The sequence below is a fragment of the Faecalibacterium sp. i21-0019-B1 genome, from assembly GCF_042852915.1.
GTDB classification, from domain to species: Bacteria; Bacillota; Clostridia; order Oscillospirales; family Ruminococcaceae; genus Faecalibacterium; species Faecalibacterium taiwanense.
This window is the reverse complement of the sequence record NZ_AP031425.1, coordinates 683,746-1,134,615: the sequence shown is the minus strand read 5'-3', so window position 1 is coordinate 1,134,615 and position 450,870 is coordinate 683,746. Positions and strand designations below refer to the sequence as shown.

The following is a 450,870-nucleotide window of genomic DNA, read 5'->3' as shown; positions in this document are numbered from 1 at the left end:
CCATTTCCACAGACGGTCCAGCTGACCGCGCCAGCCGCTGACCGTCGTCTTTTCGGTGGTGGTCTCCTTAGGGATCATCTCATCCACCAGACGGGTATACAGGGTCTGCCGGTCAAAATGGCGGATCAGCACGCCGTTCTTTGCCATGGAGATGATACCGGTCTCCTCGCTGACCACGATGGCGATGGCGTCGGAATTTTCGGCAATGCCAAGGCAGGCGCGGTGACGGGTGCCCATATCCTTGCCAAGATCCAGATTGTTGGAAAGCGGCAGCACACAGCCCGCGGCTTTGATGCGGCCATTCTCAATGATGGCAGCACCATCGTGCAGGGGCGTGCCCTCGTAGAAAATGGTGCCCAGCACTTCCAGATTGACCGCACTGTTCACCGGCGTGCCGGTGCGCACGATCTCCGAAAGGTTCGTGTGGCGTTCCAGCACAATCAGTGCACCGGTCTTGGTCTCAGAAAAGCGCTCTGCCGCATCGCAGATGGCAATGATGGCGCTGCGCCATGCACCCTTCAGGCTGGGATCGTTGTAGCGGCCTTTGACATTGAACAGCTTGGCGGCCCACTGGTCGGTCTGGCCCATGCGCTCCAGCGCACGGCGGATCTCCGGCTGGAACAGCACCACCAGCGTCAGCAGGCCCACCTGCAGCAGTGAGTTCAGCAGCCATGTGACGGTACGCATATTCAGCGTTTCTGCCACCAGATAGACGGCCATCACCAGCAGCGCACCCTTGAACAGCTGGCCGGCGCGGGTGCGGTTGACAATGCCCAGCAGCTGGTAAATCAGGAAGGAAATGATGATGATATCCAGCAAATCGACCAGTTTGAAGGTCTGGAAATTTGCAATGATCGCGTTCAGAGTCATTGGTACACGCTCCCGTTTACAGTGTTTCGATCAGGGCAACAGCGTGGGCGGCAATGCCCAGCCCCTCACCGGTAAAGCCCAGATGTTCCTCGGTAGTGGCCTTCACACTCACAGCGTCCACCGGCAGGCCGAAGGCATCGGCCAGATTCTGGCGCATGGCCGGAATGTACGGCGCAAGCTTGGGCCGCTGACACAACAGCGTCGCGTCGATATTTTCAATGCGGAAACCGTGCTCCTTTAAAATTTCGGCCACACGGCGGGCAAGCTTCAGGCTGTCAGCACCGGAGTAGGCCGGGTCATTGTCCGGGAAATGCTGGCCGATATCCCCCAGCGCAGCGGCACCCAGCACAGCATCCATCACCGCATGGGCCAGCACATCTGCATCCGAGTGGCCCAGCAGGCCTTTTTCAAAGGGCACTTCCACGCCGCCCAGAATCAACTTGCGGCCTTCCACCAGACGGTGCACGTCATAACCATGTCCAATGCGCATTTTGTGTTCCTCTTTCTGTTCCGGGCGGGGCAAGTCCTCGCGGGTCGTGATCTTATAATTGGCGTAATCGCCCTGTGTCAGCTGCACGGCGCGGCCGGTCAGCTCGAACAGGCTGCAGTCGTCGGTGACAAGGCGGGCTTTTTCGGCATCCAGCTCTTCCAGCGCAGCAAGGTACTCTGCGCGGTCAAAGCACTGAGGGGTCTGCACCGCATACAGGGTGCTGCGGTCGGGCGTTGTGTACACAAGGCAGGCATCCGGCACGGTCTTTCCGTTGCCGCGCGCTGCAGCCTTGATGGTATCCTTTACCGGTACGGCAGGTGCAGCTGCGCCGCACCGGGCCGCTGCTTCCAGCGCTGCTGTGATGACGGCCTGACTGGCGAAGGGTCTTGCCGCGTCGTGCACTGCCACAAGCTCCCCTGCTGCCGCCAGCACGCCGTTTTTTGCGCTCTCGGCGCGGGTGGTGCCGCCCGTTACGATCTGCACAGGCTTTGTGCAGTCTGCTGCCTGCTGCTCCACAAAGGCGCGGTTCTTACCGGCCACCAGCACGATCTCCGTGACAAGCGGGTCCTGTTCAAACGCGCGGATGCTGCGGTGCAGCACGGTCTCGCCGCCCAGATCAAAGCTGAGCTTGTCAAAGCCCATGCGTGTGGAAGACCCCGCCGCCACCAGTACCGCGGATACTCTCTTTTCCAATTTCTTCACCTGCCCGATTCCTATAGTAAGCCATATTTTATTATAGCGTATAACTTCCCAAACTGCAACCAATATTCTACAGCAAAAATGCCCCTCTGCACACAGCAGAGGGGCACAAACTTGTTCTTGATGGAGTTTACTTCAGGATCGGCTCGATGGCAGCAGCCAGAGCATCCTTCTGTGCCTGTGCTTCAGCCAGATCCTTGCCCAGAGTGGTGAAGTAGGTCTTGATCTTCGGCTCAGTGCCGGAGGGACGCACCACAACGGTCGCACCGTTTTCCAGACTGTAGATCAACACGTTTGCTGCAGGCAGGCCGGTCTCCTCGGGCTTCTTGTAGTCGGTCACCTTGACCACCTTGTGGCCAGCCAGCTCGGCGGGCGGGTTATCACGCAGCTTCTGCATGATGGAAGCCATCTTCTCCATGCCGGTCAGGCCGGGGAACTCGAAGCTGTCCACCTTGTTCAGGTAGCGGCCATACTGTTTATAGATCTCTTCCAGACGCTGCTTGATGGAGGAACCGATGCTGCGGTAGTAAGCGGCCATTTCGCAGATCAGCATGGAACCGATGACGGCATCCTTATCGCGTACATAGGGGCCGGCCAGATAGCCGTAGCTCTCCTCGAAGCCAAAGATGAAGCGGTCCACCTCACCGGCAGCTTCCAGATTTGCGATCTGGTCGCCGATCCACTTGAAGCCGGTCAGCACGCTGCGCATTTCCACGCCGTAGTGTGCGGCAATGGCATCGGCCAGCGGAGTGGACACGATGGACTTGACGGCCACCGGTTTTTTGGGCATGGTGCCCTTCTCGATGCGGCCTGCGCAGATGTAATCCAGCAGCAGAGCGCCCATCTCGTTGCCGGATACCAGCTCATAGCTGCCATCCGGGCACTTCATGGCAATGCCCACGCGGTCGGCATCGGGGTCGGTGGCCAGCATCAGATCGGCACCAGTCTTGGTTGCCAGCTCCAGACCCAGCTTCAGAGCCTCGAAAATTTCGGGGTTCGGGTAGGAGCAGGTGGTAAAGTAGCCGTTGGGGTACTCCTGCTCGGGCACGATGGTGATATCGGTGATGCCCATATCGTTCAGCACATGAGTGACAGGCACCAGACCGGAACCATTCAGCGGGCTGTACACCAGCTTCAGGCCGGCAGTCTTGCACAGGCCCGGGCGCACCTGACGGGCCTCAATGGCATCATACAGTGCCTTTTTGCAGTCATCGCCCACAAAGCGGATCAGGCCCTGCTCCACGCCCTCGGCAAAGGAGATGTACTTTGCACCGGTCAGCACATCCGTCTTCTGGATCTCATCGTACACGATGGCAGCAGCATCATCGGTCATCTGGCAGCCATCCGGGCCGTAGGCCTTGTAGCCGTTGTACTTGGCCGGGTTGTGAGAAGCCGTGACCATGATACCAGCATTGCACTGGTAGTAACGGGTAGCAAAGCTCAGTGCAGGCACAGGCATCAGAGCATCGTAAATGCGCACCTTGATACCGTTTGCCGCCAGAACGCCTGCGGCGGTCTTGGCAAAGATATCGCTCTTCAGGCGGCTGTCGTAGCTGATAGCCACAGTCTGGTTGCCACCCTGAGTCTTGACCCAGTTTGCCAGACCCTGCGTGGCCTGACGCACAACATAGATATTCATACGGTTGGTGCCAGCGCCCAGAACGCCGCGCAGACCAGCGGTGCCAAACTTCAAAGCCACAGCAAAGCGGTCCTTGATTTCGTCATCATTTCCCTCGATCTTGGCCAGCTCCGGCTTCAGATCAGCGTCTTCCAGCTCTGCAGCCATCCAGCGCTTATATTCATCCAAATACATCTTGCACACCTTACCTTTTGTAAATTTTTCCGCAAAAAAGAACAGGTTTGGTTAAACCTACTTATAATATAAACTCTCCGCGTTCATGTGTCAATTGCGTAATCTGCAACAAGATTTGCAGTTCAAAACCGGCATATGGCACAAAATTCCAAGTTTTTCCCGGTAAAGTCGGGAACCATCCCGGCCTCGCCTGCATTTTCCAGCAGTTCATAACTCTGGCCTGCATCGTCCAGAACGTCCAGCCACTGCTCCAAACCGACGCTGTTTTCACACAGGTAGCGCAGCAGTTGCATTGCCCGGGCAAAACTGTCCTGCAGCAGCACCGCGCTGCGGCGCACCCGGCCATCCTGCTCCTGCCGCAGCTCCATTACAACGCCCTGCGCAGCGGCGGCACCGCAATATACAAGGGTGTGGGCATGCTGCAGCCCTTCCAGTTCTGAATATGTACGGATATAGCGGCAGTATTCTTTGCTCATCATGGAAAACTCTCTCCTTTCTATCGCATTGACATCTTTCCTGCCCTTTACTATAATGAATTCAGAAGTATTTTTGTGTCGAAGTATGACACAATCATCCAATATTTTCCACTTTTGCCAATTCTTTTCCGTCATATCATCCGCTGGGATAAGGGAGAACAACATGTATTCTGTTACCAGAAGCTTTGGTCTGAACGGCCTGAGCGGCTTTGCCGTGGCAGTGGAGGCCGACATTTCCGGCGGTCTGCCCGCCTTTTCCATCGTGGGCCTGCCGGATTCCGCTGTGCGTGAAAGCGCCGACCGTGTGCGCGCCGCCATCAAAAATCTGGGCTTCAAGTTCCCGGACCGGCGCATTACCATCAATCTTGCCCCGGCGGATGTGCGCAAGACCGGCCCGGTGTACGACCTGCCGCTTCTGCTGGCAGTGCTCACTGCCAGCGGCCAGCTGGAGGATGTGCCTGCCGACGCGGCATTTCTGGGCGAACTGGCACTGGACGGCACCCTGCGGCCGGTTTCCGGCGTGCTGCCCATGGCGCTGGCTGCAGCAGAAAATGGCACCCACGCCCTGTATGTACCTGCCGAGAATGCCGCCGAAGCAGCCGAGGCCTGTGCCGACAGCATGGCCGTCTACCCCGCCCACACGGCACGCGAAGTTGTAGATGCCCTGCGCGGCATCTCCCCGCTTGCCCCGGCGGCTGTTGTTCCCTTTGACCCTGCAGACGCATGGGCACAGGTGCCGGATTTTGCGGACGTGATGGGCCAGTCGCTGGCGCGGCGGGCTATGGTCATTGCTGCCGCAGGCGGACACAATGTTTTGCTCATTGGCGCACCCGGCACCGGCAAATCCATGCTGGCAAAGCGTCTGCCCGGCATCCTGCCGCCGCTCACCCGTGAGGAAGCCGTGGAGACCACTAAAATTTATTCCATTGCAGGGCAGCTGCCGCAGGGCCGGGGCCTGATCTCTGCACGGCCTTTCCGCAGCCCGCACCACTCGGCCAGTGCCGCAGCTCTGGCTGGCGGCGGCGCACAGTTCCGGCCCGGCGAGTGCAGCCTTGCCAACTGCGGTGTGCTGTTTTTAGACGAATTGCCGGAGTTCTCCCGCGAGAGTCTGGAAGTGCTGCGCCAGCCGCTGGAGGACGGCCAGATCACCGTGAGCCGAGCGGCAGGCAGTGCCACCTATCCCAGCCGCTTCCAGCTGGTAGCCGCCATGAACCCCTGTAAGTGCGGCTACTACGGCCACCCCACCCGGCAGTGCACCTGTTCGCCCAGTGCTGTGCGGCAGTACCGCAGCCGTGTGTCCGGCCCGCTGCTGGACCGCATCGACCTGTGCGTGGAGATGGACCCCATCGCCTTTGACGAGCTGCACGCCGTCGTCCCTTCCGAGAGCAGCGCCGATCTGCGCAAACAGGTGCTTAGCGCCCGGGCCATTCAGGCAAAGCGCTATACCGCCCCGGGTTTTGAGGGTGTGCTCTGCAATGCCCAGCTCACCGCCGGGCAGGTGCGGCGCGTCTGCCGCATGACCCCCGCCGCCGAGCGGCTGCTGCGCGCCTCCTACGACGCTTTGGGCCTTTCCGCCCGCGCCCATGACCGTATCCTGCGGGTGGCCCGCACGGTGGCCGATCTGGCAGGCAAACAGCTGCTGGATGAGGACTGTGTGCTGGAAGCCCTGCAGTACCGGGCACAGGAAAAAGTGGAAGTATAAAAACTTCTTCGTCTTTGCTTCGCAGATCCGCCTTCCCCGAAAAGGGAAGGGTTTGTGCAGCTTACTGTTACGCGCAAAAAAGCCATCTGTATCTTTCCAAATGCTCAATACGAGCAGAAGATCACAGATGGCTTTTTATAATTGCTTTTTAGAATCTGCGCCATGTATCCGGCAGGAACAGCACCAGCATCGGGAAGATCTCCAGACGGCCGGCCAGCATGTCGAAGATCATCACCAGCTTTGCAGGGTTCGTAAAGCTGCCAAAGTTCATCATGGGGCCCACCTGCGCAAGGCCCGGGCCGATGTTGTTCAAAGTAGCTGCAATGGCTGTGAAGTTCGTCACCATATCAAAGCCATCCAGACTGATGAGCAGGAAGGATACCACGAAGATGAAGAAATACGCGCCCATAAACACATTGGTGGTGCGGATGGTCTCGTGGTTGAGCAGCTTGCCGTCCATGCGGACGGGGGCCACCACCTGCGGGTGCAGTGCCTGCTTGAGCTCTTTGCCCAAGGTCTTGCCCAGAATGAGGAGGCGGCTCACCTTGATGCCGCCGCCGGTGCTGCCTGCGCAGGCACCAATGAACATGAGCACCACCAGAATTTCTTTGGAGAGGGTGGGCCACAGGTCAAAATCGCAGCTGGAAAAGCCAGTGGTCGTGATGATGGAGCCCACCTGAAAGGCTGCCTGACGCACCGCTTCGCCAAAGCTGTTATAAAGGCTGTAGATATTGGCCGTGATAATGCCAATTGCCACCAGAATAATGGCGAAGTAGCCGCGCACTTCCTCGCTGATGGCGCGGTTGAATTTGCGCAGCAGCAGCAGGAAGTAGGCATTGAAGTTGACACCAAACAGGATCATGAAGATGGTCACGACCCACTGGATGTAGGGAGAAAAGCTGGTAAAGCTGTCGTTCTTGAAGCCGAAGCCGCCGGTGCCCGCCGTACCGAAGGCCGTGAGCATGGACTCAAACAGCGGCATGCCGCCCAGCAGCAGGAATACCACCTCCAGCACGGTGAGTGCAAAATAGATGCCGTACAGGATCTTTGCGGTAGACTGCACCTTGGGCACCAGCTTATCCACCTGAGGGCCGGGGCTTTCTGCCTTCATCAGGTTGACGTGGGAGCCACCGGTCAGGGGCAGCAGCGAGAGCAGGAACACCAGAACGCCCATGCCGCCGATCCAGTGGGTGAAGCTGCGCCAGAACAGGATGCCCTTGGGCAGATCCTCCACCCCGGGCAGGATGCTGGCACCGGTGGTGGTAAAGCCGGACACCGTCTCAAACAGGGCATCCACCGGGTTCGGGATGCAGCCCGCCACCACAAACGGAACGGCGCCCACGATGGAAATGACGATCCAGCTCAGCGAGGTAGCAGCAAAGCCCTCCCGCATATAGAACATCTTGCTTTTAGGCTTGATGCCGCGCAGGGCGTAGCCGATGGCGGCGCTGACTGCCGCCGTGATCAGAAACACGCCCAGCACGAACCATTCGCCGTAGATCCAGCTGGCCGCTGCGGGCAGCAGCAGCAGCGCACCCTCGATCAGCATGACATAGCCCAGCAGACGGAAAACGATCGCATAATTCATAGTCTGCCTCCGTCAACCCTCTGCGCCCTTGTCCAGAATATCGCGCAGGTCATGCAGACCATGCTCCAGCGTGACCACGATCACGTTGTCGCCTACCTGGATCTGGTCGCCGCCGCGCGGGATCAGGATCTGATGGCCGCGGGTGATGCAGCACAGCAGCAGATTCTTTTTCAGGTGCAGCTGGCTCAGGGGGACACCGGTGGCAGCGCTCTTCTCGTGGACGGTAAATTCCAGCGCTTCCACGCGGTCGTCCAGAATGCGGTACAGCGTCTTGATGTTGCTGCCCGCTTCGTTCTGCAGTGCACGCACATACTGCACGATGTAATCGCAGGTCATGTACTTGGGGTAGACCACGCTGCCCAGATCCAGACCGGCCAGAATATCATCAAATTCCAGACGGTTGACTTTGGTGACCAGCTTGCCCTTGGAGTGCTTTTTGGCAAACAGGGTCAGCAGCACATTCTCCTCGTCGATGTTGGTCAGGGCCACAAAAGCCTCTGTGGACTCCATGCCCTCGGACAGCAGGAATTCGCGGTTGGAGCCGTCCTCGTTCAGGATTTGTGCGCCGGGCAGCTGCTCGGCCAGCTCCATGCAGCGGGCAGGGTCGCGCTCCACGATGCGCACACGCACGTGGTTTTCCAGCAGCTCCTGGCTCAGATAGAAGGCGATGGCACCGCCGCCCACGATGAAGGCATTGCGCACCGGGCGCACCGGCAGGTGGATGCGCTGGAAGAACTCGTGGGCCTTATCCTGTGTTGCAAGGAAGGTGACCTGATCGCCGTTCTGCAGTACAAAGTTACCGTTCGGAATGATCACGCCGCCGCTGCGCTCCACTGCACACACCAGAATGTCGCTCTTCAGACGGGTGGGAATCTCGCGGATGGCCACGCCATCCAGCCCCTGCTCTGCAGTGAGTGCAAACTTGATCAGCCGCACACGGCCGTCTGCAAAGGTGTCGATCTTGCTTGCACCCGGGAAGCGCAGCAGATGGGAGATCTCCTTTGCTGCAGCCATTTCCGGATTGATGATGGCCGAAATGCCGATCTGCTTTTTGATAAAGTCCAGCTCATGACTGTAGGACGGGTTGCGCACGCGGGCAATTGCATGGCAGTGGCCCGCCTTTTTGGCAAACATGCAGCACAGCAGGTTCAGCTCATCCGAACCGGTCACGGCAATGAACACATCCGCGTCTTCAATGCCGGCCTCTGCCAGCGTGGTGATCGAGGAACCGTTGCCCACGATGCCCAGCACATCGTAGCTTTCAGTCAGGTGCTCCACACGCGCTTTGTTGGTATCCACAATGGTCACATTATGGTCTTCCTCACTGAGCTGCCGCGCCAGCGCAGTACCAACCTTGCCGCCGCCCACCAGAATGATCTTCATAACAAGTCCTTTCTCTTTCCGCGTCCCTTCTGCCGGGACAGCACAAATTCATCATAGTATACCATATCTCCTGCCAAAGTTCCACTGTTTTCCACATTATGCAACAAAAACCTGCCAAATGACGCAAAAAAGCCCCGGGAGATACCGTCCCGGAAGCTTTTATTTCATTTAATAGCGCGCCACGCCGTCCTTCGTTACAAGGGCATACACCAGCGGGGCTTCCTCCGGCTTCTCAGGGCCGTATCCAAGGCCGCTGCGGTACTCGGCGGCGGCAGCTTCAAACTTATCGGCTGCGCCGTAGAAGGTGGCAAGGCTCTCGCCCTTCTTTACGTAGTCGCCGCGCTTTTTATGCAGGGTGATGCCGGCGGCAAAATCCAGCGGGTCGCCCTTTTTCTGTCGGCCCGCACCCAGCAGCACGCTGGCAGAGCCGATTTTCTCGGCATCGTTCGCCACAATGTAACCGTCCTGCTCTGCCAGCAGCTCAAAGCTTGCCGCGGGCTGCTCAAACAGGCTGTAATCGTCCAGCACGCGGGTATCGCCGCCCTGCGCCGCAAACATCTCCTTGCACTTAGCAAAGGCAGACCCATCGGCAATCACCGCCTCGGCCATGGCGCGGCACTCGGCAGGAGTGCCCTTATCGGCCAGCACCAGCATGTTCGCCGCCAGCTGCAGGCAGACCTCGGTCAGGTCGGCGGGGCCATGGCCCTTGAGCACATCCATGCTTTCCATGACTTCCAGACTGTTGCCAATGTTATGGCCCAGCGGGGTGTCCATATCGGTGATCATGGCAGCCACCCGGCGGCCGTGATGGGTGCCAATGGATACCATCAGCTTAGCCAGCTCAATGCTCTGGTCTACCGTTTTCATAAAAGCTCCGGTGCCGGTGGTCACATCCAGCAGGATGGCATCCGAGCCGGAAGCCAGTTTCTTGGACATGATGCTGGATGCGATGAGTGGGATGCAGCTGACGGTTGCGGTCACATCCCGCAGGGCATACATTTTTTTATCTGCAATGGCAATGCCCTCGCTCTGGCCAATGACCGACAGACCGATCCTGTTCACCTGCGCAAAGAACTCCTCCTGTGAGAGGGCGGTTCTGGTGCCGGGCACGCTCTCCATCTTATCGATGGTGCCGCCGGTATGGCCAAGGCCCCGGCCGCTCATCTTGGCGATCTTCACGCCGCAGGCCGCCACGATGGGGGCAATGACCAGCGTGGTCTTGTCGCCCACGCCGCCGGTGGAGTGCTTGTCCACCTTGATGCCCGGAATGGGCGAAAGATCCACCATCACACCGCTGTGAGCCATCACATCGGTCAGCTCTGCGGTCTCCTCATCGGTCATGCCGCGCAGATAGACAGCCATCATCCATGCAGCCATCTGGTAATCAGTCACTTCTCCGCTGACATAGCCATTGACGATCTGCTCCAGCTCCTCACGGCTGTGCGTACCGCCGTCACGCTTTTTTGCAATCAGATCATAAACGCGCATCGTATCACGCTCCTCGTTTTTTCAATAGTACGACATTGTAAGATATAGTATAGCAAAATTCCAAACAAAAGCAAGTATCATTCTGTAAACTTTGCCCAATTTTAAACCAAAAAGGGCGCAGCCGCCCGGAAAAGCAGCTGCGCCCTTGTTTTGGGAACACAAATCGTCGTTTTAGCGGGACCCCTTGTCGTAGGGGATGCCCTCTGCCTTGGGTGCCATGCTGTTCTTGGAGGTAAACGCAAGAATGATCATGGACGCCACGAACGGCATCATGTTGTAGATGTTGCTGGACCAGTGCAGCTGTGCCAGGAAGGTGGAGTCTGCAATGTTTGCCAGACTCTTGAACACAGCAAAGAACATGGCTGCGCCAAAGATGTTGAAGGGCTTCCACTGGCCAAAGATCATAACAGCCATGGCAAGGAAGCCTGCGCCGGCCACGCCTACCTCAAAGTTCCAGGTCTGCACCGGGGGCACAATGTAGGCCATGCCGCCGATCGCGCCCAGTGCACCGGAAATGACAACACCGGCATAGCGCATCTTGTAGACATTGATGCCCACAGAGTCCGCTGCCTGCGGATGCTCGCCGCAGGCACGCAGGCGCAGGCCAAAGCGGGTCTTGTACAGCACTACATAGCTGATGATCAGCAGAATGATGCCCAGCGGCACAAAAATGCTCAGCTCCAGCCCGCCGATGCTGAACAGGAAGGGCCTGTTGGTGTAGTTCAGCTTTGCACTGCCGCTATCGCTGAAATTCTTGGCAAGGACCACCGCGATGGCCGTGGCCAGCAGGTTCAGGGCCGTGCCGCCGATAGTCTGATCCGCCTTCAGGTTGATGGAGGCAAAGGCCAGCAGCAGACTGTACACCATACCGGCCAGTGCCGCCACCAGAACAGAGATCAGCACCACGAGGAAGACCGGCATTTCGGCAGGCAGCATGGTCAGGGTGAGAACACCCGCCACACCGCCAATGACCATGATGCCTTCCAGTGCAATGTTGATGATGCCGGAGTGCTCACTGAACATACCGCCCAGTGCCACCAGCATCAGAACGATGCCATACAGCAGTGTATATTTGATCAGAAGCAGCATATCACTTGCCCTCCTTTTCGGTTGCAGATTTTGCAGGAGCAGCAGGCTCTGCGTTCACATTGGTTTTATCGGCATTCTTGAACAGCAGTGCGTGGATCTTGCCGCGGAACAGCATGGAGAATGCACACAGGTAGATGATGATACCGCTGATCAGGTCCGAGATCTCAGTGGGGTAATACTTGGTGGAAAGGAAGGAGCCGCCCACCGAGATATGGGAAATGAAGATCGCCGAGAAAATGGTGCCAATGGGGTTGGAGCTTGCCAGCAGTGCAACGGAAATGCCGTTGAAGCCCATTGTCGGCAGGCTGGTGGAGTTCAGCGGGTTCCACTGGGACACATTGGACAGATAGTACAGGCCCGCACCAAAACCGGCCAGTGCACCGGCAATGGCCATGGAGAGGATGATGTTCTTCTTCTCGTTGATGCCGGCGTAGCGGGCAGCGCTCTTGTTCAAGCCCACAGCCTTGAGCTCGTAGCCGAAGGTGGTCTTGTTCAGCACCACCCAGATCAGAACTGCCACTGCTGCCGCCAGGAAGATGGCAATGGTGGTGCTGTTGGTCTGGAACAGCTTGTTCAGGCCGAAATCCGGGATGATGGACTGAGCGTAATCGGCGTTCTTGCTCAGGTTCATGGTACGGGTGTTGCGCACATCGTACATGGGGCCGGTGCCGTTCTGGTAAATGAGCTCATTGACCAGATACAGGCCGATCCAGTTGAACATGATGGAAGTAATGACCTCGTTGATGTTGAAGTAGGCCTTGAAGAAGCCGGGGATCGCACCCCAGATGCCGCCCAGAATGGTGGCTACGATCAGGCAGACGAACCATGGCAGCTTGAGCATGATGGCGCAGTACAGAGCGCCGTAAGCGCCCAGCGTATACTGACCCGCCGCACCGATGTTGAACAGGCCGGTCTTGAAGGCAAACGCCACAGACAGACCGGTCATAATGAGGGGAGCCGCATTTGCCAGCTCCTTGCCGACACCGTAGGGTGCGTCATGGAAGCCGCCCTTCAGGATGCGCACAAAGCCGTCGCCCCATGCGTGGGCCGGGTTGATGGCCAGCAGCACCAGAAAACCGACCACAAGGCCGATCAGGATGCACAGCAGAGCAGCCAGCACACTGGTGATGGAGCTGTTCAGACTGCTGTGGGAAAGTTTTTTCTTGTTCATGTGTTATTTGCTCTCCTTTCCCTGCTTGCGTGCGCCTGCCATATACAGGCCCAGCTCCTGCACGGTGGTGGTCTTGGGGTCAAATTCGCCCACGACCTCGCCCTCGTACATCACAAGGATGCGGTCGGACAGGTTCATCACCTCGTCCAGCTCCAGACTGACCAGCAGCACGGCCGTACCCTTATCGCGCTCGGCCACGATCTGACGGTGGATGTATTCAATTGCACCAACGTCCAGACCGCGGGTGGGCTGGACTGCCACCAAGAGCTTCGGGTCCTTATCGATCTCGCGGGCAATGATGGCCTTCTGCTGGTTGCCGCCGGACATGCTGCGCACGGTGGTCAGGCTGCCCTGACCGCTGCGCACATCATACTGCGCGATCAGCTTATCGGAGTATTCGCGCACCTTATCACTGCGGATAAAGCCGCCCTTCTGGAACTCCGGCTGCCAGTAGCGCTGCAGCACCATGTTGTTTTCCAGACTGTAGTCCAGCACCAGACCGTGCTTGTGACGGTCCTCCGGGATGTGGCTCATGCCGTCCTTGGAGCGCTGACGGATGGTCTCATTGGTGATGTCCTTGCCGTCCAGCATGATCTTGCCGCTGCTGATCTTTTCCAGACCGGTCAGGCCGTAGACGAACTCGGTCTGACCGTTGCCCTCGATACCGGCAAGACAGACGATCTCACCGGCGTGCACCTGAAAAGAGACATTCCGGACTGCATCCTTCTTGTGCTGGGCGCTGTGCATGGTAACGTTTTCCACATCCAGCACCACTTCGCCGGGGTTGGCAGGCTTTTTGTCCACCTGCAGCTGCACATCACGGCCAACCATCATGCGGGAAAGCTCTTCCTTGGTGGTATCCTTGATGTCCACGGTGCCCATATACTTGCCCTTGCGCAGAACAGTGCAGCGGTCTGCCACCGCCATGATCTCGTTGAGCTTGTGGGTAATGAACAGGATGGACTTGCCCTCCTTCTTGAACCCGCGCATGATCTCCATCAGTTCGTCGATCTCCTGCGGGGTCAGCACTGCGGTAGGCTCGTCGAAGATCAGGATCTCGTTGTCGCGGTACAGCATCTTCAGGATCTCAACGCGCTGCTGCATACCAACAGAGATATCGCTGATCAGTGCATCCGGGTCCACGCGCAGGCCGTACTTTTCGCTCAGGGCCATCACCTTTTTGCGTGCCTCGGCCTTCTGCAAAAAGCCCATCTTGTTGGGTTCCACCCCCAGAATGATGTTGTCCAGCACGCTGAAGCATTCTACCAGCTTGAAGTGCTGGTGCACCATGCCGATGCCCAGTGCGTTTGCATCATTGGGGTTGCGGATGACAACCTCCTTGCCGTTTTTGCGGATCTGACCAGCTTCCGGCTGGTACAGGCCAAACAGCACGCTCATCAGTGTACTTTTGCCGGCGCCGTTCTCGCCCAGCAGGGCATGTACCTCGCCTTTGCGCAGCTGCAGGGTGATATCGTCGTTTGCCTTGATTCCAGGGAACTCCTTGGTAATGTGGAGCATTTCGATCACAAAATCCTCTGCCAATCTGCTCACTCTCCTTTCGTGTCGTTTCGACACCGATACTTCTTTAAGTTCCATTATACCTGATTTGCGGCAATTTGCACATGTCTTTTTTGCTTTTTGGCAGAAAGCACAGACAATAGTATTACTTTTGTACTCTTTTCACGAAGAGTACGCTGCATTTTTCCCGCATTACGCCAATAGAAGACAAAAAAAAGCGGGGCACCCCGCTAACAGGATGCCCCGCTTTGAAAAGAACTATCGATCGTCCGCAGGCAGGCCTGCCGGACAACAGCTTACTGGATGTAGTTGACGGTGGTGAACTCGCTGACGGTGGGCTTGGTAGCGTCGTCGGAGCTGTTATCAACAGTGATCTCGCCGCTCTTGATCTTGCCCTTGACTTCCTCGTACTCGTCGGTGGTGAAGGACTCGAAGTTCCAGCTGTCTGCATCGGTGGGCAGGCCGATATAATCGCCGTCCTCCAGACCGAAGTTGCCATTGGAACCTGCGATGTCGCCCCAGCTGCCGGCATCGATATCAGCCAGAGCAGTGTTGACAGCCTCGGACAGGCCCTTCATAGCAGAGGTAATGAACGGGTTATAAGCGTAGGTGCCATCTGCAACGCCGTTTGCACCGATGTAGTTCTGGTCAACGTCAACACCGATGACGTAGCCATTGTTCTTCAGAGCAGCCTCAACAGCGGAGGTGTAGATGCCGCCGCAGGCAAAGACGACCTGAGTGCCGTTGGAGTACCAGCCCTCCATACGGGAGGTGATGTTTGCATCGCCGTAGAACTGGCCGCCGTAGAAGTAGTTGATCTCGATGTTCTGGCCCAGCTCAGCAGCAGCGGCATCAGCGCCCTGCACGAAGCCGTAGCCGTAACGGATAACAGCGGGAACAGCCATGCCGCCCAGGAAGCCCAGCTTGGTCTTGCCGTCCTTTGTAATGGCGTAGCCTGCCAGATAGCCTGCCTGCTCCTCCTTGAAAGTGATGCAGTAGCAGTTGGCGGGGATGGCATCGGTGCCGATATCGCCCTGAGTCACATCGATGGCGATGAACTTGACATCGGGATACTGGTCAGCAGCCCATGCCAGAGAAGCGCCGTACAGGTAGCCGACACAGACGATCACATCAGCGCCGTCGTTGACAGCCTGACGGATCATGGTCTCGCGGTCCTCATCGGAAGCGTCAGCCTCGGGAATGTAGTACTGGCAGTCATCGCCCATGTAGCCGGAAACAGCAGTCCAGCATGCCTGGTTGAAGCTCTCATCATCGATCGTGCCGGTATCGCAGGTCAGAGCGACCTTGACGATCTTCTCACCGCCCTCAGCAGCAGAGGAAGCAGTAGAAGCAGCAGCGGAAGAAGCGGTGCTGGTAGAAGAAGCGGAAGAACCGCCGCAAGCGGTCAGAGCAGCGGCAGCGGCAGCGGCACCAGCCACAGCCAGGAAATTACGACGAGAAATCATCATAATCAAACTCTCCTTTTATTTTTAATAAAATTGCGTCAAACAAATAAAATGCGCAGAACTGCACATTTACTGGCTCAAGTATAACGGCAAGCCGTGTCAGATGCAAGCAAATTCCGATTACAAAATCTTTACAATAATTTTGTAAGTTTTTATCAAAAGTAGTATTTATGCACAAATTTGCCGTAGTTCCGTGCGTTCTCTGTGCTTTGGCACACAATGCACGTATTGCCGTCACTTTATTGTCCTGCAGTGCACCTCTGCGTTTTTATCCCGTCACTTCACGGCACGGTTACCCGCCACATTGGAGGGGCCAAAGCCGAAGGGCAGCAGTTCGTCCATGCTGCGCTCGATAAAGTCTTCCGGTGTCTTTGCCATGATAACGTTCAGTTCCGGCCCGCCGAATTCAAACAGAGCCTGGCGGCACACCCCGCAGGGAGAAGTGATCTGCTCGTTCACCTCGCCGCGGCGGCTGCCCACCACAGCAATGTCTGTGAACTCGGTCACACCCTCGGCCACCGCCTTGAACAGAGCCGTGCGCTCTGCACAGCTGGTGGGGGTAAAGGCAGCGTTCTCCACGTTGCAGCCGGTAAAAATGCGGCCATCCTTGGCGCGCAGGGCAGCGCCCACCATAAAATCGCTGTAGGGCACATAGGCTTTTTCCCGTGCAGCCAGTGCCATGCGGATGAGCTCCTTCTTTTCTTCCAGGGTCAGCTTTGTCATATCCGTCACTCCTTTTTTGGTTTTCAGGGGTCGAAAACAGCGCGGCAAGCCCTTTTGCAGGCAAACCGCGCTGAAATGCGTTTTTAACGCTTAGTATTCTGCACCCAGTGCTACCTTCATCATATCGGTAAAGCTCTTCTGGCGCTGTTCTGCCGTGGTGATTTCCGGCGAAACAAAGCTGTCGGAAATGGTCAGCAGGCAGGCAGCGTTCTTGCCCAGCACCTGTGCATTGGCAAACAGGGCAAAGCTCTCCATCTCCACGCACAGGCAGCCGCGCTCGTCGCGCAGCTTTTCCCAGTAGGTGGGCTTTGCATCGGAGGGCTGACGGTAGAACACATCCGAAGAGTGGATGTTTCCCTCGATGAGGGGGATGCCCTGCTTTGCGGCAGAAGCGCGCAGCTTGTCATTCAGGCTCTGGCTGGGCAGCGTGATGTCCCCTTCAAAGCCGCTCTGCACGCGGGCATAGTTGCTCTCGCTCACAGCACCGGCGGCCAGCACCGTATCAAACAGCTTGGCCTTGTCGGTATAGCTGCCGGCAGAGCCAATGCGGACGATGTTCTCTACATCGTAGAACTTGAACAGCTCATAGGAATAAATGCCAATGGACGGCATACCCATGCCGCTGCCCATCACGCTGATGGGCCGGCCCTCGTAGGTGCCGGTAAAGCCCAGCATCCCGCGCACGCCGGTCACCTGACGGACATCCTTGAGGAAGGTGTCCGCAATGAATTTTGCACGCAGAGGATCGCCCGGCATCAGGACGGTCTTTGCAAAATCGCCTTTTTCAGCACTGATGTGAGGGGTAGACATAAGATCATCTCTCCTTTTCTGTTACATAATACAGCAGATGGGCCTTCTCCGGAGAAAAAGCCCTCTGCAAACTTACCTTTACCTATACTTTCTGCGGTTGAACACATTCTGCGGCGCGATGTAGCTGCCGTTGCGGCGGATCTCAAAATGGCAGTGGTTGCCGCTGGAGCGTCCGGTGCTGCCCACATAGCCGATCAGCTGGCCCTGCTTGACGGTCTGACCAGAGTGCACCGCCAGCGACAGACAGTGCGCATACACCGTGGTGTAGCCGCTGCCGTGGCTGATGATGATGGAGTAGCCATAACCCGTACCGGCACCGGCCTTGTTGTAGCCGGCCTTGGTCACGGTGCCGCCCGCCGATGCGTAGATGGGCGTACCGGCAGCCGCACAGATATCCACACCCTTGTGGTTGCCGCCGTACCAGCGTGAGCAGTAGCGATAGCCGGGCACCGGCCAGATGAACTGACCGCTGCCGGTGATGTAGCTGGTGCTGCTGGTCACCTTTTTGGTGCCCTTCACGATCTTTTCCGTGACAGGCTCCTGCACCACTTCCGTGCTCAGGATCTTCTGAGAAAGCTGGATGCCATCGGTGTTATAAACACGCTGCGCCGTGATCTGACGCAGGCCGTTCACACCGTTCTGCACCGTTTTCTTGGTACCCACCGTGTACTCGTTGGAGGTGGTGGTCTCGGTGGTATAGGGGATCTCCTCCTGCCAAGTCTCCACCTTGGTGATGCGCACTTCCAGCGTAGCTTCCTGCTTGGTCACGATCAGCTCATCACCGGCCTGAATGTTAGATTTCTCGTTCAGGGGCGCGCCCTTGAAATTGGTATTCAGTTCGCACAGCTCACGGAAGGTGAGGTCGTTTTTCTGGGCGATGCTCCATAGCGTGTCGCCTGCGCCCACTGTGTAGATCTTTTCCTGCTGCTGCACACCGGAAAGTTCCTTTTCCACATCCGCTTCGTCCTGAAAGCTGTCGTTGAAGTAGATGCCGTTTTCCAGCGTGACTTCCTTGTTGAAGCCCACGGTCACGTTGGAGTTCTCAGGGTCCTCATAGGGTTCCAGCAGGCTACTCAGGTAGCTCTGCAGGCTGACACCATCGCTGCACACTGCGGTCAGCTCGCCATCCAGATACAGGGCCGTGCCCTCGCTGATCTCGTCGCTGGCGCTCTTCAGGATCGCGTCCGCCATCTCGTTTTCATCCATGGTCTTGTGGGCCACGGTAACGGTGTAGGTAGGCTCCACGGTCCACTTTGCATGGTCGGTGTCTGCGTAGTTGATACGCTCCTGCACCGCCTCACGGGCCGAGTTGAACACATCCTCATTGGCCACATAGCCGACGGTCTGACCGTTCACCTGCACCTCCAGCGCATAAGGCTGGCGGACGGTATGGTTGAACACGGTCACCATAACGGCCAGTGCGCACACCGGCAGCACATACATGGCCATGCGCGGCAGTGTTTTCAGGTTGCGGCGCACGCCGCTGGTCAGGTAATGTACGCTGGCTTTGCAGGCTGCGGCAAAGCCTTTTTCTTTCCGCACCCGTTGGGCGTGCACCAGCAGCGAACCGCAGCCCCGGAAGAACAGCCAGATCGGGCCGAACAGGTCCCGGAACATCTGCGTTGCCCCCGGGAACGCCATTGCCGCAGCATTTGCCAGCAGTGTCGTAAATGCCTGCCACAGCCACAGCCAGCCGCTGCGCAGGCCGCGCCCAACGCGGACGAATCCATACTCTGTAGAATAGCCCAGTGCATACAGCGTCTCCCCGATGACTGGCACGGCAGAATTCTGGGCAAGCTTTCTGCCAAAATCATTCACATGATTCTGGGTTTTACGGCGCAGCCGGTGCCGGTGCAAAAGCCCCATGCATTGCAGCTGTGCCCAAAGGGAGCGCAGCCTCTGGCCGCGTTTCGGTTTTACCGGTGAAGCGGGCTGCTGCTCCTTTGTCTTGTCTTCGATCAAAAGGTTTTTCTCCTTCCTTGCCGCCAATGCACACACGGTGCCGGGATAAGACGGCGGCGGTCTTGGGCGCACATGCCCTTTCCAGCAGGCTCATGCACACAACATTCTTATTTTATTATACACCCTGCCGTCTTTGAAACAAGCATTGTCACAAAATTTGGGCGGTTCTTTCACTTACTTTTCACCAAAAAGCTGTTTCATATCCTGCGGCAGCGGGCTTTCCGCCGCAGCAGTCTTCCAGTTATTTCCATTTGCCGGGCATTCCACCCGGATTCCGCCCTCCACCGGGGTGTACACCGGCACCCGGAAGCTCTGCCTTGCACAGTGCAGCGCCTGCCGCCCAATGCGCTCCCGGCTCCCGCCGTAAAGGTCATCCCCAGCCAGCGGGTGGCCGATGGACGCAAAATGCACCCGGATCTGATGGGTGCGGCCCGTTACCGGCACACAGGCTGCAAGGCTCAGGCCGTTTTCTGCTTTTAATATGGTATACTCGGTGCGGCTTGGCTTGCCGTCCGGGGTCACGCAGCGGCCAATGATGCTCTCCGCCTGGCGGCCAATGGGCGCGTCGATCACGCCCGGACCCAGCGGCAGCTCTCCCTCCACAACGGCATAGTAGAGTTTTTCCACATTCCGGGCCAGCAGCGGCGCAGCATAGGCGTGCTTTGCAGCCAGAACAAGGCCGCTGGTGTCCTTATCGATACGGTTCACCGGGCGGAACACCGGGCTGATGCCCTGCTGCGCAGCCCATGCCGCATACCCGTTGGCAAGGGTATCGTAGGGGTAGTTCAGGGTGGGGTGCACGGCCAGATGCGGCGGCTTTTCCAGCACCACTGCAAAGGCATCCTCATAGACCACGTTTACCGGGATCTCCGGCTGCGGGGCCACGCCTTCCCCTTCCGGCGGCAGCTCAAAGCTGACCGTCTGCCCCGGGTACACCCTGCGGTTGGCAAGGACAGGCTCTCCATCCGCAAAAAAGCCGCTGCCCCGGAACTTGACTGCACGGGCAAGGTCGGTAGAAACGGCACACTGGCGCAGAAAATTGCGCAGAAGCACTCCGTTTTGGGTCTGCGGCGTATCGGGCACCGTAAAAAACAGCCGCATATGCACCCACCTCCTGCGCAAAAAAAACATAAAAATATATAAGATATTATATCAAAAAAGGCTTCTACTTGCAAATCCTGCTTTTTTATGGTATCATGAGGAACGGAAAACGAGTGGAACATACGGCGGCGGGGCGGCTTTGACCGCTCTGAGGAAAGTCCGGGCCTCACAGAGCACGGTAACTGCTAACGGCAGCCGAGGGTGACCTTAGGGAAAGTGCAACAGAAAACAAACCGCCGCAGCAATGCGGTAAGGATGAAACGGCGAGGTAAGAGCTCACCAGCGCATGGGTGACCATGCGGCTTTGTAAACCCTACCGGAAGCAACGCCTATATGGGACGTACAGCGCTGCTCGCGTGTCCCGAAGGCGGCACGAACCTGTCAGCAATGGCAGGTCTAGACAGATCGTCGTTTAATACAGAACCCGGCTTACGGTCTATCTCGTTTTCCATTTTTCAGTCTTTGATTCCCGCACATTTTTGTGTGGAATTTTTTATTTTTTGTCTTGCCCGCTTCCTCCGTCGGGCAGTGCGAGATGGAGAGAGCGCGGCTGTTTTGTTTTTGTCATTGTTCTTTTACTTCCCGTTTGGGTCTGTTTGTGGTATACTATGTGCACTGCAGGAAATTGCAGTCAACTAAGAAAGACAGGATGTGAAATCCTCCGATGAAAGATGGTTTTTTGAAAGCAGCCGCCCTTTCTCCCGCACTGCGGGTGGCCGACTGCGCCTATAATGTCCGGCAGATCACGGATGCTTTGCACAAAGCCGCAGCCCGCGGCGTAAAGCTGGCCGTGTTCCCCGAGTTCTGCCTGACCGGCTATACCTGCGGCGACCTGTTTCTGCAGCGCACGCTGCAGACCGGTGCACTGGATGCCCTGAGCACCCTGCTTGATGAAACAAAAGCACTGGACGTTGTCACGCTGGTGGGCCTTCCGCTGCTGGTGCACGGCAAGCTGTACAACTGCGCCGCCGTGCTATGCCATGGCCGCATTCTGGGTCTTGTGCCCAAGACCTATTTGCCCAACTACGGCGAGTTCTACGAAAAGCGCCAGTTCACCCCGGGCAGCACCGAGGTGGAGCTGGTGGAGGTGTGTGGTCAGCAGGTGCCCTTTGGCACCTCCCTGCTGTTCCGCTGCCGCCAGATGCCCAGCTTTGTGCTGGGTGTGGAGATCTGCGAAGATCTGTGGAGCGCCCTGCCGCCCTCCACCTTCCACGCGCTGGCCGGTGCGACCGTGATCGCAAATCTTTCCGCCAGCGATGAGACCGTCGGCAAGGCCGAGTACCGCCGGGCGCTGGTGTCCAACCAGTCTGCCCGCCTGCTGTGCGGCTACCTGTATGCTTCCGCCGGGCACGGTGAGAGCACGCAGGACATGGTGTTCGCCGGCCACGACCTGATCGCCGAGAACGGCACCATCCTCTCTGAGAACGCCCCCTTTGACGGCGGCTGTGCCGAGACTGAGATCGACTGCCAGCGCATGGAAGCCGAGCGTGCCCGCAACACCAGCTTTGAGCCGGCCGGTGAGGGCTACCAGACCGTGGAGTTCGATCTGGAACCGGCAGAGACCACGCTGACCCGCTGGATCGACCCGGCACCCTTTGTGCCCGGCGACCCCAAGCGCCGCGCCGAGCGCTGTGAGCTGATTCTGAAAATGCAGGCCGACGGCCTTGCCAAGCGGCTGGAACACGCCCACGCAAAGACCGCCGTTATCGGCATTTCCGGCGGCTTGGACAGCTGTCTTGCGCTGCTGGTGGCCGTGCGTGCCATGAAGCAGCTGGGCCGCCCCGCCCGGGATGTGCTGGCTGTGACCATGCCCTGCTTTGGCACCACGAAGCGCACCCGCAGCAACGCAGAGATCCTGTGCGATGAGCTGCAGGTCTCCTTTAAAGAGATCGATATCGCCAACACCGTGCACAGCCATTTTGCAGACATCGGTCAGGACGAGAGCGTGCTGGATGTCACCTTTGAAAACGGTCAGGCCCGCGTGCGCACGCTGGAGCTGATGGATACCGCCAACCGCACCGGAGGCCTTGTAGTGGGCACCGGCGACCTTTCGGAGCTGGCGCTGGGCTGGGCCACCTACAACGGCGACCACATGAGCATGTACGGTGTGAACGCCGGTGTGCCCAAAACGCTGGTGCGCCACCTTGTGCGCTACGAAGCCGACATTGCCGCCACCGATGCTCTGCGCACGGTGCTGCTGGATATTCTGGATACGCCTGTCTCCCCGGAGCTGCTGCCTGCCAAGGACGGCGAGATCGCGCAGAAGACCGAGGACCTTGTGGGACCCTACGAGCTGCACGATTTCTACCTGTATCAGGTGCTGCGCTTCGGCTTTGGCCCGGCCAAGATCTTCCGGCTGGCAAAGACTGCATTCGCAGGCCGGCCGGAGTACCCGGACAGCGTGCTGTACAAGTGGCTGCGCAACTTCTACTGGCGGTTCTTTGCCCAACAGTTCAAGCGCAGCTGCCTGCCCGACGGCCCCAAGGTGGGCAGCGTGACCCTTTCGCCCCGCGGCGACTGGCGGATGCCCAGCGATGCCTGTGCCGCACTGTGGCTGGCCGAGCTGGAACAATTACAGATCAAGGATTAACGCATGAAAAACAAAAAGCTGCTTGCCAATCTTCTGTTTGCCATGGTCATTCTGGCCATTGCCGCTGTGCTGCTGGTGGTGCGCCGCGTGCACGCTTCCGGCTCCGGGCTGCGGGCCGAGCTGATCTACGGCGACAACAACACCACCATGAACCTGCCGCTGGACGTGGATGAGACCTATGATGTGGACACCGGTTACTATACCGTCCACATTCAGATCAAGGACGGTGCAGCCCGGTTCGTGGATTCGCCCTGCCCGGATCACATCTGTGAAGGCTTTGGCTGGCTTTCCAACGAAGATCAGACCGCCACCTGCCTTCCGGCCCGTGCAGTGCTGACCATTGTACCTGTTTCCTGACAAAAAGGAGTGGTTTTGAATGATGGATGAAAACGATCGTTCCCACGAAGATTACCGTTCTCTGCGGCACATCAGCCGCAAGGAAGGCTCTGAGGATACTGCGCCCATCGAGGTAGACAGCTCGGCGTTTTTTTCCGAGCTGCCGCCGGAACAGCCCAGCACACCGCCTCCGGCCCAGCCTCCCCAGAAGCCGCCGCGCAGCGGCCACAACACACCCGTACCGCCCAAGGCCCAGCCGCCCGTGGATGGAGCCATGGCAGTACCTTCCAAGTGGGGGAAAATTTTGCTGATCTTACAAGGTATTTTAAGCATTCTGGCACTGGTGCAGCTGTGGCGCACCCAGATGCTTCCGGTGCTGTATCTGGTCATTCTGGCCGCGCTGCTGGCGCTTTTGTGGCTGCTGGTAAAGCGCTGTCAGGAGTACAATGTTCCCGGCAAGGTGGCCCGGGTATTTTCGGTGTTCCTGTGCGCTGCCATGGCACTGGGCTGCTTCTGGGCCCAGCAGGGCCTTTCTGCCCTGGGCAGCATGACCTCTGGCCTGCTCACCGGTGCCGAGGCCAACAAGATCACCAAGGAGCCGTTTGTGATCTACCTCAGCGGCGTGGACACCCGCGGCGAGCTGACCGAAAATGCCCGCAGCGACGTGAATATCCTTGCTGCCGTGAACCCTGTCACCAAGAGGGTGGCCCTGATCAACACCCCGCGCGACTACTACGTAGACCTTGCCGGCACTGACAGCAAGGATAAACTGACTCACGCCGGTCTGTACGGCGTGGAAACCAGCATGGCCACATTGGGCAATCTGTACGGCGTCAATGTGGACCATTACATCCGCATCAACTTTGCGGGCTTCATCAGCATCATCGATGCGCTGGGCGGCGTGGATGTCTACTCCGATCAGGCGTTCACCTCGGTGGGCAGCCCCGGCTACTATGACCCCACCACCTTTGTGGAGGGCTGGAACCATCTGGACGGCAAGGCCGCTCTGGCCTTTGCCCGTGAGCGTCACGCCTTTGCATCCGGCGATATCCAACGCGGCATCAACCAGATGAAGGTGATCGATGCCATGCTGAACAAGATCAAGTCCCCTGCCCTGCTGATGGGCTTTTCCAAGATCATGGATGCCGCAGCCGACTGCTTTGTGACCAGCTTTTCACAGGATCAGATCAGTGCGCTGGTACGGATGCAGCTGAGCGACTTTGCCGAGTGGGATATTGAAAGCTACACCGTCACCGGCACAAGCTCCAGCAGCACCAAATGCTACTCTGCCAAGGGACAGAAGCTCTACGTCATGAAACCGGACGATGCTTCTGTGAGCAAGGCCAGGGAAATGATCGCGTCCGTGCTGGGCGGTGAGGGCACCGTTGCCGACACCACCCAGAAGCCGGAAAAGACCGAGGTGTTCACCCCCACCACCGACCCGAACGCCGCTGTTTCGGAGGTGCCTGCGGAGAGCGTTCCCGAGGAAGTGCCCGCCGACAGCCTGCCGGAAGAGACCGTCCCGGCTGACCAGCCTGCAGATGCAGAGCAGCCTGCCGACACCCAGCCGCAGGAGCCGGAGGTCCCCGCCGAAGGCGAGACCGGCAGCGGTGATACGGCCGGAGAAGCACCGTCCATCTCCCTGCCCACACAGGAAGAGGTGGAACAGGCTGCATCGTCCATCTACAATGCGGCTTCCTCCATCTGGGGTGCCCTTCAGGATGCTGCTTCGCAGCAGAACGACGCGGCCTGACGATTTAAAATGTCCTCTGCGCAAGCTCCGGACTCTATCGCGGAAATATTATTTTATATGCAAAACAGGAAACGACTGCGGTCATTTCCTGTTTTGCTTTTTCACCAGAAAGTCCGTGCCGATAAACTGCATAAAAATGCCGCCTGCATCTTGAACCAATGCAGGCGGCTTTCTCATTCTATAAAATCATTACGCTTTGATCTCGTTCCAGACGCTCTTGCCGTCCAGAGAGGAAGCATCCACATCAAGATACTCGCAGATGGTCTGGGCGATGGTGCCAAAGCACAGACGGGTGCCAAGGTCAACGCCAGGCTTCACGCCCTTGCCGCAGATCAGGTACGGCACATACTCGCGGGTGTGGTCGGTGGTCTTGGTATAGGACGGGTCGCAGCCATGGTCAGCGGTGACCATGAGGAGATCGCCCTCCCGCATTCCGGGGATGAAGTCGGCCACGAACTTGTCAAACTCGGTGGCAGCGGCGGCATAGCCCGCCACATCGCGGCGGTGGCCGTAGAGCATATCGAAGTCCACCAGATTTACAAAGGCAAGGCCCTCAAAGTCGCGGGTCTGCAGGGCCTTGGTAAAGGCGATGCCGTTGGTATTGCCAGTGGTTTTGATCTTTTCGGTCACACCCTCACCGTCGAAGATGTCAAAGATCTTACCCACAGCGATCACATCCCTGCCAGCATCTTTCAGCAGATCCAGCATGGTAGCGCGGGGCGGCTTGAGGCTCAGGTCGTGGCGGTTGGTGGTGCGGTAGAAGGTATCCGCAGTCTGACCCAGGAAGGGGCGTGCGATCACGCGGCCCACGCCGTACTCGCCCTTGAGCATCTCGCGGGCGATCTCGCAGTAGCGGTACAGCTCATGCACCGGCACCAGCTCTCCGTTGGCGGCCACCTGAAATACGCTGTCGGCACTGGTGTAAACGATAAGGGCGTTTTCTTTCATGGCCTGCTCGCCGTAATCCTTCAGTACCTGCGTGCCGGAGTAAGGCTTGTTGCACAGCACCTTGTGGCCGGTCTTTTCCTCAAACTCGTGGATCAGCTCATCCGGGAAGCCGTTCGGGAAGGTGGGCAGCGGCTTGGGGCTTACCACACCGGCGATCTCCCAGTGGCCAATAGTGGTATCCTTGCCCATGCTCTGCTCCTGCAGGCGGGCAAAGGAGCCGATGGGCGCTGCGGTCTTTTCGCCTGCGGTCACGCCATCAATGTTGAACATGCCCATCTTTTGCAGGTTGGGGCAGTTGAAGTTGGGGTGTTTTGCAATGGCACCCAGGGTGTTGGTGCCCTCATCGCCAAAGGCGGCGGCATCCGGCTCTGCACCGATTCCAAAGCTGTCGAGGACGATCAGAAAAACACGCTTTTCCATATCGTTTTTTCTCCATTTCTTCCGGGGACCTGCCCCGGATAAGTGATACTATCTTTACTTATCATTATAAGCAAATCCTGTGCCGGATGCAAGCTTTTTCGCCTTCCCGCAAATATCCGTCATTTTCACCAAAATGTTCGTCATTTTGTTCACGAATTGACCGGGCGTTTTTTCATTTTTAAACGTAAATGCGTCATTCCGTGGCAAAGATTTCTTGACCGCCTAAAAAATTCAGCCACAGCGCAAAGTTTTCCTTGCCCTATTGTATCCCAGCGGATATAATAATAGGTGGAAAAGTTTTGAACCACAGGATTTTTCCGCTTTTGTACCACAGCACGGGATTTTTCCCGTTGGCCACGTGCAGCTGTCTGTATGACAGCGGACAGCCTGCCGCAAAATAGAGAATGTGAAGTTGTAGTTGGAGGTAGTAAAAGTATATGAGAAAAACAAAGATCATCTGCACTCTGGGCCCGTCCACCGATCAGGAAGGCGTTCTGCGCGAGCTGGTCGCCAACGGCATGAATGTTGCCCGTTTTAATTTTTCCCACGGCTCTCACGAGGAGCATCTGGGCCGCTTTGAAAAGCTGAAGGCCATCCGTGAAGAGCTGGGCAAGCCGGTCGCCGCCCTGCTGGACACCAAAGGCCCCGAGATCCGCCTGAAGGACTTCAAGAACGGCACTGAAATGCTGGAAGCCGGCCAGACCTTCACCCTGACCACCCGCGAGGTGGAAGGCACCAAGGAGATCTGCTCCATCACCTATAAGGACCTGCCGCAGGACGTGCAGCCCGGCGGCACCATCATGCTGGACGACGGCCTGATCAAGCTGCAGATCATCACCGTGAACGACACCGACATCGTGTGCAAGGTGCTGAACAACGGCAAGATCAAGAACAAGAAGGGTGTCAATGTGCCCGGCGTGCATCTGTCCATGCCGTATATGAGCCAGCGCGACCGCGACGATATCATCTTTGGCGCACAGCAGGGCTTTGACTTCATCGCTGCTTCCTTCGTGCGCACCGCACAGGATGTGTACGATATCCGCAACCTGCTCAACGAGTATGATTCCGATATCCGCATCATCGCCAAGATCGAGAACCGTGAGGGCGTGAACAACATCGACAGCATTCTGGCTGCAGCCGATGCTGTCATGGTGGCCCGCGGCGATCTGGGCGTTGAGATCGACTTTACCGAGCTGCCCGGCATTCAGAAGAATATCATCGAGCGCTCCTTCTCCTTTGGCAAGCCCATCGTCACCGCTACCCAGATGCTGGACAGCATGATCGTGAACCCCCGCCCCACCCGCGCCGAGATCTCCGACGTGGCAAATGCCATCTACGACGGCACCTCTGCCATCATGCTTTCCGGCGAGACTGCTGCCGGTGCTTACCCCGTGGAGGCCCTCAAGACCATGTCTGCCATTGCTGAGCGCACCGAGCAGGAGAACCACGCCCGCTTTGTTCCCCTCACCGAGAACACCGGCAAGATCAGCGTGAGCGATGCAACTGCACACGCTGCCTGCCTGACCGCCAAGGACGTGAACGCTGCCGCCATCGTCACCGTGTCCGAGTCCGGCAACACCGCCCGTCTGCTGAGCAAGTACCGCCCGGAGCAGCCCATCATCGCCTGCGTGATGAAGGAGCAGGTACAGCGTCAGCTGGCCCTGAGCTGGGGCATCACCCCGCTGATGATGCCTCTGGCACACAGCACCGATGAGCTGATCGAGATGTCCACCTCTCTGGCCAAGGAGAACGGCTACCTGCACAACGGTGAGCTGGCCGTTGTGACCGCAGGCGTGCCTGTGGGCGTGTCCGGCACCACCAACATGATCAAGATCCACATGGTAGGCAACTGTCTGGCTACCGGTGTGGGCGTTGGCCGCGAGAATGCCGATGTGACCAGCGCCACCGGCAAGGCCTGCGTCTGCCGCACGCTGGAAGAGGTGCGTGCAAAGTTCAAGCCCGGCATGGTGCTGGTGGTGCCCTCCACCAGCAATGAAATGCTGAGCTATGTGCGTGATGCCGCTGCTCTGGTGGTGGAAGAGCCGGGCCTGAACAGCCACGCTGCCATTGCCGGCAAGGCCCTGCTCAAGCCTACCGTTGTGGGTGCCGCCGGTGCTACCAGCCACATCCGCGACGGTCTGATGATCGCTGTGGACTGCGCGCACGGCAGCGTGCAGCGCCTGCAGGCATAAGCCAAAGGAGAAGATCATGGAACGCATTGCAAGCTTCTGTGTTGACCATACCAAACTGGACCGCGGCATGTATCTGAGCCGTCAGGACGGCGATGTTCTCACATGGGACATCCGCATGAAAAGGCCCAATCACGGCGATTACCTGTCCACCGGTGCCGCCCACACGCTGGAGCATCTGTTTGCCACCTATGCACGCAACAGCGCCTTTCAGGACAGCGTGATCTACGTTGGCCCCATGGGCTGCCGCACCGGCTTCTATCTGCTCACCCGCGGCCTGACTCCCGCCGAGGCACTGGAGCTGACGGTGGAATCCTTCCGCTTCATGGCTGGCTTTGAGGGCGCTGTGCCCGGGGCCAGCGAAGTGGAGTGCGGCAACTACCGCGATATGGATCTGCCCGCTGCCAAGGCCGAGGCCGCTGCCATGCTGCCGGTGCTGGAAGCACTGACCGGCGACGAGCTGCATTACTAAGCTATCTTCACCCTTCAAATTCATCATCATAAAAAAGCGCTCTCCCACTGGGTTTCCGTTGGGAGAGCGCTTTTGTTTTAGTTGTTCTTGATCGCATCCAGTGCCTGCCGTGCAGCACGGATGTTTTCTTCACCCGTCTGCCATACCTCAAACTCTGAAAAGCCCGGCAGCCCCATGGGCACACCCTCGCGGCGGAAGGTCATGCGGCTTTGCAGCACCTGCTTGCCAGAAAGGTGGAACGCATGTGCCCCGGTCTGTGCGGCCAGTGCCGGGATGTTTTGTGCCGTGACACCGGCACCTACCAGAATTTCCACGCTGTCCCCTGCCCGCTCCACCAGTCGGCCGAGAAGCTCCGCTCCCTCTGGGGCACTCGCCGCCTGACCGCTGGTGAGGATGGTACAAAGGCCCATGCTCCGGACCGTTTCCAGTGCCGCAAAGGGGTCGGCGCTGACGTCAAAGGCACGGTGCAGGGTACACGCCACCGGACGGCCTGCCTTTTCCGCTGCCCTGCGCGCCGCCGCATAAATGGGCCGCATGGCCTCCGCATCCAGCTGCCCTTCCGGGGTCAGCACACCGGTCACGATACCATCCGCCCCGGCCTCCACCAGCTCTGCGGCCAGCTGTTCCATCTGGGCAAGCTCGTAGCTGTCGTAACAGAAATCTCCGAACCGGGGCCGCAGCAGAGCACGCACCGGCAGGCCGGTCTCCGCCTTGACCTGACGCACCAGCGCAAGGCTGGGCGTTGTACCGCCCACGATCAGGTCGGCACACAGTTCCAGCCTGCTGGCACCGCCGCGCTTTGCTGCCAGTGCACTGGCAGTGCTGTCCACACATACTTCCAGAACGGAACGCATTTCAATTCCTCCCTTTTTGCCGGGCTTTGAACCCGGCATTCTGGTTTATTCTACCACGTTTTTCCGTTTTATAAAACCCTGTGGCAGCAAAAAAGCTGCGGCCCGGGTCTTATCCCTGCCGCAGCCTTTGTTGTTTTTTCAGATCAGACCCAGCGCCTTGAACTCCTTTGCAATGCCGTCCTCGTATACCGAGGGAGCAATGCGGTCGCACCGCTTTTTCAGGTTTTCGGAGCCATTGGCCATGCACACACTGATGCCGACAACATCGGTCATCTGCAGATCGTTATCACTGTCGCCAAAGCCGATGGTATCCGCCAGCGTGCAGCCCAGATGATCACAGATGGCCTTGATGCCGGTGCCCTTATCAAATTTGCGGTTGATGAGCTCACCATTCACAAAGCCATCGGTCAGGCGGTCCAGCTTGCTTTCGCAGAACACGAACTGGTCGGCATAGAGCTGCTTTGCCTCGGCAAGGTCGCTCTCGTGGTCGGCAATGAACACGATCTTATACAGCGGTTCCCCTTTGTAATCGGAAAGCGGCAGGATGGACATGCCCTCTTCCATGGCTTTGCGCCAGCGCTCCGCTTCGCTGTTCAGCGGTGCATCGTTCTTTTTGTGGATAAATTTCCACCTCTCAGCCATCTTGCTTCCGCCAAAGGTGGCATCCCGGGCTTCCAGCGTGCACTCCACGCCATTGCGCTCCAGCGCCGCGCGCACGCCTTCAGCCTGCTGCGGCTCCATGGGGATATCCACCAGAGTCTTGCCATCGCACAGCACATAGCCGCCGGCGCTGCACACTGCGCCCGCAAAGCAGTCGTGCCGCAGCAGCGGTTCGGTCATGCGGTGGTTGCGGCCGGTGCACAAAAACAGCTTGTGTCCGTTTGCTCTGGCGCGATCCAGTGCAGCCAGAGTGCTTTCCGGGATGAGCATATCACCCGGCGGCAGCAGCGTGCCGTCAATATCCAGAAAAATCAGCTTACGACCCATACTTTTATCCTTTATCATCAAAGGGAGCCTCGCTCCACGATCTGATAGCCCAGCGTCACCTGACGCACAGGCCCGCTGCTCCCATTTTCTTCCAGCATCTGCAGCAGGATCCGGGCAGCCTCCTGCCCCACCTGCTTCTGGTAAAAGCGCACCGTGGCCAGCCCCGGTTCCATCATGCTGCCAGCCCAGCTGTCGCCAACGCCTGCAAGACCCACATCCTGCCCCACATGCCGTCCTGCTTCCCGCAGGGCACGCATGGCGCCAAAGGCCACCGTGTCGGTCACGCAGACCACACCGTCCAGATCCGGGCAGCGCACCAGCAGTTCCTGCATACAGCGCTGGCCCTCCTCCATGGTAAAGGCGTTGCAGCAGATGCGGGGCATCTGTTCGCCGTTCAGTCCGGCAGCGTTCAACGCATCCTGCACGCCCTCACGGCGCTGCACGCCGGTGGCATCGTCCCGCTCTGTACCGCCAATATAAACGATCCTTCTGCGGCCATGGTCCAGCATCCGCTGGGCAAGTTCCCGGGCTGCAGTGTGGTCGTCGTTGTACACGCAGGCCACATCCTGAAAACGCTGGCCTGTTACCACCACCGGCACACGGCAGTTTTTCAGCGCCTGCGCCAGCTGAGGAGTATAATAGCTGCCCAGCAGGATGATGCCCGCCACGTGGTTGCGCTGCATGGCAGTCAGATAGCCCAATTCCCGCTGGGCGTCCAGCTCGGTGTTTCCCAGCAGCATCAGATAGCTCTTTGCATCCAGCTCACTGGCAATGCCTGCCGTGATCTGCCCCACCGACTGGGAACCGATGCTGGGAGCGATCACCCCCACCTGATTCACTTTTCCGGTGCGCAGAGTCTGGGCGGCGGTATCCGGGCGGTAGCCGGTCTTTTCCACTACCTCGTGGATGACAGCCCTCTTCTGTTCGCTCAGGGGGCCTCCGTTCAGGTAGCGGCTGACCGCCGCACTGGATACACCCGCCATTTTTGCAATATCACTGATGGTCATTTGCAGTACTTCTCTCTTTTGGGATGCATTGTTATGTGTAAACGTTTTCATGCTTATTATAAACCGCTTTCACCCATCCCGCAAGATGCGCTTTTCCCGGTTTATTCCGAACGCATTTTTGTTTTTCTGGCAACTGTGTACAAAAGACGGCTTTTTTCTGAGAAGCAGAGCATTACAGGCGGTCAGGCTGCGCCCATGCTCCATGCACGCACGGCAAGCCCCAGCAGCAGGACCACCAGCAGAATGATGAACACGGTTTTATTGCCAGTTCTTCTCTGTTTCTTTTTGCGGCCTGCCGTGCTGCGGCTTTTGGCCGAGCTGCTGCGCGCTGTGGTGCTTCTGCTGCCGGAGGAACGGCTGCCGGCCGTTTTGCGGCTCTGGGTGCTGCGGTTCTGGCCCTGCTTTGTGCTCTGGCGGGCTGGCTCGTGCGCAGCCGTTTTTTCTTCCGGCGCACGGCTGGATGCGATCGGCTCCTTTGCGCCGCAGCGTGCCAGATAATTTTCTGCATCGCGGTAATAGCGGGCAAGTTCATTCTCGCGGAAAGCCGTGCCCACATAGCCGTCTTCCAAGCTCTCCACCGCCTCGTTGAACAGGATCGCCGCCTGAGCGGCATCGGTGTGATCGGTGGCGTGGGCGGCTTCGTTGCGGGCGGTGCGCACAGCATTGCAGGCGCGGCGGGCCGCACCCGGATTGCTGGTATTGCCCAGCAGGTCCAGCGGTTTGGCGGCATCCTTTTCCGGGTCCAGCAGAACCCGCATACAAATGGTGGTATCCAGCTGCTGCCAGCTGTTTTTGCCGGAAAGATCCGGCATACGGTCGTAGTAGTCCGGGCTTTCCTGCTGGCGCTGTGCAACGTGATCCAGCAATGCACCCAAGCTGTGCGCACCGGGTTTGTGCTCCCAGTGCCAGCGCAGCAGGCGGCGGCTGATCTCATCGCAGGCAGTCTTGATCTCAAAGGCAGCCTGTAAGGCTTCTTCCGGCATAATGGTTCTCCCTTCTTCTGGCATACAAAAAAGCGGAGAAGGCATACCGCCCTCTCCGCTGCTGTTTGTGTTACAGCACGAACTGGTAATACACGAAGCCGCACAGTGCCACTGCTGCACAGACAATGGCAGTGATGGGCGGCACCCAGCGGATCAGCGCTTCGGCCACGCTGTCGCGCTCGTCCTCGTATTCTTCCTCGTCGTCATAGGCAGGCTCCGGCTGCTGAGATATCGGCTGTGCACAGCGGGCTGCAGCAGGCATCACACGGGTGCCTTCGTCCGCAGCTGCATGAGATGCCCTGCCCGGGAACTGTGCCCGCATTCCGGCATCCAGCACACGGGTCTGCTCTGCAGCAGGTTCTTCCGGCTGTGGTTCTGCTTCACGGCACGGTGCACCCATGATCCGGGTCGGCTCCTCCTGCACGGGCGCTGCGCCCATAATGCGGGTAGGCTCTTCGGCCTGCGGGGCAAGAGGCGTTTCCAGTTCCGGCTCGGTCTGGGCAGGCTGTTCCGGCTGCAGCAGGGTGTTCAGCGCGTTCTGCAGCAGGATGCGGTCGCAGCCGCACTCCGAGCAGTACACGGTATCCTCCTCCTTCGGGTGGAAGGCACCGCAGGCGCAGTACCAGCCATTTTCAAACACCTGCGGCTGATACTTCAGCTCCTGGCGGTTCATGCGGGTCTCCAGCGCCTTTTCCAGCTCAGCAGACAGGCGCTTGGGGGCAGGCAGGCGCACGCGCTTGATGCCGTCCAGATGCACCACCCGCTTGCCGTTGTACACGTTGCACAGCGAAACATCCACGCTGGTGATGGCCTTTGCGGTAACGAACACCGCATCGTCCATGCCAAACAGTTCGCCGGGCTTTACTTCCAAGTCACGGTACTCGAACCGGTCCTCGCACAGGATCACGCCGTCCACGCCCTTGCACTTGAAGTGGATCTCCAGCGCGGTCAGGGTCACCTTGGAAATATTCTTGAAGGTCAGGCAGACCGCGTGCTCCCCGCTGACATCACCCTTGAGCAGCTCCACGCAGACGAACTGCACCGGGCTGCCGGGGGTGTAATAGTTTGCGCGGGTCCGTGCGACCGGGTTAAAATTTTCCTCCACGACACTCGCTCCTTTCCATTTGGATCAAATCAGTTCTGCGGGTCCTGTGCATCCGGCGTTTCCGGTGCAGCGGTCTCCGGCAGCGGCTGGGCCGTTTCGGCCTGTTCGGCAGGCTCAGCGGTCTCTGCAGGTTCAGCAGTTTCGGCCTGCTGAGCAGTCTCTGCAGGGGCAGCCTGCACGGTCTGAGCAGGCTGTTCCGGCTTCGGCTCATCGCCTTCACGCGGGGGCAGTGTGCCGCCCGCCATAATGGTGTTGAACTCCTGCTCGTTGAGCTTCTCGCGTTCCATCAGGGCCTGTGCCAGCGCGTGCAGCTGATCGATGTGCTCGGTCAGGGTGCGGCGGCAGGTCTCGTAGGCTTCATCGATGATATCCCGCATCTCGCCGTCGATCTCGGCAGCGGTGGTCTCGCTGTAGCCCTTGCCCTGACCCAGATCGCGGCCCAGGAAGGTCTCCTCCTGCGAGGTACCGTACACCACAGGACCAAGCCGCTCCGAGAAGCCGTACTTGGTGATCATCTGGCGGGCAATGTTGGTGGCCTGCTGCAGATCATTGGAAGCACCGGTGGAGATATCCTCCAGGATCAGCTGTTCGGCCACGCGGCCGCCCAGACTGGAAACGATATCCTCGAACATTTCGCCCTTTGTCACGTAGCTGCGGTCTTTCTCGGGCAGGTACATGGTGTAGCCGCCAGCCTGACCACGCGGGATAATGGTGATCTCGTGCACACGGGGGTGATGCTTGCAGTAGAAGCCCGCCACAGCGTGGCCTGCCTCGTGGTAAGCAGTCAGCTTCTTTTCCTCCGGGGTCACAACGCGGCTCTTCTTCTCCGGGCCAGCCATCACCTTCATGGAAGCTTCCTCGATATCCTCCATGGTAATGGCCTTGCGGTTGCGGCGTGCAGCCAGCAGAGCCGCTTCGTTGACAAGGTTCTCAAGGTCTGCGCCTGCAAAGCCTGCGGTGCGCTGTGCAATGACCCTGAGAGAGACATCCGGGGCCAGCGGCTTCTTTTTGGTGTGGACCTTGAGGATCTCCTCACGGCCCTTGACATCCGGCAGGCCCACATAGACCTGACGATCAAAGCGGCCCGGACGCAGCAGGGCCTTATCCAGAATGTCGGCGCGGTTGGTGGCCGCCATGACGATGATGCCGTCGTTGGCCTCAAAGCCGTCCATTTCCACCAGCAGCTGGTTCAGGGTCTGCTCGCGTTCATCGTGGCCGCCGCCCAGACCGGCACCGCGCTGACGGCCCACAGCATCGATCTCATCAATGAAGATGATGCAGGGCATGGACTTCTTTGCCTTATCGAACAGGTCACGCACGCGGGATGCACCCACGCCGACGTACATTTCCACAAAGTCAGAGCCGGAAATGGAATAGAAGGGCACACCGGCCTCGCCTGCGCAGGCGCGGGCCAGCAGGGTCTTGCCGGTGCCCGGAGGGCCTACCAGCAGCACGCCGTGGGGGATGCGTGCGCCCAGAGTGTTGAACTTCTCCGGGCTTTTCAGGAACTCCACGACCTCTTTCAGCTCTTCCTTTTCCTCGTCCTCACCGGCAACATCGGCAAAGGTGGCTGTCTTTTGGTTCTCGTGCTCGTCCTTCACCTTGGCTTTGCCAACGTTCATGATCCCGCCGCCGCCAGCACCGCCGCGCATCATGGAGAACAGCAGGAAGCCGGTGCAGCCCAGCATTGCCAGATAGAACAGGATCTCCATCCATGGGATGTTTTCCTTGACAGGGGTATAATCGTACACCATGGGAGCATCCGGGTTTGCGGCATCGTAGGCGGCAATGTAGTCGCCCACATACTTGACGAACATGGATGCATAGGGCAGCTTGTAGCGCACAGTCACAGTGCCGTCGCTGTTCTTCTGCGCAGCAGTATCCTCATCCGAGGAGGACAGCATACCGCTCAGCAGTCCGCCGGTGGCCTGCGTGGTGCTCTGGGACGTGGTATCGGGCAAGGGCAGGTTGTTCTTGCCGCCTTCCTTGAGGTTCATGGTGATGACACCGGTGTTCAGGTCCAGCGAGAACTGCGTGACCTGCAGGCTTTCAAAATAATGCACCACCGTGGAATATTCCATGGAAGAGCTGTTGGCAGAGCCGGTGCCGCCCAGCACCGACCAGACCATCAGCACCGCTGCCAGCGCCAGAGCAAGGATCAGCGGATTGAAACGGGGTCTTTTGGATTGCAAAAAAATCAACTCCAGTTCTTGGATGAATTATAGTGTGAGAAATCACTTCTCGTAGACTTCAGGCTTGAGCACACCCACATAAGGCAGGTTGCGGTATTTTTCATCGTAGTCCAGACCGTAGCCCACCACGAACTCGTCCGGCACCTGGAAGCCCTCGTAGTCGGGCTGGATATCGGCCTTGCGGCGGCTGGGCTTGTCCAGAATGGTGCAGATCTTCACCGAGTTGGGGTTGCGCATCTTGAGCATGGGCACCAGATTCGAGAGGGTGACGCCGGTATCCAGAATATCCTCCACGATCAGCACATCCTTGCCGGACAGATCACCGTCCAGATCCTTGATGATCTTTACAAGGCCGCTGGTAACAGTGTTGCTGCCACCGTAGCTGGACACCACCATAAAATCGATGCTGCAGGGAATGCTCACCGCACGCATCAGGTCGGCCATAAACACCACCGAGCCCTTGAGGATGGACACCAGAACAAGGTTCTTGCCCTCGTAATCCTTGCTGATCTGGGCACCCAGCTCAGCAACCTTTGCCTTTAACTCTTCTTCACTGACCAGAACAGTCTTGATATCATCATGCATACTCATGTTATTTCCTCCCTATGTTCCATTTCCATCTGCAGCACCTGCGCAGTGTCTGCATCCGGGGCAAGGCCCTCGGCAAAGCCCGCACCGCAGACCCACAGTACTTCGCTGCCCGCCGCCAGCAGCGGCAGCTGATCGCGCTGGCTGGCCGGGATGCCCGTTTCGTTCATCCACTTGCGCAGCCGGTTGTGTACACTTCGCCCCGCCGGGCGGTAGACATCTCCCGGCTGGCGGGTGCGCAGGACAAGACCAGCATACAACGTAGTTATTCTAGCATAATCCGCCTGATTTTTTAAGTCTTTTTTATGAACGACTTGTATTTTTTCTTCAAAATCAGCCGTAAAAAGCCCTGCAGTCACCTTCCAGCCGCCCGCAAGGCAGTATTCTGCCTGTTTTTCCGGCTGAAAGGGCTGGCTTTCCGGCCGTTTGTCTTCCTGCTGCCGGGGCCGTTCCGGCACAATCTCCTGCCAGAAGCATCCGTCTTTGGCACAAAAGCGCACCCGGTCAGTCAGCTGTACCGCACCGCTGCCGCGCCGCACAAGGCCGCACAGCAGCTGCACATATTTTTCCTCTGCGTCACGCACGGGAGCCGTCAGCGAGTGCATGGCTGCTTCCAAAATAAGCGCATCCGCAGCGGAAAGCGGGCCCAGCCGCCACACCGTACAGGCTTCCGGGCTTTTGATGGCAGCCTGTGCCGCATCCAGACGTGCAGCAGAAAGCAGCTCTTCGGCCTTCCGGGCAAAATAGGCATCCGCGCGGGCTGCCTTCTCGCAGAAGCGGGCAAGGTTTTCCGCCGCTGCGCCGTTGGTGCTTTGCAGCGCAGGCAGCGCCGCACGGCGCACCCGGTTGCGGGCATAGGCATCGGTCGCGTTCGTCTCATCTGTGACCCATGCCTGCCCGGCTGCACGGCAGAAGCTTTCGGTATCCTGCCGGGTAAGAGCCAGCAATGGCCGCAGGTAGCACCCGCGCTTTGGCCGGATGCCTGCCGCACCGTGCAGCCCCGTGCCCCGGGCCAGCCGCAGCAGCAGGGTCTCAGCCTGATCATTTGCAGTATGGGCCGTTGCAACGACATCTATCCCCTCCCCGCACAAACGCGCAAAGCAGGCATAGCGCAGGCGGCGCGCCCAGTCCTCCCCGGCATGTTCCGACGGCAGGCCCACTTCGTCGGCCATCTCTGCAGCATGGAACACCCGCAGCGGCACACCCAGCCGGGCGCATTCCGCCCGCACAAAGGCTTCGTCCCGGTCAGCGCTCTCACCGCGCAGGCCGTGGTTCACATGGCAGGCCGAAAGCACAAACCCGAATTCCGGCTGCAGGGCCAGCAGGATGCGCAGCAGTGCCATGCTGTCCGCCCCGCCGGACACTGCCGCGGCCAAGTGCAGCGGCTCGCCCGGACAAAGCAGCTTTTCTCGCAGAACAAACATACGCACATGCGCCAGAATTTTTTCATTGTTCATCAGCGTTTAAAGTCCACATCCATAAAGCGGGTGTGGGCACCATCCCAGCCCAGCGGCACCGTGCTGGTCTCGCCGTGACGGTTCTTCGCCACGATGCACTCTGCCGTATCGGCATCCACCTCAGCGCCGTCCGGGTTCTGGCTGGCATAGTAGGAATCGCGGTACAGGAACAGAACGCAGTCGGCATCCTGCTCGATAGAACCAGAATCGCGCAGGTCGGAAAGCTGGGGCCGGTGGCTGGAATTGTTGCCCTGCTTTTCCACCGCACGGGACAGCTGAGAAAGTGCGATGATGGGCACATTCATTTCCTTTGCCATGATCTTGAGGTTTCGGGTGATGGAGCTGATCTCCTGCACGCGGTTTTCGCTGCGCTGGCCGGTGGTCATCAGCTGCAGATAGTCGATGACGATGAGACCCACATTCGGGCGGGTGGGGTCCTGATTCACCCGGCGGATCTTCGCCTTCATCTCGGTGATGGTGATGCCGGAGGTATCGTCCATATAGATGGGTGCATCGTGCAGCTTTTCGGTGGCAAGGGCCAGATATTCCCAGTCCTCGGCGCGCAGGGCACCGGTGCGGAATGCCTGACTGTCGATGCCGGCCTCGGCAGAAAGGATGCGGTTCGTGAGTTGTTCCTTGGTCATTTCCAAGCTGAAAATGGCCACCGGCACCTTCTGCTGCATGGCCACGCGGGTGGCGATGTTCAGCGCAAAGCTGGTCTTGCCCATACCGGGGCGGGCCGCAAGGATGATGAGGTCGCCGCGGCCAAGGCCGGTGAGCACCGTATCCAGCAGGCGGAAGCCTGTGGGGATGCCCTTGTATTTGTCCGCATCCGGGCCGCTGATCTTCTGCAGGTTGGTCAGGGTCTCCACCATGCTGGAGGAAAGCGGTGTCAGTGCGCTGGAATCGCGGCCGGAGCGGATCTCATAAATGCGCTGCTCCGCGTTTTCCAGCAGCAGGTCGGCATCCGGCTCATCTCCGGCATCCTGCAGGATGTCCTTTGCAACGCCCATCAGCTGGCGCACCAGATACTTTTCCTGCACGATCTGGGCATAGGCCTTCACGTTGGAAATGCTGGGCACCGTCTCGGCAAGGCCGGTCAGGTACACCTTTGCTTCGTCGGCACTGGGGAACACGCCGTCCGAGATAACAGCGTCCAGCAACGTCACAAAGTCGATGGTCTGGTCGGCGGTGAACAGGCGCAGCATTTCGGAGTAGATCTGCGCATTCTGCCGGGTGTAGAACATCTCCGGCCGGATGATCTCCACCAAGTCGGTGAGCGTTTCCGGTTTGAGCAGCACCGCACCCAGCACGCTCTGCTCTGCCTGCATGTTGTAGGGCAGGTTGATGCCCACGCTTTCCAGATTCAGTTCATTGGAATAATGTCGTTCGTTCGGCATGGTAGTTTATCCTTTTGCATCATTTCGCTGAAAAGCCAAAAAGCGCCCCCTGCTGTGAGGGGGCGCAGATGGCAGAAAAATCAGGCCTGTTCCACTTCCACCATGATCTTGAAAGAAGCGACCACACCAACGTGCAGACGGACCTTGCCGTTGAACACACCGGCATCCTTGATGTCCTTGGTCTCCAGCTCGATCTTCTTCTTATCGATGGGTGCGCCTGCCAGCTGAGCCAAAGCATCGGCAACTTCCTTGCCGGTGACTTTGCCGTGCAGACGGCCGGATGCACCGCCCTTGGCCTTGATGGTCACGGTCTTGCCCTCGATCTTTGCGGCCAGATCCTTGGCAGCAGCTACGGTCTCAGCCTCGTGGAAATCGGCAGCAGCTTCCTTGCTGCGGGCAACGTTCACAGCGCTGGCATCTGCCACAGCGGCCAGCTTGCGCGGGAACAGATAGTTGCGGGCGTAGCCGTCGGAGACCTCGTGGATCTCGTCCTTCTTGCCAATGCCCTTGATATCCTGCTTGAGAATCACTTTCATGATGTTATCCCTCACTTCTCACCGGAAAACCGGTGCAGTTGTTGTGTTTATAGTATAGCGCATTTGCCGCTTTTGGGCAAGAGGAAGCGCCTGACCATTTAAAATGGCCGCCGCTCCGCTCTGGCCATATTCAGCGGTAATTTTATTTTTAATTTGTAAATCAGAAAAATCTGCGGATTTTTCTGATTTACTTTTTCACGGGAGGGGTCGTAACGGCAAACGGCATATGCTGCTGTCGGCCTGCGGCCGTCGCACAGCGACTTTAATACGAAAAGCGTTAAGCAAAGCGGTTACGCCAGTTCCTTTGCGGCCACGTCCAGAGCCACCTCAATGACCTTGTCCATGTCGTAATACTTGTACTCACCCAGACGGCCGCCAAAGATCACGTCCGGCTCTGCATCGGCCAGCTTCTTGTACTCGGCATACAGGGCACCGTTCTTCTCGTCATTGACGGGGTAGTACGGCTCGTCGCCCTTCTTCCACTCAGCGCTGTACTCGCGGCTGATGACCGTTTTGGGCTGGGTGCCGAACTCAAAGTGCTTGTGCTCGATGATGCGGGTGTAGGGAGTTTCCGCATCGGTATAGTTGACCACCGCGTTGCCCTGATAGTTGTCGGTGTCCAGCACCTCGGTCTCAAAACGGACGCTGCGGTACTGCAGAGCACCCAGCTTGTAGCCAAAGTAGGCATCCACCGGGCCGGTGTAGACCACCTTCTCGGCCAGAGCGTTCAGATTTTCGCGGTCGGCCAGATAGTCCACATTCAGCCGCACCTCGGTGCCGTCCAGCATCTTTTCCACCATGGCGGTGTAGCCGCCATTGGGAATGCCCTGATACAGTGCGTTGAAATAGTTGTCGTCGTAGGTGAAGCGCACCGGCAGACGCTTGATAATGAAGGCCGGCAGTTCGGTGCAGGGGCGGCCCCACTGCTTGCCGGTGTAGCCCTTGATAAGCTTTTCGTAGATATCGGTGCCCACAAGGCTGATGGCCTGCTCTTCCAGATTCTGCGGGTCGGTGATGCCTGCTTCCTTCTTCTGCTCTTCGATCTTCGCCTTGGCTTCGGCAGGGGTAACAACGCCCCACATCTTATTAAAGGTGTTCATATTGAAGGGCAGGTTGTAGATCTCGCCGTGGTAGTTTGCCACCGGGCTGTTGGTGTAGCGGTTGAACTCTGCAAACTGGTTCACATACTGCCACACAGCCTTGTTGTTGGTATGGAAGATATGTGCACCGTAGCGGTGGACGTTGATTCCCTCCACCGGCTCCGTGTAGATATTGCCTGCAATGTGGCTGCGCTTATCGATCACAAGGCACTTCTTGCCTGCCTTTTTTGCTTCCTGTGCAAAGACCGCGCCATAAAGGCCGGCACCAACGATCAGGTAATCGTACTGTTTCATGGGTGTGATCCTCTCTGTTCCGTTTATTTTCCTTCTACATCGCCCTTTTTCTGCGATGCATAGTATTTGTCGATGGCACCTTCGATGCGGGCATGGGCTGCTTCCGGCGTGATATGCTTGAGCTGTGCTGCTGCCATGGTCTGGTGGCCGCCGCCGCCCAAAGATTCCATGATCACCTGCACGTTCACGGCACCCAGACTGCGGGCCGAGATGTTCACGCCTGTGCCCACCTGCACTGCCACAAAGCTGGCATCAACGCCCTGAATGGTCAGCAGATCGTTTGCCGCCTGTGCAATGGCCACGCGGGCCTCCGGTGCCACCTCGCCGCTGACGGAGATCGCGCAATTTTTGTACATGCGTGCTTTTTCCACCAGATCTGCCTTGGCATTGTACTCCACCATGGTCACATCGAACAGCTGGCGCACCCGCTCCGTCTCCGCGCCATAGCGGCGCAGCGCAGCGGCAGCTTCAAAGGTACGCACACCGGTGTGCAGGGTAAAATCGCGGGTATCCAGCATGATGCCGGACAAAAGGCCCTCGGCCTCCACACGGTTGGGCTTGTCGTCGCGCTCGCCCACGTACTGCAAAAGCTCCGTGACCAGCTCACTGGCCGAGGAAGAATACGGCTCATGGCAGACCAGCGCCGGGTTCTCGATGTAGCCCACACCCTTGCGGTGGTGGTCGATCACGGCTACCTTGCCGCATTTTTCCAGAATATCCTTGCTCTCCACAAGGCCCACCTGATATGTATCCACCACGATGCACAAGGTGCGCTTGGAGATGATGGGCAGTGCGTCCTTCGGGTCGATAAAGTCGTCCTTCTGGCCTGCACGGCACAATGCATCGATCAGGCTGCCCGCAAGGGTAGCGTCACGCCGCACCGCGATCACCGCCGGGACATCGCATATTTTGCAGATGCGCAGCACGCCCTCGGCGGAGCCGATGGCATCCAGATCGCTCATGCGGTGGCCCATGATGACCACATGGTCGGCTTCCTTGATCAGCTTTACCAGCTGATCGGCCACGATGCGGCTGCGCACCTTGCTGCGCTTTTCCACGCCGTGGCTCACGCCGCCGTAGAACGTAAAACCGTCCGGTGTCATTTCAGCGGCCTGATCGCCGCCGCGGCCCTGCGCCATATCCAGCGCCTGCACGGCCATATCCTGGGCTTCCCGCAGGGTCTTGGCCCCGCGGCCAATGCCGATGGACAGCGAAAGGTTCACGCTGGGATCCAGCGCACGGATCTTGTCCAGCACATCGTAGCCGCGGTTTGCGAACTGCTCCATCTGGCGCTCTTCCACCACAGCGATATAGCGGCCGCTGGCCACACGGCGCAAAAAGCCGCTGCCCCGGCCGATCATATCCTCCAGCGTGCGGTTGATGCCTTCCAGCAGACGGGCACGCTCGCTGTCCAGCATGTCACCGAACACATCGTCGTAGCCGTCCACCAGAAACACCAGATAGCCCGGACGGCTGGCTTTGTATTCCGCCTCCACCTTGCGCAGGGCGGTTTCCTCGTTCAGCACCAGCAGGGTCATGCTCTCCGCATCTCCGGGCACCGTGGAGCTGTGTACGCTCCACATGCCGTCCGCGAGGGTCAGCAGCTGGCCCTCCTGCTTGCGGCACTGCTGCAGATCAAGGCCGGGCAGCACCTTCTGCACGCGGTTCACCAGCGCATCCTGCCCGTTCAACAGGCGGGTGCGGAACTGTGCATTGTACCACAGCACCGTCTCACCGGAAAGCAGCGCGGCCGGCTGAGAGAGCGGCTCCAGACTGAACTGCAGCTTGGAGCCTTCAAAGCTGCCGCCGCACATCCACCGGGCCACCCACTTGCGCAGCTGGCAGCGGAACAGCACCACCACAACGCCCCACAGCACCACCAGTGCCAGCAGCGCCGGCCATGCCGTGGGCCGCTGGATCAGCAGCACCAGCACCAGCAGGCCGCACAGCACGGCCAGACTGGCGGTGAGCATCTCCAATGTCCATCTTGGTTTTTGTTTCATCAAATCTCCTGCCTTCCGCCGCATTGTTTGCGGCAGCGTGCCCGGATCAGACCTCCATCAGGATGGGAAGGATCATCGGGCTGCGCTTGGTGCGCCGATAGATATAGCTGCTCAGTGCCTCGCGCACGCGGGTCTTGACGCTGTTCCAGTCGCGCACATGTTCATCCACGCAGCGGTCCAGCGCATTTTCCACGATGCTCTGTGCACCGTCCATCAGGCTCTCATTCTCGCGCACATACACAAAGCCGCGGCTCACAAGGTCCGGGCCGGCCAGCACCTTGCCGGTCTTGCTGTCCACGGTGGCCACAATGATCACCAGACCGTCCTCGGACAGGTGCTTGCGGTCGCGCAGGACCACATTTCCCACATCGCCCACGCCCAGACCGTCCACCATGACGGCACCGGCAGTCACCGGCTCGCCCAGCTTCATCTCATCCTGACTGAGGACGACATTGGAGCCATTCTCCGCAATGAGGATGTTGCTGGTGGGGATGCCGAGGCTTGCGGCGGTGAGGGCATGCTTTTTGAGCTGCTTGTACTCGCCGTGCACCGGCAGGAAATACTTGGGCTTCGTCAGGGTGAGCATGAGCTTCTGTTCTTCCTGACAGGCGTGGCCGGAAACATGCACATCGTACATGCTCTCGTAAATGACCTCTGCACCCAGCAACAGCAGACCATTGACGATCTTGGTCACGCTCTTCTCGTTGCCGGGAATGGGATTTGCCGAAATGATAATGAAGTCGCCGGGGCCCACGCGCACCTGACGGTGGCTGCAGGATGCCATACGGGAAAGGGCACTCAAGGGTTCGCCCTGACTGCCGGTGGTAATGAGCACTACCTGCTCCGGAGGATACTGGTTCAGCTCATCCACGCTGATGAGGGTGCCCTCCGGGATGTGCATATAGCCCAGTTCCTGCGCCATAGCGGTGTTGTTCACCATGCTGCGGCCGCTGAAGGCCACCTTGCGGCCATCCTCCACAGCCAGATCGATGATCTGCTGCACGCGGTAGATGTTGGAAGCAAAGGTGGCAATGATGATCCGCTTGTTGCGGGCACGGGCGAACAGATTGCGCACGCCTGCAGCCACCTTCTGCTCAGTGGCGGTAAAGCCCGGGCGCTCGGAGTTGGTGGAATCGCTCAGCAGGGCCAGCACGCCGCGCTGACCGTACTCGGCCAGTGTGGACAGGTCGGTGACGCCGCAGGCCAGCGGAGTGTAATCGATCTTGAAGTCGCCGGTCTGGATGATGGTGCCAGCCGGGCTGTCGATGGCAAAGGCCACCGCATCCGGGATGGAGTGGTTCACATGGATGGGCTCAATGGTAAAGCAGCCCAGCTTGATCTTCTGTCTGGGGGTGATTTCCACGAACTTGGTCCTGCCTGCCAGACCGAACTCCTCCAGCTTGTTGCGGATCAGGCCGCAGGTCAGGCGGGTGCCATAGATGGGCAGGTCAAGTTTCTGCAGCAGATACGGGATGCTGCCGATGTGGTCTTCGTGGCCGTGGGTGATGAGCAGGCCCTTGATCTTATCCTTGTTCTGCACCACAAAAGTGAAATCTGGGATAACCATGTCCACGCCGTACATGTCGCTGTCCGGGAACACAAGGCCGCAGTCCACGATGATCATGTCGCCGTTGCACTCGTACACGGTCATGTTCTTGCCCACTTCGCCCAGACCGCCCAGCGGATAGATGTGGATGGGCACAGCGGCCTCTCTGGGCTGCTGCGGGCGGCGGGGCCGACGGTTATAATAAGGGCGGCGGGTGGTGCGGGGGCGCTTTTCGCCCGTCTGCGCGGCGGGTGCGCCGGTGCTCTGAGCAGCAGCTGCTGCCTTGCTGCGTGCGGAATTATTGGTATTTTCTTTCGACTGTGCCATTCTGACCTCCAAAATAATTACAGCGCAGGCCGTCCCCGCTTGTGGGAACAGCCGCGCTGTGCATGGGAAGCACCTTGAAAAATCGCATCGGCTTCCGTTGGATGCACCGTATAGAATTTATTTCTCAGCGTGTTTTTTGCAAACCGCTGCCTGTTCCGTAAGAGGTTTTGTGCCAGATAGGTCCATCTGCTCGATGCGACCGTGGCTTTTCTGTTGGAACGCCCGGGCACACGCCTGCGGTGCGCCCCTATACGCATTTTGTTAGGATAAGTATAGTATTTCCCGGCGTTTTTGTCAATTCCAAGGTTTGGCAGCTCCGGCACGGAATATACATTCGCACTTGACAGAAGCCGGAAAATAGCGCTAAATAGAAGCAACTCATTTTAGAAGGAGAACCGCATGAAGCAGGTCGAAGTGTACACCGACGGCGCATGCAGCGGCAATCCCGGCCCGGGCGGCTGGGGTGCCGTGCTGCGCTACCGTTTTAACGGCAAAGTTTACGAAAAAGAGCTGAGCGGCGGCGACGACAGCACCACCAACAACCGCATGGAGCTGACAGCCTTTATCGAAGCACTGCGCCAGCTCAAGGAGCCGTGTGAGGTACGGCTGTGCTCCGACAGCCAGTATGTCATCAACGGGCTTCAGAAGGGCTGGGCCAAAAACTGGCAGCGCCGGGGCTGGAAAAAAGCAGATGGCTCCCCCGCCCTGAACCCGGACCTCTGGGCACAGGCACTGGAGCAGGAAGCCCGGCACAAGATCACCTATGTCTGGGTCAAGGGCCACGCAGGCCACCCGGAGAACGAACGCTGCGACCAGCTGGCCGTGGCCCAAAGCAAAGCACATGGCGGGAGGCAGGGAACATGAGCGACACATTTTTGCCCGGCAGTGGGTTCGACACCTACGAGAATCAGGATAAGGTTCTGGTGCAGATGGACGGCAGCAGAGAATGCGCCGTAGCTGTGCGCATTTTACAGCAGCAGGGCTTTGCCGTGGCGGGCGCTGCCGTGCGGCTGGCAGCAGAACAGACCGCCGATGCGGAAAACGCAAAAAAGGCAGCAGAGGCCCTTGGCATCGAGTGCATCGTGCTGAACGCCGAAGCACTGGCCGGGCAGGACGCAGACGTTCTGGGCGAGGGCGGCACGCCGCTGTTTGCCGCCCTGCTGACGGCTGCAGACAAGCTTGGGATGCAATATGTGGCAACCACTCACCGTGCCCGGGTGGAGACCGGTGCAGACGGCGTGCACACCGTCTGCCCGCCCGCAGGCACCGGCAGTGATGACAGCACGATTCTTGCAGCTCTGCCGCAGGAAACGCTGGCACGGCTGATCTTGCCGCTGGGCGATTTTGCCCCGGAAGATGTGGCGGAGATGGCCGAGGATTTTAAAGTTTAACCGTACGTTTCAAATGGCCTCCGTTGCACTCTGGCCATATTCAGCGGAAACATTATTTTTATATTAGAATTCCGGAAAATCTGCGGATTTTCCGGAATTCTTTTTTTACAGGCAAGGCCGCTGCGACACACGGCATCTGCTGTTTTTGCTTCCTGCGGAAACAGCCGCACGGCGGCAGAAATGCATTCTGCGGTTCGGACCCCATTCCCGTGAAAATGAAAATCGGGAACATCCGCAGATGTTCCCGATTTTCGCATTATCAATATAATTTCCGCTGAATATGGCGCAGCACACGCGGAGCCATTCCAAATCGTTTTGTCAGTTCTGGGGATGCACGATATCGCGCCAATCCAGATCGCCTCGCTCCAAGCCGTGGATCAGTACCTCGGCAGTGGCAATGTTGGTGGCCATGGGGATATTGTGCACATCGCACAGGCGCAGCAGCGTCATTTCGTTGGGTTCGCTGGGCTTTGCGTTGATGGGATCACGGAAGAACAGCAACAGGTCGATCTCATTGCAGGCGATGCGGGATGCGATCTGCTGGTCGCCGCCCTGCACACCGGCCAGAAAGCGCTGCACCTGTAAGCCGGTAGCTTCTGCGATCAGTTTACCGGTGGTGCCGGTCGCTACCAGTTTATGCTGGCTCAGGATGCGGCAGTACGCCGTACAAAACTGAACCATCAGCTCCTTTTTGGAGTCATGCGCAATGAGTGCAATCGTCATCCGTTACCCTCTCCTCTTCCTAAACGATTGGAACGCTTTTGTAAAAAAGTCCTTTGCCTGAAATGATATCACAAAATCCAATCTTTTACAACTGTTTTTTATACAGAATATTCAATTTTGTTTTCTTTTCAGGGATGTTTCCATTCAAAACCCCGCTGCAGTGCCCTTTCCCGTGTCGGTTTTGTCTCCCGTTTTCAGTTCTCCGGCGCAATGGCATCGGGGTTCTGCTCGGTGTCTGCGGCGGGCTGCTGCTCGTCCTGCACGGCAGGCTGGGCTTCCCCTTCTGCTGCTGTTTCCGGCGCAGCGGTGTCTGCGGCGGGTGTCATCTGTGCAGGCTGGGCTGCGGCATTGCCGGTGGTCTGGCCTGCAGCGGCCTGTGCTGGGTCAGTGGTCTGCGCCTGATCTTCCTGCTGGGCCTGCTCGGCTTCCTTTTCCGCTTCGGCCTGCTGGGCAAGGCTGCCATCCTTCAGGGCAAAATAGGCATTTGCAATGTCCACCACCAGATCACCGGTACGGGCACCATAGCCTCCGTACTCAATGCTAATGCCAATGGCGATCTGCGGATCATCCGCCGGGAGGTAAGCCACCATCATGGCGTTCAGATAGTGCTTACCGGGCGCATAGGTCTCGCTGCGCTGAGGTGTACCGGTCTTGCAGGCGATCGGCACCGGATAGCTGGAAATTTTGCCGCTGATGGTGCTGGGCACCTGCTTCATGCCCTGCCGCACCAGCTCAAAGGTGTTGCCGGTGCCTTCGATCACATCCATGACCTCGGGCTTGGTCTCGCTGAGCACCTCGCCGGTGTTGGTGTCCAGAATGGCCTTGACGAAATGGGTGCGGTAACGGGTGCCGTTGTTGGCCAGCGTTGCCGCGTAGGTAGCCAGCTGGATGGGCGAGACCACCGTGTTGCCCTGACCGATGGCGGCCTGCACATCCAGCGATGCCGTATAGTTGGAGTCGCTCTTGGTGGTCAGACGGCCCACGGCCTCGCTCACCTCCACACCGGTGCGCTGGCCAAGACCCAGCTTGTAGGCATAGGCATCGTACACATCGCTGGTCAGGCGGCGGCCAACATCATAGAAGAAGATGTTGCAGCTCCACTTGATGGCCGTCACCACATCGATGTTGCCGCTGTGGCCGTGGCGGGTACAGCGGGGGTGGTAATCCTTGAAGTAGTTGTACACGCCGTTGCAGTAAACGGTAGAATACTGGTTGATGAGGCCGCTGTCCAGTGCAGCCACCGCCACGGCGGGCTTGAAGGTAGAACCCGGCGTATACAGGCCCTGCAATGCGCGGTTGAACAGCGGCAGGCTCGGGTCGGAGCTGTACTCGCTGTAGTTAGCGGCATACAGGTTCTGGTCATAGCTGGGATAGTTGGAAGCAGCCAGCACACTGCCGTCCTTCACGTCCAGCACCACCACCGCACCGGCGGCAGCTTTCATGGTGCCGGTATTGTACACGCGGTTGATCATATCAATGTTGTCCGCCAGTGCCTTGTCCACGGCACGCTGGAAGTTGCTGTCAATGGTCAGCTGCACGGTATGGCCCGGCTCCGGCACAGTGGTGAGCTTTGTATCCACGATCACGCCGTCCGAATTGCGGGTGATGGTCTCCACGCCGTCCTTGCCGCGCAGCTCGTCCTCATAAACGGATTCCAGACCAGAAATGCCCAGAACATCGTTCATGTTATAGCCTTTTTCCCGCAGCGGATAGGTCACCTGACCGTTGGAATCAGTCACCTTCCACTTTTCCGCCGTGATCTTGCCCACACGGCCCAGCACCGCCGGGATGATATCGCTCTGGTCGTAGCTGCGGGCGCTGGTTTCCACGATCTCCACACCTGGCAGTTGCAGGCTGTGCTCCTTGATGGTGGCCACCGCGAGGGTGCTCACGTTCTCCGCCATGACAAAATTGTTCACATTGGAGAACGCCTGCCGGTCCATCTCGTAGTGGATGCCGGCCAGCACACGCTGCCATTCCGGCGAAAAATCCTGCAGATCGTTCTTTTCCACCAGCATTTCCATTACATCGTTGGCGGTGGCGTACTGCTGCAGACCAAGCGTTTCCTTCATGTCTGCCAGCTGCTTCTGGTCGCTGGTGGACGTGTCATCGTCCGTAAAGGCGTAATTGCCTGCTGCGTCCGCCTGACCGATCAGCAGCGTATCATTCCAGCTCTCGCCATTCGCACGCAGCAGCTCCACGATCTGCTGCAGCATGGTATCCAGATCCCGGTCGCCCATCAGCAGTTTGTTGAGGACCACATTGTAGCTGGTGGTTGTGGTGGCAATGCGCCGCCCGGCGCTGTCCACGATATCGCCGCGGGCCGCCGTGACCGTAAAGTTATAGTCGGTGGTGTTGGTGGCCTTGGCCTTGAAGTCGTCGCCGTTGACCAGCTGCAGAAAGATCAGCCGCATCACGTACAGGCCCATGATAACACATGCCACTGCAATGAGCAGGATCATCCGGCGCGCAACGGTTTTTCGTTCGTTTTGGTTCATCCGCGTTTCCTCCGGCGGTTCAGACTACGCCGTTGTCGATTTTGAATGCGCTGTAAATGTGCCGCACCAGACTGAACAGCATCAGCGACGGCACCAGCGTCATCATGGCCGAAGGCAGCACAAAGGTCAGCCAGCGGCTCAGCGCCCAGCTGTAGCCGGGCATGTAGTAGAAGAACAGCCAGTCCAGCGAGAGCACCACAAGGGCCGTGCCGGTGCTGATGAGCGCAAAGTTCCATGTGCTGCCCTGCAGATACACCTGCACCAGCACCGAAAGCGCAAAGCAGAGCAACAGCAGTTCCAGCGCCAGCATACCCACGGTGCGCCCGGCGGTGTAGTCCCACAAAAGGCCGCTCACGGCACCAAACAGTGCACCTGCAAACTCGCCTTCATACACGGCCACAGCCAGACACAGCGGCAGAATGAACAGCGGCTTTGCCTGCCCCAGCTGGAGCAGGCCGGGGGTCGTCTGCAGTGCCGCGCACACAAACAGTGCCACCGCATAGCAGACCCATTTCAGGATCTGGCTGCGGCTGCGCATGCGGCGTGATTCCATACAAATGCGCCCCCTTAATAGTCGGTAATAACGAATACGTGCTTGACCGTGCGCGGGTCTGCACCCGGGCGCACCACTGCAATGGAAGATTTGCCGCTGACTTCCGGCTCCACCTTCTGCACGGTTCCCACCAGCAGATCCGGCGGGAACACTCCGCCAAGACCGGTGGTGATCACCTGATCGCCCATCTTCGTCTCAGTGGCGCGTTCCAGATTGGTCAGCACGCACAGGCCGTCACCGGCATAATCGGTGCTGCCATTGATAATGCCGTTTTCCCGCGTGCGGGATACCACGCCCGCAGCGCTGAAGCTGGGGTGCAGAATGGTCATCACCTTGCAGCTGGTGGTGTCGGCTTCCACCACCATGCCGATCAGATAGCCCTTATCGCTGATCACGGCATCGTTCACGGCTGCGCCGTTCACCGTGCCGCAGTCCAGCGTAAAGCCTCCGAACTCATCCAGCGGGTCGCGGCCGATCACAAAGGCAGAAATATAGCTTGCTTCGGTGTTGGAATCCTGAATGCGGGCCAGTGCCTTGTAGGCTTCGTTCTCCGCCTTGATGCGGTCGTAGTCCACGATCTGCTGGCGCAGCTCAGCATTCTCCGCTTCCAGCTGTTCGTTCTGTTCCATGACCTCATCGATGCTGGTGTATTTTTCCCACACCGAGCCAATGCCGCCGCTCAGTGCCGATGTGACCTTCTGGAGCGGCATCAGCACCACGCCCAGCAGTTCCTGCGGGGCAGCAGTCAGCCGTCCGTTGGCACCGGCATAGGCCATGATTCCCACCAGAAACACCGCCACGGCTACCAGTATCTTAAATTTCCATGTGTCAAAAAAATCCTTCAAGGGAGTACCCTCCTGTTTCGGGTGGATGCCATGCCATAAGAAAAGCGCGGACAGCCCTGCCATCCGCGCAAGAGACATTGTTTGCAGCGGAAATCAGCGCAGACGCTGCGCAAAAGAGCCTTTTTCCGCAAGTGTGGGCCTTGCCCGTGTTACATGTGGCCGCCGTCGGTGTCCAGCACGTCATGCAGGACATCCACATGATCCAGCACCGCACCAGCACCCTTGGCCACGCAGTCCAGCGGGTCTTCCGCAATGTGTACGTCGATGCCGGTCTCGCTTTGGATCAGCTGATCCAGACCGCGCAGCAGTGCACCGCCGCCGGTCAGGGTGATGCCGCGGTCGATGATATCCGCACTCAGCTCCGGCGGGGTGCGCTCCAGCGTTTCCTTGATGGCGCTGGTGATCTTGACCAGGCATTCCAGCAGAGCTTCGCGCACATCCTCAGAGTGGACGACGATGTTCTTGGGCAGGCCGTCCACGAGGTTACGGCCCTTGATCTCCATGGTCATTTCGGGGTCCAGCGCATAGGCGGAGCCGATCTCGATCTTGATCTGCTCTGCGGTGCGCTCACCGATCAGCAGGTTGTACTTGCGCTTGATGAAGGCGATGATGGCCTGATCGAACATATCACCTGCCATGCGCACGCTGCGGGAGGCCACGATGCCGCCCAGAGAGATCACAGCGATCTCAGCCGTGCCGCCGCCGATATCCACGATCATGCTGCCGGTAGGCTCGCTGATGGGCAGGCCCGCACCGATGGCTGCTGCCATGGGTTCCTCAATGACGGACACCTGACGGGCACCGGCCTTCAGGGTAGCTTCGCGCACAGCGCGGCGCTCCACCTCGGTAACGCCGGACGGGATGCAGATGACCACGCGGGGGCGGGAGAACATGCTGTTGCCGCATGCCTTCTTGAGGAAATTTTCCAGCATGTTGGTGGTGATGTCAAAGTCAGCGATCACGCCATCCTTCAGCGGACGCACAGCCACGATGCTGCCGGGGGTACGGCCAATGACAGCCTTTGCCTCGGCACCCACACAGCGTACCTCGTCGGTCTTGGTATCCACAGCCACGACCGAAGGCTCCCGCATGATGATGCCCTTGCCCTTCATATATACCAGAGTATTTGCGGTACCCAGATCGATACCTACATCTTTAGAAAACAGGCCCATTGTAAAAATTCTCCTTATGCTTCCCATTTTATCTATAGCGCCAGAACATCCGGCAGCCCTTTTGTGCCGCCTTTGCGCAGAATAACACGGTTCTATTATAGCCGCAAGGCAATGATTTCTCAAGCGTTTGCGCAAGTTTTCTTCGTTTTTTCCAGTTTTATCACACAAAATGTGCCAGCAGCTGTACGGTGCGGCTCACCGGCAGACCCATGATGGTGTAGTAGTCGCCCTCAATACGGTCCAGCCAGAGGGCCGCCCGCCCCTGAATGGCATAGGCACCGGCTTTATCGTAGGGTTCGGCGGTGGAAGCGTAGAAGTCGATCTCCTCTTCACCCAGCGGGAAGAAGGTAACGCGGCAGCTGTCCACAAAGCTTTCAGTGCGCGCACCGTCCGAGATGCACACGCCGGTGTGCACCTCGTGGGTAGCACCGGAAAGGGCGCGCAGCATCCGCTTTGCGTCCTCTTCGCTGTGTGGCTTGCCGAACACCTCGCCGTTCACATCCACCACCGTATCACAGCCGATGACCACAGCGCCCGGGTGCTGGGCCGAAACAGCAAGGCACTTGCCCCGGGCCAGCTGTTCCACCAGATGGGCAGGCGTAGCGGCCTGCACCGCACTTTCGTCAAAGTCACTGACGCAGACGGTGAAATTGGTGGTATATAAGGAGAGCAGCTCCCGCCTGCGCGGGCTGCCGGAAGCTAAAATCAGGTTCATGATTCCATCTCACTTTCCGGTAGAACCAAAGCCGCCCTCGCCGCGCTGGGTATCGCCCAGCTCTTCGGCAGGCACAAAGGCAGCGGTGTACACCGGTGCGATGCACAGCTGGGCCACACGCTCACCGGGCTGAATGGTGTAGGCTTCCCTGCCCAGATTGACCATGGGCACCTTCAGCTCGCCGCGGTAATCGCTGTCCACCACACCCACGCCGTTGGCCATGCACAGGCCGTGCTTGATGGAAAGGCCGCTGCGGGCGTACACCAGTGCCACACTGTGGGGGCCGGGCAGCTCGATGGCAAGGCCGGTGGGCACCAGTGCCCGCTCCATGGGGGCAAGGGTGAGCGGCGCGTCCAGTACGGCGCACAGGTCGGCTGCAGCAGAGCCGGGGGTTGCGTAAGAGGGCACCTTGGCACGGGTGTCCAATACCTTATATTTTACTGTAATGGGTTCCATAGTATACCTCGTTTTGATTTTATAGCAACTCCTTCAGTCTCGCATACGCTCGACAGCTCCCTCAGGGAGGCGGCATTGCGTCAGCAATGACGGAAGGAGTTTCAGTTCGTACCTTTAAAATACAACCCACGGGTAAAATCACCTTCAAAGGGTGCATGGGTGCGAATCATCTCCAGAATTTTGGCCGCTTCCTCCCGGCTTTCCAGCGTGAAGTAAGCCACACCGTAGTCCACCGTCAAAGCGCCCGGCTTATCCCCCATATAAATAGGTACAGGGTTATAGATGGTGCGCACACCAAGGCCGCACCGCACCGGGAACTTCTTGGCCTTGCGGTCGGTCAGCTCGCCGGTCTTGTCGCAGTGGGCGCAGTCGTGGATGTTCTGCAGCGGGCAGGCACGGGTGATCATCAGCGGCATATGGCCGTACACCAGCACGCCGGTGGGCACCGGCCTGCTGTTATGGGTGGGCGCAATGGTGCTGATGTCGCTGTCCTTCACCTCGGGCAGGATGAGCATGGAGCCAAGGCCGTTGTCCGCGTAGAACTGCGCGGCCAGCTGGTTCGTGATGTTCAGGCCAAAGCTGCCGCTCATGGGCAGGCCCCGGCACAGGCGCAGGTGGGCGATATTGCTCACCTCATAGCCTGCAAAACCGGAGTCCTGCGTGGCCGCGATGCGGCGGGCGGTATCTTCTTCCAGCTTGCCAAACATGACCCGGGGCAGTTCCAAAAGGGTCTTTGCCCGCCATTCCCGGGGCACGCGGTCGGCCTGCGCAATGGGCAGGATGAGATACTCGATGCCGTCAAGCGCCCGCTCCGGCACCTGCTCCCAGCTCTCAAACCGGGCACGCAGGGTACGGTGAGGCGGCAGGGTGCGCAGCGGCAGGGCAGGCACATGCTCCTCGGTGGTGGGCCACGGGCGCAGCACTTCCCGCTTTTTGAGCAGGGCATCCAGCGCTTCGCGGCGCAGCTCGTTCACCGCACTGCCCGGGATAAACCACGGCCCACCGTCCATTTCCACGGCAATGTCCTGATCTTCCACCGCAAAAGGCGTGCCGCCGGTCTTGGCAAGGCTGCGGTGCAGGCTTTCGGTGGGATCAGTACGGGCAGGCTGCGGCTCTGCATCCCCATAGGCAAAGGCCTTGCTGCCGTCTGCATCGGTGACAGTGAGCTTTTCGCCGCCCTCTTCAATTTCCAGCTTCATCTTTACCGGCACGCGGCTGCGCTCACGGCGGTAAAGCTCCCGCAGCATGGGCAGGGTCTTTTTGGTCTGTTCTGCATCTGCTTCACTGCGCACGCCGAACATGGTGCCGTCGATCTTTCCATCCAGATAGCCGGAGGTGAAGCCGGAACGGCTGAAAGCATTCTTCAACAGGTCGCGGTCGTAGGCGCGGCCCTCGCGGCCTGCAAGACAGGCGCTGACTGCCGCCGCCACATACTCCGGCGTGCGCAGACGGCCCTCGATTTTTGCCGATGCCACGCCAAGCGCCTGCAGCTTGTCCAGCTTATCAATGACCGAATTATCCTTTAAGGACAGGTGGTGCAGGCGGCCCGGCTTGCCCTCCGGCAGGGCATTTGCCTCAAACGGCAGGCGGCACGGGCCGGCACAGGAACCGCGGTTGCCGCTGCGTCCGCCCAGAAAGGCCGACATGTAGCACTGGCCGCTGACGCACATGCACAGCGCGCCGTGCACGAAGCACTCGGTCTCGATGCCGCAGTGCTTCGTGATATGCTCCACCTCGGGCATGCTCAGCTCACGGGCCAGCACCACGCGGGTGAAGCCCAGCTCCTTGAGCTCCAGCGCACCCTGCAGGCTGTGCACGCTCATCTGGGTGGAGCCGTGGCGCGGCAGCTGCGGTGCAATTTTACCGATCAGCGTTGCCACTGCCAGATCCTGACAGATGACCGCATCGGCACCGCTGGCTGCAACGGCACGGATGGCCTGTTCCAGCGCGGGCAGCTCGCCGCCATAGACGGTGGTGTTCAGCGCCACATGCACAGCCACGCCCCGCGCATGGCAGAAGGCGACCGCATCTTTCAGCGTATCCGCGTTAAAATTGTTGGCACTGGTGCGGGCATTGAAACCCGAAAAACCCAGATACACTGCGTCGGCACCGCTGAATACAGCGGCACGCAGCATTTCTTCGTTGCCCACCGGGGCAAGGATCTCGATCTTTGACATACTTCTCCTTTATCCTGTAAACGGCTTATTCCGCCTTGTCCGCTTCGCCCTCGGCAGCAGACTGCTGTGCCGCCTGCTGGGCGCGCTCCTCGCGCCGGGCTTCCTTATTGCGCATCTTTTCCAGCTGTTCGCGCAGGGCGGCAGCTTCCCGCCGCAGCACCTCATTCTCTGCTTTGACCTTATCTTCCGCCAGCTTTGCGCGGGTAGCATCCGCAATGTAATCCTGGATCTGGCTGCGCATATTCTCAGCACTGCCGGTGCTCTTGCGGTATTCGTCCAGATAATCCATGGCGCAGAACACCGCCGCCTTAGTCACCGAAAGATTCGCATTATCGTCCAAAAGCTTGGTGATGTCTTCATCCAGCTTTTTCGCCAGCGACAAAATATATTTTTCCGGGTCCGTCGTAGCAATGGCATACGGCGTACCTGCAATGTTCACCCGTACCTTGTTGACCATATCTGTTTCCCCTTTTTATCCTTTTCTGCCCGCAGCGGGCAGTGATCTTCTGATTTTTGCCGGGAAACGGTACCGTTCCCGGTACCGTTTTGGTGTCTTGTCACCCGCCGGGCGAGTTACCCGGCACATTTCTCCCGGAGTTTGTCCCCGAAAATGTTTCGGAACACAGCTTTCTTTCCTTATTATAATATAAATAAGCATCAAGAAAAAGTGTATTTTTTGAAATTTTGGCATATTTATCAGAAAGTTCAATAAAAAATGTCAGTTACAGAAAAAATCCCCTGATTCCTTGCATTTGTCATTCTGCCATATTATAATATCTTTGTTATGTTGGCGGCAGAGCAAGTGAGGGAAAGTGCCTGCAGGTGCCAATTATTTCAATTATTTTAGCAAAGCTGAAAACTTATGCGGATAGGAGTACCTTTATGACATCGAAAGAATTCGGTAAACTTCTTCAGGACAAGCTCACCAGCGAGTACGGCGTGGAGCTGAGCGTTGCTTCCAACCAGCAGATCTACCGCTCTCTGGCTCTGATCTGCCGCCAGATGATGAGTGAGAACCACAAGAAGTTCCAGTCCAAGGCCATTGGCACCGGCACCAAGCAGGTGTATTACCTGTGCATGGAGTTCCTGATGGGCCGCAGCCTGAAGACCAGCCTGCTGAACCTGGGTCTGGACGAGGTGGCAAAAAAGGCCCTGTCCGACGCTGATATCAGCATTGACAGCATCTTTGAGGAAGAGCCGGATGCAGGTCTGGGCAACGGCGGTCTGGGCCGTCTGGCTGCCTGCTATCTGGACGGCATGGCCACCACCGGCATCTGCGGCACCGGCTACTCCATCCTGTACGAGTACGGCATCTTCAAGCAGAAGATCGTGGACGGCTGGCAGCAGGAGCGTGCCGACAACTGGCTGCCCGGCGGTCAGGTCTGGCTGAAGAGCCACCCCGATCAGGCTGTGGAAGTGCGCTTTGACGGCGAGATCCACGAGAACTGGGACAACGGCTTCCACTATATCCAGCACACCAACTACAACAGCGTCATGGCTGTTCCCTCTGATATGTATGTGCAGGGCTACGACGGCAAGGGCGTTGCAAAGCTGCGCCTGTGGCAGGCAAAGGCCCCGGACTTTGATATGTCCAGCTTCTCTCTGGGCAACTACAACACTGCAATGAGCAAGAACGCCAATGCAGAGCTGATCTCCAAGGTGCTGTACCCCAACGATAACCATGTTGAGGGCAAGATCCTGCGCCTGCGCCAGCAGTACTTCCTGTCTGCCGCATCCATCGGCGATATCGTCCAGAACCACCTGTCCAGCTATGCGACCCTCGAGAACCTGCCCGACAAGGTGGCCATCCAGCTGAACGACACCCACCCCACCCTCGCCATCCCCGAGATGATGCGTATTCTGCTGGATGAGTGCGGCTTTGGCTGGGACAAGGCATTCGACATCTGCCAGAAGGTCTTCTCCTACACCAACCACACCGTCATGGCTGAGGCTCTGGAAAAGTGGAACGTGGACATCTTCAAGATGACCCTGCCCCGCATCTACCAGATCGTGGTGGAGATGGACCGCCGCGCCCGCGCAGAGCTGGAGAAGGTCTTCCCCGGCGACAAGGGCAAGATCGACTATATGGCACTGATCGGCGACAATCAGGTGCGCATGGCAAACATCTGCGCCTACACCGCCAACAGCATCAACGGCGTGTCCAAGCTGCACAGCCAGATCATCAAGGACAGCGTCTTCCACGATTACTACCTGTTCAAGCCGCAGGCCTTCAAGAACGTGACCAACGGCATCGCTTACCGCCGCTGGCTGCTGGCCTCTAACCCCGGCTTGTGCAAGCTGCTGGACGAGACCATCGGCGACGGCTACAAGCATGATGCTTCCGATCTGTCCAAGCTGAACAAGTTTGAGAACGACAAGACCGTTCTCAAGCGCCTGAACGAGATCAAGCTGGAGAACAAGACCAGCTTTGCCAACTATCTGTCCAAGAGCACCGGTCAGGTCATCGACCCGAACTCCATCTTTGACTGTCAGGTCAAGCGTATGCACGAGTATAAGCGCCAGCACCTGAACGCGCTGAACATCGCTGCCCAGTACCTGTACCTGAAGGAGAACCCCAACGCCGACTTCATCCCCAAAACCTATATCTTCGGTGCAAAGGCTGCTCCCGGTTACTACATGGCAAAGCAGATGATCCGCATGATCTGCAAGCTGGGCGACCTCATCAACAATGACCCCGCTGTGCGCGACAAGCTGCGCGTGGTCTATCTGGAAGAGTACTGCGTCTCTCTGAGCGAGCACCTGATGCCCGCCGCCGAGGTCTCTGAGCAGATCTCTCTGGCAGGCACCGAGGCTTCCGGTACCGGTAACATGAAGTTCATGCTGAACGGCGCTATCACTCTGGGCACTCTGGACGGCGCAAACGTGGAGATCGCAGACGCTGCCGGCAAGGAGAACGAGCTGATCTTCGGTATGCTGACCCCCGAGGTGAACAACCTCAAGCAGGTGGGCTACCACCCCAACGCCTTTATCACGGGCGACGACGTGGCCAACTACACCCTGAACTTCCTGGAGCGCGGCTGGAACGGCGAGAACTTCCACGAAGTGACCGAGAACCTGCGCACCAGCGACCCGTACATGGTCATGGCCGACTTCAAGGATTACCGCCGTGCACAGGCCGACCTGCAGAAGCTGTATGGCGACCGTGAGAAGTGGGCACAGATGAGCCTGAAGAACACCGCCAACAGCGGCATCTTCAGCGCCGACCGCGCCGTGCTGGACTACGCACGCGACATCTGGTACGCTTCCCCGGTGCCCATGGGCAAGTAATTTTCCCTTAAAAAATCCATCTGCCCCGGCGGCGTTTGGCCCGCCGGGGCTTTTTTGAGAAAGGACGACCCTGCTTTGTCTTGTCTGTTCAATAGCTACGACCCCTATTTCAAGCAGCCCTTTGGCGCACTGCGGGCCGGTCAAACCGTGCGCCTGACCCTTTGCATCCCGGAAGAGCTGGGCTATGTCGATCCTCATCTGGTGCTCCAGAAAGAGGGAAAATATGACGTGCCGGTGCACTACCGCATGAAGTTCGACGGCCAGACCCCCCAGCAGAACCACTTTTCCGTGGAGCTGCCGCTGAACGACCCGGGCCTGTACTTCTACTACTTCGACCTCTACACCGACTTCCGCCGCATCTACCGCGGGCCGGACAACTGCGGCGTTGTCAGCTGGCAGGAAGGCGAAAAGTGGCAGATCACCGTCTACGATGCCGGTTTCCAGACCCCGGAGTGCATCAAGGGCAAGGTGTTCTATCAGATCTTCCCGGACCGGTTCTGCGAGGGCATTGAGAACAAGCCCATGCCTTTCCCGGACCGGCTGTATCAGGCCGACAAACACGCCGAACCCTTCTGGCAGCCCAACGAGACCGGCGGCCACCTGAACGAGGACTATTTCGGCGGCGACTTGGAAGGCATCCGCATCAAGCTGCCCTATCTGCGGGAGATGGGGGTGGACTACCTTTACCTCAACCCCATCTTTGAGGCGCACTCCAACCACCGCTACAACACCGCCGACTATCTCAACGTAGACCCGCTGCTGGGCACCAACGAGGAGTTTGAGGTGCTCTGCCGCGAGGCCGCCAAGTACGGCATTGGCATCGTGCTGGACGGTGTGTTCAGCCACACCGGTTCCGACAGCCGCTATTTCAACCGCGAAGGCCGCTATGGTGACGGCGGCGCTTACCGCGACCCCAACTCCCCCTACCGCAGCTGGTACGATTTTGACCCCAAGTATAAGGGCGGCTACCGCAGCTGGTGGGGCTTCGAGACCCTGCCCGAGGTGAACGAAGAGAACCCCTCCTATGTGGAGTTCATCACCGGCGAGGGCGGTGTCATTGACACATGGCTGCGGCGCGGTGCCGCAGGCTTCCGTCTGGATGTGGCCGACGAGCTGCCGGACGACTTTATTGAAAAGATTCGCGCCGCTGTCAAGCGGGTCAGCCCGGAGAAATTCCTGCTGGGCGAGGTGTGGGAGGATGCCACCACCAAATACGGCTTTGGCCAGCGCCGCACCTATCTGCTGGGCAAGGGGCTGGACAGCGTGATGAATTACCCCTTCAAGAACGCTGTGCTGGACTTTGTAAAGGGTAAGCCCGCCGAGCAGGCCATGGGCGAAATTCTGTCCATCTGTGAGCACTACCCCGCCCCTGCCATGGACACTGCGCTGAACTTTCTCTCCACCCACGACACCGAACGCGCCCTCACCGTGATCGCGGACGAGCCCGCCAACGGCCGTGGCCGCGAGTGGCAGAGCGGCCGCTGTGTGACCGGCGAAGCCTACGAGGAGGGGATGCTGCGCCTGCGCATGGCCTATGCCATCATCTACACACTGCCCGGCGTGCCCTGCCTGTACTACGGTGACGAGATCGGGATGCAGGGCTACCGCGACCCCTTCAACCGTGCCTTCTTCTGCTGGGACAGCCACGAAAAGCGCCTGAAGCCGGTGCTTGCTCAGCTGGCGCAGCTGCGCCACACCTGCGAGGCCTTCCGCACCGGTGAGCTGCGGGTGCTCCGGGCGCAGGACGGCATCCTGCACTACCAGCGCGTAGGCGAAGCGGAAACCGCCGAGGTCATCGTGAACCGCTCGGAGCACATCATCGTGGAGCCGCTGGCTTCCGGCAAGCACACGGAGGTGAACCCCATGGGCTTTACCATCGTGGTGGAGGAGAACGGGCATAACCCGAACCACAGCTATTACGATATCCAGTAAAAACGATTTGAATGCCCGCCGCGTTCGCTCCGGGCACATTCAGAGGAATTTTTATCTTTTATTTTCGCAACAACGGGCAGCCTGCGGGCCGCCCGTTGTTGCATTTTCACACAAAGGGCCGTATCCGCAAACTACATCTTGCACTGCTTTTCATTTATTTTGTTCTTTATTTCGTTTTCTGCGCAACGTTCCAGTAAAAAACGCTTGACCTTCCACCCGGGGGATACTCTATAATAGGGGCATAAGGAGGGAGAACCATGAACCCTGTTCCATTTCTCTGGCTGGCTGCCGTGGTGGGCTTTTTGCTGTTGGAGGCTTCCACCTTCAGCATGACCTCCGTCTGGTTCGCCGTCGGCGCAGCTGCCGCCCTGCTCACCTGCCTGTTCACGGATTCGTTCCGGGCGCAGGCCCTGGTGTTCATCGTGGTAAGCGTTCTGTGCCTGCTGGCGTTCCGGCCGCTGGCTGCAAAGCTGCGCCAGAAAATCACCCCCACCAATGGCGACCGAAACCTTGGCCGGGAGGCCACCGTGCTGACCACCGTCACCGCCGACCTGCCGGGCCGTGTGCGACTGGACGGCGTGGACTGGAATGCCCGCTGCGCCACTCCCGGCGACATTCTCACCCCCGGGCAGCGCTGCCGTGTGACCGAACTGCACAGCACCCTGCTCATCGTGGAGCCCGTATTGACCGAAAGCCGCAGAGCGTGATCTGCGTTCTGCGCTGAAACGTTGCACCCATCTGAAAAAGGAGAACCACTATGGTCATGTTTTTTCTGATCCTCGCGCTGGTCTTTGTCGTCCTGCTGGTGATCATCACCAATATCGTCATCGTGCCCCAGTCCAAGGTGTATGTCGTTGAGCGGCTGGGCAGCTACTCCGACACATGGTCGGCAGGCCTGCACATTAAGATTCCCTTCATCGAGCGCATCGCCAAAAAGGTGAGCCTGAAGGAGCAGGTGGCAGACTTTCCCCCTCAGCCGGTCATCACCCGCGATAACGTTACCATGCAGATCGATACCGTGGTGTTCTTTCAGGTGATGGATGCCAAGCTCTACACCTACGGTGTCAACCAGCCCATTGCGGCAATCGAAAGCCTGTCCGCCACCACCCTGCGCAACATCATCGGCGAAATGGAGCTGGACCACACCCTGACCAGCCGCGATGTCATCAACGGCAAGATCACCGCCATCCTGGACGAAGCCACCGACAAGTGGGGCATCAAGGTGAACCGCGTGGAAGTGAAGAACATCATCCCGCCGCGTGAAATTCAGGAAGCCATGGAGAAACAGATGAAGGCTGAGCGCGAGAAGCGCGCCGTCATCCTGAAAGCCGACGGTGAAAAGCAGGCCGCCATTACCGCCGCTGAGGGCGAAAAGGAAGCCGCCATCCTGCGCGCGGATGCTGTGAAGCAGCAGCGCATTCTGGAAGCCGAGGGCGAAGCACAGGCCATTCTGGCCGTGCAGAAGGCCAATGCCGACGCCATCCGCCTGTTGAACGAGGCCATGCCCAGCGATAAGGTTCTGGCCATCCGCAGTCTGGAAGCTCTGGCCAAGGTGGCCAACGGCAAGGCAACCAAGATCATCATTCCTTCGGAGCTTCAGAATCTGGGCGGCGTGGTGCCCAGCATCAAAGAGCTGATGACCGACCCGAAGGACGCAGAATAAAATTTAAAATTCCGGTTCACCGTCTGTGCTATATGCAGGCGGTGAACCTTGTTTTGCACGATAAAGGAGTTCTTCTATGATCTACGATACCCTGAACAACCTGCCCAACTATCTGGGCGTGAGCGACAACCTCGACACCGTCATTGAGTATATCATGGCGCGGGACATCACCACCCTGCCCGCCGGACGCACCCGCATCGACGGTGAAAAGGCTGTGGTCACTGTGAGCACCGTCACACCGCTGACTTCCGATAAAGCGCTGTTCCAGCGTCACGACAACCACATCACGCTGGAGACCGATCTGGACGGCAGCGAGCTGTTTGAGGTGAGCCTTGCAGAGCTGACCCCCACAAAGCCCACCGACGAAGCCACCGACACCACCGTGGGTACCGCAGGCACCAGCATTGCCGGAATGCTGTGCGAGGGGCGGTTTGCCCTGTATCTGGCCGGAGAGCCCTATAAATCCGGTCTGAAGGCGCAGGGCTGCGGCAAACTGAAGAAAGCCGTGTTCAGCATCGAGCTGGACCCGGACGAAGAGGACGAGACCGAGGAATAAGCCGAGAGAGGGCATTTATATGGGATTTTTTGCTGTACTGGCTGCAAGCCTGTTTGCCGTGTTCCTCTTTACCGTGTTCGGCGGCTATTCGCTGCTGCTCTGGTGCCAGCAGTCCCTGTGGATGGTGGTTCCGCCTGCGGTGGTGCTGGCTGTTCTGGTGTGGACGTTCCTGAAAATGGACGACAAGATCACCGCTCTGCAAAAGCGGGTGGAGGAGCTGGAAGACGCACAGAAAAACGCCGAAAAGCCCGAAAAATAAATACAGCGCCGCCCTTGCCAGAGAAGATTCTCCTGCAGGGGCGGCGCTCTTTTTTGCAGCTTACTTTTTATCCTGTGGGTCATCCAATCCTTTGAACATCACCATGCCCAGAATTGCAAAGCTGGCACCCAGCACAAAACCCACTGTCCCCATCGACACGCTGAACAAAACGCCCATGGCAACGCCGAACAGGATACCCGCGATCTGACTTTTCTTCATTTTACTGCTCCGCCTTTCCGTACCATGCAACAGACAACCGCCACGAAAGCGCATACAGCGCCAGCGCCGCCACCGCAATACCCAGCAGAGCCAGTGGCGGAACGCCCTGCGGCAGAAGGTTCCGGGCCAGGCCGTCCTCATTGGCGGACATGCCAAACCCCATCAGAGCCGCAACCAGGCCGACCATAAGATAAAACGCATATTTTGCCTTTTCGTAGCCAAAACGGTAATTCAACGGCAGCAGAACGGCACTGTTCAGCAGCGTTGTCATGCCTACCTGCACCAGCGTGGAAACCACAAGCGCATGGTCCACAGCTGTCCAGTGCAGGCTTGCCACGCCAAGGGCTGCGGCGGCGAAGAGTTCCGCCAGCACCAGCCCGCACAGACCAACGATGTATTTGCTGCCCACCAGCTGCTCTTTTGTGACCGGAAGCGCGGCACTGTATTCGTTGAATTTGCTGGTCTGGTCGTATGCCAGCAGTGTCATGGGCATCATACCCAGCAAAAAGCCCGCATAGACAATGAAGAAATTGGCCCCGTTCATCATCGAGATCACGCCCACACCCATCATGACTACAGCTGCCACAACGACCGTTTTTGCGTAATACCATGCCTGATATGCATCCTTTAATAGCAAGCCTTTCATGCAGCGCACTCCCCTTTCACCATCAGTACAAACAATTCCTCAATGCTTACCGGGGCAAGCTCTGCCCCGGCGGGCATTGCGTCCCGGCGCACAAGCGCCTCTGCCCCGTAGGGGGTGACCCGCTTGCCGTACACCCGTACATCCAGTGCCGCCAGCTGCGCCGCCGTGCCGTGCCACAAGGCGTATTCCTCTCGCAGGGCGTCCTTTTCCTCACAGAGCAGCAGCCTGCCCTTGTGCAGGAAGGCGATGGTATCGCACAGCTTTTCCAAGTCGCTGACGATGTGGGAGGAGATAAGGATGGAGTGGTTTTCGTCCCGGGCAAAGTCCAGCAGCAGGTCGATCACCTCGTCCCGCACCACCGGGTCCAGCCCGTTGGTGGCTTCGTCCAACAGCAGCAGCTTCGGGTGGTGCGCCAGTGCCACAGCAATGCACAGCTTCATCTTCATGCCGGTGGAGTAGTCCTTGTATTGCTTTTTGTCCGGCAGGCCGAACTTCCGGCACAGCTCCGCATAGGCAGCAGCATCCCAGTTGCGGTAGATGCCCGCCATCACCTTGCCTGCCTGCACTGCGTTCAGGCACAGGGGGATGCCCTCGCTGCCCAGCACCACACCGATTTCTTCCTTGGTGTGTACAAGGTCGGTGCGGTTGTCCCTGCCCAAAATGGTCACGGTACCGCCGTCCCTCTGCAGCATGTCCAGAATCAATTTGATGGTGGTGCTTTTGCCTGCGCCGTTTTCACCGATCAGGCCGCAGATGGTGCCGCCGGGCAGTGTCAGATCCAGCGGTCCGAGGGTAAAGTCCTTATAGTGCTTTGTAAGTCCCCGCAGTTCCAGTGCGTTCATGTTCAGCCCTCCCACAGCAGTTCCAGCATCTCCCTCAGCTCTTCCCTGCTCAGCCCGCAGGATGCGGACAGCTTCACAGCTTCGGTAAGGTGCGCTTCAATTTTTTTCAGGTTCTCTTCCCGCAGCAGCTCGGTGTTTTTAGGGGCTACAAAAAAGCCCTTTGCCGGTACTGCGTAAAGGAAGCCCTCTTTTTCCAGTTCATCGTAGGCACGCTTGGTGGTAATGACGCTGATGCGCAGATCCCGTGCCAGCCCCCGGATGGAGGGCATGGCCTCGTCCGGCTGCAAAGCCCCGCTGATGATCTGCTGCTTGATCTGGTTGTAGATCTGGTCATAGATAGGCGCGCCGCTTTTGTTGTTGATAAACAGTTCCATCGGCTGCTCCCTTGGCTCTTGTGTTTTATCTGTATATGCACAGTATATACAGTAAATACGGATTTGTCAAGAGAATGCGCAAAAAAATACACCCGCCGTCCAAAACGGACAGCAGGTGCATTTTTTAGGTTTTACAGTGCCTTGATGGCGGTCTTGATGCGCTCGGCGGCCATCTTGGTCTTTTCGGCGTCACCGAAAGCGGTCAGGCGGAAGTAGCCCTCGCCGCACTCGCCGAAGCCCACGCCCGGGGTACCGACCACGCCGCAGTTTTCCAGCAGCCAGTCGAAGAACTCCCAGCTCTTCATGTTACCGGGGCAGCGCAGCCAGATGTAGGGGCTGTTCTTGCCGCCGCAGTACCACACGCCGCACTCATCCAGTGCGTCCGCGATGACCTTGGCATTCTTGCGGTAGTAGTCCAAATTCTGCTGGATCTCGGCCATGCCGCTCTCGGTGAACACCGCAGCGGCGGCGCGCTGCACCACGTAAGGCACACCGTTGAACTTGGTGGTCTGGCGGCGCAGCCACAGCTTATTGATGTTCATTCCCTCGCGCTCCAGCTCCTTGGGCACCACGGTGTAGCCGCAGCGGGTGCCGGTGAAGCCTGCGATCTTGGAGAAGGAGCAGATTTCAATGGCACACTCCCGTGCACCCTCGATCTCGAAGATGCTGCGGGCGAGGTTCTCGTCGGAGATGAAGCACTCGTATGCAGCATCGTACAGGATGATGGCATCGTTCTTCTTGGCGTAGTCCACCCATGCCTTGAGCTGGTCGCGGGTGTAGGCGGCACCGGTGGGGTTATTGGGGCTGCAGATATAGATGATGTCAGCCTTCACATTCTCATCCGGCATTCCCAGGAAGCCGTTCTCCTGACTGGTGCGGCTGTAGATGATCTTGCGGCCATCGGTCACGTTATCGTCCACGTAGGTGGGATAAACGGGGTCCGGCACCAGCACGGTGTTGTCCACATCGAACAGGCCCAGTACGTTGGCCAGATCGCTCTTTGCACCATCAGAGATGAAAATTTCATCCTCTGCCAGCTGGGTGCCGCGGCCTGCATAGTAGCCCTGAATGGCCTGCTTAAGGAAGGGGTAGCCCTGCTCCGGGCCATAGCCGTGGAAGCCTTCCTTGGTGCCCATCTCATCGGCTGCATCGTGCATGGCCTTGACCACGCACTTTGCCAGCGGCTGGGTCACATCGCCAATGCCCAGACGAATGATCTCCTTCTCCGGGTGTGCCTCCTGATAAGCGGCCACCTTGTGGGCAATGTCCACAAACAGGTAGCTTGCCTTCAGCTCGTTGTAATGCTTGTTCATCTTCATGGTTACTTTCCCTCGATTCTGTTTTGGTATGACCCTCTCAGTCATCTCGCGTCTGCTCGATGCCAGCTCCCCCGAGTGGGGGAGCTTTTTTGTTGTGAAGAAAAACTTTTCCTCTTGATGTGGAAAAGCTCGCCCTTCGGGAGAGCTGTCGCCGTCAGGCGACTGAGAGGGTTTTCGTTTTCCTTACACTTCTGTCGTGCCTTCGCACACGGTCTCGGCGGCGCCGGTCATCAGCAGCTGTCTGCCGGGCAATACCCGGATGGTCAGCACACCGCCGCGCAGCTGCACATGGATGTCCTCGCCTGCCGGGCAGATGCCAAGCTCGGTCAGGGCCGCCACGGTGGCACAGGTGCCGGTGCCGCAGGCCCATGTCTCGCCGCTGCCGCGCTCCCACACCCGCATCTTCAGGTGGGTGGCATCCACCACCTGCACGAACTCGGTATTGATGCGCTCCGGGAAGTTTGCGTGGTGCTCAAAGGCCGGGCCGATCTCTTCCAGCTTCAGGCTGTCCACATCCTCCACCACAGTCACACAGTGGGGGTTGCCCACACTGATGCAGGTCACATGCCACGTTTTGCCGTCCACGGTCAGTTCTTTGTCCACAAGCGGTTCCTCGCCCATGTTCACAGCAGGCAGGCTGGCAGGCATGGCACTGTAAGCGCCCATCTCCACCTGCCACAGGCCCGCACCCTTGTGGGTGACGGTCTTCAGGCCGCTGAGGGTATCAATGGCAAGGGTCGCTTTGGCAATGCCGTGGGTGTACAGCCATTCAGCCACACAGCGGATGCCGTTGCCGCACATCCTGCCCTCGCTGCCGTCGGCGTTGAAAATGCGCATCATGCCGTCCGCACCCGCCGTCTGCGCAGCACAGATGCAGATGATGCCGTCCGCACCAATGGAAAAATGCCGCCGGGACAATTTTTCGGAAAGGGCTGCAATGTTCTCCGGCACACCGCTTTTGCGGCAGTCCAGATAGATATAATCGTTAGCGCAGCCCTGCATTTTGGTAAATGAAAGCTTCATGCTCAAAACTCCTTCATGGGACTTGTGGTCAGTCCCTATAAACTCGCTACTCTATAATGATAAGAAACCGGGGCGCTCCTGTCAAGCGAAAATGCACCTTTCCGGCAATTTTTCGCAAAGGAATCTGCCAGAATGGAAAACAGGGCTTGACAATACGCATGGCATGGGATATAAAAAAAGAGAGAGTTTTGTACAGTCCGGGGCCGCGCAGCATCTGCGGGTGCATCCGTCACGGCAGCCGCACGCACGGCACCGGTGTACAGGACAGGCAAAACAACTGCAAAAAGGAGACCACAGGAATGGATACTTTTGAAAAAATCCGTGCATTGCTGGCGGAGCAGCTGGATGTTGACCCGGCAAAGATCACGATGGATAGTGACATCATGAGCGATTTTGAGGCCGACAGTCTGGATATCGTGGATATGGTGATGACGCTGGAGGATGAGTTTGGCATTGAGGTGCCGGACGATGCCATCGAGTCCCTGCGCACCGTGGGCGATGTGGTAAACTTTGTGGACAGCCACGCGCAGAACTGATTCAGTCAAAAAGCCCTGCCTTCTGGTGCGGCACCCGGCCGCACTGCATGGACGGGGCTTTTAATATGGTTCGTGCGGAACGCAAGCCGTTTGGCGCACGGCCTTAGGAGGAAAAAGCAAAAATGGCAAAAGATTCAAAGAAGCTCGTACAGGCGATCACCAGCCAGGAAGAGAACTTCGCACAGTGGTACACCGATATCTGCGTGAAGGCAGAGCTGGTGGAGTACTCCAGTGTGAAGGGTTTCATCATCCTGCGCCCCTACGGTCAGGCCATCTGGGAGCTGATCCAGAAGGACATGGATGCCCGCTTCAAGGCCACCGGCCATGAGAACGTGGCAATGCCCGTGCTGATCCCGGAAAGCCTGCTGCAGAAGGAGGGCGAACTGGTCAATGGCTTCGCGCCGGAGGTGGCGTGGGTCACGATGGGCGGTTCCGACAAGCTGGAAGAGCGTCTGGCCGTGCGTCCTACCAGCGAGACCATGTTCTGCGACCACTGGTCCCGCGTGCTGCACAGCTACCGTGAGCTTCCCATGAAGTACAACCAGTGGTGCAGCGTTGTCCGCTGGGAAAAGACCACCCGCCCCTTCCTGCGCAGCCGCGAGTTCTGGTGGCAGGAAGGCCACACCATCCACGAGACTGCCGCCGAGGCTGAGGCTGAGACCCAGCAGCAGCTGAACTGCTACGCAGATGTCTGCGAGCAGGATCTGGCCATCCCCGTGGTGAAGGGCCGCAAGACCGACAAGGAAAAGTTTGCCGGTGCCGAGGCCACCTATACCATCGAGGCCATGATGAAGGACGGCAAGGCCCTGCAGAGCGGCACCAGCCACTACTTTGGCGATAAGTTCAGCAAGGCTTATGACGTGACCTTTACCGGCCGCGACAACCAGCTGCATCATCCGTTCCAGACCAGCTGGGGCGTTTCCACCCGTCTGGTGGGCGCTATCATCATGACCCACGGCGACGACGACGGCCTGATCCTGCCCCCGGCAGTGGCCCCCATTCAGGTGGTCGTAGTGCCCATCGCAGCCCACAAGCCCGGCGTTTCCGAGAAGGCTGCCGAGCTGGCCGAGAAGATCAGCAAGTATGCCCGCGTGAAGCTGGATGACAGCGACAACGCACCGGGCTGGAAGTTCTCCCAGTGGGAGATGAAGGGCGTGCCTCTGCGTCTGGAGATCGGCCCCAAGGATCTGGAAAAGAACCAGTGCGTGCTGGTGCGCCGCGATACCCGCGAAAAAGTCTTCGTCTCTCTGGACGAGCTGGAGACTGCGATCCCCGCACAGCTGGAGGCCCTGCGCAAGGACCTGTACGAGCGTGCTCTTGCCAACCGCGAGAAGCGCACCTGGGCTGCCACCACCATGGACGAGGTGAAGGAGCTGGCCAAGGCAAACACCGGCTACATCAAGACCATGTGGTGCGGCGACCTTGCCTGCGAGATGAAGATGAAGGAAGAAGTCGGCCTGTCCAGCCGCTGCATGCCGTTTGAGCAGGAACACCTGAGCGATGTATGCCCCTGCTGCGGCAAGCCCGCCAAGACCATGGTCTACTGGGGCGTGGCGTACTAAGCTTTCCTTTTACTGACAATACAAGAAAAAACGGAACACTTCGGTGCTCCGTTTTTTCTTGTATTTTGACAATTTTTGTGTTATTATGAATTTGTCGCTTTCAGGCGGCAAGGCACTGCATACAACGGCAGGCGGTTCGGCCCCACTTCCGAAAGGAGGTGAAGCTCATGCCAATTACTTTGACATTCCATATCTTCGGATTAGTATTTACTATCAAGGTAAAAAGCGAGAACCGCCACCCTGGCCGGTGACGGTTCTTAGTTTTTAAGACTGTTCATCAAAAAGGCTGACCGCTTGTCGCAGTGCCTTCTCTGTTTACAGTATACTCATTTTCAAAGGTTCTGTCAAGTGCACGCAGCTTCGTTTCTGCGTGCTTTTTTATCGTTCAAACGTGGTGCTCAGGGTGGTCTCCCAGCTTTCACCCGGGGCAAGGCAGGCGGCAGCGGCACGCTGGCTCCACTGCTGCGGGTCAGTCTCGGCGGCGGGCAGGCTGTGCCACGGCTCAATGCACACAAACCGCACCGGCTTTGCAGGGGCCGACCAGATGAGCGCGTAGGGGTAGCCTTCCACATTGCAGGTGATCTTGCGGCCGGTGCCCTTCTCATAGATGCCAATGGTCTTGGTGCGCAGGCCCGCCATGCAGAAGCTGTCGTTTGCGAACAGATCATCTGTCAGCTGGATGGCCTGCTGGTTTTTCCACTGATAATAGCACTTGCCAGACAGCAGGCCGTTCGGACGGGCATCCAGAATGACCGGGCTTTCCGGCTGGTCGAACCGGAACTCGTAATCCGTGGTGGTGTGCTGTGCATCAAAGGGGATGTTGAACGCCGGGTGATAGCCGATGCCAAAGCGCAGCTCTTCGGTGCCGGGGTTGCGCACCGTCAGCGTATGGTGCACGGTCTTGCCGTCCAGACGGAAGGTGCTGGTGAGCACAAAATCAAAGGGGAAGCGTTCGGCTTTGATGGCGTCATCCGAGCGCAGCTCCAACTGGATGGTATCGCCCTCGGCCTTGAGCAGGGTGTGCTCCATGTCGCGGGCAAAGCCGTGCTGACCGCCCTTGTACGTTTTGCCGTCCACCTCAAAGGTACCGCCGGGCAGCTTGCCCGTCCACGGGAACAGAATGGGAGCGTGGCGCTTCCACACAGCCGGGTCGGCCTGCCAGAGCAGCTCTTCCCCCGCCGCATTTTTCAGGCTGACTGCTTCGGCACCGTGGGTATCCACAGTCAAGGTCAAAAATTCGTTGTGAATGGTTGCCTGCATTGCTGTATTCTCCTTTATGCTTCTTATCATAGACTGCCCGAACGGCAGGTGCGCCCACTCCGTCCTGCTTCCGCTCGCCAGTCCATCCAGCGTGAGAAGCCCTCGCACTTCCCGTAGTGGTGCATCGTCGATTCTAATTGCAGCCCACACTTTAGACCATGGCTTCGCGTCATCCTGCCGGAGTGGGCGCACCCGCCTAACTGCTTCCAGTATACACTCCTCTGCTGCAAAAGAAAAGCCCCATTCACGCGCGGCGGCGTGGCCGAATACGCTGTGAGAGAAGCGATACCACTTTTACAGCAAAGGAGCATCCGCCTATGAAAAACACCGGCATTCTACGCATTCAGGCTTTCGGTGCCCGTCAGTCCTCGCCCATCGAGGGTGTTCTCGTCACCGTGTCCGGCAACGGCTTTACCGCTCAGCGTATCACCGACGAGACCGGCACCGCTGCCGACCTTTCCATTGAAGCCCCCTCCTGTGCGCTGTCCCTGCAGGAGGACAACACCATCCGGCCCTATGCCGTTGTGGACCTGACTGCCGCAAAGGCAGGCTTCCGCACCGTGCGCATTCAGGGTGTGCAGATCTTTGCCGGGCAGGTCACACTGGCCCAGCCGGAGATGATCCCTGAGACCGAAGAGGATCGCGACGTGGTAAACCCGCCCATAGTCATCCCGGAGCATTCACTGTTCACCGGCGATGGCGGCAGCGGCCCGGACCCCATGGAGAACTGCGTGCCCCGGGTGCTGGACAGAGTCATCATTCCCAAAAACATCACGGTGCATCTGGGCAAGCCTGCGGCATCCGCCCGCAATGTGACTGTCTCCTTCCGGGATTATATCGCCAATGTTGCATCCAGCGAAGTCTACCCTACCTGGGCTGACGAAAATAACCCAACGGGGCCATTAAACTGCTCTACCCCTTAGAAATTCCATTCAATCGTGATTTTTTGCTCTCCGGTGAGTGGGTCTTTCGTTCCGACAACGACACGATGAACCAGCAGTACAGCAAGTTCACGGGTCAGATGGGAAACCCGTGCCAGTTCCCGTACACGCTGCATCTGCGTCTGAACCACACTGGTTTCTTCCTGCTGTTGTTCCAATTCCGCTTCCAAAATATTGATTCGCGTTTCTGCGTTTTTTACATCTTCCAGAAAAGTCTGGTTCATTTCAGAAAACTGGACAATATCGATCAGACCAGACACCTTATCCAGATACAGTTCCTGCATAGCTTTGCGCCGCCGGTCTACTTCGCTTTTCAACCGTTTCAGCTCGTCACGCTTTGCATGCTCTCGCTGCTGGATTGGGTCATCCTGTTCTGGAAGGGTAACTTTTTCAGGGTCAAAATAATCTGCCACATACGCCCGGATACGTTCCAGCACAGCATTCTCCAATGCGTTCATATCTGTACAGGTCTTGTTGCCACACACTTCCGGTGCGCGCTGGTGCATCCGGCAGCGAACATAACGTCTTTGAGTCCCATCCGCCTTTGGCTGATGGCCAGTTTGTTCCATGTAGCTGCCGCAGCATCCGCAAACCACTTTTTTCGCCAGCGGGTGAATCGTTCCTTTTCCACCACTCCGGGTACGTTCTTTCAGCATCATCTGAACTGTTTCAAACGTCCCCCGGTCAATGATGGCTTCATGGGTGTTTTCTACAACGATCCACTGCGACTGGGGAAGCCAAATCGTCTTTTCGGACTTATAGCTCACCTTTTTATGCCGCCCCTGCACCATATCTCCGACATAAAGCTGATTGTGCAGCATCTGGTATACCGTGGGGCTACTCCAAAGGTCTGCATTGGGATTTTTCGCTGCAATATGGTAATGGATGCCATGCTGCTGTTTATAAGCAGTTGGGCTTGGAACTTTCTCATCATTCAGAATCCGTGCAATCTTATGCGCACCGATTCCACTAAGAGCCATAGAGAAAATCCGCCTTACCACTTCGGCAGCTTCCGGATCGATGATAAGTTTTCCTTTTGCATTCGGGTCTTTGCAATACCCATACCGCGCAAAAGAGCCGATGAACAAACCCTCTTTCCTCTTGTGGTCAAGCACCGAGCGGACATTGGTAGACAAGTCTTCCAGATACCACTCGTTGATCAGGCCATTGATCTGACGAGATTTTTTATTCGCAGTATCGTTTGTGTCCACATGGTCAACGACAGCAATGAACCGAATGCCCCACTCAATAAATTTTCCGTGCAGGTATTTTTCCACGAGCTCCATATCGCGGGTGAAACGGGATTGCGTCTTGGCCAGCACCACATCGAATTTATGTTCGCTTGCGGCTTGTATCATCGAATTGAAAGCCGGACGGTTCCGGTCGATGCCGGAATAATCCTCATCCGAATAAATCTGGTAAATATCAAATCCTTTTTCAATGGCGTACTGGATCAGCATCGATTTCTGGTTCTGAATACTTTCCGATTCGCCAATTTTATATTCATCTTCTTTGCTCAGGCGGCAATAAATTGCTGCTTTCATGATTTGCACCTTTCTTTTTGTGCACAATCGTCCATGCGCAACATACTGCATTCTCCCCTCAAATTCAAGGATGCCAAATCAGGCGCAGGATTTTGAAGGAGCGGTATCGGACAGCTCATCGACGATATATCGTTCATATTTCTTTTGGAAATGTTCTTTGCGCTGTTCGTTGTTGTCCGAACAAAATTTTTCGTGCAGAATAAAAGGAGTTTTTTCCATCGAATCCCCCTTTTCGGTTCACTTGATTGTGATATGTGTCACTTCAGTCTATTTCCAGTCGGCGAAATTCAGAACTTTTCAACCAGTCAATATGTATCAAGAGGCACCCACAGCTTGCAGGTGCCTCTTGACAGAGAAAATATGTTTTAGAACTTCATCGGCAAGGCGTCCTTGCGGCCTTTGCCGTTGTAAGCCATCTGCTAAGAATAGACAGATTATTACGTATATGGCTTATAAACTAAAAAAGCCTCCGAGGACAACTCCCAAATGGGAAGAGTCCTCGGAGGTATTCGTTTAGCGGGTGTTCTGCTGTCTGCGAGCGTCCTTCCGCACAGCTTTCTGTCCGCATCAAAGATATTTTCGGATGGTCGGAACAAGGATATTCCGATTGATTAACTTTGCGATACTGTTCATGTTGTAGTTGGTTCATTGCAGTTTCAGCTTACAACAAAAAATGAGATAGGCAACCCCTTTGGGGGAAGTCTATCTCATTTTTTCGTTGGGGCTATTTTGCAACAGCCCCCCTTTATAACAACCCTGCCTTACAGTTTGGGAGAAACGCTTAGTGCTTCAGTTCCAGCAGCGCATCGCCCTGCTTTACGGTGCCACTGGCTTTAGCCGCGACAGCGGCATAGTCATCAGTATTGCAGACAATGAGCGGCGTGGTCACGGGATAGCCTTCGGCCTTAATGGCTTCCAGTTCAAAGCGGATCAACGGCTGACCTTTCTTCACCTTGTCACCCTCGTTGACGAGGTAGGTAAAGTGCTTGCCACCCAGCTTGACCGTATCGATGCCGATGTGCATCAGCAGTTCGGCACCGTCAGTCGTGGTCATGCCCACGGCATGGTGGGTCTCAAAGGTGGAGGAGATCTCACCGTCAGCAGGTGCCACCAGTTCACCATCGGTGGGCTCAATGGCAATGCCGTCCCCCAGTGCACCGCTGGCAAAGGCTTCATCTTTCACATCGGCCAGCGGCACTACAGTGCCGTTCAGGCAGGCAGACAGCACGGTATCCTTTGCGGCTGCTGCCGGGGCTGCGGGAGCCGCCGCCGGGGCGGGGGCTGCGGTCGCCGCCGGGGTCTTAGGTGCATTTTCCAGATAGTCTTCCAGCTTTGCCTTGATGACGGCCACCTTGGGGCCGTATACCACCTGCACACCGTTGCCCTTGCAGATCACGCCGGAGGCACCGGAGGCTTTGAGCACATCCTGCCGGACCAGCGCAGCGTCCTTGACGGTGCAGCGCAGGCGGGTGGCGCAGCAGTCCACGTCGGACAGATTAGCGGCACCGCCCAGACCTTCTACGATCAGGGCGCTGACCGGATCATCCCCTGCGGGGGCGGTGCTGCCGGAAGCGGCGCTGCGGGCGTTCACGTCCGCACGGGTGTACAGCTTGACTTCCTCGGCATCGTCGCGGCCCGGGGTCTTGTAGTCAAACTTGGAGATCATGAAGCGGAAAATGATGTAGTACAGTACAAAGTACACCGCACCGACCACGACCACCCACATCCAGTGGGTCTTGGCGTTGCCCTGCATCACACCGAACAGCACCAGGTCGATGAGACCGCCGGAGAAGGTCATGCCCACGCCCACATTCAGAATGTGCATCAGCATGAAGGACAGACCGGCCAGCACGCAGTGCACCGCGTACATGGGCAGTGCCACAAAGATAAAGGTAAATTCCAGCGGCTCGGTGATGCCGGTGAGGAAAGCCGTCAACGCAGCAGACAGCAGCAGGCCGCCTGCCACCTTTTTCTTTTCCGGCTTGGCGCACTGGTACATCGCCAGCGCCGCGCCGGGCAGACCGAACATCATAAAGGGGAACTTACCGGCCATGAAACGGGTAGCGCTGACCGAGAACACAGTGGTGGACTTGGAAGCCAGCTCGGCAAAGAAGATGTTCTGTGCGCCGGTCACGGTGACGCCATCGATGATGGCGGTGCCGCCCACAGCGGTCTGCCAGAACGGCATATAGAACACATGATGCAGCCCAAAGGGAATCAGCGCACGCTCCAGCAGGCCGTAAATAAAGGTGCCTGCGTAGCCGGAAGCCAGCACCAGTGCACCCAGCGCGGCAATACCGCTCTGCACCACCGGCCAGATGTAGAACATGGCAATGCCGACCACCAGATACACGATGGAGCTGACGATGGGCACAAAGCGGGTGCCGCCGAAGAAGGCCAGCACCTGCGGCAGCTCGATCTTATAGAACTTGTTGTGCAGCGCCGCCACGCCCAGACCGACCACGATGCCGCCGAACACACCCATTTGCAGGGTTGTGATACCCAGCATGGTGGTGGTGGAGTTGGCGGGCATTGCTTCTACGCCGCCTGCCGCATTGATCATGGCTTGAATGGCTGTATTCATAATGATATAGGCCACTGCACCGGACAGGGCGGCCACCTCTTTTTCCTTGCGGGCCATACCGATGGCCACGCCCATGGCGAACAGCAGCGCCAGATTGTTGAACACGGCGCTGCCGGTCTGGCTCATCACGTCCAGAATGGTGTAGATCAGGGTACCGGGGTGGATGACGCTGTTCAGGCCATAGGCCGCCAGCATGGTTTCGTTGGTGAACGAGCTGCCGATACCCAGCAGCAGGCCCGCTACAGGCAGCAGTGCAATGGGCAGCATAAAGCTGCGTCCCACGCGCTGCAGCACGCCAAAGATCTTGTCTTTCATCTTCAGTTCTCCTTTTCTCAAGTTCGTATCCAGCATATATATCCACACAGGAAAGACCTGTGGAGAATCAAAGGTGGAGCAAGAAAGTTTACTTCCCCATCCGAATCCGTTTCAGATGGATCGTAAGGAACACCAGTTCCTCGTCCGAAAGCTCCTTGTGCCAGGTGTTGCGGACATACTCCGCAATGCAGCAGGCGCATTTGTAGTGTTCGCTGCAATTGCGGGCAATCAGGGCGCGGAACACTTCGTCGTGGGTATCGTTTTCCTGCTCCTGTTTTCCTTGAAATACGCGTTGCGCAAAAAAGCGCAAATGTACTGTAAAGCGGCTGAAATCCAGTGCATCCCGGTCAAAATGGCAGTTGTAAAAGTATTCCACCACCTGCACGCAGCCATCCACAAAGCGAGTGACATCGTTCACCACGCTCATGGTGGTGTTGAGCTCTGCGTTGACGATGTGCAGCGCAATGAAGCCGCCCTCGTCGTCCGAAAGGTCTGCATGGCAGCGCTGGCGGATGGTGGCAAGGCACTCCATACCAAGGCGATACTCTTCCGGGTAGAATTCCCGAATGGGAGCCATCAGCGGGTTGGAAAAGCGAATCCCCTGCTCGCTGCGCTGGATGGCAAAACTGATGTGGTCGGCCAGCGTGATGAGCAGGCTTTCGTTCAGCGGGTAGTTCACCCGGCTGCGGATCATTGCCACCAGCTCATCGGTGAGCAGCAGATGCTCATACGGGATCTGTTCCAGAAGTTCCACCAACTTCTGCTGCACGGCAGGGCTGGTCATGCGGTAGCTGCGCTCCACGGTTTCAGCCTCAATTTTATAGCCCGGCTTAACGCCAAAGCCCAAACCGCGCCCGGTGACGATCAGCTCACAGCCCGTGGGGTCCACCACGCGCAGAATGTTGTTGTTGATCGGTTTTTTGACGGTATATTGCATTGTTTCTCCTCCTCAAGTTGAAAAAAGCAATAAAAAAAGACCATCCTCGACACAGCAAACATACCGAAGGCTGAAACACGCTTTCGGCTTGTGCTATGCAGAGTTGGTCTAGCCCGCCAAACGGTAACAATCCAACGACGCTGCTCACGTACAATTTTCTTTTTTGTAAGGCACGAACAAATTAAGCACTTGAATGGAAATTTATTCTATGCTTGATTACAATACCATATTCTTTGCGGAGTGTCAAGATGGGAACGGGTTTCTTTTTCACTTTATCAATTTTGCCCAAACTCAGGTGATTTTCTACAGCAAATTGACAAGTAAGAATATTCCTTTTTTGCTTTATATGTGCAGTTGTTTTCAATCGAGATCATTGCGGAGAAAGCTGTGCTCCATCTCGTAACCCATCACCTTCACAAAAGACGGTCAAGAATTGCTGCCCTATATACAAAAAAGCCGCCGAGGACATCTTCCCAAAATGGGAAGAGTCCTCGACGGTATTCGCTTATCGGGTATGCTGCGGTCTGAGAACGTCCTTCTGTACAGCTCTCTATCCGCATCAACGATATTTTCGGATGGGCGGTAACAAAAATATTCAGATTGATCAGCTTTGCGATAAAGGGATGCTATTTTGCAACAGCCCCAAAATCATCTTTTTCTTAATTACAGCTGGCCCATAGCATGCTTTGCGGCCAGCATGCCGAAGGTGTAGCAGCGGCCCAGGGACAGGCCGGTCTGGTGGAACGGATAGTCCGCGCCGCCGTAGAACACGCCGCCCACGTTGCCCACGCAGTACAGGCCCTCGATGACCTTGCCGTCAGCGTCCAGAGCCTGGCCGTTGGCGTTGGTGTTCACGCCGCTGTCGATGGAGGACACGCGGATGTGCTTGCGCACGCCCCAGAAGGGAGCCTTCTCGATCTTGTGCATGTAGGCGCTCTTCTTGCCGAAGTCCGCATCGGTCCCCTGATCGCATAGCTCGTTGTAGCGGTCAATGGTCTTTTGCAGCTCATCGGCGGGCACGTCCAGCAGAGCAGCCAGCTCCTCGATGGTGTCGGCCTTATAGGTGTCGATCAGGTTGGTGAACACGCCCTGCGGGTTCTCCACGGCACCGGGGATGTACTTGGTCATCACCTGCTCCGGCACGGGGCTGTTGGCGTAGCTCATGTAGTCGCTGTCGTAGACCTGGCAGTACCAGCCCAGAGAGCCGTCCGGGTGGTTGGCATCCACGTTGGCACCGTTGTAGCGGGGCAGATACTTGGTGATGTTGCCCATGTAGACAAAGCCGGTGTCCTCGTTGCAGAAGCGCTTGCCCTCCATGTTGACGTACAGGAACGGCTCCTCGTACATCAGGCCGGAGTCGAAGTCGTGCATCATCTTGGTGTGGCCCAGGTTCTCCATCTTGGCGCCTGCGTCGATGGCCATGATGTGACCGTCGCCAGTCTTCTGGTACTGCTTCTTGTCGTAGCCGTCCACGTCCGGGCACCAGCGCTTGACCATGGCCTCGTTGTTCATGTAGTCGCCGGTGGCCAGGATAACGCCCTTGGAGGCGTTGAACTGGATGTACTTGCCGCTCTCATCCTTGGCGATGACGCCGGTCACCTTGCCGTCGGCGTGCACCAGCTTGACGGCGGGGGTGTTGAAGAAGGTCTCCAGATTGGAGTTCTTGGCCTGCACATTCTCCAGCACGGTGGCCAGCACGTCGCCCACGTTCTTGGGCTTGGGGCCGATCCACGGTGCAAAGAAGTAGCAGTGCTCATCGCCGAAGTCGTAGGTGTCCATGCGGTCCTTCCACACACCGGTCAGGTCCTGGCTGGTGCACATGTAGGCAAAGATCTCCTTCTCGTCGTTGTGCAGCAGGCTGGAGGGATCCTTCACGCTGTCCACAAGGCTGCCGTCGCCGTACTCGGTCTGGTCGGTCAGACCGGCGCGGTTCAGATACCACATCAGGGCCTCTTCGGAGTTCTCGACGTAGGCGTTCAGCAGGCTGGTGTCGGCGCGCCAGTCGCACAGGCCGTTGGTCATGTGCACCCACATCTTCTTGCCGGCCTCGGTGGACTTGGACTTGATGATGGCGGAGCCGCAGTTGCCCTGGCTCACCACGATGCTCTGCTTCTGCAGCAGGGCCACATGGCCGCCCAGCTCGGCTGCCCAGCCTGCTGCGGGCACACCGGCTGCACCGGCACCCACAACGACCACGTCAAAGTCCTTGGTCTCGTCCGGGGTGATGTCGCCCAGCTCCACCACAGAGGACTCCACTTCCTCGGTGGTCAGGCCGTCGGGCACCACGGTCTCGGCCTTGCTGGCCTCGGTGGGGGCCACGGCCACGCCCTTGGCCTGGTTGATGCAGCTCTCGGCAGCCTTCTTGATGGCACCGGAGGTGATGGTGGCACCGGAATGGCCGTCCACCTCGCTGGACTGTGCTTCCAGGATCTTCTTCACCATCTCGTCGGCGATGTCGGCACCGTAGCCCTTGGTCTCGTTTGCCACGTCGATCTGCACGTCAGTGATGGCATCGGCGCTGAAGGTCATGGTCACAGTGACAGGCGTTGTGGTGTTGATGCCGGTAGCAGTGGCGCTGTAGGTGCCTGCGGTATAGGTACCGGCAGCAGTGCTGGCAGCGGTGCTGCCAGAAGCTGCGCTGTTGCCGCAGCCGGCCAGCAGGCCTGCGGCAGCTGCACCCAAGGTAGCAGTGCGCAGGAAGTTGCGACGGGAAATCTTTTCGCTCATAATCGTTCTCCTTGCCTTTTCTTCGTGTGATCCGTGTTTGGCAGCAAAGTCCTCAGACTTTGTTACTGGATAAACAAAGCTTACACGTTAGAGCAGCGCGAAGGTCAAGGGCTGTTTTGACAAAAATATCACAAGAATTTGTCTGATCTAACAAATTCTCGTGATATTGCAATTTTATGTATATATTTTTGTCCGCGTCAGATGGTAATTCACGATGCTCCCATCGGGCTGCTCCCGGCTAGCAGCGATGCTGCTGAAGGTCTCGCCCACCGCACGGAACCCGCGCTGCACGATCTCCGCATGCAGGTCGTCCAGTGAGTCCCACCCAAAGGACCCGCGATAATCCTTTTTCCAAATGGTAGTCAGATAGTCTCCGCCGCACACCACCTCCACATGCTTTGTGCGCTTCAGCCCCAGCCTGCGAGCGGCATCGGCCTCAATCATAAGGCCGTAGTCGTACTCGTTGCGTCCCACCCGAAACTGCTCCATCACCCGCCGGGGCAGGCGGCTCACCCAGCGGGTCGCAGGCATACATTCCAGCCATTCAGCCTTTTCCTGCTGCAATTCTTTATCCCGGTCTGCTGCTTCTTCCTGTGAGAAGGTCAGTCGCCACATTTCCGGGAAATTCTGCACCCAGATGCGCCCGGCATTCTGTTCCAGTGTACGGTACTGCTCCCGCTTGTGTTCCAAAAAACGGATGGCCAGTTCGTCCAGCACCTGCCTGCGCCGCAGCTGGGCGATCTGATGGTTGAACATGGCGTCGCTCTGCTCCACCGTGGGTGCGCCGATCAGCTCCCGGCATTCTTCCAGCGAGAGCTCTGCCGCCCGCAGTTCCCTGCACAGGTTGAACCGCCGGGTATCAGTGACTGTATAGTAACGATAGCCGGTATCCTCGTTGACCTCGGGGTGGATCAGGCCCATTTTTTCATAGTAGCGCAAAGTATGGGTTGTGACACCAAGCAGAGATGCCATCTCACTGATGGTATAGCGCATAACAGTAAGCTCCTTTCCGGGCAGCAGAACCTTAGAGCTGCTCGAATGTTATTTTTCTATCCATCCTTATTATATCGTATCCGCGCACCGTTTCAAGTAAAAAAACTTTGCCGTTCTCTGCCGGAAAATACCGGGCAGCAAAAACAGGGCGTTGGCTTGGATGCCGTGACCGGCAGAGAGTAGGACTGAGTTTTAACAGAATAAATCCAACATCTTAAACCTGCTGCATAAACAAAAATCCGCCTATTATAAGTATGACTTATTCGGCGCAAAAATCAGTTCTCGAACGTTCCAAATTGGCACATTTTGGACTATTGTACGATTATTTTTCCAGTTTGGTTATTTTGCTCCCCGTGGCCGGAGCAGGCCCTGCGGGCCAACATCCACTGCCAGATCTCGCTGGCACTCAACCGCATCTACACCGAGTGGTACCCCAGCAAGGGCTACACCTTCAACATTACCAACTCCACCAGCTACGACCAGTATTACGTTCACGGACGCACCGTGTTCGATGTGATGGTGCGCATCACCGACGACATCTTCAACACCTATATCCGCAAGACCGGCACCGTAAACCCCTACTACTCTGAATACTGCGACGGTAAATCGGTCACCTGCCCGGGTCTCAAGCAGTGGGGCACCGTGACGCTGGCCAATCAGGGCCGTAACGCCTTGCAGATCCTGAAGTATTACTACGGCAACGACATCGAGATCATCCGCACCTCGAACATCCAGTCCATCCCCCAGAGCTACCCCGGTTCGCCCATCCGGCAGGGCGACAGCGGCACAGCGGTGTTCACCCTGCAGCGCCAGCTGAACCGCATCACCAAGGACTATCCCTTCCTCGGCCTGCTGACTGTGGACGGCGTGTTCGGGGCCAAGATGGCCGCCACGGTCAGGGCGTTCCAGAGGCAGTTCAACCTGACCGCCGACGGCGTAGTCGGACGACAGACATGGTACAAGATCAGCTATATCTATGTGTCGGTCAAGGATCTTGCGGAGCTGACCAGCGAGGGCGAGGTGTCCAGCGGCACTCTCTCGGACGGCACATGGGGCGGCACCGTACTGCGCACCGGCTCCACCGGCAGCGCCGTGGAACAGCTGCAGTTCTGGCTGAATACGCTGGCACAGTATGAGCCTTCCATCCCATCGTTAACAGTGGACGGCGTTTACGGCACTGGAACGGCCAACACGGTGCGGGCCTTCCAGCGCAAATACGGCCTGACCGTGGACGGCGTGGTGGGCCGTGACACATGGACCGCACTGTACGACCAGTTCCGCAGCATCCAGTCCGACAACGGCACCCCCAATGCCTACCCCGGCACCGCCCTGCGGGAGGGTGCAAGCGGACAGAATGTGCGGCTGGTGCAGTTCTGGCTCAAGATCGCGCGCACGGTGTACTCGAACCTGAACAACATCACGGTGGACGGCAAGTTCGGCAGTGCCACCACAGCGGCAGTCAAGCGGTTCCAGACCTACTTTGGCCTGACCAGCGACGGTGTGGTGGGCCGCACGACATGGAACAAGCTATACGAGGTGTACAACGACATCGCCAACAAGCTGCTGTCGTCCAGCCTGCGCCCCGGCGAGTACCCGGGCGTGCTGCGCAAAGGCTCTTCCGGCACAGCGGTGCGGGAGCTGCAGTTCTACCTCTACCTCATGAGCGCCTACGAGAGCAGCATCCCGGCCATTGGCATCGACGGACAGTTCGGTGCTTCCACCGAAGCTGCCGTGCGGGCCTACCAGCGCTTTGCGAGGCTGATTGTAGATGGCATCGTGGGACGTACCACATGGAACAGCCTGTACGACAAGGCGTCCACTCTGCGGACATCCGGGCCGGTGGTCACCCTGAAACGCCTGCCCTACCCCGGTACCCCGCTCACAGTGGGGTCTTCCGGCAGTGCAGTGCTCTACTACAGCCTGCTTTTGCAGCGCATTGCCTACTACTTTACCAGCGTGGAGGCCCCGCCCCTCTCCGACCAGTACACCGACGAGACTGCCGTCGCCACCCGCAGCGCACAGGAGCTGCTGGGCCTGCCCGAGACCGGCATTGCGGATGCCGACACATGGACAGCTGTGGAAGCGCTGAGCCTGCAGCTCGCCGCCGAAATGCCCAACCCCGACCGCAGCATCGGGCATGGCCCGGTCTACCCGGGCCGGGCCATCGGCGCGGGCAGCGTGGGGCCGGACGTGGCGCAGGTGGAGACATGGCTGAACGGACGTTCCTGCCTGTACTGCACCGAGGGCTATGTGACCGAGAACCGCTGCTTCGGCCCGGAAGAGACTGCCGCCGTCCGGCTGGCACAGCAGCGGGCCGGGCTGCTGGTGACCGGCACCGTGGACCGCGGAACATGGGCTGCGCTGCAGGCCCAGAGCTGCCCACACTGCAGCAAGGAGGAATGAGCGATGGCACGACTTCTGATCTACGATGCCTACGAGAACAAGGTATACACCTATGCAAACCTAAACGAGAACGACCCCATGCCCTACAGCACCGGCACCACCCTGCGGGTGCGGGAATTCCGTGGCAAATCCGCCAGCCCCACCCTGTGGACCACCATTGCGGCCATGGAAGCGTGGAACCTGACCCGCCGCAAGTACGGCAAGGGCATCCCGGTGGGGTATGCCTTCCGCCGCATCTGGGAGGGCGGCCACGGCACCCGCAGCCAGCACTACGCGGGCGTATCCTTTGACGTGGGCCAAAGCCTGACCCAGACCGCCCGCACGGCCATCTACAACGCAGCCCGGGGCACCGGGGCATGGGGCTATGTGGAGCCGCTGAGCCAGACCCCCACATGGGTGCACATGGACCGCCGCTACGGCACGCCCGCCTGCAGCGGCACCACAGCAGGCTACCCCACCCTGCGGCGCGGAAGCCGCGGCTGCTATGTGATGATTCTGCAGGACGCGCTTTCCACGCTGGGCTACCAGACCGGGAGCCGCATCGACGGCATCTTTGGTGCCCGGACGGAGGAAGCGCTGAAAGGCTTCCAGCGGCGCACGAGCCTGCGTGTGGACGGTGTGTGCGGCTGCAGCAGCTGGAAAAAGATCAGCACCGCCGTCATCGGCGTGGGACGGACAAAAACGACGATCGATTGATAAACCCTCTCAGTCTCGCTTCGCTCGCCAGCTCCCCCGAAAGGGGGAGCTCTTTTGCATCTGATGGTTTGCACTCATAAAGCTCGCCCTTCGGGAGAGCTGGCACGGCGTCAGCCGTGACTGAGAGGGTTTTCTTCCCGTGAAACATCCTTCGCTTCCCATCACCGAAAGTTGAAACTTTCTCCCGCATCTGCCCTTTTCGTTGCGCGGTTTGGAAAAACGTGCTAAAATAGCTCTATTATTAAAATGGTTCATGTTGAAAACAAGAGGATTTGAGGGGTATTGTATCATGGAATTTTCCAAACGACTGGACTTGTTCGGCGACGAGATCTTCGCCGCACTGAACGAACGCAAGGTAGCTCTGGAAGCACAGGGCCGCACCATTTATAATCTGAGCGTCGGCACGCCGGACTTTGCGCCCGCCGAGCATATCCGCAAGGCCATGATGGATGCCGCTGCCGACCCGCAGAACTGGAAGTACAGCCTGCGCGACCTGCCTGAGCTGCTGGATGCCGTGTGCGGCTACTACAAACGCCGCTTCGACGTAGAGATCACGCCGGATCAGGTGGCCAGCTGTGCGGGCAGTCAGGAGGGCGTGGGCCACATTGGTATGGTGCTGTGCGACGAGGGCGACACCGTGCTGCTGCCCACTCCCTGCTACCCGGTGTTCATTGCGGGCAGTCTGCTGGGCGGCGCAAAGCCGTGGTATTACCCGCTGACCAAGGAGCACGGCTTCCTGCCTTATGTGAAGGACATCCCGGAGGATGTGGCCCGCAAAGCAAAGTATATGATCGTCTCCCTGCCCGCAAACCCGGTGGGCAGCGTCGGCTCCCCGGAGCTGTACGCCGAACTGGTGGCCTTTGCCAAAAAGTATGACATTCTCATCATCCACGACAACGCCTACAGCGACATTATCTTTGACGGGGCCGTGGGCAACAGCTTCTTCAATACGCCGGGTGCCATGGATGTGGGCGTGGAGTTCTTCAGCCTGTCCAAAAGCTTCAACGTCACCGGTGCCCGCATCAGCTTTCTTGTGGGCCGGAGGGACGTGGTAGCCGCCTTTAAAAAGCTGCGCGGTCAGATCGATTTCGGCATGTTCCTGCCGGTGCAGAAAGCGGCCATCGCCGCCCTGACCGGCCCGCTGGACATGGTAAAAACGCAGTGCGGCCTGTACCAGCAGCGCCGCGACGCTCTGTGCGGCGGCCTGCGTTCCATTGGCTGGAATGTGCCGGACAGTCACGGCAGCATGTTCGTGTGGGCACCCATCCCGGCAAAGTACGCAAAGAGCATGGACTTCTGTCTTGACCTTGTGGAAAAGAGCGGTGTGCTGTGCACGCCGGGTTCCAGCTTTGGCCCGCTGGGCGAAGGCTACGTGCGCTTTGCCCTCACCCTGCCGCCGGAGCGCATTGCCGAGGCGGTGCAGTCCATCAAGGCAAGCGGTATCCTGAACTAAAAAATAACGGGAACGTCCATGCGGCGTTCCCGTTATTTTTATGCGTTCACAATATTCTCTCCCGCGCCATCCAGCCATGTGCGCAGGTTGTTGGCAGTAATATCCATCAGCCGCTGCAGGGCTTCGTTGGTGGCCCACGCGATGTGCGGTGTCAGCAGGGCATTCGGCAGGCCGCGCAAAGGGCTTGCCTGCGGCAGCGGTTCAGTGCCAAAGGCATCGGCACCGTAAAAGCCAAGCTTCCCGTTTTTCAGCGCATCGGCCACGGCCTGCTCGTCCACCAGTGCACCGCGGGCGGTGTTCAGCAAGATCATGCCGGGCTTTGCCTTTGCAAGGGTGGCCGCGTTGATCAGCCCCCGTGTTGCAGGTGTTGCCGGGCAGTGCAGGCTGAGCACATCGCTGCGGGCAAGCAGGGTGTCAAGATCCACGAACTCCACACCGTCGGCTTTGTACTCCGGCCGAACGGTGCGGGTGCACACCAACACCTCCATGCCAAAGGCCTTGGCAATGCGGGCGGTCTGCCGGCCAATGCTGCCGTAGCCATAGATGCCAAAGGTCTTGCCCAGCAGTTCCACCTGCGGCAGCAGACCGTAGGCCGCAGGCTCCTCGGTGCGCCATTGGCCGTCCTGCACAAGGCGATGGTAACGGTCGGCGCACTGGCAGATGGCCAGCAGCAGGCTGAAGGTCATCTGTGCCACACTGTAAGTAGAATAGCCCGGCACGTTGGCTACCGGCACGCCATGGCGGCGGCAGGCCTTCAGATCAAGGTTATCCGTGCCGGTGGCAATGATGCCCACCCACCTGAGCTTCGGGCACTGGGCCAGAACGGCTTCGTCGATGCGACACTTATTCAGGAACACGATCTCCGCATCCCCGATGCGCGGCACCACCTCTTCCTGCGCAGTGCGCCCATAGCGGGTGATGTCCGGCACAAGCGCCTTCACACCCGACCAGTCCAGATCTCCCTGCTGTATGGCATAATCTTCCAGAACCACTGCTTTCATTTCAACTTCCTCACTTTCACATCATACGGGATACAGTGCCAGCACGGTGCCCTGCGGGCTTTCGCGGCTTTCCAGCGCGGCATAGCCTCGAGCCAGCAGGATGGCAATGTGCACCCGGTCGGCCAGCGGGAGCCATACCGGCGGCACATTCTGCGCAAGGCACCCGGCCTGCAGCAGGAAACACGGTGCCAGACTGTCCAGCGGACGGATAGCCCGCAAAGCAAACCCCTGACGCAGATACAGCGGGATCAGCTCTTCTGCCGCACATTCCACCACGGCCCACCGTGCCCGCTGCCGGGCAAGAAACTCCTGCCGGGCAGCAGCCGCAGCCAGCAGCGGCGCAAGGGTCTCGGCGGCATGGCCGTCCGGCCCGGCTGCCGGGGTCAAAAAATATCCGCCTGACGTGCGGTTCCAGCCCAGAAATCGGCGCAGCGCAGCCGCCGCTGCCACATCGGCATCCATGGGCAGCAGGATGCACCCGGCTCCCGGCACACCGCGTGTACTGTACACGCCCCACACCTCGCCTACCGTCAGCATCCGCAGCACCTCGCTGCGCGGACGGTACACACTGCTCACTTCGCTCTGCGCCAGCCGGCAGAATTCCTCCGCCGAAAGCCGCCTTACCTGCCGCGTGCGCGGCGGGTCACAAACCTGGATCATTTGGTTTCCCCCATTCTTTTTCAGTATGCATCCAGCATACCGGACCGGGGGCGAGAATCGGCGCGAAACAGGGCCGCTCTTTTTGTTTTACAGATCCAGCGTTACATCCTCGCTCAGCACCTGACCAATGGGCTTTGCAATGCACAGGTCGGCTTCCGCATCTGCCCCGGTGGGCTGCATATTGATAACCACCAGATGGCCGCCCCGGAAGTACCGGATCAGTCCTGCCGCCGGGTACACCACAAGGCTTGTGCCGCCGATAATCAGGGTATCCGCATGGCGGATGGCGTTCACCGCGCCGGACAGCACCTCCTCGTCCAGCCCTTCTTCATACAGCACCACATCCGGCTTGACGATGCCGCCGCACTCGGTGCAGCGGGGCACACCGGTGCTGTTGGCAATGAAATCCACATCGTAGAACTTACCGCAGCGGGTGCAGTAGTTGCGCAGGGTGCTGCCGTGCAGCTCGTACACCGTGCGGCTGCCTGCCGCCTGATGCAGGCCGTCGATGTTCTGGGTGACGACCGCTTTCAGCCTGCCCTCCCGTTCCAGCTTTGCCAGCCGCAGGTGGGCCGCGTTGGGCTTTGCCCCCTTCACGATGAGCTTATCGCGGTAAAAACGGTAAAACTCCTCCGGGTTCTCCTCCCAGAAGGTATGGCTCAGGATGGTTTCCGGCGGGTAGGCGTACTTCTGATGATAAAGTCCGTCCACGCTGCGGAAGTCCGGGATGCCGCTCTCGGTGGAAACGCCCGCCCCGCCAAAGAACACGATGCTGCTGCTTTTGGCAATGATCTCTTCCAATGCCTGTACCATAACAAAAAACGCCCCTTTCGCTGCGGAAATATTTGTGTTAGTATAGTTTTAAGTATAACACAAACTCATAGGAAAGGAAGCGCAACTTTTGAACGTTTGGTATGTGAACAGCATTCTGGGAACCTTCCGGCTGGAAGAGGAAAACGATGCCATCTGCGGGCTGACCCTCTGCCCGGACGGCGTACCGGAACTGGAACCGCTGCCCCGCAAGGTGTGCGAGACACCGCTTTTACAGGAAGCCGAGGAGCAGCTGAACGAATATTTTGCCGGGGCGCGCAGGGAATTCGATCTGCCGCTGGCCCCCAAGGGCACCCCCTTTCAGAAGGCCGTCTGGGCCGAGATGAACAAGATCCCCTACGGTGAGACCCGCACCTACGGCCAGCTGGCCGCCGCTGTTGGCAAACCCAAGGCCAGCCGTGCCGTGGGCGGTGCCTGCCACTGTAACCCCATCGCCATCCTTCAGCCCTGCCACCGGGTGGTGGGCAGCACCGGCAAGCTCACCGGCTACGCCTATGGCGTGGAGATGAAGCAGTATCTTCTGGAATTGGAAAAACAGGAATAAGCAAAGGGAAAGGCTCTGCAGAAATTTCGCAGAGCCTTTCCCTTTTACCATAAGTTACTGTGCACTGTAAATGCTGCCCATCGTCCAGGAATTATCCGCGCTGTACTTGGCGTGGTTGCGCAGGTAGGTGACCCACGCGCCGTAGCCATTGCCTGCAGAGAGATGCACGCCATCCGGCGCTGCAAGCATCTCCTTCAGGTTGCCCTCGCCGTCGGCAAGGGTCTCCCACAGGTCAAGGTAAACGCATCCCTTGCTGGCGGCCAGCTGAGCCAGCTGCTCGTTCACACCGCGCAGCACATCCGATGCAAGGCCGGGCTTTTCAGCAGCTGCCGAGGGTCGCACCGGCGGGATAGACTGCACGTAGATCACGCAGTCCTCGCCCAAAGCCTCGCGCAACATATCCAGCATCTGGCCATAGTAGGCAAGGAAGCGGTCCGAAGCGCCCAGCGTGGTGAGGGTGTTAGTGCCCAGCAGGATATACAGCTTCTTGGGCCGGGCAGCGGCCAGCACATCCAGCGCTATCTCCTGCCCGCGGGTGGGGCTTTTGACTGCGCTGCGGTTCACAATGGCATCCGGGCCAACGCCGGTATAGCCGCAGATGAGTGCCCCGTCCAGATTGATCTGGTAATCCGAGAAGCCCACCGTCAGACTGTCGCCCAGAAAGGCTGCATCCGCAAAGTAGCTCAGGTCCACCTGCCCGCAGCTGGGCTGGCGGATGACGCTGGCATCATAGGCTTTGACGGTATAGGCCCCAGCGCTCTGCTTTGCAGGGCCAAAGTTCTCCAGTGTGACGGCCTGCCCACCGGTGCTGCCATCCTGTGCAGCACTGCTGCTATCCGCTTCGCCCTGCATGGGCAGCGGTGCCAGAATGTTCTCGGCAATGCCGCTGGCGTTGGTGGACGGGGTATCGTCCGCGCCCTCTGCGCCCTTTTCCAGAATGGCCGTGATGGCGTAGGATACCAGCAAAATGGCGACCACTGCGCCCAGAAAGCGCAGCTTGCCGCTGACTGTACCGCGCCGTGCCCGGCGCGGCGCAGAATGATACTCGTGTGAAATGCCCATGGTTTTTCCAGCTTTCTCCATTTTTCCCGCACAGAAGGGGGTTTTATCCGCCTGGGGCTGTGCGTTTTTTATTTTATCATAATTTTTTTGCCTGTGCAACCAATTAGGTCTTGCATACAACAGGCAAAACAGGTACAATAAGGATGTGGTAATTTTGCACATTTTACAAAAGGGTGTGCACATGCCGCAAACTTTTTTGTATCACTTGCAGCATCCGGTTTGTTTGCCGCACGGTCTGCGGGCAGTGCAGGGCCTTTAGACCAAACCCCACTCTGGCGGCGCGGAAGCCGGAACCTGCAGCGATGTACAAATGATAAGAATGAAATTTGCAAAAGGAGGTACTCATGGCCAAGAATGTGATCATTGGTCAGAGCGGCGGTCCTACCGCCGTAATCAACTCCAGTCTGGCAGGCGTGTACAAAGCCGCCTGCAGCCTGGGTGCAGACAAGGTGTACGGCATGAAATACGGCATCGAAGGTCTGCTCAAGGAAGAAATGCTGGAGCTGAACGTCCTGCTGGACGACCGCATGAGCATTGAACTGCTCAAGCGCACGCCTTCCAGCTACCTTGGCAGCTGCCGTTACAAGCTGCCGGAGCCGGATGTGGACTCCACACCCTTCATCAAACTGTTCACCCTGTTTGACAAGTACGACATCTGCGCGGTGTTCTACATTGGCGGTAACGACTCCATGGACACCATCGCAAAGCTTTCCCGCTACGGTGAGCGCGTGGGCAGCAGCGTGCGGTTCATCGGTGTGCCCAAAACCATCGACAACGACCTGTGCCTGACCGACCACACCCCCGGCTACGGCTCTGCCGCCAAGTACATTGCCACTATTTTAAAGGAAGTCATCCGGGATTCCTCCGTGTATGACATCCGCAGCGTGACCGTGGCCGAGATCATGGGCCGACATGCGGGCTGGCTTGCCGGTGCGGCCTGCCTTGCGGGCGGCGACGACTGCGAAGGCCCGGATCTGATCCTGCTGCCGGAGGTGCCCTTCGATCAGGACAAGTTCCTTGCCAAGGTGGACAAGCTGCAGCGCCGCAAGTCCAATGTGATCATTGCGGCCAGCGAGGGCGTAAAGACCGCCGACGGCACCTATCTGTGTGATCTGGTGTCCACTGCCGGTCAGCTGGATGCCTTTGGCCACAAGGCCGTGCTCAGCGGCACCAGCCGTTATCTCTCCGACCTCATCCACGATAAACTGAACTGCAAGAGCCGCGCCATCGAGTTCTCCACCCTGCAGCGCTGCGCCAGCCATCTGGCCAGCCGCACGGACGTGAACGAGGCCTACGCTGTGGGCGGTGCCGCAGCCGCCGCCGCTTTTGCGGGCGAGACCGGCCGCATGATCGCGCTCAAGCGCATTTCCGCTTATCCCTACCAGTGCATCACCGAGTCGGTGGATGTGCAGCAGGTGGCAAACCTTGAAAAGAAGGTGCCGCTGGACTGGATCAGCCCCGACGGGATGCAGGTGACGGCTGCTTTTGAGGAGTATGCCCGTCCGCTGATCCTGGACGAGGTGACCCCCGTTTACGTCAACGGCACCCCGCGCCACATCCGTCTGTAACCCCTTTTCCCGCGTCTGTTTTCGTGCATCCTGCACGTAATATTATATTGCCGAAACAGAAAAACAAAAAAGGAGAAATCATCATGGGTAAAAACGCAATCGTTGGTCAGTCTGGCGGTCCTACTTCCGTCATCAATGCAAGCCTTGCGGGCGTCTTTGAGAGCTGCAAGAACCGCGGCGCAGACATCGTCTACGGCATGTGCAATGGCGTTGCCGGTCTGCTGGAGGAGCGGGTGGTGGATCTTTCCACCGTGCTGACGGACGATCTGGACATCGAGCTGCTCAAGCGCACCCCGTCCAGCTTCCTCGGCAGCTGCCGCTACAAGCTGCCGGACTGGCATGAGGACGAGACCGTCTACAAAAAGCTGTTCGCCATTCTGGAAAAGCTGAACATCGGCTACTTCTTCTACATCGGCGGCAACGACTCCATGGACACCATCGGCAAGCTGGCTGAGTACGGCGAACGCATCCAGAGCGACATCCGCTTTATGGGCGTGCCCAAGACCATCGACAACGACCTGATGGTCACCGACCACACCCCCGGCTACGGCTCTGCTGCCAAGTACATCGGCGTGGTGATGAAGGAGATCATCCGCGACGCCACCGTGTACGGCACCAAGTACGTCACCGTGGTGGAGATCATGGGCCGCAACGCCGGCTGGCTGACCGCTGCCGCCGCTCTGGCAAAGAGTGACGACTGCGAGGGTGTGGACATGATCTGCCTGCCCGAAGTGCCCTTCAATGTGGAACACTTCATTGAAAAGGTGCGCGTGATGCAGGAGAAGAAGCCCAGCATCGTGATCGCCGTTTCCGAAGGCGTGAAGCTGGAAGATGGCCGCTACGTCTGTGAGCTGGCCGACGATGTGCACGCAGTGGATGCCTTTGGCCACAAGGCCCTGACCGGTACCGCACGGTATCTGGCAAATGTGGTGGCCCGCAATCTGGACACAAAGACCCGCTGCATCGAGCTTTCCACCCTGCAGCGCTGCGCAGGCCATCTGACCAGCCGCACCGACATCACCGAAGCCTATCAGGTGGGCGGTGCTGCCGCCAAGGCGGCCTTTGAGGGCGTTACCGGCCAGATGGTGGCCCTGAAGCGCATCTCCAACAGCCCGTACCAGTGCACCACTGAGCTGCACCCCATTAGCGAAGTTGCAAACCTCGAAAAGAAGGTGCCGCTGAGCTGGATGAACGCCAACCACACCCAGATGACCGATGAGTTCCTGGCTTATGCCCGCCCGCTGATCCAGGCCGAGCTGACCCCGCTGTACATTGCCGGTCTGCCCCACCACATCTACATGAAGAATCAGAAGTGATCTCTCCTGCATTGATTTTTCTCAAGGCATGATGAAAGGCCCGTCCGAGTTTTACGCCCGGACGGGCTTTTTGCATTTCGGTATTTTCCGCTTTAGAACATCAGACCGCTGCGCCGACTTTGGGTGCGCCGCCTGCGATCTCCTCTGCCGTCAGAGGCTTTGCCTCCACCGGGGCATTCAGGCGCTCCTTGGCCACTGCCAGCATCAGCTTGATGCGGTTTTCCTGATTGACCTTGGTGGCGCTGGGGTCGTAATCGATGGGGGTAATGTTGGCACTGGGGTACAGGGCGCGGATCTTGTTCACCATGCCCTTGCCCACGATGTGGTTGGGCAGGCAGCCGAAGGGCTGGGCACACACGATGTTGCCGTAGCCGCCCTGCACCAGCTCGATCATCTCGGCAGTCAGCAGCCAGCCCTCGCCCATCTTGGCACCCAGCGAAATGATGCCCTTGGGCTTTTCCACCAGCTCCTTGAAGGGGCCGGGGGCGTAGAAGCCTGCGTCGGCCTCAGCCTTGAGCATGGCGCGCTCGATGCTGTCCAGCCAGTTCAGGAACTGGTCAATGCCGATCTTCACCGCCAGCTTGCCGCCGTACAGGACGTGGTCCTCGCCCATGTTGAAGGCACAGTACTGCACAAAGCCCATCAGGCCCGGGAAGTTCACCTCGCAGTCCTGACTTTCGAGGAACTTCTGCAGGTCATTGTTGCCCAGCGGGCTGTACTTGACGTAAATTTCGCCAACCACGCCCACCTTGACCTTGGGCACCCGGGTAACGGGGATGGCAGCAAAGTCCTTTGCGATGAGGGGGAAGGTGTGCTTCATCTCCTTGGAGGTGTAGCCCTTGCCTGCCAGCAGCACGCGGCCCAAGCGTTCCACCCACAGGTCTACCATCTTATCGGCAGCCCCCTTCTCGTTCTCGTAAGGTGCCACCTGATTGCGCAAAGCGCACAGCATATCGCCGTAGAAGATGCAGGCCAGCGCACGGCGGGCCAGCGGCAGGGTCATCTGGAAGCCGCTGTCCTTTTCCAGACCCGAGAAGTTCAGGCTGGCCACCGGAATCTGCGGATAGCCCGCCTTGACCAGTGCCTTGCGCAGCAGATGAATGTAGTTGGAGGCACGGCAGCCACCACCGGTCTGGGTGATGAGCAGGGCGGTGTGATCCAGATCGTACTTGCCGCTGTTCAGCGCATCCAGAAACTGACCGATGACCAGCAGAGCCGGGTAGCAGGTGTCGTTGTGGACGTATTTCAGGCCCAGCTGTGCCACGGCACTGCCGCAGTTGCCCAGAATTTCGCACTTGTAGCCGTCGTAACGCAGGGCGTACTCCAGCAGGCGGAACTGGGTAATGGCCATGTTGGGGATGAGGATGGTATGGGTCTTCTTCATCTCCGGGGTAAATTTGGGATAATTGTATTCCATAGGTTCCTCCTATGTTGCTTTCTTAAAAAGCTTTTTGCTCTATCTCTATTTTATTCTGCCTTTTCTGCGGCCACCTCGTCCCGCTCGTCCAGAGCAGCAAACAGACTGCGCAGGCGGATATTCACGGCACCCAGATTGGTGATCTCGTCGATCTTGAGCTGGGTGTAGAGCTTGCCGCCCTCCTGCAGAATTTCGCGGGTCTCGTCGGTGGTGATGGCATCCACGCCGCAGCCGAAGGACACCAGCTGCACCAGATCCATATCCTTCTGGGTGGTGCAGTACTTGGCGGCGGCATACAGGCGGCTGTGGTAGGTCCACTGGTTCAGCACACTGGTAGGGAACTTCTGCACCCGGTTGGAAATGCTGTCCTCGGTAACAACGGCAGCACCGTGGCGGGTGATGAGGCGGTCGATGCCGTGGTTCACCTCGGGGTCCACATGGTAGGGGCGGCCTGCCAGCACGATGATGCGCTTGCCCTGACGGCGGGCTTCATCGATGATCTCGCTGCCCTTCACGCGGATCTTTGCCATGTGGGACTCGTATTCCGCATAGGCGGCATCCGCTGCGGCCTGCACTTCCTTCTCGGAGATACCGCCAAAGTACTTGGGCAGGATGTTCTTTGCCATCTTGTGCACAAAGTCCTTAGGGCGGTGGATGCCCACATAGTCATAGATGAACTTGGTGCCCTCCAGCTCCGGGCAGTTGCCTGCCAGAACCTCGGGGTAGTAGGCCACCACCGGGCAGTTATAGTGGTTGTCGCCCAGTCCCTCGTCCACATTGTAGGTCAGGCAGGGGTAGAAAATAGCGTCCAGCTGCATCTGGCTCAGGGCCTTGATGTGGCCGTGGCTCAGCTTTGCCGGGAAGCAGGCGGTATCGCTGGGGATAGTAGCCTGACCGGCGAGGTACAGGCCGCGGCTGGACACCGGGCTGGTGTGCACGGCAAAGCCAAGCTTTGTCCAGAAGGCCCACCAGAAGGGCAGCAGCTCGTAGAAGCCCAGACACAGCGGGATGCCGATGGAGCCGCGCTTGCCGGCCACCGGCTTGTACTCGGCCAGAAGCTGCTGCTTGTAGGCGTAGAGGTTCAGGCTGTCGTCGGCGCTCTTGCCGGTCACGGGCTTATCGCAGCGGTTGCCGGAGATGTACTTGCGGCCATCCGCAAAGGTGTTGACGGTAAGCTGGCAGTGGTTGCCGCAGCCGCCGCACTTGACGCTGACCACCTTCTGTGCAAAGGCTTCCAGCTCCTGCTCGTTCATCATGGCAGAAGCAGTCTTGTGGGCCTTCTGGCTCTGGCGCAGGCCGAACAGAGCCGCACCGTAAGCGCCCATCAAGCCGGCAATGTCCGGGCGGATGACCTCCACGCCCATCTCCTTTTCAAAGGCGCGCAGCACGGCTTCATTATAGAAGGTACCGCCCTGCACCACGATCTTGCGGCCCAGCTCTTCCGGGCTGGAAGCGCGGATGACCTTGTACAGTGCGTTCTTGACCACGCTGATGGACAGGCCTGCCGAGATGTTCTCGATGCTTGCGCCGTCCTTCTGGGCCTGCTTGACCGAGCTGTTCATGAACACGGTGCAGCGGCTGCCCAAATCCACCGGGCGGTCTGCAAACAGGCCAAGGCTGGCAAATTTCTTCACATCGTAGCCCAGTGCCTGTGCAAAGGTCTGCAAAAAGCTGCCACAGCCGGAGGAGCAGGCTTCATTCAGGAAGATGTTGCTGATGGCTCCATCCTCGATCTTGAAGCACTTCATGTCCTGCCCGCCGATGTCGATGATGAAATCAACATCCGGCATAAAGTATTTTGCAGCGGTAAAGTGCGCCACCGTTTCCACCAGACCGTAATCGCAGCGGAATGCGTTCTTCACCAGCTCTTCGCCGTAGCCGGTGGTGGTCACGCTGGCCACCTGCAGGCCCGGGTGCTCTTTGTAAATTTTCAGCAGCTGTTCCCGGATGAGGGGCAGCGGGTTGCCGAGGTTCGGTTGATAGTTGGTGTAAAGGATCTGGCTCTTCTCGTCCACCACCACCAGCTTGACGGTGGTGGAGCCGGAGTCGATGCCGATATGCACCGGGCCGCACTGGGCGCTGAACGGCACACGCGGCACACTGTGGGACATGTGGCGGGCGTGGAACGCCTCATACTCCTCCTTGCTGGCGAACAGCGGCGGCTCGCTGGCGTAGGTGGCAGTGGCAGCATACTGGTCCAGCGCATCGGCCACCTCAGACAGAACGAAAGCCTTGTCGGCATAGAGGGCAGCGCCCAGTGCCACATACAGCAGGCTGTTCTCCGGGCAGGTGCCGGTCACGTTCAGCGCTTCGTCAAAGCTTTTGCGCAGCACGCTGCTGAAGGTGAGCGGGCCGCCCAGATACAGGATATTGCCCTTGATGGGACGGCCCTGTGCAAGGCCTGCAATGGTCTGGTTGACCACGGCCTTATAAATGCTGGCAGCAATGTCCTCGGTGCGGGCACCCTGATTGATCAGGGGCTGCACGTCGCTCTTGGCAAACACGCCGCAGCGGGACGCAATGGTGTAGGTGCGCTGTGCGTTCTCTGCTGCCTTGTTCATCTCGTCGGCACCCATTTTCAGCAGGGTGGCCATCTGGTCGATAAAGGCACCGGTGCCGCCGGCACAGCTGCCGTTCATGCGCACCTCGGTACCGTTGGTCAGAAACAGGATCTTGGCATCCTCACCGCCCAGTTCGATCACGCAGTCGGTGGCAGGCACAAAGCGCTTGACCGCCACGCGGGTGGAGAATACCTCCTGCACAAAGGGCACGCCGCAGCTGTCGGCCAGACCCATGCCCGCCGAACCGGAAATGCTCAGCAGCGCCTTCTGACCGTGCAACTGCTCAGCATCGATACGGCGCAGCAGCTCCTGCGCCTTTTCCAGAATATGGCTGTAATGCCGTTCGTATGTAGAATACAGCAGCGCATCATGTTCATCCAGCACCACACACTTGATGGTGGTACTGCCGATGTCAAGACCTACTCTCACGTTGTTTTTCCTCCTAAGGACAAATGCCGGAGGCAAAGCCCCCGGTGGACGGCAAAATCAATTTCTTTGCCAAAAATTAGTTTGCTAACGAATCATTTTGTCAATTCGCATACAAATGTATTATAATCCAATTTTGCGGCACAATCAATCAGCGTCCTTTATTTTACACAGAAAAAATAGTATTTTCCGCTCAAAAGGTTAAACATTTTGTGAACTTGTCGCTTTTTATGCGGCTGCGCCGGTGTCTCGGCAAAGTTTTTTAACCTTTGCCAACAAAAAAGGACTGCCGCACAGGAGCATCTCCCCCCGCAGCAGTCCTTATTCATTATTATAATGCAATCATGCAGCATGCATCACAGCTCGTCCGGGTCGCCGCGCTCCGGCATGGTACGCAGCTCCCGCACCAGCATATTGCGCAGCTGGTACTGATGCTGCTGTGCCTGTGCCGTATCGCCGCCCGTATGCAGCTCTACCGTCGGCTCCGTTATGCGGTCGGTGCACAGCGGAATGGTCACCACTGCCTGTGTGCCCTTTTCCGGTGCGCGCTCCACCCGCAGGCCCCAGCCCATACGGCGGCAGCACTCGCGGCAGAGCAGCAGGCCCAGCTTTGCGCCGCCCAGAAAGCAGCGCCGGTTCTCCAGCCATGCATCCTCGCCTGCTTCCGGCAGGCCGCAGCCATTATCCATCACCGTCAGCTGCCAGAAGCTTTCGCTGCGGCGCAGCATCAGCCGCACTTTGCCGCCCGCACTGCAGGCCCGCAAGGCATTCGAAAGCAGATGCAGGCACAGCAGTTCTGCATCATTGCGGTCCGCCATGACCCGGCAGGCTGTCCAGCCGCCATAGTCCAGCGTCAGTTCCACCCCAAGCTGCGCCTGCACCATATCGGCCTGTGCGGCGACCTGCTGCAGCAGCTGGCACAGGTCCAGCGGATAGAGCCGCGGGTCTTCCTCGGTGCGCAGAAAATCCAGCAGCGACATTACTTCGTTCACAGTGCGGTCCAGCCTTGCCGACGCAGCGCTGATATCGTTCACCGCCTGCCGGGTCTGCTGGTCGGCACCCACATGCGCAAGGTGCTGGTCCAGATATTCGCAATTGCGTCCGATCAGGCCCAGTGCATGGAAGCATGCCTGTCCCACATCCTTCTGCGGGATCGCCTGCGCGGTCAGTGCACCCGCCTCGTTCTGCCGCATCTGCTCCATACCCTTGCGCCTCCTGTGTTTTATGCTCAGTCGTCCTTCTGACGCTGAAGATAATTCTTGACAGTGTAGATCAGTTTACCAGTGGTAGGTTTCTCGTCCGCAAATCCGCTTTCGTCCTTGAAGCGCAGCCACTTGGCCGAGGGCTTTGCTTCCAGCTGGTCGATCATACGCCGGATGCCGCTGTCCACAGCAGAGACCGACACATCGTACTGCTCGCTCACCGCCTGCAGGATTTCCTTGCGGATGGCCAGCTTCTGGCTGGTGCCGTACACCACGCCCACCGCACAGGAAAGATAGTTGCAGTTCACGTCCGGCAGCTGGATGCCCCAGCCCTCGTACAGTTCCTGACACTTGCGTTCCATGCGCTGGCTCTGCCGTCCCGGCAGGCGGTACAGCTCCCACAGCAGGTTCTTCAGTTCGGCATGGCCCACATAGCAGAATCCATCGCCCGATTCCAGACAAATGGCACTCGTATTCTGCCGCCTGCCCTCATCAAACAGAACAACATTCGGTTTGGGATCCATGCTGCGGATATTCATTAAAAACTCCAGCCCGCTCATATCTTCCAGCTGGCTGCAGAGGATCACAACATCAAACTGACGGCCCTGACGCAGCTGTTCCAGCAGACGGCCGCCGTTCTGGAAGCAGGTGCACTCCAACGCAGGGCTTTGCTCCTGCAGGTAGTTCTTTTCCACCCGCAGCTCCTTGCGGTCGTAGCTTCCAAGGGCGATCTGCAGCGTTTTTGCTGTGTGCTCACTCTCCACGCAACGCGCCGCCTTTCTGCCTGAGCTGTTCTGTATCGGTCAGTTCTTCTACCACATCCTGCCAGATCTCCGGCTGGACGCCATTCTCACACAGATAGCGCAGGATCCGGTAGCAGAACTCTGGTGCAGCTGCAATGTAGCAGCTTTGCATGTACTGCCGGTTCCCGGTACGGCAAAGCGTCAGGCAGCAACCGTTTTCGTTGCCTGTATCCATTGAGTATACCAGCGTATATGCTTTCTGCAACCCGTCGATTGCCGAAAACTGACGGATCATAGGTGAAAATGTACGTTCCATAATTTTTCCTCCCTTGCTACAAGGTCCTGCGACGTTTTCAAGGCATTCCTTGTTTTTCTTATCTTATTTTAAAGAGCAGAGAGGGCTGGTTCAATCCTGAAAAAGCGTCTAAAAATGTCAAAATCACATTCGTTGCGTTTTTTGTCGTGTTTTTCTGTTCTGCGACGCATTTTATTTTGTGCTTACGGTTCATTGCAGATTTTTTGCGTCGTATTGGCAGTGTAATTCTGCTTTCGCGATGCTTTTCTGTTTTATCAGGATCTTCCGCTATTAAAATAGCACGACGGCGACGCAAATTCAACCTCCACGTCAATTTTTCCTTTATTTTCCTGTTTTTCTGCCTCAAAAGCCAAAAATACCGGTCCGGTCAAAATTTACGTTGAAATATACACAGTTTTTTCATATTATTTCGGTAAAATAGAAGTGTATAACGCCTTGCTGCGGGTCCTGTATCCGGGCAGTTTATTATAATGTACAGCGGCAGCGTTCCTGCGAGGATGCGCCGGAAAGGCTCACACATGCTCCAACTCAACCACATCAAGAAAGAATACAAAACCGGCGATCTGGTGCAGAAAGCACTGGATGATGTCAGCCTGAACCTGCGGGACAACGAATTCGTCGCCATTCTCGGCCCCAGCGGTTCCGGTAAGACCACCCTGCTGAACGTCATTGGCGGTCTGGACCGCTACGACAGCGGTGATCTGATCATCAACGGCATCTCCACCAAAAAATATACCGACCGCGACTGGGACTCTTACCGCAACCACACCATTGGCTTTGTGTTCCAGAGCTATAACCTCATCCCACACCAGACAGTGCTTTCCAATGTGGAGCTGGCGCTGACCATCTCCGGCATTTCCGGTGCCGAGCGCCGCAGCCGGGCCACCAAGGCGCTGGAGCAGGTAGGTCTGGGCGACCAGCTGCACAAGCACCCCAGCGAAATGTCCGGCGGCCAGATGCAGCGTGTGGCCATTGCCCGCGCACTGGTCAATAACCCCGACATCCTGCTGGCCGACGAGCCGACCGGCGCACTGGACAGCGACACCAGCATTCAGGTGATGGAGCTGCTGAAGGAGGTGGCCAAAGACCGCCTTGTGGTCATGGTCACCCATAACCCGGAGCTTGCAGAGCAGTATGCTACCCGCATCGTCCGCCTGCGGGACGGCGTGATCCAATCGGACACCGCACCGTTTGCGCCGGATGATTCCGCTCAGGTGCCGCCGGTGCACAAAAATCTGGGCCGTTCTTCCATGTCGCCGCTCACCGCTCTCGCGCTGAGCTTCAACAACCTGCTCACCAAAAAGACCCGCACCCTGCTCACCGCATTTGCGGGTTCCATCGGCATCATCGGCATTGCGCTCATCCTTTCGCTCTCGGCCGGTGTGAGCAATTATATCCAGGAGATGGAACGCTCCACCCTTTCGGAATATCCGCTGCAGATCTCGACCACCGGCGTAGACCTTGCCGCCCTGCTGGACCCGGGAAGCTACACCAGCGCCGTTGCCAACAACACCAATGTGGGCGCCACCAGCGCTTCTTCCACCCCGGAGGGCATGGTCACAGTGCGTGAACTGCTGAGCCAGCTGACCGAGGATAATTCCTCCGTCAATGACCTTGCCTCCCTGAAAAAATATCTGGACAGCGACGAGTGCACCATCTCGGAGGATGCTGCTTCCATCGAGTATTCCTACGGCATCGCACCGCTGATCTATCGCCAGAACAAGGACGGCACCGTGCGCCAGATCTTCCCGGACAGCAGCCTTTCTGCGCTGAACAACACCACCTCTGCCGCCGGCATCGTCTCTTCCATGACCAACCAGAGCGTGTTTACCGAGATGGCCGAAGAGCCTTCGCTGTACGAAGATCAGTACGATGTCAAGGCAGGCCGCTGGCCGGAAAGCTACAACGAGGCCGTTCTTGTGCTGAATTCGGATGGCAGCATCAGCGATTACGCTCTTTATATTCTGGGCATTGAGGACGACAGCGTGATGATGCGTTTTCTGCAGGAGTACGCAAAAAACAAGAACACACAGGCTCCCACCGGCTACGGCACCTACCCCTACGATACCTTTGTGGGCCTGAAATATAAGATCGTTACCAGCTCGGACTATTACGTTTATGACGAAGAACGCCAAATCTGGCGCAACCGCTCCGACGATGAAGCGTATGTGGAGCAGCTTGTGGAAAACAGTCCGGATCTGACCATCGTGGGCGTGGTGCAGCCCCGCGCAGATGCCAGCTCCACCATTCTGCCCATAGGCGTTGCCTATACCCATGCACTCACCTACTACGCCATCGACCATGCAGCCGAAAGTGAAGTGGTAAAGCAGCAGCTTGCCGACCCGGAAGTGAACGTGCTGACCGGCGAGCGCTTTGATGCCGACCAGCGCGAAACCGATCTTGACATTTCTTCCCTGTTCTCGGTGGATACCGATATGCTGAAGGATGCCTTCCAGTTCGATGCAAGCAAGCTGCAGTTCGACCTGAGCGGTGCATTTGATCTGCAGGATGGCAGCTTTGACTTTTCCTCCATCCTTGATCCGTCCGCATTCCAGCTGGATCTGAGCGATCTGGACCTGAGCGACATCGACATGAGCGATGTGGAGCTGCCGGACATGGACGCGCTGGATCTGAGCCAGTTGTTTGCCGATATGGACCTGTCCGTCTCGGAGGATGCGCTGCAGAGCCTGATGAAGAAGATCATGAATGGCTATAAGCGCTATATCATCGGCAACGGCATCTTGAATCTGGATAAGATCGGTTTCTCTTCCTATATGGAGAGCGACCAGTTCAAACAGCTTCTGTCCGAATCCATGGGCGACCTGCTGGACACCACCGGCCTGCAGGAGCAGTTCACCGCTTCGCTGCAGCAGAACCTGCAGGGCATCATGACGAGCTATCTGCAAAGCTACTCGGAACAGCTGAGCCAGAAGCTGGGCGAAGCTCTGCAGACCAAACTCACCGCTGCCATTCAGACCCAGATGAGCACCGTGATGCAGCAGCTGATGACCCAGCTGACCACTCAGTTCAGCCAGCAGATCCAGTCCGCCATCCAGAACAACATCGCTCAGCTCAGCAGTCAGGTGGAAGATGCCCTGAAGATCGACCCCACCGTGTTCCAGAGTGCCGTGCAGGTGAACATGAGCACCGACGACCTTGTGGATCTGGTCAAGATGAACCTGCAGTCCAGCACCACCTCCTACAGCAGTGTTCTTGGTGCACTGGGCTATTCGGATTATGCCAAGCCCGGCAGCATCTGGATCTACCCCAAGAGCTTTGAGGCCAAGAACCGCATCGTGGACAGCCTGAACGCCTACAACGCCGCCATGCGTGCGCAGGGCGAAGAGGACAAGGTGATCGTATTCTCGGATACGGTCGGCACCCTGATGAGCGCCGTGACCAAGATCGTGGATATGGTCAGCAATGTGCTGGTGGCCTTTGTTGCCATCTCGCTGGCGGTTTCTTCCATCATGATCGGTGTCATCACCTATATCAGCGTGCTGGAACGCCGCAAGGAAATCGGTATTCTGCGTGCCATCGGTGCATCCAAGCACAATGTCTCCGAGGTGTTCAATGCCGAAACCTTCATTATCGGAATGTGCTCCGGCGTGATCGGCGTGGGCCTGTGCCTGCTGCTGCTGATCCCCGGCAACATGCTCATCCACTCCATTGCAGGAACCACCAGCGTCACCGCTGTGCTGCCGCCCAAGGCTGCACTGGTCCTGATCGTTCTGGCTACCCTGCTCACGATCCTTGGCGGTCTGATTCCCGCCCGCAGCGCAGCCAAGTGCAACCCCGTCACCGCCCTGCGTTCTGAGTAATTTTCTTTCTCGACAAGCAAAAGGAGTCGCTGCATCACGCAGCGGCTCCTTTTTTGATGTCCGGTGCTTTATCTCAATTTCTCGTGTAATTCCTCATGCAGTTCCTCGCGCTCTTCCTTCAGTTCCTGCTTGAGAGTCCGGTCGATCTCCCGTGTCTCCTGCCGGATCTCAGCCAGATCCTTTTCGATCGCAGGGTTTTCTTCGATTTCTTCCCGGATGAACATGAGCGCAAAGCTTACCAGCAGCAGCCCGCAGGAGATCCAGATGGTCTTTCCTGCCAGCCGCGCTGCGCCCATGCTTCCAATACCGGCACCCACCGCGAACAACAGAATGATGCCAAAATAACGCATCATCCGGTCCTTAACTTTCGGTTCATGGGTCTTGCTCCAGATGCAGAATGCTTCCACACCGCTGCGCAGGTCACCAATGCACATGGTGCTGGCAAATGCATAGCCGTTCACCTTGCGGAACGCCTGCACCTGCATTGCGCAGGAGAAGGAAACGATGGCGTTTGCCAGCAGGTTTTGCTCCTGTGGCAGAAAGCCAACAATGAACAGCAGAAGCACTTCGCCCAGCACCACCAGCTGCCGCCAGTGAAGCCGCTGCATGTTGCAAAAGCTCTCCCGCATCTTTTCTGCCACCAGTACGCCCAGCGCAAAAGCACACAGAGGAACCAGATAGTGCAGCACCCGATCCCACTGACCATCCATGATGTTGGAACTCAGCAGCACGATGTTGCCGGTCTGTGCATTTGCAAACACCTTACCGCGGAACAGATACGTATAGGCATCCTGCAGCCCACCCGAAAGCGAAAGGAACACCGCCGTCAGGAAGGACTCTGACATCTGCCCATGATGTTTTGTTTTCATATTACCTTTTCCCCTCTTTTCGTACCCTATTATAATATATTTTTACAGCTTGGTCCATATCAGTTTTACATATCCGGCATGTGTATCCTTGCGCTCTGCCAGCGCCGAAAATACGGCCCGTGCCCGGTCCGCACTTTGCATTCCCTCACAGGTTGTGTTAGAATAAGAAAAAAGCTTTTCCAAAGGAGAACTTCCTTATGCCGAATATTGTCGAGATCACAGACCTTTCCGCACCGGAGCTGGCTGTCTATGCCCGCCTGACACAGGCGCAGCTGCGCAATCGTCTGGAACCGGAAAAAGGCATCTTTATTGCCGAAAGCCCCAAGGTGATCGCCCGCGCGCTGGATGCCGGATACACACCGCTCTCCCTGCTCATGGAGCGCAAACAGATCACCGGCCCGGCTGCCGATATCCTGACCCGTTGCGGGGATGCCCCGGTGTACACAGCCGACCGCGAGACCCTTGCCAGCCTGACCGGCTTCGAGCTGACCCGCGGCGTGCTGTGCGCCTTCCGCCGCCCGCTGCCGCGCAGCGTGGAAGAGGTCTGCCGCAATGCCCGCCGGGTGGCCGTTCTGGAGGGCATTGTGGACTCCACCAATGTGGGAGCGATCTTCCGCAGCGCCGCTGCACTGAACATGGATGCCGTGCTCGTTACTCCTTCCTGCTGCGACCCGCTGTGCCGCCGTGCCGTGCGTGTGAGCATGGGCACCGTGTTTCAGGTGCCCTGGGCGCAGATCGGCACCTGCCCTGCCGACTGGCCGGAAAACGGCATTGCTCAGCTGCACAGTCTTGGCTTCAAGACTGCTGCCATGGCTCTGAGCGACCGCTCCGTAAGCATTGACGACAGCGCTCTTTCCGCCGAGCCGAAGCTCGCCATCGTGCTGGGCACAGAGGGTGACGGCCTTGCCCACAGCACCATTGCCGCCTGTGACTACACCGTAAAAATCCCTATGTCCCACGGCGTGGATTCCCTGAACGTTGCCGCTGCCAGCGCTGTTGCTTTCTGGCAGCTAGGCAACCGCTGAGCGATGCTTTTTGGCCCTGCCCAAAATACTTGACAAATTTCCCGAACAGAGTTACACTTACAGGGTCATCACATGGGCCTATAGCTCAGTTGGGAGAGCGTTCGGTTCGCATCCGAGAGGTCAAGGGTTCGAATCCCTCTAGGTCCATAAAAAACAAAACGTCCTGCCGTATCTCGGCAGGGCGTTTTTCGCTAGTTTTCCGTTTCAACGCACTGTCTTAGAACATCACAGAACGCCATATCATCATCTACGGCGGCGATTGCGGCGTTGATCAAAGTTTCCCGGTCAGTGTTGCCCCAGTTAATATGCAGACCATATTCCAACGCCATGCAGCGAATCAATTCACGGGTGCTACGGCCATTTCCCTCACGGAATGGATGGATGATGTTCAGTTCGGCCATCGTCTGCGACAGATTTTGAATCTGCTTTTCTTTATCCTGTTCGGCAAGCAGCTTCTTGGAGTGAATGGTTTTGAACACCCGCTTCTAATTCTCGGTCAATCAGGTCTGGCGGGTAGAACATCGTGTCGCCCTTGCTGATTTGCTCCTTGCGGATGTGCCCTGCAAACGGGTACACATCTTCAAAAAGGAAGCGGTGAATCCGAAATAGGTGAGTTTTGGTAAAACGTCCCTTGATTGGCTCCTGTAACAGAGCCATCTGTTTTACAGCCGTAAATTCTTCTTCGGCCTGTTTGAGTTCGGCTTTATCATGAATGTTCAACTTGTTGATCAGAACATCCGTATCCGGGTAGCAGTACATGGACTGCACGGTGGTGTAGACATCATACTTTGAGAACATAATCAGCCCTTCTTCGCGTACTTTGCGCGCAGTTCATTCACGACCTGCTGATAGCTGGCCTGACCGCTGCCAATACGGTCAAGGTTGCTGCGTGTATCTTTGCTGATGGTCATGCCCTCAATGGCAAAGGTTCCATACACATTGCGGAGGTTGCGCTTGTGCTGGGCAGGGGTAGTATACTTGACACTCATGGTTGAGTCTCCTTTTAATCCACATGATACTATATAAAGTTTATCGTGTATGCGTACTCTTGTCAATCTATAAACTTGATGCCAAATATAAAAAGTGCATGCATTCTCCTTGAGGTCGAGTTCACTCTTTGCACGTGATACTTCTTTCTGCGCTACTTCCATGTCCTTGCGAAGCATATCCTGAAGCAGCTTGCTTTTGGAACACTCTAAAATCTCCGAAAACTTGGTGCATACGATACTCTCTACGATTGCGTCCAGTTTTGTTACACCATAGCCGGACTGTCCATCGCATTGACTCGGATGCCGTACATTATAATGGCAGCTATAACGGAACCGCTTTTCCTTCACCTTGGAGCCATCAGCACCAGCCCGGTTCCCAGAACCATAAGCAGGAAAAGCGAAGCCGTCCTTATTTTTTTCATTGCAGGGTCTCCTATTCTTTATCTTCCAAAATAAAAAACGCAGCGCACCCCAATTCTATGGGCTGCACTGCGTCTGAGCGTCTGGCGTTTTGCTTGATTGAATTATTCTGCCGCCAATTTCAAAAATTTCTTGTCCGACTGGATGCTCTGGGTCACAAACTTCCCATCCCGGAACAACGCGTATGTTGTGACGGGTGCGGGCACATTCTGTGCCGTCTCTTTCTCGGTGATGTGGATGGCTTTGAACGGAATCCCGTGTTCCCTTGCAGCCTCCTGCACCTTTGGCACCCAATAATAGGTGTAGGGACACTGGTCAGTATAGTAGAGGACAAAGCCGTTTTCCTCCACCTTGGGATGCTTGGCGCAGGCCTTGAATTTTGGCGGCTGGGCATTCTCTGCAAGGGGCAGATACATGAGGTTGATGCCGCAATCGGAGATGTCCGAAACCTTAAAGCCCTTATGGTTCAAAAACTTTGGGTCAGCAAGGAATTCTCGTTTGCGCCCCTCTGCACACAGAATACAAACGCCGTTTTTGCCCTGCGCCTTGGCATCCCGAAGGCATTCTTCCAGCAGCTCGCTGGAATAGCCGTGCCCTTTCAAGGAGCCGGAGACCCACAGACAGTTGATATAAAGCCAGCCTGCCGCTTCAATGGGCACCCATGCGTTTTCTGCCGGGATGTACTCGATAAAGCATTTGCCGCGCTCCGCACTGCGGTAAAAAACAAGCCCCTCCTCAAATCGCTGCTTAAGCCATTCCTTCTTGGCAAAGCTCTGTTTGCCGGACATGGCACAACAGATGTGTTCCTTGTCGATGTTTTCTTTTGTGATTCGGATATACTCCATCGAAGCGTCCCCCCTATATCCTTATGCCTTCTCCGACACAGCGACCTTTTTGTTTTTGGCTGCGGCCTACCGCATCCGTCCATCGCCGCCCATCAAGGCGGTCATTTCCTCAAGATAGTCCAGCGGGAACGGCGGAGAGCACAGGGGCTTCATGGCAATGCTCATGAGCTTCATGGGATTGTCGTCTGCCGCCACCCGGTTGGAGCTGAGCTTTCCGCAGCGTTTGCAGCGGTGGATGATGGCCCACTCGCCGCCCTTGCGTACCCAGACGGCCACCGGCTCCATGATGCCGCCGCAGGCATACATTCCAAAGCAGATTTTGTTTTCTTCACAAGCAATCTGTCGTCATAGACTCCGCCGACGATTTTACCGCGATAATAAAGGATATATTCTCCCATCATAGACCGATACGAGATATCATCCAAATCTGATAGCTGTTCCAAAATAAAATGAAGATATTCTTTGCTGGAAGCCATTATTTCACACCACCCTTCGTATTGATTCATCGGATGATTTCATTTTTCACCTCGTTCAATGTTAAAGGTACGGAAGAACAGCTTTACATGGGCGTCCAACTTTTCAAGGCTTTCGGCTTCTCGTTCCGGCTGGCGGTCGCAGACACTGAGCAGGGTGATGACCGGGGAAACGTACATCCATGCCAATGTATCCGGGTCCTCATCCCGAATTTCGCCGCCTGCGATCAGGGAACGGAAAATTCCTGCATGGTAAGAGATCATACGGTCCACATAGCGTTCCGAGAACAATGCAGGCCGCACCTCCCTGCAGGATGCTTTTGAGGGTGTCAATCCGTACATCCTAAAACAAAAGCCGCCCGAAGGCGGCAAGATACATCACGGAAGCAAATATGAACGCGGCTCAGGGCCATCAGAACAGATCCAGCATGTTGTCCAGATAAATTTCTTCCCGGACGCGCAGCTGATACTCAGGCTTTGTCATGTAGTAAAGCAGAAATTCCAGTATCAACGCGCTGCCCAGTCCCCGCCCCTCGATTTTGAAGTTGGAAAAGCCGCCGGGCAGATAAACTTTGCGGATATCCCCGGCCCCGATGAAGCCGGGGTTTTCCATTGCCTTTGAAAAACGATAGCCCTGCTGTGCACCCGGCGCTGTGCAGCGGTGGTCCGGGCAGTCCTCGCCCAGATTTTTGCGGCTGACATTCTCGTAGCAGTGCTTTCTGTCCCGGCAGCCGTACCAGCAGCATTCGTTGCACAGAAATTCCACCTTGTCCTTCTGATCCTGCGGCAGGGTATCCAGCTCTGCAAACGACTTGTTCAGGCGGAAATCCGGCACAACATAGCGGAACTCTTCCCGTTCCGTCTCCCTGCGGAGCTGCTGAAAATCTGTAAGGACCTTTGTTGTGGAGGACACGAAATAAAGGCCCGGATACTGCCTTTTCAGGTAGTCCAGCAGCAGGTCCGAATGGACGATGACACCATTCTGCACACGGTTTTCTTTTTCAAACAGCGCACAGAGGGCATTGCATTTCCGGTCTGCAAGGTGCTCTTCCCGGAGCAGCGAATTGCTGAAGGTGAGCCGGGCCGATATGCCATATTCCTGCATCAGTGCAAGCACCCGGTGCGGCTGTGCATCGCCAAAGCCAGTGCGGCCCCCGCCCCAGATGCAGTCGGCCGGTGCACCGTAGACCGAACCGATCTCGCACCAGTCGTAAAAATATTCCCTGTGTTCACGGAACAGCGGCAGAAACACACGGTACAGTTCATAAAATTCAAACAGTCCCGGAAGATGATAATATGCCGTGCCGCGTTCGTGCTGTGCCATTGCCGTGTGTGTTCCTCATTTCTGTAAGTTTCAGCTTCCCTGCAGCAGCTTTTGCGCTGCACCCGGAGATCTTTTTGTCAGTATAGCACAGTCCTGCCGGGAAAGAAATCATCTTCCTCTTGACCTTGAGCGCACTCCAAGTTTTATCATGTGCATGCTGGTGATCTTATCTCTCCCATTATATTCCTTTCTCTGCGAAAGAACAAGAAGTATCTTCATGTCTGACATGAAAAAACAGATTTTTGATCTTCCTTACCACTCCTGAAAGAACGAGACGAGCTTTGCCCGGCTTTCGCGCCTTACTTTACAGCACAGCGCCTGTTCTGTCAAGAGATGAAACGTTTTTCGTGCATTGCGAAAAATGTTTCGGTTCACATGCTCTGCGGCTCGATCTTCACCGTTCTGCCGCCCAGGTTTTCGTAAATGCGATGGGAGACTGAGAGCACCGTGCGGCCTGCAGAGGCGCGGCGCAGTGCTTCCAGCACACGGGCTTCCGTTTCAGCGTCCAGATTTGCCGTGACCTCGTCCAGCAAAAGCACAGCCGGGTCCGCCGCAGCAGCGCGGGCAATGGACAGAAGCTGCCACTCGCCCTGCGAGAACATGCCATCGCTGCAAACGGTGTCGCAGCCTTCCGGCAGGGCCTGAATGGCTTCGTCAATGCCTGCAAGCTTTGCCGCATTCCGTGCCATCTCTGCAGTGATCTGCGGGTCGCCCAGCGTGATCTGCTCCAGCACGGTGCCCGGCACACGGGAGAAATGCTGCTCCACGCAGCCGATGCAGGTGCGGCGCTCGCGGTCGGTGATGCGTGCCACATCCACGCCGCCAATGGTAACAGTGCCCGCCTGCGGCTGGTACAGGCCCAGCAGAAGCTTGAACACCGTGCTCTTGCCCGCACCGGTGCGGCCCACCAGCGTGACCTGCCCGCCCTGCTTTACCGTCATGGAGAAATCACTCAGGACGGGCTTTTCGCCATAGCCGAAGGTCACATGCGCAAGCTCCACATCCCCGCGCGCAGCGGTCCGGCGCTCGGCAGGGATCGTGCGCTCCGGCTGAGCGAGAAAGGCATCGATGCGCTTGACACCCGCCATGGCCGACTGGATGGTCTGGATCTCCATGCCAAGGCTTTCAATGGGAGCAAAAATGCGGGAAATGTAGTTGATGATCGCCACCGAGGTACCCACCGACATTCCAAAGAATGTAAGCACCATGGCATTGCCGGAAGCGGAAAGCAGCATCACGATGCCTGCCACCACCGCGTTCAGCGCCAGCACCACCGGCGAATAGATGGCATCGTAAAAATTGGTGCGCTCCATAGCGGCGTAGCTCTCGCCGATGCAGCGGTCATAGCGGCGTTCCCTATAGCTTTCCAGCCCCAGCGCCCGGATGGTGCGGATGTTGTGCAGCGTCTCCGGCACCTGACCGGAGACAGCCGCAACGGCACGGCGGTTATCCAGTTGTGCGGCCAGCATCCGCTTTTGCACATGGTGGGTGAACACCGCAAACAGCGGCAGCACCAGCAGCAGCACCAGCGCAATGCCGGTGTTTTTTACCGCGATGACCGCCATGATGGAAATGATGCGGCAGGCATCTGCCGCCATGCTGATGATGCCGGAGGTGAACAGCGCTTCCACCGTGTCCACATCGCCGGAAAAGCGTGCCGCCACCTCGCCGGGGTTCTGGCCTGCCAGCGTGCTTGCGGGCAGCCGGGTAAGCTTCCGGGACATTTCCGACCGCAGCGCGTGGGTCATTTTCTGGCCAAAGAGCACCAGCAGGCTTTCCTGCGCGGAGGAAAGCCCCCCTTCCAGCGCCAGACTGCCAAAGTAAAGCAGCACTGCTGCAAAGGTGAGCGGGATGCCTGCGGTGAGCCGGTCAATGATACCGGCCAGCAGCAGCGGCGGCAACAGTGATGCCACCACCGATGCCGCCACGCACAGGATGGTGCCCGCCGTGAGCAGATGATGCGACATGGCGGCCATGCGGATGGCTTCAAATACACCGTTATCCTTTTTACTCTTCATCCAGATCGCCTTCTTTCTGCACCGTCTGGCTCTCGTACAGCTGGCGGTACAGCGGAACCGTTTCCATCAGCTGGGCATGGGTACCAACGGTGGTTTTACCGCCGTCCATAAAGATCACCTTCTGCATCTGCGGGAAGTGGTACAGCCGGTGCGAGATGAGGAAGACCACCTTATCCTTTGCATCGCTCTGCAAATCGGCAAACACGGTATCCTCGGTATGGCGGTCCAGCGCAGAGAACGGGTCGTCCAGGATCAGCACCGGGCGCGGGTGGGCCAGCGTTCTTGCCAGTGCCAAGCGCTGGGCCTGACCGCCGGAAAGGCGGGTGCCGCTGGGGCCGATGACGGTATCCACACCGTTTTCCATGGCCAGCACTTCGCCGTCCAACGCGGCGGCAGCAAGCCACGGCATGGCATCCTGTTCACTGCCGCAGAGAACATTGTTCTGCACTGTATCGGCGCTCAGCTCCGGATCATGGCCCAAGTAACCAACGGTGGCGGAGATCTGCCGCGGGGTCAGGGCAGCAAATTCCGTTTTGCCAAATTTTGCCGAGCCGCCGTAGGGTGCTTCGCACAGGAACACCCTGCCGAAGGTGGATTTGCCGCAGGCCACCGGGCCGGTGATGCCAATGATATCGCCGGGGTGCGCCGTCAGGCTCAGGCCGGAAAAGATGGGTCCTTCGCCATAGGCAAAGGAGAGGTTTTCCAGCGTCACGTCCTGCGCCGCCGGGATATGCAATGTTTCCAGCTGCTCCGGCTGCTTCATCAGTGGCTTGATGCGCTTCCACGAGACCTCGGCTTTCTGCACCGAGTTGAACAGCTTTGCCACCTTGGAGGATTTGACCACCAGTTTCGTGAAGCAGGAAAGGAAGGTGGTGAACGCCGCAATGTCCCATGTGCTCCAGCCGGAGCCGAGCACATTTTTAGCGCCGAACCACAAAATGAACAGCACGCCTGCCTCAGACGCTGCCAGATACAGCGGCGGCAGAGCGGACTGCCACACATTGTTGCGCACGGCTGTTTTTTCGTAGGTGTTCAGGGCTTCCTCGTACTTTTCTACGCGGGCATCCTCACAGCCGTAAATGCGGTAGGTCACAGCATTCCGGGCGCGGTCGAGGGTGGCAGCGCTCAGCTCACTTGCCGCCTTTTTGTACGCCGCACCAGCGCGCTGCACCGGCTTTTTCATCCATGCCGCGCACATGTAGGAAAACGGCGTGAACAGCAGGCTGAGCAGCGCCAGCCGCCAGTCGTACACCAGCAGCATCACAGCATAGCCCACCAGCGCCACGCCGGTATCAAAGATCTCGGTGGTGAACTTGCGCATCCCCTCTACGCAGTCGTCCACATCCGAGATGGCCTTGGTCATCAGTTCACCGGCACCTTCTTTTTCCAGCGCCGCCCGGCTCTGCCGCACCAGATTGGCATACAGGATGCCCTTCATCCGGCGGTTGATGTTGTTGGCAAAGCGGCGGACATAAAAGCGCTTGATAAAGCGCGCCGCCTGCACCGCCAGCGTGACCACGATATAGGCCAGCACCAGCATGGCCATTTTTGCCGCCGTCTCGCTGCCGCCCAGAATGTCGGCAAGGCACTGAGCCAGCCGGCCCTCGAACCAAGGCGTTGCCAGCAGGCCGATGTTATACACAAGGCCCGACAGCGTGACAAAGGCCAGCGGGAGCCACTCTGCTTTGAAATAGGAGAGCACCCTGTCCGGGCGGAACGTTTTATCCTTTTTCATGAGCAGCCTCACCTCCTGCAGCTTTCCGGAAATGCGGGAAGCCCGCGCGGCTCTCGGTCTTGGATGCTGTGTACAGCTTGTTCAGCGCAGCGGCAAAGGCAGCGGCTTCCTCGGCGGTGAGCACATTGGTCAGGTATTCGTAAAAGGCCGCTTCGATCTCTGCCTTGGAGGATCTCAGGCTTTCCGCCTTTTTGGTGGGGTACAGCAGCTGGCTGCGCCGGTCGCTGGGGGCATCTCTGCGGATCAGAAGACCCTTTGCTTCCAGATTTTTTGTCCGCCGCGCAATGGCAGCTTTATCTGCGTGCAGCAGTTCCGCCAGCTGCGCCTGCGTGCAGCCGGGGTGATGCCGCACTGCATGGATCAGGTCGATCTCTGCTGTGCCGACCCCCTCTTCCCGCATCGTGAGCAAGACCAGTTTTTCCGCTTCGCGCGCGATCTTTGTGATTTTTCGTTCCGTAATATCCATAGGCTCCTCCGGGCTTCATTGCAGGAAGTTGTATCTACATCGTTGTATGTACAATCAATAGTATAGCATCTCGTTTCCAAAATGCAAACAGTTCTTTTTGTGCCCGTATTTTTGCAATGCTGGCAGGCTCCACACCCAGTGCATGGGCCGCGCCTGTACAGACCAGCCATGTGCTGCGGCATTGCCCGCTTTTGGCGTTTGCCGCAGTCCTTTCCCACGTTGAGGCCGATATAAGCCCATTTCCACATCATGTCAACAGGTTTATAGCATCAAAACAGCCCTGACCGTGTCCGCTGTAAAAGCAGGCAGACGATCAGGACTGTTTTTCCGTATTTCTTTATTTCAGCCGGTCAGCAGGCATCCACATTCTTGGTGACCATCACGTCACTGTCCAGCCCGCAGACGTTGTGCAGCACAATGGTGCCTGCCTTGACGGGGGCGGTCAGCACCACCTTGCGGATCTCGTCCATCACCGGGAAGATCATATCCTTGGGGACGGCCTTGGTCAGGCGCACGCTGGTAACAGGCAGCTCGCCGCCCTTAACCAGCACTGAGCTGGCGATGGTGCGGCGGGGCGCAGTCAGCTCCTGACGGACATACTGTTCGCCGCGGGGGCAGGTGTGACCGGTGACCGAGATCACCTGACCATTTTCAACTTCGGCTTCGATCTCGCAGCCGTTGGGGCAGACGATACAGGTAAATTGCTTTTTCATTCCACCGACACCTCCAGTGCGCCCGTTTCCTGCAGCTTGGCAGCAGAGACCTTGAACTGGATCATCTCCGCAGGAATGGCTTTCTTCATCTTCTTGGCAGCAACTTCCACACCGTTCTGGCGCACCACGATGCGGCAGTCACGGTAGTGGTTCCGCACGCGCAGCGACAGGCTAAAGTCGTTCTTGCCGCTGACCTTCTGCGGAATGGTGTGGCCCACGCCCTCGCCGCACTTCACGTCCAGCGTGCAGGGGTCGATGCCCTTGCCCTCAACGTAGGCGGCAGCGTGGCGTGCCAGTGCCTCGGACTCCATAGAAACAAAGTCCACCAGATCATGCACATGCAGCACATTGCCGGCAGAGAACACGCCGGGCACGTTGGTCTGCAGGTTCTCGTCCACCACAGCGCCGTTGGTGTGGGGGTCAATGGCGATGCCGGCATCCTCCAGCAGCTTGTTCTCCGGGATCAGGCCCACGGAGAGGATCAGCGTATCACACTTGTACTCCTTCTCGGTGCCGGGGATGGGCCGACGGTTCGCGTCCACCTCGGAGATGGTCACGCCGGTCAGACGGTCACGGCCATGGATCTCGGTGACGGTGTGGCTGAGATAGAGCGGGATATTGTAGTCATCCAGACACTGCACGATGTTGCGCGGCAGGCCGGAGGGGTAAGGCATCAGCTCGAACACTGCCTGCACATGAGCACCTTCCAGCGTCATGCGGCGTGCCATGATCATGCCGATATCGCCGGAGCCGAGGATGACGACCTCCTTGCCGGGCATCCGGTTGTAGAGGTTCATGTAAGCCTGCGCGGTGCCTGCGGTGAACACGCCCGCCGGACGCTCGCCGGGAATGCCCAGTGCGCCGCGGCTGCGCTCCTTGCAGCCCATGGCAAGCACCACAGCCTTTGCCTGATACTGGCGCAGGCCGCTGCGGGTGGAGGCGGTGACGACACGATCCTCCGTCAGGCTCAGCACCGTGGCGCTGGTCTCGTAAGGTATCTCACGCTTGTTCACTTCATCCATGAACGCCTGTGCATATTCCGGGCCGGACAGGCTCTCGCCGAAGCGGCCCAGACCGAAACCGTCATGGATGCACTGGCGCAGGATGCCGCCCAGCATCGCCTCGCGCTCCAGAATGATCATGTTGCGAATGCCCTGCTTGTGCAGCTCCACCGCTGCGGCAAGACCTGCAGGGCCGCCGCCGATAATCACAACGTCTTTCTGTTCCATCGCTCAGTTCTCCTCCTTTCGCATATTGCCGGTGAGTACCCATGACCCCTGACGGCTGTAACGCACATTCTCCGGCTCGGTGCCCAACTCCTGCTCAATGAAGTGTTCGATCTTCATCTGGCAGAAGCCGCCCTGACAGCCGCCCATCATGGCGCGGGTGCGGTACTTGATGCCGGTCATGGTGGAAACGCCCAGCGGGTTGTGGATGGCCTGCAGGATCTCGGCCTTGGTCACTTCCTCACAGCTGCAGATCATCTCGCCGTAATCGGGGTCCTGCGCGATGAGCTCTGCCTGCTGTTCCGGCGTGCACTCTGCAAACTTGACGATGCCCTTGTGGTGCGGGTCAAAGTCTGGGTTTTCCTCAAACTTTTCGCGCTCCTGCATCAGGCCGATGACGTAGCGGGCCAGCGGCACGCTGCCGGTCAGGCCCGGGGATTCAATGCCCACGAGGTTGACGGCATTGGGTGCCACGTCGTCCCGGATCTCCACCTTCCAGTCCTGAATGGCACCGTTTTCATCCACCCACTTGGGCTGGATGCCGGCGAAGGTGCGGATCTGATCCTTTTTGAAGATGTGGGGCCACAGCTTTGCGCCCTCCACGGCCAGACTGTCCATGTTGGCCTGCGGCACGCTGTAGTCGTCCAGCACATCGGTGTTCTCCGCGTCCGGGCCAACAGTCACGTTGCCGTCCACGGTGGGGGTGATGTGGATGCCCATATAGGTGTTGCTGGGCACCGGGTACACCGGCATGGGCAGCAGCTTGCCCATGCGCTTGTGCAGGATGATGTAGTTGCTGCGGGAGCCGATGACACGGTAGCCGGTCAGGCCCAGCAGGTCGGAGATCTGCTTTGCGCCCAGACCAGCGGCGTTGACCACCCAGCGGGTGCAGAAATCGCCATGGGCAGTATGCAGGTAGTACAGCTCATTTTCCCGGGTGATAGCCTCTACCTTGTGGTCAAAGAAGAAGTCCACGCCGTTGGCGTGTGCGTTCTCGGCCAGAGCCACCGTGTACAGGAACGGGTCCATGATGCCGCTGTTTTTGGACCACATGGCAAACTTGCCCACCACGGCTGGCACCAGCTCGTGCAGCTTTGCTTCATCGATCATCTCAAGGCCGGTGCAGCCGTTGACAGCGCCCTGCTTCATGGTGCGCTCCAGCTGCTCCATGTCCTCGGGGGTGTTGCCCACCAGCACCTTGCCGCAACGCTTGAACGGGAAGTTCAGCTCTTCGGCCAGCTGATCCATGATCTTGTTGCCTTCTACGCAGCACTTCGCTTTCAGGCTGCCAATGGGGTTGGCAAAGCCGCCGTGCACCACAGCGGAGTTGCGGCCGCTGGTCTCGTTGCAGACATCCAGATTTTTTTCCAGCACTGCAATGCTCAATTTGTAGCGCGAAAGTTCGCGTGCAATGGCGCTGCCCACGACACCCGCACCGATGATGACCACATCGTATTGTTTTTTCATGGTATCCACCTTTCTTCCTGATTTGGAGATCCGGCTCTTATGTTATATATTTCATTGACTAAAATATATAACATTTCATGATCTCTGTCAAGCCGTTTCCGGCAAAAAACTGCACAAAAAAATGCCGCATCTTTTGGCATAGATACGGCATTTCTGAACGTGATACGGTTGTTTCAGGCTTTGAAATAGTGTGGGAATGCTTCCCGGATCGCAGAAAGGTTCTCCGTGTAGCGCTGCATATGCTGCCCGGCAATGCGGTGTGCTGCCACCTCATCCTTCTGTTCAATGGCTTTCAGCAGGCTGACGTGATCTTCGTAGATCGTTTTTGCGGGCCTGCAGCGGAAGCTGAGGATGGTGGTGCGGTCAAAATGCGGAGCCAGATTTTCCACCAGATCGTACCAGTACGGGCAGCCGCACTGCACATAAAGCAGCCGGTGGAACCCCTTGTCCAGCTCAAAGATCTTTTCTTCCTGTGCACGCTCAATGTACATGCGCCAGAGCGCCACGTTCTCCCACAGCTGGTCGATATCCGCCGGGGTCAGCTTTTCGCACGCCATGCGGGCGATCTCTGCTTCCAGCACAGCACGCAGATGGCGCACTTCTTCCACCAGCTCTGCATCGATGAGAGAAACATAGGTGCCGATCTTGGGCCGGATCTCAATGAGCCGCCGCTGCGCCAGCTCCAGCTCTGCTTCCCGGAAGGGGGTGCGGCTCACCCCCAGCTGTTCGCACAATTCCGGCTCGTTCAGTTTTTCACCCGGCTCCAGACGGGTATTGATAATATTATCGATCAATACCCGCAGAACAAAACTTTTTGCAGATTCATGCTCTCTGCGCTCTGAAATCGTAATCATCGGAAGGCTCCTTTCCCTCACAGGGAAACACTGTTCTCAGACTGCTGGGTCAAGTATACCACACTGCACACCGGCGTAAAAGAGGACAATATATAAAAGGAAGAAAACTGTGTCAGAATTGTAAAAGATAAAATATTTTAACTATTATTCTTGACTTATCCAACGATTCGGCTATAATGGTCGTGTTCGCAAGAAACTTCAAAAAATTTAGATATTCAAAACAAATCAAAGGAGACTACTACCATGACGTTTGAAGAAATGAAGAAGATCGTTGTTGATACCCTGAACTGCGACGAGGACAAGGTGACCATGGAGGCCAGCCTGACCGAGGATCTGGAGGCCGACAGTCTGGATGCCGTGGAGCTGAACATGGCTCTGGAAGATGCCTGCGGCGTGTCCATCCCGGACGAAGAGCTGGCAAAGCTCAAGACCGTGGGCGATATCTACAACTACATCACCGCACATATCTGAGGCAAAAAGCAATGAACGATATCCGAGATCTTTTCCCCGGCCGAATGCGGGAGCGCACCTTCCAGCTGAAGGCCAAGCGGGATGCCGGTGCCGTCTGGCACGAGCAGCAGTTTGTGGAGTGCAAGCAGTGCGGCCGCCGCGCCGCACGCACCCTGTGGGCAAGAAGCCTTTACGTCTGCCCCAACTGCGGCTACCACATGCCCATTGGCGGGTACTACCGGCTCAGTCTGGTGCTGGACCACGGCAGCTTCCGGGAACTGGATGCCGACCTTGCTCCGCAGGATGTGCTGCATTTTCCGGGCTACCGTGAAAAGCTTGCCACCGCCCAGAACAAGACCGGCCTGCGCGAAGCCGCTGTAACGGCCACCGGCCGCATCGGCGGGGTGGCCTGCGTGGCTGCCGTGCTGGACAGCCGCTTTTTCATGGGCAGCATGAGCACTGCCGTGGGCGACAAGATCACCCGCGCCATCGAGTACGCCGCCGCAAAGCACCTGCCGCTGGTTATTTTTTCGGCCAGCGGCGGCGCGCGGATGCAGGAGGGCATTTTCAGCCTGATGCAGATGGCAAAGACCAGTGCCGCCATCCAGCGCTTTTCGGCAAAGGGCGGGTTGTACATCAGTGTGCTCACCCACCCCACCACCGGCGGTGTGACGGCCAGCTTTGCAAGCCTTGGCGACATCATGCTGGCAGAGCCTGGCGCGCTGATCGGCTTTGCAGGTCCGCGGGTCATTGAGCAGACCATTGGCGAAAAGCTGCCTGCCGGATTCCAGCGCAGCGAGTTCCAGATGGAGCACGGCTTTGTGGATCAGGTGGTGCCCCGCAGCCAGCTGCGGGATACCCTGATCCAGGTCTTGCAGCTCCATGCAGGAGGAAAACACGAATGATCAAGGAAATTTTAGAGCAGCTGGCTCCGCTGGATGCCCAGATCGCCGCGCTGAAAGGCAGCGGCAACGAGATGGATGCCATCACGGCCCATGCCTCCGAGCTGGCAGAGCTGGCTGTGGAAGAGGACGAGATCCTGCGCACCTGCGGCCCGCTGACCGCCGAGGATCGGGTGTTTCTGGCCCGGCACCCGGAGCGCCCCCACATTGATGAGACCGTTTCTGCCCTGTTCACCGACTTCTTTGAGCAGCGCGGCGACCGTCAGTGCAAGGAAGACCCTGCCATTCTGGGCGGCATCGCCCGTTTTCACGGATTGCCGGTGACGGTCATCGGCCACCGCAAGGGCAGTACACTGGAAGAAAATCTGGCCTGTAACTTTGGTATGCCGGGGCCGGAGGGCTACCGCAAGGCCCTGCGCCTGATGAAGCAGGCCGAAAAGTTTGGCCGGCCCATCATCACCTTCATTGACACGCCGGGCGCTTACCCCGGCAAGGATGCCGAGGAGCGCGGTCAGGGCGAAGCCATTGCACGCAACCTGATGGAAATGAGCGGCCTGACCGTGCCGGTCATTGCCGTTGTCACCGGCGAAGGCTCTTCCGGCGGTGCGCTGGCACTGGGTGTGGCAAACCACATCCTCATGCTGGAAAATGCCGTTTACTCGGTGCTCAGCCCCGAGGGCTTTGCCAGCATTCTATGGAAGGATGCTTCCCGCAGTGGCGAAGCCTGCGAGATGATGAAGCTGACCGCGCAGGATCTGTACAGCGATGGCATCGTGGAGCAGGTGATCCCGGAACCGTTGGGCGGCGCACAGCGCAGCCACGCAGCCTTGTTTGAACAGTTGGATGTTGCTTTGCGGGTGCACCTGAAAGAGCTGTGCCGCATGAGCGGCCGCCAGCTGGCCGACCAGCGCTATAAAAAATACCGCCAGATCGGAGAAACGAGGAACGCATGAGTGGTTTACAGCTGATCGCCACCGGCGGGGCCATCCCCGGCCGAACGGTCACCAACGAAGATCTGAGCCGCATGGTGGATACCAGTGACGAGTGGATCACCAGCCGCACCGGCATCCGCACCCGGCACTGGTGCACGGAGGATGAATCTGCCGCCACGCTGGCCATTTCCGCCGCAAAGCAGGCTTTGGCCCGCAGCGGCCTTGCCCCTGCGCAGATCGGGTGCTGCATCTGTGCCACCCTGTCCGCCCCAGACGCGACCCCCAGTGTAGCCTGTCAGGTGCAGGCGGCGCTGGGCCTTCCCGAGGACCGGCCTGCGCTGGATGTCAACGCGGCCTGTTCCGGCTTCCTCTACGGCATAGCCGTGGCGCGGGGACTGCTGACAACTTTGGGTGGACAGTATGCCCTCGTCATTGGGTGCGAAGCCCTTTCCCGCCTGATGGACCCCGCCGACCGCTCCACCTGTGTACTGTTTGGGGATGGAGCCGGTGCTGCCATTTTTCAGCTGTCGGACACTCCCTTTGCTCTGACGCTGGGCGCGCGCGGCAGCGATGTTCTCCATGCGGGCGGGCCGAACCGCACAGGTTCTGCGCCCATCACCATGGACGGCAAGGCCGTATTCCGCTTTGCAGTGGATGCCCTGCCCAAGTGCCTGCACACTGTGCTGGATGAAACGCAGCTGACCCTCGATGATCTTGAGTGGGTGGTCTGCCATCAGGCCAACAGCCGCATCATCGACCACTGCGTGCGGGCGCTGAAGGCCGACCCGGCAAAGTTCTACAAGAACATGGACCGCCACGGCAACACCAGCGCCGCCAGCATCCCGGTAGCTCTGAACGAACTTGCCGAGAACGGGCAGCTGCAGCCGGGCCAGCTTCTGGCCTGCATCGGCTTTGGCGGCGGCCTGACATGGGGCGGCGCAATTTTTCAATACAAAGAGTAAAAATCATGTTCGGCAAACGGGCTCGCCCTCTCAGTCACCTTCGGTGACAGCTCCCCCAAAGTGGGAGCCTTTGGCAAAACCGAAAAGTTTACCGTACTGCCAAGGGCTCTACCCTTGGGAGAGCTGTCGAGCAGAGCGAGACTGAGAGGGCGAGGACGCTTACCGATAGGATAAAACTATGAAACTTTTAAATGAAATTCTAGGCACAAAATACCCCATCATTCAGGGCGGCATGGCCAACATTGCCACCGGCGAGTTTGCCGCCGCCTGCTCCAACGCGGGTGCGCTGGGCATCATTGGTGCGGGCGGCATGAACGCCGACACCCTGCGCCAGAACATCCGCCGCTGCAAAGAGCTGACCGACAAGCCTTTTGGCGTGAACATCATGCTCATGCATCCGCAGGCAGATGAGTTTGCCAAGATCGTGGTGGAAGAGGGCGTGCCCGTTGTAACCACCGGTGCAGGCAACCCGGGCAAATATATCCCCGCGTGGAAAGCGGCAGGCATCAAGGTGATCCCGGTTGTCGCCGCCGCCGTTCTGGCAAAGCATCTGGAGCCGCTGGGCATCGATGCTGTCATTGCTGAGGGCACCGAGAGCGGCGGCCATGTGGGCGAAATGGCTACCATGGCGCTGGTGCCGCAGGTGGTGGATGCCGTAAATGTACCCGTCATTGCGGCTGGCGGCATCGCCGATGGCCGCCAGCTGGTAGCAGCTCTGGCTCTGGGTGCCTGCGGCGTGCAGGTAGGCACCTGCCTGCTGGTGAGCGAGGAGTGCCCCATCCATGAAAACTACAAAGCCGCCCTGCTCAAGGCCAAGGACAGCGATACCATCGTGACCGGCCGAAGCGTGGGTGCGCCGGTGCGAGTGCTGAAAAACCGAATGAGCCGCGAATATGTCCGGCAGGAAAACGCCGGTGCCGACAAGATGGAGCTGGAAAAGTACACCCTTGGCAGCCTGCGCCGCGCCGTGTTTGAGGGCGACACCACCACCGGAAGCCTGATGGCCGGTCAGGTGGCAGGCATGCTGCACGAGGTGCGCCCGGTGGCGGATATTCTTGCAGACCTGTGGAACAGCGGGAGGCAGCGCATTGCCGCGCTGAGCACCGAATGCTGACCCTCGGCAGAAAGACCCTGTCTGTGCCCATCTTACAGGGCGGCATGGGTGTGGGCGTTTCCCTTGGCGGGCTGGCCGGTGCTGTTGCAGCCTGCGGCGGCATGGGGTGCATCTCCACCGCCGATGCAGGCTACCGGGAGCCGGACTTTGCCCGCGACCCGGCAAGCGCCAACCACCGTGCACTGACAGTGGAAATTAAAAAAGCAAAGCAGATTGCAAAGGGCGCGGGCATGGTAGCCATCAACGCCATGGTGGCAACGCAGGATTATGCGGCCGCGATCCGCACCGCTGTGGAAGCGGGCGTGGACGCGGTGGTGTCCGGCGCGGGCCTGCCGTTGGAGCTGCCCGGCATCGTGGGCACAACGGATGTTGCCATCGCTCCCATCGTTTCCAGCGGAAGAGCCGCAAAACTCATCCTGCGCCGCTGGGCCAAAGAGTTTGGCCGCACCGCTGATTTTGTGGTGATCGAAGGCTGCAAGGCAGGCGGACACCTCGGCTTTGCCGAAGATGATCTGCTGGCAGGCAAATGCCAGACCCTCGACGCCATCCTGCCCGAGGTGCTGGCCGAGGTAAAGCCCTTTGAAGCACAGTTTGGCCACAGCATCCCCGTGTTTGTGGCAGGCGGCGTGTATACCGGTGCCGATATGGCCCACTTTACCGCAATGGGCGCTGCTGGCGTACAGCTTGCCACCCGCTTTATCACCACCTACGAGTGTGACGCATCCCAGGGCTACAAGGACGTTCTGCTGAACGCCCGGCCCGAGGATGTACGGATCATCCACAGCCCGGTGGGAATGCCGGGCCGTGCACTGAACACCCCGCTGGTGCAGGCGCTGGCAGAGGGGACCCGCTTCCCTCCCCGGCACTGCGCCCGCTGCCTGAAGACCTGCGATCCCGCCAAGGTGCCCTACTGCATCACCCACGCGCTCATCGAAGCCGTGAAGGGCAATGTGGAGGAGGGCCTGTTCTTCTGCGGGGCCAACGTGGGCAGGCTGGACCGGATGCGCACGGTGCAGGAGCTGATGGATGAACTTGTGATCGAATGGAGGCAAAATCAATGAAGCTTGCCGTTTTATATGCCGGTCAGGGGGCACAGCACCCCGGCATGGGCAAAGAATTTTACGAAGGCTCTCCCGCGTTCCGGGCGGCATTCGACAGCGCAGAGCTGGACTTCGACCTGCACCGCGTCTGCTTTGAGGACCCGGACGGCCTTTTGAATCAGACCGAATACACCCAGCCCTGCATGGTGGCCTTTGCCTGCGGCGTGACCGCAGTGCTGGCCCAGCAGGGCGTGAAACCCGCTTATGTGGCCGGGCTTTCGCTGGGCGAATACTCCGCGCTGGAAGCTGCCGGGGTGTTCACCGCAAAGCAGGCCATCGAACTGGCCGCTTACCGCGGCAAAGCCATGGCCGAAGCTGCAAAGGGCATTGACTGCGGCATGACCGCCGTGCTGAACCTTGACCGGCAGGCACTTGCAGCCTGCTGTGAGCAGGCTGCACAGCTCGGCTGTGTGCAGATCTGCAACTACAACTGCCCGGGTCAGCTGGTCATCGGCGGCGAGAAAGCCGCTGTGGACAAAGCCGCCGCACTGGCCAAAGAAGCCGGTGCCCGCCGCTGCATCCCGCTCAAGGTGAGCGGCCCGTTCCACACCCGCCTCATGGCCCCCGCCGGGGATGCACTGGCAAAGCGTTTTGCATCTGAGCCCTTTGGCGAGATGCAGGTGCCGGTGCTGTTCAACTGCCTTGGCCGTGAAAAAGCTGAGCAGGACAGCATCCCGGCGCTGCTCGTGAAGCAGGTGCAGAGCAGCGTTTACATGGAAGATACGCTCCACCGCCTCGGTGAGCTGGGCGTAGACCATATTCTGGAAGTTGGCCCGGGCAGTGCTCTGGCTGGCTTTGTGAAAAAGACCCTGCCCGGCGTGGTCTGCGCTTCGGTGGAGACCCCGGAGCAGCTGAACGCCGCACTGACAGCATGGAAGGAAGAGCTATGAGCGAAGAAACGATCATCCGCACCGCCGTTGTTACTGGCGGAAGCCGGGGCATTGGCCGGGCTGTGTGCATCCAGCTGGCAAAGCAGGGCTGCAATGTCGTGGTGAATTACTGCCACGGCGAAGCTGCAGCTGCCGAGACGGTGGCTCTGTGCAAGGCCGAAAATGCAAATGCCGTGGCTGTGCAGGCCGATGTTTCCACTGCCGAGGGCTGCAAAGCACTCTTTGAACAGGCGGTGAACGCCTTTGGCCGGGTGGATATCCTTGTGAACAACGCGGGCATTACCCGCGATAATCTGATCCTGCGCATGAGCGAAGAGGACTTCGATGCAGTGCTGAACGCAAACCTCAAGGGTGCGTTCCTCTGCTGCAAGGAGGCCGCCCGCCGCATGGTGCGCCAGCGCTGGGGCCGCATCGTGAACCTTTCCAGTGTGGTGGCCCTGCGGGGCAACGCCGGCCAGACCAATTACGCCGCCAGCAAGGCGGGCCTGATCGGCCTGACCAAAAGCCTTGCCCGCGAGCTGGCAAGCCGCAATGTGACCGTGAATGCGGTCGCGCCGGGCTTTATCGAGACCGACATGACCGCCGCCCTGCCGGAAGCCGTCCGTGCCGAAATGGCAAAGGGCATCCCCGCAGGCCGCGCAGGAAAGCCGGAGGATGTGGCAAATGCAGTGGCATTTTTCGCCGCAGAACAAAGCAGCTATCTCACCGGGCAGGTGCTCTGTGCAGACGGCGGCATGGCAATGTAAAAGGAGAAAACTCTCATGGAAAAACGCAGAGTCGTGATCACCGGCCTTGGCACCGTGAACCCGCTGGGCAACAATACCGCCGACAGCTGGGCCGCTGCCAAAGCGGGCAAATGCGGCATCGGCCCCATTACCCAGTTCGATACCACCGATTTTAAATGTAAGCTGGCAGGCGAGGTGAAGGGCTTTGACCCGGAAACCATCGTGGACAAAAAGGAAGCCCGCAAGATGGCCCGCTTTACCGTTCTGGCCCTTGCTGCCGCCGCTGAAGCAGTTGCAGACAGCAGTCTGGACACCGAAGCGGAAGCCAAACAGATCGGTGTCATCCTTTCCAGCGGCATCGGCGGTCTGCCCACCATTGAGGAGCAGCACACCCGTGGTGAAGAGAAGGGCATGGAAAAGGTAAGCCCCTATTTCGTGCCCATGTCCATTGCCAACATGGCAGCGGCACAGGTGGCCATCCGCTTTGGTCTGAAGGGCATGTGCACCTGCCCGGTGACGGCCTGCGCCGGCGGCACCAATGCCGTAGGCGATGCCTTCCACCGCATCCGTGACGGCTACGAGACCGCCATGGTCTGCGGCGGTGCAGAGAGCTGCATCAGCCCTCTGGGCATCGGCGGCTTTACCAGCATGAAAGCGCTTTCCACTGCGACCGATCCGGATGCAGCCAGCCTGCCCTTTGACGCACGGCGCGGCGGCTTCGTGATGGGCGAAGGCAGCGGTGTGCTGGTGCTGGAAGAGCTGGAACATGCCCGTGCCCGCGGTGCGCACATCTACGCCGAGGTGGTGGGCTACGGTGCCAACTGCGATGCCTACCACTTCACCGCCCCCGCCCCCGGCGGCGCAGGTGCCATCGACTGCATGGCGCTGACGCTGGCGGATGCAGGCATCGCACCGGAGCAGGTGGACCACATCAACGCCCACGGCACCGGCACCCACATGAACGATGCCTGCGAGACCGCCGCCATCCATGCAGTGTTCGGCGAACACGCAAAGCAGCTGACCGTGGTGAGCACCAAGAGCATGACCGGCCATCTGCTGGGCGGTGCGGGCGGCATCGAAGCCGTATTTACAGCGCTGGCCCTGCATGACCAGTTTGCACCGCCCACCATCCACTATGAGCAGCCCGATCCCGAATGTGATCTGGACTATGTGCCGAACACTGGCCGTGCGCAGGCCATGACCTACGCACTGAGCAACAGTCTGGGCTTTGGCGGGCACAATGCCTGCATCGCCCTGCGCAGATGGGAGGGCTGACCCATGGCAGAACCCCGCACCGTGCGTGCAGACGCAAACGCCCTGAACAGCGAGGAGATCGCGGCGCTTCTGCCGCACCGCTATCCCTTTGCCCTTGTGGACCGCATTTTGGACTACGAGCCGGGCCAGTGGGCCATCGGCCGCAAGTGCGTGAGCCGCAATGAGGAATTTTTCTGCGGACATTTTCCCGGCCAGCCGGTGATGCCGGGAGTGCTCATTCTGGAAGCACTGGCCCAGACCGGTGCCGTTGCGGCGCTCAGCCTGCCGGAGAACAAGGGCAAACTGGCCCTCTTCGGCGGCATCAAGAATGCCCGCTTCCGCAAGCAGGTCACCCCCGGCGATGTGCTCACCCTGCACTGTGAACTGGTAGAACAGCACGGCCCGGTGGGCGTGGGCAAAGCCTCGGCGTGGGTGGACGGCAAGTGCGCCGCCACCGCCGAGCTGACCTTTGTGCTGACCGACCCCAACGCCTAAAAACACCCCTGTGAGTTTAAAAAAGCTCACAGGGGTGTTTTCCGTTATTTTACCATTGAGAAGCTGCTTCGCTCTCTCAGCCAAGCGCCACATCCAGAACCATCAGTGGTGCCCCACCAGATAGGCCACCCGTTCGATCTGCGCCGCCGTCATGCCGTTATCCGCCAGAAATTCCCGCACCAGCGGAGCACTCTCCTGCTCCTGATACTTTCCATTGGTGTTACTGCAATGGTAGGATTGCATATTTACTGATTTCTGTATCTGTTCAGGACAGCATCCGGGATATGGCAGTAACTGCAGTCTTCAGGGTGCCGTTCCAGATGGTGCTGATGCTCCTCAGCGCTCCGGACATAATTTGTCAGCGGCAGCACTTCCAGCATGATCTTGTCCCGGTCCTCCCGGCCGTTTATAAAAGCTCTTGCTTCTTCCAGATGTCTGGAATCTGTACTGTACAGCCCTGTCCGGTACTTTTTTCCAACGTCCACGCCCTGTTTGTTCAGGCTGTAGGGGTCGATGATCTCAAACAGGTGTGCCATCAGTTCTGAAATGCTTGTGTTTTTCTCATCATAGACCACTTTTACGCATTCTGCATATCCATCGTATGGGCCATCCAGAGAACTCGTTGTTCCGTTGGCCCTGCCGGCTTCAGTCATCTGTACACCAGGCACTGTGTCAAAAAAATGCTGTACGCCCCAAAGGCATCCGCCTGCGATATAGACCGTTTCCATCTTGATTTTCCCCTTCCTGTTGATCATATATCAGCTTTGCTCCTATTCTACCACGCTTTCCCACTGTCGGAAAGATATCGGAAAACAAAAATGGCCCCGGAGGGCTTATCGCAGCTCTCCGGGGCCGCCTTGTGCAGAGTGATTTTCTCTCGATGGGCTTTCAGAAATGCTTTGCTGTAATCAGCTTGCGTGAACCACAGCGGAAGGACCCTCATAAGATACAGAAAAGATTTCTGTATTTTTCTTGACAGTTTTCCCATATTCTGTTTTAATACATCTGATAAAAGGGAGTAAAGGGCAGTGTTCCGGCTTATTCTTCGGGAGACTGCTGCATGGCAGCGTCATCACGGCAGAAATGCCCGATGTCATGTGTTCGCTTGAGACTTTTGTCACAGACAAGGTGCTGTGGCAGGAGTCTCTTTTTCTTGTCACCGTACCGGAGCACAATAGGAGGCAAGAAAACTATGAACTTTCTGAACACATTCGCAAGTCTGTTTTCCAATTTTGGAAACCTGACTTGGCAGATGGTGGTGATGTGGGGCATTGGTGCATTGCTCATCTACCTTGCCATCGCCAAAAAAATGGAGCCGAGCCTGCTTTTACCCATGGGCTTTGGTGCCATTCTGGTCAATCTGCCGCTGTCCGGTGCCATCACGCAGGGCGATACCGTAGGCCCCATTTCTGCCCTGTTTGAAGCAGGCATGTCCAACGAGCTGTTTCCCCTGCTGCTTTTCATCGGCATTGGTGCTATGATCGACTTTGGCCCCCTGCTGGAAAAACCGTGGCTCATGCTCTTTGGTGCCGCAGCGCAGTTTGGTATTTTCTTCACCCTGTTTCTGGCAGGCTTCTTCTTTGATTTGAAGGATGCTGCTTCCATCGCTGTCATTGGTGCAGCGGACGGTCCCACCGCCATTTTTGTAGCTAACACCCTCAACTCCCAGTACCTTGGTGCCATCATGGTGGCAGCGTACAGTTACATGGCTCTGGTGCCCATCGTGCAGCCGCCGGTCATTAAACTGCTGACCACTCAGAAGGACCGCCGCATCCGGATGCCCTATGAAAAGGGCAATGTCAGCCAGCTGACGAAGATTCTGTTCCCCATTGTTGTAACCATCATTGCCGGTATGGTAGCTCCTGCCAGTGTAGCTCTAGTTGGTTTTCTGATGTTCGGCAACCTGCTGCGGGAGTGCGGCGTACTGAACGCCCTCAGCGAAACCGCGCAGAATGTGCTGGCAAACCTCATCACCATCGTGCTGGGCCTGACCGTGGCCGGACAGATGACCGCTGACAAGTTTGTCCGGCCCGATACCCTGCTCATCCTTGCACTGGGTCTGGTAGCCTTCGTTTTTGATACCGCAGGCGGCGTGCTGTTTGCAAAGCTGCTGAACCTGTTCCTGCCCGAAGGCAAAAAACTGAACCCGATGATCGGTGCAGCCGGCATCTCCGCCTTCCCCATGAGCGGCCGTGTGGTCAACAAGATGGGATTGGAAGAAGATAACCAGAATTTCCTGCTGATGTACTCCATCAGCGTCAACGTTTCGGGGCAGATCGCATCCGTCATTGCAGGCGGCCTAATTCTGACCCTGATGGCTTAACGGAGGTACACTTATGCTTCATCTTTCTTCGTGGATGACCACCCTGCCCATGATGCTCATCGGCATGGTCGGCATTCTTCTCGTCATTGGTGTCATTGTTCTGGCTGTGATGCTGCTCAACCGGCTGACAAATCGGAAATAATTCACCCCATCAAGTAGAAACGAATTTACGGCGAAATATCGATATAAATATGATGCACAGGCCTTCTAAAGCTGTGATTTTGTGACAACTTGGTGTCACTTCAATAAAGAACCCGCTTTCACTTCAATTTGATGTTGAAAGCGGGTTCTTTTCGCTTTTATGCGTGTTTGACGGCGGTTTCAAAAAGATTGACTGCTGCGCCCTCTTGCGTGTCGGTGTTGTGGGTACCACGCTTTTTCACTTCCGAAAAGATGTCAGAATACAAAAACCCCCGAAGAGCTTTTTACGGTTCTCCGGGGGCTGGTTCTATGCGCCGGTGTTCCTCACACCGATGCACAAACGTTACTCGATTTCAATGAGATTGGGATTCGCAGGCAGAGCCTTCTGCTGCTGCGGTGCGGGCAGCACGATGTGCAGGATGCCATCCTCGAACTTTGCGTGGATGTCCTCCTTCTTCACGGCATCACCCACATAGAAGCTGCGGGCACAGGTACCGGAGAAGGTCTCACGGCGCAGATAACGGCCATTGTTGTCCTTCTCGTCATTGGAGTGGTTGCGGACGGCCTGAATGGTCAGGTAGCCGTCGCTCAGCTCCATCTGAACGTCTTCCTTCTTGCAACCGGGCAGGTCAACAGCCACATCATAGTTGCCATCGGCGGTCTGCTTCACATCGGTTTTCATCATGTTTGCGCCGCGCTTGCCGAAGGTCTCACGCTCTTCACGATTCATTGCACGCTCCAGCGCACCGTCGTTCCAGAACGGATCAAAGAAATCATCGAACAGATTTTCATGGAAAACAGCAGGCATAAACATAAAACAACCCTCCAATCCCGGCGTTCGGGTCGGGCATAAAATCAAGATCGTGCATCAGAAGCGGAGTCTTCCCGGGAGCCTTGCGGTTCCCTCATGCCCCTTTCTCCTGAGCACGCCACTGTTATAACACTGTTTATTAGCAGTGTCAATAGTAGAGCGCTAAAATTCATAAAAGAATAATACTTTTATAATATTTCATGCAATTCTCGGCAAAATCGTTTGCACTGGATTCAATTTTTTCTTCTCCAATCGTAGTCTTTCGCTGTGACAGAACGGATGCAAGCCGTTTCTTCAGAACCAGGCGATCCATTGCCCGCGTAAACAATGCAGTTATCAAAAAGTCTCTCTGTCCTTGCAGCGTCTTGCGTTCTGCCGGTCCACCCGCTATAATAATGTGGAAACCGAGATGAAAAGAGCGTGATATTGTGGAAGAGACCGAGATCAGTCATTTTCTCCACATTCTGGTCCGAATGGGCGAAGCTTTACAAAACAGTGGCGCAGAAGTATTCCGCGTTGAGGACACTTTGAACCGGATCGCAATCGCCTATGGGGCAGAAGATGTGAATGTATTCGTGATCACATCCAGCATCGTGGTCACGCTTACCATGCCCTCGCTGCCGCCGCAGACCGAGACCCGCCGCCTGCGTCACGCTGCCAGCAATGACCTGCTGACATTGGAAAAGCTCAATGCGCTCAGCCGCCGTATCTGCACAGCACCTCCTTCCATAGAAGAGTTTCAGCGCCAACTGAATGCCATTCTGGCACAGCATCCGGACCCAAGACTGCATCTTGCCGGCAGTGTGTTGGCTGCTTCCAGTTTTGCCATCTTCTTTGGTGGAAATCTCTGGGACGGCCTGCTGGCCGGCGGCATTGCCGTTCTGATTTGCTGGATGGAGCGCTATCTCTCGCCTTTTTGTATGAATGGCGTAGAATTTCAGTTTATAGCATCATTTCTCAGCGGTGTCTCCACTCTGCTGCTCTGCCGCTTTGGGATGCAGTTTCATGCCGATAAAGTTCTGATTGGTATCATCATGCTGCTGATTCCCGGCATCATGCTGACAAATTCCATCCGGGACATCTTACTTGGGGACATTATTTCCGGCTCTCTTCGGCTGGTGGAAGCCATTCTGATGGCCGCCACCCTTGCACTCGGCATGATGGCCGCCATCTGGTTGATGGGAGGAATTTCCGCATGATACAGGTTTTTTCGCAGTTGCTCAGTGCTGCCCTTGGTTCGGTCGGTTTCGGACTGATTTTCAATCTGAACCGGCGCTACTTACCCGCCGCCGGTGTAGGCGGACTTCTGGCATGGCTGGCTTATCTTCTTGCCGCCAACACCCTGCACAGCGTCTTTCTTGCCAATCTGTTGGCCGGTTTCTGTGCCGCTCTGTATGCCGAAATTCTTGCCCGATGCTGCAATGCACCCTCTACGCCTTTCTTCATCACCGCTGCCATTCCCCTCATTCCCGGAAGCACCCTCTACTACTGCATGAACGCAGTCGTCTCCAATGATTTGTCTGCTGCAGAGCATTTCGGAGAGCAGACCTTTCTGGCCGCTCTTGGAATTGCCGGCGGTATGGCAATCGCATGGTGTCTGGCCGATTTGAGCCGGAAGCTGCACGCACTTGCAATCCGTTCTTCGGGAAAGTAGCGATCTTCCACATTGAAGAATGCCGCTGATGATCGGGTCGTTTGAGCTGTTGCTCTGAAATACGAAGAAAGGCCGTCCGGCACCGCAGCAGGGCAGCCTTTACAATTACAAGGATGTGTCTCTATGAAACTACTCAAACAATTCATTCAGCAGGAAACGGTCCTCACCGCAGCCGCTGTGCTGGCCGTTGTCTCCGCCTTCTTTGTTCTGCCGGATGCGCAGTATCTCGGCTACATCGACCTGCGCACGCTGGCGATTTTGTTTTCCCTGATGACGGTCATGGCCGGGCTGCGGCGGCAGGGCTTTTTTGATGGACTGGGCCGGGCATTGCTGTCCCGTACCCACAGCACCTTTCAGCTGACGCTGGTACTGGTCGGGCTGTGCTTTTTCGGAAGCATGTTCATCACCAACGATGTTTCCCTGCTGACCTTCGTTCCCTTTACGTTCGTGGTTCTGAGCCGTCTGGGAGCGGATGTCCGCCGCTCCCTTCTGATCCCGGTGGTCTGTATGCAGACCATTGCGGCAAACCTTGGCAGTATGCTGACCCCCATCGGCAACCCGCAGAACCTCTATCTTTACGGAAAAAGCGGCATGAGCATCGGGGGATTTGTTCTTCTTATGCTGCCCTACACCCTGGTCTCTCTGCTCCTGCTGCTGGCTTGGGCAGCGCTGGTCTGCCAGAAAGCCTCTGCCGCCCTCTCCGTGGACGAGCTTGTTTCTTCTTCTGCATCTCAGGGAGATCAGAAGATCATCCTGCTGTATCTGGTTCTGTTTGCCGTTTGCCTGCTGTCCGTGATCCGGGTGTTGCCTTATGGCATTGCCTTTGCCGCTGTACTCGTCTGCGCCCTTTTTGCAGACCCGCACACCTTACGGGCAGTGGACTATTCCCTGCTTCTGACCTTTGTGGCTTTTTTCATCTTCATTGGCAATCTGGGGCGCATTCCGGCCTTTTCCGGCTGGCTGCAGGAGTTTCTGACCGGCCGGGAAGTTCTTGTGGCGGTTCTTGCTTCGCAGGTCACCAGTAATGTTCCCGCCGCCCTGCTGCTGTCCGGGTTCACGGCAGAGACACAAGCCCTCATCATCGGCACCAATCTGGGAGGTCTTGGCACTTTGATCGCATCCATGGCCAGTCTTATTTCCTACCGACAGATTGCACGGGAGCTGCCACAGGGGAAGAAGCAGTATTTTGGGCTGTTCACCCTGTCCAACCTGATCTTCCTTGCGATCCTGCTGGGTGTGTGGTTTTTGCTCCGCTGAGCGTGGCAGAGGACTTATGGTTTTTCTATAAAGCTAAAAAAGGGGAGTTCCGTCACGGACGAAGGTCCGGGCAGAACTCCCTTTGGTTTTATCGTATGGTCAGAATGCCGGTGCCCACCGGCACCTCCAGCAGCTTGCCGGAAAAATGCTTCGGGATGCCGGACAGTGCCTTTTCCAGATAGGCATCATTTTCTGCCTTGTTCATGTCCCACACCAGACGGCACACCGCTTTCCCGCTCAGGGTGGAGCAGGTGATCATACCATCATAAAAATTATTGCCGCCTGTCAGCCGGTAGGCACTGCGGATTGCTTCTTTTCGTTCCATGCTCCGTCCTCCTTACACTATTTCACCGCTTTTGCGCCGTAACGCACAGCCAGCCCTTTTTGCTTTTGTGGCTCTGGATCTGACAAAATCCTGCTTGTTCCAGATACTCTTTCAGTGCAGTATCCGTATAGATGGTCATGCCATTGATGATTTTCGTCCATTTGTCGTCTTTTGTCGTTTCGCCGTTTGCTTCGTTACAGATGAAAAAGATTCCGCCGGGCTTCAGCACTCGATAAACCTCTCTGAAATTCTGTGCAAGCTCCGGCCAGAAGTAGACCGTTTCAAAGGCGGTCACCACATCAAAATGCTCCGCTTCAAACGGCAGTTCTGCCACACTTGCCTGTTGCACGGTACACCGTCCTGCCGCAATGGCTCTGGCATTGACCTTTCGCGCTTTTTCCACACTGACGGCTGAGTAGTCGATGCCCTGCACCTTGCCGTTGGGGCACAGTTTCAACAGTGTCTTAATGTTCGCTCCACCGCCGCAGCCGCAGTCCAGCACCATGGCATCCGGGGCAGGCTGTAAAAAGCGCAGCCCCCATTCTGCCATTGCGCTGTGTCCAAAGTTCATCATAGCAACCATGATCTTCCCGCCAAAGCCTACGGGCTTTCGGGTGTTTTCAAAAAAGGACATAACGCCACCCTCTTTCTGTTTACCGTTCACAATGCAATGCTTTTTACCAGATGCGCCCACTGCACTGGATGACAGGCCCGCAATTCCTCGTGCTGTGAGTTAGACAATGCTAACTTTCCATTCTATAAAAAGCCGCTTCTCAGCGGTCCTTCTGCCAAAATAATACGCCCTGCCGTCTCCTCTGTCAAGAAGTTTAGGCATTTTCGGAAATTCCGAAAGAGATTTCGCTTTCGGGAACCCCCAACCGTCACCCCAGTGCCACATCCAGCACCATCATCACGCTGAAGCCCACCGCGAAAAACACCGTGCCAACGTTGGAGTGCTGCCCCTGCGACATTTCCGGAATCAATTCCTCCACCACCACATACAGCATGGCTCCGGCTGCAAAGCTGAGCAGATAGGGCAAAGCGGGCACCACGATGCCTGCCGCCAGAATCGTCAACACTGCCCCGATGGGCTCTACGATGCCGGACAGTACGCCGCCCCAGAATGCCCGGCCTTTTTTCATTCCTTCCGCCCGCAGGGGCATGGAAATGATGGCACCCTCCGGGAAGTTCTGGATGGCAATGCCAAGGGAAAGTGCCAGCGCCCCGGCGGCGGTGATCTGGGCAGTTCCGGCAAGGTATCCGGCATAGACTACGCCCACTGCCATACCCTCCGGGATGTTGTGCAGCGTCACCGCCAGAACCATCATGGTGGTGCGCTGGAGCTGGCTTTTTGGCCCTTCGGCCTGCAAACTATTCTGGTGCAGATGCGGGATGAGATGGTCCAGCAGCAGCAAAAACAGGATGCCCAGCCAAAAGCCTGCTGCCGCCGGGAAAAACGCCAGCCTGCCCAGATCTGCAGCCTGCTCCATAGCCGGGATCAGCAAGCTCCATACCGATGCCGCCACCATCACTCCGGCGGCAAAGCCGGTGAGGGCGCGCTGGATGCGGTCACGCAGAGAGTTTTTCAAAAAGAACACACAGCCCGCCCCAAGGCTTGTACCTAGAAATGGAATCAGGATCCCCCAGAACGCGTCTTGTATCATGTAGTACCTCCTTGCGGTTATTCACAACTAACTCCGCAAAAAGTATACTGCGCTCCGGCAAAAAGGTCAAGGGCTTTGCGGTATAGCGAATGCAGATCGTTTCCTGCATCGAAAAATTCACCTCTGCAAACTTGTCTGTTTCTGCTTGGCAACGCCCGGTGGGAGTGCTATTTTTACTTCGCGAATTTGTTTTGCCTAACCATCTGAGGGGTTTTTCCCCTGCATTTTTTTGCATCAATTGTTAGGCAAAGCTAACTATTTTTTCAAAACTGAGATAGAGGTGTGTTACCATGAGATTGAAAAAAGTATTTGCAGGTGCACTTGCGGCCGCTATGCTGGTATGCGCTGTGGCAGTCCCGGCCTTCGCTGCGGAAGAGGTGGAACAGGAAAACTGCCTGACCTCCAGCTATGTCCAGATGAACATCCCCTACGCCGACTTCTACAAGGCTGCCGGCGTGGACAACGCATCTGAGATTGACGCAGTGACCAGCGCCACCAAGAACAAGACCCGTGCGGGCAATCTTGCCGCCGGTTCCTACCACGTCAACGCGGACGGCTCCGACATCACCGGCGTTTCCTTCCCGGTCAAGGTGCTGACCCCGTGGGCGCTGAAGAATGCAAAGCAGGTCACCGATGCCGACAGCTACGACATTACCGTTACCCTGAAGGGCAAGGAATCCACCACCACCTACACCGGCGCAGATGCCTTGTTTGAGAACGAGAGCTACGCTTACTACAAGCTCAGTGAGACCCCTGCCTACTACATCACCGCATGGTATAACCTGCTGAGCGGCAAGTGGGAGTTTGGCAAGGTCCACGCCACCGAGACCACCGTAGAGGGCACCACTGTGGAGCTGAATACCAACGGTCACCATGCCACCTACGAGATGAAAATCTCCGGTTTTGATCTGGACTACAAGGCCAACAAGGTCTACGGCGTAGTTCTGACCACCGCCGATGGCAGTGAATACGGCCTGCATCATGTGACCAACATCTGGCATGGTACCAAGCTGGGCTTCAACGCCGATGATCCTTACTTTGCATCCATCATCGGCAAGAAGATTACTCAGATCACCTTCTACGCCGCCGACGGCGTGTATGTCCTGCCGGTCAATGTGGCGCTGTGAATACACGGGAAACTGCCTAATTTATTGTAAAATATAACACAAAACGGCAAGGTCGCTTGGCATCAGGCGGCCTTGCTTTTCCGTGTCAGGAGGAGTTGGAATGAACAAAAAACGATGCCATACACTGCTGCCGCTGGTGCAGCTGCTCCCGACGGTGGCGGCAGCGGCAGCTGTACTTTTTGCCCTGCCCCGCACCGTTCCGGTGCTGGCCGCCGTGCCGGAAAAGCTGACAACCGTGGTGGAGCAGCCTGTGGAAGCCGCTTCCTCCGAAGCGGAGGAAGAAACCCTGCCCAAGCTGCCCTATGCCGACGGCGTTTACGTCGGCTCTTCCCGGGGCTACGGCGGTGCCGTCCGAGTACAGGTCACCATGGAAAACGGCAGCATCACGGAGGCGGAGATCTTGGACGCATCCCACGAGACCAAGCAGTTTCTGCGGCGTGCCAAGCGGCTTTTGACCACCGTGGTGGAGACTCAGAGCTGGGAGGTGGATGCCGTTTCCGAGGCCACCTATACCAGCCGGGGCATTCTGGGCGCAGTGCAGAACGCCCTGACCGGCGAGGTGGTCAACAATCCCCTGCCGCCCCAGCCAAAGCCCGCTGCAACGCTTGTGGTGGAGGAATTTACGGCTCCCTCCATCTACTTGGACGGCATCTACACTGCCGAAGCCATGGGCTTTGAGGGGCAGATCACAGTGCAGGTCACGATGGCAGAGGATAAAATCACCAATATCACGATCCTGAGCGCCGAGGACGAGGAGGAATATCTCTCCCGGGCAAAACAGGTCATCCCCGCCATTCTGGAGGGACAAAGCCCCAACGTGGATACTGTTTCCGGCGCCACCTACTCCTCCACCGGAATTCTGAACGCGGTCAAGCTGGCACTGGCAAAGGCCGCTGTTGCCCCGGCAGAGAAAACCGCTCCGGAGCAGACTGCATCGGAAGAGACGGCAGAGGAAACCGCACCGTCTGAAGCAGCAGAGCCCGGGGAAACGCCGGTCACCGCGCCCACCGTGGAGGTGGTGCAGCCGGAGGAAAAGAGCGCCGTTCCCGTGTGGCTCAAGGAAGTATGGCAGCAGCTTTTCCCGGCAGATGCACCGGCATCCTCTGAACCGGAACCGGCATCTTCTGAGGAAGTGCTGCCGACATCCGAGCCGGCACTGCCGCCGGAAGAGACCGGGATTGAATCTGAAACGGAAGGAGCAGCAGAATGAAATACAAAAATTTTCTCCTCCGGGCGGTGAACCTGCTGCTAATTTTGGGGGTACTGTGGCAATACCAGCAGGTGGCGCTGATCCGGGCGGCAGCGGTAAGCCAGCGCAAGCAGGAAATTGCCGAAGTTGAAGCCTACAATGCTTCCGTTTTGCAGGCGCAGAGCGCAGCACAGGCAGAGCAGAGCGGCTACCGGGACGGCATCTATGAGGGCAGCGCCTATGGTTTTGGCGATGTCATTCAGGTGTCGGTGACTATCCAGAACGGAAAAATGACCGATATTGCGGTGCTGGATGCTTCCGGCGAGGATAAGCCCTACTATAAGCAGGCGCTGCCTTTGCTGGACGAGATGCTGGCAGTGCAGTCTGCTGAGGTGGATACCGTTTCCGGCGCTACCCTCACGGCAGAAGGACTTATCGGTGCGGTAGAGAACGCACTGGGAAAGGCGGCAGGATGATGGAAAAAACACAGGCAAAGCCTTTAACAGCGGCGCAGCAGCGTCAGCGGGACAAAAAGCGCCGTACATGGCTGCGCACCGGGGTGCAGTTGTTCTTCTTTGTGTCCATGCCGGGCGCATTCGTGGCCGGGTTTTCCGGGGTAAAACAGATCTTTCTGCACATTGGTGCAGGCGAGGTGCTCTCTGTGGACAGCTTCACACTTTCCCTGCTGGGGCTGTGCGGCTTCACCCTGCTTTTCGACCGTTTTTTCTGTGGGTACGCCTGCGCCTTCGGCAGCTTGGGCGATGCCGTCTGGGCGCTTTCCGGGCTTATTCAAAAAAAGCTGTTCCACCGCAAAAAGCAGCTCCGTCTGCCGGAGCGGGCGGTGCTTTTGGGGCAGAAGGTCAAATATCTGCTGCTGGCATGGCTGGTAGCACTGTATGTGACCCGGCAGGAAAAGATGCTGACCGGCGCAAGCCCGTGGGAGGTGTTTTCCCGCCTGACGGCTCTGCATCTGCCGCCGGAGGGCTTTGGTGTGGGCATCGGGCTGCTTGTGCTCATTTTGCTGGGTATGGCGGTGCAGCCCCGGTTCTTCTGTCAGTTCCTCTGCCCCATGGGAGCGGTGTTTGCCCTGCTGCCGGTGCTGCCATTTGCGCGGCTGCACCGGCAGAGCGACGGCTGCATCCCGGGCTGCAATGCCTGTAAACAGCAGTGCCCGATGTGCCTGAAGCTGGAGGAAACCAGCCTGCGCAGCGGGGAATGCATCGCCTGTGAAGCCTGCGTTGGCACCTGCCCCAAGCAGAACATCCACCGGTGGGATACCACCTTGTGCAAGCGTCTATGGCTGCCGGTGCTGGGTAAAGCGCTGCTCTTCTTCCTGCTGGGCTGCTGGCTGGGCTTTTGCCGATTCATCTGAACTAAAAAAGGAGGCTGCTGCGCAGTATTTGTGCAGCAGCCTCCTTTTGGCTGGGAGATCTATCATTTCGATACGCCGGAGCATCTGCGGACGCTCCGGCGTACCATTTTTACAGGGAAGACTTCTGCTCCAACAGGTCTGTCATGCTGCGCAGGCTGATGCCAAGGGTGGAAAGGTTATGCAGCATGGCGCTGGTGGCAGGGGGAAAGGACATTTTCCCACTTCTCCGCTCTTATTCGGTAACAGCCCAGACCCGCGCAGGCAGACCAGTTGCACCTTCAATGCGGGGATAAGAAACGATGACTACCGCACCGGCAGGCTGAACTTTATCCAGATTTGCAAGCACCTCCACCTGCAGCTTGTCGTTATCCAGAACATAGCGCTCGCAGGCAAGGTCACCCTTTTCCTCCGCCACCGCAGAGGAATCGGTATCCAGCGTTTCGTGGCCGTTGGCGGCGGCATTGCGCACCTTGTAGATATACTCCAATGCTTCCAGCGACCAGCCGGGGGCATTTTCTTTGCCCTCTGCGTCGATGCCGGACAGCGCATCCATATCCGGCCACTTCTTGTACCAGTCGCTGCGCAGAGCCACCAGCGCACCATCCGGGATGGGACCGTACTTTGCTTCATAGGCCTTGATGTCCTCCACCGTCACAGCGTAGCGAGGGTCTTTCTTGGCCTGCTCAGAAATATCAATGACCACCAGCGGGAAAATCAGGTCATTCACATCAAACTTTTCGGACAGCGCTTTGCCCTTGATGAAGTGACCCGGGAAGTCGATATGGGTACCGAACTGTCCGGGGAATTTGAAGGTTTGGATCAGGCATTCCAGTTCCGGCTTGCCCCAGTCCCACACGGTCTTTGCCAGCTCTACAGAGCCTTCCGGGATGCCGGACCAGTAGGGGCTTTCGTTGTTCAGCGAGTGAGAAAGTTCCACCCAGCGATATTTTTTAGCATCCTTCAGTGCGTTCCACAGTTTATAATCAGCCATTGTCGGTTCTCCTTTTATTGTGACGATGTATGTTCGGGCACTTCTCCCAGACAACGGCATCTTCCTGGTTTTTCTCAGTCTGTCTGCCGGGAATTTGTCTGGGAGCAGCGCATTCGCCCGGGTAGTCTGTGCCGGGCATCTGCTGTATGTTTCATCTGCCTGTGCTCCCTTCCTTGTGTTGGGGATAGTATAAACCCATTTTCGCACCATGTCAATAGGTTTATTCTTTCAAAGACTTCCCGGGCAAACGACAGGTCAGCAAACCGTTCGCCCTTGCAATAACGTTTCGTCACCCCCTTTCCCTTTTATCGCAGCTCTTCCAGCAGGGCGGTGCAACCCTCCAGCACATCCTGCCATGGCAAACAAACAAGATCTTCTTCATCTTACTCTCCCAGCACCTCGCCCAGTGCCAGAACAGCGTTGCGGACGCACTCCGGGCACGGGCACAGCGGTACGCCGTTCTCTATTCCCTTCAGATCCTTGCAGATGGTAGCACCGCACTTTTCCTGAAAGTTTTGCAGCAGTTCCTTAGAAATGCGGGGTGTGCCCTTGCCGTCGGTGACGATGCCCGCCACCATCACAGCGCCGATCAGTGCGCCGCAGGTGCTCTCCATGCAGCCCATGCCGGCGGCATAGCCTGCGCCCAGCTTCATCAGGGTGTCGGCATCCACCGGCAGTTTGTCCTCAAATGCCTTCAGCACCGCCTGTGCACAGTTGCACTGTCCAGTAGCTTTCCATGCGGCAGCCTGTGCCGCCCGTTCTTCGATGTTCATTTTAAAGTCCTCTTTCTTTGATGAATCGTAGTTTATTCGACATTATCATAAAATTCCTGTAACACTGTTGCCAATTCCTCCGGAGATTCTATGTTTGCTTCATGACCCGCTTTCAAAAGTTCATGGAAGTGGGAATCACTCAAATAACTGGCAAGTTCCTTTGAGGCTTTTTTGTTTGCGTTGTCCTTTTCCCCACAAATGATCAATGCCGGACAGGACACCTTACATAATGAATCCCTGAAATCCAATTCCGTCATCGTACCGCACAAGCTGATCACATCTGCTTTCTTGAATCCAAATTGCTTGAACATTGTATTCGGCATAAAGCGAAACAGCATATTCTGGAACTTCAATAGCTTTTCAGGCATTTTATATTGTGCTGCAATTAGCACCAGTGCCTTTACTTTATTCGGATGGTCTATCGCATAATTAAGTGCCAGAACAGCACCCAAGGAAAGCCCGCACAAGACGATTTCGTCATTTTCCTTGTTGCACTCTTCTGAGAATGCAGTATACAACTCCTTATAGGTGGCCGCTTTTCCTTCCAGCATCTCTGCCAAGCTCAAGCTGGCGCTTCTATCCGAGACCTTCGTTTCTTTTATTACTCTGTCCCAACTGTCTGGTTTTTGTCCCAACCCATGTAAGTACAAAAACTTCATCTAATTTCCGCTCTCCTTCACACGTCCTGCTGCTTCCTTTCCAGCGCTTCAAAGTGATACCGGGGCTTGCCTTTGCTCTTTTTGCCATACTCGATGGCCTCTTTAGGGCAATAGCAGATGCAGGCCATGCAATGGGTGCAGTTTTTGCCCCAGACCGGCTTGCCGTTTTCCAGACGGATGTTGTTCAGAGGGCACAACTCCACGCACTTACCGCAGCCGATGCAGGCATCCGTTGCCCGGAAGGCATCCGCTTTTACAAAGAAGCGATAGAACACCGGGTTCACCGGGCCGCTCATAAAGCGGTCGTAGAGGTTCTCTCTCGGCGGAGGAAATTCCTGCCCGGCCTTGAGCTGCGCCAGCACCTTCTGAAGTGCAGGCTCTGCCTGCTCCACGATGCTCCGTGCCTGCTCCTTTTGAGGTGCATTGAACATGGCAATGTAGTTTTCCGGCATGATGATCTGAGCTGTGCCCATATACTGCAGCTGCTTTTGCGCTGCAAGCTGCCGGTTATAGCCTGCCGCATTGCCAATTTCGCTGCCGCAGTCCATCACAAACCAGATGCGCTCTGCCCCGGTCAGCTCGGTCTTGCCCAGCCACTCCGACACCACCCGGGGGATGCGCCATGCGTAGGTAGGCGTTACCAGCACCACGTCACGCCCGGTCTGCACCGGGGCGGTATCACCTGCCTTGATACAAGCGTTCAGGTCGTAAAGCGGCATCTCCAACCCTTCGGCAATGCGCCGCGCCAGATACCGGCTGTTGCCGGTTCCCGTAAAATAAAGTACCATGGCTGCTCCCTCGTTTTTTGTGTGGTTTTCGGTTGCCTGTCCGCCCGGCAAACTGGAACTTGTCGGGGCGAGGCCCCTCCATCTTGCTGCCGCAAGACCGTTCGGTCGCTTGAAAGCCCCACTGGGGCTTTCATTGTTCCGCTTCGCTCCACAAACGCGAATTGTTTACTTCTTCGTCTTAGGCGCAATAAGCAACATGACTGTCACAAGAATATATAAACCATACAGTAACCAAGTAATGGTATTGTTCCAAGGAAAACTCATTTCTGGATGGTTCAATGCAAACACTATAAATGCAATAGCTATAATCAGCATTATTAAACCGAGAATCCTTGATATACGCTTTTTCATGCAAAGCACTTCCTTGTCAAACTGGAATTGTTAATCTTGAACTGGTCCTATAATGCCAAATGCTATTGCATCAATAAAAAGCACGAACGCTATCACACAAACAATTAAAATAGTTGCAATGACTTTAATAACAAGTTGTTGATTTTGTCTTAAATTACTCTTACTAACAATCCTTAAGACAAAAATCAAAGCAACGAGGATGATAAAAGAAATAATATTATAAAGAACCACTGTTTTCATCTATGTGTCCTTCTTTTTTATATCAATTCCGAGTTGCCGCTCTCCGTATGCCATAGTCTCCGCACGCAAAAAGCCCTTTGCGGCAAGGTGTGTGCTTACACCTCGCCCGCGAACTTCATGCCCCAGCTCATGCGGGTGTCGTACATCAGGTGGGTCAAGGCAAGGCTATCCTGCGGGGTGTAGCGGTCGCTGCCGGTACGTCCCAGCTTGACGCAGCGGCTTGCTTCCCGGATCTCATACTCAAAGCCGTTGATGTCCACCGGGCAGCGGATGACCTCCGGCTCTTTGCCCTCCACTTCCAGCGTCATGGTCTCGGCGTGCTGGAAATCCGGCAGAAAGATACTGCCCTTGGTGCCAAGGATGCGGGCATTGCGCTCTAGCTCCTGCCCAATGGTCTGGACCGACTCTGCCATGCAGCCGCCGGGGTAGGTCAGCGCAAGGCGGCTGTAATCATCGGTGCCGTACTCGTTGATGTGCACCTCTTTGGTTTCCACCTTTTCCGGGTCCTGTCCGGTAAGGATGCGCAGAAAGCCCAGATTGTAGATGCCGATATCCAGCAGCGCACCGCCGCCCAGACCGGAATCAAACTTGCGATTCTTCCGGGCACCGGAGGCAACAAAGCCGTACTGACAGGTGATCTGCTTCAGCTCCCCGATGGTGCCAGCAGTAAGGATCTCGCGCAGGCGGTCGTACAGCGGCAGCAGCCAGATCCAGAATGCCTCCATGAGAAAGAGGTGCTTTTCCTCTGCCATATGGTACAGCTGCTGCGCCTGCTCCGGGCTGATGGTAAAGGGTTTTTCGCACAAAACATGCTTGCCCTGCTCCAGACAGAGCTTGCAGTTTTCGTAGTGCAGGGTGTTGGGGGTGGCAACGTAGATAGCCTCCACCTCCGGGTCGGCGGCAAGGGCTTCGTAGGAGTCATAGCAGCGGGGAATGCCGTACTGCTGCGCAAACGCCTGTGCGCTTTCCATGTGCCGTGACCCCACGGCAACAAGCTGCTCCCCTTCTGCGCCCATCTGTTCCACCGTAGATGCAAACTTTTTGGCAATGGTGCCGGTCGCTAAAATTCCCCACTTCATAACAGTACCTCCCGGTTTATTACTTTGGATTCGTTGCGTTCAGTATACCATGGTTTTCCCCTGCGGAAAAGATAGTGAAAAACAAAAATGTCCCCGGAGGGCTTGTTCCAACTCTCCGGGGACGATTCTATGCACCGGTATCTTTCATCTTGTTCCAAACATTCTCATCCATTATAATAAAGACAGAGAGAAGGTGCCAACATGAAACATCGCATTGTGACGGCTGCGCAGATGAAGGAAATTGAACGAGCCGGGGATGCCCACGGTCTGCCCTACCTGCAAATGATGGAAAACGCCGGGCTGGCTGCTTACGCAGAACTGCAAAAGCAATTCCCGCATCCTGGCAGACTGCTGGTGGTCTGCGGAAAGGGCAACAACAGCGGCGATGGGTTCGTGATCGCCCGTGCCGCCGCAAAAGATGGCTGGAACGTGACCGTTCTTCTGGCCGAGGGCGAGCCGAAAACTGCTGACGCCATCCGCAATTTTGAGCGTCTGCACTCCCTGTCGGTGCACATCTGCGCCGACGGTTCTGTACTGGAAACGCAGCGCTTTGATGCTGCTGTGGATGCCCTCTATGGCACCGGGTTTCATGGTGAACTGCGGCCTTCCGGCCTTGCTGCCTGCGGGCTGATGCGCCGTCTGCACAAGAGCGGTGCCTTTGTGCTGGCCGTAGACCTGCCCAGCGGCATCAATACGGACACCGGCGAGGTTGCCGAAGGTGCTGCCCATGCGGACTTGACCGTAACCTTCGACAGCTATAAGCCTTTGCATATCGCAAAAACCTCTGCGCCGCTGTGCGGAAAGATCGTCTGTGCCGACATTGACATCCAGGATGAATGGCACCCGGAGTTTTGACGAGGGCTTGCCGCTGCGGAAAAGCACCTGCGCACAAAAGAGCCGCCGCACAAATCACTGTGCGGCGGCTCTCTAGCTCTCCGCTCCGACGGTGTCACATCCTGCGCTCAAGGTTCTGCCGGAACAGCTCATACGCTGCCCGCATCTCCTCCGGCAGACGCTTCAAGGTTTCCTGCTGCAACTCGGGCGGCATCCCGTAAAAGGCTTCGGCAATGCCGCCGGTGATGCAGGCAAGGGTGTCGCTGTCGCCGCCCAGAGAGACTGCATTCAACAAACGCAAATAGAGTGTCATTCCCTCCCTTTTTTCACGCTTCCCGCTGCTCCACGATTTCCAGACTGTCCCGCCCGACATGGCAAAGCAGAAACAGCACGCTCACGCCTGCGGCTTTCGCTTCAGCCAGCGCTGTGCCAAACTCCGGCTGCGTGCTAACATTCGGCCTCACCTCGGTGATGCCTTCCATCTGGATCACAAAGGCTACTGCGCACTGATACCCTGCCCGCTGTGCCTGCGCTAACTCATGCAAGTGCTTCACGCCCCGTTCGGTGGGTGCATCCGGGAAATAACCAATGCCGCCCACTTCCAGCGTGCAGCCTTTGACTTCCAGCAGGTATTTCTGTTCGCCCTTTTCCATGTAAAAATCAATACGGGATTTTCCGTAGGGGAACTCCGGCCTGACAAGGTCAAATTCCTGCTTTGAGAGCCATTCTCCTACCACCTTGTTGGGTGCCTGACTGTCCATATTGACCCAGCCAAGTTCCTGCTTGCGTACCGCCACAAGGTCGTATTTTGTCTTGCGTTTCGGGTTGTCTGACACTTCCAGACGCACCGCCGCACCGGGCAGCAGCAGTTCCTTGCACCGTCCGGTATTTTTGACATGGACGGTTTCCACCGTGCCGTTCACATCTACATGGGCAATAAAACGGTTGGGACGGTCAAGAAAAATGCCGTCCACGATCTCTCTGTATTTCAATATTTACTCCATTTTTGTCTGATACGCCTGCGCCAGAACCATTGGCTGCACGCCAAAACAGGCCCCTGCAAGCGTTTAACCACTGGCAGGAGCCCGTTTATTTCTTAAAGTTTCGTCATCCACAGACCATGCAGGTTGCAGTAGGCGTAGACCGCCACCGGCTTTTCGCTGCCCAGCTCAAACACCGCCTTGGGTGCCTGCCCGGGGGTAAGATAGCGGAGCTGTCCGCCGTTTTCGGTCTCCACAAAAAGCCACTGGATGTGGTGCACATCCACCATGGGGTGCTCCACCGCACCCACCGTAACCGTGAGGGTGCTGCCGGAACGCTCTGCCACCGGCAGATGCTTTTCACCGCTGGCTTCCACGGTGTTGGGGAGCAGCTCCTTCATCTTTTCGCCGCAGCAGACCAGCGGAACGCCTGCGTTGTGGATGGTGGTGACCAGATTGCCACAGTGCTCACAGATATAAAACTTTGCCTTCATATTCAAATCCTCCATCGGAATGTTGTTGGTGTTTCCTGTGACCATATGATAACATTTCCTAGTTAGATTTTCTGTGACTGGGTCACGCAAGCAGTCCAGTGCTGTGGAAATGCCCTCAGCTTCCCATGGCAATAAGCACCAGCACGACCACCACCGCAATGGCGATGAGGCAGCCGCAGCCGCTTCCGTCTCCACCACTGCCGCCACCATTGTTGTGGCCGCCGCCACCGCCGCCGGACGAGCCGCCGAAGTTGCGGTTGAAGGCCGTCATGTACTGGGCATAGCCCGTGTCACCTTTGCCGAAATAGCCGTAATCATCGTTTGCCATTGTATTTTCCTCCATCCGAAGTGTGTTTTGCTTCTTCTGAGGTTATTTTACCGGAAGAGGTATCCAATAAACCTCTCTTTCAGTATTTTTTGCCGTCTCATTCTTCCCGGATTCCCAGATACACATCAATGTCCATGATACCCTCCCCGCCGAGTTCCACCAGATCTTCAAAGGGCACCACGGTGTCGCCCACCTGCAGGGTGCGGAACACCGGGTCGATGCGGTCTGCTTTTCCGGTCAGGGTGATGTAGTTGCCCACTGCGGGAACCTCCGGGTGAGCGGTATCCTCCTTGAAGTACCGCACCGTGATGGTCATGCCCTTGGTAACCTGCATCAGCCGATCGGACAGAGCCGACATTTCTTCCTCGGTCAGAATGCGCTTGGTCACCCGCTCGGTGCGCTGCTTTTCTGCGGCAAGCTGCTCGTCATAGCCCCGCAGCGGAGAGAAGGGCGAGAAGATCTTGGCACGGTTCTGAAGGGTCATGCGGGGGTGCTTGCGGAGGGATTCTTCGGTCTGGGGGCGTTCCATCTCTAGGATGTCCCCATACTTTTGGGCGGTCTCCCGCCCGATTTTGCTATTTTTGTAGTTTTCCATCTGAACCTCCCGCCGAATCTCCTGCACTGTGCCCGCCGATTTGTGCGTTGCGCTGGCGCATGGTGGCACCCTCCTCGTAGCTGCTGGCTTTCAGCACGGCGTTTTTGCCGTACTTGTTCTTGATGCCCAGCATGGCTTGCTGGAGTTTTTTCTCCCTTTCCAGCTTCTTGGTGTCGGTGAAAAAGTCCACCTGATAGAAGCCCTCGTCCGGCGTGACCTTGTTGGCGTTGATGGTAATGCGCCGCACCGTCAGCGCCGGGTCGGTGATGCGCTCAAACAGCTTTGCGCTTTCGTTGATGAGGGTGCTGCCCAGATTGGTGGGCGCATCAAACCGGATAGTGCCGTGAGCTGCCTTGGGGATGGTTCTGCCGTAGCGGTCGGTCTGGGTCAGACCACGATAACCGCCCTTGTCCACGTTCTCCCGGTCGTAGCCTATCTCCAAGGTGATGGATTCCGTCACCAGCTTCTTTTCGGTGAGCCGGAACATCAAGATTTCTGCCATTTCCCGGACAATGAGTTTTGCTTTATCATACGGATAAGGAGTGGAAAGCACCTGTCCCTCGCTGATGCTGTTGGTGCCGGGCTTGTAGCTTTTGATTTGTTCCATACCGCAGGGCTCATAGCCCCATGCGTGGTCAATAAGGATTTCTGCATCCACGCCGAAAATCTCATACAGACGATCTTCTCCATGGATGGAAAACCGTGCCAAGTCTCCCATGGTGTAGATGCCGTGGGCTTCCAGTCGCTTGACGGTACCGGGACCAGTCATCCAGAAATCGGTAAGCGGGCGATGGTTCCACAGCAGATACCGGTAAGACTGCTCGTCCAGCTCTGCAATGCGGACACCATCCTTGTCCGCCGGGATGTGTTTTGCCACAATGTCCATGGCCAGCTTTGCAAGGTAGAGGTTGGTGCCGATGCCTGCCGTTGCGGTGATGCCGGTGTTGGTCAGCACCTCCCGCACCATGGTCATGGCAAGCTCGTGGGCGCTCATGTGGTAATAGGGCAGATAGCCCGTCACATCAATGAAAACCTCGTCAATGGAGTAGGGGTAGATATCCGCCGGGGACACATATTTGAGGTAGGTCTTGTAGATTTGGGTGGAAACATCCAGATACCGCTGCATCCGGGGCGGCGCAACAATGTAACTCAGCCCCAGCGTCGGGTCTGCGTTCAGGGCATTGGCATCAAAAGAGGTGCTGGCAAAGCGGTACTTGCCGTCCTCTCCCCGGACTGCCTTTTTCTGCCGGATGGCGGTCTGCAGCCGCTGGGCGTTGACCTCTTTCACCCGCTGAACGGCTTCAAACAGCCGTGCTCTGCCGGGTATCTTGTAGGCTTTCAGGGAGGGAGACACCGCAAGGCAGATGGTCTTTTCGGTGCGGGAGGCATCTGCCACCACGAGATTGGTGGTCAAGGGGTCCAGATGGCGGTCTACGCACTCCACCGAGGCATAGAAACTTTTCAGGTCGATTGCCAGATAGGTGCGCTGTGCTGCCATACTTCAGCCCTCCTTTGCAAAAGTCACAACTATTTATCTTATTATAATAAATCTTTACGCTGTTTTCAAGATGGAACGGCTATTTTATCTGTGATATAGACAACAAAAAAGAGTGGCAGCATTTCAAGCTGAAACGCTGTCACTCTGTAGGAACTGCGTAATGACTGACGATTATCCTTCTACTTTGACCGTAGCACGATCGCTCTTTGCGTTTCCATCCGCATCCAGCGTGATATGCACAAAATGTTCCGGCTTATCATAGTCCTTTGTCTCGCCGTCATCGGTATAGTATTCATAGGATGCACCATCGGGAGCATAGGCAAGCAGGCGCAGATCTGCAAAATCCACATCGGCAACGCTCTGGATCTTTTTGCCGTCCTTGGCAAGGGGCAGAAGGTGCCCCTTGCGCATAAAGAACACCACTTCATCCAGCTCCACCGGAATGTAATGATGGCCTGCCGGCAGCACGCTGGTTTCGATGCGGTTGCTTTCGCTGCACTTTACCCGCACCTGCAGCATCTCCTCCGGCAGATAAACATACCGACCACGGGCATTTTGCTCATATACCGGGGCGATCAACAGGCTTTCACCGATCATCACCTCATCCTCCACCCGGCGGGCAAAGTCGTCCTCCGGGAAGGCGAACGCCAACGGCATACAGTACATGCCGTCGTGCAGGGCAGCTTTCATGTACTCGCTGTAAATGTAGGGCAGCAGCAGGTAGCGCAGCTGTAAAATACCAGCAAAGGCAGCCTTGTTCTTAAAGCGGTAGGGCTCCTGCCGGCGGGTGCCGTCGGCAGAGTGGTTCCGCAGCAGCGGAGAGAAGATGCCCATGCCGTACCAGCGCAGCACCAGATCCTCCGTGGTATTGCTGCCAAAGCCGCCAATGTCGGGGCCTTCGTACAGGAAGCCGCACATATTCAGGGAGGGCATCATGTGCAGCGCAAGCAGAATGTGGCTCCACCAAGAATGGTTGTCGCCAGTCCAGATGCCGCCATACCGGTGCATCCCGATGCAGGCAGAACGGGAGTATATCAAAATGCGCTTGTCCGGCTCCAGCCGCTCGAAAGCCTCACCTGCCGCACGGGTCATGTTATAACCAAAAAGATTATGTACCTTGTCGTGCCGCATACGCCCCTGTTTGGTGTTGTGGTAAAACAGCTTATAATCGTTTTCGTTGTTGGAAAGCCCTGCCACCATGCCGGTAAAAGCACCAAAGCTGGAAATATCCAGGTTTTGCTTGCTGTATTTCTCAATTTGAGCAAAGGTCTTTTTCAGTCTTTCCTCTGCGTAGAAGATAGCAGGCTCGTTCATATCATTCCAGAAGCCCTCGATCCCCTGATCCAGCAGAACTTTATATTGACTGCCAAACCAAGCACGGGCTTCCGGGTTGAGCATATCAGGGAAGTGTACCCGTCCCGGCCACACACCGGCTACAAAGGGGGTGCCATCCTGATTCGTGCAGAAGTAGCCGTTTTTCACGCCCTCCTCGTACACATCATATCCATCTTCGACCTTGACTGCTGCATCGATGATGGGGACAAGATGGATGCCCTGCGCTTTCATCTCGGCGGCAAAGTCTGCAAAACGCGGGAAGCGCTGCGCATCCACCGTAAAGTCCTTGTAACGCTCCATGTAATCGATATCCAGAACCACAGCGTCCAGCGGCATATGATTGGCACGGTAATTTGCCACCACCTCGCGGACCTCGTCCTCGTTCATGTAGCTCCAGCGGCTCTGGGCGTTGCCAAAAGCCCATTTGGGCGGAATATAACTGCGCCCCACCAACTGGCGGAACTGGTGCACAATATCGGTCAGGCTTTCGCCCTCAATGATGTAGAGATCGTAATTTTCCTCGGCCACCGTGACCCGCAAGGTATCCAGGTCGGTGTAGCCGCAGTCAAAGGTGACCTTGCCCGGGTAGTCGATAAAAAAGCCAAATGTATCCTTGCCGGACACGATCATAAAATTATAAGCACCGTACAGCGAGGATTTGCCCTCGGTATGGTTGCCGTCATCGGAGCATTTGCTTTCGTACACCCACCCGCGCTTGTTGATACCACGGACATTCTCGCCAAGACCATACAGGACATCCTGCGGTTCCATGGCATAGGAGAAACCATCCGGCTCCTTGGTCAGATAGGGTATCGTTTCCATCATGGGCAAAAAAGAACCCACTACACTTTCGGTATCAAACGGTTGCCCGTATTGCTTTTTGTAAATCATAGCAAAACACCTCTCCTTTGTTTTTTGAATCGCATGCTGATCCTGTCGAGATAAAAATTTTCTTTAAATCCAAACGATGCAAAATCATCTCGCCCGATGCACCGCGAAACGAAACACCACCATTATGATAGATCGTCTCCCGCATGGCCTGAAATGCATTTTTTCCCAGCCTTACCGTATCGGAAGTGTAGATTTCATCTGTAAGCCTTCTATCGAATTTCATTTTCATCCTCGTAGGGTTTTGATTCTGCCGCGCACTTCAATTCTGGTATGTCTTTTATGGTCAACTGGCATACTGATTTTTGATCAAGCTTGTACAGCATCGCTAGTATAGTATACTTGCGCAGCATTTCGATTTCAAGCGCTAATTGGCATTGGCTGTGTAAAAAAGAGAGGCCAATCTGCGTAAAAATTTGCGCAAGTTGATCCCTGTGCTTTTTCACAATCCGGCTATCCGTATAGACAGTCATCTTGCGATGCGGTATACTCGAACCAGATCAACATTTTCAGGAGGAAAATCATGGCGGGAGAAAACAACAAGGTCGTTATTGTTACCGGCGGAAGCTCCGGCATCGGACGGTGCACGGCATCTGCTCTGAAGGAGAACGGCTGCATCGTCTATGAGTTCAGCCGCAGAAATATCCCTATGGAGGGTGTTACCCATCTGTCTGTCGATGTGACCGATGAAGATGCGGTCAACGCCGCTGTGCAGCAGGTCATCCAAAAAGAGACCAAAATCGATGCAGTGATCAACTGTGCAGGCTTTGGCATTTCCGGTGCGGTGGAGTTTACGTCCATGGAGCAAGCCAAAGCACAGTTTGATGTGAACTTTTTCGGGACAGTCACTGTAAATAAAGCGGTTCTCCCCTTCATGCGCCATCAAGGGAAGGGGCATATTGTGAACATCAGCTCTGTTGCTGCCGTAGCGCACATTCCGTTCCAGACCTTCTACTCTGCAAGCAAAGCCGCCGTTTCTTCTTACTCTTACGCTCTGGCAAACGAAGTCAAGCCCTACGGCATCCATGTTACCGTCGTAGAACTGGGTGACATCTGCACCGGATTTACAAAAGCACGTCAGAAAAGCAGTCTCGGCGATGATGAATACGGCGGACGTATCTCCCGGAGCGTCAGTCAGATGGAGCACGACGAACAAAACGGCATGGACCCGGCACGCATTGGACGGTACATCGCCGGTATTGTGGAGAAAAAGAACCCGGCAGTCGTTTATGTTGCCGGTGCACAGTATAAATTCCTGAGCCTTTTGTGCAAGCTCCTGCCTGCCGCAGCACGCGGAAAGATCGTGGGGAAAATATATGGGTAACAGGCGCATTGCTCCGCAAAGCTGCTATATCCGTATTTTGTGGACAACGAAGCAGAGTTGTTCTCCTCGGAGTCCGGAAAAAAGGCAAGCCCTCCTTCATAAATTACAGTAACCGTTTATGATACTATGGGGAGGGGTCGGCATGTTTTTATCTCTTCTGCAATTTTTTGCCACAAAGTTTCTGGTTCTGGCGCTTCATCTGGAAAGCGGCAGCTTTCCGCGGCCCCTCTCTGCCCGGGAGGAAACCGAAGCCTTTTCCGCACTGCGTGCCGGTGACCCTGCCGCACGGGAAAAACTGATCCGGCACAATCTGCGTCTGGTGGCACACATCGTAAAAAAATACTACGCCCTGCCCGGCGATCAGGACGACCTTATTTCCATCGGCACCATCGGCCTGATGAAAGCGGTGGATACTTTCGACTCTGACCGTCGGGCACGCTTTTCCACCTACGCCAGCCGGTGCATTGAAAATGCTATCCTCTCCCCAGCGCACTTTCAGATGGAAAAGAGAATCCACTCATTTTGCAAAGCAGCGTAAATGCGTCAAAATGGGTTTTCTGGGCTCAGGAAAGCGGTCACCTTTTTCTGCTTCAAAAGGTATCATGTGAGGTATCCTGTCTAACCCCTCTCTACATCCTGCAGGTGCCGCTTGCCGGGCCGCACACCACTTCGGAAGCACAGGAATTCTTCCGTATGTACCACTCTTACGCCGACATCCCAGACCCATGGGACCGTCTGCGCTGGTGCCGCTACAGCCTTGGTCTGCTGCAAAAAGAGGTTGCTGCCATGGTGGGCATGGAGGAATGGCTCTATCGGGATCTGGAAAGCGGCGCATTTCACCGCAGCTTCACGCCCGAATTTGCGGACAAGCTCGCCGCCCTTTACAGCATCCCGGTGGAGGACATTCTGGACGACTACACCCTGTTTCTGCACCGGGGCGGCGGAGCCTTCCTCCGCAGATACCGGGAGGCAAAAGGCTGGAACCGTCAGCAGCTTGCCGACCATGCAAAGGTCAGCCGGACAAGCATCCGCTGCTGGGAGAGCGGGCAAAAGACCATCAGTCAGAAGTGCTTTTGCCATCTGGTGGAAAACCTTGGTTCCGATTTTCCATCTATGCTTCGCATGTGAGGTATGGCAATTTTTCTCCGGTCAAACGAAAAAGCTCGTCTGCAAGCCACGATATGTGGCAGCGCAGACGGGCTTTCGTTATGGAATCATTCTGTTTCAATTATTCTGATATTCGCTCTGACTTACATAGCGTTCCGTAAAACACGCAGTCGTTCTTCAAACATTGCTTTCCATGCCGGATGCTCGGAGAATACGGTGTGCTCCACCTGACGGACTTGGTTCAGTCCGATGTTCCGCACCGCTTCCACTGCAGCATCTTTTTGGCTCAGATGGCGTTTTCCCACAGTCAGACAGTTTGCGCCTTCTGGCGTGTCGTACTGCTGAAACGCTCGGTTAAAGTCCATCAGGTCATGCAGACGGATGGGCTGATTGGTTTCGTTGTCTACCAGCAGACCCCAATTTTCCCAATGACGGTCAGTATTGCCCACCAGATAATCCAGAATGTTCATCATATAGTAGCTGGGAGCATCCAGCTCTAAGATCTTATCCAGCGTGTTCCAATCATGGTTCGTGCAGTAGACGTCATAGGCTGCATAGGTCACAAGACTGTATCGCTGAGATGTCATGATTTTGCTGATAGAAACCGGCTCATTTTCAAACATCCCCTGCTCATACAGTACCTGATGGCAGTCAAAGCACCGGCAGATTTTGCTTGCCAGCACTTCACGTTCCACCGCATCCCTGCCGCCATCCTTGTAAAGATAGAATCCATCCTCTTTGCGCACCCACGCCTTGGGGTACAAGCCGCCCGTAGACAGGTCATTTGCCAGAAGATGGGCGTTGGTCACCGTCATTTGGTGCCCCCGCAGCGCAATATCCACAAGCGCATTGCTTAAGGAGTGTGCAAAAAGGTTGATATCCTCGAATCGAATCTTCTCGTTTTCTTCTTTCACCCAGAACACATCCAGCAAAGACAGACAATGGTAGGATAATGCAATCTGTGCTCGTTCCCTGTCCGTAACACTCTGAGATGCACCGATACTGTTCAGGATTTCCTTGGCGTAGGTGCGATCCAACGTCAACATCCGGGAGGCGCACCAATAGTAAAAGTTCGTTACATTATTGATGCGTTCGTCAAAATCATCCGATTCCACCAGAACCAGATCATAGGGCATGAAATCCTCGAGGCAGACCCTGCATTTCCCTGTCGTGCTGAGTTGTGCCACACAGCTTTCCCGGTGCATGATCTCGTAAAACATGATTTTCATCCCTCCCTGCGTTCTGTGTCTTGCTCTGTATTTATATTACCTTCTTTTTTCACGGGACGCAAGAGCTTTTACTTTTCAAAAAGCTTTTTCTGCTGCTCCATCAGGACGGTTTCGATACGCTCTTTCAGCAAAAAGTGGAACTGTTTTGAGTGTTATGCAATGCCATAGGATACCATATTGGCTGCCAGCAATCAACAGCTTTGTTGTGTCAGCCGCATTTCAAAAGACTTATGTAGCACAAAAAGCCCCACGCTCAACACTGCCTCTGAATCTGACCGTCTCTGGTCAGAGCAGAAAAGCATATGTTGAGCGTGGGGCTTTGTTTATCGGCTCGGCTGCCAGCCGGGCTTTTGGTGTTCCTTGGGTTTGTAAGTTCCTTTGGTAGTATCGATCACCGCCTGCAGCAATTCGAGCTTCTGCCATGTGGGGCAGTTCAGACGGTCGATTTTTTCGATCACATAGTTGGCGTGGGCGGTTGCGACCCGTTTTCCGAGTTCGTCCCATCCCTCTTTCGTTTTAGGGTAATGTACCACCACTTCAATGGGGGGCACTCTTTCGCATGGCTCACTCACCTCCGGTTACATCGCTATCACCTCATTTTTACGGGTTACTGGTTGTCCGCTATTCGCTGCGGTTTCCGCTCAGAACGTTCAGAGCCAGACTGACCAGCAAAGCCATATCAATGCGGAGCATTTCAGCCTTGCTGGCATAGCCCATAAAGCGTTCGATGTTCTACGGCGATTCGTTCGCAAGTGCGTTTTTCTGAATCGATGTGATCATTTTGATCACATCGATCAACCAATAAAGGCCTCCGAATCTCTTTCTTATTAGGAAAAGATTCAGAGGCCTCTGTTTTACAATTTTTCGGAATAGCGGCTTTCACCAGCAGCGTCATGGGACGGCCCAGTTCATCTTTCATTCCGGGAATCCTCAGCATCTCTGCAGAGGTTCGTTGTCATATTCGCTGGTATGGAGTGGTTTCACTGGCTGCATTGAACTTCTGATAACATCCAAAATGGTCCGATCCGCCGGGAGCCACGGAACGGAATCAATGTCATCTTTTGTCAGCCACCGTGCAGCTTCCGCTTCTTTCAGAACAAGATCGCCGGAAACCACTTCACACCAGAAGCAGTCCATGGAAAGATGAAACGCCGGATAATCGTACTCGATTGTCCCAATTAAATCCCCCACGGTGATTTCCGTGTCCAGTTCTTCTTCGATTTCCCGCTTCAGAGCCTGCTGCGGGGTTTCGCCCGGCTCGATTTTGCCGCCCGGAAACTCCCATTGACCTTTGTAGTCACCATAGCCGCGGGCGGTAGCGTAGATTTTGCGTTTTGCCTGCATGGAATCGCAGATCACAGCGGCCACAACACGAATCGTTTTCATAACGTTCTCCTTTTGAATTCATTAGGCCGACCGTCAGAAGTCCCACCGACACGATAGAACACCCTGTTTCCTGCTTTTCTTGCAGTAAGCAGCCCCATCTCATGGAATTTCATCACAAACGTCCGAATGGTTGCATACGCAGCGTTTCGGAAATCCTTTTCCAGCTGCTTTGTGGTAAACTCCTCTGCACCATAAGCAGACAGAACATACTCCCAGAGCAGCCGTTCTTTTTCTGTGATTTTTCCTTCCGCAAGAGCAGTTTGATATACCTCAAGATCAGTTTTCGGCGGGACTGCATCCACCTGCAGGCGGTTATAGACCTCATTGCAGAAGTAGAACAGAAAGGGAGTCACATCCGTATAGCCGGAAATCAGAGCATTTCTCTCCACGCGTTCGTAGGCTTTGTAATATGCGCCCTTGTTTTCAGCGATGTATCGGGAAAACGGCGTGAACAGTGCCGCAGGATAGCCCTGCTGAACAAGATACCAGAGGTGGAATAGCCGTGCAGTGCGTCCATTCCCGTCAAAATAGGGGTGGTAGTACGCAAAGGCAAAGTGCAGAATGGCAGCCTTCTGCAGCTCATTGATGCCGTCATTGGCATTCGCAAAATCGACAAGACATTTCATGGCACCGGGAAGCCGCTCTGCCGGAAGTCCCGGTCTTGGTTCTTCACCGCCCACAATAAAAACCTCGCCATGCCGATAAAAGTGGTTTGGCAGTAATCGATCTTCATCCGGGAGATAATCCCCTGTGCTGATCTGATATAGGTGATGCAGATTCTCCTCGGTGATCGTATTCTGACGATTCGCGATAAACTCCAGTCCGCGCTTCATACCATAGATGTAGGCTTCTTGTTCATCACGAGGGGCATAACCATCGAGGATATAACGGATACTGCTGCGGGTCGAGCGGATACTTTCAATTTGAAAAGTAGCATAAATTTCCTCGGTCATCGCCGACAAACCGAAGTTTTGTCCACTGACAGGGACAGAGAGCAACTGCTTCATACCATTTGTTGAAATTTGCGCAAGGTTCGGCAGGTAAAACAGCTTATTTCCAGAAAAATCAGTCAACGGCAGAGGCCGCGCAAAGTTTTGCCGCAGCAATTCGGCAAATTCTTTGACGCTGACAGTCGAGTACTTGTATTCCATCCGATTGAGTTCAAACAAATGCTTATCTGAAAGCATTTTGGCAAACTGTGCCCCATCCATTCTGTCCACCTCGAAGTTGATACTTATTGATACTATATAGTATCAATATACCGATTCTTTATAAAAAAGTCAACCGAAACAGGCCGAACCAACTTTTTCCATACTCTCCGTCAAAATTCCCGTGGTTCCGTCACAGATCACATCTCCATCGGCTTATTCCCCACTTCGTCCAGATACGCATTCAAAAATTCCGCTGCAAGGCTGTTGGGACGGATGTTTGCTCTGGCTTCCTGCGGGGTGAACCACTTGCAGCGGTCCACTTCGTGGTTGATATGCAGCGCCTTTGCGGTTCTGACGAAAGCCGTAAAGTTGCACATCAGCGTGTTAGACGGCTCAAAAAACTTGGTACGGTTGAACCGGAGGTGCTCTACTTCCAACCCGGTTTCTTCCCGGACTTCCCGCACCACGGCGTGTTCTTCTGCCTCACCGCGGTTCACATATCCAGCCACCAGAATATAAGAGGGCTTGCCGTACTGCTGGATGAGCAGAATTTTCCCGGTTTCCTCATCCACAACAATCATGCTGACCGCCACATTGTACATCGGGAAACGGTATTGCTGGCATTTCGGGCAATAAGGCACAATGCCCTCTTCTTCCAGTTCTTTTTCAATCAATGCCGTGCCGCATTCAAAGCAATGCTTCTGAATCATTTTTACACTCCAAACACTGTTTTCGTCAGCCGGATACCTGCGGCCGTCTTCATCGTATGTTCCATAAAGGTTCGGATTGCCTGCTGGTCGTACCCGCTTTCGGACGCATTGACGATATAATCTGCCTCAATCAGAATCTGATAGTCAATGCCGTCGATCTGCGCCGGACTATGGTGGTGCCCTACCAGATAGGCCACACGGTCGATCTGTTCTGCTGTCATGCCGGTATCCGCCAAGAACTCCCGCACCAGCGGGGCACCCTCCTGCTCCTGATATTTACCATTGGTGTTGCCGTACTTTTTGCGGCAGAGCGGGCAGGCGATATCGTGGGTGATGGCCGCCACCTCCAGAATAAACTGCGTGTCTGCGTCCAGCCCCTCCAGCTCACCAATGGTTTTGGCATAGGTCCACACGCAGCTCAGGTGCGTGATGTCATGGATATTCCCTTCGGAAAAGGCGATCATCTTTTCCATGATCTGTGCAATGGTCATCATTTGTTTTCACTCCCGTTTTTAATACTTAAATGTTCACCTTGATAAACGCGAACTTATTCTTCAAATCTTTTATGACACTTTGGACATTCTTTAGGGATCGGCCTATAACCAACAAGCGAGCAACCGCAATAAGGACATTTCATCATGGTGAGATGATATACAATACCACCAACAACAACCATTGCACCGATTAGCAGGCATAGGTTTACTCTGTACTCCTTTGCCGTCATTGCTCCTATTACTGCGAGCAATATTCCTATCATCAAAATGATCCAAGAAATGGCAGCCTGCTTTTGTGGGCTATTGTTTTTCATATAATCACACTCCTCGTCAAGTTCCGATTCATAAAATCCCCGTCAGCGCCACTGCAACCAGAAGGGACGGCAGCAGGTTTGCCACCTTGATGGTTCTTGGCCACACCAGATTGATGCCCACACAAAAAATCAGAATATTTCCTACCAGCGAGAGATTGTTCAGCACAGCGTCCGTCATAAAGCCGGACAGCACTACCGCAAGAGCCGTCATGGCACCTTGCAGCACTGCCACCGGAATAAATGAAAACACGCAGCCCTTGCCCATGGAGGACGCCATGATGAGCACAATGATAAAGTCCAGAATCGCTTTTGCCACCAGCGTGGAATGGTCGCCGTAGATGCCATCCTGAATGGAGCCGATGACGGCCATGGCCCCGATGCTCACCGTCAGGGATGCCGACACGAAGCCGTTGACGAACTGGTTGTCGCCGTCACTGCCAGTCTTGTGTTTGAGCCACTCGCCAAAGCGTTCAAACTGTGCATCCAGATCAATAAGTTCACCCAGCAGCGCACCCAACGCCAGCGATAGAATCATGACCATAGAGCCACCGGTGCTCAAAGTTCCGTCTGGCCTAACCGTCAGTATCTTGGAGAGCGTTCCCGCCGCTCCCAGAAACACCACGGAAAAGCCCGTGGCTTTGATGATTGTATCCTGATAGCGCTCTTTCAGAAAGCGTTTGAACAGAATACCCAGCACACCGCCTATCACAATGGCCAGCGCATTGATGATCGTTCCCAATCCCCGCATTTTCGTTTTTCCTTTGCTTACTGGTTCCTGTATTTGTTTAAGACTTCATCCGGGATATGACAGTAGCTGCAATCTTCCGGGTACCGCTCCAGATGGTGCTGATGCTCCTCTGCACTCCGGACGTAATTCGTCAGCGGCAGCACTTCCACAACGATTTTATCCCGGTCCTTCCGGCTGTCAATAAAGGCTCTTGCTTCTTCCAGATGTCCGGGATTTGTGCTGTAAAGCCCCGTGCGATACTTTTTTCCAACATCAACGCCCTGTTTGTTCAGGCTGTACGGGTCGATGATTTCAAACAGATGCTCCATAAGCTCTGTAACACTGGTACATTTCTCATCAAAGACCACTTTAACGCACTCTGCGTATCCATCATACGGGCCGTCCAGCGTGTTTGTTGTTCCGTTGGCTCTCCCGGCTTCGGTCGTCCGTACACCGGGCACCGTGTCAAAAAAATGCTGGACGCCCCAAAGGCACCCGCCTGCAATGTATACCGTTTCCATACTCTTGACTTTCCTTCTTTTACTGGTACAGTTTGCATCCATGCTCTGTACTCCTTACGGTTTCCTTGCTAGCTGCAAATCGATCCATCATACCAACTCACAAAAAGTGCTTCCGCACCATTGCAGAGTAATTATCATATTGTTGAAAGCCATATCGCTCATAAAATTGGATCGTTTTAGGATCAGACGGCATAACTTTCACATACAGAAGCTTTTGATAGAAACTCATGATCCGTTTCATCCGCTCATCTCCAATGTACTGTCCCTGATAAGCAGGGTCCACCAAAAGATAATGCAAAAATGCGACTGTTTCTCCATCATCAAGCGCGCGAACCAGCCCGACCAGCTTATCACCATCCCACGCAGAAATAACTCGTGTGGAATTGTGCATCGCATGGACAAGTTTTTCTGGATAATTGCCGGATTCCCAGTGAACGGATAAAAACAGTTTCTGCAATTCATCGGCCGTGAAATCTTTTGTTTATTTATACTCGATTTCCATGATGCACCCCTTTATAACTTCCACAAATGCGAAGTTGTCTTACTTCTTGTCATTGAAGTAGATGATAAAAGCACCCATTACTGCAATAGCAATGAGCAATCCAAACTCAACCCAATTACCTAAAAGTTCAAGTCCTACGACCGTACCTAAATAACCAACAATCAATGTAACGATTGCTGCCAAAATCGCTTTACCCATATAATCACACTCCTTTGTCAAATTCCGATTTATCAAATAAGAATTTCCGTCAATTTTTCTCTTGATGCGGCTCGTTTCTAAGAGTAGGAACGAACTGTTCTGTTGCCGGAGACGGACCATTCGGGTCGGTCTCCGGCAGTATTTTTGTTATCGCGTATTAAAAAACAGCCGGAACGACTTTCTGCTGCGCTACATCGATGATGCCGTATGTATTCAGTCTGAGTTTGGGAATGACCGGAAGGCTGACGAAGGCGAGGGTCATAAAAATGCCGATGTCTTCCGCTACACCATGTGCCTTGAGGGCATCGTTCAGCGCCTGCATTTTCGCCGCAACGCTCTCTGCGCTTTCGGTGCTCATCAATCCGGCCACCGGAAGCGCAAGTTCTGCCACGACCTGTCCATCTGCCACAAACGCAAGTCCGCCTTTGTTTTTCCGCACAGTGTTGCCGGCCAGCATCATATCGGTATCGTTGTCCCCTGCCACGATCAGGTTATGGGAATCATGTGCGATGCTCGATGCAACGGCTCCGCATTTCAGGCTGAAGTTTCCTAAAAAGCCAATGCCCACATGGCCGGAGTGATGATGCCGCTCAAAAACGGCCAGTTTTACGATGTTGTGTTCCGGGTCCACACCGGGAGCTTTGCCCGGATGCCGTTGGAACGGGATGATTTTTTCCTCCGTAAGCAGCTCGCCCCGGTTCAGGCAGATGACACGCTCCTGCTCCCCGCTTTCCCGAAGTTCCAGGTCCTGCAGTGTGATCTCATCCAGATCAAAGGAATCCATAACGTGGGAAAATCTCACACGGTCGATGTCAAGCGGTGCGGGTTTCAGCGTTTTTCCGTGCTCGGCCACCAGCGTGCCATTCTTGTAAACCTGTTCGACCGTAAAGGATTCAAAATCCGATACTACAATGAGGTCGGCAGCATACCCCGGTGCTACGGCACCGCGCTGCTTGAACCCAAAATACTGTGCCGGGACCAGCGTTGCCATTTTGACGGCCACTGCTGGATCTGCGCCCAGCCGGATCGCTTTACGGATGTTGGAATCGATGTGGCCGCTGTCCAGCAGGTCACCGGGGTGCTTATCATCCGTCACCAGCATACAGCGGCTGCAATAGGGCTCCCGGAACAGCGGCATCAGGGCCTCCATATTTTTGGCAGCCGTTCCTTCCCGGATCATGATATATTGTCCGAGCCGGAATTTTTCCATGGCTTCCTCGATGTTGGAGCACTCGTGATCGGACTGAACGCCTGCCGCAATATAAGCATTCAGGTCCTTAGCGCTCAAAAGCGGCGCATGGCCATCCACGATCTTTCCCGCTTCGGTGCAGTCGCGGATCTTCTGCAGGATCTTCGGGTCACAGCGCACCGTTCCGTAGGCATTCATCAGTTCCGCAAGCCCCAGCACGCGGGGATTGCCGTAGTAAGGCCGCAGCTGTTCTGCGTTCAGCACCGCGCCGGATTCATCCAGATCCGTGGCCGGAACACAGGAGGGCAGCATGAAATAAACCGAAAGGGTCAGATTTTTTGTCGTTTCCAGCATAAAATCCAAGCCTTCCAGCCCCGCAACGTTCGAGATCTCGTGTGGGTCTGTGACCACCGCAGTGGTACCGTGGGGCAGCACTGCCTGCTCGAAAGCCGGACCACAGAGCATGGAGCTTTCGATGTGGATATGCCCATCGATCAGGCCCGGGCAGACATATTTGCCGTGCAGATCAACTTCTTTCCGGCCATGATACGTGCCCACGCCCACGATTGAATTTCCGCTGATGGCAATGTCAGCGGTGTCGATCTCATCGGTAAACACATTGACAATTCTGGCATTTTTCAAAACCAGATCAGCCAAAGCATCTCCTCTGCCTGCCGAGATCCGGCGTTTCAGTTCATCGGACTGCATAGAAACATCTCCTCTCTCTGAAGTTCGATTTTCTCACCTGTGGATTGGTTCTGCCATTATTCTACCACGCCTTGCCGCTGCGGAAAAGATGCCAGGAACAAAAATGGCCCCGGAAGGCTTGTTACAGCTCTCCGGGGCCACTTTATGTGCGTTGTGCCTTGGCGCAGACCGTCAGCACTCCACTGCCACCTTGATCACGCCGTCCCGTTTCTTTTCAAACAGCTCGTAGCCCTCTGCGATCCGGCGCAGGGGGTAGGTGTGGGTGATGAGCGGTTCGGTATCGATCTTGCCTTCTGCGATGAGACGCAGCGTTTCTTCACAATCGCAGCCGTCCACGCCGCCGGTCTTGAAGGTAAGGTTTTTGCCGTACATCTCCGGCAGCGGCAGGGTTTGTGCCTTGTCGTACAGTGCCACCACGGTCACGATGGCGTTGGGCCTTGCGCACTCCCACGCCAGCCGGAAGGTAGTGTCCGCCCCTGCCACTTCCAGCACCACATCTGCCCCGCCGTGGTCGCTGTTGGCGCGCACAAAGGTGGCGCAGTCCTCCGGCTGCACCGTGAGCACCTGCGGGTAGTGCTGACGGATGAACTGCAGGCGGCTTGCGTCCTTTTCACAGACGATGACGCGCTTGGGGCTGTGCAGCATGACGCACAGCAGCGTGCAGATGCCGGTCGGCCCTGCACCGAGGATCAGCACGGTATCCTCGGGGGTGATTTCCGAGATGCGTGCCGCCCAAAAGCCGGTGGCCAGCACATCGCCCACCAGCAGCGCCTGCCGATCGGTAACGCCGTCCGGGATCTTGTTCAGTCCCTGATCCGCAAAGGGCACCCGGACATACTCGGCCTGCCCGCCGTCGATGCGGCAGCCCAGCGCCCAGCCGCCGTTTTGATCGGTGCAGTTGTTCACAAAGCCTTTTTTGCAGAAAAAGCACTCTCCGCAGAAGGTCTCCACGTTCACCGTCACCCGGTCGCCGGGTTTCACATTGGTCACCGCACTGCCCACTTCTTCTACGATGCCCACCATCTCGTGCCCTACCGTGATGCCGGGCACCGCCCGGGGCACGCTGCCGTGCTTGATGTGCAGATCGCTGGAGCAGATGCTGGCAAGGGTCACCTTTACAATGGCGTCCCGCTCGTGCTGCAGCACCGGCTTTGGTTTTTCCATCAGGGCAAACGTTCCCTCTGAAACATAGGTATAGGTCAGCATGCTTTTTACCTCCATGCGCTTTGATCTTTCCGAACGGAGTATACCACGCAGCTATGGCAAAGAGCAAGCCGCAAAAGGCCCGCCCTTTGCGGCAGCTCTCCGCCGATCAGATCTTGGGCTGATACTGCATGCTGGATACATTGTAAATGGTAACAAAAGCCTTGGGGTCTTCCCGGTTGATAAAGTTCATCAGCTTCTGATATTCGCTCTTGTCCACGATGGTAATGATCTCGTTGTGCTTTTCCAGATTGTATGCACCGATGGCCTCGTACATGGTCGCACCGCTGTGCAGGTCATGGAGGATGAACTGACGCAGCGCCTCCTCTTTTTCGGTGATGATGCAGACGCGGCGTTTGATGCTGTTATCAAAGATGAAATGGTCCAGCACGATGCCGTTGAAGTAAGTACCGAGGATACTCAGCACCACGGTCTTTTTATCGTAGACCAGGGCCGCGGAAAGCGCCACACACATTCCCGACAGAGACATGGCTTTTCCCAATTCCATGTGCAGGTACTTGTTCATGATCTTTGCCACGATATCCAGCCCGCCGGAGGATGCATTGCGGTTGAACAAAATACTCAGCCCGATGCTGACCACCAGAATATAGCACAGCACGTCCAGCTCCTGACTGCCGGTCATCGAGCCGAGCTCCGGGAACAGCTTTTCAAACAGCCCCAGAAACACCGGCAGCAGCACACTGGTGTATACGGTCTTTGCGCCAAATTCTCTGCCGCAGGTAAAGAACCCGATGATGAGAAGCACGACGTTCAGGATCATCGTAATGACCGACAAGGGCAGCGGCACAAAATTGGACAGCACGATGCCAAGGCCGGAAATGCTGCTGACGGATGTATGGCTCGGCACCAGAAAAAAGAAAACGCCCGCCGCAATGATCGCCACCGCCCCGGTCAGGACTGCCGTCTCCCTCAGGACTGCGCCGGTCTTTCCTTTTACATCACTCATCTTTGTCCCCCTAAAATCAAATTTGTTTCACCGATCTCCTCATCTTTGTCGATGCGGACAAGGAGCTTACCGCCAAAGCGTTTGTATTCCATAGTGAAGTACCTCCATAAATTCCGAGTTGCTGTTCTCAGTATACCATGATTTTCCCTTGCGGAAAAGATAGCGAAACAAAAATGCCCCCGGAGGGCTTGTTGCGGCTCTCCGGGGGCATCTTATGTGCGTTGTGCTTTGGCGCACATGACCGGCGTTTTACTCGATTGCAATCAGATTCGGGTTCTCAGGCAAAGCCTTCGTCTGCTGAGGAGCAGGCAGCTCGACGTGCAGGACGCCATCCTCGAACTTTGCGTGGATGTCTTCCTTCTTCACATCGCCCACGTAGAAACTGCGCGCGCAGGTGCCGGAGAAGGATTCGCGCCGCAGATAGCGGCCCTTCTTATCCTTTTCATCGTTGCTGTGGCTGCGCACTGCCTGAATGGTCAGGTAGCCGTCGTTCAGATCCATCTGGACGTCTTCCTTCTTGCAGCCCGGCAGGTCAACAGCTACTTCGTAGCCATTGTCCGTCTGTTTGACATCGGTCTTCATCATGTTTGCACCACGCTTGCCAAAGGCGCCACGAGCCTCACGGTTCATAGCACGTTCCAGTGCAGCGTCATTCCAGAACGGATCGAAGAAATCATCGAACAGGTTTTCATGGAAAACAGTCGGCATAAGCATAAATCATTCCTCCAATCCCGGCGTTCGGGTCGGGGCAAAAAATCTGAAGCGTCCACTCGGAAAGGCTTTCCGGGGAGCCTAGCGGCTCTCCTCTTGCCCTTCCTCCTGAGCACGCCACTGTTATAGCACCGTTCATTAGCAGTGTCAATAGAAGAGTGCTAAAATTCATGAAAGAATAATACTTTTATAAAATCCTATGCAATCTTTTCAAAATTCAGTCGCATCATCGCATTTTATATCATCTTGGCAATCATGAAGCACAACAGCTCATATCCTTCCCGGATATCCTCCGGCAGACGTTTCAAAGTCTCGTCCCGCAGTTTCTGCGGCATCCCGTAAAAGGCTTCGGCAATGCCGCCGGTGATGCAGGCAAGAGTGTCGCTGTCGCCGCCCAGAGAAACTGCATTGCGAAGTGCATCCTCAAAACTGACGCTTTCCAGAAAAGCGATGATGGCTTCCGGCACAGTTTCCTGACAGGTCTCCACATGATGATAGGTCGGCCGAATTTCATCGCAGGTACGGTTTAGGTCATAACCGAAGGTCTGCTCCACATATTGTTTGATCTCCGGCTTGCTGTGGCCGGTACGGGCCAGAAAAATCACTGCCGCCGTGGCCTGCGCGCCTTTGATGCCCTCCGGGTGGTTGTGGGTGACTTCAGCGGTCACTTTTGCCATTTCCAACGTTTTGTCCAGCGTATCGAACAGCCAGCCCGCTGCCGACATCCGCATAGCCGAGCCGTTACCGAAACTGCCATAGGGATTCGGATTTTCTGCGTGCAGCCACCGGCGGAACATCCCGCCGTAACCGGCATGAGGGTATGCCCTGCCCCAGCGCCGCATTTCGTGCTGCACCTCGGCAAAGGTTTTCTGTGCATCTCCCTGCCCTGCCATCAAGCCCCGTGCCACCGCGACTGTCATGACCGTGTCATCGGTGAAGTGCGATTTCTCGCTCAGCAGCGGAAAATCCTTGTGCTTGTAATTGTTGTGGTCAAATTCATTAGAACAAACAGGATAACTATATCAGCAGGGACCTCCGGGCTCCTGCTTTCTTTCTGCTCTGCTGCGGTTTCGGGCATAATGCCGCAAAAAGCGTCATTCTTGAAAACTTTTTGCCACAAATTGCCAGATTTTACTTGACATTGTCCCTTTTAGGGTCTATAATGAAGGTGCAAGAAAACGCTATGACCCAAAACGGGTAGGAGGATAAGAATATGTTCAAGAAAATCGTGAAAGCTATCTCCGCCATTAAGACCGAGAACGACCGCGACGATTGCTACTGGCAGATTGACCGTGCGTTCGAGGAAGAGCGCATCTCCTTTGAGGACCACGAGCTCCTCTACGGTCTGGCCGGTATGGTCGAGGTTGCTTAATTTTTTTGCTTTCGTGTGTCCCTTTTAGGGACGTTAAGCAAGCAATAAGACCCGTTTCGGGTAGGAGGTTTTTTATGGAGCTCTACAAGTACACCGGCAGCGTTGCCGCCTTGACCGTTCGTTTCGGCAAGGCCGAGACCATCACCCTCTACGACAGCTACGACGACAGCGTCGCTCCGGTTCGTCTTGATGTGCGCGGTGCTCTGGCCGAGTACATCAAGGAAATCGAGAGCACGGACAGCGAGGAGCGGTACATGAATCTCGACTGGTACTACGACTTCAATATGCTGCTCCGGCGCATCGAGGTTCCGGGCGTCCCGTCCGAAAAGTTCCAGATGACCGGCGTTCCTGCCAAAGTCCTGACGCAGACCCGCAGCAATCCGGACGAGCTCGTCTGCTTCGGTTGCCCCGATTTCATCAACACGAGCAAGCCGGTCTCGATGGGTCAAGATGATTACCAGAACTTCCTCATGTGGAAGCGTGAGAACAGAGATTAAGGAGGTGCGCGTTATGACGCAGGTAAGGTATTTCGGGTTCGTCAAGGCCGAGGAGCCTTGGACGGGTAACCAGTTCAAGATGTACGCCGGAAAGAACGGCTCCACGTTTGGGAGCAAGGTTCCGGCCGGTTCTGTTGTGGAGTGCGGTTACAAGAGCATCAGCTCCGCCGACAGCGCAGCGAGAGAGTTGAAATCCCGCTGCGAGAAGATGGGTCGCAGGGTTTTCTGCTGGGGCTACGAGAGCGTCGCAGAGGCACGGTAAAGGAGGGTTCGTATGAAGTTTATCCACATTCGCAACCGTGCAGATGACCGCTATGTGCGGGAGGATAACGAGGTCTGCATCGAGCAACGCATGGTCCGCATCAACGGCCGCTTCTGCTGGCGGTGGTGTGTGTACGCCGACTGCGGTGGAAATGTCGTCGAGATGTTCAAAACCCTCAAGGCTGCAAAGGTCGCCTACTCCGATGTGCTCGCCTGATGATGGCCCTGTGGCAAAGGCCGAAACCATTTTGCCGTCTTTGGCAAGATGGTCGCGGGAGCCAAACCGCAAAGGAGTGTCAACTATGAAAACGAAGTCCTACAAGGCAACTTTCTTCCGCCACAATCCCCAGCTCAAGAATGGCGGTTACGTCACCGAGCGTAAGATTGAGGCCGTCTCGCTGCCCTCTGCTCGCAAAAGAGCCCGCGAGATTTCCGAGCACTGTGTATACGGCAGCATGGAGCTGCTCGACATCGAAATGGAGGCATAAGAGATATGACCGTTCTTGAGCGTTTGAAAGCTGCCGGGTATGACCCGGCGCTCTCCCTTTATCCTGATTCCGTCGGTTCTTCCGGTTCGATGGAGTGCGAGCGCATCGAGATTCGCACTTTCCGCTGCCGCCCCAGCGAGTTCCGGGAGGCTCTCGGGGTGACTGCAACGGCATTCACGCACTTCTCCGACGGTAGTGAGCGGCCGTACCCGGAAGGGTGGCAGAACGGCGACGCGGCCCGGGTCACTCTTTTCTTCGACGCAGCTCTTGGCTTTCACAATTTCGGGAGCGTCCAGACCGACTTTCGGTTCTGCGACAACGAGCTCCGTTACCGGCTCCTGAGCCGGTGCGTTCAGGACTGCAAGTATTTTCTTGGCCCGGGTTCCCGGTTCAGCAAGTACCTCTGGGGAGGCTCCGTTGCAAGTCACATCAAGGCTATGCACATCCTCTGGGACAGCTTTTCGCCGTCGCAAAAACCGGAGTGGACCTCTCTCGAGGATATTGAGGATTTCAGCAAGAAGATGATGGTGGAGGAGGTTTTCTGATATGGCTGCCGCGCGCTTCAAACTGTTCCTTGGCTGTCTCGGCAACGGGGTTACGGTCTGCAACTCCGCCGTGATGGAAAATGGCGATTTCAAGATGGTCGCTCACATCTCCCCCGAGGGCAAAATCACATGGTACGTCAGCGAGGACTATCCGCCTGCGGATGCTCTCGCGAGCATCCGGGCCTGCGCAGAACAGGAGCGGGCAAAGTACGAGAAATGGCTCAACAGCCTGTCTCCGGCCGCGCGCCGGGAGTACCAGCTTGAGCAGTTGCCGCTCCCCGAGTTGCTCGAGGAGCTCCGCAAGGCGAAAGAGGAAAGAGAGGGAGGCTAATGGCCCGCGATATTCACGATTACGACAGCCTCAAGGAGGCGTACAACGACCTGCTCATGTTCGAGCGGTTTCCCGGTCCGGTGCATAGTGAGTGTGTCGAGGAGTTCATCATCCAGCTCAAGCGCGACATCCGGGAGTATGTCAATCGGGATTCCGATTACCGCATCGTCCGCGACGAGCTCGATTCTTTCGTTGAGCTTGTTGAGCTGCCCGACTACACCGCAGACTATTCCGAGGAGCGGGCTCTCTTGTGGTTCAAGATGTACCGGTCCTACCGCCTTTTCGACGAGCTGGGCTGCGGCGGGCAGTTCTTCACCACCGGTGTCAAGCTCTTCCGCCGTCGCGGCCGCTGGTACGCCTATCATTTTGTTTCGGTCGATATGTAAGGAGGTTAGTATGGAAATAAATATCACATACAAAAGCCCGGAGCACGAGGCCGCGTTCCTGTCTGAGCTTCAGCGGATTCCGCACATCGTAAATCCAGAATCCGGGCGCATCAATCCGTATTGGGGCGCGTCCCTGTATCTGCTCTCCGCGCTCACGCGCTGGCCGGAGCTCCGTATTGCCGTCATCGGTGATGACTACATGGCGTTTGCGGCTGCAAAGGAGGCGTTCAATTTGAGCCAGAACGAGCGCATCGTCGTCGAGCTGGCCGCCAATTTCTACAACGCCGGTCTGTTTTGTATGCCGGGTTTCGAGATGGTCTACGCCACCTGCGACACGGCTTTCGCGCTCATTCTTGAGGCGTTCCGCCTGCGCCGTGCAAAGCTCTTTTACAAAGATGGGGAGGTGTCCGCAGAATGGGAAGAAAGAAAATGAGCCTCCGGCGCGCCGTCGCCATCCTGCGTCTTGTCGCTGCGGATGACCTGTCCTCCGGGCGGGCGATTGATGGACAGAACGAGGCCGCCGCCGTCGTGCTTGAAGATTACGAGAAAACAAAGAAAGAGCTCGCGGACTGGGAGAATGCTTCTCCAGAGGAGCTCGCCGATGTTATAGCCGGGATGTAAGGAGGTCTTTACCGTGGCCGCTGTCTATCGGACGTTGTACGAAAAATATGAGCAGAACGACGTTTTACACGTCGGGATTCAGGAGGTTGTCGAGGCCGAAAAGGAGATTGACACGTTTCTCAAGTCTCTCGACCGCAACCAGCGCGACCAGCTCGACACGCTGCTGGGGCGTCTGTCCCGCGCCTACGAGATGCAGGGCTTTCTTTTTGGAGGTCTTGCATCCGGTGCGAAGTGGAACGGCAAGACGGCTCCCGAACCGGGCGACGGCTACGGCAGGAGTGTCCGGGCTTATCATGGCTCAACACTTGCTCCGGTCTGCCAGATTGACCGCAAGACAAATCAGGTCATACATGAGTATCCGAGTATCGCTGCTGCCTCTCGTGCTACCGGTCTGGATGACAGCGCAATCGGAAAGGTATGCAAGGGAAAGTTACCCCATGCGGGCGGTTTTCTCTTTCGGTACATCGAGCAGTAAATCTTTCACAGGTACGCAAAAATATTTCAAGAAATTGCCATTTTGCTCTTGCTTTCCACGCGCTCGCGTGGTATAATATAGTCAGTTGAGGGGGCTGCTCCTCAATGAGTAAGGTGGCAAGGCCAGAAAGGAGAACATCATGGACGATATGAATCTCGGTGAGCTGTTGGTCGAAAAGACCGAGGAGAACCAGACCCGTAAGATTCTTGAAATTCTCGAAGGTTGCAAAGACCTCGAGGAGGCCAAGGAAAAAATCAAAGCCCTGCTCAACAAGTAAGCAGGGCTCTCCGATGAAGAACAAAGGCCGATGACGGCGGCCTGAGTTCTGAAACGCTGGGGGAGTGAGAAAACGGCTTGCAACGCCTCACTCCTCCGGCATTTTTATAATATCAGAATCAAGGGAGGATTTCAAGATGGTGTCTATGCCACTTACAGCTCGCATAATCTACCTGCGAGAGTCTCGTGGACTGAACCGCACCCGGTTGGCGCAGCTCTCCGGTGTCTCGCTGCGGACACTTGAGGACTGGGAGGCCGGTCGCCGTGTCCCGCGTGACGTTTACCAGATTCATGCCGTCGCCGCTGCGCTCGGCATGAGCATTGAGGATTATCTTGGGCTATAATGAATCAGGAGGCCCGGCGTTGTGCCGGGCCTCCTTTTTTGTTATTCGGGCATAAAGCCGTAACCGGCCTCAAATGCCGCTACTTCTCGGAGGTAGGCAACGCGGCCTGCTGCGCAGTCGATGGCGTCGCGCAATTCGCGGTTTTCCACCAGCTTGAGCAGCGCGGTGAGCGTGTCCTCTGCCTGCATGATTTCGCGGGTGTCCTGCGGGTTGACCTGCTCCATGTAGAGCTCATAAATAGACTGTTCCATGCTTGCCTCCTATGCCCGCCAGCGGTCGAGCCGCTGCCGCGCATACAGGATTTGCGCCGCGTGGTTCTTCCTGCTGCGGGTATTTCGGAGCAGCCAGTGTGATGGGAGGGCTGTTCGTGGTCCCCGTATAGCCCTCTCCATCACCTCCCTGTGGGCCGTCTCCCGCAGGCTGATTTTAACTTGCTGGCTATTTGCCGGTAGCTTTTCGGAGTGCTTTCTCCTGCGTTGAGCCGTAGAACGCCACGAGCACGGCTCCGGGGCCTCGATTTCGGGCTTTTGTGGTCTAGCCGTAAAGTTTGCCGCCAAGCCGCCACGACGCTTTGTGGGTCTCCGCAGGAGGCTTTCGTCACTTGCTGGGTCATCTCACGATTTCCGCCAGCCTCTCGATGGTAACATCTGTCTCGATGTACGGGCTGCTGCCGGTGTCGTCTGTGTAGGTTCCGGTTACACCATCCGCGCTTTTCCAAAGTATCAGGTTTTCCACCTTGCTGCTGTTGCCCTCGCTGAACTCCTCGACCTTGTATTCCGAAAGCGTGATGCCAAGCTCTGCCGCTTTGTCGAACACTGCCTGCGCCGTCTGCTCCGCCACTATCGGGAGATACAGGCCGCCAGAGGAAACGGTTCGGACGGTGAGCGTGTACTTGCTGCTGTAATAGAACGCATCAATCGACGATATGTAGGCCGCGCTTTCTTTGTCCAGCGCGTTCAGTGCGGTTTCTTCGAGGACGCTCCGGTTCGTCTCCGGCGTCGATACTCTGGTTGTGCCGGTTGTTCTCTTTCGGGGTGCTATAAGGTCGAATCCGCCAAAAAGCATGAACGCAAAGAACACAGCAACAGCGATGGCTATGACGTTCGCCTTTTTGTTCTGCTTTTTGCTCGGCTCCGCTGCCGGGTTTTCTTTTTTTGGCCGCTCCGGTTTCTGCTCCGGCGACGGCTCCTCTTTCACGCGGTCCGCAAAGCTCACTTTTTCTTTGTCATCGCCAAAGTATGCCCAAAAGCACTTTTCCCGTTCGTCCACATACAGGCGTGTCATGTACTTCCAGCCATGCTCTGTGTGGTATTTTCCTAGTACCTTTTTGTGCAGAACATCTATCACAGCGAATGTTCCGCTGTCCTCATCGTTCCGGGCGTTGTACGCTGTCTGGCACACGGCGTATCTTGAGCCGTCTGAAATGGAGGCCGCGTTTACAAAAGATTCTGTTTCGTACACAAGCTCCGGGGTGAATGAATCGTCCGTGATGTAGAATTGCTTTCCCCAAAAGCAAGCAATCTTGGAATCCCTGCTCATTACGAAGTTGATTTCGAGCGATGGCTTGTACGCGCACTGCTGTTTCAGCCTCTCCCGTACCTCGTCCATTGGGATGCTGGCCGGGTCTACGAATCGCGCGCCGCTACTTGTTACCCCCCCCCCGAACAGTTGTTCGTGGGTGAGGGACGCAGTTTTGTTACCCATAACTGTTGTCCTCCTGTCCTGTGTTGGTGGTCGTGCTTTTATGATAGCACCTAACAGGGACAATGGCAACGGCTTTCGCGCCAGCGATTGCAAAATCGCTGAGTATAGTATATTCTCTACTCTATTCTTCTTTACTCTACTCTACTTTGTAGATTGTTTCACCGGAAATAGCCGGAAATGCTGTTTTCAGTGTATATCCGCGCGGATATGTGCTCAAAACGGTATTTCCGCGCCGTTTTTCTGCGGTTATCCACGGAAATGATAGAAAATGTATCAAAAAGTGCATTTCTGCCCCGAAAATGTCTTTTTACCAGAATAACCGCGCCGGAAATGCCATTTTAAGTGCGTTTCCGGGGAAGATATTGCAAAAAACGGCAATAAAAAAAAAGAGCCTCCCGGCCCTCTTGTGCGAGGAATACCGGGAGGCTCGTGCTGTTATGTGGTAGCTGCTGGGGCGTCCTTAGTGAATCTGATTCTTGACGTTCTCGTAGGTCTTATCGCCCTCGATAGCGGCCTGCGTGAAGGAGTTGTTGTACCACCAGTTAATCAGGGCCGTAACGGTGGTGATGCCCGTGGAGACGAGCTGTTCCACGGTGCTGCTCTCGATGGGCAGCGGAGACTTGCCGAACGCGCTCAAAATCTGGTTTGCCAGAGCCAGCAGCAGAGCAGCAGTACGGGCGATAGTGGCGGCGGAAACTTTGTTATTGTACTTCATAATAGCGTTCTCCTCTCATTCGACAATAGATTTGATTCCGCAGCGGGAAACGACTTCCCGCTGTGCGTGTTTGACCTTAGAGGCGTAGTCCAAGGCTGCGTGCATATCACCATTGCAGTGCGCGTCAGGGATGCGCTGAACTGCCTTTGCGGTAGCCTCGCCGAGGGCGATGGCGGCGAGAGAAGTTTCATAGATGCAGATTTGCAGCTCCTCTCTGCTCTTTTCGCGCTGGGCTTCAATGTTCTCGCGCTTCTTGGCTTCTTCGGCTCGCTTTCTCTCGTGCTGCTCGATTTTGCGTTCAATCAGCCAGACAGCAAAGCCAAAGATTCCAGACGGCACTCCAACGGTGACGAGAATTTGCCATGTTTCCACTGGTATCACCTCCTCCCTCACAGATATTTGTCTGCGCCTGACAGGGCAGTCCAGCTCTTGGGGCCGCAAATGCCATCAGGGACGAGGCCGTGCTTACGCTGGGCCGTCATCAGTGCCTTTGTGGTAGCCGGGCCAAAACTGCCGTCGTGCGGGATGCCGAGGAGCCGCTGCAGCATAACCGTAGCTGCGCGGTTAGCGGCTCCCTCGCAACCCTGCTCGATGGTCGGCAGGACAAACTTATTGTAGGTGGTGCTGGGATACACGCCGGGCTGGACGCAAAGCCATGTAGCCTTGCCTCCGCGCGTGTCGGTGTGGACAATGGCGGCCTTGTCGTGCCAGTAGATGCCAACCGCGCCAAAGCCCTGTGCGGCCGCGATGATACCGAGGGCAACGGGGTTTACGCTCCGGTCCTTCGTGCGCCAGTCGGCCGCAATGCCGTAGAGGTGGCGGCTCGTCCGGCTGCCGCCGACTTTCGGGTCTGCGTTGTGCTTCACGCACCGGTAGCCCGAAGTAACCTTGATGGCCTTGCCGAGCTTGGTGCGGATGGTCTGCATCTTCTGGACGAGCTCCGGGTCAATCATCTGCGCCGTGCATCCGCACGGGCAGGCAAACTCGTGCCGCTCGAAGTCTGTGGTGATTTTCGTGTGGTCGTTCGGCTTAAAGGTAATTACGCTCATTCTCGACGTCTCCTTTGTCGGTCTGTTTGAGTACGGAAAATTCTGCGTGTACCACCGCGCGGGCTGCTCCGTAGCCCTCCGGCTCCCCGCAGTTCGTTTCGAGGGAGTATTCCTCCCACCGGTCGAGCAGCTTAACGGTGGCCGTCAAAAGCTGTTCGAGCCTCTCCTCGCGGTTCATTGGCGGCTCCTTTCAGCGGCTCTCGCCGCGCCGGAACAGTGTGTAGTGCGGACGCTCCTCCCCAAACAGCCAGTATCGCAGCCAGTCATCGAGGACGACGGCCGCGATGGACACAAAAATCCACAGGATGCTAAACGGGAGGCAAATCTGCCCTTTGTAGTTGAGCAGCATCCCGGAGTAATCCCAAACGCCGAGGCCGAGCCAGACGTTGAGAATCATCCCGGTTGCGAGCTCCGCTCCTGTCACGATGGCCGAGCCGAGGACACCCTGCCAAATGAGCGGGGTGTCCCACTCAAGTAGACCCTCGTTCAGCTCACCGAGAATCAGAAAAAGGAATCCGCCGAGGACGAACATCGTCCAATGGCTATGTCCTCTGAAAAGCACCTCGAGTCCGAAGTATGCAAGCCCTCCGAACACAAAGAGGATGGCAGTTTTACATACAGAGTTCCTTGCCATTTCGGTCCTCCTTAGGCGGAGAGCTTGTTGATGATGGCCACAATCTGCGCCTGCGCTGCGCTGAGGATGCCCTCGACTTCCTTTTCGAGGTCCTCGGGAAGGGTGCATCCGTAATAGATGGAGCCGATAACATTCGGGTCAGTCTCGCGCTTCGCCCACTGGCGCAGCGCATTGCAGTAAGTCGTCTGTTTGGTGACGAAGCTCTTGTATTCGCTGTACAGGGTAATAATGTCTGCCGCGCTGTACATAACGCACTTGCCGCCATCCGGGTGGTAAGGGTATTCTGACGCGCCCAACGTAATGGCCGCAAACATCGAGTCGATGTTCGTCTGGTCGTTTGGCATCAGCGAAAAGTGCTGCGTGCCGCCGGACAGCTCCACGTCGATGCCAGCATAAATAAAGTTCTGGCAGGTTTCGGAGGCGTCGTCCGCCACCTTCTGCGCCAGAGTGGGAAGGTCATTTTTCTTCCATTCGATAGCCATACTGTCCTCCTTACTGGAATGCGCCGCTGACGGCTTCGATGTAGCCACCCTCGCCGGATTCGCCGCGCTCCACGCTGACGCGGAAGTTAAACGCCGCGCCGTTGGTGGTGGTCTTATTCTCAAAGACGATGTTCACGCCTTTTTTTACCTCGGTCGTGGCATCCTGCCAGACCGGGGCCGCGTCCTTGGCGTTGTTCGTGACCTCTGCCTTGAACACAGCGTCATCGGGAATGCTGCCCGTCACCTGAAGCACGGCAACGGTAATGTCGCCCTCAACGGCCAGCGGTTCAGCCAGCGTCACGCTTGCGGCGTGGACGGCCTTGGTAAAGGTCGCGGACGTGCTGACGGTTTCCTTGCCGTCGCTCACCTCAACGGTGATGGTGTGGTTGCCGTTCAGGATTTTCTGGAATCCGGCAGCGCTGGCCGTCTGCTCAAAGGTCAGGGCCGTGCCGCTGGCAACGCCGGTGCGGGTCTTGGTGGTCTTGCCGTCCAGCTTTTCGGTGACGGTCAAGGTGTCGCCGTCGGCATCCCTGACGGTGTACTTCCACGCAAAGGCCGCGTTCTTCTGCCCCAGAGCTGCGCCGTCCGTGCTGACGGTAGGTGCAGTGTTGACACTGACCGTGCCATCGTCAGAGACCACGAGTGTAGAGGGAAGAATGAAAGCGGGGCGAACACCATAGGAGTCGTCGTACCAGTTGTAGTAGGAGCCATCCGAATTGACGTACCAGACGCCGTAGGTGTTGTTGGTGACCGGAGAGCGCAGCCACCAGACGGCAGCGTCGCTGCCATTGTATGCAATACGCTTGCTGTTACCGCCGGAGCTGTTGCCAAAGTATGCCAGCCTCACACCGTCCTTCGGGAAATAGCCGTTGTCGCTGGTCGTCCAACCAACCTCATAACCAGACAGCAGGAACACTTTGGTGCTCAGGCCGTTGGAGCCGGTGGCAAGGCTGCCGCCGGAACCAGTGCCGTTCTGGTACGGGATTCTCACCTGCTTAATAGCCGCCCGGATGTTGCTGTCGATGAGGTTGTAGAACGTTCCGTTCAGGTATGTGTGGATGCTGGAATCCTTGTAGGAGTTATTGTTGCCGAACGTGGATGTGGTGTAGATGTCCTTCATCAGCAGCCACGTTCCATTGCAACTCGAATCATAGGTGCTGGTGTTCGGGTTGCCCTGCTGCACGACAATAAAATCTTTGGACGCGCCGTTGACCTTGATTTTGACAATGCTGCCAACGGCTTTTGTGCCCAGTTTTACGTTTGCCATTGTTACCTCCTTGTTTTCGTTCAGGCCCACGGCATGATCTCCGCAGGCCGCGTGTTCTGCGATACAGAGAGGGACAGGGCTTTGTGCTGCTTCTTGTAGATGCAGCGGCATTGCCTCGCCCGCCGTCTGTCACGCGCGAGTTTGTTCGAGTTGATTTTTCGATGGATAGGGATTTTACAGTCAAGCAATTTTTCGAGCCGGTCAGCGTACTTGCGGCGTAAAGAGTAGGTTTCACCATGGGCGGCATGGGCATCCCATGCAGCAAAGCTCCGAAGGATTTCCTGCTTGGTCACTTCGCCTGCGGGGTATGCCGTCTCCCAATACTTGATCTTGTTCTTCATCCGCTTGGAGCTATCCCGGCGCAGCTTTTGGATGACCGCGCCGGTGTCGGTCAGGTAGCTATGGAATCCCAGAAAATCAATACCGTTCCGCAGCGGGAAAATGGCGGTTTTCTGGTTCAGTTCAAGGCCGTAACTGTCCATGAGCGCCCGCACATCCCGGAGAATGCACTGCAATTTCCGCTTGTCCGAACAGATGATGTAGAAATCATCCATGTATCGGCCATAGTATTTGATGCGGTACTTTTCTTTGATGATGTGGTCGAACTCGTCCAAAAACATGAGGGCGAAAAGCTGGCTCGTCTGGTAGCCCAGCGGCAAGCCGTCCTCCATCACGTCGATGTAGATGCAAAGCAGCTCATAGACACGCGGGTCAACGCCGCGCTTATCCAGCACGGCTTTGAGCTTGCGTTTTAGCTTCCGGTGGTCGATGCTGGCGAAGAAATGCCGCACGTCGCCTTTCAGCACCCAGCCGTCCGCGCCGTGGCCCTCACGGCGGTAATAGTCCACCATGTGGGTTTTCAGGCGCATCAGGCCGTCGTCTGTGCCTTTGCCGGTCTGGCTGGCGTGGCTGTCCCGGATAAAGCTCTTTGTCAGGGCATCATACAGGATGTTATCGACCAGAGCGTGCAGCACCACCTTGTCCACAAATGCGGGGGCGTGTACCATGCGGCGCTTCGGCTCGTAGACGGCAAAGACCTCAAACTTACTTGGCACATAGCGTATCTGCTGCCGGATGCTCCCGTCTGGCTGCCGCACATTGCAGACAGACAGCTTACGGGAGAGCTTTTCCGTGCAAGCCAATGCATGGGATTCATACTCGATTGTTTTGCTCTTGCTGCGTTTTCCCTTCCGGGCTTCGAGGCAGGCTTTGTAAAGCACCTCAAAGCTGCACAGTTCTTCGTATGTCAAAATGACCCTCCGCTGGTTCGCGTTACGGTAGTGGGCTGCATCCGGCAGGGATGGCCCGCCTCAGCGGGATGTATTTATCACTTGCCTGCATCGGCAAGCGACGGGATATAGCCTCCTTTGATGGGCGCACTACTTTTAGCCGGGCTTACTCGTTTCACGGTTCCATCAGAGCGGGGCGAACACCATAGGAGTTGTTGTACCAGTTGTTGTTGTTGGAGCCATCCGAATTGACGTTCCAGACGTTGTTGGTGTTGTTGGTGTTCGGAGAGCGCAGCCACCAGACGGCAGCGTCAGAAAATAAGCTATACCCCTATGCAAAGCGGTCAGCCGCTTGCTTTTTCTTCTTCCGGGTCAGGCGGTGCGAGGGCGGCCCTCAGGGCTTTTACAAGCATGTAAAGCCGTTTCTTTTCTTCCGCCTGCCGGAGGGACTCGGCACGTTCGCGTTCCGACGTCAGCCACTTCATAGCCGGGTATTTCACGTCCGTTACCTTTTTCGTCCAGATTCCGGATTTCTTCACGCTGATAATGCCGTCTTCTGTGCAAAGTTGCAGATATTGCAGCATCAAAGAGCAGCCATCAATGACGTCACCGATTTTCTCAAGGCGCTTGTCATAGTCGGTCTGGAAATTGACGTTGTTTGCTGCGTAGGCATCCAGCAGGATTTGCCGGGCAGTCATGCGAATACCTTCTCCATAAAGCCGGTAGGTGCTTTTGGTAAAGCCTTCCCGGTTTCTCGTATCGAGGGCATGAACGGCAGTTTCGCACACTCTCTGAATGTCCTTGACATCTTCAAGGGCCGCCGCTTTTTGAAAGACCGCCCGCGCATCGCTCCGGCTTATATCGTCGGACACGGTGCGCGTTGCCCGCAGGGTGTAGCGCAGGAGCTCTTTTGCATTACGCCCAACTTTGAACGGTTGTTCAGCCATCAGAACTCCACCCTCGCCTGTTCGGCGTTCCACGCACCTGCCACGGTCAGGCCGTCCAGACTGCCGAACGTGGCAGAGAACGGATTTTTCGTGACGTTCGTGCCGAACTTCAGCTCAATGGCCTTGATGCTGGCGTTCATAGCTGCCACGCTGGCGCGGATGTCGCCGTGGGCGTTGGCTGCTTCGTTATGGGCATCCACCGCCGCGCTGATGCGCTGGTCGGTCTCGGCCTTTTTGTAGCTGTCCACTTCCCACCGCTGGCTCTCGGTCAGGTGGCCGTTTGCATCCAGCGTGGCAATGCCGCCCGGAATGCCGATCTGGTCAGTGCGGACAACATCTTCATCCGGCGCCTTGCCGGGGCCTGCATTAAAAGAACCGTATGCCATTTAGGTTCCCCCTTCCTGTGCATCCGTGTATCTCACGGTGCTTGTAATGTGATACTGTGCAGAAATTTTCTCGGTCGGAGCTTTGGCGGCCCTCAGCCGCAGCTTTCCTTCGAGGCTTTCGGTCGCAATAAAGCCCACCGCACCCGCCACATCGTAAAATTCCGGCAGTACCGTAACATCCACAATGTCGGTAGCCAACAGGCCCGCAATGGGGATGTTACAATAAAAATAGCCGGGGGAGGAATCATCCTCGCCCCAGCCATCGACCGGAATCGTAAAAGACACCGCAGCCGTGACATCCTGCTTTTCGTGCAGGATGTCATCGGTTTCCTCGAATCCGTTTGCCGTTGCTTCGGAAAGGTCTCCGATTGCGGTGTTGCACTGCTTGATGTGGCTGCAAAGCGCGGCAAGCCCTGTGCCCAAAAGCGTTTTAATCTTCGCTTTTGCCATAGAGCTTACCTCCTCATGTCTTAGTCAGCCAGCAGAGCGGCGATCTCCTCTGCGGAGAAGTCCTCCACGTCCTCGTCGTGCAGAACATTCTCCGGCTCGGTGTACACGACGACTTCCTTGCCGTCGATGTTCACATTGCCGTTGGTGGAACTGGCGGCAGTCTTGGTTGCGCCCTCAGAGACACCGGCCAGCTTTTCGCCCTCGGCATCGCTCATAAGGCGCTTGCCAGCCTCGGCGCCCACGAAGTCCGCAGGCTTCTTGCCGCTGTCGGTCAGATTGCCTTCGCCATCCAGCGCAGCAAAGTTGCCGGTGGTGGCACCGGCGACCTTATCGGCCTTGCCGGAGATGCCCACCTCCTCAGGGGTGGGAACATACAGACCATCGTCCTTCAGAACCAGGGCGTTGCCGACAGCAGCGGAAACATTGACCTTGACATCCACCTCATAACCAGCGATGGTAACGGTGGTGGATGCATCCTTGCCAGTGGCCTTGGCCTTATAGGTATCGACCAGAGCGGCCATGCTCAAGAAGGAGTAGGTGCAGGAGTCCGGGTTCTCTCCCTTGACGGCCAGCACCATGACCGGCTTGCCTTCCAGCTTGGGGTCGGTAGCGCCGGGATAGGTGGCAGTGTCGAACTTGAACTTTGCAACAAAGGTGGTCTTGGTCTGGTCGAGGAACAGCTCAGAGGGGAAGTCAACGGAGAATGCAGCGGAGCCGGTCTTGTCAGTGCTGGTGTAGAAGTTCACAGTGTTACCGTCCACAGCCAGAGACTTGATGCGGCGTTGGCGGCGGTCTGAACCGGAGTAAAGGCATCCTTCTTGACGAAGGTCTTCTTGATCTCGGCGGTCAGGTTGCGGATGGTGGTCTTGGTAGAAATCTGCTTAGACATAGTAGTGTCCTCCTAAAATTATTTCAGCATATCAACGATTTCCTGCTGCGTTTCTTCCTCGTTCAGCAGGTCTTCGCTCGTCATAACGGTTTCTTTGCGGACAGTCAGCGCGTTTGCGCTGTCAAAGTCAAGGCCTTCGCCGATGCGGACGGCAATAGCGCCGCTTGCGTCGCGCTTCAAGCCCTGACCGATGCTTACGCTACCGGTTTCACCCGAACCACCTCCTTTCCCGAACAGGGTTACGGTCGCCTGAATATCTGCTTCCGGGATGCGCTGAGCGAAAAATCTGATGAAACCATCATGCGTTTCGCACCCGTTCAGGACGCCCGCTTTGGTCGTAGTATAGAAGCTGCCGGGAGATACAACGCCAACGGGTACAAGCTCGCTGGTGATGTCCGACAGTTCTGCATCATAAATGCACTGGTAGTAATCCATACCGCCAGCGTTTTCGTAATCACCCTCGCTGCGGGCGGGCTTCCACTCGTCCGCCGCAAGAGTGAGTTCGTAGGAGCCATAGTAGCCGCCGCCCGTACCGCCGTCCACCTGCTCCTTGATAAGAGCCTTGACCTGCTCTTCGTTCAGGATTTCCCCGGATTCAGACAGGTTCTTCACGGCAGCGCTGACCGCTGCCGTGATGGTCGCTGCATGGGCATCAGCGGCGGCGTTGTGCTTCTCAATTTCGGCCTTGACCAGCTTCATCAAAGCCTGCATCTGCGGGCTGAGGGCAATTTCGATTTTTGCTTTGTTCGAGATTGCAATAAGGGCAGCAATCTCAATTTCAAAGTCAGCGTTCACGCTGGATGCAGGGACTTCGATTCCACGTTCATCCTGCATGATGAACAGCAGCACTTCGGCATCATCATTCAGGCGGCCATATACGCCGATCTGGTGCATGATGTAGGTGCTTTCTGCTCCGGTAATCTGGATACTGACTTTCCGGGCCGTTTCCTCTCCGTCCTTTACGGTGTCAATCGCAAGGATGGTCAGTTCGTGCGTTTCGCCGCTGACGGTCGTTTCTGCCGACAAGTCGGTTTCAACGATGCCGGTGCCGCTCACGGCGCGGGTGATGGTGAGCGCGCCGCCGGAGAGGGATTCCGACAGGAGCGCGGCACCGGCAGTTGTATAACTGGATTTTTCCCAGCTCATGTTGTCTGTCCTCCAATCTTGATGGTTACGGTTTCGTGCGTGTGCGCAAGCCCGCCGGTGGCGTATGCCTGCGCGGTGATGTTTTTCGGGTGGATGGCTCCGGGCAGCTCAACGGTCGTCCGCATCCGCGCTGCGCTCATAGCACCGGCAGCATAGCCACGAGCCGTGACGGCGCGGGGTTTGATGCTTCCGGGCAGCCGGACGGTGCAAAAAGCAGCCATTCCGCAGGGCGCGGCGGCGACGTAGCACGGTAAATCCGGGATATACGCAAGAACAAATGAAAGTGAAAGATGAGCCGGAATCTTGCGCTTCAAGCACTCCATGACGTCGCTCGGCAAGAAAGTGGAGTTATCTTTTGGGAAGAGCTTCACATAGATTCTGCTATTTTTGAATCCAACGGAGGGCGAGACTCCGGTATATCTAAAAACAATATCTTTTATCTCCGGGGAACCGATGTGGTTTCCTCCGATGAAGTACGAGGCAACGAGCTTGCGCCGCGCTTCGAGGGTGCGTTTTTGGTTCAGAGGGATGCCAAGGAAGGTTTCCATCTGTGCCAGCACATCCGTGTCCATCAGTGATACGAAGTTGTTGTTGACGACAGCGTCCACGCCATCCTCGATTTCATCCAGCCCGCCTCCGGCTGCGCGCCAGATAGCGTCCATCTCGAAAACGTCCCGGTAGAACACCGGGTAGAATGTTTTCAGCTCTTCGTATGCGCTTGGGAACCCGTTAGGATATAGGGTTGGTTTCACTTACTATCACCTCCCCCAAAACAAACACCTCCTCTTTTCCGGCCTCGACGTTCGCCGTCTGGCCGTTGAAGCGGAGGTTTGCGTAGTCCAGTACTCCCAAGAGGCTGTAAATCGTGTTGCCGACCGTGCTGATGCGCAGGGTTGGCGTTTCACTGTCGTCCTTGGTAAGGTTGATGCTCTTGATTTGAGCCTTTAGGGCCGTCTGTGCTGCGCTCTTGACGCTGGCAAGGTCCCCTCCCTTTGCGAGCGTAACGGAAAAAGAGATGTTGACCCTTTTCGCCGTGGCAGAAGTCGCGGTGAAGTGCGCGCCAATGTTGGCTTGTCCCTCGCCGAGGCCGGTCCCGCCCGGGTCGATGTACTCCTGTACGCGCTGCACAACAGCCTCAGACGCCGGGCCTCCCTCCGTGTCAATGAGGACGCCCTTGACCGTGTTCTCCCCTGCCCAAAGGGGAACGATGCGCGCGCGGCCGACGCCAGAGATGCTCTCGCACCACGTTTTGTAATGCTGCTGGTTTCCGTTTTCTGCCGGTCCGGCGATTTTCTCCTGTACACGTTTGCGGAGGCTCTCGTCGTTCTCATCGTCTGCGCCCGGTTCTAGTTCCTCGACGATGGAGCAGGCCGTGAGGCTCCGCTGTGTGTCGGTCGGCACAACAGATGTTCCGACCGGGATGTCGTTTGCCTCCGTTCCTGCTTTCTCCGCTTCGATGTAGATGCCGAGGGCGTCATCCTGTGCCAGCACAAAATACTGGCCGTTGCAGAAGAAGCGCGTCCCGAGCTCCGGGAGCTCCCCGTCGTACTTGATGCGGTACTTTGCCGTCGCGGCTGCCTGCCGGTAAACGGCGTATTCCTCTGCCTTGAGCGTCAGGTAATCGCCGGTCGCCGTCACCAGAAACACCATCTCGAACACCTGTTCGAGGTCTGCATAGTATTTGGCAATTTTGAAAGCGATGCCTGCGACAGCATCGTAGAAGATGCTGCCCTGCCGGAGGTCGATTCCGTCCGGCGCGCGGCTCAAAATCTCCTCCAAAACCTTGTCGTAGGTCTGGGCTTCAAACACTCTATATCACCTCCTCGACCTCTGTGGTCCCGTAAATAGTGTCCGCCGTGAAGTGGACGTTGCAGGAATCCTCGTTGAACTCAAACTCAAAGTCATATACTTTAAGAATCCGGCCGTCGCAGAGGAGTGCATCCTCCACAAGTCTCGGGATTTCCGCCCTGATAAGCTCCTCTGTCGCGCTCTCGTCCGTGACAGTGTCCTTGATTTCGCTGCCGTACTGGTTGTCGTAGACGAGGCAGTGGAAACGTGGAGTGAGGAGTGCTTTCAAAATAAACTGGTTGACGGCTTCGAGGCCGTCAACCTTTCCGACGATGCGCCCGGTATCGAGGTCGAGCTTGTAGGTGAGCGACGGCTGCTCTTTCTCCTCCTCGATGCCGGAAATGGGAATGGGAACAAATACTCTGCTCATACGATAGCCCTCTCAAGAGCGTAGTAACTCTTACCGTCGTTGAAGCGGAGAAGGTAGACAGATTCGCCCGTCTTGAGCGCATTGTAAACGGTCAGCAGACCGCTCTCGATGGAAAAGGTTTTCAGCGAGTGGATGTGTGCGCTCTCCTTGCTGCTCTCGACCTTGTGATAGTCTCCAACAGGCTTATCCTTTTCGCCCTCGACCGGGCAGCCGACGATACCGCTTACCCGTCCGCCTCTCGAATCGTTCAGCTGAAACTTGTGGCCGTGCGCTCCGCCAACATGAGTGTTGCTGTCGATTTTGCCATCCGCGAGGGCGATGTCTACTTTCACTTGATAGTCGGTCAGGTTCCGAGGGACAAGGAGCGCGCTGCCTGAGATTTCGAGCTTTTCGTCGTTCTCTATCTGGATGGTGAGCGGGCTCTCTTTCGTGACTGTACCGACAACGATGTCGCCGTTTTTCGGAATTATGGATAGAAAGAGCTGCTTTAGGCTCGTTGCTTCTTCCGGGTTCATGTGCATCTCCTCCTATCCGATTTGGCTGGCGTCCACCCATCCATAGACCGTGCTCTGCTTGTCCGTGTGGATGATGTGGTACGGGTGTTTTGCGTTCTTGCTCTTGGCGATGGCAGTGATTTTCGCCGGTCCCGCTTTCGGGCTGTTGGTCGGAGACGTCGCGGTGGACGCAACGTACTGGGGACCGCCCGAAAATTGGACCTTATCGCCGACGGAGTGCGAGGTCGAGCTCTTTTCATCGCTAGCCTTTGCGCTCCGCTCGGTGTCTGTTGCCATGTTCAAGGTAAGGCGCATCGAATGGTAGTTGCCCTTGAATGTGTGGGTATCTTCGTCTACATAGTAACTGTTCGAGATGCCGAGCGGCCTGATGATGATGCACAGGCCGACGCCAGAAATGACGTTTGCCTGCCCGAGGCCCTCGATTGTCAGCGTTTTGCTGGGGAGCTTCTGCTCTGCGAGCATGGATTCAGCCATGTCCGCGAGGTTTGCCTCCTCGGTGTTGCTGTCGGGCGTGGAAATGTCCTGCATGATGCCGATGGTCTTTTCGAGCTCCGTGTCCGCCTTTTCGGCAAGCACTTTGTCCTCCTTAGACAGCAGCTTTATGCGGGTTTTCACCTTCTCGATGCTGCAAGTGTAGTCGTAGCTTATAAGGTTCCGGCCGGTTTCCACCACCCATTGCAGGATGCTGTCTTTCCGCTTTATCAAGCTCAGTTTCCCGTCGGCTGACGTCACATAATGCCTGATGCCGGTGGCCTTAAATGTGAGGCTCAAGGCGTCCAAAATAACGTCGCAGGCTGTCGTTTTGGCCTTTGGCAGCTCCGAGATGACATAGCCGGTGTCGGCCACATCCTTGTACGGAATCTGGAATCGGTCGCAGCAGTCCTTGAAGATTTCGGACGCCTTTTTCTGCTTGTAGCAAAAGCTGTCTTTGTTGTTCGACAGGTAGATACCCACGTCGTAGGCCTTGATGGTCATGGTCTTTTTCGTGCTCTGCCTCTGCTGCATGATGATGCCGCGAAACAGCTCTGCGCCCTCCCAATAAAAAACACAGTGGTTTCCCTTGGTGACATCAATGCCGGAACGGGCGTGTTTCCAGCCGTCATCGTCGATAAGCGATACAGAAAGAGTGCGCGCCGGGGAGCCCTTTCGGCCGCTCCATGTCGCGCTCTCCACCAGCTCGCTCATGTCGTAGGTGGTCTCGCCTTTTGTGACGAGGAATGTAATCTTGCCCATTGCCTCACCTCACGGGAGCTGCAACACCTGTCCGGGATAAATCAAATTCGGGTTTTTGAGCTTATCCTTGTTCAGGGAATAGATTTCGTTGTACCGGCCTCCGTCGCCGAGGGTCGATTTCGAGATGTTGTAGAGGCAGTCTCCGGGCTTGACCGTGTAGGTTTTCGCCTGCACTCGGTTGTCTGTCCGGGTGGAGCCGCCGGAGACGGTCGCGGTTCCGGTAGAGCTGACTTTGACCTGCCGGATTCTGACCTCTCTGTACTCCTTGAGCTTGATTTTGTAGTAGATGCTCCCGGGGTCGCCGCCTTTTCTGTAAGGCTGCAAGCTCTGGATAGCCGCGTAGAAGTTTACGCGCGTTCCGGTCAGGATGAGGTGCACCGGCTTCGCACTGATTTTCCACTCGAAAAGCCGCTGTATCATCGCATCCGGTGACGACAGCATAAATGGCGTCTGGATGCCCGGAAAATACGCGGCCGGAAAAAAGCTGTCCCACGATACCTCCACGGCCGCCCGGTCCTGCAAAACGAGGATTTCGCCGAGGCCACTGATGGTGACGCTCGTGTTCTTCGTCCCGTGAGTGACGTCGAACTTCGTCGGCAGAACGGGAAAGCGCAGTTTCTCGCGCTCTCCGTTGTGCGTAATCCAGAGCTGCATACTGCTCTCAAAAATCATAGGCAAGGTCTCCTTCCTCGAAGATTTCGCCCTTGATGATGCTCATAAGGACCGGCTTTGCATGGCGCGTCAGAATGTCGAGGACGGATTCCTCATTCATGCCGCCGACGTCGATGGAGCCGCTGCCGTTGATTTCGATGATAATGCGCTTGACAGTCTCGCCAATGCTGGGCGCGTCCGAGGAGGAGGCCGGGGCCTCCTGCTGCGCGTCGCTGGTGGCCGGGGCAGTCGTGTTGACCGGGGCCTCCTCTGCGGGTGCAGCCTCCTCCGTAGTCTGCGCCTGCACCTCCGGTTCGACGTACTCAATGCCGGTGGGCTGCGCATCAGAGCCCTGCCCGTCAGCTGTCAGGTAAGAATACTCCTTGACGGCCTCCATGCCCTCCGGCAGGTCGTTCTCCGGGAGCGGACTTGCCGTTGGCTCCGGCGCGGTGTCGTCCGGGGCGTTTTCCGTGCTGTTCACGGCCGCGAGGATTCTTTCGGTCTCCTGCGTGGGGAACACCTCGGACCCACGCGCGCCGATGATAAGCTCGGGGCCCGCCTCACCGGCGATGTAGACGTCCTCCTGTGCGGACAGAGTACCGTTCGCGTGACCGGCGACTGTCGTGGTGGTTGGCGTCGTGGTCGGCGCAGTTTTCAGGTGGGAGGCGGCTGCGTTCGCAACGGCCTCCGCTGCGCTCCCGGCCTCGCCGGTCATGGAGCGGATTGCATCACAGTAGGCCTTGATGGTATCCTGTGCCGCTTTCTGGGCCTCGTCGGTCATCTCCATGTTTTGAACCGTCTTGGACATCCGGGTCTCGATTTCGCCCATCTTCTCGTCGAAGTCGGTTTCCATCTTGGCGACGTTGTCCGCGAAGGTGTCCTTTGCCTTTTCGGTCTCCTCAAACTTGGAGTTAAACTCGGTGACGAACTTGGAGGCCGCTGCGGGCATACCCTCAGTGCTGCCTCCCAGTTTCTCGATGTTCTGGATGATGGCGTTGATGTAGCCAGCGCTTTCCTCGCTGCCGTCGCTCAACGACTTAATCAGGCCGTCATCGAGGCCGTATTCTGCGGCCTTTTTGAGGTTTTCAGAGTAGAGGTTGAGGTAGTCCGTCTGGCTCTGCATGGCCTTTTCCATGTCGCTGATGGACAGCTCAGACGAGGTTTTCATCGTGTCAAACAGACCGATTTGCCCCTCGATGCTCGTCCGGGCCGATTCATACGCCTTGTCATAGGCCGCTGTGAGGTTATCGAGCTCTGTCTGTGCCGTGCTGACGGCCGCGCTTACAGCCTCCTCATAGCTGACAGTCTGGTTCTGCGAATCCTCGACCGCCTGCGCGACGCCGCGCCACTCGCCCTCGATGTCGGAGAGGGTCTGCTGGTTCTCGTCGTAGGCAGATTGCAGCTCCTCGAGGGATTTCTTGTACTCGTCGATGTCGGAAGTCCACGCCACCCACGGACTGTCCTCCATCCAAAAGCCGCTGCCGCTGACCCAGTCGCCGGTGACGTCGTCCTGCCTCATGCCGCGCCGCTGACGCTCCGCGTCGAGGTTGGCCTCCGCCTCCGCGATTTGCTGTTCGAGGCTGCTCTGCTCTTTCAGCAGGTCAACATAGGTCTGCTGCTGCTCTGCCTTATACTCCGAATCAGCCTGCGCCTTTGCAGCTTTCTTGATAGCCTCGACGGTCGCGTCCACACTCTCGGTAACGCCGTCGTAGGTCAGGCCGAGACCCGGGACGTCTGCGTTGAGCTGGTCGATGATGGCTTTCATCTCCGTGTAGCTCGCGGTGGTCTGCGTGTTCTGCGAGGCCAGCTCCCCGAGCCGCTGGGTCAGAGCCAGTGTGCCGAGCTCTTGGTCCTTTATGCTCGAGGTGGAGCTGTTGTAGGCGTCCATGACCTTGTTGTGGCTCTCGACGAGGCCGTCGCACTCCGCCACAAACTCCTTGACGGTCTGCCGGTTGGTTTCAAACTCGTCGTTGAGCTGGTCGAGCTGGTAACGCAGGCTGTTGGCCGCGTCGGAGTTCTCGCCGTACTGCTCACAGGCTGCATTGTACTGGTCGTTCAGCCTCTGCAGCTCGTCGTACTGGTCACGGCAGGTGGCCGTCATGCCCTCGTACTCGTCGCTCTGCGTAATCAGCACTCCGGTCAGGGTGACAGCCGCTGCTGTAACAGCAACGATGCCTGCTGCCGCGAGGACGTAAGGGTTAGCCGCCAAAGTCGCGGTGAATGCCTCCGTCACGAACTTCGCAGCCGTGGTTGCGAGGTTGTAGGCAGCCAGCGCGCCCGTGAATCCGCCAACACCGACCGCAATGGCCGAAATGGCCGCCACGACGGCCGGGTGCTCGTCCACAAAATCACTCATGCCCGCAAATACGTTGGTGAATCCTTCGTATACCTGCGTGAGCGCGGGGTTGAGCACATCGCCGACAGAGATTTTCAGGTTGTTGAACGCATTCTCCATCCGCTGCTTGCTCTTGTCGGTCGTGTCCGCCATCGTGGAGTATGCCTTTTCGGTTGCTCCTGCACTGGTACGCATGGAATCGAGCACACTGTTGTACTTGTCTGCTCCTGCGTTGAACAGGGACAGTGCGCCGATACCGGCCTCCGTGGAGCTCCACAGGGCATTGAATGCCGTGCTGTCTCCGTCTACCGCGTCGCCAAGCATAGACATAACATCGCCGAGGGAATAGCCCTGTTCCATGAGCTGCGCAAAGGTCTTGCCAGTGGAGTTCAGCAGGACCTCAGAAACGTCGCTGCCGGTGTCGCCGAGCTCTGACAGCATCGACTTGAGGTAGGTGCCGGATTCTGCGGTAGCAATACCGTTGGCGGTTAGGACAGCGTAAGCCGAGCTAAGATTGTCCATCTGGACGTTGTACGCAGACGCCAGAGGAATGACCTTGCCGACGCTCTGCGCCAGTTGGTCCACGCTCGTTTTGCCGAGGTTCTGGGTGGTGATAAGGTAGTCGGAAAGCTGCGTTGCATCCGACGCCGCGAGACCGTAGGAATTGATGGCCGTTGTCAGAACGTCAACAGCCGTGGTCGCCGACGTAAAACCGCCGACGGCCAGCTTGGTCGCGGTTCCCGCAAAGGCCGCAGCGTCCGCCGTGTTGACGCTGGCAGAGATGGCCTGATAGGTCGCCTCCGCCATGTCGCTGGCCGCCTCGCCGGTCTCGTTGGAGTATGTGCGCACCTCTTTCGAGATGCTGCTCAAGGATTTCTGGCTCGTATCCGCGATGGTAGCAACCATTGCAGTGGAGGTCTCGAACTGTGCGGCCGCTTCGGAGCAGTCAAAAAAGCCGTTCTTAATCTCGTTCAGAGTGGCGGCTATTCCGGCCGACGCAAGGACGCCTTGCAGCTCCTTGATGCCGTCGCGGCCCTTTTTGCTCGATTCCTCGCTCTGCTTGCCAGTTTCCTCGGACTTATCACCGAACTTCTCGACCTCCTCCGAGGCTTTACGGGCTGCCTCCGCTGCCTCGTCGAGGTTCTTCTCGGTCTCGGTCGTTTTCTCGGACAGGATGCCGGTAGAATTTGCCGCCTGCCCGGTGGCCTTTTCATAGTCCCCGATGGCCGAGGACAGGTCATCGACGGAATCAGCAGTAGCGTCGGTGCTCTTGGCGGTCTGAGCGGCCGTGCGGGAGACTTTGCTCAACGCTCCGTCTGCCGCCGTGCCGGTGTTCTCAAACGCTTCAAGAGCCCGTTCGCCGCTCTGCGTCATCTCGTTGAACTTGGAGGAGATTTCGTCGATGGCCTTGAATACGACTTTCAGCGTTGCCATGTCGGTCCTCCTATCGCCCTATAGGGACGAGCTTCATGGTATCTCTTCTGCACGGGCGCGCGCTTTCCTCCTCCTCGGAGGCGATGTAAAAGAGCTTCTGTCTCCGGCTCATTCGGTCGAACTCCTCCGGTCGGAGGCCGTGTCGCTGCCAAAGAACATGGGCCCAGTACGTCTCGCTGCCCGCGCTGCGAATCAGTTTTTTGCGTCGTCGATTTCCTTTTCATCGGCCTGCTTCCGCTCCTCCTCGGAGAGCTGACCGCCGATGCCCAACAGAGCCATGACGACGCGGGTGACATGAGCAAACTCGTCGGCGCGGGAGAAAACCTTTTCCGGCATCTGGGTGATGTCAACGCAGTTGTAATACTTCATCAGCTCCGGGTCGTCCAGCTTGGGGTACTGCAGGGCCTCAACGAGGATGTGACGAGTGGCCTTTGCATTGTCGCGCTCGTCGCGGAAAACCACGTTGCCGCCGTTGATGTAGGGATTGCCTTTCTTGTCCAGAGCGACAGTGTGGGTGTGATACGCCTCATTGATGGCGCGGATACGCTCAGAGGACAGCACCTTGACCTCGAGCTGGATGACCTTGCCGTTCTCGTCCTTAAAGCTCTCCGGGGCCGGTACGGTGACGACCTTCTCCACCTCTGCTGCCTCGCGCATAAAATATTTCAGGTTCTTGCTCATAGCTGTCTCCTCCAAAATAAAAGTCGGAGTTCCTCCACCTAGGAGAGGCTCCGCCTGTATGTTTCCGACAAAAATGTCTGGGACTTAGATGATGTTTTTGATATTGAAGTTGATGACGTCATCGACAACGCTGCCGCTCTCTGCGTCCAGTGCGGTCAGCGGCAGGTCGCCGGTCATAACGCAGCCGACGCAGGTCACGACGTCGGAGCCGTGGGCTGCATAGTAGTCGGAGTTCGCGTCGTCCATGATGCCCTGAATAGTCAGCTCGGGCGTCGCTCCGGTGGCCTGATACTCCTTGATTTTGGTCTTGAGCCAGTTGTTCGTCCTGCGACGGGTCATGCTGCCGGTGATGGTCGCACCAACCCAACGGCTAGACGGGGTTTTCTCGTTCAACTGGCGGCCGGTCCACACTTCCGGGGAGAAGTTGATATTCATCTTCACGCCGTCCATGACCTCGACGCCGTCGATGAACGCATGGCCCTCACGGAGGCTAATAGGGTTTTTGTTGTACTGCATAACTTACCTCCTGCTGCTTTAGCGGGTCTTGACGGTGAAGAACAGCTTCTCGGCAGAATCCACGGGCTGAATTGCGACGATGAAATAAACCTCGTCGCCGCCGCTCAAAGATTCGTCGATATTGAAGTCCGCGTCATAGTCCACGTTCTTGATGGCCCCCATGTCCTCGTACTGCTTGAGGATGGTCTGGCCGATGCCCTTCATAGCGGCGTAGCCGGTCGGGCTGTTGTCGTACTTGTTGGGCGGGAAGTTATTCTGGATGGTCTCCTGAATAGCGTCCAGAGTGCGGATAACACGGTTCTTGCTGTACGTCTTGTCCTTGGGCTTCTTGAAAGAGACCAGAGAATTGATGTCGTACTCGATGATGACGTTGCCCGCCTCGGAGTAGGAGAAGAACATCTCGCCGTTCTTGATGGCTGCAATGGCTGCTTCGTTGTCCTTGGGGTCCACGATGCCGGTCGCGCCGTTGTAGACCTCGTAGGTGTTAGACTTGATGCAGCTTGCGGATGCGGTGATGCCCGCAACGAATGCGCAGGCCTCCGCGTGGGTCAGCTCAACGTCGTCAACCACAACAGAGTTGGTGACATTGATGATGCCCTCGTGGTCAGGGCTCTTTGCGTCCGGCATAACCGCATTCACGCCCTTGCCCATGCTCTCGCGCATATACTTGATTTTGGTGATGGCTGCGGTCTGTAACGTATCATCGGTAACGGGGAAGCACAGAGTATTGAACTTGATGCCCTCCATCTTGTCCACAAACGCGGTGACGTCGCCGTTTGCGCTGGTGACGTTCGTGCCGCCTGCCAGCTTCACGCCGGATGCCGCTTTCAGGTCGCCCGTACCGGTGAACTTCACCAGCTTGTCGTCTGCTGCGGCTGCAATCAGCTCCTCGACGGTCTTGACGCCCTCGTACACAGCGGTGGCGTCAGCATCCAGATACACGGTGACGTCAAAGCCGCCGACGGGGTTTGCGACGACAGAGACGTGAATATCGTTGCCGCGAGTGCCGCCGTACTTGGCCGTGACTGTCAGCGGAGCAGCGGCTCCGGTTGCGGCCGTGCCGCTCTCCGTGATGTAGACGATGACCTTGGCAGCCTTTTTGAATGCCTCACGAATCAGGCGCATCTTATCGTTGGTCGCGTCGTAGACGCTGCGGCCGAGCTCCACACTGTAAGCATCCGGGGCCGCTGCCGTCAGGGTGATGGGCGTCTTGGCGGGGCCAAAGTCGTAGCCAATCAGGGGCAGCAGCACGATGCCGCGCTCAGAGTTGCCGACGGTGTCGTTGCGGTCGCTCTCGAAGTTGATGTAAGTGCCCGGGCGGGTCTTTCCCGCCAGCTTATCGTATTTACCACCTGCCATTAAACAACGGCCTCCTTTCCGAGCCACTCGTCGATGTGCTTCTGCATCTCCTCGACGGTGTATTCACCAGTCATGCCCGCCGTGGCACCGGCGAACGTGCTGGCCGAAACATGAAAAAGCGTCCGGCAAGCCTTTGCCAGACGCTCAATAGGGAACTTCTGCGCGGTCTGTGCCGCGCTCGCGTTCTTCTCTGCCATGCAGATACCTCCTATTCAGTTTTTCCCTCGGCCGCTTTGAGGTCGAGGTTGTAGTGCATTACCTTCTGGCAATCCACCCTGTTGTACGGACGGCGGCTGTCCCAGTGGAGTGTGAGCTGGGCCGTGCCTGTGTCCAGCCGCTTCACTCCTCCGGGGTCTTTGAGCCGCACTCCGCCTCCTGCCGCTGCTCCCGTCTCGTCAATGAGCGGAACCAGCAGGCGGGCTGTGCAGAGGGCGTTCAGGGCCGCTGCCGCGCTTGCGTAGGCGTCCTCGTCCGTGCTGGCGAAAAACCGGATGTACCAGTCATATTCCACCGCATAGGACGCGAACGTGTCGCCGAGAGGTGTGAGCTCCGGCTGCGGAAAGAAAACAGAGGGTACGACGAATCCCTCCGGGATGTCCCAGTAATAGGGCGTAATCCCGGGTACGGAATCGAGGATAAAGCGGATAACGCTTGCGATTTCCTGCTCTAAGGCAGCCATAGGTTTCACCTCACAAAAAATCCTTGAAATACTCGTCCAGCCAGCTTTGCAGCTTCTTTTCGAGCAGCTCCGGGTAGAGCTTTTCTAGGATTCTGATGGAGCTTTCCCAGTAGTGGGAGCCCTCCACCCATTTCATTTTTAGGACCATCCCGGTCTTTTCTCCCGGGGTGTAGATGAAGCGGTCCTTTCCGTTCGCCTTTTCCCAGTGTCCGGGAACGAATCGCCTCTCTATCCCTTTCGGGTTGGTCCAGTGGCCGTCATTTACGAACTTGGCGTACTCGACGTTCGTGCCGACCTCAAGGGTCAGGCCGTTCTCGTCGAGTGTCCAGACGTTCTCCCCGTCGCCTTTTTGGAAACTGTGGAGCAGCAGCCGATAGTCCAGCACGTTCCGGCGAACGATTTCATCTTGCAGAATGCGTAGGAACTCCATGCCGAGCCCTTCAAGAAACTTGTTCAGTGCCCGCTTAAACTCGCCCTGCGCGGCCGTTCCGAGCCGCTTCACGAAGTTTTCAAGCTCTACTGTGTCGAATGTCACCTGCGCCATTACAATGGCCTCTGTTGGGCTGTGCGGTATATCTTTACCGTCATGTGATGCCCTCGGATGTTTCGCGGTTGACCTGCGGTGTATTCGAGCCCTGTTTCGCTGCTGACGATTTTGTCGTTGAGCCTGATGTCCGTTCCTGCCGGGAGCGTGAGCTTTATGTCGCTGTCCATATCGTTCTGCGGTTGCTGCTGGGCGATTTGGATGGACGCGCTACGCACTCCGAAATGGCACGGGACTTCCTCGAGGTCCGGCTGTTTTGGGTATTTGAACTTGGGGGAGCCGGGGAGCCCGTAGCCGGGGCTCGTGCTCTCCTGCTGGGTGTGGTAGATACTGCAACGATGGTCAAAGAAGTCCTCAATAGCCATTGGCTCAGAGGCTCCTTAACCGCATCGTGACGCCGTTGAGCGGCTGCACGACGACGTAATCGTCCAGCAGGCTCTCCACGCCCAGTTTCCCGACGTCTATGATGCTGCTCTCTGCCGTGTAGGAGTAGTCGTCAAAGGTCTCGCTTTTGAGGCGGACTTTGGTCTGCTCAACGGCATTGTGGGCGTATGCCTCCGCGATAAGGAGGACCGCCGTCTTGACGTTCTCCGGGATTTCGGGGTATTTCTCTGGGTCGTCGAATCTGTTGTTGCAGTAGTCGATGACCCAGCTCTCCGCCCGGGAGATGTCAATTTTGAGCTTGCTGTCGGCGCGGTTCTTTACTTCCTCAAATTCTGTGTACTCTTTGAGTTCCTCCGGCGTGACCCACGGCCGTTCGGCCATCAGCCCTCCGGGGCGATGATGGCGGCCGCTGCGGCTGCATCCGCCTCATACTCACGAATCTTCTGCAAAATGCTGGCCTTAGTGGCGCAGCCGGTCAGGTCGATGCTGTTGTCCTCGGCAAATTCCTTGAGCTCGTCGAGCTTCATCTTGGAAATGTCAGGGACTTCCACGGGCTCCTCGGCGACGGCCGCGACGACCTCCGCCTTGTCCTTGCCGGTGGTATCGACGCCCATATCGTCAGCCAGCTTGTCGAGCTGCTCCTCGTCCATCTCGCCGAGGAAGTCGGCGTCCAGATGGCCGGTGACGGTGTGAGCGTCAGGGAGGGCCTCGAAATAGCCGCTTTCCAGCAGCGCGGTATATTTCTCGGGGTCGTCCACAAAGACGTCAGGATGTGCCGCAGAGGCGCGCACAACGCCATCATAGGACAGACCTTTAATCAGTCTGAGGTGCATAGCGTCCTGCCTCCTGTTAGATAGATGCCAGACCGGTCACAATGGCCGTTGCGTCCAGCTCCTCAACCAGCGTATCGAAGTCGAAATGCACGACATAGAAACGCTTGTCCTGATAGATGGCCTCCGGACCCTCGGTGGTCTTGCGGATGACAACGCCGTAGGAGTTGACGACGACCAGATTCTTCGGGTCGGTCAGCATGATGACATCGTCGGGCAGGGCCGGAACCTCGATGACGGGAACGCTGGCGGGATTCTCGACGCGCTTGTCGGTGATGATGCCGCCTGCGGTGACTGCCTGATTCAGGATGTAACGCTCCCACTCCTGACGGCGGTGGGGGGACATCAGCCAGCGGAGAGAGCCGTTGTTGAACTTGTCGGGAACTGCGCGCAGGCCCTTGTAGAACACATCCAGAACCATTGCGCCAGAGTTGATGCCGGACACATCGACAACGTGGCCGCCCTCCTTGAACTGCTTGACCCAGCCGTCGTTCACCTTGAGGAAGTCGGCATCATCGACAGTACCCAGCTCGGTGGCCTCGCCTGCGTCGAATGTGCCTGCGGTGTGGGCTGCGGTGTACTGGTAAACCTTCTTGTTGTATGCGACGAGGTCGCCAATAGCGTAGGTCTCAGAGGAGCTGAACTCCTTGACCTTGGCATACCGTTCGTCGCCGTTCAGGCACAGGTCCTCGCGGTCGCAGCCAATCTGACGGGTCATCAGGTTGGTGACGATGGTCTCATAGTTGGAACCCTCGATGTTTTCGCGCAGGGTCTCCTCAGTGATTTCCCACGGCAGACGGACAGGGGTGCAAGCGTATTCCAGCTTGCCGTGCTTCACGCCGGAGCGGTAGCCGTCGTCGGTGTTCTCGGTCTTTTTGCGCAGCAGACGGCGGCCGACGCCAATCTTGTCGATTTCGCCGGTCTTTGCGGAGCGCAGCTCGTGGCGGACGAGGCCGCTCAGCGGAGTGGCCTCAAAGGTCTGCTGAATGAACTTCTTCGCCTGCTCCGGGTTCAGTGCGCCGCCAGCGGCCAGACCGGCGGTGGTGATGGTCTGGCCTGCTGCGTTCACGATTGTCTTATTGCTTCTCATGGTCATAGTGCTTGTTCCTCCTTACAGGATACCAGCGAGATAGTGCGGCTCGGACTTCTCGACAGGGTCCTCCGGGTCGCCATCATCGTTCAGGTTGGTCGGCAGGCCTGCGGCCTTGCGGACGGGTGCGACAGCCTTTGCGACGGCCTTTGCGACGACGTCTGCAACATTCTCGGCGGTCAGCAGCTCCGGGGTCTTTTCGGGCTCCTCCTGCTGGCCGAGAGCCTTTGCGACGGCTGCCTCGACCATCTTGCCGACGGCCTCGACTGTCAGGCCTGCGGGCTCTGCTGCCGGTTCTGCGGCTTTCTGGACGGGGTCAGTCGCGGGCTTCTGCTGGGTTTCCAGTGCCTTGGCGACGGCTGCCGCCACGGTATCTTCGATTTCTTTCTTGGTCACTTCGGTTTCCTCCTGTTCTTCTTCGGGGAATTTATCGAGGAACTCCCCGAGGTTTGTGTAGATGGACTGCAACGTGCTGCGGTTGGCTTTGCTCATGGCCTTGCCAGCCTTGATGACGGCGCAGCTTTCGAGCGATTTCGCAACGGGCTGTCCTTTGGTGAGCAGCTCGGTGACGATGTTGTTGAAGTCGTTCAGGGCGTCTCGGATGGTCTCCTCGTCCGACGCGAACTCCCAGCGGTCATTCACCCAGTTGTACCGGTACAGAACGTCGTTGAGCGCGTAGAACGCGGTCCAGAAGTTGTCGCTCTGGCTGCGCTTGGTGTAGTTGTCGGCAACTTCGCCTTTCTCGACAACATCAAAGCCGAGGGCGGCGGCCATCTTCTTGAAGATGCCGCGCATACCCTTTTCGGGCTGCTCCTCCGCCTTTGCCACTCCGTCATCGGGCAGCGGGTCGTCCTCGTCGCTGTACTTGCCGACGCCGCCCATGGAAAAGCCGGTGATTTCGCCTTTCTGGACTTTCTCGAAAATATCCGGGTCGTCCACCTCGACAGTCATCATCCATGTGCCTTTCTTGATGGCCTGCTCTCCGACGCTCATATCGCAAGGCGCGACATAGCTCTCGACGACGGCCGCCTTTTCGAGCGGCTCGAACGAGTGCTGCACATCCACCTGATTGCCGTTCTTGGCGAACCAGTACGCAGCCTTGGTGATTTCCTGCTCCGTCATGTAATTGCCGTGGGCGTCCTCTGTGAGGGGCTCATAGACAATGCCGGTGATGTAGTGGCTATCAGCATCCGCGTTGACGATTCGGCCGTAAGAAGCAAAAGAGGCGGAGCCGTGCTCCGCCTTGGTGATAAGAAACTGTTTCTTGTTGGCCGCCTTGTCTACAAGGCTGACAAAAGAGATCTTTGCATCTGTGATGGCGTATGCTTTCTCGATTTTGCTCATGGTTTTCTCACCTCCTCTCTACGCTCCTAGGCAGGGCGTCTAATGGTCGGCCATGCGTCCTTGCCGCTGCGCTCAAGGAGTGCAACGTCAAAGGGCTTGCGGCCTATATCCTCAAGCGATGAATAGAACCAAACGACCATATCATCGCACTGGGGCTCGTCTACGATGGAGAAGATGCGCCGGAGCTCGTCCTCCGGTGCGTCGGCCGGTGCTGCGCACCACTTGACGATGCGCAGCCTCCCGGGGAGCTGGTATCTCTCGACCCGCTCCACATGGTACTTAGGCTTGAAAAGGCGGCGAATAATCGCCGAAACGATGCGGTCAAGTGCTTTCCACATGGGGTTCCTCCTCCGGCATAATGATTTTGACGTTGGGGTTCTCAAGCAGAGCCTCAATCTCGGATAAATCGGCTCCGAATGCAATCCGTAATTCAAGCGTTGCGGGCTGTCCTGCGTCATGGTGCAGGGTGTACCCGTTTACGATGTTCGCCAGCTCGATGCCGTCGATTTTGAGAATAGGCTGCTTTCCAACTCGGGCTTCGTCGATGGTAACTTTCACGTGTAGTCCTCCTCGTTGATGCCTGCGCGCGCCTTGTTCTGCGCGTCGAGCTCCTTCTCCCACTCGCCGTCGTCCTCCGCGATGGCCTGCGCTTGGAGGGCCTGCCGCTCCTCAAGGGAGAGGCCGAGCACCTCCTCACTAACTACCGGCTGCAAAAGGCAATGGCAGTTGACGCTCTCTCTCGGCGGCAAGCAGACGTCTCGTGGGGTCATGGGGTAGTAGGTATTTCCGTCAGCTCCAATCAGGGTGAACGGCTGCCCTTTCGGGACGTGAACGCCGTCCATATCCACATGGTTCTGTCTCGGGTCGTTCCGGTACGCTCCGGTGTGTTTCCACATCTTCTCCTCGACGGCCGGGCTCTGGATGTAGCTTTCGAGCTGCGCATAACCATGCGCCCGGAGCACCTCCGTCAGGGCCACGCGCCGCGCGCGGTAGCCCGGGGAGCGGATGCCGCTGTCTGCAATGAGGTTTGCGACGTCGTTGATGCCCTTGCCGTCGTTCAGGCCCTTTTTCAGGACCGCCTCGATTTCGGTCTCAGTGTCCAGCTTCATAATGTCGGCGAGGTCGCTGCTCCACGAGCTTATCCAATCGGTTGTCCGCTTGGTGAGCTTCGTAACGGTGAGCTCTGCATCCGTTTTCTGGACGTAAGCCTCAACATACGTCGGCATGATGGTGGAAAACTGAGTATGGAAAACGTCGAAAAGGTCCCGCGCCAGCTTGCTCTTGTTCTTGAACTTCGGCCAGTTGTCCTTGAAGAAAGTTTCAAGGTCGATGGCGTCCGCCAGCTCCTTGAGCAGGTCGTCGGCGTTGTCCTCGAGGAGCTTCGTAACGACCTCCTCGATTTCGTCCACGGTGTTCAGGCTCTCTTTTGCCTTGAGGTATCCCTCCATCGTGAGCTGCTCGTACAGGTCGTTTTCTGCTTTGGCGAGGTATGCGTCGATGGCCTTGATTAGGGGTCCGCAGCGTAAGCACTTCACTCCGCGTCGCCCTCCTCCTGTTTCATGTCAGCCAGCAGGCGGCGGACCTCTTTCATCACGGCGACAATTTCCGTCTCATTGGCGGCTGCCGATTTCTGAATCTGCCCGTCGAGCTGCTCCTCTACGCTGGGCGCGCCCTGCCGGGCGTTCTGCGATGCCTCGCCCTCCGGCTGTGTGTTTTCCTTGCCGGTGACAGAACTGCCGTTCTGCGCCACGTTGAGGCTATTTCCCGCCACGGCGGTGGCTGCGGCCCGCTGCTGTGCATTCATGAACGCGAGCGGGATGTCGCCCCATTCCTCGGGGAAGTCCTCCGAGGTCTCGCCGAGGGCCTTGTACAGGACGCTCTTTGCTTTGTTCGGGGTGAGGCCGCCAGCGTTGTTGCAGACGGTCAGCAGCTTGTACAGGTCGTCCGGGTTGGAAACGTCCGGCGCGCGGAAGAACACCTCGACGTACTTGAACTGATAGCAGTTGAGCAGCCTGTTGTTGATGGCCCACGCCAGACGCCGCCGCTCCGGCTGGAACACCTGCTTCTCGGTCACTTCCATGGCCGTCTGCGCCGTCGCGCGGTTGAAGTCCGTCGTGTAGCCGGTGTAAAGGTCCGGGAGCTGGAACGCGCTCTGCACTTTCCGCCTGTTGTTTTCGAGGTAGTCTTGGAAAAGCTCGTCCTTTTGCAGGATAGCAGCAAGGTCCTTGACCTCGACCTCCGGCCGGTTCTCGGCGTTGAATCCGGTGCGGTTGTCTGCCGCCTCCGTTTCCAGCACCATGAAACTGTGCTGGCCTGCCTCGCCTCGGATGCCGTTCATGTACTCCTTGAGCTTTGCGAAACTATCGTCCGTCAGGCTGCCGCCCTTCACCATAATCAGCAACGGGGTGTGTCGGCCGTTCAGGAAATAGTTATTGTTGAGGCTCTCCGCTCTCCGGGCTCCGTCTACGGTAAGGATGGAACCAACCCACCGGACCTTGCCGTATGTGGCGGTCCCGATGGCGAACTCGATTATTTCGTTGGCGCGGCTCTTGAACTCGAGCTCGGTGACGTACTCTCCGCTCGTCGGGTCCATGATTCGCGGGTCTCCGAACTCCTTGTAGTAGACCGTCTTGCCGTTGACGGTCTGCTTATACTTGCGGAACTTCCTCATGCGGTTCTCGGTGTGGTCCCGGTGGAAATATGCCACCTCGACGCGTGGGTCCAGCCTCCGGCTCTTTTCCACGCTGGGGGTGTCCTCGATGAACTCGAGCTGTATGACGTTCCCGTCCATGTCCCGGATGACCTCTGCGTAGGCGCAGCCGTAGGTTTCGCGGGCCTCCACAACGTCCTCAAAGAGCTCGTTGCTCTCCTGCTCCATGTTGAGCATCTCGACGACCTCTGTCGCCCGGTCCCACTCCGCTTTCATCTCCGGGGTTTCGTCCGCGTCTGCAAAGTCGTCTTTGTACCGGACGTCAATTCCGAATCCGGCGATGTTGGACTTGTAGGCCCGGATGCACTGCGGGAGTATAGTGCTTTCATCCACCATCTTGGAAAGCCCTCGGAGGTCAAACGGCGGTTTTGTCCAAATGCCTGCCGTGTACGCCTCCTCCGGCGAGATTTGCAGGGAGCCGTCTGCTTTGGCGATGGGCTTCATCCCGCCGCGCTGCTCCGGGTCGTCCGCTTTAACGATGCGGACGTTTACCCGCTGCTGGGCGGGCTGCTTCTTGTCGCTCACTTCTTAACGTCTCCTCTCCTCTTGGGTTTGACCGGCAGGCACAGCAGGAGGATGCAGTCGGCCTCGTCTGGCGAGTGCATCCCGCGCTTTTTCATGGCGTCCTTGCTCTCCACGCGGATTTTGGCGTCGTCGGTCATGGAATACTTTCGTGTGGAAAGCTGGCCGACGAGGTCGTTATCGTTCGGGAGAATGAGCTGGACGGGCTTCTGTGCGCCCTCCGGCGTCTGCGGTGCAAGTAGGTTCTTTACGACGCTCATCATGTAGGTGGTGCTGTCGTAGTAAAAGTCATGGTGTATGCGCTGGCCGAAGTAAACGGGGATAATATCCATCCACCAGAACCGCTCCGGCTGCTCGCGCTTTACGCGCCGCAGACGGTCCGTGACGCCGCCGCCGAGGCCGCTGTCATCTATCTTGATGGGGATAGCCTTGTCGAACCGGTACTTTTCCATGAGCTTTAGGCCGAGCTCCATGATGTCGTCGGCCGTCTGCATAAGGTCCTGCCCGCTCTTGCGCTTGTAGAACATGGCCTTTTCGTCCACCTTGTACCCGATGACGGTGCGGTCGTCACCATAGCGGGCAACGTCGCATCCGATGTCGATGCGAACAGGTTTTGCCGGTTCCGTCCATTCGGTCATAATGGATTTTTCGACGAGCGGCAGGGGGATGAAAACATCGTTCTCCTGCCGGGGGAACTCTCCGGCGACACGAACACGGAAAACGTCCGAATCCTCGCCGTACATCTGGATGATGGTCTTGACGAAGTCGTCCGAGACGCGGCTGCTGTTCCGGCCGTCAACATGGAACGTGGTGTAGCTGCCTCTGTTCTTGTGGTGGCTGTCATAAAAAAAGCCCGACAGCTGTGTCGGGTTTCCGCACATGAGCAGCCGCGCTCCGGGTGTCGAAAGTGCGCCCAGCACCGGCTCGAACACCTTGTCGTCCACGCCGCTGGCCTCGTCGATGATGTAGAGGATGTCGTCGGCGTGGAATCCCTGCAGGGCGTCCGGCTTGCTGGCCGTTCGGGCCACAGCGAACCATTCCTCGGGGTACTGCTTCATGTAGACCTTTTCCTTTGTCCACATCAGCTCCCGCTCGAGGGCTTTATTGTTGCGCAGCCACTTGCTTATTTCCGCCCACAGAATATCGAATAGCTGATGCTGCGTCGGGGCTGTGCAAGGGATTTTGGGGAATGGCCGGGTTGACATAAACCAGATAACGGTCCACGCCTCGACCGCACTCTTGCCGATACCGTGGCCGCTGCGGACGCTCGTCATCTGATTCTTTGCCACAGAATCCAATATGGCGCGCTGGTTCTTGTCCGGCGTAACGTGGAGCAGGTCCTCGACAAAATCAGCCGGGTGGTCTGCGTAGTACAGGATAGCCTCTTGGGTCATCATGTCTGTTCTCCTCGTTTCCGGTTCTCGTATGCGGCCGCGATTTCATCGGCGAGGGAGAGCGTGGTTTCCTCCTGCTCCTCCGCCGTCTTGCCTCCGGCCGTGACGCCTGCCTCCTCCATCCGGTTATCCCGCTCAAGCTCTGTGGCCTTGTCGAGGAACTGGATAATGTCCTTTGGCGTCATCGACCCGTCCGGCAGATTCTTGAGCTCTGCGAGGGCTTTCTCTTGGAGCTGCAAGGCGATGCCGATGTGGCGGGTCCTCATTTTTTTGTACTTTCGGAGTGCCTCTTGTCGGGCTACGTCATCCAAATGGTTGTCATACGCTCGGCAGCGTTCTCCCCACTTTTTCTCGCGGCTCCAACGCTTGATAAGCGTGTCACTCTTGGATAACTGTTCGGCAACGACCCGTAGGCTCCTGTTTGAGCCCATATCTCGGTAGATGGCAAATGCCTCGTAGGCCTGCGCGCTTTCGCCCGGTTGACGCTCCCAAAGGTCGTCTTTGGTCCTATTCGGCATTGTCCTCCTCTCCTCACTTTCAGCTCTGTCCCGGGCTGCGAGGCTCCGCGCCCGTAATCCAGAATAGGGTGCTTTCCGGTGCGATGCCGGAACTTCTAAACCACTGCATCGTCTTTGCCTCGTAGTGAGGATGCAGGCGAATGCCCCCCCATGTAGCCGCTGCGGACTTCTCATAGACGAATCCGGGGCTGTGGAAAAGGTCGTGGTACTCAAACTCTCGGTCTGCGCCGTACTTTTTGAGGGTCTCATGGATGAATCCGCGCCGGTCCGGGGCCGTGGCTACGAGGTGCATCCTCTTGACCCGTTTCCCGTACCTGTGCAGCCCTATCATAACGCCGGTGGCGGTGATGCCGCTGCCGCAGGTCATCACGAGGTTTTCTATATCGTCCGGGAGGTTCTCTGTCTGCGCCGCAACTGCGGTTAGCAGCGTGTCGCCGTACCCGATGATATTGATGCCGTACTGGACAATAAAGCTGTTTTCCTGCGCCGCCAGCTCTTTTGCGCGGGCGTGTAAAATGCTGTGGCGGCCGGAACGTGCTGCGAGCACTATGGACGCCCCATATTTCATCGCCAGCCGGGGCATAGGCAGAGCCGCAACGCTCTCCCGGGTGGTTCCGCCGTACACGATTCTGCACGGCATCCCGTTTGCCCGGGCAACCGCTGCGGTGATGGGTGCTTGCGGGGAGTGGATGCTGCAATACGTCAGCAGGCTCTTGTAGTCCTTCTTGACGCTGTTCACCAGCATCACGCATTGCCGGAGCTTTCCTCCGTTCACCTCTCCGGGGCCAAACGGGGCGTAAAGGTCGTCCCGCTTGATGCGCAGCCCGTCTACCTCCTGAACCGGCGTCAGGCTGTACTCATTCATCCAGTCCAAACACCTTTCTGTGATAGTCGGTCTTTTTGGCGAGTTCCTCCTGCATCAGGCCGTAAAAGCTCTGTTTTGCAATTTTGCGCCCGCTGCCTGCGCTCTGGTTCAGCGTCTTGAACGGTCCGCCTGTTCCGACTTCTTTCATCTTTTCCGTCGGCTCCGGGTTCTTGCCGTTCATCAGCATACAGAGGTTATACTCGTTCGGCCGGAATCCGGGCAGACCGTCGATGCCGCAGCAAGTCATGCTGTCGCCCATCGCGCGGAGCCGGTTCTCGCCGCTGTAGAATTTCAGGCCGTACCGATGGCACTCCGCCTTGATGGCTTCAAAATCGTGCCGGAGGCGGGGCAGCGGATAGCAGAAGTCGCCGCCGATTTTCGTCATGCCGGGTTTGGCCTTGAAGAACTTCATGCCCTCCACGATGACGCCGTAGGCTCCCGCCTCCGCGATGCGAGGGATGTTCTTCATAACGTCATGGAACACCTCGGGCATATACGGCTGGATGCGGACGATGGTGCGCTGCACTCTGGCCGATACCGTCTTGAGGATGGCGAGCCGCTCCTCGTAGCTGGGCGTCCCGCGTTCGAGGCGGTCGTACTTGCTACACACCATGCTGATTTGCAGCACACAGTTGCACTGCGCCAGCAGGTCGAGGTACTCCGGGTCAGCAATGAGGCGGCCCTTTGTGCTCACCACAAACGGGTATTTCGTCTCAGCCAGCAGCTTGAGGCACTCGTAGCTGGCGCGAATCTGCTTTTCGACCGGCTGGAACGGGTCGCTCATGCCGCCCCAGTGAATAGGGATGTTCCAGTCGCACCACTCCGTTTCGTTGCCGCGCTTGCCCTCGATAAAGGAGCGCAGGCCGTCTACGCTTTCGTCGCGCTCGATGTGGCTAATGTCGTTCTTCTTCTGTGCGAAGCAGTACCGGCAGCCGTGTGAGCAGCCGCGATAGGTGTCGAAACGCACAGGCAGGTTGCAGAGAATAATCTGGCTCCCGCATTTGCAGCCCATTAAATCTCACCTCTAATCTTCTGGACGATGACGGCAACAAGGTCCTCTTTGCCGTTGTCCTTTATGTACTCTTTCAGGACGTCGCGGTCCTCCGCGCTGAACTTGAGCGAGATGTTGAACGTCTCCTCGATGCTCTTGAGCTCGCTGTCGAGAAAGTCGCCGTCTACGAGGGCGTCCACGTTGTTTTCGAGGGCCTCGATTTCGTACAGGTCGAATCCCGTCTCCGGGGCTGCGTCGCCGAGGCCGTCCAGCAGCTCCTTGAGCTTTACCTCGTCCCACTCGCCCGTCACTTTGTTCATGGCGATGTTGAGCTGCTTCTCTGCGGTCTCGTCGAGGTCAACAACAGATACGTCCGTCTCGGTGACGCCCTCATTCATAAGCACTGTGAGACGCTGGTGGCCGGACACGACACGGTTCGTGCGCTTGTTCCAGATTACCGGGACTACCACGCCGAACCTGTCAATGTTCCGCTTGAGCTTCTCGTACTCGTCATCGCCGGGCATAAGCTCCACGCGAGGGTTATACTCCGCGCGCTCCATGTCCGCGATTCTCTTTTTGATAATTTCCATCAGATAAGCCCCTTTGCCTTGTTCACGAGCAGCTGCGCCAGCTCAACCTTGCCTGCGGGGTTCTCGTCGATGTACTTGTCCATCGCCTCGTGAACCTCCTCGGGCAGGGTGAATGTCATGGTGTAGCTGTTCGGCTCGCTCTTTCCGGTGTCGGAGAAGTCCTCGTTCAGCAGGTCCTCGATGTGGTCGTATGTAACCTTGAGAGCATCGAGCTCCCAGTCCTCAAAGCCAGTGAGGGCCATTTCGTCCTGCTCTTTCAGCTCGTCCAGAATCGCGGTGAGCTTCTCGTTGTCCCACCGGCCGGAGATTTTGTTGAGCGAAACATTGAGGATGCGCTCCTCCTGCTCGTTGAGCTCGACCTCTACCACCTGTACCTCGGTGTAGCCCTTCTGCACCAGCACCTTGAGCCTCTGGTGGCCGCCTACGATGTTGCCGGTGGTCCGGTTCCATACGATGGGCTCAACATAGCCGAAGGTCTCAATGCTCCGGGCCAGCTTTTCGTACTGCTTGTCGCCCGGTGCGAGGTCTTTCCTCGGGTTGTAGTCCGCCGGATGGAGGTCGCTCACCGGCAGAGTGATAATTTTCATCTGCCGTTCCTCCTTGACCCGTTTTGGGTCGCTCCTGCGCATAAAAAGAGGAGCCGCCCTGCGCAAGGCGGCTCCCGTCAAATAGGAGAAAAAATTATGGGTTTAGGGGATTTCTTTTTGCTGTTGGTATTCTACATTTTGTAGTTTAGCACTCGTACAGTGCCTTGTCAATGCCGTGTTTTTGCCCCGAAACGGGTCGTCCGTCTCGTGCCGTCAGGCTTTCTTGATGCCGTCAATGCCGAAAATCAGGGCGGAGAGTGTAGCGCAAGCCGCGTCCACATCCTTGTAGACCGTCCGCTTGTCGATTTTTTCCCGCTCCGCTACGGCCGTCGGCGAGAGCGGCCGGTCTCTCAGATAGAGGGCTTCGATAACGCGGTAGTGCCTCTGCTCGCCCTCGTCTACGCTGTTTTCGCAGACGACCTTGTAGATTCCGAGCATCCTGTTCACATGGCGCATGATAAGCTGCGTCCGGGCTGCCGACTTCATAATGCTCTCGACCTTGAGATTCTCCTCGAGCAGCTCGTCCAGTGCCTCCACGATTTCCTCGACACTCTCCTCTCCGGTGGCCGCGCTGGCCGCGTCGTATACTGCGTGGGAGCAGTTGGCGTTAAGTACGGTATAATTCCGCAGCAGGAGCTTGGTATTGCGGAATCTCCGGTCGCTCCGGCCGTCCCGGAACTTCTTGCGCTCCTGCTCCACGGCCTTGATGCTGGCCTCCGCTCCGAGGCGGGCAGCGTCCGTCACAGCGGCCTCGACGCTCTCCTGTATCTCTTTCCCTAAGATGGCCCGAACGGCAGCGACAGCCGCCTTTGCCGCCACCTCTGCGGCCATCATCACAATTTCCTGTTCAGTCATCGTGCTCCTCCTCTTTGTTTCCGTCCGGAAGTTCGTCGAGTGTGGCCCGGGCGATTTTTGCAAAGCGTTCGCAAACTCCAGCCACTTCGAGCGCGGAGACTCCGTATTTCTTCATGGCCTCTTTGAGCTTGCTTGCGCTGCCCTCCGTGATGGGAACGCCCATAAATGAGAATATCGGGTTTTCCATGTTCGGTTGCTCCCTCCGTATTTCGTCCACAAGCACAAAGCGTTCCGGCGTCGTCCAGTTCATAAAGCGGTTAAATCTGTACACGGCCGCGCGCCACTCTTCCGTCTCGGGCTGCGTCCCGTAGGGCATCCCACAAAACACCGTGAGTACATCGCTCACGCTGGAAAGCGGGTTGATGTCGTACATCGTCGGGATGCCACGCAGTAGGTCCGGGGTAAATCCCGGGCCAAACCGCACGGCGTACTCCTTGATGTCCGCCTCGGTGACGTAGTTCCTGCCGTATCGCTGCTTCATGCTGCGCCAGACCGTCCACGGGATTCTGTATATCCGCAGCCCGTCGAATGTGGCAACGATGAAGCAGTGCGCGCCGAGGGCTGTGTAAGAATCGAGCTTTTTGACCTGCTCCGGTAGTACGCGGTCTTTGTTCAGCCTGCCCGTCCCGGTGCTCTTTGCCTCGAACATCACCGCGCGGCCTCCGAGAATGACGCCTTTGAAATCCGGTTCCGCCTTTTTGGTATACACCGCGCGGAACTGCCCCGACTTGTTCGGCTGGCTCACCGGTTTCATCGGCTCCGGCGTCTTGCTTATGTCGGCGCGGCCCGTCTCTGTCAAAAGGGCGCATGAGGCTTCTATCTGTTCTTCCAGCCTCCCGCCCTGCGCGCGGCTCCGCGCTCCCTGCAAGGCCCGGAGCGGGTCCTTTACCGGGCCGCTCATTCGAGGTAGCCCTGCTCTCGGGCGAACTCTGCGATTTTGTAGGCGGTCGCGCTCTTGATGCCCTTGCACTCTCCGGCGTCGAGCTGCTCGAGGAGCTGCTGCAGGGATTTGCCCGGGGCCGGGGTCGATGCGCGCTGGGCCTCGGCTTCGGAGTAGCCGGTGTTGTAGGCCTCCTCCCGGATGTGGTCGATGTGCTCCACGAGCTTCTCGTCCGTCATCTTGCGCAGCTTCACGGCGCGCTCATGTACATTCTTCTCCTCACCGGTCATCCGGCAGTTCCTTTTCTTCACTGGGCTCCCTCTCTTTCCAGCCGCTTGCAGCGGCCATTCTCATAGGCCATGCACTTTTTTTCCGAGCACCAGCCGAAACGCTCCGTTGTAATCTCGGTCCGGCTAATCCACGAGTAGCTCGCTTCCCGTTTCGTGCTTTTCTTGTACGGGCAAAACATACCATCATCGCTCATTGTGCTGTCTCCTATAAAACATTCATGTGAAGCGGCTGCCCGGTGGCAAGCTGCCGATGGACGAACTCGCGTTCGAGGCAGTTACTCACCATAACGAGGGCTCGCAGCTCTCCGGGGAGAATCTTGCTGTCGAGATAGAGCCGCTCAATTTCCGGCCCCCGCGCGCGGAGCTCCCGGATGGCCGCCTCTGCGTCCTCCCACTCGGTCAGGTCGTACAGCTCGCCGAGTGCCTTGTCGAACTCACTTTTTTCCGGCATTGTCGGCTCCCTTCCGCAGACATCTGGCCGCTGCACTCATAAGGTTGCTGTACGACTTTACCGTCATTCCCATAACGCTGTCTCCGATGCGGTAGCAGTAGGCATAATCGCCTAGCGTGTCAAGTTCCTCGGCAAGCTCCTCGGGCGTCGCATTCTCAAAATTCAGCGTATGGGTTTCTTCGTGCTCTCTGCACTCGGCCTCGCTGTAAAACTCCTGTCCGCAATGCTCGCAGGTGTAAATATCAATGTTCCGGTGATTCATCCTTGCCACCCTCCTGCTTTGCCGTCTCTTTGTCCAGATTATCCTTGAGCCGGTCGAGCTTGTCCCATACGGTTTTCGTGATGTTTACCAGCTCGTGAGGGTTAAAAATTGCAAAGAGCTGCACCAGCATGATGAAAACATCAGCAATTTCCTCCTCGATGTTCGAGTACACTTCCTGCGTCTCCCGGTTGAACGGGGTATCATACTTGCGCTTGCACTCTTTGAGCTTGCAGAGAGCTTTTGTGAGCTCCGACATTTCCTCCACAGCTTTGGTGAGCTGGGCGTCTTTGCCGTAAGTACCGATGGCGCGGTCGATGGTCTGCAAGCCCTCCGGCATAATCTCCGGGATGAGCGCGTCCTCGTAGTGCTTGAGCTTGTCGCGCAACGAGGCGAGAGCCCACGAAAGGGTGTAGTGCTCTGCCAGCAGACCCTCGATGGTCTCCGGGCCGTCGAACAGGTGCTCGCACAGGGTCATGTCGAACTCCTCCGGCGTTCCCTCGGTGTCAATGTCTGCGTTGTGCGCCTTGATAAGCTGCTTCATGTAGTCGTTGAGGCTGATGCTCCGGCTGGGCATCTGTACCCAGCCGTCCTCGCCGCGCACGAACAGGTTGAGAGCCTGCGAGTAATTCCCATCCGGGGTGTCGGTCGTCATTCTTCTCTGCGGAAACATAAATTTGTCCTCCATTTTTCAAATTTGATGGTTAAAGGTTGAAATGCGCTTGAATCATTTTCAAGTTTCGGGGTTAGATTTTGCTTATTTTTCTTTCATGCCTGCCCATCCTCCGTGTATTTATTGTCGTAGAACATCCCGTCTTGCCCGATGGAAAAATCTTCATCTTCCCAGTATACGCCGCAACCGTTTTCACAGGCCGCTACGCTCTCGCTTAGTTCTCCGCTTCTGGATACATAGCGTTTCGGAACTTTTCCGTCTTTTCGGATTGTGTAGTCCCGTGCGTTCTGGTAAAATTCAGAATAAATAATTTTCCCGCCACACCTCGGGCATCGGCCCCGAATGACTCCATTCACGTTTCATCCTCCTTTTTTGTTTTCTTCAACTGGCGGCCGCACTCCGGGCAGAAGTTCAGCGGCCGTCTTTTGTGAGTGTAGGTTGAGGCAAGCCCGCAGCCCTTTCTGAGGGTTCTCTCATAAAGGCAGACGTAATACTTTGTGTATAACTCTCTGCCGGTCTTTGGCCTGTGCTTCTTGCTCCACTCGTAATCTTCGCAAAATTGGCAGTTCATACGCTTTCCTCGATTACTTTGAGGTCATACCCGCTCTTGACAAACTTCATGCACAGCTCGTGGTTGATACCGTTGCCGAGGTTGGTGTAGATGTATTCTATCTCCTCCGGCGTGAAATGGGTATCGAGCAGCTTATTGATGCCGTCGAGGTGTTCTCTGCATAGCGGCTTGGTGAATCCCTTGAACGCAAAACGCGAAACACCCTCGATGACCTCAGCCTTGAACTCGTCCGGGGTGCTACAATGGTTGAGGTTGATGTAAGTGTTCGTCCTCGGGACGAGAATCAACTCGAAGTTCATGGTGACGTAAGCTTTCGGGAAAGCGCGCTGAATCTTCCCGCACCACGGGGCCGCGAACGGGCTAAACCACGGCAGCATATAGCTGCGGAGCTCCTGCTGGCTGACTGCCGGGGTATCCTGAATGTGGTCGATGCAGCACTCAATGGCCTCCCGCTCTGCGAGGCTGTCCGCCTCCTCGAGCCAGCCGTTGAATACACGGACGATTTCCTCTGCGTTAATCGGTTTCATGTTGCTCCTCCGTTTCATCCTTCATCTTGAACCCGCAGACCGGGCAGAAGTTCCAGACCCAGCTGTCGAAATCGCTTTGCGAAATTTTGGCCTTGCAGTAGGTACAGCAAATTGCCGGTTCCTCGTGACTGTTGTTTTCATCATCAACGATGATAAACTTCAACTCCTTGTCCTTCACCCACTTGGCATGACCGCGCAGGCTCTCTGGGTCGATGGTGGGAGCCTCGTCCACGCTGTTCAGGGCATCCTTATAGCAGCATTCTTCAATAGTGAACGGATTGCTGGCACGAAGGTTCATTTCAATGCGCTTGTGCAAAGCGTTCGCGTCAATCAATCTTACTTCTTCCATTTTTGATAGCCTCCTTTACAAACTTCAAAGCGCGTTCTTTGAGCGGGATGCGCTGGCAGAGCCTCCCTTTTCCGGCGTTCCGGGCGGAAATCACCGGCATAACGCCGACGACCTCGATTTCGTCGCACTCGCGGTGCTTTACTCGCCCGGCCTCGTGCCCGAGGAACTCCGCCTCTTTTTGGTCATCCGCCATTACCGCGACGCCGAAGTAGCAGGTGGAACTCTCTGTCCTGCCCTCAAGGAACACATCATACCTCGGCATCCGGTTCCTCCTCGTATTGGTGGACATCGACGAAGATGGCTTTCTTCCACGGGAGCGCGTTGTACGCCGCCCGCGTCTCCTCCTCCGTCATGTTGTCCACGAGCTCCGGGTCATAGTGTTCACAGAGGACGTCGTTCATCTCTGAAATATCGTCCTCCCGGTAGTAGGTTCTCTCTCTGCCGATGACGAACTCCTGAACCGCGCTCTCTCCCCATGAGCCAAGCCAGCAGTAATACTCGTCGCCGCTGACCACATCCCCATCTACACAGGGGATGACCGGGAGCTCCGGGTTTGCCTGCATGAGCTCGAGGAGCTGCGTGAGCTTTTCGCTCTGTTTCATGTCATCCCATCCTTTCTTTTCCGGGTCTCCGCCCGGGTTGCTTTCTGCTCGGCGGCCTTGTGCCATACATAGGCCGCAACAACTATTACTGACAAGGCGACGGCCGCAAAGGAAAGCCAGTAAGTTAAGGTTTCCAGCAGGTCGTCAAGCTCTAAAAGAACCTCGTACATAGTCACCGCTCCTTTACCTGAATTTCTTCTTGAAACTGCGCACGATGGCCCGGTGCGTCCACCTACGGCAGTATGGGTTTCGGACGCTCCCGTCGTACTCCTGCTTCATCTTCTGGTATGCCGCCTTGTTCTCCGCATACCGTTCGCAATGGTCGTGGCATCCCGGGTGTCTGTCCGGGCACTCTTTCGGGCAGATAGTCATAAGCCGAGCATAACGCTGGCCCGTTTCCGGGCGGCCGTCATGGTTTCGTCGTACTTCGCTGCGCTGTATACGGCGAGCGGAGCCACTGCCCGTCCCGCTCTGGCCCTCCTGAATATCTCCGAGTAGACAGCGGCCGTCTCGTATACGCTGGGGCCTCTGCCCGGGGTCGAAAGCATCCCCTTGCGGTCGTCGGTGTCAGTGACGCGGAGGTCCTCTTTGAGGGCATCCTGTACGCATCTGCGCAGACGGTCGAGGGCGAGGTCCTTATCCTCTTTTTCCCACTCGAGGTACTGCTTGTAGTTGTTCATGGAGTTCTGCTTGAGGCGCGCCAGCCGGTCTCTCCCGTAGCCGAACGTCTCGTGACAGGTGGCCGCCATAACAAGCCACGCGATTTCTGCGCCCTGATTGCTTGCCATGCGGAGCTGCTCCTCCCGGCGTCCTCTCGGGGCTCGGTCAACCGGCAGCCGGACCTCAAAATCACAGATTCCTTTGAGGTTCTCCCTCATGGCGTCCGTTGCGTTCTTGCTGCTGCCGTAGAGGATGGCCGTCTGGTATTTTTTCTCAAAAGCGTCCATCTCGTTACACGCCCGCAGGAGGCGGGACGCGCCAATGCCGTCGTCTTGGTGCATGGAGACGACGATGCACCACATAAAGAGCTGGGCGGAGCGGTCGCGCTGGTCCTCACGCTCCTGCTGGATGTTGTGTGTAAGCACTTTCATCATCCGGCCCTCCTCACGTCGTATAGCAACGCTTGGCCGGGTTCCATGTGAGCTTCGGGATGCTCCGGCCGCAAACACAGGAGAACTTCTCGTTTATGATTTCGGCGTCCTCGACGTTCGTCCGACCGTAGCTTACTTTCTTGCAGTCCGGGCAGGTGAACTCGAACCGCGCCAGCGCGTCCAGCGGGATTTTCGCGCCGCACTTCCGGCACTCGTTGGTCGTTTGCGGTTCGCGCAAGAACTGTACGAACTCGTTCTTGCATTTCGGGCAGCGCAGGTACATGAGGCCCTTGCGCTGGGACAGTGGCGGGAGCCAGCTTACCGGCTTCTCGGGGGGGGCTTTCTTATCAGCCGAGGAAACTACCGGGGCTTCCTGCTTCGGCTCGCTGGTGACGCTCTTTTCCGCCTCCGGCGCGCTGTCGCCGTTGTACAGCGTCGTGGTCTTGGCGATGGTCTCGAGCGTTTTGAGCGCGGTGTTGAGCTCTGCTGGGCTCTTACCGGTCAGCGTGACGCTGACATCCGGTTCTCCCTGAAACTTGAAAATTTCCATTGAGACTTCAAACTTCGTACTTGCCATGTTGGTTATGCCTCCTGCTTCTTTTCTTTCAGCTTGTTTGATGGGCCGAACTTCCTGCCATCCTCGACGCCGCGCCATGCTGCGTCGAGCTCTCCAACCGTCTTTGGCCGTGGCGTCTTTTTGAACTCTTTCGGCGGTCCCATCTTTTCGAGCTCGTCTTTGGCCTCTTTCGGAACTTTCAGCACAAGGCCGTATTCTTGATTTTCCTCGTTCTGTCTTGTAAACGCCTCGTATACGCCTCTGGCGAACCCATAGCCGTAGGAATCACAGATTTTTGCAATCTCCTGCGGGGTGTAATAGTCGCGGTACTGCTTACGGAGCTTTCTCTGCTCCGCCTTGACGCACCGTACTGCGTACTGGAAGATTTTTGTGCAGATTTCAAAATCATCCTTGAGCCCAATGAATCCAACGCGCCAGACGGTCGTTTTGGCTCCTCTCTTGCACCGGTATGCCGCACAGCAGTAGTTTTCTCCAATGATAGAGGACAGCGGAGACATCCACGAATTTGCTTTCTTGGAAAACGTCTCGTCAATTTCCCGCTGGATGACCGTCGTGTCGTGCTCGTCGAGGTCTCGTTCGGTGAGCTTGTGCTCTGCCATGAGCTTGCGGGCCTTGAGCAGGGCGAGCTTCGCCTCCTCCGGCTCCGGGCTCTTTGCAAGAGCGAGGAGCTTTCGGATTTTGTCCTTGTAGTCCATTAGGCTTCAACCTCCTGCGCTACAACTCCCAGTAGCTTACAGCGTGTAAGCATCATCCTCTCGAGCGGGGACTGGTACTTCTGAACCGGCTCCGCAGAGCACTCAAAGCACCGTCCGGCGTACCGCCATGTGCCGCCCTGCCGCTTGAATGTCAGGTAGGTCGGTCGCCAGTGTCCGTTGACGTCCTTTGCGGTGCTGATTTCTCCGCCCACCTGCAACAGGCCTGCGCGGTTTGTGCGTGGCGGTAAGACGTCAAGAAAGTAGCCAATCAGGTCCTCGTCTACCTCGTCGCCCGGTTCGAGATAGTCCTCTGCGGTCGGGAGGCCGCTCTCAAACCATTTCCCGAGCGTCTTGAGGCCGGTTCCTGCGCACTCTGCGCGCCGCCTCTCGACTTCGTTGGCAATTAACGCCATCTGCGTGTCGCTCAAAAAAATGTCGCTGCCGTCGTCGAGGCGGAGATAAACGACGCCCGCCTCGAGGAGTGTTACAGGGAGGTCGAGGTATGTCGTTGCCGCTCCGCTCCTGTCAACTACCGGGATGCAGATGCGCTCGCGGGCGGCTCGTCCGCCCTTGTGGTAAAGTATCCTGTCGAATGCGTACCTGCGGCAGTCACATTTCTCGGTGCAATATTTGACCGTGTCGTCCGGCCACAGGCCGATAATCATAAGCCGCTTCATGCTGTCCTCCTCAAACGTAATCGGCGTACCGGGTGCTGATATTCTGCACCCACTCTTTGTCCAGCTTGTCGAGGTAGGTACTCCACGCCTCCTCGTAACTGTTCCACCACCATTTCCGGCTCTTGAGTGCCACAATAAGCTGCTGCCGGGGCTTCATAACGAACTTGATGTATGCCCGGTCGCCCATCGTGTAGGCGACGAGGTTTTCGTCCTCGAAGAATTTCTGCCGGTTCAGGTTTGCGAGTTTGCCCTCTTTCCCGGCCGCGTAGAGCTTGGCGATGACGCTGTTCTTGCGCCAGCGGTACTTTTCATGGAGCTTCTCGTAATACTCCACGAAAAGCTCCGGGTCCTTGTTGGCGAGCTCGCACAGGCTCGCGGTAGGATTAAGCGTCGGCCGCTCGATGCAGAATTTGATGTCATCGACCAGCCGCGCAATCTCCTTTGCGTCCTTGTCCTCGATGCGGCCCTGCCAGACTTGCTCCTGCAGGCCGTTGAACCACTCCACGAACTCAGAGGAAAGGCGGAGAATGGTGTCGCTGTGGTCCAGCTTCTTTGCGTTGTACCGCGCCGGTCCTGCGACGGCGACGCTCACATGGGCTGCCTCGTGCCGGAGCTGCTCGCTCCACCGGGTATAAATCTGGTCCACGATTTTCTGCTTGCGGCCGTCCGGGATGTTCCAGCTCATAACTTTCTGGCAGTAGACCTCGTACTCGTGTGCCGAAATGTCGCCGCGCTTGCCGCTCATGCTGTTGCTGTTCGCCTGATGAATGAGGCTCTTGTCCAGCTCCTTGATTTTCACGTCACTCATGGCCGTCCTCCTCCGGTGCCAGCACCAGCTCGTAGTCCGAGACCTGCTGCGGGTCGAGCGGTGCGGTGTACTCGATGTAGCCCCATGCAGGCCGGTCAATGTCCTTGCAATACGTCCGGCCCTCCTCGAAGTTGACGATTGTGGTAATGCTCTCTCCGGGCTGTTTCGGGGACGGGATGCCGCCCACCATCAGCGGGCGGAGGGTGCTGTAATACCTGTAAGTCATAATTTTCTTTCTGCCTCCTGTAATTCAAATGCGAGCTCGTCAAGTTCTTTTTCGATTTCCTCTGCATCGTGGACAATCTGCCGCGCGCCCGGGACGTCCTGTGTGCCGTTCTGCTTTGCCTCTATCCACATCGCAATATGCTCGTCCACGTCAAAGCTGTCGGAGTAGTCCAAAACCTCGTCCGGGAATTTCTCGACGCCTACGCAGATGATGAAGTCCTCTCCGGCCGGTGAGTACCACTCAATTTCCACGCGGCCGTCATCGGTGTAGCTGCTGACACTCCACTCGCGCTTCTCGAGAATATCCAAATACTCCTGTCTCAATTCAGGCATTTCGTCTGCCTCCTCCTGCTCTGTAATCGGCCCATGCCATTGTGATGACCGTCGAGACCTCCCGCAGGCGGCTTATGATGGCCCGGGCTTTCGTGCCGTCGCCACCTTTCGGGGTAAGGGCTCGCACCAGCTCGTCGGCGTTGTAGTTCGTCGTGATGATGGTCGGTTTCATATCCTCGTACCGGTCGTTGAGAATGGAGTACAGGGTACTCACGCTCCATTCTGTACACTGTTCCTTTCCGAGGTCATCCACAATGAGCAAATCGACCGTTTTGTACGCCTTGAGTATCTCGTACTCGGTGGCGTCTCCGCTGTCGAAAGCCTCCTTAATATCGGCCAGCAGGTCGCCGGACGTCTTGCAGACGACCGGGACGCCGCAGCCTATAAGCTGCAAGGCGATGGCGGCCGCGAGGTGCGTTTTGCCGGTTCCGTAGGTCCCCTCTATGTAGAGGCCCTCGCCGCGCTCTGCGCGCTGTGGAAAGCTGTCTGCATAGGTTTTGGCCGTGTCGTAGCACCGCTGCCGCTCCGGGGTATCCCGGATGAAGTTGGTGAACGTCCGCTGCTGGAAGCGTTTCTTGATGCCGCTCCTGCCGAGCAGCCTCTCGATTTTGGCGCGCCGTTTGGCCTGCGCCGCCTCTTTCTCGGCCTCCGCCTTTTGTCTTGCCTCCTCCGCGTCCGCCTCCGCCCACTTTGCCTTTGCTCGGTCACAGGTGCATCTCTGCGGGAACGGGGCGAACATCAGGACCGTTCGTCCCATCACGAGAGCCTCGTGGTACAGTTTCCGGCCGCAGAACTCGCACTCGACCGGCTTCGGGATTTCGCGCTGGCAGTTGTAACCACCAGCCAGAATATCCTTGCTTGTCGGCCGTCGGTGCTGTGTGGTCTCAGCCGAACGAGCCGAATCCGCCGGACGGAGTGAATCCAGCATAGCCGTCAGCGTTTCCACGCTGCTCACCTCCTGTGTAGTCGTTCATGTAGCCTTTTGCATTAAGCCAGCTTGCCGGGTTTGGCGTGAATTGCCGCTCCCTGAACCGGCTGTCATATTTCTTTGCAGCCTCAACCGCCGCGATGATTCTGTCGGTCGCCGCGTCGTCCGGCTCCGGGTTGATTTTGGCCCACGCCCGCTCTGCCGTGGCCCGGTCCACCTTTTTCGGATAGGCCGCGTAGAAGCGGTCAAACCGTTCGGCCTGCTCTGCCGAGAGGCTCCCGGCTTTGCGCCGGGGAGCTTTCGGTTTGTCGTGCTCCTCCAGCGCGGGCTCCGGTACGGCCGGTGGCGTTTCCTCCGCCTCTGTGGCCGCTGCGAGCTCCTGTGCAGGGCTTTCCACCCTGCGGCCGGGAAAGTTATCGACCGACGGTTTTGTCGGTGCTGCGGTGCGCTTGGAGTAAAGTTGGCGGAGGTTCTCAAGGAGAGACTGCACCCAAATGACGCGGCAGCTCTCCCACAGTTCCTTGTCAACCTTGCCCATGGAGGCGAGCGTGTTCAGGATGGCCTCCGCCGTTTCGGCTGTAACTCCGGTGACGGCGAGTAGGTACTCCCATCCCATCTTGTCCCAGCAGTCGTAATACTGGCCGTCTGCCGCGCAAAGAAGTTCGAGCAGCTTAAACCAAAAGGCATACCCGTCGTTTCCCCAGTTCTTTTCAAGGATGAACTTTGTCCGGCTCTTTTCCCCGACGTAATGGGGGAAGTAGTCGGCGGTCTGCCTGTTGCTTCTTCCCAAGTCTCGCACCTCCTTTCTGCTGGTGATTTCAAGAGTAGATGACCTTGCTGCCCTCCGCCGTCTTTACAACGTCAACAGCCTGCGGGAAGCGGGCTTTCATCTCCGGGTCGTGAGTGATAGCCATAATCTTGAGCGAGGAATACCGTTTCTGGATGGCCTCAAGGGCGTCGCAGTAGGCCTGTACGCCCTTGTCGTCGAGGAACGGCGGTTCGTCAATAAACAGGAATCCGAGCTGCACTCCTGCGGTGCTGCTCTTGAGCTCCGCCAGCGCAAGGATGACCGAGAGGGCTGCCTTAACGCGCTCGCCGCCGGAACGGCTCATGTAGGGCAGGGCTCCGGTCGCTGCGTCGTTCACGATGACGTCCAGCGCGGTGACCTCTTTCTTGCTGTTGCTCTTGAGGGTCTTTTCCATGCGCATCTCGATGCTCATGTGGCCGCCCGACATCTGGCTGATGATGCTCGTCGCGGTCGCCTCGAACAGCGGGACGATGCTGCGGACGATGTTATGCGGAATACCGTCCTGAGAGAAAGCCCGCTTGAGCTCCTCGTAGCCCGCTGCAAGCTGGCCCTGTTCCGTCGCCTGACGGCGAAGGACTTCGAGCTTTGCCTCTGCCGTCTCGATTTCTTCCATCTGCCTGCGGCCATGTCCGGCCTGCTGGTCCAGCTCTTCAATACGGGTATTGTCCACCGTGATGGCTGCAACAGCCTCCGAGTACTGTTCCTTGAGCTCGTCAACATCAGCCTGCGCCTTTGAGAGGGTCAGAATCTCCGCATTGATGCCATCAATCGCCGTCCGGGTCTTTTCTGCGTAGGTCAGGAGCTCCGTGAGGCGGGTCTGCGCTGCGCTCTTTTTAGCCTCCGCTGCCGGGAGCAGCTTTTCCAGCTCGATGTATTTCTTAACGTCCGAGAGCTGCGCCTCAATGCTGGCGAGCTCCGCTGCGTTCTGCCGTAGCTTTTTCAGCTCGTCCTCAACGACGAAACGGTCTGCCTCGAGGTGCTCGATATTGACCGGGATGGTTTCCAGCTCCTCGTTGATGGCCTTGATGTGTTCATTGATTTCGGCGAGGCGTTCTTTCTTTGCCGTAAGCTTTGCGAATCGTTCCGAGGCTTTCCGCAGGTCTGCAACGAGGAACCGCTGGGCCTGCAAATCCTTGCGACAGTTGAGGCTCGTCGCCTTTTCCTTTGCGGTCCGATATTCCGCGTCGAGCTGCTCGGCGCGCTCCTCGGCCTGTTGCCGGTAGGTTTCCAGTTCCGTCTCGGCCGCAGGCAGTTTCTTTTTCGCCTCCACTGCATCCTGCAGGAAACGGCACTCCGGGTTCTCGACCGGGCAGCCGCAGGTCTCGAGCATGATGGCCCGGGAGCGGATATGTGTGACCTCGTTCTCTTTTATGTCGAGCCATATCTGTATCCGCGCGGTTTCTGCGTTCTTTGTTTGGAGCAGCTTCATGGCCTCTTGGTCTGCTGCGAGATACTGCTCGTCCTGTTCTTCCAGCGCGGTGAGCCGTTCGCTTGCTCCGGCGAGGTCCGCCGCTTTCCGCTCGAGCTCGTCATAGTCTGCGAGGGCCTGCTCATAGCTCCAACACGTTGCCTGCGCAGAAAGTTTTTCGGCCTCGAGACTGCTTTTCTTTTTCCGCTGGGCAGAGAGCGCGGCCATAACGTCCCGCAGCTTTTCTTCCTTGGGCTGAATCAGGACCGTCGTTCCCAGCAGCTCCTCCCGCCGTGCGGAAAGTTTTTCGTAACTCTGGCTGCCCGCCTCGACCTCCTCGCGCTTATCGAGGAGAGCCTGCGCATCGGAAATCTGCGCTCTGCAAACAGCCTGCGCGCTGGCGTTCGCGTTCTTCTCCGCAATCCAAGAGCCGAGCTCGCTGGCGAGTTTTTCCGACCGCCTCTGTGCCTGCTTGGCAATGTCGAGCTTTGTCTGCGCCTCGCTCATGGCCTTTGTGTGGATGGCCCTGTCTGCTACCGCGCTGGCCTTTTCGACGGCCGTCTTGTTCATGGCCGCCTCGACCGTTGCCTTGTCCGGCATCGTCCGCCCGGTCTCCTCCTGCAAATCCGCGACGCGCCGGAGCTCCCGGTTGGCGTCTGCTGCCCGATTGGCCGCCATGCTCTCCATGCGGTCATAAATGCCGAGGCCGAGGATGTTGCCGAGAATTGCCATGCGGTCCGCCTTGTCGGCCTGCAAAAAGAGGCCGTACTGGTCCTGCATGATAAGGCCGGTCGCCTTGAGCGTCAGGCTGTCCATGCCGATGGTGTTCTCGATGATGGCCTGCGTATCGCGGTATTTCTCCGCGCTGCGGTTCTGCCAGCTCTCGTCCACATACTCGGAGAGATTCAGCGTCGCCTTGCCGCTCTTTGTGCGGGTGCGTGTCACGCGATACAGCTTGGTGCCGAGGTAAAACGTGAACTTGATGGAACCGCTGCGGGCATCCGGGTCGTTGCAAATCCAGCCAGTGAGGTCGCCCTCCCGGGGCTCCTCGAAAAGGGCGTCCAGCATGGCGTCCATGAACAGGCTGGACTTGCCTGCGCCGTTCTCGCCGTTGATGGTTGCAAAGGAAATGCCGTCGTAGCTGAACAGTTCGTCGCGGTAGTTGCGGTAGTTCTTGACCTCTATTTCCACCGGCATAAACAAGCCTGTCGGGGTCTCAAGGCGGCCTTTTTCCATTGCCTCCGAGATAATCGGGCGGGCCAGCTCGATTATGCGCTGGGCGTCCTCCGGGCTCTTTTCCTTTTCGGCGAGGTACTCTGCGAGGTTCTGCTCCGGGCTGTTGTCGCCGTGGAGCTCGTCGCGGTTCACACTTGTCGTGATTTCCTCCGGCGTGATTTCGGAGACATAGAACACGCCGCCGTCATAGAGCCTTTTCTCGAGGACGGCTTTGTTGAAAGCCTTGTTTGTCTCGTCTGAACAGGTATAGAGAACGCGGACGATTTTCCCCTTGAGGCGGTCGGGTACAACAACTCGCTCCGCACTCAGCATTGCGCGGACGTCGTCCTCTCCGAGGCGGATGGTCTCGAACTCCCGGTAGGGTGTTTCGACGTACTCGCTCCATGCCTCCCCGTCGTCGTCGATGTCGTGGATGTAAAAGCCTCGCGGCTGGCCCTCGTCGTTGAAGTTGAGGCCTGTAATGCTGCCGCAGTAGAACACTGCGCGGCCTGCCTCCGGAAGCTGCTGCGGCCGGTGGATGTGGCCGAGTGCTACGAGGTCAAAGTCTGCAGCTTTCAGGGTGTCTTGGTAGATGACGGGCTCAAACTGTGCAAATAGCGCGGTCTGGCCGCTCTCCATGTTGCATCCCGGGACGGTGAAGTGCGTAGACAGGATGCTCGTCACGCCGGGCTCGCACTGGGCCTTGAGGCCGAGGACAACCTTTGCCAGCTCATCCGTGAATACCTGCGTTTCCTCCTCTCGAGAGAGGCCCGGGTGCGCTGCCCGGTGTACACCACGGTCAAAGCCCGGAATACACGCCACATCTACGCGCTGCCCGTGGTAGGTGTGGATGTGGAGCACCTCCGGCTCCGTTACGACGCTGACCGAATCATCGCCGTAAAAAGCCGTCGTCAGCATCTCGAACTGCTCCTCGCTGTCGTGGTTCGGAGTGCCGCGTAACACGACGGTCGGGGCCACGTTGGAAAGCCGCCGGATGTGGTCTATGGCTGTCCGGCTCTCGCGGAGACCTCTGTCCGACCATACGCGGGCCTGATGGAAAATGTCGCCAGAGACGACGATAAGGTCCGGCCGGTGCTCCTCCGCGTACATCGCCTGAAAATCAAGGCAGCGGCAGATGTCCTGAAAGCGAGCATTCTGTCCGCCGACCTCTGGCCCGGGGAAACTGCCGATGTGCCAGTCTCCGGTGTGCAATACTTTCAGCATCACATATCCTCCTTGAGCAGCTCCTTGATGATGTCGTCGAGCTTGCCACGCCGCGCTGCATCCGCACGAGACTTCGCGCCCTGAATATTCCTCATTTCATCTTCGGTCGGAACCTGCGCAGAGCCCTTGTGGCCGGAGCCGATACTGAACGAAATGTAGTCCAGCGCGAGCTTTGCAAGTTCGGTGCGGTCCGTGCTGTGGAACGTCCCAATAGAACGGCTGAATCGTGCGCCGTTCGTGATAAGGATGGTCGCGCAGAGCCGCGTTTCGCGAGGAAGTGTTTCACTCTCCTTGACCTCAAACATCACCACGTTGTCCGAATTGACGGCGACCATGCCGTCCTGCGAAAGAATCATCATAATCATTTCCTCCATGTATGGTTTCTTTGGCAGTCGCGGCAATAAGCCACTCCGCCGAAGTGCTTGCGGCTGTACTCTGCTACGTCGAGGCCGACCTGCTTACCGCAGTCCGTGCAGAACTCGCTGTCTCCGTTCCGGCTCTGCTGTCGGTTACTCGGCGCGGGCTGCTGCTGGCGAGGCCGCTGCGCCGGTCTCTCGGGCGGCTGCTCCTGCTGTGGCTGCTCCGGTACGACCTCAAAATCCGGCTCCGGTTGCGCATATCCCTCGTCGTCATCGTCCACATAGACCGTATGGCTGGTTTTCGGGCGGCTGCCGTACAGGTCATTCGCCGCGCCAAACATGGACTTTACCGCCTCCTCGCGGACGGTCGGATTGTCAAGGTTCGGGACGAGGTAGGCCACAACAAAGGGCTTTCCGAACTCCTCGATAAGGTAACTGGACTTAATCTGCATCGCGGTGCGGAGGGCGCGGTTGAGAGCCTTGCTCTCGCACATCTCGCTGCGGAACTTCATAAATTCTGCCCGCTGCTTCTCTGTCATCCCGGCCGTCACATCATCCACCGCAATTTCCTTATGGGCGACGATGGTGACGTTCTCGCCGGTGAGCTGCGGGACGCTGATTCGGACCTCGTGCTTGACGTCCTTGTTGGGGCAGCCTCCGCAGCGAATCGGCTTTCCGATGCTGCGGTTGACCTCCGCGCACTTCTGGCAGGTGGACGGGACGACCGGGCGGCTGGAAAGAATCTTGATGCCTGCGGCTCGCATGAGCTTGGTGAGACCCTTTTTGGTGAGGGCGTACTTGGCCGGGGTCGCTTTGTGGACGTACCCCTTGCTGTCGCGCCACTCGTCCTTGGCTTTCTCCATCTCATAGATTTCGCCGTCATTGAGGTCGGTGCTGATTTTCACGGAGTTCATCACCGGCTTTTGGATGTCGGCAATCTCCGTTACGGTCTGCATCGGGACGAGGAGGTTGTACTGCGTGGGCGGGTACTGCTGCGCAATGGTGAGCGCAGCGTGTTTGTTTTGTTCGTTCATGATTCACGCTCCTGTTGACTTTTGATGTGGAGCGAGATACAATAGGCTTGTCCGACAAGAGGGTCGCGCTTTCGAGCGCGGCTCTTTTTTTATACCTGTGTATCCGGCTCCTGCTGCTCTGCCGCTGCTGCGGCCTCCTGCTCGTCCAGCTCCTTGAGCAACTGGGTGATGGTCTTGCCTGTCTCCTTGCGGCAGCAGGTCGAGCCCATACCGACGCGACGGGCAGCCGCGCTGCGCAGCTTGCGCGAGCATCTGCCGCAGAGGCAGAAAAGGTTCTGTTCAGCCATGTGGTTCACCTCCTTTCAGTGGTGCTTGAGCATTCCGAAAAATGCGTTGTTGATAACGTGGAACGCCAGCAGCGTGACGCCGAGCACGATAAGCCACTCGCCACCAAAGGCGAAGTAGCCGCGCGCTGCGTAGCTGGCCGGAATGAGTGCCAGCGCGGCGATGAATCCGCAGATGCCAGCCGAAAGGACCTCTGCAACCCAGATGGCCGCAATGAGAATCGCTCTGTGAATCTTCCAGTCCATTTAGTGCTCCCTTCTCTTGATGGCCTGCGCCGTCTCCATGACCGCGCGGCTGTATTTGCTGCTGTGCTGGCCCTTGCTCCATGCGGCTTTCATACCGCTGTCGCCCATGTTGTAGGCCATGAGAGCCTTGTCCGGGTCGTCGTACTTTCGGAATGCCTGCCCGAGGATGTAGAGGCCAGCCTCGATGTTCTGCTCCGGGTCCATCACATCCGTAATGCCGAGTTCCTCGTAGAGCCAGCGGTGATTGCAGACGTTAATTTGCATGAGGCCGAAGTCTCCGGTGTCGCTGACCGCGTCCGGCTGGTAGCTGCTCTCCCGCTCAATGACGGCGAGTGCGATTTCAAACGGGACGCCCTGCCGCTCTGCCTGCTCCCGGACGTACCGTTGCAGCTCGTCGCTCATGGGTACGTCGTAGAGGAGCTCCGGCTCCTGTTCGGCCTGCGGACGTTCCTCCGTGTAGGTGAGGGTCGCATATTCCGTGACAGGTTCTACATCCGTCTGCCGTGCGAGGTTTGCTGCGGCCGTCGTTGCACAGGAGTAAACCGCAATGAGTGCGGTGACCGTGCAGAAAAACGCAACGGCCGCAATCTCCATCTTTCTTTTAAGCGCATCCATAATCAGGTGTGGCGGCTGCTGCGAGCGAGCCAACTGTCCTCCGTGCGACGCGGTCGAGGATTTCTTTGACCTCTCCGCTCGTCCGGGTCCGGCAGAAGTCGTCGCAAATCTTGATTCGGGTGTTCCCGATGGTGAAGTCCTCCACGACGTTCCCGCTCTGCTTCGCCTCCAACACTTTTTACACCTCCTGCTTTCCGAATTGCTTTCTATAAATGAGCTTCAAGGTCTGAGCCTTGTTCGTTATCTCGTCGAGCACCTCGAGGTACTGCTCCATGCGCGGCTTTTCTTTCGCGTCGATGACGCCGTCGGCCGCGATGTCGATGATTCCGTCCTTGACCTCCGGCAACGACTTCATTGCCGAAATGAGCTGCAATGTGACCCGCTCAAGCTCTTCCAGCTCAATCGGTGAAATCGTCCCAATGCCGAGCGGGCAGAGGTGCGAGCAGAAATGGTTTTGCAGCTCCGGCGCGTTGTAGGTGTCCGAAAGCATCAGGACCTCCTCCGGGTGCGGATTGATGGTTCCGAGCTCGATGTTGGCGAGCCGCGTCCGGTCGATGCCGGTCACCTCTGACGCACCCTCTCTGCTGCCTAGCCGGTCGTTCCACGATGCCGCTGCGATTCGCGCCTTGTAGAACACGTTATCTGCGGCTTTCGTTGCCATTTTAGGCATTTATTCCGTGCCTCCTTTCGGTTAAAATATTTACACGGAAACGCCAAATGTTTGCTTTTGGCGTCATCGTTTCGCATCAATGACGCGAAACGGGTCGCTTCGGGTTAAAAAAAAGGTCGTCGTAGGGATAGCCGAGGGCCTGCTTGATTTTCAGGCTCAGCTTGAGGGACGGATTCTTGTCTCCGCTCTCAATCTGTGCGTAGTGGCTCCGGCTCACGCCCAGCCGCTCGCTGAAAGTCTGCTGGGTATAGCCTGCGCCCTCTCGGAGCGTTTGCAGCTTTTTCCGCATTCCGCCTGTCTCCTCCTTTCTGTGTGACCCTTTTGGGGTCTTTCTGTGGTTTATTATAGTCCCTAATTGGGTCAAAGTCAAGTTTTTTTCAAAAATTTTTGCTATTTATGACGCAATTAGCGTCATTTGTCCCCGTGAGGGGATTTTTGTGATACAATATATAAGTCTTAGGGAGGTACGTCTGTATGGATAAGTTTTCTGAACGGTTGGTCGCGCTCCGCAAGGAGAAAGATTTGACGCAGGCCGAGTTTGCCCGCCTCTGTGGTAAGCAGCGCACTACGGTCTCCGGCTACGAGACCGAGGGCAAAGAGCCAGATTTCGCCCTGCTCTGCCAGATGGCGGACTATTTCGGGGTAACCACTGACTATCTGCTGGGCCGCGAGGATGAGCGCGCCCACGGTAACGAGGCGTTCCGTCAGGACAACGCAAATTTCAAGCGAAGATATGACGCCCTCCCGAAAGAGCTCCGTGCCGTCATCTCCTCGACGTTCGATTCGGTCTATGTGCTGCTCTCCCGGTGTATGAACGCGCAGAATGCAGCAGAGATGGCCCTGTATCGTGAGCTGTTCTCTGAGCTGCAAACCGGTCGCGGCGAGATAAAGAGCATCCTCGCTGATTGCGGGGGAGACCTGGCAGATGCTTTCCCGCAGATTATGGAGAAGCAGAACACGCTCAAGGCCAAAACCGCCTCTATCCTTGACAGCCTCTTGCAGGCTGACGTTGCGGCCTTAAAGGATAGCAACAAGTAACCTTTCGGCCTGCGCTCCGGCGCGGGTCTTTTTGTTTGGAGGTCATCATGGAGCAGTATCTCATATACCTGCGCAAGTCTCGCTCTGACATCGAGGCAGAGGCACACGGCGAAGGCGAAACACTCTCCCGGCACGAGCACACTCTGCTCGAACTGGCGAAAAGGCAGCATCTCAACGTGACCGATATTTACCGTGAGGTCGTCTCTGGTGACACCATCGCCGCCCGCCCAATGATGCAACGGGTTCTCTCCGAGGTTGAGCAGGGCGTCTGGTCCGGCGTCCTCGTCATGGAGGTCGAGCGTCTGGCGCGTGGCGACACCATCGACCAAGGCATCATCGCGCAGACATTCAAGTTCTCCGGGACAAAAATAATAACCCCTATAAAAACGTATGACCCTGACAACGAGTTCGACGAGGAGTATTTTGAGTTCGGCTTGTTTATGAGCCGCCGCGAGTACAAAATCATCAACCGCCGGTTGCAGCGCGGTCGCCTCGCCTCCGCCAAAGAGGGCAAATGGCCGTCCGGTCTGGCTCCCTTTGGTTATCGTCGGGTAAAGCTCAAAAACGAAAAGGGCTGCTCGCTCGAGCCCATCGAGGAGCAGGCCGCAATAGTCCGTATGATTTTCGACCTGTACACGGTCGGTTTGCAGGACGAGGATGGTTCCACTCGCCCGCTGTCTTTGGGTTCAATCGCCACGAGGCTCAACGATATGCGCATCCCGTCTCCATCCGGTTCGCAATGGGCAAGAATCACCATTCGCGGAATCATCAAGAATCCGACGTACATCGGCATGGTGCGCTGGGGCAGCCGTGAGACAAAGAAGAAAGTGGTTGACGGCAAGGTCGTTTCTGTGCGCGGTCCTGCCGACCCAGAGAAAGAGTGCGTATTCAAAGGCATTCACCCTCCGCTCATTCCGAAAGAAACATTTGAGCTCGCAAACGATAAGCTCACCCGGAGCGAGAATACTTCCACGCACAAAGAAAAGGTTGTCCGGAATCCTCTGGCCGGTCTGCTCGTCTGCTCCGAGTGCGGCAGGCAGATGATGCGGATGATAAACCCTGTCCATCCAGATATGCCGGTCGTGCGCTGTCCTCGTCGCGGCTGCCCGAATTGCTCGAGCTATCTCCCTATCGTCGAGGAGCGCGTCATACAGGGTCTCTCCGAGTGGATGAAAGGTTATGAGCTCGAGTGGAGCTCCGCTGCCGCGTCGTCCTCCGTGTCGTCGGTCGGCGTCCGGGAAAAAGCTCTCGCCAGCGCGGAGGCCGAGCTCCGCAAATTACAGCAGCAGCTCGAACGTACCCACGACTTCCTCGAGCAGGGCATCTACGACACAGACACCTTTCTGTCCCGCTCCCGAATGCTCTCCGACAAAATCGATGCCGCAAAGGATAGTGTCGCCCGCTGCTCCCGTGAGTTGACCGAGGAGAAGCTCCGGGAGACCAGCCGTCGTGACATCATCCCTAAGGTTAAGAATTTGCTCGACGTGTACCCGCTGCTCGAAACGGCCGAGGAGAAAAATGCTCTCCTAAAAGAGGTGCTCGAAAAGGTCGTCTACCAGAAGCTAAACGAGAAGCGCAAAAAGAGCCCTGATGGCTTCACCATTGAAATATACCCGCGCATCCCAAAATCCGAAAAATGAAAAGAGAGGGCCGTTTCGGTCCTCTCTTTCTTATAGTTATCCTGTTTAGCCATACTCATAGGGACTGCCCACGATATCACCCAAGATTGCTCCTAACATGGCTGTTTCCTCCCTTACCTATGATGCCGCTTCTGGAAATCAGCTTCGATTTGTTCTTTCTACTCTGCGCCGATGGACGCGCAGCAGGGTGCTTCCCGCATCCGGGAGACTGTCTCGCTAACAACGTGGTAGTTGACCGCCACGCCCTGTGCGTCATTCTCGAACCGCACGGCCCGGTCGGACGAGATGCCGAAGCGGGCAGCTTCCTTCACAGCATCCATGTTGGCACCGAGGAACAGGAACTCCCAGCCATATTGCTCTTTTTCCCGCTCGATCATCCGGCGGATCTTCTCGTAGCCAAACCGTTTGCTGGCGTTTTCCAGTCCGTCGGTGGTGATGACAAAGATGACCTTTTCGGCACGCTCGTCCTCCGGCAGATGGCGCTGGATATTCACCATCTTTTCCATGCCATAACCAATGGCATCCAGCAGCGCCGTACAGCCCCGGACGTAGTAGTCCTTTTCGGTCAGCGGCGCAACAGCCTTCAGCGGAAAACGGTCGTGCAGCAGCTGCACCTCATGGTCGAACAGGATCGTGGTCACGTCGGCCTCGCCCTCCTGCTCCTTCTGCCGGGTCAGCATAGCATTGAACCCGCCGATGGTATCCTGCTCCAGCCCGCCCATGAAACCGCTGCGGTCCAGAATGAAAACAAGCTCGGTAAGATTTTTCTTCACAACAATGCCCTCCGTTTTGTGGTGTATCGCTTTCGTTGGCAAAAGGATACCACAAACCGGAGGGCAAAAGGTCAACGGGCAGGCGACAAATTACGCACCCAGCTGTTCCTGATTATATTCAAACAGCAGCGTATTGACCTGATTGATGTTATAGATTTTGTGTTCCAGGCAATACCGCACGATCCAGTCCCAGCAGAGCTGGACAAATCCGAACTTGTCGGGGCAAGGCCCCTCCATCTTGCTTGCGCAAGACCGTTCTGTTGCTCAAAAGCCCCACTGGGGCTTTCGTTGCTTCGCAAACGCAAACTTTTTTCTCCGCAATCAGCGGTCAAAGTGTCCTCAAAACGGACGGTTTTGGTGCCATCCTTGTAGTTGAACGTGATCAGCATCCGGTCATCGTACAGAAAAATGGCATTGACAAAAATTTCGATCAGCGCTTTCCGCTGCTTTTTCTGCGAAATATCGAACTTTCTAAATTTCATCAGCCAGAACCGGATGAAATTCTCATTGAAGCTGGGCTTCTTCAACTTTTCATCTGCGATTTTTGCAGTCAGCTCATCCTTTTGGATTTCCAAAGCTTCCAGACGTTCTTTCGTTGTCCGGGTGTACAAGCCGTCCTCGATCGCCTTCATCAGGTTGTCCAGCTTTTTGTTAACCTCTCGCAGTTGCTTTTCCAGCAGCGGGATCGTGGTGTTCTCCTGATTCTGGACATCCATGACCAGTTGAACGATCTTGTCGATTACCGCATCGTCCTGAATCAGCTTCATGGTCTCCCGGACGACCAGATCTTCCAGCCAGTCCTTCTGCACGGTCTTTTTATTGCAGCCCTTGCGCCGCTTGACGTTGGCGCATACTTATATTTTTTCAGCAAGTGCTTCACCATCTTACGCATACTCGCACGGGCAGTTTCTTTTTCTGCAGGTCTACTACGCTCCCATTACTGAATTTCTGCGTTTTCAGCCATCTCCATTGCAGCGTTCGATTGACACAGGTTGAGTTATCGGCAGATACAGCAAACACAACGGGCGGCTCTGATAACAGAGCTGCCCGTTGTGTTCGTTTATGAAAAGGAGAACTTAGATCTCATACCACTTGATCTCGTTGGCATCCAGATGCAGAGCAAAGCTGCTGCCGTCTGTGGTGTAAACGGTGGTGTCCTGCGGCTCGTAGGTGTTGTTCACCACGCAGTACTTGCCGTTTTTGACGTAGGCGTGCACCTCCACGTTGTAGTTGGAGCTGAACCATGTATGCAGCTCCTCCTCGCTGTGGGCACTCCACAGGATAGCGCGGTAAAGGGTGCGGCTGTTGGCAAAACTGTAAGGCACACCGCTGATGTACACGGCACGACCCTTGCCGAAGTCGTGTGCCGCCATCTGCACTTCTTTGTTTCGCTGCACCAGCACTTCGGTGCCTTCCAGCGCATAAATATTCCTCTTGCCCTCGCCAAAGTCCACGGGTTGGTCGGCGTCCTGCAAGATAAAGTGGTCGGGGTGCTCCTCCCAGTTGTATTTGTCGTAGTTCAGGGTGAAGCCGTTTTCCTCCTCCACGCCCAACACAGTGGCAAGTTGGAAAATGTGCCCCTGATACGGGTGACCGGAAGGCTCACCCACGCCGATAAAGCCGCCGCCGTTCCAGACGAACTTGCGGATAGCGGAGGAGATCTCCGGATCTTCCCACCAGATGCCGCCGGTGTGTGCGGTGTCGGCATCGCCGACATTGATAATGACATCCAACGAATCCAGCAGATGCGGGTCGTTCTTGATATCCTCAAAGCTGATAAACTTCACATCAAAGGGCGCACCGGACAGCATCTCAATGACACCGGCATAGCTATAGTTCTGCTTGTAATAGAGGGCGTGATGCACCATGTGACAGCCCCAAGCCCGCATTTTACCCCAACAGTTCAGCACGGCCACTCGCTTGACACAGTAGGGTGTGGTGCCCTTGATGTTCTCGTACAGTTTGCGGAACTCGTTGCAGACGCTCTCCACGTAGTCCACGAACTCCGGGAACTGCAAGGCCAGTTTCAGATAGCCGCCATAGCCGATGCGGTCGATGGGCTTGCGCAGGATAGCGCGGCGGGCTGTAACCCAGTTCTCCTTGGCTTCCCGCACGGGGTCGCCGCCCTCGTGGAAGGTGTCGGGGAAGAAGTAGGGCAGGAAACGGCCCTCGGTGTACTTCACGCCCTCAATGTCAGAGATCAGGCGCAGGGTGGAGCCGTTGCCCACGCTGCCCACTACGGCATCCAGTCCGATGGTCTTGAACTCCGGCATGAAAGGTTCGGTGCCGATCCAGTGATCGCCGAGGAACATCATGGCTTCGCACCCGCACGCGTGGGTGATGTCCACCATCTCCTTGGCAAGCTTTGCCACCTCGCGGCGCTGGAAGGCCTGAAAATCCCGGAATTCCTTGCTGGGCACCCGGTACTGGTTGTTATAGTAGCCCTGATCGATGATGTACTCCGGGCGGAACTTGTAGCCCACTTCCTGCTCAAACTGGTTGAGGATATAAGGGCTGACCGAAGCAGAGTATCCATACCAGTCCACGAATTTCTCCCGCTTCAGCTCGTCGAAGATCAGGGTGAACTGGTGGAAGAAGGTGGTGTAGCGGATGACGTTTACATAGGGGTGCTCTGCAATGAACTTGCGCAGGCGCTCCATGGAATACTTGTGGGTCTTGGGCTGACGCACGTCAAAGGTGATCTGGTGCTCAAAATTCGTCCAGCCGTTGGTGGTAGCGTTGTACATATGCACCGGGTCCCAGATGAGGTAAGCCAGAAAACTGACGGTATACTCATGGAACGGTACGGCCTGTACGGTCACACTGCCGTCGGCGTAGCTCCACTGCTCCGGCGGCACGGGCTGACCGGTGGTTCGATCCATGACCTCCCACCAGCGGGTGATGTCGTCGTTGGTGTTCACCTGCATCAGCTCCGGGCTGATGCCCTTCATCAGCGGGATGGTCACGGTGTCGCCGGGGGCGGTGTAAAAGCCGGTCATGATGTAGCACTGCTGTACCTCGTCCGGGTTTGCCTTTGCCCATGCGTTGTCCTTGCGGGTGGTATAGTAGGTGGAGTAGATCTTGGCGTCCGCATTCTTGAGCTGTTGCGGGAAGTCGGTGCCGTCGCAGTCGCGGATGGCATCAGCACCCCACTTTTTTAAGATCTCCAGCGTTTCGGGCACAACGTCCAGGTCTGTGGGAATGGTCACGCGCCCGGTCTTTCTTATTTCATCCATGGGAAACTCTCCTTTTGCCTCTCTTTGAATCGTAGGGGGTCAATCGTAGGCGGCGTTATACAGCGCCAGCACAGCCAGCAGCAGTGCTACGCCCACCAGCATGATGCCAAGCCCTGCCAGCTGTCCGGTCATTTTCCAGCCGGACACCACCAGCACCAGTGCCAGCACAAACAGCACCAGCATCAGTACCATGCGCAGGGCGGGATGCTCTTTCCAGTATGCTTTCATCGTCTGTCACCTTAACCTTTCAAGCCGCCCACGGTCATGCCCTGCGTCAGCTGCCGCTGCACGCAGATGTACAAGATCAGGGTGGGCAGCATTACCAGCACAAGACCTGCGTACATGGTGCCGTACTGGGCGGCGCTCTGCTGCGCCTGCATCAGGTTCAAAAGACCTACCGGCAGGGTGCGGGGCGCCTTGGTGGAACTCATCAGGGTCATGGAGATGATATACTCGTTCCAGAAGGACAGGAAGTTGAACAGGATGATGGTGATGATGGAGGGCTTTGCCATGGGGAAGATGATGCGGGTCATGGTGGAAAAATAGCTTGCACCGTCGATATAGGCGGCCTCCTCAAAATCGTGGGGCAGGGTGGCAAAGTAGCCCGTCAGCAGGTAGATGGTAAAGGGCAGCGCGGTGGCGGCGTACACCACCGCCAGCACCACCAGATTGTTCAGCAGAAAGCCGCTGCCGAAATGGCCTTTCAGCCACACATCGCCGTCCCGCAGCATCAAAAAAATGGGCACCACGATGTAGTTCACGTTGATGAACAGGCCCGCCATGAACAGGGTGTTCAGCACCTTGCACCCCTTGAAGTGAAAGCGGGACAGGCAGTAGGCGGCGGGCAGGGCAACGACCAGCAGCAGCGCCAGCGCCAGCGCGGTGACGATGACCGAGTTGAGCATATATTCGCCCATTTTGGCGCCGTTCCATGCGTTGACGAAGTTCTGCCAGTAGAACCCGGCGGGCAATGCCCAGGGGTTGCCGTAGAACTCTGCATTCTGCTTGATGGAGGCCATAAACACCCATGCCACCGGCACGATGATGGTAACGGCCAGCAGAACCAGCACAAAATAGATGAAAAACTTGTACAGACCTTCCGCAGAGCGGGAAGATTTTTCGGTGGTATTCTGCATCTTCTTCCCTCCTTAAAATTCCAGCGTATCGCGGTTGGTGACCTTGTTGACACAGGCGGACAGGGCAAACGAGAACAGGAAGATTACCACGCCGATGGCCATACTGTAACCATACAGGCCAGCGTCTTTCTGGCTGTACATATAGCTCAGCGCCACATCCGATGCGCCGTTGGGCCCGCCGCTGGTCATGGCCTTGACGAAGAGGAAGGCCATGTTGATGGTGGAGATGATAAAGAAGGTGAGGGTGGTGCGGATATTCGTCCAGATGAGGGGGATGGTGATCTGGAAGAACTGGGTCAGCCGCCCGGCACCGTCCAGATTGGCGCTCTCGTACAGGCTGATGGGCACGGCAGACATGGAGGCCATGTACATGACCATGTAGTAGCCGATGGCCTGCCACACCATGGCAATGATGATGGAGGGGATGACCAATTTTTCGCCCTTCCACAGGATGGGGTCGCTCATGTTGCGGAACAGGCCGATGATGCTGTTCAGCATGCCGTTTTCCGGCTTATAGATGGCAGAGAAGATGCCGGAGATGACGACCACCGACAGGATGTTGGGGATGTAGAAGATGATGCGAAAAAAGTTCTGGCCTTTGATCTTCTCCCGGGTGAGGATGGCGGCAAATACCAGTGCAAAGGCGAAGGTGATCAGGGTGACCGTTACCACCAGCAGGATCATATTCTGCATGGAGCGGATGAACTGGGCGTCCCGCAGCAGATGCTGGAAGTTTTTAAGCCCCACAAAGGTCTCGTTGGGAGAATAGGCACCCCGCTCATACAAACTCATGCGGAACACGTTGAGGGTGGGCAGGATCATAAAGAGGAAAAACAGGATGGTAGCCGGTGCCACACAGAGGAATACGAACCGTTTGCGGCTTTTATCCGTTCTCATAGGGGATTGACCGCTCCTTTCTTGATGGTACTGTACAGCCCAAAAAAGCGGAGGCGGTAAAAACCGCCCCCGCTGGGCAGGGCTTAATTACTCGATGATGTTGGCGCGCATCTGGTCGCTGGCGGACTTGATGCCGTCGATCCACTGCTGCTCGGTCATGCTGCCGGACACCAGAGAGTTGACAGGGTCGAAGAACACGGTGCGCACTTCCACGCCGGGGATGGCACTGAAGGCTGCAAAGTTGCCCATGGCGGCCTTTGCGCCGTTGTCGTAGATGGAGTAGAACATCTTGTTGTCGCCTTCCAGACTGTCGGCGATGCCCAGCACAGGCTGGATAGCGCCGCTCTCGGCAAACAGCTTGCAGGCTTCGTCGCTGTACAGGTAAGCTACGAACTGCTTGGCGGCATCCTGATGCTCGGCACCGGCGGGGATCCATGCCTGCTCGAACCAGGTGTAGCTGTAACCATCGCCGCCGGCCTTGACAGCAGGCAGGGCGGTCATGCCCCACTCAAAGCCGTCTGCACGGGGAGCCTCGGCCATCTCGCCCACGATCCAGGTGCCGTTGGGCATGAACAAAGCCTTGTTGTCCAGCACCAGCTGCTGGTTCTGGGTAAAGTCCTGATCGTTGGCCTGTGCGGGGGTGATGGGGTTGGTGTAGGAAGCCAGCTTTGCCACGATATCAAAGCAGGTCTTTGCTTCGGGGGTGTCCCAGATGCCCTCGGTGTAGTGGGTGGCCTTGTTGAAGAACTCCGGGCCGCCGGCAGCGTACATCAGCGCATAGAAGAAGGCGTCGAAGTAGCCGGTGGTGGGGTAGGTGAACAGGTAGGTGCCCTCAGCGGCAGCCTTGTCGCCCAGTGCCCACATCTCGTCCCAGGTCTTGGGCACGTCCCAGCCCTTTTCCTTCAGGAAACCGGCGTTGTAGAACAGGCCGCAGGGGCTGTAGAACATGGGAGCCAGATAGGTTTTGCCGTCGCCGTAGGGGTTGGTCAGGGAGGTGTCGGTAAAGCCGCCGGCGATCTTCTCGCTCACCTTCTTGCTCTCGCCGGGCACGGTCATGCTCAGCACATCGGTGATGTCGGCGATCAGGTTGCCCTTGATGAACTGCTCGGTCAGGGCAGCTTCACGGCCGGTGGCCAGATGGACCACGTCGGGGTAGTCGCCGCCCTGCATGGAGGGGCCGATGACGTCCTCCAGCTTTTTGTCGGTGGTCAGGTCCACCTTGATGCCGGTCTGTGCGGTAAAGGCCTCGGCGACCTTCTTCCACATATCAGCGCCGTAGCCGGTCTCGATGGCGGCTACCTTGATGGTAACGTCTGCAGCCGCCGCTGCGGAAGAAGCGGCGGTGGAGGATGCCACGCTGGATGCGGTGGAGCTGGAAGAGCCGCCGCAGGCAGCCAGACCCAGTGCAGCGGCGCCAACGCCGGCCGCCTTCAGGAAATTACGACGAGAAATACGATTCATACTGTGTTGCCTCCATCATTTTGTTCCGTTCAAACACAGCCGGGCAAACAGGCTTTGCCCGAAGGACTGTGTGTTTTTCTGCCTCCAATATAAATTCTTTCGCTTCCTTGCTCAAGAGGTTTGTTGTTTCATTTTTTATAGATGTTGCTTTCTAAAAAATTCTTCCAGCAAAAGTGCTAAAAATCTTTTAAAAGTTTCAGCATAATCCCCAGCCTGTAACTATTTTGACATATTTCGAAGGGACTTGAGAAACAAAAATATAAAAATTAGCCTAAAATCAGGGCTTGCTTTTTTTGTATGTTCCCTCTATAATGAGGGTAAAGTGCACGAAACAACGCACCATTTTTTGATAATGTTTTTAGAATGTTGCGTTTATTTTTAGAAAATTTGCGTTTCCCGAAGGAGCCGATCATCTATGAGTACCCAGCGCTTTGATATCCGCCACGCGCCCGCTCCGCGGGAATCCTTCCGGCTGCTGTACATCAGCAAAAGCAAATTTGGCGGCGATTGGAACAGTACCACCCACACCCACTCCTGCACGGAGCTGTTCTACTGCCTCAGCGGCGAGGGACAGTTCTACCTTGCCGGGCAGCTGTTCCCGGTAAAGCCGGACGATATGGTCATTGTGAACCCGCAGGTGGAGCATACCGAGCTTAGCCTGAACGCCTCGCCCTTGGAGTATATCGTGCTGGGCGTTGCCAGCATGGAGTTTTTGTTCAGCAAGGCGGATACGAACTACGCCATCTTCAATTGCCGGGAGAACCGGGAGCGGATGGTCACGTTGCTGCACATGCTGCTGGCCGAGGCCGACCGCAGCTTAGACGGCTGCGAGACCGTTTGTCAGGACCTGCTGGAGGTACTGCTGATCTGGCTAGTGCGCTGCACCACCATTTCGCTGCAGCTGGAGGAGGCTGCCCCGACCGAGAACCGGGAGTGCGCCGAGATCAAGCGGTATCTGGACACCAACTACCGCGAGGATATCTCGCTGGACCTGCTGGCAGAGCTTGCCCACCTGAACAAATACTATCTGGCCCACACCTTCCAGCGGGAGTACGGCATTTCCCCCATTACTTACCTGAACCGCCGCCGCATTGAGGAGAGCAAGCATATGCTAGGCAACACCAGCTACAGTCTGGCGCAGATCAGCGAGCTGATGGGCTTTTCCTCCCCCAGCTATTTCTCCCAGTGCTTCCGCAAGGCGGAGGGCATGACCCCCAACGAATACCGCCGTCAGACGCGGCAGGGAAAACGCCCCGCCCCGACAAAACGGCATGAAGTATAACGAAAACGAGGAATTTATGATGAAATCCGTTACCCTTTCTTTGCTCCAGTCTGCTGCAAATGCCTTTGATTTTGGCGGGCCTGTGCTCTGCGATGCTCACCACTATGGTGAGGGGCATATCAACGACACCTTTGTGGTCTGGCGGGAAGATCATTCCAAACGCTTTATTTTGCAGCGCATCAACACAGATACCTTTACTAACCCGGTGGGCCTGATGGAGAATGTCTGCGGCGTGACCCGGCATCTGCGGGCGAAAATTCTTGCCGAGGGCGGCGACCCAGCACGGGAAACGCTGAACGTCATCCCAACTTTGTCGGGGTCGACTTGCTATCTGGATGCAGACGGCGGCGCATGGCGTGCCTACGACTTTGTAGAAGATACCATCTGTTTGCAGCAGGTCGGCAGCGAAACCGACTTCCGCACCGTGGCCGAGACACTGGGCAAATTCCAGAACCAGCTGGAGGATTATCCGGCCTCCACCCTCCACGAAACCATCGCCCGCTTCCACGACACGCCCAACCGCTATGCCAATTTTGAAAAAGCCCTCGCCGCCGATGCACTGGACCGGGCAAAAAATATCACATCGGAAATCGAATTTATCCATGCGAGGGAGCAGGACTGCCATGTCCTGCTGGATCAGCTGGCAGCTGGCGAAATTCCTCTGCGCGTCACCCACAATGACACCAAGATCAACAATGTCCTCATCGATGCCGCTACCGGAAAAGGCATCTGTGTCATTGACCTCGACACCGTGATGCCGGGACTTTCGGCCTACGACTTCGGCGATTCCATCCGCACCGGTGCCAACGACTGTGCTGAGGACGAACCTGACCAGAGCAAAGTCCATTTTGACCTGCATCTGTACGAAGTGTTCGCCAAAGGGTATCTCTCCACTGCCGGGGCATCCATGAGCATGGCAGAAAAAAAGAGCCTTGCATGGGGTGCAAGGCTCATGACGCTGGAATGCGGCATCCGTTTTCTGACTGACTATCTGGAGGGCGACCATTATTTCCATATTGCTCGCCCGGATCACAACCTCGACCGCGCCCGCACCCAGTTCACACTGGTGCGGCAGATGGAAGAGGTTTTCGATCAGATGCTGGAAATCGTCTGCCCGGACAATCACTGATTTCGCAATCTCCTCCATTCGGATACAGCAAGAAGCATGGACGCTCTCCTTTTCGGGGGCGTCCATGCTTCTTTTTACAGCTTATCCCCGATAATGTGCAGCGTGATGTGATTCTGGAGATCATTCACAAGCATAAGGACTACCTTACCTCTCTGGAAGCCGCACTCGCAGATGTTAAAGACCAGACAGCATAACAACAGGCACATGGTATGCTGTTTACCGATGTCCAAAGGAGCGTGCGTTTGAACAAAAAGAAAAAGCCCACAAACACTTCGCGATTGCACTGAATTTTGGAGAAATGCTGCCGGGAGATGTTGGACTGCTTGTACACGGTGGAGTCTTTCAGCCCCCGCTCGTCAATGAGCCGCAGCAGACGAGTGGTGAAGCTTTCACCGAGATTATCCATCAGGCTTTCCAGACTGCGGGCTATCCTGGGTGCCGGAACTGCACCTAGCATCGGCACGGCGGCATCTTCTTCCAGAAGCCTCCGCCGCTCTGACAATTCCCTGCGCCGACGGCCAAATCCGTAGCTTTCATCGTTCTGTGCTACATAGTGGTCGTCAATGTACTCCTCCACCGAGGCGAACAGCTTCCGGCTCACGGCCAGCGAGTCCCGGTCGTAGAGCACCAGATACACGGTCAGGTCGTGCTCCATGACGTACTGTGTGATGGTGTCCACCGCAATGCGGAAGGCCTGTTCTTTGGGGTAGCCATAGTTTCCGCTGGACAGCAGCGGGAAAGCCACGCTCTCGCAGTGGTACTCTGCGGCTAATTCCAATGCGGAGTGGTATGCACCGGCTAATTGTTCAGCTTCGCCGAACCCGCCGCCGTGCCACGCCGGGCAGACTGCATGGAAAACGTACTTTGCCGACAGCCCGAATGCCGGGGTGCACACCGCCCTGCCCAGTTCGCAGCGGCCGATGGCTTCACAGGCGGCGGTCAGCTCCTGCTCCCCTGCCGCCTGATAGATGGCACGGCTGGTGCCGCTGCCCTGCAAAAGGTTCCGGTTGGCCGGGTTGACAATGGCATCCGCCGCCACTTTGGTGATGTCGTTGCGGATCATCAGAAACGGCATGGTGGTTCCTCCCTCACATGGTTTTCTTCATCCTATCACATCCGGCGGGGCGGCGCAAGGGGTGCTCTTGTTTCCTGTCCGTGCAGCTATTATAATAATAGGTACCGAAAGAAGGTGAGCTTCTTGCACGACATCTGGAATCCATGGCACGGCTGCGTCAAGTGCAGCGAGGGCTGCCAGAACTGCTACATGTATTTTCTCGACCGGATGCGGGACCAAAACGGAGCCGAGATCTACAAAACGAAAAGCGGCTTTTCCTATCCGCTCCAGAAAGACCGCGCCGGACACTACAAAATCCAGAGTGGTGAGCAGATCCGGGTCTGCATGACCTCGGATTTCTTTTTGGAAGAAGCCGACCCGTGGCGGGTTGAGGCGTGGGACATCATGCGCCAGCGCAGCGATGTGGTGTTTTTTCTGCTCACCAAACGGCCGCAGCGGGTACGGGAGTGCCTGCCGCCGGACTGGGGCAGCGGTTGGGACAACATCTTTTTCAACGTCACCTGTGAAAATCAGCGCCGCGCCGATGAGCGCATTCCCATTCTGTTTGACCTGCCCTTCAAGCACAAGGGCATCATGTGCGCGCCCTTCATCGGGCCAGTAAGCATCCGGCAGTACCTTTCCGCCGGGCAGATCGAGCAGGTCATCTGCGGCGGCGAAAACTACGATGGTGCCCGCCCCTGCAATTTCGATTGGGTCAAGTCTCTCCGGCAGGAATGCGTGGATGCCAACGTAACCTTCTGCTTTATCGAGACTGGCACTGTGTTCATCAAAGACGGTAAACGCTACCACCTGCCCAGCAAGCAGCTGCAAAGCCGGATGGCCTGTAAATCCGGCATGAATTTTCAGGGCAGGCCCATCCGTTTTGACCTCGTGGACGACTGGGGCTACCCCATCCCGCAGGAAGATCTCTATGTGCCCCATTTCCGCGCAAACTGCGAGACCTGCGGCAGCAAGTTAATCTGCAACGGCTGCAGTGACTGTGGAAAATGCTTATAAAATAAAGGAATTCTATCAATACAAATGGAACTTATGGCTGATCTGGTGTGCAATTTCATCCGGCAGCGGGCGGAAACCGATGCAGGTCAGGGTCATGCCTTCTCCGTTTTCATCAAATTCTTCCGGCTCCAGCTCGGTGTGGCAGGCATCCCGGATAAGGAAGAAGTCTTTGTTTTCCACAAGGCCCAATTCCTCGGCAATTGTCTTTGCTTTCAGCAGTTGATTGCGGTTCTTTGCCCCGCAGATAGTTTTGGTGAAAGAGCCATCGAACCATTCTTCATAGGTTGCTTTCTCCAACATGATTTCTGCCCGATAGCCGGTAATTTCTCCGTCTTTCTCGATGGGTTCCACGCCCTGTCCCATGCCGATGGGGTCGGCGAGGAACGCCAGCGAAGCGTGGCAGCACTGCGCCGCCAGCTTGCCAGGTGACATCTGCAGGTCTTTTCGTGCAATGATGAGTTGACGCATTTTTCCTCCTTCTTACGACAGCTTGATCTTCAAATCTGCCAACAGATTCACCGCTTCCGGCAGGGAAAATTTCGCATCCTTCAGGCGGCTGCCCAGAATGTCCACCTTATAACCGGCCGCATCCCGGAAATCCGCCTTGCGCAGATCACACTGGTAGAGCTCCGTTTCGTGAAGTTCTACACCCTTGAAATTTGCCAGCTGCATCTCGCATTTGGCAAACATGGAGCCGACAATTTCGTTGCCGTCCGAAAAGTCGAAGCGGTTAAAGTTCATTTCGGTGAAGGTGTTATATTTCAGACTGCACTCTTTCAGCGTGTGGATAGGGTCCGGGAAGGCACCGTTGGACATCAGCGGTGCCCACTCGATTTCCTGCAAACGGCAGTCCTCAAAATCCAGCGATTGCACCGAAGAATGGGTGCTGCGCAGACCTGTGATCTCACACCGCACGAATTTGCACTCGTTCAGCGTGGTATGATCCAGTTCGCATTTGGTAAAGGAGCAATCCACAAACACGCAGTCGGTAAAGTCGCAGTCCTCAAAAGTCTCCTCGGTGAACGGCAGGTCAGCAAACCGTTCACCTTCACAATAACGCTCTGTCATAAAATTCTCCTGTCAGCGCAGTTCTTCCAACAGAGCCGTGCAGCCTTCCAGCACATCCTGCCAGGTAGCTTCAAAGTCCCCGGTATACCATGGGTCCGCCACATCGCCGGGGCGACGGGTATGATCCATCAGCAGAGACACTTTATGCTCCGGGTCGCCGCCCACAAAGCGCGCCATATTGCGCAGGTTGTTGTGATCCATGGCGATCAGATAATCGTAGGTTTCGTAATCACGCCGGGTCATCTGCCGGGCGGTTTTACCCTCGCAGGAGATGCCGTGCTCGGCCAGCTTCCGCCGGGCGGGCGGATAGACCGGGTTGCCGATCTCCTCGGTGCTGGTGGCGGCGGATGCGATTTCAAATTTATCAGAAAGCCCGGCTTTGGCCACCAAGTCTTTCATTACAAATTCGGCCATTGGGCTGCGGCAAATGTTTCCATGGCAGATGAAAAGCACTTTCGTCATGTCAAAATATTTCCTTATATCGTATCATTTTGAATTTTGCACACATGCGTGCAAAATTCAGTTCTGCTTCAAGAACTCCCGCAGCACATCCTCTGGGCGGGGTGTATGGTTCGGGTACTTTTCCCGCAGCGGTGCGGCGGCACCATCCATAATGTAGGGCACACCCACAATGTCCAGCATCGACACATCGTTATAATTGTCGCCAAAAGCCATCACATCGGCAAGGGCGATGTCCAGAGTCTTGCAGATGCTGCGCACACCGATGCCCTTGTTGGCAAAGGTGGTGTCGATCCAGTACGGCCCTGCCACAGCGCAGTTCGCCTCTTTCCATCGTGGGACAAACCGTTCCGTGTAAGATTCTACGCCTTCGTGCAAATACACCGATACTTTTGTGATCTCCTCCGGCACCTCGGAAGGGTCATGGATGATTTGATAATTGTTCCCGATGAACTGAATACGCTTGAGCATTCCCAGACCCCGCTCCATCAGGTATGCAGTATTCTGACCGGAAAGCATTACCTCGCCCTGCCCGTCGCTGCGGGTCCACAGGTCGTTGGCGATTTCTTCGGCCAGCGCGCGCGGCATCGGGTTCTTGGCGATGCACTGTTCGTCTTTATAGATCACGCCGCCGTTTTCGCAGAGAAACACACAACAGTCTGCCACCGGTGCAAAGAGCTTGCGCAGGCTGGTATACTGCCGACCGGATGCCGGGCAAAACAGAATGCCGCGCCGATGCAGCTCCCGTATCTGCTCAAAGATTTCGTCTTCCAGTTCCTTTTTGCCGTATTGCAGCAGCGTACCGTCAATGTCGCTGCAAATCAGTTTGATTGACATTTTCCGTCCTCATTTTTCAAGATAATTTTAGGCAATTCCCCGGCATCCAGAACACGGACGCCTTCGTCCATCAGCATCTTGGCAAAAACACCCTGTCCGGGAATCTTTGTCCCAGAAAACGTTCCATCGTAAATTTCCTTCACGCCGCAGCTGGGGCTGCGGGATTGCAGGATGGCAAGCTCCACCCCATTTTCTTTTGCGATGGCAAGGGCCTTGGCTGCGCCCGCTCGGAACTCCCGGTCCACATTGATGCCCTCTTTGTTCGTGACAACGCCCTGCACGATTTCCGCCGGGCACCGCGGTGTGGGCAGGCCGCCCAAAACCTCCGGGCAGACCGGAACCACCTGATGCCCTCGCGCAAAATCACAGACCGCCTGATTGTAATTGTTTCCGCCGCTGTATTTGCAGTTTTCGCCCAGCAGGCAGGCGCTGACCAGAATCTTCATTGTTGCGCGCTCCGTTTTTCAGATACTGAATCTTTTACCTATTCTACCACGCTTTTGGGCATTGAAAAAGAGGATTCTGCTTTTTCCTATCCCCATACCGGGAGGTCCGCCGTAATCTTTTCTAATTCCTGTGCAAAAAACGTCAGTCTTTCCCTCAGATGGTTGTTATGCGGTGCATCTCCGTTCAGCAGATAGTCCGTTCTGACATTCAGGCAGGACGAAAGATCCTGCAGCAACTCAATCGAGCAGCAGCGGCTTCCCGTTTCAACTTTTGCAAGATGGTTCGCACTAACGTTCAGCATTATACTCAGCTGTTCCTGCGTAATCCCTTGCTTTTTCCGCAAATCGCGGATACGTTCGCCGAATTCTTTTGCATCAAATCGCATTGTTCAATCCTTTCCTTTGCGCCGGAAACACAAACAGGCCGAGACTCCTTTTCCGAGTCCCGGCCTGTTTTCAGCTTGAAAATGCACAATGACCGCGACTCGATGGAGCTACTCTTGTGAGCAGCTCACGGAGTATTATCAGCCTTTAATGCATTTCAGGCAATTCTCCCTCTTGCGCAACTGAAACTTGCGCCATGGCGATATTATAGCAAGTGTTTTCATCACTGTAAAGCACTAAAACATACTGTTTCAGCAACAAAACCGCTCATTTTTCTGCGATTTGCTTTGGTGGCTGCAATTTTTTCTTGAGGTCATCCAGCATCTTGCAAACCAATATACTGTTTTCAGAACAACCTTTCAGCAGGAAATCGCTGCTGACTCCCATTGCGTTCGACAGGTGTCCCAAGTGGTCTACTCCCAGATTGCGCTGTCCTTTTTCCAATGCGCGAAGCTGCTACACTGAAATTTCAGCTTCTGCTGCAAGCCGTTCCTGCGTCCAGCCTTTTTCGAGGCGGCTTCCGCGGATTCTGTTGCCGACTTGCACTTTGTCATAACTCATATTCGGTCGTCCTTTCTGCTGCTACGCAGCGGTTTGGGCGGAGGAACTGGGTTTTGTTTGCAATCCTCCCTGCGATAAAGATGCTTTCTCCTTTTCATGCCAAAATAGCGCATGACGGCTCAAACTCAACTTTATTTCATTAAAGTCAAATTTGTTCATAAATTATCATAGAGTTTTTCTTCCGTCAAGTCCTTTTTCCGTCGTATCGCAACGATTTTTAAGCAACAAACTCACAAGAAGGTATTGTTTCGCCAATTTCGTGCATATTTACTCATAAATTCATTTGAAAAACATCAATATGTCTTACTTTGTGACACAAACACATCAGATTTTCTACATTTTTCACAGACAGCATTTTTTACGATTCATCGCAACAAATTAAACGCCGTCGGTGTTTAACAAACGCAAGTGGCGTGTTCTTTTGTTTTCTCTCTTTTCACCCTTCCCACTGCTCCACGATTTCCAGACTATCCCGCCCTACATGGCAGAGCAAAAACAGCACCTGCACACCTGCAGCTTTGGCCTCGGCCAGTGCCGTACCAAACTCTGGCTGTTTGCTGACATTTGGCCGCACCTCGGTGATGCCTTCCATCTGAATCACGAAAGCCACTGCGCACCGATACCCTGCCTGCTGTGCCTGCGCCAGCTCGTGCAGGTGCTTCACACCCCGCTCGGTAGGTGCATCCGGGAAATAGCCAATGCCGCCCACTTCCAGCGTGCTGCCTTTGACTTCCAGCAGGTATTTCTGTTCGCCCTTTTCCATGTAAAAATCAATACGGGATTTTCCGTAGGGGAACTCCGGCCTGACAAGGTCAAATTCCTGCTTTGAGAGCCATTCTCCTACCACCTTGTTGGGTGCCTGACTGTCCATATTGACCCAGCCAAGTTCCTGCTTGCGTACCGCCACAAGGTCGTATTTTGTCTTGCGTTTCGGGTTGTCTGACACTTCCAGACGCACCGCCGCACCGGGCAGCAGCAGTTCCTTGCACCGTCCGGTATTTTTGACATGGACGGTTTCCACCGCACCGTTCACATCTACATGGGCAATAAAACGGTTGGGACGGTCAAGAAAAATGCCGTCCTCGATCTCTCTGTATTTCAATGTTTACCCCATTTTCATTTTTGTCTGATACGCCTGCGCCGTCCGGGCATCAAAGCAGCAGAAGATGGCCCTCATATCGTAGTCGGCGTGGTTTTGCAGCCAATCGGTCACTGTATCCACCGCAATTTGGGTAGCAGCATCCAGAGGGTAGCCATACACGCCCGTAGAAATTGCCGGGAAGGCGATGCTGTGGATGTCGTAGGTCTTTGCCAGCACCAGCGAATTGCGGTAGCAGTCTGCCAACTGCACAGCAAGCTCATCGCGGCTCATAAGTTCATGGCCAAGCTTCTGGAACGATGTGCCATAAGACGGCGAGTTACCGCGGGTATCCGATGTGTTGAAGCTGTCGATGGTCTCTTTGCCAAGCGCTTCGGAAAGTTCTTTCAGGGTAGTCGGCTCGCTGCCGCCCAGAAAAATTTGCGCGTCCATGTTGCCCACAATCGTATCCGCATTATCTTTGTAGATAGCTTTCAGCTGACTGCGGGTCTGCAAGACAAGGCAGGCTGAAATCTCACGGCTGCGGATGGTAGCCACCAGCTTTTCCAACTGCGGAATCTGCCCGATGTTGGCACACTCGTCAATCAGACAGCGCACATGAACCGGCAGTTTACCGCCATATTGGTCATCAGCCTTGTCGCAGAGCAGGTTGAACAGTTGGGTGTATATCATCGAAATCAGAAAATTGAAGGTGCTGTCTGTATCGCTCATGATCAAAAACAGCGCTGTTTTCCGGTCGCCAAGCTTGTCCAGCTCCAATTCATCGTACATCGTGGCATCCCGAATTTCCTGAATATCAAAGGGCGCAAGGCGGGCACCGCAGGAAATAAGGATCGTTTTCCGCCCCTGCCGGCAGCTCCACCGCGATGGTCGTGCCTTTGTCCGAGCTTTCCTCCACCCAAACGGAGCCGCCGTGGAGATCGGCGATCTCCCACACCAGAGAAAGTCCCAGTCCCGCGCCGCCGTACTCGCGGCTGCGGGATTTGTCTACCCGGAAGAAGGGATGGAAAATGCTCTGCTGGTACTCCTCCGGAATGCCGCAGCCAGTGTCGGAAACGCGAATGATGCACTTTTCCTGCCCCTGTGCAAGCTCGACCCGTACCGAGCCGCCGAGGCGGTTGTATTTGACAGCGTTCTCCGTCAGGTTGAAGAGCATGCGGTAGATCAGCGCGTCGCTGCCGGTCAGGGCGGCGTCGCCCTCCGCTTCCAGCGTGATGCTTCGCTTCTCCGCCAGCGACGCAAGATCCGTAAAGATCTCCTCGACCATGGGGGCGAGCTGGAGCTGCTCGTTCCGCGCCACCTGCTGCAAATTGCTCATCTCCAGCAGCGTCTTGGTCATCTGCGTCAGCCGCTCCGTCTGCTCGCGCAAAAGCGTGAGGAATTCCGCCGTCTCCGGCCGCACATCGGGATGCTCCGCGGAAAACAGCTCCAGCTGCGCCTGCATCAGCGCCAGCGGCGTGCGCAGCTCGTGGGCGGCGTTGCCGGTGAACTGCCGCTGGGCGGCAAAGGCGTTGTTCAGCCGCTCCAGCATTTGGTTGAACGAGCGGCTCAGCTGCCGGAACTCCGAAATGGAGTCTTCATCGATCCTCATATCGGCAAGATTGTTCAGCTGTACCTGCTCCACCTGCGAGGTAAAGCTGCGCAGGGGCTTGAGAGCGCGTCCGCTGACGAAATAGGCGAGGATGCCGCTGAGCAGCGTTACCGCCGCCGTGATGTACCAGTTGGTGGTGCGGAAGCGCCCCTGCACCCCATCGACGACGATGGTCAACTCCTCGTTGGGCGCTATGAGCTGCGGGTCAAAGCTCGCCGCTCCGCTATCATTCAGGATCACCGTGCCGCCGCCCTGTAAGCTGTCCGCAATGGTGTCCATATAGTACACACCGGAGGAGCACAGCAGCAGATTCATGGCCACGCAGGTGACGCCGATGAGCAGGACGGACATCAGCGTGATGCGCCACTGCAAGGAAAGCCGCTTCATTCCTCCTCGCCTCCCATCAGATAGCCCTCGCCGATGCGGTTGCGGATGGGGTCATAGCCCAGCACGGCGCGGAGCTTTTTGCGCAGGGCGGAGATGTGGACGCGAATGGAATTGCTGAAGCCGTCCACGCTGTTGTCCCAAACGTGATCCATCAGCTCCTCCTGACTCACGGGCCGCCCCTGATGCACCATCAGGTATTCGAGTATCCCCGTTTCCTTTCGGGTCAACGTCAGCGTCTGCCCATTAACGGCGGCGGTGCGGGAGCGGGTGTCAAAGGTTAAAGCTCCGCAGCTTAGCAACACATCCTGCTGGGTGAACTGCCGCAATGTCAGGCTGCGGATGCGGGCCTCCAGCTCGGCAAGATGAAAGGGCTTTGCCAGATAGTCGTTTGCCCCGGCGTCCAGCCCCTGCACCTTGTCCTCCACCTCGCTGCGGGCGGAGAGGATCAGTACCCTCGTCTCACGGTCGGTCTGCCGCAGGGTGCGCAGCACCGTCATGCCGTCCTTTTTCGGCAGATTCAGATCAAGAAGTACCAGATCGTAGCACTCCACGCCCAGCAACTCCAGAGCCTTCTCCCCGTCGTAGCAGTAGTCCACGCTGTAGGCCAGCCGCCGCAGGCTGCGGACGATTGTTTCACACAGAGCGCGTTCGTCTTCAATTACTAAAAGGTGCATGAGAGCCCTCCTTTTTATTTCTCCGTTTTTATGTTGCTTTCATTATAGCAAAAATAGATAAGGTTTGCGTTAAGTTTTCGTTCTTAACAGAGACTTTAACTCTCCCGCGCTATGATGGGGGCAGAAAATCGGAAAGGATGATGAAAAATGAGCTGCGGGAAAAAGGCTGCGGCGCAGATCGCGCTGCTGATGGCCGGAGTCGCCATGCTGTGCTTCGGCGTCTGGCGGGGCGAGGCGGCGACAGTGCTGAGCAAAGCAATCAAATTATGTCTGGAGTGTGTGGGTATTGGGTAAAAAGTTTTCAGGCGTTTCGCAGACCATGTCCCGATTTCGGGGCTGGATACAGGCGGGTGCGACGCTGCTGACCAACCTGCACCTGCCGAACTTCTTCAAAGGAGGACTGTACCAAGGCGCTGGGAAAACCGTTTGCGTGCCGGGGCTGAACTGCTACTCCTGTCCAGCGGCCTCCGGAGCCTGTCCTATCGGGGCATTTCAGGCGGTGGTGGGGTCTTCCAAGTTCAGCTTCTCCTATTATATCACAGGCTTTCTCATTTTGCTGGGAGTCCTGCTGGGACGCTTTATCTGTGGTTTTCTGTGTCCCTTCGGCTGGTTTCAGGAGCTGCTGCATAAGATCCCGACGAGGAAGCTCTCCACAAAGAAGCTCAGGCCACTGACCTATCTCAAGTACGCTGTACTGCTGGTGATGGTTTTCCTGCTGCCGGCGTTCCTGGTGAACGATGTAGGCATGGGCGACCCGTTCTTCTGCAAATACCTCTGTCCCCAGGGCGTGCTGGAGGGGGCCATCCCGCTGTCCCTTGCCAATTCCGGCATCCGGGCGGCGCTGGGCAGCCTGTTTACATGGAAATTCGGTATCTTGCTGGCGATGATCGTGCTGAGCGTGGTATTCTACCGTCCCTTCTGCAAGTGGCTGTGCCCGCTTGGCGCGTTTTACGCACTGTTCAATCGGGTGTCCTTTTTCCAGATGAAGGTGGACAAGAGTAAGTGCGTCTCCTGTGGGAAATGCGCCAGAGCCTGCAAGATGGACGTGGATGTGACGAAAACGCCCAACCATACCGAGTGCATCCGCTGCGGGATGTGTATCCGTGCCTGTCCGACGAACGCCGTGTGCTTCCGCTACGGCTTCGGCGATGGAAAAGAGAAAGAAAACGCAGCGACACTGCGAGAAAACAACAACAAAGCTTAAGGAGAAACGAATATGAACGCAAAGAAGATACTGGCTCTGATGCTGTGCGCGATGATGCTGCTCTCCCTTGCAGCCTGCGGCGCAAAGGACAACGATAAGCAGGCGGATATGAGCGGAGACAGCTCCGCCATGACCGGCGAGCCGAAAACCGCCGAGGAGGCGCTCGCTCTGCACAAGGAGCTGCTGGAGCGGGAAAACGCGCTCCTGTCGGAAAATGCCGAACTCTGGGAGAAGGTGTTCATGGCGGCCGATAAGGGCATGACCATGCAGGAGGACGGCAAAAACTACGGCGACTTCCTGCTGGATACCGTCGAGGCCGCTAAAGAGCAGTTCACCGACAAGGAGTATGCGTGGCTGAAGGAGTCGGCCACGGAGATCAGCAATATTGAAAACAAGCTGACCGAGTTGGAAGAGAAGTATCCCGAGATCATGCAGAAATCCATGGACGGCGATATGAGTATGCCAGCGGGCAGCGACACGAGCACCCCTCCCGACGACGGCAGTATGCAGAAGTTCCCCGCCTTTGAGGGTAAAGACCTGGATGGCAACACGGTGAAGAGCGACGAGCTGTTCTCCGGCAACACCGTCACCGTAGTGAATTTCTGGTTCACCACCTGCAATCCCTGCGTGGGAGAGCTTGCCGAGCTGGACGCACTGAATAAGGAACTCGCGGAGAAGGGCGGCTCCCTCATCGGCGTCAACACCTTCACGCTGGACGGCGACGAGGCAGCGATTTCCGAGGTGAAGGACGTGCTGGCCAAGAAGGGCGCCACCTATCAGAATGTGTATTTTGACTCAGATGGTGAGGCGGGAAAGTTTACTACCAACATCTTTGCTTATCCCACCACCTATGTGGTCGACCGCAGCGGCAATATCGTGGGTGAACCCATCGTAGGAGCCATCACAGAAAAGAAGCAGGCGGAGACGCTGCAAAAGCTCATCGAGCAGGCGCTCGCCGCCGATGTGGGCTGACCCGAGATTTAAAAAAGCGCCTGCTGTGCGCCGCTGCATTGCCCATGGCGCTCGAAGGGTCGGAGTGAGTCCTGATTCCCCTGAAAGGAGGAAACGCGATGTATCGAAGCGTATTGGCACTGCTTTTCGCCTCGGTGCTGCTGCTCAGCGGCTGCGCTGTCGGGCAGCAGACTGTGCCGAAGGAAAAGAGCGGACAGGAAACAAACATGGACGGAGCGGCTTTTGACCGGTCCGACGAGGAGATCACCTATATGGATACCAAAGACAATGTCATCTATCTGGCGGGCGGCTGCTTCTGGGGCATTCACGATTTGATCGATGGTGTCTTCCTCATCCGGGCAGACCCGGAGCAGCAAGTCCACCTCCAACGACTGCATAAAATACGCTTCCAGCCGTGTGCGCTCATCCGGTTCGTCCTCCGCGTATGATGAAATATGTATGACTATCGTTATTTTTCTTTACAAAGATGGCCTGCCATGCTACAATAGCCGCATCTACGGCCACCGGACAACAGGAAAGGAGTATCTCATGGCCAAAACTGCCGACACCATTGCCATCTATTCCCGCAAATCCCGCTATACCGGCAAGGGCGAAAGTATCGGAAATCAGATCGACCTCTGCCGCGAATATATCCACACTCACTACGGCGATGCCGCCGCGGAACATGCCGTTGTCTTTGAGGACGAGGGCTTTTCCGGCGGCAACCTGAACCGCCCGGACTTCAAAAAGATGATGACTGCGGCCAAGGACCGGAAATTCAAGGCCATTGTGGTCTACCGTCTGGACCGTATCAGCCGCAACATCAGCGACTTTTCCAGCCTGATTGAAGAACTGGGACGGCTGGGCATCAAAACAAAAACCGGGCGTTCGTTCACCCGGTTTTCCATCAAGTCGATTTTGCAGAATCCTGTCTACCTGATTGCAGACAAGGACGCCTATCAGTATTTTGTGGACAATGAGGCAGAACTGTTCGCCCCGGAGTCCGGAAAAAAGGCAAGCCCTCCTTCATAAATTACAGTAACCGTTTATGATACTATGGGGAGGGGTCGGCATGTTTTTATCTCTTCTGCAATTTTTTGCCACAAAGTTTCTGGTTCTGGCGCTTCATCTGGAAAGCGGCAGCTTTCCGCGGCCCCTCTCTGCCCGGGAGGAAACCGAAGCCTTTTCCGCACTGCGTGCCGGTGACCCTGCCGCACGGGAAAAACTGATCCGGCACAATCTGCGTCTGGTGGCACACATCGTAAAAAAATACTACGCCCTGCCCGGCGATCAGGACGACCTTATTTCCATCGGCACCATCGGCCTGATGAAAGCGGTGGATACTTTCGACTCTGACCGTCGGGCACGCTTTTCCACCTACGCCAGCCGGTGCATTGAAAATGAGATCCGGATGCAGTTCCGTCGGAACCGCAAAACCGGCGGGACCGTCTCGCTGCAGGAAGCGCTGGAATCAGATGGTGACTCTGCGCTGACGCTGGCCGATGTGCTGCAGGACAGCTTCTGCATGGAGGACACCTGCGAAACGCAGGACGATATCCGCCGGATGCGGCAGCTGCTGGACGGCCTGCCCGCCAGGGAGCGACAGATCATTCTGCTGCGGTATGGTCTTTCCGGCCAGCCGCCGCTGACCCAGCTGGAAACTGCAAAACTGCTGGACATCAGCCGCAGCTATGTTTCCCGTCTGGAAACTCATGCGCTGGAACTTCTGCGCCAGCGGTGGGATGTTCCGAGCACAAAAACAGCGCAGAGGTGAGCGGTGCGCTCGCCCCTGCGCCATGCAGTCAGCTATCCAGAATTTTCAACTGTAGTTCGTTTAATTGTTCAAAAGTATACAGTCGATTCAGCGCTTCCACCAGCTCCTTTTTGGAAAGACGCGGCGGCAGGCCCAGCGCGTTCAGAAGCTTTGCCTTGCGCTCGGCGCTGCCCGGCCTGCCGGAAAGCCCCCACTCGTAGAGGTCGGTATAGGTGATTTGCCGTCCTTCCGGGCGGGCCGCTGCGGCACCCGCCTCAGCGCCAAGGGCATCCCGCAGCGCCCGTAGAACAATGGCATCGTCCACACCCTCGACCCCCAGCAGGCCCTCCTTGCCGGGCTGCTCCTTGCGCTTTTCCTTGCCGTGGATCGCGGGCACGTAAGCCTGAACCACATTCTTTTCTCCCACCAGATTGGTGATGTAGGTGCGGATGCGGAAGCCTGCTGCGTCCGAATCCGTGAGCAGGATCAGGCCGTTTTTCTGCGCCAGCGCTTTGAACAGCTGCTGGCGCTTTTTGTCGCTGTAAATGCCAAAGCCATCCGTCAGCAGGATCATGGCATCGGTCAGATGGGAAAGCCGGGCCGCATCGTACTTACCCTCCACAATGAGCACCCGGCCTGTATGGATCATTTCGTTTTCCTTCATCGTCCGCTCCCCGCCATTGCCAACCGGCACAGCGCTGTTTCCAGCAGGATCTGGTCATCGGTAGGCTGGCTTTTCAGGCTCTGGTCCAGTTCCAGCAGCACCTGCATACAGTTTTCGATCTGGCCCAGCGTGTAATGCGAGGCTGTTTCGGCCGACCGCTTGAGCCGGTAATCACTGCCCTTATAGCCAAAATCCTTGAATACCGTGCTGTAATTTTTCCGTTTTGCTGCCCCCAGCTTGACCCGGTACAGATCCACATAGCTGCCGATCATGGCCGCTGTAATGGCAATGGGCTCCTGCTGCAGGCGCAGCAAAGTCTGCAGCTTTTTGCAGGCACCTGTGGCGTTTTTGGCCGTGATCATGCGGATCATCTCGAACACGTCTGCTTCCAGACTGACCGTGCCCATTTCCGCCACCATCGCTGCCGTGACCGTCTGATACCCGGACAATGCACAGAGCTTGTCCACCTCATTTTCCAAAAGGAACGGATCCTCGCCACAGCGCTCCAGCAGCGCCGCCGCTGCGCCGTCCGGCAGGGTGGTTTTCTGCTCCTTTGCGCGGTCGATCATCATCATTTTCAGTTCAAAGGGCTTGGGCTTAGCCAATTCTTCGGTGTAGCCAAGCGCCTTGCACTGCGCGATCAGCTTCTGTGCGCGCTTGCCTGTTTTGAGCTTGCTGCGCTCCAGTTCAAACACGCTGCCCAGCACCACCACAGCATTTTCCAGACTGGAAAGGGTGCTGTTCAACTCTTCCAGATCCTTGTCACTGTAAGCTGCAGGGTCGATCTCCGGCAGCACCACCACACGCCGGGTACCAAAAAATGAGATGGTGCCCGCCGCCATGATGAGCTGTTCGATCTCCGGCGCAGCTCCATCCAGAACCGTGGCATCCTCGTCGCTGTCTGCGGTCAGGATGCGGGTGATGGCCGTGACCGCCTGCCGCACCAGATACCGTTCACTGGAATAAAAATAGTAGACCGGGCAGCCCTTGTCCGCCAACTGCCGGAGTTTTGTCTCGGTCGCCATGCAGGCACCTCCCTTCTCTTATGGTGTTGTTCTATTGTACCACACTCTGCCCGGATTGCAAAGCATCACTCCGTTTTCAGCCCGCCGTGCCGCCGCAGGCTGATGGATGCCGCCAGTTCTTTTCTGTTGTCCATCCAGTCATAGCTGCGCAGGGCCAGAACATTTTTATACTGCACAGCATCCGGCTTTGCAGGGGAGGCCAGCAGCCACTGCACTGTGACCTGTTTTGCCAGTTCTACAGTTCCATTGACCACGGCAAACTGCCGGTTGCCCACAGTCAGCCGCACAAGACAGCCATTCCGGGTGCGCAGGACTTCCACAAGTGCGGGTGTGCACTTCTGCTTTTGCGCGGTGTTCACAGACATTTCTTCTGTCAAAACGCTCTGTTCCGCTTCCAGCGCACAGGGCGTTTCCGGTTTTGTGCGCAGATCCACCAGCAGTTCAATTTTCGCCGCGCCCCGCCGGGCCAGCTGTTCTTCCACTGCATTCCGGACCGAATTCCCGCCCCGGAACAGCACCACGGCGGTATCGTTCTGGGTGACGACCACTGCCGGCGCGTTGGCGCTGCCTACAAGGTCGATGTGCACCACATCCCGGCTGAGAGCATTGCCCAGCCCGATGGAAACAGCTGCCGCCAGCAGGATGCATGGCCCTGCCACCCGCAGCCGTACCCGCCAGTGGAACGCCAGCCAGCACAACAGGATCAGCACCAGACACACGATGGCTGCATAGGCCGTATCGAAGTAGATTCCCGCGCCCGGTTTTGCAGAGATCCAGACGGCCCAGCGGTCGAGCAGGCCGGTCAACGCCGCAGACGCTGCGGACAGCACCCCATACAGCGGAGCAAGAGCGGGTACCAGGCCGGCAAAGGCCGTGCCAAGGCCCAGCAGCATCATGGGCTGGATGAGCCACAGCACCGCCACACTGGATACCACCGCATAAATGCTCACACTCAGCCCGCGCAGCACCAGCACCGGGAATGTGGCCACCGAAGCACAAAACGAGATGCAAATGCTTTCCGCAAGGCCCCAAAGACGTTCCGGCAGTTTGAAATACCATGGGCGCTTCACCGGATTTTTCGCGTTTTTCCAGAACTGGCGGTACCACGCATCCCGGGCGCGGCGGATGCACACACCGCCTGCCACCGTGCCCACCACCGCCGCAAACGAAAGTTCAAAGCCGATATCGCACACTGCATAGCTGTTGCCTGCGGTCATAACGATACCTGCCACCGCCAGAGAGGTAAGGGTATCCGGCGGGCCGTACAGCCACACGCCCAGTGCACCGACCCAGACCGCCACTGCGGCGCGGCATACCGAGGGTGTGAAGCCGGTCACGCCCATCAGCAAAAAGGCCAGCAGACTTCGGAATACCGCCCGGCGTCTGCGCCTGCGGTAGCTCTGCTCCCACTCGTAGGGCAGGAGTGTGCTGAGGATATCACCGCACAAAATGGACACATGCATTCCGCTTACCACCAGCACATGGGCAAGACCCGCGCCCCGGTAGGCGCTGCGCATGGCCGAAGACAGATAACTCCGGTCGCCGGTAGTCATGGCAGCCAGCACACCGCCGGTCTTGCCGTCCATACGGCGGCGCAGCGACGCACTGAGCCTTTGCTGCAGGCGGTGGGTGCGGGCGCGGAAGCTACCGCTTTCGCCCAGAACTGTAAGCTCCGGCCCATCCTCGTCCATTTCCGCCTGCAGAGCGATGCCGTCCGCATACAGGCTGACCCGGTTTCCGGATGCCGGGGCCGACAGTATAAATCTTCCCTGCACCCTTTCCCCGGCTTTGCACTCCGGCAAAGCACTGCACTCCACCCGGAAGGATGCCGCGCTGCCGTTCACTTTCTCTACATGCAAAACCGCATCCACGATACCGGGATCGTAGGAATCCGCCGTGCTTTCCACCTCTGCGGTCAGCACCAGTGGACGGCCTGCATATTGCACCCGGATGCGCTCCAGCCGGTTTGCCGTGTGCAGCACCGATGCCATACCCACAGCAGCACCCAGCAGGATGCAGAGCGCTGCTTTGCGGGCAGCATCAAAGATGCACAGCACCAGACAAACGGCAACAAAAAATGCCGCAAACGGCACAAAAAGTTCCGTTTGCGGCAAAAAAACGCACACTAACTCCACACCCAGCATTCCAGCGCAGAAAACGCAGAGCGGGCGTCGCATTGCAGCTTAGTGGAAGAACAGAGGCAGCGGCTCCAGGAAGATGATATCCTTGCGCTCAGCTGCATCGCCCTCGGCCAGAACAGCGGCCTGGCCCACAATGGTGCACTGGGTCTGCTCAGCCAGCGCGTCCAGAGCCTTGAGCGAACCGCCAGTGGAAATGACATCGTCCACCACCAGAACGCGCTTGCCGCTCATCTTGTCCAGCTCCTTGCGGTCGATGACCAGCTTCTGCTTGCCTGCGGTGGTAATGGACTGATCCTCCACCACCACGGGGTCGGTCATATACAGCTTTTCGCCCTTGCGTGCGCAGACGTAGGGCTTGCCGCTCTGGCGGCTCATCTCGTGTGCCAGAGGGATGCCCTTGGCCTCGGCGGTCAGCAGGATATCAAAATCCGGGCACTTCTTCAGCAGTTCAGCGGCAGCAGCCACGGTCAGCTCGGCATCACCCAGCATGATAAAAGCAGCAATGTCCATGTGGTCATTCACCTTGCAGATGGTCAGCTCACGGGTCAGGCCTGCAACGTGCAGAGTATAGGTCTCAGCCATAATTCAACGCTCCCTTTTTATTGGAATCAGACAGGCAGCTTTTCGCCGCCCAGAACATGGAAATGCAGATGTTTCACGGTCTGGCCTGCGTCCTCGCCAACATTGGAGATGACGCGGTAGCCGTTGTTCAGGCCCTGCTCCGCAGCCAGCTTTGCGATCACTGCAAAGATATGGCCCAGCAGTGCGCCGTCCTCTTCGGTCAGCGCAGCGGCAGAGACAATGTGCTTTTGGGGCACCACCAGAAAGTGCACCTTGGCCTGCGGGTTGATGTCGTAGAACGCCACCACCTGCTCGTCCTCGTACAGCTTCTTGGAGGGGATTTTCCCCTCCGCGATCATACAGAACAGACAATCTTCCATGGGAAACAACTCCTTCCTGATATTTTATAAACGTCCCCGCCCTCTCAGGCCGCTTTGCGTCCAGCTCTCCCAAAGAGAGAGCCCTTGGCAAAACCATAAACTTTGGCAGCGCGTCAGCGCTGACGGAGAGGGCGAACCCGTTTTCTTATTCGCCCAGAGCCTTCTTGACGATGGTGCCGACAGCAGCCAGAGCTTCGTCGATCTTGGTCTCATCCTTCAGGCCGGCCATTGCAAAGTCCGGCTTGCCGCCGCCCTTGCCGCCGGCAATGGCAGCGATCTCCTTGACCAGAGCACCGGCCTTCAGGCCCTTTTCCTGTGCCTGTTTGGTCACAGTGACAGCCATGGTGATCTTATCCTCAGCCTTGCCCACCAGAACCGCCACAGCGGGCTTCACAGCCTTGTCGCGGACGGTATCGCACATGCCGCGCAGGGTGTCGCCGGTGGTGCCGGTGAAGTATGCAGAAGCGATCTTCACGCCGCCGATCTCCTCGGCATTGTCAAACAGGCTGGTCACCTTGGAAGCGGCGACCTGTGCCTTGATCTCTTCCAGCTCCTTGGCCAGAGCCTTGTTCTCAGCCATCACGGCCTCGGCACGGACGGGCAGAGCGGTCACGTTGTTGGCCTTCAGGGTGCTTGCCACGGTATGCAGCATAGCCTCCTGCAGGTTTGCACGGATCAGCAGGTTGCGGCCGGTGACAGCCTCGATGCGGCGGATGCCCGCAGCAACGGAGGCCTCGCTCACGATCTTGAAGCCGCCGATCTGGGCGGTGTTCTTCACGTGGGTGCCGCCGCAGAACTCGGTAGACCAACCCTCGATGTCCACAACACGCACGACCTTGCCGTACTTTTCGCCGAACAGAGCCATTGCACCCAGCTTCTTGGCTTCCTCAATGGGCATTTCCCGGACGGTGACGTTCATGGACTCGTAGATTTTATCGTTCACGATCTTCTGCACGCGGGCCAGCTCCTCGGGAGTGACAGCGCTGAAGTGGGTAAAGTCGAAGTGAGTGATCTCTGCATCCTGATAGGAGCCTGCCTGATGGACGTGGTCGCCCAGCACTTCACGCAGAGCTGCCTGCAGCAGATGGGTGGCGGTGTGGTTGCGGGCAATGGCCATGCGGTATTCCTTATCCACCTGAGCGGTCAGGTGGTCGCCCACCTTCACGATGCCGCTCTCCAGCACGCAGGTGTGGACGTAGTAGCCCTTGGGGGTCTTCTTCACATCCAGCACGCGCAGGCTGCAGTCGGCGCTGTTCAGCATGCCGTGGTCCGCAGCCTGACCGCCCATCTCAGCGTAGAAGGGAGTCTTATCCAGAACCACCAGCACGCCGTCCTTTGCTTCCTCGTCGGTAGCAATGGCATCGGTCAGGGTCTCTTCGTCGCTCAGGGCGACCACAACGCCGGTGTCGTTCAGGGTCTCGTAGCCGGTAAAGACGGTGGGCTCTGCATCCAGCGCACCGAACAGATCCTCGCTCCAGCCGGAGATGTTCTTCTTCAGGCGCTCTGCACGGGCACGCTCCTTCTGCTTGGTCATTTCGGCGTGGAAGCCTTCCTCGTCGATCTCAATGCCCTGCTCTGCAGCGATCTCCTTGGTCAGATCCAGCGGGAAGCCGAAGGTATCGTTCAGCTTGAACACATCCAGACCCTTCAGCAGGTGCTCATGTGCCTTTTCCAGACCGTCGATCATGTTGTTCAGGATGTTCATGCCGGCATCGATGGTGCGGGCAAAGTTTGCCTCCTCGGTGCCGATGACCTTCTTGATATAAGCATCGTGCTCGCGCAGCTCGGGGTATGCGCTCTCGCTGGACTGGATGACAGTCTCCACCAGCTCCACCAGGAACGGGCGGGTGATGCCCAGCATACGGCCATGGCGGGCAGCACGGCGCAGCAGGCGGCGCAGCACATAGCCGCGGCCCTCGTTGGAAGGCAGGATGCCGTCGGACACCATGAAGGTGCAGCTGCGGATGTGGTCGGTGATGACACGGATGGAGATATCGGTCTTGTCGTCCTCGCCGTAGGTCTTGTTGGCAATGTGCTCTACATGGTGCAGCACGCTCTGCACGGTGTCAACCTCAAACAGGTTGTCCACGCCCTGCATCACGCAGGCCAGACGCTCCAGACCCATGCCGGTATCGATGTTGGGGCGTGCCAGACGCTCGTAGTGGCCCTTGCCGTCGGCATCGAACTGACTGAACACCAGATTCCAGATCTCCATATAGCGGTCGCAGTCGCAGCCCACGCCGCAGGTCGGCTTGCCGCAGCCGTACTCGGGACCGCGGTCAAAGTAGATCTCGGAGCAGGGGCCGCACGGGCCGGAGCCATGCTCCCAGAAGTTGTCTTCCTTGCCCAGACGCACCATGTGGTCGGGGGCGATGCCCACCTTCTTGGTCCAGATATCGTAAGCCTCGTCGTCCTCTTCGTACACAGAGATGTGCAGGCGATCCTTCGGAATGGCCATCCACTCGTCAGAAGTCAGGAACTCCCATGCCCAGGGAATGACCTCTTCTTTGAAGTAATCCTGGAAGGAGAAGTTGCCCAGCATTTCAAAGAAGGTGCCGTGGCGGGCAGTGATGCCAACGCGCTCAATATCCGGGGTGCGGATGCACTTCTGGCAGGTGGTCACGCGGTGACGGGGCGGCTCTTCCTGAGCCAGAAACCACTTTTTCATGGGGGCCATGCCGCTGTTGATCAGCAGCAGGCTGGGGTCGTTCTTGGGCACCAGCGGGAAGCTGTCCAGACGCAGATGACCCTTGCTCTCAAAGAAGCTCAGGTACTTTTCACGCAGTTCATTCAAACCGATCCATTGCATAGGTTTTCTCTCCTCAATCGTCTTTGGCGCTTGTGCGCCGTTTTTATGCTGTTATGGCAGAGGGGCGGCACGGTGAAAAAAACAAAAAGCAGCCCTCATCCCAAAAGGGACGAAGGCTGCTTGTGCATCAAACTCCGTGGTACCACCCAAATTGCAAAGGATAAAATGTGTCCCCTGCCGCTTTCGGCGCGTTAACGCTGCGCAGCGTCCGACTTGTGTCGCCGGAAGCTCCGGGGTGGCGCGAAATAATCCCGACCGGAGCACCTTACAGCCGTGGGCGCTCTCTCTGAACGGCGGTGTACATTTCTGACCCCATCATTGCCATCTGTCATAATTTTACATTCCGCAAGGCAGGCGAAGTGCCCCTTTGCGTACAGCTAAATTATAGCATACGCAAAACGTTTGTCAACGGTTTTGAGCAAAATTTACGGCACCCAGATGCGGCGCACCTCCAGCACCTTGCCGCCCTGCACCACCAGCGTGGTATTATAGGTGGTCCAGTTATCGGGGTCTGCATTGATTGCCGCTGCCACCGCATCCGCGCCCGTAGTCTCCACGGCTTCGGCCTGCGGGTCGGCAGAACTGTCCTTCAGCACTACATCCTCTGCCAGCGGCATCGTCTTTTCTCCCATCTCGTAATAGAGCGGGTAATCGTCAAAGGTCATCGTCCGGTAGGTGTCATCATCCTCCAGCTTCAAGTCCAGTCCGCCGGGCTGCTCCATGCCGCCATTGATGCTTACAAAATGGTACTGGTCATTCCGCTCAATGCTTTTCACCTCGGTTGTCACACATTGATCCTGCGCCGCACCCTCTTCATGGAAGGCGATCTTATCGCCGACAGCAAGCTTTTCAATCTCCTCTTTCTTATAAATGTCGTAGCCGAACACCTTTGCAGTCAATTTACCGTTCTGCACACCGGAGGTAATGGAGGCAGAAACAAATGTGGTGGTCTGCGTGTCATCAAGGTCATCCAGTGTCCATGTCCGCAGATTGATCGGTTCCGTAACGCCTTCTTCTGCCACATGGGACGAGGCCGGCACTGCACTGGATGCGGGGGTGCTGGCGGGGGTGCCGGAGCCGCCGCAGGCCGTCAATGCGATGCCAGCAGCCAGAACAGCCAGAATCTTATATTTCAGGTTCATAAAAATACCTTCTTTCTTGACGCGGTAGATTTATTCCGCTACAATAAAAACGAATCAAGAACCCATTCTATTGCAACTGATTTTAAGATAGAGAGGAATTTCCCGTGAAAATTTTAAAAGTAAAATGTCTTGCCCCTACCCGGCTGGACAACTATCTGACCCAGCAGTTCCCCGCCCTGACCCCGGGCCGCCTGAACAAGGCCCTGCGGGAGAACAAAATCAAGCTGAACGGCAAAAAGCAGCCGCTTTCCACCCGCGTGATGGCCGGTGATGAGATCAAGCTGTTCATTCTGGATGAAGTTCTGGATGCGGACCGCCGTGTGGACGGCCCGGCGTGGAAGAACGCCCGCGGCCCGGCACAGGTGGTGTATGACTGCCCGCAGATCGTCATTGTGAACAAGCCCGCCGGTCTTGCCGTGGATGGTCCGGAGGACGATACCCTGCTGAACCGCACCCTGCTCTACCTGAACCAGCAGGGCGAGTACAAGGAGAACGACCTGTACACCCCGGCGCTGTGCCACCGGCTGGACACCGGCACCAGCGGCCTTGTCATCGTTGCCAAGACCCCGGAGGCCGAAGAGCTGTTCCTTGCAGCCATCAAGAACCGCGATGTGAAAAAGACCTACCTCTGCGTCACCTTCGGCCGTCCGATGCCGCCGGATGCCACTCTGGGCGGCTATCTGCTCAAGGACGCCGACCGCGGCATCGTGAAGATCGTGGAGGACAAGCAACCCGGTGCCAGGGACGTGGAGACCCGGTACGAGACCATCGCCGTCTCCGGCCGTCTGGCCCTGCTGAAGGTGCAGCTGATCACCGGCCGCACCCATCAGATCCGCGCACACATGGCCAGCATCGGTTGCCCCATTCTGGGCGACAGCAAATACGGCAACAACACCGCCAACCGCGAGCTGAAACTCAAGTATCAGGCCCTGTGCGCATGGGAACTCACCATGCCCCGCTTCACCCAGCCGGATTTCGAGTTCCTCAGCGGCAAGACCTTCCGCGCACCAAAGCCCTGGTATTACAGTCAGGTACTGGACGGAACTCTGAAATAAGCTTTTTACAACAAATTACAGCAAAAAAAGAAATCCCGGAAGTGTATTCCGGGATTTTTTTGTCGTTTATGATTTTACTGGAATAGACCGCCAAACCAGCCCAGAGTGGACTCAGTTGCATTTGCAAAGGCATCCTGAACTTCCTGAATGCTGTCCAGCAGCTTGGTGCCCTCGGTATCCTTCACCGACCAGTAAACGCCGCTGCTTGCCGAGCCATCCGAAACCGTGAAGTCACTGGTAAAGCAGAGGTTATCGCCCTGAGAATCGGTCACGACCACCATGTAGGTGTAATTGCCTGCGGGCAGTTCACCAAAGCGGATGGAGCTGTCCAGCGACTTGAAGGAGAAGATCGCCGTATTGGGTGCTGCCTGTGCAGTGAACACCGTCTGGTCGTTCTCGTCCAGCACTGCCACCTGCACATTGGTCAGGGTGGTGCCCAGCGCAGCATTTGCAGTGCCGGTCAGCGCCATGCCCTTGCCCGCACGGACATTGATGGGGTAGCTCATGCCTTCCAGACGCAGGCCGTCAGCCTCTGCAGCAATGGAGTTGTGATCTGATGCCACATACCAGTAGCAGGAGGACCTATTGACCGAAACGCTGGAGTTTTCCAGCGGGATGCGTCCGGAAGAGATGTTGCCTGCCGGATCGGAGCAATAGAAGGTGCCGTTGGTGTAGTCGGTGAGCAGCACTGCATGGGGCTGGCCGCGGTCATACAGCACGATGCCCTCCGGGTGCTGCGAAAGCAGGGTGATCAGGGTCTGCACTTTTTCCTGTTTGCGGGAGGGCAGTGTGCCGTAGCCCACCTGCATCTCCTTATATGTAAAGCTGTGGGAAAGCCCGTTGGACCATGCTGTGGAACGGACACTGTTCTCGGTCACAGTGGACCAGTCGGTCAGGCCGTCAAAATAGGCACGGCGGCGCAGCATCATGGCTGCGGATGCCAGTGTGCAGGTGCCGCCACGGCTCTGCTTGAAGTAGAAGCCTGCGTCCACGTTCAGATCAACCGCCAAGGCAGCCGGCAAGCAGGTGAGCATAAACACCAGTGTCAGCACAAGGCTCAGCAGTTTTTTACGGGACGGTGCAGCGGTATTCACGGGTAGGTTCTCCTTTCAGCTTCCATGGCTTGTTACGTTTACCACCATAAAGTATACCAACCTGTTACCCTTTTGTAAACGTTTGTGAAGCTTTTTTCTCAATATCAACACGTTTGGGCAGTTTTTGTTGGCGAGAATGCACAGTTTCAGGCAAGATATTCTACATTTTTTACAAAAATCCCGTCCTGACATTTTTCAATCGCACCGCATTTTGCATTCTTTTTTCATTTTCTGACCACGCTGTGGGCAAACAAAAAAGCTCCACAGACGAACAAATTCGTCTGTGGAGCTTTTGGTCCGAGTGGCGAGAATCGAACTCACGGCCTCTTGAACCCCATTGTGCTTCTCTCAAAAACGCAATGGACACTCCGATACCACTTGTACGCAGTATCATCAAATTTCAAAATTATTTTATCATTCTGTTTCGTTAGATGTCAAGATGTTTCGTTTCTTTTGTGGTCAAATTGTGGTCAACCGACCCTGACAAATGACCATTCTCCCCTACTAAGTTACATGGCGCAATTCCGATTTTCAAAAATCGAGATTGCGCTTTTTTGTTTGCACGAATTATTCATAAGGAGGATTTGTCAACCATGTCAATGAAACATCGTCATTTTTTCATCCTTGACAGAATTGTATGACGCTCGACTACTTCTATGGACAGGCCGGAAAACTTTTTTCGTTCTATCGCATCCCCAAAGCACTGTTTCAGGAGCAGCGGTTTCAAAATCTGTCAACCGATGCCAAAACACTCTACGGCATCCTGCTTGACCGCATGAGCCTTTCTGTTAAAAATGAATGGTTCGACAAGCAAGGCCGGGTGTTCATCATTTTCACGATCGAGGATGTCAAGAGGGCTTTGTGTTGCGCAGACAACAAAGCGACCAAGCTACTCAGGGAACTTGAAAATTTTGGTTTAATTGAACGAAAACGCCGTGGACTGGGCAAACCGAGTTTGGTGTATGTGAAAAACTTTTCGTCAGACCTTTCAAATGAGCGTGTCCAGAATCGTGAAAATCACGAATCTGGAAGTCCTAAAAACGCTTGTCAAGACCCGCCCAAATCACGATGTAATAAGAATAAAAAGAGTAAGACAGAGCGGAATAATACGAATCCTATCCTTTCCGATGAATTGGAGAAAATGAAGAATCGTAAACTGCTCGAAGAATATTTTTCACATTCTTTGGAGATAGAACTTCTTCTCCGGCTTTACCCGGATGATGAAGATACCATCTATCAGATCGTAGATTTGCTGGTGGACACCTGTGACAGCAAGCGTAAACTCATAAGAATCGCTGGCGATGATAAGCCCGCCGAAGTTGTGCTCAGTCGGCTAAAAAAGTTGAATGCAGACCACATCCGCTTCGTACTGGACTGTCTGGCAGCGAACACTTCCCCGATACGGAATATGAAGCAGTACCTTCTGGCCGCACTATTCAATGCTCCAACCACAATACAGCTCTATTATCAAAACAAAGTCAACCATGATTTAGCAGCTCGGAGGTGATGAAAATTTCCAAAAAGGCAACAACGATAGCCGTTATCAACCAGAAAGGCGGCACGGGCAAAACCACCACCTGTGAAAATTTGGGCGTAGGGCTTGCAATGGAGGGCAAGAAAGTTCTGCTTGTGGACGCTGACCCACAGGGTTCGCTTACTGTCAGTATGGGCTGGCAAGACCCGGATGCACTGCCCACTACACTCTCTACTCTTATGCAGAAAGCCATGAACGACCAGTGTATTCCACCCGGCGAAGGGATTCTGCACCATGCGGAGGGCGTTGACCTTATCCCGGCCAACATCGAACTGGCCGGACTGGAAGTGGCTCTGGTGAATACCATGAGCCGGGAGAAAGTGATGAAACAGGTGTTGGAAAGCGCAAAACGCGAGTACGACTATATTCTGATTGACTGCACTCCCTCTCTCGGTATGCTGACGGTCAATGCGCTGGCAGCGGCAGATTCCGCACTGATTCCGGTGCAAGCACAATATCTTTCGGCAAAAGGGCTGGAGCAGTTGCTTCAAACCGTGCAGAAAGTAAGGCGGCAGATAAACCCGAAACTGAAAATTGAGGGCATCCTGCTCACCATGACGGACAGCCGCACCATCTATGGGCAGCAAATCAGCAATCTGATTCGGCAAGCCTACGGAAAGCATTTGAAAGTGTTCGACCAGACAATTCCCCGTTCTGTCCGCGCTGCCGAAACCAGCACGACCGGAAAAAGCATTTTCCAGTATGACCCGAAAGGCAAAGTGGCAGAAGCCTATCATTCCATCGCAAAGGGGGTGTTGGCCGATGCCGAAAAACGGCTTAAACGTCAGTTTGAACAGCTACGATGATATTTTTTCCACCGAAGAAACGCGGCAGGAAGAACAGCGCGAACAGGTACAGCAAATTCCCATTGATGAGTTGTATCCGTTCAAAGACCATCCCTTTAAGGTGATTGATGATGAAGCTATGCAGCGCACAGTAGAAAGCATAAAGCAGTTGGGTGTCACAAATCCGCTGATTGCTCGTCCGCGCCCGGATGGTGGCTACGAAATCATTTCCGGCCATCGCCGCCAACACGCTGCACAGCTTGCTAGACTGAAAACCCTGCCGGTTATCGTCCGTGATATGTCGGACGATGCCGCTGTTCTGCTCATGGTTGATTCCAATCTTCAGCGCGAACAGATTTTGCCGAGTGAGCGGGCATTTGCCTATAAGATGAAACTGGATGCACTGAAAAGGCAAGGTGCTAGGTCAGATTTAACTTCATCCCAAGTTGGGATGAAGTTGCAAGCTCTTGATATTGTTGGACAAGAAGCTGGTGATAGCCGCAACCAAGTACACCGTTTTATCCGCTTAACCAATCTTATCCCGGAACTGCTGGACATGGTAGACGAAAAGAAAATCTCATTTAACCCTGCGGTGGAACTCTCTTATCTTGATGAAAGCCAGCAGCGAGATTTTCTTGAAGCTATGGCTGACACGCAAAACGTCCCATCGCTTTCACAGGCGCAACGGCTCAAAAAGCTGGCGCAGGAAGGTCATTTCTCGTATGACGTTGCCTTTGCCGTGATGGGTGAACCGAAAAAGGACGAATTGGACAAAGTTGTTATCAAAAACGATACCCTGCGGAAATATTTTCCCGAAAGCTCTACTCCGAGAGAGATGGAAGAAAAAATCATTGGGCTTTTGGAAGAAAGTAAAACCGAAAAAGTTGTATTCAGGAGCGATTCTATCAAAAAATATTTTCCGAGCAACTATTCGTCAGAACAAATCGAAAATTCAATTCTCAAGATGCTCGACCAGCGCATGAAAAAGCGCAAGCATGAAGCTGAACGCTGACGATCAGATAAAACGCAAGACCCACTTTGGGTCTTTTTCTTTTGCAAACATGGAGGAAAAAGCCTATGAACAACACCGCTACTCGTATGATTCGTTCCGAGGAGATCACCATTGATATGCGCATCTGCACCATTCTGGCAGGTGGCAAGAAGCCCGGTGAAGTCTACTTTGCCGCCATTGCGCCGGATATGGAACTGACGGTTATTACTCTGGATGAAGCCCCTGACATTCTGCCCTGCTTCGATGAAAGCGATGCCAGCATCCATCTTCCCGACACTTCGCTGCTGCTCTGCTACAATCCGGCACAGGTTCTAAAGATGGCGGGCAAGCGTTACCTGACTGGCCCGGTCATTCTGGTACGCACCAACATGGACGGGAACTTCATTTCGCTTACCATTGATGACGTGTACCGTTTCCAGAAGTTTCTGGCGAGCCACAGCGTTACACTCATGGCAGACGATCAGAAGCTGCCCTGCATTTGCATCGTCTGAGGTGTGTTATGCTGAATTTTTTCATCGGTTTCGCATTTTTTGAGTTCGGCGCACTCTGCGGCTTCTTCGTGGCTGCGCTGATGCAGGCGGCAAGGGATGGTGGTGAAATTGCAGGAAGAAATCGAACAAAAGACATTCAACATTATGATCTCCACCACGAAGCTGTCTGCCCGGACTGTCCTGCGGGCAGTTAAAGCGGCGTTTCGGCTGTACCAGTCCAAGGCATCCCAAGGTAAGCAGAGCGTCCGCACTCTTCTGCGGCAGAACCGGGGCGTGTCCAGCGTGGAGATCAGCAAGACCGGCATCCGTGGTCTGGAACGCTATGCCAAAAAGTACGGCATCGACTACGCCATCCGTAAGGACACCTCCGAGGTGCCGCCCCGGTATCTGGTCTTTTTCAAAGCCCCGGACGCAGAAGCCTTCAACTCGGCGTTCAAAGAGTATTCGGCATCCCTGCTGAACAAGGACAAACGCCCCTCCGTATTGGCAAAACTGCATGAACTGGTGCAGGCTGCGGCAGAACTCCCCGGCAAAGTCCGGCACAAGGAACAGGAGCGAGGACTGTGACCACGAAAAAGCTGACAAAGCTGCTGGCGCTGTGTCTGCCCTATATCCTGCTGGGTCTGGTAGCAACGAATTTCGGAGAAGCGTGGCGGCTTTCCGAGGGCAAGGAACTGGGCGATAAGATCATGTCCATGATGGGCACAATCTCGGTGGCATTTGCAAACCCTCTGCCCAGCCTGCATCCGCTTGATTTGCTGGTGGGCTTGTGCTGCGGTGCAGGGTTACGGCTGGCGGTTTATTTGCGTGGAAAAAACGCCAAGAAGTACCGCCACGGCATGGAGTACGGCTCTGCCCGGTGGGGCACCGCCAAGGATATTGAGCCGTTCATGGCTCCCAAATTTGCCGACAACATTATCCTGACCAAAACGGAACGGCTGATGATGTCCAACCGCCCACCGGACCCCAAAAACGCCCGGAACAAAAATGTGCTGGTGGTGGGCGGCTCCGGCAGCGGCAAGACCCGGTTTTGGCTCAAGCCCAACCTTCTACAATGTCATAGTTCCTATGTGGTCACTGACCCGAAAGGTAGTATCGTGGTCGAGTGCGGGAACGCACTTCTGAAAAACGGTTACAAGCTGAAAATCCTGAACACCATCAACTTCAAAAAGTCCATGCACTATAACCCCTTCGCCTATGTCCACAGCGAAAAGGACATTCTGAAACTGGTCATAACCCTGATGACCAACACCAAGGGGGAAGGGTCCGGCGGGGACCCATTCTGGGAAAAATCGGAGCGTCTTTTGCTCACCGCCCTGATTGCCTATCTGCACTATGAAGCCCCGGTGGAGGAGCAAAACTTCGCTACTCTGCTGGAGATGCTGAACACCATGCAGGTGCTGGAGGACGATGAAGAATACCAGAACCCGGTGGATCTGCTGTTTGAAGAACTGGCAAAAAAGAAGCCCAACAGCTTTGCCGGGCGGCAGTACAAACTTTACAAGCTGGCCGCAGGAAAGACCGCAAAATCCATCCTCATTTCCTGTGGTGCCAGATTAGCCCCCTTCGACATCCAAGAGTTGCGGGACCTTACCATGTACGATGAACTGCAACTGGACACGCTGGGCGATAAGAAGACGGCGTTGTTCCTCATCATGTCGGACACGGATTCAACCTTTAACTTCCTCATCAGCATGGTTTACACCCAGCTTTTCAATTTACTTGCGATAAAGCAGATGATGTGTACGGCGGCAAGCTGCCCATCCATGTGCGGTGCCTTATCGACGAGTGCGCCAACATCGGGCAGATTCCCAATCTGGAAAAGCTGGTGGCGACCATTCGCAGCCGTGAAATCTCTGCCTGCCTTGTTTTGCAGGCGAGAAGTCAGTTGAAAGCCATCTACAAGGACAATGCGGACACCATCGTGGGTAACATGGACAGCCAGATTTTTCTCGGCGGCAGTGAGCCGACTACCCTGAAAGACCTGTCCGAAATGCTGGGCAAGGAAACAATCGACGCCTTCAACACCTCGGACACCCGTGGCAACAGCCCCAGTTACGGCACTACGTTCCAGAAGATGGGGCATGAATTATTGAGCCGGGACGAGCTGGCGGTGCTGGACGGCGGCAAGTGCATTTTGCAGTTGCGTGGTGTGCGCCCCTTCCTTTCGGACAAATACGACCTGACCCAGCACCCCAACTATAAGCTGACCTCGGATTACGACCCCAAAAATATCTTCGATATTGAAAAATATCTGAACCGAAAAGAAAAAATCCACCCCGGTGATGAGTTCATCGTGGTGGACGCTGATTCGCTCCCGCCTGCCTGACTCGGTAGGCGTTTTTAATTTATCCCGGTCAGAAAAGTGCACCAGAAAATCAACCTTGCTGCGGTTATGCAGTGTAAAACAATAAGATTTCGGGTGTGTACAAATGATCGAAAACGCTTTATAATAAAGGAGAAAAGACTATGGAATTCTTCAACTCTGCTATCGAAGTTCTTCAGACTCTGGTCGTGGCTCTGGGTGCCGGTCTCGGCGTTTGGGGTGCCATCAACCTGCTGGAAGGTTATGGTAACGACAACCCCGGCTCCAAGTCTCAGGGCATGAAGCAGCTCATGGCTGGCGGCGGCGTTGCGCTGGTCGGCATTACCCTGATTCCCCTGCTGAGCGGCCTGTTCGGTTAAGAACGGCGGGCGGCGGTTGCCGCCCGGTACATATTATAATAAGGAAATCCATAGTAACCATCTCACATACAGAAGGTGACGCAGATGAGCGAGATTTTATTGTATCATGGCAGTAAAGAAGAAGTTGTCTATCCCGAAATCCGTATCACACGGTATACAAAGGACTTTTCTTGGGGATTCTACTGCACGAACAACTATCAGCAAGCCTACCGCTGGGCAGACCGCCGTTCTGCCGACGGCCTTGTGAACGTCTACCGCTATGTAGAAAATCCCGACCTGAAAATCCTGCGTTTCCCTGAAATGTCGGACGAATGGCTGGATTTCATTGCAAAATGTCGTGCAGGCGAGACCCATCCCTACGATATTGTGGAGGGACCCATGGCAGACGACACCATTTGGGATTACGTCAACGGATTTACGTCCGGGCAGATCAGCCGTGAAGCATTTTGGGCCTTGGCGAAATTCAAGCATCCAACACACCAGATCAGCTTTCACACCGTAAACGCTTTGCACTGCCTGACCTTTGAGAGGAGTGAACCCATCCATGACCGAAAAGCAGAAAAATGATGTTCTCTATGTTTGCAGCCTGATTGAGACCATTGCCCGCAAGACCAAAAATCATCGGCAGGATGTGATCCGTCACTTTACAAAAGCCGACATCGAACGGCAGCTCCGGCTGGCAGAAGTAAACCATTGCCTGTCCTTTGAGCAGGTTTCGGATGAGCTGATTGAAGATCTCAACATCCCGGAGGGGGATTTTGATACCGCCGCAGAGTGCCGCTACACGGTTCCTTCTGCAACCTCCATCGGAATGCTGTACCAGGGGCTGGTGCTGTCCACCATGAAGGATGATGATGCAGCACAGGCAATTCTGGATGTTTTTTCGTCGTTTATCACGGATGAGATCTCCGATTTCAATTCCAACGTATACTACACCAATCCTGATTATCTCCGCTGCTCCTATCTGGAGGGCAAAATGCTTGCATAACTGAATTATTGTCCTATGCCGATTGCCAAAAAGCAGTCGGCATTTTTGTTTTCATCGGCTTCTGAGGCGATTATTCCATACAGCGGCTTGAGCAGCAGCGGAAAGCCCTCTGCGGTTTGCAGTTTTATTGAATGTCCGTGCCCCAAGCCGTGTTTTTTATCCACCCATCAGTGAAAGGCGGTGTCTTATGCAGTTTTTGACCCACATTATTTTTCTCCTGAACCTTCTCAAGACCCTTATCAACCACTTCAGCTAAGGACGGTGACTGCTGAATGGAAACCGTTCTTAAAGCCATTGCCGACTGGATCAAAGGCATCCTGACGGCAGGCATTATGTCCAATCTTTCCGGCCTGTTCGACGATGTAAACACGCAGGTGGGCAACATCGCACAGCAGGTGGGCACCAAGCCCTCCAGCTTTGAGCCGCGCGTTTTTGCGATGATCGAAGCTCTTTCTCGGAATGTGGTGCTGCCCATTGCAGGCATCATCCTGACCTTCGTCGCCTGTTACGAGTTGATCGAGATGATCACCCAGCACAACAACATGGCGCAGTTTGAGCCTGCCCTCATCATGCGCTGGATTTTTAAGACCGCTGTTTCGGTGTGGCTCATCAGCAACACCTTCGATATTGTGATGGCGGTGTTCGACATCACCCAGAAGGTAGTGTCCGATTCCAGCGGCATCATTGCCGGAAACACCCGTGTCAATGACATTGGTTTGTCCATGCTGCAATCCAGCCTGATGCAGATGGATGTAGGCCCCCTGTTCGGGCTGTTTTTGCAGTCCTTCTTCATCGACATCACCATGCGGATCTTGAGCATTATTATTTTCGTCATCGTGTACGGGCGTATGATTGAAATCTACTGCATGGTGAGCCTTGCGCCCATCCCCATGGCGACTTTCGGCAACCACGAGCAGAGCCACATGGGGCAGAACTATCTGAAATGCCTGTTTGCGCTGGGTTTTCAGGGCTTTCTCATCCTCATCTGCGTGGCAATTTACGCTGTGCTGATCCAGAGCGTAGCGATTTCCGGGGATGCCATCAACTCCATTTGGAGCATTGTGGGCTACACCGTTCTGCTTTGTTTCAGCCTGTTCAAGACCAGCTCTGTGACCAAATCCGTCCTCGGAGCGCACTAAAGGAGGTGCTTTATTGGCTGCGTATATTTCTGTTCCCCGTGACCTGACAAAAGTGAAATCGAAGGTCGCATTCAATCTGACCAAACGACAGCTTGTCTGCTTTGGCACAGCGGCTCTCATTGGAGTGCCGCTGTTTTTTGTACTCCGGGATTCCGGCGGCAACACTGCCGCTACCCTCGGTATGATGGCGGTGATGCTGCCGGCGTTCTTCCTTGGGATGTACGAGAAAAACGGTCAGCCCATGGAAAAGCTGCTGTCGTACTATGTGCAGTCCCGGTTTGTCCGCCCGAAGATTCGCCCCTACAAGACCAACAACTACTATGCACTGCTTATGAAGGGAGGAGTGACCCATGATTCCGTTTTGGAAAAAGACCGGTAAGCACAGTAAGCCGCAGTCTGCGCAGAAGCGCAGGCAGAACGCAAAGCCTGCTGTGCCCCGGACTGCCCAGCAGTCCATCCCCATGCAGCGGATGTTCGAGGATGGCACCTGCCGGGTGAAGCCCAACTACTACACCCGCACCATCCAGTATCAGGACATCAACTATCAGTTGGCACAGCAGGAGGATAAGACCGCGATTTTTGAGGAATGGTGCAGTTTTCTGAACTTCTTTGATTCCAGCATCAAATTTGACCTGTCCTTTGTGAACATGGCAACCGACAGCACCGAGTTTGAGAAAAGCATCCGTATCCCGTACCAGCGAGATGGTTTCGATGATGTTCGTGCGGAGTATTCCCAGATGCTGCGCCAGCAGCTTGCCAAGGGCAATAATGGTCTGACCAAGACCAAATTCATCACCTTTGGTGTGGAGGGCGAAAGCATGGCACAGGTCAAGCCCCGGCTTGACCACATCCAAAACGATTTGCTCAACAACTTTCACCGGCTGGGGGTGCAGGCAAAGCCCCTGAACGGTGTCCAGCGGCTGAAACTCATGCACGATATGTTCAACATGGACGGCGCATCCAAATTTCACTTTGACTGGAAAGACCTTGTGAAAAGCGGCCTTTCGGTGAAGGATGCCATTGCACCCACCGTCTTTGCCTTCAAAAACTCCCGGACGTTCCAGATGGGCGGCATTTTTTGCGCCGCCAGTTTCTTGAGCATCACGGCATCCGACATCAGCGACCAGCTTTTGAAGGATTTTCTGGACATGGATTCCTCGCAGATCGTCACTATGCACATTCAGAGTGTCGATCAGAACCGTGCCATTAAGACCGTGAAGCGCACCATCACCGAACTGGACCGCAGCAAAATCGAGGAGCAGAAGAAAGCCATCCGTGCCGGATATGATATTGACATCATCCCGTCGGATTTGGCGACCTACGGCAGAGATGCCAAAGCCCTGCTGAAAGAATTGCAGAGCCAGAACGAACGGATGTTCCTTGTCACCTTTCTGGTGCTGAACACCGGACACACGGAGCAGGAACTGGAAAACAACGTCTTTCAGGCCAGCTCCATTGCCCAGAAGCACAACTGCAATCTGTGCAGACTGGACTTTCAGCAGGAGCAGGGGCTGATGAGCAGCCTGCCGCTGGCAGACTGCCAGATCGAGATCCAGCGAGGTCTGACCACCAGCAGCACGGCAATTTTTATCCCGTTCACCACACAGGAACTGTATCAGTCCGGCAAAGAGAGCCTGTACTATGGGCTGAATGCCCTGTCCAACAACCTTATCATGGTGGACCGGAAGAAGCTGAAGAACCCCAATGGCCTGATTTTGGGTACTCCCGGCTCCGGCAAAAGTTTCTCGGCAAAGCGTGAAATTGCCAATGCGTTTCTGGTGACAGATGATGATATTATCGTGAATGACCCAGAGGGAGAGTATTCTCCTCTGGTGAATCGGCTGAAAGGTCAGGTCATTAAAATCAGCCCCAACAGTACCCAGTTCATCAACCCCATGGACATCAACGCCAACTACTCCGAGGAGGATAATCCGCTTTCCCTGAAAGCTGACTTTATCCTTTCCCTGTGCGAACTTGTGGTGGGTGGCAAGGAGGGTCTGCTGCCGGTGGAGAAAACCGTCATTGACCGCTGTGTGCATCTCATTTATCGCAAATATTTTGCGGACCCCTGCCCGGAGAATATGCCCATCCTTGAGGATTTGTACAACGCCCTGCTCCAACAGGACGAAAAAGAAGCCCACCATGTTGCCACGGCTCTGGAAATCTATGTGAAAGGCTCCCTGAATCTGTTCAACCACCGCACCAATGTGAACGTCAACAACCGCATCGTCTGCTATGACATCAAGGAACTGGGCAAGCAGATGAAAAAGCTCGGAATGCTCATCGTGCAGGATCAGGTGTGGGGGCGTGTTACGGCAAACCGCAGCAGCGGAAAGTCCACCCGGTATTATATGGACGAGATGCACCTGCTTCTGAAAGAGGAGCAGACTGCCGCTTATTCCGTCGAGATTTGGAAGCGTTTTCGCAAGTGGGGCGGTATTCCCACGGGGCTAACTCAGAACGTCAAAGACCTTCTTTCTTCTCGTGAGGTCGAGAATATTTTTGAAAATTCGGACATGATCATCATGCTGAATCAGGCGGCGGGAGACCGGCAGATCCTCGCAAAGCAACTCAATATTTCGCCCCATCAGCTTTCCTACGTTACCCACTCCGGCGAGGGCGAAGGGCTGCTGTTTTTCGGAAATGTCATTCTGCCGTTTGTGGACCGTTTCCCCACCGATCTGGAACTCTACCGCATTATGACCACCAAGTTGGGTGAAGTTTCGGAGGGCGCGCAGAAATGAGTAAACCGAAGCTGAACATCAAAGAGGAAACGTCAACCAAAAAGACCCGTTCTCCCCCGAAGAAAACCAAGGTGGAGCAGTCGGTGCCCAAAAAGAAAAAGCTGAAAACCGATGCAGATAAAGCTGCGGAAAAGGCACAGCATCTGCGGTTTGGCAAGGCGGAACTGACCCCGGACGAACTGAGCCGGTTGAGTAAGGCGCAGAAGCGGGAGATGTACGCTGCCCATGCCGCCCGGTCTGCGGTGCACCGGGAGGTTAACCAGTACGAGGACGACAATGTGGGCACGCAGGCGTTGAGCGAGGGCGAAAAAGCGGCAGGAAATGTCCGTGATATTTCCAAAAGCCGCTATGCCCGGAAGCTCAAGAAGAAAGCCAAGATGCAGGGCAAGAAAGGCTCCAAAACCGCAAGATCTTCTGCATCGGAGCCGACTGCGGCACAAGATGCAGGCGCATCCAGCACCAGTGAGGGCGGTTCCAACTGGCTTTCCCGGTGGCGGCAGAAACAGGATATCCGGCAGAGCTATTATGCTGCCGCCCGGTCGGGCACGGCGGCGCAGACCGCAGGTGGCAAAGCGGCATCCAACGGTGCATCTGCCGCCCGGTCCAGCATGGAACAGGCGGTAGAAAAGGGCAAAACTGCCGTCAGCACTGCCGTGAAAGGGCTGGCGAATGCCGCCAAGAGCAACGCACACGTTCTGGTAATCGTGGGCGTTTTTCTTTTGCTCATCCTCATGGTGATGTCCGGCTTCTCGTCTTGCGGCATCCTCTTTTCCGGCGGCACACAGGTGTCCGGGCAGACCATGTACTCCGCCGAGGACCGGGACATCCGGGGTGCAGAACAGGACTACAAAAAACTGGAAAAAGAGTTGGACAAAAAGATCAAACGCACCCCCACTGACCATCCCGGCTACAACGAGTACCAGTACCACCTCGACCCCATCGAGCATGACCCGTGGCAGTTGACCTCGTTCCTGACCACCTTGTATGACGATTACACCCGGTCGGAGGTGCAGGGCAAGTTGAAGGAGACCTTCAAAAAGCAGTATAAGCTGACCACATGGGTAGAGGTGCAGACCCGGTATATGACTGTGTGGGTCATGACTCCCGCAGGAATTCCAGTCCCCACGCAGGTGCCCTACGAGTACCGCATCTTCCACACCAAGCTGGTCAATCGTGGCTTGGAAGTGGTCATTCAGGAAGAACTGAATAACGACCAATGGAAACGGTACGAGATCTTTCAGGACACCTTGGGCGGCAGACCTTATCTTTTTAATGGAGGTCTGCCGCCCGGTGGTTCTGACGGCTCCGGCACACCGGGCATCGACTATCAGGTTCCGGCAGAAGCCTTGACGGACAGCGAGTTCGCCGCCATCTACAAGGAAGCCCAAAAGTATGTGGGCACACCCTACGTCTGGGGCGGCTCTACCCCGGAAACCGGGTTTGATTGTTCCGGCTACGTCTGCTGGGTCTACAACCAGAACGGCTACAATGTGGGGCGCACCACCGCCAACGGCTTGTGGCAAAAAAGCCAGCACATTTCCGAAGCCGAAGCAAAGCCCGGAGATCTGGTCTTTTTCAAAGGGACCTACGACACCCCCGGCATGAGCCATACCGGAATCTATCTGGGCAACGGCATGATGGTCAGTGCTGGCGACCCCATCAAGTACGCAAACATTCACTCGTCCTACTGGGAGAAACATCTCGCCGGGTTCGGACGGCTTTCAAAATGATTGGAGGAGTTTTATGAGCGAAAAATCGGATAAGCTGCGGGCGATGCTGGAAAAAGAGAAGGAGCGCCGCATCAAACTGAACAACCGCATCGAGATTCTGGAACGGCGCATTCAGGAGGAGGATTCCGCCGAGGTCAACGAGATGGTGCGGACTGCAAAGGTCACGCCGGAACAGCTCGCCGCCCTGCTGCGGCAGTCGGCCACCACTACCCCGAACCCGGCTGCACTGGCAGCGGTGGGAGCTTCGTTTGAGAAGGAGGAAAATGAAGATGAAGTTTAAGAAGTTTGGTGCACTGCTGCTGTCGGCGGTGCTGTGCATCGGTATGGCCGCTCCCGCCTTTGCCTTTGAGGGCGAAGCTGCCCCGGTGGAGCAGCCGGTTCTGCCGGAAGTGGTGGAGGAGGATGTTGTCACCATCACAGATGAAACCTCTGGTGCCCTGACCCCGGAGGGCAATCTGACGCTGGTGGACGACTACCACACCAACTATTCTGATGGCAGCGGACAGCAGTTCATTACGCTGGTGTCGAAGTCGGGTGCGACTTTCTATCTGGTGATTGACCGCAACGCCAAGGGACAGCAGACCGTTCACTTTATGAACCTTGTGGACGAAGCCGACCTTCTGGCTCTGATGGAAGAAGATGCTGCCGATGCTTATACCGCTGAAAAAGAAGCGGCGGCGCAGGCGGAACAGGATAAGCTGAAAGCCGAGGAAGAAGCCAAGAAAGCCGCAGAAGAAGCAGCGGCATCCGGCGAGGAACAGCCCAAGGAAAACAAGGTCACAAAGATCGCATCCGGCTTTCTGGGCGTAGTCGTGCTGATCGCACTGGCGGCAGGCGGCATTTTCTACGCTTTCGCAAAGCAGAGGCAGAAAAAGCAGGCCGAAAAAGAAGCCCTTGATCCCGATGCAAATTACCCCGAGGACAAGGGCGATTTTGAAATTCCTGTGGAAGATGAGCCGGAGGAGACCGGCGAGGAAGATACCGAACCCATCTGATTTTAAGGCGGCGTTTGCCGCCTACATATTGCAATTCAAAACAGATTGGAGGGATTTTTATCGCAAAATTGATCGTAGCGGAAAAACCGTCCGTTGCCATGTCCTACGCCAAAGTCCTCGGTGCAACCAGCCGCAAAGACGGTTATCTGGAGGGTAACGGCTATCTGGTAAGCTGGTGCGTGGGGCACTTGGTGGAACTGGCACCGCCCAACATCTACGATGCCAAATACGTCAAGTGGAGTATCGCAGATTTGCCCATTCTACCGCAAAAGTGGCAGTATCTGGTTTCTGCGTCCACCAAAAAACAGTTTGGCATCCTGCAAAAACTGATGCACCGCCCGGATGTGGAGAGCGTGATCTGCGCTACGGATGCAGGGCGTGAGGGCGAACTAATCTTCCGCCTTGTCTACCAGCAAGCGGGCTGCAAAAAGCCCTTTTCCCGCCTGTGGCTGTCCAGCATGGAGGAAAACGCCATCCGAGAGGGGTTCGCCCATCTCAAACCGTCAACTGAATACGATGCGCTGTACAACGCAGCACTTTGCCGGGAACGTGCCGACTGGATGGTCGGCATCAATGCGTCCCGGCTTTTTTCATGTCTGTACGGTCAACCTTTAGCGGTCGGTCGGGTCATGACTCCGGTGCTTGCCATGACGGTGGTGCGGGAGGCTGCGATAGCCGCTTTTGTGCCGGAAAAGTTCTACACGGTGGATCTGGAACTGACCAGCGGATGCACGGCATCCAGCCGCCGCATTCCTGAAAAATCCGTTGCAGAAAACCTGCTGGAAGCCTGTCGAAGGGAGATGGTGGCAACGATCCAGCGCATCACCCGCAAGGAAAAATCCGAGAATCCGCCGCCGCTGTACGACCTGACCACCCTTCAGCGGGACGCCAACCGCCTGCTGGGGTACAGCGCACAGCAGACGCTGGACTATGTGCAGAGCCTGTATGAGAAGAAACTTACCACTTATCCCCGGACTGATAGCTGCTATATCACCGACGATGACGAGGAAATGCTGGAGGTGCTGACCGAGGAACTGGAAGGCTTTTTTGACATTACCCCAGAAGATGTGGACGAGGCTGTACCCCGGACACGGCGCACCGTCAACCGGGAAAAAGTCACCGACCACCACGCCATCCTGCCCACCCGCAGTATGCTGCAAGCCGATCTGGAAGCGCTGCCTAAAGGCGAGCAGAACGTTCTGAAGCTCATCATCGCCCGGACGCTGATGGCAGTCAGCAAGCCCTTCCGGTATCTGGAAACCCTGCTGACCACCGAATGTGCCGGGGAGGAATTTACCGCCAAGGGCAAGGAGGTTCTGGAAGAAGGCTGGAAAGCGGTGGAACGTAAGGTGCTTGCCGACATCCTGAACCGAAAACAGGAACTCACCGCCCTGCCCAATGCGGCAGAAAACGAGTGCGGCATCCTTAACGCAGAGCTGAAGGAGGGTCAAACGTCCCCGCCGAAGCACTTTACCGAGGACACCCTGCTGCACGCTATGGAGACCGCCAGTGCGGACAGTATGCCGGAGGGCGTGGAGCGTCAGGGCATCGGTACCCCGGCAACCAGAGCCGCCACCATCGAAAAACTGGTGCAGAAGGGTTTTCTGGAACGCAAGGGCACCAAGAAAAACAAGGTGCTTCTGCCCACGGACAAGGGCAAAGCCCTCATTACTGTGATGCCCGAAGAGATCCAATCCCCGGAAATGACCGCCGATTGGGAAACAAAACTGCTGCAAATCGAACGCGGCGAAATGGAGCCGGGTGAATTTATGACTGAAATCAAAGAGATGATTTCCTCGCTGGTAACGACCACCGAGGCTGCGAAAGGAGCGAATGCGCTTATGAAAAACAAAATTATTGGTGTCTGCCCGAACTGCGGTAAGCCTGTCGTGGAGCGTGAAAAGGGCTGGTTCTGCGAGAACCGGGAGTGCCGTTTCGTACTGTGGAAGGACAATGCGTTCTTCAAGCGTCTGGGCAAGCGGCTGGATGCTCATGTGGCGGACAAGCTGCTGCGGGATGGCCGGGTCCGCCTGAAGGACTGCAAGAGCGCCAAGGGCAAGACCTACAATGCAACCGTGCTGTTGGGCACCGAGGCGGATGGCCGCAGCAAGTTTTCTCTGGAATTTGAGGGTGGTTGCTGATGGAGCAGAAAAAAGAAGCGGTTTACCTTATCAACGATGAACGCTATCTCCACCTCCGGGAAAACGGTGCAGGAGTCGGCTTTGCCACCTACAACAAGGTGACCGGCGAGCCGCTGGAAAGCGGGCAGATTTCCGAAAAGAACCTGCCGCCCGATGGCAGGAACGCCATTCCTGCCGCCCGGAACTGGTATCTGTTTGAACTTTCGGACGATGACCGCAAGGTCATCCAACAGGAAAGCGTAAAGATCCTCGAAAACATCCCGCAAGCTGGTATCGGCAGACGGCGCATCTGGGAGCCTGAAACGCTGCCGAAGGATATTCGTCTCATCAACAGCCACTATGACGACCTCTACCGCATTCCCGATGGCGGAGTTGTACAGGTGGATTACCCGGATGGGCGCAGCTTTACGGCACGGCTGGAACATCTGGATGATTACCACTTTGACATGGGCGGTTTGGGCAATGTGTTCCACATCTGCCAGTTTGCCGAGGTCATGGAACGGAACCATGCCGACTTCTACCCGGAAATTCAGACACAAGACGAGCAGGCTGCATGGGAACTGGGCGGCAAAGGCTACCTTGCCATCCAGTCCTGTGAGGATGGATGGGACTACACCCTCTACCACAGCGATTATTCTGTGATGGACGGCGGGCAGCTGGGTGCCCCGGAACTGACCATTCAGGAAGCCCGTGAGCAGATTCTGGAAGCACACCACATGGAAAAGGGCCGGCGGCTACTGCAGGACTACGATGCAGTCATGGATAAAGTTGCGGAAGCCGAGGAACTGAGTGCAGACCATCGCCCTTCCACACTGGAAAAGCTGGCAGAACTGGCAAGTGATGCGTCTGCGCCAAAATCCTCTGCACGTTCTGCGCCAGAACTGTGAGGTGGACGATGCAGCAAAAATGGAACCAGAATTTTGACGGTGAACCCATGACGGACATCCCGCAGAAGTTTCTGAACGCAGGGTGCGATGTTTATATGGTGATGCAGCTGCGGCATGACGAAAAAATCCTTGATGAAAGATTTGCTTCTATGCGGGAGTTGAATCGTCGAGGCAAAACGCCCGACCCGGAGCATTACGAGGTCACCTACTATGCTGATCTGCCCGCCATGTGGCAGGATGTGCCGGACAACGAGGTTCTGGAAGAACTATTTCAGATGTTCAACCTCTCCCGTCCGCAGGATTTTGAGGGGCACAGCCTGTCGGTCAGCGATGTGATCGCACTCAAACGCAATGGCGAGGTGTCTGTGCATTATGTGGACAGCATCGGCTTCAAGGAACTGCCGGGGTTTCTGGATACAAAGCCGGAACGTCCTTCGGTGCTGATGAATCTCAGGGAAAAGTGCGATGCCCCGGAGTGCAATCCCACTGTCTGCCGGAAAGCGAGGGATGGACATGAACTTTAACCACGAGGAACTCATGCTGATGATGCTCTACAACTCCGGCACCCGGCTAGGGCTTATCCACGAACTGCGGCTCATGCAGTGCTACCTGATGCCGGATGAAACCGCCCTGCGAGAACTGTCGGAGGGCGTTATCGAAAAGCTGAAACTGGTGACCGATGCAGAGTTTGCCGAGTTGGAATTTCCGCTCGACTGACTTTTGCCGCCTGCGGGCGGCATACATATTCTCTTTTACAATGCCATTTGGTGTGGTATACTGAACTCGACAACTCGGAATTTTCTCAGGAGGCTATAAAAATATGATTGGAAGAATTTATCATGTTGGATTGACCGTTTCTGACTTGGATCGCTCGGTTGCTTTCTACAGAGACATCCTTGGACTTGCGTTTCAAGGAGAGATTTTTATGGAAGGCAAAGAAACCGATAAAATGTTTCGCAAGTCGAATTGCAAAGCAAGGGTCGCTTATTTGAACGGTTCTAAGGCTATTGAAACGCCACCGGTCGAGCTGATTCAGTTCGTAGATAGCGAGATCCATAAAGAACAATCAGATTTGTTTACGACATCCATCTCGGAAGTATGTTTCTATACGGATGACATTGATTCTGTCTATAAAACCCTTATCGAAAACCATGTTGAGTGCTTATCTGAACCGCAGTATTTCGACTTTAGAGCAAATGGATTTGGGGAGAGCCGAGCTTTTTATTTCAGAGACCCGGATGGCATTATCCTTGAAATGATGCAAACTCTTTGATAAGAAATCATAGGTATAGGAAATTGCCAACTTCCTGTTTAAGAGGATCAGCCGATGGACAAAACATTTCAGAAATTATTACAGACTGACATTGATCTTTCATCCTTAGGCGTAGAACGCCGTACAGATAACGAACCGTATTTTTGCACACCAAAGGGTGCGTCTGTATTTGGTTGGACCGGTGTGGATGGAATCCACTTCTGTTTTGTTCGTGGCTTTGGCGGTATGGTTTTTGCTGTCAGCCCGGCGAACACATTTCCAAACTATGTTCATCCGTTGGCAAAAAATTTCGCTGATTTTCTGCGGCTACTGCTTGCCTGCGGCGATGTGGCAGCATTGGAGCAGGCATGGATGTGGGATAAGGCACAATTTGAAACCTTCTTACAGGACAACCCTCCCACGCAGGAGCAGCAGGAAACCCTTGCGCTTGTCGCTACGAAATTAAAGCTGATGCCAATGGAGCGGCCATGGGCATATATCAAAGAGCTTCAGGCATCTTTTGATTACAGCAAAATCAAGTACACCAAAGAATATTACGATGTTGTGGACCAGAACGCAAAACCAGCTATCCCGGAGTGGAAAGTCTACTTTGAGGGAAACTTCTGGGGACATTCGGGAAAAGAACGTGCCGGAACAGAAGTCCCCTTGAATCAGCAATTTGAATGGGCCGGGCATCATTGGATCATTCCTGCGGCGTATTCGTGCAGCAAGGGGTTCGTTGTGGACTTTTGTATGCGTACCCCGGAGGAAGACATTCGCAAGTTCATGACTAAATGGGATTTACACCCCGAAAACGACTCTTGTGAATACTTCACGCAGGAGCAGCAACTGCAAATAGATTTAGAAAATCCACTTTGTCTTGACTTTATTCCTCGTTTGGAATTGAACGGGAAAACAATGCTGACCTCCCACGGTTGCTCGGTGGTCTTTAATCCATGTTTGCCAGACGGGATGATCAATGAAGCGGAAGCAAAGTGGGCATTGGAACACTATGATTTGGATACATCCTATGGGTGGATGATTTTTCGGGCGGCATTTCCGTGGACAAGCAAACGCCGTCCTGAAATAAAATCCCTCTCCCTTACGATGGAGCAACGGCCATGCCGTGTGCCGGGACCACATTTCCAGACACACGCTCCCGGTGATTCGTTTTCTTTCCTCCATCCGGTCAGCGGAACAAACTATACATTGACCGTGCAGGAAATAGAGCAACAAACAATTCCTCAAAAGTGTTTCGGTTCTGACCGCTGGGTTTATCCGACACATTTTACCGTCATGCGTTATACGCTTTTCCCTGAATCGGAGGAAGATATCTCGATTTGTGATTGCTGCGATGGAGATAAGCCTATGGAAATTGCTGTGGAGGGAGACTCCTTCACGCCGGAAACCCAAAATAATGCTTGCGTAGGCATTATCGGTGGAGCTGACGGACCAACAGTGATTATGACTGGAGAAAAATCACAAGGCAGGCTTTATGCTGCTTGCTCAGCACTGCACTTTGAGCCGGTTCGGGATGATGTAGAGTGGTGCACAATGTTCAGTATTAAGAATTTTGATGAAACGACGATCAACCTTATATAACAGGAATACGATGACGACTTTCAGTTTGTCGATGGTTGTCAACTGGGATAATGTCATAGGGCATTGTTCCGAAATTTTTTCATAACCCGCAAAAAGTGGGCTTGATAGAATGCTTCCATTCATGCTATAAACTACCATAGATTCCATAAGCGAGTGACCTGAAAAGGCCGCTCGCTTTTTTGTTTACAACGAGATTGAAGGGAGGAACGCTATGCCAAGCAAAACCGAAGAATATCTCGCCCTTGCCCAGCGCACGGCGAATGGTCTGACCCGGTACTGGGAAAGCTGGACGGACTATTTGACCACTGCATCCCGGCTGTACAAGTACCCCTTTGCAGACCAGCTCATGATCTACGCCCAGCGGCCTGATGCCACTGCCTGCGCCAGCTTCGACATCTGGAACAATCGCATGAACCGCTATGTCCGGCGCGGCTCCAAGGGCATCGCACTGTTAGACCAGTCCAGCAGTGTGCCGCGTCTGCACTATGTCTTTGATGTGAGCGACACCGGGGTGCGCCGCAATTCCCGTGACCCGGAGGTGTGGCAGCTCGGCCCCGATCTGATGCAGCCTGTGTCGGAAATGATTGCCAGAGAGTACGGCGTTTACCATGAAAGGCTCAGCCAGCAGATTTCTGACCTGACGGGCAAGCTGGTGGATTCCTATTGGGACAACAACAGCGGCGACATTCTCGACATCGTTGACGGTTCGTTCCTGATAGATTATGATGAAGCCGGACAGGAGTTCCAGTTCAAATCTGCTGCCGCAATCAGCATCCTGTATACGGTTCTGGAACGCTGCGGCCTTGAGCCGGACGGTCATTTTGACCGTGACGATTTTCAGGCCATCTTCTCTTTTTCCACGCCTGCCGCCGTGTATGCGCTGGGCACCGCAGTCAGCGAATGCAGCCGGGATGTGCTGCGCAACATCGAACGAACCGTAAAAACGACAATCCGCCGCCGCAATGTAGAAAGGAGCCAGTATGAATATGAACAGCAGGAACGTGACCTACTCGACCGTCGGGGACTACCAGCTCCCGAACCTGACCCTGCCCCAGCAGGAGAAAGCACTGGGCAAATACGGCAGATTGCGCCGGACTTATCTGATGGAGCATCGCCCGGTGCTGTACAATTCGATGCTCCTGTCGGGGACTCTGCATCCGCACCTGTTGGAAGTGGAACAGACCGCAGAGAGCCGGATGCAGCAGACCATACAGGAACTGCTGAAGCAGAACCCGGCTCCGAACAAAGAGCGGCATCAGATGGAGTGGGTGCAGCACATGAACAGCCTGAAAGCACAGGCCGAGGAACTGGTGATGAACGAGCTGATTTACAGCTAAGTTTCTTCGATGTGGCTATTCCCACCGAAGCCGAACAAATTGAATCCATCGACCAAGCGGAGAGCGAAAAATCGCCCTCCGCTTTTGTTTTGTCTCAGGCCGAGATTGAAAATGCGCTGCGCAGAGGTTCCAATTTTGAAGATAGCAAACTTCGGATATGGCAAATTTATCAGATGCAGCCTGACCGAAAGCTCCGGGCAAAAGCTCTCGCCAAAGAATACGCACCATACGGCCCCGGTGGTTCCTCGCACACTTATCTGGACGGAAGCAGTGGTTGGCTTGACCATGACAGCAAGGGGCTGACGTTTGAGCATTATCCCGACCATCGGAAAACGCTCCTCCGCTGGGATCGGGTTGAAAAGTATATCGACCTGATGATTCAGTCTGACCGTTACCTGACGGACAAAGAAAAGGAGCATTACACGCCCCCTTCGCCCGTCAGCGCAAAACCGGATGCCGACCTGACCCATGCCAAAAACCTGATTCGGGAGTTTTGTCAGGAAGAATACGATTCCGAGCCAGACTTCTCCAATCTGTCCAAGATCGGCATTGCCTACACCCACGCCACCGACGAAGATATTCCTATTCAGGTCAACGTAGATCTGGTGGGATACCGTGTGGAGCGGTATCTGGGCGAGGTGCTGATCGACGAGCGGCAGTACGAAAGTCTGGAAGATCTGACCGAAACCGAGTTGGAGGCTCTGGATTTTTCGGAATTGGTCAGCGTCACGGACGAGGAATTGGAGCACTACCACAGCAAAGCAGACGAACGCCCAGCACTGCTACCGTTGGATGCCGCAACCGAGTACAACGCCCTGAAGGAACAGTACCCGGATGCGCTGGTAGGCTTTGAGCAGAACGGGCAGTTTGAGTTTTACGGCGAGGATGCCCGGAAGGTCTGCGAACTTCTGGGCGGCAAACTTCTGGAAAAAGAAACAGCACTGGGCACCGTCCCGGTCATCGGCTTTCCCCGCGACCAGTGGGCATACCGTGCCAAACAACTGTGGCAGCGCGGCGAGACCGTCTATCTTGCCGGGCTGAATGAGGACGGCACCCATTACCAAACCAAGTATCTGCGCCGGGAAGATTATCTTCCGCTGGGTGCTATCGTCCACATGGAGGGACGTTCCTTCCGGGTGGATACGGTCAACTTCGATAAGGGCAGCGTGACCCTGCAAGATGTGGCACTGGCAGAAATGCGGATACCAGTTTTCCGGGAGGAACCGCTGGCGCTTGTCCGGGAGTTGTACGAGGAGCAGGATATGATGGAATCCCCCCTGCCCGATTACAAGGTCGGTGACAATGTTGTGGTCGAACTCCCCACTCGAACTATTGAGGGGAAAGTTGGCTATGTGGGTGAAACGGATGTGCGCATCGACACCAGCGCACAGGGGCAGTCGTGGGATAACGAAGTTATCAACAAACGACAATTCGAGGATAGCTTGCGGCAGAATGAACAGGTTACTACGCAGCCAGATGATACTGTAAAAACAGTTGCCATATACCCTGCTGAAGAAAACCGTATGCCTTATGATATTGTGATCCAGACGATTGGCTCAAAATCACCTGCTCTGGATGCAGTTGAACCGGAACGATCCACACTTGAACTTGCCGGGAACTTCCGCATCACGGATGATGATTTGGGTGTCGGAGGTCCTAAGCAGAAGTACGCCCGGAACATTGAAGCCATCCGCACCCTGTTCCGTTTGGAGGAGGAGCACCGGGGTGCCACCGCCGAGGAGCAGCAGGTCCTTTCCCAGTATGTGGGCTGGGGCGGTCTGGCGGATGCTTTTGACCCCGGCAAAGACAATTGGGCAAAGGAATACGCCGAACTGAAAGGACTGCTTTCCGAGGACGAATACGCCGCCGCCCGTTCCAGCACCCTGAACGCCCACTATACCAGCCCTACCGTCATCCGTAGTATCTACGATGCCGTGGGGCGCATGGGTTTTCGCAGCGGTAATATTCTGGAACCTAGTATGGGCGTGGGCAACTTCTTTGGAATGCTGCCGGACACCATGCAGGACAGCCGACTGTACGGCGTGGAACTGGACAGCATCACCGGGCGCATTGCGAAAAAACTGTACCCGCAGGCTGACATTACTGTTGCTGGCTTTGAGACCACCGACCGCCGTGATTTTTATGACCTCGCTGTCGGCAACGTGCCCTTTGGTCAATACAGAGTCAACGATAAGGCGTACAACAAGCTGGGATTTAGTATCCACAATTATTTCTTTGCGAAAGTCATTGACCAGATCAGACCGGGCGGCGTAATTGCCTTTTTGACCAGCCGCTACACCATGGACAGCAAGGACAGCACTGCCCGCAAGCACATGGCAGAGCGTGCTGACCTGTTGGGGGCTATCCGTCTGCCCGACAATGCGTTTAAGGCAAATGCAGGCACGGATGTTGTCAGCGATATTATCTTTTTGCAGAAGCGTGACCGCCCTGCGGACATCGAACCTGCATGGGTGCAGTTGGGCAAGACCGAGGATGGCTTTGCCATCAACCAGTATTTCGCAGACCACCCGGAGATGATTCTGGGCGTACTCTCCACCGAAAGCACCCAGTATGGACGAGAGGAATTGACCGTTGCCCCCATTGAGGGCACCAGCCTTGCCGACCAGCTTGCTGAGGCGGTGCAGCACATCGAAGGACAGTATACTGCCGCCGAGGTAGATGCCCCCGACATTGCCGAGGAAGAAACCACCCGGCGCACCCTGCCTGCCGACCCGGACGTGAAGAATTTCAGCTACACCGTGGTGGACGGCGAAGTGTTCTACCGGGAAAATTCCGTGATGACACAGGTGGAACTGTCCGACACCGCCAAGGGGCGTGTCACCGGCATGGTAGAGCTGCGGCAGATCGTCAACGAACTGATTGACCAGCAGTTGAACGACTACCCGGACGAGGATATCAAGGCAACACAGGAGCGTTTGAACGCCGCCTACGATGCCTTTACCGCAAAGTATGGCTTGCTGAACGACCGCAAAAACGGGCGGCTGTTTGAGCAGGATTCCTCGTATTATCTGCTGTGCTCGCTGGAAAATCTGGACGAGCAGGGGCAGCTCAAGAGCAAGGCGGCGATGTTCACGAAACGGACGATTCGCCCGGAGCGCACCGTCACCAGCGTGGATACCCCCAGCGAAGCGTTGGCGGTATCTATTGGTGAGCATGGCAAAGTGGACTTGCCCTATATGGCAGAACTGCTGGGCACCCCCGGCGAATATGGGCGCATTACCACTGAACTGTCCGGTGTGATCTTCAAGGACCCTGCCGCCGACCCCACTGACCCGGAAGCCGGCTGGCAGATGGCAGACGAGTACCTGTCCGGCGATGTCCGGGCAAAGCTGCGAATGGCGCAGTTCGCCGCCGAAACGAACCCGGAGTTTGTGGTCAATGTGGATGCGCTGACCAAGGCGCAGCCCAGAGAACTGGAAGCCTCAGAAATTGATGTGCGGTTGGGCGCAACATGGCTGAACCCGGACATTATTCAGAAGTTTATGACCGAGACGTTCCAGATCCCCTACTATCTGCGCCATGCAGTCAAAGTGAGGTATTCTCCTTATACCGCAGAATGGCGTGTGGAGGGCAAGACCGCCACCGGGCGGGGCGATATTATCTCCTCCGAGACCTACGGCACATCCCGTGCCAATGCCTACAAGATTCTGGAGGAGACCCTGAACCTGAAAGATGTCCGCATCTATGACACGATCGAGGATGCCGAGGGCAAGCCCAAGCGTGTGCTGAACAAGCGGGAGACTATGCTGGCGCAACAGAAACAGCAGGTCATCAAGGATGCTTTTGCCAACTGGGTCTGGCAAGACCCCCAGCGGCGCATTGCGCTGGTAAAACAGTACAATGAGTTGTTCAACAGCACCAGACCCCGTGAATACGATGGCTCCCACATCCATTTTGTCGGCATGAACCCGGAGATCACCCTCCGAGAGCACCAGCGCAACGCCATCGCTCATGTGCTTTATGGCGGTAATACGCTGCTTGCGCACGAAGTTGGCGCAGGCAAAACCTACGAAATGGCGGCATCCGCCATGGAAGCAAAACGGCTGGGGCTGTGCCAGAAAAGCCTTTTCGTAGTGCCCAACCATTTGACGGAGCAGTGGGCAAGCGAGTTTCTGAACCTCTACCCCAATGCCAAGCTGCTGGTAGCACGGCGCAAGGACTTTGAGACTGCCAACCGCAAAAAATTCTGTGCCCGCATCGCCACTGGGGACTACGATGCCGTCATCATCGGGCATAGCCAGTTTGAGCGCATCCCGCTGTCCTTTGAGCGGCAGGAACGTATCATTCAGGAGCAAATTTATGAAACGCTTGCCGCCATCAATGAGCTGAAAGTTCACGCAGGTGAGAATTTCTCCATCAAGCAGATGGAAAAGACCCGGAAAACGCTGGAAACCAAGCTGGAAAAACTGCGCTCCGATGAGCGCAAAGACGATGTGATCACCTTTGAACAACTGGGCGTTGACAGGCTCTTTGTGGACGAGTCACATTTCTACAAGAACCTCTTTTTGACCACAAAAATGCGGAATGTCGCAGGATTATCCACCAGCGAAGCGCAGAAATCCAGCGATATGTTCGGCAAGTGTCGCTATCTGGATGAGATCACCGGCGGGCGGGGCGTGGTGTTCGCCACGGGCACGCCCGTGAGCAATTCCATGACCGAACTGTACACGGTCATGCGGTATTTGCAGTACAGCACCTTGCAGCAGAAAAAGCTGACTCACTTCGACTGCTGGGCATCCACCTTTGGTGAGACGACCACGGCCATCGAACTGGCCCCGGAGGGTACCGGCTACCGTGCCCGCACCCGGTTCGCCAAGTTTTTCAACCTCCCGGAATTGATGTCCATGTTCAAGGAGGTTGCGGACATTAAAACTAGCGACCAGCTTCATCTGCCGGTGCCGGTCGCAAAGTTTGAAACCGTGGTGGCAAAGCCGTCCGAAATTCAAAAGGAAATGGTGCAGGAACTGAGCAAACGTGCCGCAGATATCCACTCCGGCATCGTGGATGCGTCCGTGGACAATATGCTCTGCGTCACCAACGATGGGCGCAAGATTGGCTTGGACGTTCGCCTGATGAACCCCATGCTGCCCGACGACCCCAACAGCAAGCTGAACGTATGCGTTCAGAATGTGCTGAAGATCTGGGAGGAAGGCAAAGACCAGAAGTTGACCCAGCTTTTATTCTGCGACCTCTCGACACCGAAAAACGATGGCAATTTCAACGTCTACGATGACATTCGCAAAAAGCTGATTGCCGTTGGTGTACCGGAAAATGAGATCGAGTTTATCCACAACGCCGATACCGAAGCAAAAAAAGCGGCATTATTCTCCAAAGTGCGCTCCGGCGATGTGCGAGTTTTGCTCGGAAGCACTGCAAAAATGGGAGCGGGCACCAACGTCCAGTCCCGGCTTGTGGCGGTGCATCATCTGGATGTTGGCTGGAAACCCAGCGACATGACCCAGCGCAACGGTCGCATCATCCGGCAGGGCAACATGAATAAGGAAGTCAAGGTGTTCAATTACGTTACGGAAGGGACATTTGACAGCTACCTCTTTCAGACCCTTGAAAATAAACAGCGATTTATCAGCCAGATTATGACCAGCAAATCCCCGGTGCGCTCCTGCGAGGATGTGGACGAGCAGGCACTTTCTTATGCGGAGATCAAGGCACTGTGCGCCGGAAATCCGCTCATCAAGGAGAAGATGGATTTGGATGTGCAGGTCGCAAAACTCAAGGTTCTGAAAGCCGACCACCAGAGCCAGAAATTCCGTCTGCAAGACAAGCTGCTGACAAAATTCCCGGCTGACATTCAGGAAACGAACGCCCACATCGCCGGGCTGAAAGCGGATGCACAGCTTGCCGCCACCCACCCGCAGGGCAAAGAAGAGTTCTGCGGCATGGTCATCAAGGGCGTTGCCTACGACGAGAAAAAGACCGCCGGTGAGCGTCTGGTGCTTGCCTGCTCCGAACTGCCCAATGCCGAGGAAAAAGTCATCGGCAGCTACCGGGGCTTTGAACTGTCCCTGCGGTTCGATACCTTCCGCAGCGAGTATCAGGCACTTTTGAAGGGGCAGCGGAAGTACACGGTACCCTTGGGCACCGACCCTCTGGGCAACATTATCCGTCTGGACAACTCCCTGAACAACTTCCCAGAGCGCATCACCGCCGCAGAAAACGAACTGGACACCCTGCATCAGCAGCAGGCGGCAGCGCAGATCGAGGTTGAGAAACCATTCCCACAGGAGGAAGAATTGGCAGAGAAGTCGGCACGACTTGCAGAGCTGAACGCCCAGTTGGATGTGGACGAAAAGAGCCACGAGCCGGAACAGGACGAGGAAGAACAGGAGGACCCCCCTCGCCGCCCCTCGGTGCTGGCGGCACTGGAGGAAAAGTCGGATAAACCGGAGCCGGTGAAGCCCTTCCGCAGTTATTACGACAAGGACGGTGATGCCCGGTGAGGGAAAAGCGGGATGAAATCATTATCCTGAGAACAACAAAAGCTGAGAAAAGCCGCATTTATGAAAAGATGTTGGGCATGGGCATCCGCAGCCTGAGCTCCTATATCCGAAAAATGGCTCTGGATGGCTACTGCCTGAATCTTGACCTGCCGCAACTGCGGCGCATGGCGTATCTTTTGCAAATGTGCAGCAATAACCTGAACCAGTACGCCAAAGCCGCCAATGAAAATGGTCGGGTCTATGCCGCCGACATGGAGGACCTGCGGCAGCGGCTGGATGAACTGATTGAGATTGGTCGGCAGATCCTTTCCCGGCTGGCTGATCTCTAAATTTCTCCCCGTAGTTGGAGGGCTGCGGGGGTACATAGGCGGCAACACCATTGACAGGCTCATGCTCTATCCATATACTGAAAGCAGAAAGGCGGTGTCAATATGAAATTCGTAGCAAGGGTTCTCCTATTTCCTGTGGTTCTCCTCAGTGCATTTCTGGTACTGATGCTGAAATGGACGCTGAACCTGTCGGCGTTTGTGCTGGCACTGCCCATGCTGTATATTTTCGGCTGCGGCCTCTATACTCTCTATTGTCAGGAGTGGCTGCAGTTTTTGATCTTGCTGGTGGCAGAGTTTGGCTGCTTTGCGCTGATCTTCATGGGGGCTTTGATCGTGGATGCGGCGGAGCGTTTTAATGGCTGGGTTGCCGGATTGTGAGGGATTAGATGGACACAGATGCTATGACCGACTATTATTGGGAAAATCTGAAAGATATTCTGCAACGACAACTTGCAGACGATGATGAATATCGTGCACTGATCCAGAAAAAGATTGCCGCAGAGATTGCGTTGAAAGCTCTTATCGGCGAAGAAGCATGGAGCCTCTATCTGGAATTGGATGCAATCAGTAACGAATTGGAAAGTGTTCGGCAGGAAGCCATGTATCTGGCAGGTGCTGCCGATCACGAAAAGTTATCCAAATAATCTTGATGCCGCCGATGTGCGGCATTTTCTTTTTGTAGGAGGTGATGGCACTGGCAGCAACACGGTTGATTGCGCTGCACAAAAACAAAAGCATGACCGTTGCGGCCTGCCTGAAAAATCGCACGGACTATATCGAAAACCCGGATAAGACCGAGCAGGGCCAGTATGTCAGCAGCTATGCCTGCAGCACCCTGACGGCAGATGAAGAGTTTATGCTTACCAAGCGGCAGTACGACCTTGTAAACGGACGCAGGCAGAAAAGCGATGTAATTGCTTATCAGATACGGCAGTCCTTCCGACCCGGTGAGATCAGCGCAGAGGAGGCTAACAAGGTGGGCTACGAACTGGCTATGCGCTTTACCAAGGGCAAGCACGCCTTTGTCGTGGCAACGCACACGGACCGGCAGCACATCCACAACCATGTGATCTTCAACTCCACAGCGTTGGATGGCAGCAGGAAGTTCCGGGATTTTTTCTTTTCGGCGTTGGCAGTGCAGCGGTTGAGTGACCTGATTTGCTTAGAGCATCAGCTGTCCGTCATTGAAAAGAAGCCCTATCGGGAGCGTCAAAAGCGCATTGTCTACCCGCCGAAAGAGAGCAATCGTGACCGCCTGTGCGGAATCATCGACACCATTCTTGCAGAAAAGCCGGGAGATTACGAAACTTTTCTGCAAAAGCTGGAGCGGCAGGGATATGAGGTGAAACGTGGCAAGTACACGTCGGTGAAGGGCAAGGGGCAGAAACGTTTTATCCGGTTCCGTACACTGGGCACCGGCTATGGCGAGGATGAAATCAAGGCGGTGCTGGAGGGCAAGGTGAAACACCAACCGTACCAGAAGAAGCCGCCCAAAGAGCAGCCCTTCCAGTTGCTGGTGGATATTCAGGGGAAAATGGCAGAGGGCAAAAGTGTCGGCTACAAAAAGTGGGCAACCAAGTTCAACCTGAAAGAGATGTCCAAAACCCTGCTGTTCTTGCAGGAGCAAAAAATCGGTAGCGCAGAGGAACTGCGGGAACGTGCGACGGCGGCAACGGAACGCTATCATGCTATGGGGGATGCCATCAAAGCGGCAGAAGCGAGGTTGACCGAAATCGCCGTGCTGAAAACTCACATCATCAACTATGCCAAGACCCGTGATGTGTACGCTGCTTATCGGAAAGCCGGGTACAGCAAAACCTTTCTGGACGCTCACCGGGAGGAGATTACTCTGCACAAGGCGGCGAAAGCTGCCTTTGACGAGGCTGAGATGCAAAAGTTGCCGAAGGTTAAGGAACTGGATGCGGAGTTTGCAGAACTGCTAACCAAGAAGAAAGCCGCCTACCCGGACTACCGCAAGGCACGGAATGAGATGCAGGGACTGGTTCGGGCACAGAAAAACGTGGAACGATTTTTTGCGGAAGAAAAGCCAGCACAGGAGAACGAGCAGGCTCGATAAGAACAAATTGCCGGGAGTTGACCGTAAGAGGTCTGCTTCCGGCAATCTTTTTTGTTAGTTCAATCTTTAACGGAATTGTTCATCTCTTTCGATTGTGTATGTTCATGCGTTTAACAGGTATCCTATGGAGTGTAAATAACACGATAGGATGAGGTTGCGCTATGAAAGAGCTTTTTGGACAGAGACTGCGGGAGCAGCGTATAAAGCATGGGTTGACGCTGGAACAACTTGCGGAAAAATCCGAGCTTTCCTCCAACTATATCGGCATGGTAGAGCGTGGCTTAAAGGAACCCGGCCTTGCCACCATTGTTAAACTTCTGAACGCTCTGAATATTTCCGCAGACACATTGTTGTGTGATCTGGTTCCCAGTGCATCTCATGTGACCGACGACGAGATCCGCAAGCGACTGGAAGGCTTGACCCCCATCCAGAAGAAAGCTGCCCTCGATTTGCTGGATACCTATATCAGCAATCTCCCCTACCTCACAAACGAAGAATAAATCGCAAACTTTGCAAGCGCATCGGCTGAAATTTAGCCGATGCGCTTTTCTTTTGCATTCCTTTCGGCTATAATCATTCTTATAGGATGTATTATTTCCTAAAGAATTGATTCGGGGGTGTCAAAATGAGAGAACCGCAGTACAGCATTTTAGCCGACATTCAGGATGCGATCGAGCGGGCAAAACAAGGGAAGTTGGCATTGTACTGGCAGCGCACCATCCAACGGGAATACCGTTGCAAAAAAGTCACCCTTGCCGAACAGCAAGCGTATGAGCAGCTGCAAAGCATTCTTTCCGAGATTTCGCAATGGAACGATGAAGAAGATCTGCGCTCCGACATGGAGGAAATTGGCGGCAGGGTCTGGTATTGCCACTACTGGGAGGAGCATTACTCCATGGTAGAGTTGACCGAGGACCGCAACGGAAAATTTAACGTTGACTACGTTTTGGACGACGCAGTGACCCCGGAGGTGCGCCGGGATGCTGCACTGTTAGCGCAAAAGGAATTTGCGGACTGTATGCAGGAATGGGGCATTTCTCTTCTGAATGCACCCGTCCCGGAACAGATGAAGTATGCTTCTCTGGCAGAAGCCGCATCTCACCTCATGCAAGTCCTCAATGACCCGGAGAGCATCACAGGGTAAAAAGCGTCCCGCCGGGACGCGCAGCCTGCATTGGAAAAATGCAGATCAAAGGGGTTTGGGGCACTCCCCAACAAGCATTTTGCAGAGCAAAATAAGCAGATGTATATACGTCTGCACTGCTTGCTATCGAAACCCTACCTTAAAAGGCCACGGCTGAACCTCCATTCATGGTGTGATCCATCATGGCTCTGGCTACACAAGGAATACAAATTGACTTTTCCGGGTTGGTGTTGTAAGCTGTTATTAGCTTTAGCTAACCATAAGGAGGGCGCTCATACATGACAAATCAATACATGAATAATCTTTATCGTGATCTGCTCTCTAATTCACCGCAGACGATCACCATAGATATTCCGACAGACATGGGAACCGGTCAGATTTCGCAGATCGTCACGAAACAGGGAGCAGTTGTTTCAGACTGGAGAATGAATTACTTTTCGGATATGAACGTGCAGGGAGTGAGCAGTGAAGAATACATACAAATGCTGTTCTGCTTCAATGACGGTGTTTCCTGGAATATTGCAGACAACCGGCAAAGTGCCAGCATACAAAAGGGTGAATCCTGTATTTATCGCGGCCACGGGAAAATGGAATATCTGTGCTATTCTAAAAAGAGCGATTTCCTTTTCAAAAATGTGAAAATACCTCTATCCTATTTCTATAAGATTCTGAATGACTACTTTGAGGCTGGTGAGATCGAGGTCTATCAGAAAAAATTATTGGACGGCATATCAAAGGTGAATATCACGCCCTATATGGAACACATTTTTGCGGAGCTGCAAGACTTCACGCAATATCGCGGCGGGTTGGGATACCTGTTTCTGGAAAGCAAGGTCTTTGAGCTGCTATCGGTATATTTGAGCGAGGTCCTGGAGCTGAGTATTCTCGCGTCAACCTACGTTGCAATTTCCAGAAGTGACCGGGATTCCATCATAGAGGCAAAGCGAATTATTGACAGCCAGCTTGCCCTGGCTCCGAGCTGCGAGGAATTGGCGCGGCAGGTCAATATCAGCACTTCAAAATTGACGAAGGGCTTTTCCTCCCTGTTCGGAACATCGGTTCATGCGTATGTCATCGACCAGCGGTTAGAAAAGGCGGCAAGCCTGCTGTTAGAAAGTAATTTGAATGTCAGCCAGGTGGCTATACTGGTGGGATATTCAAAAGCGAGCAATTTCGCAGCGGCGTTCAAAAGGAAATACGGAGTGAATCCGAAAAACTATAAAGCAGAAGCTACGATTGGATAAATGCAAAAATACTGATTTTGGGTAGAATAAAATTGGTTTTGGGTTGGAATCGTGGGCGCAAATTGCTATTATATGTGGTGTGATTAGAGGAAGCTAACCACACCACATTTTCATTTTCTCAGAGATAAGGAGGATACTGGTATGAGTTCCCAGAAAAAAAGTTCCCGGCTTGAGGGAAAAGATTTAATTACTATCGGCATCTACACCGTCATCTATGTCGTGATTGTTATGCTGGTGGCGATGCTTGGCTTTATCCCCGTTTTTATTCCGCTGATGGCGGTGCTGTGCCCTTTGATTGGCGGCATCCCCTATATGCTGTATGTTACAAAGGCTAAAAAATTCGGGATGACTGCAATCATGGGTTTCCTGATTGGCCTAATCATGGTGTTCTTCGGCAACGGCTATCTTACTATGGTAACTGGTCTTGTTGGCGGCCTGTTGGCCGACGTGATCCTGAAAAAGGCGGACTACAAAAGTGCAAAGAGTACAGTTCTTTCCTGCGGCGTGTTCAGCATCTGGGTGTTTGGCAACTTTGCTCCCATTTTCCTGAACCGTGAAAGCTATATGGTAATGTTGACTGAAGGATACGGCGCTGAATATGCAGCTACCCTTAATACATATATGCCTATGTGGATTGCGCCTATTCTGCTGGTTGCCTGCTTTGTGTTTGGCCTTGTCGGAGGTATGATTGGGAAAGCCATTTGCAAAAAGCACTTCCAGCGTGCCGGTATTGCATAATGGCGCGGGAAATTCTGCTCAGCAAAAAAACAGAACAAGGGCTACGGCTCGATCCGCGTACAAAACTGTTGCTCATCTTCATCATAAGCATTTTTGTCATGGGTGGAACAGGCGGAGAAGCTATGGGGCTGATCCGCCTTGTTCTTTGTACGGTTCCGGCTATATTGCTGCTTACCTCGAAACAATGTGCAAAAGCTGTGGGCTATATTGCTGTGTTTTCTGCTTTTTTTGCTGTTCAAATTTATGTTTTGCCGCACCTTACGGGGATATTGAATTTCCTCGTTCTGTTTACAACAGGATTCTTCTGCCGAATCCTTCCCAGTGTTGCGATTGCTGCCTATGCAGTGAAAACAACAACGGTCAGTGAATTGATTTCCGGCATGGAAAGAATCCATATGCCTAAAGAAGTGACGATCCCCTTGACGGTCATGTTCCGCTTCTTTCCAACTGTCTTTCAGGAGTCAGAAGCAATCAGTGACGCTATGAAAATGCGTGGGATTAAACTTGGAGGGAAAAAACCTTCAAAAATATTGGAGTATAAGCTGATCCCGATGATTACCTGCTCCGTGAAAATCGGTGAGGAACTTTCCGCTGCGGCAATTACCCGTGGCCTCGGCGCTCCTGTCAAACGCACAAACATTTGCCAGCTTAAATTCAATTTTGCCGATGTGGTGCTGATCTTGTTTTGTTGCTTTGTAGTGTTTTGGGCGATTGCTTCCCCGATAATTTCCGCAGGAGGGATTTTGCCATGATAGATTTTCAAAATGTTTCTTTTTCTTATGGTGAAGAATCCAGCGGCGGAGGGATTAGAAATGTCAATCTCACCATAAACACAGGGGAATTTGTTTTACTCACGGGAGAATCCGGCTGCGGGAAAACAACGATTACCCGTTTGGTAAACGGGCTGGTGCCTCATTATTACGAAGGTAATTTAGAGGGCGATGTCCTTCTGGACGGAAAAAGCGTATCAGATACGCCGCTTTATGACTTGGCTGCTATGGTGGGATCTGTATTCCAGAATCCCAAAAGTCAGTTTTTCAACGTGGATACGGATAGTGAATTAGCCTTTGCCTGTGAAAATTTAGGCTATCCCCAAGAAGATATCCTGAAAAGGATTGACCGTACAGTTTCCGATTATCATATTGAAGATTTGATGGGGCGAAGCGTGTTTGCTCTGTCCGGGGGCGAAAAGCAAAAAATAGCCTGTGCTTCATCAAGTGTATTGCTACCGGGAATTATGGTCCTTGACGAACCATCTTCTAATCTGGATGTGGCTGCTATTGATGACCTGCGGCAGGTCTTGAGCCTCTGGAAAAAGCAGGGCAAAACAATTCTGATTGCAGAACACCGCCTTTATTACCTTCACGATCTTGCAGATCGTGTGCTGTATGTAAAAGATGGGGAGATTGAACGGGAATACACGCCTGCTGAATTTGACAGTTTATCGGATAGCACTCGAAAAGAAATGGGGCTACGGCCGTTTTCTCTCTCGAAGTTGAAACCCGCGAATCAGTATCAGGCGCATACAGCTAAACTGATGGAATTTCAAAATTTCTGCTTTGCGTATAAAAAGCGGGAATCGGAAAGCCTCCATATTCCGAGTGCTGAACTGCCTGTTGGAGAAACGATTGCCATTATCGGCCTGAATGGCGCTGGAAAATCTACTCTGGCCCGCTGTATTTGCGGACTGGAAAAGAAGTGTGGCCTTTTGCAGGTTGACGGGAAAACCCTTGATTGGAAAGCCCGGCTCAAACATTGCTACATGGTAATGCAGGATACCAGCCATCAGCTATTTACCGAAAGCGTGATGGATGAAGTGCTTCTGAGCATGGACAACGAGGATGAAACTGTTGCAGATGAAATCCTTAAACAGTTTGATCTGCTGGAATATAAAGACAGGCACCCGCTTTCTCTTTCCGGCGGGCAAAAACAGCGGGTAGCGATCGCATCTGCCATTGTGAGTAACCGGGAGATCATTGTGTTTGACGAACCAACCAGCGGGCTTGATCTCAAACATATGCGGGAAGTTGCGCGGAGTTTGAAGTCACTCGCGGATCAGGGCAAAACGCTTCTTGTTATTACGCATGATCCGGAGTTGGTGATGGCGGGATGTTCGTATGTAGTCCATATGGAAAAAGGGCAAATAAAAGAAAGCTATCCATTGGACGAATCCGGCAGTAAAAAGGTTTTGGATTTTTTCCGAATCCGCCAGTGAATTTTAGAAATTATGAATGTCAGGGCCGCCTTGACTGGACAGAAAGATAATGATAAGAGGCCGCTTTACTTTGGCGGCCTCTTGTTTTTGAAGCACAGACAGTACGGCTCAATATAAGGAGGGCTTATGTTCCAAAAAGTATTTGAATATGCCGGACCTCATAAAAAAGGCCTCTATGCTGCAACAGCCATCGTGCTGGTCAGTGTTCTGCTGGGTGTTTTTCCCTTTGTGCTGGCATATCAGGTAATTGCACCGCTGGTCATGGGGGAGGCAATCACTGCTTCCTTTATCATCCAGCATGTCATACTGGTCTTGGTATGTCTGGTGCTGCAAGCTCTTTTCTATGGCTGGGGCCTGAATCTCTCTCATAAAGCAGCTTATGACACGCTGCTCCGCCTGCGGACGGCTCTGCAAAAACGGTTTGAAAAACTGCCGCTGGGTGTTATTCAGGACAAAGGCACTGGCACCGTGAAAAAGCTGTTCGTGGACGATGTAGACAGTCTGGAAGTTCTGCTGGCACACTCTATGCCGGAGGGCATCGCCAACCTGATGGTTCCTATTGCAGTTTATGTGGCAATGTTCTTTGTAGACTGGAAGCTGGCACTGTTATCTTTGGCATCCATTCCGCTTAGCTTAGTTGCCATGATGACGATGTATTCCGTTGGTATGAAGAAAATGGGACCTTACTATATGGCCGGGCAAAAGATGAACAATACCATTATTGAGTACATCAACGGTATGGAAGTCGTCAAGGTTTTCAATAAAGACGCAGATTCTTACGAACGGTTCCGCAAAGATATATCAGATTATCGGAACTATACACTGGCATGGTATAGGGCGGCATGGCCGTGGATGGCGATTTACAGCAGCCTGCTTCCTTGTACCATCATCCTGACCCTGCCTGTGGGTGCATGGTTTGTCCTCTGCGGCTGGTCGGCTCTGCCCAATTTGATTTTGGTGCTGTGTCTTTCTTTGAGTATCGGTATGCCGCTGCTGAAATCTCTTGGCTTTCTGCCAACCATGCCCCAGCTCAACTATAAAATCTCCGCATTGGAGCAGGTGTTGGATGCGCCGGAACTTCAGCAGACGAGTGATAGATTCCATGGAATAGATGACACCGTTACTTACGACCATGTTTCTTTCGCTTACCAGACAACACAGCCCGGCCCGGATGGAAAGCCCGCGGTGGTTGAGGATGAAGTTCTCCATGATATTTCCTTTACGGCAAAGGCTGGACAAAAAACTGCTCTTGTCGGTGAATCTGGCTCCGGCAAGAGTACCTTGGCAAAACTGCTGATTCACTATTATGACCCGCAAAAGGGCAGCATTTCCATCGGCGGACAGAAACTTTGCGATATGAGCCTTGAAGCATTGAACAGTCGTATCTCCTATGTGGCGCAGGATCAGTATTTGTTTAATACTTCTCTGCTGGAAAACATCCGGCTCGGTCGGTTGACTGCAACGGATGAAGAAGTAATAGAGGCCGCAAAGAAAGCTCAGTGCATGGAGTTCATTGAAAAACTTCCGCAGGGCATTCACTCCATGGCAGGCGATGCCGGAAAAATGCTCTCCGGCGGTCAGCGTCAGCGTATTTCTCTGGCGCGAGCAATCTTAAAGGATGCCCCCATTGTAGTTCTTGATGAAGCAACAGCCTATGCTGACCCCGAAAATGAAGAAAAGATGGAAGCAGCCATTGCAGAACTTGTAAAAGGCAAGACCCTCGTGGTGATTGCTCACAAACTGCCCGCCATTATGAATGCCGATCAAATTTGTGTCATCGACCACGGAAAATTGGTAGCAGCGGGTAAGCATCAGGATTTGATTCGCTCCTGCCCTGAATATCAGAAATTGTGGAAAGCCGCACAGGACAGTGCCGAATGGAAAGTACACACTGCAAAGGAGGGAGCCTAAATGTTTGCGATGTTTTCAAGAATTTTGAAACTCTCCGGCCGTTATAAAGGCCGTATTCAAGGTGCATTCGTTTGTGCGTTTTTGGAATCCATTTTGTCAAAAATGCCAATCGTTCTTGCCTTTGTAGTTTTAAGCCGCTTTGCAGCTGACACACTGACCAGCCAGACTTGCCTTTATATCGGCCTTGGACTTGCCGCAGCAGTGTTGGTGCAAATGCTTGTTCATTACCTCAGCGACAGCCTGCAAAGTGCCGCAGGATATTTGATGTTTGCGGATAAACGCATGGAACTGGGCAGCCATCTGCGGAAACTTCCGATGGGCTATTTTACTTCCGGCAACATTGGCAAAATCAGCTCTGTTCTTAGCACGGATATGGTATTCATTGAAGAAGTCGCTATGAGTACGCTGGGCAACATGATGGGCTATCTGCTGTCCTCCTTGATTCTGCTGGTATTCATGTTTTATTTGAACGTACAGCTTGGTTTGATTGCTGCCGCCGTCACGGTTCTGGCATGGCTGGTGTCAAAAGGAATGAACAAGGTTTCCCTGCGGGAAGCCGCAGAGCGGCAGGAGCAGAGCGAACGGCTGACCGATGCGGTGCTATCCTTTGTGGAGGGCATTGGCGTCATCAAGAGCTACAACCTGCTGGGCGAAAAATCAGAAGAATTGACTGACAATTTCCAGCGTTCCAGAAACACCTCCCTTGCTTTTGAGCAGGAAATGACACCATGGACAATGAGTCTGAATATCCTTTACGGCATTGGTATTGCGGCGATTTTCGGCTTGTCGATTGTATTGGAACAGCGCGGCGCACTTCCGCTGGCCTATGTGCTTGGTGTTCTGCTGTTTGTGTTTGACCTCTTTGGACCGCTGAAAGCTCTTTATGGGGAAGCATCTCGCCTTACCGTTATGAATGCAGCTCTTGACCGCATTGAAGCAGTCCTGAATGAGCCTGAACTTCCCGACACGGGCAAGCAGCATCTTCCTGCACAGGCACAGCCGGGACAGCCAGAAGTTCAGTTTAACGATGTTGTATTTGCTTATCAGGACAAAGAAGTTCTGCATCATATCAGCTTTGACATGAAGAAAGATTCTATGACTGCTTTAGTCGGACCTTCTGGCAGCGGAAAGTCTACTATTGCCAATTTGCTGGCTCGGCTTTGGGATGTAAAATCTGGCAGCATAATAATAAGAGGTATGGACATTCGGAACGTGCCTTTGGCAGAGCTGATGGAGCAGATCAGCATGGTATTCCAGCGAGTGTACTTATTCCAAGATACCATTTACAACAATATCAGCATAGGCAAACCGGACGCCACAGAGGAAGAAGTCTATGCAGCTGCTAAGAAGGCCCGCTGCTATGATTTCATCATGGCGTTGCCTGATGGATTCCAGACCGTAGTTGGTGAAGGCGGTGCTACACTCTCCGGCGGTGAAAAGCAGCGCATCTCGATTGCACGCTGCATCTTGAAAGATGCCCCTATCATCATTTTGGATGAAGCTACCGCAAGCGTAGATACTGATAACGAAAGCTATATTCAGGAGGCCATCTCGGAACTGGTAAAGGGCAAGACACTTCTCGTAATCGCCCACCGTCTGAATACCATCCAGAATGCCGATCAGATTTTGGTCATTGACAACGGCCAGATTGCACAGCAGGGCACGCACGAAGAACTTTTGAAGCAGCCCGGCATTTATCAGGAGTTTGTCAACATCCGAAAGAATGCGGCTGGATGGAGCCTTGCTTAACAAAATTCAGCGTATGCGATGCGGAGCATTAAATGTCTGTGAGAAGTTGTTCACCAAAGATTCTAGAAGAATTCTATGCAAAAAATTGAAGTTATTGTTCGTATCACGAAGGGCCACTGCCCTCCCCAAGAGCAGACGATTTTTGAGTGGATTGAAATGAACCGTGCTGCGCCAGACACTTTGAATTATCCCGGTCTGGAAATAAACTTAGAACACCGTCGTGTTTTCAAAAACGGACAGGAAGTGTACATGAGCCGTTACGAATATGGCGTTTTAAGTTTAATGGCACGGCATCCGGGGCAATTGTTTACAAAAGAGCAGATATTTGAAGCCGTGTGGCATCAGGATAGTGAAAGCTGCCTGACTGCTGTTACCAATACAATTGGACGCATCCGGCAAAAAATCGAGGATGATAGAGCTGCACCTGTCTATATCCGAACGATCTCCAACCTCGGCTACCAATTTATGCCGAACATTTCAGTGAAAAAAGATTCCTTATAACGATAAAAGCCATACTCAATGGGTAACTTAAACCTTGAGTATGGCTTTTATCGTTAGCTGGATAGATAAAAATTGACATCCTTGCAATCGGAAATAATCTTTTCTAAAATATAGAAAAAAGATTTTAGGAGGCGGTAAGATGCAATCCTTCGAAGATGTTCTGAGAGAGTTTGAAGATTTTTTGCAAACGGCATCCTATTTAGAGGTTCTCCCATGTCGATGGGGGTATGTACGGCTTTTTAATGAGGGTGCTTCTATCAACTTCTACGCAGTCTTATGCCGTACCCCACAAGAACTATATGATACGCTAGAAAATGATCTTGCCATTGAAAAAGAGGTTCAAAATCCACAACGAGACTGATTACGAGAAATTTATTGTGTAATTCGTTTGCTTTTCACGTGATTTTATTGAATGACCTGTTAGAATATTGCGTATTCCGACAAAAGAACGCCAGAGAGAAGCGTAACGTCCACTCTGGCAGCTTAGGTGTTTTTGTTCTGTTCTGAAAGTTCTGTCAAATGGATTGCAAGTGACCTTGTGGCGTCCAACAGAGTTTTTCGCATTTCTGGCGGACAAGCAAAATAAATCGATTCTAACTCTCGACATTCGCGCTCTGCTTCTGATAAGTTCGGGTTGATAACCGAATCCAAGGAAAGTGGCAGAACATGGAGAATTGCACTTAAAATGTCAAAAGAAGGATTCTGTTTTCCATTTTCAATATTGGCGATATACTTCACCGAAACATTACTTTTCAGTGCCAGTTGCTCTTGTGTCATTTTCATCGCTTTTCGGACAGCCTTTATCTGCTTTCCTAAAGCAATCGCATCCGCGTTCGGCATCATCATCACCTCAATAGTATTGTATCGTTCTTGCGGAAAGAACGGTATAACATCATCATTCCAGTGATTTTGTCCTATCGTGCCGATTTTTACATTTCCCGGTCGAGTTATAAAAAAACGGTAACTCGCCTGGGCGATTCTACGCGCCATCTGATCACAGTTGCCGTTTGTGGAGGTAACTGTGATTTTTTATTGGGGTAACGCATCAAAAAAAGCCTGTCTGCTGCCGTAAGCCAGACCGCCCCAAAGCAAGCACAATCGTTCCGTTCCACCATCCACAATCGTGCCGATGTGTTATATTGCGCCAGCTTCCCTCAATGGGAGGCTGGCGTTTTTGCGCTTTTAAGGGCAAGGTGTCGCAGTCCGCCGTTTCTCCCATAATACCGCAGCAAACTTTATATTTGGGAGGGAAAGTCATGCTCGATCATAAGAAGGAAGCAATTACAGAACACTGGCAGTTTTGCCCCAAGTGCAATATAAAGCTCTATCGAATGACCGCCGACTGCACTGGATTCATCCACATAAAATGCTGGCGTTGCCGGGAAATGTTATGGCTCAACCTTTCCATTCGAGCCAAGTAAGCATTGGTTTCATAAGAATCGGGTGCAAAGCACTCTGAATATGGACTGTTCGCACCGAGCAACGGGCCGTCACCTCCGGGTGATGTATGAAACGTAGCACCAAATAGCCGGGCAGCAGCTTGACTGAAAGATCTTCAATCTTTCGGTCGGCTGTTGTCCGGCTATTTTTTATAGCTTCAGATGGCCTGCTCCCGAAAAGGAGCAGGTTTTATGTTTGCCCTCTTTTCATGGCTGCCCCAAGCGGCGAAATATCCGTAGCATCTCCAAATTTTCGACTTTTCACGTTTTATCGAAAATTTGGAGGTTACACATGAGTTTCAATAATGGCAATGAACGTCGCAAGCTGAACGCAAAGTGGGAGCATCTTCGTGTGCAGTACCGCGAAGCAGGAATGAGCGAAGATGCAATTCAGGCTATGTACGAGTTTGATTTGGGTGTTCTTAATAGCGAACGTGCCTACATCACTAACACAATGACGGTTTCTGGTGCTGCCGATGATTGCGCAGCCAAGGAAACCAGCGACTTCAAGCAGTATGAAAAAGCCGTTACCGTAACGGATACCTACCACGAAACCAAAAGCCGTTTTGCATGGATTGGTGAGATTGAGAACGAACAGTTGCTTACTGCGCTCGAAACTTTGAAAGTCGAAGATTTGGAAATCATCACCATGTACGCTTACGAGGGATACGACATCACTGAAATATCTAAAGTCTACGGCGTATCCCGCCCCACTATTAGCATAAAAATCAAGAGAATTACTAAATTTTTGAAAAACTTCAATTTTAATGCTACGAATTGACCCTTCTCGATGGCTCGTAAGTGTAAGGGCAATTCACCAGATGGCGAAAGCCGCTGAACGAAATGTCTACACTCATGTTCTTTGAAAACTGAATAGTTCCGTCATCTGGTACTCCGATAATGATACTTCCGTAATTCGCGGCCCGGTCACAAAGCAGACGGGGTGGCTGAAATGCCAATGAAGCGGTACAAGTCCGCTGCCAGATGTTTATGCCCCACTCGCAGGGAGCCGAGGGCGAATATGCGAGACCTTAACTTATTAAATCAGGCGTGGCCGAATGCTGTTTTCGGTCTTCGTCCACGCCTGTTCTTTTTACTTATTCCATATATCCACATTTTCGTCCTACATAGGAGGTTTTATGAACGAGAACGACCGTACCACCTTAGAGCAAGCGATCTACGAGGAAATGGAACTGACCCCAGAAATGATCCGGTCCATCCGCACGCTCTGCGGTGTCTGCCTTTGTAGTTTTGTAGAATCCAAGGCGTTCAAAATCGCCATTGTTCCCAGCGCAGACCGGAGCATGGACACTTGCACAGTCTGCCAGACCCGGCGCGGTCATGACTACGTTGTGATGAACCGTTGAACAAACACACCGCACACTGCCAAGGAGGTGCAGCGGGCGGTGTACATATTGCAAAAGGAGGGCAGCTATTGATTCAAAACTGGAAATTCCAGCGTGGAGACATTTTCTTCACCCGTTTCGACAACGCCATCGGTTCAGAGCAAAGCGGGAATCGTCCGGCAGTCGTTCTTCAGAACGATGTGGGAAATTTTTACTCGCCCACGCTGATCGTGGCCACATTGACAAGCAAGGCGGCAAAAAAGTATACCCAGCCGACCCACTGCCTGCTGGTGAACGAGTTTCTCTCCGTACCATCCATCGTTCAGGCAGAGCAGATTTTTACCGTAGACAAGAGCAGGGTTCTGAAATATCTCGGACACCTCACCCCGGAAGAAATGAGCCGGGTGGATGATGCTGTCCGTGCCAGCCTTGCCCTGAACCCGATGGGGAGCATTCAGCGGCTTCCACCCATCATCCGCTCTACGGCGGCTTACGCGCCGCCTGAGGTGGTTGACGGCAAGCCGCCCATCTATCCCTACGCGCCCATCAAATCATCCTTTGAGGATACTGGGAGTGTCGAGGACATGATGCTGTACACCGAACTGGAAGCTGCGGTACACGCAATGATCCAGCGGCTGGAATACAGCTTCACATTCAACCCAAGTCTGCTCACCATCCCAAAGCGTAAGCAGCAGGTTGCTGAAATCCTGAAAGAAGCCGAAACGTACATCTGGAGAATCAAGGAGGAAATGCGATGCGCCTGAAAGACAACACCAATCCCTTCATCCATGTCAACCCGCCGTACCAGCTCATGGTCATCCACAGCAGCAAGCTGGTCTACCCCCGCGAACTGTATCAGCGCGGTGTGGAGCGCAAGCGTGTGGAACTGATCGCCGCCCACTTCAACGAATATGTGGCAAATGAGCCGAAGGTCAGTTTCCGCAACGGTCAGTTCATCGTAACGGATGGGCAGCACACCATCGAGGGGCGCATCCTCCGCAACGGCGGCAAAGATCTGCCGATTCTCTGCAAGGTGTACACGGGCATGACCGTGGAGCAGGAAGCCCTGCTCTTTGCCGAGCAGAACGGCTTCTCTGCGCCGCTGACAGCGGGCATCAGGCTCCGTGCCAAGGTGGTGGGCGGCGATGCCATTTCCAAGGCGTTTCTCGCAGCCACCAACCGGGTGGGGTTGAGTCTCAATTATGACAGCCAGCAGCTGACTGATTACCGCATCGGCTGCGTTGGTACGGCTTTCCGGCTCTACAAGCAGATGGGCGAACCGCTCTACTGTGAAACGATGCGGCTGATCGTGGCAGCATGGGAGGGCAAGCCCGATTCGTTCCGGGCATCTGTTCTGAAAGGCATGATGCACTTTGTGGAGCTGTACCACGGCGAGTTCAGTGAAGAACGGCTGCTCCGTGCGCTGCGCAACATCCACCCGGTCGATATTTACCGCATCGGGCAGGACGACCCCGCAAAGCTGCGCGGATGGAAAAAATACGTTTTCCCCATCTACACCGCCTACAACGGCAAGTGCAGAAAAGACGCACTGCCGATGAAATTCTGATATTCACAGGCATTCCTCCCATATACACAAGGGGCATCCGCAAACCGCAGATGCCCCTTGTTACATATCAAAGTGCAATATATAGCATTCCTGTATTCATTTAACACAACATATAGAGAAAAGAGGTATTCTATGCGCTCTCAGTTCACTTCGTATGAGCAGCTTCCCATCACCCTGACAGCCGATCATGTCGCTGCTGCGCTGGGCATCTCCCGCGCCAACGCTTACATCCTGCTCCGTTCGGACGGTTTTCCCACGCTCCACATCGGTAAGCGGATGGTCGTACCCAAAGACCGTTTTCTTCAGTGGATCACGGACAGCGTAAATGGCTGATCCGACATCCTTGATTCAAGAGGTTTCTTTTTCTATACTATTCCCGAAACGACTTGACATCAGGAAGGAGGCAATATGCCAAGCAAACGTTCACACGGCGAGGGTACGCTTCGCCACCGCAGCGATGGTCGCTGGGAATTACGTATGATGGACGGCTACCAGAAAGATGGTTCGCCGCGCTTCAAGACCTTCTATGGCAAGACTCAGAAGGAGGTCAAGCTCAAACTGAAAGAGTATCAGGATGCGCTTATCAGCGGTGTCCAGCTGGACACGATTCTGTACTTCGAGGATTGGGCAGATACATGGTTCGAGGGTCACAAGGATAATATCGCTCCCACGACACAGGAAAGCTATAAATACTGCCTGAAAATGCTCAAAGAGGGATTTTACCATCGCCCCTTGACCGTCATACGCCCCATCGACATCGAAAACTTCCTGAAAGGGATGCGGCGTGATGGCCGCTCGGATTCTTACATCAGCAAGGCACGAGGGATGCTCTACCAGATCTTTCAAAAGGCAGAAGCCAATGACCTTGTGCGCCGCAACCCGGTCCGGCTTGCTGAAAAGATGCGGGCAACCGGAACCGCAAAGCGCAAGGAAGCCTTTACCACAGCGGAAGTCGCACACCTGATGAAGGTGCTGCCCGATGACCGCATGGGCTTGAGCATCCGACTTTTGCTCGGCACTGGAATGAGAATGCAGGAACTTCTGGCTTTGGAGCCGCAGTTTATTGAAGAAGATGGCTCTGTCATTCACATCCGGCAGGCAGTAAAGGTCGTAAAAGGTACCGTCAGCATCGGCAGTCCGAAATCCAAAGACAGTATCCGGGATATTCCGGTGCCGCTGAATGTCCGCCCGTGCGCCATCAAGCTGCGGGATACCACCGACCAGTTCATCTGGGAAAGTCCCAAGACCGGCTTGCCCTGCAATCCCACCCATTTCCGGGATGTATTTCGCAAATCTCTGGAAGAAGCGGGCGATGTCCGCTTGCTCACGCCGCACAGCTGCCGTCACACCTATGTGTCGCAGATGCAGGCGTTGGGCGTGGATATCCAGACCATCCAGAGCATCGTAGGCCACGCCGACACCGAGATGACTGAGCATTATCTCCATGTTCAGGAATCCATTCGGCAGAGTGCGATCCAGTTGTTCAGTGAGGCATTTTCGGCCTGAAAATTGGACGGAACGGCACTAATTAGACCAGATAAAATCGTTGGCATTGTGGTCAAAATTGTGGTCAAAACCAAATGAGGTCAGCCCACAAACAAAAAAATCCAACGATTTCTAACGTGAAATCGTTGGATTTATGGTCCGAGTGGCGAGAATCGAACTCACGGCCTCTTGAACCCCATTCAAGCGCGCTACCAAAACTGCGCTACACCCGGATATCTGCAAGCGGTTATCGCTCACAGCTCAATTAGTATACTTGATTCAGGGTGTTTTGTCAAGCTTTTTCTGCCAAGTTTTTTCAAATAAATTTTCAAAAATCCGGCTCGTTTTCCTGCAGCGGCTGATCCCTTGCGGGAAACATTTCAAATTCAACAGTGGCAAGTGCAATTGCAAACACACTCTCGGCACCGGCTGCCAGCAGCGCCTGTGTGCAGGCTGCTGCCGTGGCACCGGTGGTGATCACATCGTCTACCAAAAGCACCTTTCTGCCCTCCACAAGTTCCGTGTCCGTCACCCGGAAGGCACCCGCCACATTGGCAAGGCGCTGCTCAAAGGGCAGGCCCGCCTGATGCCGCTTTGCACGAGTGCGGCCCAGTGCTTTCGGGTACAGCGGTATCCCCAGTGCGCGGGCCAGCGGCACCGCCATGAGCTGCGGCACATTGTAGCCGCGCGCTCTGCCGGATGCCGGTACGGGAACGATGCAGTCGTACCCAAGGGACATGCCTTCCACAAGCTCCGGCACCGGTTCTGCACCGGCCATATGCATCTCGCTGCCAAAGGCCAGCTTTGCCAGCCAGAGGCCCAGCTCCACCGCCGCCCACGGTGCAGCATGGTATTTTGTATGCAGGATGCCGCGCCGCACACAGCCCTCATACCGGAACGGTGCTGCTGCACCGGTCAGTTCCCCTAAATAATGCTGAGAAGCGTCCAGCCGCATTCCCGGCTTTCTGCGCAGCTTTTCCAGCTCCGCGGCACAATCCGGGCAGACAGGCACACTGCCCAGCACCCGATCACAAAACGGGCAGCGGCGTGGGTACACCAACTGCCTTGCCCCGCGCAGAATGCGGCGCGGGACGCTGTAATAATCCATCAGTCCTTTTTGACGGCCACGATCACGCGCACGCGCTTGCCCGCAGCACAGCCAAAGTTATCGTACCAGCCGGTCAGGTAGTAGCCCTCCGAGTTGACCTCGGTCAGCTTGGTGGCGTAGTACTGACCCTTGTACCACAGATACACCTGTGCGTCGTCCGCCATCTCAAAGCGGGTGCCGTTGCTCATGACCGACGCTGCACCCACCTGATCGATCTTCATGGGCATGAGCTGGACCATCGTCCGCACGCTGCCGGTCGTCTCTCTGCGGGCTGCAACACCACCTACCAGCACCGGATATTTGACGTTGGTGGTGAAAGCTACCTGCGAACCATTGACATAGCACACATAGGTAGCACCGCCGCCAATATAGCGGAAGATGGACGCATACGGTTCGCCTACAAGGCTGCCCACCTGCCGCAGACCAAGGCTGAGCAGGCTATCCGTGTTGGCTGTGATCTTCTGCCACAGAGTGGAGAGGATGTCGCCGTTGATCACACCCCACAGCACTTCGCTGGTGGTGGGCACCAGAACATCCTTCAGGTCGTCCACGATCTTATCCTGCGTATCCGTGCTGTCGCTCTTGCCGGTGGAAATGATTTTGGCCAGCGTCTGCAGTTCCGAGTAGTTGACTGCCACATTCTTGATATCATCCAGCACGCCGTAGGTCCACAGGTCGCCGGTGACATCATTCAGGATCAGGCGGTCGATCTCGCCCTTCTCATTCAGCGTATAGTAGCGGACGTTCAGAAGATTCAGGTCTGTCCCCGCTAGGCGGCTGGGACGAACCGTCCCAGCCACACCCTCCGCAGTTGTATCCAGAATCTGTACATCGTCGGCAAGGGCATAGCTGCCCAGTGCCGTTGCATCTGCATTGACCTTGCCGGTAACGACCTTGTTCTCGATGCCGCTCACGGACTCGCCTTCCGGCGTTACGCGGATCTCTACCAGCCAGCCCTTGGGGTAGTTCAGGCTTTTGTCCACATTCACAGTGCGCTGAACACCATCGGTGCACATGACAGCCACGCGCTGCAGCACATCCGCGCCGTTATCTTCCACAAGGCTGCGGGCTGCGCCCTGCACCACGCCGTAGAACACCTCGTCGGCCTCTGCGCCGGTAATAACATCCGCCGCCTCATTGTTCATGCCCAGCAGCAGAGTGACCACTTCGCCCACGCCGCCGCCGTTCAGGCTGGACACCTTGGAAGCCACTGCTGTGCTGCCCAGCTGATAGCTGGTGCCCGCCACGGTAACGGCCGTGGGTGCGCTGGCGCTGGGCGAAACGGCAGTGATGCGGCCTGCTGCTTTGCGGGTGTAGATCCATACAGTCTGCAGACTTTCGCTGTAATAATACACATCGTAGCGGTTCAGCTCTGCAGAAGCCGAGACCTTATCGTTGCGGTAGATGCTCACCGGCGTAAAAGGCAGCTGGGTGCCTTCCGCTGCCACAAAGGGTCCCTTCAGGCTCTTGAGCATTACCGTGGAGGTGTCCACCTGACCGTTCGAAACCGTAAAGCCCAGGCTGGTACCATAGGCGCTGCCAGAGGCGGTGTTTGCCGTGAGGGTGTTATACAACAGCAAAGCACAGTCCTCATAGTTCATGGCCTCGCTCTGGCTGCGGTTCAGCTGGTTACGCAGGCCCAGTTCCTGCGCCTTGTTCAGCTGTGCCGTCGGGAACACGCCGTTGAGGTCGGTCATTTTATAGCCCAGCAGCTTGAGCGCTGCGGTGCAGGCTTCTTCCAGCGTGACCGTATTATCCGGGCGGAATGTACCATCAGTATAGCCGTTTATCCAGCCCTGCTGCACCGCAATGCGCACATAGGGTGCCCACTGAGAGCTGCCGGGCACATCCTTATACAGTGTGCCCAGATTGCCCTGCTGGCTGGCGCTTTCGCGGTAGGCCGAAAAGGAGACCAGCATCTTGGCAAATGCACCGCGGGTGACGGCAGCATCCAGACTGCCGGTCTGGCTGGTATCCATAGCGCCCAGTGTAATGGCCGTCTGGATGGCCGAGTTGTTCAGGCTGGCCGCCGATGCCGGAAGCACCAGCACGGACACAGCCAGGCATGCTGCAAGCAGACATGCGAAAAGACGTTTTTTCATAGGTATATTCCCCTTCCTTGGTGTTTTGCAGTCCGGCGCAACGCCGGCAGAGAAGAGTTCAGTCATAGCGCAATGCTTCAATGGGGTTGAGCCGCGCTGCGCGCTTTGCGGGCAGGTAGCCGAACAGCACGCCAATCCCCACCGAGATGCCAAAGGCCACTGCGATGGAATTGAAGGACGGGCTGACCGTGACCGTTGTGCCGCTGGTGAACATGGGCAGCACCTTGTTTGCTCCCATGGATACGATGTAGCCCAGTGCAATGCCCAGTGCGCCGCCGAGGGCCGAGGTGGTGGCTGCTTCCACCACGAACTGCGACAGAATGGTGCGTTCCTTGGCACCCAGTGCCTTGCGAATGCCGATCTCGCGGGTGCGCTCAGTCACCGACACCAACATGATGTTCATGATGCCAATGCCGCCCACCAGCAGCGAAATGCTGGCAATGCCGGTCAGGATCACAATGACCATGTTGATCATGTTGTTCATTTCCTCCAGCCACTCGCTGGCGCTATAGACATAGTAGCCGTTATCCGAGCCAAGCAGGCGCTGCAGTTCGCTTTCCACCGCAGACTTTGCTTCGTTGGCGCGGCTCTCATCCTCCATGACCGCGGCATAGTTGTTCACCGTGCTCTGGCTGGAAAGACGCATGGCCGTGGTATAGGGCAGGTAAACGCAGTCGTCATCGCTGCCCTGCTGCATGTCCGGATCGCTGACTTTGGCCGCCAGCACGCCCACGATGCGGAACTTGTTGGCACCGATCTTGAGCGTCTGGCCAAGGCCGTTGCCGCCAAAGGCCACACGGTTGAGGTAATCGCCGATGATGCACACATGCTTGTTATCCTTCATATCCATGTACTGCAGGCCGCGTCCCTGCGCGATCTGGTAATTTTTCATGGCGGAATAGTTCTCGTCCACGCCGCTGATGTTGGACCAGCGGTAGCTGGTAGTGCCGATCTTCAGCGTGCCGCTGCCGCTGAAATCGATCTGCGGCGAAATGGACTGGATCAGCTCCGGGTACTCCGTGGGCAGCTTGTACATTTCCTCCACCGAAACGGTGCGTGAGCCGTTGCCCCACACCTGCACCGAAAGGGTGTTGGTACCCAGTGCCGAAAAGCTGTCGCGCATGCTTTTGGTCATGCCGTTGCCCAAGCCCACGATGACGATGACTGCCATAACACCGATGATGATGCCCAGCATGGTAAGGAAGGTGCGCAGTTTGTTGCTCCACACGTTCTGGATGGCCTGACGGAAGGTTTCAATAATCATGCTTTCTCCTCCTCATCCGGCGTTTCCGGCAGCAGCGTGGGCTGCACCACGGCTTCCGGTGCATGGGCATCGCCATCGTAGACCACCCGCCCGTCCTCCAGACGGATGATGCGGTCTGCCTGCACCGCAATGGAATTATCGTGGGTGATGAGCACCACGGTGTGGCCCTCATCGTGCATCTGCTGCAGCATTCCCAGCACTTCGCGGCCGGTGTGGCTGTCCAGTGCGCCGGTAGGCTCGTCGGCCAGAATGACCGCCGGGTTCCGCACCAGCGCCCGAGCGATGGAAACACGCTGCTGCTGGCCGCCGGAAAGCTGGTTGGGGCGGTTCCTGAGCTTATCGCCCAGACCCACCTGCTCCAGCACCTCTTTGGCCCGGGCGTGGCGCTCGGCGCGGCCGATGCCCGCATACACCAGCGGCACCTCCACGTTCTCCATCAGGTTGAGCCTTGGCAAAAGGTTGTACTGCTGGAAGATGAAACCCAGCATCTCGTTGCGGACGGATGCCAGCTCATTGCGGCTCATCCTGCCAACGTCTTTTCCGTTCAGGCGGTAGGTGCCGTGGGTGGGCACATCCAGACATCCGATGATGTTCATGCAGGTGGATTTGCCGGAGCCGGACTGGCCCACGATGGCCACGAACTCGCCTTTTTCGATTTTCATGGTGATGTGGTCTGCAGCTTTTACCGTGGTGTCACCCATCTGGTAATACTTGCACACCTCATCAAACTCGATCAGAGCGCTCATGCATTCCTCCTGTGTCAGCCCAGATAGACCACGCCGTCTGCCTGAGACGGATTCACGTCATCCCCTGCGGAGTCCTGCTTTTCCTCGGCTTCCACAGGCTCTTCCGCCGGTACGGTCCCGTTTTCCGGTTCTTCTTCATCGACCATGCTGTTCGCAGCATCGGCGCCTTCCTCGCCCTCGGTGCTCTCTGCATCCGCCTCGTAATAGCCGCCGTCGTCATAGTACGTATCGGTACTTGCTGCGGCAGAGTCGTAGGCCACCGTGTCATTGCCGGTCAGCCCGCTGACGATCTGGGTGTAGTTGTCATCGCTGACGCCGGTCTTGACCGGCACATACACATAGCCGTCCGGCGCGATCATGCCCGGGTCTGCGTTGACTGCGCTGGGGGAGTCCTGCGTGACCAGCACATAGCCGCCGCGCACGATGGCAGCGTTGGGCACGGTAAGGGTATTCTTTGCCTGTGCCACCACGATCTCAGCATTGGCGTTCATGCCCGGGCGCAGGCCATCGGTCTCATCAATGCGCACCTTGACCGGGTAGGTGGTGGTGCCGCCGTTGGAGGTACCCTTCATGGAAACACGGGTCACAACGCCGGTATAGGTCTTGTCCGGCACGGCATCCGCCGTGACCTGCACGCTCTGACCCACCGACAGGCTGCTGACCTGCAGCTCGTCCACGTTCAGGGTCATCTCCAGATAGCTCAGGTCAAAGATCGTGCACAGGTCCGAGCCGGCGGACAGCGCGTCCCCGGCCTTGGCATTCTTTTCAATAATGGTGCCGCTGATGGGCGAGGTGATGGTGTAGTTGTTCATGGCCTCCTGCAGATTGTCCATGTTCAGCTCGGCGCTGCGCAGGCTCTCGGCGGCAGACTGGATGGCCTCGGTCAGGTCCTCGCCGCTGATCTGCAGCACGATATCGTCCTTGTTCACGGCTCCGCCTTCCGGCACATTGATGGCCGTCACGGTACCGGCGGCAAGGGCAGTCAGGGTGCGCTCCGCCTGATACTCAAAGCACTTGGCGGCAATGCAGTTCACGCCATTGATGGTTGCCGTTGCTGCCTGCGCAGTGGTCAGGCCGCCTGCATTGCGCACAGCAATGGTTACGGTGCGGGTGAGCAGGTTGCCGGTGCTCAGGGCATCGGTGCCGGTCACAGCGGTCACGGTGCCAGTCAGCATTTCAAAGGTGCCGTCCAGCGTCACCTCTGCGCTCTGGCCCACCGAGAAGGTGGCGGCATCTGCTGCCGGGAACTCCAGCCGCAGCACCATTTTGGAGCTGTCACGGATGACCGCCACTTCCTGACCGCTGGTCACTTCGTCGCCCTTGGCCACCTTGAGGGCACTCACAACACCTGCCACCTCGGCGCGGACATACTGGCGGTCTGCCGTCTTGTCGTAGCTGCGCTGTGCCTGCTGCAGAGCAATGGACGCCTGCTCCGCCTTGGTGGTGGCATCGGAGGAGTCCACCGTGTACAGCACGGTGCCTTCCTCCACGATATCCCCTTCCTCAAAGCTGCTGGTCAACACCTTGCCCGCTACCAGCGACTTAACATTATACGTATTGGCAGGGTTCAGAGTGCCGGTTCCGCTGAGGGTGTTGGACACATCCCGCTTGGACGGCGAGACCTGCACATAGTTGATGTCCTTATTGGCGTTCTGTGCCTTGTCCGGGCGCAGGATGAACCATCCGCCCAGCACGGCCACGCACACCACCGGCACCATCCATTTCCAGTTCTTGCGGAAAAAGGCTGCTGCTTTTCCGCCCTTCGCTGCGGGCTTTGCCTCACCCGCAGCCGTCTGCTGTACCGCAGCATCCTGCTTCTTTTTAAAGATCATGCTTGCTGTTTCCTCCTGTATCTTTCAGGGCATGCCCTGGTTTCGGTATCGGGCGCAGGCTTTGCAAAAGCGCGCGATAAAGAGTTTATTGTTAGTTTATCGCATTTTCGTCTATTACACAAGCGTCTAAATTTTGTTTTGACGCATTTGTGTCAAAGTTTTACCCAACTTTCACACCGTGCCCTCTTTTGCCTTCCAGACAAAACAAAAGAGACAGTGCCCCGCTCTTGCAGGGTACTGCCTCTTTTTTGAAGCACGATCTTTATTCAGCTGTAGTTTCCACTACCACATACACCCCGGCAGGGACGCATGCAGCCCATGCGCCGTCCTTGTCCAGCCAGCCGAATTGCTCGCACACATGGTCCGGGCACTGACTGTCCAAAAACGCGATGGCACCATCCTTTACCTGCAGATGCACGACATAATTGCCCACATCATACAGGTAATCGTGGTCTGTATCCAGCGGCAGAGTCTCGGTGATGCCATCACCAAAATCGACGGTGGCCTGCAGGCCGCTGCCCTTGCTGCTGTGTGCTGCGCGCACGCCGAAATACAGCGCTGCTGCCAGCACAAGGATCACTGCAGCAAAGATCAGGTTCTTCATCCATGGCTTCAGGCCTTTGGAGCCGGAAGCGTTTTCAGGTGCTTTGCGGGTACTCATGCAGCGTAGTCGCTGGCAGCCTTACCTGCAATGCGGCCAAACACGGTGAAGTCTGCAACAGCGTTGCCGCCCAGACGGTTTGCACCGTGCACACCGCCAGTGACCTCACCTGCTGCAAACAGGCCAGGGATCACAGTGCCGTCCTCCTTGAGGACTTCGGTGTTGGTGTTGATGGTCAGGCCGCCCATGGTGTGGTGCACACCAGCAGTGACCTTGATTGCATAGTACGGAGCAGTATCCAGCGGGTTTGCAAAGCTGGTGCGGCCAAAGTCGGGGTCATTCTTGGCCTCAACATAGCCGTTCCAAGTCTTCATGGTCTCGGCAAAAGCAGCCTCATCAACGCCCATTGCCTTGCCCAGCTCCTCGTAGGTCTCGCCGGTCACGGTGAAGCCCTTCTTGATGTAGCCCTGAATGACGCTGGAAGCATCGACCATAGCCTGATCGACCACCAGCCAGCTGTAGCTGCCGGTCTGAGCGATCTCAGCAGCAGAGACCACGTCACGGGTGCCCACTTCGTCGATGAAGCGCTTGCCCTCGGCGTTGATCAGCACAGCGCCGTCGCCGCGCAGACCCTCGGTGATCAGGGCAGCGGTGTTGGCCTCAACGGTGGGGTGGATCTGGATCTGGTCCATATCCACGGTGCCAGCACCGATGGCGGTGGCCATCTCAATGCCCTGGCCCTGAGCGCCGGCAGCGTTGGTGGTCATGAAGCCCTTCAGCTCAGGCTTGTACTCGACAACCATGTCCAGATTTGCGCCGAAGCCGCCGGTGGTCAGCACCACAGCCTTGGCGTTCACAGTGACGGTCTCGCCGGTAGAACCGGTGGCCTTGATGCCCACAGCAGCGCCGCTCGCATCGGTCAGGATCTCGTTGGCGGTGGTGTTCAGCAGGATCTGAACGCCAGCCTTCTCACAGTTCTCCTCCAGCAGGGGGATCATGTAGGAACCGACGGAAAGGGTCTTGCCCTCTGCGTCCACAGGGCGATGGATGCGCTTGACGGATGCACCGCCAAAGCTGGAAACGCTGTGCAGGGTGATGCCGTGCTCGTCCAGCCAGTCGATGGCATCAGCAGAGTTGGAGCACAGGGTCTCCACCAGAGCAGGGTCGTTGATGCCCTTGCCGCCGATCATGGTGTCCAGCTCCATCAGTTCAACAGAGTCGAAGTAACCGGTGGGGTTCTTCTGGTACTCTGCCCACTGCTCAGAGACGGTCTTTGCCAGAGCGGTGATGGTCTCGTTGTCAGCGTACTTTTCAACAGCGGTCTTCAGGGTCTTTTCGACACCGGCAGACTCGCCGAACTCGTTCTCATCCTGATACACGGTCTTGCCGGCGTTCATGCCGCCGGTAGCGCGCACAGAGTTGCCGCCCACCATGGCCTGGCTCTCCACGATCACAACGCTCTTGCCCTCGGCAGCAGCGGTGATGGCAGCGGTCATGCCTGCGCCGCCTGCACCCACGATGACAACGTCAGCGTCAACGGTGGAATCCTCGGCCTTGGTCTCGTCGGCCTTGACCTCGATCTTATAGTCGTCAGCGTTCAGGCCGGCGGCAGTCAGGGCAGCGGCTGCTGCCTCCTTGATGGCGTTGGAGGTGATGGTCGCGGTGGACACGCCGTCCACGGCGATGCTGCCGGTCTCAGCGATCTGAGCGGGCAGCTGCTCCAGTGCCAGCGTACCGATGCCGGGGGTCTCGTCCTTACCCTCAGCGGTGCAGCCGGTGATCTTGCCGTCTTCCAGCGTCAGGGTAACGGTAACGTCGCCGCCCATGCCCTTGGCAGTGCCGGTGAAATCGCCGGACACGCCGCCTGCGGTGGAAGCGGACTTGCTGCCGCAGCCGTAGCCCAGCAGACTGACACCCACAACAACCGCCATGGCCAGCGCAGCCACGCTCTTGCGGATCTGATTCTTTTTCATTGTTTCTTCCTTCTCATATTCGGGTTGCTTGTGTTCGGACATCTATCAGCAAAAAAGGGGGAGCTGCTCATTCGGAAAGCAGCTTCCCCTCGCTGAAACTTAGGAAAAACTTAGGCGTTAGCCTGAGCTGCAGCAACAGCGCATGCGACGGTAGCGCCGACCATGGGGTTGTTGCCCATGCCGATCAGGCCCATCATCTCAACGTGTGCAGGCACAGAAGAAGAACCTGCAAACTGAGCATCGCCGTGCACACGGCCCAGAGAGTCGGTCAGGCCGTAGCTTGCGGGGCCTGCAGCCACGTTATCGGGATGCAGGGTACGGCCCGTGCCGCCGCCGGAAGCGACAGAGAAGTACTTCTTGCCGTTCTCGATGGCCCACTTCTTGTAGGTGCCGGCAACCAGATGCTGGAAGCGGACGGGGTTGGTGGAGTTGCCGGTGATGGAGCACTGAACGTCCTCCTTCTTCATGATGGCAACGCCTTCCATAACGTCGTTTGCACCGTAGCACTTGACGGCAGCACGCTCGCCCTCAGAGAAGGGGATCTCCTTGACGACCTTCAGGGTCTGGGTGGGGATATCATACTCAGTCTGCACATAGGTGAAGCCGTTGATACGGGAGATGATGTAAGCAGCGTCCTTGCCCAGACCATTCAGGATGACGCGCAGGGGGGTCTTGCGGACCTTGTTTGCGGTGCGGGCGATGCCGATAGCACCCTCAGCAGCTGCAAAGGACTCGTGGCCTGCCAGGAAAGCGAAGCAGGTGGTGTCCTCGCTCAGCAGACGAGCGCCCAGATTGCCATGGCCCAGACCAACCTGACGCTGCTCAGCGACAGAGCCGGGGATGGTGAAAGCTTCCAGACCTTCGCCGATGGCAGCAGCGCACTCGGCAGCATCGGTCAGGCCGCGCTTGACGGCGATGGCGGTGCCCAGGGTATATGCCCAGACAGCGTTATCAAAGCAGATGGGCTGAACGCCGCGCACGATCTTGTCGCAGTCGATGCCCTTAGCGAGGAGCATCTCGTTGCAAGCGTCCAGAGACTCCAGGCCGTTAGCCTTCAGGCATGCCTCGATTTTCGGCATGCGGCGATCCATAGATTCAAAAGTTGCCATGAGTTGTTCCTCCTCTCTTATTCCTCACGCGGGTCAATGTACTTCACAGCACCCTGCTCTGCGCTGAAGCGGCCGTAAGTACCCACGTTCTTCTCATAAGCCTCGTTGGGGGTCTTGCCGTGACGGATATCCTCCATCATCTTGCCCAGCTTGACGAACTGATAGCCGATGACCTCATCGTTGGCATCCACAGCCAGCTTGTTGATATAGCCCTCGGTCAGCTCCAGATAACGGACACCCTTCTCCTTGGTGGAGAAGATGGTACCGGTCATGGAGCGCAGGCCCTTGCCCAGGTCGTCCAGACCTGCGCCGATGGGCAGACCGTCCTCAGAGAAAGCGGTCTGGCTGCGGCCGTAGACGATCTGCAGGAACAGCTCACGCATAGCAACGTTGATGGCATCGCACACCAGGTCGGTGTTCAGAGCTTCCAGAATGGTCTTGCCGGGCAGGATCTCGCCTGCCATAGCAGCAGAGTGGGTCATACCGGAGCAGCCGATGGTCTCCACCAGAGCCTCCTCGATGACACCGTTCTTGATGTTCAGGGACAGCTTGCAGGTACCCTGCTGAGGTGCGCACCAGCCCACACCGTGGGTGTAGCCGCTGATGTCCTTGATCTCATAGGCCTTGACCCATGCGCCCTCTTCGGGGATGGGAGCCGGACCATGCTTAGGACCTTTGGTGATCGGGCACATATTCTGTACTTGCTGCGAATAGGTCATAATCATACTCTCCTTTTGACAAATGTTGCTTTGCAGCACAAAGCCGCCGCCGCGCCCTGCCGGCACAGCCGCTGCCCTTTGCTGCTTGCATCTGACCGGGCGCGCCGCTCTCTTTCAGCGCCTTAACCGGTACTACCACGCATGATTTTATTATAGAGAAAGCTGACGGATTTTGCAATACATTTCCGGTAAAAAACATCAAAACTATTTGCAGTTGTCTGCTGCTAACTGTCAATTCGGATGCTTTTGTCATTTCATTCGTCAAGTTTTTGTCAACTATGTCAAGAGGGCAAATTTCACGCTCCTGTGTCCTGCCTGCGCGGTGTCTGCCCGGCAGGCTTCAGTACCCACATGGCCGCAAAGCCCGCCGCTGCGCCGCCCACGGCAAGCCAGTGCCGCCCGGCTTCCAACCCCCAGAGATTTGCTGCAAACGGAAAGGCCAGACTGCCCACGCTCTGCCCCAGTGCCAGAAAACCGTAGTTCACCCCTGCGTGCGGCAGGCCGAACAGATCGGTGGAAAGGGCGGGCAGCACTGCTGCAAGGCCGGAATAGCAGAAGGTAAGCCCCGCATAACAGGCGATCACCCACCAGCCCTGCGCAAACGCAAACCCTGCCGAAAGCCCCAGCGACACTGCAAACAGCAGCAGATCGGTGGGCCTGCGGCCAATTTTATCGCTGAGCATGGGCATCAGCAGGCGGCCCGCCGCACTGCCCACGCTGCCCAGCACCACGCTCCACAGAGCAGCGTTCTCGTCCAGCCCCCGCTCCACGCCCAGCTTCAGGATGATGGGGCTGAACAGAAGCACCGCCGGGGTGGAAAAGCACACCGCGCCTGCGCACAGCCAGTACTGCTTTGTTTTCAGCATCTGCCACGGGGAAAGGTCGATGGTATTTTTGTCGTTTTGCTGCTGTTTTTCGGCATCCTGCGGCGGGTCCTGCAAAAGCAGGCTGCCCGCAAGGCAGACGGGCAGCGTTATGGCTCCCAGTGCCCAGAACGCGCCCCGGATGCCCTGCACGATCCCAAAGCCGCTGACCGCCGTGCGCACGAACACGGTGAGGAACGCACCGGAAAGGCCCACCGCCCCGCCGATCACGCCGGTGGCAAGGCCCTTGCGCCCGGCATACCACTTCTGTGCGCAGGACTGGATGGATGGGTACAGAAACGCCGTGCCCAGCCCCGCCGGGATACTGAATGCCAGAAAAAAGCTGCCCGCACTGCCGCCCGGCAGCATGGCCGCTGCAAAAAATCCGCCGCACAGCAGTGCTGTTCCCCACAGAGCCGCACACCGCGGGCCTCGGCTGTCCTGCAGAAAACCGCCGAGGACGCACCCCACGCCGAACGCCGCAATGAGGATGCCGAAGGCATAGCCTGCCCCCTGCTCGCTCAGGCCGTACTCGTCCATGACCGGCTGCTGGAATACGCCCCACGCCGCCGGGATGCCCGTGAGCACCTGAATGGCTGCGCCCGCCGCAAGGATGGTCCACGGATGTTTTGCTGTAAATTGCTGTTTCATCGTCTGTCCTCCGAATGGTTTTTCCCTTACAGTGTGCCCATTTCAATTGACAAAACGGCAGATTTCTTTATAATGAATAAGGTAAAAGTATTTACATTGATTTATATAGAGAGGAACCATCTTATGAAAACACAGGCATTGAAGGGCATGCGCGATCTGCTGCCCGCTGAGCAGACCCTGCGCGATTACATTCAGGGCAAAATTCTGGAGACCTACCGTGCGTCCGGCTTCGAGCGCATTTCCACCCCCATGCTGGAGGATATGGAGAATCTGGACAAATCCGACGGCGGCGACAACCTGAACCTGATCTTCAAGGTGCTCAAGCGCGGCGATAAGCTCACCGCTGCCCTGAACACCGGCGATCCCAAGCAGCTGTCCGATATGGGCCTGCGCTATGACCTGACCCTGCCGCTGAGCCGCTACTATGCCGCCAACAAGGATAAGCTGCCCAGCCCCTTCAAGGTGATCCAGACCGACCGTGTGTTCCGCGCCGAGCGCCCGCAGAAGGGCCGTCTGCGCGAGTTCGTACAGTGCGATATCGACATTCTGGGCGATTCTTCCCCCAATGCCGAGGTGGAACTGATCGACGTGACCACCCGTGCCCTGCTGAACATCGGCTTCACCGGCTTCACCGTCAACATCAATGACCGCCGCATCCTGCGCGGGATGCTGGAGAGCATGGGTTTTTCCGCTGATACGCTGGATTCCGTCTGCATCACCTTTGATAAGATGGACAAGATCGGCGCCGATGGTGTGAAGGCTGAGCTGACCGAAAAGCAGCTGCCGGAAAATGCCATCAACGCACTGGCCGACTTCATTGCCGCAGGCGAAGTCACGCTGGATGCCGTGGCTGCCCGCTGCGCAGACCCCGCCATTGCCGACGACCTCAAGTATGTCCTTGCTACCGCCAACGCCATGGCTGCAGGCCGCTATCAGGTAGCCTACTGCCCCAGTCTGGTGCGCGGTCAGGGCTACTACACCGGCATGGTGTTTGAGATCACCTGCCCGCAGTTCAGCGGTGCCGTGGCCGGCGGCGGCCGCTACGACAACATGGTGGGCAAGTTCCTGGGCACTCAGGTGCCCGCCGTGGGCTTCTCCATCGGCTTCGAGCGCGTGTGCGGCATCCTGCTGGAGCAGGGCTACCAGATCCCCGGCGCAAAGCAGAAGATCGCCCTGCTGTACGGCAAGGATGCCGACTTCACCACCGTTCTTGCCAAGGCTGCAGACCTGCGCAGCAGCTACAATGTCACCGTTCTGCAGCAGGCCAAGAAGCTGGGCAAACAGTTGGGCCAGCTGGAAGCTTCCGGTTTTTCCGGTGCCGCCTTTATGGATAAAGATGAGATCAAAATTTTTGCGCAGCAGTAAATAATTGCACACAAAGCCCCTTTACTTTTGATATGCTACCCCTAGAATAGACAGAGTAAAAACAAAACTCTGAGTACTCTTGGGGTATTTTCATGTCAAGAAAAAACACCTCAGAAAATCGAGCGATTTTCTGAGGTGTTCTTGTTTTTTCTGGTTTAAAAGCCGGTAGGCGGCACATAGTAACTGGGGATCGAGGCTGTTTTCTGCACATTTGCCTGCTGGCACAGCGCTGAACGGGTCACCTCTGCCCAAGAATACTGGGTCATATACTCGCCGCGATAGGAATTGGTGGCCGAGCGGCTGCCCCGCAGGAAATTGTAATAATCACAATCCACCTTGCTGGTGTCCAGCGCCAGTGTGCTGCGGCCGCGGATGAGCAGGCCGGTAACACCTGCATCCTCCAGCGTATGGCTCAGGTCAAAGATCAGATTGCGGAGATGGCTGTGCAGCGATGCGGTGTCGGGCTTATCCTCCCACAGCACGGTCAGCATTTCGCCGTTGGTGCAGGTGGCACCATTGCGATCCACCAGATAGGCCAGCAGCTCCTTGCTCTTGCTGCGCTTGAAGGCCAAAGCGCGCCCGCCCACGAAGATCTCAAAATTGCCAAAGCACTGGATCTTGATGCCGACAGGGGCATTCTCCGGCGGGTAGCGCAGATGCTCCAGCACATTGCGCACATCTGCCTCGTTTGCAGGCTTGAGTAAAAAGCCGCTCACGAAGATCTGCAGCGCTTCCAGCGCATACTCCGGGTGCTCTGTTACCACAATGATGTTGCAGCGCGGCTGCAGCTTCTGGATCATGCGCGTCAAAGCAAGCCCGTTCATGCCGGGCATTTCCAGATTGAGGAAAGCCGCATCCATCGGCCCCTGACGCATCCAGCTCAGTGCATCCTCGGTCGTCATGGCGCTGATATAGTCACAGTCGGGTGCAACGCGGCACAGGATGCGAATCAGCGAGTTGATTGCAAGCTGTCCATCATCGACGACCAGTATCTTCATTCGTACACCCCCGCAAGTTTACCATACATGTTCCCTGTTTCAGTTTAACACTTTGTCCTTTGATTCGCAAGTTTTTTTGCACAAAAAGCCAGAAGCTCCACACTTCTTTACAAAAGGACGTTCCTTTCCCATCCGTTTCCTCACGAAGCAGCTGGCTGAAAGAGGCGTCTTTCCCATTTTCATTTCCGGCAGTCAAAGCAACTATACAAGATACTCTGTGCCATCCAGTCCGGTCAGTTTTTGTGCTGTCGTTTGTCCCACACGGGTGCAGAGCCGCTCATACGCCTGCCGCATCCAGCATGGCATACATTTCTTCCCGCGTCTGCGCGCCGTCGTCCACACCGTAGACGAAGTGCGCATGATAATCCATAAAGCCGCTCATTTCTTTTCTGCTTCGTGGCTCCGCTTATAATACTTTTTGTAATAACCATACTTTCCATACTTTGAGTAGGATTTGTAGTACTTGCGGCCCATATAGTTGTCGTAGTCCACCTGATTGAGCACGGTGCCCAGAATGGGGCAGCCGGTCTGCTCGATCTGCTGCTTCACGTCCAGCAGCTCCTGACGGCTCACATCGCTGGTCAGCTCGCTGCCGACCTGCAGGTCGGAGAAGTTCAGCACCGAATCATTGCGGCTGACCACATAAATGGTGGCCGTTGCCTTGTACATCGGCGTTCCCTTTTTCATCAGGGAGCACCGCAGAACATTTTTAGTTCTTAGCCCTCAATGGTCTTCACGGCCACCAGAACGAAGTTGGAGCCATAGAGCTTGACCTGACGGCCCTTCAGGTTCACCACGATCTCGCCATCTACGACTTTACCGGTCACAGTATAGTAGGTATAGGTCACACCGTTTCATTATTTTCCGGCAGGAAATTTCGCATTTTCAGCCTTTAGGGAGCCACAGATAAACACAAACCCCCGGCCATGCAGAGTTCATCCGCACAGCCGGGGCCAATTGGTATTTTATTTGATATCCAGTTCAGGCGGCACATCGATCTGGTCCGAGACATACTTACCGTTCTTTTTGCGCTGCCGCACGCACTCCGTCAGCAGATATTCGATCTGCCCGTTCACCGAGCGGAAGTCATCTTCGGCCCAGGCGGCAAGGGCATCGTAGAGCTTCGCGTTCAGGCGCAGGGGCACCTGCTTTTTTGGTTCTGCCATCAGTACAGGCTGCCGCTGTTCACGATGGGCTGGGCATCACGGTTGCCGCACAGCACCACCAGCAGGTTGGAGACCATTGCCGCCTTGCGCTCGTCGTCCAGCTCCACTACCTTGTTCTCATTCAGGCGTTCAAGGGCCATTTCCACCATGCCCACAGCACCGTCCACGATCATCTTGCGGGCATCGATGATGGCGCTTGCCTGCTGGCGCTGCAGCATCACGGCCGCAATCTCCGGCGCATAGGCCAGATAGGTGATGCGGGCTTCCACTACCTCGATGCCGGCCTCGGCTACATTCTTCTGGATCTCGTCCCGGATGCGGGCGGCTACCACCTCCGAGGAGCCGCGCAGACTGCCCTCATCGGCTACGCCGTCGCCGGTGGTATCCACATTGGGAGCCACATCATAGGGGTAAATGCGCACCACATTGCGCAGAGCGCTGTCGCACTGCAGGGAGAGGTACTCCTTGTAGTTGTCCACATTGAATACGACCTTTGCGGTATCGGTCACGCGCCAGATGACCGCAATGCCGATCTCCACCGGGTTGCCCAGACAATCGTTGATCTTCTGGCGGGAGTTGTTGAGGGTCATCATTTTGAGCGAGATCTTCTTGCTGGTCGATTCTGCGGTCTGGGAACTGCTGTTGCCTGCCTTAAGCAGGGCCGCCATGCCGGTTTCGCCGCTGTTCACATCGCCGCTCTGGCTCAGTTTGGTGCCAGCTGCCGGGTTCACCGCGGTGCAGAAGGGGTTCACCCAGTAAAACCCCTGTCCCTTCAGGGTGCCGATGTAATCGCCGAACAGGGTGAGCACCAGTGCTTCCTGGGGCTTTAACACCTTCAGGCCGCAGAGCAGGAAGATGCCCGCCACCCAGTATGCGATGGACAGGATCGTGAGCAGGATGCCCGGAAACAGGCTTTCGTCCAGCAGAATGATGCTGTAGAAAAACAGCAGGACGGTAACAGCATAGCCCAGCAGGGTGAGCAGCAGCATGACCATGCCGTTCTTTTTGGTCTGCAGAATTTTCTCTTCCATAACAGTTTCCTCCTTCACAGGGTGCGGAAGCGTTTCTTTGCGATATCAAAATCATATCACTTTATATCATTCTTGTCAAGTCCTCCGCAGGCAAAAAAAGAGCCGCCGCACAAACACTGTGCAGCAGCTCCTTTTTGTTTATCTTTTTATAATGTAAGGGGCACTTGCTCTCAGGCAAAGGTCAGCACCACCTTGCCAGCGCCGCTGTTACGGTCTGCAAGGGTATCGAATGCCTTCTGGAAGTCCTCTGCCTTGAACACATGCGTGGTGATCTCATCGACCTCTTTCAGGTGGTCGGGCAGGATCTTGACCACCTCGGGGAACTTCTGGTACTGATGACGGGTACCCAGAATGGTCAGTTCCTTTGCGTTGATCTCCTTGAAGTTCACGGGGATCGGCTCCTTGCCAAAGGTCATAGCCACCAGACGGCCTGCGGGAGAAAGCTGGCTGGTTGCATGTGCCAGCAGTGCGGGAACGCCTGCGGCCTCAAAGATCACGTTGACACCCTCGCCGTCGGTCAGTTTGTTGATGAACGCATCCAGATCTTCCTTCATCGGGTTGATGCTGTAATCTGCGCCAAAGTCCTTTGCCATGGCAAGACGGCTCTCGTTCGGCTCAGACACGATCACGGTAGCGCCGCGCGATTTTGCAATGTTGGCAACGATCAGGCCGATGGGGCCGCCGCCGTGCACCAGCACCACATCGCCGGGGCGCACATCGCCGCGCCAGTTTGCCTGCAGGCCAATCGTGAACGGCTCGCACAGAGCAGCCTGCTGATAAGTCATCTTGGAAGCATCGTACTCATACACCTGGCTGCGCGGCATGACCACATATTCCTGAAAAATGCCGTCCACGATGCAGCCCAGAACCTTCAGTTCACGGCAGACATTGTGGTGGCCGCAGCGGCAGGCATAGCACTTGCCGCAGTAGGTGATCGGCTCAAACACAACACTTGCGCCGGGCTTCAGGTCGGTAACACCCTCGCCCACTGCGATCACCTCACCGGAACCCTCGTGGCCAAGCACCACAGGATACTTTGCATACGGGTTGCTGCCATGATAGACATGCACATCCGAGCCGCAGATGCCGGCAGCGTGCACCTTGACGAGCACCTGATTCGGCTCCTTGATCTCAGGCATAGGGCGCTCCACCAGCTGCATATCACCAGGGCCATTTACAACAATTGCTTTCATAATCATGTTCCCCTTTCCAAAGCTTCAGATACCCGGGCAGGACAGGAATCCGCCATCCACGGCAATGACCTGGCCTGTGATGTAGCCAGACATTTCCGGATCAGCAAAGAACCGCAGTGCACCCACCAGTTCCTTCGGGTCGCCAAGGCGGCCCATCGGGGTGCGGTGGATCACGTTCCAGTAGCGCTGGGTGTAGGAACCATCCGGGTTCACATACATGTCATGGTTCAGCGGCGTGAGGAAGTAGCCGGGTGCGACCGCATTCACACGCACCTTGCCTGCCGTGTTGGACAGGTAGTTGGACAGCCACTTGGTAAACATATCCACAGCGGCCTTGCTGCTTGCGTATGCAGGCACCATGCTCAGTGCATCGTAGGCTGCCATGGAGGTAATATTGATGATGGAGCAGCCATCGCGGCCCACCATATTCACTGCAAACACCTGACATGCCATCACAGTGCCCAGCCAGTTCACATCCATGACGCGCAGCAGCTTATCGCTGTCGATGTTGAACAGGGTACGGGACGAAGCCAGAACGCGGGCCTTTTCCGCGGCCAGATCTGCTGCCTGCGGATCCACCTTGACGACCTCTGTTGCCTTTTCGTCGCCTGCGGCATAAGCTTCCGAGGTGGTTTTTGCCAGCGGGTCCTGAATGCCTGCGCAGTTGATCAGCACTTCATAGCTGCCAAAGTGCTGCACCACAGCATCGCGGGCCTTTTCCAGCGAAGCTTTGTCCGTAACATCCACCTGGAATGCTGCGGCATCGCCGCCAGCCTGTTCGATCTCGCAGGCCACCTTCTGGCCTGCCTGAATGTTAAAATCAAGAATCGCTACCCGGTATCCGGTCTTTGCAAACTCCTTGGCAAAAATGCTGCCGAGGCCGCCTCCGGCACCGGTAATCACTACAGTACGGCTCATTGTAAGTTCCTCCAATCAATCATACAGTTATCTCAATCATACAGTTATCAGGCAAACAGGCTGGGGATCCACAGGGTGATCGGCTCACAGAAGGAGACCAGCATCAGCACAATCAGGCTGGTGATCAGGAACGGCATATTTGCCTTGAAGGCTTTCCAGCTGGAAACGCCGCCGATCTGGGCACCGGTGCAGATGCACATGCCAACGGGAGGCGTGGTCAGGCCGATCATCAGGTTCAGAATGGCCATCAGAGCAAAGTGGACCGGGTTCATGCCAACAGCCGTTGCCACCGGCAGCAGCACAGGGAAGGTGATCAGGATCGCCGCCAGACTTTCCATAAACATGCCCACAAAGATCAGCACGAAGTTGATCAGCAGGATAACGAGGATGCGGTTCGTGGTCATGCTCAGGATCGCGGTTGCAACCTTCTGCGGGATGCGCTCGTTGGTCAGGATGAATGCGAACACGTTTGCCAGACCAATCAGGATGATGATGGAAGAGCAGGAGCGCATATTGGTGTAAACGATGCGGGGCACATCCGAGAGCTTGATCTCTTTATAGACGAACACGCCCACAATCAGGGAGTAAACGCAGGTCACGATGGAAGCTTCGGTGGGGGTAAAGATACCGGAAAGGATGCCGCCCAGCAGGATAACGGGCATCAGCAGCGCCCAGATAGCATCTTTGGTAACTTCCAAGCGCTTCTTCCAGCTGGAACGCTCGTGCTTGGGGTAGTGGCGCTTGACCGAGATAATGTAGGTGGGTACACACAGTGCCAGACCCAGCAGGACACCGGGGATGATGCCTGCCTGGAACATCTTGCCAACCGAGATGCTCACGCAGGAACCGGCAATGACCATGGGCACACTGGGCGGGATGATGGGGCCGACCACAGAGGAAGCAGCCGTAACTGCAACCGAGAAGTCGTCGTCGTAGCCGTCCTCCACCATGGCGGGGATCAGCATACCGCCTAGAGAGCACACGTCCGCAATGGCCGTACCGGAAATGCCGGCAAAGACCATGGATGCTACGATGTTCACCAGCGCAAGGCTGCCAGTAAAGTGGCCCAGGAAGGCGTTGCAGAAGTTCAGGATGCGGCGGGTGATGCCGCCGCCGTTCATCAAAGCACCAGCCAGCATGAAGCCGGGGATGCACAGCAGGGTGAACGAGTCGATGCCTGCATAGAATTTCTGTGCCAGGACCGCCGCGTTCATATTGGAGGTCAGCAGATAGAACAGCGAAGAAGCACCCAGAGAGAACGCAATGGGCACGTTTAGCAGCAGCAGGACCAGAAACAGAATAAACATGCCACCGATCATTGTGCTTTGTCCCCCTTTCTGATCAGATTTACTTCATTGATCGCATCCAGCACTACGTAAATTGCAGTCAGGATAAAAATGACCAGCGGCACCACATAGAAGATGCCCAGGTTGATCTGCAGAGAGGTGGAAAGCGACTTTGTGCCAACACGGAAATAGGTCCGTGCCTGCGGGATTCCAAAGAGGCACACGATTAGGATGGCCGCATCCGAAACAAGGTTCAGGATGTGACGGCCGGTGCCATGTGTTTGGGCTGCGATCACATCGATGGATGCGTACTCATGGTACTTGATGGCCATGGGGCAGGCAATCATGATCGTATACTGGAAAAACAGGCGTGTCATCTCGTCTGTCCAGGGAGCGGTAACTCCCGGAATATAGCGGGCAAGGATCTGCACCAACACGCAGACTGTGACGCACCCAAAGCCGATGGCTGCCAGATAGTGAAACAGCCTATCCAGCACGTCCAAAACTTTCTTCATTCTGGATATTCCTCCGTACTCAGGTGTGTATTTTCCAAATCAAGCCGCGCCGCCCATCAAGAACGGCGCGGCCACTATTGGAGAACGGTCAGATGAAAATGTACTTTTTTAAAGGGTCTGTTTAGCTGTTGGACAGATCGCAGATTGCCTGATAGGTGGTCCACAAATCGCCCGGCTGGCTCTTCAGGAACTCCTCGATGGCGGGCATCATGGCGTTCTTGATGTCGTCGCGGTCAACGTCCTCGTTCACCTGCATACCGGTTTCCTTCAGCTTTTCGAGGTACTCGTCCTTGTGAGCGAAGTAGTACTCGTTGGTCCAATCCTGCATCTCGTTGGAGGTCTCAGTGATGATGTTCTGCTGATCCTCGGACAGGCCGTTCCAGATATCCACGCTGAGCAGGTTGAAGATGGTGGAGTACACGTGGTTGGTCTGGTTCACGTACTTCTGCACTTCGTAGAAGCTGTTATCGTAGATCATATCGTAGGGGTTTTCCTGCATTTCCACAACGCCCTGGCTCAGTGCGTTGAAGGTCTCGCTCAGTGCGATGGCGGAGGTGATGGCACCTGCGGCAGTCCACATGCTGTTGTGCAGAACATTGCCGCTCATACGCATCTTGCGGCCCTGCAGATCAGAAGCCTTGTTGATGGGCACATTGGAGGTCAGCTCACGGGGACCACGCAGCTGATACCACAGCACCTTGAAGCCTGCATCCTCGAAGTCCTGCATGATGCCCTTGCCGATGTCGCTCTCGCACATGGCCTGAACGTCTTCCTCAGAGTTGTAAGCCCAGGGAGCCTCCAGCAGGGTGGCGCTGGGTGCGTAGCCGTTGAAGGAGCCGCCGGACATGGTCATGGAAGTGGTGCCGACCAGCATACCGGCCAGAGAGTCCGCCTCGGAACCGGAGGTGCTGGAGGGGTAGATCTCAACGGTCATGCTGCCGCCGGACTTCTCCTCGATGCGGTTCTTGAACTCGGTAGCTGCAAGGCCCCAGGGATGCTCCAGAGAAACGGTCAGGTCGAACTTGAGCACCACAGAAGCGTTGCTTGCGGTTGCTGCGGGAGCAGCAGTGGAAGCTGCGGAAGAGGTGGAAGCTGCAGTGGAGCTGCTGGAACCGCCGCATGCGGTCAAGGCTGCGGTAGCAGCTGCTGCGCCAACAACGGTCAGAAAGCTACGGCGAGAAATCTTTTTCATGGTAAATTTCCTCCTTGATTCGTGTGTTCTCGTTCTTTTTATTTTAGGTGCCTTTCCCCGGCACAAAAATCGGTCTTATCAGAAAGTGCGGATGCGGTCGATGCAGGTTGCGTAATCATCCTGCTGGAAGAACAGCTCCTGCTTGCCGAGCACGAAGCCTTCCACATTGCAGTTATGGTACAGGTCGGCAATCACCTCGCGGGTAGCACCGCCATCCAGCATCAGGTGGTAGTTCAGGCCTTTTTCCTTGCGGTAGTTATCCAGCTCAATGAATTTCTGGCGCGTGTAAGGCATGAATTCGCGGCCTGCAAAGCCTGGGTTCACAGCCATGATCATGACGTAATCGGTGATGGGCAGCATGTCCTTCACCGTCTCAAGGCTGGTGCAGGGGTTCAGGATCAGGCCCGTCTTTTTGCCTTCCAGCTGGATCAGCTCCAGCGTAGCGGAGGGGATCAGCTCAGATTCAGGATGAATGTAGATGATATCGGCACCGGCTTCTGCGATCCTCTTGATGTAGCGGTGCGGGTTCATGACCATCATGTGGCAGTCAACCAGCTTGTGATGGCCCGCGTCGGTGATGCGGCGGATCATTTCCAGCTCACGCACCGACATGCCGAAGTTCGGTACAAATGTGCCATCCATGATGTCCACATGGTAGATGTCCATGTCCGTTGCATCCAGCTTTTCGATCTCTTCCCGCATGTTGTCTGTGGAAAGATTGAGGATCGACGGGCAAAGGATCTTTTTTTGCAAGGTATCCATTTTGTAAAGTCCTCCATATTTTATACTTGTTTATCCGTTCAATCTTTGCGATTCTCGCAAATTGTATACTAGTTTTCTGTGCCATCAGCATAGCATATCCTCATCTCAAAAACAATACTTTTCATACAATTTTACTGATTTCACAAATTTTTATGGTTATTTTATGCACATTCTACAGTCTTTCCGTCCATTTCTCGCGATTTAGCTCTTCATGCAATCTAGTATACATCATTGGAATCTTGTATTCTTTCTACCATTTACAGCTTTTTCCACTTTTTGACCAGTATTTATCCTGAAATCTTGATATTTTATATATTGTTATTTTTTAGATTTTAAAGTATACTAGTTTCAAGAGATATCAAAACCTGCTTTAACCTTCTTTGAAAGGACATCATTTATGTCAAATTCTCTCCCTGCCGATATGCTCACCGCTACCGACCAGATCTATCTGAGCCTGTGGAACCAGATCTGCAGTTTGGATCTGCCCCCCGGCGAAAAGCTCAGCGAGGTGCGCCTTGCTGCCGAGTTTGAATGCAGCCGTGTTCCCGTGCGTGAAGCACTACATCGCCTGGCTGCCGATGGTGCTGTGGATGTGTTCCCCAAAAGGGGAAGCTTTGTCAGCCTGATCGACCGCCAGCAGGTGGAGCAGACCCGCTACCTGCGCGAAGTTCTGGAAACCCATGTCTGTCTGGAAGCGTTCGATTCCGGCGCACTTACTGCGATCTATCCTTATCTGTGCTCCATTGTGGAACAGCAGCGGACCGCCCGCGCAATGGATGACATTGCAACCGTGTTCCGTCTGGATGAAGATTTCCACCATATCTTCTATTCGCTGACCCACCGTGAGTTCGTGCTGGAGCATACCGGTCCGCAGAATGTACATTATCGCCGGGCACGTCTGCTCTCCATCCATCATGAGGCAAAAGAAACGATCATTGAGCAGCACACGGATATTCTGGAAGCGATCCGCGCCAACGACCGTGAGCGCCTGCAAAATGCGATCTTTACCCACCTGAACAACGTGAACGTGGTCATGCAAGGCCCCAACATGGGCGACCATGCTCTCTATTTCAATCCCCCTTATGAGGTATCCAAATGACACAAAATACAATTACACTGATCGTTCTGGCCGTCCTTGTTGTTTTTTCCCTGCCGGCTTTGTACCGAAAAAAGAAAAGCGGTGATCTGACCCTGTGGGGTAAGGGACGCAACATTCTGGGGCAGCTGCCCTCGGAAGAAGCTGCTTGTGCAGCGGTGTCTTCCTCTTCCCGCAACGGCTCCCAGAAGGACATTCTGCAGTTCGTTTCCTCTCTGATGAAGCTGGTGCGCAAAAATCACTGGTACATCGTCATGCCCGGCCAGCTTTCGGACGGCAAGCCCAAAACCAATCTTTCGCTCGTGCTCATCACGCAGCATCGTGTCATCGGCCTGAAATGTTATGGTTATGGCGGTTCCCTTACCAATAACGGAAAAGCCGCCGACTGGACACAGAAGCTGGATAAGACGACCAAGGCGATCCACTCTCCCCTGCCGGATCAGACCGCGCAGCAGGCAGCTCTTGCGTCTCTTCTGCCCCAGCTGAGTGCATCTCAGGTCGAGGTCTTTTCCGTTTTTACCACACCGGGCGTGCAGCTGATCAACTGCAGCGGCCTGAACTGCTTCACTTCCGTTTCCCTGCTGGAAAAGCTGCAAAGCTCTTCCGCGGACTGCACCGGCCCTCTTCAGCCGAGGGAGCTGGGCACTGCACTGGAAGCCATGAAGCCGGACCCGCCCGCCAAAAACAGACAATAACAACCTCCCATATGTGCGGTTGCCGTACAAGCAAAAACACCCTCACAGCTTTTCCATTTCAGCTGTAAGGGTGTTTTTGTTTTGCTTTTTATTATAACCCGTTCACGATATTTTCCGGCCGCTGTCCGCTTTGCACCGCCCTTCATGCCCGCCAGAAAACCTGCGTCCACCATGTTCACGGTCTGAGGTGTGACCGCCAGATGCAGGCTGAGGATATCGCTGCATTTCTGTACACCAGCACCAAGAATGTCGCACAGCAGTTCAAGACTGCCAAACGACCCGCAGCTTTTGAGGAGCAGAGCTGACAGCGTACCGGGCGGCAGCAGCCTATTTTAAGGCAAACAACATCACAAAGCTGCCCAGCCCAAAAAAGCTGGAAGCCGGGTACACTGCAATGGCATCCGAAAAGGCGAAGTTCTACGAGCAGTACAAGGAAACCAAGGAAAAACTGCTCAAACTGAAAACCGCAAAGCAGAATGTTGCGTCCTTCTTCCGGGAGGAAGAACAGACGCAGCAGGAGAGATAAAGGAGTGTGCGAATGCTGATATGCACCGCCTTGCCAGAGCCGATTTTCCGAACCGCAAGCAGATCGTGCACGAGATTCTGCACCCGGAGGACCGCCCCGCTCCGCAGTCGAGCTACTCACACTACTCTGGAATCAACTACTCCGCGCTGGAAGTCGCTGTCCGGCGGATTCAGCAGGACTTTGATTTTTTGATGAGATACTTGCCTAAGCTGCCGGACGATTCCTACGCCAAAACTGAAACGCTAAAAATCCTCAAGCAGCACAAGGCGTATATGGCACAGTTTGAAGAAATGCCGAACGATAAAGAAATCGCATAACGACAGGCACTTGTAAGCCATCAACGAGCCACCAGCCGCAAGAACAGGGCGGAAAGCATCCGCGCCCTTGCGCCTGATAAAAATTGGAACTTTGATTTTCTCGCCCGGCTTTGCCACGGTGGGACGATCAAAGGAGCGTGCGTTTGAACAAAAAGAAAAAGTCCACAAACACTTCCCCTTACCCCGATGAAGTCATCGACCGTCTGGCGCGGGCATTCTACTCAGCCATCCTTGCCTGCTGGAACAGCGAGAAAGGGCAGCGGTCACTTGTCGGGGCGGAGGCCCTTCCATCTTGCTAACGCAAGACCGTTCGGTCGCTCAAAAGCCCCACTGGGGCTTTTGTTGCTGCGCAAACGCGAGCTTGCCTTGGCAGGCGGAACAGGCTCATCTTGCAGGAAGAGAAAAACAGGAAGTTCCCGTTGGGGAACTCCCTGCTGTACATATCGCTGTTGTCTGTGGTCTTAATCGCAAGTTTTACAAACAGCGCAATTCTCAACGACCGATTTACGATATGCAATTCACGGTTGTTATCAACGAATCAAATCGTGAATTGCGATGGCAGGGTGCGTCCTATTCAGGGGCGCACCCTGTTTTTGTGGCTATTTTTACCATCACATAAATTTGCGATGCCGTTGCCATAGCAACCGACAAAGGAAAGTGAATTTGATAAAATTCTCTGCAGTTGGTTATTGCTAACTAACCGCCACAACCAAAGAACCATTGATTTATCAAAGGAGTTTTCCATGAAAAAAATTTCTCGTCGTTCGTTTATCACTGCCATGGCTGCTGTAAGTGCAGCCGGTGTTCTGGCCGCCTGCGGTTCTTCTTCCAGCAGCACGGCTTCTTCTGTGGCTTCTTCCGCTGTATCCAGCGAAGCAACTTCCTCTGCCGCATCTATGGATGAGACTGGTACCCATACCGTCGTAGACCACGGCGGCAACGAAGTAGAAGTGCCTAATAAGGTCACCCGTGTCGTCATCGACCAGATTCCAATCCTGTCCACCTACATGGCTTATTTTGAGGGCAGTGCTCCCTACATCGTGGGTTACTGCGGCTCTTTCAAGTCGGTCATTTCTGACACTGTATTGAAGAATATCGCTCCGGAGCTTCTGGAGTCCAGCGATACGGTCTATGCTCAGAGCGACCTGAACATCGAGGAGATCATGAAGCTGAACCCTGATGTTATCCTGTACAATGCTGGCAACTCCTCCCATGCCGAAATCCTGAAGGCCAGCGGAATCCCCTCCATCGGTTTCGCTACCGTGGGCGCATCTACGGAAGCTGATCCCATTGAACGTTACAAAGAGTGGCTGAAGCTGCTGGAGCAGATCTTCAACGAACCGGGCAAGACCGACGCCTTTGTTGCTGCCGGTGATGAGATCGTGACCGATGTGGAAGCCCGTATTGCGGAAATTCCTCAAACGGATCGCCCCAGTGCGCTGATTCTGTGGAAGTATGCAGACGGTGTGCCGCAGGTATCCGGTCAGGGCACCTTTGGCACCTACTGGATGAAGCGTCTGGGCGTAACAGACAAGGCACTGGAAGCCACTGGCTTTGCACAGGCCAGCATGGAGCAGATTTATAGCTGGGATCCCGATATTCTTTTCTTGGATGGTCCCGGCTTGCAGCCCCTGCGCACCGAGGACGTGCTGAGCGGCAATGTGGACGGTGCTGACTTCTCCACCCTGACTGCCGTGAAGAGCGGCCGGGTCTACAACACTACGCTGGGTATGTGGAACTGGTTCACCCCGAATCCGGATGCTCCGCTGGTGCTGGCATGGCTGGCCTGCAACACCTACCCGGATGCTTTTGCCGATTATCCGCTGGGCGATACCATCAAGGAATATTACAAGACATGGTACGGCTACGATGTGACAGATGACGAGTTGGAGGAAATGCTGCTGTACTGATGAAAGATACCATCTGGATAAAAAAAGGCCGGTTCACTCCTCTGGCCGTGGTATTGATGTTTGCTTTGCCCCTTGTGACCGCACTCATCTGCCTGTGCTTTGGGCGAATGAATGTTCCGGTAGGCGAAGTTCTCACAGCTTTGCGCACTGCTCTGACGGGTGAGAGCACCTCAAATGTACAGAACTACTCCATCGTCATCAATCTGCGGCTGCCCCGCATTCTGATGGCCATCATCGTCGGCGCAGGTCTGTCTTGTGCAGGCAATACCTATCAATCCTTATTCTCCAATCCGCTTGCCACACCGGATATTTTGGGTGTAACCAGCGGTACCTGTGTGGGTGCAATTCTTGCTATTATCCTGTCTTGCAGTATTCTGGAAACGCAGCTCATCGCCTTGGTCTTTGGCCTGATTTCCGTCTGTTTTACTCTGAAAATCGCAGGCAAGAGTGATGGGCGTTCTATGGTTTATCTGGTGCTGGCCGGTACGATTGCATCCTCTCTGTTCAACGCACTGGGTTCGCTGCTGAAATATACTGCCGATCCGCAGGACAAGCTGCCGGAGATCACCTACTGGCTCCTGGGCAGCTTTACCAGTGCCAGTTACCAAAAGATCCTGATTGGCTGCCCACTTATCGTTGCCGGAATTATCATCATCTATCTACTGCGCTGGCGGCTGAACATCCTTTCACTGAGTGATGACGAGGCTCGTGCCAGCGGCATCAACATCAAACAGACCCGAATGCTGTTTATTGTTGCATCTACGCTGGTCACGGCTTCAGCCGTTTCCATGTGCGGTCAGGTGGGCTGGATCGGTCTGCTGATCCCGCACGCATCCCGGATGCTGGTTGGAAGCAACAACCGTTATGTGGTGCCCCTCAGTCTCAGTCTGGGAGCCAGCTTTATGATCCTGATCGATACCCTGTCCCGCAGCATCAGCATTATCGAGCTGCCTCTTTCCATCCTCACCGCTATCATCGGTGCACCGGCGTTTATTTCTCTGTTGAATAAAACAAGGAGCAATCTGCAATGATCTTAGAAGTGCAGAACGGTTGCTTCGGCTACCCGAAGCAGCCTGTGATTCTCGAAAATATCAATTTGCGTCTGGAAGAAGGTCACATCCTTGCGATTCTTGGTCCAAATGGCATTGGTAAAACCACCCTGCTCAAGTGCATGATCGGTCTGCTGCCATGGCACAGCGGCAAGACTCTGCTTTACGGGAAGGACATTCACACCCTCAAGCCGAAGGATGTCTGGAGTACCATCTCCTACATTCCGCAGTCTCGTGGCTTCGCTTTTTCCTACACCGGTCTGGAAATGGTTCTGCTGGGGCGCAGTGCACATCTTGGGACCTTTCAGCAGCCCGGCAAAGAGGAGATTGAAATGGCGGAAGCCATGATGGAACGAGTGGGGATCACCCGTCTTGCCAACAAGGACTGCAACCGGATGAGCGGCGGTGAACTACAAATGGTGCTCATTGCCCGTGCCCTCATCAACGAGCCGAAGCTCATCATTCTGGACGAGCCGGAAACCGGTCTGGATTTCCACAATCAGATCTTAGTACTGAATATGGTGGAGCGGCTGGCCCACGAATCCAGCATCAGTGCCATCATGAATACCCACTATCCCACCAATGCCATGAGCGTGGCGGACGAAGCCCTGATGCTGAACCGCAAAGGCGAATTTTTCTACGGTCCGGCTGCGGAGATCTTGAACGAGGAGAACATCTCGTATTCTTTTGATGTTCAGGTGCTGGTGGATGAACTGCATTATCAGGGGCGGTCGGTGCGCAGCATCGTTCCGGTTGCTCTGCGGGAGGAAACTGCTGTATGAACAATGTCCCTTTTACACTTTCTCAGGTTCGCCCGATCCGGGATGCTATGACCGTTTCCCGACCTTCCGAACTGGGCTATGGAGTGCCGGTAACATGGTTTTCCTTGGGCACAGGCACTTCTATTACCCCGGAATACTATGACTGCACCACCCTTTATCTGGGTGGTGAGGGAAACGGCAAGTTTCTTCTGGGAGTCGATGGGCAGGAAGTGTCTGTCAAACCCGGAGAACTGCTGTATGTACCGCCGAAAACACTGTGCGGCACAAAAACCGACAGTGGAATGATCTATACCGAAATCATTTTGAAAAAGGAGAATTTTACCATGAACAACATTATCAAGGCAGGCCAGCCCACCGAATTGAAGGAGCTCATTTCTTATGAAGAGGGCAGCATCGCCAATCTGGACATCGCTCATGCAGACAACATGAAATTTGTCCTGATGGCTTTTGACGAGGGCACCGGCCTGACTCCGCACCGCGCTCCCGGCAATGCCATCTTGACCGCCCTCGAAGGCAAGGCCATTATTGGCTATGAGGGTAAAGATTACGAACTGAACGCAGGCGAGAGCTTCCGCTTCGATAAGAACGGCCTGCACAGCGTTACCGCACAGGGCAAATTCAAAATGAGCCTGCTGCTGGTCATCGAATAAGCGATTTTCTGTTTCATAACAGACGCAAAGAACCCGTCCGGACGTACCGGACGGGTTTTTTGCGTCTGCCAGATTCAGCAGTAGTAGAGGAACGAACGCAGGCGGCTCCATGCAGTTTCATCCCAGTCATTATCAAGGGAAATCTGGAACAGCGGAGCCCGACAGGCATCGTGCAGGCCGCGCATATCCAGAATCATAGCGGTATTTTCATACCGGGGTGCAAGGGTCAGCACTGCATTGGTACGGCTAGAAAGCTCCACGGCCTTGGCGTACCGATATCGACCGTTCCCGCCTGAAAAATTCGGCAAGGCAGAGTCCGCAATGAGGAACAGTGTTTCAGCGTCTTCCGCAAAGGCACTGTGCGCTCCAAGTTCATTACCAAGGGTCTGCATCTGCCTCTGCATCTGGTCAAGCCAACCAGCCGATGGTTTGTTTTCATCCAAATTGTCTTTCCACAGAAACCAGAGTGCCTCGCTGAGTGGGGCGCGAAGCACCTGTTCGCCTTCGGCTTCCAGCGCGGCAAGTACGCCGCTGTCCAGTTCTGTCAGGCAGAGCGGCGTACCAACAGCGGCAATGCGGCGGCCTTTGGTGAGAAGTGCGCCGATCTCTCTCGCCGCTGTGTGCAGCTGCTCCCAGCCGGGCAGAGCATCCCACTGTGCCGAAATGTCTGCACGTTTATCTGCCGGAGCAGCATAGAGGATATCTCCCGCCAACAGTGCGCGGAAGAGTGCGTCACAGTTCTGCGCCATTTCGGGCAGTGTTTCCAGCATCGGGCTGACCAGTTGAGCATTCAGCTCTTTTCTGCGGTCCAACACAGCACGGATGACACGGGCGTACTGACCGTCTGCCTCCGCACCCTGCGTCTGCGGAATCAGGAACTGCGCATGTGCGTGGTCGTTTTTACGCTCAGCAAGGATACTGCCCAGCAGTGCCGGGAAAGGCAGGTATTCTTTTGCACTCGTCTCCGCTCGGCCAAGGCTCAGAATATCGTCCGTCAGGTGCGGCAGCTCGTAGGGGTCTGCCCCTTGCTGTTTGAAATATGCGGCCAGATAGGGCGTATAAGCCCCCATCGCCGGAAGATAGAGTGGCACATTGGGGGATGGTGTCTGTGCCAGACGACAGGGGTGAATATCGACCTGCTCGATGTTGAAATCTGTCGGCAGAGCCACCGCCGGGCGGTGTTGCAAGCTGTTCAGGAACGCTTCAATGCGAGTGATGACACCCACATTGGAAAAATGCTCATCCACTTCGATTTGCAGGTAGGGTTTATCGCCCATCTCCTGCTTGAACAGGTGTGAGAGCATGGTGTCCGGGCCGCAGCCGTGGTTCGTCAGGTAGACAGCGTAGAGGTTCGGGTGGTGAGCAATCAGCTTTGCTCCGGACAGGATATGCTGCCCGAACGGATAATAAAGATTATCGTATTCATCGGAGATGTCCAGCGCATGACCGGGCAGGTGGCTCAGCGTGATGACTTTATAGCCGCGTTCCAACAGCAGTTCCGGGATGCCCATGTTCAGGATGGGGTCGGAAACGCCGTAGTTGCGGGTGATGAGCACCAACACTTTATCGTCCGGTCTCAGGGTCGCCAGCAGAGCTTTGCCCTGTTTTTCCACGGCGGCGGTATGGCGGCGCACCGCCATGGCACCACTGAGCAGAGCTTTGGCACAAAACGGTTTCGGGATTCCTAAGATCTTGCTCAGTCCCAGCATTGCAGATGCCATAGCTTCCTGCCCAAAATCGAGATCGAATACCGGACTGAGCAGAGTGATGCCCTTGCTCTCAATGTCCAGAGCTTTGGCAATGGATGCGGCTGCCGTCTGCATATAGACGCAGCCGTAGTTGTGTTTCACACGGCTCTTTTCGTGCTTCATCGTGTGGATGGTGGGCAGGAAGATATAATCTACTTTTTGGTCGATGAGCTGCTGCATATGGCCGTAAATAAGTTTGACCGGGTAGCAGGTCTCCCCTTGTGCGGTCTGCTGAGCCAGCCGGATCGTTTCCTCACTGGTGGGGTCAGTCAGGACGACATTGAAGCCCAACGAGGTAAAGAAGGCATTCGCCATCGGGAAGAACTTGTGAATCATCAACGCAAAAGGCACACCTACGGTCTTTTTACGTGGGTCACGTTTGCCAGTGTAACCCTCCAAAAGCAGTTTGTCTGCCTGCTTGTAGAAGTCAATATTCTTCTGAATCTCCTCACTGCGGCTGTCCTCTGCGTCCTGTGCCGGGCTGTCAAATCCCACAAATCGGCTGGGTGCGTCGCCCACAGCTTCCTGTGCCAGCAAAGCCGCGCCATACGCACCACTGATGGAAAAGACCGGGCTGACCTGTACGCGGTCGCCGTATGCGGATTGGAATGCCGCCACAATGCCGGGGTTGTAATCGACACCGCCCTGCAAAACGATGTGCTGCCCCACAGGTTTAGAACCAACCACTTTATGCAGATAGTTCTGTACGATGGAGTGACAAAGGCCTGCGGCAATATCCGCCCGTGAAATACCTTCAGCGGAAGCGGACGCAATGGCCGTTTCGATAAACACCGTGCACCGTTCTCCCAAGGATGCCGGATGCTCAGAGGATAAGGCCAATGGGCCAAACTCCGCCAGTGGGATGCCCATACGGGCAGCTTGTTCTTCCACAAAAGAACCGGTACCGGCAGCGCAGATCTTGTTCATCTGAAAATCCACAACTTCACCGTTCTGGATGCTGATGTATTTGCTATCCTGTCCGCCGATCTCAAACACGGTATCGACTTCCGGCACCCAATGAGCAGCTCCCTTGGCTTGCGCAGTGATCTCATCCCGGACAGCATCTGCTCCGATACGTTTGCCGATGCGCTCTCGTCCTGAACCGGTCACACCGACTGCGGTGAACCGGATATCACCAAACCGCTGGCGAATACTTGCAAGGCCTTTGCGGACAGCTCCTTCCGGGTCACCTGCGGTGCGCAGATATTGAAAGTCTACCAGTTCGCCGTCAGCACCAACCAGAACGAGATCGGTACTGGTAGAACCGATGTCGATGCCCAATGCGCAGCCACTTTCTGGAATGATCTTGGTAGCGTTTGGCTCCGCAAGGCTCGTGCCGGGGCGGAGTTCCAGTTTGGGCAATGTTCCGACCATGTGGTGTGTTGTTAGTGTACGGTCCAGAGAATCATTCAGTTGACGTAACGTGAACGAGCCGGATGCTTTGAGTGCAGCACCAAGAGCCGCTTCATATCGGGCAAACTCCGGAACGATGAGTTCTTCCTCACTCAGGCCGAACACATCCCGGATGGCTCGAATCACGCCTGCATTGCAGGTAACACCACCGCAGAATACCACAGGTTTACAGATCGGCAGCCGCCGCACGATGGTCACCTTATAGTTCCGAATCATGGCATAACACAATCCTAGCAGGATATCCGGCGTGGAAACGCCTTCCTGCTGGCGGTGGATGATATCTGTTTTGGCAAAGACCGCACACCGACCGGAAAGGCGCGGAACACTCTGTGCCTGCTCTACCAGCGAAGAGTAATCCTCCAGCTTGCAGCCCACACGGGACATCTGGTCTTCAAAGAACGAACCTGTACCGCCCGCGCAGTGTTCGTTGACTGAAAACTGAAGTGCGCGGCTCTGCAAGTCCGTGATGAATCGCGCGCCCTGACTGCCAATTTCAATGACCGAACCCACCTGCGGAATGATCCAGCGCACACCTTCGACGATAGCTGGGATATCGCCTAAAGAGGGAATGGCTGAATCTTGCTCCAGCAGAGCCTCCGTGTTGCTTCCGGTCACACAGAGTGAAAACGGTGTGTCTGCATCCAGTTCCAATGCAGAAAGACCCTTTTTCAGGCAGACAAAAGGGGTGCCGTGATGCACCGCCATCCACTGCTTTTCAATTTCTTGATTTTTCAACAGCACCAACTTGACCGTTGATGTACCGATATCCATTCCCAACGAAAGCATTGTGTCACTCCTTCGATATCAACCCTGAACGTTATAGGGTTTGACATTTCAAACTTTATACCGTATAATAATGATGCCTTTTAATTAGACATCTCTAACCAAGAGTTTAACACAACTACCTCGGAGTGTCCGTTGTTATGGCAACGGCAAAGCAAATTTTAAGATGGAGCAATATTATTCAATTTTACAGCAATGCGGCATGTTCAACGGCATCCAGCCACGAAAATATAGGGAAGTCCTTAGTTGCTTGAATGCGACTGTCCGTGAATATCCTCGTGGTGCGCACATCGTCGAGCTGGGTGAGCAGAGCCACAATACGGGTGTTCTGCTGGATGGCACGATGGAAGAATTTTTTTATGATGAAAATGGCAATCAAATCAGCATCTGCCGTTTTTGTCCCGGAGAAGTATTTGGTGCAGAACTGGCCTGTACTGGCTGGACGGCAAGTCCGGTCTGTCTGCGTGCCAGTTCGGACTGTACCGTAATGCAGCTGGATTTCAGCGCATTGATGTCACAGAAGACGCTGACCTGTCCCTGCCGGATGCAAGTCACAGCAAATCTTATGCAGGATATGGCGCAGCAGCTTCTCTTTTTTAACACCAAAGTGCGTATTTTAGCACAAAAACGGCTTCGAGATCGTCTGAAGATTTATCTTCAAACCTTGACACCCGATGAAAAAGGCTGTTACAGTCTGCCCTACACCCGGACAGAACTGGCAGATTTCCTCTGTGTGGACCGCAGTGCTCTTTCCCGTGAGCTGTGCCGGATGCGCGATGAGAGGATTCTTGATTTTTCCGGTGCAAAGATTCACCTGTTGAACCCAACGTTTTTGTATGGTTGGAACTGACAGTACTTCTAAATCTATGAAAAAAATTGTCTGCCGAATATTTTTGTTCGACAGACAATTACTTTTTAATCTTTTAGTGTACGACTACCGGACACATTCTTCAAATATTCCTTCGGGTCGCCGTTCAGAATCAAATCCGCATAGTCCAGTGGGTCATTGTAGATAAGGTAGTCCAGTTCCGTCTGCTGCGCCATGGTCACATCCAGTGCATCCTCAACCCCGGTACAGTCAATGGAAATTTTTCTCCCATAGAATACAAAAAATCCGAACCCTTCTCCTATTGGAAAAAAGTTCGGATTTTGTTGTTGTGGTGCACCTCCAGGGACTCGAACCCTGGGCCCACTGATTAAGAGAAACCAACGTGCAACAATCGTCAATTTTCGGAATTGCGCAAATTCGTCGCTTTTATCGTTTCACCGTAAATTTGTGTTTTGCATCCTCTGCATTCTTTGCACCTGTCACCCCCTCTTGCATCCGTTATCCAGCCGTTCCGATGTGCAAAAAGTGTGCAAAAATGTGCAGAGCCAAAATCAGCCCCTTAAACAGGCATTGAGTTTTTATGCAAAGCCGGAAAAACGGCCGGGTTCAAGCCCAAAACGGCAGCTGCAATCTTGTCTGTTTAGACCAAGCATCAAATGTACATCAACAACTACGATTCATGGCAGGGATTTGGACAATCGAATAGACACCACCTTATATAGAAAGAGGTTTCCTTATGAACAAACTGCTTTCCTGCCGCTACAATATGGACACCAACCGGGTGGAAGCCCACTTTGCGGATGGCACTATCCTTGCTATCGACTGTGTTGCCATTGAGGACGAGTACGGCAATACCCCCGCACAACGGGCAGAACTGGACTGGCTGCTGTACAATAAGCCACTGGAGTATGCGCAGATGGTGCTGGGTGGGGAGATTGAGCACTACCTGTCACTTGGCTGTGACCATGGAAGAATGGAAGATTGATTGACAAGGTTACATAACAGTTAACACAGCTTGCATTTGCCCTGCAATTTTTCAGAATGGAACGCCCCAAGGGCATCCGGTCTATATCCGGCAGATTTTTCATAAAGAATCAGCCGGGTATTTTTGTTTGTCATAAAGGAAGTCTTGCTTTTTATTGTAAAATTGGATACAATATAAAAAAGACATTTGCACGGAGGACTCTATGGAATATATCGGCATCCAGAAGAAAAACGGCGGTGTGGTGGAAGCCCTGCAGCAGGCCATTTTATCTGGGCAGATCCCGGCGGGCACTGAAATGACCCAGAACGAACTGGCAGAGAGTCTCGGTGTCTCTCGGATGCCGGTGCGGGAGGCCTTGATGATTCTTGAATATCAGGGTCTTATCATCCGCCTGCCCAACAATCGGATAAAAGCGGCAGATTTGACCGAAGAGACACTGCGCCAAATTCTGGCATTGGGGGCTCAGTTGGAACGGCAGGCTATGCGTGCGCTGCCGCAGGATGCGATGTTGGCAGGCGGCGAGATGCTGCAGCACCGTACCCTGCGGACCGTCCTGCCATATCCGCTGCATCGCAAGCTGCTGGAGAGCATCCAGGAGACCTACATTGCCTTTGCCGTGAGCGCACGTCCTACGCCGGTGAACGACCGGCTTGCCCGCCTGCTGATGCTGGACCGTCAGGGCTCCCCTGATGTGCTGGAGGCATGGAACGCCTATGAAGAAGAACTGCTGCATCTGATTTTAACGATAAGGAGTCAATATGCTGGGACTGAAACCCATTAAGCTGCTGCCTGCCCGCGAGCGGGTAGCTTCCGCTTTGCGGAAAGCCATTATCTCAAAAAGCATCCCGGAGGGCGCAGAACTCACGCTGGAAAACACCGCACAGGAACTGGGCGTGTCGGTCACGCCGGTGCGGGAGGCCTTTCAGATCCTTGCCCGTGACGGTCTGCTGGAAGTCAAGCAAAACAAGTGCGCCATTGTGTTGGGCGTAACGGAAAAAACGATTCGGGAGCACTACCAGCTGCGCGCTGCCTTGGAAGGGACGGCGTGTATGCTCTGCTGCCAGAACAACGCTGACCTGTCCAAGATCAAAAACTGCGTGGATACTGCAGAGGAGGCTCTTTCTCATCAGCAGGCCGGAAATTATACTGACTACAACCAGTCCTTCCATTTTGAGATCTGGGAAGCTTCCGGCAATGAAAAAATGCGCAATCTTCTCTCGGAACTGTGGAACGGTCTGTCCATTGGCGTGGAGATGAGCGAGTTGGACTATGCCCTCAACTCCCAGAGCGAGCATAAAAAGATCTATGCAGCGCTGGAAGCACGGGATGCGATGGCCGCACGGGCTGAAATGGAAAAGCACATCCTGCGCAGCATGGACGATGCGCTGACCTATTATTTATAAGATTAAGGAGGACAAGACAGTGTATACCTGTGCGAACTGTACGGTTCTGGCCTGCGCCAACAACGAGCCGGAAAAGATGCCCAAAAACTGCCCTATGCGGAATGCTTCGGTGATGGAGGCCGCCCGCGCCGGCTACGATCTGCCCGAGAATCACGATTTCTACGTCAACTGTTCGGCCATTGAGGGGCTTGGCTACTGTCAATGGCCCCGCCTGAAGGAGACGGTGGAGTTCTGCAAGCGGATGGGCTACCACAAGCTGGGTCTTGCATTCTGCAAAGGTCTGCGGAAGGAAGCCCGTATCGTGGCCGACCTGCTCCGTGCGCAGGGGTTTGAGGTGGTGTCGGTCATCTGCAAGACCGGTGGCATCTCCAAAGAAGAAGTGGGCATCCCGGAAGAGGTCAAGATCCACCCCGGCGAATTTGAGGCCATGTGCAACCCCATCGCACAGGCAAAGCTTCTGAACGAACAGCACACCGAGTTCAACATTGAGATCGGACTTTGTGTGGGACACGACTCGATGTTTTATAAGTATTCAGATGCCATGGTCACAACGCTGGTGGCCAAGGATCGCGTTCTGGCGCATAATCCCTGTGGTGCCATTTACTGTGCCGAGGGGTATTTCAAAAAGCGGCTGGAATAAAAGAATGAAAAAACGTGCGATCTCCATCTGCTTTGGAGATCGCACGTTTTTTGCAGAAGGCGGCGGAGGGAGATTTTCTTGTATCCTACTGTTTGTCTGGCGTGCACAAAAATTGGTACATAATCCGTGCAATGCGACAAAACTCGAAAAAAGGGATTGACAAATCTCTGTTTCGGGTGTATTCTCGTGTCGTCAAGTGGATACATTATCACAGATTAAATATAAAAATTTAAAAAAGACGCTGCCGAGATTCCCGGAATTCTAAGGTTCCGGGCAGATTCTTCCAGAACGAAAAAGGGCTGTGAGGGCACAGCACGGCGGCAAAGACTCTGCACAACGAGGTGCAGCTGGGGCGTTCCGAAAGTCAGGGCTGTTTTGCTCTGATAAAATGGATACATTATATTTCATTAAAGGAGGATTCCCCGGTATGTCAGCAGCAACTATCACCCTACTCTTTCTTCTCTTCGCGGTCGTCATGTTCGTGTTTGAGAAGATCCCCCTCGGCGTAACGTCCATGATCGTCTGTATCGGTCTGGTCGTCACCGGCGTGCTGGACATCAAGACTGCTTTTGCAGGCTTCATCGACAGCAACGTCATCCTGTTCGTCGCCATGTTCATTGTCGGCGGTGCACTGTTTGAAACAGGCATGGCCAACAAGATCGGCGGCATTGTTACCCACTTTGCCAAATCCGAGCGCAGCCTCATCGTGGCCATCATGGTCATCGTTGGCCTGATGAGCGGCGTGCTCTCCAACACCGGCACCGCCGCCGTCCTGATCCCCGTGGTCATCGGCATTGCGGCAAAGTCCGGCTATGCCCGCTCCAAGCTGCTGATGCCGCTGGTGTTTGCAGCTGCCATGGGCGGCAACCTTTCCCTCATCGGCGCACCGGGCAACCTCATCGCCCAGAGCGCTCTGGGTGAGATTGGGATGTCCTTCGGCTTCTTCGAGTACGCCATTGTGGGCCTGCCCATCCTCGCCGCCGGCATCCTCTTCTATGCCACCCTTGGCATGAAGTTGCTGCCCAACCACCCCGTCTCCGATGATGACTCCTTCGGCGGCGAGCAGGACTTCAGCAATGTTCCCAAGTGGAAACAGGTGCTCTCCTTTGTCATCCTCGTGCTCACCCTGCTGGGCATGATCTTTGAAAAGCAGATCGGCATCAAGCTCAACATCACCGGCTGTATCGGTGCGCTGGCTCTGATCCTCACCGGTGTCATCTCCGAGAAAGACGCCCTGAAGTCCATCGACCTCAAGACCATCTTCCTCTTCGGTGGTACGCTGTCTCTGGCCTCTGCACTGGATAAGACCGGGGCAGGCGCAGAGGTTGCAAACATTGTCATTGGTGCTCTGGGCGAGAATCCCTCTCCCTACGTCCTGACTCTGGTGGTTTTCCTGCTCTGCTGCGTCATGACCAACTTCATGTCCAACACCGCAACCACCGCTCTGATGGTTCCCATCTGCCTGAGCATCGCACAGGGCATGGGTGCCGACCCCCGCGCCGTCCTGATGGCTTGTGTCATCGGCGGCTCCTGCGCTTACGCAACGCCCATCGGTATGCCCGCCAACACCATGGTGGTTTCCGCCGGCGGTTACACCTTCAAGGATTATGCCAAGGCTGGCCTGCCCCTCATCCTCATCGCAACGGTTGTCAGCATGGTGATCCTTCCCATCGCATTTCCGTTCTTCCCGCAGTAAAGCGGACAGGAACGTTGAATATGAGTGAACCAACGCGCAAAATGTACCAAAGCTAAGGAGGCATTGGAATGAACAAACAGGAACAGGTGCAGCAGATGACGACCTATATGGCCAACTTTGTGAGCCATATCGCCAAGGTGCTGCCGGACGACATCATCAAAAAGCTGGATGAGCTGGGCGCACAGGAGGATGCTCCTCTGTCCAAGGTCATCTACGAGACTATGAAGCGCAACCAGAAGCTGGCCAAGGAGCTGAACCGCCCCAGCTGCCAAGACACCGGTGTACTGCAGTTCTGGGTAAAGTGCGGCGTGGACTTCCCCCTCATCGGTGAGGTGGAGGGACTGCTGAAGGAGGCTGTGGTCAAGTCTACCTTTGAAGCACCTCTGCGCCACAACAGTGTTGAGACCTTCGATGAGTTCAACACCGGTTTGAACGTGGGCAAGGGCACTCCCACCGTGTGGTGGGATATCATCCCGAACAGCGACAAGTGTGAGATCTACGCTTATATGGCAGGCGGCGGCTGCACCCTGCCGGGCAAGGCCATGGTTCTGATGCCCGGTGCAGGTTACGAAGGTGTGACTAAGTTCGTCATGGATGTCATGACCAGCTACGGCATCAATGCCTGCCCTCCGCTGCTGGTGGGCGTGGGCGTTGCCACCTCTGTTGAGACTGCCGCTCTGCTGTCCAAGAAGGCTCTGATGCGTCCTCTGGGCAGCCACAACGAGAACGAGCGCGCAGCCTATATGGAGAAGCTGCTGGAGGACGGCATCAACTCCATCGGCCTTGGTCCTCAGGGCATGGGCGGCAAGTACTCCGTCATGGGCGTGCACATTGAGAACACTGCCCGCCATCCTTCTGCCATCGGCGTTGCCGTCAACGTGGGCTGCTGGAGCCATCGCCGCGGCCACATCATTTTTGATAAAGATCTGAACTACACCATTGATACTCATTCGGGGGTGACTTTGTAATGCTGACCATTAAAGACGGAAAGAAAATTCTCACGACTCCGGTCTCCGCAGAAGACCTGAAGGACATCCATATCGGTGATGTCGTTTACCTGAACGGCGACCTGACCACCTGCCGTGACGTGGCGCACCGCCGCCTCGTGGAAGAGGGCCGCCCGCTGCCTGTGGACGTCAAGGACGCTGCCATTTTCCACGCCGGCCCCATCATTCGCCCTCTGGAGGACGACAAGTTCGAGATGGTGTCTGTGGGCCCCACCACCTCCATGCGTATGGAGAAGTTCGAGTATGAGTTCGTGCAGAAGTCCGGTGTCCGCGTCATCGTGGGCAAGGGCGGCATGGGCCCCAACACCGAGCGCGCCTGCAAGGAGTTTGGTGCCATCCACTGTGTTTTCCCTGCCGGTAACGCCGTTGTGGCTGCCACCGAGGTGGAGGAGATCGACGAGGCCCAGTGGCGTGACCTCGGTATGCCGGAAACTCTGTGGCACTGCCATGTTAACGAGTTTGGCCCCCTGATCGTTTCCATCGACGCTGAGGGTCGCAACCTGTTCGAAGAGAACAAGGTCATCTTCAATCAGCGCAAGGATAAGGCCGTCGAGGAAATTTGCAAGCACGTTGGCTTCATCAAATAAGATCCAACTGCGAAGCCAGCGTTGCCTATACCCTGCGGAGAGCAACCATCCATCAAAAGCTTCTTCTCCTAAAATGAACTCACTATCACGTTAATTCTAACAACCATATTTGCTTTCACAGATCCAACAGACTTCTTATCATTTACTTCTATCTTCATTACCCTGTTTATCCTGCTTCTCCGCAAAACACCCCGGATGCTGTCTGCCATATCAGCATCCTGGGTGTTGCTATTTGCGGTCAAATATGTGCACGGAAAAAATGCAGACAAAGAAGATCTTGACCGTTCTTTTTGTTCTACACACCTTTGCCACTGCTTTGCATCTGCAAGGTGGAAGTAATCCACAGGAGGACAACCCAAATGAGCCCATTGGAAATCACCCTGGTCATCCTGCTTGTAACGATCATCGCCTTTGTATACGGTAAAGTCCCGTTTTCGGTCATTTCTACCGGCATCATTCTGGCGCTGATCCTCACCGGCATCAAGACCCCTGCCGAGGCCTTTGGCGGCTTCATCAACACGAACGTGGTCATGTTCGTAGCCATGTTCGTCATCGGTGCAGGGCTGACCAAAACGCCCCTGATTGACAAAGCCCAGAGTCTGGTCATCCGCTACAAGGACAATATGCGGATGCTGATTTTTCTTTCCTGCGTGGCAGGTGCGTTTCTGGGCGCCATCACCAGTGCCACCGCAACTGCCGCTATCATGATCCCCCTGCTGGTAGGCATTGCGAACGACATCGGCGTGAGCCGCAGCAAGCTGCTGTATCCTTCTATGGCCTGTGCCAACATTGCCACCCAGATGACCTTTCTCGGTCAGGGCGCTTCCAACATGGCATGGAACGATGTCATGATGCAGGCCGGCGCACCGACACCGCTGCACATCTGGGATTTCACCATTGCGCGCATCCCGATGCTGACCATTGCCATCCTGTACATGACCTTTGTCGGCTATAAGCTGATGCCGGATATTCCCAACGAGCAGTTTTCAGATGCAGCACATACGGCTTCTGAGAGCGAAAAACTCAGCCCCTTCAAGCGCAAACTGGCTGTCCTGATCGTTCTGGTCTCCATTGCAATGATGCTGCTGGAAAATGTCATTGGTGTCAAGATGTATCTCACTTCCTGCATCGGCGCTGCCGCTCTGGTGCTGACGGGTGTGCTGACCGAGAAGGAAGCCCTCAACTCCATCCACCAGCCGACCATTTTCCTGTTTGCCGGTGTGCTGGCTCTGTCGGACGCCATCCAGACCACCGGTGCGGGCGATGTGGTGGCAGACTGGATGATCCGCCTGCTGGGCGATACCACCAATCCGTACATCATTATGCTGGTGTTCTTCCTTGTTCCCTTCATTCTGACACAGGTCATGTCCAATCTGGCTACCCTGACCATCTTCATCCCACTGGTCACTTCCGCCTGTATCCGCATGGGCGTAGACCCCCGTGCTGCCGTGGTCGGCGTGATCACAGCCAGCTGTGTGTCCATCATGACCCCCATGGCAGCTCCCTGCCAGATCATGATCATCGAGCCGGGCGGATACACCTTGAAGGATTATCTCAAGTGTGGTACCCCGCTGGCGCTCATCCTCATTGTCGTGTCCGTATTTTTCCTGCCGACACTTTATCCTTTTGCCTGATTCTATTTTCCCACCGCAGTAGTATCAGCAAACTGCATATCATAAATATGCCGTTCTGTTCGGCGCTATTTTTGAAAACCGCAATAAAAGCAGCAGAAATTTTTGAGCATCTCATAATTCTGTCAAGAGGGCCGGCACCGTCCAGCCCTCTCTCTTTTTGCCAAAGTTTCCCTTGTGTTTTCTTGCAAGCTGCCGAAATCAGCGTGTTCTCAAAAGTTCGCGTTTGCGAAGCGTAGCGCAGCAATGAAAGCCCCAGTGGGGCTTTTAAGCAACAGAACGGTCTTGCGTAGCAAGATGGAGGGGCCTTGCCCCGACAAGTTCACGTTGACACAGCTCGATTTTTGTGGCAACCTATTCCAACAATTTAATATAACATATTTACTTAGAGTTCCAGCTCGGCTCCCGAAGGAGCCGGAGCAAGTTTTTAACTTTCTTATCGCTACATAGCAAACCCGAACTAAGGCCATCCCAGAAGGGATGGTCAGGTTCAGGTTGTTGTGTGGCGATTTTTTATTGCCAAATTCAGCACCGTACCTTGAAAATCGAAAGACCGTCTGCATGGGATACCCGGCGATGACCCCGCAAAGGAGAGCCGGAAAACGCCGCCGGAAGGGGGCAGGAAATCCATGCAGGGAGAACGGCGCACCCAATATCAACTGGTCAAAATGGCCAGTTGATGTGGTGAATGACACAAAGCGTCATTCACCAGAAAAACCTTATGCGTTACAGCTCACCTCATGTGGACAATTTGTCTACATGAGGTAAACTGTCGCAGCCTAATTCAATGTGTTCAAACTGAGCACATTGACTCTGTCCGTGTTACAGCTGATCTCGACTTGACATTTTGTCAAGCCACGGTGAAAAGTGGTGGGTTACGAAAACCGTAACTCACCACTTGGAAGTGGTATGCAGCCCACCGTTTGGACACCGTGCTAGACAAGTTCCTCAAGACCATGCAGACCACCGCTGCCCGCTTGCAGGAAAAGCTCCTGAGACCGGATGTTCGGCAGAAAGGCAAGGAACAGGTCAAGGAGAAAGCACGGGATTCTGTTCTGCAACTGCTAAGCCGATTGCAGGCAGAGCAGACACAGCGGAAGCCATCTGCGCCGCCTACCGCCGAAAAGTCAGAAAAATGTTTTCAATAATAGTATGAGGTGATGTTTATTGAGTAAAGAAGTCAATGAAGAAGACCGCCCTCCTCGAACCGTTGAGGATGTGAAGGAGATGCTGACCAAGCACTCCAACGGCGAGATCCAACGGACGATTCAAAACTGCATCACGATTTTGCAGAACGACCATGTGCTTGCCGATGCCATCCGGCTAAACCTGTTGAGCGAGCGCATCGACATTGTGAAGCCCGTGGGCTGGCCCCGCTCCGGCAAGACCCTGAACGACACTGACATGAAGTATATCCTGCGCCGGATGGAGAAATACGGCATTTCCAGCGAGAAGAAAATTGAATCCGCTATCCGCATCGTTGCCAACGAGAACCGTTACCACCCCATCCGGGACTACCTGAACGGCCTGAAATGGGATGGAACAGAGCGGATAGCTCACGTCCTGCACCACTTTCTCGGTGCTGCAGAGGACGAATACACTTGCGAAGCCATAAAGATCTTCCTGCTGGGAGCCATCAAGCGGGTGTTCCAGCCGGGATGTAAATTTGAAACCATGCTCTGTCTGGTGGGCGGGCAAGGGTGCGGGTCGCCAGTGGCGACCTCAAAATGCTGCAGGCATTTTGAAGCACCGACCGAGCCGACAGGCGAGACCCGGGGAAGTCCACCTTTTTTCGACTGCTGGCGGTCAAGGATGAGTGGTTCTCGGATGACCTGCGGCGGCTGGACGATGACAACGTGTACCGCAAACTGCAAGGTCACTGGATCATCGAAATGTCGGAGATGATCGCCACCGCCAATGCCAAAAGCATCGAGGAAATCAAGAGTTTTCTCAGTAAGCAGAAGGAAACCTATAAAGTTCCCTACGAGACCCATCCTGCCGACCGTCTGCGCCAGTGCGTCTTTGCTGGCACGACCAACCGGCAGGATTTTTTGCCCCGTGACCGCACAGGCAACCGCCGCTTTATTCCCATCCCGGTGGATGCGGAACTGGCTGAAGTTCACATTTTGGACAACGAAGTCGAATCCCGCACCTATATCGACCAGCTTTGGGCGGAAGCCATGACCATCTACAACAGCGGCAACTACAAGTTGGCATTCAGCCCTGCCATGCAGGAAACGCTGCAAGCTCACCAGCAGGACTTTATGCAGGAGGATGCACAGGCTGGCATGATCTACGCCTTTCTGGAGGACTACGCAGGTGACCGGGTGTGTTCCAAGCAGCTCTATGCGGAAGCACTGGGCAACAACAATATCCCGGCAGAGTGGGAGACCCGTGCTATCTGCGAGATCATGAACACGGGAATTTCGCGCGGCGATATTCAAGGCTGGCAGGCGCACAAGACTGCCAAGCGTTACCCGAAGTACGGCGTTCAGAAAGGCTGGGAGCGCGTAACCAGCCCCGAAACCGGGGCTGAAAATTTCTCCGAGATAACGGATGCGGAAGCCCAGCAGCTGGGCTTTCCCTTCTGATGAACAGCGGTTACACGTCTGGTTACAGATTCGGTTACGCCCCAGTTACAGTCCAAAAGCCGCATGACTGCTGCGTTTTTCTCTTTCTGTAACCATGTAACCTTAAAAAGAGAAGAAAAAGTATAAAGCCCACCGGATGCCCTGTGTGCAGAAAAAGAGAGTTTTCCTGCCCGGTTACAGGCGTTCGGTTACAAGGAATTGGAGGTCTGCCTATGAATATGAATCGGCCTGACATGACCGAAACTGCGAAATCTGAAAATTATACGAATAAGTTCTTGCAAAAGGACACGAATCCCACTACAATGGAAGTGGTCACTCAAACCAATGCCGTCAAGTCTCCAACTGACAGCCCGGCAACCACGAAACTGGTGTACACGGTGGAAGAGATCGCGCGAATGCTGGCCATCAGCCTGCGCTCTGCTTACAACCTGTGCAACAGCACCACCGAATTTCGTGTTCTGCGGGTAGGCGGAAGCATCCGTGTACCGAAGGACAGCTTCGATGCGTGGCTCAACCGGGCAGCTTGATAAGGAGGCAACAGTATGGCATATATTACAAAACGCGGCAACTCTTACAGCGTCCGCTACACCTACGAAGATGAGCACGGCAAGAGCTACGACAAATGGGAGAGTTTTCCCACAAAAGAGGAGGCAACAAGCCGAAAGAAACAGATCGAGCACGAACTGGCGGCTGGCACTTTTCTGATTCCGTCCTCGGTGACGGTGGCAGAGTTCCTCATGGATTGGCTGCCCAAGCAGTGCAGCAAGCACAAGTGGGCACCCAAAACCTACGAATCCAACCTTTCCACCATCCAGAACCTTATTATCCCCTATATCGGCAGCATGGAGATGCAAAAACTCAAGCCCTACCACATGGAAAGCCTCTACACGACCCTGAGCAAAACACCCTGCGGTTCGTATATTGAGGGCAAGAAGCAGGAACTGACCGAAAAGCAGAAGCAGCGGTTTCTATCCGGCACCACCATCCACGAGGTTCATCGGCTGCTGGGTACAGCCTTCCAGTATGCCGTAGAGTGGGGCATCCTTGTCAAAAGCCCGGTTCCCGTGGACAGCCCCAAGAAGTCCACGCAGGAGCGTACCATCTGGACGATAGAGGAGATGCGGGCGGCTCTGGACAGCATGGAGGACCCCATCCTGCATCTGGCAGTCCACCTCATACTGGTGGGCGCACTGCGAGAGGGCGAGATCGTAGGTCTGACCCCGGAAGATCTCGATTTTGATGCCGCAGATGGCATCAGAACGTTTCGCATCAACAAGTCCATGCAGCGGGTGCGAAAAGAAGCCTTGAATCAGGTGGACGATGGTTGCATCATCACGGTATTCCCGGACAAGCTGGAACGCAGTACCACTTCCCTTATCCTGAAAAGCACCAAAACGGCATCCTCCTGCCGCACCATCTTCATGACCTCCGCACTGAAAGAGGAATTGAAGAAGTGGCTAAGTCAGCTGGCATCAGACGAGATGAAAGATCCGACACGCTACCACGACAGCGGAATGCTGTTCCGTCTGCCCAACGGTCTGGCGGTGGAGCCGGTACTCATCCGCAAAAAGTTCCTGAAATGGCAGGATGCACACCCGGAGTTCCCGCGTATCGTGTTCCACGGTCTGCGGCACTCTAGTGCAACCTATCAGCTGATGATCTCCGGCGGCGATGTGAAAGCCGTTCAGGGCACCACAGGACACGCCACGGCAGATATGCTGGTGAACACCTACGCCCATATCCAGCAGTCCTCCCGTGTAGAGCTGGGCAGGAAATTTGAGGAAGGGTTCTATGCTAAACAGGAAAGCCCCAGCCCGCAGGCTGTACCCGCCGCAGTCGAACCGACTATCTCCATGACTGCTCTGCTGGAACTTTTGAAGAACGCAGACCCCGAAGTAAAGGCGCAGCTCCGTCTGGCTCTGCTGACCTGATGCAAAATTTACCACGCATTTCAAAGCAATTCCAGCCCATGCAGAGGATTCCCACGAAAACACCAACCGTGCAGAAACCGTGCATTGACCGTGCAAGCCCCGATTTTTCGGGGTTACATAACAAAAAAGAACGTCAAATCTTACGATTTGACGTTCAATATCTGGTGCACCTCCAGGGACTCGAACCCTGGGCCCACTGATTAAGAGTCAGTTGCTCTACCAACTGAGCTAGAGGTGCAAATATGACCCGTACCGGAATCGAACCGATGTTAAAGGCGTGAGAGGCCTCTGTCTTAACCGCTTGACCAACGGGCCATATAAAAGTCGGCGACTACCTATTTTCACGCGCCGTTTCCAGCGAACTATCTTCGGCACAAGTGAGCTTAACTTCTGTGTTCGGAATGGGAACAGGTGGAACCTCACTGTCATCGACACCGACCGATCTGACTGAACCAGTATAACATGTTTGTCGTACTTTGTCCAGTGTTTCTTAGAAGGACGTGCCTTCAAAACTGAATAATCACTGCTTACATTTTTTCGTTGACTCTCAGAGTCTCAAGCGAATTGTGGTCAAGCCCTCGACCTATTAGTACACGCTTGCTGAATGAATCACTCCACTTACACATCGTGCCTATCAACCTTGTAGTCTTCAAGGGGTCTTACTTGTTTGAAACAATGGGATATCTTATCTTTGGGTCGGCTTCACGCTTAGATGCTTTCAGCGTTTATCCGATCCGTACATAGTTGCCCAGCTATGCTCTTGGCAGAACAACTGGTGCGCCAGAGGTACGTCCGCTCCGGTCCTCTCGTACTAGGAACAGCTCCCATCAAATATCCTGCGCCCACGACAGATAGGGACCGAACTGTCTCACGACGTTCTGAACCCAGCTCGCGTACCGCTTTAATTGGCGAACAGCCAAACCCTTGGGACCGAATACAGCCCCAGGATGCGATGAGCCGACATCGAGGTGCCAAACCTCCCCGTCGATGTGGACTCTTGGGGGAGATCAGCCTGTTATCCCCAGGGTAACTTTTATCCGTTGAGCGATGGCATTTCCACTCACATACCACCGGATCACTAACTCCAACTTTCGTTACTGCTCGACCCGTCAGTCTCGCAGTTAGGCTCGCTTCTGCGTTTGCACTCTTTTGCTTGATTTCCGTTCAAGCTGAGCGAACCTTTGAACGCCTCCGTTACTCTTTAGGAGGCGACCGCCCCAGTCAAACTGCCCACCTAACAATGTCCCCCGCCTTGATTCAAAGGCGCAGGTTAGAATTCCAATATCGCAAGGATGGTATCCCAACGGCCACTCCACAAGCGCCAAAGCACCTGCTTCCCAGTGTCCCATCTATCCTGTGCATGCAACATCGAAACCCAATATTAGGCTACAGTAAAGCTCCATGGGGTCTTTCCGTCTTGTCGCGGGTAACCGGCATCTTCACCGGTACTACAATTTCGCCGGGCGGGCTGTTGAGACAGTGCCCAAATCATTACGCCTTTCATGCGGGTCAGAACTTACCTGACAAGGAATTTCGCTACCTTAGGACCGTTATAGTTACGGCCGCCGTTCACTGGGGCTTCGATTCAATGCTTGCACATCTCCTCTTAACCTTCCAGCACCGGGCAGGCGTCAGCTCGTATACGTCATCTTTCGATTTAGCACAAACCTGTGTTTTTGGTAAACAGTTGCTTGGGCCGATTCTCTGCGGCTGCATTGCTGCAGCACCCCTTCTCCCGAAGTTACGGGGTCAATTTGCCGAGTTCCTTAACAACCCTTCTCCCGTTGGCCTTAGAATCTTCTTCCTACCTACCTGTGTCGGTTTGCGGTACGGGCACCGCAGAAATTCACACAGCTTTTCTCGCCATCTTCCATCCCGGACTTCGGTACTAACTTCCCTCGATCGCTACCGGAACCAACACCCGGCTCCGAGACTTCATATGTGTCCCTGTGCTTAACTCTTTTGGTGGTGACGGAATCTCTACCGTCTGTGCATCGGCTACGCCGTTAGGCCTCACCTTAGCTCCCGACTAACCTGGAGCGGACGAACCTTCCTCCAGAAACCTGAGGCTTTCGGCCATGCAGATTCTCACTGCATTCGCGCTACTCATTCCGGCATTCTCACTTCTATACACTCCACAGCCGCTTGCGCTACTGTTTCACCGCGTATACAACGCTCCCCTACCCAATACATTGCTGTATTGCCTAAGCTTCGGTGTCAGGTTTAGCCCCGTTAAATTCTCCGCGCAAAGACGCTCGACCAGTGAGCTATTACGCACTCTTTGAATGAGTGGCTGCTTCTGAGCCAACATCCTGGTTGTCTACGTATCTTCACATCGTTTTCCACTTAACCTGACTTTGGGACCTTAGCTGTAGATCTGGGCTGTTTCCCTTTTGACAATGACATTTATCTGACACTGTCTGACTCCCAAGCATCAATACTCTGGCATTCTGAGTTTGATAAGCTTCGCTAACCTCTCGGCCGCTAGGCTATTCAGTGCTTTACCTCCAGGTATCTAACTTGAGGCTAGTCCTAAAACTATTTCGGGGAGAACCAGCTATCTCCGGGTTCGATTGGAATTTCTCCGCTACCCACAGTTCATCCGCCGCCTTTTCAACGGAGGTCGGTTCGGTCCTCCATGGAATTTTACTTCCACTTCAACCTGACCATGGGTAGGTCACCCGGTTTCGGGCCCATTATATGCAACTTAACGCCCTTTTCAAACTCGCTTTCGCTTCGGCTCCAGACCTTAAGTCCTTAACCTTGCTGCATACAATCGCTCGCCGGACCGTTCTACAAAAAGTACCCTATCACGCTTTGACGCGCTCTAGGTGCTTGTAGGCACAGGGTTTCAGGTTCTTTTTCACTCCCCTCCCGGGGTGCTTTTCACCTTTCCTTCACAGTACTATACGCTATCGGTCACTGGGTAGTATTTAGGGTTGGAGGGTGGTCCCCCCGTATTCCGACCAGGTTTCACGTGTCTGGCCGTACTCTGGAATTCGCTCGGCTCTTGTCGTTTTCACCTACGTGGTTCTCACACTCTCTGACCGGCCTTCCCATGCCGTTCGGTTAACAACTTAAGTCCTAAATGCGCTCCGTACCCCGAAAGTATTTCTACTCTCGGTTTGCCCTCTTCCGCGTTCGCTCGCCACTACTTACGGAATCTCGTTTGATGTCTCTTCCTCGCCCTACTTAGATGTTTCAGTTCAGGCGGTTCCCTCGATATACCTATTTTGAAGTTCAGTATAACGTACCTGAGTATGAACCCAGGTGAGTTTCCTCATTCAGAGATCTCCGGATCAATGCTTATTTGCAGCTCCCCGAAGCTTATCGCAGCTTATCACGTCTTTCATCGGCTCCCAGTGCCAAGGCATTCGCCCTGCGCCCTTGTTCGCTTGACCTTTCAAACGTTCTCTTGGAACATTTGGTATCCTCTTGATTCTCTCTTGCCAACGAAGATTATTGTTACCCTTCCTTTTGAAATTGCAATATTTCTTAAAAAGAACTTACTATAATCTTTGTTTCGCAGTTATTATTCAGTTTTCAAGGTACGTCTTGGTGATGTTCTTCAAAGCCCGGTCTCCCGGAACTTTGAGAAACATCACATGGTGGGCCAAAATGGACTCGAACCATCGACCTCACGATTATCAGTCGTGTGCTCTAGCCAGCTGAGCTATTGGCCCATGTGGTGGAGATTAAGGGAATCGAACCCTTGACCCCCTGCTTGCAAAGCAGGTGCTCTCCCAGCTGAGCTAAACCCCCACATTAGGAATTGAGTTCCCTTTTCAGGGCCCTCAAAATCGAACAATATCTACTCTTCTCGTTTGTTACCTGTCCAAGGACTGTCCATCTTTTGATGTCCTGTCCTTGCCTGACTCCTTAGAAAGGAGGTGATCCAGCCGCAGGTTCTCCTACGGCTACCTTGTTACGACTTCACCCCAATCACCAGTTTTACCTTCGGCGGCGTCCTCCTTGCGGTTAGACTACCGACTTCGGGTCCCCCCGGCTCTCATGGTGTGACGGGCGGTGTGTACAAGGCCCGGGAACGTATTCACCGTGGCATGCTGATCCACGATTACTAGCAATTCCGACTTCGTGCAGGCGAGTTGCAGCCTGCAGTCCGAACTGGGACGTTGTTTCTGAGTTTTGCTCCACCTCGCGGTCTTGCTTCTCTTTGTTTAACGCCATTGTAGTACGTGTGTAGCCCAAGTCATAAAGGGCATGATGATTTGACGTCATCCCCACCTTCCTCCGTTTTGTCAACGGCAGTCTGGCCAGAGTCCTCTTGCGTAGTAACTGACCATAAGGGTTGCGCTCGTTGCGGGACTTAACCCAACATCTCACGACACGAGCTGACGACAACCATGCACCACCTGTCTCCTTGCTCCGAAGAGATTACATATTTCTATGTCTGTCAAGGGATGTCAAGACTTGGTAAGGTTCTTCGCGTTGCGTCGAATTAAACCACATACTCCACTGCTTGTGCGGGCCCCCGTCAATTCCTTTGAGTTTCAACCTTGCGGTCGTACTCCCCAGGTGGATTACTTATTGTGTTAACTGCGGCACTGAAGGGGTCAATCCTCCAACACCTAGTAATCATCGTTTACGGTGTGGACTACCAGGGTATCTAATCCTGTTTGCTACCCACACTTTCGAGCCTCAGCGTCAGTTGGTGCCCAGTAGGCCGCCTTCGCCACTGGTGTTCCTCCCGATATCTACGCATTCCACCGCTACACCGGGAATTCCGCCTACCTCTGCACTACTCAAGAAAAACAGTTTTGAAAGCAGTTTATGGGTTGAGCCCATAGATTTCACTTCCAACTTGTCTTCCCGCCTGCGCTCCCTTTACACCCAGTAATTCCGGACAACGCTTGTGACCTACGTTTTACCGCGGCTGCTGGCACGTAGTTAGCCGTCACTTCCTTGTTGGGTACCGTCATTATCTTCCCCAACAACAGGAGTTTACAATCCGAAGACCTTCTTCCTCCACGCGGCGTCGCTGCATCAGGGTTTCCCCCATTGTGCAATATTCCCCACTGCTGCCTCCCGTAGGAGTCTGGGCCGTGTCTCAGTCCCAATGTGGCCGTTCAACCTCTCAGTCCGGCTACCGATCGTTGCCTTGGTGGGCCATTACCTCACCAACTAGCTAATCGGACGCGAGGCCATCTCAAAGCGGATTGCTCCTTTTCCCTCTGGTCGATGCCGACCCGTGGGCTTATGCGGTATTAGCAGTCGTTTCCAACTGTTGTCCCCCTCTTTGAGGCAGGTTCCTCACGCGTTACTCACCCGTTCGCCACTCGCTCGAGAAAGCAAGCTCTCTCTCGCTCGTTCGACTTGCATGTGTTAGGCGCGCCGCCAGCGTTCGTCCTGAGCCAGGATCAAACTCTTTATAAATGATATTTATCACTTTTAAAGTGTTAAATCTTGTTCGCTCAGCACGCAATCGCTTGCGTCCTGTGTGAATTACTTTTGGAATTGTTTTTAGTGTTTTTCCAAACACTTAAAAGGTTCCTTACAAGTTTTTCGATATTGTTCAATTTTCAAGGTCCTGTAGCGCCTCAGCCTTGCGGCTGAAAGCTTACTTATTTTATCACTTTCGTGATAAGCTGTCAAGCACTTTTTTGAATTATTTTTGAGCTTCTTGTCGAAGCTCATCGATTCTTCACGTTAGGACGTTCCTTCTGAAGTGTTTCATTCTGTCGGATGTCCGCCTGACAGTAATGTATTTTAGCACAGCCTTTTGCAAAAAGCAAGCATTTTCTTCATATTTTTCGCAAAAATCCGGCTTTTGGCTTTTTGCCCAGTTTTTTCCTTTTAATCTGGAAAGTATGACATCTAATCTTCTAAAAGTCGGCGGCGCAGCTGCACCAGTATCTTGCGTTCCCGCCGGGAGATCTGCACCTGTGTGGTATGCAGTACCTTTGCAGTTTCACTCTGGGTCTTGTTGCCATAAAACCGCAGGCGGATCAATTGCCTGTCCTGTTCCGGCAAAGCGTGAAGCACCTCTTCTAGACTGATACGTTCTGCCAATGCTTCTTCCGGGGATTCTACTGGAATATCCATCTGCCGGTCCTCTTCTTCATTTTCCGGGGTCAGGCTCATGGCAGGCTGTGCCGCCTGAATGGCAAGTGTGATGTTCTCTGCAGGTTCATTCAATTCTTCCGCCAGCTGAGAAAGGGTCGGCTCCGTACCGCACACTTTTATGTGATGCTCCCGTGCCGCCTGTACGCGCATCCCCAATTCTTTTAAGGAGCGGCTCACCTTGACTGTGCCGCTGTCCCGGAACAGCTTTTTGATCTCGCCTAAAATTACCGGCACTGCATAGGTAGAAAAGCATACGCCGCGGCTCTCATCAAAATTATCGCAGGCTTTTACAAGTCCCATGCATCCGGCACTGTACAGGTCATCGTACTCTATGCCCCGCCCGCGGAAGCGCCCGGCGCAGGCGTGCACCAGCCCCAGATTCTGCTCAATGAATGCGTCCCGCCGGGTCTTATCCGATACCATGCTCCTGCCTGCCTTTCCTGTTATGTATCATTCTCTCTGGGCCAGACGCTTGATGAGCAGCACCTTTGTACCCTTGCCGGGCTTTGAGATGACCTTGACCTTATCCATAAAGCTCTGCATCACCGCAAAGCCCAGCCCGGAGCGTTCCTCCGGGTTTCCGGTGGTAAACAGCGGTTCCATGGCCTGCGGGATATCCGGGATGCCGATGCCCTTATCTGCCACCGTGATGTGCACCTCCCGCCCGGGATAGACTGCAATGCTCATGGCCACCGGCCCGATGTGGTCCGGGTAGGCATGGACGATGCAGTTGGTCACCGCCTCAGACACTGCCGTTTTGATATCGGCCAGCTGCGGCACGGTGGGGTCGTACCGGGCAAGAAAGGCCGCCGCTGCGCCCCGGGCGTAGCTTTCGTTCACACTGAGGGAATCGAACTGGATCTTTGTTGTGTTTTCCGCTTTCATGGTTTATTCCTCCTTCTGTCCTGCATCCGTGCAGGGGATGCGCGCCAGCTGCAGCACCTTTGCCAGCTGGGACGGTGTGTGCTGCACCCGCAGTGCCGTGCCCAGTGTGCGGGCAATGCGCTGCCGCCCCAGGATCAGCCCTACACCGGATGAATCCATAAATCCGACCCCGCCAAAATCCAGGATCATGGTCTGCGGGGCACGGCTGACCAGTGCATCATCCAGCTGGATGCGCAGGCTTTGCGCCGCATCGTGATCGATCTCGCCCGCAAGGTAGGCATAAAGCACATCGCCCGCCGGGCTGAAGCTTACCGTTGCCATGGTTTGTCCATCTCCTTTGCCAAAAATAAAAAGATCCCGTACACATGGTTTCAGTGTACGGGATCTTTCGTTTATTTTTTAGGGAAGCGTGTCGGCTCAGCTGTTCACCAGCAGTTCGGCCGCTTCCAGCGCGGCAGCTTCACCGCCGCAGACCAGCAGGCCGCGGCGGGTGTTGGCATGAGCCAACTCCACAGCTTCGGCAATGCTGGTGCACATCTCGGCATCAAAATGATACTTTGCCTTTTCGGTCAAACGGGCCGTCATCTCGTCATCGCCGCCTGCCGGGGTGACAAGATACACCTTATCAAAGGGGTTCTCACTCATGCCGGGCATGGTGGACTTATCCTTTTTCTGCTCTTCAGGGGTCAGGCCGGTCTCCAGTGCGGAGAAGAACGCTTCGGCTCCCTCCTCCTCTGCCAGACCGATGATGGCGCTCATATGGCGCACCTTGGCCATGTTGAGCACACGCAGCAAGGCCGCTGCCTGCTGCGGGGTGCGGCAGGCATCCAGAATGATGAGTGGGCGCTGCGAGATGACCCGGATGCTGCTGCGGTTCTCCACCGCAGCCAGACCTTCCAGAATGGCATCGTCGGTAATATCAAAGCCCTTGCGGCACAGCGCCAGCGAAAGCTCCACAGCCATGGCAGCGCTGCCCGCCGCATGACGGCCCAGAAAAGCCAGCGGCACGGTATATCCGCCGTAGTCCACCTTGCTGGCAAACTTTTCTGCCTCCAGAAAGGTGATATCCTCCGGGTCCGGCACCACCAGCTCACAGCCGCACTTGCCTGCGGCCACGATCAGCTCGCTGAGCACAGACTTGGGCTGCTCCGGCGCGGTGACGCAGATGCTTTCCTTGCGCATGACACCTGCTGCCAAAGCCGCAAGGCGCTCCACCGAGCGGCTCACACCGTCCGGGCCGACCGACGTGACGGCGCACACCGGCATGCCGGGCAGTGCTTCCGCAAGGCCCGCATCCGGCAGTTCCACCACGGCCAGCGTGCAGCCCGCTGCGCCAAAGCAGTTGGCCGCAGCGGCCAGCTCCGCTGCATCCTGCGGCAGGGCTTCGGCTGCGGAAAGGGTATCCGCAGTCAGAGCCAGCAGGCCCTCGTCCACCGGGGCATCATCGATGCAGATGCGCTCCGACAGCGGGCGGCACCCGGCATGGTACAGGCCGGCATGGATCCCCTGTGCGTGCAGGATGGCCGCCAGCAGGCGGACCGTCACGGTCTTGCCTGCCGTGCCTGCCACGCCCACGAACTGCACCTTCTGCACCGGCGCGGTGAACGCGGCGCGCAGCTGTTCGGTGGAGGCAAAACCGTCCGGCAGGGCGGCAAAATACTGATTTGCCTGTTCGATGGTCATTGGTTACTCCTTATTACGATGGTTGAACAACAATCTGCACAGCGCCATGAGCACCAGCGCCGTAAGGATGCCCGCCAGAACACCGGCTGAATCCAGCCACACATCGGTGACCTGACTGCTGCGTCCGGGCGAAAAGATCTGGATGGTCTCATCGGTCAGCGCAGTGAGCACGCCGCCCAGCATGGGCACGCTGATGTGCCAGATATACTGCCGGGTATACACCCGCATACACAGCATGAGCAGAAAGCCCTCCAGCATATACTCGCAGAAGTGTGCCAGCTTGCGCACGATGTGGTCGGTCAGGCGCTGGGCAAGGGCCGGATGGCCCAGACGGCGCAGAGCCGCCTGCAGCAGAGTGAGCACCCGGCTGCTGGACACAGTAGACACCGAGGCGATCTTCATGGAATTGGAAAAGATGAACGCGATGCAGCCGATGAGAGCAAGGGTAAAGATCACCCGCCCTGCGGTCACCCACGGCGAAGTGCGCTGTGTGCTGCTGTTATATTCCCCGCTCAAATCAGCCCAGAGCCTTGATGCTCTGCTCGATGTTGGCCAGCTTATCCTGGCTCTTGGCGTACTTATTGCGGATATCCTCCACCAGTGCCGCCGGGGCGCGCTCCACGAACTTGGGGTTGTTCAGCTGGTTCGCGAACATGGCCATTTCCTTTTCGGCCTTGGCCTTTTCCTTGTTCAGGCGGGCCAGTTCCTTGTCGCGGTCGATCAGCTCCATCATGGGGATGAAGCCGCGGGCGGCGTGGGTGGACACCTGCACCATGCCGTCGGTGCTGCCCTCGTACTTCTCGGTAAAGGTCACGTCGGTGGCAAAGGCAAACTTTGCCAGATAGACCTGTGCCTTCTGGAAGGGTGCAGCGTCGGCGGTCTCGATGATCATGCTGGTCTTTTTGGCGGGGTGGACATTCATCTCGGTACGCATGGTACGCACGGCCTTGATGTAGTCCATGACCTTTTCAAAGGCTTCCTCTTCGTCGGCCCAGTTGTGAGCTTCGTCAAAGGTGGGCCAGCTCTGGGTCATGATGGTCTCGGCAGAGCCGGGCAGAGCCTGATACAGCTCCTCGGTGATGAAGGGCATGAAGGGATGCAGCAGCTTGAGGGCCTTGTCCAGCACATACACCAGCACACGGCGGGCGGTGTCGGCCTGCTCGGCATCGCCGGAGTTCAGGCGGGGCTTTGCGATCTCGATGAACCAGTCACAGTAGACATCCCAGATAAAGCTGTTGATCTTGGCGGCGGCCAGACCCATCTCGTAGTGGTCGAGGTTGTCGGTCATGGCACCGGCCACCTGATTCAGCTTGGTGAGCACCCACTTGTCGCTCATATCCAGCTTGTCCTCACTGGGCAGGCCCGGGGTAAAGTCCTCGGGCAGGTTCATCAGCACAAAGCGGGTAGCATTCCACAGCTTATTGGCAAAGTTGCGGGCAGCCTCCACCTTCTTTTCGATATAACGCATGTCGTTGCCCGGGGTGGAGCCATCCACCAGCATAAAGCGCAGGGCATCTGCACCGTACTGGGCAATGACTTCCAGCGGGTCGATGCCGTTGCCCAGACTCTTGGACATCTTGCGGCCCTGACTGTCGCGCACGATACCGTGGATGCAGACCGTGCTGAAGGGTGCCTTGCCGGTGTAGGCCAGACCAGAGAAGATCATACGGCTGACCCAGAAGCCGATGATGTCGTAGCCGGTAACGAGGGTGTTAGTGGGGTAGAAATACTTGAGGTCTTCGCTCTCTTCATTGGGCCAGCCCAGCGTGCTGAAGGGCCACAGAGCGGAGGAGAACCAGGTATCCAGCGTATCGGGGTCCTGCGTGAGCTTTGCGCTGCCGCACTTGGGGCAGGAACAGGGAGCAGACTTTGCCACCACGGTCTCGCCGCAGTCGTCGCAGTACCATGCCGGGATCTGATGGCCCCACCACAGCTGACGGCTGATGCACCAGTCGCGGGTGTTCTTCATCCAGTTCATATAGTTCTTGGTGAAGCGCTCGGGCACGAACTTGATCTCGCCCTTTTCCACGCTCTCGATGGCGGGCTTTGCCAGCGGCTCCATCTTGACGAACCACTGCTTGGACACCATGGGCTCGATGGTGGAGTGGCAGCGGTAGCAGGTGCCCACCTCGTGCTTGAGGGGCTCGATCTCCTTCAGGAAGCCGCCTGCTTCCAAATCGGCCAGAATGGCCTTGCGGGCCTCGAGGGTGGTCATGCCGGCGTACTTGCCGCAGTCCAGCACCTCCGGCTCATTGATGGCGTTCTTGCCGGCGGCGAACAGGGCATCGGCAGCAGCCTTGTCGGCAGCACCGGTCATGTGGCCGTCGTAGGTGAACACACGCACGATGGGCAGGTCGTGGCGCAGCCCCACTTCAAAGTCGTTAGGGTCGTGGGCGGGGGTGATCTTGACCACACCGGTGCCCTTGGTCATGTCGGCGTGCTCGTCGCACACAATGGGGATCTCCTTGTTCAGCAGGGGCAGCACCACATGGCAGCCGTGCAGATGGGCATAGCGGGGGTCATCGCCGTTGATGGCAACAGCGGTATCGCCCAGCATGGTCTCGGGACGGGTAGTAGCCAGCTCCAGCATCTCGCCGGTCTCCTTGACCGGGTACAGCAGGTGCCAGAAGCTGCCGTCCTTTTCCTCGTACTCCACCTCGGCATCCGAGATGGAGGTGTTGCAGTGGGGGCACCAGTTGACCATGCGGTTGCCGCGGTAGATCAGGCCCTTGTCGTACAGGCGCACGAACACTTCCTTGACAGCCTCGGAGCAGCCCTCGTCCATAGTAAAGCGCTCACGATCCCAGTCGCAGCTGCTGCCCAGCTTCTTCAGCTGGCTGACGATGCGGTTGCCGTACTTGGTCTTCCATGCCCATGCACGGTCCAGAAAACCATCGCGGCCCACCATCTCCTTGGTCAGGCCCTCGGCACGCATGGCCTCCACCACCTTGGCTTCGGTAGCGATGGATGCATGGTCGGTACCGGGCACCCACAGGGCGGCATAGCCCTGCATCCGCTTGGTGCGGATGAGGATGTCCTGCATGGTGTTATCCACCGCATGGCCCATGTGCAGCTGACCGGTGACGTTCGGGGGCGGCATGACGATGGTGTAGGGTTTCTTGTCGGGGTCTGCCTTCGTGTGGAAGTAGCCGCCGTCCAGCCAGAACTGGTAGATGCGGTCTTCCACCTGGCTGGGATCATACTGTTTTGCAAGTTCTTTCATAAGGTCCTCCCAGTAAAAAATGATGAAGTGGGACGAAAAAAGCCGTTCCACGGAACGTTCCATGGGACGGCTGTAATAACCGCGGTACCACCCAAATTGCGCAGAGCATCCTGCGCCCCTTGATGCCCCGGTAACGTGGGACAGCTCCGAGAGCGGCTTGCTCTTCAGCTCACCGCTCCTGCTCCAAAGTGACAGCACACCGCCGGGCCATACCGGGTTTTCAGCAGCCCCCGGCTCTCTGGATGGCAAAAGCGATGCACACTCTTCTTCAACGCATTTATAAAAAGAATATAGCGTTTTTTGTGCGATTTGTCAATTACTTTTTCTTCAAAAGAATTTATCCCACTGCATCTTACGGTTTGGGCCTTATTCGTGAAAACGCGTTTGGAGTGGCCCGCAGGCCACGACAAACGCAAATATAAAAATATTTTTTCCGCTATCAATGGCCAGAGCAAACGCATCGGCCATTTTCAATCCGCGATCCCTTCATCCTTCAGCCTTGCAATGAGCCGCTCCATCAGGGCGATGCGGTTGAAGGGGGTCATCAGGTAAAAGCCGTCTGCATAGGGCGCTGCAGCCTGCGCGGCCTTCACCGAGACTTTCAGCCCCAGCTCTTCGCCCTGCGCACGGTCCAGCCCGGCAAAACGCTCGATGATCTCAGCGTCCACGTGGATGCCGTTGACCTCGTTCTCCATAAAGATGGCGTTGCGCTGGCTCACCACCGGCATGATGCCGGCCAGAATTTTCGCCTTTTCGCCCAGCGTTTCGCGGGTCTTTTTCAGGTTCACCACCGCCTGTGCGGAGAGCACCGGCTGGGTAAGGAAGCCGCTCATGCCATTTTGCAGCTTTTCCTGTGCGCGGCGCAGCTCCACATCAAAGTTGCGGGCGTTCAGGTTCAGCGCACCGAACACGGTGAGGGGCGAGGGCATCTCCCGGCCCTCCCCTGCCAGCGAGACGATGTACTGCGCCAGCTTGCGGGAGTTGAACTGGTACACGTTTTTCACCTCGTCCCGCTCCGCGGTGGGGATGGGGTCGCCGGTGATGGCCAGCACCTCCCGCACACCCTCGGCGTACAGGCCCAGCAGCAGGGCCTTGGTGGCGTTCAGATTGCGGTCGCGGCAGGTCATGTGGGGCAGCACGTTCAGCCCCAGCTCCCGGTGCACCCGGCAGGCCACCAGCGAAGAATCCATCCGTGCCCGGGCAATGGGACAGTCCGCAATGGTCAAAAGGTCTGCACCAGCAGCCTGCAGGCGGCGTGCACCGTCCAGATAGCCGGTCAGGTCGGCATCCTTGGGGCTGTCCAGCTCAATGGCGATCACCTTTTTGCCCGCGTTCAGCTTGCGCAGGAAGGCATCGTCTTTTTCCACCTCCGGCTTTGCGGCAGTGGAGACTGCTGCTGCCGGGGCTGCAGGCAGTGTTTCCGGCAAGGCATCCAGTGCCGCACGCAGGGCCGCAATGTGGGCAGGCGTAGTGCCGCAGCATCCGCCCAGAATGCGCACACCCTCGGCAGCAAGGCGGGCCAGCTCCCGTGCAAAATATTCCGGCCTGCCCTGATACTGCACCCGGGTGCGTGTGACCACCGGGTAGCCCGCGTTGGGCATCACTGCAAGCGGCAGCTTTGTCTCGCCAAGCTGCTGCACCAGCGCACGCATGGCACCGGGAGCAGAAACGCAGTTCAGGCCCACAGCATCCACTGCACCGCAGGCAGTCATGCTGCGCACAAGCTCTGCGCAGTGACGGCCCTCGCGGGTGTAGCCGTCCGGCAGCACTGCAAAGGACACCAGCACAAAGGCATCCGGCACTGCTTCTTTGATCTGCCGCGCGGCTTCGGCCACACCGGCATCGCTGCTCAGCGTCTCAAACAAAAAGTTCTTTGCACCCAATGCGGCAAACCGCTCGGCAAGGGCCGTATAGATCTGTGCCGCCGGGAGTGCCTCGGTGTCCGGGGCCGGGCCAAGATCGGCAAACACGGCAGCGCTGGTCTTTGCAGCGGCCTGTGCAGCCAGTTTCCAGCCTTCGTCCGCCATGGCCTCCCACATGGGGTTCTGCGCTGCTGCCATGCGCGGCAGGCCGAAGGTGTTGGTCTTGATAGCATCGGCACCCGCTTCCAGATACGCGCGGTGCACGGTCAAAATGCCGTCCGGGTCCAGCAGGTTTGCCTGCTCACATTCCTGCCCGGGCTTTGCCTTATAATATGTACCCATGCCGCCATCGAACAGCAGCGGGCGCTTTTTTAAAATTTCACGCACATCCTTCATGAGGGAGTTCTCCTTTTTCCTACAAAAACGCTTGGCTTTCAGTTTAATGCACAAATGCCGTCCGGTCAAGCGTTTTTTCACGGCGGCGCTTGCAGGAACGCAAAATTTGTGCTATCCTATGCATACTTTATAAAGTGGGGAGGTGTGTGCCATGCGCCATGCCGGAACGCAAGCGCTTGAGACCGACCGGCTTTTCCTGCGCCAGCTTCTGCCCGAGGATGCCGAGCAGATGTATACGAACTGGGCATCCGACCCGGAAGTGACCCGCTTTCTGCGGTGGGAGCCGCACAAAAACGCGCTGGAGACCGTAGGTCTGCTGGCGGCATGGGCCACCCTTTACCCGAACCCGGACTACTACCAGTGGGCCATTGTGGAAAAGGCTTCCGGGCAGGTGTTTGGCAGCATCAGCATCTTCAATGCTCTGCTCGGTGACCCGGCACAGAAAGCGCTCTGGCCGCAGCAGGACTGCACAGACGGCATCTGGGAAGCAGGCTACTGCATCGGGAAGCACTGGTGGAACCATGGTTTTGCAACCGAAGCTTTAAAAGCAGCAGTAAACTACTGGTTTGAGAATACAGACGGCGGCTGGCTCACCTGCTGCCACGCAAAAGAGAACCCTGCCAGCGGCCGGGTGATGGAAAAAGCAGGCTTTCTCTACCACCACGATGCCATTGATCATAAATTTGACGGCACACCGGTGGAGTGCAGAAGCTATCTGCTGACAAGAGAACGATATAACAGAAAGGACTTACTTTGAGCGAACTTTACGATATTTTGGTAGAAACACCCCCGACGAAGGTCATTCTGCTGGCGCTGGATCAGGGCCTGTGGGACTGCGAGCGCAGCCTTGCAGAGCTTTCCGCCCTGTGCGAAGCAAACCACATGGAAGCCGTGGCACAGGTGACCCAGAAGCGCCAGACCCCGGAGACCGGCATCGTGCTGGGCAGCGGCAAGCTGGAGGAAGCATCCCTTGCCGCCGAAACGCTGGGCGCGGAATGCGCCGTATTTGACGGTGAACTGACCGGCAGCCAGATCCGCAACATCTCCAATGCGCTGGGCGGACTGGAAGTGATCGACCGCACCATGCTGATCCTTGAAATTTTCCGCAGCCGCGCCGTCACCAACGAGGGCAAGCTGCAGACCGAACTGGCCCTTCTGCGCTACCGCCTGCCCCGTCTGCAGGGCATGGGCGAAGCGCTCAGCCGTCAGGGCGGCGGTGGCGGCGGCGGCGGTGGTGCACGCCGCGGTGCCGGTGAGACCAAGCTGGAACTGGACCGCCGCCATGTGCATGCCCGCATCGATGCGCTGGCTGAAAAGCTGGCCGAAATGGAAAAGCGCCGGGGCGAGAGCCGCAAGGCCCGTGCCAAGACCGGGATGCCGGTGGTCAGCCTTGTAGGCTATACCAACGTGGGCAAATCCAGCCTGATGAATGCTCTGTGCGGCCCCAGCGTAGCCGAAGCGGACATGCTGTTCGCCACACTGGACCCCACCAGCCGCAAGCTGATACTGCCCAGCGGCATGGCGGTGCTGCTGGTGGACACGGTGGGCTTTGTGTCCCGCCTGCCCCACAATCTGGTGGAAGCCTTCAAGTCCACGCTGGAAGAAGCGGCATGGTCGGACGTGATCATCCGTGTGGCAGACGCAGGCGATGAGCAGCGGGAAGAGCAGCTGGCCGTCACGGACGAGGTTCTGGACGGGCTGGACTGTGCGGACATCCCCCGCCTGACCGTCTACAACAAGTGCGATAAGCCGGGTGCCATGAGCTTTGACCCGGACATCCTGCTCACCAGTGCCAAGACCGGCTACGGTCTGGACACCCTGCTGGCAAAGCTGGACGAGGTGCTCAGCGACCGGGTGCACACCTTAAAGGTGCTGCTGCCCTACGATAAACTGGGCCTTGCCGCCCCCATGCGGGAGCGCGGCAGCGTGCAGGTGGAGGAATACCGGGAGGACGGGCTGTATCTGGAGGGCATCGTCAAGACGGAAGACCTGCACTGCTTTGAAGGGTATCTGGTCTGATAGGCGTACACGATCTAAATCGCCTCCGCTGTGCTCCGGCTATCATCAGCGGAATAATATTTTGAGATAGAACAAGCCCGGAAAGTCTGCGGACTTTCCGGGCTTGCATTTTCACGGGCGGGGTCGCAGCCGAAAGCAGCTGCTCTATGGGTCGAGTACATTGTCTGCCACTGCTTTTTTCAAAAAGAAAAAATCCCCAACAAACACAAAAACCCGCCTGGCAGCGGGCTTTTGTGTATAGAGGGGTGGGAAAGTATATAAAGTGGTGAATCTCAAATTCAAAGCGGCAGGCGCTTTCTGTTCTGCGCTGCCTTGCATGATGTATTATACCCCTTTTTGTTTTCTTGTCAAACAAAATTTTCCGGTTTTGCTTTAAATTAAGTCTTTACTTTTTCGATAAAACTTTATATAATTAACGCAAAGCAAAGCAAAAGCAAAATTTTTTGGCTTTTGTATGTTTGCACCAACAATAAAACTTTACTTTCAAAAAATTTTATACAATCCAACATATTTTCAAAAAGGAGTATTCCCCATGGATGATCTGGATCGTAAGATTCTCTCCCTGCTGGCAAAGAACGCACGGATGCCGGTCAAGGAGATCGCCGAGCAGGTATCGCTGACCAGTCCTGCTGTTTCCAGCCGCATTCACAAGCTGGAAACGGATGGCATCATCAGCGGCTACACCGTCACCCTGAACCGTCCCGCTGACCGGATGTATGTGGATGCCCTCATCAGCCTTTCGGTAGCACCTTCCAAGCAGGATGCCTTTCTGGAGCTGCTGCAAAGCAGCAAGGAAGTGCTGCAGTGCTACCACGTCACGGGTGCGTACACCTTCCTTGTCAAGGTGAGCTGCGGCAGCATGCCCCAGCTGGAACACCTGATCCTGCAGTTCCAGAAGCTGGGCACCACCAGCACCCAGATCATCCTTTCCACGCCAGTGAACCACGGCGAGCTGGATGCCCTTATGCTGTAACGCTGTTCATAAAATAGTTACGTTTGCGGTGCAATTCTGCCGGGGTGTTCTTTCGTATTATGGATAGCAGGCGCAAAACAGCACACAATAGCTTCAAAACCGCTGCGCCCGCTTTCACACGAAGATTTTCACACACGAAAGGACTTCATTTATGAAACGTATCATTGCTTCCCTGCTTGCCGGTCTGTGCCTGCTTGCTCTGGTGGGCTGCTCTGCCGGCAGCAAGGCCGACTCTGCCGCCCCGAAGGACTACTCCCAGATCATCCACGATGCCCGCACCGACGAGGACAACGAATACGATATGATCTTTACCAAAGGTGAGGACGGCAAATTCACCGCCATCGACGGCTACAGCGCCGAGTATGAGGCCGACCAGCTGAATGACGAGCTGAAAGACATCGTGTTCCCCCTGCTGGGCCTTGAGGACGGCAGCTACGAGAGCTTTGCTGCCTCTGTTTCCTCCATGATGGTGCGCAGCTACGCCGTTGCCATCGTAAAGCCAGCCGAGGGCAAGACCGATGCCGTGAAAGCCGCACTGGAAGCCTATGTGCAGAGTGAGCAGCAGTCCATGGAGCACTACCTTGAGGATCAGTATCTGGTCGCCAAGGCGGCCACCGTCACCGTAGCTCCCACCGGTGAGGTGGTTCTGGTGTGCGCCGAGGATCACGACACCATTCTTTCCAACATCGAGAAAGCCCTTGCCGCATAATTTTTGCCCTGCCGAAGCCGCATCCTGCCGGGATGCGGTTTCTTTTTGTGTGCAGATATGCTATACTGTTCCCGTGAACTTGCACTGAAATACAGGAGTATTTATGTATAAAGCGACTATCGTGATCCCGAATATCAACGGCAAGGGCTGGCTGAAGGATTCTATCGAGTCGGTCTATGCCCAGACCGAACAGAACTTCCGGCTCATTGTGGTGGACAACGGTTCCACCGACGAAAGCCTTGAGCAGGCCCGCAGCTATTGCAGCCGCGAAAATTTCACCCTCATCGAAAACGGCACCAATACCGGCTTTTCCCATGCAGTGAATCAGGGCATTGCGCTGGCGGACAGTGAATATGTGGTGCTGTTCAACAACGATGCCTTTGCCGAACCCCAGTGGCTGGAAGAGCTGATCCACACCGCTGAGACCGACCCGAAAATCTTTGCAGTGCAGAGCCTGATGATCCGACACTTCGACCGGGAGCTGGCCGACGATGCCGGCGATTATGTCACCTGGATGGGCTTTGCCTGCAAGACCGGCGATGGCCGCCGCGCAAGCCGCTACACCCGGCAAAAGCGCATCTTCTCGGCCTGCGGCGGTGCGGCGCTCTACCGCAAGAGCATTCTGGACGAGATCGGCAATTTTGACGAGAACTTCTTTGCCTACTTTGAGGATGTGGACCTGAGCTGGCGCGCCAACAATGCAGGCTATAAAAACCTGCTCTGCCCCACCGCCAAGTGCTACCACATCTGCGGTGCCAGCACCGGCGCGGTGAAGTACAACGCCTTCAAAAGCCAGCAGAGCGGCCGCAACAGCATCCTGCTGCCGCTCAAAAACGAACCGCTGCTGATGCTGATTTTAAACTTCATTCCTCTGGCCGTGGGCTACCTGCTCAAGTGCTACAAGTTCCACAAACAGGGCTTTGGCGAGGCATGGGACAAGGGGATGCACGAAGCCTTTGCCCTGCTGAAAAGCGGCAGGCTGGGCAAGCGGCCTTTCCGCCTGAAGGATCTGCCCAACTACATCCTGATGGAGCTGTGGATGATCTGGAACATGGTACCGTACCTGTGGTACCGGCTGGTGATCGTAAAATTTGACCTCAAATAAAAAATACCGGATACGAAGCATCTGCCTTGTATCCGGTATTTTTGTTTTGTATTATGCCGCCGGGCTGGCTGTGCTTTCGTCCGCCTGTGCCTCGGTGCTGTCGGCGGACTGTTCCTCCGCCTGTGTATCCACGCCCTCGTCTGCAGCGGTGCTGTCTGCCTCAGCCGAAGCAGAATCCGAACCGGCTGCTGCAAGAATGGCATCCTGCACATCGCTTTCTGCCATGGGTTCCGGCACATTCGCGGCCGGTGTGCTTTCCGTGCTCTCGGCCTTGGTCTCGCTCTCGGTCAGGCCGGTGAGATACCAGCTGCCGCTCTGGCGCTCGAACAGATAATCCATGTACTTGGTGGGCGTATCCGAAGAAACATTGATGATGCTGTCGTCCGTGCTGGTGGTGGGAATATAGCCCACGGTCACATGCAGCTTGCCGCTGCGCTTGAACAGCTTGGTGACGACAGCGCGGTAGTAGCCCACCGTGCCGGTGACCGGGATCTTATAGCACTGGGTGGCATCGTCAAACTCGATGGTCATATCCTCCATCTCAAAGCTGCGGTGGGTCAGCTTGAAGCCGGGGCCAAGCAGCTTTGCAAGGTAGGCATCCACATCCAGCGAGGGCAGCAGCAGCTGTTCGGTGTCGGGGTCGGTATTGTAGTTGTCAAAGCCGCCCTGCGTTTCCTGAATATTATAGATGCAGCCCCACACCGCAGCTTCGCGCAGAGTCAGGTCGTCGATGTTCTCAATGCCGTCAAATGGCATGGGGTCAAACAGCACAAGCCCTTCCAGCTTATCTTCATATTCCTGCTTTTGGGCGGTATCATCGAACAGGTTCGCCACCGCGCCCACACCGGCCCGCAGCACGGTAACAAAGCCCACGATCACCAGAATGGCAACCAGAAGGCCCAGTGCCTGCCGCCCGCGGCGGCGCTGCATCCGGGCATGTTCTTCAGGGGTAATATAATGTTTCATAGTTGTTTTATCTCCCAGGGTTCTCAAATGCTACAGTGTCCAGTATACCACATACCGGCCCATTGTGCAAAACTATGCCCGTGGTTTTTTTGTGAAAAGCGCATTCCTTATTCCCATGTCTTCCACACATCGGGCTGGTAGCCCACGGTGGCCTTGCGGCCATTGCGTACAATGGGCGTTAAAAACAGCTGCTGGTTCTCAAACAGCTTGTCCTCCTTCTGCCAGTCCACCAGTGCGTCCAGAAGTGCAAGGGTCTGCTTGTCCTTCGCATTGGGGTCCACCAGCTTTTCCCAGCCGCCAAGAGCGCGGGCTACGTTCTCGAACTCGCCGCGGCTCATCTCTTTTTCCTTGAGGTCGATCATCTGGAACTTGATGCCGCGCTCCTTGAAATAGCGCTGGGCCTTTTTGGTATCAAAGCACTTGCTTGTGCCAAAGATCTGAATATTCATGGTCTGTACCCTCCTGAATTTTTATTGTACCACATCCTGTGCCCTCTGCATAGGCATAATTCGCAGCCGGATGGGCCATACTGCCCGCAGGGCATTATCAGAAGGAGGTTTTTCTATGAACGCATATGTTGACCCTGATCTGTGCATTGGCTGCACCCAGTGCGCCGGGCTTTGCCCCGCCGTGTTCCAGATGGAAGGCACGCTGGCCGTGGCCCAGCCCGGGCCGATCCCACCGGAGGAGGTGCCGCAGGCTGTGGACGCAGCCAACGCCTGCCCGGTAAGCGCGATCCGCATCGAGGAGTAAGAGGGAAGGCCGTCAACCATGTTGGCGGCTTTCTCTCTTTTTTACGCAAAAATCCCCCGCTGGGCACGGTTTTGTGGTATAATGCAGAATGTGTAATAATGCAATGGAGGAACACGACTATGCGTTTACTGGTCATTGACGGCAACAGCATTGCCAACCGTGCTTTTTTTGGCATCAAGCTGCTGACCACCAAGGACGGACGATACACCAACGCCATCTATGGCTTTCTGAATATCCTGCTCTCCCTGCTTAAGGAGTGCGAACCCGACGAGGTGGCTGTTGCCTTTGACCTGAAGGCTCCCACCTTCCGCCACAAAATGTACGATGGCTACAAGGCCACCCGCCATGGCATGCCCGAAGAGCTGGCCCAGCAGATGCCGGTGCTCAAGGAACTTCTGGCAGACCTCGGCTACCGCACCGTCACCGCCGAAGGCTGGGAAGCGGATGATATTCTTGGCACGCTGGCCGCTGCCTGCGCCGCCCGAAAGGACGACTGCTTCCTTGCTACGGGAGACCGGGACAGCCTGCAGCTGGTCAGTGACACCACCACTGTGCTGCTTGCCGCCACTGTCATGGGACGCAGCAAGACGGTGACAATGGACGTGGACGCCATTCAGGAAAAATACGGCATCCAGCCCAGACAGCTCATTGAGGTGAAGAGCCTGATGGGCGATGCTTCGGATAATATTCCGGGCGTGAAGGGCATTGGTGAAAAGACCGCCCTGACCCTTGTGCAGAACTTTGGCACGCTGGAAGGCGTGTACGAGCACATCGACGATAAGCTCATCAAGCCCAAACAGCGGGAACATTTGCTGGAATGCCGCGAGATGGCCCAGCTGAGCCACACCCTTGGCACCATCCGCACCGATGCACCCATCGACACGGCCGAGGGCACCTATGCCGTGGGCGAGGGCAACAAAGCCGAGGCCGTGCGCCTTTTGCAGGAATTGGAGATCCACTCTCTGATCCCGCGCTTTGGGCTGGCCGGCATTGCACCTGCCGCCCCGGAAGAAGAGGACGGCATCGAGCTGGCTGAAGCAGAGCTGGAAGCTCTGCCGCTGACCCCTTCCGGCACCTATCTGGTGGCATCGCGCCCGGCCGTGATGGGCAAGCAGGGCACCCGCAACGTGGTGCTGCAGCCGGAGAGCTGGTACGCCGTGCAGGACTGCACCGTTTACCCGCTGGAGGATGCAGACCTTGTGCGCCTGCTGGACAACGCAGACGTAACGCTGGAAGTGTTCAATGCAGCGCCCCTCTATGCCAAGGCCATGGCCGCAGGCGGCTGGGGCAGCAGCATCGTGTGGGACGGCAAGCTTGCCGCCTACCTGCTGGATGCATCCGCTTCCAAGTATCAGATCAGCGAGCTGACCGCCAGCTACCGCGCCGCTGCTGCCTTTACCTGTGCCGATTACCCGGATGCAGGCCGCCTTGCAGACCTGTTCTGCAAGATGAAGGCCGAGATCACTGCCTGCGGAGAGGACAGCCTTTACAATGAGATCGAGTTCCCGCTGGCACAGGTGCTGGCCGATATGACCCGCACCGGTGTGCTGGTGGACAAAGACGGCATCGAGCAGTTCGGCGTAAAGCTGCGCACTGAGCTGGAGCAGGTGCTCACCCGCATCCACATGGAGACCGGCAGCGCCAGCTTCAACCCCAACAGCCCCAAGCAGTTGGGCGAAATGCTGTTTGACACCATGGGCCTGCCCCACGGCAAAAAGACCCAGCGCGGCTGGTCCACGGATGCCGAAACACTGGAAAGCCTGCGGGATTACCCGCTGGTGGAGGACATTCTGCAGTACCGCGCCTACCAGAAGCTGAACTCCACCTACGTGGAGGGCCTTTTGAAGGTGATCGGCGAGGATGGCCGCATCCACTCCACCTTCAACCAGACCGAGGCCCGCACCGGACGGCTCTCGTCCGATAACCCCAACCTGCAGAACATCCCCATCCGCACCGAGCTGGGCAGCCAGCTGCGCGCCTACTTTATTGCAAAGCCGGGCTGTGTGCTGGTGGATGCCGACTACAGCCAGATCGAGCTGCGCATCCTTGCCCACATTACCGGTGATGAGCACATGCAGCAGGCGTTTTTGAACGGCGAGGACATCCACCGCAGCACCGCCGCAAAAATTTACGGCATCCCGCAGGAAGAAGTCACCTCCCGGCTGCGCTCTTCTGCCAAGGCCATCAACTTTGGCATCATGTACGGCAAGGGCGCTTACAGCCTTGCCAAGGACATCGGCGTGAGTGTGAAGGAGGCAGATGCCTTCCTCAAGAACTATCTGGCCGCGTTCCCCAAGGTGAGCGGCTACATGGATAAGACCATTGCGGACGCCAAGGCCTGCGGCTATGTTTCCACCCTGTTCGGCCGCCGCCGTGCTCTGCCGGAGCTGGCAAGCAGCAACTTCAATGTGCGTTCCAGCGGCGAACGCATGGCCCGCAACACCCCCATTCAGGGCACTGCGGCCGACGTGATCAAGCTGGCCATGGTGCGGGTATGGAAGCGGCTGCGGAACGAAAAGATGGAAAGCCGCCTGATTCTAACCGTCCATGACGAACTGATCGTGGAAGCACCGCAGGCTGAAGCCGAAAAGGCTGCGCAGATCCTGCGGGAGGAAATGGAAGGCTGCGTGCAGTATGCCGTGCCCCTGAGCACCGATGTGTACGCAGGCAAAAACTGGCTGGAGGCCCACTAAAACATGATTATTTTGGGAATTGAATCCACCTGCGACGAGACCGCCGCAGCTCTGGTGGAGGATGGCCGGCACCTGCTGAGCAACGTCATTTCCACCAGCGTAAAAGAACAGGCTCTTTACGGCGGCGTTGTTCCGGAGATCGCCAGCCGCCGCCACTGCGAATTTATCAGCGCTACGGTCAAAAAAGCCCTGCTGGATGCAGGCAAGACCATCGACGATGTGGATGCCGTGGCCGTCACCTTTGCGCCGGGCCTCATCGGTGCAGTGCTGGTGGGCGTGAATTTTGCCAAGGGTCTGGCCTACTCGGCCAATAAGCCTTTGGTGCCGGTGCACCACCTGCGCGGACACATTGCCGCGCTGTACCTCACCCACCCGGAGCTGAAGCCGCCCTCCCTCTGTCTGGTGGCCTCCGGCGGCCACAGCCACATTGTGGAGGTGCAGGACTACACCCATTACCACATCCTCGGCCACACGGTGGACGATGCCGCCGGTGAAGCCTTTGACAAAGTGGCCCGCACGCTGGGTCTGCCCTATCCCGGCGGCCCCAGCGTGGCCAATGCCGCCAAGACTGGCAACCCCAAGGCCTACCGCCTGCCGGTGCCCCATGTGGACGGCAAGTACAACGTGAGCTTTTCCGGCCTGAAAACCGCCGTGCTCAATGAGGTGAACAAGGCCCAGATGAAGGGCGAAGAAGTGAATGTGCCCGACCTTGCCGCCAGCTTTCAGGACCGCATTGCGGGCATTCTGGCCGAAAAGCTGCTGCTGGCCGCAGCGGACACCGGCGCAAAGCAGGTGTGTCTGGCAGGCGGCGTTGCCGCCAACGGACGGCTGCGTCAGCTGGTGAACGACGGTGCCCAGAAGCTGGGTGCAAAAGTTTATCTTCCGGAGCTGAAATTCTGCGGTGACAACGGCGCTATGATCGCGGCGCAGGGGTATTACCAGTACATTGCAGGCCACACAGCGGGCCTTGAACTGAACGGTCTGCCCACTTTACCCATCGACTACGAATAAGCAGTAAAAAAAGACCTGCCTTTCCGGGATCTCCGGAAGGACAGGTCTTTTTCTTATGCAAAATATTCCTGTGCACGCTTTGCAGCGTTGTTGATGCAGGCCCGCAGCTCGTCCAGCGTATCAAACTTTTTGCTGGGGCTGAGGTAGGCGTGGAACTCCACCACCGGGTCGGTGCCGTAGAGGTCGCCGGAAAAGCCCGGGATAAAGGTCTCGCAGGTCACTTTGGTGGCATCATCATTGACGGTAGGGCGGCTGCCAAGGCCGGTGGCCGAAGGATACCACACCCCGCCAATGTGGGTGCGGGTGATATAAATGCCGCTGCGGGGCAGCTGAAAGCCCTCGGGATACAGCTGGTTGATGGTGGGCACCCCCAGCGTGTGGCCCAGACCTGCACCGTGCTGCACCTCGAACCGGATGGCGTAGGGCATCCCCAGCATGGCGTTTGCTGCCGGGATGTCGCCGCCTTCCAGCGCGGTGCGGATGCGGGTGGAAGACACCGGCTTTTCCTCAAACTGCGCCATGGGCACCACGATCACCTCCACGCCCAACGGAGCGCAGAGGGTGCGCAGCAGCTCCGGGTTGCCGGCCGCTTTGGCACCAAAGGTAAAGTTTTCGCCGCAGACCAGCGCACGGGCATTGCAGTCCCGCACGATGCCCAGCACGAACTGCTCCGGGGTCAGGCCCTTGATCTCCTCAAAGTCCGGCGTGAGGTAATACTCCACGCCAAGACTTGCGATCAGAGCATGCTTATCCGCTGTGGAAAGCAGGCGCTTGCCCTTCATCTTATTCACCATCGGCAGCTTGAAGGTAAACACCGCCGGGGCGGCATCGTGTTCTTTGGCCCACTGCACGGCGCTTTCGATCACCGCACGGTGGCCGATGTGGATGCCGTCAAAAAAGCCCATTGCCACTGCGGTGCCTTTTTCCGGCTGCGCCAGCGGCAGCGGTGCAAATTGTGAAATGATCTGCATGGGTTTTGTTTCCTTTTTCAATTACGTTCTACGAACAGTTTTTCCACCCGCAACACACCCTGTACGATATTGGCAAGGCCCAAAAACTGTCCGGCGGCATTGCGCACCCGGTAGCGGCCATCTGCTGCCGGATACCGGCTGGTGGGGCAGCCGTTGTACAAATGATGTTCCACCCAAGGCTCCACCACCAGCAGCGGCAGGCTTTCAAACACGCTTTCCACCGGCAGCATCAGCGCTTCCAGTGCGTCCATGCCCTGCTCTTTTGCGGCAAGAATTTCCTCCAGCGTGTGGGCATCGGCTTCGGTGTACACGCCCGCCGAGGTGCGGCGCAGTGCGCTCATGGTGCCCTTCTGGCCCATGGCTGCGGCAATGTCTTCCAGCAATGTGCGGATATAGGTGCCCTTGGAGCACGTTACATCCAGCACATACTCATTTTCGGCAGGGCTGCCGCCGTAGGTGATGCTGTAAATTTCAATGGGGCGCGCCTTGCGCTCCACGGTCACGCCCTCACGGGCCAGCTTATACAGCGGCTGACCGTTCAGCTTGATGGCCGAGTACATGGGCGGCACCTGCATCTGCGGGCCGATGAATTGTGGCAACACGGCCAGCAGTTCCCCTTCGCCCGCCGTGACCGGAGCCGTTTCCAGCACAGTGCCGGTCACATCGCCGGTGTCGGTGCGCGCGCCCAGTTTTAAAACCGCACGGTAGCTTTTATCGTGGTTCAGCTGTAGGTCCACTGCCTTGCTGGCACCGCCGCAGAACACCGGCAGCACGCCGGTGGCCATGGGGTCCAGCGTGCCGCTGTGGCCCAGCTTGCGGGTGCCCAGCACGCCGCGCAGCTTTGCCACCACATCAAAGCTGGTCCAGTCCATGGGCTTGTCAACGATCAGGATGCCCTGCATTTATGCTTCCTCCTGCGGTGCGTCCAGCTCGGCTTCCACCTCTGCCAGAATTGCATTTTTTGCGTTTTCCAGATTGCCCAGCAGCTCACAGCCTGCAGCGCGGCTGTGACCGCCTCCGCCCAGACGCCGAGCGATGGCGCAGGCGTCCACGCCCTTTGCGGTGCGCACACTGATACGGTAGCTGCCGCCGGGCTGCTGCCGCAGGGTCAGGCCCACCTTTACGCCCTCAATGCTCACAGGCAGGCTGGTCAGTTCTTCCAGATCGGCCGGGTCCACCCCGCTCTGCTCGACCTCGTCCCGGGTGAGGTAGATGAGCGCGCATCGGCCGTCCAGATAGTATTCCAGATGGTTGCGGGCAATGCGCTCGGCCTCCATGCGCTCACGGGGCTTGGTATCGAACAGCAGGGTGTTCAGCTCTTCCACATGACAGCCCGCCTCAATGAGCTTTGCCGCCACAATGTGGGTGTTTGCCGTGGTGGAAGAGAACCGGAAGCAGCCGGTGTCGGTTGCAAGGCCGGTGTAAAGGCAGTCTGCAATGTGCGGCGTAATGGCAACGCCCATGGCGTTGATTACCTCGTACAGCAGCTCTGCCGCCGCTGCAGCGCTGCCATCCAGCAGGGTGAAGTCGGCATAGCCGCTGTTGCCTGCGTGATGGTCGATGCACAGGTCCACATGGCGCGAGAACTGCGTCATACCGTTGTTTTCTCCAAACAGTTGCACGCTGGCGACATCCACCGCTACCACCGTCTGCGGCTCAAACTCACCTTTGAACATATGTGCGTTGGTAAACGCATACCGGTTGGGAATGGCATCGGAGCAAAGCACTGCCACATTTTTATCCAGTGCTTTCAGTGCACAATACAGCGCGCTGCCGCAGCCAATGGTATCGCCATCCGGGTTTTTGTGACACAGAATCAAAATGTTGTCCGCCGTCATCAGGCGCTGGGCCATCTGCTGCACATTCAACTGTTCTGTCATTCCATGATCCATCCTTTCCGCAGGCGGAATTATTCTTCGGTCTCCTCCGGTGCGCTGGCTTCGGTGTCAGCGTCGCCGTTCACGTTCAGCGTGCGGAGCAGCTCGTTGATGTGGGCTGCATAGGCGGCACCGTCATCCTCTACGAAGATGAAGCGGGGAGCCTTGCGGATGTGCATTTTCTTGCTCACTTCAGTGCGCACATGGCCTGCCGCGCGGTTCAGTGCCTCGATGGCGGGCTTTGGGCCGTCCTCGCGGCCCATCACGCTCACATACACCTTGGCCACATCCAGATCAGGGGTCACATCCAAACGGGTGACGGTGAGCAGGCCGCCCTCCAGACGCGGGTCCTTCAGCCTGCCGATGATGGCAATGATCTCGCGCTTCATATCCTGCGCCAGACGGCCCATATTCTTCTGAGACATAGTATTTCTCCCTATAAAAGAAAACCCTCTCAGCCTCGCTTCGCTCGGCAGCTCTCCCGAGAGGCGAGCTTTTTGCGTGGATACGGCAAACGTTCCGTTTCTCTGCAAACCTCCCACCTCGGGGGAGATGGCATTGCGCCAGCAATGACGGAGAGGGATATTTCAGATCTTAATCGCGGTACTCTTCCATCTTGAAGGCTTCGTACACGTCGCCTTCCTTAACGTCGGCAAACTTTGCCAGAGTAACGCCGCACTCGTAGCCCTCGGCCACTTCCTTGGCATCATCCTTGAAGCGCTTCAGGGATGCGATCTCGTCCTCGGTGATCACGATGCCGTCACGCACCACGCGCACCTTGCTGTCGCGGGTGATCTTGCCGCTGGTCACGCGGCAGCCTGCAACGGTGCCCACATTGGAGATCTTGTACACCTGACGGACCTGCAGCTCGCCCAGAGACACCTCGCGGAACTTGGGAGCCAGCATGCCCTTCATAGCGTCGGTGACATCATTGATGGCATCATAGATGACGCGGTACATACGCATTTCCACCTTGGTGGCAGCAGCTTCTTCCTTGGCCACATTGTCCGGGCGGACGTTGAAGCCGATGATGATGGCGTTGGAGGCATCGGCCAGATCCACGTCGGACTTGCTGATGGCACCGACACCGGCATGGATGACCCGCACGCGCACCTCTTCGTTGGAGATCTTCTCCAGACTCTGCTTCACAGCCTCGGCAGAACCCTGCACATCGGCCTTGACCACGATGGCCAGTTCCTTCATGTCGTTCTGAGCCATCTGGCTGAACAGGTTATCCAGAGTGACCTTCTGGAAGGAGGAGAACTGCTTTTCCTTGGCGGCAGCAACGCGCTGTTCGGCCAGCTCACGGGCCAGACGCTCGTCCTCAACAGCCTCGAACAGGTCGCCTGCTTCGGGCACAGCGGTCAGGCCGGTGATCTCCACAGGGGTAGAGGGGCCGGCATCGCTCAGCAGCTGGCCCTTGTCGCTGCGCATGGTGCGCACGCGGCCCACAGCGGTACCGGCAATGATCACATCGCCGGAGTGCAGGGTGCCATTCTGCACCAGAATGGTGGCAATGGGGCCCTGGCCCTTGTCCAGACGGGCCTCGACGACCGCACCCTTGGCGCGGCGGTTGGGGTTTGCCTTCAGCTCCATGACCTCAGCTTCCAGAGCGATGCGCTCCAGCAGGTCGTTGATGCCCATGCCGGTCAGGGCAGACACCGGGATGCAGGCCACATCGCCGCCCCAGTCCTCGGTGATGATGCCGTACTTGGTCAGGCCTTCCATCACGCGCTCGGGGTTTGCGGTGGGCTTATCCATCTTGTTCATTGCCACGATAATCTTGACATTTGCAGCCTTGGCGTGGTTGATGGACTCGATGGTCTGGGGCATGATGCCGTCGTCGGCAGCAACCACCAGAACGGCAATATCGGTCATGTTGGCACCGCGGGCACGCATGGAGGTGAATGCCTCATGGCCCGGGGTATCCAGGAAGGTGATGAGGCTGTCGTTGACCTTGACCTGATATGCACCGATGGCCTGCGTGATGCCGCCGGCCTCGCCTGCGGTAACGTTGGTCTTGCGGATGGCATCCAGAATACTGGTCTTGCCGTGGTCAACGTGGCCCATAACGCAGACCACCGGGGGACGCTCCACCAGATCCTCCTGCGAATCCTCTTCCTGCGTGAACAGGCGCTCCTCGATGGTCACATGCACCTCGTGCTCGACCTTTGCGTGGAACTCCTCTGCCAGCAGAGAAGCGGTATCGAAATCGATCACATCGTTGATGGCGTGCATCTCACCCATCTGCATGAACTTGGCAATGACCTTGCCGGCCTGCTGCTTCAGGCGGGCAGCCAGCTCGCCCACGGTGATCTCGTCGGGGATCATCACCTTCAGCTGTGCGCTGCGGGCCTTTTCCAGCTGGATGCGCTGCAGACGCTCGAACTCGGTCTCGCGCTTGCCCTTCTGGAACTGCTGGCGCTGGCGCTGACCGCGCTGGGTGAACTTTTGCTTGTTGCCCTGCGGGGTGGGCTTGCGGCGGTTCTCGGTGTTCTTGGTGGAAGCCAGATCATCGTAACGGGCATCGAAGCGGTCCACGTTCATATCCACAGTGCGGGTATCCACGGTGACCTGATTGTCCTCGCGGCGCACGGACACAGCCTGTGCCGGAGCAGCGGATGCCTTGGCACCGGTCTCACGAGCCAGTTCGCTGAGAGAAACGGTCTTTTCCTCGCGCTTCTTGTGCTGCTCGTTCTTCTTTTCGTTATGCTTATTGCCGTTCTTATCCTGCTGGGCAGGCTCTGCCTTTTTGGCGGCAGGCTGCTCCGGCTTCTTTTCTGCCTTGGGAGCTTCGGGCTTTTTCTCGGGCTTTTTCTCGGGCTTTTTCTCGGCCTTCTTCTCAGTGGGCTTCGGCTCCTCCTTTGCGGCCTTGGCGCTGTTCAGGAATTCGTCCAGATTTGCCACACTGTTATCCTTGCTGAACTTTTCCAGCAGGTAGTTCAGCTCGTTCTCTTCCAGATTGGAGCTGTTCTTCTTGCCGGTGCTGCCCATGGCGTTCAGCTCATCCAGGACCTTCTTGGCGGAAAGGTTCAGGTCCTTTGCAAAATCACTCACTTTATATTTTACGATCATTCGGTCATATCCTCCTCATTTTTGATTGCTCCGCAGTCCGACAGGCGGTCAAAGCAGAGCTTTGCGAGGTTGCGGTCAGTCACCGCGTAAACAGCCACAGGCTTGCGGCTGATATCGGCCAGTTTATCCTGCGTAAGTGGCATGGTGATCACATCCACCAGATCGCCCACAGAATAGTCGAGGCGCTGCACGGTCTTGGCGCTGGCATCGCTTGCCACCATCACCAGCCATGCCTTGCTCTTGACGCAGGCATCTTCCACGGCATCAAAGCCCATGGTCAGTGCGCCCGCCTTGCGGCACAGGCTCAGCGCCTGAAACAGCGCTTCCTCCGGCGGCAGCTTGGGCTTTGCGGGGGTGTTATTCTTCTTTGCCATTTACTGCTGCCTCCTTTGCGGCTTCGGCCAGCTGTGCGGCCAGAGCCTCGTAAACTTCGGCGGGAACCGGCTGCTCAAAGCAGCGCTCCAGCGCCTTTTTCTTTTTTGCCTTGGTCAGGCAGTCGGGGTTCGGGCAGAGATACGCGCCGCGGCCCGGCTTTTTGCCGACCAGATCAATGCTGATCTCTCCGCTGGGTGCACGTACCACACGCACCAGCTCCTTTTTGGGGCGGCTGGTCATGCAGCCGATGCACTGGCGGGAAGGGATCTTTTTCTGTGCCATCCGGTTTCCCTCCTTTGGCCATCTGCACCGGAATTACTCGGTGTCGGTCTCGGCTTCCTTCTTGGGCTCTTCCTCGCCATAATAGCCGCTCTCGGGGCGGATATCAATGTTGTAGCCGGTCAGGCGTGCGCACAGGCGTGCGTTCTGGCCCTTGTTGCCAATGGCAAGGCTCAGCTGCTGGTCGGGCACGGTCACACGGCAGGAACGGGTCTCGCCGGGCAGCAGTTCCACCTTGACCACCTTGGCCGGGCTGAGTGCTGCGGAGATGAACTCGGAGATATCCTCGCTCCACTTCACAATGTCGATCTTTTCGCCGCCCAGCTTTTCCACAACAGCAGCTACACGGGCACCGTGCTCGCCGATGCAGGCGGAAACAGGGTTCACGTTGGGGTCCTTGCTCCAAACAGCCATCTTGGTGCGGGCACCGGCCTCGCGGCTGATGGCCTTGACCTCCACAGTGCCGTCAAAAATTTCGGGCACTTCCAGCTCAAACAGGCGCTTGACAAGGCCGGGGTGGGTGCGGCTGATCATAACGCGGGGGCCGCGCTCAGTGCTGACCACGTCCACAACGTAGACCTGCAGGGTCTGGCCCTCGGTGTACACCTCGCCGGGCACCTGCTCGTTGTGGGGCAGGATAGCCTCGCCGCCCTTGCCCAGATCCAGAGCAACGATGCCCTTCTCCGGGTCCACGCGGGTAACGGTGGCCTGCACGATGTCGTGTGCACGGGACTGGATCTCGCTCAGCTGCTGGCTGCGCTCAGCCTCGCGGATGCCCTGACGGATCACGTGCTTTGCGGTCTGGGCTGCAATGCGGCCGAAGTCCTTGGTCTTGAGGGGGGTCACGATGCGGTCGCCCACTTCGTAGCTCTTGCGGATCTTCTGTGCCTCGGTAATGCCGATCTCAGAGTGCTCGTCGTACCAGTCCTCGTCGGCCACAACGTCCTGGATCAGGGCCACATCAAAGCGGCCTGCGGCGGGGTCGATATCCACCTTCACGTGGTCCTCTTCCACCTCATAGTTCTTCTTGACGGCAATGATGATCGCAGCCTTGATCTTTTCGATCAGGTATTCTGCGGTGATGCCGCGCTCGTGCTCCAGCATGGAGAGAGCTTCAAAAAATTCATTGTTCGCTGCTGCCATTTTTCGGGTTCCTCCTGTAATTTACTCTCTATCTATGTTAGTCAAACAGGTCTTCATCGTCGCACAGGTTCACGCTGGATGCGGCGTTCACCTCAAAGGTGACAGCGCCCGCATCGGTGTTCACCGTAACGGTGCTGCCCTCGCGGCCTGTCAGGATACCGGAAAACTCACGCACACCGTCTGCATTTGGGCGGATGAGCTTTACCCGGATCTTCTGGCCCTTGAGGGCTTCATAGTGCTCCGGGCGGGTCAGCTTACGGCCAAGGCCGGGGCTGCCCACTTCCAGATAATAGCTCTGGTCGATGGGGTCTGCCTCGTCAAGGATGGGGTCCAGCGCATGGGAAACATCCGCGCAGGTGTCGGTATCCATGGTGCCGTCTTTGTCGATGAGCACGCGAAGATACCAGTCTGGACCTTCCTTTTCAAAAACCACATCCCACAGGCGCAGGCCCATGCCCTCCACGGTGGGGCGGACAAGCGCTTCGACTCTCTGGGCGGTGTTGCCGCCAGACTGCTTCGCCATAAAAAACCTCCAAACAAACAAGAAACGCGGACCTTGCGGCCCACGTTTCAGGTTAAACTATATCGTACTACTAGAATATACCATACATCCCGCGATTATGCAAGCATTTTCGCAGATTTTTTTCGCCGCAGGGTCTTTTACAGCACCCACACGCCGTCCCGGAACAGCTCCACGGTGCGGCCATCGCGGCATTTGCCGGTGATATGGCTGTCCTCTGCACCGATCATCACATCCTCATGCAGGCGGGACTGGTTCATGCCGCGGGCCAGCAGCTCTTCCTTCGTCAGCGCCGTGCCGCCCTTCGTGGTGCCGGGGTAGCTGGCACCAAAAGCGATGTGGCAGGCGGCATTTTCGTCAAACAACGTGCTGTAGAACAGCTTGCCGCTGCGATTGATGGGGCTGCTTGCCGGCACCAGTGCCACTTCGCCAATGCTGCGGGAGCCTTCGTCGCCGTCCAGCAGACGGCCCAGCAGCACCTGTCCCTGCTCGGCGTGGTAGTCCACAACCCGGCCCTTCTCAAAGGTGACACGGAAGTCCTTGATGAGCTGGCCGTTGAACACATAGGGCTTTGTGCCGTAGACAACGCCCTCTACCCTGTCCTTGTGGGGCGCAGTGAACACTTCCTCCGTGGGGATGTTGGGCAGGAACACCACGCCCTTTTCGCTCTTGCTGGCGGCGCTTTCCCACACAGCCTGATCCGCAAGACCCACGGTCAGGTCCGTGCCATTGCTGCTCTCAAAATGCACGCTTTCCAAGTCCAGCGCGTTCATTTTATCCCGCAGAGTGCTGAGCCGCTCCATATGGGCCTGCCACTCGTTCACCGGGTCGCCACCGGTGACCCGGCACACGTCAAAGATCAGCTTCCACAGCGCTTCCATGGCGGCATCCGCGTCCAGCTCCGGGAAGACCTTCTTTGCCCACGGCACACTGGGCAGGGCCGCAATGGACCACTGCACCCGGTCGTTCATGGTGTACTCCTGCCACTCCTCCATAAAGGCGCGGCGGGCGGCATTCACCCGGCTGATCTTATTGCCGTCAATGCCCGCATACAGCTCCGGGTCGTCCGCAATGAGATGCAGCACACACACGCCGCCCTCGCTTTCGGCATAGTCAAGATAGCGGCGCAGCTGCCATGGCTTGAGGTCGGTCAGAGCCTCCTCGCTGCCCAGCTCCATGCGAGCGCGGGCCACAGCGTCATCGCTCCAGTTCACCTGCACATCCCGGGCACCGGCTTCGTAGGCACTGCGCACGCACAGCCGCGCAAGCGGCGCGCCCTCCAGCGGGCAGTTGATGATGAGGGTCTGGCCCGGCTGCGGGTTCACCCCCACCCGGACGATGAAATCGGCATATTTTTTCAGCAGTTCGTCAAAGTTTTCCACGGTAGAACCTCCTGCGGTGTAAAAATCACGTTTTCTGTTTTTCAGTATACCCGGTACAAGGCGTTCTGTCCAGTAAAAAGAAAACAGACGCCTCCCGCTGTTGAAAAAGCAGGAAACGTCTGTTATACTGTCTTTTGAGAGTGCTGTCTACATACGGCAGGCGGTCTATGCCTTTTCGGCCCTGCGTCGGGAAGGCGAACATTTTTGTCGTACCCCCGACGCTTTGCAGCGAAGGGGGGGGTGATGCTTCATGACGCTTTTAGAAACTCTGGCTCTGCTCACATTGCTTGCAACCGTGAGCTTTGGCATTTTCGATATCGCGTGGAAGATCTTCAACAACAAAAAATGACCGCCCTCAGCGTCCAAACCTGAGCGGTCATCTTTTGATTATCGCGCCGGAAAGGTACTGACCGTTTGCCAGACAGCACTTTCTTTATTTGTATTATAGCACAGCCCCGCCGAAATTGCAACGGCGGGGCTGTTTTATCGCCTGAAAGCGAAATTTTCTCAGAACTCAATCTTGCTCTCGATATAAGCTTTCAGCTCGGAGATGGGCATACGCACCTGCTCCATAGTATCGCGGTCGCGGACGGTGACGCAGTTGTCGGCGGCAATGCCCTTGGCCTCGTCACCCACGGTATCAAAGTCCACAGTGATGCAGTACGGGGTGCCGATCTCGTCCTCGCGGCGGTAACGCTTGCCGATGGAACCGGTATCGTCGTAATCCACCATGAAGTACTTGCTCAGCTCGTTGCGGATCTCCATAGCCTTCTCGCCCAGCTTCTTGCTCAAGGGCAGCACGGCGCACTTGTAGGGAGCCAGAGCCGGATGCAGATGCAGCACGGTGCGGATATCCTCCTTGCCCTTGCTGTCGGTCAGGTGCTCCTCGTCGTATGCTTCGCACAGGAAAGCCAGAGCCACACGGTCACAGCCCAGAGACGGCTCAATGACGTAGGGGATGTAGTGCTCGTTGGTCTCGCTGTCGAAGTACTCCAGGCTCTTGCCGGAAGCTTCCTGATGGCGGGTCAGGTCGTAGTTGGTACGATCCGCGATGCCCCACAGCTCACCCCAGTCAGTGAACGGGAAGGCGTACTCGATATCGGTGGTAGCGCGGCTGTAGAAGGCCAGCTCTGCAGGCTCGTGGTCACGCAGACGCAGGTGCTCCTTCTTGATGCCAAGGCTCAGCAGCCAGTTCTCGCAATAGTCCTTCCAGTAAGCGAACCATTCCAGATCGGTGCCGGGCTTGCAGAAGAACTCGCACTCCATCTGCTCGAACTCACGGGTGCGGAAGGTGAAGTTGCCCGGGGTGATCTCGTTGCGGAAAGCCTTGCCCACCTGGCACACGCCGAAGGGCAGCTTGCGTCGGGTGGTGCGCTGGATGTTGGCAAAGTTGACAAAGATGCCCTGTGCGGTCTCGGGACGCAGATAGCAGGTGGAAGAGCTATCCTCAGTAACGCCGATGGCAGTCTTGAACATCAGGTTGAACTTGCGGATGGGGGTGAAGTCATGCTTGCCGCAGACGGGGCAGACGATGTCCTCATGCTCTGCGATGAAGGCATCCATCTCGTCAAAGCTCATGGCATCCACATTCACCTCGGGGTGCTCCTCACCGATCAGCTTGTCGGCGCGGTGGCGTGCCTTGCAGGCGCGGCAGTCCAGCAGGGGGTCCGAGAAGCTGGACACATGGCCGGTGGTCACCCAGGTCTGGGGGTTCATAATGATGGCCGCATCCAGACCCACATTATAGGGGCTCTCCTGCACGAATTTCTTCAGCCATGCCTTTTTGACATTGTTCTTGAACTCGACGCCCAGCGGGCCGTAGTCCCAGCTGTTGGCCAGACCGCCGTAGATCTCGGAACCGGGGAACACATAACCACGGTTCTTGCAGAGATTGACGATCATATCAAGGGTCTTTTCGCTCTGTTCCATTGTAGTACATCCTTTCCGTCCGCGGCTGGTTTGCCGTGTCGTTGTTGTATCGTTCCGGCAGCTTTCCCCACTGCCGGGCGTGCTTTTCAAAGGGAAAGCACAGTATCTTTACTGTACCATGTTTTGCTCCGCTTGTAAAGCCGAAAACCGGCCTGCTTTGGGGAACAGACCGGTTTTTGCACTTATTTATGGTATTTCATTCCTGCATTGATGGTGCAGGCACGGTAAATCTGTTCCGTGAGCACAAGGCGGGCCAGCTGGTGGGGCATGGTGATGCGTCCCATGCTGAACTTGAGTGCAGCGGCCTTTTTCACCTCATCGGACAGGCCGTGGGACGAGCCGATCACAAAGGCCACGTCTCCTGCCCCACTGTTTGCGCGGTCGGCAAGGAACTGCGCCAGCTCGTCGGAGGAGATCTGCCTGCCCTCGATGCACATGGCCACGATGGCAGCACCCTTGCGTACATTGGACAGGATGGCCTTGCCCTCCTTGTCCAGTGCCTTTTTTACCACGGCATCCGAGGCGTTCTTCTCCTCGATCTTTTCCTCCGGCAGCTCGATGATGCGGAAGGATGCGAAGGCGGCAAGGCGCTTCTGGTACTCTGCCACGCCCTCGGCGAAATATTTTGCATTCAGCTTGCCCACACAGATCAGGTCGATGTTTTGCATTGCAGTTTCCTCTTTTATATAGAAACGATTTAAAATTGTCTCCGCTTCGCTCTGACAATAACAGCGGAATTTCCATTTTCACGGGTGGGGTCGCTGCCGGAAAATGCATTTTTCCGCTGCGCGACGGCTGCAAGCCGACAGCAGCAAGATGCCGTTTGCCGTTGCAGCCTTTCTTGTGAAAAGGCAAATTGGAAAAATCCGCAGATTTTTCCAATTTGCAATCCTTAAAATCAACTTCCGCTGAGAATGGCAGAGCGAAGCGGAGCCATTTCGCAATAAAAAACGTTTTACAGCAGGCTCATCTGCTCGCCCTCGTCCTCGGCGCGGAGCAGCGCACCGGTAGCGGGCAGACTGCGCACACGGTAGCGGTGGGGGTTCGCCAGCTCCAGCGTGTCCGCAGGCACCACCGAAGCGATGGTCTGGTTCTTTTTCAAAGTAACCACTGCCACGCCCTGACTGTCGCGGGTGGCCTTGGCCGCGATCTGCGCCGTGCCAACCAGCAGCATCCGGCTGGCGCTGGTGCGGATGGCAAGCTCCGTTTCCTCCGGCAGGAAGAAGAGCTTTGCCAGCGGTTCCTTGTCGCAGTAGGCCTTGAGCAGCTTACGGCGGTTCTGCTTGGTGGCATAGGAGCTGAGCGGAATTTTCGCGCACCTGCCGCTGGCAAAGAAGAACAGCATATAGCCGCTGTAGTCGCTGGTGATCACCATGGAGAGCACGTTCTCGCCCTCGTCCATGCCCAGACGGCCCGGGATGAAAATGCCCATCTGGGCCACCTTGCCGTCCTCCAGCTCTGCCAGACGCACCTTGTACACCTGCTGCTTGTCGGTAAAGAACAGCGCCTCCACGTTGTTGCGGGTCTCGATCTGCTGCACGATCTCGTCGCCTTCTTTCAGCTTGTGGGCACCGGCGGTGCGCAGACCCTGCGGCGGGATCTTTTTGAAGTAGCCCTCGCGGGTAAAGAACACCGTCACGGGGTAATCCGGCGCTTCTTCCTCCTCGGAGCCGTTCTCATCCTCAGGCAGATCGTACAGGATCTCGCTGCGGCGGGGCTGACCGTACTTCTTGGCAACATCGTTCAGCTCATTGATGATGATGCGGCGGATGCGGGCGGGCTTTGCAAGGATATCGTTCAGGTCGGCAATGTCCTTCTCCAGCTGTTCGATCTCGCTGGTGCGCTTGAGGATATATTCCCGGTTCAAATGACGCAGCTTGATCTCGGCCACATAGTCGGCCTGCACTTCATCGATGCCAAAACCGATCATCAGGTTGGGCACCACTTCGGTCTCTTCCTCGGTGGTGCGGATAATTTTGATTGCCTTGTCAATGTCCAGCAGGATGGCAGCAAGACCCTTGAGCAGGTGCAGGCGCTTTTCCTTGCCGTGCAGGTCGTAGTAGGTGCGGCGGCGCACGCACTCCACGCGGAAGGCCGTCCACTCCTTGAGAATTTCGCGCACGCCCATCACGCGGGGCTGGCCGGACACCAGAATATTGAAGTTAGCGCTGAAGCTGTCTTCCAGAGGGGTAGCCTTAAACAGCTTTGCCATCAGCTTGTCGGCATCCACGCCGCGCTTGAGGTCCAGTGTCAGCTTCAGACCGTTCAGGTCGGTCTCGTCACGCATGTCGCTGATCTCCTTGACCTTGCCGGCCTTGACCAGCTCCGCGATCTTGTCCATGATGGCCTCCACCGTGGTGGTTGGCGGGATCTGGGTGACCTCGATCATGTTCTCGCCCGGCACCACACTGTAGCGGGCGCGTACCTTCACGCTGCCGCGGCCGTTCTCGTAAATTTCACGCATCTGCGCTTCATCGTACAAAATCTGACCGCCGCCCACGAAGTCCGGGGCAGGCATGGTGGTGGAGATGTCGTGGTGCTCGTCCTTCATCAGGGCCACGGTGGTGGCGCACAGCTCTGCCAGATTGAACGAGCAGATGTTGCATGCCATGCCCACCGCGATGCCCAGCGTGTTGTTGGCCAGAATGGTGGGGAAGGTGACCGGCAGCAGGGTAGGCTCGGTGGTGGTGCTGTCGTAGTTGGGCACAAAGTCTACGGTCTCCTTGTCGATATCCCGGAACAGCTCCTCGCACACACCCTCGAGCTTCGCCTCCGTGTAACGGGCAGCAGCGCAGGACATATCCCGGCTGTAGGCCTTGCCGAAGTTGCCCTTGCTGTCCACAAAGGGCACCAGCAGGCTCTCGTTGCCGCGGCCCATGCGCACCATGGTGTCGTAGATGGCGGCATCGCCGTGGGGGTTCAGGTGCATGGTGCTGCCCACGATGTTGGCAGACTTGGTGCGTGCGCCCTTGAGCAGGCCCATCTCGTACATGGTGTACAGCAGCTTGCGGTGCGCCGGTTTGAAGCCGTCGATCTCTGGCAGCGCGCGGCTGACGATGACGCTCATGGCGTAGGGCATATAGTTGGTTTCCAGCGTGCGGGTGATGGGGTCCTCCAGCACACTGCCGGCATTTAAAATTTCAACGCCGTCGCCCAGCTGCGGGCGCACCGGCTTGAGTGTTTTCTTGGTCGATTTTCTAGGCATCTTCTAACCTCTTGACGATTTTAAATGGGCGCCGCTCTCGCTCTGCCCATATTCAGCGGAAAATATTTTTTATTTTTGCAGTTCAGGATGGCCTGCGGGCCATCCTGAGCTGCTCTTTCACAGATGGAGCCGTTCCGGTTTTCTGCATTTTTCCCTTAAAATGCCGTGACCCGTTGGGGCCTTCTTCGTGAAAACGTGATTTGGAGCAGCCCGCAGGCTGCGACAAATCACCAAATTAAAATAACGTTACCTCTGTCATTGCCAGAGCGCAAGCGGAGGCAATTTAAAATCATCAGCTCACATCCAGATCGTCCAGATATTCTGCGCCGTGCTGCGCGATATGCTCCTTGCGGCCTGCCAGATTGTCGCCCAGCAGGATATCAAACACCTGCGCGGTCTGCACCACATCGGTGGGCATCACTTTGATCAGGCGGCGGCTCTCGGGGTTCATGGTGGTCAGCCACATCATCTCGGGGTCGTTCTCACCCAGACCTTTCGAGCGCTGGATGGTGTATTTTTTCTCGCCGATCTCTTCCAGAAACGCTGTCTTTTCCGGCTCGGTGTAGGCAAAATAAGTGCGATCTTTCGTTGTAATTTCATACAACGGCGACTCTGCGATATACACATAGCCCTTCTCGATTAGGGTCGGGGTCAGGCGGTAGAGCATGGTGAGCACCAGCGTGCGGATCTGGTAGCCGTCCACATCGGCATCGGTACAAATGACGATTTTATTGAACCGCAGATTATCGAGATTGAAGGTGGCCAGCTCCTTGTTGTGTTTGCCGCCCAGTTCCACGCCGCAGCCCATCACCTTGATGAGATCCACGATGACATCCGATTTAAAGATGCGGGCATAGTCGGCCTTCAGGCAGTTCAAAATTTTGCCGCGGATGGGCATGATGGCCTGATATTCACTGTCGCGGCTGGACTTGACCGCACCCATAGCGGAATCGCCCTCCACGATATACAGCTCGCGGCGGGATGCATCCTTGGTGCGGCAGTCCACGAATTTCTGCACCCGGTTGGCAAGGTCGATCTGGGTGGACAGGGTTTTTTTGATGCTCTGGCGCGTTTTTTCCGCATGCTCACGGCTCTGCTTGTTCACCAGCACCTGCTGGCAGATCTTCTGGGCCTCGTCCGGCTTTTCCAGAAAATACACTTCCAGATAATGCTTGAGGAAGTCGGTCATAGCCTGCGAGACGAATTTGTTGGTGATGGCCTTTTTGGTCTGGTTCTCGTAGCTGGTGCGGGTGGAAAAACTGGACGAGACATACACCAAGCAGTCCTGCACATCCTGAAAGCTGATGGCGCTCTCACCTTTTTTATAGAGGTTCTTTTCCTTCAGGTACTTGTTGATCTGATAGACAAAGGCGGTGCGCACCGCGTGCTCCGGGCTGCCGCCGTGCTCCAACCAGGAAGAGTTGTGGTAATATTCCAGCATCTGCACCTTATTGGAGAAGCAGAACGCCGCGCTCATGCGCACCTTGTAATCCGGCTGGTCCTCGCGGTCTCGGCCGGATGCTTCACTCTCGCAGCTGAACACCGGGGTCAGGGTATCCTCCCCTGCCACCTCGGCCACATAGTCCGCGATGCCGTGCTCATAGCACCAGCTCTCGTACCACGCCTTGCCCGTGGCAGGGTCCTTCTCTTTTTCATCGGTAAAGTTCAGGGTCAGGCCTGCGTTGACCACCGCTTGACGGCGCAGGGTATCCTTATAGTAGCTGCCGGGCACATCGATGTCGGTGAACACCTCGTCGTCCGGCTTCCAGTGAATGATGCTGCCGGTGCGGCGGCCCTTGTAGGCTTCCTTCTGCAGGCCGCCCACATTCTCGCCCTTTTTAAAATCAAGGTGATAGTGGTATCCGTCACGGTAGATATCGGCGGTCATCCATGCAGAAGCATACTGGGTAGCGCACAGGCCCAGACCGTTCAAGCCAAGGCTGAACTCGTAGTTATCCTCGCCCTCGCCATACTTGCCGCCTGCATACATCTCGCAGAACAACAGCTCCCAATTGTAGCGTCCCTCGCCGTTGTTCCAGTCCACGGGCATACCGCGGCCAAAGTCCTCAACGATAACGCTGCCATCCTTACAGCGGGTCACGTTGATGGTATCGCCGTGGCCGTCGCGGGCTTCGTCGATGGAGTTGGAGACGATCTCAAAGATGGAGTGGGCGCAGCCCTCCACGCCGTCTGAGCCAAAGATAACGGCCGGGCGCTTACGCACACGGTCGGCACCCTTCAAAGAAGTAATGCTCTCGTTGCCATATTCCTGTTTTTTTGCCATGCTGCTCCTCCCGGCCCGGCTTTTCTTGCAAAAAGCAGGCCGTCTGTAGTCAAATCATAAAACGCCTCTGCCCTTTTCTTACTATAATATAGGTATACACAGAGAAAAAGGGCAAAAGCGCCTGAATTATTTCATTTTCATTAAACCATAGGTTGTTGAATTTGTCAATTTCTGTTTGGCGCGCCCGCACACAGCACGTCCTGTGCCGGATGTGCCGAAAGCAGGTTGAAAAAAGTCATTCTTATTTTACGCGCTGGAGCGACCAAAATCAAGAAAGTTTCAATTTTCTGAAAAAAATTTGGATTTACCCCTTTACAAAATCGAAATTTCAGGTATAATAATCATCGTCCGGTGCGCCTCTGTAGCTCAGTCGGTAGAGCAGGGGACTGAAAATCCCCGTGTCATTGGTTCGATTCCGATCGGAGGCACCAGTCAAGGAAACCCAGCAGGGTTTCCAATATGCGGCCGTAGCTCATCTGGTAGAGCGCCACCTTGCCAAGGTGGAGGTAGCGAGTTCGAGCCTCGTCGGCCGCTCCATAACGGAGCAGCAACAGTTGCTCCAATATGGCCCGGTAGCTCAGTTGGTTAGAGCACCAGCCTGTCACGCTGGGGGTCGTCGGTTCGAGCCCGATCCGGGTCGCCACCAAGAAAGCGCAAGCTTTCACCTACTTTGAAACTTGTTTTCAGGGCATCAGAAATGATGGGTGCAAGGTAAAATGCACCGAATATGCGGCCGTAGCTCATCTGGTAGAGCGCCACCTTGCCAAGGTGGAGGTAGCGAGTTCGAGCCTCGTCGGCCGCTCCAACAGGAGTGGAAATTCACTCCTAAATATGGTGACGTGGCCAAGTGGTAAGGCAAGGGTCTGCAAAACCCTCATCCACCAGTTCAAATCTGGTCGTCACCTCCAAAAGATTCCCGGAAGCTGAAGCTTCCGGGATTTTTTTGTTTTGCGTTGTTCCCTATCAGCCTCCTCGCCCTCTCCGTCACCTACGGTGACAGACTCCCCCTTTTGTCACCTGCGGTGACATCTTCCCCCGGAGCGGGGGAAGTCTTTCCTCAAAGGGAGAGCCTCTGGCGAAACCGGTCACTTTGCAGTTAAGCCGAAAAGTCTGCCGCAGTGCCGCACTTTCGCAGAAAGCGGCACTGCAAATGCCGTCTACCTTTACGCCCCCTCCAGTGAAAATGCAATGCCGGAGCGTCCGCGGAAGCTCCGGCATTGCTCTCTTAAAAATTATTCTTCCGCTGAATACGGCCGGAGCAAGGCGTAGGCCATTCCAGATCGTCCCCCTCAGAACTTCAGCCGCATCTGGTACCACACCACGCCCCCGTGGGTGGAGCCGGAAACGCCCTCGTTCACAAAGCCGAACTTTGCATAGTAGTGCACCAGGGCCTCCTTGCAGGTCAGTACCAGCCCCTTCCGGCCTTGGTCCCGGGCGTCGGCAATGGCCTGCTGCAGCAGCTGCCCGGCGTACCCCTGTCTGCGGCAGGCCGGGATGGTGTTTACCCCAAAGATCATCTGCCAGGCACCATTCTCCCGGTGGAGGGAGGCGTCGGCGTACATCTCATCGGTCAGGTCCGGCCAGTCGGTGCAAAAGCCGTCCACAAAGGCCAGCAGCCTTTCCCCCTCCCACAGCAGCCAAAAATGATCGCCGTACTGCTGCAGCCGCCCGGCAAACTCCTCTGCCGTAGCCGCCTCTGCCGCCGGGAAGCAGGCCGCCTCCACCGCTGCAATGGCCTCCAAGTCCTTTAAGGTCCCCTTACGGATCTCCATAAATATTCTCTCCTCTTTTTCTTCCGAGTGTACCACAGTTCCTGCCCAAAGGCAAAGGTCCTGCCGGTTTTTCCTTTTTGGGCCATTTGCATCCGCTGCCGCTCCGTGTTACAATGGCTATATTGCATCCAGGAAAGGAGCTGACACACCATGCCCGCCGAAAACCATACCACCCTCACCCCGGATACGCCGGTGCGCTACCTGAAGGGCGTTGGCCCCAAGACCGCTGAGCGGTTCGAGAAGCTGGGCATCGTGACGCTGGCCGACCTGCTGTGCCACTACCCGCGCAGATATATCGACTTCACCAAACCCTATTCCATCGCCGAAGCGCCCACCGATGTGGAGTGCGTCGTCAGGGCCGAGGTGTTCGCCAAACCCGGCGGGCGTATCCTGCCGGGCGGGCGGCGGATGGAGCGCATCACTGCCGGGGACGATGTGTCCAGTCTGGAGATCACATGGTTCAATAATCCGTATGCCGCCCAGAAGCTGCAGCTGGGGCAGGAATACTATTTTCAAGGCATCGTTACCGGCGGGATGCTGCGCCGCCAGATGGTCAACCCGCAGGTGCGCACCGCCGAGCAGATCAAGGCTTCTCCCTTTGAAGCGGTCTACCCCCAGACCGAGGGCCTGACCAGCAATGCCATCGCCAAGTGCGTGCGGCAGCTGCTGCCCCATGCAGAGCTTCTGCCCGACCCTCTTCCGCCGGAAATGCTGGCAAAATACCGTCTGCTCTCCAAGGCAGATGCCGTGCGGGCCATCCACTGCCCTGCCACCGAAGAGCAAGCCTATGCCGCCCGGCGGCGGCTGATCTATGAAGAACTTCTGGTTTTGCAGCTGGGCATTGGCCGGATGAAAAACCGGGGTGCCGCTGCCACCGGTGCGCCCATGCAGCTTGCCGACCCGTCCCTGTTCTGGGCCAGCCTGCCCTTTTCCCCCACCGGAGCCCAGCGCCGGGCCGTGAGCGAGATTCTGGCCGACATGGCGGGCGAGACTTCCATGAACCGCCTTTTGCAGGGCGATGTGGGCAGCGGCAAAACGCTGGTGGCGGCTGCCGCCATCTGGGCGTGCATCCGGGCGGGGTATCAGGCCGCGCTGCTGGCCCCGACAGAAATTCTGGCCACCCAGCACGCCGAAGGCCTGAACCGGATGCTTGCCCCCTTCGGGATGCGGGTGGCCCTGCTGACCGGCGGCATGAAGGCCGCTGCACGCCGCACCACCCTTGCCGCCATCCGGAACGACGAAGCCGACCTTGTGGTGGGCACCCACGCCATCCTCAGTGAAGGCGTGGAGTTTGCCCGGCTGGGTCTTGCTGTGATCGACGAGCAGCACCGCTTTGGGGTACGGCAGCGCGGAATGCTGGCCGAAAAGGCCGCGAATCCGCACCTGCTGGTGATGAGCGCAACGCCCATTCCCCGCACGCTGGGCCTGCTCATCTACGGCGATTTGGACATCTCCATTCTGGACGAGCTGCCGCCGGGCCGCACCCCGGTCAAAACCCGCTGCATCACCGGCAAAAAGCGGCGCGACCTCTACCATTTTCTCGATCAGGAGATTGGCAGAGGGCGGCAGGTGTATCTGGTCTGCCCCGCCATCGAGGACACACCGGATGGCGGGCTGAACGCCGTTAAGAGCTACTACGAGGACATTGCCAAAGCCCTGCTGCCGGAGCGCCGGGTAGGCCTGATGCACGGCAAGCTCAAACCCAAGGAGAAAGCTGCCGTGATGGAGGACTTCAAAGCCGGACGGCTGGACGCACTGGTGTCCACCACCGTCATTGAGGTGGGTGTGGATGTGCCCAATGCCAGCGTAATGGTGATCGAAAACGCAGAGCGCTACGGTCTGAGCGCCCTGCATCAGCTGCGCGGCCGCGTGGGACGCGGTGCAGCGGAGAGCTGGTGCTTCCTTGTCAGCGACAACCAAAGCGAAAACGTACAAAAGCGGCTGAAATTTTTGTGCAGCACCACGGACGGCTTTGCGGTGGCGCAGTACGATCTGGAGACCCGCGGCCCCGGCGACTTTTTCGGCAGCCGCCAGCACGGCCTGCCCACCCTGCAGATCGCCGACCTGATGAACGACACCCGCACCCTGCACGCTGCGCAGGCGGAAGCCGTTGCCATGCTGGCCGACGACCCGCTGCTGGAAGCGCCGGAGCACGCACTGCTGGAACAGCAGGTGCAGCAGATGTTCGAGAAAGCCGGAGCCATGAACTGATCCGGAGATTTTTTGCGCACAAGCAACAGCAAATGCAAAAGCCGCTGCACGGCTGGTGCAGCGGCCCCTGTTATCGAACGGAACGCTTTGCGTGCCGTTCGCCCATGCTTATCACATCGCAGAACACGCAGCGGCTTTTGGTGGAAAGCTGGGTATCCTTATGGTAGCAGCCAAAAAACCACTTGTCGTAGGTCAGCTTCAACAAAATTTTATCCAGAAAGCTGTGCAGCTGGTTGGTCTCGCCGCTGGCAAGGGCGGTAAAATCCAAAAATCTGCTTGGCGCATCGTGGGTCAGCACATAATCCACTTTGTAATCGCACGCTGCAAGGTTCTCCTCACAAAAGGCGTATTCCTCCTCCGAAGGCATTTCTTCCCTCCACCAGTTCACGCCGGGTTCCCGATCCTCCACATCCTGGCTTTCCGCACCGCCAAAGCACAGGTATTTTTTGTTCTCCAATTCCAGCACACTGCCGCGGCACACATGGTACACATTGCCGCCCAGTGCCTGCACCTTGCCGCCAAAGCGTTCCTCGGTGGGATACTGCTTCAAAAGGTCGTAGTTTTCGTGGCTGCCGTCCAGAAACAGCAGGGTATACGGGCGCTTGCGCAGCCAATCCAGCTTTTTCTGTTCCTCCTTGCTGCCGTCCCACACAAAGCCAAAGTCGCCCAGTACCACCACGGTATCCCGTTTGCCCAGCCAGCGCAGCTTGCCGTGCTTGAAGCGGTCGATGTCGCCGTGGGTGTCCCCTGTCAGATATACCATTCCTGTCCTCCCTGACCGGATGTGAAATCGGCACAATAAGCCTTGTCACACCCCGCCAAACCTGTTATTATAAAGAATACAGCCTTCCGCTGTGATCTCGTTCTTACCCGGCGCACGGCGCTTGTGCCGTGCTGCCTGTTGTTTTATATTATCGCTTTTTAAAGGAATTGTCCACATGAAACGTATTTTTGCGCTGGTTTTGTCGTTCGCTGTCCTGTTCAGCTGCCTTGTGCTGCCCGCCGGGGCTATGTTCGACCCCACCCCGGTCTATCAGGTGCAGGCACAGAGTGCCTATATCGTCAACACCGATACCAATATCATCGTCTATGATAAGGACAGCACAAAGCAGGTATCCGCCGGTGGTCTGACAAAGTACATGACCATTGCCCTGCTGCTGACCAACTATGCCGACCATCTGGACGACACCTTCCAGATGCCCTTTGCCATCTCGGATTACGTTTATAACACCAACAACGCCGATATGCGCTCCAACGAGACCTTTACCTACCGCGAAGCCATGTACGCCATGCTGACCCGCAACGCCAACGAAGCCGCCATGGGCCTTGCCTATGCCCTTTCCGGCGGCGACCTCGCGGGCTGGGTGAGCCAGATGAACACCCTGTCCCAGCGCATCGGCACCACCGGCAGCACATGGACGGATGCCTGCGGCATCGACAGCGGCAACGTGACCTGTGCCGTGGATATGTACCTGATCCTGCGCTATCTGATGAGCTTTGATGCCTTTGTGGAGGTTTCCGGTGCGCCCAGCTTTACCATGCCCGCCAAAGAAAAACACCGTTCTTCGTCTGTTCTGGTCAGCCAGAACGCCGCGCTGAGCAAATCCAGCGGCGGCAAATACTACCGCAGCGCCATGCAGGGCGGCATGTGCGATGTGACCGCATTCAAAAGCGACAGTGGCAATCAGAGCTATGTTTCATGGGCCAATAAGGATGGTGCCACCTATATTTTCTGCGTGATGCAAAGCCCGGACACCTGCGACGATTTCGGCTACGCCAACCGTCGCCCGGCCCTGTGCGAGACCGTGAAGCTGATGGACTGGGTGTTCGACAGCTTTTCCATTCAGGCCGCGCTGGACACCGACCTTACGCTGGCCGAGATCCCGGTGAAGTATTCCTCCGATACCAGCTCCCTGCAGCTGTATCCCGCCGACAGCATGATGACCCTGCTGCCTTCCACCGGCGACGGCAGCGTGACCCAGAAATATTTCCACCTGCCGGATTCCGTGTGTGCCCCTGTCCAGCAGGGCGATGTGGTGGGTACCGTGGAGCTGAAGCTTGCCGGTGAGACCATTGGCGTGGTGGACCTGATCGCCGGGCAGGATGTCAGCCGCAACCCGCTGCTGTTCACTGTGGCGCGTTTTCAGGAGTTCTTAGGCAGTCTGTACCTCAAAGTTGTAATAACATTGAGTATTATTTCCATCATCATCTACTTTGCGTGGGTCCTTTTGAACAACTGGAACCGTCGCAAGCCCACCAGAAAGATCCGCCGCCGCTGAGCTTTGCACCGTTCAGCCGCATTTTGTGGAAAAGTGATGCAAAAAGCCCCGTCAGCCTTTTCAGGATGACGGGGCTTTTGGTTGCGCCAGCAGGAGTCGAACCTACGATGGGGGAGTCAAAGTCCCCTGCCTTACCGCTTGGCGATGGCGCATCGTGCAAGATATTATACCATATTCTTTGTTTTTCCACAAGGGGAAGGTTCCACTTTTCCGCTTTTGCGGCGGCTCTGTGCCGCCTTTTGCAGCCTGCAATTTGTGAAAAACCAATTTTTTCATCATAACAACAGAATACGCCCATTTTGTTGCGCTTTTGTTACACTATATGTGGTAAATATAGGATTGAATAAACCTCCTCTTCCCGGCTTTTTCGTCTACTGCCTCATGGCGGGGACATCGAGGTCTGTTCTGGTGTTTCCGTTCCCGGCAGGCACCACATCCCAATTCGTCAGGAAAGCGAGGAGTCATATGAAAAAGATCTTGAAAATACTGGTCCTCGGTCTGCTCAGCGCTGCACTGCTCTGCTGTGCACTGCCCTCTGCCTTTGCCGCAGAAGACAAGGATTCGCAGGTCTACACCATTGGTTTGGATGCCATGGGCGGCAGCAGCTCCGCTGTGGCAGTCACCACCAATCTGAGCGGCAAACTCAGTGCCCTGCCCGCGCAGCCTGCGCTGGAAGGCTACACCTTTGACGGCTGGTATACCGAGCCGGTGGGCGGCACAAAAATCAGCACCTCTACGGTGTTTACCGGTGATACCACTGTGTACGCACACTGGACCGTGAAAAATGCCACCACTTCCACCAGCACATCCACGCCCGCTCAGCCGGAACAGACCGCGCAGGAATACGATGACGGCCCGATTTTGAGCGTTCTGACGGTAGCCGGTGCTCTGATCACCACGCTGGCCGTGGCTGCCTTTATTTAAGTCTTTCCACACACTGTATCAATTTTATCAATAGAAAGGAAAATCTCCATGTCTACTATGAAACTGCCCGCAAACTATGCCTCCATCAGCGAAGAGGAAATGGTCTATCTGGACGGTGGTGCCCGCGACGCTTACAACAGCTTCCTGAATGTCGGTAAGGTGTTCAACGCCATTGCCCGCATCTTCTCCGGTGCAAGCTCCATCATCAACAATGTCAACGTGATCTACCAGTCCTTCCTGACTCTGGGCGATCTGCTGAAGAGCTTCTGATCCGGCTTCTATTTTCATCTGTTTTTCAAGAACTGTCTCCGTTGTGGGGACAGTTCTTTTTGTTTTTAACGCATTTTAATCGTTTACATCAAAAGAAACAATTTTTCTTTGGCTTTGGCAAAAAAATGCACGGAAAAGGCATTCTTGTTACGCTTTTGTTACGCATACTGTGCTAACATATAAGGTGGAAGGTCATTCATCAAACTGGCGCTTTCACGCCGAAAACTGATATATCAAATGTGGTTTTGTGGTGCTAAAATTTTCGTATTTGTCGAAAGTTTTCGTTCGCCCAATCCGACCACTTTTTGCGGGAGAAATCGATCATTATGCCAGACCGTGAACTGCGGCACATGCGCCGCACCGAATTAGTCGAGATCATTCTGGCGCTCAAGCAGAGCGAGGACCGGCTCCGGGCAGAAAACGCTGCCCTGTCTGCCCAGCTGCAGGAACGGCAGATCCATATTGAAAACGCAGGTTCCATTGCGCAGGCTGCACTGGAGCTGAACAAGGTGTTTGAAGCGGCGCAGGCTGCGGCTGATGAATACGTTGCATCGGTGCTCGCAGCAAACAAAAACACCGATGCCGCTGCCAGCGCTCTGCGCGCTCAGGCGGAAGCCGAAGCCCAGCAGATCCTTGCACAGGCACAGACCGAGGCTGCGAACCTGAAGGCCCGTACCCAGCAGCAGTGCGACGCGGAAACGGAAGCCGCCGCACGCAAGCGCGCCCAGACCGAAGCGGACTGCAAGGCAATGCTTGCCCGGACGCAGCAGGAGATCCAGCAGCGCCGGGCCGCTTTTGACCGCCGGGCCAGCGAACTGCTGGACGGCTATCACAGCACGGAATTCCTGCCGGAGGAGCGTGCCAAATGAAAGAGCAAAAGATCAGGTTCACGCCCATTCCATCCACAGCAGAGGTGGAAGCAGAGCGCGAACGTCTGGCCTACCGCAGCCGTTATATGCGGGTGCTTCGCAGCACGGTCTACACGCTGCTGGTGGTCGCGGCCGTTGCCGTGCTGCTGGCCACCCTGTTTCTGCCGGTGCTGCAGGTCTCCGGCGACAGCATGAACCCCACTCTGCAGGACCGGGACATCATTCTGCTGGTCAAGGGCAGTGACATGAAGACCGGCGACCTTTGCGGATTTTACTGGCAGAACAAGCTTCTGCTCAAGCGCATCATCGGCCTGCCCGGTGATGTGATCGAACTGGACGAGGACGGTGTGGTCACTGTGAACGGCCAGACGCTGGATGAGCCATATGTAGATGAACTGGCTCTGGGCGAATGCGACATCAAATTTCCCTATCAGGTGCCGGAAAACCGGTATTTCGTACTGGGTGACCATCGGGCCACCTCCATTGACAGCCGCAGCAGTGTGATCGGCTGTGTGGAAAAAAGTCAGATCGTAGGCAAGGTTTTTTTGCGGGTATGGCCCTTGTCCAACTTCTCGTTGATCCACTAAGGAGGTTTAGGAATCATGCGGGATATTGTGAAAGAATATCAGAAAAAGTTCCGTCGGAACCACCAGCGCGCCAGACGCTATACTGCGCTGCTGCTGGCACTGGCGCTTACCACCAGCCTGTTCGTGAACTGGCAGCTGCACGGCGTGGGCATTGCCAAAACGGCCGAATATCTGTGCGGCGAGTTGGAGCACGAGCACACCGCTGCCTGCTATGAAAAGCAGCTGGTATGCGGCTATGAGGAAGGCGAACCGGAGGACTGGAATGCCACCATGACGGACGACGGCATGTCTTTTGATGATACATTCGACATGGATGATGATGCGTTCGGCGTGGATGCGGATGATTCCGGCATTGCAGCCCATTCCGCAGAGCCGGAGTACATCTTTGTGCCCCATGAGCACACCGACGACTGCTATCAGGAAGTGCGGGAGCTGACCTGCCTGGAAGAAGAGCACACCCACGACGACAGCTGTTTTGATGAGGATGGTGTCACCTTCATCTGCGATAAATTCGAGCACACCCACGACGACAGCTGCTACACCACCACCTATGAGCTGGTGTGCGGTCTGGAAGAGGGCGAGCTTGTAGAAGAAGTGAACCCCGATTATGACCCGGTGGCCCTGTTTGAGGAGCCGGTGGCCGCAAAGCCCGTGGTGGTCGATCCTGTGATCGAGACCCCGGTGCACCACCACACTGATGCCTGCTACGAGGAAGTGCTGGTCTGCGACCTGCCGGAGCACCACCACACGGTGAACTGCCTGTCCGACCCGCTGGACGACATGCAGGACGAGGACGAATGGCTGGCACAGACCGGCACCACGCTAAGCGGCAACTGGGCCGACGACCTGCTGGCCGTAGCCGAGAGCCAGCTGGGCTATGAGCAGAGCGAGCGCAACTTCCAGCTGGACGATGCCGACGGCGAGACCGTGCGCCACTACACCCGCTACGGCAACGACTACGGCAACGACTACGGCCCATGGGACGTGATGTTCCTTTCCTACTGCCTGAAATATGCCGATATCCCCCAGAGCGCTATCCCGCAGGTTTCCAGTGTGCTGTCTTTGCACAGCCAGCTGCGCAGCGCGCTGTACAACGAAGAGACCGGCAGCGGCTATGCCATGGATTTTGACGGTGATCTGCCGTCTGATGCCGCAATGCCCGGTGATATCGTCATTTACAATGGCACCGTGACCAAGGCTGTGGCCGCGGAAAGCCAGCCGTTGCAGGTGCAGGATGATTCCGCCGATGCCGACATTGCCCTGCTCTCCATGGATGCTGCGGCCACCACTGACACCGCGCCCCACATTGAGGAATACACCGTGGATGCCAGCACCGTTGGCATCGTGAGCGATGTGGACGAAGATTTCGGCACCCTGACCGTGATCTCCGGCGATGTGGACGGCAAGGTGGCTAAAGTCACGCTGAATGCTTCGCAGGTAACAACGCTGGTGTCTGTGGCAAATGCGCAGCAGGCCGATTACGGCGTTGCTACGCCGGATTTCAAAGTCGAAGATGACGCAGGTGCCATTACCACCATCAAAGGTCTGGATGCACTGGATTACCTCACTGCTCTGGAGGTGCAGCGCAAGAATGGCACTGAATACGAGGATACCAACGTCACCACCATTTCGGAGCTTCTGCACAGCAGCCTTACCGTCACAGATATCCCGGCCAAAGAGATCCAGAACAACGACTACTGTGTCCATGTTAAGCTGCCCAAGAGCTTTGATGTGCTGAACGATGAGCTTATCTCCGGCAAACTGGAAGATACCGGCAATTATGACACCTGCGGCAGCTACCGGCTGCTCAAGGGGAATGACGGCTGCTGGTACGCCGTGCTGCGGTACGACCAAGACTATATCCAGCAGAAAGAGGAGGCAGCCGCAGGCGCGGATACTTCCGATGCCAAAGTCACCAGCAACGTTTCCTTCAATTTCCAGTGGAACCAGAGCGAGGTCACCAGCAGCGGCTTTAATCAGATCGAGGTCAACAAAGATTACGCCCTTGATATCACCATCAACCCGGATGAAACCCCCGATGAGGATCAAAGAGACGATAAGAACTATGACCTTAACCAGAGCGTGAAGGACCCGCGCTGCGATGGCAATGATGCCTATCTGGATTACACTGTTACGCTTGTGGTCCAGAACGAACAGGCCGGCCCGCTGACGCTTGCGGACAGCATGACCCTGCCCACCGGCGTAACCGCCGAATATGTCGAAAACTCGCTCCAGCTCAGCATGGAAAACGGCAATACAACGCTCGGCATCACTTGGGAAGATGATAATGGTGAGCGCAAGATCACCTTGGGTTCTGCCGGTTCCCCCATTGCCGCAGGAACCTATTCTATCTGCTACACCGTCAAGCTGAAGGACTTTGGCAAAACGGCTGTTGACGGTGAAGTAATCAATAACATCAAGATTCTGGATACGCCCATCAGCGATGATGCCGAAGAGTCGGTAAAAACCGACAGCCTTGTGATCACCAGTCAGGCCGATCCGTCCGACTACGAACTTCCCTCTACCGGCGGGGCCGGTACCAAACTGTATACAGCAGGCGGCGGTGCGCTGATGCTTGCCGCTCTGGTGTGCGGGGTTTGCAGAAAGCACAGACGCGAAAGGAGGGCACGTTAAAAAGCCTGCATCCTTCCTGACACGGCGGCAAAATTGATTCTGCGCCGGAAGCAGACCCTGAAAATAGGAATCAGAAAAACTTGAAAGGAGACTTTCGCAAATCATGATGAAGAAAGTAATCAAAAAGCTGCTGGCCGCACTGCTGGCAGTTGCCATGGTGTGCGCCATGGCGATCCCGGCGTTTGCATTCGAACCTTGGGAGACTAAGGAGGACCTCTACGACCACCACGATTACATCGCTTTCCAGATCTTCAAGGGTGTTATTAGTAGTAAGGACAATCCGACGCTTTCCGACGTTACGTGGGGCAGCCACATCACTCATCCTGATGATTTTCTGGAAAAACTGACGGATGCTCCTATCATTGGCGCTCAGTTTCAGTCTATCGACGCTACCGACGCTACCGACGCTGCCACTGTTCAGAAAGTTCTTGCGGTTATCAGCAAATGGGACGATTCCGATGCTAACAGCATCGCTTTCGCGCGTTTTGTATGCCACTATCTCTACTCGGATGGTGGAGCCCCGGAATCCAACATTGTAGGTCACGGCGGTGCCATCACCATTCCCGAGGCAGGTTATTATCTGATCGTTGATAATATCGACTTTAGCAGTGGCGATTACTATCATGCCTACAATTCCTTCCTCCTGGTGAATGATACCCACCAAGGAGAATTTAACGTTATAATTAATCATAAGGTTGTAAAACCCACTGTTGAGAAGAAAGTTTATGACAACGACAACAACGACATTAGCTCTGCTGGTGGTTGGGGCAGTTCCGCTGACCATGCAATCAACGAAAAGTTCCAGTTCCAGCTGATCGCTAAGTTGCCCGCAGGCAGAGACGAAGGCCGTGCTTACGATTACTATGATAAGTACACTGTTTGCTTCAATGATACCTTGTCCGAGGGCATTACTTATGACGGACTCGATAGTGTAGTCATTGAATCCAATGGCACACCCTATGATATCACCAACGATTCTTCGAAGTATGACATTGATATTTCCAATCTTAAAAGTCAAAACTCTTTTGTGGTAAAAATTCATGATGTCAAGAACTGCGTTGCTAATTTGAATGACGGCGCTACTATTACGGTTACCTACACTGCACACCTGAACGACAAAGCCTATGTCAATATTGCAGGTGGTTCTACTAGTAACATAAATAAAGTTTATCTTACCTATTCCAACAATCCCAAAGACGAGTCATCCATTGGTAAAACTCCCGAAAGCACTCCAGTCTATGTGTACACCTACCAGCTGAACAACACCAAGTATCACGATGATGATAACCCGAATAATGTGTTGGCGGGCGCCGGCTTCCGTCTGTACAGCGATGAAGCTTGCCATGATGAAGATGAGATCAAGCTCAAAATGAATGATGACGACACTTACTCTCGCGACTTTAGCACTGAGGGTAAAGGCGTTGAGATGATCTCTGGCCAAGATGGTCAGTTCAATGTTAAGGGTCTGGACGCTGGCACCTACTACCTGAAGGAGACCAAAACTCCTGACGGTTACAGTGCCTGCAAAGTAATCCCAGTGACCATCAAAGCAGACCACTCCAGAAATAATCAGGTTAATCTTGAAGGCTCCAACCTGACGAATGATATCGTCAACATAAAAGCCGGCGGCATTACCCTGCCCTCCACCGGCGGCATCGGCACTACCCTGTTCTATGTGGTCGGCGGCGGCCTGATGGTTGCGGCCATCGTTCTGCTGGTCACCAAGAAGCGCATGGAGAACAAGTAAGCTCCATTTCCCCCAAGAACCCGGAGCAAAGGGGCCGCAAGGCCCCCGCTCCTATCCTTATAACATTAGGGAGTAGCCCATGAAAAAGAACAAAAGCACCATCATCCTGATCCTCGTCTTTTTCGTGGGTCTATCCGTGATGTTATACCCCACCCTCAGCGATTACGTCAACCAGCTGCATCAGTCCCGTGCTGTGGCCACCTATGCCGAGGATGTGGACAATCTGACCGATGCCGACTACAGCGCCTATTTCGAGGCGGCAGATGCGTTCAATGCGCAGATCGCCGCAGACCCGGACGCGTTGTATTTCCCGCAGCGCTTTCCCACCTACGAAAGCACGCTGGATGTGACCGGCACCGGCATCATGGGCTACATCACCATTGAAAAGATCGGTGTGGAGCTGCCCATCTACCACGGCACCAGCGATGGCGTGCTGCAGATCGCCGCAGGCCACTTGGAGGGCACCAGCCTGCCGGTGGGCGGCGGCAGCACCCACGCGGTCATTTCGGCCCACCGCGGCCTGCCCAGCGCCAAGCTGTTCACCAATCTGGACCAGCTGGAAGTGGGCGACACCTTCACCATCACGGTGCTGGACCGGGTGCTGACCTATGAGGTGGACCAGATCTCCATTGTACTGCCCACCGAGACCGACAACCTCAAGGTGGTGGACGGCAAGGATTACGTCACCCTGATGACCTGCACCCCCTACGGCATCAACTCCCACCGCCTTCTGGTGCGCGGACGGCGCATCGAAACGCCGGACAAGCTCAAGCACATCCGTGTAACAGCCGATGCCATCAAGATCGAACCGATCATCACAGCTCCCATCATGGCACTGCCCCTGCTGCTGGTGCTGCTGCTCTGGCTGCTGTTCTCCAACCGCAAACGCAAATCTACAAGAGGTGAAAAACATGAAACGCACTGATCTCAAAAAGCACGCTGCGGCCCTGCTTTTGGTGCTGTGCCTTCTGGTAACAAGTGCGCTGCCTGCCCTTGCCACCAGCGCAAACATCAAGCTGGTGGACAGCAGCGGCAATCCCACTACCGGCACCATCTGCGTTACGCTGTACGACAGCGCCAACGATAAGGCGCTGAGCGGCGGCAAGCTCACTTTGTACCGTGTGGCCGAGGTAAAGCGCCAAAACGGCAACCTGAGCTACGAATACTGCGGCGATTTCTACGGCTGCGGCATTGCGCTGGGTGATTTGACCGACAGCACCCTTGCGGCCCAGCTGCAGGAGTATCTGCCCCAAAGCGCCGAGGGCACCACAAAGACCATTGATGCGGACGGCAACGTGACCTTCCGTGGTCTGGAGCTTGGCCTGTATCTGATCGTGCAGACCGAGGCTTCCAAGGGCTATGAGCCGATCAATCCGTTCCTTGTCTCTCTGCCCATGGCGGAGGATGGCAAGTGGAATTATGCGGTGGATGCCAGCCCCAAGGTGGGTGCTTACACCCCCACCAAGCCGGACACGCCGCCTACGCCCCCTACCCCGCCTACGCCCGATTATCCTGATACGCCTACCCCGCCGGACAACCCGGATAACCCGGTCTCTCCCGGTAATCCGGACAATCCCGTGGCTCCGGGCCATCCGGACAATCCCGTGGCCCCGGGCCATCCGGATCATCCGGTAGCACCCGGTAATCCAGACAGCCCCGTTCTGCCGGGCCACCCGGATAATCCGGTAATGAGCGGTCTGCCGCAGACCGGTCAGCTGAACTGGCCCGTGCCGGTGCTGGCTGTCAGCGGTGTGGTGCTGTTTGCATTCGGCTGGGCACTGGATCGCAAATACCGCACAGTATAATTTTATTCTGATACAACAAAGAGGACCCGATGCATCTGCATCGGGTCCTCTTTTTCGGTTTCTTTTATGCAGTCAGGGTTTACTGCTGCTGTGCCTGCTGCTCGGCGCGCTTGGCTTCCAGCGCCAGAATGGCATCGCGGCGGCTCAGGTTGATACGGCCCTGCTGGTCGATGTCGGTCACCTTGACCACGATGGCATCGCCCACGGCCACCACATCCTCCACGCGCTCCACACGCTTGGTGTCCAGCTTGGAGATGTGCACCAGACCTTCCTTGCCCGGTGCGATCTCAACGAAGGCACCAAAGTTCATCAGGCGGGTCACTTTGCCCTTGTAGATGGCACCGATCTCGGGGTCCTCCACAATGGTCTTGATGGTAAAGATGGCGCGCTTTGCGTCCTCCTGATCCACAGCAGAGACGAACACATGGCCGTCCTCCTGCACGTCGATCTTGCAGTTGCAGGTAGCGCAAATGTCCTGAATGACCTTGCCGCCCTTACCGATCACGTCCTTGATCTTATCGGTGGGGATCATCATGCTGAACATCTTGGGTGCGTAGCGGCTCAGCTCATGGCGGGGCTCTGCGATCACCGGCTTGATGATCTCGTCCAGAATATACAGGCGGCCCTTGCGGCACTTCTCGAAGGCCTCGGCAATGATGTCGTAGGTCAGGCCATCGATCTTGATGTCCATCTGGATGGCAGTGATGCCCTTGCGGGTGCCGCCCACCTTGAAGTCCATATCGCCGTGGAAGTCCTCCACGCCCTGAATGTCCAGCATGGTCATCCAGCGGTCGCCCTCGGTGATCAGACCACAGGAAATGCCGGCAACGGGTGCCTTGATGGGCACGCCTGCATCCATCAGGGCCAGCGTAGAGCCGCAGATGGATGCCTGAGAGGTGGAACCGTTGGAGGAGAGCACCTCAGACACGCAGCGGATGGTGTAGGGGAACTCTTCCAGAGAGGGCAGCACGGGCACCAGAGCACGCTCTGCCAGTGCGCCATGGCCGATCTCGCGGCGGCCGGGGCTGCGCGGTGCGCGGGCCTCGCCCACAGAGTACGGCGGGAAGTTGTAGTGATGGATATAGCGCTTGGTCTGCTCGTCGGTCAGGTCGTCCATGAGCTGGTTGTCCTTGGTGCCGCCCAGAGTGCAGGTGGTGAGCACCTGCGTCTGGCCGCGGGTGAACATGCCGGAGCCATGCACGCGGGGCAGGATGCCCACTTCGGCAGCCAGCGGGCGGATCTCGTTGATGCCGCGGCCGTCCACGCGCTTGCCCTCGTCCAGCAGCCAGCGGCGCACCACGAACTTCTGCATCTTGTAGCTGACCAGATCAAGGTCTGCAGCGGTCAGGTCGGGGTACTCCTCGGCGATCTTGTCCATGATGGGCAGCAGAGCGGCATCGCGCACATTCTTGTCGTCGGTGTCCATAGCAGCCTTGAAGTCGTCCAGATACTTGTTCTGGATGGCGTGGAACACGTCCATATCCAGACCCACCACCTGAAAATCGATCTTCTTCTTACCGCGCTCGGCCACGATGCGGTTGATGAACTCAATGGTCTTTTTGATCTCCACGTGAGCGGCCTTGATGGCGTTCAGCATGGTGTCCTCGTCCACCTCGTTGGCACCGGCCTCGATCATGACGATCTTATCCATGGTGGCGGCAACGGTCAGGGCAAGGTCGCTCACCTTGCGCTGTTCCTGCGTGGGGTTCAGCACGATCTCGCCGTCCACCAGACCCACCTGCACGCCGCCGATGGGGCCGTTCCACGGGATGTCGGACACGGCAGTGACCAGAGAAGCACCGATCATACCGGCGATCTCAGGGCTGCAGTCGGGGTCCAGACTCATGACGGTCATGGTGATGCACACGTCGTTGCGCATTTCCTTGGGGAACAGCGGGCGCATGGGGCGGTCCACCACGCGGCTGGTCAGGATGGCGCGCTCACCGGGGCGGCCCTCACGGCGCATAAAGCTGCCGGGGATGCGGCCTGCGGCGTAGAGCTTTTCCTCATACTCGACGTTCAGCGGGAAGAAATCCACGCCTTCGCGGGGCTTGGGGCTCATGACCACATTGCACAGAACGCAGGTCTCGCCGTAGCGGATCAGCGCACTGGCGTTGGACAGACCGCACATTTTGCCCATTTCTACCTTGAACGGGCGGCCTGCCAGCATGGTCTCGTAGACCTTGTAGTTCTCAAAGGTCTCTCTGCGGGAACCAAATTCAATTGCCATTGTTTTTGCCTCCTTGTTTTTTCGGATTTTTTCTATCCAAAAGGCGGTGGCACGCGCATCATAGCAATAAATCCAGCGTCCGTGCCGTTCACATCCGGTTTTGTTTGAGATATTTTCCCCCCCCACCGGGGGAATGTCTCTGCCGTTGATGTGAGCCGTCCGCGCCATGAAAAAGCATTCGGGGCACAGGCGTTCGATTTACTGCTGCAATACGCAGCCGCTGCCATTTGTATACAAAAGCAAAAGGCAGGCACCTTTGCGGTACCTGCCCTCTGTTTAAATTACTTACGCAGACCCAGAGTTGCGATCAGAGCACGGTAACGCTCGATGTCCTTCTTCTGGAGATAAGCCAGCAGATTGCGGCGGCGGCCAACCATCTTCATCAGGCCGCGGCGGCTGTGGTGATCGTTCGGGTTCTTCTTCAGGTGCTCGTTCAGCTCGTTGATGTGAGCGGTCAGCAGAGCGACCTGCACTTCGGGAGAGCCAGTGTCCTTCTCGGTCAGAGCGACTTTGGCCATAACTTCCTGCTTGTTCATAGTTACATACCTCTTTATAAAATTTTATGTGCCAATGGAACAGCGGCGGGAAACGGCATTCCCAAAAAGCGGGCATACTCCCAACCCCGTACCACGGTAACAGATACAGTATACCAGAACCCTGTGCAAAATGCAAGGATATTTTTTGCATCCTGCCTTTATTTTTTTACGTACTGGTGCCAGTACAGCTGTACCTCCGGCAGCTTCTTTTTGCGCAGCAGAACTGCGGTGGGGATCAGATACAGCAGCACCGAAAGCAGCATGGATGCATCGTAGCCGCTCACCGCATCGGCCACGGTAGTGGTGCCATACAGCCCACCGATGAGCATGGACGAAATATCCATGGCACCGTGCAGGAATACCGTCACCCACAAATTGCCGGTGCGGAAGTAGATCGCCGCAAAAAGAGTGCCCAGCGATGCTGCAAACACGCACTGCATCAGCACACCGAAGGGTGCCGAACTGAGGATATTGGTCAGGTGCGCCGCACCAAACAGCACACCGGACAAAAGGCAGGCCTTCCACACACCGGCGCGGCTGGTGCCAAAGTGCTCCAGCAGGGTCTGGGCAATGACACCGCGGAAGATGAATTCCTCGGCCACACCCACCATGGCCATGCTGACAAGGAAGGTGCAGATGCGTGCCGCAGGCTGCAGCATGCCGTTCTCCGGCCGGCCCAGCACCAGCGACCCAAAGGCATTGTAGCCAATGAACACCAGCGGGTACATGCCCACCAGCAGGCCATTGAAAAAGCCACTGCCGCGGCGGCGCAGCAGCCCAGCACGGTCTGTCCGTACCAGAAACAGCACTGCCACCATGGCCCCCACCAGCTCCTGCAGAGTGCTGTAGAGGTATGTATCAATGGACGCAAAATCCGTCCGAAAAAGAACCAATGCAATGGTAAAGACAAGATCTGTTACGAACAGGCTTGCCAGAAAGACCACTTCTGCCAGAACGCAGAATAAGATTGGGTGCGCTTTGCGCAGTCGTTTGAGCATGGGATACCCTCCTGAATCGTTGATGGTACTATTCTAGCACACTTTACCTTAAAACGATATAGCACGCGCAAAAAAGGCAGTTTTTCCTTCTGCTGTGCCGCAAAGCGCTCACTTTTTCAAAACAAAGATCTGTTCAAACTCCTGCGTTGCCAGCAGCGAAACATCCTCATAGCCGCCCTGTCGGGCAACGTTCCACGCAGTTTCCATGTTCTGGGCCGTGATCTGCTCCACCTGTTCTGCCGTCACGAACTGCCACAGCCCCCGGCCTCCAATGAACAGCACCAGCGTATCATTTTCGCCGGTGTTATACTGCACCAGCAGCTCACTGGAATCGTCCGGCACCACACAGACCTCCTGAAATTTGAGAAGCTCCTGCACGCCGGAAGTGAAACTGCCAAGGTCCCCGGTAATATCCACGCAGGCGGCCTGACTGTATTGTTCCAGTTCTTTGTCTATCTTATAAGTACCGCTGTACATGCGCTCCGGCTCGATCACAAATGCAAGCACGACCATTGCAAGGCACACGATCTGCAGAATGCGCTTTCTGGTGCCTGCACGCAGCGTATCCAGAATGGAGAAAAGGCCGCAGCCACAAAACAGCGCTTCCAGCGGTTGCAGATGGTACACATACCGCAGCGACTTATACGGCGAGATCACCGCGATAACCAGAAATGCAGCAAGCGCCGGGACCGTGATCAGCTTGACACCCCCGGGGATCAGCGTTGTGCCGCGCAACTTGCCCGGCAGCCAGCGCTGCCCCAGCTTCGTCAGGGTCAGCACGGCCATAATGCCTGCGCCTACAGCAAAACCGACGATGCTCCAGCCGATCAGCTCCAGCGGACCTTTGGGGTACTGCGCCAGATCCAGCAGATTGTTTGCTGTTGACTCCAGCGAAACCGTATCCTGCGAGTGCAGCTGTGCATACCAGCACGGAAAGGTGAGCAGCATTCCGCCAACGCCCGCAAGTGCCGGAAGTGAAAATGCAGCAGCATTTTTCCATTCGCGCCGGAACATCAGGTAAAGGTCATATGCTGCGCACAGCAGGAAGGCATAGACCACAAAGAAATACTGGGTCATCATGCCAAGATAGATGGTTACACCGATCAGAAGATATTTGGGCACAGACGGCCTGCGAAGAGACTTTGCCACCAGCAGCGCAAGCAGGATCGTCAGCAAGGTCATGAGCATATACATGCGCACCATCGTCACATTCGAGATCATTTCACGGTTGAACGCATACAATGCACAGACGAACAATGCTTTTTTCCAGTCTGCAAACAGCTCCATGCCCAGCGCATACAGCGCTGCCAGCGTGCCGCCCAGCAGCACAAAATTCATCCCCAGACCCGTCCATTTTGTAAAGCTGCCCGGAAATAATGAGCACACCGTGTGCAGCAAAAAGTAGAACAGCGGCGGATGAACGTCCTGTGTCTGGTTATAGTAGACCGACGCATAGTCGAACCGTGTGCTTCCCTGCGGGGCAACATAATTCAGAAACTCGCTCTGCGTGAACACTGCCTCCGGCAGCTTGCCGTTTGCCACCTGTTCTCCACCATGGAGCCAGCTTAAAAACGGAACATAACTGCTGTTTGCAAGGCCGTAGGAGTAGATCTCATCCAGAAAGAACCCCTCTTTCCGCACAGCCCACCAGCCGCAAAGGCAGATCAGAACGATCACAAAAAGCGCGACCGCCCGTTTTTTCTTTTTTATTTCCTGCATAGTTTCTGTTTTTCCTCGCTTTTTTTGTCCGTTCTGCAGCCAAATATGGCTTTGCTTTTCCAGTATATCATATTTAGAACACAAGTCAAAACTTTTCGGGTTGCAGATCCCGCTGCTCCTAGCAGCATGCACCCTGTTAGACATTCCTAGCCGGTGGAACCCGCGGGCTAAACAAAGCCATACTATGGCTTTGTTTGCGGTGCTTCGCACCGCCGCCCTGTTCAAATCCCGCGCGGAGACAAAAAAGAACCAGTACACGAATGTGTTAGCAGCATGCACCTTGTTAGACATTCCTACCGGTTGGGACCCGCGGGCTAAACAAAGCCATACTATGGCTTTGTTTGCGGTGCTTCGCACCGCCGCCCTGTTCAAATCCCGCGCGGAAACAAAAAAGAACCAGTACACGAATGTGTACTGGTTCTTGTTGGTCGGAGCAGCGGGATTTGAACCCACGGCCTCCTCGTCCCGAACGAGGCGCGCTACCAACTGCGCTATGCCCCGAAAATACCGCAGCCAGTTGAGACTGCGGTTTTCTTGGTTGGGGATGAGAGAATCGAACTCCCACAAGTAGAGTCAGAGTCTACCGCACTACCACTATGCAAATCCCCATTATTCAGTTTGTCTGCCGCGCCGTGCGCTGCTGACAAGGGATATTATACTCAAAAGGCCCGCGCTTGTCAACCATTTTTTTATTTTTTCTGCAAAAGTTTTCCCGCTGTTCTCCTGCCCGCAGAAATGCACCGTGGAAGCGTGTAAATTTTCTGCGCTTCTCTTGACAGCGGCCCCCATCCGGAATAATCTTATACTATAAACAGGTAGGTCTCCGGGCAGACTGACTTTGAAAGGCAGAACGCGCGGCGCTGAATACCAAATGAAAGAGGGCTTTTGAATGAAAAAACGTGTTGGAATCCTGACTTCCGGCGGCGACTGTCCGGGTCTGAACGCCACCATCCGCGGCGTAGCAAAAGCACTGTATGCCCGCATGGGCGATAACGTGGAGATCGTTGGCATCCTGAACGGATACAGCGGCCTGATCAACGGCGACTACAAGGAGATGTGCGAGGACGATTTCCGCGGCATCCTGACGCTGGGCGGCACCATTCTGGGCACCAAGCGCACCCCCTTTAAAATGATGCGTGTGGTGGAGGACGACAACATTGATAAAGTTGCCGCCATGAAAAAGACCTACAAGGAAGCCAAGCTGGACTGCCTGCTGTGCCTGGGCGGCAATGGCACCCACAAAACCGCAAACCTGCTCTCGCAGGAGGGTCTGAACATCATCGGCCTGCCCAAGACCATTGATAACGATATCTATGGTACCGACGTGACCTTCGGCTTCCACACCGCCGTGGACATTGCCACCGATGTGATCGACCGCATCCACACCACCGCAGGCAGCCACAGCCGCGTGATGTGCATTGAGATCATGGGCAACAAGGCAGGCTGGCTGACGCTGTATTCCGGCATTGCAGGTGGTGCAGATATTATTCTGCTGCCGGAACAGCCCTATGATATCGACCGTGTGTGCTCTGCCGTGGAACGCCGCGCAAAGAAGGGTTCCAACTTCTCCATCATCGCTGTGGCCGAGGGTGCCATCAACTGCGAGGAAGCCGGCATGAAGCGCAAGGAATGGATGGCAAAGCGCGCCGAGGCAGGCTTTGGCACCACCGCCACCAACCGCATTGCACAGGCCGTGCAGAAAAAAACCGGCATGGAGACCCGTGTGTGCATCCCGGGCCACATGCAGCGCGGCGGCAGCCCCAGCGCCTACGACCGTGTGCTGGCCACCCAGTTCGGCAGCTATGCGGCAAAGCTGGTGGAGATCGAGCGCTACGGCGTGACCGTTGCCATGGTGAACCGCCATGTCACCGAGAACCGTCTGGCCGACATTGCAGGCAAGACCCGCAACGTGCCGGAGAACTGCGACCTGCTCACCGTCGCCCGCCGCATGGGCATCAGTCTGGGTTAATTACCATTTGAATGCTCTCCGCTTTGCTCTGAGCATTTTTAGCGGAATAATTATTTTTATTGGGGATTCCTGAAAATCTGCGGATTTTCAGGAATCCCTTTTTCACCGGAAGGGTCCCAACCGGCAGATGCTTCAAACAAACGGAATGCCGTTTTCCGCTGCACCCCCTCCCGTGAAAATGCAGATCCCGGCAGACCGCAGTCTGCCGGGATCTGCTCTATTCAGAAATACTGTTTCCGCTGAAGATGGCCAGGTGCAACGGTGGCCATTCAAAATCGTCCGCCGGACAAATCAAAGGTCCGTCACATCATGCCGGGTGGGCTGGCCTTTTTCAAAGGCAACCGCGCTTTCCAGCACACCGCGCACCATGCTCTCCACATCCTCGTGGGTGTAGAAAGCCGTGTGGTCGGTCAGGATCACATTGGGCATGCTGCGCAGAGCCGCCAGCTCCGGGTTCGGGATCACATCGCCCATACGATTATAATAGTACAGGCCGTTCTCATTTTCCAGCACGTCCAGGCCCGCCGCGCCAATCTTGCCGCTTTCCAGCCCGGCAATCAGTGCATCGCTGTCGATCAGCTTGCCGCGGGCGGTGTTGATGATGGTCACGCCCGGCTTCATGCGCTCAATTGCTTTGGTGTCGATGAGATGGTGATTCTCCTCCGTAGCGTTGGTGTGCAGAGTGATGACATCGCTTTCCGCCAGCAGGGTCTCCAGCGGCACATACTCGGCGATCTTCTTTACCTCGTCGTTGGGGTACAGGTCGTAGGCCAGCAGGCGGCAGCCAAAGCCGGACAGATGCTGCAGCACCGTGCGGCCAATGCGGCCTGTACCGATCACCCCCACAGTGCAGGTGGAAATATCGCGGCCGATTTTTCCCTGCAGGGAGTAGTCCTGCGCTTCGCCGCGCTTGAGGATGTGCCCTGCCTTGCGCAAGCTCATCAGCATGAGCATAATGGCAAAGTTTGCAACGCCGTTTGGCGGGTAGTCCACATTAGCCACCTTCATGCCCAGTTCCCGGGCCGTCTCGCGGTCTACGTGGTCATAGCCGATGGAACGGCAGCAGATGGACTTTACGCCCAGCTCGTGAAACCGCTTGACCATGGGCGCGCTCATATCACAGGGCGTTACCGACACGGCATCATAGCCCTTTGCCAGTTCAGCATTTTCCAGCGTTGGATACTCCTGCGTAGAGCCAAACTCAACGTCCAGCTGCGGTGCCAGCCGCTGCGCGATGCCCAGCTCATCGTAGGGGCGCAGGGTGTAAAAAAAGACTTTTGTTGCCATAAAACTTCCCTCCCGGCTTATTTTGTACCTATTGTAGCACGTTCTGCACAGATGGATGCATTTTATTGCGTGAATTTTGTTCACCTTAAAAATGAGGATTCATCTCTCCATATGAATGCGCGCAAAACAGTTGTAAATTGTCGGAAAAGAGGGTATGATAAAGGAACTGAGAAGTATACATCACTGAAATATAAAAGGAGTGTGCCTTATGCGCGCTTATGAACGGCTTTTGAATTATGTCCGGGTGCATACCACCTCGGACGAAAACTCCGGTACGCACCCTTCCGCTGAACGGGAGTTTGACCTTGCCCGCCAGCTGGTGGATGAGATGAAGGCCCTTGGCATGGAGGATGCCCATGTGGACGAGCACTGCTACGTCTATGGCACCCTGCCTGCCACGCCCGGCTGTGAGGATCAACACGCTCTGGGCCTGATCGCCCACATGGACACTGCCGACGATGCCAGCGGTGAGAATGTGCAGCCCGTTGTGTGGGAAAACTACAACGGCGGCGACGTAACTCTGCCCGCTACCGGCATGGTGATGAAGCCCTCTGTGTTCCCCTTCCTTACTTCCATGAAGGGCGAGACCCTCATCACCTCAGACGGTACCACCCTGCTGGGTGCCGACGATAAGGCCGGTATTGCCGAAATTTTGACCGCTGTTGAGACCATTCAGGAAAAAGGCCTGCCCCACGGCAAGCTGTGTATCGCCTTTACTCCGGATGAAGAGATCGGCGAGGGTGCAGAGCTGTTCGATATTCCGGGCTTCGGTGCCGACTTTGCCTATACGGTGGACGGCGGCGATGCCGGCTCCATTGAGTACGAGAACTTCAACGCCGCTTCCGCCACCGTGACCATCCGCGGCTTCTCGGTGCACCCGGGCACCGCCAAGGACACCATGATCAACGCTTCCAATGTGGCCATGGAGTTCCATCAGGCGCTGCCCATCACCGCCCGCCCCGAAACGACCGAGGGCCGTCAGGGCTTCTACCACCTGTGCCAGATGTACGGCGATGTGACCACCGCAAAGCTGGGCTACATCCTGCGCGACCACGATGCCGCAAAGCTGCAGTTCAAGAAGGACAACATGCTGGATATTGCCGAATTTTTGAACGGAAAGTACGGCGAAGGCACCGTGACCGTGGAGATCAAGGACAGCTACCGCAACATGCTGGAAAAAATCAAGCCGCATTTCCACTTAGTAGAGACCGCCCGCAAGGCCACCCGCATGGCCGGGCTGGAACCGGAGGAAATTCCGGTGCGCGGCGGCACCGACGGTGCTATGCTGAGCTGGAAAGGCCTGCCCTGCCCCAATCTGGGCACCGGCGGCTTCAATTTCCACGGCGTATGCGAGTGCATCACCGCTGAGCGCATGGACCGCTGCACCGAGATCTTGCTGAACATCATAAAGCTGTACGCAGAGTAAATTCTATTTTTCAATATACAAAAAAGTGGGTGCTATTTTCGGATAGCACCCACTTTTGTTATACTCTGACGCTTATCTCTACAACTCCACTCGTGAAAATGCATTTGGAGCAGCCCTGCGGTTGCGTAGCAATGAAAGCCCCAGTGGGGCTTTCAAGCAGGCGAGCGGTCTGCGTTAGCAGATGGAAGGGATTCGCCCTGACAAGCGTCAGGGCTGCGACAAATGCGAAAAATAAAAATCAAATTCCACTGAACATGCCCAGAGTACAACAACGACGACCGCTGCCTGCGGCAGAAGCAGGGAGGAGTTGTTGGGGCCGTGGCCAGCAAGACACGAATGCCGCTCAAGGCATGAAATGGATGCTGGGAGCTGCAACTCTAGGAGGGCATTCAAAATCGTTTAACCAACGTTGATATGCCCCACCGGCATGATCTTCCGTTTGTTGTCGTCCGGCTTTGCCGTCAGGCTCATGGCCAGCGACACCGGGCCGACACGGCCCATGAACATGACCAGCATATACAGGATCTTTGCGCCCCGGTTCAGCTGAGCGGTAACGCCCACCGAAAGGCCAACTGTGCCAAAGGCAGAGCAGGACTCGAAAATAGCGTCAATGACCGACACAGCGTCCGAGGTGTTATAGAACACCACCACAGCCGAGCCAACCGCCGCCAGCGCGCCGAGCACGATAATGGTCAAAGCACGATAAACCGTCTTGGACTCGATGTGGTGCTCTGCGATCACACAGTCGTCGCGGCCCTGAGCCACACTGCGGATCGTCAGGATGATGACGGCGAACGTAGTCACCTTCACGCCGCCGCCGGTGGAACCGGGTGCCGCACCAATGAACTGCAACGCGCTCATCAGCAGTTTGGTGATGGGGCCGCAGGCCGCAAGGTCGATGGTATTCATGCCCGCAGTACGAGTGGACACCGACTGGAACAGTGCCGCCATCAGCTTGCCGGGCACAGAGAGCCCGCCCATGCTGGCAGGATTGTCCCACTCCATCAGCGCGATGAGCGCCGCGCCGCCGAGCCACAGGATCACCGAGAAGCTCAGCACCACCTTGGCCTGCAGGGAAAGCCGGTGCTTTTTGCGGTATTGACCGATCTCCACCCATACCATGAAGCCCAGACCGCCGGAAATGATCATGAACATCACAACGGCCTGAACATAGTAATTGTTCACATAGGGTGCCAGTGAGGAATACTGGCCGAACCGGCCAAACAGATCAAAGCCCGCGTTACAGAAAGCCGAGATGGCCGTGAACACGCTCACCCAGATGCCTTCCAGCCCGAACTGCGGCACAAAGGCGAACAGCAGCAGCACAATGCCAATGCCTTCAAACAGGCCAGCCAGTCCCACCACGATCTTCAGCACGTCCTTGGCCTGCGCATATCCGTCCGCTGAGACGCTTTCTCCCAGCAGCCGCAGATCGCGGAAGCCCATGCGCCGCCGCATAGCCAGCGCGAAGAAGCTGGTGAGGGTGACCAACCCCAGACCACCCACCTGAATGAGCAGCAGGATCACCGCCTGCCCAAAGTAGGTGAACTGGGTCCAGGTATCCCGCACGATCAGACCAGTAACGCAGGTAGCGCTTGTGGCGGTGAACATGGCATCCAGTACATCCAGCCGCCCATGCTTGCTGGCAACAGGCAGGCTGAGCAGAAAGGTGCCCAGCGCGATCACGATGACAAAGCTCACACAGATGATCTGCGTAGGCGTATACATTCCCTTGCGCTTGCCCGCCGGGCGGTAAAACAGCTTTTTCCCTTTTGCCTTTTCCATAAGTTCCTCCGCACGCGGCAAAGCCTGCCGCGGCTATTTTCATTTCCCCTATAGCATACACCATTTTGCCCTCCGGTTCAACTTGATTTTATCCGCAAAATGCTGTATTATAATAGGGCATCCGTCTCCGTAGCTCAGATGGATAGAGCGCAAGCCTCCTAAGAATTCGGTCAACCTGATACCTTGGGGGCAGAAGTGATTGCTCTAATCAAAAGCAAGACCGGGAATCGAAGTTTTCTCAACAATTTTTGATGCAACAAGTTTAACACCGTTCCAGTTGCAACGCAGTCGGTCACTTCGTTGTGAAAAGCATTCCATACAAAGTGCAGAAAAGTCAAAAATTAACGATAATACATATATGTCTCTATACCTCAGCTGGATAGAGGGTTCGCCTCCTAAGCGAAACGCCCCCGGTTCGAACCCGGGTAGGGACATCCTTTTAAGAAATGCGAAGGTCATTTTTCCATGTGAAAGACGATCTTCGCATTTTTCATTTTGAACCTATCACCAAAATTAGCCAGCTAATGCCATTAGCAGAATTTTCAGCTCCAGCTAATAAAATCGGCTTTCCAGCTAATGAAGCCTCATAAAGCGCCTTTTGAACCCTGTTTTCTGGCTCTCTGCTAAGATTGGTAAACGCTTTCCTGTAAATCCATGTAAATACAAGATAATCTGTGTGAATCTATTTTCCACCTTTCTGCTGGAAGCCGTGCAAAACACTTTTCTCCATACATAGCGCGTTCACTCGCTGTTCTCTCGGAACAGAAAGAGGAACGCGCTTTTTTGTTTTCGGGCCGAACTTCCCGAATCCACCAAAGGAGGGTTTACCGATGAAAAAAGTTCTGACCGTCACGATCGACGGTATCCGCTACCATGCTTCCCGCCCGGCAGATTGCCGGCACTGCTTCTTCTGGAAGAATCGAAAGAAGGGCTGCGTTCTCGGCAAAGAGAACTGCTACTATCTGATCGAGCCGCCCAAAGGCCCCAGCAAGTGCGAAGGGTGCCCCTACAAGCGGGCAAAGCCCTGTGTGTTGGTTCCCTGCTACAAAGATCTGATGGCACCGCTGGAGAAACGAGGTGATGCCAAGTGAGCCACAAGCGAAACGAAGCTCTGCGCCATGTTCAGCACTCCATGCACCATGTGATCGCCGCTGGCGAAGGTTCCGACCGTGCCCCGGACAGCTGCAAGCTGTGCCCGTACTATCGACCCGATTTCAAGTTCCGCACCTGCCTGTATGCCCACTGCCCTTATAAGAAGCAGGTCAATGTATTCCGTTCCACACCTGAAAAATGGGATATTCTCTATGCCCGAAAAAAAGCCGACAAGAACCACAGACCTTGATTACTTCTATGGGCAGTCCAGCGAGCTGTTCTCCTTCTACCGGATTCCCAAGCTGTTGTTTCAGGATAGCCGCTTCCAACCGCTTTCCACAGATGCCAAAACCCTGTACGGTATCCTGCTGGACCGCATGAGCCTTTCAGCCCGGAATGGTTGGTTGGACAAAGCTGGGCGGGTGTTCATCATCTATACTGTGCAGGAGGTGCAGGATTCACTGGGCTGTGCCGATAAAAAGGCCACCAAGCTGCTGCGAGAACTGGAAGAGTACAGCCTGATTGAACGCAAACGGAGGGGGCTGGGTAAGCCCGATCTCATCTATGTAAAGAATTTTTCGTCAGAATCGTCAAAAACGCCCTACTTGAATCGTGATAATGACGATTCTGGAACCGTCCAGAATACGCTTCAAGATCCGGCCAAACTACGATGTAATAAGACTGAGAGAAATAATACAGAGGTAAGCGATACTGATCCTATCTATTCCGATGAAAACGACTGGATGAGCAAACGCGCCCAACTGGAAGAATATTTTTCTCAGTCTTTGGAGGTAGACCTTCTGCTCCGGCTCTGCCCGGACGATGAGGATACCATCTATCAGATCGTAGATTTGCTGGTGGACACCTGTGCCACTAATCGCAAGCTGCTGCACATTGCCGGGGACGACAAGCCCGCCGAGGTGGTACGCAGCCGGTTTATGAAGCTGAACGCCGACCATATTCGCTTTGTGCTGAAGTGCCTTGCAGAGAACAGCAGCCCGATCCGAAACATGAAGCAATACCTGCTCGCTTCTCTGTACAACGCACCCACCACGATGCAGCTTTCCTACCAGAACCAAACTAATCACGACTTAGCGATGCGGGGGTGATAAAAATTTCAAAGAAAGCAACTACGATTGCCATCGTCAACCAGAAAGGCGGCACCGGCAAGACCACGACCTGTGAAAATCTGGGCATCGGGCTGGCGATGGAGGGCAAAAAAGTCCTGTTGGTGGACGCTGACCCGCAGGGCAGCTTGACCATCAGCATGGGCTGGCAACAGCCCGATGAACTGCCCACTACCCTTTCCACCCTGATGGCAAAAGCCATGAACGATCAGAGCATTCCGCCCGGTGAAGGCATCCTGCACCATGCAGAGGGCGTTGACCTGATTCCGGCAAACATTGAACTGGCAGGGCTGGAAGTTTCCCTTGTCAACTGCATGAACCGGGAAAAGATGCTGAAACAGGTGCTGGAAGGAGCAAAGCACGACTACGATTTCATTCTGCTGGATTGTACCCCTTCCCTTGGGATGCTGACCGTCAATGCACTGGCAGCGGCAGATACCACCCTAATTCCCGTGCAGGCACAGTACCTGTCTGCGAAGGGCTTGGAACAGCTTTTGCAGACCGTCCAAAAAGTCCGGCGGCAGATCAACCCGAAACTGAAAATCGAGGGCATTCTTCTGACCATGACGGACAACCGCACCAACTACGGGCAACAAATCGGCAATTTGATTCGGGGTGCCTACGGCAGCAAGATCAAGGTGTTCGACCAGACCATTCCTAGATCTGTCCGTGCTGCGGAGATCAGTGCAGTGGGCAAAAGCATTTTTCAGCACGACCCCAAAGGCAAGGTGGCAGAAGCCTACAAATCTCTGACTGGGGAGGTGATGGCGAATGCCGAAAAACAGCTTAAACGTGTCGCTGAAAGGGGCAGATGACATCTTCTCCACCGAAGAATCCCGGCAGGAGCAGCAGCGAGAACAGGTTCAGCAGATTCCCATCGGGGAGCTGTTCCCCTTCAAGAACCATCCATTTAAGGTTTTGGACGATGAATCTATGCAGCGCACGGTGGAAAGCGTGGAACAGTATGGTGTGTTGTCTCCGCTGATTGCCCGTCCCAGACCAGAGGGCGGCTACGAGATCATCTCCGGGCACCGCCGCCAGCACGCTGCACAGCTTGCCGGGCTGGACACGCTGCCGGTCATTGTCCGTCAAATGGATGATGATGCCGCTGTTTTGCTCATGGTGGACAGCAATCTCCAACGTGAGAACATCTTGCCCAGCGAACGGGCTTTCGCTTACAAGATGAAGCTGGAAGCAATCGAGCGAACTGTTGGACGACCCAAAAATGTGGGACAAGTTGTCCCAGATTATTTCGGGAAACGCAGTACAGAGATTGTTGCTGAAGGAACAGGCGAAAGTTATAAGCAAGTCCAGCGTTTTATCCGCCTGACCAACCTCATCCCGGAACTGCTGGATATGGTAGACGAAAAGAAAATCGCCTTCAATCCCGCTGTGGAATTGTCCTATCTGGACGAAAGCCAACAGCGGGATTTTTTAGAAGCTATGAACGACACCCAGAATGCGCCGTCCCTTTCCCAAGCGCAGCGGCTTAAAAAGCTGGCGCAGGAAGGGCACTTCTCGTATGATGTTGCCTTTGCGGTCATGGGAGAAGAGAAAAAGGACGAGCTGGACAAGGTGGTCATCAAAAACGACACCCTGCGGAAGTATTTCCCGCGCAGCTTCACCCCGAAACAGATGGAGGACACTATCATCAAGCTGCTGGATCAGTGGCAACGCAAACAGCAGCGGCAGAATGAACGCTAACACACATTTTGAATGTAAGACCCAACCGGGTCTTTCTTTTTTGCAAAAATTAGGAGAAAAAGCACTATGAACACTACTATTGATCTCAAGACCGCAAAGACCATCGAAGCCATGAACCAGAAGATCAACCACATGGACAATGCTGTGACCGACTTCTTCAACAAGATGAGCGATGTGCTGGAGCGGCAGCTCGGCGATGATGAAGTTTACGCCGCCGTGATTGCCCCGGAGATCGAACTGACCATCACCCCGCTGGCGAATGTTCGCAGTTACCTGCCTTGCTTCGATGAAGCAGATTCCTGCTACAGCATCAGCGAAGATGTGCCGCTGGCTCTCTGTTACGACCCTCGTCAGGTCATCACACTGGCTGGAAAGCGTTACCTGTCCGGCGCAGTCATCTTTGTACGCTACGACACCGATGGCAATTTTGTTGCACTTACCACCGCCGACCTGTACCTGATCCAGTGTTATCTGGGCGAGAACAGCGTCCCTCTGATGGCTGGCCGCGAGAAGATGGTCTGCATCTGCATTGACTGAGAGGTGCAGCATGGATACCGAAATGACCCGCTATGAGAGTTTCGCAGAAGTCACGGAGGACTTTTACTGTTCCGCCGTTGATGTTTTGAAGATTCTGGTTCTCCGTCTGCACGACTACCATGCTCGTTGCTTCCATTCTCTGCGGGATGCTCTGTACGACTATTTTTCTACCGATGCCGCACCGCATACTCATGCCAATGTTTCCACTAAGCATATCGTCACCGCGTCTAGCGCTCCTCGTCCTCCCTGAGAGGATTCTTCTCACAGTTCAGTCAATGTAGGAGGTTTGCTATGAATTTTATTTATTCGTTTATCATTTTTGAAGCTGGTGCCTTTTTCGGCCTCTTTGTGGCAGCTCTGTTGAACGCCGCGCGTGCTGGGCAGGAAATCACTATCAAATTCGAGGAGGAAGATAATGGAACAGACCGAGAACACCTTGTCGGTGCTGAAAATTGCGCCGGGGCAGTATCCGCAGCAGGTCGAGATCGATAACGACCTGAAAGCATTGCAGCAGGCTGTCGGCGGCTCCATCGGCGCAAGCTACCCTTTTGAAGATCCGGTTGCCATCGTTTATAACGATGACGGCAAGCTTATGGGTCTGCCGCTGAACCGGGCCTTATGGGACGAGGACGGGCTGATGTACGATGTTATTGCCGGAACCTTTCTGGTGGTAGGTCTGGGCGAGGAAGATTTTGTATCGCTCTCCCCGGAGCTGGCGCAGAAGTATGAAGAAGAATTCCATCAACCCGAAGCCTTTCTCCCTCTGGGGCGTCGCCTGATGGTCATTCCGGTTTCGGATGAATCAGTTCAGAGTGATGCAGAAAAGGCTGTGAGTAAGCCCCCGGTGGAACATGACCGTTAAGGCGATTTTCTGCACAGGAGGTGGTAACGATGCAGGAAGAAATCGAGCATAAGACGGTCAACCTTGCCATCTCGACCACAAAACTGTCTGCCCGCACCCTGCTGCGTGGGATGCAGTTTCTGCTGCGGCAGTACGACAAGCACGCTTCGCAGGGCAAGCAGTCCATGAAGCGGCTAGTGCGACAGAACCGTGGCGTGACCAATGTGGAGATCCAGAAAACTGGCATCAAGGACTTTGACCGTTATGCCAAGCGATATCACATCGACTACGCCATCCAGAAAGACCTGTCCTGCAAGCCGCCCCGGTATCTAATCTACTTCAAGGCACAGGACACGGATGCCTTGAATGCAGCTTTCAAGGAATATTCGGCATCGGTGCTGGATAAAACCAAGCGTCCTTCCGTGCTGGCAAAGCTGCATGATCTGGCGCAGTCCGTTGCAAATCTGCCAGACAAAGTGCGGCACAAGCAGGAGGAGCGCGGCCTATGAGCAAAAAGAAGCTTTCCAAGCTGCTGGCGCTCTATCTGCCCTATGTGGTAATTGGCTTGCTAGCCACTAATCTGGGCGAGGCGTGGCGGCTGGCCGTGGGCAAGGAACTGGGCGATAAAATCGTATCGCTGATGGGAACTATCCCGGCAGCGTTTGCCAATCCGCTGCCCAGCCTGCATCCGCTGGATCTGCTGGTGGGTTTATGCTGCGGTGCCGCGATGCGGCTGGCGGTGTATCTGAAAGGCAAAAACGCCAAGAAGTACCGTCATGGCTTGGAGTACGGCTCCGCCCGGTGGGGTACTCCGAAAGATATAGAGCCATTTATGGCTCCAAAGTTCGAGGACAATATCATCCTGACCAAAACAGAACGCCTGATGATGTCCAACCGCCCGCCGGACCCCAAGAATGCCCGAAACAAAAATGTGCTGGTAGTCGGCGGCTCCGGCAGCGGTAAGACAAGGTTCTTTATCAAGCCGAATCTGCTGCAATGTGATTCCAAGAATTTTCCGGTATCATTCGTAGTTACAGATCCGAAAGGTAGTATCGGCGTGGAATGTGGAGAAGCCCTGTTAAAGCACGGCTACAAGCTAAAATTCTTCAACACCATCAACTTTTCCAAGAGTATGCGCTATAACCCCATGGCGTACATCCACAGTGAAAAGGATGTTCTGAAACTTGTGACCGCACTGATGACCAACACCAAAGGTGAAGGTCAGGGCGGCGACCCATTCTGGGACAAAGCGGAACGGCTTCTGCTCGTTTCGCTGATCGCATACCTCCACTACGAAGCCCCTGTCGAGGAGCAAAACTTCGCAACATTGCTGGAAATGCTAAACACTATGCAGGTTTCGGAAGATGATGAAACTTATCAGAATCCGGTAGACCTGTTGTTTGAGGATCTGGGTAAGAAAAAACCAAAATCCTTTGCAGTGCGGCAGTACAAACTTTATAAGCTGGCTGCCGGCAAAACGGCCAAGTCGATTCTTATTTCCTGCGGTGCCCGGCTCGCACCCTTCGATATTCAGGAAGTCCGGGATGCCACCATGTACGATGAGCTGGAACTGGACAAGCTGGGTGACCGGAAAACGGCGCTGTTCCTTATCATGAGCGATACGGACAGTACATTTAACTTCCTGATCTCCATGATCTACACACAGCTTTTCAATCTGCTCTGTGATAAGGCAGATGACCAATACGGCGGCAAACTGCCAGTCCATGTGCGGTGCCTGATCGATGAGTGTGCTAACATCGGTCAGATTCCGCAGCTGGAAAAGCTGGTGGCTACCATCCGCAGCCGTGAGATCTCGGCGTGTCTGGTCTTGCAGACCCGCAGCCAGCTGAAAGCCATCTACAAAGATAATGCGGATACCATCGTGGGCAACATGGACAGTCAGATATTTTTGGGCGGCAGTGAGCCTACCACCCTGAAAGATCTTGCCGAAGCACTCGGCAAGGAAACCATCGACAGCTACAACAATTCCGATACCCGTGGCAATAGCCCAAGCTATGGCACCAACTATCAAAAACTCGGTCACGAACTTATGAGCCGGGATGAACTGGCGGTGCTGGATGGCGGCAAGTGCATCCTGCAGCTTCGTGGTGTGCGCCCGTTTTTGAGCGACAAGTACGACCTGACCCAGCACCCGAACTACAAGTACACCTCGGACTATGACCCCAAGAACGCACTCGATATCGAGAAGTTCTTGAACCGAAAAGAAAAAATCCACCCGGATGATACCTTCATCATGGTGGATGCTGATTCGCTTCCGTCTGCCTGACCCGGTAGGCGGTTTTGTTTTGGACCGGAGAGGTACACCAGCAAGCCCACTTCCGCCGCAGTTTACGGCTTAACAACAACGGCTTCAGGTGTGTACGGACGGTCTACAACTTTCATTTATAAAGGAGAAACGACTATGGAATTCTTTAACTCTGCTATCGAAGTTCTTCAGACTCTGGTTGTGGCTCTGGGTGCCGGTCTGGGCGTGTGGGGTGCTGTGAACCTCATGGAAGGTTACGGCGGCGATAACCCCTCTGCCAAGAGTCAGGGCATGAAGCAGCTCATGGCTGGCGGTGGCGTTGCTCTGGTGGGCATCACCCTGATTCCCCTGCTGAGCGGTCTGTTCGGCTAAGTGCCGCAGGCGGGTTTATCCCGCCTGTACATACGCAATCGCTCTATCTCTGCTGTGGATAACAGCCCTTTATCATAAGGAGCGCATTGCGGTACGAATCTCCACCCATCCATGAAAGGCGGTGCTATTATGCAGTTTTTGACCCACATTATTTTTCTTCTGAACCTTCTCAAGACCCTTATCAACCACTTCAGCTAAGGACGGTGACTGAATGGAAACCGTTCTTAAAGCCATTGCCGACTGGATCAAAGGCATCCTGACGGCAGGCATTATGTCCAATCTCAGCGGGCTGTTCGACGATGTGAACACGCAGGTCGGCAATATCGCCCAGCAGGTGGGCACCAAGCCCTCCAGCTTTGAGCCGAGAGTGTTCGCCATGATCGAAGCCCTCTCTCGCAATGTGGTGCTGCCCATTGCAGGCATCATCCTGACCTTCATTGCCTGTTATGAACTCATCGAGATGATCACCCAGCACAACAACATGGCGCAGTTTGAGCCTGCCCTTATCATGCGCTGGATCTTTAAGACCGCTGTTTCGGTATGGCTCATCTCCAACACCTTCGATATTGTGATGGCGGTGTTCGACGTCACCCAGAAAGTAGTGTCCGATTCCAGCAGCATCGTTGCCGGAAACACCCGTGTCAACGACATTGGGCTTTCCATGCTGCAATCCAGCCTGATGCAGATGGATGTCGGCCCCCTGTTCGGCTTGTTCCTGCAAAGTTTCTTCATCGGCATCACCATGCGGATATTGAGCATCGTGATTTTCGTCATCGTCTACGGGCGCATGATTGAAATTTACTGCATGGTGAGCCTTGCGCCCATCCCCATGGCGACCTTCGGCAACCACGAGCAGAGCCACATGGGGCAGAACTACCTGAAATGCCTGTTTGCACTGGGCTTTCAGGGCTTTCTCATCCTTATCTGCGTGGCGATTTACGCTGTGCTGATACAATCGGTAGCAATCTCCGGGGATGCCATCAACTCCATTTGGAGCATTGTGGGCTACACCGTTCTGCTCTGTTTCAGCCTGTTCAAGACCAGCTCCGTGACGAAATCCGTCCTCGGAGCGCACTAAAGGAGGTGTTCGATTGGCTGCGTATATTTCCGTTCCCCGTGATTTGACCAAGGTCAAATCCAAAGTGGCGTTCAACTTGACGAACCGGCAACTGCTTTGTTTCGGCACAGCGGCTCTCATTGGAGTGCCGCTGTTTTTTGTTCTCCGGGATTCCGGCGGCAACACCGCCGCCACCCTCGGCATGATGGCGGTGATGCTGCCGGCGTTCTTCCTTGGAATGTACGAAAAGAACGGTCAGCCCTTGGAAAAGCTGCTGTCGTACTATGTGCAGTCCCGGTTTGTCCGCCCGAAGATTCGCCCCTACAAGACCAACAACTACTATGCGATTTTGATGAAGGGAGGCGTGACTCATGATTCTGTTTTGGAAAAAGACCGATAAAAGCGGCAAGAAAAAGCCGCCGAAGCCTGCTGTTCCCCGTACCGCCCAGCAGTCCATCCCCATGCAGCGGATGTTTGAGGATGGCACCTGCCGGGTGAAGCCCAACTATTACACCCGCACCATCCAGTATCAGGACATCAATTATCAGCTTGCCCAGCAGGAGGACAAGACCGCTATTTTCGAGGAATGGTGCAGTTTTCTGAACTTCTTCGATTCCAGCATCAAATTTGAATTGTCCTTTGTGAACATGGCAACCGACAGCACTGAGTTTGAAAAGAGCATCCGCATTCCGTTCCAGAAGGACGGTTTCGATGATGTTCGTGCTGAGTACAGCCAGATGCTGCGCCAGCAGCTTGCCAAGGGCAATAATGGTCTGACCAAGACCAAGTTCATCACCTTTGGTGTGGAGGGCGAAAGCATGGCGCAGGTCAAGCCCCGGCTGGACCACATTCAGAACGATCTGCTGAACAACTTCCACCGGCTGGGGGTGCAGGCAAAGCCCCTGAATGGTGTCCAGCGGCTGAAACTCATGCACGATATGTTCAACATGGACGGCGCATCCAAGTTTCACTTTGACTGGAAAGACCTCGTAAAAAGTGGTCTGTCCGTGAAGGATGCTATTGCGCCCACCGCCTTTGCCTTCAAAAATTCCCGGACGTTCCAGATGGGCGGCATCTACTGCGCCGCCAGTTTTCTGAGCATCACGGCATCCGACATCAGCGACCAGCTGCTGAAAGACTTCCTCGATATGGATTCCAGCCAGATCGTCACCATGCACATCCAGTCCGTTGACCAGAACAAGGCCATCAAGACGGTCAAGCGCACCATCACGGAACTGGATCGCAGCAAAATCGAGGAGCAGAAAAAAGCCATCCGTGCCGGATATGATATTGACATCATTCCGTCGGATTTGGCAACCTACGGCAGAGATGCAAAAGCCCTGCTGAAGGAATTGCAGAGCCAGAACGAGCGGATGTTCCTTGTCACATTTCTGGTGCTGAACACCGGGCGCACGGAGCAGGAGCTGGAAAACAATGTTTTTCAGGCATCCAGTATTGCACAGAAGCACAACTGCAACCTGTGTCGGTTGGATTTTCAGCAGGAGCAGGGGTTGATGAGCAGCCTGCCGCTGGCAGACTGTCAGATTGAAATTCAGCGTGGTCTTACCACCAGCAGCACGGCAATTTTTATCCCGTTTACCACGCAGGAACTGTATCAGTCCGGCAAAGAAAGCCTGTACTATGGGCTGAATGCTCTGTCCAACAACCTTATCATGGTGGATCGCAAAAAGCTGAAAAATCCGAACGGTCTGATTCTCGGCACTCCCGGTTCCGGCAAAAGTTTCTCGGCAAAGCGTGAAATCACCAATGCGTTTCTGGTGACGGACGATGATATTATTGTGAACGATCCAGAAGGCGAATACTCGCCGCTGGTGAATCGGCTGAAAGGTCAGGTCATCCACATCAGCCCTGCCAGCACCCAATATATCAACCCTATGGACATCAACAGCAACTATTCGGAAGAGGATAACCCGCTGGCTTTGAAAGCCGACTTTGTACTGTCCCTGTGCGAACTGGTGGTGGGCGGCAAGGAGGGCTTGCAGCCAGTGGAAAAGACGGTCATTGACCGCTGCGTCCATGTAATCTATCGCAAGTATTTCGAGAATCCCACCCCAGAAAATATGCCGCTGTTGGAAGATCTGTACAACGCCCTGCTGACGCAAGACGAACCGGAAGCCCGCCATGTAGCGGCTGCGCTGGAAATCTACGTCAAGGGCAGTTTGAACATTTTCAATCACCACACCAACGTAGATATCAATAACCGCATCGTCTGCTTTGACATCAAGCAGCTGGGCAAGCAACTCAAAAAGCTGGGTATGCTCATCGTGCAGGATGCCGTGTGGGGGCGTGTGACAGCCAACCGCAGTGCCGGAAAATCCACCCGGTACTATGCAGACGAGTTCCATTTGCTCTTGAAGGAAGAGCAGACTGCTGCTTATTCCGTGGAGATTTGGAAGCGTTTCCGTAAGTGGGGCGGCATTCCGACAGCCCTGACGCAGAACGTCAAAGACCTGTTGGCAAGCCCCGAAGTATCAAATATTTTTGAGAATTCGGACTTCGTTTATATGCTCAATCAGGCGAACGGCGATCGGCAAATCCTCGCAAAGCAGCTCAATATCTCTCCCCATCAGCTTTCCTATGTGACCCACTCCGGCGAGGGCGAAGGTCTGCTGTTCTTCGGCAACGTCATTTTGCCGTTCGTCGATCACTTCCCGAAAGACCTTGAACTCTACCGCATCCTCACGACCCGCCTTTCCGAAGTTGCGGAGGCGCAAAAGCATGAGTGAGAAACAGCCAAGGCTGAAATTTGAGGAAGACAAGGAGCGCACGGCCACGCGCTCTCCTCCAAAAAAGTCTAAAGTGGAACAGTCTAAGCCCAAAAAGCAGAAACTGAAGCAGGATGCAGACAAGGCAGCGGAAAAGGCGCAGCACCTGCGTTTTGGCAAAGCCGATATCACCCCGGATGAAGCATCCCGCATGACAAAGCAGCAGAAACGTGCTATGTATGCCGCTGCTGCCGCCCGGTCTGCGGTGCATCGGGAGGTTGACCAGTACGAGGACGATAATGTGGGTACGCAGGCTTTAAGCGAGGGCGAAAAGACAGCAGGAAATGTCCGGGATATTTCCAAGAGCATCTATGCCCGGAAGCTGAAAAAGAAAGCCAAGATGCAGGGCAAGAAGGGTGCCAAAACCGCAAAATCTTCCCCGCAGAAGCCGACTGCGGCACAAGATGCAGGCGAATCCTGCACCGGCGAGGGCTGCTCCAACTGGCTCTCCCGATGGCGGCAGAAACAGGACATCCGGCAGAGTTACTATGCCGCCGCCCATTCGGGCACAGCGGCGCAGACCGCAGGCGGCAAAGCGGCATCCAATGGCACCAATGCTGCAAAGTCCGGCATGGAGCAGGTCATCGACAAAGGAAGATCGGTGGTCAGCACCGCAGTCAACGGCATTGCCAATTTTGCAAAGAGCAACGCGCACGTTCTTTTGATCGTGGGCGTTTTTCTTTTGCTCTTGCTGCTGGTCATGTCGGCTTTTTCGTCCTGTTCCATTCTGTTTTCCGGCACCACGCAGGTATCCGGGCAGACCATTTACACCGCAGAGGACCGGGACATCCGGGGAGCCGAAACCGACTACAAGAAGCTGGAAAAGGAACTGGATAAAAAGATCAAGCGTACCCCCACCGACCACCCCGGCTATGACGAATACCGATACCATCTGGATGCTATTGAGCACGACCCGTGGCAGTTGACTTCGTTCCTGACCACGCTCTATGACGACTACACCCGCAGCGAGGTGCAGGCAAAACTCAAGGAGACGTTTGCCAAGCAATACAAGCTGACCACATGGGTGGAAGTCCAGACCCGGTACCGCACGGTAGTGATGATCGACATTTTTACTGGCATCCCCTACACCGTGCAAGTCCCCTATGAGTATCGAATTTTTCACACAAAGCTGGTGAATAAAGGGCTGGAGGTCGTTATCCGGGAGGAACTGAACAACGACCAATGGAAACGGTACGAAATTTTTCAAGATACCTTGGGTGGCAGACCTTACCTGTTTAACGGCGGTCTGCCGCCCGGTGGCTCCGATGGCTCTGGCGCGCCGGGCATTGATTATCAGGTTCCGGCAGAAGCCCTGACGGACAGCGAGTTTGCCGCTATCTACAAGGAGGCGCAAAAGTATGTGGGCACGCCCTACGTCTGGGGCGGTTCTACCCCGGAAACCGGGTTTGATTGCTCCGGCTACGTTTGCTGGGTCTACAACCAGAACGGCTACAATGTGGGGCGCACCACCGCCAACGGTCTGTGGAGCAAGAGCCAGCACATTTCCGAAGCCGAAGCAAAGCCCGGCGACCTTGTTTTCTTTGAAGGAACGTATGATACGCCGGGGAAAAGTCATGTGGGCATCTACCTTGGCAACGGCATGATGGTCAGCGCTGGAGACCCCATCAAGTACGCAAACATTCATTCGTCCTACTGGCAGAAATATTTGTCCGGTTTTGGGCGGCTCTCAAAATGATTGGAGGAAGAAATGAGCGAAAAACTCGATAAGCTGCGCGCTTCTCTGGAAAAGGAAAGGGAGCGTCGCATTAAGATCAACACTCGCATTGAAAGCCTTGAACGGCGGATTCAGGAAGCAGAAGCTGCCGAGGTCAACGAGATGGTGCGCACCGCCAAGGTCACGCCGGAACAGCTTGCCGCCCTGCTGCGCCAGTCTGCAACTTCCACCCCGACCCCGGCTGCGTTGTCCGCAGTCGGTGCTACGTTCAACAAGGAGGAATCTGATAATGAAGATGATGAATAAGTTCTGCGCCCTGATGCTGTCGGTGGCACTGTGCGCTGGCATGGCGGCTCCTGCTTTTGCCTATGGCGGTGAGCCTGTGGAGGAAGCGGAACAGCCTGTCCTGACTTCTACCACCGATGAAGAAGATGTAGTCACCGTGACCGATGAGGAAACCGGTGCGCTGACCCCGGAGGGCAACCTGACGCTGGTGGACGACTACCACACCAACTATTCTGATGGCAGCGGTCAGCAGTTTATCACGCTGGTGTCGAAGTCGGGTGCGACTTTCTATCTGGTGATTGACCGCAACGACAAGGGGGAAAACACCGTTCATTTCATGAATCTTGTGGACGAAGCCGACCTTCTTTCCCTGATGGAGGAAGATGCCGCCGATGCCTATACCGCTGAAAAAGAAGCGGCGGCGCAGGCAGAGCAGGAGCGCAAACAGGCCGAAGAGGATGCGAAAAAGGCTGCGGAAGAAGCGGCGGCATCCGGCACGGAACAGACTGGTGGCAACAAAGTTACGAAGTATGCTGCCACATTCTTAGGCGTTCTGGCTCTGGTCGGTCTGGCTGCTGGCGGCGGCATTTACACCTTTATGAAGCAGAAGCAGAAAAAGCAGGCAGAAAAAGAAGCCCTTGACCCCGATGCAAACTACACTGAGGACAAGGGCAACTTTGAAATCCCTGTGGAGGATGAGCCGGAGGAGACCGGCGAGGAGGATAAGGCAGAAGAATAATTCTATTGGCGGCGTTTGCCGCCTTACATATTGCAATCCAAAACAGATTGGAGGGATTCTTATCGCAAAATTGATCGTGGCGGAAAAACCGTCCGTTGCCATGTCCTACGCCAAAGTCCTCGGCGCGACCAACCACAAAGACGGTTATCTGGAGGGCAACGGCTATCTCGTAAGCTGGTGTGTGGGTCATCTGGTGGAACTGGCACCGCCCAACATCTACGATGCCAAATACGTCAAGTGGAGTATCGCAGATTTGCCCATTCTGCCGGAAAGGTGGCAGTATCTGGTTTCTGCGTCCACCAAAAAACAGTTTGGCATCCTGCAAAAGCTCATGCACCGCCCGGATGTGGACAGTGTGATCTGCGCTACGGATGCAGGATGGTGCGGTTAGGTGACTTAAGAGAAAGAAAAAGAGACCTCATATCGTTGAAAATCAAATTTCAAAATCATTAAAGGAGCTATTCAAATGAAACGAAATCAGAATTTCGACCATAATCACTCTCAAAAAGTGCTTTCCTGCCGCTACAACATGGACACCAACCGGGTGGAAGCCCGGTTCGGGGATGGCACTACCCTTTCCATCGACTGCATCGTCATTGAGGACGAATATGGCAACACCCCGGCACAGCGAGCAGAACTGGACTGGCTACTTATATAACAAGCCCTTGGAATATACCCAGCTTGTGCTGAGTGGGGAAATCGAACATTATCTTTCACTTGGTTGCGATCACGGTAGACTAGAAGATTGACCTTTTTTCATAGAAATGTGATTGGCTGTTACAGAATGGCTCTTCAAAAAGCATTACAGAAAATCCGGAAACTTTTTTGAACCATAATAACTCAAAAAAGTTTCCGGATTTCTGTTTTTGTACGATTGCTATCGTATTTTCATTTTGCAATAGTTTTCATAATTGACCATTGTCCATTACAGAGAATATAGGTCTCTTCCTATAATTGGCTGACATTTTATAGCACACACATTTATTTCTGCATGGAATACCCACTGCTTCCATAAAATATTTACTCGAATAATTTTCCGCAAAATGGACAACGATCTTTCACTGTTAGTACAATTGAAAAGTGCTTCCCACAAAAAGGACAACGACGTGTTATAAAATCAAAAATATAGTCTATCAAAAGTACAACAACAGCTGCTATACGAAACTCAAATGCCCATAGTGCGCATACGACTATTGCTATGAAGATGAATACAGCTTTGCATAATGTGAGTTTTGTTTGGAATTTCATTTTTTATTCTTCTTTCAAGCATTTTCCTTATAAGACGGAAGATTATACGTTTCTTCAACTCTGCATTGGAATCACCCTTTCATGTAAAAACAAAAGACACGAAATTGTTACGTCCACCTTAATTCTTAGATTAACTATTGATAGCATCAAAGCACAATAATCAATCGCTGTCCATAATTTTGTAACAACAGAGAGAAAACTTGTAACGAAATCGGTGTAGCTGCAAATAATATGACCCTCAACACTGGGCATCCAGTATTGAGGGTCATATCTAAATAATCTTTTTGTACCAGCACTTTATTGAAAATCAATCGTTAACCAAAGGCTTTTATTATGTCATGAAGAATTTCCATTTGCTGCGGCGAAAGATCATTTCCTTTTTGACTTGGTGAAAGCAATTCATCACGGAGTTTAATCAAAGTTTTCTTTTGCGCTTCAGTCAATCCAGAAAGAGATAGTACTTTTGGCGCATCCAGTCCTAGGAGTTCATCTGTTGAAATGCTAAATAAAGACGAAATGCTTGCAAGAACATCCAACGGAATTGCATGTGCATCACTTTCATATCCACTGACCGTGGATACAGCCTTATTTAACCGTTTAGCCAAGTCCGCCTGCGTCCAGCCACGACCTTCTCTCAGCTTTTTTAGCTTTTCTCCTAAATAATGCTCCATTCCCGTACACTCCTATCCTATATAAAGTGTACTATTTGAAATTTCAACATAATCGTACTATACTACATATAATGTTCGATTATGTTGAAATTTGATTGACTTGTGAGGAGCAGGGCTGTATGTTGTGTGATAAAAAGCATTCCCTTGTGCAATGGAGGGATTTCAAAATGAATGTCTTGGTTTGTGACGATGACCAGCAGATCGTTGATTCTATTATTGAAGAACTCAAAAAGAAAAGCGAGGAAACGCATGTATCATCAAGATTTTATGGTTTTTCTCAACCAAGCCAAATAGACTTATCACTTCCTTATGATATTGCGCTTCTGGATATTGATATGGGCGAAACAAATGGAATTGAGCTTGCCAGAAAGTTACGAGCGAGCAATGAAAACATTGTGATTATCTTCATTACGAATTTCATTCAGTATGCTCCAGAGGGATTTGAGGTTCAAGCCTTTCGATACTTACTAAAAGCAGATCTCTCTGCTAAACTTGATTCTTACTTTGATTCAGCCGTCCAAGAAGTGCTTCGGCGGAAACAGCTTATCACAATTTCAATCAACTCTGAAATTATCGATGTACCTGTAAATGACATTCTGTATTTAGAATCTCATCGAAGAATCATTGTCATGCACCTGTTGGACGAAAAACGTCCAGCATACCAGTTTTACGGTAACATAACGGAACTATCCGAAAAAATTGAGCCACTCGGTTTCCTTCGTATTCAAAAAAGCTATCTTGTCAATATGCACTATGTCGAAATCTTTCAATACAATAAAGTCCAATTGCGCGGTGGTCTTTGTCTGGCTCCAAGCGAAAAGAATTATAGTGAGCTAAAACAGAAATATTTACACTGGCGAGGTAAAAGTAGATGGATGCTTTAATCAGTTTGGTTTACACAATCATAGATTCAGTCTGTGTATGTCTGTTTTTAGACGCTTTTGCTTCGCACCGTTGGAGGGATCATAGATTCCTTGTCGGTGTAATAGTTCAAACTATTTTAATGTATGCATCTATTGAATTCAGTGTTATTGCCTTAAATCGAAACCAAATCGTCAAAATTCTCTTGATTCTACTATCCTGCTTTATTGTTGCCAGAACTCTATATGAAAATATCTCAGGAAGGTTTTTATTATTTCTTATTGTTGTAGAATATCTCTTGACTTATAGTTTATCTTTTGCAGTCGGAATGCTTGCAACTTCGGTTTGTGGGATGGATGCTCAGACGTTTCAAGCCGATAAGACTTTATCTCTAATCTATGGAATCTCTTATTATTCTGCTGAATTGTTTATTATTGCACTGTTTCGTAAAATAATGCTTCAGCGTATAGGCAACAGACCCAGAAGCGATGCTCAACATTCGCAGCTGATACTGTACTTTCTATTTCCATGCGCATCGTTTGTAATGCTTGTGATCCTACTTTACGTTACAAGCGGTCATAATATAGAAGAGTTTGTTTCTGCTGGCTGTTGTATTCTCATTTTTATTTCAAATGTCGCAGTCCTCTTTTTATTGGAGCGAATGGAGTATGCCGCATTGGAAAGAGAACAGTTATTGATGCTTAACCAGCAGATTCAGCTGCAATCGAAAAACATGACTTCGGCAAGCGAACTTTATTCTGCCCAAAGGAAAAAAGTTCACGATTTTCGAGCGCACCTGAATATCCTAAATCAATTGATGAAGAATCAAGAGTATTCTGCCGCTGAAGAATATCTTGAAAAAATCACCGAACAGCAAACTGATCGGCTATTCCTTGTCAACACACATCATCCCATCTTGGACGCACTTTTCAATACAAAAGCCGCCGAAGCAACTCAAAAGAAAATCAGCATTGATTTTGAAGTGAATGATTTATCAAATCTTCCATTTGATGCCTCTGATATGGTAGTACTTCTATCAAACCTTTTGGATAATGCCATTGAAGCGTGTCAGCAGTATGATAAGGGCGATAAAGCGATTCATGTCATGGCCGTTGCACAGCAAGACTTTTTTGTCTCTGTCCGAAACACATCGGAACCTGTTGTAATTATAAATGGTTCCATTCCAACTACAAAACCAGAACCACAGCTACATGGTTTTGGACTTGCGAACATCCGGCTGATTCTTGAAAAATACAGTGGAGAGTATACGATGTTCTATGAAAATGGGTGGTTCCAGTTCACCGCTGATATACCGTTCACTCCGATTTCGTGACAAAAGAAGTCCATTTCGTTACATTATTGTGGAAATTACGGCTCAACTTGTGTATTCTTTCTTTCAAGAAAGTTCTTTTAATGAGGATTGTCGCAATGAAAGATTTTGCAATGCAATTAACACAAAAGTGCGTGTCGATGGGATTGCTTGATGAATCTTATTCTGAATGGTTTGCATATAGCATCGAAAAAAGAGTGGCAACCTTATTAACTTGGCTTGTGCAGTGTCTGATTGGTGGTTTTTTCTTTGGCTGGACCTTAACAATCTCATTTTCTGTGTTCTTCCTCTTAATTCGGAAATACACAAACGGTTATCATGCTGCTACTTATAGTAAATGCCTGTTCCGTTCCATTTTATTAGAAGTAGTTCTTCTTGCTTCAATCTCCTACGTTTTCCGTACAGGCTTGGCGTTGTTTTTCTTAACTATAGTTTCTGATGTTACAATTTGGTGTATTGCGCCGGTTAACAATAAAAGCATTCATTGGTCAACAGATGAATTTAAGGCTGCAAAAATAGCTGTTCGTTGGTTATTATTGATTCTAAATATTTTTGCAATTTTGTTGGTGGGAGTTCAAATTGCTCCTTCCATACTACAAGGGTTGGTCGCAGCATTGACTGCTGATGCAATAACACTATCCATTTCACGCTGTCAAAATTGAAAGGAGGGCATACAAATGAAAATTCAAGTCAAACAGTTCACCAAAAAGAAAATTGAAGCTCTGGTAAAGAAGGATATGCAGGAGTGGCCTCCGGGTTGTGCGGGCTGGATGTATCAGCCGAAGCGTCCCTATGTACCTGAGAAGCATCTGCAAGAAAAACGAAAATAAGTTTAATCCTGAGATGGCATGGTTGCTTTCCTGTTTCACCAACAAAAAGCACTATGCCATTTTTCTTTGTTGGTGACTCCGATTTCGTTACGAATTTTCTCCATCTTATTACAGAAACGTAGACAATATTGCTTGCTGCGTATACAGTGTAAGAAAGGATGGCACAATGCACAAATCGAAAGGAGTTACTCCGATGCAGCAATATAGCTTTGAATGAAATTCAAACTTATCCATTTAATGAGAAAGGATTGCTTATTATGAAACATAAAAAAGTATCACAGCTTTTAGCTGCTTCGCTTTCTTTCTTGATGATTGCGATGCTTTGCGTTTCTAGCGTTGCAATGGAACCTTCTATGAGAATCGGCAGTGTCACCGTTCATTCTTCGCTCTTTGCTAAAATGGCTTCTGAATCGCCGGAAAAAGATTTGATTACCCAATCTAATATTGTTAAGGCAACCGATGAAATGATTCAGTTCGAAGAAAAAAACGTTCTGGATGTTCAACATTTGGATGATGGTTCGTCCCTTACTTCCTATCGAAAAGATGTCGCAACCATTCTGCCTAGCGAATTTCCAACATCTATAAGCCCCAGTGCAGATGGAAGCATCAACCAAGATTCTTGGGACTCAAGCAACACCGTACGAGCATATACTACAATTTATTATGATATTGTTAAAGACTCCGGCGATCGTTCGTATTATAAGTTGACAAAGGTTACTGGAAAGTACTATTGCAATAACTCTGCAACAAAAATTACGAGCCAAACTCTAAGAATTGGTCAAACTGGATGGACGAGTAACGGATATCGAGAGCAGACCAAGGATTTTGACATTCCTGCATCTCAGAAAAACTGGACAAAATACCCTGATTCCTCTTGGGCTGGTGTTCTGGTAGATGCGACAAATCACGTTGGCTGCTACTATGTTGTCAATATTGCTGCAAAGACCGGAAAGACTTGGTATGTTGAAATTTCAAATAATATCCGATAACCGTTTTTGAGCAAGGAGTTTTTTATGCTACCGTTTTTCAATCAAAAAGAGCTGGTTGTTTGCTCGAATCAATCTCAATACCAAAAATACACATCTCTTTTAGAAAAAGAAGGAATCGGATATAGAACAAAAGTACGCGATTTATCATCACCGTCTCTGTTTTCAATGGGAACCCGTGAAAGAGCCGGAACGGCATTTCAAAAGGTCAATTATCAAATGCTCTACACAATATATGTTCGCAAAGCCGATTACGAACGCGCTGTTCACGTTATCACTGTTTGATTAAACCACCAAAACCATATACGCTTTTCCTCGCCAAACAATCAGTTGCAAAGCAGGTCTGATTGTTTGGCTCTTTATTTTGCAAAGGAGCGTAATGCCATGACCGAACCCAAATCCGACCTTGCCTATCTCCGCAACGAAAAAGCCAAAGCAGAACAGAAGCTGCGCTCTTGCCAGCACCGGGAAAAGATCCTTAAACGCAGGATGTCAGAGCTGAACCGGAGAGAGCGTGTGCACCGTCTTTGTACTCGTGCCGGAATGCTGGAAAGCTTTCTGGTCTGTCCGGGAGAACTGACCGACGATCAGGTGATGGAGCTTTTGAAGATCTCATTCCGTCAACCTGAAGTCGTGCTGGCGCTTGCAAAGATGGTGCATGACGTTCACGAACGAAGCAACGTCCAAAACCCTTTAGAATAAAGGGCGCAATTATACACCGTTCCGGTGAAATTGCGGTCTTGCAGACGGCTCGATGAAATCGAAGCTGGCGTTTGTGCGCCAGCCCGATTCCATCCCAAAGAAAACTGCATTTTCCTTGCGCTGCTTTGCAGCTGTCCTTTTGCGGCTCCCGCCTAAGACCGAAGCGCACAGCACTCCGTTCCAAGGCGGCGAGCAAAACCGAATACGATTCCAGACCGTTCATCAAGAGCAATCTTGCTGGGCGGTCTTTTTGTTTGGGGGTGATGCCTATTCCGTGTCCGCATTTCAAAATCACCATCGTCAAGCGCAGCCAAGGACAATCCGCTGTTGCCGGGGCCGCTTACCAGAGCGGCGAACGGCTGTTCAGTGAGTACGACCAGAAAACGAAGTTCTACAACAAGAAGAAAGAACTTGTCCACGCCGAAGTCATGCTGCCGTCCCATGCACCACCCGGATTTGCAGACCGTGCAACGCTCTGGAACGCCGTAGAAGCCGTGGAGAACCAGTGGAACTCCCAGCTTGCCCGGCGCATCGTGCTGGCGTTCCCGGTGGAGGTGCCGAAAGAACAGTATCTGAAAATGATTCGGGAGTTTTGTCAGGAGCAATTCGTATCCAAGGGCATGATCGCCGACTTTGCCATTCACGACAAGGGAGATGGCAACCCACACGCCCACATTCTGCTGACGCTCCGGGCAATGGACGAACACGGAAAGTGGCTTCCAAAAGCCAGAAAGGTGTACGACCTTGATGAAAACGAAGAGCGCATCCAACTCCCATCCGGCAACTGGAAATGCCACAAAGAAAACACGGTGGACTGGAACGACCAGAAGTACGCCGAGGTCTGGCGGCATGGCTGGCAGACCATCACCAACCGCTATCTGGAAGCTGCAGGCAGACCGGAGCGTGTTGATCTCCGCTCCTTTGAGCGGCAGGGCATCCAGCAGATACCGACCGTGCATCTCGGTCCTGCGGCACACCAGATGGAAAAGCGTGGAGTGGAAACCTTTCTCGGAAATCTCAATCGGGATATTCGAGCCGCCAACAGCCTGATACAGTCCATCCGCAGTGCGATTCGTGGGCTGCAACGCTGGATCGCAGACCTGAACGAAAAGAAGCAGCTTCTTCTGGACGCTCTGGAAAAGGCGAAAGAACCCACGCTGTCCGACTTGCTGGTGGATTACTTCAACCTTCGCAATGATCAGCGGAGCGATTGGTCGAGCAGGGCGCAGATAAAATGTACTGCCCGTGACCTCAACGAAGTTATGCAGGCTGTTGATTATCTGAAAGCCCATTCTCTGAACATCATCGAGGATTTGGATACCGCAATTTCCAACCTGAACCAGACCATCGCCCCTCTCCGCAAGCAGTTGAAGCAGAACGAGAACCGTATGCGTTCGATTGCTCAAATCAAGGACGCTGCGGCCGTCCATGCCAAGCTGAAACCCGTCCACGACACTTTTATTAAGAAAAACTTTAAGCTGACCAAGGACGCTTACGCCGCCCAGCACAAGGACGAGCTGGACGCATTCAACAAAGCCGTTCGCACCCTGATGAAGCTGAACGGCAGCACAGCGGTGGATTTTTCGGCATTGGATGCCGAATTTTCTGCGCTGCAATCCAGCAGCGCAGAACTGCGTACCCAACTGGAAACCTTGCAGCCGGACATCTCCGCCCTGAAAAATATCCGCAAGTATATCGACATGGTGCTGAATAAGCAGCAGCTTTCCGCACCGGGCGGCAAGACCCCGGAGAAGGAATCGGTGCTGAAACAGCTGGAGCAGCTTCAGCAGAAAAAGTCCAACCACAAAACGATTTCCACCACCCCAAACCGCGAAGAATCGCTCTAAACGATCTTTCTGTCACCGATATGCCGTTGCAATCAGTGGCAGAAATACATAATTCATTTGTTTTTTGCTGGCTTTTGGCTATTCTCGCTGGCTAGTGAGTAGAGGCGTACTTTTAAGGCAGAAATTTTCTCCAACACCCCCCATTTTAGGCCACTTTTTCTGTTAATAGTAGAAGCGCCTCTTTGAAAGTCGGTCATTTGTGACCTTTTTGTTAATTCTCAAAAAGATGGTTGTCTTTGGGCTGTTTTCGTTGCCTACCTATTGAGAGGATTTTTCAAAAGCGGAGATTTGGTCTCAAGAATTACAATTCAATTACAAGTTTCTCACCAATGCTACGAAACAGGCGTTCTCGATGCCTACCAAGTGTAGGGCATCTTTTTCAAGACCATTCTCGGACTATTATGACGTTTTGTTTACAAAATTGCTTGCAATGCTACGAAATGGCCTTTTTCATCGGCTACCAAGTAGAAGGATGTTTTTCGTCCGTCAAAGTCCAGAAATCTTCCATATGTTCCTTGACAAGTGAATAGTTCAATCGTCCGGTACTTCACAAAAGGTACTTCTGTAACTCGCAGCCCGGTCATAACGAAGACGGGGTGGCTGAAATGCCAATGGTGCGGTGCAAGTCCGCCGCCGGACGATTCCCCACTCCTAGGGAAGTCGAGGACCAATATGGGAGACCTTAACTTATTAACGCAGCTGAGCACTTGTTTCGTGCTTTTCTGCGACTGGAGAATTGGAACCCACCAATTCTCGTTACATACTCTTTGTTTCTGATTTCTGCTTCAGCTGGAGGTGATCAACATTTCAGAATATCTTACCACGCAAACTCTGCTGCCGCCGTTTCTCCCATACCCACGCTTCCTTTTGGAACTTGACCTGAGCCAGACTGCAAAAATGACTTATGTGCTGCTGCTCGACCGTGCCACGCTCTCGCAGAAAAATCTCTGGATAGATGAATGTGGTTTCGTGTTTGTCATTTTTACGATTTGCTCTTTGGCTGAGCAGCTAGGGCGCAGCACTGTCAGTGTTTCCAGTGTGCTTAAGGAATTGGACGCTGCAGGATTGATTGAGCGCAGACGAACGCGGTTTTCTTCGCCCAATCACATCTTTGTGAAAATTCCAAATGTTGAATAGTTCTGCGTTTTTCACGATTCAAGAACCGCCAAAATCACGATTCTGCGATGCAGATTCTTAATGGCATCTGCAAAAGATATTTTTTCTATGCAGTATAGCAGCCTTTAAGACTGTATCAAAGAAAACTTTCACCTAACCAACGTAATAAAACAAAAAGAGAAAAACGAATAGAATCCATCCATTCCTTTCCGTATTTGCACCACATGAATGAGGAGGTCTGCCCTTGAACAAAGAAAAATCTGAGAAGAAACCCACCACACGCAAACGTGCGCCGAGAAGTCCGAAGTCCGTGCGCCTAATCGTGGAACGCCATTATATCGGCAATGTGCCGATGAATACGCTTTTTCAGCGGCTTGCGGAAGAAGAAATTCGTAAAACTGCCGAATCGTATCTCGCCGCTGGCTAATTGGACGTTTTACTGCGGAAAAGGGCTTGCATCATCACGCAGCATCCGCTACAATGTGATTGATGAGGTCTCTTTTCCATTATGGAGGTACACATGGAAAAGGACAAAAAAGTAACTGCTTTATACTGCCGACTGTCAAAAGATGACGGTTCAAACAGCGAAAGCCTGAGCATCCGCACTCAAAAGGCGATGCTTATGGAGTATGCCACACGCAACGGTTTCGGGAATTGCCAGTACTATGTTGATGATGGTTACAGCGGTACGAACTCTGACCGCCCTGCCTTTCAGGAACTTCTGGATGATATCCGGGAAGGAAAGGTGGCAACAGTCATTACCAAAGACCAGTCCCGACTTGGACGCAACCACATCGAAACCGGAACGTATATGGAAATCTTCTTTCCTGAACACGGTGTCCGCTATATTGCAATCAATGATGGTTATGATTCCAACGAACAATCCCAGATGGATATTGCCCCGTTCCGAAACATCATCAATGAAATGTACGCCAAAGACACTTCCCGAAAAATCAAGAGTGCCCTTCGGACACGCAAGAAAAGCGGAAAGTATATCTCCAGCGGCGCACCGTTTGGCTATCAGAAAGACCCTGCCGACCACAATCACCTTGTAATCGACCCGAATACCGCCCCTGTTGTTGAGTACATCTATTCAATGGCAGAGGAAGGGCTGGGGCTTCACCGCATCGCCAAGCGGCTCCACGATGAAAAAGTTCTGAAGCCGTGTTACTACAAGAAAGAGATGTTTGGCCGCTTTATTGATGATGAAAAGATGTATGATTGGGACAGTGCCTATATCAGTCAGGTTCTGCACAGCCCAGTCTACGCCGGACACATCATCTACGAAGCCAAGCCCACCGTGTCCATGAAATCCAAAAAGCGGCGTTATATTCCGTTTGAAGAACGCGCTATCGTTCCGAATACACATGAAGCAATCATCCCACAAGACCGTTGGGAGAACGTGCAGCGAATCCTTTACAGCCGTTCCGGCTGCTTTATGTGCGATAAGACCGACTACGACAATATCTTCAAAGGCATCGTCCGCTGTGCAGACTGCGGCAGAACGATGTTAGTCAAGGTTGAGCACAGGCGCAAACGTAACAGTGTTCTGGATCAGACCTTTTATTGTTGCAGCACTTATCGGAAATATGGTGCGAAAGCCTGTGACTCTCATAATTTGGAAGCCCGTGTTCTGCATGAAGCTGTCTTTGCGGACATTCAGGCACACGCAAAGGCCGCTGTGAGCAATCGGGAAGCCCTTGTGAAGAAGATTGCAAATCAGATGCACCTCCGGGTGTCCTCTGACCGGGCGCAGCACAAACGGGATTTGAAGCAGTGTAAAGCACGAATCGCAGAAATCGAAGACCTGTATGCAAAACTTTATGAGAACGTATCAAAGGGACTTCTCCCGGAGAAACGTTTTCAAATGCTTGCAGATCGCTACGACAAAGAACAGGCTGAACTGACCGAGAAGATTGAGCAGTACGAGCGGGAAGGCCGTGCTGAACACGATCAGCTGGACAAGATTCAGGATTTTATTGATGAAGTCAGCAAGTACGCTGGCATCACCGAACTGAACTATAAGATTCTGCATCAGCTGATTGACAAGATTCTGGTATCCAAAGCGGAAAAGGTCGATGGCGAATACGTCCAGAAAATCCAGATTTTCTACCGCTTTATCGGCCCATTGGATGCCATCGAGTAACAAAGTCAGAAAAGTCACCTCCGAGAACTATCCTACAGACGCAGGGCGCGAGGGAGAACTGATCTTCCGCTTGGTCTACCAGCAAGCGGGCTGTAAAAAGCCCGTTTTCCGCCTGTGGCTGTCCAGCATGGAGGAAAACGCCATCCGGGAGGGTTTCGCCCATCTCAAACCGTCAACTGAATACGATGCGCTGTACAATGCAGCACTCTGCCGGGAACGTGCCGACTGGATGGTCGGCATCAATGCGTCCCGGCTTTTTTCGTGCCTGTACGGTCAACCGCTGGCGGTAGGGCGTGTTATGACCCCGGTGCTTGCAATGACCGTGGTGCGGGAAGCCGCCATTGCTGCCTTTACCCCGGAAAAATTCTACACGGTGGCTCTGACCCTTGCAGACGGCGGCACCGCATCCAGCAAGCGGTTTGCCCAGAAAGCGGATGCCGAACTGCTGCTTTCCAAATGCCGAAAGGAGGGGCGCGTCACGGTACAGAAGATGGAACGCAAGGAAAAGTCCGAAAGTCCGCCGCAGCTCTACGACCTTACCGCATTGCAGCGGGATGCAAACCGTCTGCTGGGGTTTACGGCACAGCAGACCTTGGATTATGCCCAAAGTCTTTACGAAAAACGGCTCATCACTTACCCCCGCACGGACAGCCGCTTTTTGACGGAGGATATGGCGGCATCCCTGCCGGGGCTGGTGACAGACACGGGCAGGGCGCTTGCCGTGGAGGAACCGTTTCCCATCCATGTGCAGCAGGTCATCAATGGCAGCAAAGTCACCGACCACCATGCGCTGCTGCCTACGAAAAGCATGGCAAACGCAGACCTTGCCGCCCTCCCTGCCGGGGAGTGGAATGTCCTGCGGCTGATTGCTGCACGGCTGCTCTGCGCTGTGGGTGAACCGCACCGCTATGCAGAAACTACGCTCACCACCATCTGCGCCGGGGAGGAATTTACCGCTAAGGGCAAGGAGGTTCTGGAAGAAGGCTGGAAAGCGGTGGAGCGCAAGGTACTGGCAGACATCCTGAACCGAAAACAGGAACTCACCGCCCTGCCCAATGCAGCGGAAAACGAGTGCGGCATTCTCAACGCCGAGCTAAAGGAGGGGCAAACGACCCCGCCGAAGCATTTTACTGAGGACACTCTGTTGCACGCTATGGAAACCGCCAGTGCGGACAGTATGCCGGAGGGCGTGGAGCGTCAGGGCATCGGCACCCCGGCTACCCGTGCCGCCACCATTGAAAAGCTTGTGCAGAAGGGTTTTCTGGAACGCAAGGGCAACAAGAAAACCAAGGTGCTGCTGCCCACGGATAAGGGAAAAGCCCTTATCACTGTGATGCCCGAAGAAATCCAATCCCCGGAAATGACCGCCGATTGGGAAACAAAGCTGCTGCAAATCGAACGTGGCGAAATGGAGCCGAGCGAATTTATGACCGAGATCAATACGATGATTACCGAACTGGTAAAGAACACGGAAATGAAAAAAGGAGCGAATGCGCTTATGAAAAACAAAATTATTGGTGTCTGCCCGAATTGCGGTGCAAATGTTGTAGAGCGTGAAAAAGGCTGGTTCTGTGAATCCAACCCTTGCCGTTTCGTGCTGTGGAAGGACAATGCGTTCTTTAAGCGTCTGGGCAAGCGTCTGGACGCCCATGTGGCAGACAAGCTGCTGCGGGATGGTCGGGTCCGGCTGAAGGACTGCAAGAGCGCCAAGGGCAAGACCTACAATGCCACCGTGCTGCTGTCCTGTGAAGCTGATGGCCGCAGCAAGTTTTCGCTGGAATTTGAAGGTGGGTGCTGATGGAGCAGATAAAAGAAGCGGTTTACCTTATCAACGATGAACGCTATCTGCATCTCCGGGAAAACGGTACAGGAGTCGGCTTTGCCACCTACAACAAGGTAACTGGTGAGCCGCTGGAAAGCGGGCAGGTCTCCGAAAAGAACCTGCCGCCAGATGGACAAAACACCATCCCTGCCGCCCGGAACTGGTATCTGTTTGAACTTTCGGACGATGACCGT

453 protein-coding genes, 15 tRNA genes, 3 rRNA genes, 1 other RNA gene, 11 pseudogenes and 1 other annotated feature (2 of these 484 cut by a window edge) are annotated in these 450,870 nt (G+C 55.7%); of the genes and pseudogenes, 199 read left to right on the top strand and 284 right to left on the bottom strand.

Features of this window, described 5'->3' with window-relative positions:
- The 4 genes from cdaA to ACGHP1_RS05535 all read right to left on the bottom strand — a co-directional run.
- Positions 1-870, bottom strand: partial view of a diadenylate cyclase CdaA gene (gene cdaA, locus ACGHP1_RS05550; protein WP_005940107.1) — the 5' portion only. 30 nt of this gene lie to the left of the window's left edge; the window shows 870 of its 900 coding nt (coding positions 1-870); the start codon lies at positions 868-870; the stop codon falls past the left edge of the window.
- Between the two features lie 16 nt (positions 871-886).
- Entirely contained in the window at positions 887-2,062 is a 1,176-nt protein-coding gene (gene ispF, locus ACGHP1_RS05545) for a 2-C-methyl-D-erythritol 2,4-cyclodiphosphate synthase (protein ID WP_390508257.1), read from the bottom strand.
- A 127-nt stretch (positions 2,063-2,189) separates the two neighbouring features.
- Positions 2,190-3,872, bottom strand: coding sequence for a phospho-sugar mutase (locus ACGHP1_RS05540; RefSeq protein ID WP_390508255.1), 1,683 nt, complete (start codon positions 3,870-3,872; stop codon positions 2,190-2,192).
- A gap of 122 nt (positions 3,873-3,994) precedes the next feature.
- On the bottom strand, positions 3,995-4,351 hold the full coding sequence (locus tag ACGHP1_RS05535; protein ID WP_179859701.1) for a hypothetical protein: 357 nt from the start codon (positions 4,349-4,351) through the stop codon (positions 3,995-3,997).
- A gap of 160 nt (positions 4,352-4,511) precedes the next feature.
- On the opposite strand from ACGHP1_RS05535, the gene ACGHP1_RS05530 reads away from it, so the two are divergent.
- The gene (locus ACGHP1_RS05530) at positions 4,512-6,050 is read left to right on the top strand and encodes a YifB family Mg chelatase-like AAA ATPase (RefSeq protein ID WP_097781936.1); all 1,539 of its coding nucleotides are present in this window, start codon (positions 4,512-4,514) and stop codon (positions 6,048-6,050) included.
- A gap of 148 nt (positions 6,051-6,198) precedes the next feature.
- Here the strand turns inward: ACGHP1_RS05530 and ACGHP1_RS05525 are convergent, their stop codons facing one another.
- The 11 genes from ACGHP1_RS05525 to ACGHP1_RS05475 all read right to left on the bottom strand — a co-directional run bounded on the left by ACGHP1_RS05525 (position 6,199) and on the right by ACGHP1_RS05475 (position 20,349).
- Positions 6,199-7,638 carry a TrkH family potassium uptake protein gene (locus tag ACGHP1_RS05525; RefSeq protein ID WP_120079498.1) on the bottom strand — a complete coding sequence of 480 codons (1,440 nt, stop codon included), beginning with the start codon at positions 7,636-7,638 and terminating at the stop codon, positions 6,199-6,201.
- A gap of 12 nt (positions 7,639-7,650) precedes the next feature.
- Positions 7,651-9,021 (bottom strand): Trk system potassium transporter TrkA, encoded by a 1,371-nt coding sequence (gene trkA, locus ACGHP1_RS05520; RefSeq protein WP_005940088.1) that lies wholly within the window; start codon positions 9,019-9,021, stop codon positions 7,651-7,653.
- 168 nt (positions 9,022-9,189) lie between these two features.
- A complete protein-coding gene (locus ACGHP1_RS05515) occupies positions 9,190-10,509 on the bottom strand; it encodes a thymidine phosphorylase (RefSeq protein ID WP_097778159.1) in 1,320 nt (439 codons plus the stop codon).
- A gap of 171 nt (positions 10,510-10,680) precedes the next feature.
- Positions 10,681-11,598 carry an ABC transporter permease gene (locus ACGHP1_RS05510; RefSeq protein ID WP_097774807.1) on the bottom strand — a complete coding sequence of 306 codons (918 nt, stop codon included), beginning with the start codon at positions 11,596-11,598 and terminating at the stop codon, positions 10,681-10,683.
- Between the two features lies 1 nt (position 11,599).
- The gene (locus tag ACGHP1_RS05505) at positions 11,600-12,769 is read right to left on the bottom strand and encodes an ABC transporter permease (RefSeq protein WP_294647711.1); all 1,170 of its coding nucleotides are present in this window, start codon (positions 12,767-12,769) and stop codon (positions 11,600-11,602) included.
- Positions 12,770-12,772: 3 nt separating this feature from the next.
- A complete protein-coding gene (locus ACGHP1_RS05500; protein WP_390509809.1) occupies positions 12,773-14,287 on the bottom strand; it encodes an ABC transporter ATP-binding protein in 1,515 nt (504 codons plus the stop codon).
- Positions 14,288-14,583: 296 nt separating this feature from the next.
- Positions 14,584-15,756: a BMP family protein gene (locus ACGHP1_RS05495; protein ID WP_390556619.1), complete on the bottom strand. Its 1,173-nt coding sequence runs from the start codon at positions 15,754-15,756 to the stop codon at positions 14,584-14,586.
- A 273-nt stretch (positions 15,757-16,029) separates the two neighbouring features.
- Complete coding sequence (locus ACGHP1_RS05490) at positions 16,030-16,476, bottom strand: cytidine deaminase (protein ID WP_390508249.1); 447 nt, start codon at positions 16,474-16,476, stop codon at positions 16,030-16,032.
- Positions 16,477-16,566: 90 nt separating this feature from the next.
- Positions 16,567-17,286: a purine-nucleoside phosphorylase gene (deoD, locus tag ACGHP1_RS05485; RefSeq protein WP_390508246.1), complete on the bottom strand. Its 720-nt coding sequence runs from the start codon at positions 17,284-17,286 to the stop codon at positions 16,567-16,569.
- A gap of 78 nt (positions 17,287-17,364) precedes the next feature.
- On the bottom strand, positions 17,365-19,248 hold the full coding sequence (locus ACGHP1_RS05480; protein WP_390508243.1) for a LysM peptidoglycan-binding domain-containing M23 family metallopeptidase: 1,884 nt from the start codon (positions 19,246-19,248) through the stop codon (positions 17,365-17,367).
- 174 nt (positions 19,249-19,422) lie between these two features.
- Positions 19,423-20,349: an RluA family pseudouridine synthase gene (locus ACGHP1_RS05475; RefSeq protein WP_154255365.1), complete on the bottom strand. Its 927-nt coding sequence runs from the start codon at positions 20,347-20,349 to the stop codon at positions 19,423-19,425.
- A gap of 110 nt (positions 20,350-20,459) precedes the next feature.
- On the opposite strand from ACGHP1_RS05475, the gene rnpB reads away from it, so the two are divergent.
- The 4 genes from rnpB (at position 20,460) to ACGHP1_RS05455 (ending at position 25,028) form a co-directional block, all read left to right on the top strand.
- Positions 20,460-20,797: RNase P RNA component class A (gene rnpB / locus ACGHP1_RS05470), an RNA gene on the top strand.
- A gap of 216 nt (positions 20,798-21,013) precedes the next feature.
- Positions 21,014-22,939, top strand: a complete 1,926-nt coding sequence (locus ACGHP1_RS05465) for an NAD(+) synthase (protein ID WP_207698252.1) — start codon at positions 21,014-21,016, stop codon at positions 22,937-22,939.
- Between the two features lie 3 nt (positions 22,940-22,942).
- The gene (locus ACGHP1_RS05460) at positions 22,943-23,296 is read left to right on the top strand and encodes a NusG domain II-containing protein (protein WP_390508240.1); all 354 of its coding nucleotides are present in this window, start codon (positions 22,943-22,945) and stop codon (positions 23,294-23,296) included.
- A gap of 19 nt (positions 23,297-23,315) precedes the next feature.
- A complete protein-coding gene (locus ACGHP1_RS05455; RefSeq protein ID WP_390508237.1) occupies positions 23,316-25,028 on the top strand; it encodes an LCP family protein in 1,713 nt (570 codons plus the stop codon).
- A 189-nt stretch (positions 25,029-25,217) separates the two neighbouring features.
- Here the strand turns inward: ACGHP1_RS05455 and ACGHP1_RS05450 are convergent, their stop codons facing one another.
- Positions 25,218-26,396, bottom strand: coding sequence for a phosphopentomutase (locus ACGHP1_RS05450; RefSeq protein WP_390508234.1), 1,179 nt, complete (start codon positions 26,394-26,396; stop codon positions 25,218-25,220).
- A 437-nt stretch (positions 26,397-26,833) separates the two neighbouring features.
- Between ACGHP1_RS05450 and pyk the strand changes: the two genes are divergently transcribed.
- The gene (pyk, locus tag ACGHP1_RS05445) at positions 26,834-28,588 is read left to right on the top strand and encodes a pyruvate kinase (protein ID WP_223387858.1); all 1,755 of its coding nucleotides are present in this window, start codon (positions 26,834-26,836) and stop codon (positions 28,586-28,588) included.
- Between the two features lie 16 nt (positions 28,589-28,604).
- A complete protein-coding gene (locus ACGHP1_RS05440) occupies positions 28,605-29,057 on the top strand; it encodes an S-ribosylhomocysteine lyase (protein ID WP_005940027.1) in 453 nt (150 codons plus the stop codon).
- A 77-nt stretch (positions 29,058-29,134) separates the two neighbouring features.
- Here the strand turns inward: ACGHP1_RS05440 and ACGHP1_RS05435 are convergent, their stop codons facing one another.
- The 13 genes from ACGHP1_RS05435 to ACGHP1_RS05375 all read right to left on the bottom strand — a co-directional run bounded on the left by ACGHP1_RS05435 (position 29,135) and on the right by ACGHP1_RS05375 (position 45,436).
- Complete coding sequence (locus tag ACGHP1_RS05435; RefSeq protein ID WP_097778172.1) at positions 29,135-29,911, bottom strand: copper homeostasis protein CutC; 777 nt, start codon at positions 29,909-29,911, stop codon at positions 29,135-29,137.
- Positions 29,912-30,049: 138 nt separating this feature from the next.
- The gene (locus ACGHP1_RS05430) at positions 30,050-30,898 is read right to left on the bottom strand and encodes an HAD family hydrolase (RefSeq protein ID WP_097774797.1); all 849 of its coding nucleotides are present in this window, start codon (positions 30,896-30,898) and stop codon (positions 30,050-30,052) included.
- A 17-nt stretch (positions 30,899-30,915) separates the two neighbouring features.
- Positions 30,916-31,905: a LacI family DNA-binding transcriptional regulator gene (locus ACGHP1_RS05425; RefSeq protein WP_390508231.1), complete on the bottom strand. Its 990-nt coding sequence runs from the start codon at positions 31,903-31,905 to the stop codon at positions 30,916-30,918.
- A gap of 182 nt (positions 31,906-32,087) precedes the next feature.
- Positions 32,088-32,888 carry a hypothetical protein gene (locus ACGHP1_RS05420; protein ID WP_390508229.1) on the bottom strand — a complete coding sequence of 267 codons (801 nt, stop codon included), beginning with the start codon at positions 32,886-32,888 and terminating at the stop codon, positions 32,088-32,090.
- A 70-nt stretch (positions 32,889-32,958) separates the two neighbouring features.
- Positions 32,959-33,993, bottom strand: a complete 1,035-nt coding sequence (locus ACGHP1_RS05415) for a hypothetical protein (protein WP_390508227.1) — start codon at positions 33,991-33,993, stop codon at positions 32,959-32,961.
- A 29-nt stretch (positions 33,994-34,022) separates the two neighbouring features.
- Entirely contained in the window at positions 34,023-36,194 is a 2,172-nt protein-coding gene (gene ftsH / locus ACGHP1_RS05410; protein ID WP_349936037.1) for an ATP-dependent zinc metalloprotease FtsH, read from the bottom strand.
- 33 nt (positions 36,195-36,227) lie between these two features.
- Entirely contained in the window at positions 36,228-36,776 is a 549-nt protein-coding gene (gene hpt / locus ACGHP1_RS05405) for a hypoxanthine phosphoribosyltransferase (RefSeq protein WP_005940003.1), read from the bottom strand.
- Positions 36,773-38,230 (bottom strand): tRNA lysidine(34) synthetase TilS, encoded by a 1,458-nt coding sequence (gene tilS, locus ACGHP1_RS05400; RefSeq protein WP_390508223.1) that lies wholly within the window; start codon positions 38,228-38,230, stop codon positions 36,773-36,775. Before tilS ends, hpt begins: the two co-directional genes overlap by 4 nt.
- A complete protein-coding gene (dnaB, locus tag ACGHP1_RS05395) occupies positions 38,230-39,630 on the bottom strand; it encodes a replicative DNA helicase (RefSeq protein WP_005939997.1) in 1,401 nt (466 codons plus the stop codon). The genes tilS and dnaB overlap by 1 nt, the downstream gene beginning before the upstream one ends.
- 80 nt (positions 39,631-39,710) lie before the next feature.
- On the bottom strand, positions 39,711-40,166 hold the full coding sequence (rplI, locus tag ACGHP1_RS05390) for a 50S ribosomal protein L9 (protein WP_005939994.1): 456 nt from the start codon (positions 40,164-40,166) through the stop codon (positions 39,711-39,713).
- Positions 40,167-40,456: 290 nt separating this feature from the next.
- On the bottom strand, positions 40,457-41,560 hold the full coding sequence (glf, locus tag ACGHP1_RS05385) for a UDP-galactopyranose mutase (protein WP_120120135.1): 1,104 nt from the start codon (positions 41,558-41,560) through the stop codon (positions 40,457-40,459).
- Positions 41,561-41,583: 23 nt separating this feature from the next.
- The gene (locus tag ACGHP1_RS05380) at positions 41,584-43,563 is read right to left on the bottom strand and encodes a DHH family phosphoesterase (RefSeq protein ID WP_390508219.1); all 1,980 of its coding nucleotides are present in this window, start codon (positions 43,561-43,563) and stop codon (positions 41,584-41,586) included.
- Between the two features lie 46 nt (positions 43,564-43,609).
- Positions 43,610-45,436, bottom strand: coding sequence for a ribonuclease J (locus ACGHP1_RS05375; protein ID WP_390508217.1), 1,827 nt, complete (start codon positions 45,434-45,436; stop codon positions 43,610-43,612).
- 399 nt (positions 45,437-45,835) lie between these two features.
- Between ACGHP1_RS05375 and rnhA the strand changes: the two genes are divergently transcribed.
- Both rnhA and ACGHP1_RS05365 read left to right on the top strand, forming a co-directional pair.
- The gene (gene rnhA / locus ACGHP1_RS05370) at positions 45,836-46,300 is read left to right on the top strand and encodes a ribonuclease HI (RefSeq protein WP_005939979.1); all 465 of its coding nucleotides are present in this window, start codon (positions 45,836-45,838) and stop codon (positions 46,298-46,300) included.
- Positions 46,297-46,827: a hypothetical protein gene (locus tag ACGHP1_RS05365; protein WP_390508215.1), complete on the top strand. Its 531-nt coding sequence runs from the start codon at positions 46,297-46,299 to the stop codon at positions 46,825-46,827. The genes rnhA and ACGHP1_RS05365 overlap by 4 nt, the downstream gene beginning before the upstream one ends.
- Positions 46,828-47,145: 318 nt before the next feature.
- On the opposite strand, the gene mgsA is transcribed toward ACGHP1_RS05365, so the two are convergent.
- The 9 genes from mgsA to ACGHP1_RS05320 form a co-directional block, all read right to left on the bottom strand.
- The gene (gene mgsA / locus ACGHP1_RS05360) at positions 47,146-47,550 is read right to left on the bottom strand and encodes a methylglyoxal synthase (RefSeq protein WP_005939970.1); all 405 of its coding nucleotides are present in this window, start codon (positions 47,548-47,550) and stop codon (positions 47,146-47,148) included.
- Positions 47,551-47,744: 194 nt separating this feature from the next.
- Positions 47,745-50,048, bottom strand: coding sequence for a penicillin-binding protein 2 (locus ACGHP1_RS05355; protein WP_154255356.1), 2,304 nt, complete (start codon positions 50,046-50,048; stop codon positions 47,745-47,747).
- 19 nt (positions 50,049-50,067) lie between these two features.
- Complete coding sequence (gene mreD, locus ACGHP1_RS05350; protein WP_044953428.1) at positions 50,068-50,601, bottom strand: rod shape-determining protein MreD; 534 nt, start codon at positions 50,599-50,601, stop codon at positions 50,068-50,070.
- Positions 50,602-50,615: 14 nt separating this feature from the next.
- Positions 50,616-51,446, bottom strand: a complete 831-nt coding sequence (gene mreC / locus ACGHP1_RS05345; RefSeq protein ID WP_101956484.1) for a rod shape-determining protein MreC — start codon at positions 51,444-51,446, stop codon at positions 50,616-50,618.
- 149 nt (positions 51,447-51,595) lie between these two features.
- Positions 51,596-52,618 (bottom strand): rod shape-determining protein, encoded by a 1,023-nt coding sequence (locus tag ACGHP1_RS05340; RefSeq protein WP_005939954.1) that lies wholly within the window; start codon positions 52,616-52,618, stop codon positions 51,596-51,598.
- A 160-nt stretch (positions 52,619-52,778) separates the two neighbouring features.
- Positions 52,779-53,333, bottom strand: a complete 555-nt coding sequence (locus ACGHP1_RS05335; RefSeq protein ID WP_005939951.1) for a nucleoside triphosphate pyrophosphatase — start codon at positions 53,331-53,333, stop codon at positions 52,779-52,781.
- 9 nt (positions 53,334-53,342) lie between these two features.
- Entirely contained in the window at positions 53,343-53,789 is a 447-nt protein-coding gene (gene dut / locus ACGHP1_RS05330) for a dUTP diphosphatase (protein ID WP_005939948.1), read from the bottom strand.
- Positions 53,790-53,890: 101 nt separating this feature from the next.
- Positions 53,891-55,966 (bottom strand): DUF3656 domain-containing protein, encoded by a 2,076-nt coding sequence (locus ACGHP1_RS05325; RefSeq protein ID WP_390508211.1) that lies wholly within the window; start codon positions 55,964-55,966, stop codon positions 53,891-53,893.
- A gap of 25 nt (positions 55,967-55,991) precedes the next feature.
- Positions 55,992-56,423 (bottom strand): cell division protein ZapA, encoded by a 432-nt coding sequence (locus ACGHP1_RS05320; RefSeq protein WP_097774784.1) that lies wholly within the window; start codon positions 56,421-56,423, stop codon positions 55,992-55,994.
- 425 nt (positions 56,424-56,848) lie between these two features.
- On the opposite strand from ACGHP1_RS05320, the gene ACGHP1_RS05315 reads away from it, so the two are divergent.
- From ACGHP1_RS05315 to ACGHP1_RS05290, 6 genes are all read left to right on the top strand, one after another.
- A complete protein-coding gene (locus ACGHP1_RS05315; RefSeq protein ID WP_390508209.1) occupies positions 56,849-59,254 on the top strand; it encodes a glycogen/starch/alpha-glucan phosphorylase in 2,406 nt (801 codons plus the stop codon).
- A 75-nt stretch (positions 59,255-59,329) separates the two neighbouring features.
- Positions 59,330-61,186 carry a glycoside hydrolase family 13 protein gene (locus tag ACGHP1_RS05310; RefSeq protein ID WP_390508207.1) on the top strand — a complete coding sequence of 619 codons (1,857 nt, stop codon included), beginning with the start codon at positions 59,330-59,332 and terminating at the stop codon, positions 61,184-61,186.
- A 257-nt stretch (positions 61,187-61,443) separates the two neighbouring features.
- Positions 61,444-61,893 carry an NfeD family protein gene (locus tag ACGHP1_RS05305; protein ID WP_005939929.1) on the top strand — a complete coding sequence of 150 codons (450 nt, stop codon included), beginning with the start codon at positions 61,444-61,446 and terminating at the stop codon, positions 61,891-61,893.
- 50 nt (positions 61,894-61,943) lie between these two features.
- Positions 61,944-62,849 carry an SPFH domain-containing protein gene (locus ACGHP1_RS05300; protein ID WP_005939926.1) on the top strand — a complete coding sequence of 302 codons (906 nt, stop codon included), beginning with the start codon at positions 61,944-61,946 and terminating at the stop codon, positions 62,847-62,849.
- Positions 62,850-62,925: 76 nt separating this feature from the next.
- Positions 62,926-63,405 carry a YhcH/YjgK/YiaL family protein gene (locus tag ACGHP1_RS05295; RefSeq protein WP_005939922.1) on the top strand — a complete coding sequence of 160 codons (480 nt, stop codon included), beginning with the start codon at positions 62,926-62,928 and terminating at the stop codon, positions 63,403-63,405.
- A 19-nt stretch (positions 63,406-63,424) separates the two neighbouring features.
- Positions 63,425-63,664 (top strand): hypothetical protein, encoded by a 240-nt coding sequence (locus ACGHP1_RS05290; protein ID WP_097781956.1) that lies wholly within the window; start codon positions 63,425-63,427, stop codon positions 63,662-63,664.
- Between the two features lie 60 nt (positions 63,665-63,724).
- Here the strand turns inward: ACGHP1_RS05290 and ACGHP1_RS05285 are convergent, their stop codons facing one another.
- The 6 genes from ACGHP1_RS05285 to dapF all read right to left on the bottom strand — a co-directional run bounded on the left by ACGHP1_RS05285 (position 63,725) and on the right by dapF (position 68,087).
- The gene (locus tag ACGHP1_RS05285; protein ID WP_165852545.1) at positions 63,725-63,883 is read right to left on the bottom strand and encodes a hypothetical protein; all 159 of its coding nucleotides are present in this window, start codon (positions 63,881-63,883) and stop codon (positions 63,725-63,727) included.
- Between the two features lies 1 nt (position 63,884).
- Complete coding sequence (locus tag ACGHP1_RS05280; RefSeq protein WP_390508203.1) at positions 63,885-64,529, bottom strand: ABC-2 transporter permease; 645 nt, start codon at positions 64,527-64,529, stop codon at positions 63,885-63,887.
- The gene (locus ACGHP1_RS05275; RefSeq protein ID WP_390508201.1) at positions 64,526-65,371 is read right to left on the bottom strand and encodes an ABC transporter ATP-binding protein; all 846 of its coding nucleotides are present in this window, start codon (positions 65,369-65,371) and stop codon (positions 64,526-64,528) included. The genes ACGHP1_RS05280 and ACGHP1_RS05275 overlap by 4 nt, the downstream gene beginning before the upstream one ends.
- A gap of 2 nt (positions 65,372-65,373) precedes the next feature.
- Positions 65,374-65,745: a GntR family transcriptional regulator gene (locus tag ACGHP1_RS05270; RefSeq protein ID WP_005939906.1), complete on the bottom strand. Its 372-nt coding sequence runs from the start codon at positions 65,743-65,745 to the stop codon at positions 65,374-65,376.
- 131 nt (positions 65,746-65,876) lie between these two features.
- Complete coding sequence (locus ACGHP1_RS05265) at positions 65,877-67,064, bottom strand: LL-diaminopimelate aminotransferase (protein WP_097774778.1); 1,188 nt, start codon at positions 67,062-67,064, stop codon at positions 65,877-65,879.
- Positions 67,065-67,247: 183 nt separating this feature from the next.
- The gene (gene dapF / locus ACGHP1_RS05260) at positions 67,248-68,087 is read right to left on the bottom strand and encodes a diaminopimelate epimerase (RefSeq protein WP_337678714.1); all 840 of its coding nucleotides are present in this window, start codon (positions 68,085-68,087) and stop codon (positions 67,248-67,250) included.
- Between the two features lie 299 nt (positions 68,088-68,386).
- On the opposite strand from dapF, the gene acpP (ACGHP1_RS05255) reads away from it, so the two are divergent.
- Positions 68,387-68,623: an acyl carrier protein gene (gene acpP / locus ACGHP1_RS05255; protein ID WP_044953468.1), complete on the top strand. Its 237-nt coding sequence runs from the start codon at positions 68,387-68,389 to the stop codon at positions 68,621-68,623.
- 122 nt (positions 68,624-68,745) lie between these two features.
- The gene (gene proS, locus ACGHP1_RS05250) at positions 68,746-70,185 is read left to right on the top strand and encodes a proline--tRNA ligase (protein WP_005939895.1); all 1,440 of its coding nucleotides are present in this window, start codon (positions 68,746-68,748) and stop codon (positions 70,183-70,185) included.
- A 378-nt stretch (positions 70,186-70,563) separates the two neighbouring features.
- On the opposite strand, the gene ACGHP1_RS05245 is transcribed toward proS, so the two are convergent.
- Complete coding sequence (locus tag ACGHP1_RS05245) at positions 70,564-71,445, bottom strand: aldose 1-epimerase family protein (protein ID WP_097774777.1); 882 nt, start codon at positions 71,443-71,445, stop codon at positions 70,564-70,566.
- Between the two features lie 317 nt (positions 71,446-71,762).
- Here ACGHP1_RS05245 and ACGHP1_RS05240 point away from each other — a divergent pair, with 317 nt between their 5' ends.
- On the top strand, positions 71,763-72,368 hold the full coding sequence (locus ACGHP1_RS05240) for a hypothetical protein (RefSeq protein ID WP_390508195.1): 606 nt from the start codon (positions 71,763-71,765) through the stop codon (positions 72,366-72,368).
- On the opposite strand, the gene ACGHP1_RS05235 is transcribed toward ACGHP1_RS05240, so the two are convergent.
- The 5 genes from ACGHP1_RS05235 to ACGHP1_RS05215 all read right to left on the bottom strand — a co-directional run bounded on the left by ACGHP1_RS05235 (position 72,365) and on the right by ACGHP1_RS05215 (position 81,486).
- Positions 72,365-73,930 (bottom strand): recombinase family protein, encoded by a 1,566-nt coding sequence (locus tag ACGHP1_RS05235; protein WP_390508192.1) that lies wholly within the window; start codon positions 73,928-73,930, stop codon positions 72,365-72,367. The two genes, ACGHP1_RS05240 and ACGHP1_RS05235, sit on opposite strands and share 4 nt — an antisense overlap.
- 781 nt (positions 73,931-74,711) lie before the next feature.
- Positions 74,712-76,829, bottom strand: a complete 2,118-nt coding sequence (locus tag ACGHP1_RS05230) for a glucose PTS transporter subunit IIA (protein WP_390508190.1) — start codon at positions 76,827-76,829, stop codon at positions 74,712-74,714.
- A gap of 88 nt (positions 76,830-76,917) precedes the next feature.
- Positions 76,918-77,766: a PRD domain-containing protein gene (locus ACGHP1_RS05225; protein WP_120121159.1), complete on the bottom strand. Its 849-nt coding sequence runs from the start codon at positions 77,764-77,766 to the stop codon at positions 76,918-76,920.
- Positions 77,767-78,429: 663 nt separating this feature from the next.
- Complete coding sequence (locus tag ACGHP1_RS05220; protein ID WP_390508187.1) at positions 78,430-80,493, bottom strand: FAD-binding protein; 2,064 nt, start codon at positions 80,491-80,493, stop codon at positions 78,430-78,432.
- A 174-nt stretch (positions 80,494-80,667) separates the two neighbouring features.
- A complete protein-coding gene (locus tag ACGHP1_RS05215) occupies positions 80,668-81,486 on the bottom strand; it encodes a MerR family transcriptional regulator (protein WP_120079433.1) in 819 nt (272 codons plus the stop codon).
- 306 nt (positions 81,487-81,792) lie between these two features.
- On the opposite strand from ACGHP1_RS05215, the gene ACGHP1_RS05210 reads away from it, so the two are divergent.
- From ACGHP1_RS05210 to ACGHP1_RS05200, 3 genes are all read left to right on the top strand, one after another.
- Positions 81,793-83,889, top strand: coding sequence for a peptidoglycan-binding protein (locus ACGHP1_RS05210; protein ID WP_390508184.1), 2,097 nt, complete (start codon positions 81,793-81,795; stop codon positions 83,887-83,889).
- A gap of 3 nt (positions 83,890-83,892) precedes the next feature.
- Positions 83,893-84,585: a peptidoglycan-binding protein gene (locus tag ACGHP1_RS05205; protein ID WP_005939873.1), complete on the top strand. Its 693-nt coding sequence runs from the start codon at positions 83,893-83,895 to the stop codon at positions 84,583-84,585.
- Between the two features lie 289 nt (positions 84,586-84,874).
- The gene (locus ACGHP1_RS05200; protein WP_390508182.1) at positions 84,875-86,038 is read left to right on the top strand and encodes an aminotransferase class I/II-fold pyridoxal phosphate-dependent enzyme; all 1,164 of its coding nucleotides are present in this window, start codon (positions 84,875-84,877) and stop codon (positions 86,036-86,038) included.
- A 38-nt stretch (positions 86,039-86,076) separates the two neighbouring features.
- Here the strand turns inward: ACGHP1_RS05200 and ACGHP1_RS05195 are convergent, their stop codons facing one another.
- From ACGHP1_RS05195 to ACGHP1_RS05185, 3 genes are all read right to left on the bottom strand, one after another.
- Positions 86,077-87,039, bottom strand: a complete 963-nt coding sequence (locus tag ACGHP1_RS05195) for a D-2-hydroxyacid dehydrogenase (protein ID WP_005939866.1) — start codon at positions 87,037-87,039, stop codon at positions 86,077-86,079.
- A 21-nt stretch (positions 87,040-87,060) separates the two neighbouring features.
- Positions 87,061-87,699: a hypothetical protein gene (locus ACGHP1_RS05190; protein ID WP_249235753.1), complete on the bottom strand. Its 639-nt coding sequence runs from the start codon at positions 87,697-87,699 to the stop codon at positions 87,061-87,063.
- Between the two features lie 87 nt (positions 87,700-87,786).
- Positions 87,787-88,512 carry an NAD-dependent protein deacylase gene (locus tag ACGHP1_RS05185; protein ID WP_371293023.1) on the bottom strand — a complete coding sequence of 242 codons (726 nt, stop codon included), beginning with the start codon at positions 88,510-88,512 and terminating at the stop codon, positions 87,787-87,789.
- An 88-nt stretch (positions 88,513-88,600) separates the two neighbouring features.
- Here ACGHP1_RS05185 and ACGHP1_RS05180 point away from each other — a divergent pair, with 88 nt between their 5' ends.
- Positions 88,601-89,074, top strand: coding sequence for a methylated-DNA--[protein]-cysteine S-methyltransferase (locus ACGHP1_RS05180; RefSeq protein WP_120019654.1), 474 nt, complete (start codon positions 88,601-88,603; stop codon positions 89,072-89,074).
- Between the two features lie 54 nt (positions 89,075-89,128).
- On the opposite strand, the gene ACGHP1_RS05175 is transcribed toward ACGHP1_RS05180, so the two are convergent.
- Positions 89,129-90,136, bottom strand: a complete 1,008-nt coding sequence (locus tag ACGHP1_RS05175; protein ID WP_390508180.1) for a GDSL-type esterase/lipase family protein — start codon at positions 90,134-90,136, stop codon at positions 89,129-89,131.
- A gap of 344 nt (positions 90,137-90,480) precedes the next feature.
- Between ACGHP1_RS05175 and ACGHP1_RS05170 the strand changes: the two genes are divergently transcribed.
- Positions 90,481-91,704, top strand: coding sequence for a 6-phosphofructokinase (locus ACGHP1_RS05170; protein ID WP_390508178.1), 1,224 nt, complete (start codon positions 90,481-90,483; stop codon positions 91,702-91,704).
- 83 nt (positions 91,705-91,787) lie between these two features.
- Positions 91,788-93,020, top strand: coding sequence for a 6-phosphofructokinase (locus ACGHP1_RS05165; RefSeq protein WP_390508176.1), 1,233 nt, complete (start codon positions 91,788-91,790; stop codon positions 93,018-93,020).
- Between the two features lie 100 nt (positions 93,021-93,120).
- Here the strand turns inward: ACGHP1_RS05165 and ACGHP1_RS05160 are convergent, their stop codons facing one another.
- The 6 genes from ACGHP1_RS05160 to ACGHP1_RS05135 form a co-directional block, all read right to left on the bottom strand.
- On the bottom strand, positions 93,121-94,437 hold the full coding sequence (locus ACGHP1_RS05160; RefSeq protein ID WP_005939846.1) for a 2-hydroxyacyl-CoA dehydratase: 1,317 nt from the start codon (positions 94,435-94,437) through the stop codon (positions 93,121-93,123).
- Between the two features lie 50 nt (positions 94,438-94,487).
- Complete coding sequence (locus tag ACGHP1_RS05155; protein ID WP_337678697.1) at positions 94,488-97,427, bottom strand: acyl-CoA dehydratase activase; 2,940 nt, start codon at positions 97,425-97,427, stop codon at positions 94,488-94,490.
- Positions 97,428-97,780: 353 nt separating this feature from the next.
- Complete coding sequence (locus ACGHP1_RS05150; RefSeq protein ID WP_390508173.1) at positions 97,781-98,626, bottom strand: sensor histidine kinase; 846 nt, start codon at positions 98,624-98,626, stop codon at positions 97,781-97,783.
- A gap of 26 nt (positions 98,627-98,652) precedes the next feature.
- Entirely contained in the window at positions 98,653-99,390 is a 738-nt protein-coding gene (locus ACGHP1_RS05145; protein ID WP_005939839.1) for a response regulator, read from the bottom strand.
- A complete protein-coding gene (locus tag ACGHP1_RS05140) occupies positions 99,380-99,685 on the bottom strand; it encodes a hypothetical protein (RefSeq protein ID WP_101956483.1) in 306 nt (101 codons plus the stop codon). Before ACGHP1_RS05140 ends, ACGHP1_RS05145 begins: the two co-directional genes overlap by 11 nt.
- 58 nt (positions 99,686-99,743) lie before the next feature.
- Complete coding sequence (locus ACGHP1_RS05135) at positions 99,744-99,980, bottom strand: hypothetical protein (RefSeq protein ID WP_390508169.1); 237 nt, start codon at positions 99,978-99,980, stop codon at positions 99,744-99,746.
- A gap of 223 nt (positions 99,981-100,203) precedes the next feature.
- Here ACGHP1_RS05135 and ACGHP1_RS05130 point away from each other — a divergent pair, with 223 nt between their 5' ends.
- A complete protein-coding gene (locus ACGHP1_RS05130) occupies positions 100,204-103,506 on the top strand; it encodes an ATP-binding cassette domain-containing protein (RefSeq protein ID WP_005939823.1) in 3,303 nt (1,100 codons plus the stop codon).
- Between the two features lie 68 nt (positions 103,507-103,574).
- On the opposite strand, the gene ACGHP1_RS05125 is transcribed toward ACGHP1_RS05130, so the two are convergent.
- Entirely contained in the window at positions 103,575-104,375 is an 801-nt protein-coding gene (locus ACGHP1_RS05125; protein WP_120079419.1) for a YoaK family protein, read from the bottom strand.
- Between the two features lie 197 nt (positions 104,376-104,572).
- On the opposite strand from ACGHP1_RS05125, the gene ACGHP1_RS05120 reads away from it, so the two are divergent.
- On the top strand, positions 104,573-105,400 hold the full coding sequence (locus tag ACGHP1_RS05120; RefSeq protein ID WP_154258613.1) for an RNA methyltransferase: 828 nt from the start codon (positions 104,573-104,575) through the stop codon (positions 105,398-105,400).
- A 74-nt stretch (positions 105,401-105,474) separates the two neighbouring features.
- Positions 105,475-105,547 (top strand) — tRNA-Ala (locus ACGHP1_RS05115).
- A gap of 44 nt (positions 105,548-105,591) precedes the next feature.
- Here the strand turns inward: ACGHP1_RS05115 and ACGHP1_RS05110 are convergent.
- The 15 genes and pseudogenes from ACGHP1_RS05110 to ACGHP1_RS05040 form a co-directional block, all read right to left on the bottom strand.
- Positions 105,592-105,879: a Fic family protein gene (locus ACGHP1_RS05110; RefSeq protein ID WP_154258611.1), complete on the bottom strand. Its 288-nt coding sequence runs from the start codon at positions 105,877-105,879 to the stop codon at positions 105,592-105,594.
- Complete coding sequence (locus ACGHP1_RS05105; RefSeq protein WP_154258609.1) at positions 105,833-106,198, bottom strand: Fic family protein; 366 nt, start codon at positions 106,196-106,198, stop codon at positions 105,833-105,835. Before ACGHP1_RS05105 ends, ACGHP1_RS05110 begins: the two co-directional genes overlap by 47 nt.
- Before the next feature lie 2 nt (positions 106,199-106,200).
- The gene (locus ACGHP1_RS05100; protein WP_207698288.1) at positions 106,201-106,389 is read right to left on the bottom strand and encodes an antitoxin VbhA family protein; all 189 of its coding nucleotides are present in this window, start codon (positions 106,387-106,389) and stop codon (positions 106,201-106,203) included.
- Between the two features lie 524 nt (positions 106,390-106,913).
- Positions 106,914-107,654, bottom strand: coding sequence for a GNAT family N-acetyltransferase (locus ACGHP1_RS05095; protein WP_390508164.1), 741 nt, complete (start codon positions 107,652-107,654; stop codon positions 106,914-106,916).
- A 66-nt stretch (positions 107,655-107,720) separates the two neighbouring features.
- Positions 107,721-107,951: pseudogene (locus tag ACGHP1_RS05090) on the bottom strand (RNHCP domain-containing protein); the annotation flags it as partial.
- Positions 107,945-108,130: pseudogene (locus ACGHP1_RS05085) on the bottom strand (TfoX/Sxy family protein); the annotation flags it as partial. The pseudogenes ACGHP1_RS05085 and ACGHP1_RS05090, both read right to left, overlap by 7 nt.
- A 39-nt stretch (positions 108,131-108,169) precedes the next feature.
- Positions 108,170-108,460, bottom strand: coding sequence for a hypothetical protein (locus tag ACGHP1_RS05080; RefSeq protein WP_390508162.1), 291 nt, complete (start codon positions 108,458-108,460; stop codon positions 108,170-108,172).
- Positions 108,461-108,539: 79 nt separating this feature from the next.
- On the bottom strand, positions 108,540-109,451 hold the full coding sequence (locus ACGHP1_RS05075; protein WP_338428655.1) for a hypothetical protein: 912 nt from the start codon (positions 109,449-109,451) through the stop codon (positions 108,540-108,542).
- 371 nt (positions 109,452-109,822) lie between these two features.
- Entirely contained in the window at positions 109,823-111,469 is a 1,647-nt protein-coding gene (locus tag ACGHP1_RS05070) for an ABC transporter ATP-binding protein (RefSeq protein ID WP_390508160.1), read from the bottom strand.
- On the bottom strand, positions 111,459-113,204 hold the full coding sequence (locus ACGHP1_RS05065; protein WP_390508158.1) for an ABC transporter ATP-binding protein: 1,746 nt from the start codon (positions 113,202-113,204) through the stop codon (positions 111,459-111,461). Before ACGHP1_RS05065 ends, ACGHP1_RS05070 begins: the two co-directional genes overlap by 11 nt.
- Positions 113,191-113,670 carry a MarR family winged helix-turn-helix transcriptional regulator gene (locus ACGHP1_RS05060; protein WP_097774755.1) on the bottom strand — a complete coding sequence of 160 codons (480 nt, stop codon included), beginning with the start codon at positions 113,668-113,670 and terminating at the stop codon, positions 113,191-113,193. Before ACGHP1_RS05060 ends, ACGHP1_RS05065 begins: the two co-directional genes overlap by 14 nt.
- 350 nt (positions 113,671-114,020) lie before the next feature.
- Positions 114,021-114,383: a DUF1667 domain-containing protein gene (locus ACGHP1_RS05055; protein WP_097774754.1), complete on the bottom strand. Its 363-nt coding sequence runs from the start codon at positions 114,381-114,383 to the stop codon at positions 114,021-114,023.
- Positions 114,380-115,612, bottom strand: coding sequence for an NAD(P)/FAD-dependent oxidoreductase (locus ACGHP1_RS05050; protein WP_291013907.1), 1,233 nt, complete (start codon positions 115,610-115,612; stop codon positions 114,380-114,382). The genes ACGHP1_RS05055 and ACGHP1_RS05050 overlap by 4 nt, the downstream gene beginning before the upstream one ends.
- Positions 115,613-115,615: 3 nt before the next feature.
- Positions 115,616-117,076 (bottom strand): NAD(P)/FAD-dependent oxidoreductase, encoded by a 1,461-nt coding sequence (locus ACGHP1_RS05045; RefSeq protein WP_291013910.1) that lies wholly within the window; start codon positions 117,074-117,076, stop codon positions 115,616-115,618.
- A gap of 173 nt (positions 117,077-117,249) precedes the next feature.
- Positions 117,250-117,930, bottom strand: coding sequence for a GntR family transcriptional regulator (locus ACGHP1_RS05040; protein ID WP_005939774.1), 681 nt, complete (start codon positions 117,928-117,930; stop codon positions 117,250-117,252).
- A 243-nt stretch (positions 117,931-118,173) separates the two neighbouring features.
- On the opposite strand from ACGHP1_RS05040, the gene acpP (ACGHP1_RS05035) reads away from it, so the two are divergent.
- The 10 genes from acpP (ACGHP1_RS05035) to fabZ all read left to right on the top strand — a co-directional run bounded on the left by acpP (ACGHP1_RS05035) (position 118,174) and on the right by fabZ (position 126,754).
- Positions 118,174-118,401: an acyl carrier protein gene (gene acpP, locus ACGHP1_RS05035; RefSeq protein ID WP_005939770.1), complete on the top strand. Its 228-nt coding sequence runs from the start codon at positions 118,174-118,176 to the stop codon at positions 118,399-118,401.
- Between the two features lie 11 nt (positions 118,402-118,412).
- Positions 118,413-119,285 carry an acetyl-CoA carboxylase, carboxyltransferase subunit beta gene (accD, locus tag ACGHP1_RS05030; RefSeq protein WP_390508153.1) on the top strand — a complete coding sequence of 291 codons (873 nt, stop codon included), beginning with the start codon at positions 118,413-118,415 and terminating at the stop codon, positions 119,283-119,285.
- Positions 119,282-120,235, top strand: coding sequence for an acetyl-CoA carboxylase carboxyltransferase subunit alpha (locus ACGHP1_RS05025; protein WP_005939761.1), 954 nt, complete (start codon positions 119,282-119,284; stop codon positions 120,233-120,235). The genes accD and ACGHP1_RS05025 overlap by 4 nt, the downstream gene beginning before the upstream one ends.
- Positions 120,232-121,176 carry a beta-ketoacyl-ACP synthase III gene (locus tag ACGHP1_RS05020; protein ID WP_005939758.1) on the top strand — a complete coding sequence of 315 codons (945 nt, stop codon included), beginning with the start codon at positions 120,232-120,234 and terminating at the stop codon, positions 121,174-121,176. The genes ACGHP1_RS05025 and ACGHP1_RS05020 overlap by 4 nt, the downstream gene beginning before the upstream one ends.
- Positions 121,177-121,354: 178 nt before the next feature.
- A complete protein-coding gene (locus tag ACGHP1_RS05015) occupies positions 121,355-122,290 on the top strand; it encodes a DUF561 domain-containing protein (protein WP_249235710.1) in 936 nt (311 codons plus the stop codon).
- A complete protein-coding gene (locus tag ACGHP1_RS05010; protein WP_390509808.1) occupies positions 122,284-123,351 on the top strand; it encodes an NAD(P)H-dependent flavin oxidoreductase in 1,068 nt (355 codons plus the stop codon). Before ACGHP1_RS05015 ends, ACGHP1_RS05010 begins: the two co-directional genes overlap by 7 nt.
- Complete coding sequence (gene fabD, locus ACGHP1_RS05005; RefSeq protein WP_005939745.1) at positions 123,348-124,280, top strand: ACP S-malonyltransferase; 933 nt, start codon at positions 123,348-123,350, stop codon at positions 124,278-124,280. The genes ACGHP1_RS05010 and fabD overlap by 4 nt, the downstream gene beginning before the upstream one ends.
- Positions 124,277-125,026 carry a 3-oxoacyl-[acyl-carrier-protein] reductase gene (gene fabG / locus ACGHP1_RS05000; RefSeq protein ID WP_097774746.1) on the top strand — a complete coding sequence of 250 codons (750 nt, stop codon included), beginning with the start codon at positions 124,277-124,279 and terminating at the stop codon, positions 125,024-125,026. Before fabD ends, fabG begins: the two co-directional genes overlap by 4 nt.
- 15 nt (positions 125,027-125,041) lie before the next feature.
- Positions 125,042-126,280 (top strand): beta-ketoacyl-ACP synthase II, encoded by a 1,239-nt coding sequence (gene fabF, locus ACGHP1_RS04995; protein ID WP_390508148.1) that lies wholly within the window; start codon positions 125,042-125,044, stop codon positions 126,278-126,280.
- Between the two features lie 3 nt (positions 126,281-126,283).
- On the top strand, positions 126,284-126,754 hold the full coding sequence (gene fabZ, locus ACGHP1_RS04990; RefSeq protein ID WP_005939736.1) for a 3-hydroxyacyl-ACP dehydratase FabZ: 471 nt from the start codon (positions 126,284-126,286) through the stop codon (positions 126,752-126,754).
- A 102-nt stretch (positions 126,755-126,856) separates the two neighbouring features.
- Here fabZ and ACGHP1_RS04985 read toward each other — a convergent pair whose 3' ends face one another.
- Both ACGHP1_RS04985 and ACGHP1_RS04980 read right to left on the bottom strand, forming a co-directional pair.
- A complete protein-coding gene (locus ACGHP1_RS04985) occupies positions 126,857-126,997 on the bottom strand; it encodes a hypothetical protein (RefSeq protein ID WP_390508146.1) in 141 nt (46 codons plus the stop codon).
- Positions 126,998-126,999: 2 nt separating this feature from the next.
- Positions 127,000-127,509, bottom strand: a complete 510-nt coding sequence (locus tag ACGHP1_RS04980; RefSeq protein WP_390508144.1) for a peptide-methionine (S)-S-oxide reductase — start codon at positions 127,507-127,509, stop codon at positions 127,000-127,002.
- A 437-nt stretch (positions 127,510-127,946) separates the two neighbouring features.
- On the opposite strand from ACGHP1_RS04980, the gene ACGHP1_RS04975 reads away from it, so the two are divergent.
- Complete coding sequence (locus tag ACGHP1_RS04975; RefSeq protein ID WP_005939727.1) at positions 127,947-129,077, top strand: sodium ion-translocating decarboxylase subunit beta; 1,131 nt, start codon at positions 127,947-127,949, stop codon at positions 129,075-129,077.
- 13 nt (positions 129,078-129,090) lie between these two features.
- Positions 129,091-129,219 (top strand): OadG-related small transporter subunit, encoded by a 129-nt coding sequence (locus tag ACGHP1_RS04970; RefSeq protein ID WP_120080701.1) that lies wholly within the window; start codon positions 129,091-129,093, stop codon positions 129,217-129,219.
- A 342-nt stretch (positions 129,220-129,561) separates the two neighbouring features.
- Here the strand turns inward: ACGHP1_RS04970 and ACGHP1_RS04965 are convergent, their stop codons facing one another.
- Positions 129,562-130,032 (bottom strand): Hsp20/alpha crystallin family protein, encoded by a 471-nt coding sequence (locus ACGHP1_RS04965; protein ID WP_005939725.1) that lies wholly within the window; start codon positions 130,030-130,032, stop codon positions 129,562-129,564.
- A 425-nt stretch (positions 130,033-130,457) separates the two neighbouring features.
- On the opposite strand from ACGHP1_RS04965, the gene ACGHP1_RS04960 reads away from it, so the two are divergent.
- The 3 genes from ACGHP1_RS04960 (at position 130,458) to ACGHP1_RS04950 (ending at position 132,940) form a co-directional block, all read left to right on the top strand.
- Entirely contained in the window at positions 130,458-131,228 is a 771-nt protein-coding gene (locus ACGHP1_RS04960) for a threonine/serine exporter family protein (protein WP_005939719.1), read from the top strand.
- Positions 131,225-131,683: a threonine/serine exporter family protein gene (locus tag ACGHP1_RS04955; RefSeq protein WP_005939716.1), complete on the top strand. Its 459-nt coding sequence runs from the start codon at positions 131,225-131,227 to the stop codon at positions 131,681-131,683. Before ACGHP1_RS04960 ends, ACGHP1_RS04955 begins: the two co-directional genes overlap by 4 nt.
- A 123-nt stretch (positions 131,684-131,806) precedes the next feature.
- Entirely contained in the window at positions 131,807-132,940 is a 1,134-nt protein-coding gene (locus ACGHP1_RS04950) for an SLC13 family permease (RefSeq protein WP_338428665.1), read from the top strand.
- An 88-nt stretch (positions 132,941-133,028) separates the two neighbouring features.
- On the opposite strand, the gene ACGHP1_RS04945 is transcribed toward ACGHP1_RS04950, so the two are convergent.
- The 3 genes from ACGHP1_RS04945 to ACGHP1_RS04935 all read right to left on the bottom strand — a co-directional run bounded on the left by ACGHP1_RS04945 (position 133,029) and on the right by ACGHP1_RS04935 (position 134,929).
- Entirely contained in the window at positions 133,029-133,265 is a 237-nt protein-coding gene (locus tag ACGHP1_RS04945) for a hypothetical protein (RefSeq protein WP_005939708.1), read from the bottom strand.
- 22 nt (positions 133,266-133,287) lie between these two features.
- Positions 133,288-133,899, bottom strand: coding sequence for a class I SAM-dependent methyltransferase (locus ACGHP1_RS04940; RefSeq protein ID WP_338428666.1), 612 nt, complete (start codon positions 133,897-133,899; stop codon positions 133,288-133,290).
- Positions 133,900-134,146: 247 nt separating this feature from the next.
- Positions 134,147-134,929 (bottom strand): ZIP family metal transporter, encoded by a 783-nt coding sequence (locus tag ACGHP1_RS04935; RefSeq protein WP_338428667.1) that lies wholly within the window; start codon positions 134,927-134,929, stop codon positions 134,147-134,149.
- A 290-nt stretch (positions 134,930-135,219) separates the two neighbouring features.
- Between ACGHP1_RS04935 and ACGHP1_RS04930 the strand changes: the two genes are divergently transcribed.
- From ACGHP1_RS04930 to ACGHP1_RS04915, 4 genes are all read left to right on the top strand, one after another.
- Positions 135,220-136,056 (top strand): hypothetical protein, encoded by an 837-nt coding sequence (locus tag ACGHP1_RS04930; protein WP_390508139.1) that lies wholly within the window; start codon positions 135,220-135,222, stop codon positions 136,054-136,056.
- 100 nt (positions 136,057-136,156) lie between these two features.
- Complete coding sequence (locus ACGHP1_RS04925; protein ID WP_390508137.1) at positions 136,157-137,266, top strand: FMN-binding protein; 1,110 nt, start codon at positions 136,157-136,159, stop codon at positions 137,264-137,266.
- The gene (locus ACGHP1_RS04920; protein WP_154255819.1) at positions 137,263-137,721 is read left to right on the top strand and encodes an FMN-binding protein; all 459 of its coding nucleotides are present in this window, start codon (positions 137,263-137,265) and stop codon (positions 137,719-137,721) included. The genes ACGHP1_RS04925 and ACGHP1_RS04920 overlap by 4 nt, the downstream gene beginning before the upstream one ends.
- Positions 137,718-138,617, top strand: a complete 900-nt coding sequence (locus ACGHP1_RS04915) for a 4Fe-4S binding protein (RefSeq protein WP_337679664.1) — start codon at positions 137,718-137,720, stop codon at positions 138,615-138,617. The genes ACGHP1_RS04920 and ACGHP1_RS04915 overlap by 4 nt, the downstream gene beginning before the upstream one ends.
- A gap of 232 nt (positions 138,618-138,849) precedes the next feature.
- Here the strand turns inward: ACGHP1_RS04915 and ACGHP1_RS04910 are convergent, their stop codons facing one another.
- From ACGHP1_RS04910 to ACGHP1_RS04885, 6 genes are all read right to left on the bottom strand, one after another.
- Positions 138,850-139,608 (bottom strand): cyclase family protein, encoded by a 759-nt coding sequence (locus ACGHP1_RS04910; RefSeq protein WP_154255816.1) that lies wholly within the window; start codon positions 139,606-139,608, stop codon positions 138,850-138,852.
- 383 nt (positions 139,609-139,991) lie between these two features.
- Positions 139,992-140,381 (bottom strand): C-GCAxxG-C-C family protein, encoded by a 390-nt coding sequence (locus ACGHP1_RS04905; RefSeq protein WP_390508133.1) that lies wholly within the window; start codon positions 140,379-140,381, stop codon positions 139,992-139,994.
- A 32-nt stretch (positions 140,382-140,413) separates the two neighbouring features.
- Positions 140,414-141,040 (bottom strand): alpha/beta fold hydrolase, encoded by a 627-nt coding sequence (locus ACGHP1_RS04900; RefSeq protein ID WP_390508131.1) that lies wholly within the window; start codon positions 141,038-141,040, stop codon positions 140,414-140,416.
- 17 nt (positions 141,041-141,057) lie between these two features.
- Positions 141,058-141,828, bottom strand: a complete 771-nt coding sequence (locus ACGHP1_RS04895; protein ID WP_390508129.1) for an EFR1 family ferrodoxin — start codon at positions 141,826-141,828, stop codon at positions 141,058-141,060.
- 381 nt (positions 141,829-142,209) lie between these two features.
- A complete protein-coding gene (locus tag ACGHP1_RS04890) occupies positions 142,210-142,419 on the bottom strand; it encodes a hypothetical protein (RefSeq protein WP_097772305.1) in 210 nt (69 codons plus the stop codon).
- Positions 142,420-142,514: 95 nt separating this feature from the next.
- Positions 142,515-143,498: a Gfo/Idh/MocA family protein gene (locus tag ACGHP1_RS04885; protein ID WP_223387932.1), complete on the bottom strand. Its 984-nt coding sequence runs from the start codon at positions 143,496-143,498 to the stop codon at positions 142,515-142,517.
- 201 nt (positions 143,499-143,699) lie between these two features.
- On the opposite strand from ACGHP1_RS04885, the gene ACGHP1_RS04880 reads away from it, so the two are divergent.
- Complete coding sequence (locus ACGHP1_RS04880) at positions 143,700-144,353, top strand: NAD(P)H-hydrate epimerase (RefSeq protein ID WP_390508126.1); 654 nt, start codon at positions 143,700-143,702, stop codon at positions 144,351-144,353.
- A 94-nt stretch (positions 144,354-144,447) separates the two neighbouring features.
- On the opposite strand, the gene ACGHP1_RS04875 is transcribed toward ACGHP1_RS04880, so the two are convergent.
- The 8 genes from ACGHP1_RS04875 to ACGHP1_RS04840 all read right to left on the bottom strand — a co-directional run bounded on the left by ACGHP1_RS04875 (position 144,448) and on the right by ACGHP1_RS04840 (position 150,676).
- Positions 144,448-144,645: an ADP-ribosylglycohydrolase family protein gene (locus ACGHP1_RS04875; RefSeq protein WP_390556616.1), complete on the bottom strand. Its 198-nt coding sequence runs from the start codon at positions 144,643-144,645 to the stop codon at positions 144,448-144,450.
- Between the two features lie 13 nt (positions 144,646-144,658).
- On the bottom strand, positions 144,659-145,324 hold the full coding sequence (gene sfsA, locus ACGHP1_RS04870) for a DNA/RNA nuclease SfsA (protein WP_390508123.1): 666 nt from the start codon (positions 145,322-145,324) through the stop codon (positions 144,659-144,661).
- Between the two features lie 104 nt (positions 145,325-145,428).
- Positions 145,429-145,806 (bottom strand): desulfoferrodoxin family protein, encoded by a 378-nt coding sequence (locus ACGHP1_RS04865; RefSeq protein ID WP_390508120.1) that lies wholly within the window; start codon positions 145,804-145,806, stop codon positions 145,429-145,431.
- Positions 145,807-145,921: 115 nt separating this feature from the next.
- Positions 145,922-146,134, bottom strand: coding sequence for an HFLK protein (locus tag ACGHP1_RS04860; protein ID WP_120080727.1), 213 nt, complete (start codon positions 146,132-146,134; stop codon positions 145,922-145,924).
- Between the two features lie 97 nt (positions 146,135-146,231).
- Positions 146,232-146,729 (bottom strand): hypothetical protein, encoded by a 498-nt coding sequence (locus ACGHP1_RS04855; RefSeq protein WP_390508118.1) that lies wholly within the window; start codon positions 146,727-146,729, stop codon positions 146,232-146,234.
- Positions 146,710-148,227, bottom strand: coding sequence for a DNA methylase (locus tag ACGHP1_RS04850; RefSeq protein WP_097782044.1), 1,518 nt, complete (start codon positions 148,225-148,227; stop codon positions 146,710-146,712). Before ACGHP1_RS04850 ends, ACGHP1_RS04855 begins: the two co-directional genes overlap by 20 nt.
- Positions 148,228-148,398: 171 nt before the next feature.
- Positions 148,399-150,453 (bottom strand): TIM-barrel domain-containing protein, encoded by a 2,055-nt coding sequence (locus tag ACGHP1_RS04845; protein ID WP_390508116.1) that lies wholly within the window; start codon positions 150,451-150,453, stop codon positions 148,399-148,401.
- Positions 150,419-150,676, bottom strand: coding sequence for a hypothetical protein (locus ACGHP1_RS04840; RefSeq protein ID WP_332376106.1), 258 nt, complete (start codon positions 150,674-150,676; stop codon positions 150,419-150,421). Before ACGHP1_RS04840 ends, ACGHP1_RS04845 begins: the two co-directional genes overlap by 35 nt.
- 297 nt (positions 150,677-150,973) lie before the next feature.
- Between ACGHP1_RS04840 and ACGHP1_RS04835 the strand changes: the two genes are divergently transcribed.
- The 3 genes from ACGHP1_RS04835 to ACGHP1_RS04825 all read left to right on the top strand — a co-directional run bounded on the left by ACGHP1_RS04835 (position 150,974) and on the right by ACGHP1_RS04825 (position 152,902).
- Positions 150,974-151,774: an SDR family oxidoreductase gene (locus ACGHP1_RS04835; RefSeq protein ID WP_390508113.1), complete on the top strand. Its 801-nt coding sequence runs from the start codon at positions 150,974-150,976 to the stop codon at positions 151,772-151,774.
- A gap of 142 nt (positions 151,775-151,916) precedes the next feature.
- Positions 151,917-152,312, top strand: coding sequence for a sigma-70 family RNA polymerase sigma factor (locus ACGHP1_RS04830; RefSeq protein ID WP_390508110.1), 396 nt, complete (start codon positions 151,917-151,919; stop codon positions 152,310-152,312).
- A gap of 155 nt (positions 152,313-152,467) precedes the next feature.
- Complete coding sequence (locus ACGHP1_RS04825; protein WP_390508107.1) at positions 152,468-152,902, top strand: helix-turn-helix domain-containing protein; 435 nt, start codon at positions 152,468-152,470, stop codon at positions 152,900-152,902.
- 122 nt (positions 152,903-153,024) lie between these two features.
- On the opposite strand, the gene ACGHP1_RS04820 is transcribed toward ACGHP1_RS04825, so the two are convergent.
- The 17 genes and pseudogenes from ACGHP1_RS04820 to ACGHP1_RS04740 form a co-directional block, all read right to left on the bottom strand.
- Positions 153,025-154,101 carry a hypothetical protein gene (locus ACGHP1_RS04820; RefSeq protein WP_390508104.1) on the bottom strand — a complete coding sequence of 359 codons (1,077 nt, stop codon included), beginning with the start codon at positions 154,099-154,101 and terminating at the stop codon, positions 153,025-153,027.
- A gap of 332 nt (positions 154,102-154,433) precedes the next feature.
- A complete protein-coding gene (locus ACGHP1_RS04815; protein ID WP_390508103.1) occupies positions 154,434-154,661 on the bottom strand; it encodes a hypothetical protein in 228 nt (75 codons plus the stop codon).
- 143 nt (positions 154,662-154,804) lie between these two features.
- Positions 154,805-155,029 carry a hypothetical protein gene (locus ACGHP1_RS04810; RefSeq protein ID WP_390508101.1) on the bottom strand — a complete coding sequence of 75 codons (225 nt, stop codon included), beginning with the start codon at positions 155,027-155,029 and terminating at the stop codon, positions 154,805-154,807.
- Between the two features lie 11 nt (positions 155,030-155,040).
- Positions 155,041-155,496 (bottom strand): (deoxy)nucleoside triphosphate pyrophosphohydrolase, encoded by a 456-nt coding sequence (locus ACGHP1_RS04805; protein WP_390508099.1) that lies wholly within the window; start codon positions 155,494-155,496, stop codon positions 155,041-155,043.
- Positions 155,493-156,707 carry a Fic family protein gene (locus tag ACGHP1_RS04800; protein ID WP_390508097.1) on the bottom strand — a complete coding sequence of 405 codons (1,215 nt, stop codon included), beginning with the start codon at positions 156,705-156,707 and terminating at the stop codon, positions 155,493-155,495. The genes ACGHP1_RS04805 and ACGHP1_RS04800 overlap by 4 nt, the downstream gene beginning before the upstream one ends.
- A gap of 137 nt (positions 156,708-156,844) precedes the next feature.
- Positions 156,845-157,357, bottom strand: a complete 513-nt coding sequence (locus tag ACGHP1_RS04795) for an NAD(+) diphosphatase (protein ID WP_390508094.1) — start codon at positions 157,355-157,357, stop codon at positions 156,845-156,847.
- Positions 157,358-157,359: 2 nt separating this feature from the next.
- The gene (locus ACGHP1_RS04790; RefSeq protein WP_005922554.1) at positions 157,360-157,851 is read right to left on the bottom strand and encodes an HD domain-containing protein; all 492 of its coding nucleotides are present in this window, start codon (positions 157,849-157,851) and stop codon (positions 157,360-157,362) included.
- Between the two features lie 53 nt (positions 157,852-157,904).
- A complete protein-coding gene (locus tag ACGHP1_RS04785; protein ID WP_097782054.1) occupies positions 157,905-158,165 on the bottom strand; it encodes a hypothetical protein in 261 nt (86 codons plus the stop codon).
- Positions 158,166-158,193: 28 nt separating this feature from the next.
- On the bottom strand, positions 158,194-158,913 hold the full coding sequence (locus tag ACGHP1_RS04780) for a DUF554 domain-containing protein (protein ID WP_097774715.1): 720 nt from the start codon (positions 158,911-158,913) through the stop codon (positions 158,194-158,196).
- A 17-nt stretch (positions 158,914-158,930) separates the two neighbouring features.
- Positions 158,931-159,413 carry a peptide-methionine (S)-S-oxide reductase gene (locus ACGHP1_RS04775; protein WP_097774964.1) on the bottom strand — a complete coding sequence of 161 codons (483 nt, stop codon included), beginning with the start codon at positions 159,411-159,413 and terminating at the stop codon, positions 158,931-158,933.
- 97 nt (positions 159,414-159,510) lie between these two features.
- Complete coding sequence (locus tag ACGHP1_RS04770; RefSeq protein WP_242959917.1) at positions 159,511-159,870, bottom strand: GNAT family N-acetyltransferase; 360 nt, start codon at positions 159,868-159,870, stop codon at positions 159,511-159,513.
- Positions 159,871-159,954: 84 nt separating this feature from the next.
- Positions 159,955-160,113, bottom strand: a complete 159-nt coding sequence (locus ACGHP1_RS04765; RefSeq protein WP_097774963.1) for a binding-protein-dependent transport permease — start codon at positions 160,111-160,113, stop codon at positions 159,955-159,957.
- Between the two features lie 157 nt (positions 160,114-160,270).
- A complete protein-coding gene (ade, locus tag ACGHP1_RS04760; protein ID WP_390508088.1) occupies positions 160,271-162,010 on the bottom strand; it encodes an adenine deaminase in 1,740 nt (579 codons plus the stop codon).
- Positions 162,011-162,181: 171 nt separating this feature from the next.
- The gene (locus ACGHP1_RS04755; protein ID WP_390508086.1) at positions 162,182-163,216 is read right to left on the bottom strand and encodes an alcohol dehydrogenase; all 1,035 of its coding nucleotides are present in this window, start codon (positions 163,214-163,216) and stop codon (positions 162,182-162,184) included.
- Between the two features lie 106 nt (positions 163,217-163,322).
- Entirely contained in the window at positions 163,323-164,180 is an 858-nt protein-coding gene (locus ACGHP1_RS04750; protein ID WP_390508084.1) for a YitT family protein, read from the bottom strand.
- A 249-nt stretch (positions 164,181-164,429) separates the two neighbouring features.
- Positions 164,430-164,894: an Hsp20/alpha crystallin family protein gene (locus ACGHP1_RS04745; protein WP_120080753.1), complete on the bottom strand. Its 465-nt coding sequence runs from the start codon at positions 164,892-164,894 to the stop codon at positions 164,430-164,432.
- Positions 164,895-165,127: 233 nt separating this feature from the next.
- Positions 165,128-165,901: pseudogene (locus ACGHP1_RS04740) on the bottom strand (ADP-ribosylglycohydrolase family protein); the annotation flags it as partial.
- Between the two features lie 203 nt (positions 165,902-166,104).
- Here ACGHP1_RS04740 and ACGHP1_RS04735 point away from each other — a divergent pair.
- From ACGHP1_RS04735 to ACGHP1_RS04675, 13 genes are all read left to right on the top strand, one after another.
- Positions 166,105-166,263: a hypothetical protein gene (locus tag ACGHP1_RS04735; protein ID WP_390508082.1), complete on the top strand. Its 159-nt coding sequence runs from the start codon at positions 166,105-166,107 to the stop codon at positions 166,261-166,263.
- Between the two features lie 74 nt (positions 166,264-166,337).
- Positions 166,338-166,760 carry a hypothetical protein gene (locus ACGHP1_RS04730; protein ID WP_238077750.1) on the top strand — a complete coding sequence of 141 codons (423 nt, stop codon included), beginning with the start codon at positions 166,338-166,340 and terminating at the stop codon, positions 166,758-166,760.
- Between the two features lie 13 nt (positions 166,761-166,773).
- Positions 166,774-167,022, top strand: coding sequence for a hypothetical protein (locus ACGHP1_RS04725; RefSeq protein ID WP_156070543.1), 249 nt, complete (start codon positions 166,774-166,776; stop codon positions 167,020-167,022).
- Positions 167,023-167,034: 12 nt separating this feature from the next.
- Positions 167,035-167,238 (top strand): hypothetical protein, encoded by a 204-nt coding sequence (locus ACGHP1_RS04720; protein ID WP_390508079.1) that lies wholly within the window; start codon positions 167,035-167,037, stop codon positions 167,236-167,238.
- An 85-nt stretch (positions 167,239-167,323) separates the two neighbouring features.
- On the top strand, positions 167,324-167,509 hold the full coding sequence (locus ACGHP1_RS04715) for a hypothetical protein (protein ID WP_390508076.1): 186 nt from the start codon (positions 167,324-167,326) through the stop codon (positions 167,507-167,509).
- 5 nt (positions 167,510-167,514) lie between these two features.
- A complete protein-coding gene (locus ACGHP1_RS04710) occupies positions 167,515-168,054 on the top strand; it encodes an LPD11 domain-containing protein (protein ID WP_390508074.1) in 540 nt (179 codons plus the stop codon).
- A gap of 1 nt (position 168,055) precedes the next feature.
- On the top strand, positions 168,056-168,385 hold the full coding sequence (locus ACGHP1_RS04705) for a hypothetical protein (protein ID WP_390508072.1): 330 nt from the start codon (positions 168,056-168,058) through the stop codon (positions 168,383-168,385).
- A complete protein-coding gene (locus ACGHP1_RS04700; RefSeq protein WP_390508070.1) occupies positions 168,385-168,771 on the top strand; it encodes a hypothetical protein in 387 nt (128 codons plus the stop codon). Before ACGHP1_RS04705 ends, ACGHP1_RS04700 begins: the two co-directional genes overlap by 1 nt.
- Positions 168,772-168,781: 10 nt before the next feature.
- A complete protein-coding gene (locus tag ACGHP1_RS04695; RefSeq protein ID WP_390508068.1) occupies positions 168,782-169,204 on the top strand; it encodes a hypothetical protein in 423 nt (140 codons plus the stop codon).
- Positions 169,186-169,392 (top strand): hypothetical protein, encoded by a 207-nt coding sequence (locus ACGHP1_RS04690; RefSeq protein WP_390508066.1) that lies wholly within the window; start codon positions 169,186-169,188, stop codon positions 169,390-169,392. The genes ACGHP1_RS04695 and ACGHP1_RS04690 overlap by 19 nt, the downstream gene beginning before the upstream one ends.
- 13 nt (positions 169,393-169,405) lie before the next feature.
- Positions 169,406-169,867 carry a hypothetical protein gene (locus ACGHP1_RS04685; protein ID WP_249233306.1) on the top strand — a complete coding sequence of 154 codons (462 nt, stop codon included), beginning with the start codon at positions 169,406-169,408 and terminating at the stop codon, positions 169,865-169,867.
- 139 nt (positions 169,868-170,006) lie between these two features.
- A complete protein-coding gene (locus ACGHP1_RS04680; protein WP_117504958.1) occupies positions 170,007-170,144 on the top strand; it encodes a protein phosphatase in 138 nt (45 codons plus the stop codon).
- Positions 170,145-170,280: 136 nt separating this feature from the next.
- Positions 170,281-170,487 (top strand): helix-turn-helix transcriptional regulator, encoded by a 207-nt coding sequence (locus ACGHP1_RS04675; protein WP_117535154.1) that lies wholly within the window; start codon positions 170,281-170,283, stop codon positions 170,485-170,487.
- Positions 170,488-170,528: 41 nt separating this feature from the next.
- Here the strand turns inward: ACGHP1_RS04675 and ACGHP1_RS04670 are convergent, their stop codons facing one another.
- The 76 genes and pseudogenes from ACGHP1_RS04670 to ACGHP1_RS04295 form a co-directional block, all read right to left on the bottom strand.
- Positions 170,529-170,738, bottom strand: coding sequence for a hypothetical protein (locus ACGHP1_RS04670; protein WP_390508063.1), 210 nt, complete (start codon positions 170,736-170,738; stop codon positions 170,529-170,531).
- Between the two features lie 358 nt (positions 170,739-171,096).
- Entirely contained in the window at positions 171,097-172,191 is a 1,095-nt protein-coding gene (locus ACGHP1_RS04665; protein ID WP_390556613.1) for a hypothetical protein, read from the bottom strand.
- A 460-nt stretch (positions 172,192-172,651) separates the two neighbouring features.
- Positions 172,652-172,906: a phage holin gene (locus tag ACGHP1_RS04660; RefSeq protein WP_390508059.1), complete on the bottom strand. Its 255-nt coding sequence runs from the start codon at positions 172,904-172,906 to the stop codon at positions 172,652-172,654.
- A 15-nt stretch (positions 172,907-172,921) separates the two neighbouring features.
- On the bottom strand, positions 172,922-173,278 hold the full coding sequence (locus tag ACGHP1_RS04655) for a serine/threonine protein kinase (RefSeq protein ID WP_270478454.1): 357 nt from the start codon (positions 173,276-173,278) through the stop codon (positions 172,922-172,924).
- 17 nt (positions 173,279-173,295) lie between these two features.
- The gene (locus tag ACGHP1_RS04650; protein ID WP_270478456.1) at positions 173,296-173,955 is read right to left on the bottom strand and encodes a D-Ala-D-Ala carboxypeptidase family metallohydrolase; all 660 of its coding nucleotides are present in this window, start codon (positions 173,953-173,955) and stop codon (positions 173,296-173,298) included.
- A complete protein-coding gene (locus ACGHP1_RS04645; RefSeq protein ID WP_186850564.1) occupies positions 173,936-174,133 on the bottom strand; it encodes a hypothetical protein in 198 nt (65 codons plus the stop codon). Before ACGHP1_RS04645 ends, ACGHP1_RS04650 begins: the two co-directional genes overlap by 20 nt.
- A 12-nt stretch (positions 174,134-174,145) precedes the next feature.
- Positions 174,146-174,589, bottom strand: coding sequence for a hypothetical protein (locus ACGHP1_RS04640; protein WP_390508057.1), 444 nt, complete (start codon positions 174,587-174,589; stop codon positions 174,146-174,148).
- An 11-nt stretch (positions 174,590-174,600) separates the two neighbouring features.
- Positions 174,601-175,071, bottom strand: a complete 471-nt coding sequence (locus ACGHP1_RS04635) for a hypothetical protein (RefSeq protein ID WP_390508054.1) — start codon at positions 175,069-175,071, stop codon at positions 174,601-174,603.
- Between the two features lie 10 nt (positions 175,072-175,081).
- A complete protein-coding gene (locus ACGHP1_RS04630) occupies positions 175,082-176,338 on the bottom strand; it encodes a DUF6273 domain-containing protein (protein WP_390556611.1) in 1,257 nt (418 codons plus the stop codon).
- A 20-nt stretch (positions 176,339-176,358) separates the two neighbouring features.
- Positions 176,359-177,588 carry a reverse transcriptase/maturase family protein gene (locus tag ACGHP1_RS04625; protein WP_390556609.1) on the bottom strand — a complete coding sequence of 410 codons (1,230 nt, stop codon included), beginning with the start codon at positions 177,586-177,588 and terminating at the stop codon, positions 176,359-176,361.
- A 154-nt stretch (positions 177,589-177,742) separates the two neighbouring features.
- Positions 177,743-177,865: pseudogene (locus tag ACGHP1_RS04620) on the bottom strand (DUF6273 domain-containing protein); the annotation flags it as partial.
- Between the two features lie 46 nt (positions 177,866-177,911).
- The gene (locus ACGHP1_RS04615) at positions 177,912-178,514 is read right to left on the bottom strand and encodes a hypothetical protein (RefSeq protein WP_390508404.1); all 603 of its coding nucleotides are present in this window, start codon (positions 178,512-178,514) and stop codon (positions 177,912-177,914) included.
- Entirely contained in the window at positions 178,514-178,900 is a 387-nt protein-coding gene (locus ACGHP1_RS04610) for a hypothetical protein (protein ID WP_390508044.1), read from the bottom strand. Before ACGHP1_RS04610 ends, ACGHP1_RS04615 begins: the two co-directional genes overlap by 1 nt.
- On the bottom strand, positions 178,901-179,350 hold the full coding sequence (locus ACGHP1_RS04605) for a hypothetical protein (protein ID WP_390508041.1): 450 nt from the start codon (positions 179,348-179,350) through the stop codon (positions 178,901-178,903).
- A gap of 20 nt (positions 179,351-179,370) precedes the next feature.
- Positions 179,371-180,096: a hypothetical protein gene (locus tag ACGHP1_RS04600; protein WP_390508039.1), complete on the bottom strand. Its 726-nt coding sequence runs from the start codon at positions 180,094-180,096 to the stop codon at positions 179,371-179,373.
- Positions 180,093-180,239, bottom strand: a complete 147-nt coding sequence (locus tag ACGHP1_RS04595) for a hypothetical protein (protein WP_390508036.1) — start codon at positions 180,237-180,239, stop codon at positions 180,093-180,095. The genes ACGHP1_RS04600 and ACGHP1_RS04595 overlap by 4 nt, the downstream gene beginning before the upstream one ends.
- 18 nt (positions 180,240-180,257) lie before the next feature.
- Positions 180,258-181,385 carry a hypothetical protein gene (locus ACGHP1_RS04590; protein ID WP_390508033.1) on the bottom strand — a complete coding sequence of 376 codons (1,128 nt, stop codon included), beginning with the start codon at positions 181,383-181,385 and terminating at the stop codon, positions 180,258-180,260.
- Positions 181,382-182,047 (bottom strand): hypothetical protein, encoded by a 666-nt coding sequence (locus ACGHP1_RS04585; protein ID WP_390508030.1) that lies wholly within the window; start codon positions 182,045-182,047, stop codon positions 181,382-181,384. Before ACGHP1_RS04585 ends, ACGHP1_RS04590 begins: the two co-directional genes overlap by 4 nt.
- 67 nt (positions 182,048-182,114) lie before the next feature.
- Positions 182,115-183,194 (bottom strand): baseplate J/gp47 family protein, encoded by a 1,080-nt coding sequence (locus tag ACGHP1_RS04580; RefSeq protein ID WP_390508027.1) that lies wholly within the window; start codon positions 183,192-183,194, stop codon positions 182,115-182,117.
- Between the two features lies 1 nt (position 183,195).
- Positions 183,196-183,603: a DUF2634 domain-containing protein gene (locus ACGHP1_RS04575; RefSeq protein ID WP_296966518.1), complete on the bottom strand. Its 408-nt coding sequence runs from the start codon at positions 183,601-183,603 to the stop codon at positions 183,196-183,198.
- Positions 183,600-184,118: a DUF2577 family protein gene (locus ACGHP1_RS04570; RefSeq protein ID WP_390508024.1), complete on the bottom strand. Its 519-nt coding sequence runs from the start codon at positions 184,116-184,118 to the stop codon at positions 183,600-183,602. Before ACGHP1_RS04570 ends, ACGHP1_RS04575 begins: the two co-directional genes overlap by 4 nt.
- Before the next feature lie 12 nt (positions 184,119-184,130).
- Positions 184,131-185,351 carry a hypothetical protein gene (locus ACGHP1_RS04565; RefSeq protein WP_390508022.1) on the bottom strand — a complete coding sequence of 407 codons (1,221 nt, stop codon included), beginning with the start codon at positions 185,349-185,351 and terminating at the stop codon, positions 184,131-184,133.
- Between the two features lie 9 nt (positions 185,352-185,360).
- Positions 185,361-186,023 (bottom strand): LysM peptidoglycan-binding domain-containing protein, encoded by a 663-nt coding sequence (locus ACGHP1_RS04560; protein ID WP_117535140.1) that lies wholly within the window; start codon positions 186,021-186,023, stop codon positions 185,361-185,363.
- Positions 186,013-189,771: a phage tail tape measure protein gene (locus tag ACGHP1_RS04555; RefSeq protein ID WP_390508019.1), complete on the bottom strand. Its 3,759-nt coding sequence runs from the start codon at positions 189,769-189,771 to the stop codon at positions 186,013-186,015. The genes ACGHP1_RS04560 and ACGHP1_RS04555 overlap by 11 nt, the downstream gene beginning before the upstream one ends.
- 192 nt (positions 189,772-189,963) lie before the next feature.
- Entirely contained in the window at positions 189,964-190,452 is a 489-nt protein-coding gene (locus ACGHP1_RS04550) for a hypothetical protein (RefSeq protein WP_390508017.1), read from the bottom strand.
- Between the two features lie 84 nt (positions 190,453-190,536).
- Complete coding sequence (locus ACGHP1_RS04545; RefSeq protein WP_390508015.1) at positions 190,537-190,968, bottom strand: phage tail tube protein; 432 nt, start codon at positions 190,966-190,968, stop codon at positions 190,537-190,539.
- A gap of 18 nt (positions 190,969-190,986) precedes the next feature.
- Positions 190,987-192,327, bottom strand: a complete 1,341-nt coding sequence (locus ACGHP1_RS04540) for a phage tail sheath family protein (RefSeq protein WP_390508013.1) — start codon at positions 192,325-192,327, stop codon at positions 190,987-190,989.
- Positions 192,327-192,524 carry a hypothetical protein gene (locus ACGHP1_RS04535; protein WP_390508011.1) on the bottom strand — a complete coding sequence of 66 codons (198 nt, stop codon included), beginning with the start codon at positions 192,522-192,524 and terminating at the stop codon, positions 192,327-192,329. The genes ACGHP1_RS04540 and ACGHP1_RS04535 overlap by 1 nt, the downstream gene beginning before the upstream one ends.
- Before the next feature lie 11 nt (positions 192,525-192,535).
- Complete coding sequence (locus ACGHP1_RS04530; protein WP_390508010.1) at positions 192,536-193,006, bottom strand: hypothetical protein; 471 nt, start codon at positions 193,004-193,006, stop codon at positions 192,536-192,538.
- Between the two features lie 10 nt (positions 193,007-193,016).
- Positions 193,017-193,550: an HK97 gp10 family phage protein gene (locus ACGHP1_RS04525; protein WP_390508007.1), complete on the bottom strand. Its 534-nt coding sequence runs from the start codon at positions 193,548-193,550 to the stop codon at positions 193,017-193,019.
- On the bottom strand, positions 193,550-193,915 hold the full coding sequence (locus tag ACGHP1_RS04520; protein ID WP_129872772.1) for a DUF3599 family protein: 366 nt from the start codon (positions 193,913-193,915) through the stop codon (positions 193,550-193,552). Before ACGHP1_RS04520 ends, ACGHP1_RS04525 begins: the two co-directional genes overlap by 1 nt.
- 4 nt (positions 193,916-193,919) lie before the next feature.
- Positions 193,920-194,315, bottom strand: a complete 396-nt coding sequence (locus tag ACGHP1_RS04515) for a head-tail connector protein (RefSeq protein WP_117505008.1) — start codon at positions 194,313-194,315, stop codon at positions 193,920-193,922.
- Positions 194,315-194,767, bottom strand: coding sequence for an SAP domain-containing protein (locus ACGHP1_RS04510; protein ID WP_390508004.1), 453 nt, complete (start codon positions 194,765-194,767; stop codon positions 194,315-194,317). The genes ACGHP1_RS04515 and ACGHP1_RS04510 overlap by 1 nt, the downstream gene beginning before the upstream one ends.
- 16 nt (positions 194,768-194,783) lie before the next feature.
- Positions 194,784-195,860 (bottom strand): hypothetical protein, encoded by a 1,077-nt coding sequence (locus ACGHP1_RS04505; RefSeq protein ID WP_390508002.1) that lies wholly within the window; start codon positions 195,858-195,860, stop codon positions 194,784-194,786.
- A gap of 15 nt (positions 195,861-195,875) precedes the next feature.
- Entirely contained in the window at positions 195,876-197,198 is a 1,323-nt protein-coding gene (locus ACGHP1_RS04500) for an XkdF-like putative serine protease domain-containing protein (protein WP_390508000.1), read from the bottom strand.
- A 26-nt stretch (positions 197,199-197,224) separates the two neighbouring features.
- Positions 197,225-197,536: a hypothetical protein gene (locus ACGHP1_RS04495; RefSeq protein ID WP_390507998.1), complete on the bottom strand. Its 312-nt coding sequence runs from the start codon at positions 197,534-197,536 to the stop codon at positions 197,225-197,227.
- The gene (locus tag ACGHP1_RS04490; RefSeq protein ID WP_117505017.1) at positions 197,520-197,756 is read right to left on the bottom strand and encodes a hypothetical protein; all 237 of its coding nucleotides are present in this window, start codon (positions 197,754-197,756) and stop codon (positions 197,520-197,522) included. The genes ACGHP1_RS04495 and ACGHP1_RS04490 overlap by 17 nt, the downstream gene beginning before the upstream one ends.
- Complete coding sequence (locus ACGHP1_RS04485; protein ID WP_390507995.1) at positions 197,753-198,733, bottom strand: phage minor head protein; 981 nt, start codon at positions 198,731-198,733, stop codon at positions 197,753-197,755. The genes ACGHP1_RS04490 and ACGHP1_RS04485 overlap by 4 nt, the downstream gene beginning before the upstream one ends.
- Positions 198,730-200,433 carry a phage portal protein gene (locus tag ACGHP1_RS04480; protein WP_390507993.1) on the bottom strand — a complete coding sequence of 568 codons (1,704 nt, stop codon included), beginning with the start codon at positions 200,431-200,433 and terminating at the stop codon, positions 198,730-198,732. The genes ACGHP1_RS04485 and ACGHP1_RS04480 overlap by 4 nt, the downstream gene beginning before the upstream one ends.
- Positions 200,430-201,827 carry a terminase B gene (locus tag ACGHP1_RS04475; protein ID WP_186850544.1) on the bottom strand — a complete coding sequence of 466 codons (1,398 nt, stop codon included), beginning with the start codon at positions 201,825-201,827 and terminating at the stop codon, positions 200,430-200,432. The genes ACGHP1_RS04480 and ACGHP1_RS04475 overlap by 4 nt, the downstream gene beginning before the upstream one ends.
- Entirely contained in the window at positions 201,824-202,342 is a 519-nt protein-coding gene (locus ACGHP1_RS04470; RefSeq protein ID WP_117505024.1) for a hypothetical protein, read from the bottom strand. The genes ACGHP1_RS04475 and ACGHP1_RS04470 overlap by 4 nt, the downstream gene beginning before the upstream one ends.
- 19 nt (positions 202,343-202,361) lie before the next feature.
- Positions 202,362-203,207, bottom strand: coding sequence for a pyridoxal-phosphate dependent enzyme (locus ACGHP1_RS04465; RefSeq protein ID WP_156070609.1), 846 nt, complete (start codon positions 203,205-203,207; stop codon positions 202,362-202,364).
- Positions 203,200-204,219 (bottom strand): radical SAM protein, encoded by a 1,020-nt coding sequence (locus ACGHP1_RS04460; protein ID WP_186850541.1) that lies wholly within the window; start codon positions 204,217-204,219, stop codon positions 203,200-203,202. The genes ACGHP1_RS04465 and ACGHP1_RS04460 overlap by 8 nt, the downstream gene beginning before the upstream one ends.
- On the bottom strand, positions 204,219-204,788 hold the full coding sequence (locus ACGHP1_RS04455; RefSeq protein ID WP_117505029.1) for a ParB N-terminal domain-containing protein: 570 nt from the start codon (positions 204,786-204,788) through the stop codon (positions 204,219-204,221). The genes ACGHP1_RS04460 and ACGHP1_RS04455 overlap by 1 nt, the downstream gene beginning before the upstream one ends.
- The gene (locus tag ACGHP1_RS04450) at positions 204,788-205,375 is read right to left on the bottom strand and encodes a ParB N-terminal domain-containing protein (protein WP_390507989.1); all 588 of its coding nucleotides are present in this window, start codon (positions 205,373-205,375) and stop codon (positions 204,788-204,790) included. Before ACGHP1_RS04450 ends, ACGHP1_RS04455 begins: the two co-directional genes overlap by 1 nt.
- Before the next feature lie 213 nt (positions 205,376-205,588).
- Positions 205,589-206,230 carry a hypothetical protein gene (locus tag ACGHP1_RS04445; protein ID WP_117505032.1) on the bottom strand — a complete coding sequence of 214 codons (642 nt, stop codon included), beginning with the start codon at positions 206,228-206,230 and terminating at the stop codon, positions 205,589-205,591.
- The gene (locus tag ACGHP1_RS04440) at positions 206,223-207,131 is read right to left on the bottom strand and encodes a Holliday junction resolvase RecU (protein WP_390507986.1); all 909 of its coding nucleotides are present in this window, start codon (positions 207,129-207,131) and stop codon (positions 206,223-206,225) included. Before ACGHP1_RS04440 ends, ACGHP1_RS04445 begins: the two co-directional genes overlap by 8 nt.
- A complete protein-coding gene (locus ACGHP1_RS04435; protein WP_390507983.1) occupies positions 207,128-207,421 on the bottom strand; it encodes a hypothetical protein in 294 nt (97 codons plus the stop codon). Before ACGHP1_RS04435 ends, ACGHP1_RS04440 begins: the two co-directional genes overlap by 4 nt.
- Entirely contained in the window at positions 207,418-207,594 is a 177-nt protein-coding gene (locus ACGHP1_RS04430; protein WP_390507981.1) for a hypothetical protein, read from the bottom strand. Before ACGHP1_RS04430 ends, ACGHP1_RS04435 begins: the two co-directional genes overlap by 4 nt.
- Before the next feature lie 11 nt (positions 207,595-207,605).
- On the bottom strand, positions 207,606-207,851 hold the full coding sequence (locus ACGHP1_RS04425) for a hypothetical protein (protein WP_390507979.1): 246 nt from the start codon (positions 207,849-207,851) through the stop codon (positions 207,606-207,608).
- A complete protein-coding gene (locus ACGHP1_RS04420) occupies positions 207,835-208,113 on the bottom strand; it encodes a hypothetical protein (RefSeq protein ID WP_390507977.1) in 279 nt (92 codons plus the stop codon). Before ACGHP1_RS04420 ends, ACGHP1_RS04425 begins: the two co-directional genes overlap by 17 nt.
- A complete protein-coding gene (locus tag ACGHP1_RS04415; protein ID WP_390507976.1) occupies positions 208,094-208,783 on the bottom strand; it encodes a hypothetical protein in 690 nt (229 codons plus the stop codon). The genes ACGHP1_RS04420 and ACGHP1_RS04415 overlap by 20 nt, the downstream gene beginning before the upstream one ends.
- Positions 208,784-208,878: 95 nt before the next feature.
- The gene (locus ACGHP1_RS04410) at positions 208,879-209,139 is read right to left on the bottom strand and encodes a hypothetical protein (RefSeq protein WP_390507973.1); all 261 of its coding nucleotides are present in this window, start codon (positions 209,137-209,139) and stop codon (positions 208,879-208,881) included.
- A gap of 211 nt (positions 209,140-209,350) precedes the next feature.
- Entirely contained in the window at positions 209,351-209,881 is a 531-nt protein-coding gene (locus tag ACGHP1_RS04405) for a hypothetical protein (protein WP_390507971.1), read from the bottom strand.
- The gene (locus ACGHP1_RS04400) at positions 209,868-210,230 is read right to left on the bottom strand and encodes a hypothetical protein (protein WP_390507969.1); all 363 of its coding nucleotides are present in this window, start codon (positions 210,228-210,230) and stop codon (positions 209,868-209,870) included. Before ACGHP1_RS04400 ends, ACGHP1_RS04405 begins: the two co-directional genes overlap by 14 nt.
- Positions 210,208-210,492, bottom strand: a complete 285-nt coding sequence (locus ACGHP1_RS04395) for a hypothetical protein (protein WP_390507967.1) — start codon at positions 210,490-210,492, stop codon at positions 210,208-210,210. Before ACGHP1_RS04395 ends, ACGHP1_RS04400 begins: the two co-directional genes overlap by 23 nt.
- Positions 210,479-210,832 carry a hypothetical protein gene (locus ACGHP1_RS04390; protein ID WP_129872751.1) on the bottom strand — a complete coding sequence of 118 codons (354 nt, stop codon included), beginning with the start codon at positions 210,830-210,832 and terminating at the stop codon, positions 210,479-210,481. The genes ACGHP1_RS04395 and ACGHP1_RS04390 overlap by 14 nt, the downstream gene beginning before the upstream one ends.
- Positions 210,829-211,002: a hypothetical protein gene (locus ACGHP1_RS04385; protein WP_390507965.1), complete on the bottom strand. Its 174-nt coding sequence runs from the start codon at positions 211,000-211,002 to the stop codon at positions 210,829-210,831. The genes ACGHP1_RS04390 and ACGHP1_RS04385 overlap by 4 nt, the downstream gene beginning before the upstream one ends.
- A gap of 198 nt (positions 211,003-211,200) precedes the next feature.
- A complete protein-coding gene (locus ACGHP1_RS04380) occupies positions 211,201-211,926 on the bottom strand; it encodes a hypothetical protein (RefSeq protein ID WP_390507963.1) in 726 nt (241 codons plus the stop codon).
- Positions 211,927-211,936: 10 nt separating this feature from the next.
- Complete coding sequence (locus ACGHP1_RS04375) at positions 211,937-212,500, bottom strand: hypothetical protein (protein ID WP_390507961.1); 564 nt, start codon at positions 212,498-212,500, stop codon at positions 211,937-211,939.
- Positions 212,501-212,505: 5 nt separating this feature from the next.
- Entirely contained in the window at positions 212,506-213,195 is a 690-nt protein-coding gene (locus tag ACGHP1_RS04370) for a DUF2786 domain-containing protein (RefSeq protein ID WP_390507958.1), read from the bottom strand.
- Entirely contained in the window at positions 213,195-213,872 is a 678-nt protein-coding gene (locus ACGHP1_RS04365) for a hypothetical protein (RefSeq protein WP_390507955.1), read from the bottom strand. Before ACGHP1_RS04365 ends, ACGHP1_RS04370 begins: the two co-directional genes overlap by 1 nt.
- A 10-nt stretch (positions 213,873-213,882) precedes the next feature.
- Positions 213,883-214,680 carry a hypothetical protein gene (locus ACGHP1_RS04360; RefSeq protein WP_390507952.1) on the bottom strand — a complete coding sequence of 266 codons (798 nt, stop codon included), beginning with the start codon at positions 214,678-214,680 and terminating at the stop codon, positions 213,883-213,885.
- Positions 214,673-214,906 (bottom strand): hypothetical protein, encoded by a 234-nt coding sequence (locus tag ACGHP1_RS04355; RefSeq protein ID WP_390507949.1) that lies wholly within the window; start codon positions 214,904-214,906, stop codon positions 214,673-214,675. Before ACGHP1_RS04355 ends, ACGHP1_RS04360 begins: the two co-directional genes overlap by 8 nt.
- On the bottom strand, positions 214,903-215,238 hold the full coding sequence (locus ACGHP1_RS04350) for a hypothetical protein (protein ID WP_390507947.1): 336 nt from the start codon (positions 215,236-215,238) through the stop codon (positions 214,903-214,905). The genes ACGHP1_RS04355 and ACGHP1_RS04350 overlap by 4 nt, the downstream gene beginning before the upstream one ends.
- Entirely contained in the window at positions 215,231-216,184 is a 954-nt protein-coding gene (locus tag ACGHP1_RS04345; protein WP_390507945.1) for an ATP-binding protein, read from the bottom strand. Before ACGHP1_RS04345 ends, ACGHP1_RS04350 begins: the two co-directional genes overlap by 8 nt.
- Positions 216,123-216,956, bottom strand: coding sequence for a Lin1244/Lin1753 domain-containing protein (locus tag ACGHP1_RS04340; RefSeq protein ID WP_390507943.1), 834 nt, complete (start codon positions 216,954-216,956; stop codon positions 216,123-216,125). Before ACGHP1_RS04340 ends, ACGHP1_RS04345 begins: the two co-directional genes overlap by 62 nt.
- Positions 216,957-216,984: 28 nt before the next feature.
- Complete coding sequence (locus ACGHP1_RS04335; protein ID WP_390507941.1) at positions 216,985-220,821, bottom strand: metallophosphoesterase; 3,837 nt, start codon at positions 220,819-220,821, stop codon at positions 216,985-216,987.
- Positions 220,821-221,180 (bottom strand): hypothetical protein, encoded by a 360-nt coding sequence (locus tag ACGHP1_RS04330; protein WP_390507938.1) that lies wholly within the window; start codon positions 221,178-221,180, stop codon positions 220,821-220,823. The genes ACGHP1_RS04335 and ACGHP1_RS04330 overlap by 1 nt, the downstream gene beginning before the upstream one ends.
- Before the next feature lie 2 nt (positions 221,181-221,182).
- Positions 221,183-222,214: a hypothetical protein gene (locus ACGHP1_RS04325; RefSeq protein WP_390507936.1), complete on the bottom strand. Its 1,032-nt coding sequence runs from the start codon at positions 222,212-222,214 to the stop codon at positions 221,183-221,185.
- An 89-nt stretch (positions 222,215-222,303) separates the two neighbouring features.
- Positions 222,304-222,501, bottom strand: a complete 198-nt coding sequence (locus ACGHP1_RS04320) for a hypothetical protein (protein ID WP_390507934.1) — start codon at positions 222,499-222,501, stop codon at positions 222,304-222,306.
- A gap of 15 nt (positions 222,502-222,516) precedes the next feature.
- Entirely contained in the window at positions 222,517-222,744 is a 228-nt protein-coding gene (locus tag ACGHP1_RS04315) for a hypothetical protein (RefSeq protein ID WP_390507932.1), read from the bottom strand.
- Positions 222,745-223,359 carry a transglycosylase SLT domain-containing protein gene (locus ACGHP1_RS04310; protein WP_390507930.1) on the bottom strand — a complete coding sequence of 205 codons (615 nt, stop codon included), beginning with the start codon at positions 223,357-223,359 and terminating at the stop codon, positions 222,745-222,747. It abuts the gene before it with no gap.
- Positions 223,346-223,534 carry a hypothetical protein gene (locus tag ACGHP1_RS04305; RefSeq protein WP_390507927.1) on the bottom strand — a complete coding sequence of 63 codons (189 nt, stop codon included), beginning with the start codon at positions 223,532-223,534 and terminating at the stop codon, positions 223,346-223,348. Before ACGHP1_RS04305 ends, ACGHP1_RS04310 begins: the two co-directional genes overlap by 14 nt.
- Before the next feature lie 3 nt (positions 223,535-223,537).
- The gene (locus tag ACGHP1_RS04300; protein ID WP_117505096.1) at positions 223,538-224,029 is read right to left on the bottom strand and encodes a helix-turn-helix domain-containing protein; all 492 of its coding nucleotides are present in this window, start codon (positions 224,027-224,029) and stop codon (positions 223,538-223,540) included.
- A gap of 76 nt (positions 224,030-224,105) precedes the next feature.
- On the bottom strand, positions 224,106-224,318 hold the full coding sequence (locus tag ACGHP1_RS04295; protein WP_129872737.1) for a helix-turn-helix transcriptional regulator: 213 nt from the start codon (positions 224,316-224,318) through the stop codon (positions 224,106-224,108).
- Positions 224,319-224,503: 185 nt separating this feature from the next.
- Here ACGHP1_RS04295 and ACGHP1_RS04290 point away from each other — a divergent pair, with 185 nt between their 5' ends.
- On the top strand, positions 224,504-225,067 hold the full coding sequence (locus tag ACGHP1_RS04290; RefSeq protein WP_390507924.1) for a helix-turn-helix domain-containing protein: 564 nt from the start codon (positions 224,504-224,506) through the stop codon (positions 225,065-225,067).
- Positions 225,068-225,114: 47 nt separating this feature from the next.
- Positions 225,115-226,707 (top strand): recombinase family protein, encoded by a 1,593-nt coding sequence (locus ACGHP1_RS04285; protein ID WP_390507922.1) that lies wholly within the window; start codon positions 225,115-225,117, stop codon positions 226,705-226,707.
- Positions 226,708-226,865: 158 nt separating this feature from the next.
- Here ACGHP1_RS04285 and ACGHP1_RS04280 read toward each other — a convergent pair whose 3' ends face one another.
- From ACGHP1_RS04280 to ACGHP1_RS04250, 7 genes are all read right to left on the bottom strand, one after another.
- Positions 226,866-227,480 (bottom strand): hypothetical protein, encoded by a 615-nt coding sequence (locus ACGHP1_RS04280; RefSeq protein ID WP_390507920.1) that lies wholly within the window; start codon positions 227,478-227,480, stop codon positions 226,866-226,868.
- A gap of 71 nt (positions 227,481-227,551) precedes the next feature.
- Positions 227,552-228,247 carry a hypothetical protein gene (locus tag ACGHP1_RS04275; RefSeq protein WP_390507918.1) on the bottom strand — a complete coding sequence of 232 codons (696 nt, stop codon included), beginning with the start codon at positions 228,245-228,247 and terminating at the stop codon, positions 227,552-227,554.
- A gap of 309 nt (positions 228,248-228,556) precedes the next feature.
- Positions 228,557-230,716: a 1,3-beta-galactosyl-N-acetylhexosamine phosphorylase gene (gene gnpA, locus ACGHP1_RS04270; RefSeq protein WP_390507916.1), complete on the bottom strand. Its 2,160-nt coding sequence runs from the start codon at positions 230,714-230,716 to the stop codon at positions 228,557-228,559.
- Between the two features lie 39 nt (positions 230,717-230,755).
- Positions 230,756-230,944: a DUF6903 family protein gene (locus ACGHP1_RS04265; RefSeq protein WP_207698337.1), complete on the bottom strand. Its 189-nt coding sequence runs from the start codon at positions 230,942-230,944 to the stop codon at positions 230,756-230,758.
- A gap of 11 nt (positions 230,945-230,955) precedes the next feature.
- Positions 230,956-231,852 carry a carbohydrate ABC transporter permease gene (locus ACGHP1_RS04260; protein ID WP_390507913.1) on the bottom strand — a complete coding sequence of 299 codons (897 nt, stop codon included), beginning with the start codon at positions 231,850-231,852 and terminating at the stop codon, positions 230,956-230,958.
- Between the two features lie 12 nt (positions 231,853-231,864).
- The gene (locus tag ACGHP1_RS04255; RefSeq protein ID WP_005926926.1) at positions 231,865-232,749 is read right to left on the bottom strand and encodes a carbohydrate ABC transporter permease; all 885 of its coding nucleotides are present in this window, start codon (positions 232,747-232,749) and stop codon (positions 231,865-231,867) included.
- 87 nt (positions 232,750-232,836) lie between these two features.
- Positions 232,837-234,210 carry a carbohydrate ABC transporter substrate-binding protein gene (locus ACGHP1_RS04250; RefSeq protein WP_005926929.1) on the bottom strand — a complete coding sequence of 458 codons (1,374 nt, stop codon included), beginning with the start codon at positions 234,208-234,210 and terminating at the stop codon, positions 232,837-232,839.
- Positions 234,211-234,625: 415 nt separating this feature from the next.
- Here ACGHP1_RS04250 and ACGHP1_RS04245 point away from each other — a divergent pair, with 415 nt between their 5' ends.
- Both ACGHP1_RS04245 and ACGHP1_RS04240 read left to right on the top strand, forming a co-directional pair.
- Positions 234,626-235,492, top strand: coding sequence for an AraC family transcriptional regulator (locus tag ACGHP1_RS04245; protein WP_005946244.1), 867 nt, complete (start codon positions 234,626-234,628; stop codon positions 235,490-235,492).
- A gap of 19 nt (positions 235,493-235,511) precedes the next feature.
- On the top strand, positions 235,512-236,621 hold the full coding sequence (locus ACGHP1_RS04240; RefSeq protein WP_390509806.1) for a phosphotransferase enzyme family protein: 1,110 nt from the start codon (positions 235,512-235,514) through the stop codon (positions 236,619-236,621).
- 139 nt (positions 236,622-236,760) lie between these two features.
- On the opposite strand, the gene ACGHP1_RS04235 is transcribed toward ACGHP1_RS04240, so the two are convergent.
- Complete coding sequence (locus ACGHP1_RS04235; RefSeq protein ID WP_390507910.1) at positions 236,761-237,696, bottom strand: macro domain-containing protein; 936 nt, start codon at positions 237,694-237,696, stop codon at positions 236,761-236,763.
- A gap of 114 nt (positions 237,697-237,810) precedes the next feature.
- Between ACGHP1_RS04235 and ACGHP1_RS04230 the strand changes: the two genes are divergently transcribed.
- Positions 237,811-238,692, top strand: a complete 882-nt coding sequence (locus ACGHP1_RS04230) for a DUF5131 family protein (protein ID WP_390507909.1) — start codon at positions 237,811-237,813, stop codon at positions 238,690-238,692.
- Positions 238,693-238,707: 15 nt separating this feature from the next.
- On the opposite strand, the gene ACGHP1_RS04225 is transcribed toward ACGHP1_RS04230, so the two are convergent.
- From ACGHP1_RS04225 to ACGHP1_RS04175, 11 genes and pseudogenes are all read right to left on the bottom strand, one after another.
- Positions 238,708-239,160: a peptidyl-tRNA hydrolase gene (locus ACGHP1_RS04225; protein WP_390507907.1), complete on the bottom strand. Its 453-nt coding sequence runs from the start codon at positions 239,158-239,160 to the stop codon at positions 238,708-238,710.
- Positions 239,161-239,172: 12 nt separating this feature from the next.
- Positions 239,173-239,760, bottom strand: a complete 588-nt coding sequence (locus ACGHP1_RS04220; RefSeq protein ID WP_390507904.1) for a pentapeptide repeat-containing protein — start codon at positions 239,758-239,760, stop codon at positions 239,173-239,175.
- A gap of 12 nt (positions 239,761-239,772) precedes the next feature.
- Positions 239,773-240,222 carry a low molecular weight protein-tyrosine-phosphatase gene (locus tag ACGHP1_RS04215; RefSeq protein ID WP_005946296.1) on the bottom strand — a complete coding sequence of 150 codons (450 nt, stop codon included), beginning with the start codon at positions 240,220-240,222 and terminating at the stop codon, positions 239,773-239,775.
- A 57-nt stretch (positions 240,223-240,279) separates the two neighbouring features.
- Entirely contained in the window at positions 240,280-241,056 is a 777-nt protein-coding gene (locus ACGHP1_RS04210) for an HAD-IIB family hydrolase (RefSeq protein ID WP_005946294.1), read from the bottom strand.
- Positions 241,041-241,502, bottom strand: coding sequence for a DUF523 domain-containing protein (locus tag ACGHP1_RS04205; RefSeq protein ID WP_005932409.1), 462 nt, complete (start codon positions 241,500-241,502; stop codon positions 241,041-241,043). The genes ACGHP1_RS04210 and ACGHP1_RS04205 overlap by 16 nt, the downstream gene beginning before the upstream one ends.
- Before the next feature lie 86 nt (positions 241,503-241,588).
- On the bottom strand, positions 241,589-241,888 hold the full coding sequence (locus ACGHP1_RS04200; RefSeq protein ID WP_390507900.1) for a helix-turn-helix domain-containing protein: 300 nt from the start codon (positions 241,886-241,888) through the stop codon (positions 241,589-241,591).
- 265 nt (positions 241,889-242,153) lie between these two features.
- Complete coding sequence (locus ACGHP1_RS04195; protein WP_390507898.1) at positions 242,154-242,330, bottom strand: hypothetical protein; 177 nt, start codon at positions 242,328-242,330, stop codon at positions 242,154-242,156.
- A 553-nt stretch (positions 242,331-242,883) separates the two neighbouring features.
- Positions 242,884-243,549 carry a DNA/RNA nuclease SfsA gene (sfsA, locus tag ACGHP1_RS04190; RefSeq protein WP_390507896.1) on the bottom strand — a complete coding sequence of 222 codons (666 nt, stop codon included), beginning with the start codon at positions 243,547-243,549 and terminating at the stop codon, positions 242,884-242,886.
- A 3-nt stretch (positions 243,550-243,552) separates the two neighbouring features.
- A pseudogene (locus ACGHP1_RS04185) lies at positions 243,553-244,425 on the bottom strand (VirD4-like conjugal transfer protein, CD1115 family); the annotation flags it as partial.
- Complete coding sequence (locus ACGHP1_RS04180; RefSeq protein ID WP_390507894.1) at positions 244,343-245,524, bottom strand: sensor histidine kinase; 1,182 nt, start codon at positions 245,522-245,524, stop codon at positions 244,343-244,345. The gene ACGHP1_RS04180 and the pseudogene ACGHP1_RS04185, both read right to left, overlap by 83 nt.
- The gene (locus ACGHP1_RS04175; protein WP_390507891.1) at positions 245,521-246,198 is read right to left on the bottom strand and encodes a response regulator transcription factor; all 678 of its coding nucleotides are present in this window, start codon (positions 246,196-246,198) and stop codon (positions 245,521-245,523) included. The genes ACGHP1_RS04180 and ACGHP1_RS04175 overlap by 4 nt, the downstream gene beginning before the upstream one ends.
- A 147-nt stretch (positions 246,199-246,345) precedes the next feature.
- Here ACGHP1_RS04175 and ACGHP1_RS04170 point away from each other — a divergent pair, with 147 nt between their 5' ends.
- From ACGHP1_RS04170 to ACGHP1_RS04145, 6 genes and pseudogenes are all read left to right on the top strand, one after another.
- Positions 246,346-246,492 carry a CD1871A family CXXC motif-containing protein gene (locus ACGHP1_RS04170; RefSeq protein WP_005933048.1) on the top strand — a complete coding sequence of 49 codons (147 nt, stop codon included), beginning with the start codon at positions 246,346-246,348 and terminating at the stop codon, positions 246,490-246,492.
- A 25-nt stretch (positions 246,493-246,517) separates the two neighbouring features.
- The gene (locus ACGHP1_RS04165; protein ID WP_390507888.1) at positions 246,518-247,402 is read left to right on the top strand and encodes a 4Fe-4S binding protein; all 885 of its coding nucleotides are present in this window, start codon (positions 246,518-246,520) and stop codon (positions 247,400-247,402) included.
- Between the two features lie 12 nt (positions 247,403-247,414).
- Positions 247,415-248,374, top strand: a complete 960-nt coding sequence (locus ACGHP1_RS04160) for a TlpA disulfide reductase family protein (RefSeq protein WP_390507885.1) — start codon at positions 247,415-247,417, stop codon at positions 248,372-248,374.
- Positions 248,375-248,472: 98 nt separating this feature from the next.
- On the top strand, positions 248,473-248,802 hold the full coding sequence (locus tag ACGHP1_RS04155; RefSeq protein ID WP_390507882.1) for a hypothetical protein: 330 nt from the start codon (positions 248,473-248,475) through the stop codon (positions 248,800-248,802).
- Positions 248,803-248,902: 100 nt separating this feature from the next.
- Positions 248,903-249,223 (top strand): annotated as a pseudogene (locus ACGHP1_RS04150) (recombinase family protein); the annotation flags it as partial.
- A gap of 202 nt (positions 249,224-249,425) precedes the next feature.
- On the top strand, positions 249,426-250,127 hold the full coding sequence (locus ACGHP1_RS04145) for a sigma-70 family RNA polymerase sigma factor (RefSeq protein ID WP_243111979.1): 702 nt from the start codon (positions 249,426-249,428) through the stop codon (positions 250,125-250,127).
- A gap of 28 nt (positions 250,128-250,155) precedes the next feature.
- Here ACGHP1_RS04145 and ACGHP1_RS04140 read toward each other — a convergent pair whose 3' ends face one another.
- From ACGHP1_RS04140 to ACGHP1_RS04110, 7 genes are all read right to left on the bottom strand, one after another.
- Positions 250,156-250,770 (bottom strand): toprim domain-containing protein, encoded by a 615-nt coding sequence (locus ACGHP1_RS04140; protein WP_390507879.1) that lies wholly within the window; start codon positions 250,768-250,770, stop codon positions 250,156-250,158.
- On the bottom strand, positions 250,767-251,795 hold the full coding sequence (gene holA, locus ACGHP1_RS04135) for a DNA polymerase III subunit delta (protein WP_005946275.1): 1,029 nt from the start codon (positions 251,793-251,795) through the stop codon (positions 250,767-250,769). The genes ACGHP1_RS04140 and holA overlap by 4 nt, the downstream gene beginning before the upstream one ends.
- Positions 251,796-251,860: 65 nt before the next feature.
- The gene (locus ACGHP1_RS04130) at positions 251,861-253,909 is read right to left on the bottom strand and encodes a ComEC/Rec2 family competence protein (protein ID WP_390507877.1); all 2,049 of its coding nucleotides are present in this window, start codon (positions 253,907-253,909) and stop codon (positions 251,861-251,863) included.
- A gap of 69 nt (positions 253,910-253,978) precedes the next feature.
- Complete coding sequence (locus ACGHP1_RS04125; RefSeq protein ID WP_005946272.1) at positions 253,979-254,518, bottom strand: phosphoribosyltransferase family protein; 540 nt, start codon at positions 254,516-254,518, stop codon at positions 253,979-253,981.
- 26 nt (positions 254,519-254,544) lie between these two features.
- The gene (locus ACGHP1_RS04120) at positions 254,545-254,877 is read right to left on the bottom strand and encodes a histidine triad nucleotide-binding protein (RefSeq protein WP_332376089.1); all 333 of its coding nucleotides are present in this window, start codon (positions 254,875-254,877) and stop codon (positions 254,545-254,547) included.
- A 145-nt stretch (positions 254,878-255,022) separates the two neighbouring features.
- A complete protein-coding gene (alaS, locus tag ACGHP1_RS04115; RefSeq protein WP_390507874.1) occupies positions 255,023-257,686 on the bottom strand; it encodes an alanine--tRNA ligase in 2,664 nt (887 codons plus the stop codon).
- Positions 257,687-258,111: 425 nt separating this feature from the next.
- On the bottom strand, positions 258,112-258,828 hold the full coding sequence (locus ACGHP1_RS04110; RefSeq protein WP_390507872.1) for a hypothetical protein: 717 nt from the start codon (positions 258,826-258,828) through the stop codon (positions 258,112-258,114).
- Positions 258,829-258,932: 104 nt separating this feature from the next.
- On the opposite strand from ACGHP1_RS04110, the gene ACGHP1_RS04105 reads away from it, so the two are divergent.
- Positions 258,933-259,883 (top strand): pseudouridine synthase, encoded by a 951-nt coding sequence (locus ACGHP1_RS04105; protein WP_390507870.1) that lies wholly within the window; start codon positions 258,933-258,935, stop codon positions 259,881-259,883.
- A 74-nt stretch (positions 259,884-259,957) separates the two neighbouring features.
- Here the strand turns inward: ACGHP1_RS04105 and ACGHP1_RS04100 are convergent, their stop codons facing one another.
- Positions 259,958-260,977 (bottom strand): hypothetical protein, encoded by a 1,020-nt coding sequence (locus tag ACGHP1_RS04100; RefSeq protein ID WP_243089069.1) that lies wholly within the window; start codon positions 260,975-260,977, stop codon positions 259,958-259,960.
- Between the two features lie 637 nt (positions 260,978-261,614).
- Between ACGHP1_RS04100 and ACGHP1_RS04095 the strand changes: the two genes are divergently transcribed.
- From ACGHP1_RS04095 to ACGHP1_RS03995, 21 genes and pseudogenes are all read left to right on the top strand, one after another.
- Positions 261,615-262,484, top strand: coding sequence for a DUF6017 domain-containing protein (locus tag ACGHP1_RS04095; RefSeq protein WP_112121921.1), 870 nt, complete (start codon positions 261,615-261,617; stop codon positions 262,482-262,484).
- Positions 262,484-263,317 carry a ParA family protein gene (locus ACGHP1_RS04090; protein ID WP_097773643.1) on the top strand — a complete coding sequence of 278 codons (834 nt, stop codon included), beginning with the start codon at positions 262,484-262,486 and terminating at the stop codon, positions 263,315-263,317. Before ACGHP1_RS04095 ends, ACGHP1_RS04090 begins: the two co-directional genes overlap by 1 nt.
- Positions 263,274-264,308, top strand: a complete 1,035-nt coding sequence (locus ACGHP1_RS04085) for a ParB/RepB/Spo0J family partition protein (protein ID WP_390507865.1) — start codon at positions 263,274-263,276, stop codon at positions 264,306-264,308. Before ACGHP1_RS04090 ends, ACGHP1_RS04085 begins: the two co-directional genes overlap by 44 nt.
- Positions 264,309-264,373: 65 nt before the next feature.
- On the top strand, positions 264,374-264,799 hold the full coding sequence (locus ACGHP1_RS04080; protein WP_015565006.1) for a hypothetical protein: 426 nt from the start codon (positions 264,374-264,376) through the stop codon (positions 264,797-264,799).
- A 96-nt stretch (positions 264,800-264,895) separates the two neighbouring features.
- A complete protein-coding gene (locus ACGHP1_RS04075) occupies positions 264,896-265,366 on the top strand; it encodes a PcfB family protein (RefSeq protein WP_181573326.1) in 471 nt (156 codons plus the stop codon).
- Positions 265,363-267,128: pseudogene (locus tag ACGHP1_RS04070) on the top strand (VirD4-like conjugal transfer protein, CD1115 family). Before ACGHP1_RS04075 ends, ACGHP1_RS04070 begins: the two are co-directional and overlap by 4 nt.
- A gap of 140 nt (positions 267,129-267,268) precedes the next feature.
- A complete protein-coding gene (locus ACGHP1_RS04065; RefSeq protein ID WP_055186938.1) occupies positions 267,269-267,484 on the top strand; it encodes a Maff2 family mobile element protein in 216 nt (71 codons plus the stop codon).
- A gap of 84 nt (positions 267,485-267,568) precedes the next feature.
- Positions 267,569-268,051: a DUF3990 domain-containing protein gene (locus ACGHP1_RS04060; RefSeq protein WP_005943070.1), complete on the top strand. Its 483-nt coding sequence runs from the start codon at positions 267,569-267,571 to the stop codon at positions 268,049-268,051.
- The gene (locus ACGHP1_RS04055; protein ID WP_112122232.1) at positions 268,029-268,472 is read left to right on the top strand and encodes a hypothetical protein; all 444 of its coding nucleotides are present in this window, start codon (positions 268,029-268,031) and stop codon (positions 268,470-268,472) included. The genes ACGHP1_RS04060 and ACGHP1_RS04055 overlap by 23 nt, the downstream gene beginning before the upstream one ends.
- Before the next feature lie 272 nt (positions 268,473-268,744).
- Positions 268,745-269,611: a VirB6/TrbL-like conjugal transfer protein, CD1112 family gene (locus ACGHP1_RS04050; RefSeq protein WP_390507860.1), complete on the top strand. Its 867-nt coding sequence runs from the start codon at positions 268,745-268,747 to the stop codon at positions 269,609-269,611.
- Between the two features lie 13 nt (positions 269,612-269,624).
- Positions 269,625-269,990 (top strand): PrgI family protein, encoded by a 366-nt coding sequence (locus tag ACGHP1_RS04045; protein WP_112122161.1) that lies wholly within the window; start codon positions 269,625-269,627, stop codon positions 269,988-269,990.
- Positions 269,962-272,355: a VirB4-like conjugal transfer ATPase, CD1110 family gene (locus ACGHP1_RS04040; RefSeq protein WP_390507858.1), complete on the top strand. Its 2,394-nt coding sequence runs from the start codon at positions 269,962-269,964 to the stop codon at positions 272,353-272,355. Before ACGHP1_RS04045 ends, ACGHP1_RS04040 begins: the two co-directional genes overlap by 29 nt.
- Positions 272,352-274,085, top strand: coding sequence for a CD1108 family mobile element protein (locus ACGHP1_RS04035; protein WP_390507855.1), 1,734 nt, complete (start codon positions 272,352-272,354; stop codon positions 274,083-274,085). Before ACGHP1_RS04040 ends, ACGHP1_RS04035 begins: the two co-directional genes overlap by 4 nt.
- A 13-nt stretch (positions 274,086-274,098) precedes the next feature.
- Positions 274,099-274,365 (top strand): DUF4315 family protein, encoded by a 267-nt coding sequence (locus ACGHP1_RS04030; RefSeq protein WP_215698407.1) that lies wholly within the window; start codon positions 274,099-274,101, stop codon positions 274,363-274,365.
- Complete coding sequence (locus ACGHP1_RS04025; protein WP_215698405.1) at positions 274,349-275,080, top strand: DUF4366 domain-containing protein; 732 nt, start codon at positions 274,349-274,351, stop codon at positions 275,078-275,080. Before ACGHP1_RS04030 ends, ACGHP1_RS04025 begins: the two co-directional genes overlap by 17 nt.
- Before the next feature lie 98 nt (positions 275,081-275,178).
- Positions 275,179-277,221 carry a DNA topoisomerase 3 gene (locus ACGHP1_RS04020; protein ID WP_390509805.1) on the top strand — a complete coding sequence of 681 codons (2,043 nt, stop codon included), beginning with the start codon at positions 275,179-275,181 and terminating at the stop codon, positions 277,219-277,221.
- Positions 277,221-278,108: an LPD16 domain-containing protein gene (locus tag ACGHP1_RS04015; protein WP_302276717.1), complete on the top strand. Its 888-nt coding sequence runs from the start codon at positions 277,221-277,223 to the stop codon at positions 278,106-278,108. Before ACGHP1_RS04020 ends, ACGHP1_RS04015 begins: the two co-directional genes overlap by 1 nt.
- Positions 278,109-278,116: 8 nt before the next feature.
- The gene (locus tag ACGHP1_RS04010; protein ID WP_302276719.1) at positions 278,117-278,632 is read left to right on the top strand and encodes a YodL domain-containing protein; all 516 of its coding nucleotides are present in this window, start codon (positions 278,117-278,119) and stop codon (positions 278,630-278,632) included.
- The gene (locus tag ACGHP1_RS04005) at positions 278,622-278,825 is read left to right on the top strand and encodes a transposon-transfer assisting family protein (RefSeq protein WP_044954181.1); all 204 of its coding nucleotides are present in this window, start codon (positions 278,622-278,624) and stop codon (positions 278,823-278,825) included. The genes ACGHP1_RS04010 and ACGHP1_RS04005 overlap by 11 nt, the downstream gene beginning before the upstream one ends.
- A 103-nt stretch (positions 278,826-278,928) precedes the next feature.
- Positions 278,929-279,381: a VOC family protein gene (locus tag ACGHP1_RS04000; protein ID WP_005945543.1), complete on the top strand. Its 453-nt coding sequence runs from the start codon at positions 278,929-278,931 to the stop codon at positions 279,379-279,381.
- A gap of 54 nt (positions 279,382-279,435) precedes the next feature.
- On the top strand, positions 279,436-280,962 hold the full coding sequence (locus ACGHP1_RS03995; RefSeq protein ID WP_097840383.1) for a hypothetical protein: 1,527 nt from the start codon (positions 279,436-279,438) through the stop codon (positions 280,960-280,962).
- A gap of 451 nt (positions 280,963-281,413) precedes the next feature.
- On the opposite strand, the gene ACGHP1_RS03990 is transcribed toward ACGHP1_RS03995, so the two are convergent.
- Positions 281,414-281,782, bottom strand: a complete 369-nt coding sequence (locus ACGHP1_RS03990) for a hypothetical protein (protein ID WP_390507851.1) — start codon at positions 281,780-281,782, stop codon at positions 281,414-281,416.
- 160 nt (positions 281,783-281,942) lie between these two features.
- On the opposite strand from ACGHP1_RS03990, the gene ACGHP1_RS03985 reads away from it, so the two are divergent.
- The 16 genes from ACGHP1_RS03985 (at position 281,943) to ACGHP1_RS03910 (ending at position 301,047) form a co-directional block, all read left to right on the top strand.
- Positions 281,943-282,299, top strand: coding sequence for a TnpV protein (locus tag ACGHP1_RS03985; RefSeq protein WP_215698377.1), 357 nt, complete (start codon positions 281,943-281,945; stop codon positions 282,297-282,299).
- A gap of 173 nt (positions 282,300-282,472) precedes the next feature.
- Positions 282,473-288,778, top strand: coding sequence for a DEAD/DEAH box helicase family protein (locus tag ACGHP1_RS03980; protein ID WP_390507848.1), 6,306 nt, complete (start codon positions 282,473-282,475; stop codon positions 288,776-288,778).
- Entirely contained in the window at positions 288,775-289,107 is a 333-nt protein-coding gene (locus ACGHP1_RS03975) for a plasmid mobilization protein (RefSeq protein WP_215697279.1), read from the top strand. Before ACGHP1_RS03980 ends, ACGHP1_RS03975 begins: the two co-directional genes overlap by 4 nt.
- Positions 289,108-289,209: 102 nt before the next feature.
- Positions 289,210-289,485 (top strand): hypothetical protein, encoded by a 276-nt coding sequence (locus ACGHP1_RS03970; protein WP_055191361.1) that lies wholly within the window; start codon positions 289,210-289,212, stop codon positions 289,483-289,485.
- Between the two features lie 23 nt (positions 289,486-289,508).
- Positions 289,509-289,751 carry a hypothetical protein gene (locus ACGHP1_RS03965; protein ID WP_146746953.1) on the top strand — a complete coding sequence of 81 codons (243 nt, stop codon included), beginning with the start codon at positions 289,509-289,511 and terminating at the stop codon, positions 289,749-289,751.
- A 50-nt stretch (positions 289,752-289,801) separates the two neighbouring features.
- Positions 289,802-291,184: a relaxase/mobilization nuclease domain-containing protein gene (locus ACGHP1_RS03960; protein WP_215697284.1), complete on the top strand. Its 1,383-nt coding sequence runs from the start codon at positions 289,802-289,804 to the stop codon at positions 291,182-291,184.
- Positions 291,185-291,345: 161 nt separating this feature from the next.
- Positions 291,346-291,684 carry a helix-turn-helix domain-containing protein gene (locus ACGHP1_RS03955; RefSeq protein WP_055191373.1) on the top strand — a complete coding sequence of 113 codons (339 nt, stop codon included), beginning with the start codon at positions 291,346-291,348 and terminating at the stop codon, positions 291,682-291,684.
- A 125-nt stretch (positions 291,685-291,809) separates the two neighbouring features.
- The gene (locus ACGHP1_RS03950; protein WP_055191375.1) at positions 291,810-292,328 is read left to right on the top strand and encodes a hypothetical protein; all 519 of its coding nucleotides are present in this window, start codon (positions 291,810-291,812) and stop codon (positions 292,326-292,328) included.
- Positions 292,329-292,606: 278 nt separating this feature from the next.
- Positions 292,607-293,572, top strand: a complete 966-nt coding sequence (locus ACGHP1_RS03945) for an AraC family transcriptional regulator (RefSeq protein ID WP_154255331.1) — start codon at positions 292,607-292,609, stop codon at positions 293,570-293,572.
- A 141-nt stretch (positions 293,573-293,713) separates the two neighbouring features.
- Positions 293,714-294,310, top strand: a complete 597-nt coding sequence (locus ACGHP1_RS03940; RefSeq protein ID WP_097776306.1) for an MptD family putative ECF transporter S component — start codon at positions 293,714-293,716, stop codon at positions 294,308-294,310.
- On the top strand, positions 294,310-295,062 hold the full coding sequence (locus tag ACGHP1_RS03935; RefSeq protein ID WP_097793456.1) for an energy-coupling factor transporter transmembrane component T: 753 nt from the start codon (positions 294,310-294,312) through the stop codon (positions 295,060-295,062). Before ACGHP1_RS03940 ends, ACGHP1_RS03935 begins: the two co-directional genes overlap by 1 nt.
- Positions 295,059-296,525, top strand: coding sequence for an ABC transporter ATP-binding protein (locus tag ACGHP1_RS03930; RefSeq protein WP_390507843.1), 1,467 nt, complete (start codon positions 295,059-295,061; stop codon positions 296,523-296,525). Before ACGHP1_RS03935 ends, ACGHP1_RS03930 begins: the two co-directional genes overlap by 4 nt.
- A gap of 126 nt (positions 296,526-296,651) precedes the next feature.
- The gene (locus tag ACGHP1_RS03925; protein ID WP_339395861.1) at positions 296,652-298,436 is read left to right on the top strand and encodes an ABC transporter ATP-binding protein; all 1,785 of its coding nucleotides are present in this window, start codon (positions 296,652-296,654) and stop codon (positions 298,434-298,436) included.
- The gene (locus ACGHP1_RS03920; protein WP_390507841.1) at positions 298,437-300,185 is read left to right on the top strand and encodes an ABC transporter ATP-binding protein; all 1,749 of its coding nucleotides are present in this window, start codon (positions 298,437-298,439) and stop codon (positions 300,183-300,185) included.
- Between the two features lie 75 nt (positions 300,186-300,260).
- Positions 300,261-300,686, top strand: coding sequence for a response regulator transcription factor (locus tag ACGHP1_RS03915; RefSeq protein WP_097793460.1), 426 nt, complete (start codon positions 300,261-300,263; stop codon positions 300,684-300,686).
- Between the two features lie 139 nt (positions 300,687-300,825).
- The gene (locus ACGHP1_RS03910; protein WP_390507838.1) at positions 300,826-301,047 is read left to right on the top strand and encodes a hypothetical protein; all 222 of its coding nucleotides are present in this window, start codon (positions 300,826-300,828) and stop codon (positions 301,045-301,047) included.
- 122 nt (positions 301,048-301,169) lie between these two features.
- Here ACGHP1_RS03910 and ACGHP1_RS03905 read toward each other — a convergent pair whose 3' ends face one another.
- A complete protein-coding gene (locus ACGHP1_RS03905; RefSeq protein WP_339395858.1) occupies positions 301,170-301,676 on the bottom strand; it encodes a helix-turn-helix transcriptional regulator in 507 nt (168 codons plus the stop codon).
- A gap of 741 nt (positions 301,677-302,417) precedes the next feature.
- On the opposite strand from ACGHP1_RS03905, the gene ACGHP1_RS03900 reads away from it, so the two are divergent.
- From ACGHP1_RS03900 to ACGHP1_RS03875, 6 genes are all read left to right on the top strand, one after another.
- Positions 302,418-302,906 (top strand): sigma-70 family RNA polymerase sigma factor, encoded by a 489-nt coding sequence (locus ACGHP1_RS03900; RefSeq protein ID WP_005946633.1) that lies wholly within the window; start codon positions 302,418-302,420, stop codon positions 302,904-302,906.
- Positions 302,907-303,264: 358 nt separating this feature from the next.
- A complete protein-coding gene (locus tag ACGHP1_RS03895; protein ID WP_015538297.1) occupies positions 303,265-303,492 on the top strand; it encodes a hypothetical protein in 228 nt (75 codons plus the stop codon).
- Between the two features lie 68 nt (positions 303,493-303,560).
- Positions 303,561-304,235: a type II toxin-antitoxin system PemK/MazF family toxin gene (locus tag ACGHP1_RS03890; RefSeq protein WP_390507835.1), complete on the top strand. Its 675-nt coding sequence runs from the start codon at positions 303,561-303,563 to the stop codon at positions 304,233-304,235.
- Positions 304,226-305,038: a DUF6551 family protein gene (locus ACGHP1_RS03885; protein WP_390507833.1), complete on the top strand. Its 813-nt coding sequence runs from the start codon at positions 304,226-304,228 to the stop codon at positions 305,036-305,038. Before ACGHP1_RS03890 ends, ACGHP1_RS03885 begins: the two co-directional genes overlap by 10 nt.
- A gap of 132 nt (positions 305,039-305,170) precedes the next feature.
- Positions 305,171-305,371, top strand: coding sequence for a helix-turn-helix domain-containing protein (locus tag ACGHP1_RS03880; protein WP_005927005.1), 201 nt, complete (start codon positions 305,171-305,173; stop codon positions 305,369-305,371).
- A gap of 75 nt (positions 305,372-305,446) precedes the next feature.
- The gene (locus ACGHP1_RS03875) at positions 305,447-306,544 is read left to right on the top strand and encodes a site-specific integrase (protein WP_242957839.1); all 1,098 of its coding nucleotides are present in this window, start codon (positions 305,447-305,449) and stop codon (positions 306,542-306,544) included.
- Positions 306,545-306,678: 134 nt separating this feature from the next.
- Here ACGHP1_RS03875 and ACGHP1_RS03870 read toward each other — a convergent pair.
- The 11 genes from ACGHP1_RS03870 to ACGHP1_RS03820 all read right to left on the bottom strand — a co-directional run bounded on the left by ACGHP1_RS03870 (position 306,679) and on the right by ACGHP1_RS03820 (position 319,491).
- Positions 306,679-306,756, bottom strand: a tRNA-Pro gene (locus ACGHP1_RS03870).
- Between the two features lie 95 nt (positions 306,757-306,851).
- Positions 306,852-307,631, bottom strand: coding sequence for a ComF family protein (locus ACGHP1_RS03865; RefSeq protein ID WP_005940512.1), 780 nt, complete (start codon positions 307,629-307,631; stop codon positions 306,852-306,854).
- A complete protein-coding gene (locus ACGHP1_RS03860; RefSeq protein ID WP_044953515.1) occupies positions 307,631-309,733 on the bottom strand; it encodes an S-layer homology domain-containing protein in 2,103 nt (700 codons plus the stop codon). The genes ACGHP1_RS03865 and ACGHP1_RS03860 overlap by 1 nt, the downstream gene beginning before the upstream one ends.
- Positions 309,734-309,791: 58 nt before the next feature.
- A complete protein-coding gene (locus tag ACGHP1_RS03855; RefSeq protein ID WP_390507828.1) occupies positions 309,792-310,997 on the bottom strand; it encodes an ABC transporter permease in 1,206 nt (401 codons plus the stop codon).
- A complete protein-coding gene (locus ACGHP1_RS03850) occupies positions 310,994-311,743 on the bottom strand; it encodes an ABC transporter ATP-binding protein (protein ID WP_097774684.1) in 750 nt (249 codons plus the stop codon). The genes ACGHP1_RS03855 and ACGHP1_RS03850 overlap by 4 nt, the downstream gene beginning before the upstream one ends.
- Positions 311,744-311,757: 14 nt before the next feature.
- Positions 311,758-313,575, bottom strand: coding sequence for an HlyD family efflux transporter periplasmic adaptor subunit (locus ACGHP1_RS03845; protein WP_390507825.1), 1,818 nt, complete (start codon positions 313,573-313,575; stop codon positions 311,758-311,760).
- A gap of 262 nt (positions 313,576-313,837) precedes the next feature.
- A complete protein-coding gene (locus ACGHP1_RS03840; RefSeq protein WP_005940526.1) occupies positions 313,838-314,236 on the bottom strand; it encodes a NusG domain II-containing protein in 399 nt (132 codons plus the stop codon).
- Positions 314,233-316,149 carry a flavocytochrome c gene (locus tag ACGHP1_RS03835; protein WP_390507822.1) on the bottom strand — a complete coding sequence of 639 codons (1,917 nt, stop codon included), beginning with the start codon at positions 316,147-316,149 and terminating at the stop codon, positions 314,233-314,235. The genes ACGHP1_RS03840 and ACGHP1_RS03835 overlap by 4 nt, the downstream gene beginning before the upstream one ends.
- A gap of 110 nt (positions 316,150-316,259) precedes the next feature.
- Positions 316,260-317,258: a GGGtGRT protein gene (locus ACGHP1_RS03830; RefSeq protein ID WP_097778332.1), complete on the bottom strand. Its 999-nt coding sequence runs from the start codon at positions 317,256-317,258 to the stop codon at positions 316,260-316,262.
- Between the two features lie 17 nt (positions 317,259-317,275).
- A complete protein-coding gene (locus ACGHP1_RS03825) occupies positions 317,276-317,977 on the bottom strand; it encodes an iron-sulfur cluster assembly scaffold protein (protein ID WP_390507819.1) in 702 nt (233 codons plus the stop codon).
- A 296-nt stretch (positions 317,978-318,273) separates the two neighbouring features.
- On the bottom strand, positions 318,274-319,491 hold the full coding sequence (locus ACGHP1_RS03820; RefSeq protein ID WP_390507817.1) for an MFS transporter: 1,218 nt from the start codon (positions 319,489-319,491) through the stop codon (positions 318,274-318,276).
- Between the two features lie 123 nt (positions 319,492-319,614).
- On the opposite strand from ACGHP1_RS03820, the gene hisS reads away from it, so the two are divergent.
- The gene (hisS, locus tag ACGHP1_RS03815) at positions 319,615-320,856 is read left to right on the top strand and encodes a histidine--tRNA ligase (RefSeq protein ID WP_154258503.1); all 1,242 of its coding nucleotides are present in this window, start codon (positions 319,615-319,617) and stop codon (positions 320,854-320,856) included.
- Between the two features lie 155 nt (positions 320,857-321,011).
- Here hisS and ACGHP1_RS03810 read toward each other — a convergent pair whose 3' ends face one another.
- The 11 genes from ACGHP1_RS03810 to ACGHP1_RS03760 form a co-directional block, all read right to left on the bottom strand.
- Positions 321,012-321,854, bottom strand: coding sequence for a response regulator (locus ACGHP1_RS03810; RefSeq protein ID WP_390507815.1), 843 nt, complete (start codon positions 321,852-321,854; stop codon positions 321,012-321,014).
- A gap of 378 nt (positions 321,855-322,232) precedes the next feature.
- The gene (locus ACGHP1_RS03805; RefSeq protein WP_223387996.1) at positions 322,233-322,541 is read right to left on the bottom strand and encodes a hypothetical protein; all 309 of its coding nucleotides are present in this window, start codon (positions 322,539-322,541) and stop codon (positions 322,233-322,235) included.
- A 29-nt stretch (positions 322,542-322,570) separates the two neighbouring features.
- Positions 322,571-322,702 carry a hypothetical protein gene (locus ACGHP1_RS03800; RefSeq protein ID WP_263286992.1) on the bottom strand — a complete coding sequence of 44 codons (132 nt, stop codon included), beginning with the start codon at positions 322,700-322,702 and terminating at the stop codon, positions 322,571-322,573.
- Between the two features lie 117 nt (positions 322,703-322,819).
- Positions 322,820-323,020, bottom strand: a complete 201-nt coding sequence (locus tag ACGHP1_RS03795; RefSeq protein WP_005940562.1) for a PTS ascorbate transporter subunit IIC — start codon at positions 323,018-323,020, stop codon at positions 322,820-322,822.
- Positions 323,020-324,051 (bottom strand): SPFH domain-containing protein, encoded by a 1,032-nt coding sequence (locus tag ACGHP1_RS03790; RefSeq protein ID WP_390507812.1) that lies wholly within the window; start codon positions 324,049-324,051, stop codon positions 323,020-323,022. Before ACGHP1_RS03790 ends, ACGHP1_RS03795 begins: the two co-directional genes overlap by 1 nt.
- A gap of 170 nt (positions 324,052-324,221) precedes the next feature.
- On the bottom strand, positions 324,222-325,244 hold the full coding sequence (locus ACGHP1_RS03785; protein ID WP_291012322.1) for a zinc-binding alcohol dehydrogenase family protein: 1,023 nt from the start codon (positions 325,242-325,244) through the stop codon (positions 324,222-324,224).
- 24 nt (positions 325,245-325,268) lie between these two features.
- Positions 325,269-326,162 carry an SDR family NAD(P)-dependent oxidoreductase gene (locus ACGHP1_RS03780; RefSeq protein ID WP_291012319.1) on the bottom strand — a complete coding sequence of 298 codons (894 nt, stop codon included), beginning with the start codon at positions 326,160-326,162 and terminating at the stop codon, positions 325,269-325,271.
- Positions 326,163-326,209: 47 nt separating this feature from the next.
- Complete coding sequence (locus ACGHP1_RS03775; protein WP_390507808.1) at positions 326,210-327,481, bottom strand: TRAP transporter large permease; 1,272 nt, start codon at positions 327,479-327,481, stop codon at positions 326,210-326,212.
- Positions 327,478-327,963 carry a TRAP transporter small permease gene (locus ACGHP1_RS03770; protein WP_291012315.1) on the bottom strand — a complete coding sequence of 162 codons (486 nt, stop codon included), beginning with the start codon at positions 327,961-327,963 and terminating at the stop codon, positions 327,478-327,480. Before ACGHP1_RS03770 ends, ACGHP1_RS03775 begins: the two co-directional genes overlap by 4 nt.
- Positions 327,964-328,084: 121 nt before the next feature.
- Entirely contained in the window at positions 328,085-329,155 is a 1,071-nt protein-coding gene (locus ACGHP1_RS03765; protein WP_291012314.1) for a TRAP transporter substrate-binding protein, read from the bottom strand.
- Between the two features lie 78 nt (positions 329,156-329,233).
- A complete protein-coding gene (locus ACGHP1_RS03760) occupies positions 329,234-329,917 on the bottom strand; it encodes a ribulose-phosphate 3-epimerase (RefSeq protein ID WP_291012312.1) in 684 nt (227 codons plus the stop codon).
- Positions 329,918-330,314: 397 nt separating this feature from the next.
- On the opposite strand from ACGHP1_RS03760, the gene ACGHP1_RS03755 reads away from it, so the two are divergent.
- The 9 genes from ACGHP1_RS03755 (at position 330,315) to ACGHP1_RS03715 (ending at position 336,942) form a co-directional block, all read left to right on the top strand.
- A complete protein-coding gene (locus tag ACGHP1_RS03755; protein WP_390507804.1) occupies positions 330,315-331,016 on the top strand; it encodes a GntR family transcriptional regulator in 702 nt (233 codons plus the stop codon).
- Positions 331,013-331,708: a hypothetical protein gene (locus ACGHP1_RS03750; RefSeq protein WP_390507802.1), complete on the top strand. Its 696-nt coding sequence runs from the start codon at positions 331,013-331,015 to the stop codon at positions 331,706-331,708. Before ACGHP1_RS03755 ends, ACGHP1_RS03750 begins: the two co-directional genes overlap by 4 nt.
- Positions 331,709-332,102: 394 nt before the next feature.
- Positions 332,103-332,234, top strand: coding sequence for a hypothetical protein (locus tag ACGHP1_RS03745; RefSeq protein ID WP_390507800.1), 132 nt, complete (start codon positions 332,103-332,105; stop codon positions 332,232-332,234).
- A 20-nt stretch (positions 332,235-332,254) separates the two neighbouring features.
- Positions 332,255-332,551 (top strand): hypothetical protein, encoded by a 297-nt coding sequence (locus ACGHP1_RS03740; RefSeq protein ID WP_390507798.1) that lies wholly within the window; start codon positions 332,255-332,257, stop codon positions 332,549-332,551.
- A 292-nt stretch (positions 332,552-332,843) separates the two neighbouring features.
- Positions 332,844-333,170 carry a hypothetical protein gene (locus tag ACGHP1_RS03735; RefSeq protein ID WP_390507796.1) on the top strand — a complete coding sequence of 109 codons (327 nt, stop codon included), beginning with the start codon at positions 332,844-332,846 and terminating at the stop codon, positions 333,168-333,170.
- Positions 333,171-333,294: 124 nt separating this feature from the next.
- A complete protein-coding gene (locus ACGHP1_RS03730; protein WP_097781445.1) occupies positions 333,295-334,461 on the top strand; it encodes an ABC transporter substrate-binding protein in 1,167 nt (388 codons plus the stop codon).
- On the top strand, positions 334,461-335,492 hold the full coding sequence (locus ACGHP1_RS03725; protein ID WP_390507794.1) for a FecCD family ABC transporter permease: 1,032 nt from the start codon (positions 334,461-334,463) through the stop codon (positions 335,490-335,492). Before ACGHP1_RS03730 ends, ACGHP1_RS03725 begins: the two co-directional genes overlap by 1 nt.
- Positions 335,489-336,292, top strand: coding sequence for an ABC transporter ATP-binding protein (locus ACGHP1_RS03720; protein WP_390507792.1), 804 nt, complete (start codon positions 335,489-335,491; stop codon positions 336,290-336,292). Before ACGHP1_RS03725 ends, ACGHP1_RS03720 begins: the two co-directional genes overlap by 4 nt.
- On the top strand, positions 336,289-336,942 hold the full coding sequence (locus ACGHP1_RS03715; protein WP_390507790.1) for a cupin domain-containing protein: 654 nt from the start codon (positions 336,289-336,291) through the stop codon (positions 336,940-336,942). Before ACGHP1_RS03720 ends, ACGHP1_RS03715 begins: the two co-directional genes overlap by 4 nt.
- A 74-nt stretch (positions 336,943-337,016) precedes the next feature.
- Here the strand turns inward: ACGHP1_RS03715 and ACGHP1_RS03710 are convergent, their stop codons facing one another.
- Entirely contained in the window at positions 337,017-340,889 is a 3,873-nt protein-coding gene (locus tag ACGHP1_RS03710; protein WP_390507788.1) for an acyl-CoA dehydratase activase, read from the bottom strand.
- 163 nt (positions 340,890-341,052) lie between these two features.
- Here ACGHP1_RS03710 and ACGHP1_RS03705 point away from each other — a divergent pair, with 163 nt between their 5' ends.
- Positions 341,053-341,736 carry a Crp/Fnr family transcriptional regulator gene (locus ACGHP1_RS03705; protein WP_179860469.1) on the top strand — a complete coding sequence of 228 codons (684 nt, stop codon included), beginning with the start codon at positions 341,053-341,055 and terminating at the stop codon, positions 341,734-341,736.
- A gap of 65 nt (positions 341,737-341,801) precedes the next feature.
- On the opposite strand, the pseudogene ACGHP1_RS03700 reads toward ACGHP1_RS03705, so the two are convergent.
- A pseudogene (locus tag ACGHP1_RS03700) lies at positions 341,802-341,984 on the bottom strand (DUF6061 family protein); the annotation flags it as partial.
- Between the two features lie 467 nt (positions 341,985-342,451).
- Here ACGHP1_RS03700 and ACGHP1_RS03695 point away from each other — a divergent pair.
- The 11 genes and pseudogenes from ACGHP1_RS03695 (at position 342,452) to xerC (ending at position 354,186) form a co-directional block, all read left to right on the top strand.
- On the top strand, positions 342,452-342,700 hold the full coding sequence (locus ACGHP1_RS03695; protein WP_390507786.1) for a DUF6061 family protein: 249 nt from the start codon (positions 342,452-342,454) through the stop codon (positions 342,698-342,700).
- Positions 342,701-342,902: 202 nt separating this feature from the next.
- Positions 342,903-343,481 (top strand): GntR family transcriptional regulator, encoded by a 579-nt coding sequence (locus tag ACGHP1_RS03690; RefSeq protein WP_390507784.1) that lies wholly within the window; start codon positions 342,903-342,905, stop codon positions 343,479-343,481.
- A complete protein-coding gene (locus ACGHP1_RS03685) occupies positions 343,459-344,103 on the top strand; it encodes a GntR family transcriptional regulator (protein WP_177801593.1) in 645 nt (214 codons plus the stop codon). Before ACGHP1_RS03690 ends, ACGHP1_RS03685 begins: the two co-directional genes overlap by 23 nt.
- Positions 344,104-344,122: 19 nt before the next feature.
- Positions 344,123-344,743, top strand: a complete 621-nt coding sequence (locus ACGHP1_RS03680) for a DUF1847 domain-containing protein (protein WP_390507781.1) — start codon at positions 344,123-344,125, stop codon at positions 344,741-344,743.
- Positions 344,744-345,170: 427 nt separating this feature from the next.
- A complete protein-coding gene (locus ACGHP1_RS03675) occupies positions 345,171-346,439 on the top strand; it encodes an SLC13 family permease (RefSeq protein ID WP_390507778.1) in 1,269 nt (422 codons plus the stop codon).
- Positions 346,440-346,507: 68 nt separating this feature from the next.
- Positions 346,508-347,407: a L(+)-tartrate dehydratase subunit alpha gene (gene ttdA, locus ACGHP1_RS03670; protein ID WP_044953528.1), complete on the top strand. Its 900-nt coding sequence runs from the start codon at positions 346,508-346,510 to the stop codon at positions 347,405-347,407.
- Positions 347,407-348,033 carry a L(+)-tartrate dehydratase subunit beta gene (ttdB, locus tag ACGHP1_RS03665; protein ID WP_390507776.1) on the top strand — a complete coding sequence of 209 codons (627 nt, stop codon included), beginning with the start codon at positions 347,407-347,409 and terminating at the stop codon, positions 348,031-348,033. Before ttdA ends, ttdB begins: the two co-directional genes overlap by 1 nt.
- 359 nt (positions 348,034-348,392) lie before the next feature.
- Positions 348,393-349,667, top strand: a complete 1,275-nt coding sequence (locus ACGHP1_RS03660) for an SLC13 family permease (protein WP_390507774.1) — start codon at positions 348,393-348,395, stop codon at positions 349,665-349,667.
- A 1,224-nt stretch (positions 349,668-350,891) separates the two neighbouring features.
- Positions 350,892-352,255 (top strand): annotated as a pseudogene (locus ACGHP1_RS03655) (VapE domain-containing protein).
- Positions 352,256-352,467: 212 nt separating this feature from the next.
- On the top strand, positions 352,468-352,782 hold the full coding sequence (locus ACGHP1_RS03650; protein WP_390507772.1) for a helix-turn-helix domain-containing protein: 315 nt from the start codon (positions 352,468-352,470) through the stop codon (positions 352,780-352,782).
- Between the two features lie 15 nt (positions 352,783-352,797).
- A complete protein-coding gene (gene xerC / locus ACGHP1_RS03645; RefSeq protein WP_390507769.1) occupies positions 352,798-354,186 on the top strand; it encodes a tyrosine recombinase XerC in 1,389 nt (462 codons plus the stop codon).
- A 162-nt stretch (positions 354,187-354,348) separates the two neighbouring features.
- On the opposite strand, the gene ACGHP1_RS03640 is transcribed toward xerC, so the two are convergent.
- From ACGHP1_RS03640 to ACGHP1_RS03575, 14 genes are all read right to left on the bottom strand, one after another.
- A tRNA-Lys gene (locus ACGHP1_RS03640) sits at positions 354,349-354,424 on the bottom strand.
- Positions 354,425-354,429: 5 nt separating this feature from the next.
- Positions 354,430-354,501: transfer RNA gene (locus tag ACGHP1_RS03635), tRNA-Glu, on the bottom strand.
- Between the two features lie 7 nt (positions 354,502-354,508).
- A 5S ribosomal RNA gene (gene rrf / locus ACGHP1_RS03630) occupies positions 354,509-354,625 on the bottom strand.
- Positions 354,626-354,752: 127 nt separating this feature from the next.
- Positions 354,753-357,587 (bottom strand): 23S ribosomal RNA (locus ACGHP1_RS03625).
- Between the two features lie 205 nt (positions 357,588-357,792).
- A tRNA-Ile gene (locus ACGHP1_RS03620) sits at positions 357,793-357,869 on the bottom strand.
- A 3-nt stretch (positions 357,870-357,872) separates the two neighbouring features.
- Positions 357,873-357,948, bottom strand: a tRNA-Ala gene (locus tag ACGHP1_RS03615).
- Positions 357,949-358,069: 121 nt separating this feature from the next.
- Positions 358,070-359,580: ribosomal RNA gene (locus ACGHP1_RS03610) — 16S ribosomal RNA — on the bottom strand.
- The 16S, 23S and 5S rRNA genes sit together here with 4 tRNA genes alongside, the layout of an rRNA operon.
- A gap of 441 nt (positions 359,581-360,021) precedes the next feature.
- Entirely contained in the window at positions 360,022-360,693 is a 672-nt protein-coding gene (locus ACGHP1_RS03605) for a sigma-70 family RNA polymerase sigma factor (RefSeq protein ID WP_349138183.1), read from the bottom strand.
- A 27-nt stretch (positions 360,694-360,720) separates the two neighbouring features.
- Positions 360,721-361,155 (bottom strand): anti-sigma F factor, encoded by a 435-nt coding sequence (gene spoIIAB, locus ACGHP1_RS03600; RefSeq protein ID WP_005945484.1) that lies wholly within the window; start codon positions 361,153-361,155, stop codon positions 360,721-360,723.
- A gap of 3 nt (positions 361,156-361,158) precedes the next feature.
- A complete protein-coding gene (locus ACGHP1_RS03595; RefSeq protein WP_097773870.1) occupies positions 361,159-361,476 on the bottom strand; it encodes an STAS domain-containing protein in 318 nt (105 codons plus the stop codon).
- A 96-nt stretch (positions 361,477-361,572) separates the two neighbouring features.
- Positions 361,573-362,838 (bottom strand): folylpolyglutamate synthase, encoded by a 1,266-nt coding sequence (locus ACGHP1_RS03590; protein WP_390507764.1) that lies wholly within the window; start codon positions 362,836-362,838, stop codon positions 361,573-361,575.
- 3 nt (positions 362,839-362,841) lie between these two features.
- Entirely contained in the window at positions 362,842-363,354 is a 513-nt protein-coding gene (locus tag ACGHP1_RS03585; protein WP_155115897.1) for a VanZ family protein, read from the bottom strand.
- Between the two features lies 1 nt (position 363,355).
- Positions 363,356-366,061 carry a valine--tRNA ligase gene (locus tag ACGHP1_RS03580; RefSeq protein WP_349138184.1) on the bottom strand — a complete coding sequence of 902 codons (2,706 nt, stop codon included), beginning with the start codon at positions 366,059-366,061 and terminating at the stop codon, positions 363,356-363,358.
- A gap of 59 nt (positions 366,062-366,120) precedes the next feature.
- Positions 366,121-366,342 (bottom strand) — a binding site (T-box leader).
- Positions 366,343-366,531: 189 nt separating this feature from the next.
- Complete coding sequence (locus tag ACGHP1_RS03575) at positions 366,532-368,319, bottom strand: bifunctional homocysteine S-methyltransferase/methylenetetrahydrofolate reductase (RefSeq protein ID WP_390507762.1); 1,788 nt, start codon at positions 368,317-368,319, stop codon at positions 366,532-366,534.
- Between the two features lie 151 nt (positions 368,320-368,470).
- Between ACGHP1_RS03575 and ACGHP1_RS03570 the strand changes: the two genes are divergently transcribed.
- The 5 genes from ACGHP1_RS03570 (at position 368,471) to ACGHP1_RS03550 (ending at position 373,125) form a co-directional block, all read left to right on the top strand.
- Positions 368,471-369,076, top strand: a complete 606-nt coding sequence (locus ACGHP1_RS03570; RefSeq protein WP_390507759.1) for a GNAT family N-acetyltransferase — start codon at positions 368,471-368,473, stop codon at positions 369,074-369,076.
- Positions 369,073-370,338: a GTPase HflX gene (gene hflX, locus ACGHP1_RS03565; protein WP_005945458.1), complete on the top strand. Its 1,266-nt coding sequence runs from the start codon at positions 369,073-369,075 to the stop codon at positions 370,336-370,338. The genes ACGHP1_RS03570 and hflX overlap by 4 nt, the downstream gene beginning before the upstream one ends.
- 532 nt (positions 370,339-370,870) lie before the next feature.
- Positions 370,871-371,311, top strand: coding sequence for an Lrp/AsnC family transcriptional regulator (locus ACGHP1_RS03560; RefSeq protein ID WP_005945452.1), 441 nt, complete (start codon positions 370,871-370,873; stop codon positions 371,309-371,311).
- Between the two features lie 151 nt (positions 371,312-371,462).
- Positions 371,463-372,020, top strand: a complete 558-nt coding sequence (locus ACGHP1_RS03555; protein ID WP_005945446.1) for a DUF4358 domain-containing protein — start codon at positions 371,463-371,465, stop codon at positions 372,018-372,020.
- A gap of 103 nt (positions 372,021-372,123) precedes the next feature.
- Positions 372,124-373,125, top strand: coding sequence for a glycosyltransferase family 2 protein (locus ACGHP1_RS03550; protein WP_390507755.1), 1,002 nt, complete (start codon positions 372,124-372,126; stop codon positions 373,123-373,125).
- A 51-nt stretch (positions 373,126-373,176) separates the two neighbouring features.
- Here the strand turns inward: ACGHP1_RS03550 and ACGHP1_RS03545 are convergent, their stop codons facing one another.
- Both ACGHP1_RS03545 and ACGHP1_RS03540 read right to left on the bottom strand, forming a co-directional pair.
- Positions 373,177-374,091: an Ice-structuring protein gene (locus ACGHP1_RS03545; RefSeq protein ID WP_097773874.1), complete on the bottom strand. Its 915-nt coding sequence runs from the start codon at positions 374,089-374,091 to the stop codon at positions 373,177-373,179.
- Positions 374,092-374,198: 107 nt separating this feature from the next.
- Positions 374,199-374,540, bottom strand: coding sequence for an arsenate reductase family protein (locus ACGHP1_RS03540; protein WP_005945436.1), 342 nt, complete (start codon positions 374,538-374,540; stop codon positions 374,199-374,201).
- 115 nt (positions 374,541-374,655) lie between these two features.
- Between ACGHP1_RS03540 and ACGHP1_RS03535 the strand changes: the two genes are divergently transcribed.
- The 3 genes from ACGHP1_RS03535 (at position 374,656) to tsaD (ending at position 378,548) form a co-directional block, all read left to right on the top strand.
- Complete coding sequence (locus ACGHP1_RS03535) at positions 374,656-374,844, top strand: ferredoxin (RefSeq protein ID WP_005945433.1); 189 nt, start codon at positions 374,656-374,658, stop codon at positions 374,842-374,844.
- Between the two features lie 119 nt (positions 374,845-374,963).
- Positions 374,964-377,537, top strand: coding sequence for a DNA polymerase I (polA, locus tag ACGHP1_RS03530; RefSeq protein ID WP_390507752.1), 2,574 nt, complete (start codon positions 374,964-374,966; stop codon positions 377,535-377,537).
- A 3-nt stretch (positions 377,538-377,540) separates the two neighbouring features.
- Entirely contained in the window at positions 377,541-378,548 is a 1,008-nt protein-coding gene (tsaD, locus tag ACGHP1_RS03525) for a tRNA (adenosine(37)-N6)-threonylcarbamoyltransferase complex transferase subunit TsaD (RefSeq protein ID WP_390507750.1), read from the top strand.
- A 53-nt stretch (positions 378,549-378,601) separates the two neighbouring features.
- On the opposite strand, the gene ribF is transcribed toward tsaD, so the two are convergent.
- From ribF to ACGHP1_RS03455, 14 genes are all read right to left on the bottom strand, one after another.
- Positions 378,602-379,519: a riboflavin biosynthesis protein RibF gene (ribF, locus tag ACGHP1_RS03520; RefSeq protein WP_120079721.1), complete on the bottom strand. Its 918-nt coding sequence runs from the start codon at positions 379,517-379,519 to the stop codon at positions 378,602-378,604.
- Positions 379,520-379,536: 17 nt separating this feature from the next.
- The gene (gene truB, locus ACGHP1_RS03515) at positions 379,537-380,421 is read right to left on the bottom strand and encodes a tRNA pseudouridine(55) synthase TruB (RefSeq protein WP_390507747.1); all 885 of its coding nucleotides are present in this window, start codon (positions 380,419-380,421) and stop codon (positions 379,537-379,539) included.
- Entirely contained in the window at positions 380,422-381,411 is a 990-nt protein-coding gene (locus tag ACGHP1_RS03510; protein WP_390507745.1) for a bifunctional oligoribonuclease/PAP phosphatase NrnA, read from the bottom strand.
- Between the two features lie 17 nt (positions 381,412-381,428).
- Complete coding sequence (gene rbfA, locus ACGHP1_RS03505) at positions 381,429-381,821, bottom strand: 30S ribosome-binding factor RbfA (RefSeq protein WP_005945412.1); 393 nt, start codon at positions 381,819-381,821, stop codon at positions 381,429-381,431.
- A gap of 169 nt (positions 381,822-381,990) precedes the next feature.
- A complete protein-coding gene (gene infB, locus ACGHP1_RS03500; RefSeq protein ID WP_390507742.1) occupies positions 381,991-384,471 on the bottom strand; it encodes a translation initiation factor IF-2 in 2,481 nt (826 codons plus the stop codon).
- A complete protein-coding gene (locus ACGHP1_RS03495; protein WP_005945406.1) occupies positions 384,468-384,845 on the bottom strand; it encodes a hypothetical protein in 378 nt (125 codons plus the stop codon). The genes infB and ACGHP1_RS03495 overlap by 4 nt, the downstream gene beginning before the upstream one ends.
- Entirely contained in the window at positions 384,829-385,128 is a 300-nt protein-coding gene (gene rnpM / locus ACGHP1_RS03490; protein WP_390507740.1) for an RNase P modulator RnpM, read from the bottom strand. The genes ACGHP1_RS03495 and rnpM overlap by 17 nt, the downstream gene beginning before the upstream one ends.
- 33 nt (positions 385,129-385,161) lie before the next feature.
- Positions 385,162-386,268 (bottom strand): transcription termination factor NusA, encoded by a 1,107-nt coding sequence (gene nusA, locus ACGHP1_RS03485; protein WP_097773881.1) that lies wholly within the window; start codon positions 386,266-386,268, stop codon positions 385,162-385,164.
- A gap of 37 nt (positions 386,269-386,305) precedes the next feature.
- Entirely contained in the window at positions 386,306-386,791 is a 486-nt protein-coding gene (gene rimP / locus ACGHP1_RS03480) for a ribosome maturation factor RimP (protein WP_005945397.1), read from the bottom strand.
- A gap of 137 nt (positions 386,792-386,928) precedes the next feature.
- Complete coding sequence (locus ACGHP1_RS03475) at positions 386,929-388,170, bottom strand: aminopeptidase (protein ID WP_005945394.1); 1,242 nt, start codon at positions 388,168-388,170, stop codon at positions 386,929-386,931.
- Between the two features lie 507 nt (positions 388,171-388,677).
- Entirely contained in the window at positions 388,678-390,099 is a 1,422-nt protein-coding gene (locus ACGHP1_RS03470; protein ID WP_097773884.1) for a glycine--tRNA ligase, read from the bottom strand.
- Positions 390,100-390,281: 182 nt separating this feature from the next.
- Positions 390,282-390,767, bottom strand: a complete 486-nt coding sequence (gene rlmH, locus ACGHP1_RS03465; protein WP_044954166.1) for a 23S rRNA (pseudouridine(1915)-N(3))-methyltransferase RlmH — start codon at positions 390,765-390,767, stop codon at positions 390,282-390,284.
- Positions 390,768-391,054: 287 nt separating this feature from the next.
- On the bottom strand, positions 391,055-393,304 hold the full coding sequence (locus ACGHP1_RS03460; RefSeq protein WP_390507736.1) for a DNA gyrase subunit A: 2,250 nt from the start codon (positions 393,302-393,304) through the stop codon (positions 391,055-391,057).
- 292 nt (positions 393,305-393,596) lie between these two features.
- Positions 393,597-395,588, bottom strand: a complete 1,992-nt coding sequence (locus tag ACGHP1_RS03455) for a type IIA DNA topoisomerase subunit B (protein WP_120020158.1) — start codon at positions 395,586-395,588, stop codon at positions 393,597-393,599.
- Between the two features lie 355 nt (positions 395,589-395,943).
- On the opposite strand from ACGHP1_RS03455, the gene ACGHP1_RS03450 reads away from it, so the two are divergent.
- From ACGHP1_RS03450 to ACGHP1_RS03430, 5 genes are all read left to right on the top strand, one after another.
- Positions 395,944-396,019: transfer RNA gene (locus ACGHP1_RS03450), tRNA-Phe, on the top strand.
- A gap of 30 nt (positions 396,020-396,049) precedes the next feature.
- Positions 396,050-396,125 (top strand) — tRNA-Gly (locus tag ACGHP1_RS03445).
- Between the two features lie 29 nt (positions 396,126-396,154).
- Positions 396,155-396,231 (top strand) — tRNA-Asp (locus ACGHP1_RS03440).
- Positions 396,232-396,317: 86 nt separating this feature from the next.
- Positions 396,318-396,393, top strand: a tRNA-Gly gene (locus tag ACGHP1_RS03435).
- A gap of 28 nt (positions 396,394-396,421) precedes the next feature.
- Positions 396,422-396,496 (top strand) — tRNA-Cys (locus tag ACGHP1_RS03430).
- 381 nt (positions 396,497-396,877) lie between these two features.
- Here the strand turns inward: ACGHP1_RS03430 and ACGHP1_RS03425 are convergent.
- Complete coding sequence (locus tag ACGHP1_RS03425; protein ID WP_390507732.1) at positions 396,878-397,360, bottom strand: GNAT family N-acetyltransferase; 483 nt, start codon at positions 397,358-397,360, stop codon at positions 396,878-396,880.
- A 150-nt stretch (positions 397,361-397,510) separates the two neighbouring features.
- Between ACGHP1_RS03425 and recG the strand changes: the two genes are divergently transcribed.
- On the top strand, positions 397,511-399,571 hold the full coding sequence (gene recG / locus ACGHP1_RS03420) for an ATP-dependent DNA helicase RecG (protein ID WP_005945362.1): 2,061 nt from the start codon (positions 397,511-397,513) through the stop codon (positions 399,569-399,571).
- A 70-nt stretch (positions 399,572-399,641) separates the two neighbouring features.
- Here recG and ACGHP1_RS03415 read toward each other — a convergent pair whose 3' ends face one another.
- Positions 399,642-400,334: a metallophosphoesterase gene (locus ACGHP1_RS03415; RefSeq protein ID WP_097773889.1), complete on the bottom strand. Its 693-nt coding sequence runs from the start codon at positions 400,332-400,334 to the stop codon at positions 399,642-399,644.
- A 175-nt stretch (positions 400,335-400,509) separates the two neighbouring features.
- On the opposite strand from ACGHP1_RS03415, the gene ACGHP1_RS03410 reads away from it, so the two are divergent.
- Positions 400,510-401,850 (top strand): D-alanyl-D-alanine carboxypeptidase family protein, encoded by a 1,341-nt coding sequence (locus tag ACGHP1_RS03410; RefSeq protein ID WP_097773890.1) that lies wholly within the window; start codon positions 400,510-400,512, stop codon positions 401,848-401,850.
- 78 nt (positions 401,851-401,928) lie between these two features.
- On the opposite strand, the gene ACGHP1_RS03405 is transcribed toward ACGHP1_RS03410, so the two are convergent.
- A tRNA-Gln gene (locus ACGHP1_RS03405) sits at positions 401,929-402,002 on the bottom strand.
- Positions 402,003-402,315: 313 nt separating this feature from the next.
- On the opposite strand from ACGHP1_RS03405, the gene ACGHP1_RS03400 reads away from it, so the two are divergent.
- The 8 genes from ACGHP1_RS03400 (at position 402,316) to ACGHP1_RS03365 (ending at position 410,686) form a co-directional block, all read left to right on the top strand.
- Complete coding sequence (locus ACGHP1_RS03400; protein WP_243139283.1) at positions 402,316-402,774, top strand: InlB B-repeat-containing protein; 459 nt, start codon at positions 402,316-402,318, stop codon at positions 402,772-402,774.
- 48 nt (positions 402,775-402,822) lie between these two features.
- Complete coding sequence (locus tag ACGHP1_RS03395) at positions 402,823-403,044, top strand: hypothetical protein (RefSeq protein ID WP_223388047.1); 222 nt, start codon at positions 402,823-402,825, stop codon at positions 403,042-403,044.
- A 326-nt stretch (positions 403,045-403,370) separates the two neighbouring features.
- The gene (locus tag ACGHP1_RS03390; RefSeq protein WP_005945339.1) at positions 403,371-403,913 is read left to right on the top strand and encodes a hypothetical protein; all 543 of its coding nucleotides are present in this window, start codon (positions 403,371-403,373) and stop codon (positions 403,911-403,913) included.
- Positions 403,910-404,500: a signal peptidase I gene (gene lepB, locus ACGHP1_RS03385; RefSeq protein WP_005945336.1), complete on the top strand. Its 591-nt coding sequence runs from the start codon at positions 403,910-403,912 to the stop codon at positions 404,498-404,500. The genes ACGHP1_RS03390 and lepB overlap by 4 nt, the downstream gene beginning before the upstream one ends.
- Positions 404,501-404,515: 15 nt before the next feature.
- Entirely contained in the window at positions 404,516-407,134 is a 2,619-nt protein-coding gene (locus tag ACGHP1_RS03380) for an LPXTG cell wall anchor domain-containing protein (RefSeq protein WP_390507728.1), read from the top strand.
- 103 nt (positions 407,135-407,237) lie between these two features.
- Positions 407,238-408,881 (top strand): SpaH/EbpB family LPXTG-anchored major pilin, encoded by a 1,644-nt coding sequence (locus tag ACGHP1_RS03375; protein WP_390507725.1) that lies wholly within the window; start codon positions 407,238-407,240, stop codon positions 408,879-408,881.
- A 79-nt stretch (positions 408,882-408,960) separates the two neighbouring features.
- Positions 408,961-409,806 carry a class C sortase gene (locus ACGHP1_RS03370; RefSeq protein ID WP_097780842.1) on the top strand — a complete coding sequence of 282 codons (846 nt, stop codon included), beginning with the start codon at positions 408,961-408,963 and terminating at the stop codon, positions 409,804-409,806.
- Entirely contained in the window at positions 409,793-410,686 is an 894-nt protein-coding gene (locus ACGHP1_RS03365) for a SpaA isopeptide-forming pilin-related protein (protein WP_390507722.1), read from the top strand. Before ACGHP1_RS03370 ends, ACGHP1_RS03365 begins: the two co-directional genes overlap by 14 nt.
- A 79-nt stretch (positions 410,687-410,765) precedes the next feature.
- Here ACGHP1_RS03365 and ACGHP1_RS03360 read toward each other — a convergent pair whose 3' ends face one another.
- The 6 genes from ACGHP1_RS03360 to ACGHP1_RS03335 form a co-directional block, all read right to left on the bottom strand.
- Positions 410,766-412,916 carry a polyribonucleotide nucleotidyltransferase gene (locus ACGHP1_RS03360; protein ID WP_294648317.1) on the bottom strand — a complete coding sequence of 717 codons (2,151 nt, stop codon included), beginning with the start codon at positions 412,914-412,916 and terminating at the stop codon, positions 410,766-410,768.
- Positions 412,917-413,197: 281 nt separating this feature from the next.
- A complete protein-coding gene (gene rpsO, locus ACGHP1_RS03355) occupies positions 413,198-413,452 on the bottom strand; it encodes a 30S ribosomal protein S15 (RefSeq protein ID WP_005933138.1) in 255 nt (84 codons plus the stop codon).
- A gap of 158 nt (positions 413,453-413,610) precedes the next feature.
- Complete coding sequence (locus tag ACGHP1_RS03350) at positions 413,611-414,450, bottom strand: CPBP family intramembrane glutamic endopeptidase (RefSeq protein ID WP_097776655.1); 840 nt, start codon at positions 414,448-414,450, stop codon at positions 413,611-413,613.
- A 108-nt stretch (positions 414,451-414,558) separates the two neighbouring features.
- Positions 414,559-416,169, bottom strand: coding sequence for a glycosyltransferase family 39 protein (locus ACGHP1_RS03345; RefSeq protein ID WP_390507718.1), 1,611 nt, complete (start codon positions 416,167-416,169; stop codon positions 414,559-414,561).
- 425 nt (positions 416,170-416,594) lie between these two features.
- Positions 416,595-416,670: transfer RNA gene (locus ACGHP1_RS03340), tRNA-Pro, on the bottom strand.
- Positions 416,671-416,704: 34 nt separating this feature from the next.
- A tRNA-Gln gene (locus ACGHP1_RS03335) sits at positions 416,705-416,778 on the bottom strand.
- Between the two features lie 280 nt (positions 416,779-417,058).
- On the opposite strand from ACGHP1_RS03335, the gene ACGHP1_RS03330 reads away from it, so the two are divergent.
- Positions 417,059-418,138: a 6-phosphofructokinase gene (locus ACGHP1_RS03330; RefSeq protein WP_005945310.1), complete on the top strand. Its 1,080-nt coding sequence runs from the start codon at positions 417,059-417,061 to the stop codon at positions 418,136-418,138.
- Positions 418,139-418,429: 291 nt separating this feature from the next.
- Here the strand turns inward: ACGHP1_RS03330 and ACGHP1_RS03325 are convergent, their stop codons facing one another.
- On the bottom strand, positions 418,430-419,425 hold the full coding sequence (locus ACGHP1_RS03325; protein ID WP_338428757.1) for a D-isomer specific 2-hydroxyacid dehydrogenase family protein: 996 nt from the start codon (positions 419,423-419,425) through the stop codon (positions 418,430-418,432).
- A gap of 208 nt (positions 419,426-419,633) precedes the next feature.
- Here ACGHP1_RS03325 and pepT point away from each other — a divergent pair, with 208 nt between their 5' ends.
- Complete coding sequence (pepT, locus tag ACGHP1_RS03320; RefSeq protein ID WP_005945298.1) at positions 419,634-420,851, top strand: peptidase T; 1,218 nt, start codon at positions 419,634-419,636, stop codon at positions 420,849-420,851.
- A 399-nt stretch (positions 420,852-421,250) separates the two neighbouring features.
- On the opposite strand, the gene ACGHP1_RS03315 is transcribed toward pepT, so the two are convergent.
- A complete protein-coding gene (locus ACGHP1_RS03315) occupies positions 421,251-422,636 on the bottom strand; it encodes a TrkH family potassium uptake protein (RefSeq protein WP_291016830.1) in 1,386 nt (461 codons plus the stop codon).
- 360 nt (positions 422,637-422,996) lie between these two features.
- Between ACGHP1_RS03315 and ACGHP1_RS03310 the strand changes: the two genes are divergently transcribed.
- From ACGHP1_RS03310 to ACGHP1_RS03210, 21 genes and pseudogenes are all read left to right on the top strand, one after another.
- Positions 422,997-423,070: transfer RNA gene (locus ACGHP1_RS03310), tRNA-Arg, on the top strand.
- A 396-nt stretch (positions 423,071-423,466) separates the two neighbouring features.
- On the top strand, positions 423,467-423,727 hold the full coding sequence (locus ACGHP1_RS03305) for a hypothetical protein (RefSeq protein ID WP_154256648.1): 261 nt from the start codon (positions 423,467-423,469) through the stop codon (positions 423,725-423,727).
- Entirely contained in the window at positions 423,724-423,978 is a 255-nt protein-coding gene (locus ACGHP1_RS03300) for a hypothetical protein (RefSeq protein WP_154256646.1), read from the top strand. The genes ACGHP1_RS03305 and ACGHP1_RS03300 overlap by 4 nt, the downstream gene beginning before the upstream one ends.
- On the top strand, positions 423,941-424,837 hold the full coding sequence (locus ACGHP1_RS03295) for a DUF6017 domain-containing protein (protein ID WP_390507713.1): 897 nt from the start codon (positions 423,941-423,943) through the stop codon (positions 424,835-424,837). The genes ACGHP1_RS03300 and ACGHP1_RS03295 overlap by 38 nt, the downstream gene beginning before the upstream one ends.
- A complete protein-coding gene (locus tag ACGHP1_RS03290) occupies positions 424,837-425,670 on the top strand; it encodes a ParA family protein (RefSeq protein WP_390509804.1) in 834 nt (277 codons plus the stop codon). The genes ACGHP1_RS03295 and ACGHP1_RS03290 overlap by 1 nt, the downstream gene beginning before the upstream one ends.
- Complete coding sequence (locus ACGHP1_RS03285; protein WP_390507711.1) at positions 425,627-426,559, top strand: ParB/RepB/Spo0J family partition protein; 933 nt, start codon at positions 425,627-425,629, stop codon at positions 426,557-426,559. Before ACGHP1_RS03290 ends, ACGHP1_RS03285 begins: the two co-directional genes overlap by 44 nt.
- A 66-nt stretch (positions 426,560-426,625) precedes the next feature.
- Positions 426,626-427,096 carry a hypothetical protein gene (locus ACGHP1_RS03280; RefSeq protein ID WP_113992844.1) on the top strand — a complete coding sequence of 157 codons (471 nt, stop codon included), beginning with the start codon at positions 426,626-426,628 and terminating at the stop codon, positions 427,094-427,096.
- A gap of 10 nt (positions 427,097-427,106) precedes the next feature.
- Positions 427,107-427,346, top strand: coding sequence for a hypothetical protein (locus tag ACGHP1_RS03275; RefSeq protein WP_113992843.1), 240 nt, complete (start codon positions 427,107-427,109; stop codon positions 427,344-427,346).
- A 41-nt stretch (positions 427,347-427,387) separates the two neighbouring features.
- Entirely contained in the window at positions 427,388-427,588 is a 201-nt protein-coding gene (locus ACGHP1_RS03270) for a hypothetical protein (protein WP_113992842.1), read from the top strand.
- The gene (locus ACGHP1_RS03265; protein WP_005945265.1) at positions 427,512-427,958 is read left to right on the top strand and encodes a DUF3846 domain-containing protein; all 447 of its coding nucleotides are present in this window, start codon (positions 427,512-427,514) and stop codon (positions 427,956-427,958) included. The genes ACGHP1_RS03270 and ACGHP1_RS03265 overlap by 77 nt, the downstream gene beginning before the upstream one ends.
- Before the next feature lie 29 nt (positions 427,959-427,987).
- Positions 427,988-428,446: a PcfB family protein gene (locus ACGHP1_RS03260; RefSeq protein ID WP_390507708.1), complete on the top strand. Its 459-nt coding sequence runs from the start codon at positions 427,988-427,990 to the stop codon at positions 428,444-428,446.
- Positions 428,443-430,224 (top strand): VirD4-like conjugal transfer protein, CD1115 family, encoded by a 1,782-nt coding sequence (locus ACGHP1_RS03255; RefSeq protein WP_298637675.1) that lies wholly within the window; start codon positions 428,443-428,445, stop codon positions 430,222-430,224. The genes ACGHP1_RS03260 and ACGHP1_RS03255 overlap by 4 nt, the downstream gene beginning before the upstream one ends.
- Positions 430,225-430,359: 135 nt before the next feature.
- Positions 430,360-430,575 carry a Maff2 family mobile element protein gene (locus tag ACGHP1_RS03250; protein ID WP_390507706.1) on the top strand — a complete coding sequence of 72 codons (216 nt, stop codon included), beginning with the start codon at positions 430,360-430,362 and terminating at the stop codon, positions 430,573-430,575.
- Between the two features lie 211 nt (positions 430,576-430,786).
- Positions 430,787-431,653, top strand: coding sequence for a VirB6/TrbL-like conjugal transfer protein, CD1112 family (locus ACGHP1_RS03245; RefSeq protein ID WP_097771850.1), 867 nt, complete (start codon positions 430,787-430,789; stop codon positions 431,651-431,653).
- A 13-nt stretch (positions 431,654-431,666) separates the two neighbouring features.
- Positions 431,667-432,032, top strand: a complete 366-nt coding sequence (locus ACGHP1_RS03240; RefSeq protein WP_317333196.1) for a PrgI family protein — start codon at positions 431,667-431,669, stop codon at positions 432,030-432,032.
- Positions 432,004-434,379: a VirB4-like conjugal transfer ATPase, CD1110 family gene (locus tag ACGHP1_RS03235; protein ID WP_390507703.1), complete on the top strand. Its 2,376-nt coding sequence runs from the start codon at positions 432,004-432,006 to the stop codon at positions 434,377-434,379. The genes ACGHP1_RS03240 and ACGHP1_RS03235 overlap by 29 nt, the downstream gene beginning before the upstream one ends.
- Positions 434,372-436,114, top strand: coding sequence for a C40 family peptidase (locus tag ACGHP1_RS03230; RefSeq protein ID WP_390507701.1), 1,743 nt, complete (start codon positions 434,372-434,374; stop codon positions 436,112-436,114). Before ACGHP1_RS03235 ends, ACGHP1_RS03230 begins: the two co-directional genes overlap by 8 nt.
- Before the next feature lie 12 nt (positions 436,115-436,126).
- Positions 436,127-436,399: a DUF4315 family protein gene (locus tag ACGHP1_RS03225; RefSeq protein WP_015536499.1), complete on the top strand. Its 273-nt coding sequence runs from the start codon at positions 436,127-436,129 to the stop codon at positions 436,397-436,399.
- The gene (locus ACGHP1_RS03220) at positions 436,383-437,117 is read left to right on the top strand and encodes a DUF4366 domain-containing protein (protein WP_390507699.1); all 735 of its coding nucleotides are present in this window, start codon (positions 436,383-436,385) and stop codon (positions 437,115-437,117) included. Before ACGHP1_RS03225 ends, ACGHP1_RS03220 begins: the two co-directional genes overlap by 17 nt.
- Before the next feature lie 61 nt (positions 437,118-437,178).
- Positions 437,179-437,496: pseudogene (locus tag ACGHP1_RS03215) on the top strand (toprim domain-containing protein); the annotation flags it as partial.
- A gap of 87 nt (positions 437,497-437,583) precedes the next feature.
- A pseudogene (locus ACGHP1_RS03210) lies at positions 437,584-437,866 on the top strand (DUF6061 family protein).
- A gap of 813 nt (positions 437,867-438,679) precedes the next feature.
- Here the strand turns inward: ACGHP1_RS03210 and ACGHP1_RS03205 are convergent.
- Positions 438,680-439,036 (bottom strand): helix-turn-helix domain-containing protein, encoded by a 357-nt coding sequence (locus ACGHP1_RS03205; RefSeq protein ID WP_270478675.1) that lies wholly within the window; start codon positions 439,034-439,036, stop codon positions 438,680-438,682.
- A 167-nt stretch (positions 439,037-439,203) separates the two neighbouring features.
- On the opposite strand from ACGHP1_RS03205, the gene ACGHP1_RS03200 reads away from it, so the two are divergent.
- From ACGHP1_RS03200 to ACGHP1_RS03140, 13 genes are all read left to right on the top strand, one after another.
- Entirely contained in the window at positions 439,204-439,920 is a 717-nt protein-coding gene (locus ACGHP1_RS03200; protein ID WP_270478677.1) for a LytTR family DNA-binding domain-containing protein, read from the top strand.
- The gene (locus tag ACGHP1_RS03195) at positions 439,908-441,230 is read left to right on the top strand and encodes a sensor histidine kinase (RefSeq protein WP_270478679.1); all 1,323 of its coding nucleotides are present in this window, start codon (positions 439,908-439,910) and stop codon (positions 441,228-441,230) included. The genes ACGHP1_RS03200 and ACGHP1_RS03195 overlap by 13 nt, the downstream gene beginning before the upstream one ends.
- 95 nt (positions 441,231-441,325) lie before the next feature.
- A complete protein-coding gene (locus ACGHP1_RS03190) occupies positions 441,326-441,889 on the top strand; it encodes an accessory gene regulator B family protein (protein ID WP_270478682.1) in 564 nt (187 codons plus the stop codon).
- Between the two features lie 15 nt (positions 441,890-441,904).
- Positions 441,905-442,057 (top strand): hypothetical protein, encoded by a 153-nt coding sequence (locus tag ACGHP1_RS03185; RefSeq protein WP_270478684.1) that lies wholly within the window; start codon positions 441,905-441,907, stop codon positions 442,055-442,057.
- A 257-nt stretch (positions 442,058-442,314) separates the two neighbouring features.
- Positions 442,315-443,046 carry a hypothetical protein gene (locus ACGHP1_RS03180; protein WP_270478686.1) on the top strand — a complete coding sequence of 244 codons (732 nt, stop codon included), beginning with the start codon at positions 442,315-442,317 and terminating at the stop codon, positions 443,044-443,046.
- Positions 443,047-443,070: 24 nt separating this feature from the next.
- The gene (locus ACGHP1_RS03175; RefSeq protein ID WP_223388074.1) at positions 443,071-443,328 is read left to right on the top strand and encodes a hypothetical protein; all 258 of its coding nucleotides are present in this window, start codon (positions 443,071-443,073) and stop codon (positions 443,326-443,328) included.
- 99 nt (positions 443,329-443,427) lie between these two features.
- Positions 443,428-443,745 carry a DUF3847 domain-containing protein gene (locus tag ACGHP1_RS03170; protein ID WP_390507694.1) on the top strand — a complete coding sequence of 106 codons (318 nt, stop codon included), beginning with the start codon at positions 443,428-443,430 and terminating at the stop codon, positions 443,743-443,745.
- A 269-nt stretch (positions 443,746-444,014) separates the two neighbouring features.
- Positions 444,015-445,592 carry a MobQ family relaxase gene (mobQ, locus tag ACGHP1_RS03165; RefSeq protein ID WP_390509803.1) on the top strand — a complete coding sequence of 526 codons (1,578 nt, stop codon included), beginning with the start codon at positions 444,015-444,017 and terminating at the stop codon, positions 445,590-445,592.
- 795 nt (positions 445,593-446,387) lie between these two features.
- A complete protein-coding gene (locus ACGHP1_RS03160) occupies positions 446,388-446,729 on the top strand; it encodes a replication initiator protein A (protein WP_390507691.1) in 342 nt (113 codons plus the stop codon).
- A 223-nt stretch (positions 446,730-446,952) separates the two neighbouring features.
- On the top strand, positions 446,953-447,135 hold the full coding sequence (locus ACGHP1_RS03155) for a hypothetical protein (RefSeq protein WP_005924684.1): 183 nt from the start codon (positions 446,953-446,955) through the stop codon (positions 447,133-447,135).
- An 81-nt stretch (positions 447,136-447,216) separates the two neighbouring features.
- On the top strand, positions 447,217-448,854 hold the full coding sequence (locus ACGHP1_RS03150; protein WP_390507689.1) for a recombinase family protein: 1,638 nt from the start codon (positions 447,217-447,219) through the stop codon (positions 448,852-448,854).
- Complete coding sequence (locus ACGHP1_RS03145) at positions 448,841-450,652, top strand: DNA topoisomerase (protein WP_390507686.1); 1,812 nt, start codon at positions 448,841-448,843, stop codon at positions 450,650-450,652. The genes ACGHP1_RS03150 and ACGHP1_RS03145 overlap by 14 nt, the downstream gene beginning before the upstream one ends.
- A protein-coding gene (locus ACGHP1_RS03140) for an LPD16 domain-containing protein (RefSeq protein ID WP_390507685.1) crosses the window boundary here: on the top strand, positions 450,652-450,870 show its 5' end (the start). Its footprint extends 669 nt past the window's final position; 219 of the gene's 888 nt are visible here — the first part of the coding sequence; its start codon is at positions 450,652-450,654; its stop codon lies beyond the right edge, outside the window. The genes ACGHP1_RS03145 and ACGHP1_RS03140 overlap by 1 nt, the downstream gene beginning before the upstream one ends.

What these genes read in the sequence shown, in the direction of transcription:
- ACGHP1_RS05540 (WP_390508255.1), bottom strand. Translation starts at nt 3,872, where the DNA reads ATGTATTTGGATGAATATAAGCGCTGGATGGCTGCAGAGCTGGAAGAC.
- ACGHP1_RS05535 (WP_179859701.1), bottom strand. Translation starts at nt 4,351, where the DNA reads ATGATGAGCAAAGAATACTGCCGCTATATCCGTACATATTCAGAACTG.
- ACGHP1_RS05530 (WP_097781936.1), top strand. Translation starts at nt 4,512, where the DNA reads ATGTATTCTGTTACCAGAAGCTTTGGTCTGAACGGCCTGAGCGGCTTT.
- ACGHP1_RS05525 (WP_120079498.1), bottom strand. Translation starts at nt 7,638, where the DNA reads ATGAATTATGCGATCGTTTTCCGTCTGCTGGGCTATGTCATGCTGATC.
- trkA (WP_005940088.1), bottom strand. Translation starts at nt 9,021, where the DNA reads ATGAAGATCATTCTGGTGGGCGGCGGCAAGGTTGGTACTGCGCTGGCG.
- ACGHP1_RS05515 (WP_097778159.1), bottom strand. Translation starts at nt 10,509, where the DNA reads ATGCGCGTTTATGATCTGATTGCAAAAAAGCGTGACGGCGGTACGCAC.
- ACGHP1_RS05510 (WP_097774807.1), bottom strand. Translation starts at nt 11,598, where the DNA reads ATGCTGCTTCTGATCAAATATACACTGCTGTATGGCATCGTTCTGATG.
- ACGHP1_RS05505 (WP_294647711.1), bottom strand. Translation starts at nt 12,769, where the DNA reads ATGAACAAGAAAAAACTTTCCCACAGCAGTCTGAACAGCTCCATCACC.
- ACGHP1_RS05500 (WP_390509809.1), bottom strand. Translation starts at nt 14,287, where the DNA reads ATGCTCCACATTACCAAGGAGTTCCCTGGAATCAAGGCAAACGACGAT.
- ACGHP1_RS05495 (WP_390556619.1), bottom strand. Translation starts at nt 15,756, where the DNA reads ATGATGATTTCTCGTCGTAATTTCCTGGCTGTGGCTGGTGCCGCTGCC.
- ACGHP1_RS05490 (WP_390508249.1), bottom strand. Translation starts at nt 16,476, where the DNA reads ATGACAAAGCTGACCCTGGAAGAAAAGAAGGAGCTCATCCGCATGGCA.
- deoD (WP_390508246.1), bottom strand. Translation starts at nt 17,286, where the DNA reads ATGTCTACCCCTCACATCAGTGCTGAAAAAGGCGATTTTGCAAAGACC.
- ACGHP1_RS05475 (WP_154255365.1), bottom strand. Translation starts at nt 20,349, where the DNA reads ATGCGGCTGTTTTTTACGGTGCCCGATACGCCGCAGACCCAAAACGGA.
- ACGHP1_RS05465 (WP_207698252.1), top strand. Translation starts at nt 21,014, where the DNA reads ATGAAAGATGGTTTTTTGAAAGCAGCCGCCCTTTCTCCCGCACTGCGG.
- ACGHP1_RS05460 (WP_390508240.1), top strand. Translation starts at nt 22,943, where the DNA reads ATGAAAAACAAAAAGCTGCTTGCCAATCTTCTGTTTGCCATGGTCATT.
- ACGHP1_RS05455 (WP_390508237.1), top strand. Translation starts at nt 23,316, where the DNA reads ATGATGGATGAAAACGATCGTTCCCACGAAGATTACCGTTCTCTGCGG.
- ACGHP1_RS05450 (WP_390508234.1), bottom strand. Translation starts at nt 26,396, where the DNA reads ATGGAAAAGCGTGTTTTTCTGATCGTCCTCGACAGCTTTGGAATCGGT.
- pyk (WP_223387858.1), top strand. Translation starts at nt 26,834, where the DNA reads ATGAGAAAAACAAAGATCATCTGCACTCTGGGCCCGTCCACCGATCAG.
- ACGHP1_RS05440 (WP_005940027.1), top strand. Translation starts at nt 28,605, where the DNA reads ATGGAACGCATTGCAAGCTTCTGTGTTGACCATACCAAACTGGACCGC.
- ACGHP1_RS05435 (WP_097778172.1), bottom strand. Translation starts at nt 29,911, where the DNA reads ATGCGTTCCGTTCTGGAAGTATGTGTGGACAGCACTGCCAGTGCACTG.
- ACGHP1_RS05430 (WP_097774797.1), bottom strand. Translation starts at nt 30,898, where the DNA reads ATGGGTCGTAAGCTGATTTTTCTGGATATTGACGGCACGCTGCTGCCG.
- ACGHP1_RS05425 (WP_390508231.1), bottom strand. Translation starts at nt 31,905, where the DNA reads ATGACCATCAGTGATATTGCAAAAATGGCGGGTGTATCCAGTGCGGCG.
- ACGHP1_RS05420 (WP_390508229.1), bottom strand. Translation starts at nt 32,888, where the DNA reads ATGCCGGAAGAAGCCTTACAGGCTGCCTTTGAGATCAAGACTGCCTGC.
- hpt (WP_005940003.1), bottom strand. Translation starts at nt 36,776, where the DNA reads ATGAGTATGCATGATGATATCAAGACTGTTCTGGTCAGTGAAGAAGAG.
- tilS (WP_390508223.1), bottom strand. Translation starts at nt 38,230, where the DNA reads ATGAACAATGAAAAAATTCTGGCGCATGTGCGTATGTTTGTTCTGCGA.
- dnaB (WP_005939997.1), bottom strand. Translation starts at nt 39,630, where the DNA reads ATGCCGAACGAACGACATTATTCCAATGAACTGAATCTGGAAAGCGTG.
- rplI (WP_005939994.1), bottom strand. Translation starts at nt 40,166, where the DNA reads ATGAAAGTGATTCTCAAGCAGGATATCAAGGGCATTGGCAAGAAGGAC.
- glf (WP_120120135.1), bottom strand. Translation starts at nt 41,560, where the DNA reads ATGAAACAGTACGATTACCTGATCGTTGGTGCCGGCCTTTATGGCGCG.
- ACGHP1_RS05380 (WP_390508219.1), bottom strand. Translation starts at nt 43,563, where the DNA reads ATGAAACAAAAACCAAGATGGACATTGGAGATGCTCACCGCCAGTCTG.
- ACGHP1_RS05375 (WP_390508217.1), bottom strand. Translation starts at nt 45,436, where the DNA reads ATGGCACAGTCGAAAGAAAATACCAATAATTCCGCACGCAGCAAGGCA.
- rnhA (WP_005939979.1), top strand. Translation starts at nt 45,836, where the DNA reads ATGAAGCAGGTCGAAGTGTACACCGACGGCGCATGCAGCGGCAATCCC.
- ACGHP1_RS05365 (WP_390508215.1), top strand. Translation starts at nt 46,297, where the DNA reads ATGAGCGACACATTTTTGCCCGGCAGTGGGTTCGACACCTACGAGAAT.
- mgsA (WP_005939970.1), bottom strand. Translation starts at nt 47,550, where the DNA reads ATGACGATTGCACTCATTGCGCATGACTCCAAAAAGGAGCTGATGGTT.
- ACGHP1_RS05355 (WP_154255356.1), bottom strand. Translation starts at nt 50,048, where the DNA reads ATGAACCAAAACGAACGAAAAACCGTTGCGCGCCGGATGATCCTGCTC.
- mreD (WP_044953428.1), bottom strand. Translation starts at nt 50,601, where the DNA reads ATGGAATCACGCCGCATGCGCAGCCGCAGCCAGATCCTGAAATGGGTC.
- ACGHP1_RS05340 (WP_005939954.1), bottom strand. Translation starts at nt 52,618, where the DNA reads ATGGGCCTGTTTTCTAAAGATGTAGGTATCGATCTGGGTACCGCAAAT.
- ACGHP1_RS05335 (WP_005939951.1), bottom strand. Translation starts at nt 53,333, where the DNA reads ATGAACCTGATTTTAGCTTCCGGCAGCCCGCGCAGGCGGGAGCTGCTC.
- dut (WP_005939948.1), bottom strand. Translation starts at nt 53,789, where the DNA reads ATGGAACCCATTACAGTAAAATATAAGGTATTGGACACCCGTGCCAAG.
- ACGHP1_RS05325 (WP_390508211.1), bottom strand. Translation starts at nt 55,966, where the DNA reads ATGTCAAAGATCGAGATCCTTGCCCCGGTGGGCAACGAAGAAATGCTG.
- ACGHP1_RS05320 (WP_097774784.1), bottom strand. Translation starts at nt 56,423, where the DNA reads ATGGTCAACAAGGTACGGGTGAACATTGCAGGTACGCCGTATGCCATT.
- ACGHP1_RS05315 (WP_390508209.1), top strand. Translation starts at nt 56,849, where the DNA reads ATGACATCGAAAGAATTCGGTAAACTTCTTCAGGACAAGCTCACCAGC.
- ACGHP1_RS05305 (WP_005939929.1), top strand. Translation starts at nt 61,444, where the DNA reads ATGAACCCTGTTCCATTTCTCTGGCTGGCTGCCGTGGTGGGCTTTTTG.
- ACGHP1_RS05300 (WP_005939926.1), top strand. Translation starts at nt 61,944, where the DNA reads ATGGTCATGTTTTTTCTGATCCTCGCGCTGGTCTTTGTCGTCCTGCTG.
- ACGHP1_RS05295 (WP_005939922.1), top strand. Translation starts at nt 62,926, where the DNA reads ATGATCTACGATACCCTGAACAACCTGCCCAACTATCTGGGCGTGAGC.
- ACGHP1_RS05290 (WP_097781956.1), top strand. Translation starts at nt 63,425, where the DNA reads ATGGGATTTTTTGCTGTACTGGCTGCAAGCCTGTTTGCCGTGTTCCTC.
- ACGHP1_RS05285 (WP_165852545.1), bottom strand. Translation starts at nt 63,883, where the DNA reads ATGAAGAAAAGTCAGATCGCGGGTATCCTGTTCGGCGTTGCCATGGGC.
- ACGHP1_RS05280 (WP_390508203.1), bottom strand. Translation starts at nt 64,529, where the DNA reads ATGAAAGGCTTGCTATTAAAGGATGCATATCAGGCATGGTATTACGCA.
- ACGHP1_RS05275 (WP_390508201.1), bottom strand. Translation starts at nt 65,371, where the DNA reads ATGAACGCACTGGAACTGCGGGGACTTACAAAGCACTATAAGGACTTT.
- ACGHP1_RS05270 (WP_005939906.1), bottom strand. Translation starts at nt 65,745, where the DNA reads ATGGAACTGTTTATCAACAACAAAAGCGGCGCGCCTATCTATGACCAG.
- ACGHP1_RS05265 (WP_097774778.1), bottom strand. Translation starts at nt 67,064, where the DNA reads ATGAAGATGAACAAGCATTACAACGAGCTGAAGGCAAGCTACCTGTTT.
- dapF (WP_337678714.1), bottom strand. Translation starts at nt 68,087, where the DNA reads ATGAAGCTTTCATTTACCAAAATGCAGGGCTGCGCTAACGATTATATC.
- acpP (WP_044953468.1), top strand. Translation starts at nt 68,387, where the DNA reads ATGGATACTTTTGAAAAAATCCGTGCATTGCTGGCGGAGCAGCTGGAT.
- proS (WP_005939895.1), top strand. Translation starts at nt 68,746, where the DNA reads ATGGCAAAAGATTCAAAGAAGCTCGTACAGGCGATCACCAGCCAGGAA.
- ACGHP1_RS05245 (WP_097774777.1), bottom strand. Translation starts at nt 71,445, where the DNA reads ATGCAGGCAACCATTCACAACGAATTTTTGACCTTGACTGTGGATACC.
- ACGHP1_RS05240 (WP_390508195.1), top strand. Translation starts at nt 71,763, where the DNA reads ATGAAAAACACCGGCATTCTACGCATTCAGGCTTTCGGTGCCCGTCAG.
- ACGHP1_RS05235 (WP_390508192.1), bottom strand. Translation starts at nt 73,930, where the DNA reads ATGAAAGCAGCAATTTATTGCCGCCTGAGCAAAGAAGATGAATATAAA.
- ACGHP1_RS05230 (WP_390508190.1), bottom strand. Translation starts at nt 76,829, where the DNA reads ATGAAAGACAAGATCTTTGGCGTGCTGCAGCGCGTGGGACGCAGCTTT.
- ACGHP1_RS05225 (WP_120121159.1), bottom strand. Translation starts at nt 77,766, where the DNA reads ATGCAATATACCGTCAAAAAACCGATCAACAACAACATTCTGCGCGTG.
- ACGHP1_RS05220 (WP_390508187.1), bottom strand. Translation starts at nt 80,493, where the DNA reads ATGAGCGAAAAGATTTCCCGTCGCAACTTCCTGCGCACTGCTACCTTG.
- ACGHP1_RS05215 (WP_120079433.1), bottom strand. Translation starts at nt 81,486, where the DNA reads ATGCGCTATACCATCAGTGAGATGGCATCTCTGCTTGGTGTCACAACC.
- ACGHP1_RS05205 (WP_005939873.1), top strand. Translation starts at nt 83,893, where the DNA reads ATGGCACGACTTCTGATCTACGATGCCTACGAGAACAAGGTATACACC.
- ACGHP1_RS05200 (WP_390508182.1), top strand. Translation starts at nt 84,875, where the DNA reads ATGGAATTTTCCAAACGACTGGACTTGTTCGGCGACGAGATCTTCGCC.
- ACGHP1_RS05195 (WP_005939866.1), bottom strand. Translation starts at nt 87,039, where the DNA reads ATGAAAGCAGTGGTTCTGGAAGATTATGCCATACAGCAGGGAGATCTG.
- ACGHP1_RS05190 (WP_249235753.1), bottom strand. Translation starts at nt 87,699, where the DNA reads ATGATCCAGGTTTGTGACCCGCCGCGCACGCGGCAGGTAAGGCGGCTT.
- ACGHP1_RS05185 (WP_371293023.1), bottom strand. Translation starts at nt 88,512, where the DNA reads ATGGTACAGGCATTGGAAGAGATCATTGCCAAAAGCAGCAGCATCGTG.
- ACGHP1_RS05175 (WP_390508180.1), bottom strand. Translation starts at nt 90,136, where the DNA reads ATGGGCATTTCACACGAGTATCATTCTGCGCCGCGCCGGGCACGGCGC.
- ACGHP1_RS05170 (WP_390508178.1), top strand. Translation starts at nt 90,481, where the DNA reads ATGGCCAAGAATGTGATCATTGGTCAGAGCGGCGGTCCTACCGCCGTA.
- ACGHP1_RS05165 (WP_390508176.1), top strand. Translation starts at nt 91,788, where the DNA reads ATGGGTAAAAACGCAATCGTTGGTCAGTCTGGCGGTCCTACTTCCGTC.
- ACGHP1_RS05160 (WP_005939846.1), bottom strand. Translation starts at nt 94,437, where the DNA reads ATGGAATACAATTATCCCAAATTTACCCCGGAGATGAAGAAGACCCAT.
- ACGHP1_RS05150 (WP_390508173.1), bottom strand. Translation starts at nt 98,626, where the DNA reads ATGGAGCAGATGCGGCAGAACGAGGCGGGTGCACTGACCGCGCAGGCG.
- ACGHP1_RS05140 (WP_101956483.1), bottom strand. Translation starts at nt 99,685, where the DNA reads ATGGAACGTACATTTTCACCTATGATCCGTCAGTTTTCGGCAATCGAC.
- ACGHP1_RS05130 (WP_005939823.1), top strand. Translation starts at nt 100,204, where the DNA reads ATGCTCCAACTCAACCACATCAAGAAAGAATACAAAACCGGCGATCTG.
- ACGHP1_RS05125 (WP_120079419.1), bottom strand. Translation starts at nt 104,375, where the DNA reads ATGAAAACAAAACATCATGGGCAGATGTCAGAGTCCTTCCTGACGGCG.
- ACGHP1_RS05120 (WP_154258613.1), top strand. Translation starts at nt 104,573, where the DNA reads ATGCCGAATATTGTCGAGATCACAGACCTTTCCGCACCGGAGCTGGCT.
- ACGHP1_RS05105 (WP_154258609.1), bottom strand. Translation starts at nt 106,198, where the DNA reads ATGTTCTCAAAGTATGATGTCTACACCACCGTGCAGTCCATGTACTGC.
- ACGHP1_RS05100 (WP_207698288.1), bottom strand. Translation starts at nt 106,389, where the DNA reads ATGAGTGTCAAGTATACTACCCCTGCCCAGCACAAGCGCAACCTCCGC.
- ACGHP1_RS05095 (WP_390508164.1), bottom strand. Translation starts at nt 107,654, where the DNA reads ATGGAGTATATCCGAATCACAAAAGAAAACATCGACAAGGAACACATC.
- ACGHP1_RS05075 (WP_338428655.1), bottom strand. Translation starts at nt 109,451, where the DNA reads ATGGCACAGCACGAACGCGGCACGGCATATTATCATCTTCCGGGACTG.
- ACGHP1_RS05070 (WP_390508160.1), bottom strand. Translation starts at nt 111,469, where the DNA reads ATGAAGAGTAAAAAGGATAACGGTGTATTTGAAGCCATCCGCATGGCC.
- ACGHP1_RS05065 (WP_390508158.1), bottom strand. Translation starts at nt 113,204, where the DNA reads ATGAAAAAGGATAAAACGTTCCGCCCGGACAGGGTGCTCTCCTATTTC.
- ACGHP1_RS05060 (WP_097774755.1), bottom strand. Translation starts at nt 113,670, where the DNA reads ATGGATATTACGGAACGAAAAATCACAAAGATCGCGCGCGAAGCGGAA.
- ACGHP1_RS05055 (WP_097774754.1), bottom strand. Translation starts at nt 114,383, where the DNA reads ATGAAAAAGCAATTTACCTGTATCGTCTGCCCCAACGGCTGCGAGATC.
- ACGHP1_RS05050 (WP_291013907.1), bottom strand. Translation starts at nt 115,612, where the DNA reads ATGGAACAGAAAGACGTTGTGATTATCGGCGGCGGCCCTGCAGGTCTT.
- ACGHP1_RS05045 (WP_291013910.1), bottom strand. Translation starts at nt 117,076, where the DNA reads ATGAAAAAACAATACGATGTGGTCATCATCGGTGCGGGTGTCGTGGGC.
- ACGHP1_RS05040 (WP_005939774.1), bottom strand. Translation starts at nt 117,930, where the DNA reads ATGATTACGATTTCAGAGCGCAGAGAGCATGAATCTGCAAAAAGTTTT.
- acpP (WP_005939770.1), top strand. Translation starts at nt 118,174, where the DNA reads ATGACGTTTGAAGAAATGAAGAAGATCGTTGTTGATACCCTGAACTGC.
- accD (WP_390508153.1), top strand. Translation starts at nt 118,413, where the DNA reads ATGAACGATATCCGAGATCTTTTCCCCGGCCGAATGCGGGAGCGCACC.
- ACGHP1_RS05025 (WP_005939761.1), top strand. Translation starts at nt 119,282, where the DNA reads ATGATCAAGGAAATTTTAGAGCAGCTGGCTCCGCTGGATGCCCAGATC.
- ACGHP1_RS05020 (WP_005939758.1), top strand. Translation starts at nt 120,232, where the DNA reads ATGAGTGGTTTACAGCTGATCGCCACCGGCGGGGCCATCCCCGGCCGA.
- ACGHP1_RS05015 (WP_249235710.1), top strand. Translation starts at nt 121,355, where the DNA reads ATGAAACTTTTAAATGAAATTCTAGGCACAAAATACCCCATCATTCAG.
- ACGHP1_RS05010 (WP_390509808.1), top strand. Translation starts at nt 122,284, where the DNA reads ATGCTGACCCTCGGCAGAAAGACCCTGTCTGTGCCCATCTTACAGGGC.
- fabD (WP_005939745.1), top strand. Translation starts at nt 123,348, where the DNA reads ATGAAGCTTGCCGTTTTATATGCCGGTCAGGGGGCACAGCACCCCGGC.
- fabG (WP_097774746.1), top strand. Translation starts at nt 124,277, where the DNA reads ATGAGCGAAGAAACGATCATCCGCACCGCCGTTGTTACTGGCGGAAGC.
- fabF (WP_390508148.1), top strand. Translation starts at nt 125,042, where the DNA reads ATGGAAAAACGCAGAGTCGTGATCACCGGCCTTGGCACCGTGAACCCG.
- fabZ (WP_005939736.1), top strand. Translation starts at nt 126,284, where the DNA reads ATGGCAGAACCCCGCACCGTGCGTGCAGACGCAAACGCCCTGAACAGC.
- ACGHP1_RS04985 (WP_390508146.1), bottom strand. Translation starts at nt 126,997, where the DNA reads ATGCAATCCTACCATTGCAGTAACACCAATGGAAAGTATCAGGAGCAG.
- ACGHP1_RS04980 (WP_390508144.1), bottom strand. Translation starts at nt 127,509, where the DNA reads ATGATCAACAGGAAGGGGAAAATCAAGATGGAAACGGTCTATATCGCA.
- ACGHP1_RS04975 (WP_005939727.1), top strand. Translation starts at nt 127,947, where the DNA reads ATGAACTTTCTGAACACATTCGCAAGTCTGTTTTCCAATTTTGGAAAC.
- ACGHP1_RS04970 (WP_120080701.1), top strand. Translation starts at nt 129,091, where the DNA reads ATGCTTCATCTTTCTTCGTGGATGACCACCCTGCCCATGATGCTCATC.
- ACGHP1_RS04965 (WP_005939725.1), bottom strand. Translation starts at nt 130,032, where the DNA reads ATGTTTATGCCTGCTGTTTTCCATGAAAATCTGTTCGATGATTTCTTT.
- ACGHP1_RS04955 (WP_005939716.1), top strand. Translation starts at nt 131,225, where the DNA reads ATGATACAGGTTTTTTCGCAGTTGCTCAGTGCTGCCCTTGGTTCGGTC.
- ACGHP1_RS04950 (WP_338428665.1), top strand. Translation starts at nt 131,807, where the DNA reads ATGAAACTACTCAAACAATTCATTCAGCAGGAAACGGTCCTCACCGCA.
- ACGHP1_RS04945 (WP_005939708.1), bottom strand. Translation starts at nt 133,265, where the DNA reads ATGGAACGAAAAGAAGCAATCCGCAGTGCCTACCGGCTGACAGGCGGC.
- ACGHP1_RS04940 (WP_338428666.1), bottom strand. Translation starts at nt 133,899, where the DNA reads ATGTCCTTTTTTGAAAACACCCGAAAGCCCGTAGGCTTTGGCGGGAAG.
- ACGHP1_RS04935 (WP_338428667.1), bottom strand. Translation starts at nt 134,929, where the DNA reads ATGATACAAGACGCGTTCTGGGGGATCCTGATTCCATTTCTAGGTACA.
- ACGHP1_RS04930 (WP_390508139.1), top strand. Translation starts at nt 135,220, where the DNA reads ATGAGATTGAAAAAAGTATTTGCAGGTGCACTTGCGGCCGCTATGCTG.
- ACGHP1_RS04925 (WP_390508137.1), top strand. Translation starts at nt 136,157, where the DNA reads ATGAACAAAAAACGATGCCATACACTGCTGCCGCTGGTGCAGCTGCTC.
- ACGHP1_RS04920 (WP_154255819.1), top strand. Translation starts at nt 137,263, where the DNA reads ATGAAATACAAAAATTTTCTCCTCCGGGCGGTGAACCTGCTGCTAATT.
- ACGHP1_RS04915 (WP_337679664.1), top strand. Translation starts at nt 137,718, where the DNA reads ATGATGGAAAAAACACAGGCAAAGCCTTTAACAGCGGCGCAGCAGCGT.
- ACGHP1_RS04910 (WP_154255816.1), bottom strand. Translation starts at nt 139,608, where the DNA reads ATGGCTGATTATAAACTGTGGAACGCACTGAAGGATGCTAAAAAATAT.
- ACGHP1_RS04905 (WP_390508133.1), bottom strand. Translation starts at nt 140,381, where the DNA reads ATGAACATCGAAGAACGGGCGGCACAGGCTGCCGCATGGAAAGCTACT.
- ACGHP1_RS04900 (WP_390508131.1), bottom strand. Translation starts at nt 141,040, where the DNA reads ATGAAGTTTTTGTACTTACATGGGTTGGGACAAAAACCAGACAGTTGG.
- ACGHP1_RS04895 (WP_390508129.1), bottom strand. Translation starts at nt 141,828, where the DNA reads ATGGTACTTTATTTTACGGGAACCGGCAACAGCCGGTATCTGGCGCGG.
- ACGHP1_RS04890 (WP_097772305.1), bottom strand. Translation starts at nt 142,419, where the DNA reads ATGAAAACAGTGGTTCTTTATAATATTATTTCTTTTATCATCCTCGTT.
- ACGHP1_RS04885 (WP_223387932.1), bottom strand. Translation starts at nt 143,498, where the DNA reads ATGAAGTGGGGAATTTTAGCGACCGGCACCATTGCCAAAAAGTTTGCA.
- ACGHP1_RS04880 (WP_390508126.1), top strand. Translation starts at nt 143,700, where the DNA reads ATGAAACATCGCATTGTGACGGCTGCGCAGATGAAGGAAATTGAACGA.
- ACGHP1_RS04875 (WP_390556616.1), bottom strand. Translation starts at nt 144,645, where the DNA reads ATGACACTCTATTTGCGTTTGTTGAATGCAGTCTCTCTGGGCGGCGAC.
- ACGHP1_RS04865 (WP_390508120.1), bottom strand. Translation starts at nt 145,806, where the DNA reads ATGAAGGCAAAGTTTTATATCTGTGAGCACTGTGGCAATCTGGTCACC.
- ACGHP1_RS04860 (WP_120080727.1), bottom strand. Translation starts at nt 146,134, where the DNA reads ATGGCAAACGATGATTACGGCTATTTCGGCAAAGGTGACACGGGCTAT.
- ACGHP1_RS04855 (WP_390508118.1), bottom strand. Translation starts at nt 146,729, where the DNA reads ATGGAAAACTACAAAAATAGCAAAATCGGGCGGGAGACCGCCCAAAAG.
- ACGHP1_RS04850 (WP_097782044.1), bottom strand. Translation starts at nt 148,227, where the DNA reads ATGGCAGCACAGCGCACCTATCTGGCAATCGACCTGAAAAGTTTCTAT.
- ACGHP1_RS04845 (WP_390508116.1), bottom strand. Translation starts at nt 150,453, where the DNA reads ATGATTTACAAAAAGCAATACGGGCAACCGTTTGATACCGAAAGTGTA.
- ACGHP1_RS04840 (WP_332376106.1), bottom strand. Translation starts at nt 150,676, where the DNA reads ATGAAATTCGATAGAAGGCTTACAGATGAAATCTACACTTCCGATACG.
- ACGHP1_RS04835 (WP_390508113.1), top strand. Translation starts at nt 150,974, where the DNA reads ATGGCGGGAGAAAACAACAAGGTCGTTATTGTTACCGGCGGAAGCTCC.
- ACGHP1_RS04830 (WP_390508110.1), top strand. Translation starts at nt 151,917, where the DNA reads ATGTTTTTATCTCTTCTGCAATTTTTTGCCACAAAGTTTCTGGTTCTG.
- ACGHP1_RS04825 (WP_390508107.1), top strand. Translation starts at nt 152,468, where the DNA reads ATGTACCACTCTTACGCCGACATCCCAGACCCATGGGACCGTCTGCGC.
- ACGHP1_RS04820 (WP_390508104.1), bottom strand. Translation starts at nt 154,101, where the DNA reads ATGTTTTACGAGATCATGCACCGGGAAAGCTGTGTGGCACAACTCAGC.
- ACGHP1_RS04810 (WP_390508101.1), bottom strand. Translation starts at nt 155,029, where the DNA reads ATGAAAGATGAACTGGGCCGTCCCATGACGCTGCTGGTGAAAGCCGCT.
- ACGHP1_RS04805 (WP_390508099.1), bottom strand. Translation starts at nt 155,496, where the DNA reads ATGAAAACGATTCGTGTTGTGGCCGCTGTGATCTGCGATTCCATGCAG.
- ACGHP1_RS04800 (WP_390508097.1), bottom strand. Translation starts at nt 156,707, where the DNA reads ATGGATGGGGCACAGTTTGCCAAAATGCTTTCAGATAAGCATTTGTTT.
- ACGHP1_RS04795 (WP_390508094.1), bottom strand. Translation starts at nt 157,357, where the DNA reads ATGATTCAGAAGCATTGCTTTGAATGCGGCACGGCATTGATTGAAAAA.
- ACGHP1_RS04790 (WP_005922554.1), bottom strand. Translation starts at nt 157,851, where the DNA reads ATGATGACCATTGCACAGATCATGGAAAAGATGATCGCCTTTTCCGAA.
- ACGHP1_RS04785 (WP_097782054.1), bottom strand. Translation starts at nt 158,165, where the DNA reads ATGAAAAACAATAGCCCACAAAAGCAGGCTGCCATTTCTTGGATCATT.
- ACGHP1_RS04780 (WP_097774715.1), bottom strand. Translation starts at nt 158,913, where the DNA reads ATGCGGGGATTGGGAACGATCATCAATGCGCTGGCCATTGTGATAGGC.
- ACGHP1_RS04775 (WP_097774964.1), bottom strand. Translation starts at nt 159,413, where the DNA reads ATGGAAACGGTATACATTGCAGGCGGGTGCCTTTGGGGCGTCCAGCAT.
- ACGHP1_RS04765 (WP_097774963.1), bottom strand. Translation starts at nt 160,113, where the DNA reads ATGGGTAAAGCGATTTTGGCAGCAATCGTTACATTGATTGTTGGTTAT.
- ade (WP_390508088.1), bottom strand. Translation starts at nt 162,010, where the DNA reads ATGCAGTCCGATGAACTGAAACGCCGGATCTCGGCAGGCAGAGGAGAT.
- ACGHP1_RS04755 (WP_390508086.1), bottom strand. Translation starts at nt 163,216, where the DNA reads ATGCTGACCTATACCTATGTTTCAGAGGGAACGTTTGCCCTGATGGAA.
- ACGHP1_RS04750 (WP_390508084.1), bottom strand. Translation starts at nt 164,180, where the DNA reads ATGAGTGATGTAAAAGGAAAGACCGGCGCAGTCCTGAGGGAGACGGCA.
- ACGHP1_RS04745 (WP_120080753.1), bottom strand. Translation starts at nt 164,894, where the DNA reads ATGCTTATGCCGACTGTTTTCCATGAAAACCTGTTCGATGATTTCTTC.
- ACGHP1_RS04735 (WP_390508082.1), top strand. Translation starts at nt 166,105, where the DNA reads ATGTTCAAGAAAATCGTGAAAGCTATCTCCGCCATTAAGACCGAGAAC.
- ACGHP1_RS04730 (WP_238077750.1), top strand. Translation starts at nt 166,338, where the DNA reads ATGGAGCTCTACAAGTACACCGGCAGCGTTGCCGCCTTGACCGTTCGT.
- ACGHP1_RS04725 (WP_156070543.1), top strand. Translation starts at nt 166,774, where the DNA reads ATGACGCAGGTAAGGTATTTCGGGTTCGTCAAGGCCGAGGAGCCTTGG.
- ACGHP1_RS04720 (WP_390508079.1), top strand. Translation starts at nt 167,035, where the DNA reads ATGAAGTTTATCCACATTCGCAACCGTGCAGATGACCGCTATGTGCGG.
- ACGHP1_RS04715 (WP_390508076.1), top strand. Translation starts at nt 167,324, where the DNA reads ATGAAAACGAAGTCCTACAAGGCAACTTTCTTCCGCCACAATCCCCAG.
- ACGHP1_RS04710 (WP_390508074.1), top strand. Translation starts at nt 167,515, where the DNA reads ATGACCGTTCTTGAGCGTTTGAAAGCTGCCGGGTATGACCCGGCGCTC.
- ACGHP1_RS04705 (WP_390508072.1), top strand. Translation starts at nt 168,056, where the DNA reads ATGGCTGCCGCGCGCTTCAAACTGTTCCTTGGCTGTCTCGGCAACGGG.
- ACGHP1_RS04700 (WP_390508070.1), top strand. Translation starts at nt 168,385, where the DNA reads ATGGCCCGCGATATTCACGATTACGACAGCCTCAAGGAGGCGTACAAC.
- ACGHP1_RS04695 (WP_390508068.1), top strand. Translation starts at nt 168,782, where the DNA reads ATGGAAATAAATATCACATACAAAAGCCCGGAGCACGAGGCCGCGTTC.
- ACGHP1_RS04690 (WP_390508066.1), top strand. Translation starts at nt 169,186, where the DNA reads ATGGGAAGAAAGAAAATGAGCCTCCGGCGCGCCGTCGCCATCCTGCGT.
- ACGHP1_RS04680 (WP_117504958.1), top strand. Translation starts at nt 170,007, where the DNA reads ATGGACGATATGAATCTCGGTGAGCTGTTGGTCGAAAAGACCGAGGAG.
- ACGHP1_RS04675 (WP_117535154.1), top strand. Translation starts at nt 170,281, where the DNA reads ATGGTGTCTATGCCACTTACAGCTCGCATAATCTACCTGCGAGAGTCT.
- ACGHP1_RS04670 (WP_390508063.1), bottom strand. Translation starts at nt 170,738, where the DNA reads ATGGAACAGTCTATTTATGAGCTCTACATGGAGCAGGTCAACCCGCAG.
- ACGHP1_RS04665 (WP_390556613.1), bottom strand. Translation starts at nt 172,191, where the DNA reads ATGGGTAACAAAACTGCGTCCCTCACCCACGAACAACTGTTCGGGGGG.
- ACGHP1_RS04660 (WP_390508059.1), bottom strand. Translation starts at nt 172,906, where the DNA reads ATGAAGTACAATAACAAAGTTTCCGCCGCCACTATCGCCCGTACTGCT.
- ACGHP1_RS04650 (WP_270478456.1), bottom strand. Translation starts at nt 173,955, where the DNA reads ATGAGCGTAATTACCTTTAAGCCGAACGACCACACGAAAATCACCACA.
- ACGHP1_RS04645 (WP_186850564.1), bottom strand. Translation starts at nt 174,133, where the DNA reads ATGAACCGCGAGGAGAGGCTCGAACAGCTTTTGACGGCCACCGTTAAG.
- ACGHP1_RS04640 (WP_390508057.1), bottom strand. Translation starts at nt 174,589, where the DNA reads ATGGCAAGGAACTCTGTATGTAAAACTGCCATCCTCTTTGTGTTCGGA.
- ACGHP1_RS04635 (WP_390508054.1), bottom strand. Translation starts at nt 175,071, where the DNA reads ATGGCTATCGAATGGAAGAAAAATGACCTTCCCACTCTGGCGCAGAAG.
- ACGHP1_RS04630 (WP_390556611.1), bottom strand. Translation starts at nt 176,338, where the DNA reads ATGGCAAACGTAAAACTGGGCACAAAAGCCGTTGGCAGCATTGTCAAA.
- ACGHP1_RS04615 (WP_390508404.1), bottom strand. Translation starts at nt 178,514, where the DNA reads ATGGCTGAACAACCGTTCAAAGTTGGGCGTAATGCAAAAGAGCTCCTG.
- ACGHP1_RS04610 (WP_390508044.1), bottom strand. Translation starts at nt 178,900, where the DNA reads ATGGCATACGGTTCTTTTAATGCAGGCCCCGGCAAGGCGCCGGATGAA.
- ACGHP1_RS04605 (WP_390508041.1), bottom strand. Translation starts at nt 179,350, where the DNA reads ATGGCAAAAGCGAAGATTAAAACGCTTTTGGGCACAGGGCTTGCCGCG.
- ACGHP1_RS04595 (WP_390508036.1), bottom strand. Translation starts at nt 180,239, where the DNA reads ATGTCTAAGCAGATTTCTACCAAGACCACCATCCGCAACCTGACCGCC.
- ACGHP1_RS04590 (WP_390508033.1), bottom strand. Translation starts at nt 181,385, where the DNA reads ATGAGCTGGGAAAAATCCAGTTATACAACTGCCGGTGCCGCGCTCCTG.
- ACGHP1_RS04585 (WP_390508030.1), bottom strand. Translation starts at nt 182,047, where the DNA reads ATGGACGCTATCTGGCGCGCAGCCGGAGGCGGGCTGGATGAAATCGAG.
- ACGHP1_RS04575 (WP_296966518.1), bottom strand. Translation starts at nt 183,603, where the DNA reads ATGAGCAGAGTATTTGTTCCCATTCCCATTTCCGGCATCGAGGAGGAG.
- ACGHP1_RS04570 (WP_390508024.1), bottom strand. Translation starts at nt 184,118, where the DNA reads ATGAACCCGGAAGAAGCAACGAGCCTAAAGCAGCTCTTTCTATCCATA.
- ACGHP1_RS04565 (WP_390508022.1), bottom strand. Translation starts at nt 185,351, where the DNA reads ATGGGCAAGATTACATTCCTCGTCACAAAAGGCGAGACCACCTACGAC.
- ACGHP1_RS04560 (WP_117535140.1), bottom strand. Translation starts at nt 186,023, where the DNA reads ATGATTTTTGAGAGCAGTATGCAGCTCTGGATTACGCACAACGGAGAG.
- ACGHP1_RS04555 (WP_390508019.1), bottom strand. Translation starts at nt 189,771, where the DNA reads ATGGCAACGCTGAAAGTCGTATTCAAGGCCATCGACGAAATCTCCTCC.
- ACGHP1_RS04550 (WP_390508017.1), bottom strand. Translation starts at nt 190,452, where the DNA reads ATGAGCAAGAACCTGAAATATTTTATGCGCGAGGCAGCAGAGGTGGAG.
- ACGHP1_RS04545 (WP_390508015.1), bottom strand. Translation starts at nt 190,968, where the DNA reads ATGCAGTACAACAAAAACCCTATTAGCCTCCGTGAGGGCCATGCGTTC.
- ACGHP1_RS04540 (WP_390508013.1), bottom strand. Translation starts at nt 192,327, where the DNA reads ATGGCAGGTGGTAAATACGATAAGCTGGCGGGAAAGACCCGCCCGGGC.
- ACGHP1_RS04535 (WP_390508011.1), bottom strand. Translation starts at nt 192,524, where the DNA reads ATGGCAGAGAAGAACGCGAGCGCGGCACAGACCGCGCAGAAGTTCCCT.
- ACGHP1_RS04530 (WP_390508010.1), bottom strand. Translation starts at nt 193,006, where the DNA reads ATGGCTGCCTTAGAGCAGGAAATCGCAAGCGTTATCCGCTTTATCCTC.
- ACGHP1_RS04525 (WP_390508007.1), bottom strand. Translation starts at nt 193,550, where the DNA reads ATGGCGCAGGTGACATTCGACACAGTAGAGCTTGAAAACTTCGTGAAG.
- ACGHP1_RS04520 (WP_129872772.1), bottom strand. Translation starts at nt 193,915, where the DNA reads ATGGCTATTGAGGACTTCTTTGACCATCGTTGCAGTATCTACCACACC.
- ACGHP1_RS04515 (WP_117505008.1), bottom strand. Translation starts at nt 194,315, where the DNA reads ATGGCCGAACGGCCGTGGGTCACGCCGGAGGAACTCAAAGAGTACACA.
- ACGHP1_RS04510 (WP_390508004.1), bottom strand. Translation starts at nt 194,767, where the DNA reads ATGCACCTCAGACTGATTAAAGGTCTGTCCTATGATGGCGTTGTGCGC.
- ACGHP1_RS04505 (WP_390508002.1), bottom strand. Translation starts at nt 195,860, where the DNA reads ATGACCATGAGAAGCAATAAGACAATCGTGAACGCAGCAGGCCAGACC.
- ACGHP1_RS04500 (WP_390508000.1), bottom strand. Translation starts at nt 197,198, where the DNA reads ATGAGCAAAATCGAGAAAGCATACGCCATCACAGATGCAAAGATCTCT.
- ACGHP1_RS04495 (WP_390507998.1), bottom strand. Translation starts at nt 197,536, where the DNA reads ATGTGGAAAGCACTTGACCGCATCGTTTCGGCGATTATTCGCCGCCTT.
- ACGHP1_RS04475 (WP_186850544.1), bottom strand. Translation starts at nt 201,827, where the DNA reads ATGATGACCCAAGAGGCTATCCTGTACTACGCAGACCACCCGGCTGAT.
- ACGHP1_RS04470 (WP_117505024.1), bottom strand. Translation starts at nt 202,342, where the DNA reads ATGCCGAATAGGACCAAAGACGACCTTTGGGAGCGTCAACCGGGCGAA.
- ACGHP1_RS04465 (WP_156070609.1), bottom strand. Translation starts at nt 203,207, where the DNA reads ATGAATGAGTACAGCCTGACGCCGGTTCAGGAGGTAGACGGGCTGCGC.
- ACGHP1_RS04460 (WP_186850541.1), bottom strand. Translation starts at nt 204,219, where the DNA reads ATGGGCTGCAAATGCGGGAGCCAGATTATTCTCTGCAACCTGCCTGTG.
- ACGHP1_RS04455 (WP_117505029.1), bottom strand. Translation starts at nt 204,788, where the DNA reads ATGGAAATTATCAAAAAGAGAATCGCGGACATGGAGCGCGCGGAGTAT.
- ACGHP1_RS04450 (WP_390507989.1), bottom strand. Translation starts at nt 205,375, where the DNA reads ATGAAAATTATCACTCTGCCGGTGAGCGACCTCCATCCGGCGGACTAC.
- ACGHP1_RS04445 (WP_117505032.1), bottom strand. Translation starts at nt 206,230, where the DNA reads ATGACTGAACAGGAAATTGTGATGATGGCCGCAGAGGTGGCGGCAAAG.
- ACGHP1_RS04440 (WP_390507986.1), bottom strand. Translation starts at nt 207,131, where the DNA reads ATGAGCGGCCCGGTAAAGGACCCGCTCCGGGCCTTGCAGGGAGCGCGG.
- ACGHP1_RS04430 (WP_390507981.1), bottom strand. Translation starts at nt 207,594, where the DNA reads ATGAGCGATGATGGTATGTTTTGCCCGTACAAGAAAAGCACGAAACGG.
- ACGHP1_RS04425 (WP_390507979.1), bottom strand. Translation starts at nt 207,851, where the DNA reads ATGCCGGAAAAAAGTGAGTTCGACAAGGCACTCGGCGAGCTGTACGAC.
- ACGHP1_RS04420 (WP_390507977.1), bottom strand. Translation starts at nt 208,113, where the DNA reads ATGAATCACCGGAACATTGATATTTACACCTGCGAGCATTGCGGACAG.
- ACGHP1_RS04415 (WP_390507976.1), bottom strand. Translation starts at nt 208,783, where the DNA reads ATGTTTCCGCAGAGAAGAATGACGACCGACACCCCGGATGGGAATTAC.
- ACGHP1_RS04405 (WP_390507971.1), bottom strand. Translation starts at nt 209,881, where the DNA reads ATGAAACCGATTAACGCAGAGGAAATCGTCCGTGTATTCAACGGCTGG.
- ACGHP1_RS04400 (WP_390507969.1), bottom strand. Translation starts at nt 210,230, where the DNA reads ATGGAAGAAGTAAGATTGATTGACGCGAACGCTTTGCACAAGCGCATT.
- ACGHP1_RS04395 (WP_390507967.1), bottom strand. Translation starts at nt 210,492, where the DNA reads ATGCCGAGGTATGATGTGTTCCTTGAGGGCAGGACAGAGAGTTCCACC.
- ACGHP1_RS04390 (WP_129872751.1), bottom strand. Translation starts at nt 210,832, where the DNA reads ATGAAACAGAGCGAAAAGCTCACGCAGCTCCTCGAGCTCATGCAGGCA.
- ACGHP1_RS04385 (WP_390507965.1), bottom strand. Translation starts at nt 211,002, where the DNA reads ATGTACGAGGTTCTTTTAGAGCTTGACGACCTGCTGGAAACCTTAACT.
- ACGHP1_RS04380 (WP_390507963.1), bottom strand. Translation starts at nt 211,926, where the DNA reads ATGATGAAAGTGCTTACACACAACATCCAGCAGGAGCGTGAGGACCAG.
- ACGHP1_RS04375 (WP_390507961.1), bottom strand. Translation starts at nt 212,500, where the DNA reads ATGGCAAGTACGAAGTTTGAAGTCTCAATGGAAATTTTCAAGTTTCAG.
- ACGHP1_RS04370 (WP_390507958.1), bottom strand. Translation starts at nt 213,195, where the DNA reads ATGGACTACAAGGACAAAATCCGAAAGCTCCTCGCTCTTGCAAAGAGC.
- ACGHP1_RS04365 (WP_390507955.1), bottom strand. Translation starts at nt 213,872, where the DNA reads ATGAAGCGGCTTATGATTATCGGCCTGTGGCCGGACGACACGGTCAAA.
- ACGHP1_RS04360 (WP_390507952.1), bottom strand. Translation starts at nt 214,680, where the DNA reads ATGAGTGACGTGAAAATCAAGGAGCTGGACAAGAGCCTCATTCATCAG.
- ACGHP1_RS04355 (WP_390507949.1), bottom strand. Translation starts at nt 214,906, where the DNA reads ATGACTTACAGGTATTACAGCACCCTCCGCCCGCTGATGGTGGGCGGC.
- ACGHP1_RS04350 (WP_390507947.1), bottom strand. Translation starts at nt 215,238, where the DNA reads ATGCCTGAATTGAGACAGGAGTATTTGGATATTCTCGAGAAGCGCGAG.
- ACGHP1_RS04335 (WP_390507941.1), bottom strand. Translation starts at nt 220,821, where the DNA reads ATGCTGAAAGTATTGCACACCGGAGACTGGCACATCGGCAGTTTCCCC.
- ACGHP1_RS04330 (WP_390507938.1), bottom strand. Translation starts at nt 221,180, where the DNA reads ATGATGATTCTTTCGCAGGACGGCATGGTCGCCGTCAATTCGGACAAC.
- ACGHP1_RS04325 (WP_390507936.1), bottom strand. Translation starts at nt 222,214, where the DNA reads ATGAACGAACAAAACAAACACGCTGCGCTCACCATTGCGCAGCAGTAC.
- ACGHP1_RS04320 (WP_390507934.1), bottom strand. Translation starts at nt 222,501, where the DNA reads ATGGCTGAACAGAACCTTTTCTGCCTCTGCGGCAGATGCTCGCGCAAG.
- ACGHP1_RS04315 (WP_390507932.1), bottom strand. Translation starts at nt 222,744, where the DNA reads ATGGACTGGAAGATTCACAGAGCGATTCTCATTGCGGCCATCTGGGTT.
- ACGHP1_RS04310 (WP_390507930.1), bottom strand. Translation starts at nt 223,359, where the DNA reads ATGGATGCGCTTAAAAGAAAGATGGAGATTGCGGCCGTTGCGTTTTTC.
- ACGHP1_RS04300 (WP_117505096.1), bottom strand. Translation starts at nt 224,029, where the DNA reads ATGCCTAAAATGGCAACGAAAGCCGCAGATAACGTGTTCTACAAGGCG.
- ACGHP1_RS04295 (WP_129872737.1), bottom strand. Translation starts at nt 224,318, where the DNA reads ATGCGGAAAAAGCTGCAAACGCTCCGAGAGGGCGCAGGCTATACCCAG.
- ACGHP1_RS04290 (WP_390507924.1), top strand. Translation starts at nt 224,504, where the DNA reads ATGGATAAGTTTTCTGAACGGTTGGTCGCGCTCCGCAAGGAGAAAGAT.
- ACGHP1_RS04285 (WP_390507922.1), top strand. Translation starts at nt 225,115, where the DNA reads ATGGAGCAGTATCTCATATACCTGCGCAAGTCTCGCTCTGACATCGAG.
- ACGHP1_RS04275 (WP_390507918.1), bottom strand. Translation starts at nt 228,247, where the DNA reads ATGAAGCTGATTCAGGACGATGCGGTAATCGACAAGATCGTTCAACTG.
- gnpA (WP_390507916.1), bottom strand. Translation starts at nt 230,716, where the DNA reads ATGGATGAAATAAGAAAGACCGGGCGCGTGACCATTCCCACAGACCTG.
- ACGHP1_RS04265 (WP_207698337.1), bottom strand. Translation starts at nt 230,944, where the DNA reads ATGAAAGCATACTGGAAAGAGCATCCCGCCCTGCGCATGGTACTGATG.
- ACGHP1_RS04260 (WP_390507913.1), bottom strand. Translation starts at nt 231,852, where the DNA reads ATGCAGAATACCACCGAAAAATCTTCCCGCTCTGCGGAAGGTCTGTAC.
- ACGHP1_RS04255 (WP_005926926.1), bottom strand. Translation starts at nt 232,749, where the DNA reads ATGAGAACGGATAAAAGCCGCAAACGGTTCGTATTCCTCTGTGTGGCA.
- ACGHP1_RS04250 (WP_005926929.1), bottom strand. Translation starts at nt 234,210, where the DNA reads ATGAATCGTATTTCTCGTCGTAATTTCCTGAAGGCGGCCGGCGTTGGC.
- ACGHP1_RS04245 (WP_005946244.1), top strand. Translation starts at nt 234,626, where the DNA reads ATGAGTACCCAGCGCTTTGATATCCGCCACGCGCCCGCTCCGCGGGAA.
- ACGHP1_RS04240 (WP_390509806.1), top strand. Translation starts at nt 235,512, where the DNA reads ATGAAATCCGTTACCCTTTCTTTGCTCCAGTCTGCTGCAAATGCCTTT.
- ACGHP1_RS04235 (WP_390507910.1), bottom strand. Translation starts at nt 237,696, where the DNA reads ATGCCGTTTCTGATGATCCGCAACGACATCACCAAAGTGGCGGCGGAT.
- ACGHP1_RS04225 (WP_390507907.1), bottom strand. Translation starts at nt 239,160, where the DNA reads ATGCGTCAACTCATCATTGCACGAAAAGACCTGCAGATGTCACCTGGC.
- ACGHP1_RS04220 (WP_390507904.1), bottom strand. Translation starts at nt 239,760, where the DNA reads ATGACAGAGCGTTATTGTGAAGGTGAACGGTTTGCTGACCTGCCGTTC.
- ACGHP1_RS04215 (WP_005946296.1), bottom strand. Translation starts at nt 240,222, where the DNA reads ATGACGAAAGTGCTTTTCATCTGCCATGGAAACATTTGCCGCAGCCCA.
- ACGHP1_RS04210 (WP_005946294.1), bottom strand. Translation starts at nt 241,056, where the DNA reads ATGTCAATCAAACTGATTTGCAGCGACATTGACGGTACGCTGCTGCAA.
- ACGHP1_RS04205 (WP_005932409.1), bottom strand. Translation starts at nt 241,502, where the DNA reads ATGAAGATTCTGGTCAGCGCCTGCCTGCTGGGCGAAAACTGCAAATAC.
- ACGHP1_RS04200 (WP_390507900.1), bottom strand. Translation starts at nt 241,888, where the DNA reads ATGCGATTTGATGCAAAAGAATTCGGCGAACGTATCCGCGATTTGCGG.
- ACGHP1_RS04180 (WP_390507894.1), bottom strand. Translation starts at nt 245,524, where the DNA reads ATGAAGCGGCTTTCCTTGCAGTGGCGCATCACGCTGATGTCCGTCCTG.
- ACGHP1_RS04175 (WP_390507891.1), bottom strand. Translation starts at nt 246,198, where the DNA reads ATGCACCTTTTAGTAATTGAAGACGAACGCGCTCTGTGTGAAACAATC.
- ACGHP1_RS04170 (WP_005933048.1), top strand. Translation starts at nt 246,346, where the DNA reads ATGAGCTGCGGGAAAAAGGCTGCGGCGCAGATCGCGCTGCTGATGGCC.
- ACGHP1_RS04165 (WP_390507888.1), top strand. Translation starts at nt 246,518, where the DNA reads ATGTCCCGATTTCGGGGCTGGATACAGGCGGGTGCGACGCTGCTGACC.
- ACGHP1_RS04160 (WP_390507885.1), top strand. Translation starts at nt 247,415, where the DNA reads ATGAACGCAAAGAAGATACTGGCTCTGATGCTGTGCGCGATGATGCTG.
- ACGHP1_RS04155 (WP_390507882.1), top strand. Translation starts at nt 248,473, where the DNA reads ATGTATCGAAGCGTATTGGCACTGCTTTTCGCCTCGGTGCTGCTGCTC.
- ACGHP1_RS04145 (WP_243111979.1), top strand. Translation starts at nt 249,426, where the DNA reads ATGTTTTTATCTCTTCTGCAATTTTTTGCCACAAAGTTTCTGGTTCTG.
- ACGHP1_RS04140 (WP_390507879.1), bottom strand. Translation starts at nt 250,770, where the DNA reads ATGAAGGAAAACGAAATGATCCATACAGGCCGGGTGCTCATTGTGGAG.
- holA (WP_005946275.1), bottom strand. Translation starts at nt 251,795, where the DNA reads ATGGCGACCGAGACAAAACTCCGGCAGTTGGCGGACAAGGGCTGCCCG.
- ACGHP1_RS04125 (WP_005946272.1), bottom strand. Translation starts at nt 254,518, where the DNA reads ATGGCTGAGACCTATACTCTGCACGTTGCAGGCCTGACCCGTGAGCTG.
- ACGHP1_RS04120 (WP_332376089.1), bottom strand. Translation starts at nt 254,877, where the DNA reads ATGGAAGATTGTCTGTTCTGTATGATCGCGGAGGGGAAAATCCCCTCC.
- alaS (WP_390507874.1), bottom strand. Translation starts at nt 257,686, where the DNA reads ATGCAATGGATCGGTTTGAATGAACTGCGTGAAAAGTACCTGAGCTTC.
- ACGHP1_RS04110 (WP_390507872.1), bottom strand. Translation starts at nt 258,828, where the DNA reads ATGAACCTGAAATATAAGATTCTGGCTGTTCTGGCTGCTGGCATCGCA.
- ACGHP1_RS04095 (WP_112121921.1), top strand. Translation starts at nt 261,615, where the DNA reads ATGACGCTCGACTACTTCTATGGACAGGCCGGAAAACTTTTTTCGTTC.
- ACGHP1_RS04090 (WP_097773643.1), top strand. Translation starts at nt 262,484, where the DNA reads ATGAAAATTTCCAAAAAGGCAACAACGATAGCCGTTATCAACCAGAAA.
- ACGHP1_RS04085 (WP_390507865.1), top strand. Translation starts at nt 263,274, where the DNA reads ATGCCGAAAAACGGCTTAAACGTCAGTTTGAACAGCTACGATGATATT.
- ACGHP1_RS04080 (WP_015565006.1), top strand. Translation starts at nt 264,374, where the DNA reads ATGAACAACACCGCTACTCGTATGATTCGTTCCGAGGAGATCACCATT.
- ACGHP1_RS04075 (WP_181573326.1), top strand. Translation starts at nt 264,896, where the DNA reads ATGGTGGTGAAATTGCAGGAAGAAATCGAACAAAAGACATTCAACATT.
- ACGHP1_RS04065 (WP_055186938.1), top strand. Translation starts at nt 267,269, where the DNA reads ATGGAATTCTTCAACTCTGCTATCGAAGTTCTTCAGACTCTGGTCGTG.
- ACGHP1_RS04060 (WP_005943070.1), top strand. Translation starts at nt 267,569, where the DNA reads ATGAGCGAGATTTTATTGTATCATGGCAGTAAAGAAGAAGTTGTCTAT.
- ACGHP1_RS04055 (WP_112122232.1), top strand. Translation starts at nt 268,029, where the DNA reads ATGACCGAAAAGCAGAAAAATGATGTTCTCTATGTTTGCAGCCTGATT.
- ACGHP1_RS04050 (WP_390507860.1), top strand. Translation starts at nt 268,745, where the DNA reads ATGGAAACCGTTCTTAAAGCCATTGCCGACTGGATCAAAGGCATCCTG.
- ACGHP1_RS04040 (WP_390507858.1), top strand. Translation starts at nt 269,962, where the DNA reads ATGATTCCGTTTTGGAAAAAGACCGGTAAGCACAGTAAGCCGCAGTCT.
- ACGHP1_RS04035 (WP_390507855.1), top strand. Translation starts at nt 272,352, where the DNA reads ATGAGTAAACCGAAGCTGAACATCAAAGAGGAAACGTCAACCAAAAAG.
- ACGHP1_RS04030 (WP_215698407.1), top strand. Translation starts at nt 274,099, where the DNA reads ATGAGCGAAAAATCGGATAAGCTGCGGGCGATGCTGGAAAAAGAGAAG.
- ACGHP1_RS04025 (WP_215698405.1), top strand. Translation starts at nt 274,349, where the DNA reads ATGAAGATGAAGTTTAAGAAGTTTGGTGCACTGCTGCTGTCGGCGGTG.
- ACGHP1_RS04020 (WP_390509805.1), top strand. Translation starts at nt 275,179, where the DNA reads ATGTCCTACGCCAAAGTCCTCGGTGCAACCAGCCGCAAAGACGGTTAT.
- ACGHP1_RS04015 (WP_302276717.1), top strand. Translation starts at nt 277,221, where the DNA reads ATGGAGCAGAAAAAAGAAGCGGTTTACCTTATCAACGATGAACGCTAT.
- ACGHP1_RS04010 (WP_302276719.1), top strand. Translation starts at nt 278,117, where the DNA reads ATGCAGCAAAAATGGAACCAGAATTTTGACGGTGAACCCATGACGGAC.
- ACGHP1_RS04005 (WP_044954181.1), top strand. Translation starts at nt 278,622, where the DNA reads ATGAACTTTAACCACGAGGAACTCATGCTGATGATGCTCTACAACTCC.
- ACGHP1_RS04000 (WP_005945543.1), top strand. Translation starts at nt 278,929, where the DNA reads ATGATTGGAAGAATTTATCATGTTGGATTGACCGTTTCTGACTTGGAT.
- ACGHP1_RS03995 (WP_097840383.1), top strand. Translation starts at nt 279,436, where the DNA reads ATGGACAAAACATTTCAGAAATTATTACAGACTGACATTGATCTTTCA.
- ACGHP1_RS03990 (WP_390507851.1), bottom strand. Translation starts at nt 281,782, where the DNA reads ATGACCGTCCGGCTCAAGGCCGCAGCGTTCCAGAACCGTATACAGGAT.
- ACGHP1_RS03985 (WP_215698377.1), top strand. Translation starts at nt 281,943, where the DNA reads ATGAATATGAACAGCAGGAACGTGACCTACTCGACCGTCGGGGACTAC.
- ACGHP1_RS03980 (WP_390507848.1), top strand. Translation starts at nt 282,473, where the DNA reads ATGCAGCCTGACCGAAAGCTCCGGGCAAAAGCTCTCGCCAAAGAATAC.
- ACGHP1_RS03970 (WP_055191361.1), top strand. Translation starts at nt 289,210, where the DNA reads ATGAAATTCGTAGCAAGGGTTCTCCTATTTCCTGTGGTTCTCCTCAGT.
- ACGHP1_RS03965 (WP_146746953.1), top strand. Translation starts at nt 289,509, where the DNA reads ATGACCGACTATTATTGGGAAAATCTGAAAGATATTCTGCAACGACAA.
- ACGHP1_RS03955 (WP_055191373.1), top strand. Translation starts at nt 291,346, where the DNA reads ATGAAAGAGCTTTTTGGACAGAGACTGCGGGAGCAGCGTATAAAGCAT.
- ACGHP1_RS03950 (WP_055191375.1), top strand. Translation starts at nt 291,810, where the DNA reads ATGAGAGAACCGCAGTACAGCATTTTAGCCGACATTCAGGATGCGATC.
- ACGHP1_RS03945 (WP_154255331.1), top strand. Translation starts at nt 292,607, where the DNA reads ATGACAAATCAATACATGAATAATCTTTATCGTGATCTGCTCTCTAAT.
- ACGHP1_RS03940 (WP_097776306.1), top strand. Translation starts at nt 293,714, where the DNA reads ATGAGTTCCCAGAAAAAAAGTTCCCGGCTTGAGGGAAAAGATTTAATT.
- ACGHP1_RS03935 (WP_097793456.1), top strand. Translation starts at nt 294,310, where the DNA reads ATGGCGCGGGAAATTCTGCTCAGCAAAAAAACAGAACAAGGGCTACGG.
- ACGHP1_RS03930 (WP_390507843.1), top strand. Translation starts at nt 295,059, where the DNA reads ATGATAGATTTTCAAAATGTTTCTTTTTCTTATGGTGAAGAATCCAGC.
- ACGHP1_RS03925 (WP_339395861.1), top strand. Translation starts at nt 296,652, where the DNA reads ATGTTCCAAAAAGTATTTGAATATGCCGGACCTCATAAAAAAGGCCTC.
- ACGHP1_RS03920 (WP_390507841.1), top strand. Translation starts at nt 298,437, where the DNA reads ATGTTTGCGATGTTTTCAAGAATTTTGAAACTCTCCGGCCGTTATAAA.
- ACGHP1_RS03915 (WP_097793460.1), top strand. Translation starts at nt 300,261, where the DNA reads ATGCAAAAAATTGAAGTTATTGTTCGTATCACGAAGGGCCACTGCCCT.
- ACGHP1_RS03910 (WP_390507838.1), top strand. Translation starts at nt 300,826, where the DNA reads ATGCAATCCTTCGAAGATGTTCTGAGAGAGTTTGAAGATTTTTTGCAA.
- ACGHP1_RS03905 (WP_339395858.1), bottom strand. Translation starts at nt 301,676, where the DNA reads ATGGCGCGTAGAATCGCCCAGGCGAGTTACCGTTTTTTTATAACTCGA.
- ACGHP1_RS03900 (WP_005946633.1), top strand. Translation starts at nt 302,418, where the DNA reads ATGAGTTTCAATAATGGCAATGAACGTCGCAAGCTGAACGCAAAGTGG.
- ACGHP1_RS03895 (WP_015538297.1), top strand. Translation starts at nt 303,265, where the DNA reads ATGAACGAGAACGACCGTACCACCTTAGAGCAAGCGATCTACGAGGAA.
- ACGHP1_RS03885 (WP_390507833.1), top strand. Translation starts at nt 304,226, where the DNA reads ATGCGCCTGAAAGACAACACCAATCCCTTCATCCATGTCAACCCGCCG.
- ACGHP1_RS03880 (WP_005927005.1), top strand. Translation starts at nt 305,171, where the DNA reads ATGCGCTCTCAGTTCACTTCGTATGAGCAGCTTCCCATCACCCTGACA.
- ACGHP1_RS03875 (WP_242957839.1), top strand. Translation starts at nt 305,447, where the DNA reads ATGCCAAGCAAACGTTCACACGGCGAGGGTACGCTTCGCCACCGCAGC.
- ACGHP1_RS03865 (WP_005940512.1), bottom strand. Translation starts at nt 307,631, where the DNA reads ATGGATTATTACAGCGTCCCGCGCCGCATTCTGCGCGGGGCAAGGCAG.
- ACGHP1_RS03860 (WP_044953515.1), bottom strand. Translation starts at nt 309,733, where the DNA reads ATGAAAAAACGTCTTTTCGCATGTCTGCTTGCAGCATGCCTGGCTGTG.
- ACGHP1_RS03855 (WP_390507828.1), bottom strand. Translation starts at nt 310,997, where the DNA reads ATGATTATTGAAACCTTCCGTCAGGCCATCCAGAACGTGTGGAGCAAC.
- ACGHP1_RS03850 (WP_097774684.1), bottom strand. Translation starts at nt 311,743, where the DNA reads ATGAGCGCTCTGATCGAGTTTGATGAGGTGTGCAAGTATTACCAGATG.
- ACGHP1_RS03845 (WP_390507825.1), bottom strand. Translation starts at nt 313,575, where the DNA reads ATGATCTTTAAAAAGAAGCAGGATGCTGCGGTACAGCAGACGGCTGCG.
- ACGHP1_RS03840 (WP_005940526.1), bottom strand. Translation starts at nt 314,236, where the DNA reads ATGAGTACCCGCAAAGCACCTGAAAACGCTTCCGGCTCCAAAGGCCTG.
- ACGHP1_RS03835 (WP_390507822.1), bottom strand. Translation starts at nt 316,149, where the DNA reads ATGAAAAAGAATCAGATCCGCAAGAGCGTGGCTGCGCTGGCCATGGCG.
- ACGHP1_RS03830 (WP_097778332.1), bottom strand. Translation starts at nt 317,258, where the DNA reads ATGGCAACTTTTGAATCTATGGATCGCCGCATGCCGAAAATCGAGGCA.
- ACGHP1_RS03825 (WP_390507819.1), bottom strand. Translation starts at nt 317,977, where the DNA reads ATGACCTATTCGCAGCAAGTACAGAATATGTGCCCGATCACCAAAGGT.
- ACGHP1_RS03820 (WP_390507817.1), bottom strand. Translation starts at nt 319,491, where the DNA reads ATGAAACAGCAATTTACAGCAAAACATCCGTGGACCATCCTTGCGGCG.
- hisS (WP_154258503.1), top strand. Translation starts at nt 319,615, where the DNA reads ATGAAAACACAGGCATTGAAGGGCATGCGCGATCTGCTGCCCGCTGAG.
- ACGHP1_RS03810 (WP_390507815.1), bottom strand. Translation starts at nt 321,854, where the DNA reads ATGAAGATACTGGTCGTCGATGATGGACAGCTTGCAATCAACTCGCTG.
- ACGHP1_RS03805 (WP_223387996.1), bottom strand. Translation starts at nt 322,541, where the DNA reads ATGAAAAAGGGAACGCCGATGTACAAGGCAACGGCCACCATTTATGTG.
- ACGHP1_RS03795 (WP_005940562.1), bottom strand. Translation starts at nt 323,020, where the DNA reads ATGGCAGAACCAAAAAAGCAGGTGCCCCTGCGCCTGAACGCGAAGCTC.
- ACGHP1_RS03790 (WP_390507812.1), bottom strand. Translation starts at nt 324,051, where the DNA reads ATGGAAGAGAAAATTCTGCAGACCAAAAAGAACGGCATGGTCATGCTG.
- ACGHP1_RS03785 (WP_291012322.1), bottom strand. Translation starts at nt 325,244, where the DNA reads ATGAAAGCAATTGTTGTAAATGGCCCTGGTGATATGCAGCTGGTGGAG.
- ACGHP1_RS03780 (WP_291012319.1), bottom strand. Translation starts at nt 326,162, where the DNA reads ATGAGCCGTACTGTAGTGATTACCGGTGCCGGAGGCGGCCTCGGCAGC.
- ACGHP1_RS03775 (WP_390507808.1), bottom strand. Translation starts at nt 327,481, where the DNA reads ATGATCGGTGGCATGTTTATTCTGTTTCTGGTCCTGCTGCTGCTAAAC.
- ACGHP1_RS03770 (WP_291012315.1), bottom strand. Translation starts at nt 327,963, where the DNA reads ATGAAGAAAGTTTTGGACGTGCTGGATAGGCTGTTTCACTATCTGGCA.
- ACGHP1_RS03765 (WP_291012314.1), bottom strand. Translation starts at nt 329,155, where the DNA reads ATGAAAAAGATTTCTCGCCGTAGCTTTCTGACCGTTGTTGGCGCAGCA.
- ACGHP1_RS03760 (WP_291012312.1), bottom strand. Translation starts at nt 329,917, where the DNA reads ATGGATACCTTGCAAAAAAAGATCCTTTGCCCGTCGATCCTCAATCTT.
- ACGHP1_RS03755 (WP_390507804.1), top strand. Translation starts at nt 330,315, where the DNA reads ATGTCAAATTCTCTCCCTGCCGATATGCTCACCGCTACCGACCAGATC.
- ACGHP1_RS03750 (WP_390507802.1), top strand. Translation starts at nt 331,013, where the DNA reads ATGACACAAAATACAATTACACTGATCGTTCTGGCCGTCCTTGTTGTT.
- ACGHP1_RS03745 (WP_390507800.1), top strand. Translation starts at nt 332,103, where the DNA reads ATGGCATCCGAAAAGGCGAAGTTCTACGAGCAGTACAAGGAAACCAAG.
- ACGHP1_RS03740 (WP_390507798.1), top strand. Translation starts at nt 332,255, where the DNA reads ATGCACCGCCTTGCCAGAGCCGATTTTCCGAACCGCAAGCAGATCGTG.
- ACGHP1_RS03730 (WP_097781445.1), top strand. Translation starts at nt 333,295, where the DNA reads ATGAAAAAAATTTCTCGTCGTTCGTTTATCACTGCCATGGCTGCTGTA.
- ACGHP1_RS03725 (WP_390507794.1), top strand. Translation starts at nt 334,461, where the DNA reads ATGAAAGATACCATCTGGATAAAAAAAGGCCGGTTCACTCCTCTGGCC.
- ACGHP1_RS03720 (WP_390507792.1), top strand. Translation starts at nt 335,489, where the DNA reads ATGATCTTAGAAGTGCAGAACGGTTGCTTCGGCTACCCGAAGCAGCCT.
- ACGHP1_RS03715 (WP_390507790.1), top strand. Translation starts at nt 336,289, where the DNA reads ATGAACAATGTCCCTTTTACACTTTCTCAGGTTCGCCCGATCCGGGAT.
- ACGHP1_RS03710 (WP_390507788.1), bottom strand. Translation starts at nt 340,889, where the DNA reads ATGCTTTCGTTGGGAATGGATATCGGTACATCAACGGTCAAGTTGGTG.
- ACGHP1_RS03705 (WP_179860469.1), top strand. Translation starts at nt 341,053, where the DNA reads ATGGAGCAATATTATTCAATTTTACAGCAATGCGGCATGTTCAACGGC.
- ACGHP1_RS03695 (WP_390507786.1), top strand. Translation starts at nt 342,452, where the DNA reads ATGAACAAACTGCTTTCCTGCCGCTACAATATGGACACCAACCGGGTG.
- ACGHP1_RS03690 (WP_390507784.1), top strand. Translation starts at nt 342,903, where the DNA reads ATGGAATATATCGGCATCCAGAAGAAAAACGGCGGTGTGGTGGAAGCC.
- ACGHP1_RS03685 (WP_177801593.1), top strand. Translation starts at nt 343,459, where the DNA reads ATGCTGGGACTGAAACCCATTAAGCTGCTGCCTGCCCGCGAGCGGGTA.
- ACGHP1_RS03675 (WP_390507778.1), top strand. Translation starts at nt 345,171, where the DNA reads ATGTCAGCAGCAACTATCACCCTACTCTTTCTTCTCTTCGCGGTCGTC.
- ttdA (WP_044953528.1), top strand. Translation starts at nt 346,508, where the DNA reads ATGAACAAACAGGAACAGGTGCAGCAGATGACGACCTATATGGCCAAC.
- ttdB (WP_390507776.1), top strand. Translation starts at nt 347,407, where the DNA reads ATGCTGACCATTAAAGACGGAAAGAAAATTCTCACGACTCCGGTCTCC.
- ACGHP1_RS03660 (WP_390507774.1), top strand. Translation starts at nt 348,393, where the DNA reads ATGAGCCCATTGGAAATCACCCTGGTCATCCTGCTTGTAACGATCATC.
- ACGHP1_RS03650 (WP_390507772.1), top strand. Translation starts at nt 352,468, where the DNA reads ATGAATATGAATCGGCCTGACATGACCGAAACTGCGAAATCTGAAAAT.
- xerC (WP_390507769.1), top strand. Translation starts at nt 352,798, where the DNA reads ATGGCATATATTACAAAACGCGGCAACTCTTACAGCGTCCGCTACACC.
- ACGHP1_RS03605 (WP_349138183.1), bottom strand. Translation starts at nt 360,693, where the DNA reads ATGGTATCGGATAAGACCCGGCGGGACGCATTCATTGAGCAGAATCTG.
- spoIIAB (WP_005945484.1), bottom strand. Translation starts at nt 361,155, where the DNA reads ATGAAAGCGGAAAACACAACAAAGATCCAGTTCGATTCCCTCAGTGTG.
- ACGHP1_RS03595 (WP_097773870.1), bottom strand. Translation starts at nt 361,476, where the DNA reads ATGGCAACGGTAAGCTTCAGCCCGGCGGGCGATGTGCTTTATGCCTAC.
- ACGHP1_RS03590 (WP_390507764.1), bottom strand. Translation starts at nt 362,838, where the DNA reads ATGACCATCGAACAGGCAAATCAGTATTTTGCCGCCCTGCCGGACGGT.
- ACGHP1_RS03580 (WP_349138184.1), bottom strand. Translation starts at nt 366,061, where the DNA reads ATGAAAGAACTTGCAAAACAGTATGATCCCAGCCAGGTGGAAGACCGC.
- ACGHP1_RS03575 (WP_390507762.1), bottom strand. Translation starts at nt 368,319, where the DNA reads ATGAAGGATGTGCGTGAAATTTTAAAAAAGCGCCCGCTGCTGTTCGAT.
- ACGHP1_RS03570 (WP_390507759.1), top strand. Translation starts at nt 368,471, where the DNA reads ATGCGCCATGCCGGAACGCAAGCGCTTGAGACCGACCGGCTTTTCCTG.
- ACGHP1_RS03560 (WP_005945452.1), top strand. Translation starts at nt 370,871, where the DNA reads ATGGATGATCTGGATCGTAAGATTCTCTCCCTGCTGGCAAAGAACGCA.
- ACGHP1_RS03555 (WP_005945446.1), top strand. Translation starts at nt 371,463, where the DNA reads ATGAAACGTATCATTGCTTCCCTGCTTGCCGGTCTGTGCCTGCTTGCT.
- ACGHP1_RS03550 (WP_390507755.1), top strand. Translation starts at nt 372,124, where the DNA reads ATGTATAAAGCGACTATCGTGATCCCGAATATCAACGGCAAGGGCTGG.
- ACGHP1_RS03545 (WP_097773874.1), bottom strand. Translation starts at nt 374,091, where the DNA reads ATGAAACATTATATTACCCCTGAAGAACATGCCCGGATGCAGCGCCGC.
- ACGHP1_RS03540 (WP_005945436.1), bottom strand. Translation starts at nt 374,540, where the DNA reads ATGAATATTCAGATCTTTGGCACAAGCAAGTGCTTTGATACCAAAAAG.
- ACGHP1_RS03535 (WP_005945433.1), top strand. Translation starts at nt 374,656, where the DNA reads ATGAACGCATATGTTGACCCTGATCTGTGCATTGGCTGCACCCAGTGC.
- polA (WP_390507752.1), top strand. Translation starts at nt 374,964, where the DNA reads ATGCGTTTACTGGTCATTGACGGCAACAGCATTGCCAACCGTGCTTTT.
- tsaD (WP_390507750.1), top strand. Translation starts at nt 377,541, where the DNA reads ATGATTATTTTGGGAATTGAATCCACCTGCGACGAGACCGCCGCAGCT.
- ribF (WP_120079721.1), bottom strand. Translation starts at nt 379,519, where the DNA reads ATGCAGATCATTTCACAATTTGCACCGCTGCCGCTGGCGCAGCCGGAA.
- truB (WP_390507747.1), bottom strand. Translation starts at nt 380,421, where the DNA reads ATGCAGGGCATCCTGATCGTTGACAAGCCCATGGACTGGACCAGCTTT.
- ACGHP1_RS03510 (WP_390507745.1), bottom strand. Translation starts at nt 381,411, where the DNA reads ATGGATCATGGAATGACAGAACAGTTGAATGTGCAGCAGATGGCCCAG.
- rbfA (WP_005945412.1), bottom strand. Translation starts at nt 381,821, where the DNA reads ATGTCTCAGAAGAATATGGGCCGTCTGGCGCAGGATATGAAGCGCGAG.
- infB (WP_390507742.1), bottom strand. Translation starts at nt 384,471, where the DNA reads ATGATCGTAAAATATAAAGTGAGTGATTTTGCAAAGGACCTGAACCTT.
- ACGHP1_RS03495 (WP_005945406.1), bottom strand. Translation starts at nt 384,845, where the DNA reads ATGGCAAAGAAGAATAACACCCCCGCAAAGCCCAAGCTGCCGCCGGAG.
- rnpM (WP_390507740.1), bottom strand. Translation starts at nt 385,128, where the DNA reads ATGGCACAGAAAAAGATCCCTTCCCGCCAGTGCATCGGCTGCATGACC.
- nusA (WP_097773881.1), bottom strand. Translation starts at nt 386,268, where the DNA reads ATGGCAGCAGCGAACAATGAATTTTTTGAAGCTCTCTCCATGCTGGAG.
- rimP (WP_005945397.1), bottom strand. Translation starts at nt 386,791, where the DNA reads ATGGCGAAGCAGTCTGGCGGCAACACCGCCCAGAGAGTCGAAGCGCTT.
- ACGHP1_RS03470 (WP_097773884.1), bottom strand. Translation starts at nt 390,099, where the DNA reads ATGGAACAGAGCGAAAAGACCCTTGATATGATCGTCAATCTCTGCAAG.
- rlmH (WP_044954166.1), bottom strand. Translation starts at nt 390,767, where the DNA reads ATGCAAAACATCGACCTGATCTGTGTGGGCAAGCTGAATGCAAAATAT.
- ACGHP1_RS03460 (WP_390507736.1), bottom strand. Translation starts at nt 393,304, where the DNA reads ATGCCTAGAAAATCGACCAAGAAAACACTCAAGCCGGTGCGCCCGCAG.
- ACGHP1_RS03455 (WP_120020158.1), bottom strand. Translation starts at nt 395,588, where the DNA reads ATGGCAAAAAAACAGGAATATGGCAACGAGAGCATTACTTCTTTGAAG.
- ACGHP1_RS03425 (WP_390507732.1), bottom strand. Translation starts at nt 397,360, where the DNA reads ATGGAGATCCGTAAGGGGACCTTAAAGGACTTGGAGGCCATTGCAGCG.
- recG (WP_005945362.1), top strand. Translation starts at nt 397,511, where the DNA reads ATGCCCGCCGAAAACCATACCACCCTCACCCCGGATACGCCGGTGCGC.
- ACGHP1_RS03415 (WP_097773889.1), bottom strand. Translation starts at nt 400,334, where the DNA reads ATGGTATATCTGACAGGGGACACCCACGGCGACATCGACCGCTTCAAG.
- ACGHP1_RS03410 (WP_097773890.1), top strand. Translation starts at nt 400,510, where the DNA reads ATGAAACGTATTTTTGCGCTGGTTTTGTCGTTCGCTGTCCTGTTCAGC.
- ACGHP1_RS03400 (WP_243139283.1), top strand. Translation starts at nt 402,316, where the DNA reads ATGAAAAAGATCTTGAAAATACTGGTCCTCGGTCTGCTCAGCGCTGCA.
- ACGHP1_RS03395 (WP_223388047.1), top strand. Translation starts at nt 402,823, where the DNA reads ATGTCTACTATGAAACTGCCCGCAAACTATGCCTCCATCAGCGAAGAG.
- ACGHP1_RS03390 (WP_005945339.1), top strand. Translation starts at nt 403,371, where the DNA reads ATGCCAGACCGTGAACTGCGGCACATGCGCCGCACCGAATTAGTCGAG.
- lepB (WP_005945336.1), top strand. Translation starts at nt 403,910, where the DNA reads ATGAAAGAGCAAAAGATCAGGTTCACGCCCATTCCATCCACAGCAGAG.
- ACGHP1_RS03380 (WP_390507728.1), top strand. Translation starts at nt 404,516, where the DNA reads ATGCGGGATATTGTGAAAGAATATCAGAAAAAGTTCCGTCGGAACCAC.
- ACGHP1_RS03375 (WP_390507725.1), top strand. Translation starts at nt 407,238, where the DNA reads ATGATGAAGAAAGTAATCAAAAAGCTGCTGGCCGCACTGCTGGCAGTT.
- ACGHP1_RS03370 (WP_097780842.1), top strand. Translation starts at nt 408,961, where the DNA reads ATGAAAAAGAACAAAAGCACCATCATCCTGATCCTCGTCTTTTTCGTG.
- ACGHP1_RS03365 (WP_390507722.1), top strand. Translation starts at nt 409,793, where the DNA reads ATGAAACGCACTGATCTCAAAAAGCACGCTGCGGCCCTGCTTTTGGTG.
- ACGHP1_RS03360 (WP_294648317.1), bottom strand. Translation starts at nt 412,916, where the DNA reads ATGGCAATTGAATTTGGTTCCCGCAGAGAGACCTTTGAGAACTACAAG.
- rpsO (WP_005933138.1), bottom strand. Translation starts at nt 413,452, where the DNA reads ATGAACAAGCAGGAAGTTATGGCCAAAGTCGCTCTGACCGAGAAGGAC.
- ACGHP1_RS03350 (WP_097776655.1), bottom strand. Translation starts at nt 414,450, where the DNA reads ATGCTCAAACGACTGCGCAAAGCGCACCCAATCTTATTCTGCGTTCTG.
- ACGHP1_RS03345 (WP_390507718.1), bottom strand. Translation starts at nt 416,169, where the DNA reads ATGCAGGAAATAAAAAAGAAAAAACGGGCGGTCGCGCTTTTTGTGATC.
- ACGHP1_RS03330 (WP_005945310.1), top strand. Translation starts at nt 417,059, where the DNA reads ATGAAAAAACGTGTTGGAATCCTGACTTCCGGCGGCGACTGTCCGGGT.
- ACGHP1_RS03325 (WP_338428757.1), bottom strand. Translation starts at nt 419,425, where the DNA reads ATGGCAACAAAAGTCTTTTTTTACACCCTGCGCCCCTACGATGAGCTG.
- pepT (WP_005945298.1), top strand. Translation starts at nt 419,634, where the DNA reads ATGCGCGCTTATGAACGGCTTTTGAATTATGTCCGGGTGCATACCACC.
- ACGHP1_RS03315 (WP_291016830.1), bottom strand. Translation starts at nt 422,636, where the DNA reads ATGGAAAAGGCAAAAGGGAAAAAGCTGTTTTACCGCCCGGCGGGCAAG.
- ACGHP1_RS03305 (WP_154256648.1), top strand. Translation starts at nt 423,467, where the DNA reads ATGAAAAAAGTTCTGACCGTCACGATCGACGGTATCCGCTACCATGCT.
- ACGHP1_RS03295 (WP_390507713.1), top strand. Translation starts at nt 423,941, where the DNA reads ATGCCCGAAAAAAAGCCGACAAGAACCACAGACCTTGATTACTTCTAT.
- ACGHP1_RS03285 (WP_390507711.1), top strand. Translation starts at nt 425,627, where the DNA reads ATGCCGAAAAACAGCTTAAACGTGTCGCTGAAAGGGGCAGATGACATC.
- ACGHP1_RS03280 (WP_113992844.1), top strand. Translation starts at nt 426,626, where the DNA reads ATGAACACTACTATTGATCTCAAGACCGCAAAGACCATCGAAGCCATG.
- ACGHP1_RS03275 (WP_113992843.1), top strand. Translation starts at nt 427,107, where the DNA reads ATGGATACCGAAATGACCCGCTATGAGAGTTTCGCAGAAGTCACGGAG.
- ACGHP1_RS03270 (WP_113992842.1), top strand. Translation starts at nt 427,388, where the DNA reads ATGAATTTTATTTATTCGTTTATCATTTTTGAAGCTGGTGCCTTTTTC.
- ACGHP1_RS03265 (WP_005945265.1), top strand. Translation starts at nt 427,512, where the DNA reads ATGGAACAGACCGAGAACACCTTGTCGGTGCTGAAAATTGCGCCGGGG.
- ACGHP1_RS03260 (WP_390507708.1), top strand. Translation starts at nt 427,988, where the DNA reads ATGCAGGAAGAAATCGAGCATAAGACGGTCAACCTTGCCATCTCGACC.
- ACGHP1_RS03255 (WP_298637675.1), top strand. Translation starts at nt 428,443, where the DNA reads ATGAGCAAAAAGAAGCTTTCCAAGCTGCTGGCGCTCTATCTGCCCTAT.
- ACGHP1_RS03250 (WP_390507706.1), top strand. Translation starts at nt 430,360, where the DNA reads ATGGAATTCTTTAACTCTGCTATCGAAGTTCTTCAGACTCTGGTTGTG.
- ACGHP1_RS03245 (WP_097771850.1), top strand. Translation starts at nt 430,787, where the DNA reads ATGGAAACCGTTCTTAAAGCCATTGCCGACTGGATCAAAGGCATCCTG.
- ACGHP1_RS03235 (WP_390507703.1), top strand. Translation starts at nt 432,004, where the DNA reads ATGATTCTGTTTTGGAAAAAGACCGATAAAAGCGGCAAGAAAAAGCCG.
- ACGHP1_RS03230 (WP_390507701.1), top strand. Translation starts at nt 434,372, where the DNA reads ATGAGTGAGAAACAGCCAAGGCTGAAATTTGAGGAAGACAAGGAGCGC.
- ACGHP1_RS03225 (WP_015536499.1), top strand. Translation starts at nt 436,127, where the DNA reads ATGAGCGAAAAACTCGATAAGCTGCGCGCTTCTCTGGAAAAGGAAAGG.
- ACGHP1_RS03220 (WP_390507699.1), top strand. Translation starts at nt 436,383, where the DNA reads ATGAAGATGATGAATAAGTTCTGCGCCCTGATGCTGTCGGTGGCACTG.
- ACGHP1_RS03205 (WP_270478675.1), bottom strand. Translation starts at nt 439,036, where the DNA reads ATGGAGCATTATTTAGGAGAAAAGCTAAAAAAGCTGAGAGAAGGTCGT.
- ACGHP1_RS03200 (WP_270478677.1), top strand. Translation starts at nt 439,204, where the DNA reads ATGAATGTCTTGGTTTGTGACGATGACCAGCAGATCGTTGATTCTATT.
- ACGHP1_RS03195 (WP_270478679.1), top strand. Translation starts at nt 439,908, where the DNA reads ATGGATGCTTTAATCAGTTTGGTTTACACAATCATAGATTCAGTCTGT.
- ACGHP1_RS03190 (WP_270478682.1), top strand. Translation starts at nt 441,326, where the DNA reads ATGAAAGATTTTGCAATGCAATTAACACAAAAGTGCGTGTCGATGGGA.
- ACGHP1_RS03185 (WP_270478684.1), top strand. Translation starts at nt 441,905, where the DNA reads ATGAAAATTCAAGTCAAACAGTTCACCAAAAAGAAAATTGAAGCTCTG.
- ACGHP1_RS03180 (WP_270478686.1), top strand. Translation starts at nt 442,315, where the DNA reads ATGAAACATAAAAAAGTATCACAGCTTTTAGCTGCTTCGCTTTCTTTC.
- ACGHP1_RS03175 (WP_223388074.1), top strand. Translation starts at nt 443,071, where the DNA reads ATGCTACCGTTTTTCAATCAAAAAGAGCTGGTTGTTTGCTCGAATCAA.
- ACGHP1_RS03170 (WP_390507694.1), top strand. Translation starts at nt 443,428, where the DNA reads ATGACCGAACCCAAATCCGACCTTGCCTATCTCCGCAACGAAAAAGCC.
- ACGHP1_RS03150 (WP_390507689.1), top strand. Translation starts at nt 447,217, where the DNA reads ATGGAGGTACACATGGAAAAGGACAAAAAAGTAACTGCTTTATACTGC.
- ACGHP1_RS03145 (WP_390507686.1), top strand. Translation starts at nt 448,841, where the DNA reads ATGCCATCGAGTAACAAAGTCAGAAAAGTCACCTCCGAGAACTATCCT.